The sequence below is a fragment of the Rhodobacter capsulatus genome (genome assembly GCF_052363185.1).
In the GTDB taxonomy this organism is placed as follows: domain Bacteria; phylum Pseudomonadota; class Alphaproteobacteria; order Rhodobacterales; family Rhodobacteraceae; genus Rhodobacter; species Rhodobacter capsulatus_E.
Genome location: NZ_CP198955.1, coordinates 1250001 through 1699536 on the forward strand (window position 1 = coordinate 1250001; position 449536 = coordinate 1699536).

Genomic DNA, 449536 nt, shown 5'->3' on the forward strand with positions numbered 1-449536 from the left:
TATAACGGTCCTAAGGTAGCGAAATTCCTTGTCGGGTAAGTTCCGACCTGCACGAATGGCGTAACGATCTCCCCGCTGTCTCAAACGTGGACTCAGCGAAATTGAACTGTGTGTCAAGATGCACACTACCCGCGGTTAGACGGAAAGACCCCATGAACCTTTACTCCAGCTTTGCACTGGCATCAGGATTGTGATGTGCAGGATAGGTGGTAGCCTTTGAAACCGAGACGCCAGTTTCGGTGGAGGCTCCCTTGAGATACCACCCTTCGCACTCTTGATGTCTAACCGCGGTCCGTCATCCGGATCCGGGACCCTGCATGGTGGGGAGTTTGACTGGGGCGGTCGCCTCCCAAATCGTAACGGAGGCGCGCGAAGGTAGGCTCAGACCGGTCGGAAATCGGTCGTTGAGTGCAATGGCAAAAGCCTGCCTGACTGCAAGACTGACAAGTCGAGCAGAGACGAAAGTCGGTCATAGTGATCCGGTGGTCCCAAGTGGGAGGGCCATCGCTCAACGGATAAAAGGTACTCTGGGGATAACAGGCTGATGATGCCCAGAGTCCATATCGACGGCATCGTTTGGCACCTCGATGTCGGCTCATCTCATCCTGGGGCTGGAGCAGGTCCCAAGGGTATGGCTGTTCGCCATTTAAAGAGGTACGTGAGCTGGGTTTAGAACGTCGTGAGACAGTTCGGTCCCTATCTGCCGTGGGTGTAGGATACTTGAGAGGAGTTGCCCCTAGTACGAGAGGACCGGGGTGAACGTTCCACTGGTGGACCAGTTATCGTGCCAACGGTAGTGCTGGGTAGCTATGAACGGACAGGATAAACGCTGAAGGCATCTAAGCGTGAAGCCCCCCTCAAAACCAGGTATCCCTTGAGGGCCGTGGAAGACCACCACGTCGATAGGCCGGAGATGTAAGTGCAGCAATGCATTCAGTTGACCGGTACTAATTGCCCGATTGGCTTGATTTGATCCAGTAGCAGCAAGGCTCATGATCAAAAGCAAGTATACACTGGTTAGTAAGAAGAACGCTCCGCGCCGGCGCAATGCCGGAGGCCGCATCCGCGGCAGGAGCGCTTCTCAGTTCCTTGACTTGGACGTGGCTTCTTCCTCGGTTTGGTGGTCATAGCGTTGGCTAAACACCCGATCCCATCCCGAACTCGGCCGTTAAGGGCCAACACGCCGATGGTACTGCGTCTCAAGACGTGGGAGAGTAGGTCACCGCCAAACCTAGTAAGAAGCCAGTTCTCTCATGACGATAACAATACTCCCCGATCGCAAACAAAGCCCTCGGGACATAACGCGGGGTGGAGCAGCCCGGTAGCTCGTCAGGCTCATAACCTGAAGGCCGCAGGTTCAAATCCTGCCCCCGCAACCAAAATTCCTAAACATATCAATGAATTAAATGTTGAGCGTTTCGCTTGTGTATAAGCAAACGCACTTACCTCAACAACAACTCAACGTTACACGAGGCCCCCTTCGAGGGTGCGGATAATCGTCGCCAGTGCCGTCACAGCACCAATTCATAGTGCGTGCTGCGGCCGCCGCCTTCGCCCTTCCGCAGCAGCCCGAGATCAAGTAGCGCCGCGATGTCGCGGTTCGCGGTGTCCTGTGAGCACTTGGCGATGATGGCCCACTTGGATGATGTCATCTTGCCCTCGAACCCATCAAGCAGGCGGTTCAGTACCTTGATCTGGCGTTCGTTCAGCGCCAGTGCTGCAGCGCGTTCCCAGAACTGACCCTTGGCGATGACCGCCGCCAGGACGCCATCTGCGCCGTGGATGGCTCGGCCGAGGCAGTCGAGGAACCACAGGATCCACGACGTGACGTCCGTGCCACCCTTCTGGGTGCGCTCAAGCTGGTCGTAGTAGGCGTTCCGCTCGACCCTGATCTGCGCGGACATGCTGTAGAAACGCTGCGAGCTCCCCTCCGACCGGGCAAGCGCCAGGTCAGCGATGGCGCGGGCGATGCGGCCGTTGCCGTCCTCGAAGGGGTGGATCGTCACAAACCACAGATGCGCCAGCGCCGCCTTGATCACAGCGTCGGTGGCCAGGGGCGCGTTGAACCATGCAAGGAAGGCTTCCATTTCCTGCGCGACGCGCGGTGCGGGCGGGGCCGAGTAGTGGACCTTCTCCCGGCCGTAAGGTCCAGACACAACCTGCATCGGGCCGGTACTGTCATCGCGCCAGTCCCCGACGATGATCTTCGTCATGCCGCTGCGGCCGGTTGGGAACAAAGCTGCATGCCAACCGAAAAGGCGCTCGGCTGTAAGCGCGGCCTGATAGTTCCGCGTCGCGTCCAGCATCACCTCGACGATGCCTTCCACATTGCGATCGGTCGGGGGCAGGGCGCCAATGTCGATGCCAAGCCGTCGGGCGAGGATGACCGCACCTGTGTGGCGTCCAGCTGCTCGCCTTCGATCTCGCTCGTCTTGACGACATCCTGGGTCAGCGTCTGAAGAACCGCCTCTTCGCGGAGCTTGAAGCCCAGCGCTTCCATCCGGCCGATCAGTCGCCCCTGGTTGTGACGCACGGCAGCCAGGGGCGCGGCGATGCTGCCATCCTGCCAGGTCAGCCTTGGCCAGTCCTCTTGCTCCCAGATGTACACCATATTCTCCGCGCTAGGTGCGGCGATTGTGGGCTGCATTCTCCGCAAGCGCAAGGAAAAACACCGCACGATATGCGGAGAATAATGGGCCTATTCTCCGCACGACATCGACAGGTCTCGGATTTGACGCCACGCTGCACATCTCAAAATGCCTTGATGTCAGAATACAGGTTCAAACTGTCATCAACGGTTGTTGCTGCTAGCGGGCTGAAATCAAAGCACGCACGACATGAACGCGTGGTTTCGTCGCTTGTGGGCCAATGAAGCTGTAGAACTCCCAACCACGGCCCGTGCACTCGCCAGTTGCAGTTCAAGCCGGTCGCAGCACAAGCTGACAGGGCGCGACGACGAGGCCCAGTTCATTGATTCGACTGCAACAACGCCCTTTGCTTGGTTTCCTCCTTGACCCCTTTGGGAGGTCCGTCCGCGCAATGGAACTGGACAGGGATCACATCAGGATCACGCAACGCGGTCAGATCGCCAGCCTTCCATTGCAGGCGCTGACGAGTGCGCCTGCCCTCCGGAAGGGGATGCTTGGGACTGCGCTCACGATCAACTCGAAGGAGCGCGCCGATGTCACGCTGAAGGCGGCCAGCCACGTCGCTGCCACGGGCTTCGCGGACGAGGTCAAAGAGGCCTGGACACGCTTCAATCTCGCAGCCCTTGAGAAAGAAGCGGCGAGACTGGACCGGATCCTTGCCGGGGTATTGGCGCTGGCAGCGCCGCCCGGATATCCTTCGGCGTGTCAGATCGCGCCGCTCCTGGATGACGCCCGGGCCCTGGATGGATCGCTTCTGTCGAAGCTGAATGCCGAGGCCATCGGTCCCGAGGTCGCGGCGCGCATCGCACCTGTCCGGAAATTCGTCGCCGACCCGCGATCAGCACGGGCGAATGCCATCGTCGCCTTCGTCACGGCTGAACTGGACCGCTGGAAGGATTTTTTCGACACCATCGAGAGCAAGCCGCTCACGCCGGAACAGCGCCTTTCGGTCGTCGTCGACGAGGATGCGACGCTGATCCTCGCCGGTGCAGGATCGGGGAAGACCAGCGTCATCACCGCCAAGGCGGCCTATCTGGTCAAGGCGGGCATTCGTCAGCCGGAGGAAATCCTGCTTCTGGCCTTCGCGAAGAATGCGGCCGAGGAAATGTCGGAACGGGTCGAAGCCCGATCCGGCGTGCCCATCGTCGCGCGGACCTTCCACGCGATTGCCTATGAAATCATCGGGATTGTCGAAGGGTCAAAGCCCGCCCTTGCCGACCATGCCACCGACGACACGGCCTTCAGCAATCTGATCAAGCAGATCCTGAAGGACCTGGTCTACCGCCTGTCAGAGGTGTCCAAGGCGATCATCCAGTTCTTCGCGCACTTCCTGGTCGAGCCGAAGACCGAATGGGATTTCAAGACCAAGCACGACTTCTACACTCACATGGAAGCCCAGGACCTGCGGACGCTGCAGGGCGAAAAGGTCAAGAGTTACGAAGAACTCCAGATCGCCAACTGGCTTTACGAGAACGGCGTCGCCTACGAATACGAGCCCCTCTACGAGCACAAGGTTTCCGAGGTCGGCAGGCGGGATTACCAGCCCGATTTCCGGCTGACCGAAAGCGGCATTTATATCGAGCATTTCGGAGTGCGGCGTGAGAAGACACGGGATGGCAGCGAGCGCCTGGTCACGGCACCCTTCGTGGACCGCGACGAATACCTGGCAGGAATGGACTGGAAGCGGAAGGTCCATGCCCAGCATCAGACCACCTTGATCGAGACCTACAGCTATGAACGGCAGGAGGGGCGACTGCTGACCGGCCTTGCCGAGAAGCTGGCGCCGCATGTCACCCTGAACCCCCGGCCGGTCGACACCATCTATGACCGGATCGTCGAGTTGAAGCAGGTTGATGACTTCTCCAAGCTCCTCGGAACCTTCCTGCGCAAGTTCAAGAGCGGCGGCTACAGCCTGCAGGATTGCGAGACCAAGTCAGATCGGATGAAGCTGGGCAAACGCGCGCGGGCGTTCCTCGAGGTCTTCGCGCCGGTCTTCGAGGAATACCAGAAGCGTCTGGAGGGCCGGATCGACTTCGAGGACATGATCCTGCGCGCTGCGCGCTATGCAGAGGACGGACGCTATGTCAGCCCGTTCCGCCATATCCTCGTCGACGAGTTCCAGGACATCTCTCAAAGCCGGGCGCGGTTGGTGAAGGCGCTGAAGGCCCAGCATCCGGATGTGCGCGTCTTTGCCGTGGGTGACGACTGGCAATCGATCTTCCGCTTCGCCGGATCCGACATCCACCTTATGCGCCATTTCGGGCGGGAGTTCGGGGGGCGCTTCGATGGCGAGACTGGCGTGCACAGAACCGTCGATCTCGGCCGCACCTTCCGGTCGGTCGACCAGATCGCCTTTGCTGCCCGAACCTTCGTTCTGCGGAACCCCGCCCAGATCGACAAGAAGATCGTCCCGGCTGGAACCGCCACCGAACCGGCGATCAAGGTTGTCACGGTGTCCAAAGGCGAAGATGAGGGGAAACTGAACGAGGTGCTTGCCGCCCTGTCTGCCGCCGCGGCGCTCGGGGCAAAGCCCGCGACGGTATTGCTCCTTGGCCGCTATCGTTTCAACGAACCGGACATGCCGGGTCTGCGGCGCCGCTTCCCGCGGCTTAAGATTGAATTCAAGACCATCCATGCGTCGAAGGGGCTGGAGGCCGACCACGTCGTCCTGCTGAATGCCGACAGCGGGCGTATGGGGTTCCCGTCAGAGATCGTCGACGACCCACTTTTGTCTCTGGTCTCGCCGGAAGAGGAAGCGTTCCAGAACGCCGAAGAGCGGCGCGTCATGTATGTGGCTATGACTCGGGCGCGTCATACCCTGACGATCCTTGCCTCGAATGCCCGACCGTCGTCCTTCGTGACCGAGCTTCGCAAAGACCCCGCCTACGGGATATCGACAGCCCCCGGAGCTGAACCCGAGGCTCATGTTTGCGGTGAGTGCGAAGGACGATTGCTGGGTGTGACCGGGCAGGATGGCCGCATCTGGTATCGGTGCGAGCACGTCCAGCACTGTGGAAACCTTCTTCCCGCCTGCCCATCCTGCGGCACGACCCTGCCACGCCTCGCAGAGGGAACGAGCGAGGTTCGATGTGGTTGCGGCGCCACTTATCCGACCTGCCCAGACTGCGAAGATGGATGGCTGGTCGAACGCAGCGGCAGTTTTGGCAAGTTCCTTGGCTGCGTCCGGTATCCGACCTGTACCGGCAAGGCGAAAGTCACAAACGGCGATCAGCCTGCAAGACCCATTCCTCGGCGCCGAAGGAAGGCTTGACCTCACAGCCTAAAAGTCGGTTTCCAAGTAGACCCCGGCACAATCGTAGGCGACGAGGGCTGCTGTCGCCCCGTTGTTCATAAACAGCCGGGGTGACAGGAACTGTGTGTTGGCTGGCAGGTCAGAGGCAATCTCCTGCTCGAAAACAGCGCCTGATACCTCGTCGACCACCCGCACCCACACGGAACTACCATTTGGCGGTGCCGCGATGAACAGGGTCAGCACCCCGCCGCTCGCGATGCCGAAACTCGTCCCCATGTCGGTCAAGGTCGGCGCGCCGGTCCCGTCGTTTGCCACCAGCTGCCAGCGGGTGTGGGTGCCGCGCTGGAAGCCGATGCCGATGCAGTTGATGGCTGCGGCCAGCGTCAGGGTGGTGGCCAGCGCGACCGTCGATCCGTAAAGGCCGAAGAACCCCATCCCCGTGGCTTGCAGGGTGTTCAGAGAAATCCGCGTCACGAACGTCCAGCCGCCCAAGCCCGCCGCGTTGCCGCGCCAGCAGGCCCAGCCTGCGGAGCGCTGATCGGCAACCGAGTCCACGACGGCCGCCGATGTGAGGCGCCAACGGCGCATCGAGGCGGCCAAGTTTGTTGCGGCGAGGGTCGGGTGCGAAACGGTCCCGACCGAGGTGATCGGCATGCCTTCGGTGGTGATGGTCGTCGTGACGGAGGGCGACCAGGTCGCGATGCGGTTCACCCCGAAGTGGGGCTGCAGCGGAAAGTCCCGGCCGGAGGGGCGCATGACGTCGATCCACGGCGCCCCGGCGCGGTTGCGGGCGTAGACCGATGCCTTGCCGGAGGGCGGCGGGGTAGGTGCGGCGCTAAGGCCGGGCAGGACCGTGGGCTGCGGCAGTTCCACCTGGCCGTTCGTTCGGTCGATGCGGATCGCGTCATAGAAAGCCGACCCGTCCGGGCTGACCTTGAAGCTGAAGTCGTCATTGCCGAGGAGGCCGATCAAGGCCCGCGCCGAGAAACCGGTCTTGAAGGCGAAGGCGGCGTCGTTCCCCACGGCTGCTTTGTTCACCGTCGCCTCAATCCCGGCCCCGGCGTTGTTCAGCAGCACTGCCGGTGTGTTGACCGAAAGCCGGTTGTAGCTGTCGGCTGTCGCCCCGCCGAGGCCGAGCAGTTGCGCGGTCAGGTTGGCCTGCGGCATGCCGATCTGCGTGACGGCATTGGCGAAGGTGACAGTCGGTGTGTTGATGACGGTCGTGCCGCCGGCCCCTGCGGTAGCCGAACCGATGTTGACGACCGTCGTTGATCCGGACACGCCGCCGGTGCCGATGTTCAGGGTCTTGATGACGCCGGTCGTCGTGGCGCCGGTGCCCATGCCGTAGGTCGCGGTCGTCGTGGCCGTGCCGATACTTGCGGAAGCGGCCGAAACGGTAACCGTGCCCGAGGCGGTCAAGGTCCCTGAGAATGTCTTGTTGCCGGTGAAGGTCTGCGTTCCCGCCAGGATTGCCAGTTCCGAGGAGGTGTTCGGCAGCGTGAAGCTGCGCGTCGTCCCGGCGCTGATGCCCGCCAGCGAGAAGGTCGCCTTCTTCGTCGGATCGGCATCGTTCACCAGGCTGAAGATCGCGTCTGACACGTCGCGGGGTTCTCCGACCACATCCCATGCGCTGCCGGTCCAGACGAGGAACAGGCCCTCGGCCGCGACCCACACCAGCCAGCCGATGCGCGGCACGAGGCGGATCCATGCGCCGTCGATCCAGAAGGCGATGTTAAGGTCCCAACCCGCCCATAGGCCGGTTGCGCCGGAGGCCACCAGATGGCGGTTGCCGTCGGCCGGGCTGGCCGGGGGCGTGGTGCGGGTTCGGTCGTGAACCGACAACTGCACCATGGCGTCGAGCAGGCGCAGGGCCTCGTTGTGGGTGACATGCTTTTGCGCCTGCGCCGCCATGAGATAGGGCAGGCCCAGATGGGTTGTGGTGTCGGACATGGGGGTTCCCGTGGGTTGGGATCAGAATTGCAGCGTGACCACGGCGGGCGTGCCGCGGCCGAGGCGGTTCGAGAGCTGGTAGATGCGGATCGCCAGCGTCTGGCCGGGCCCGAGCGGCGCGCCCCAGTCGGCGGCCTGTTGGGCGGCGCTGTAGAGGACGGAGGTCGTGCTGCTGGTCAGCGTGCGCTTGAGGATCGCACCATCAAGAATCTGGACGTCGTAGCCTTCCAGGTCCTCGGCGACTGGCACCTCGACCTGTTCCCATGCATCCGCGACCAGTGCGCGGGACCGGCGCGTCCAGCGAATGGTCAGATCGCCCGGGCTGCGGGCCGTCCGCCACGGCTGTTCGACATGGACCGGCGCGAAGGGGACAAGGCCCCGCCCGGTCGGGGTGAAGCCCAGCGCGGCGTAGCTGTCGTCGCTGACGGCGCGGGCCGAAGGGCCGACCCGCCAGTTCCACGGCAGTCCGAGGTCCGCCTCGGCGATGGGTAGGGAGGCAAGCGTCGCGTCCAGCACCACGACCCGCGCCCCGGCCGGGGCCGGGTTCCCCATCGCGTGCTCCGTCCCGCGCTGACCGCGCAGGAGCTGGGTCAGCCGGTACCGGCCGGGGGCGATCAGTTCTGCTTGGCCAGCCTGCACGATCTCCCATCGGCCAGCGGCGCTCTCGACCGCCAGCGCATTCGCCCCGCCGAAAAGGGCAACGTCGGTCACACTCGCCAGTGTTCCCGACAGCAGATCGACGACTAGCGCGTTGCCGAGATCGAAGCGCGAGGTCGGCCCTGGAAAGAAGTCGAAGGCCAGCGTGCCGATCCGCGCCCGACTGCCGAAGGTCGTCAGGAGGTTGAACCCGTCCGTCGAGGCGCTGCGGAAGACGGCGATCTGGCCCGGCCAGGGGCTCGCATGGGCGGCGATCAGGGGGCGATGCGCGGGCTGGTCCTCGCTGATTTGCGGCAGGTCCAGCATCACCACTTCGGGCGTGCCGAAGACGACGGGGCTGGCCAGCGAGGCTGGGCGCGGATCGCCGGGCGGCAGGTCGTAGGCCGCACGGTCCTGACGCACCGCCTCGATGCCCCGTGCCTCGGCATCGGCGACCGAGACGAGGCGGAACTCGATCTCGCGGCCGTCATGTGCCAGCCGGATCACGTCGGCGGGATCGAGAGCGAGCCGCGAGGGCGGCAGGCGGAAGGTGGCGCTTTCCCGGCCGATCCACGCTTCCATCAGTGCGCGGCGGCAGCGGCGCTCGGCCTCCTCGGACGGGATCGCCATGGGGAAACTCTCCGAGGCGATGCGGGTCGCATCGACGGTGATGCGGCGGGCCTCGACGAGGGCGGCGTCGTAATCTTCGTCGGCTCGGGCGACCTGCCACTTCAGGGCCTGCGGCAGTTCGGTCTCCTGGCCCCGGGTCAGCTCGAAGGCCTCGCCTTCTCGGCTGGACACCAGATCATCCACCGTGAGGGTGAGGCTGGACGCCCGCCCGCGCATGACGAAGCGGATCACGCCTTCGGTCTCGATGGCATCGAAGCCGAAATGCCGGGCCAGCGTGGAAATCGATGCGCGCGGGCTTTCGAGGGCGACGATCACATAACCTTCGACCGCGCCCCAGAGACCTGAGACGTCGATCAGGCCTTCCGCCAGCCCAGCGCGCAGGCAGAGATGGCGCACGAGAGCGGCGAGCGACACCGCACCAAGCCGTCCGGTCAGCCAGTGGCCGAGTCGCCAGTTGGGGCCGTCCGTCCACACGCCGGTCAGTTCGGGAAAGAACGGATAGGGCCGCGCGTCCCAGGTCCAGGCGGCGCATTCGGGAACGTGGACCATCCGGCCGCCGTAAACAGACGACGTTGGGTTGTTCGCGCCCTGTCCCCACCAGAGGTAACTGGCCTCCAGATAGGCGCGCTGGATCGCGTCGTCACGCCAGCCGCGCGAGAAGTAGGGCGTGAAGCTCTCCGAGGATTTGGGGTCGAAGAAGACGTTGGGCTGGTTCGTGCCCCGGTCGATGGCGGGACAGCCGAGTTCCGTGAACCAGACGGGCTTCGACTGCGGCACCCACGTAGTGGGCGTGCCACTCTCCACCCCGCCCGGCCGGTTGAAATGCGGGTTCGACCACCAGGCCCGCAGATCCTTGAAACGGAAGACCCAGGGCTTGCCCGCGACACCGTCGGTGATGAGCGTCCGGATCTGGGCCGACCGGTCGGCAGGGCTGGCATAGAACCAGTCAAAACCTTCGCCGCCCGCGATGTTGGCCTGCAGGTAGCCCCGGTCGTGGATCGCCGCCCAGCCGTCGAGGGCATCGGCATGGTCGAAGCCGTCGCGCCAGTCCGACAGCGGCATGTAGTTGTCGATGCCGATGAAATCGATGTTCGCGTCCGACCAGAGCGGGTCGAGGTGGAAGAACACATCGCCACTGCCGTCACCGGGCTGATGGCCGAAATACTCCGACCAGTCGGAAGCATAGCCGACCTTGGTGCCCGACCCGAGGATCGCCTTCACGTCCGCCGCCAGCGCCTTGAAGGCGATGACGGCGGGATAGGCGCTGGCGCTGGAGCGGATCGTCGTCAGGCCGCGCATCTCGGTCCCGATCAGGAAGGCGTCGACCTGCGCGAACTGTCGGACTTGCGCCGCGCTCTCAGCCGTGGACCGCACGATCAGACCGAGCGAGGCTGTGGCAGCGGCAGCTGCGGCCCCGAGCGCGAGGCCAGTGCGTCTCGCGAAAGCGGCCAGCCGCGTGTTCGCCAGTTCCATCTCGCGCGACAAGCGGCCGAAGCCACGCGCCCCGGCTTCGCCGACTCCTTCCAGCACGGCGCGCACGCGCCGTCCGCCCTCCGCCACGAGGCGGACGGAGACCTTCTTCTCAGCCATTCCGGCGTCCTTCCATCTGCTCGTTCAGTTTGCGCACCATCACCGCCTCGACCTCGGGCAGCAGTTCGGCGGCGATCAGCGCGTTGACGCCCAGCGCCTTCGCCAGTGAAAGCGCGGCACCCATATCCCATCCGATGACGGCCCCCGGCGCGATGCGCAGCTGGCCGCCGAGGCGCTGGGTCAGGTCCCAGACCTGCCAGCCCTCGACCGTCAGCGGCCGGTTCAGTCTTGCGGGGCAGTCGGGGCAGGGGCCCGAGCAAGCCGCGCAGTAGCCGTCGCCCCCGCCGAAGGACCAGTCGGCGAGGGCGCGGAGGCGTTTTTTTCCTGATCCAGCATCAGACCACGGGCGACGTATTGCGCCTGGAAAGCCTCGAAGACCGGCCAGATTTCGAGAAGGGCGTCGATCCCGGCCGGGCTGACGGGCACGAGGTTGCCGTCATGGTCGCCGACGCCTTCCCAATCCAGCAGCGCGCGGCGGGCGACAGCCTTTGCCATGGCCAGCGCCATGTCCTCCTGGCTTGATGCCTCCGACAAATTGTCGATCAAGGGATCGGCGCGCGCCGAGACCATCAGCGCGGTGGTGAGCGGGGCCACGAGGACGCGCAGTCCGGGCAGGAGGTCCAGCCATTCGGGCCGGTTTGACAGGTTCAGACGGATCATGGTCAGTATCCCGTGACGGTGTTGACGAGGACGGCGGTGCACATGCGGGCGGGGCTGGTGGCTTTCGCGGCCTGCCAGTCGAAGGTGGCCTGGATGCCCTGCGGCCCGGGGATCTCTATCCGGGGGCGCGGCAGGTAGACGGCATGCGCGGTGAAGGTGAAGCTGGCATTGGCCCCGAGGCTCCAGGCAAAGGCCAACTCGCAAGGCGTGCCGTCGATGGCCTGCGTGATCAGAGCGGTGTCGGCGAAACGGACCTCGACGCGGCCGGTTAAGGCGGCCATGCCGGGGTCTGCCCCTTCGATGCGGCCGTCCGAGCGGATGGTCTCGATGCGGTCGAGGCCGTTGGAATAGGTCACCTCGGCCGAGATGACGTTGCCGAGTGGTGTACCATTGCGCGTGATGGCCCCGTTGAAATGGCCAAACCGCTGCAGCGCCAGCGAGGTGGGCGTGCCCGCGGCCGTGGCGGCGGCGACGTTCTCGCCCTGAGCCACCAGCCGGGCGGTGGCGGTCAGCAGCCCCGACCGTGCCATCTGCCACGACAACTGGTCGCAGACGCAGCCAGTGTACATCGCATAGCGCGGCACTTCGGGCATCGCGGTCTCGATGGCCATGCTCGGCAGCGTCCAGTTTCCGGACTGGAAGGTGTGGGTCTTGGGCGTGGTGCCGGTGGTCGTGGGCTGACCGAAGGCCGCCTTCAGCCAGAGGCCGAAGTTCTCGACGTCGATCGGCACCACCACATCGCCATCGGCCGTGACCGCGTCCTTGATCGGGGCCAACGGGTCGCGCCCCTGACCCAGCAGCTCCGAGGCGATCAGCGGCTGTTCCGAGCCGAGCGTGGTGCTGGCGAAGGGCACCGTCCGATAGCCCGATGCGGGCGGGGTGCCGTAGACGGTTTCGAACGCAAGCGCCATCTGCGCCCGCGCGCCGTGAGCGCGTGCCATGGGGGTCTCCTATGTGGGGGTGTCAGGCCAGGGGGCCGGTCGTGGTGTAGTGCAGGACGACGGTGACCACCGCCGCCTTCAGCGCCGCGGCCCCCTCGACGGGCAGATCGACCGAGGCCGGGGCTTCGGGTTCGACCCAGTTGCAGAGGCCGCCGAGCGTCCGGTCGGCTTCCAGCGCTGCGCCGATGGCGGCGATCAGATCGTCGAAGGCACTGGCCCGGCCGGAGCCCGCCTGGACGACGACCTCCAACTCGGCACGGTGCTGGTAGTGGTAGAGCAGGGGCGACAGCGTCACTTCGGGTTCCCCCGGCTGGCCATCGCGCAGGATGATCAGCCCCGCAGCGGGGATCCGCTCCGGCAGCACCTCGTCACGCAGGGTGAGGGCGGCAAGCGGCAGTAACCGCGCATGTAGCGCGGCCAAGACGAGTTCGCGGGTGGTGGGCATGGATGTACCAGTGTTGCGGGTGGCCCGAAGCGCGGTCCGGGCCATTCAACCGCTGTGTTCTTGAATGGGTAATGCGTTTGCCTTACCTTGTGATTGCGAGGTGAAGGAGAATCACATGCTGGCTGAACTCAAGGTCGAGTCCACGCTGACCGACAAGTACCAGACCACGATGCCTGGCGTCGTGCGCAAGGCGCTCGGCCTGAATAAGCGTGATCGCATCTCCTACACCATCCTGCCTGAAGGCGACGTCCTGCTCCGCCGCGCCTCGGATACTGCGGAAGACCCTGCCATCGGCGCATTTCTGGCGTTTCTGGCGCAGGACATTCGCCAGAATCCCGGCCATGTCCGTGGACTGGACGCGCCGCTGCGCGCCAAGCTGGCCGAGCTCGTTGACGGTGTCGACGTGGACCTTGATGCGGCGCTGTCGCCCGAAGATGAATGACGGACGCCGCCAACGTGCCGTTGGTGGTGAACGGCTGGACACTGTTCGCGCACCCGTTGCTTCTTGATCAGGTGGCGGAACTTGCCGAAAAGGTCTCGGCCCTGAAGGCTGCAAACCCGGCTGGCTATCGCAGCAAGAACGCAACCAAGCGCCTGGCTGCGATCAACAAGCTGATCTTCGAAGAAATCCCGGCCGACCCCGCAGACCCGAAGTTCCGGCAGGGCAATACGCTTGGCGACGAGCACCGGCACTGGTTCCGGGCGAAGTTCTTTCAGCAGTACCGGCTGTTTTTCCGCTTTCATGCCGAAAGCCGCATCATCATCTTCGCATGGGTGAACGACGATACCACGCTGCGCGCCTATGACAGCCGCACGGATGCCTATCGGGTGTTCAAGGGCATGCTCGAGGACGGCAACCCGCCCGACGATTGGAAAGCACTGCTTGCCAGCGTTCAGTCGGCCTACGGTCAGCTTGCCGCATTGATGGCGGAGCCGTGACACCGGCGCGGTTTGCACAACCCGCGCTCCGTCATTGACGGCCGTCGAGCTTTTCGAGCGTTGTCCGGTCCCGCACGCCCGCTTCCGATTGGCCCACCGATGCCCGATAGGCGTGCATGGTCCCCTGTGAAGAATGGCCCCTGCGTCAGGGTTTCGGCATCAAGACCCGGCACGCGCCGTGGCAAAAGCCCGACGGATAGCATCCTCGCCACGTCCCTCGGCCAGATCCCCGCGCCGGGCCTCGTCCAGACCCGCCGTCAGGCGAGCACGCAGATCGGTCATCTCGGCCTCTTCTCGTTCGAGGAGACGAAGTCCAGCGCGCAAGGCCTCGGACGGGTTCTGATACCGGCCAGCCGAGACCAGACGGTCGACGAGGTTGAACTCCGCTTCTGTCAGGACGACGTTCCGGGTGGCCATGGGAATCTCCGTGTGGATCATGGGCAGTATTTGCCGATCCGGCTGGTGTGTCGACGGTCCCTTTCAGAACCTGCCCTCCACCCACCCCGCCACGATCCGCCCCGGCGCGCCGTCGATGGCCCGCTCGGCATCCCGCGCCAAATCCAGCCGCTTGCGCAGCTTGACCTGCGGCATGAGCAGGAAGATCGGGACTGTGGTCAGCCCGCGGCCGGTTTTGGCCCGTGACGCCACTGCGCGCCCTTTGCTGTTCAACCGCCCATCGGCCACCAGCAGGCTTGGCCCCCGGCGCCGATAGATGAAGCGCAGCCGCAGCCCTGTGCGCCGTTCCCATTCGCCGGGGGTGATCCGGCCGCCGCGAGTGGATTTGCCCGCGGCCGGGGTAGGGATCGCCAGCCAGAACCCGTCGCGTGACCGGATCAGCGGCCCCGTGTCATGCGCGCCGAGGATCACCGGAGCGTTCGACCAGACCAGCGCCGCGGCGTTCAGGCTCTCGCCGCCCTTGGGATAGGTGGCCAGCCGGATCGAATTGCCGAGGCGGGTGCCGAGGCCCGCGCCGGTGATCTGGCCGCGCCAGGCGGATTTCAGGCCCGCGCCCGCCTCGCGCATGGCGGTGGTGACGGCCTTTTCGCCTGCGGCGATTTCGGCCTGCATCAGGGCGGCGAGGTCGGGGCTGATCTCGAGCTTCAGCTTCATGCTGGCCTCAGGTCGAGCGTCCAGATCAGCCGTTCGCGGTCGCGCAGCGGCTCCCCCTGGATGACATGGCTGTCGGCACCGATGACGATCACATCGCCCGGGCGCGGGGCGGGGAGGTCCGCCACGCGTACATCCACCACCGTTGTGTCGCTGACGAACCTCCCAGCGCCGAAGTCGGTGATTCGGTCGGGCGCGCGGCGGATGATGCGGATCGGGCGTTCCTCGGACGTGGTGGCCGAGATCCAGAGGGCAGGGGCCGCCATGGACGCATGGGTGAAGATGCGGTCCATGGCGGCGGCGAAGACGGACATGGGGAACCCGTCAGTTCGACGTGTGCAGCCGGATCGCCAGCCGGGGCCGCTTGTTCACCGGCAGGATCGAGGCCTCGGTCATGACGTCGATCCAGCGGCCCTTCTCGTCGAGATGCTGGCGGGCATAGAGCGGCAGGCCGATGGTGTTGGCGGTTTCCAGCAGGTTCGCCGGGCCGCCATAGGTGGTGAAGGTGTCCATCGTGCCCAAGGGGAAGGCGATGCCCTCGTTCGCGGGGACCAGCCGTTCGGTGGCCTTGGTCGAGAGGGTGACGGTGCCGGAATACTCCTCGAACAGGATGCCACCGAAGGGGAAGTTGCGGCGAACATCTTCACGCAGGGGCTGGGCGCCGGTCGAGGCATAGAACTTGTAGGCCTCTTCGGTCTTCGGATGCGCGATCAGCTTGTCGAAGAACTCGCGGCTGACGAAGGCATGGACCGAGGTCATGGCCTCGCCCAGCAGGTTGTCCTCGATTGCGCGCAGCACCTCGCGGACCTTGCCCTGCACGTTCGTGCCTGCGGTGCCGAGGACGAAGTCCACCGAGAACTGCGCCAAGCCGAATTCGGTGAAGTAGTTGTAGAGGGTGGTCCCGGCGCCATCCTTCACGATGCCGCGGAGCGCGTTCATCTCCATGTACTCGCGGGTCTGGGCATGCTTGCGCCTCATGAGCAGCAGCTTGCGGTTCATCACCTCGACGAGGGGATCGGCCGCATCGAACGCTCCGAGTGCGGGCTGTCCCTGGATGTCGGCAGGCAGGACCACGTCGTCATGCGGGATCCAGGGCAGGGCGAAGGACCGCATTGAGCGGCCCTCGCGGGTGCCGACCGTGGCGGGGCCGCCGAGGGGGACGGAGGGCAGGAGGCTCAGGACGCCTTCATATTGCTCGATGATGACGGACCGCTGGCTGACCCCTTCGAAGCGGAAGAGACCGATCTGCGCGAGGCGAGTGTAGAGGTTGGGCAGGATGTTGATGGCCTGCGTCATCTCGGCCAGCGAGTAACCGCCAGCGTCGAAGGGATTGCGGACGAGGGTCATGGGAATGCTCCGGGGAATGAGGGGGATCAGACGCCGTCGCGGGCGATGATGCCGACGGCGGCCAGCTGGGTGATTTTGGCGGCGATCTTTGCCGCATCGTTGACCGTCGCCTCGTAGGCGAGGGCGGCGCGCGAGACGATGGCGGGACCACGGGTGACCACGATGCCCACGGCGTCTGCGAGCGTGGCGTTGACCGGGTAGAGCAGCACGGCGACCGCGGTTTGCGAACCGTCGGCCCCGGTCGCGGGCGAGAGCGTGTACTTGCCACTGGCCGTGATGCGCCCCAGGACCGACCCTGCCGGATAGGACAGGCCAAGCTGCAGGGTGATCACCTCGCGGGTGTAGTTCGGGTTGACCTCGTATTTGAGGACATCGCCCATGCTGGGCGGTTCCGTCAGGACGGGCATGGTTCAGTCTCCAGGTTGTTGGGGGATGGGGCGCGCCCAGCGCGGCCGGAATTGTCAGCGCGAGGCGGCGGCCGACTTCTTCGCGGCCGCGACGATGGGGCTTTCCTTGGTGCCAGCCGCTGGGGCAGTGGCGATGATGCCTGCGGCATCGCTGCGCGCGGCAAGATCGGCCAGCACCTTCGCGCGCAGCGCTTCGGGTTTCACACCCTTGGCGACCGCATCGGCGGCATCGATCTGGATGCCAAGGCGGGCGGCCTGCGCGCAGACCTGCGCGACCTCCGCCGCCTCGGCGCGGATGGCCTCGGGCGACAGGGTCGTCGCCGCGGGTTGCGGCGGTGCGACTGCCGCGGGCGGGGTCGGTTCCGCGGCAGGGCTTGCGGCAGGCGCGACCGGAGGCTGCGCATGGTCTTCGGGGGCAGTGGTCATCATCGGGTCCTTTCCTCTGGGGGTGATTGTGCCGCGGGGTGCGGCGGCGAACGCGCGAAAGGCGGTAGCGGGATCGGCCACCTCATCGGCAAGACCGGCGAAGACCGCCGCCTCGCCGCGGAACACGGCGGCTTCGGTGCCCAGCGCGCGTTGGGTATCGAGGCGGCGGCCACGACCTTCGGCGACGGTCTCGGCGAAGAGTTGGCGCAGGTCTTCAAGCTCGCCCGCGATCCGGGTGCGGACGGCCTCGGGCAGGGGCTGGTAAGGGTTCGCATCGACCTTGCGGGCGCCTGCATGGATCAGCGTGACGGCGATGCCCTTCTGGTCCAGTGCCCCGCTCATGTCGCTGTGCATGGCGACGACACCGATGCTGCCGACGGCACCTGTGCGGGGCAGGATGATCCGGTCGGCCTGTGATGCCAGCGCATAGGCGGCCGAGAGGGCGTGGTCGGCGACGAAGGCTCGGACCGGCTTCTGCGCCTTGGCCGCGCGGATGCGGTCTGCCAAATCGAACGCGCCCGCAACCTCCCCACCGAAGCTGTCGATGTCGAGGGCAATGCCACGGATCGCGGGATCGGCAAGCGCCGCCTGCAGTTGGGCGGCGATGCCCTCATAGGAGGTGAGCCCCGAAGATTGCCCGATCCACGCCCCGCGATGCACCAACGTGCCCGCGATCTCGATCACCGCGATCCCGTCCACGACGGCGAAGGGCTGGCTACCGTTGCGCGCCTGGCGGTTGGTCAGGTCATCACCGAACAACGACGCCCGGGCGGGCAGGCTGGCGGTATTCAGCGCTTCCGGCCGCGCCCTCGCGCCGCTCGTTCTCCATCTCCCGGTGAAACTCCGCGATGAATTCTGCCACCAGGTCGGGATGCATCAGGTGGTGTTTGAGGCCCCCCAGCACCCGCGCCTCAACGTCGGTGCGCTTGATCGTCTTGCGGTTCAGGCAGGTCCCGGAGTTCCGTGCCGCAGCGCAGCCCAGGCGGCTATCGCTGATCATGATATAGCCCGACCCGCAGCAGCCGCAGGTCAGAAGCCCCGACAGCAGATAGCGCGGCCGATGACCCCGTTCGATCTTCGGCGCACCCGGGTCTTCCGCGCGTTCGGTCAGGATATCCTCCCGGATCGCGCCCTGCCGATGTTTGACCCGAGACCAGAGGTCCTCCTCTATGATGCGCAAGGTCGGAATGTCTTCCGTGATCCAAGCCTCGGGCGGGTTCGGCCGTGCTTGACGTTTGCCGCTGTCCGGGTCCTTCACGAACCTTTGCCGGTTCCAGACCAGTTTGCCCACATACAGCTCGTTGTTGAGAATGCCCGTGCCGCGCTTCCAGTTCCCGGAGATCGTCGAAAAAGACCAAGTGCCCTTGCCCTTGCCGCCTGATCGCGGGGCGGGGATGCCATCCCGGTTCAGGCCGATCGCGATCGCCCGTGCGCTGCGCCCCCGGTCATATTCCGTGAAAATCCGCCGAATGATCGCGGCCTCCGCCTCGTCGATCACCCGGTCTCCTGTGGTGTAGGTCCCGTCAGGCAGCGGCTGGCGGTCAAGCCGATACCCGTAGCTGATACCTCCAGCCGACTTACCGGCCTTGACCCGCCCCTCGAGGCCGCGGTGCGTCTTCTCAGCCAAATTGCGCAAGAACAGCGCCGACATCGTGCCGCCCAACCCGATGTGCATCTCGCTGATCGCGCCTTCCGCCTTGGTGAATATCTCCACTCCGAGATAGCGCATCCGCTTGTGCAGCCCGGCGATGTGTTCTTGATCGCGCGACAGCCGGTCGAGCGCCTCGGCGACCAGCACATCAAAGCCGCCTGCCATCGCCGCCTGCTGCATGCGTTGAAAATCGGGGCGCAGGTGAGACGCCCCGCTCATTGCTTCGTCCGTAAGCGCCCGCTCATCGCCCTTTGCCTTGCGGCTTGACTATTCTCGGAAGTTCCAGGGCATGAGCGCGGCGATATCGCTTTGCATGTGCTGGTCGAGGATCTTGCGGAGCGTGGCGGCGATATAGGCCTCGGGGTTTATGCCATTGAGGCGGCAGGTGCCGATCAGTGAGGCGATGCGGGCCCCAGGTTTTCGCCCCGTCGTCGGAGCCCGCGAAGAGCGCGTTTTTCCTCGTCAGCGGAATCGGACGGATCGCGTTTTCGACGCCGTTGGTGTCCATTTCGAGCCGACCGTCCGCAAGGAACCGGGTCAGCCCCGCCCAACGTTTGAGCCCGTATCGGATGTGCCGCGCGAGTTCGTTCGTCGAGGAGAGCTGCTGCAGGCAGCCCTCGAGCCAGGGCCGCAGGGCCTCGACGATCGGCCTGGAGAACCTCTGCCGGATTTTCACGCGCGTGGCCGGGTCACGGCCGCGGATTTCCTTTCGATGGCGTAAAGCTGCGCAATGCGCTCGACCATCTCGTCGCAGATTTCCGACGGCGTATCCTTGGCGAACTTGACGAAGCGGCGCCGCCAATGCGTCCAGCAATAGGCGATGTCCCATGGCTTTGCGGTCTTTTTCGGATCGGCCAGCTGGTCATAGCCGCCGTGGCCATCGACCAGCAGCGTGCCGCCGGAGAACCCCTTGAGGATCTCTTGCGCGACCTTGCCTGCGCGACTGCGCGCGTGATGAAAGACCACGATCGGGGGATCGCCGCCACCCCAGCCACGCTGATCGCGCAGCACCACCCAGAGCCAGTCGGTGCGCACCTCCCCGGTGCCCGGCGCCAGCACCGGCACGGTGGTCTCATCCATCTGCAACCGGTCGCTGCGGCGCAACTCTGTCATCATCGCGTCGATCACCGGCGCCAGAAGCTGTGCCGCCCGCCCGGACCATTCCGCCAGCATCGTGCGGTCAAGATCGAGCCCCTGGCGGCGATAGATGTCGGCCTGACGGTAAAACGGCAGGTAATCGCCGAATTTGGCGACCATGCAATGCGCCACCAGCGCCTCGGTCGGCAGGCCGCGCGGCACCAGCCATTCCGGCGCCGGAGCCTGGGCATGCTGCGCGCCCGCGCAGGTCCGGCAGACATATTTCGGGCGCACCGTCACCAGCACGCGGAATTGCGCCGGGATCACATCGAGCCGCTCCGTCCGGCTTTCGCCAACCCTTTGCATCGCGCCGCAGCCGCAGGGGCAAAGGATGCTCTCCGGTTCGATGACCTGCTCGATCCGGGGCAGATGCGCGGGAAGATTGCCCTTGTTACGCTGCGGCGGAGCAGCTGGCGCCTTCCGGGGGCCGATCACCTTCTCGGCCGCTTCGCTGGCCGCCGCCAGCATCCCGGCCGCAGCCTCGACATCTTCGAATGGCAGGTGATGCTGGTCCGGATCGCCCTTCTCGGACTTCGCGCCGAAAGCATCGCGGCGCATCTGCGAGAGCAGGCGTTCCAGCCGCGCGCGCCTCCTCGACTGCGGCAAGACGTGTTTCCGCCTCGATCCGCGCGGTCTCGGCGGCAGCCCGCGCGGCTTCGGCCTCGGCCAGACGCCGTTCAAGATCTGCCACCCGGGCCGTGCTGGTGCTGCGTGATGCCATGGCCCGAGACTACCCACAACACCCCGCAAGGACGCCATAAAACACGGCCCGAGTCACCCTGTCGCGGCTCACCCTGCCAGCCGCGGCCTCTGCCTGCGCTCGGCCCGGACAGCCCGCCAATCGACGCCCTCGAACAGAGCGGCGAATTGCGCCGGGGACAGCCTAATGACCCCATCCGCCGGCTTCGGCCAGGCAAAGGCACCGCCCTCGAGCTTCTTGTAGATCAGGATCAGACCGGTCTGGTCCCAGACCAGGCACTTCAGCTGATCGCCGCGCTTCGAGCGGAACAGATACACCGCGCCATTGTAGGGATCGTGGCCGAGCACGTTCTGCACGACCAGCGCGAGCCCCGCGTGACCTTTGCGGAAGTCCACCGGCCGCGTCGCCAGATAGGCGCGAGTGATCCCGCCCGGCAGGATCACGACGATGTCTCCCGCAATGCCGCAACCACCCGCCCAAGATGCGCCGCGTCGAAGCCGGTCGGCACGAGGATCCGCACCCCGACGATCTCCAGCTGAAGGCTGGTCCCGGGTTGATCGCCCGGCACGGCGCCCCCGCTCACCATGATCGGCACGAGCCCGAGGGCATCATCCTCCGGCATCGGCAAAAGCCCCTCGCGCGCGGCCCGACGCCAGGCATGCAATTGCGGCGCCGAAACCCCATGACGCCGGGCCACGTCGGCCACCGTCACCCCGTCCCGAAACGTCTCGAGCACCATTGCCGCCTTCACATGCTCGGGCCAGCGACGGCGACCGGTCGGCCCCGTCACGATGTCGATACGACCAGCGTATCCAGGATCATCACTGTGAGAACTTACGTAAGTTTGTATGTCGCTATCCATCGACGCCTCCGTTGTTACGGGCGTCATCTCGGATGACATCGCCCCTCAAACAACGAGGGCGATGGCCGGGCGCTTACCTTCGTCCGCGAAAACCTCAACAACCGTCCAGCCCCGCTCTTCGCACAGCCGCCGGCAAAGCCGAACCTGATCGGGGATCGAGGCCGCCGACTGCAGGTCGGAAGAATACCGCGCGTAAATCGCCGCGCGCAGGGGGGCAGTCCGAGTCGTCATGCTCACCTCCTTCAACTCGCGTCAGTATCGCACGCGCGCGCCTCGCGAGCAGCTTGTCTCGCCAAAAGCCGCGCCAGCGCGAGCAGCGCCGGGGCAGGGGGCGTCTGCTTCACGACGGCATGTCGCGTGGCGCCCCCCGCCGGAGGACCGGCATCGCCGCTCTTCGCCAAACTTATCCGTGCCCGCGACATTGCGAGGTGCTCCCCGCACCGGGCCAACGCCCGATGCGTCAATGATGGTTGATCTCGGTCCCGCCAATGCAGCGGGCTTGAAAGCAACATCGCTGTCGGACATGGCAAAACCGGAGGCAGATGATGGCGTCATTCCCGCGCGCTTCGACAAAGTGTTGTTGGAGATCGTGAAACTGACGCGGGAACGCACCGTCTTTGTCAAATGTCTCGGCCCAGACGACGAGTGGCGATCAGAACTGAAAATCTGCCCGTCGCGCGGAACCGCCCTTGACCGACCTACGAACTGCGTTGAGCCGTTTTGAGATCGCGGAAATGGGTAAAGCCCTGAAGAAAAGAGAGAAAAGCCAAAGAAGCGGAAAACCCGCAGCCCGTCGGCAAAACGAAAAAACGAAAAAGACACGCAAGCAGGATCTGAAGACAGAAGAGAAGGGGAAGAAGAAAGAAAAGGGGAGAGGGGAGAAGAAAGAAGGGGCATCGTGGCGCACCTCGAAAGAGAAGCAAAAGCGGAAGAGACACATCGGGTGGTGCGGTCAGGATGCCCTCCGAAAGCGTCATGAACTTGCGGATGTAATCGGCCCTGCCAAAGGGGGGGGCGCCATCGGGGTGCGCATCGGCCAGCGCCAATTCGTCGACGATCTGCCGCCCGTCCTTCAGCGTCACCACAACGCGCCCGCCAAAGGCCTTTTCCTTCGGGTCACGGGCATGATAGCGGCGCGTCCAGTCCGGATCTTCGACGGTCGAGATCTTGTGCCAGAGCGCCACCGTCCCGGGCCGGTGCGCGCGTTCGGGGGCATAGCTGCGGACATGGTGCCAGCCGCCATCCTCCAGCGCGACGGCAAAGATATACATGATCGAATGGTCAAGCGTTTCGCGGCTGGCATCGGGGTCCATCTTTTGCGGGTCATTGGCGCCGGTGCCGATCACGTGATGGGTGTGATGCGAGGTGTGAATGACGATGCTGTCGACCTGCGCCAGATCACCGATTTGAGGGCCAAGGCGGCGAGCCAGGTCGATCAGGGCCTGACTTTGATATTCCGCCGAATACTCCTTGGTGTAGCGCGGCAACGCCTTCGACCGCCATTCCGTGACCTTGCCGTCTTCGGCCTCGATCCGCGCGCGCGGCACCCGCAAGGTTTCGGTGCCGAAAGTTCCGGTCAGCTGGCGGTCGCGGTGCCCGTGACGATAGCCTTTCGCGGCACCTTCGGATCGGCCATAGCGCATGCGGCCGAGAAAATCGGCCAACTCCTCTTCGAACATCGTCTCGATCATGGCCCGGACGCTCGCGCGCAGGCGATCCTCGATCGGGTCGTAGCCCGCAGCGTCAGACAGTAGCGAAAGCGCGGGGTTCCCGGTAATCTCGGTCATGGCGTTCGGGCCTTCCTTCGGACCGCTGGCAGTCAGGCCCTCACTCTCCCTGGCGGTTGGCGCCGCCGGCTGGGTGGTTGCAGTTCACCCGGAGATTACGCCGCCTTCAAATTTCCACCAATTCCGAGACACAACCCCAAGGACCGGGGATGTCGGATTTGTTCGACACCCCGGTGCGCAGGCGCTTGAGCGTGGTTTCCTTGTTGCCGAAGGCCTCAAGGAACTGAAAGGGGAATTCGGCTCGGTCAAAGGGCTGTTCGGCCAGTTCGGAAACGGCCTGTTCGATTTCGACGGCGTTCATCGGTCGGTCCAGGGGTTGATGAGTGTGGGGCCGCAGCCCTCGAAATCCTTGGTGCTGCGGGTGGCCACCATGGCGCCAACGGCGGTGGCGATGGCGGCGATCTGGCAATCGGCCTCGGCGATCGGGCGGCCTGCCGCGCGGCGGGTGGAGGCGATGCGCGCATAGGCGCGGGCGGCGGGGCTGTCGAATGGCAGCACCCGGCCCGCGAAATCCTCGGCGATCATCGCATCGAGCGCGGCCTGTAGCCGGTCACGACGCTGACCTTCCGGCAAGATGGCGATGCCCGTGCGCAATTCCGCCTCGGTCACCGAGGTCAGGAACAGATCCGCCGCATCGCGGGCCGCGAACCATGCGAGCACCTCGGGCGAAGGTTCCGCCCGCATCAGTTCAGAGATGACATTGGTGTCGAGGAGGATCATCGGTCAGCCGAAATCCGGCAGGTCGCGCATCGGGCCACGCGATGGCGGTTGCAGATCGACGCCGCCCAGTGCCGCGAAACGGGCGTGGATGGCCTGCCCAAGGTTACGTGGCGCCTCGGGCGCAGAAACGCTCAGGCGCAGGATGTCACGCACCTCTTCCTCCATCGAACGGCCATGTTCGGCCGCGCGCACCCGCAGGCGGCGCTTCACGTCGTCATCGAGATTGCGGATCGTAATGCTGGCCATCGAACCCTCCGGTTACGCTGCAAAGGTAAGAGATGATTGCACTGCAATCAAGGCGGGTTGAGCGGACGGCCAAAGAAAGGGTTCGAGCCGGGAAATCTTGATGCGATAATCGTCTTCCCGAGACACGCCCCGTTTCAAGAATGGCATTTGAGTCGATGGCTTCGCTCGTGGCGCTATTGAGGTGTCTCCTTACGAAACCGGACTCGCATCCGGGAAATTACACCAGCTTGACGGACACGACCCTCAGGCGCGATCTCGTCTCGACCCTGATCCAGCCAAGCGAGCGGATCGTCCTGCCGCAGCTGCCCGAGCGAAAGCCGATACAGCCCCACTGAACGGTTTCGGACCGTGGTTGGGGCGAGCAAACGCTTTGGAACTTGCGAAACTCTTTGACCGTTGGGACCGTTCGTGACTAGCGTAGGGTGTTCGATGTGCCATTTGGGGGAATCGATGCCTGACCTTGACGTGCAAGACGACGGACAGTCCTTCCCACCTTCTTTGAGCCTTACAAGCGTGACAGTTGGACAAACCGTCACAATATTCTACCGATTGTCGAACTGGACTGCTGATTTTGCGCCCGCTTCGCTAACTGGCATATATCGCTCAACGAACAGCACTATATCGACGTCTGATTTCGGGCTGGGATTCAACTCAAGCGGCTCTCTCTCTGGGGTAGCGGGTCGCTCAGAATCATTCACTTTCAGTACTGCAGGTTGGGCGCCTGGTACTTATTACATCGGGGCAATTGCAGATTTCTCAGGTGCCATCTCGGAATCCAATGAGAGCAACAACGCATCTAGCGGCATTCGTCTGACTGTTTCGAGCCCAACAACCCGCCCGTGGTGACGGCGCTTGCCGGATCGAGTTATGCGGCGGGCACCGTTCTGACCGGCACAGACCTTTTCTCTGCGAGTGACCCTCAGGGCTCCTCAGACATCGACTATATCCGGGTCTTCGATGCCAGCCTGACCGGCGGCGCGGTCTGGCGCTACAATGGATCGGTGGTCACCCCAGGAAGCGCTGGGTTCCAGTTCGAGTACGCCAATCGTGGGCTGCTGACCTACACGGTGGGAACTGGTAGCAACACCTTCGTCATCGAGGCATTCGACAATGCTGGGGCCGACAGCAATGATGCGACGCTGACCATTGCAGGTGTCGCCACCAACAGCCCGCCCGTGGTGACGGCGCTTGCCGGATCGAGTTATGCGGCAGGCACCGTTCTGACCGGCACGGACCTTTTCTCGGCCAGCGATCCGCAGGGCACTGCGGACATCGACTACATCCGGGTCTTTGATGCCAGCCTGACCGGCGGCGCGGTCTGGCGCTACAATGGATCGGTGGTCACCCCAGGAAGCGCTGGGTTCCAGTTCGAGTACGCCAATCGTGGGCTGCTGACCTACACGGTGGGAACTGGTAGCAACACCTTCGTCATCGAGGCATTCGACAATGCTGGGGCCGACAGCAATGATGCGACGCTGACGATCGCAGGTGTCGCCACCAACAGCCCTCCCGTGGTGACGGCGCTTGCCGGATCGAGCTATGCGGCGGGCACCGTTCTGACCGGCACGGACCTTTTCTCTGCGAGTGACCCTCAGGGCTCCTCAGACATCGACTATATCCGGGTCTTCGATGCCAGCCTGACCGGCGGCGCGGTCTGGCGCTACAATGGATCGGTGGTCACCCCAGGAAGCGCTGGGTTCCAGTTCGAGTACGCCAATCGTGGGCTGCTGACCTACACGGTGGGAACTGGTAGCAACACCTTCGTCATCGAGGCATTCGACAATGCTGGGGCCGACAGCAATGATGCGACGCTGACCATTGCAGGTGTCGCCACCAACAGCCCGCCCGTGGTGACGGCGCTTGCCGGATCGAGTTATGCGGCAGGCACCGTTCTGACCGGCACGGACCTTTTCTCGGCCAGCGATCCGCAGGGCACTGCGGACATCGACTACATCCGGGTCTTTGATGCCAGCCTGACCGGCGGCGCGGTCTGGCGCTACAATGGATCGGTGGTCACCCCAGGAAGCGCTGGGTTCCAGTTCGAGTACGCCAATCGTGGGCTGCTGACCTACACGGTGGGAACTGGTAGCAACACCTTCGTCATCGAGGCATTCGACAATGCTGGGGCCGACAGCAATGATGCGACGCTGACGATCGCCGGAAGTGGGGGAGGCATTGATTATTCATCGGAGATAACGGTTGCGTCTCTCGGTGCAATTAACGCCGGACTCACAAGCCCCAGTAGTTCATTCATGCAATCTGTCCTTGGGACACCAAATGTGGCAGCTGGGACCCCGAGCTCCGCAGTTCAAGCTCTCTTGGTCACGAGAGACGTCGACCCGAGCGCAGACACGGTCAGTGTCACCGGTATCCGCCAAGCTGTTGAAAGTCTAGCAATGGTGATACGAAATGCGTTCGAGGAAATACCAGGCCTTGCTGGTCACTTGAACACCGCAGGTATGCTCAACGTGCGCTTCATAGCTGGAACTACAGTATTTTCGAACCATTCTTGGGGCGCTGCGGTAGACCTGTATTTTGGTCCGACAAACGATGACTATGGTGACAACATGATTCAGCAAGGTCTTGCTTTGCTGATACCCTATTTCAATCAGGCAGGATGGTACTCAGGTGCGGGTTATGCAGCTGTCGGCAGCACCGAGGACTCGATGCATTTTGAGGTCTCGGTCGAGTTGTTGCAGCGATGGTTTGGCTCTTCCCCAATAGAACTAATTGTAGGAAACGGACTGGCAAATACTATAACCGGGACGGGCGCTCGCGATGAAATAAACGGGTATGGTGGAAATGACATACTTGATGGAGCTGGGGGCAGCGACATCCTGATTGGTGCAGGCGGGAATGATTTTCTCCGTGGAGGTCAAGGGAGTGACGTGCTGCAGGGCGGCACCGGTACTGACTATGCTGACTATCGCTTGTCTACTGGAATAGCCCTTGCGCTGGACGGCTCGTTGGCAGCGACTGGCGAGGCCGCCGGAGACACCTTTTCAGGCATCGAGATCATCCTTGGGTCACAAACGGCTGGTGACAGGATCATCGGAAACACCGCTTCGAACATCTTCTACGGTATGGGCGGACGCGACACCCTCAGCGGCGGTGGCGGCAGTGACCGGTTGCGTGGCGGTACGGGTGTGGACAGCCTCACAGGCGGCGCTGGTACGGATAGTTTCCAGTACAACGCGCGCAATGAAGGCGGCGATATCATCACCGACTTCATTGCCGCGGATGACCGGTTCATGTTCTTGCGCGCCCAGTTCAACAATCTGGCGGTTGGTTTCTTGGATGCACAGCACTTCCGCTCCGGTACGACAAACACTGCAGCCGATGGAAATGACTATTTCATATTCCGAACGGGCGACAAAACTCTCTGGTTTGATCAAGATGGCAACGGCGCTGCTGCACCGATCATGATTGCGGATCTGCAGGCTGCAGCGACTATGACGGCTGGTGACATCTACATCTTCTGAGCATCGTTCCGAAAGGGCTAGGCTGGCCATTTTTGGCACGATTTGCACATGGGCAGTCCAAGAGAAGTTTTACAAGTTTCGGTGCAACCAGCGCTGACGTGATCTCTGGGAGTGATTGATTGGCGCGAAAGCTCGTGCGGCAGCTTGCAACCTTCCCGAGCTTTCGCAGATCGGATGAAACGTTGATCTTCAATTGTAGCCAGTTAGCCGTATGCGGCGGCCACGGCCCATTGATATTTTTCTTGCGGGTGTCGGAGGAGCGAGCGGACGGGTGCGCGTTGCGGCTTTGTATCGCCCTCAAATGATCTCACTGGGGAATCCCTGATGAGTTCATTTCACGAGATCTGAGGGGGCCTCATTTTCCGCCCCCCGGGCATAGGCCCATGGCATCAGAGCGTCGTAAGCGGTGTTGCGCGGTCACCTGATTTTCAGCTTGACGGCTGGAAGTTCCACGGAAGCAGGTCGTCGATGCGGCTTTGGGGATGACCGGCCGCGATGGCTTCGAGAGTGGATGTCAAATAGACGAAGGGCTCGATGCCGTTGAGCTTGCAGGTTTCGATGAGCGATGCGATGCGCCCCCAAGTCTTGCCGCCCTCATCATGCCCGGCGAACAGTGCGTTCTTGCGGTTCAGGGTGATCGGGCGAACGAGATTCTCGACATTGTTGGAGTCGATCTCGACGCGGCCGTCGGTCAGGAAGGTCTGCAGCCCGTCCCAGTGGTTATGGATATAGGCCAGCTTCTCGCCAAGGCGGGATTTGGCGGAGAAACCCGATGGATCGGGCAGTCGGGTGATGGTATCGTCGTGCATGTGGCATATCCCTTTCTCAGCTGAGAATTGACGGCGTCTAGACACCGCCATGATATGCCGCCCCTCCGGGCATCACCAACTTTCGCGCGTTTCTCAGTTTTAATTGAACCGCAGTCCTCTCTTGGCTTCCGGACCGAACCATCGCGACAAACCGCGACACATGGTCCAACTTGTTGCCGGGCGGGCGCCTTCGTAGCCTGACGCCGGCGGCCCCTCACGGGAGGACAAAGCCAGCTCGCTGATGATGGAGCAGACCGTGTCGCTACAAAACCGCGTTGATCCGTTCGGGACATTTCATGCCGTGACCGCCAAGGGTAGCCTGATGGGCAATCGCGGCATCCTGCACGACGAGGCGAAGACGGTGACCCGCACCCATGCCCATCAGAACTGGGTCACCTGCGCGCTGTCCTTCAAGGGGCGGCGGCGCGACATCATGGCGCCCGGGCGCTACACGGAACTGTTCTTCCTCGACGAAGCGACGGCGCTGGCCGCCGGCCACCGACCCTGCGCAGAGTGCCGACGTGCGCGTTACACCGAGTTCACCGCGCTTTGGCAGCAGGTGCATGGCGGCCTTGAAGCCGGCCGTTCGCTGCCGCAAACGATCGACCGGGCGCTGCATGTCGCCCGCATCGCGCGTGGTCGCAAGGTGACCTTCACCGCCGACATCGCCGATCTGCTCGATGGGGTGATGGTCGCAGCGGGTGAGACCGCAGTGCTGATCTGGCGGGGAGGACAGTTCGACTGGAGTTTCGATGGGTATCGCGCGCGCCCTGTTCCCCTCGCGGGTCTGGTCGAAGTTCTGACGCCGAAACCGCTTGTGGAGGTGATCCGGGCGGGCTTCGTGCCGCAGGTCCATGTCGGGGTTGGAACTTGAGACCTTCGACGTCGGCGCGGCCCAGGGCGAAAGATCTTGCGATGCGACTGGCGCAGTCCAACTCTGTTCGACCGCATTCAGGCTCATCAGAAATTCCGAAAGGCGCGGAAACGAAGTTGGTTTGGCTGCCGGGTCAGACTGACAGAGACCGGATGCGGCGGCCACCGCCGCGCGGCGGCAATTCTGCCGGGCCTGTCCTTGACGCCTGTGTCGGAGCGTGTACAAGTTTTCCTGAGTAGGATCCTTTCTTCTTAGCAGGCCGCTGAAATAGTCGGCAGACGAGAATGACTTCCCGTTTTCGTACGAGTTCTGGGCTTGAGCGCCCCGCCGGTCCACCGCTCTTCGTCCTCAGGCGGCGAGCAGCCGGGGCAGTCGTGCCAGGTTGTTGGCTGCCATCGTCAGGATGAAACGCGACCGCACCCGGTCAAGGCCGCGATACATCGTTTGCGCCATTCCACCGACCGTCTTGGCCCAACCAAAGGCCTCTTCGATCCGCTTTCGATGTCTCAGCGACATGGCGTGGCCGTCGTGGCGGGTGGTGCGGCGGTCGATGGCGGAATGTCGGGCCTTTGTGCGACATGGGGCGTGACGCAAGCCTTGCGCAGGTCGCGGACGAAGTCAGCTGCGTCATAGCCTTTGTCCGCCCCCAGCGTCAGGCGCCGGGTCGAGCCGGGGGAATGGCGGTGGATCATGTCGAGCGCGGCCTGCCGTTCGGCATGGCCATCGGCGCGGGTCAGCTCGCCCTGCACGATCAGACCGGAACGGTTCTCCATCAGCGCATGGCCGATGAAGCACAGCATCGCGCCGGTCCCGGGGGGATTTCTTGTAAAGCCGCGCCTCGGGGTCGGTGGTCGAGGCATGCGTCGCATTCGAGCGTTTCTCGCCGCGAAAGTCGACCTCGGCATTGCGGTTCTGGCGGGGGCTGCGGGGCATCGGATCGGTCTTTGCTTCGGTCGCGGGCGTCTCGGGGGGCGGGGCTTGACGGCGGCGCACCTGGATCCTCGTCATCGGGATCGTCGCCGGGGCCATCCGCCTCGGGCGGCGGCGCCTTCGGCTGGAAGCTTTTCATCGACGCCCACGCCTTCACCAGCGTGCCATCGACCGAGAAATGCTCGTCCGAGAGCAGTGGCGCCACCTCGCGATGGGCGAGGATCGCGGCCATGATCTTGCGCGACATCTCGGTGCTCATCAGCCGGTCGCGGTTCTTCGTGAACACCGTCGGCCTTCGGCCCGGGGCTCCGCCCGTTCAGGGCTGAAATCTGTCCACTGGACAGATTTCCGGGCGCCCTTCACCCCAGACCTGATCGTCGATCCCCAGCCCGACGAACCAGCGAAACAGCAGGTTGTAATCCATCTGCTCCATCAGTTGCCGTTCCGAGCGGATGGAAAACAGAATTTGCAGCAGGCTCGCCCGGATCAGCCGTTCCGGCGCGATCGAGGGGCGGCCGAAGCGGATGTAAAGCCCCTCGAAATCACCATCGAGGCTGGTGAGGGCTTCGTTCACCACCTGCCGGATCTTGCGCAGCGGATGCCTGGCCGGGATGCGATCCTCGAGGTCGACATAGCTGAAAAGCGACCCGCTCGTCTCGTCCGTGCCCCGCATCGTGATCCCCTTCGCCATGGGAAGGGGTGAATCATGTTTCGTATCCGCGGTCGAGGCCGACTATTTCAGCACCCTGTTAGGGGCTTACACTTGACCCGAGAGAGGGGGCGACTTGTCCCCGAGCTGAGACATTCCTTTCGTTTCCCTTTGTTCATCGGGGCGAGCATGACTTATGACGAGCGTTTTTTCGCGTCACGCGGGATCGATCGGGCCGATGGTCGCCCGCTGCATGGCTGGCGGGTCTGCGAGGATCCACAGAGGGGATCGGTCATGTCATAAAAGCCATCGCGACGTCTGCGAAGACTTGCGGAAAATCTTGACAATAATACTCTGATACCTATTTCTGAATCAGCCCTGTTCTGACGGGGCCATGCCCAGCATCGCGCCAGGTCGTCATTCTCGAGAGGAAGGACAGATCATGCGTGATGCGCTGGTCTTGGAACAGACGGATGTTTCCGAACCCTCTCCCGTGGCGAGATTTTTCGCCACGCTCGGCCCCGATCCGCTGGCCTGCGCCTTTCCTCGCAAGGGCGGCGCCCATCCCGGCGGGGCGATGCACCCGGTTCCGCCCGCGCAGGTGGAGGCCGAATGGCAGGGCCTTCTGGCCCGCCCGCGCAGCCGCCGTGCGGTGGCCTATGTGCATATCCCGTTTTGCGAAAACCACTGTCTTTTCTGCGGCTTCTACCAGAACCCCTGGCGGGCCGAGGCGGGCGGGGCCTATGTCGATGCGCTGATCGCGCAGATGGTGGCCTTTGCCCGCAGCCCGGCCCAAGAGGGCCCGCCGCTGCAGGCGGTCTATCTGGGCGGCGGCATGCCCACCGCGCTTTCCGCCCTCTGCCCCCGTGGCGCAGGCGATCAAGGCGGGGATGGAGCGCGGCCTGCTCGATCTGACCCGCGCCGAGACCGCCTTTGCCGCGCTGGTGCCGCGGCCAACCCTTTGCCTCGCCGAACATTTCGCCCCGCTTCTGGCGCAATGGCGCGCGGCGGGGCTTTGGGTGCCCCATCACCGCTTTCATCGCCTGACCCTTGCCGGGCGGTTCTGGCAGGTGCCGATGACCACCCGGCTTCTGGGCTGGATGGCCGAACACCCCGATCTTTCCCATAGTTGACGGAGACGCAGATGACACCGACGATTGCCGAGGCCCTTGCCGCCACCCCTCATGGGGCGCTCGAAGACATCGCGAAAGCCGCGGGCACGACCCCGCTTGCGGTGCTTTATGCCCTGCCCGCGGGCGAGGTCAGCGCCTTTCCGGGCCGTCTGATGGTCGAGGTTCTGGACGAGATGGCCGACTGGGGCGAGATCACGCTGGTCGTCAACACCGGCCCGGTGATCCTTGAAGCCAAGGCGCCGCTGCAGGGCGGTTCGGTGGCGCAGGGGATGTACAACTTCAAGGGCAAGCCGATCGGCGGGCATCTGAAAATCGACGCCTGTGCCCGGGTCGCCTTTGTGCGGCGCAAGCTTTTCGGCACCGAAACCCGCTCGGTGCAGTTTTACGACACGGCGGGCGGCTGCATGTTCAAGGTCTATCTGGGCCGCGACGCAAAGCGGCAGATGCTGCCCGGCCAGATCGCCGCCTTTGATGCGCTGGAGGCGCGGCTGCGCGAGACCGCCGCATGAGCGCGTCGCTGGCCGGGCGGCATCTGTTCCTGTTCGGCGCGGGGTATTGCGCCCGCGCCGTGGCCGCGCAGGCGCTGGCGCGGGGGGCGCAGGTTTCGGCCACCGCGCGCACGGCCGAGGCGGGGGCTGCCCTGTCGGCGCGCGGGATCCGCCCGTGGGTTCTGGCGGACGGCCATCTGCTGGAGCGCATGGCGCTTGCGGGGGTGAGCGATCTGCTGGTTTCGACCCCGCCCGGGTCGGGCGGTTGCCCCGCCTTTGCCGCTGTGTCCGAGGCATTGGCCGCAGGCACCGCGCTGGGGGCGCTGCGCTGGATCGGGTATTATTCCTCGACCGCCGTCTATGGCGATTGCGGCGGCGACTGGATCGACGAAAGCCGCCCGCTGGCGCCGATGAGCCTTGACGCGCAGGGGCGGGCGCTGGCGGAACGGCACTGGCGCGGACTGGCCCGCCGACGGGGGATTGCGCTCGACATCCTGCGCATCGCGGGGATTTACGGACCCGAGGGGCGCAATTTGCTGGCGGCCTTGCGCAGCGGTCGGGCGCAGGCGATCATCAAGCCGGGTCACGTCTTCAACCGCATCCACCGCGAGGATGTCGCCGCCGCCACCCTTGCGGCGATGGCGCATCCTCGGCCCGAGCGGGTGCTCAATCTGGCCGATGGCGCCCCCTGTGCTGCGGCCGAACTGATGGCGGGCGTGGCGGCGATGATCGGCTGTCCCGCGCCGCCCGAACTGCCCTTCGAGGCCGCCGCCCTGCCGCCCGCAATGGCCGGTTTCTGGGCCGAGAACCGGCGGTTGCGTAACGGGGCGTTGCGTGCTCTGCCCGGTTTCGAGCTGCGCTTTGCGGATTGGCGCGCCGGATATGCCGATATCCTGCAACGTGCTCTGGATCCGCGCTGAACAACCGGCGGGCCTTCATGTCGGCCGCGATGCCCCGCAACGACGCGAGCCCTCCCGGATCTGCTGTCATCAAGCCGCCATCTTGCAGGTCTAAGCCGATCTCATGGCCTCGCTTTCGCTTCAGACCCTGACCCGCCGCTTTGGCAATACCTTTGCCCTTGACGCCGTCAGCGCCGAGATCCCTTCGGGCAGCTTTCTGGCGCTGCTCGGACCATCGGGCTGCGGCAAGACCACGCTTTTGCGCCTGATCGCGGGGCTTGACCGGCCCGATTCCGGCGCGCTGCAGATCGGCGGCGAAACCGTTGCCGCGCCGGGCCGTTTCGTCGGGCCCGAGGATCGTGGTCTTGGCATGGTGTTTCAGTCCTATGCGCTGTGGCCGCACATGACCGTCGCGGGAAATGTCGCGTTCGGGCTGAACCGGCTTGGCGCGGCAGACCGGGCCGCGCGCGTGCGCGAGGCGTTGTGCAAGGTCGGGCTCGAGGCGCTGGCGGGGCGGCGGCCGCATGAGCTTTCGGGCGGGCAGCGGCAAAGGGTGGCGCTGGCGCGCAGTCTGGCGGCGCGGCCGCGGGTTCTGTTGCTGGACGAGCCCCTCGCCAATCTGGATGCGCATCTGCGGCAAAGCATGCTGACCGAGTTCCGGCGCATTCATGCCGAAACCGGGGCGACGATGGTTTTCGTCACGCATGACCAGAACGAGGCGATGGCGGTGGCCGATCTTGTCGGCGTGATGGATCGCGGCAGGCTGGAACAGATCGGCCCGCCGCAGGAGATCTTCGAACGTCCCGCCAGCCCGATGGTGGCGCGGTTCGTGGGGCGCGGCCATACCCTGCCGGTGACCGTGCTGGAACATGCCCCGGGGCGCTGCCATGTCGCGATCGGGGCGGTGCGGCTTTGGGTGGCGGGGGTGGCGCCGCCGGGGCCGGGCTGGCTGTGTCTGCATCCTTGCGATCTGGTTCCGGCCGAAGCGGAGGGGATGGCGGCGACCGTTATCGAGACGCGCTTCGAGGACGGCTATCCGCTCGCCCATGTCGGTTTCGACGATCTGCCCGAAAGCGACCCGATCGCGCTGCGCCTTGCGCCCTGTCCGCCGCGCGGGGGGCGACTGCGCCTTGGGCTGTGCGGCGGTTGGGTGCTGCCGCGACAGGGCGAGACGATTGCCGGTTCCCTGCCTGTCTCCGCGCCGATGCCGGCGCGCGTCTCATGCCACGCCTGACGGCGCTGGGCGGCTTCGATGCCAAGGGCCCGGCCTGTTTCCTGCTGGAGATCGGCGCCGCCCGGATCTTGCTGGATCTCGGATGCGGGCCGGATCATGCCGCGCGGCCCGCGATTCCGCCCGAGGGCCTCGGGCCGCTGGATGCGGTGCTGATCTCGCACGGGCATGGTGACCATGTGGGGGCACTGGACTGGCTGGACCGGCTCGGCGCGCCTGCGGTCTTTGCGACGGAGCCGGTGCGCAGCCTGGCGCAAGACCCGCAGCTGCGGGCCGCCAAGCCCCTGGAAACGCTGGATCGGATCGGGGGGGAACCGCTTGACATCGGCGCGGCCGGTCACGCGCCGGGGGCCGTCTGGATGCGGATCGGTGGCCCGGGCGGGCTGCTTTACAGTGGCGATCTGTGCGTCGAGGGCGGCGTCTTCGCCGCAGCGCGCTTGCCCCGTGCCGCCGCCGCAATTTTCGATTGTTCCTATGGCGCGGCGCCGATGCGGCTGGCGGATCAGCGTCGGGTGCTGCTGGGGGCGATCGGGGCCGGGCCTTGCCTGTTGCCGGCCCCGCCGGCCGGGCGCGGGCTGGAGCTGGCGCTGACCTGTCTGGCCGCCGGACATGCGGTGGCGCTTTGCCCGGGGACGCGGCAGGTGGCACAGCGCATGTGCGAGGGTCCCGACTGGCTGGCGCCGGGCGCGGCACAGGCGCTGGCGCAGCTTTTGCAACGGACCGCAGAGGCCACGCCGGACATCCCGTTTCAGGGCGTGATCGTGGCGGGGGGGCCGAATTGCGGCTCGGGGCTTTCTGCCACTCTGGCGCCACGGGCTTTGCGGGACGGCGTGCCGATCGTGCTGACCGGGCATCTGGCGCAGGGCGCCCCGGCCGCGGCCTGGGTGGCGGCGGGGCAGGCGCAGCATCTGCGCTGGAACGTTCATCCCGATCTGCACAGCCTGCGCGAGATGCTGGCACAGGTGTGCCCGCAGACCGTCCTGCCCGCCTTTGCCCCCGCGCCGCTGCGCCGCGCCCTGGCCGAAGCGCTTCCCGCCCCCTGGGCCACAAGCGGAACGCTGACATGGTGATCCCGCCGGGGGCGTTCCTGTTGCTGCGCCATGGCGAGACCGAAGCCAACGCGCAAGAGATCATCTGCGGCAAGACCGACCTGCCGCTGACACCGCGGGGCCGGGATCAGGCGGCGCGGACGGCGGATTTTCTGGCCTTGCTGCCGCTGACCCGGATCGTCTCGTCGCCCTTGCTGCGGGCGCGCCAGACCGCGCAGGCCGTGGCAGAGCGCACCGGACTGACCCCGGAGCTTCTGCCGGGGCTTGCCGAACGCGATTGGGGGGCATGGGAGGGACGACCGCGCGCAATCTTGCGCCGCGACATCGCCCCGCCGGGCGGGGAATCGCCCGAAGCGTTCCGCGCCCGCATCCGCGCCGCCTTTGCCCGGCTTGATCTGTCGCAGCCGGTGCTGATCGTGGCCCATTCCGGCACCGCCCGCGAAATCCATGCGCGGCTCAGCCCCGCCCCGCATCGGCGGCTGTTCAATGCCGAGGTCGTGCTCTGGAAACCCGAGGCCGCGGGCTGGTGCTGTCACGAATGTTTCAGACCCGAAGGTTAACAGCATCTTATCCCTTCCGACGACAGGAGTTGAGATGTCTTCCCTTCGCACTGCCGCCCTGGTTCTGTTCGTGCTGGCAAGTCCGGCGCTGGCGCAACCCTCGGGTGATATCACCGTTTACACCTCGCAGCCGCAAGAGCAGATGGCGCAGGTGGTGGCGGCCTTCAACAAGGACTACCCCGAGGTCAAGGTCGAGATCTTCCGCACCGGCACGACCGAACTGATGACCAAGCTGCAGGCCGAATTCGCCGCGGGCGCGACCCCGGCTGATGTGCTGCTGATCGCCGATGCCGTGGCGATGACCGGGCTGAAACAGGATGGCCGCCTGCTGCCCTATGCCGAGGCCCCGGTGGCCGGGATTCCCGCCGCGGTGATCGACCCCGACATGACCTTTTTCGGCACCAAGCTGATCACCACCGGCATCGTCTACAACACCGATCTGGTGAAGACCGCGCCGAAGGGCTGGGACGATCTGCGCGCCCCCGAGATCGCCGCGCAGACGATCATGCCGAGCCCGCTCTATTCGGGGGCCGCGGTGATCCATGTCGGCACGATGACGCAGCAGCCCGAGATCGGCTGGGGCTATTATGAAGAGCTGGCCCGCAACGGCGCGATGGCCGGCCAAGGCAACGGCACGGTGATCGAGGCCGTGGCCCGGGGCGAAAAAGCCTATGGGATCATCATCGAATACATGGCGATGAATGCCCGGGCAAAGGGCTCTCCGGTCGATTTCATCTGGCCCGAAACCGGTGTCAGCGCGATCACGCAGCCCGTCGCCATCGTCAAGGGCACGGACAACGAAGCCGCGGCCAAGGCTTTCGTCGATTGGCAGCTGTCGAAAGCGGCACAGGAACAATCGGTGGCGCAGGGCTATTTCCCGATCCTTGCGGGCATGGCCGCCCCTGCGGGCTATCCTGACCCGGCCAGCCTGAAGATCCTGCCGCTGGATGCCGCCAAGCTGATGGCCGAGGATCAGGCGAACAAGGAACATTTCGCCGATCTCTTCGGTGGCTGAGATCCTTGCCCGACACCTGCGCCGGGGCGGCATTCCTCTGATTGCCGCCCTGATTGCAGTTTATCTTGCCGCGACAGCGCTTTACCCGCTGGCGCGGCTGTTCCTTCTGGCGCTTGGCCCGTCGGAAACCGGGGTGCCGCTGGGGCTCCTGCGCGAGACCTTCACCAGCGGCGGCTTTCGGCGGGCGCTGGCGAACACGCTTTGGTCTTCGGGCCTGTCGGTGGTGATTTCTGTCCTGCTTGGCGTTGCGCTGGCGCTGGCGACCGGGGCGTTGCGGCTGCCCGGGCGGATGCTGGCAAGTTTTCTGGCGCTTTCGCCGGTGCTGATCCCGTCACAGATCATGGCGCTGGGCTGGATCGAGCTTTTGGGGCCGGGCTCGGCCCTGCTGGCGCCACTGGGCCTTGCCCCCGCGCCGGGGCAGCCCAATCCGCTCTATTCCGGCCTTGGCGTGGCGTGGCTGCTGGGGATCGAGCACATGCCGCTGGTCTTCATCGCGGTGCGGGCGGGCTTGCAGGCGATCCCCGAGGATCTGATCGAGGCGGCCCGCATCGCCGGGGCCGGTCCGGGGCGGATCTTGGCGCGGGTGATCTTGCCGCTGACCCTGCCCGCGGTCGCGGCGGGGGCGATGCTTTCGCTTGCGGGGGCCCTGGGCAATTTCGGCGTGCCCGCCTTGCTGGGGATTCCGGGTCGGTTTCCGGTGCTGACCACGCTGATCTATCAGCGGCTGAACGGCTTCGGCCCGGCGATGATCGGCAAGGTGGCGGCGATTGCCGCGGTGCTGGTGGCGCTGACGCTGGCGGCCTTGATGCTGCGCCAGATCCTGCAGCGGCGCTGGTCGGTGCCTTTGCCCGCGGGGCAGGGTTTTGCCGGATTTGTCCCGGGGCGGTTCGGCATGGTCCTTGCGGTGCCGGTCTGGGCCGCCCTGATCGGCCTTGCGGTCGCGCCGCTTCTGGCGCTGCTGGCCACCGCCCTTGTGCCCGCGCTGGGCATGCGGCTTGGCCCCGAGACCGTGACGCTGGCAAACTTCACCTCGGTTCTGGAAAATCCGGCGGTGCGGCGGGCCTTTGTCAATTCGGTGGCGCTGTCGGCTCTGGCGGCGGCCGCAAGCGCGGTCGTGGCGATCCTGCTGGGGTGGATCGGCGGCGTGGGGGGCAGCCGGATCGGCCGCGGCCTTGCCGCGCTGGCGGATGCCGGTTTCGTCGTGCCGGGCACGGTCTTGGCGTTGGCGATGATCCTTGTCTATCTGCCGCCGTTGCCGGGGCTGAACCTGTCGCTTTATGGCAGCTTCGCGCTGCTGGTGCTGGCCTATCTGGGGCGGTTCCTGCCGCTGGTGCTGCGCCCGGTCGAGGCCGAGATCGCCCGGGCCGATCCCTCGCTGGACGAGGCCGCGCGGATTGGCGGGGCGGGCGTGGTGCGGCGGATCGGCCGGATTGCGGCGCCCGCCCTTGCCCCGACGGCCTGGGCCGGGGGACTTCTGATCTTCATGACGGCGCTGAACGAGCTGACGGTTTCGGTGCTGCTGTGGTCGGCGGGGCACGAGACCATCGGCGTGCAGATATTTTCGATGCAATACGAGGGGAACTCGACCGCGGCGGCCGCGATCTCGGTGCTGTCGCTTCTGCTTGTCGGCGGGTTGGTGGCGATCCTTGACCGGCTGGGGCGGCATTTGCCGCAAGGAACGCTGCCCTGGCGCGCCGCCTGAGCCTGCGGATCAATGCTGGTGGAGATATCGCCGAAAGCTGGTGGTGGCGGATCAGGCCCCGCTTGCGGCGTTTCGTGCGATGGCGACTGAGGGCCAAGCGCGATTGAAGCGCAGGTCCGAAGGCTTCCGATCGGGTTTGATGTCCGGATATGCTCCAATGCTCGGCCGGATCGTCGCAACAGGTTTCCGCCTGCGCTGACCTCAGCGTCGAATGGGGCCGTCACCACCGGCCGCATTCGTGCCGCCCCGCGCGGGGCTTGACCAAAGTCAATTGCTGACAAAAAGAATCGGCTATAACTTTGTGCAACCCCGGATGCCAGCTTGCGGCCAGCTTTCCGCTTTCAGGAAGGCAATCATGACCAAATTGACCTGGCTCTTGGCAAGTTCCGCCGCGCTGACGCTTGGCGCTGCGGGTGTTCCCGCCGCCTTCGCCCAATCGGCCGCGCCCGGCGCGGTGTTCGAACTGGACCCGATCCTTGTGTCGCAAGCCGACGGGGCCCCGACGGCGGCGGGGGTGAAGGCCCGGCTGCAGGCCCTTGCGATGGCGGCCGATGTGATCGCGGCCGCCGATTACGACCAATCCCCCGCGCCGACGCTGGCGCAGGCCTTGTCGCTGTCTCCGGGCGTGGTGGTGCAGCAGTTCATGGGCGGCAACGATCAGCCGCGGGTGCAGATCCGCGGCTCTGGGCTGCAGCAAAACCCGACCGAGCGCGGCCTTCTGGTGCTGCAAGACGGGATGCCGATCAACCGGGCGGATGGCAGTTTCATCGTCGGTCTGGCCGCCCCCGGTCAGGCCGAGGCGATCGAGGTGTTTCGCGGTGCTGCCGCCAACCGGCTGGGCGCGGCCTATCTGGGCGGGGCGATCAATTTCCTCACGCCCACGGCCGCGACCGCGCCGGGCACGCGGCTGAGTTTCGGCGCGGGCAGTTTCGGCAAGCGCACGATCGCGGGCAGCCATGCGGTGGCTGGGGACAAGGTCTCGGCGCTGCTGCGGTTCGAGCTGACCGAGGCCGATGGCGAACGGCAGGCGAACCATGCGCAGCGCCGCGCGGTTGTGGGGGGCACCATCGGCATCGACTGGGGCGAGGGGCTGGCAAGCCAGGTGTTCTTTTCCCATGCCGATCTGAACTTCGACGTGGCCGGGCCCTGTCCTGGGCCGATCTGCAGGCCGATCCGACACGGATCAACGAAAACCCGCTGACCGGCGCGGCGAATGGCAATGGCACCGGGATCGGGCCGAATGTGGTGCGCGACCTGCCGCAGCGGGACACCACCCAGACGCGGATCGGCACCCGCACCAGCCTCGAGCGCGGGGCGCATCGCTTCGACGCCGGGCTGTCGCTGGCCAAGACCGAGGACGCCTTCACCTTTCCGATCGCCCATGGCGTGCGGGTGACAAAGGGCTGGGATGCCAACCTGATGGGCCGTTACGCCTATTCCCCCGAGGGCGCCGATCTGCCGCTGATCGAGGCGACGCTGAACCATGCCTTCGGGCAGGCGGACCGCGACTACTATTACAATGCCGCCGGGGCGCGGGGGGCGCAATTCGGGGAAAACCGGCTGAAAGCCAGCACCACCACCGCGCATCTGGGGGCGAACCTGCCGCTGGGCGGGGCCTTCCTGATCGCGCCCTCGCTTTCCTATACCCATGCGACGCGCGAAAACACCGAGCTTTGGGCGGCGCGGGCGGGCACGGCGGCCGATACCGGTCATGACCGAACCTATAGCGGCAGGAGCCCGGCTTTGGCGCTGCGCTGGACCCCGGCACAGGATCAGACCGCCTGGATCAGCCTTGCGAGAAGCTTCGACGCGCCGACCTCGGACGATCTTTTGTCGCCGGTGGGCGGCACGGTGAACAGCAACCCCACCGGGCTGCGGGCCACCGATGTTGCGGCGCAACGCGCACGGACGCTGGAAATCGGCTGGCGGGGCAGCCGCGGCGCGTTTGGCTGGGATGCGGTCGCCTATCATTCGCAGATCGAGAACGAGCTTTTGCAGCTCAACACCTCCTCGGGCGTGCCCTATGTCAGCAATGCCGACCGGACGGTGCATGACGGGCTGGAACTGGGGCTGACGGCGCGGTTCCGCCCCGATCTGCGCGGGCGGCTGGCCTGGACCTGGCAGGATTTCCATTTCGACGATGACGCGACGCGGGGCGACAACAGCTTGGCCGGAGCACCGCGCAATCTGATCAAGGCGCGGCTTGACTGGCAGGCGAGCGAGCGGCTGGCGCTGACCGGATCGGTCACCTGGCGCGACGAGATCTGGGTGGACAATGCCAATACCGCCAAGGCCGATGCGGTGACGCTGCTGGATCTGGGCGCAAGCTATGCGCTGAACGATCGGGTCACGCTGGTGGCCGACCTCACCAACCTCACCGACGAACATTACGCCGCCGCCATTGTCGCCGCCGATACCGCGCTGGCGAACGGCGCCTCCTATCTGCCGGGCGAGGGGCGGGCGGCCTATGTTGGCGTCAAGATGGCGTTCTGATCTTCCTCGAACCGCCCCGGTCGTGCAGGCCGGGGCAGAAAGCACGCCGATGCGCAAACCGACCTGTCTCGCCCTGCACGGGCTGTTTCTTCTGGCGCTTCTGGCTCTGGCCGGGGCCTTGGCGACCCTGCGCGGGGCGCTGTTTCCGTTCGACATCCGGGCGACGGCGCTGATGACCGTCTCGGGGCTGGCGGGTCTGGCGCAGGTCTGGGCGCCGGTCTGGCCGGTGCTTGTGGCGCTTGCGGCGGCGTTGCCCCGGATCGGACAGCGGCTGGCGGCATGGCCGGTGGCGCTTGGCGTGATGGTGCTGGCGCATCTGGCCCTTGGGCCGGGGCGGGGCCTTGCGCCTTTGGCCTTGCTTGGCGTGCCTGCGGTGGCGGGCCTTTACCTTGTGCCGGTGGGGCTTGCGCTGACGCTCGGCTCGGCCCTGCGCGAGGGGCTGAACGGGGCCCTGCGCCGGGCTTGACCGAAGTCAAAGCCCGACAAATAAACTCATCTATACCCGCCTGAACAGGAGGCCCCGATGACCCGTTTCGATCCCACCCGCCGCGCCGTGATGCTGGGCACTTTGGCCGCGCTTGCCAGCCCCGCCGTGCTGCGCGCCGCACCGCTGCTGCCCGATCTGACGATCTGGGGGCCGCCCGCCGGTCCCGCGATCATCGCCGCCCATGCGGTGGCCAAGGGTGCCCTGTCCGGTGTGGCGGGGCAGGTGACCTTCACCCCCTGGCGCGACCCCGACGAATTGCGCGCGGGGCTGACCTCGGGGCGGATGCAGGTGGTGATCGTGCCAAGCAATGCCGCGGCGAACCTTTACAACCGCGGTCTTGGGCTGCGCATGGTCAATGCGATGACGCTGGGGCTGAACTATCTGGTTGCCCGCGATCCGGGCCTTGACAGCGCGGCGAAACTGGCAGGGCGGCGGGTGGCGCTGCCGTTTCGCAACGACACGCCCGACATTCTGCTGCGCCGGGTTCTGGCCGAGGCGGGGGTGGAGGAAGGCGACCTGACCGTGGTGCCCGCCGCAACCCCGATCGAGGCGGTGCAGCTATTGCTCTCTGGCCGGGCCGAGGCCGCGATGCTGCCCGAACCCGCCACGACCCTGGCCGAGATGCGGGCGCTGCAAGCCGGGCAACAGCTGTTCCGCGTCCTTGATCTGCAGGCCGAATGGGGCAAGATCACCGGGCTTGGCCCGGCATTGCCGCAAGCGGGGCTTGCGGCAATGCCCGATTTCGACACCGCTCATCCCGGCGCCATCGAGGCGATCCATGCCGCGCTGGCCGCGACCCTGCCCGAGGTTCTGGCCGCGCCCGATCTGGCCGCCGCCTCGGCCAGCCCCGCGCTTGGCCTGCCCGCGCCGATCCTGGCGAAGTCGATCCCGCGTTCGGCGCTGACCGTCACCCCCGCGCGCCAGCTTCGCCCGGCGTTCGAGGCGATGTTCACCGCCGTGGCCGAGGTGGACCCGAAAGCCATCGGCGGCCATCTGCCCGATGACGGGTTTTACCGGCTGTGAGGTGGCTTGCGCACCGGCTCGGCCGGATCGGGCGGTTTTTGTGGGGTGGCTGGGCCGGTCTGGCCGGGCTTTGCCTTTTGGCGGCGCTCTGGCAGGCCGGGCACGAGGCCTGGGGCGAGATCGTTCTGCCCGCGCCGCTCGCCACCGTTCAGGCCGCCGCGGCGATCCTGCAAAGCCCTGAAAACTGGGCGATCTTCGCGCAGACCATGGGCCGGGCGCTGGCCGGTTTCGCGCTTTCAGCGCTGATCGGCGGCGCGGCGGGGCTGATTGCGGGCTATTCCCCGGCGGTGCTGCGGCTGGCGCGGCCGCTTTTGACGGTGATTCTTGGCGTGCCGCCGATTGCCTGGCTTGTCGTCGCGCTGATCTGGTTTGGCGCCTCGGACGGGATGGTGATCTTTACCATTCTGGTCGGTGTGGTGCCGCTGGTCTTTGCCGGCACCGCCGAGGGGGTCGCCGCCCGCGACCGGGGCCTTGACGCGATGGCGCAGGCCTTCGGCGCGGGGCCGGTGCGGCGGCTCGTGACGGTCGGGCTGCGGCAGATGCTGGCGCATCTTTTCCCGGCGCTGATGCTGGGGCTCGCCTCGGCGATCAAGGTGGCGGTGATGATCGAGGTTCTGGCCTCGGTCGGCGGCATTGGGGATGAGCTGGCCAAGGCCCGGCAATATCTGGATGTGACGCAGGCTTTGGCCTGGATCGGGCTGTCGGTCGCGGGGCTGATCGCGGTCGAATACGGTCTGGTGCATCCGGTCCGGGCGGAACTGGAACGCTGGCGCGAGGCGGCCCGGCCCTGGGGGGTGAAACGATGAGCGATCCGGTTCTGCGGCTTTCGGCCGTTGCGCATGTGTTTTTGGGCCGCGAGGTGGTCTCGAAGCTTGACCTTGCCATTGCCCGCTCCGAGGTGGTGGCGCTGGTCGGCCCCTCGGGTTGCGGCAAGTCCACGCTGGTGCATCTGGCGGCGGGGCTATTGGTGCCGCGGTCGGGGCGGATCACCCGCGCCTATGCGCGCCACGGCATGGTGTTTCAGGAGCCGCGCCTGATGCCCTGGGCCGATGCGCTGGAAAACATCGCCTTTGCGGCGCGGCTGGCGGGGCAGGGCAGGGCGCAGGCGCGCCAAGCGGCCCGGGCCGCCGCCGAGCGGGTGCATTTCGCCGCCGAGGATCTGGGCAAATTCCCGGTCGAACTCTCGGGCGGCATGCGCCAGCGCATCGCCATTGCCCGCGCGCTGGTGGCAAAGCCGGATTTCCTCTATTTCGACGAGCCCTTCACCGCGCTCGATGTGGCGCTGAAACGGCGGATGCAGGATCTGGTGATCGCCGCCAGCGCCGCGGCCAGCCTGGGGGCGCTGTTCGTGACGCATGATCTGGCCGAGGCCGCCCGGATCGCCCATCGCATCGCGGTGATGCATCCGACCGGGCAGGGCATCGCGGGGCTGCGCGCGGTGCCCGGCACCCCGGGCCACCGGACCGAGACCGAGATCTTCGATCTGACCCGGCATTGGCAGGCCGAGGATCCGCTGTTCCGCCATATCCACGACGTTGACGAAAGGCGCATCGCATGACCCCGCCGATCCCGAACCTGTCGGGCACCGGTTTCGTGCCGGTCGAGGTGATCAAGGCGCAGATGCGCCCGCCGCGGCATCGGGTGATCTCGGACGAGGGGTTTCGGCTGTTCTTTCCGCTGGCCGCGCTTCATGCCGCGCTATGGCCGTTCCTGTGGGTCGCGCTGCAGGACTATGCGCTGCTTGGTGCCACCGAGATCGCCCCCACGGTCTGGCACATGCACGAGATGCTGTTTGGCGCTTTCGGCGCGGCGCTGATCGGCTTTCTGACCACGGCCTGGCCGGAATGGACCGATACCGCGCCGCTGCGGGGCCGCGCGCTTTGGGGGCTCGCGGGGCTATGGGGCGGGGCGCGGATCATCGGCCTTTTGGGGCTGGATGCGCTGACGCCTTTCGCCGCGCTGTGCGATCTGGGCTGGATCGCGGCGCTTGTCGTTTACGGGCTGCGGCTGTCCTGGCGCCAGCGGAGCGACACGCTTTTGGCCTTTCTGGCGTGGCTTTCGGCTTTTGCGGCGTTCGAGGCCGTGACGCGGGCGCAGATGACGCTCGGCGACAGTTTCGCCGCCACCGAGGCGGTGAAGACTGCCGGGCTGGTGTTTCTGGGCCTGCTGGGGCTGGCGCTGTCGCGCATCACCGTGCCGGTGAGCAATCTGGTGCTGGACCCGAGCGGCGCCACCTCGCCCTATCGGCCCCATCCCGGGCGGCTCAATCTGGCCTCGGGGCTGGTGGCGCTGGTGATCGCCGCGCGGATCGCCGGGGCGAGCGAGGCGGTGACGGGCTGGCTCTTGATCGCGGCGGGGGCGGCTTTTCTGGACCGGCTGGCCGAGGGGTTCATCGGCCGCGCCGCCCTGCGCGCCGAGATCGTCGCGCTGATGCTGCCTTCGGCGCTGGCCGGGGCGGGGCTGATCTGGCTTGGGGCGGTGGGTCTGGGGGCGGATCTGAGCACGGCGGGCGGCTGGCATCTGGCGCTGATGGGCGGGCTTGGCCTTGCCGTGCTGGCGGTGATGTCGATTTCCGGACTGTTTCACACCGGCCACAGCCTGCCCTTGCCAGGCGCGGTGCGGGGGACGCTGACGCTGCTGCTCGCCTCGGTGGTGCTGCGCCTTGCGCCCGAGACTGACCTGCTCGATCCCTTCCACGCGCATCTTGCCGCCTCGGTGATCTGGGCGGCGGGTTTTGCGGTCTGGCTTTGGCGCTATCTGCCGCTGCTGGCCAACCCCGAAACGCTCGGCGATCACGACGGCTGCTGAGACCCGTGCATGTCGGGCCGGAGAATCCGCCCCGCGCCCGTTCCCCCGCAACATCGCAAACCCAGCCGCCATGGCGCGGTGCCCGAGGAGGGGCGGTGCGGGGCAGCCATCTGCACGGCAGCCTCGGCGCGCGGGACCTCTATATCGGTGTCAGCCGGATCACCCGGTCGCTGATCGCCGCCAGAAGAGCGTGGTCATGGCTGACGATCACCATCGCCATGCCGCTTTCGCGGCCGATCTCGACCATCAGCCGGATCGTCAGCGCCTGCGTCACCGGATCCAGCCGCGAAGTGGGCTCGTCGGCGAACAGGAACACGGGATCGAGCAGCAGCGCCCGCATCAGCGCGATGCGCTGCAACTCGCCGCCTGAAACGGCACCGGGCCTGCGGGCGAGCAACTCAGGCGACAGCTTCAGCCGATCCAGCAGCGGCGCCACCCGGCCCCGGTCGATCCGATGCCGCGCCAGCAGGTCGTCCAGCCCCTCGGCCAGCGTGATCCGCGCCGGAAAGGCGGCGGGCGGGTCCTGCCAGAGCTTCTGAAAGGCAAGTTTCGGCAGCGCCGGGTCCCGCCAAAGCCTGCCCTGATGCGGCAAAAGCCCCAACAGCGCATTGCCAAGGCTCGACTTGCCGCAGCCCGAGGGCCCCGCCACCGCCAGAATCTGCCCGGGCGAAAGGGTGAAATCGAGCGGCGCAAACAGGCTCCGGCCGTCGCGCGCCACCGTGAACCCCTCGGCCCGCAGCAGCGGCGCGGCTTCGGGCACGGGATCGGGGCGCGGCCAATGCGCCGGATCGGCGGCGATCAGCGCTTGCGTATAGGGATGCGCGGGCGCGGCCAGCACGCGTTCGGCCGGGCCGCGTTCGACCACCGTGCCGCCCTGCATCACCAGGATCTCGCCGCCCAGGCCCGCCGCAAGAGTCAGATCATGGGTGATCGTCAAAAGCCCGCCGCCGCCTTCAAGCCCGCGCCGCAACAGCGCCAGAACGTCATCGCGTCGGTCGCTGTCGAGCCCCTTGGTCGGCTCGTCGGCCACGGTGATCCGTGCCCCGCCCGCCCGCGCCGCCGCAAAGGCCAGCCGCTGCGCCATGCCGCCCGAAAGCTGCCAGGGGTATTTCCCCCCCGCCCCCTCAAGGCCCAGCTCGGCCAGATCGGCCTTGGCCCGCCGCCCCGGCCGGGGATCGGCGGCGACAAGGTCATGCACCTCGGCCAGCTGATAATGGCCGGTCATCAGGGGATCGAGCGCCAGCCAGGGCTCTTGCGGCAGAACCGCGATCTGCCGCCCCCAGAGCGCCCGACTGCCCTGCGGCCGGGCCGGGTCAAGCTCCGTCTCGCCCACCCGCAGCTGTCCGCCGGCCACCAGCCCGCGCGGCAGCGTGCCGAGCAGCGCCTGCGCCAGCAGGCTCTTGCCCGAGCCGCTTTCGCCCAGCACCGTCACCGCCCGCCCCGCGGGCAGCGTCAGCGACACCGGGTCCAGCAGCCGCTCGGCCCCGGCCATGACTTTGATGTCTTTTGCCTGCAACAGGGTCATTCGCGGCCTCCGGCAATCAGGTTGAGGGACAAAAGCAGCGCGAAACAGGCCGCGACGGGCTGCAACAGCGCAAAGGGCGCCTCGCGCCAGCTGGGCAGCAGCTCGACCATCATCAGGCCAAGTTCCGGCGTCGGCGCGCGCATGCCGACGCTGACAAAGCCCAGCGCGGCGATGGCGGCAACGGCATTGGCCACGCCAAAGGCCGCGGTGGTGCGCAGCATCGGGCCGATCTCGGGCCAGAGGATGCGGCGAAACACCCAGACCGGGCCGAAGCCCTGCAGCGTCGCCGCCTCGACCGCGGGGCTGGCAAGCGTGCTGCGCGCGACGGACCGGGTCAGGCGGAAGAACTCGATCCATTGCACCGCGGCCAGCCCCGCCCAGAAGGCCAGCGGCGTCGAGGGCAGGATCACCCCCATCATCAGCACCATCAGCAAAGCGGGCAAGGCCAGCACGCTGTCGGCCAGAAGCGACAGGCCGCGGTCGATCCAGCCGCCGCGCCAGCTGGCCAGCGCGCCAAGCGCGATGCCGATTGCTGCAGCCGTGGCGGTGGCGGTGAAGGCGATCGTCAGCGACAGCCGCAGCGCCTGCGACAGCCGCGCGAACATCGAGCGCCCCAGATGATCATAGCCGAACCAGGCCAGCGCATCGGGCCCGGCCAGGGCCCGCAAGAGCGTCTGTTTGAACGGCCCCAAAGGCGCGATCAGCGGCCCGATCAACGCAAGGGCCACCAAGGTGCCCAGGATGCCGAAACCAAGATGTCTTGCCCTCATGCGCGGACCTCCCGCGGGTCGATGCGGCGCAGGGCCAGATCAATCAGCGTGTTGAGAAGAACGAAGGACAGCCCCATCACCAGCGCCGTTCCCTGCACCATCGGCACGTCGCGGTGAAACACCGCATGGATCAGCGCATGACCGATGCCGGGCCAGCCGAAGATGGTTTCCACCACCACCACCCCCTCGGCCAGCAGCACGAATTGCAGGCCCAGATAGGTCAGCAGCGGCGCGGCGATGTTGCGCAGCCCGTGACGGGTCAGCACCTGCCCCTCGCTCAGCCCCTTGGTGCGGGCAAAGGCATGGGCGGGGCTTGCGGCAAAGGCCGCCATCGCATCGCGGGCAATCCGCGCCGAGGCGGCAGCAAGGCCAAGCGCCAGCGTCGTCGCGGGCAGGACCAGATGGCTGACCTGCCCGTGCCCCGCGGCGGGCAGAAGCCGCAGCTGCACCGCAAGGACCACGATCAGCACCAGCCCCAGCAGGAATTGCGGCACCGCCCGCAGCGCCGCGGCGGCCACCAGCAGCGCGCGATCAAACCGCCCCCCGGCGCGCAGCCCGGCGTAAATGCCCAGTGGCGGCCCGATCAGCAGCGACAGCCCCAGCGCCACCGCCGCCAGCTGCAGGCTGGCGCCCAGCTGATGCGCGATCTCCTGCCAGACCGGCAGGCCCGAAACCATCGACCGGCCCAGATCGAGCCGCGCCAGATCGGCCATCCACTGGGCGAACAGCACCAGCGGTCCGGCGCCCAGGTTCAGCTCGGCCCGCACCGCCTCGGCCAGATCGGCCGAGGCGAGGTCATAGCCATAGCGCGCGGCGGCGATGCGGAAGGCCATGTCCCCGGGCATCGCCTGCATCATCAGAAACGACATCACGCCGACGACAAAAGCGACGCCCGCCGCCTGCAACAGGCGGAAGGCAAGGGTCCGAAGCGCGAAGGTCACTGCACGATCTCCGCCGATTTCAGCCCGAAGGTCCGTTCATAGGGGTCGATCACGATCCCCTTGACGGAAGTCGAGACCGCCGCCGTCTGCTGATACCAGGCGATCGGCAGCACCGGCAGATCGGCCTGCAAGGTTGCGGAAAGGGCGGCTTTTTCGGCAGCCGTGCCGCCCTCGGCTGCGATCTTGCGCACGGAGGCGGTGAAATCGGGATTGTCCCAACCCATCGCCCCCCAATCGCCCGTGGGCGCGTAATCCTGCATCAGCGTGCCGATCGGATCGGGGACCAGCGCAAAATTGCGGGCAAAGAGCGCCATCTGCAGCGTTCCGGCCGCATGTTTTGCCGGGATTTCCGAGGAGTTGGTCGAATTGATCGTCACCGCGATGCCGACCTCGCGCAGCATCTGCTCCAGCACCGCCGCCGTCAGCGGCAGTTCCGGCCGGTCGGGATAGGTCAGCAGCTCGACCGCAAAGGGCTGGCCGTCGTGCTGCAAGATGCCATCGGGACCGGGCAGCCACCCCGCCGCGGCAAAGGCGGCCTTGGCGGCCTCGGGGTCATAGGCCAGCGGCGCCAGCGCCGGATCGTGCCAGGCGCCCATCGCGGGGGGAAACATCTGCGTCGCCGCCGCCGGATAGCGCAACACCGCCTGCGCCAGCCCCGCCCGGTCAATCGCCAGCGACAGCGCCCGGCGCTCCTCGACCGTGTCGAAGAAGGGCGAGGCGAGGTTCAGCTTCAACAGCAGCACCCGCGGCAGCGAGACGGAATGGACGGTGACGGTCTTGACCTCGGCCAGCCGGGTGACCGAGGCGGGATCAAGGTTCACCACCAGCCCCGCATCCCCCGATTCCGCCATCAAGGCCCGGGTCTCGGCCCGGCTGACGCCCGCGTAATGGATCGCGTCAAGCTTCGCTCGTCCGCCCCAGTAGCCGTCAAAGCGCACCGCTTCCAGCCGCAGCGGCGGTTCCAGCACCGTCACCCGGAAGGCGCCGGTGCCGATCAGCGCCGTCACCGTGCCGTCGGCGGCATAGGCCGCAGGCGCCAGAATCCCGGTGCGATATTCGGCCAAAAACGCGGGCAAGGCGGCAAAGGGGGCCGAAAGCGTGATCACCACCTCCTCGCCCTCGGCGGCGATGGCGGCCACGGGCGCTTTGGCCAGGATGCCTTCCTTTTTCCATGACCAGTTCAGCGCCAGAGCGGCGGCCTCGGGCGTCAGCGGGCTGCCGTCATGGAACCGCACGCCGGGGCGGATGTGAAACCGCCAGGCCAGCCCGTCCTCCGACACCGACCAGCGATCCGAGAGACCGGGCAGAAGCGCCCCGGTGGCATCGCTGTTCACCAGCGTTTCCATCACATCCATCTTCAGGAAGATATCGCCCGAGAGCAGCGGATCGGCCGCCTTGATCTCGAAAGGCGCGGCGATGGCAAGTGTCGCGGGATCGGCCAGAACCGGCAGCGCGGGCAAGGCCGCGATCAACGCGGCAAGCGAAAGGCGGGAAAGCATGGGCAGTCTCCAGTTTGAAATGTTATTACGTATTATTTCCATCCTCCGCGCGCGGCAAGGGCAGCCTGGCCCGGCACGCGGCGGCGAAGGGGAACGGACCGAAGGACCGGGCGCGGATCAGCGCGGAGGTGCCTGCGGCACAAGCCGCCCCCCGGCCAGATGCAGGTCGCGCTGCACCAGACGGGCGCGAAAGGCGGGATCGTGGCTGACCAGCAGGATCGCCTGCGGCAGCGCCTGCAGGATGGCCAAAAGCCGCGCCTCGTTGTCGGGATCAAGCGCATTCGTCGGCTCGTCAAGCAGCAGCACCTCGGGGCGCATCACCAGCACGGTGGCCAGCGTCACCAGCCGCTTTTCGCCCCCCGACAGATGATGCGTGACCCGGTTGCGCAGCGCCGTCAGCGCCAGCTGCTCCAGCACCGCATCGACCCGCCGCAACGCCTCGGTCCGTGACAGGCCCAGATTGAGCGGGCCAAAGGCGATATCCTCGGCGACGGTGGGGCAAAACAGCTGATCGTCGGGGTCCTGAAACACCAGCCCGATGCGACGGCGGATCTGCTGGAAATCGGCCTCGCGTTCGCAGGGACGGCCAAAGGCGCGGATGGTGCCGCGGGCAGGCCGGATCAGCCCCAGCGCGATGCGCAAAAGCGTCGATTTGCCGGTGCCATTCGCCCCGACCAGCGCGACGCGTTCGCCCGGGCCCAGCGTCAGGCTGGCACCGTTCAAAACCGGCGCCTGACCGGGATAGCCGAAATGGATGTCGTCAAGCTCAAGCAGCGCGGACAAGGGCGACCTCCATGGCGATCAGAAGCCCCAGCGCAAGGGCAAACAGCACCCCGAACAGCCGGTCCCCGGCGCCGAAGGCAAGATCGTCCAGCAGCGGGATCTGACCGGTGAAGCCCCGGCATTTCATCGCCTGCAAGATCCGTTCCGACCGTTCAAGCGCCCGCACCAGCATCATGCCGACCAGCTGGCCAAGGCTGACCCATGTGTGCCGGTTGGAGCCCGGGCGAAAGGCCCGCGCCCGCATCGCCTGCCGCGCGCGGTCATATTCGGCGCGCAAGACCTCGATGTAGCGCACGGTGAACAGCAGCAGATGCACCAGCCGCAGGGGCAGGCGCAGCCGTGCGAGCGCATGGCCAAGCCGCACCGGATCAAGCGTGCCCACCAGAACCATGAGCATCAGGATCACCGCATTGGCCGTCAGCGCGATTTCGGCGACCAGGCGCAGCCCCTCGGCCGTGGCCACAAAGCCCCCCGGCAGCGTCAGCGCGGGCGTGCCGGGCGTGGTGAAGGGCAGGATCAGCAGCATGAAGACGATGAACCCGTCCATCATCACCATGCGCCGCAACGTCGGGCCCGGCGGCAGGCCCGAAAGCGCCAGCGCCATCAGCGCCACCAGCAGCGCCAGCGCCAGCGCGGGCAGGCTTGAAAGCCCGGTCACCACCACGGCAAAGGCGGCGGCGGCCAGCACCCGCCCGCGCGGATCAAGCCCGTGGATCGGCGCGAGCCCGCCGGTCGCGCCGCCCGGATGCGGTGGTGCGAGGCTCAACAGATGGGCCATGCTCAGCCTGCCATCAGCCGCCGCCGCGCGGCCAGATAAAAGCCCAGCCCGAACAGCCCGGCGATATAGCCGATTCCGCCAAGAATCGTCTGCAGGTCGTTCTTCTCCTTGTAGGCGGCAATTTCCTGCCGCAACGGGCGGATCTCGTCGCGCATCAGGGCGGCGATCTGCTCGGCGTCGATCGACGCGGCCTGCGGCGCTGCCGCACTGGCACCGGAAGCCGCCGCGGGCGCGGCGGAGGAGACCGCCTTGCCCAGAATCGCCGCGACCTCGGCGGCAGGCAGGGTCACCTCGGCCACATGGCCCGCGCCCAGATCGGCGCGAAACAGGTGATCGACCGGCTCGGCGGGGGTGAAGGTGAAGCCGCCCGCGTCATCCGTCACCGTCTCGCCCAGCACCCGGCCCGCGGGATCGGTGACGCTGACCGTCGTGTTCACCGCCATGTCGCCATTGGAAAAGCCGATCTCGCCCTCGATCCTGGCGCCCGCAGGATAGACCGAGGCGATGACCTTGTGCGCAAGTGCGGGCAGTGGGGCCAGCGTCAGACACAGCGCCAGCGCGGCAAGCAGGGAAGGGGATTTCATCGGGTCGTCTCCATCGCATGGAACAGCTCGGGTTTGACGCGCAGCGCCAGAGAGACGGCGGCGGCGGTCAGCACCGCCTCGACCGCCATCACCGGGATATGGGCAAGGAACACCAGCTTCGCGGCAGGCAGGAATTGATCGCCGCTCAGCGCCAGACAGACCGCGACGCACAGCGTGGTCAGCGCGATCGCCAGCGCGCCGCCGACCCCGCCCCAGACTGCCGCATGGGCGACACCGCGGCGAATAAGCGGGCCAAGCGCCAGCCCCACGATCGCCGCGGGCATCGCGATGTTGAAGGTGTTGACCCCCAGCACCGTCACCCCGCCGAAACCGAAGAAGACCGCCTGCAGCAACAGCCCGACGAACAGCGCCGGAAAGGCCGCCCAGCCCAGCACCAGCCCCGCCATGCCATTGAGGATCAGATGCACCGAAGACGGCCCGATCGGCACATGCACCAGCGAGGCGACGAAGAACGCCGCCGACAGCACCCCGGCGGCCGGGATGCGCTCCATCGTCATCGCGCGCAGGCCAAGGGCGATGCCCCCGGCAGCCGCCACCGCCCCGCCAATCACCACCGGATTGGCCAGGGCTCCGTCGACGATATGCATGTCACTTCACATCCCAGGCGCGGACCCAGATCACGGCATCCTGGCTCAGCTCCTTGCCCGCATGCTCTTTCGCGGGGCCGGTGCCGAGCGCCGCAAAGCCCCACCAGCCCGCTTTCGGCACGCCGAAGGTGAAATGGCCGTTCGCATCCGAAATCGCCACGACCGCGCCGCCCGGCATCGGCCCGGCGCTGGGCGCCTTGGGCGCATTCGTGGCCAGATCGGGTTCGGCCGCCATGTATTCGATCTCGATTTCGGCGCCCGCGACCGGCTTGCCCTCGGCCAGCACCTGCCCGGTAAAGGTCGATCCGGCCAGGATGTTGTAGGGCTTGTTCAGGGGCACGATCTCGGTCGCGAGCCCCTGCGGTTCCATCCAGTCGGTGGGCAGTTCGGCATGGTTCAGATAGACCTTGGTCAACTGCTGGATGAAGATGTCCTCGCTGGGCTCCAGATAGGGCGCGGGCTCGACGACAAGGACGTAATCCCCCGCCTTCGTCACCGGAACGCTGGCGGCATAGGCCGCGGCGGCATTGTCCTTGCCCTGAAAGGTGATCGGTTCAAGCCGGTCGATCAGGTCGATTTTCTTGCCCTTGTTGAGCGCGTAGAACGCCTGCGGCGCGCCCATGTCCATCGCATGGCCATTCTCGAACGGATGCCAGAAGATCAGCCGCAAGGGCACGTCACCGGGGCCCTCGATGATCGGATTTTCGGTGTAGATCAGCTGGAAATGCGCCTCGGCCGCAGTCGGCAGAAGCAGGGCGGCCGTGGCGGCCAGGGCTTTCATCGGGATCATGGGTCGTTCCTCTCCTGGTCCGTCCGAAGACGGCAACGTGAAAGGACGGACGGGATGAGGCACGCGGCAGACCACAGGCCTGCCCCGAGCCAGACGCACACCCCGGCGTCCGGACTGGCGCCCGGATTGCTCCGGCGCGCATCACAGGCAGGTCTCCTGGCTCGCGGGTCTTCGCTTTGCCGGCCTTCCCGGACCGGTTCGGTCCAGTGGCATCTTCGGCATCGCTCTCCGCTCACAGTTGCGGGGGCAGCCACGGATTTGGCGCCTGATGGCTACACCGCACCGTATTCCCTCTTTCCCCCCCTCATGCTTGCGCATGCCATGGGGGACCGATGACCCCCCTGATGGGCCACAGCCGGGCGGGAATGTCAACCACCCCCGTCGCGGCGTTTTCGACCGCGCCGCGCCATCGCATCAAAGCCGCATCATGACGCTTGACGCGGGAAAGTATTTTTATCAAGTATAAGATACCCAGCCAGGCGCGCGGCATTCCCCTTTCCTTGCAAGAGGTCCGCCCATGTCCGCGTCGGATGGCTGCCCGTCCCATCGTTCCGCTTTTGCCAAGGCCCCGGCCGCAGACAGCCTGCCCGGGCAGATCCTGCACATCCTGCGGCTGCAGATCCAGAGCCAGATCCAGCCCGGACGGCAGGGCTGGCAGCGCGGGCTTGGCCTGGCCACGCAGGTCTGGGGCCCGGTCGAGGGGCCGCAGGTCTTTGCCGCCGTGGCGGCGATGCTGGACGAAATGGGCCGCGCCCGCCGCTCCACCTTTCGCTTTTCCAACCCCGATTGCGCAGGCTGCGCCGCCACGATGACGGCGCATGAAGCGCTTTTCCTGCAATGCTTTACCTTCCTCCGCCAGGCCGCGCGCGACAAGGCGGAGCGCTCTGCCTTCCTGTTGTGCGAAGCCAACCCCTGTCCGGGCTTTCTGGCGGCGACCGAGCGGCTGGCGAGGGGTCTTCCCTCCTCTTTGCCGGTGTCGCTCTGACCGCCGTCCCGGACCGGCATCCCCGAGGGCCTTCCCGCCCTCGGGGACCTGCCATCGGCGTGGGGTGGGCGGATCGGCACGACCCGACGCCCCGCGATATCCCTCGTTTGTCGGCAAAATATTCCACACTTGCAGCGACCGTGCCGTGATCCGGAGGCCCGGGAAAAACCGCGCGGACTGACCATGCCGCGGATCGCGAGTGCTGGCTGACGCCTCAGATCGCGGCGGCGACGATGCGGGTGATGAAGGTGTTCAGCACCGCCTTGCTCATCGCCACACTCATCGCCTGCTTGAACTCGGGCGAGAGTTTGGCGCCCAGGATCGGCGCAGTCGTGCGGTTCGCGGCGGGCTGCGCCGTCGGGCGGGTCAGCGCGGCTTTCGGGCAATGGGCGCAGATATGGTCCAGGATCGCCCCCACCTCGCCGCGCTCGACATGGTAATGCACGATCACCGAGGCCGCGCCGCGGTTCACCTCGACCGCCAGAACCCCTTCGAGCGCCCCCACCTTTTCATGAAGCCTCTGCGCCAGATCGGCATCGCGGCGCAGCGCCTCGATCTTGAAGCGGGCGCGGCCGGGAATGTGATGCACGCAGCAGACCATGGGAGACTCCGTTCCTGACCCGTGCAGGATGCAGAGCATAAGTAATTCTGTCAAGAATTATCCCGAAGGATGTCGGCCCGGCTGTGCGGAAAGCCCGCCTGCGCCAGCGCATGCAGCAAAAGCGCAAAGGTCGAGCCGTTGTGCATCAAGGAGGCCGCGACCGGCGACAGCCGCCCCGAGGAGGCCGCAACAAAAAGCCCGGTGTTGATCGCCAAGGCCAGCGTGGTGTTGGTGCGGATGATCGCCATTGCCCGGTCGCAGGTCTCGCGCGCGTCGGCCACGGCGCCGATCCGATCTTCCGACAGGGTGATGTCGGCCGCCGCCCGGGCGATGTCGGCGCCCTGCGCCATCGCGATGCCGACCCCGGCCGAAGCCAGCGCCGGGGCATCGTTGATGCCGTCGCCGACAAAGGCGATGCGCCGCCCCTCGGCCCGCAGCCGCGACAGGATTGCGGCCTTGTCCTCGGGGCGCAATTCGGCATGGACCGCGTCAAAACCCAGCTCGCGCCCCAGCGCCTCGGCCCGCGCACGGCGATCGCCGGTCAGCATGACAAGGTGCTTCACCCCGGCGCGGCGCAGCCTCTGGGCGGTGCCGCGCGCATCCGCCCGCAGACTGTCGCGCAGCCCGAACAGTGCCGCCGGACGCCCGGCCATCGCCATGTAAAGCGTCATCTTTCCGGCCTCGGCCAAGGTCTCGATCTGCGTCGTATGGGGGGCGAAATCGACCCCCTCGCGGGCCATGAAATGCCGCGCGCCCAGCAGCACCTCGGCCCCGCCAAGGCTGGCCCGCAGTCCGCGCCCGACCTCGACCGTCACATCGCCGGAAAGATCCGCCACCAGCCCCCGCGACTGTGCCGCGCAGCGGATCGCCCGCGCGATCGGATGCTGCGCCGCCCCTTCCAGCGCCGCCGCAAGGCCCAGAACCTCGGCCTCGGTCTGCCCGTCAAGCGGCAGCACATCGCACAGATCAAGCCGCCCCTCGGTCAGCGTGCCGGTCTTGTCGAAAACGAACGTATCGGCGGCCGAGAGCTTCTCGATCGAGGGACCGCCCTTGATCAGGATCCCCCGCGCCACCGCCGCCGACATCGTCGCGCGCACCGCGACCGGGGCGGAGAGCTTGATCGGACAGGCATAGTCGACCAGAAACACCGAAGAGAGCCTGCGCAGATCGCGCGTCACGGCCAGCGTCGCCGCCCCCAGACCCAGCGTCATCCAGACCTGCCGGTTCGCCTGCGCGCTGGCCAGTTTCTCGGTCTCGGACCGTTCCGCAAGCGCGCCACGGATCAGCGCCGCAATCCGCGCCGTCGTCGTTTCCGCCCCCACCTGCTCGGCGCGGATGCGCAAGAGCCCGCTTTCCAGCGTCGATCCCGCAATCGCCTGCGCGCCCGGCTCTTTCGTCACGGCCAGACTTTCGCCGGTGATCGAGGCCTCGTTCACCTGCGCCGCGCCCGCGATCACCAGGCCATCGACCGGCACCGCCTCGCCGGTCTGCACCAGCACGATATCGCCCTGCGCCACCTGCTCGAAGGGCAGATCCAGCACCGCCCCCGCGCGCTCGACCCGCGCGGTCGCGGGGTTGGGCATCAACAGCCCCTGCAGCAGCGCGCCGGATTGCCGCATCGTGGTCTCTTCCAGATATTCGCCCGCCTCCATCATCATGTCGGTGGTCAGCGCGGTGCCGAAACTGCCCCGGGCAACGCCCAGAGAGACCGCCAGCGCATCCAGCACCTCGACCGAGACGCCCTTGCTGACAAGCGCATCGAGCCCGCCCAGAACGCGCGGCGCGATCGCCCAAAGCACCAGCGCCCGGCCGATCGGCTGCGGCAGCACCGGCAGCGCCGCCAGAAGCGCAAGACGGCCAAGGATCGGCGCGGCCGAAGTCGCCCCGGGGGCAGGGCCCGGCGCAGGGCGGCGCAGCTGATCCGGGTTCAGGCGGCCGATCCGGTCGAGCAGCCGCGCCCGCGTCGCCGCCGTGCCGTCATGGGTCACGATCACGCTGGCCGCCGCCGGGTTGAGCCGCACCGAACGGACGCCGCGGATCTGCCGCAGGGTCCGGGCAAGGGCGTCGCTGTCCAGATCGGGCCGGGCAAGCCACGGCAGTTTCAGCCGCAGCCGCCCGTGCGCTTCATGGGCGATCCGCAGCAGAGATGTCCCGGCGGGCGGGCCACCGGTCAGGGAAAGATCAAGACGCATCCGGCCACCTGCCCTTCGGCGTTACTTCTGCTGCTGCGCGCGCACCTCGGATTCGGCATCGCGGAAGCGTTCCTTCGCCTCCTCGAGCCCACCCTGCAGGCCGAGCCAAATTTGGGCAAGGCCCCCCATCAGCTTGCGCTGCGCCGCCTCGTTGGTCAGGACGTAAGTCACCAGCCCGCCCACGACCGCCCCGGTCAGAAAGCGCGGGTTCGAAAGCAGCCCGGGCTGACCCGTGTCCTCGGAGGGCGCGGGGGTTTGCGCATTGGTGTCGGTCATTGCACGCCCCCGGTTTCTTCTGGCGCGTCTTCGGCGGCAGTTTCGGGCGCAGGCGCGGGTTTGCGACTGGAATTGGCGAAATAGATCACCCCCGCCGCCAGCGCGACAAGCCCCAGCATCGGCGCATTGCGCGCCAGATGCGTGGCAAGCGTGGCCACCGCGCCCGCCCCCGCGCCGATCGCGGCGCTGTTGGCGGTGGCGCGCATCGCCGCATCGGTCGTGGTCTGGCCGTTGCGGACCCGGATCCCCTCGTTGATCGCGGTCCAGGCGCCGGTGATCGCGGCGCCATTCACCCCGGCCCGCAGGATCTGCGTGCTCGAGGGCATCAGCGGCGCGGCTTTCGGTTGCGAAGACATCTCAGCTCTCCTCTGTGGTGGGGGCGGGTTTCGCCGCGGCGGGCGGGGTGCCCATGCCATTCATGCCGAACCCCTGCGCGGCAAAGCCCGCAAACATCGCCTTGAGCGCGGGCAGATTGGCCAGCGCCAACGCGACGGCCGAGCCCGCCACCGCGCCTTTCCAGAAATCGCGGTCGCGCAGATTGAACAGCACCCCCAGCGTCTCGGCCGAGACATCGCCGCGGGCGAGACGGTCAAACGCCTGCATCAGATCGCGGTTGTCGGGCTGTTGCGGGCCCTGACCCGGCCCGAATCCCGCCCCGAACCCAGGCCCGGCCCCGGATTGCGGGCCGTTTTGCGCCCCGCCCTGAAACCCAGGTCCCGGACCCGCCTGCGGCCCCCAGCCTGGGGCACAGCCCGCGACCCAGGGTGGTTCCGGCCCGAAATAATACCACCCCACCGGCGGCGCGGCGCCCGGTCCCGGCCCGCCTCCGCGGCGGTCGTCATTGTCGTCGTCGTGCTTGCTCATCGTCTCGCTGTCCCGTCTCGCTTGCATCAGTTCAGCGTGAAGTTGACTATCTCGACATGACATGGGTCAAGGATAAATGTTGAGTGTTTTACTAAGGTCGCAAAAATGCCGCAGCCCTTCGTCTGAGAGAGGTTCCGATGCCCGATGACACCCGCCCCGATCCCCGATTTGGCGCCACAGCGCCGCTGCTGCCGCTTGCCCTTGCCGCACCCGGCACGCTGTTTCAGGTGGCGCGGTTGGCAGGCTGCGCCGATTTTCAGCATCGGATGGTGGCCATGGGGCTGGGACCGGGGCGCAGGCTGCAGGTGACGCAGAACGGCGGCGGGCAGATAGTCCTTGCCTTGGGCGAAACCCGCATCGCGCTGGGGCGCGGCATGGCGCAAAAGATCCTTGTGCAGCCCGTCGCCACGCCCGCCTGACCGGCGTCGCCATCTCGACTCCGACATTGTTGAGTAATTCACTTTTCTTTTGTTGGATTCCTGACAATTTTGCCCAACAATGGGTTTCAAAACCGCGCGCAAAGCCTGGCACGAAGCTTGCGAAGCAACTGCGGGGGCATCAGGCCCGTCAGCCAAAAGGGGACATCATGGCGAAGATCGGACTCTTCTTCGGATCGGACACCGGAACCACGCGCAAGATTGCCAAGCAGATCAAGGACATGTTCGACGATGAGGTGATGGCCAAGCCGCTCAACGTCAACCGCGCTGATGTGGCCGATTTCATGGCCTATGACTTTCTGATCCTTGGCTCGCCGACGCTGGGCGACGGGCAGTTGCCGGGGCTGAGCGCCAATGCCGCCTCGGAAAGCTGGGAGGAATTCCTGCCCAGGATCGCCGATCAGGATTTCAGCGGCAAGACGATCGCGCTGTTCGGGCTGGGCGATCAGGTCACCTATCCGCTGGAATTCGTCAATGCCTTGTTCTTCCTGCATGAATTCTTCTCGGATCGGGGGGCGAAGCTGGTCGGGCGCTGGCCTGCCGCTGGGTATGGGTTCGAAGATTCGCTGGCCGTGGTGGAGGGCGAATTCCTGGGCCTTGCCCTGGATCAGGACAATCAGGCGGCGCTGACGCCCGAGCGGCTCAAGGGCTGGCTGTCGCTGATCGCGGCCGATTTCGGCCTTGTCCTGCCTGCATGATCGCTTGCCCCGGAAAGGCGCCCCTCCCATGAAAGACCTACCCCTGTCGCCCGCGACCGATGCCAGCGCCGCCCCGGCCGCGCCCTGGCAAGAGGATGTTCTGGCCGCGCTGCGGTTGATGATCGACAGTTACCGCGCGCCGGAACGCGACGGCTGGTGTCTTGCGCTCGACCGGGCGCAGGCGCGCTGGGGCGAGACGCGGGGGGCGATCGTCTTTGCCGATCTGGCGCAGGTTCTGTCGCGGCTGCGTGTGGCGCGGCATTCGCCCTTCGGCTTTGGGCGGGTGGACGGATCGCACCCCCGTCCGACCCGGCACGAGGCGCTGTTTTTGCAGGTGGTGCGGCTGAGCCATGCCGGGCACGCGGCGCAGGCCGAGGCGGTGGCCACGCTGCTGTGCGAGGGCAACGAGGTCACCGCTTACCTCAATGCGGTGCGCCGTCTGGTGGCCCATCTCGACTGAGCGGCAAGGCGGAATGCGGGGCCGGAATGCAGAAAGGGCAGCGCGCTGCGCTGCCCTTTTGACGTGGTCCCGATCAAAGCTGGCTGGGGTGCTTTGTGGCTTGCCGTGGTGGCTGGCGGAAAGCGGACCTGGCTTGCGAAATCGGATCAGGCGTTTTCTTCTTCGAAGTGCCCGCACCAGTCGGATTCCTTCACCACCGGCCACAGGCCGCGGGCGTCGGGGGCAATCTGGGTGACGGGCGGGTTGAAGCGGCACAGACCGGCATCGGCCAGTTCTTTTTCACCGTTCGCGACATGATCTTCGAAGAAAGCGCATTTGGCGCAAGTGGCAGACATGACATGTCTCCTCTGTTCAAACCGGGCGTCGCCCAACCGCGTCGCCTAGCTTTTGATAGACCCGGCGATCGCAAAAATCAAGTGAAACTTCAATGAAATCAAATACTTGATCGTTTTCATGCGGATTGACTGGGCAAGGGTTTTGCTCGGGTTTCCGTCCCGGTGACGCCGTGCCGCAACCTCCTGATCGAACTGTCGCTTTTCTTCGCCCTCGAATTCCGATAGAAACACTCGACAGTTTTCAGGGGCGGTTTGACCCCCGATCGGCAGGCCCCAACGGCGGTTTCGTCCCCGCAAGGCCCCCTGCGATCCCGAGCGGTGCGCCTCCCCGGCGCGCAAGGAGAATCGCACATGTGCAATGACGAGGGACGGCCGAAACTTGCGCTTGGAAGCGGTGTCGGCAGCGATTTCGGCGGGCAGGGCCCGGACGCGGCGCAAGGCCCCGACATCGCGCCGCCGTTGCACGACGCGCGGGCGCTGACCGAGGGGGGAAGCCTTGTGCAGATCGTGCTGGACGGCGTCACCTATACCCTGCGCATCACCCGCAACGGCAAGCTGATCCTGACGAAGTGATCCGGCCCCCGGGGACTATCGGCCTTCTGCGGGTGTCAGGACCGGCTCAGCCGGTCTTGCGCCGCAACGCACGGACCAGAACCGCCGCGGCCGCAAGGCCGATCGCCCCGACCAGCGGGCTGGCTCCCGAAGCGGGGCTTGCGGCAGGGTGGGGCGCCGGCCCCGATCCGGCCCCCGATCCGGCCCGTGCCAGACAGGCCCGGAACGCGGGCAGGTGATTGAGCGCCGAGGCCGCACGCAGCCGGGCAAAGACCAGCAGCGTGGCCGGATCGCTGACGCTGCGGCTGAGCCGGTCATACATCGCGGCATTGGCGATTTCGGCGGCGACTCCGCCTTCACAGGCCGCGATCAGGCTTTCGGGGGCCGCAATCCGACCGGCGAACCGATCTGGCGGCACCGCAAATCCGTGCTGGCTCAACAGCCCCTCCAGCGCCGCCACATGCCGTCCCTCGGCCCAGACGATGTTGGCAAAGGGCTGCACCGGGCCGAACCGCGCCAGAACCGCCGCATAGATGGCCCGGGCCCGGTATTCATCCTCGATCGCCTCGATCAGCGCCGCCCGCAGTGCCCCGGCCTGTGTCATCGCCTGTCTCCGACTGTTGCCACGCGCTCAGGATACAGATTTGCGCGTAACAGCCGACTTTTTTTGTCGGGTTGCGCAACATGTCGCAGCCGCCCGCGCCGCACAAGTTTTGTTTCGCAAATCACAACCCGGCGCGGTTGAGCGCGGGGAGACACAATCCTAATAAAAACACTCGGAATAATCGGAGGCGGATCGTGGCAGCGACGGGAACGGACGAGGCGGGGGTCAAGCTCTGGCCGGTGGCGGGGCGCTTGATCGGGTTGATGCGTCGCCACCGCGGAGTGCTGGCGCTTTCGGTGGCCTGCGGCACGCTGGCGGCCTTGTTTTCGCTCAGCCCCTATCTGGCGACGGCGGCGGTGCTGATAGCCTTTTTCGCGCCGCAGGTGGATTGGGGCTTCGTGGCCTTGGCGGGGCTGGCGGGGCTTGCCGGGCTGGTGGCGGAAAAGGCGCTTTTTGGCCTTTCCACCTACCTGTCGCATCGCATCGCCTTTGCGACGCAGCGCGAATTGCGTTTCGAGCTGGCGCAAAAGCTGGCCCGGGTGCCGCTTGGCTTCACCGATGAACGCTCCAAGGGCGAGATCCGCAACACGATGGTCGACGAGATCGAGGTGCTCGAAGACGGCATGGCGCATCTGGTGCCCGAGGTCAGCGCGGCGGTGATCGCGCCCTTGCTGACGCTGGGGCTGATGCTGGCGATCGACTGGCGGCTGGCCCTGCTGATGATCGCGCCGATGCTGGTCGGGCTCTGGATGATGGGCCGGATGATGAAGGATGCCGAGGGGCCGACGCGCGATTATCTGGAGATTCAGTCGCGCATGGCCACGGTGGCGGCGGAAATGGCCGATGGCATCGCCACCGTGCGCGCCTTCAACCAGGATGCGCAGGCCAGCCGCCGCGCCGGGGCGGTCTTTGCCGAGATGCGGCAGATGTCCGATGCCTGGCTGGATCGCGCGATCATCCCGGGCACGGCGGCGCAGGTGCTGTTGACCAGCCATCTGATGCTTTTGGGTTCGGTCGGGCTGGTGATGGCGGCGGCGGGATGGGTCGATCTGGCGGTCTTTGCCGCCTTCCTCGCCGTGGCTTACGGTTTTGGCGATCTGTTCGCGGCGATCCAGGGGATCAGCCACCGGCTGTTTCGTCAGCATGAGCTGCTGGAACGGCTCGATGCCCTGCGCAACGTTGCCGAACTGCCCCCCGCGACCGGCACCCCCGCGATCGCCGATGCCTCGATCCGCTTCGAGCACGTCAGCTTTTCCTATGGCGCGCGCGAGGTGATTTCCGACATCAGCTTCGATCTGCCCGCCGGGCGCTGTCTGGCGCTGGTCGGGCCCTCGGGGTCCGGCAAATCCACCGTCGCGCGGCTGATCGGCCGGTTTCAGGACCCCGCCGCGGGCACGATCCGCATCGGCGGGCAGGCGCTGCGCGAGATCGACCCCGAGGCGCTGCACCGCCATCTGGCCTATGTGTTTCAGGATGTCTTCCTGTTCAGCGGCACCGTGGCCGAGAATATCGCGCTGGGCCGGGCCGGGGCGACGCGGGCCGAGATCGAGGCGGCGGCCCGGGCGGCAAGGGCGCATGATTTCATCACCGCCCTGCCGCAGGGCTATGACACGGTTCTGGGCGAACGCGGCTTCGGGCTTTCGGGCGGCGAGCGGCAACGGATCTCGATTGCCCGCGCGATCCTGAAGGATGCGCCGATCCTGATCCTTGACGAGGCGACGGCCTTTGCCGATCCCGAAAACGAGGCGCTGATCCAGGATGCGGTGGCCGATCTGGCCCGCGGGCGCACCGTCGTTGTCATCGCGCACCGGCTGCACACCATCGTTCATGTCGACGAGATCCTGGTGCTCGAAACCGGCCGGATCGTCGAGCGCGGCAGCCATGCGGCGCTGCTGGCGGCGGGCGGTCTCTTTGCCCGGATGTGGCAGGCGCAGGAGGCGACGCGCAGCTTCCGCCATGCCACCACCTCCACCCCGACCCTGCAAGCGGAGGCAGCACAATGAAACTGATCCGGTTCATCTGGTCCTATCTGCCGCCGCTGCGCGGGCAATATCTGGTCTCGATCCTGCTGGCCGGGGTCGAGGGGCTTCTGGCTGCGGTGCCGCCGCTGGCGGTCGGGCTGGGGCTGATGCGGCTGGCCGAGGGGCCGGCGAGCGTGGCCGATATCGCCCCCCATGCGGCGGCCTGCCTGCTGGCGGTGCTGCTGCGCATCCGGGTGATCCAGCGCGCCTGGAAGCTGGGTTATGGCGCGGGCAACCATGCCGCCGAGGCGGTGCGCAACCGCATCGTCACCCATATGCGCCGCGTGCCGCTGGGCGCTTTGTCGGGCCGCTGGGCCCCGGCGCGGCTGGCCACGCTGATCGCCGAAGACGGCCGCTGGCTGAACGAGACCTCGACCTTTTATCTCAACCGCTTCCTCAATGCGCTTTTTGCGACGGCCCTGCTGCTGGCCGCGGCGGTCTGGTTTGCGCCCGCGGCGGGGCTTGCCATCGTTCTGGCGCTGGGCGGGGGCGTCGCGGCGCTGATCGTCGCCGGGCCGATCCTGAGCCGCTTCCTGCGCGCCCGCAACGAGATGATCGGCGAGGCGACCTTGCGGATCGGCGAATATGCCGATGGCATTGCGGTCTTTCGCGCCTTTGGCCGCAGCGGCACGGCGCAGGCGCAACTTCGCGCCGCGGTCGAGGCGCTGCATGACACGACGCTGGCCATGGCGCCGAAGCTGGTGCCGCTGCAACAGGCCGGGGCGGCGATGATCGCGCTGGCCGCGCCGCTGGCCATCCTGCTCGTCGCGGCTTTGGCGCGGACGGGGCAGGCGCCCGATCCGGCTGCGGTGATCCCGGCGCTGTTCCTGACGCTTGCGGCCGCGACCACCTTTTACACCGGCGTGCTCAAGATCGTGCTGCCGCTGGAGTTGGGCGAGCGGGCGCGGGTCAATATCGGCGCCTTTCTGGCGGGTCCCGAACTGCAGGGCAGGCGGCGCGATTTCCGCCCCGATCTCGACATCGACTTTCAGGCGGTGCGGTTCCGCCATGCCCCCGACAAGCCCGATGCCGTGCGCGACATTTCCTTTGCGGCGCGGCAGGGCCGGGTCACCGCCATCGTCGGGCCGAGCGGCGCGGGCAAATCGACGCTGGTCGCGCTGCTCTTGCGGTTTCACGACCTGAGCGGCGGGCAGATCCGGCTGGGCGGGGTCGATCTGCGCGAGGCGGACCCGGCGGCGGTGCAGGCGCTCGTGTCGCTGGTGTCGCAAGACGTGCATCTGTTCCGCGACACGCTGCGGGCCAATCTGCTGCTGGGCGATCCGGGCGCCGATCCGGACCGGCTGGCCCGGGTGATCGCGGCGGCGCAGCTGGGCGATCTGGTGGCGGCGCTGCCTGCGGGGCTGGACACGGTTCTGGGGGACACCGGGCGGACGCTTTCGGGCGGCGAGCGGCAGCGGGTGGCGATTGCGCGAGCACTTCTGAAGGACGCACCGGTGATCGTGCTCGACGAGGCGACCTCGGCGATGGACCCGCTGAGCGAGGCGGCGATCCAGCGCGCGATTGCGGCGCTCGAAACCGACCGCACGGTGATCGTCATCGCGCATCGGCTGCGCACGGTGACCGAGGCCGACGAGATCATCGTGATGGCGGGCGGGCAGATCGTGGCGCGGGGGCGGCATGACGACCTGCTTGCGGCGGGCGGGCTTTATGGCAGGCTTTGGGCGGCGCAGGAGAAAGCCGCCGGATGGCGGCTCAGATGAGCGCCGCGATGCCGGACGACAGCGCGGGGCGCTGGCGCATCCTGGCGGGGGTCTTTGCCTTCATGCTCGCCTCCTCGGTGCCGATGTCGTTTTTCTACTATGTCTTTCCGCCGATGCTGCGCGCCTCGGGCCATTCGGCGGAGCTGGTCAGCGCGCTGGCGCTGGTCTATCTGCCCTATGTCCTGCGCGGGCTCTGGGCCTTTGCGATCGCCCGGGCGCTGGGCGGGCGGGCGCAGGCCTGGCGCCATGCGACGCTGGCCCTATCGGTTCTGGCGGCGGCCGGGGTGCTGGCGTTGCTGCCGCTCGATCCGGCACGCCAGCCCGGCCCGATCATGGCGGTGGCGGCGTTCCTGTTTCTGGTGCTGGCCAGCGGCATGACCACGCTTGACGGCTATGTCCTTGCCACACTTGGCGAACGGGGCCGGGCAGCGGTGCCCGGCTGGGGCGCGGCGGGTATGGCCCTGGGGGGGGCATTCTGGTCGGTATCGCCGCCTGGCTGGGCTGGATCGGCGGCGCCTGGGGGCAGGGGGTCTGGCTTTTGGCGGCGCTGACGCTTGCGCCTGCGCTGGCGGTGGCGATCCTGCCGCGTCAGGCCGGGGCGGTGCAGACTGGGGCGGAGCCTGCCGATACCGCCACGTCGCCGCGCCCCGCGGCCGCCGCTGCGCGGGCTGTGGCGCGCGGTCTGGCAGGATCCGGCTTTGCCGCGGCTCGTCCTCGTGTCGCTTCTGGCGCATGGCGCCATCGGGCTCGTCTCGGGGTATCTGCCGGTCCTGCAGGTCGATGCGGGGTTGCAGATCGGCGAGATCGGCCTGTTCAGCGCGGTGGCGGCCAATGGGCTTGGCCTTGCGGGGGCGGTGATCGGCGGCGCCATCGTCGCGCGGATCGGCGGCTGGAAAAGCCTGTCGCTGGTCACGATCCTGCTGGCGCTGTGCCTTGGCGCCGCGGCGGCGCTGCACGGGCTGATCTGGGGACGCGGCTTTGCCGTCGCGCTGACCGCGGTGACGATGCTGGCGGGCTACATCTATTACGTGCCCTATCGCGCGCTGTGCCTGCAATCGAGCCGCGGCGATCATGCGGTGACGCAGGCGGCCTGGCTGTCCTCTTGCGACATGGTGGTCAGCATCCTGGCGATGTCGGTCGCGGGCACGCTGGCCGCGCGGCTTGGCCTCGTGCCCTTCCTTGTCCTTTGCACCCTTGCGGCCTCTGGCGCCGCCCTTGTGGCGCTGCGCCGGGCCCTGCCGTCCCGCGCCGCGCTGGCCCCGAATTGACAGACCGGAGAGTTCCATGACCTTGCCCACCCGTTCCTTGCCCTTTCCCCCGCTGGCGCGGACCATCGCCATCGCGGCTGCGCTGATCTGCCTGCAGGGCCCCGCCCCGGCCCGGGCTCAAGACATCGTCGCGCTGGATGACATCGTCGTCACCGGCTCCAAACGCGGCGAGAAGCTGCGCGATGTTCCCGGCTCGGTCGCCGTCGTCGATGCGCAGAAACTGGCCGAAGAGGGAGTGACAGACGGCGCCACCGCGCTGCGCGAGATCCCCGGGGCGGTGATGTATTCCTATGGCGATCGCAACAACGCCTTCATCACCCTGCGCGGGGTCGGCCCGCTTCTGATGCCGCTGAGCCCCGATGACAGCTCGGTGCTGACCTTTGTCGATGGCGCGCCCTTGATGCTGGAACAATCGGCCTCGAGCTATCTGGACCTTGAGCAGGTCGAGGTCCTGAAGGGACCGCAGAACACGCTTTTTGGCCGGTCCACCTCGGGCGGGGCGATCAACCTTGTTCCGGCGCTGCCAAGCGATGTCTTCGAAGGGGCGCTGACCGGCGAGATCGGATCGGACGGGCTTTATCGCACCGAAACCATGGTGAACATTCCGATCCTGCCGGGGCGGCTTGCTACCCGCTTCGCGCTGCGGCAATCGGGGGTGAACGGCTATGCGGCGAATGATGCGGGCCCGGATCTGGGCGGCAATCAGGTGCTGGCGGGCCGGGCCTCGGTGCTTTACACGCCCGGCGATGCGACGCGGCTTCTGGTCACGCTGGCGGGGGAAAACGCCGACACCACCCCGGTTTACTACACGACCCAGATCGGCGAGGCCGATCCGCTGCCCGCGCAGCAAAGCTTCGCGCTTGACGAGTCACGCTCGCGTCAGCTGATGGCGAAAATCGACCATGAGTTCGAGCGCTTCACCTTCACCGCGCAGACCTCGTTCAACGATTACACGGGGGTGAACGATTATCAGGGCGATCAGCTGCTGTTTTCCACCGTCTCAGGGCTGCCGATTTCCTATTTTTCCGACACCGCCGACAATTTCATGTTCTGGACCAAGGATCAGAGCCGTCTGACCCAGGAAGTCCGGCTGTCCTCGCTGGACGGCGCCGCGATCGGCTGGGTGGCGGGGGCCGTCGCCTATCGCGACGAGAACCGCAACACCAACACCAGCAACGTCACCGCCTATGGGGCGACGCAGGCGGGCTACAAGAGCTATGAACAGGTCACCGATGGCGTGGCGGTCTTTGGTGACATCAGCCTTCCGCTGAGCGAGCGGCTGACGGCCTCGGCCGGGCTGCGGCTGACCCACGAGGACAAGGCGTTCAGCGCCGATTTCGATTCTCTGGGATATGACCTGCTCTATCCGGGGATGCTGGCCGCCTATTCCGAAAGCGGCCGGCTGAGCGACGATTTCTGGACCGGCAAGGCGGCGCTGTCTTACGAATGGTCGCCCGATCTGACCACCTATGCCTCCATCGCGCGCGGCTACAAATCGGGTGGCTATGGTTTTTACAACACCTTCATGGGCTTTGGCGTGCCGCGCGGCACCTATGCGCCCTCCGAAACGATCAGCTACGAGATCGGCGGCCGGGCGAGCCTGTTCGAGGGCCGGCTGGATCTGTCGGGGGCGGTCTTCTTCAACGACATGAACGACGAACAGATCATGCTTTACGACTACACCACCCTGGCCTCGGCCAATGCCAATCTGGATGCGCGCTCGCACGGGGTCGAACTGGATGCGACCTGGCGGCTGAACGATCATTGGCAGCTGGGCACCGGGCTTGCCTATACCAGGACCGAGATCACCGATGTTCCCGCGGCCGCCTCGGTGGTCAATACGGGGCTCGAGGCCGGGGACCGGCTGCCCAACACGCCCGAATGGGCGGGCAGGCTCGATCTGGGCTATCGCGCCACGGCGGGCGAGATCGGCTGGAAAGGCGCCGATCCCGACACCGAGGTCTATGGCAAGATCGGCTATTCCTACATCGGCGCGCGCTATTTCGATGCCGCCAATCTGGGCAAGCTGGCGCCGGTCAATCTGGTGTCGGCCCGGCTCGGGATGCGCTTGGGCAATGGCGAGATCTACCTTTTCGGCGAAAACCTGCTGGACGAACAGTATCTGACGGTTCGTCAACCCTATGGGGTGGCCGCGGGCACGACGACGCCGGTTTACGGCGTGTCCTATGACCGGGGCCGGGTGATCGGCGTCGGCATGACGGTGACATTCTGAAGGGGGATCCCATGACACAGGGCGCAAGGATCGGGGCGGGGGCGCGGATCGCGCCGCGGCTGGAGGGCGTGCCCGAGACGCTGCTCTGGCCGCTGCGGTCGCGCGCGGGGATGACGGTGCTCGACCGCGGCTTCTTCGACGATCCGATGGCGGTCGATCTGCTCAACCGGATCGACTATGATTTCGACCGCTTCGGCCCGGTCAGTCACTGGCATGCGGTGCGCTCGAAATATTCGGACGGGCTGATCCGGCGCTATCTGGTCAGCCATCCCGAGGCGCAGGTTCTGGCGTTGGGCGAGGGGCTGGAGACGCAGTTCTGGCGGCTCGACAACGGGCGGCTGCGCTGGCTTTGCGTCGATCTGCCCGAAAGCATCGCGCTGCGCCGCCAGCTTCTGCCCGACCATCCGCGGCTGACGGAACTGCCGCTTTCCGCGCTCGATCCGGTGGTCTTCGAGGCAGTCGATCCGGCGCGGGGGCTTTTCGTCACCGCGGCGGGGCTGGTGATGTATTTCACCGCCGCGGAAACGCTGGATCTGTTGCGCCGGATCGGCGATCACCGCGGCCCGACCCCGGCCGAGATCTTTTTCGACACCATCCCGCACTGGTTTTCGCGCCGGACGCTTCGGGGCATGGCGGTGGACAAGGATTACACCGCGCCGCAGATGCCCTTTGCCCTGGCGCGCCGCGAGGTGCCGGGGTTCTTGCGGCAGGTGCCGGGGCTCTCGCTTATCTCGGCGATCGGCTATGGCGAGGCCTTTCCGGACCGGTCACGGCTGATCGCGACGCTGGGGCGGTTGCCCTTGGTGCGCGACATGGCGCCGCTTCTGATCCACGCCCGTTTCGGCTGAGCTCAGCCGCGGTCGGCGCGCGGCGGGCAGCCGAAACGGCGCCGATAGGCATGGGTGAAATTCGCCGGATCGCCATAGCCGCAGCGCCAGGCGATTTCGCCGATCGGCAAGGTGGTGTCGCGCACGAGATCGCGGCCCATCTGCAACCGCCTCTCCAGCACGTAATCGAACAGCCCCACCCCATGCGCCGTCTTGAAGGCGCGGCGCAGCGTGGTTTCGTTGGTGCCCAGTTCATGCGCCAGCGTCAGCGCCGAGGGCACCGCCTCGGGGGCGGCATCAATCCGGGCTTTCGCCTCGGCGGCCAGCCGCGCAGAGCGGCGCGGCAGTGCGGCGGGGCCGGGGGCGCGGTCCGCAAGATGGCGGGTCAGCTCGACCACAAGACCAAGCGCCAGACTTTCGCGATATAGATCGGCCAGCGCGCCCTGAAATGGCACCGCATGCAGCCGTGCCAGGATCTCGCGCAGCGTCAGGGCCCGCGGCAAGGCGCAATGCCGGACCCCCGGTTCCAGCAGCGCCCGCAGTTCTTTCAGCCCGTCTTGCAGATCCTCCGGCCCCAGATCGAAAAACCCGGGCGTGATCAGCAGGCCCGACATGCGGTAGCGTTGCCCCATCGGTTCGCAAAAGCCGATCGGCGTATCCTGACCCAGCGCCGAAATCTGCGCGATGCCCTGGCCCGGATGAACATGCTGCTGCCCCGCGACCTCCCAGCTCGATGCCCCCTCGAACAAGGCCGAGACCCGGATGCAGCGCGGCGAGACCGACACCATGTCCAGTGTGGCCGCCAGTTCCAGATCGCAATCAAGGCATTGCAGCCCGCTACGAAGGGTCTTGCACAGGTAGCGCCCCGCCGCGACCGTTCCGTCGCGCGGCGCCGGCTTCGGGGTGTCGCGAAACGTGCAGGCGATCTCGTCCCGGAGCATGTCGCGCAGGGCGATCGCCGCCTTGGGGCCGTCGTCGACGACGATATCGCGATAGGGCGATCTATCGGGCACGGGGTTTTTCATCTTGGTCTCCGGAACCGGGATTGAAGAATTGGAGATAGAAATAGTCAACAAAGGACGGATTGTCTTTCCGCAGCGTTCCATGCGTCCAGATGTCGCCTGCGGCATGCCTGCTTTGCCTGGTCGACGCCGATGATCGAGACCTCCGTCATGGCGGATTCCTCCTGATCCTCTTTGGATCAATCTGGCCAAGTGCCGTCAGGAGGGGCTGGCCAACCCATCACCAATTCTGTGTGCTTGCCTCTGGCCCGGAGGGCTGAGCTGCTGCCCGGGCGGGCTCTCTTGCGCCGGGCCGGGCAATGGCCTAGGTTTGGCGCCTGCGCACTACCCATGCCGCCGCGGTCGCTTTGGCCGCTGCGGTGCCACAGGCAAGCGTCGTTTCGGTGTTTTCCGCCTGTGGAGAAAAGGGAAATGGGCTTTCTGCCTGCGATGACCTGCCAGACGCACGGGATTTCCCGCACCGCCCCGGTGCGGTGGCGTTCGTTCGAGGCGATGTGCGGGGTGTTCTGGGAAGCCGAGGGTCGGGTCGGGGCGACGGGCTATTACAGCTCGCCCGATCCGCGGGTGATGCTGTTCTTCAACGATGTCTCCGACCAGATCCGGCTGTCCGAGCAGGGCGCGGCCGATCAGGGCCATGCCCGCCCGCTGCTGCGCGCGCTTTATGTGCCCGCGGGCATGCCGATCTGGACCCGCTTCGTGGCGGGGCATCGGTTTTCGCATCTGGATCTGCATCTGCACCGCAGCTGGCTTCTGGCGCGGCTGGGCGCGGGTCTTGGGGCGGGCGATGCGATGCGGGTGGCCAGTCAACCGGCCGAGCTGCAGGAGGTTTCGGCGCTGGCCGCGATCGGCGCGGCGTTGCGCCAGGAGATCATCGCCCCCGAGCGCCACCCGATCTTTGCCGAAAGCCTGGCCGTGGCGCTGGTCACGGGGCTTTTGGACATGCCGGGGGCGCCGCCGCCCGAGACGCGCCATTCCGGCGGTCTGACGCCCGAGCAGATGCGCCGGTTGCAGCGGCTCCTGGAGGAGGACGGCAGCGGTCGGCTGAGCACCGCGGCGCTGGCCGAGGCGGTGGGTCTTTCGCCCGGCTGGTTTTCGCAGGCCTTCAAGAAGACCACTGGCAAGACGCCGCTGCAATGGCAGCAGGAACGCCGCATCGCGGGGGTGAAACAGGCGCTTCTGGCCTCGGACATGGTGATTGCCGATGTCGCGATGCAGTTCGGCTTTGCCGATCAGGCGCATCTGACGCGGGCCTTTCGCCGTCACGAGGGCACGACGCCCTCGGCCTGGCTGCGCGCCCAGCGCAAAGGGTGACCCCGGCCGCCAGCTCTGGCCGCCGGGGTTGCCGCTTACCAGCTCTTGCGCAGGCTCAGCGCGATTTCGCGGCCGGGATTGTAATAATCCGCCGTGCCCGAGCCGACGACATGCTGTTCGTCCAGCAGGTTGCTGACATGCAGTTCAAGCGTTGCGGTTTCCGACAGATCATAGCCGACCGAGGCATCGACCAGCGTCGCGGCGCTGGCCTTGCGGCTGTTGACCGCGTCGAAATAATAGCTGCCGACATGGCGCAGCCCCAGCCCCAGCGTCACATCCCCCCGCGCCTGCGTGCCCGCCAGCGTGTAATTCGCCCAGATCGAAGCGACATGATTGGGCGTCGAGGCGAATTGCTTGCCCGCGATCGAGGCGCCCGAGCGCAGCGTGCCCGTCACCACCTCCGAGTCGATGTAGGAATAAGACCCGATCAGCGTCAGCGCCGACGTCAGCTCGGTCTTGGCCTCCAGATCAAGGCCGCGCACCCGCGATTCCCCGACCTTTTCGCGCTCGATCGCGCCGCCGGGCTGCACCACCGCAATCGTCACATCCTTTTTCGTCAGGTCATAGACCGCCGCCGAAATCAGGGTGTTCGACCCCTCGGGGGCGAATTTCACACCGATTTCATATTGTTCACCGCGTTCGGGATCGACGCCCACTGTGGGCGGCGCGATCGACTCGACGAAGCTGCCATAGATCGACAGGCTGGGGGTGAACTTCCAGGTCAGCGCCGCCCGGCCCGAGCTTTCGGAAAAATCGCCGCTGGAGGAGACCGGCGTCGCGCCCATCAGGTTGGTGCTGGTGACATCAAGCCAGTCATGGCGCAGCCCGACAGTGGCAATCAGCCGGTCGTTGAAGGCCAGGTTCTGCGTCGCAAAGACCGAGCGGGTCAGGTTTTCCACCCGCGTGCGGGCATAGACCGAAGGGCTGGCCGGGCCGCCCGAATAAACCGGATTGGCCAGGTCGATCGACCCGGCAAGCCCGTAGATCGAGGTGTCGGTGCTGGTGCCGTCGCGGAATTCGATCCCGCCCAGCGTGCTGCTGCCGATGCTGCCGAAGGTCGTGTCATATTGCAGCACGGCATTGCCGATCGTCTCGGTCGCGCTGCGGTCGGTGCCGAAATAATAGCGCGAGAGCGTCGTGCCCGTGCGCCCGGCATAGTCATACAGATAGACATAGCCGAAATTGTCGGTCAGGTCGCTGTAGCGCAGATTGCCGCGCAGCGTCAGGCCATTGCCGAAATCATGGGTCAAAAGCCCGGTGACCGAGGTCCGTTCGACATCGTGATAGTTGAACCCGGGCTCGCCATAAAAGGCGCTGCGGTCGTATTCCCGATCCAGCGGATAGCCGCCGCTGTTGGGCGTGCCGTCGCGGTCCAGATGATCGACGATCAGGCTCAGCGAGGTGGCGGTGCTGGGCGACCAGGTCAGACCGGCCATCAGGAAGGTCTCGTCATCGTTGGAATGGTCGTATTCCAGCGCGCCGTCCTTGACCTTGCCGGTCAGCCGAAAGGCCAGCGTATCGGCTGCGTTCAGCACATTGCCGAAATCAAAGGCGGCCTCGGCGCTGCCAAAGGACCCGTAGCTGAGCCGCGTTTCGGCGATGCGTTCGAACTTCGGCTGTTTGGTGACGAAATTGACCGAGCCGCCCGGATCGGCAACGCCAAACAGCGTCGAATTGGCGCCGCGCAGCACCTCGACCCGCTCATAGGCATAGGGATCCTCGCGCACGCCGCGCATCGAACCCAGCGTCAGCCCGTCGCGATAGGTCGTGGCGCTGAAGCCGCGGATCTGGAAATAGTCGTTGCGGTCGTCGGTGCCGTAATAATCGGTGTGCAGACCGGCGGAATATTGCAGCACCTCCTCCAGCGTGTCGGCGTCCCGTGCCTCGATTTCCTTTTGCGTGATCACCGAGACCGAGGCGGGCGTATCCTGCAGGCTGGTGGCGACCTTGCCGCCCACCCAAAGCTCGCGGGCGACGACCGTGGCCGCATCGTCATCGGCCTTGCCCGCGGCATTGACGGTGATCGGCGACAGGCGGAACGGGGTTTCGGCATCGGTTTCGGCGCCGTCCTGGGCCGTGGCGGGCTGGGCGGCCAGCAGCGCCAGCACCGCGCAGCCCGATTTCAGCAGCCGGTGGCGCGGCCGGACGGTTTGGGAAGTCAAGGTCACGTCGATATCTCCAAAAGGGGGGCGGGCTGGCTCTCCGGGGGCGGGGCCCGGCCGGATGGCTGTGCAGGGCCGCGCCGCCGGACCCCAAGGGCGGCGGCCGAAGCCTTGCGATGCGGGCGCTCTAGCAGCCGGGCGCGGATTGGTCTTGAAGAAACCGATGGTTTTTGTCAGAAACTTTGGCGAAGCCGCGCCGCGCCCGGTTCCGACGGCTGCGCAGCCTTGACCGGCCCGGCGGCCGCGGGCAAGGCGGTGCCAATCGAAGGACACTGCCCCCATGCGACACCCTCTGTTCCTGTTGCGCCTTGGCGCCCTTGCTTTTGTGGTGGCGCTGCCGCGCGCGACGCTGGCCGAAACCTATCCGCTGGAAATCCACCATGCCTTCGGCACCACCGTCCTGACCGAAAAGCCGGTCCGCATCGCCACGGTGGCCTGGAGCAATCACGAGGTGCCGCTGGCGCTGGGGGTGGTGCCGGTGGGCTTTGCGCGGGCGAATTTCGGCGATGACGACGTGGATGGCATCCTGCCCTGGGTCGAGGCGCGTCTGACGGAACTGGGCGCCCCGCCGCCGGTGCTGTTTGACGAGGGCGACGGGATCGACTTCGAGGCGGTGGCGGCGACCGAGCCCGATGTGATCCTGGCTGCCTATTCCGGCCTTTCCGCGCAGGATTATGCCACGCTCAGCCGCATCGCCCCGGTGGTGGCCTATCCGCAAGCGCCCTGGACGACGGATTGGCGCCAGATGATCGCGCTGAACAGCGCGGGCATGGGCATGGCCGCCGAGGGGCAGGCGCTGATTGCGCGGCTCGACGCCCAGATTGCGAAGACCCGCGCGGAACATCCTGAATTCGCGGGAAAAACCGCGATGTTCGTGACCCATCTGGCGGCGCAGGATCTGAGCCGGATCGGCTTTTACACCGAGCGCGATGCCCGGGTGCAGTTCTTCCGCGACCTGGGCTTTGACGCGCCGCAGATGGTGCGGGACGCCGCTGCGGGGGGGGCCTTTTCGGCCGAGGTCAGCGCCGAGCTGATCGACAGCCTGGCCGATGTCGACGTGCTGGTGACCTATGGCGGCGCGGATTTGCGTGACAGCCTCTCGAGCGACCTTCTGACCGCGCAGCTGCCCGCGGTGCGGCGCGGCGCGCTGGTGATGCTCGACAATGACCCGATGGGCACTGCGGCCAATCCCACGCCGATGTCGCTGCCCTGGGTGCTGGACGCCTATGCCGACCGGCTCTCGGCGGCGGTGACGGCGGGTCGATGAGCGGGCAGACGATGCACGGGCAGACGGGCGGGGCGTTGGGGGGCAGGGCGCTGCGCGGGCTGGTGGCTCTGGCGGCGCTGACGGTCGCCATCGGGCTGTCGCTGGGCCTTGGCGTGCGGTCGGTCGGGCTGGCCGATCTTTGGATCGGGTTGACCGGCACGCCGCAAACCATCGCCGAGGCCGCAGTGGCGGCGCGGTTGCCGCGCACGGTTCTGGCGGCGCTGGCGGGGGCTTCGCTCGCCATGGCCGGGGCGGCGATGCAGGGGCTGACGCGCAATCCGCTGGCCGATCCGGGCCTTTTGGGCACCAATGCCGGGGCGGCTTTGGCGGTGGTGATCGCGCTGGCCTGGCTTGGCCCCGAGGGCGCCGCCGCAACGATCTGGATTGCCATTGCCGGGGCGGGGATCGCGGCCGCGGCGGTCTATGCGATTGCCAGTCTGGGGCGGGGCGGCGCGACGCCGCTCAAGCTGGCGCTGGCGGGCGCGGCGCTCGGCGCGGCGCTTGGCGCGCTGACGACGGCGGTGATCTTGCCGCGCGGCGATATCGGCGGTCTGGCGCAATCCTGGATGATCGGCGGCGTCGGCGGCGCCCGCTTTGCGCAGATCGCGCCGGTCTTGCCGTTTCTGGCCGCGGGGGCGGTGGCGACGCTTGTTTCGGCGCGCAAGCTGAACCTTCTGGCCCTGGGCGAGGAGACCGCGACCGGGCTGGGCGAGACGGTCTGGCGGGCGCGGGCGCTGGCGGCGGGCGGGGCGATCCTGCTGTCGGGCGCGACCACCGCGCTCTGCGGTCCGATCGGCTTCGTGGGTCTTGTGGTGCCGCATGCCTGCCGGTTGCTGCTCGGCGTCGATTACCGCTGGATCATGCCCTTTTCCGCCCTTGGCGGCGCGCTGCTGCTGCTTTTGGCCGATGTCGCGGGCCGGGTGATCGCCCGCCCCGCCGAGGTGGATGCGGGGATCGTCACCGCCTTTCTTGGCGCGCCGGTCTTCATCTGGATCGTGCGGCGCCTAGGCGGGCGGGCGTCATGACCGGCACGCTTGCCACCATCGCCCGCCTGCGCCGGGATCGGCTGCGCCGCCGCGCCCTTGTGCTGGCGCTTTTGGTGGCGCTGATCCTTGCGGGCCTGACTGCCATGCTGATGCTGGGCCATCGGATGCTTGCGCCCGGCGTCGTGCTGGAGGTGCTGTGGGGCGCCGAGATCCCGGGCGTCAGCTTCACCCTGCGCGAGCTGCGCTTGCCGCGGGCGCTTCTGGCCGTGGCCGCGGGGGCGGCCTTCGGTCTGGGGGGCATCGCCTTTCAGACGCTTTTGCGCAATCCGCTGGCCAGCCCCGACATCATCGGCATCAGCGCGGGGGCCAGTGCCGCGGCGGTGCTGGCGATCGTCGGCCTCGGTCTGGGCGGGCCTGTGGTGTCGGTTCTGGCGGTGGCGGCGGGGCTGGGCGTGGCCGGGCTGATCACGGCTTTGTCCTGGCGCGACGGGCTTTGCGGCACGCGGCTCATTCTGGTGGGGATCGGGCTTTCGGCGCTCTTGCAAAGCCTGACCGCCTATGTGCTGAGCCGCGCGCCAAGCTGGTCGCTGCAAGAGGCCTTGCGCTGGATGTCGGGCAGCCTGAACGGCGCGCAGATGGCGCAGGTTGCGCCACTTGCCCTGGTGCTGGCGCTTGGCGGCGGCTGGCTGATCGCGCGTGCCGCCGATCTGGAGGCGCTCCGGCTGGGCGACGAGGCGGCGGCGGGGCTGGGCCTGCGGCTCGGTCGGCTGCGGGTGGGCGTGATCCTGGCGGCGGTGGCGCTGGTCGCGGTGGCCACGGCGACGGTGGGGCCGGTGGCCTTTGTCGCCTTTCTCTCGGGGCCGATCGCAGCGCGGCTGACCGGGCGCGACGGATCGCTTTTGCTGCCCGCGGCCTGCGTTGGCGCGGTTCTGGTGCTGGCAGCCGATCTGGCCGGGCAGTGGCTCTTGCCCGCGCGCTATCCGGTTGGCGTCGTCACCGGGGTTCTGGGCGCCCCCTATCTTCTGGCGCTGATCTGGCGCGACAATGCGAAAGGAGCGGGTCTGTGACACCCCCAACCCTGTCGGCGCGCGGTCTTGTGGCGGGCTATGGTGCGGCGCCGGTGCTGCATGGCATCGACCTTGACATCGCGCCGGGCAAGATCACCGTCATCGTCGGCGCCAATGCCTGCGGCAAGTCCACGCTGCTGCGCGCGCTGGCGCGGCTCTTGCCGCTGCGGGCGGGGCGGGTGACCTTTTGACGGCACCGATCTGCACCGGATCGCGCCGCGCAGGCTGGCGCGCCGGCTTGGATTTTTGCCGCAAACGCCGCTCGCCCCCCGAGGGCATCACCGTGCTGGATCTGGTCAGCCGCGGGCGCCATCCGCATCAGGGGTTGTTTGCGCGCTGGAGCCCCGCCGATGCCGCAGCCGTCGCCCGGGCGCTGGATGTCACCGACACCGCGGCGCTGGCCGGGCGCGATCTGGCGGCGCTGTCGGGCGGGCAGCGCCAGCGCGTCTGGATCGCCATGGCGCTGGCGCAGGAGACCGAGCTGCTGCTTTTGGACGAGCCGACGACCTTTCTCGACATCAACCATCAGATCGAAGTGCTGGATCTTCTGGCCGATCTCAACCGCCGCCGCGGCACCTCGGTGGTGATGGTGCTGCATGATCTCAATCTGGCGGCGCGCTATGCCGATGTGCTGGTGGCGATGCGGGCCGGGCGGCTGCACGATCAGGGCCCGCCCGGGGCGGTGCTGAGCGCGGCCAATATCCGCGCGCTTTTCGGACTGGACAGCACGATCCTGCCCGATCCGGTCAGCGGGCGGCCGATGATGATCCCGCACGGGCGGCAGACGGGACAAAGGGGGCTTGCGCATGGCTGACGAAGCGCATCGGATCACCACGCTGTTGCCGGTCGATGCCGAAACCGCGTTGCCGCGGTTCGAGGCCCGCGCCCGCGCCATCGGCTTTGCCTCTGCGCGCACCGGGGGGCGGCTGCGGGTGACGCTTTCGGGCGGCACGGCCACGGTTGGCCCCACCCCGGGGGGCACCGCGCTCGAGGTCACGGCCGAGGATGGCCCGCATCTGCAGATGCTGCGCGACTATCTGACCGAGGAATTGCAGGCGGCGGGGCTGCGCCCGCTTTGGCAGGGACCGCCGGGCGACGGCTGGCCTGCCAGCCATGCGCGCACGCGGGTGGTGGCGGTGCAGCGCCTCTCGCCCGCGTATCGACGCGTCCTTCTGGCCGGGGCCGATCTGGCGCGCTTTGACGCGGGCGGGCTGCATTTCCGCCTGCTTCTGGGGCCCCCGGGCGCGGATTGGCCCCGCACCGACGGCAATGGCGTGACGCAATGGCCGGGGGGCGCGGCGGCCTGGCACAAGCCCGTCTACACGATCCGCCATCTTGATCTGACCCCGCCCGAGCCGCAGCTGGCCTTTGATGTCTTCTTGCATGCGGGCGGGCGCGTCACCGACTGGACGGTGGCTCTGCGCCCCGGCACCGAAGTGGTGCTGGCCGGGCCGGGCGGCGACCGGGGGCCGCGTCCGGCGGCCTGGCACGGCCTTGTCGGCGACGAGACCGCGCTGCCGGTGATCGCCCGGCATCTGGCGCTTTTGCCCGCCGACGCGCGCGGCGCGGCGCGGATCGTGGTTCCCGACCGGGCCGACATCCAGCCGCTGACCGCCCCGCCGGGGATGGCGCTGCGCTGGCTCTTGCGGGCCGAGGGCGCTACACCGCTTGCGGCGCTGGCAGAACTTTCCATTCCCGACACCGGCCGCGCGGTCTTTTTCGCCGCCGAACAGGCCGAGGCGCAGGCGGCGCGTCAGGCGCTTCTGGCGCGCGGGCTGGCCAAGTCCGAATTCACCGCGGCGGGCTACTGGAACGCTGCCACCGCCGCCGGAGAGACCCGACGTGCTTGAGGCGCTTGTTGACCATTACCGCCCGCATCTGCGGCTTTTGGGGCTTGATCTGGCCGCCGCGATCCTCTCGGGGCTGCTGGAGCTGGCCTTTCCGCTGGCGATTGCGGCCTTCATCGACCATCTTTTGCCGCTGGGCCAATGGGGGCTGACGCTTTGGGCGGCGGCGGGGCTGGGGATCGTCTATTGTCTCAATGCCGGGCTGATGGCGGTGGTGATCTATCTGGGCCACAAGCTTGGCATCGCCATCGAGACCGGGCTGCGGATGCGCGCCTTCGAGCATCTGACCCGGCTCAGCTTCGGCTGGTTCGACCGCAACGAGACCGGCAAGCTTGTGGCCCGGGTGACGCGCGATCTGGAGGAGGTGGGCGAGGTCGCCCATCACGGCCCCGAAGATCTGCTGATCGCGCTGATGACCTTTGCCGGGGCTTTCGCGCTGATGGTCTGGCTGCATCTGCCGCTTGCCGTGCTGACGGTGGTGATCGTGCCGCTGATGGTGGCGCTGCTGACGATCTATGGCGGGCGGATGACCCGGGCCTGGCAGGCGATCTATGGCCAGCTGGGTCAGTTCAACGTGCGTCTGGCCGAGACGCTGGGCGGCATCCGCGTCGTGCAGGCCTTTACCAACGAGCCGCATGAACGGCGGCTTTTTGCCCGCGCGAACGAGGATTATCGCCGCGCCAAGCTGGAGGCCTATCGGCTGATGGCGGCGGCCGCGACGCTGCAATACATGGGGCTGCGGCTGGTGCAGGTGGTGGTGATGGTGGCGGGCGCGGGTTTCGTCTTTGCCGGATCGCTCTCGACCGGGGATTTCGTCGCCTTCCTGCTTCTGGTCACGGTGTTCTTCCGGCCGCTGGAAAAGATCGCCGCGGTGATCGAGACCTATCCGCGCGGCATTGCCGGGTTTCAGCGGTATCAGGCGCTTCTGGCCGAGGTGCCCGAGATTGCCGATGCGCCCGGGGCGGTGGCGGCGCCTGCGCTCGCCGGGCGGATCGCGTTCGAGCGGGTCAGCTTCGGCTATGATCCGGCCCGGCCGGTGCTGCGCGAGGTCTCGCTGACGGTCGAGCCCGGGCAGACGGTGGCGCTGGTGGGGGCCTCGGGGGCGGGCAAGACCACGCTTTTGTCGCTGGTGGGCCGGTTCTACCTGCCGCAATCGGGTCAGATCCGCATCGATGGCCAGCCGATCGAGCACTTCACCCTTGCCTCGTTGCGGGCGCAGATCGGGGTGGTGTCGCAAGATGTGTTCCTGTTTGGCGGCACCCTGCGCGAGAACATCGCCTATGCCCGCCCCGAGGCCGACGAGGCGGCGATCCTCGCCGCGGTGCGGGCGGCGCAGCTGGAAGACCTTCTGGCCGATCTGCCCGAGGGGCTGGAAACGGTCGTGGGCGAACGCGGCGTGCTGCTGTCGGGGGGGCAGAAACAGCGGGTGGCGATTGCGCGGGTGTTCCTGCGCAATCCGCCGATCCTGCTTCTGGACGAGGCGACCTCGGCGCTCGACCGGGCGACCGAGCGGCGGGTGCAGACGGCGCTGGCCAGCCTCGCGCGCGGCCGCACGGTGCTGGTGATCGCGCATCGGCTGGAAACGATCCGCCATGCCGACCGGATCGTGGTGATGGAAGACGGCCGGATCGTCGAAAGCGGTAGCCACGAGGCGCTTTTGGCGGGCGGTTCCGCCTATCGCGCGCTCTGGGACGGGCTGGGGGTTGTTCGGGGACCGGTTCGGGCGCTGGGGCGGGTCAGCACATAGCGGACGCCGCTGGCCATCGCCGCCAGCACCGCCCCGGCCTGCCACAGTGGCGGGCGGCCCGAGGTTCGTGAACGACGAAACCGCCAAACAGCGACGGTACGGCGCTCTTGTTCGAGAGGGATGCGCTGGTTGAAGAGATCCTTGGGCGGTTCGGGCATTGGCCACCAGGTGACCCGACCGGGCGGAATGAGTCATCGCCTCGATGACGCCGGACGGGGCCTCTTTCTCACCGGATCCGACATACTGATCCCGCGCGTCGGCCCCGTAGTGCAGTTAATTGATACGAAATCACTGCCCATCCTGGCTGTCCCATGTTCGGAGCAGGGTCAGCCCAGGCATGACAAGACAGGCCGCGCCGATCCAGCGCAGCGCCATAAAGGCCCAAGGTGCCGTTGCGAAAACGAATGCGATGCCGAAGAGGCAGGCCTGGCCCCAGAGCGCCGTGCCGCAAATGATGCCGAGCACAGCAAGAAATGCACACCAGCCGTCCGGCCTGGTAAGCGGCGATGGCGCCTTATGAGGATCTGGAAAGCACCGTCACCGGTAATCCAAGCTGGGACGTGCGCAGCAATGCCAGCGTGCTGGATCTGAGCAAGGATTTCGGCAATGGCGTGAAGATCGTCAACAGCTTGCGCGTGCCCGCTTGACTGGACCCCGCGCGAGGATCTGTCGATGTTCGCCTAATCTTGTCGAACGAGCGGAGGCCTCAAAATTACGCTCGTCTGTGAGAATCAGACTGCGCATTTAAGAAGGGGCAATTGACGACGGCTGCGCGCCCCCGCAACCAACTTTATTTTACAAGAAATATCAAAACCTTGAAGCTCCGCTCCCGCGGAGCTTTTGTCGTTTTTGTCCCCCGAACCCAGCCGCGCCACCCGGTGAACCGGCGCACCCGTGGCGAGCAGCAAAAGGCTTGCCAGCGCCCCGTGAAGGTCCACAACAAGCCCGTCCCCGGCCGGATCCGGTGTCAGCACGATCCTCTCGATCAACCCCCGCAGGGCCTCTTTGGCCAGTTCCATTTGCGAAGCATCGCAAAGCCCAAGGGTCGCCCGATGATGCCACGCCACCAGATCCTGAGCGTGCGGTTCCCGGACGCCGAGACCCCGCGCCCGATCGAAACCCGCCTCAGCGCCCATCTGAAAACCCTGCGTCGCACGCGCCTTGAGGCAGAGGCCAGCTTGATGACTCCGGCGCCCGAGGGCGACGACGCGCCACCGCCGATCCCTGCCACGGGCGCCTTCGTCAAGCTCACGGACGCCGATCACGCCAAAATCACACGCCGTGCCAAGCGTCTGCATGCCCTTCGCGAAGCGGCCTGCGGCCTGGCGCATTTGCGCAAGGAGGATCGCGACCGCCTCGCGATCCTGCGCGACGGGGTCGATCTGGTGCGGCTGCCGACCGAGCACCGCGCCGACGAGATCGCCTCGGCCTTGCACGCCGATTATCCCTGGCTCGCCCCCGCGACAGAGGTGGTTTGGCAGGCGCTGCGCCGTTCGGTCCGCGAAGGCTGAGGTATCCGCCTGCGCGGAGCTGGTTGAGCAGAGCCATCATATCGCCGTAAGGCACGGATTTGTCAGCGGAAACGAAGATGCGGGTGTCGAGTTTACCGCCCGTGACCGAAGCCAGTTTGCCGGGCAGATCGGCGGGCGTCACCGGATCGCGGCCGAGCAGCAGCCGCTTGTCGGGCGTCAGGCTCAGCACGACAGGATCGGCCGGACGCGGCTGCGGTTCACCGCTCGCCACCGGCAGATCAAGCGGCACATCGACGGTGGAAAGCGGCGCCGCGACCATGAAGATGATCAGCAACACCAGCATCACGTCGATGAAGGGGGTGATGTTGATCGATGCCCCGGGGGCCAGATCGTCGCTGTCGGAAAGCCGGACCGCCATTATTCCGCCACCAGATGCAGGGGGGTGACGGTTGGCGCGATCCGCGCCCGGTCGAGATCGCGGGAAAGGGTGCGTTCCACCAGCGCCGCCGCATCGGCGAGGCAGGCGCGATAGCCGCCCACGGCACGCGTCAGGTGGTTGTAAAGCAGCACCGCGGGAATGGCGGCGATCAGGCCAAGCGCGGTCGCCATCAGCGCCTCGGCGATGCCCGGCGCGACGACGGCAAGGCTCGACGAGCCGCTTTGCGCGATGCCGACAAAGGCGTTCATGATCCCCCAGACGGTGCCGAAAAGGCCCACGAAAGGCGCGGTCGAGCCGATCGAGCCCACCGCCGTCACCCCCGCCTGCATCGCGCGAGCAGCCCCGGCCTCGATCCGGGTCAGTTCCAGCGCCACACGCTCCTTGACCCCCGCCTCGGGCAGCCCTTCCGAGGCGGCGATCTCGGCCAGGGCCGCCGCCTGCATCCGCGCCAGCAGGCCCCGGGGCAGCGCCGCACCCAGCCGTCCATGCGCCGCCAGCGTGTGATAGGCACGGCCCAGGCGGCGTTTGGCCAGTGTCAGCTGCGCCAGTTTCCCCGCCCAGATCGCCCAGGCCAGCACCGAGGCGGCCAGCAGCCCCAGCATCACCGCCTGCACCAGCGCATCGGCATGGGCAAACATCGAAAGCGGCGTCAGCACCTCGGACACCGCCGCCGCCCGCAGGGATTCGGCAAGGTCGGTCAGACCGACCCGGTCCAGAAACAGGATCATTTCCGTATCAGCCATGGGTCATCTCCTCCATCCAGTCGCGCACGCCCGCGCCGACGCTCTCCAGAACCGAACGGCCGATCGCCTCGCCAAGGGACGTGTGCAGCCCGGCATGCGCCTCGGTCCCGGGGAATGCCGCGATGGCGATGCAATCGGTTCCGGTACCCGTGGCGCGGCCGGTGAGCAGATCGAGCCCCGCCGCCATCACCGCCGCCGTGCGGGCTTCGGCCGCAAGGCTCAGCGCCTCGATCTGCGCCGGAACGCTGATCCCTGCGCCGGGCAGCGCCGCAGAAATCCGCAGCGCCAGGTTGATCGTGCCATAGCCCGCGGCCTCCGGGTCGCGCGGCGGCAGGCGCCGCCCCACGGCCTCGGCATTGCCAAGGCCTACTGTCGCCAACGCCGCCACCGTCCAGCCCGCCACGGTGCAGCAGCTTCGGGTGAAGCGGCGGATATCGCGCGAGGTCAGCATGGCGACGGCCCCTTGCAGATCGCGTTCGGCCAGGGCGCGCGCGATCCAGGGGCCGACGGCGAGATCGGGCGTCAGATCGGCGTTGCGGACCTCGCGCCAGACGATCTGACGCGCGCGGACCAGACCGGGCCGATGCGGCGCAAAGGACAGAACCCGCAGCGGCGCGCCCAGATCGGCGACGAGCCAGGGCGGATCAAGGCGGATCGCAAGGCCCGTCATGGCGCGACCCCTTCGAGCGGTTGCACGATCAGCCCGGCCTCGGTTTCCGCCAGATGGCAGCGGATCGCAAAGACCTGTTCGAGCAGATCGGGGGTGAGAACCGTGCGGGGCGGGCCGTCGGCGACGATCCGGCCCTGATGCAGCACCACAAGCCGGGTGCAGAACCGCGCCGCAAGGCCGAGATCGTGGAGCGAGGCGACGGCGGCGCGGCCCTCGGACGCAAGGTCGCGCAGAACCGTCATGCAGGCGATCTGATGCGCCGGGTCGAGCCCCGCGACCGGCTCGTCGGCGAGCAGCAGCGGCGTGTCCTGCGCCAAGGCCCGGGCGATCAGCACCCGCGCCTGCTCGCCGCCCGAAAGTGCGGTGGCCGGGCGGTCGGCAAGGGCCGTCACATCCATCCGGGCCAGGGCATGCGCGACCTGCGGGGCGTCCTCGCGCCCGTTCTGTGCCAGCGCGACCAGCGCCGCGACGCGCAGCCCCCAGGCGATCTCGCGCGCCTGCGGCAGCCAGGCGGCGGCGCGGGCGCGGGGGACGGGCGAGAGCCGGGCGAGCGAGGAGGTTCCCGCAGCCGGGATCAACCCGAGGCCCGCGCGCAGCAGCGTCGATTTCCCCGCGCCATTCGGGCCGATGAGGCCGATGAATTCCCCCGGACCCACCCGCAGGCTGGCGGGGTGCAGCGTGACACGGCCGCCCCGCGTCACGGTCAGATTTTCAAGGCTCATCAGGGTCATGGCTGGCCTCGCATCCGCCAGATCAGGTGCAGGAAGACCGGCGCGCCGACCAGCGCCATCAGAACGCCCAGTTTCAGATCCTGCCCCGGCAAGACCTTGCGCACTGCGATATCGGCGATCAGCACCAGCACCGCGCCGCCCAAGGCCGCCGCGGGCAGAAGCCGCGCCGGGCTCGCGCCCACCAGCGGGCGCAGCAGATGCGGCACGACAAGGCCGACGAAGCCCACCGTGCCCGCCACCGCCGTTGCCGCGCCAACCGAGGCCGCGGTGCCCAGGATCACCGCAAGCCGCAGCCGGGCGAGATCGATGCCCATCGAGGCGGCGGCGTCCTCGCCCAAGGTCAGGGCGTCGAGGCCGCGCCCGGAGCGGGCCAGCAGCCAGCCCCCAAGCGCCATGAAGGGCGCGGCGATGGCGACATGGGTGAAGGAGCAATCGGCGAGCGAGCCCATCATCCAGAACACGATATCCTGCGCAGCGAAAGGGTTGGGCGAGAGGTTGAGCACCAGCGAGGTCAGCGCCGAGGCCAGCGCCGACAAAGCGATCCCGGCAAGGATCAAGGCCAGCGTGCCGCCGCCGCGCCCGGCCAGAAACAGGATCGCGCCCACGCCCAGAAGCGCGCCCAGAAGGGCTGCCAGTGGCAGGGCGAGGGCGAAGCTGGCGGCGAGCCCCGTCTGCAGCGCGATCACCGCGCCAAGGGCTGCCGAGGCGGAAATGCCGATCACGCCCGGCTCGGCCATCGGGTTGCGCAAGAGCCCCTGCAGCGCCGCGCCAGAAAGGCCAAGGCTTGCCCCCACCATCGCGGCCAGGATCGCCCGCGGCAGGCGGATTTCGCGCATCACGAGACCCAAAGGCCCCTCGCCCCCGGTGATCAGCGCCTTGAGCGCCGTCAGCGGCGCGACCTCGGCCACGCCGGTCAAAAGCGAGGCGAGGAAGAGCCCGACCAGCGCCAGACCAAGGCCGACATGCAGCTTTTTTGACGTCATTTCATCGCCCTCAGCCGGTCTGTGGCATCGAGAACCGAGGGCAGGCCGCAAATCCAGTCTCGGTCCTCCATCGCGGCGCGGTTGCCCCTCAGGGCACGGAACGCCGGATGGGTCAGCGGCTCTTCCGAGCGGGAATGACCCTTCCCGAGCCGCCCGGTCACCACCAGATCGGGCGCGGCCAGCACCAGCGCCTCGAGCGGCAGGGTGCTGCCCTGATCGCGCCCCATCCGGGCGGCAAGCGTGTCGAACCCGGCCGTGGTCAGGATCTCTCCGGCAAGGCTTTGGCGTCCCGACATGTAGCCGCGCGCCGACCAGGTGGCGGCCAGCGGGCGGGGGCCGGGCAGGCTCTCGGCGCGGATCTGGGCCAGCCTTGCGGCGAAAGCCCGGGTCATCGCGGCGGCTTCGGCCTCGCGCCCGAGCGACCGCCCCATCCGGGCGATGTCCGTTTGCATGTCGGCAAAGCTGTTGGCGGGCTCGAAGATTTCGACCGGGATGCCAAGGCGGCGCAACATCGCCACGGTCGGCTGCGCGGTGTAGCGCCCGGCCAGCACCAGATCGGGATGCATCAGGTAAACCTCCTCGGCTTGACCGTGGTTGGTCGGCCAGGCCTTGGCCGCCTTTGCCATCACCGAGGCGGCGGGATCCCGCGCCAGATGCGTGATCGACACAAGCTGCCCCGGCGCCGCCAGCATCATCGCCAGTTGATCGGTGCAAAGATTGATCGAAACGACGCGCAAGGGCGCCGCCGCAGCGGGCAGCGCCAGCGCGCAAAGCACGGCAAAGCCTGCCGCCAACACGGCGCGACGCCCCCCCGTTGGCCATTGAACGCGCGAAAGATCTGCTCGAACGGTCATCTCACCCTTTCCCGAAAGGAACGCCGGAAGGCGTGGGGCCTCCGGCGTTGCACAGTCAGAACTTCGCGCGGACCCCGACATAGACCGACCGGCCAGGCTGTCCGTAGTCGCGAACGGTCTGATAGGTTTCGTCGAAAACGTTCTCGACCCGAAGATAGGCCGCAGCGCTCTCGGTCAGATCATAAGAAACCGACAGGTTCGCCACCGTGTAATCGGGTAGCTTCGAGGCGGGCAGCGGCCAGGAATTGGTGTCCCAGACATCGGTCACATGTTCCGCCTCGACCGATGCCGACAGACGGTCGGTGATCTGGCCCGCAAGACCGATCACCAGATCATTGCGCGGCACACGCAGCGCCGGGGTTTCGACACCGGTCCCCGAAACCGCATAGGCGTCGGTGTAGGTATAGGTGCCGTAAAGGTCCCATCCGGTGGTCAGCGGCCTCCGGGCGGTCAGTTCGACCCCGCGGGACTGCGTGGTTCCGGGCACCTGATTGTAAGCCCCGCCCGCCCATTGGATCTTGTCCGTGATCTTGGTATCAAACAGCGTCGCCTGCACCGATCCTCCCGAACCGAAAAGATATTCCGCGCCCAATTCATAGCTGCGGCTGGTTTCGGGTTGCAGGTCGGGATTTTTGAAAGGACCATGCAGCTCATAAAGCGACGGCGCGCGGAACCCGGTTCCCGCCACCGCCCGGATGATCCAGGCGTCGGTGGGCCGCCACGCCATCGCGGCCCGCCCCGTGGTCTTGCCCCCAAAGCTGGAATGCGTGTCATGGCGCAGCGCAAAGGACAGATCGAGCGTTTCGGTCGGGGCATAGAGGGCCTCTCCGAAGACGGAATTGGTGCTGCTCGCGCCGCCAACCGCGTCATTGGTGAAGTCTTCCTCGGTGCGCTCGAGCCCCCAGTTCAGCGAGACAGTGCCGCCGGTATCCCAGTTTCCCTTGTAGCCGATCTGATCGCGCGTCCCGGTGAACAGTTTTGTCCAGCCAAGCGGATAGAGACGTTCGGTTTCCGTGTGGGCATAGGAAAGCTCGTGCCGGACCGCCCCGGTCTCGGCCCTGACGAAGGCCCGCAGGCCGCGCAGCTTGCCGTCTTCGGTCTCGGCCGTGTCGGCTGGCGGGCTGTCGAATTCGGTGAAACTGTCGCGTGCAATGCCGTTGAGCCCGACGGTGACGGTATCGGTCAGCGCATAGCTGCCGTAAAAGCTGAGCGTGGTGGCGCGAAAGCCGTCGGTCTCGGTGCCCGCCGCCGCCGCGGAAATGCCGTCGGTGACGATCCGGCTTGCGGAAAACGCCAATTCCCCCCGGGCCGTCTTCAGGCCGACCGAGGCGGTGCCGCTGGTGGTGCCATGCGCCCCGGTCTCTAGGTCGACTTGCGCCTCGGTGCCTTCCTTGCTGGCGCGAAACGTGGTGATGTCGACCACGCCGCCGATCGCCTCGGACCCGTAAAGGGCAGATTGCGACCCGCGCAGCACCTCGATGCGCGAGATCCCGCCTGCGGTGGTGGCGCCGAAATCGTATTGGCATTGCGTGCCCGCGGGGTCCGCCACGTCGATCCCGTCGATGCGCACGCCGATATAGGGACCGGACAGGCCGCGAATGCGCAGCGCCGTCGAGGCGCCCAGTCCGCCGTTGCGGGTCATGCTGAGACCCGGCAGACGCGCGAGCAGCGTCGCGACCGATTTGTCCCCAGCCTTCTCGATCTCCCCGGCGGTGAGGACATTGACCGTCGCCCCGGTGCGGCTCAGATCGACAGGTTCTGACGAGGCGATGACGGTGATCGTCTCAAGGTGGGTCACCTCGTCCTCTTTGGCCAGCGTTGGGGATGCGGTCGAGGCGAGGGCGGCAGAAAGCAGGGCAAGACGCGAAAGACGCGGCATCGGACAGACCTTTTCCGTTCGGGCCAAACGGCCCGGCATGAGAGATGTCGCGGAAAAGCCAAGGCTTTCCGCAGACGGCGACAGCTCACCTCTGCGGATCAAGCCGCTTCCGCAGCGCCCCACGCGCCCGGAAAGGGTGATGTCCAAGCAGGTCTCCTGGCTCACGGGTCATCGCTCGGTCGGCCTTCCCGGGGGGTCCCAGTGGCATGTCGACGTCGCTCGCCGCTCACAGTTGCGGGGGCAGCCACGGTCTGGGCCGGACGGCCGTTCCGTGTTCCCTTTCAATCCGACCCGCAGGCCGGAACTTGGACGGGGGCAAACGAAAACCAAAGCGAGCCTCTCGTCAAGTGGTCCTTTCATGCGGGCGCTGCTCAGATGACAGCCGCTGAGAGAGGTGTCCCGCCACGGCTGCTGCGTCGAGCGGCCTGAGTGACGCTGAAAACTCCTCAGCCGTTACAACGGGTTCGCTTTCGTTTTTCAGGCATTCAGAAGGGTTGCCGAAGCGCAGCCAGAGTGTGGTGACATGTCGCACCGGACGCAGGCCGGACCAGCCAAAGGGGCCGGTCGCGGTGATCGCCCAAAGCCCGGACGTGGGTAGGCAGACCCGAAACCGACCCGCGCGGTCGGTTTCCGCGATGACCCAGAGGGATCTTTCGTGTCCCCGGATGGGTCTCACCTGATCCCCGACAGGCTCGGCCATCATGCGTTCGAGATGCACCGCCGTTCCGACCACGGGTCGTCCGCGCGCAAGCAGCCGCGCGGAAAAAACCGCCCCCGGCACGAAACCCGCTGCAAGCCGGTCTGGCAGGATTTCCACCGCGGATCCAATCGTCTCGGGCTCAGCTGCAACGGAACCGCGCAGCACAAAGCTTGTCGCGTGATGCTGAACGTATCCGCGGCCCTCGGGGTCGCGCCCTACATCGCTGACTGCTTCGAATCGGTGTAGCCCAGAGCACGAAACATCTACGCGTGCTTGCCAACTCCGCGCCGCATTGCCCGCCCCGTGCAGCAGCCCTGGTTTCAAAGCTGCGCGCAGATCGACGCGACAGCCTGCGTGCAGGTGAATCGCTTCAAGCGGTGTGGCCAGGTCCAGCACCGCACCGCCGCCCAAGGGGTCGCCAAGCGCAAGTGTCAGCAGATCACCCGTCTCGGGGAGGTGCAGCATCAGCCCCGGCGTGGAGGGTCGAGGAAGTGTCAGCAGCGCGCGGGCAGCCGCCATCAGGTTGCCGTGCAGAAACATGGTCGTTCCCTTCCGTGGCGGTCCGGGTCACCCGGCCGCAAAACGCGAAAGGACGAAGGGGTTATGGCACCCGGGGGCCGGACCCCCAAGGGCCAGACGCGCACCCCGGCGTCCGGTTCAATCGGGCAAGGCCCGAGGGGTGGCAGGTCTCCTGGCTTGCGGGTCCGGGCTCGGGTCGGCCTTCCCGGGGAACCCCCAGTGGCATTTTCGACCGTCGCTCGCCGCTCACAGTTGCGGGGGCAGCTGCGGGTTTGCCGTTTGGCGCACCGCATTCCCTTTTCATCCCCGCGCGAACGGGGAACCAATCCCGCCTTGGTTGTGGCAGGGCCGGGCGGGCGCGTCAATCCGCAAGCCTGCGGGGAATTGACAGTCTCGGGCCAAGCGCGCATGGTGCCCGCGCCTTGGTTCCGCGACTGATCCCGCGGACGAAGAGGGAAGCCGGTGTGAGTCCGGCGCTGCCCCCGCAACTGTAAGCGGCGAGCCCGATGCACTGCCACTGACCCACGGGTCGGGAAGGCGCAAGGGGCGCTTGAGCCGCAAGCCAGGAGACCTGCCAGGCCAGAAACCATCCCGGGCGGCGGGCCCGGAGGCAGGGTGCTTCGGCTTGTCCGGGGCCTGTCCCCTTACCGCTTTCCGGCCCAATGCCACAGGAACGGTATGGAGCCGAAAGACACGACCACGAACGAGGCCTTCAAGGGCTTCACCAATACGAATTGCCCGTTTCTGCCCTGTCATCCGGGGGTGAAGCGGGCCTTCAACTGCCTGTTTTGCTACTGCCCGCTGATCGGCTACGACTGCCCCGGGCCCTATCAGACCTATACCGACCGCAACGGGCTGGTGCGCAAGGATTGTTCCGCCTGCACCCTGCCGCATGACGGGCATGAGCAATCGTGGAACTTCATCCAGAAATGGCTGGAATATCCGCAGCCCTGGTCGGGCAAGCCGCAGACCGATCCTCCGACGCCCCGCCCGAAACCCCTGCCGGGAGCCGCCGAGGCTGTCGCGGCTGCACATGGGCAGGCTCGTCATGGCTGACGGAGGCGCCCCGGCCAGATTGCGCCCGCACCGCATCCTGCATTGCACCGCCTGCCGTCATTGCAACGCGCCTTGCGCCCCGGGCCTTGCCTTTCTGACCCGTCTTGACGCCGCGATCGCCATTGCTCCGGTCGGTGCCGAGTTCGAGCTGATCGGCTCGGCCAATCTTGCTTGCGACGCGCGGCTTTGCCCGGTGGTCTGGCGGGCAACCGCCGAGGGCACCCGGCTTTGGGGCGATGTCGCCGCCGAGGTGCCGGTGGCGGTGCTGCTCGGCTCGGGCAGCGGGGCCTATGTCACCGTTGCGGCCGAAATCGTCACCGGGGCCGTGGTCCTGCAATGACGATACCGACAGGGGCAGCCCCGCGCGGGCTGACGATTGCCGCGCCCGCCTCCGGCGCGGGGAAAACCACGCTGACGCTGGGGCTGATCCGGGCGCTGGTGCGGGCGGGGCTGACGGTGCAGCCGTTCAAGAACGGCCCCGACTACATCGACCCGGCGTTTCATGCTGTGGCGGCGGGTCGACAGGCGTTCAACCTCGACAGTTGGGCAATGGGGGAGGCGGCGCTGTCTGCCGTGGTGGGGATGGCCGAGGGCGCCGATCTGACAATTTTCGAGGGCTCGATGTGGCTTTACGACGCCACCGAGAGCCCCGGGCTTTCTGGCCAAGGGGCAACCTCCGAGATTGCCCGTCGCTTTGGCTGGCCGGTGGTGCTGGTGCTCGATGTCGCGGCTCAGGCGCAATCCGCGGGCGCGGTGGCGCGGGGCTTCGCCCAATACCCCGACGCGCCGCCCTTTGCCGGGGTGGTGCTGAACAACCTTGGGGGCGCACGCCACGAAGTGATGATCCGCACCGAGATGGCGCGGCTTGGCATCCCGGTTCTGGGCGCGCTGCCGCGCCGATCCGATCTGGCCCTGCCCGAGCGGCATCTGGGCCTTGTTCAGGCCGCCGAACAGGCGGATCTGCACGCGCGGCTGGACCGGATGGCGGCCTTTGTTGCCGATCATGCCGATCTGAACGGCCTTATCCTTGCGGCGAAATCCGGCCCTCCGCTTGGTCCGGGGCGCTGGCCCGATCCGCCCGCGGGCCGCATTGCGCTGGCCCGGGACGCGGCCTTTTCCTTTGTCTATCCGCATCTGATCGAGGCTTGGCGCAGGGCCGGGGCCGAGATCCTGCCCTTTTCGCCGCTCTCCGACGAGGCCCCGGATGCGACGGCCGATCTGGTCTGGTTGCCGGGGGGTTATCCCGAGCTGCATGCCGGTCAGATCGCTGCGGCCGAGACCTTTCTGACCGGGCTGCGCCGCCATGCGCAGGCCAAACCCGTACATGGCGAATGCGGCGGCTACATGGTTCTGGGCGAGGCGCTGATCGACGCCGACGGCCACTCCCATCAGATGGCGGGGCTTTTGGGCCTCGTGACAAGTTTCGAGCGCCCGCAGATGGTTTTGGGCTATCGCCGCGCCGAGCTTCTGGCGCCGCTGCCCGGCCATCGCATCGGTGCGCAGCTGATGGGCCACGAGTTTCACCTCTCGCGCGTGCTGCGCCAGACCGATCCGCCGCTGGCCCGCCTGACCGATGCCGAGGGCAATCCCGTACCCGAGACCGGCTCTGCCCGCGGCTTGGTGACGGGCAGCTTCTTCCACCTGATTTCTGCCGCCTGAACGGACCCTGCAATGACCTTTTCGCTTCCCGACCATGACCCGGTGCCGCCGCTGCCGGACCTTGATGTGCCGTTGCTGACGCCACCCCCGCCCCGTCGCGGACGGGCGCTGATGATCCAGGGCACCAGTTCCGACGTCGGCAAGAGCCTTCTTGTCGCGGGGCTGTGCCGCGCCTATGCCCGGCGCGGGCTGAAAGTGGCGCCGTTCAAGGCGCAGAACATGTCGAACAATGCCGCCGTCACCGTGGACAGCGATCTGCCCCCCGGACCCGACGGCCCCCGCCGCGGCGAGATCGGCCGGGCGCAGGCCTTGCAGGCGCGGGCCGCCGGGCTGGCGCCTTCGATCCACATGAACCCGGTGCTTCTGAAGCCGCAGGCGCTGGTTGGCTCGCAGGTGGTGCTGCGCGGGCGGGCCTTGGGCAACTGGCCCGCGCGGCATTACCACCACTTGAAACCCTTCCTGCTGCCCGCGGTGATCGACAGCTACCGCCGCGTCGCCGCCGAGGCCGATCTGGTGCTGGTCGAAGGCGCGGGGGCGGCGACCGAGACCTGGATCAAGCAATGCGACATCACCAACATGCGGCTGGCCGAGGAGGCCGATCTGCCGGTGGTGCTGCTCACCGACAACGACCGGGGGGGTGCCTTGGCCGCCGTCGTGGGCAGCTGGATGCTGCATGACGAAGCCGAGCGGGCGCGGGTGAAAGGCATTCTCGTCAACAAGTTCCGCGGCTATTTCTCGCTTTACGAACCCGCCTGCCGGACCATGACCGAACTGACCGGCTGGCCGTTTCTGGGCGTCGCGCGCTGGTTCGAGGGGGCCGCGCAGCTTCCGGCCGAGGATGCGCTCGCGCTGGAACGCCCGGCGACCGGCGCTGGCGCAGGGCTGATCGTCGCCGTTCCGCATCTTGATGGCGTGGCGAATTTCGACGACCTTGACCCCTTGGGCGCCGAGCCGGGCGTCGATCTGCGCTGGGTCCGCCACGGCCAGCCGATCCCGGCCGAGGCCGATGTGGTGCTGCTGCCCGGCTCGAAAACCACCCGTCAGGCGCTGGCCACGCTGCGCACGCAGGGCTGGGACACCGACATCCGCGCGCATCTGCGTCGGGGTGGCCGGGTGGTGGGAATTTGCGCGGGGTTTCAGATGCTTGGCTATGTCGTGCGCGACCCGGACGGGATCGAAGGCCCGCCGGGCGAGACCGAGGGGCTGGGGCTGCTCGATCTGGAAACCGTGATGACGCGCGAAAAGCTGCTGACCGAGGTTGAGACGACCGATACGCTCTCGGGGCAGGTTCTGCGCGGCTACGAGATGCACATGGGCCGCACCACCGGGCCGGGGCTCGATCACCCGTGGTTTCGTCTCGACGGCCGCCCCGAAGGCGCCCTGTCCGCTGATGGCCGGGTGATGGGGACCTATCTGCACGGGCTTTTCGGGTCTGACGGGTTTCGCAGCCATTGGATCGGCGCGATGGGCGGGCGCGCCTCGGGGCTTGATCACGCGGCACAGATCGAGGCGACGCTCGATGCTTTGGCCGATCAGCTCGAGCAAGACCTTGATCTCGATGCGCTTCTGGCGCTCGCCAAATGAGGGCGCGGCGGCTGATGGTGCTTGGCACCGGCTCGGATGTGGGCAAGAGCCTGCTGGTGGCGGGGCTGTGTCGCGCCTTCACCCGGCGCGGCCTCAAGGTGGCGCCGTTCAAGGCGCAGAACATGTCGAACAATGCCGCCGTCACGGCGGATGGTGGCGAGATCGGTCGTGCGCAGGCGCTTCAGGCGCGGGCGGCGGGGCAGCCCCTGTCGGTCCACATGAACCCTGTGCTTTTGAAGCCCGAAACCGACGTCGATGCGCAGGTCGTGGTGCAGGGGCAGGTTCTGGGGCGGTTCTCGGCGGCGGACTATCAGGCGCTGAAACCCGGCCTGCGGCCACGCGTGATCGAAAGCCTGGATCGTCTCTCGGCCACCCATGACCTTGTGCTGATCGAGGGAGCCGGCAGCGGCGCGGAACGCTATCTGCGCCCGCAGGACATTTCCAACATGGGTCTGGCCGAGGCCGCCGATCTGGCCGTGGTGCTTCTGACCGACGAGTCGCGTGGGGGCGTCACGGCGGCGGTGATCGGCCATCATCACCTTTGGACCGCCGCCGACCGCGCCCGGGTGGGCGGCGTGATCGTGACGAAATTCCGCGGTGATCCCGCGATCTTTGCGCCTGCAGCCGAGGATATCCGCGCCGAGACCGGCTGGCCGGTGCTCGGTCTGATGCGCTGGTCCGAGGCGGCACGGCGCCTGCCCGAGGAAGATTCGCTCGGGCTCGCCCGTCGCTCCGGCCCGAAAGGATCGCTGGTGATTGCCGTGCTCGACCTGCCGCGGATCGCGAATTTCGACGATCTCGACCCGCTTGCGGCCGAGCCCGGCGTCGATCTGCGCTGGGTGCGCCCGGGCCAGCCGATCCCGCCCGAGGCCGCGGTGGTGATCCTGCCCGGGTCCAAGGCCACCCGCGCCGCGCTGGCCACCCTGCGGGCCGAGGGCTGGGACATCGACCTGCGCGCAAATCTGCGCCGGGGCGGTCGCGTGGTCGGAATTTGCGCGGGGTTTCAGATGCTTGGTCGGGTCGTCCGAGACCCAGAGGGGATCGAAGGAAGCCCGGGCGAAACCGAGGGGCTGGGGCTTCTGGACCTTGAAACCGTGATCGGCCCGACCAAGCGTCTGACCGAAATCGACGCCCGCGACCATGTCAGCGGCGCCCGCGTCACCGGCTACGAGATGCATATGGGCGAGAGCTTCGGCCACGCGCTTGCCCGCCCGTGGCTGAACCTTGACGGCCGCCCCGAAGGCGCGCTGTCCGGCGATGGCCGGGTGATGGGCAGCTATCTGCACGGCATCTTCGGCGCGGGGGACTTCCGCCGCCACTGGCTTTCGCAACTTGGCATCACCGCCGCATCGCTTGACCACGCCGCCCGGATCGAGACCGCGTTGGACGCCTTTGCCGACGAAATCGAGGCTGATCTCGATCTTGACGCGCTTCTGGCCGTCGCGCGGTGAGGGGTGAGCTTGCGGTGGCTGGGAGGCATCAGGAAAGCTCAGACATGAAAGTTTCTCATAATTTTGCTGACGAATATGAATTTGATGCAGGGTGACTTGTGGCCTATCTGCTCTTCGTCCTGTGGAGAGTGTGATGCTGACCCAAAACTGGCCTCGATCGGCGGCTTACGCCGCGCTTGAAGCCCTTTCTCGCGAAAGGATCCTGATCCTTGACGGAGCCATGGGCACGCAGATTCAACAGCTTGGCCTGAGCGAGGACGATTTTCTGGGTCGCGGCTCGGGCTGCGCCTGTCGCCATGCCACCGATCATCCGCAAAAGGGCAACAACGACCTGCTGGTGCTGACCCAGCCCGAGGCCATCGAGGCGATCCATTTCCGATATGCGATGGCGGGGGCCGACATCGTAGAGACCAACACCTTTTCCGCCACCACCATCGCGCAGGCCGATTACGGGCTGGAAAGCGCGGTCTTCGACCTGAACGCGGCCGGGGCGCGGGTGGCGCGGGCGGCGATGGACCGCGCCGAGGCCACCGACGGGCGGCGCCGCTTCGTTGCGGGGGCTGTGGGGCCGACGAACCGCACCGCCTCGCTCTCGCCCGATGTGAACGACCCGGGCTACCGCGCCGTCACCTTCGACGATCTGCGCACGGCCTATGGCCAGCAGGTGCGCGGGCTGATCGCGGGCGGCGCCGATATCCTGCTGATCGAGACGATCTTTGACACGCTGAACGCCAAGGCGGCGATTTTCGCCTGTTTCGAGGCTTTCGCCGAGCGCGGCGAGCGGCTGCCAGTGATGATTTCCGGCACGATCACCGATGCCTCGGGGCGCACGCTTTCGGGGCAGACGCCGACCGCGTTCTGGCATTCCGTGGCCCATGCCCGGCCCTTCACCGTGGGGCTGAACTGCGCGCTTGGCGCCAGCGCCATGCGCCCGCATCTAGCGGAACTGGCGGGCGTGGCGACCTGCGCGATCTGCGCCTATCCCAATGCCGGGCTGCCAAATGCCTTTGGCCAATACGACGAAACCCCCGAGCAGACCGCCGCGCAGGTGGCCGATTTCGCCCGCGACGGGCTGGTCAATGTCGTCGGCGGCTGCTGCGGCACCACCCCCGATCACATCCGCGCCATCGCGGAAGCCGTGAAACCTTTCCCGCCGAGGGCCCTGTTATGAGCCGTTACCTGCGTCTTTCGGGGCTCGAGCCCTTTACCCTGACGCCCGACATTCCCTTCGTGAACATCGGCGAGCGGACGAATGTCACCGGCTCGGCCCGGTTCCGCAAGATGATCGTCGCCCGCGACTATGCTGCCGCGCTGGATGTGGCACGCGATCAGGTGGAAAACGGTGCGCAGATCCTTGACATCAACATGGACGAGGGGCTGATCGACAGTCAGGCGGCGATGGTCGCCTTTCTCAACCTGCTGGCTGCCGAGCCCGACATTGCCCGGGTGCCGGTGATGATTGACAGCTCGAAATGGGAGGTGATCGAGGCCGGGCTGAAATGCGTCCAGGGCAAGCCCGTCGTCAATTCGATCAGCCTCAAGGAGGGCGAGGAAATCTTTCGCCATCACGCGGCGCTGTGTCTGGCCTATGGCGCGGCGGTGGTGGTGATGGCCTTCGACGAAGAGGGGCAGGCCGACAGTTTCGCCCGCAAGACCCAGATTTGCGCCCGGGCCTATCGCATTCTGGTCGAGGAGATCGGCTTTCCGCCCGAAGACATCATCTTTGACCCGAATGTCTTTGCCGTCGCCACGGGCATCGAGGAGCACGACAACTACGGAGTCGATTTCATCGAGGCGACGCGCTGGATCAGGCAGAACCTGCCGCATGCCCATGTCTCGGGCGGGGTGTCGAACCTGTCCTTCAGCTTTCGCGGCAATGAACCCGTGCGCGCGGCGATGCATGCGGTGTTTCTGTATCACGCGATCCGTGCCGGGATGGACATGGGGATCGTCAATGCCGGGCAACTGGTGGTCTATGACCAGATCGACCCCGAACTGCGCGAGGCCTGCGAGGATGTGGTGCTCAACCGCGTGCCGAAGGCGGGCGGCACCGCGACCGAGCGGATGCTGGAGGTGGCCGAGCGGTTCCGCGGCGGCGCGCGCGAGGAAAAGACCCGCGATCTGGCCTGGCGCGACTGGCCGGTGGAAAAGCGGCTGGAACATGCTTTGGTCAATGGCATTACCGAATTCATCGAGGAAGACACCGAAGCCGCAAGGCAGCTGGCGGAACGCCCGCTGCATGTGATCGAAGGGCCGTTGATGGCGGGGATGAACGTCGTCGGTGATCTGTTCGGTGCGGGCAAGATGTTCCTGCCGCAGGTGGTGAAATCGGCGCGCGTGATGAAACAGGCCGTTGCAGTGCTGCTGCCCTATATGGATGCCGAAAAGGCCGCGCGGGGGGGCACCGGGCGCGAGAGTGCGGGCAAGATCTTGATGGCCACGGTCAAGGGCGATGTGCATGACATCGGCAAGAACATCGTCGGCGTCGTGCTGGCCTGCAACAATTACGAGATCGTCGATCTGGGCGTGATGGTGCCGCCGCAAAAGATCCTTGAGGTGGCGCGGGCCGAAAAGGTCGACGCGATCGGGCTTTCGGGGCTGATCACACCAAGCCTTGACGAGATGGTGCATCTGGCCACCGAGATGGAGCGTGAGGGCTTCGACATTCCGCTGCTGATCGGGGGCGCGACCACCTCGAAGGTGCATACGGCAGTCAAGATCGCCCCGGCCTATCGGCGCGGGCAAGCCGTCTATGTGCTGGATGCCAGCCGTGCCGTGGGCGTGGTGGGGGCGCTATTGAGCGCCACGCAAAAGGCTGGCTATGTGGCGGGCATCCGCGAAGACTATGCCCAGATCGCGATACGCCATGCCCGGGATGAGGCGGCGAAAGTGCGGCTGCCGCTGGCTGCTGCCCGGGCCAATGCGCTGCGGCTCGACTGGTCGGGCTATGCCGTGCCCGCGCCACAGTTTTTCGGCCCCCGGGTGATCGACGACTGGGATCTGGCCGAGGTGGCGCGGTATATCGACTGGACGCCCTTCTTCCATGCCTGGGAATTGAAGGGGGTCTATCCGCGGATTTTCGACGACGCCGAAAAGGGCGCAGCCGCCCGGGCGCTGTTTTCCGATGCGCAGGCGATGCTGGCGCAGATCATTGCCGAGCGCTGGTTCACCCCCCGCGCCGTGGTGGGGTTCTGGCCCGCGAATGCGGTGGGCGACGATATCCGGCTTTACACCGACGAGACCCGGACCGAGGATCTGGCCACTTTCTTCACCCTGCGCCAGCAGACCGGCAAGCGCGAGGGCCGCCCGAATGTGGCTTTGGCCGATTTCGTCGCGCCCGCGGGCACGGTGCCCGATTATCTGGGCGGCTTCGTGGTCACCGCCGGCCCCGAGGAAGCCGAAATCGCCGCGCGGTTCGAAGCCGCCCATGACCATTATTCCGCGATCATGGTCAAGGCGCTGGCCGACCGCTTTGCCGAGGCCATGGCCGAAGCCCTGCATCAGCGGGTGCGGCGCGACTATTGGGGCTATGCGCCCGAGGAAAGCTTCGCCCCCGATCAGCTGGTGGGCGAGCCCTATCGCGGCATCCGCCCGGCGCCGGGCTATCCGGCCCAGCCCGACCACACGGAAAAGCTGACGCTCTTCCAGCTGCTTGAGGCCGAGGCCGCGACCGGCGTGCATCTGACCGACAGCATGGCGATGTGGCCCGGCTCTTCCGTCTCGGGGCTCTATATCGGCCATCCAGAGGCCTATTATTTCGGTCTTGCCCGGATCGAGCCCGATCAGGCCGCCGATTACGCCGCCCGCAAGGGCATGGCTTTGGCCGAGGTGCAGCGCTGGCTGGCCCCGGTGCTGGGCTCGGCCGCGCCCGCCGCCGCTGCGGTCGCCGCGTGATCCTGTCTGAAAGCGCGGACGGCGCGTCGTTTTTGGCACGCGGCTTGTGCGACAATCTGTCAGTCTGAAAGCCTCAGGGTGCCCGTCCGCAAGGCCGGGAGAATTGGGAAGCCGGTGCAAGACCGGCGCTGCCCCCGCAACGGTCAGCAATGAGGGACGGCAAGGCCACTGGACCCCCGGGGTCCGGGAAGGGGCCGCGCCCGGGTGCGAAAGCACGCATTGCAAGCCCGGAAACCAGCCCTGTGACCGCCGGGCCCCCGGGCCCATCCATCCAACCAGCCCTTGCGGGGAGGCAGGGGCAAGTGAGGTGCTAGATGCCAGACGCATCCGACATCCGTGCGCAGCTTGCCGCACGGCGCAAGGACCATTCCCTGCCGCAACCCTTTTATTGCGATCCGGGGATCTTCCAGACCGATCTGACGCAGATCTTCTACCGCGAGTGGCTCTTCGCCATTCCCGCCTGTCAGCTGGTCAAGCCCGGCGATTACGCGACGCTGCAGGTGGGCGCCTATCCGGTGATCCTGGTGCGCGGCGCCGACGGGATGATCCGCGCCTTTCACAACGTCTGCCGCCATCGCGGCCAGCGGCTTTGCGCCAAGGCGACGGGGAACAGCCCGAAACTTGTCTGCCCCTATCATCAATGGACCTATGATCTGGACGGAAAACTTCTGTGGGCCAAGGATATGCAGGCGGATTTCAACCCCGCCGCGCATGGGCTGAAAAAGGTCCATTGCGTCGATATCGGCGGGATGGTGTTCATTTCCTTGGCCGAAGTGCCGCCCGCGATCGCCGATCTGGCGGGCACGCTGGGCCGCTATCTGGCGCCCGCCGGGCTGAAAGAGGCCCGCGTTGCCCATGTCTCGACCATCGTCGAGAAGGGGAACTGGAAGCTTGTGATCGAGAACAACCGCGAATGCTATCATTGCGGCGGCGCGCATCCCGCGCTCTGCCGGACCTATTCCGACAATCCGCGCATGACCGCGATGGAGGGCCCCGAGGCGGCAAGCCCCGACATTCTGGCGCATTGGGCGCGCTGCGAGGCGGCCGGTCTGCCCTCGCGCTTCGTGCATCATCCGCAGATGCAATGGCGGCTGGCGCGCATTCCGCTGCTGAATGGCGCCGAAAGCTACACGATGAGCACCAAGGCCGCGGTCAAGGGCCAGCGGCTGGGCGAGATGCCCTTCAACGATGCCGGAAGCCTGCTGTTCTTCCACTATCCGAACACCTGGAACCATTTCCTGGCCGATCATGCGATCGTCTTCCGGGTGCTGCCGATCTCGGCCACCGAGACCGAGGTGACGACCACCTGGCTTGTGCCCGGCGATGCCGTCGAGGGGGTAGATTACGACCTGACCGAGTTGACCGAGGTCTGGGTGGCGACGAATGACGAGGACCGGCAGGTGGTCGAGGAAAATCAGGCCGGGATTCTTTCGCCCGCCTATGAGCCCGGCCCCTATTCGACGCTGCAGGAAGAGGGCGTGATCCAGTTCGTCGACTGGTATTGCGGCACGCTCGATGCGCGGCTGGCCCCGCCGCTGGCGGCGGAGTGAGCGATGGACCGGATCAACTGGGCCAGCGCGCCATGGAGCGATGCCGAGCCGCTGGAATGCGCGATGGTGGTGCCCGAAACCGCCGATACCGCCACGATCACCTTCCGCGCGCCTTCGGGCGCGTGGTTCGACTACCTGCCCGGGCAGTTCCTGACGCTGGATCTGCCGGTGCCGGGTCAGCCGGTCAGCCGGACCTATACGATCTCCTCCTCGCCCTCGCGGCCCTTGTCGCTCTCGGTGACGGTGAAGGCGCAGCCCGGGTCGGTGGGCTCGCGCTGGCTGATCGAGCAGCTGAAACCGGGGATGCGGCTACGGGCACATGGGCCGGCGGGGGTGTTCAGCCTGCGCCAGCATCCGGCGCGGAAATATCTCTTCATCTCGGCGGGCTCGGGGATCACGCCGATGATGTCGATGACGACCTGGGCCTGGGACAGCAGCGAGATGCCCGATATCGTCTTTGTCCATGCGGCGCGGCGGCCCTCGGACATCATCTTCCGGCCGCGGCTGGAACAATTCGCGGCGCGTGTGCCGGGGTTGCAGCTGCGCTTCACGGTCGAGGAGGTCGAGCCCTTCAGCGTCTGGCACGGCTTTCGCGGCCGTTTGAACCAGATCATGCTGGGGCTGATGGCGCCCGATTATCTGGACCGCGAGGTGTTCTGCTGCGGCCCCGAGCCCTTCATGCGCGGGGTGAAGGACAGCCTTGCGGCGCTGGGCTTTGATCTGACCCGCTATCATCAGGAAAGCTTCGGCCCGCCCGAGACCGCCCCTGCGCCGGAGGCGGAAGCGGTCCCGGAGGCGGCCGAGATCAGCTTCACCGCCTCGGGGGTCAGCACCGCCTGCGCGCCCGGCGAAACCGTGCTCGCCGCGGCGAAACGGGCGGGGCTGAACATCCCCTCGGGGTGCAACTTCGGCCTGTGCGGCACCTGCAAGGTGCGCAAGACCGCGGGCGAGGTGCAGATGCTGCACAACGGCGGGATCTCCGAAGACGACATCGCCGCGGGCTATATTCTGGCCTGCTGCTCGCGTCCCTCGGGCAAGGTGGCGGTCGAGATCTGACCGCCACCCCCTTCGTCAACCGGCCGTAGGCAGCACGCTTTGCGCGATCGAGGCGTCCAGCGCCTCGAAAGCCGCAAGGCCCAGCGTCGCGTAAAGCTCTGCCCGGGTCTGCATCTCGGGCAGCAGGGCCGTGGTGGCGCCGTCGCGGGCAAGCGCGGTGTAAAGCCGCTCCTGCGCGCGGTTCGCCACCCGCAAGGACGACACCGGCCAGATCACCATCTGATAGCCCAGCTCCTCGAACTCGGCCGCGGTCAGGGCCGGGGTGCGGCCGAATTCGGTCATGTTCGCCAGAAGCTTGACCCCGGGCAGCCGGGCGCGGAAGGCGCGGAACATCTCGACCGAGGTCAGCGCCTCGGGGAAGATCGCATCGGCGCCCGCTTCGACATAAAGCTGCGCCCGCGCCACCGCCCCCTCGATCCCCTCGGCGGCGGCCGCATCGGTGCGCGCGATCACCACCAGATGCCGCCGCGCCCGCACCGCCGCCGCCACCTTCGCCGCCATCTCGGCCGGACTTGCCAGTTTCTTGTCGTTCAGATGACCGCATTTCTTCGGCAAGAGCTGGTCTTCCAGATGCACCGCCGCCGCCCCGGCCTCTTCGAACACCCGCACCATATGCATCACGTTCAGCGCCTCGCCATAGCCGGTGTCGCCATCGACCAGGAGCGGCAGGCCCGAGGCGCGGGCGATCTGGCGGATGAAGAAGGCGACCTCGTCCACCGTCAGGATGCCAAGGTCCGGCAGCCCCATCGAGGCCGACATCGCCGCCCCCGAGAGATAAAGCGCCTCGAACCCCGCGGCCTTGGCTTGCAGCGCGGCCATGCCGTTATGCGCCCCGGGCAGGCGCAGGATGCCGGGCCGGGCAAGGGCCGCGCGAAACCGCGCCCCCGCCGGGGCCTCGGGATGATCGGAACCGATCAGATAGGGCATGGGGTCACTCCGTCCGGTTGGGCGCGCTCAAAAGGCCGCCGCGGGCTTCAAGGGGCAGGAAGGCCCGGGTTTCGGGGCCGGTGTAATGGGCCGAGGGGCGGATGATCTTGCCGTCCAGCCGTTGCTCGATCACATGTGCACCCCAACCCGCGCTGCGCGCAATGACGAAGATCGGCGTGAAGAGCATCGTCGGCACCCCGAGCTGATGATAGGAGACCGCCGAATACCAGTCGAGGTTCGGGAACATCCCCTTCGTTTCGGCCATCACCTGTTCGATCCGCTCGGCGATGTCGAACATCCGCACCGCGCCGTGATGCAGCGCCAGCCGCCGCGCCACCTGCTTGATCACCACATTGCGCGGATCGGCGATCGTATAGACCGGATGGCCAAAGCCGATGATCACCTCTTTCGCGGCCACCCGCTCGCGGATATCGGCCTCGGCCGCGTCGGGGGTAGCGTAGCGCTTCTGGATCTCGAAGGCCTGTTCATTCGCGCCGCCGTGTTTCGGCCCGCGCAGCGCCCCGATGGCGCCCGCGATGCAGGAATAAAGATCCGATCCCGTCCCCGCGATGGTGCGCGCGGTGAAGGTCGAGGCGTTGAACTCGTGCTCGGCATAAAGGTTGAGCGTGGTGTGCAGCGCCCGCACGGCTTCTTCGCCCGCCGGGCGGCCATGCAGCAGATGCAGGAAATGCCCGGCGATGCTGTCGTCTTCGGTCTCGACCTCGATGCGGCGACCGTTCTGCGCGAAGTGATACCAGTACAGCAGCATCGAGCCCTGCACCGCGATCAGCCGGTCGGCAATGTCGCGCGCGCCGGGCGTGTTGTGATCCGTGGCTTCCGGCAGGACGCAGCCGAGCGCCGAGACGCCCGAGCGCAGCACATCCATCGGATGCGCGGCGGCCGGGATCGCCTCGAGCGTCTGGCGCAGGGCCAGCGGCAGCCCGCGCAGCGCCCGCAGCTTGGCGCGATAGGTGGCCAGTTCCGCCAGCGTCGGCAGGGTGCCATGGATCAGAAGATGCGCCACCTCCTCGAAGTCGCAGGCCTCGGCGATGTCGAGAATGTCGAAGCCGCGATAGTGCAGGTCGTTGCCGGTCTGCCCCACGCTGCACAGAGCGGTGTTGCCTGCCACCACGCCGGAGAGGGCAACGGATTTCTTCGGTTTCATGATCGAACCGGACATGGTTTCCTCCTCAGTCCCAATCGAAGATGCCACGCGGACGCGGCGCGCCCAATTCCTCGGGCCGCACGGTGAAGTTCAGCAGACCCAGACTGTCCGACGGAATGTCGGCAAGGTTCTGCGCCGCATCGAGAAAGCGCGTCTGCTCGGCTGCGGTCAGGATGCCCTCCGAAAGCGTCATGAACTTGCGGATGTAATCGGCCCTGCCAAAGGGGCGGGCGCCATCGGGGTGCGCATCGGCCAGCGCCAATTCGTCGACGATCTGCCGCCCGTCCTTGAGCCGCACCACAACGCGCCCGCCAAAGGCCTTTTCCTTCGGGTCACGGGCATGATAGCGGCGCGTCCAGTCCGGATCTTCGACGGTCGAGATCTTGTGCCAGAGCGCCACCGTCTCGGGTCGGTGCGCGCGTTCAGGGGCATAGCTGCGGACATGATGCCAGCCGCCATCTTCCAGCGCGACGGCAAAGATATACATGATCGAATGGTCAAGCGTTTCGCGGCTGGCATCGGGGTCCATCTTTTGCGGATCATTGGCGCCGGTGCCGATGACGTGATGGGTGTGATGCGAGGTGTGAATGACGATGCTCTCGACCTGCGCCAGATCACCGATTTGAGGGCCAAGGCGGCGGGCGAGATCAATCAGGGCCTGGCTTTGATATTCCGCCGAATATTCCTTGGTGTAGGTGTCGAGGATCGCGCGCTTCGCTTCGCCGCGACCGGGCAGGCGCACGGTATAGCGTGCTTCGGGCCCGGACAGCATCCAGGCGATGAAGCCGTCTTCGCCTTCCCAGGCGGGGCTGGGGGCACCCTCGCCGCGCATCGCACGGTCCACCGCCTCGATCGCCATCTTGCCCGCAAAGGCCGGGGCAAAGGCTTTCCAGCTGGAAATCTCGCCCTTGCGGCTTTGGCGGGTGGTGGTGGTCACATGCAGCGCCTGTTGCACCGCCTGATAGATCACCTCTGCGGGCAGGTTCAGCAGCGTTCCGATCCCCGCCGCCGCCGAGGGCCCGAGATGGGCGATATGGTCGATCTTGTGTTCGTGCAGACAGATCCCGCGCACCAGTTCCACCTGAATTTCGTAGCCCGTGGCGATCGCCCGGATCAGCTCGGCGCCCGAGCGCCCGGTGTGCTGCGCCACCGCCAGGATCGGCGGGATATTATCGCCCGGATGGCTGTAATCGGCGGCTAGAAAGGTGTCGTGGAAATCCAGCTCCCGCACCGCCGTGCCATTCGCCCAGGCCGCCCATTCCGGCGAGACCCGGGTGCCATGCGGCATCCCGAAGATCGTCGCACCGCGCCGCATCGGGTGGCAAAGCGCCTGCGCCCGCGCCGAGGCGACGGGGCGGCGCCCGACCGAGGCGGCGGCCACGGCGGCATTGTCGATGAGGCGGTTGATGATCATCTCGGTCACTTCGGGCAGCACCGGCACCGGGTCGGCGGCGACTTCGGCGATTTTCCAGGCCAGCTGTTCGGAACGCGGCAGGATCTCGGCCGAGCGATAGCTGCGCAGATCGTGGGTCTTCATCGGGTCTTTCCTTGTCTTGTCGTCAGATTGCGGAAGAAAGCGGGCGGGGGCGGCCGTCGGCATCGACGGCGACCATCACGAATTGCCCGCCCAATGCGGGGCGGGGGGCGCCCGGGCCGATCGGCTGTGCGATGCCCTGCACCCCCACGGTCAGCGAGCTGCGCCCCTCGCGCAGGATTTCGGCGCGCAGCTCCAGCATCTCGCCGACGCGGATCGGGGTGGCAAAGTCGACGCGTTCCGAGCGCGCCATCACCACCGGCCCCGCAGCGCGGCGGCAGGCGGCGACAAAGGCCGCCCGCGCCATCAGCGCCAGCGCATGGCCGCCAAACAGCGTGCCGTAATGGTTTGCCTGATCGGGAAAGATCATCTCGACCAGAACGGTGGGCGGGGCAGGGGGGAGAGGCATGGGAAACCTTTGCAAGATTGGCAAAGGCAGCTTTCCTTGCTTTCGGCTTTCCGTTAAAGTATTGATAATGTGTTATATTGTGAAGACTGGCGCGGCGAATTGCGAAGGTTGCGAAGATGGCAAAGACATTCATGGGGGTGCGGCTGAAACGCCTGCGCGAGGATCGCGGCATCACGCAGGCGACCCTTGCCCGCGCGCTGGAAATCTCGCCGAGCTATCTCAATCAGATCGAGAACAACCAGCGGCCGCTGACGGTGCCGGTGCTGCTCAAGCTCAACGCGGCTTTCGGGCTGGATGTGCAGCTGTTTTCGGATGCCGACGAGGCGCGGCTGATTGCCGAGTTGCGCGGGGCGCTGGCCGATCAGGGGGCGGGGGCGAGCCTGGCCGAGGTGCGGGAGATCGCGGCGAACATGCCCGCCGTCGCGCGCACGATCGTGGCCATGCAGGCGCGGCTGCGCGATCTGTCGGATCGCGCCGATGCACTGGCGGGGCAAATCAGCACGCCCACCACCTCAACCCCCGCCGCCTTCGAGGCGGTGCGGGACTGGTTTTACGAACGGCGCAACCATGTTCCCGATCTGGACACCGCGGCCGAGGTGGTGGGGGCGGATCTGCCCGCCGGGCGAATGGCGCAGCCGCTGGCCGAGCGTCTGGCCACGCGGCACGGCATCCGCATTCTGCATGCCGAGGGCGGTATCCTGCGCCGGTTCGAGCCGGGGGCGGGGCTCTTGCATCTGGGCGCGCATCTGACGCCCGGCCAGCAGGCCTTCCAGATCGCGACGCAGCTGGCGCTTCTGGAACAGGGCGGTCTGATGGCGCGGCTTTGCGCGACGACGCAGCTGGACCCCGAGGCCCAGGCGCTCTTGCGGGTGGGGCTGGCGAACTATTATGCCGGGGCGCTGATCATGCCCTATCGCGCCTTTCTGGCCGCGGCCGAAGCGCTGTCTTATGACATCGAGCTGCTGGCGCACCGCTTCGGCGTCGGTTTCGAGACCATCTGCCACCGGCTGTCGACCCTGCAACGCCCCGAGGCGCGCGGCGTGCCGTTCTTTTTCATCCGGGTGGACCGGGCGGGGAACATCTCGAAGCGGCAATCGGCCACTGATTTCCACTTTTCCCGCATCGGCGGGTCGTGCCCGCTTTGGAACATCTACGAGGCGTTTTCCCGCCCGGACGAAATCTTGCGGCAGGTGGCGCAGATGCCCGATGGGCGCAGCTATCTGTGGATCGCGCGACAGCTGCGGCAGGGCGGCGGCGGCTTCGGCGCGGCGGAAAAGCGCTTCGCCGTCGCGCTGGGCTGCGATCTGGCCCATGCCGACCGGCTGGTCTATGCGCGCGGGCTGAACCTGCGCGCGCCCGATCTTGCAACGAAGATCGGCCCGGGCTGCAAGCTCTGCGAGCGCGCCGATTGCCCGCAGCGCGCCTTTCCAACGCTGGGCAAGCCCTTGCGACTGCGCCCCGAGGAAACCCGCTTCGCCCCCTATTCCGGCTCGGAGTGAGGGGCGAAGCGGTCAGGTCGCGCAAAGCTCGGTGTCGATGCAGCCCGCGGCGCGGAAGGGTTGCAGCTCTGCCATCGGCAGGCCCAGCTCGGCCAGATCGGCGCCGATCCGGTCCAGATCCGCGGGGCCCAGCAGGCGCGGATGCACCGTCGTGCGCAGCGCATGGGCGACGCCGCTTTCCTGCAGAAGCCGCAGGCTTTCATGCGCCCGCAGCCCCGATCCGGGCACGCCGGTGATGCGCGGATAATCGGCAAAGGGCGCCTTCACGTCAAAGCCCACCCAATCCAGAAGCGGCAGCACGCGGGCCAGCCGCTCGGGGTAAGGCCCGGCGCTGTGCAGCCCGGTGCGAAAGCCCATCGAACGGATCTCGGCCAGGGCTGCGGGCAGGGCGGCCTGCAGGGTCGGCTCGCCGCCCGAGATCACCACCCCGTCCAGAAGCCCGCGGCGGCTTTGCAAAAAGTCCCGCACCTCGGCCCAGGGCAGGGTTCCCGCCCGGGCCGGGATCAGGTCGGGGTTGTGGCAATAGCGGCAGGACCAGGGGCAGCCCTGGGTGAAAAGCACCGCCACCAGCTCCCCCGGCCAGTCGCAGGCCGAGTGCCGCACAAGGCCCGAGACCGCCAGCTCAGTCAAGATGCGCCCGCGCTTCGGAAAAATAGACCCGCTCGGCGGCCTCGCCCTTCTTGCCGGTGTTGAAGGAGGCCATCGGCCGGTGATAGCCCATCACCCGCGTCCAGATCTCGCAGCGGGTGCGTTCGGCATCGTCCAGCACCATCGCGGTGTCCAGCTCGGTCTGGGTCAGCGGCTTGTTCATCGGTTTCTCCTTCGGGGTCAGCAGGCGCAGGCGCGTTTTTTGGAGATCAGTTCGGCATCGCATTTCGGGCAGAATTCGTGTTCGCCCGCGATGTAGCCGTGTTTCGGGCAGATCGAGAAGGTGGGGGTAACGGTGATATAGGGCAGGCGGAAGTTGGTCAGCGCCCGGCGCACCAGCTTGCGGCAGGCCTCGGCCGAGGAAATCCGGCTGCCCATGTAAAGATGCAGCACCGTGCCGCCGGTGTATTTCGCCTGCAGCGCTTCCTGATGCGCCAGCGCTTCGAACGGGTCATCGGTGAAGCCCACCGGCAGCTGCGAGGAATTGGTGTAATAGGGCTGATCGGCCGTGCCCGCCTGCAGGATGTCGGGGAAGCGCTTGCGGTCTTCGCGGGCAAAGCGATAGGTCGTGCCCTCGGCCGGGGTGGCTTCAAGGTTGTAAAGATGGCCGGTTTCTTCCTGAAACGCCACCATCTGCGCCCGCAGCCGATCAAGCACCCGCAGCGCCAGCGCCTTGCCCGCTTCGGTCGTGATATCCTCGGCATCCTTGGTGAAATTGCGCACCATCTCGTTCAGCCCGTTCACGCCCAGCGTCGAGAAGTGATTGCGCAGCGTGCCAAGGTAGCGCTTGGTATAGGGGAAAAGCCCGGCGTCGATATGGCGCTGGATCACCTTGCGCTTGATTTCAAGGCTGGTGCGCGCGAGCCGCGCCAGATGGTCAAGCGCCACCATCAGCTCGCCCTCGTCGCCGCGGTGCAGATGGCCCAGCCGCGCACAGTTCAGCGTGACGACGCCCAGCGAGCCGGTCTGTTCCGCCGAGCCGAAAAGCCCGTTGCCGCGCTTGAGCAGCTCGGTCAGGTCGAGCTGCAACCGGCAGCACATCGAGCGCACCATATGCGGCTGCAGCTCCGAATTCACGAAATTCTGGAAATAGGGCAGGCCGTATTTCGCCGTCATTTCAAACAGCGCATCGGCATTCGCGCTTTCCAAGGGGAAATCCGGGGTGATGTTGTAGGTCGGGATCGGGAAGGTGAAGACCCGCCCCTTGGCATCGCCCGCCGTCATCACCTCGATATAGGCGCGGTTGATCAGGTCCATCTCGGCCTGCAGATCGCCATAGGTGAAACCCGTCTCGCGGCCCTGCACCACGGGCACCTGATCGCGCAGATCCTCGGGGCAGGTCCAGTCAAAGGTCAGGTTGGTGAAGGGCGTCTGCGTGCCCCAGCGCGAGGGGACGTTGAGATTGTAGATGAATTCCTGCATCGCCTGACGCACCTGCGCATAGCTCAGCCCGTCCAGCCGCACATAGGGCGCCAGATAGGTGTCAAAGGACGAAAACGCCTGCGCCCCCGCCCATTCGTTTTGCAACGTGCCCAGAAAGTTGACGATCTGGCCAAGCGCGCTGGACAGATGCGCGGGCGGGGCGGATTCGATCGCGCCGGGCACGCCATTGAGCCCCTCGTGCAAGAGCGTGCGCAGCGACCAGCCCGCGCAATAGCCCGCGAACATGTCCAGATCGTGGATATGGATATCGCCCTCGCGATGCGCCGCGCCGACTTCGGGCGGATAGACATGGCTGAGCCAGTAATTCGCCGTCACCTTGCCCGAAATGTTCAGGATCATCCCGCCCAGCGAATAGCCCTGATTGGCATTGGCATTCACCCGCCAGTCGGAGCGTTCCAGATATTCGCTGACCGAGCGTTCGACGTCGATCAGCACCCGGTTGTCCGCGCGCAGGCGGGCGTGCTGGTCGCGATAGACTGCATAGGCGCGGGCGGTGGCGACATGGGCGGTATCGGCCAGGACCGCCTCGACCGTGTTCTGGATGGTCTCGACATCCGGGGTGGCCAGCAGGGACAACAGCGCCAGTCGATCCAGGACCGCCTGCGTCAGGCGCAGCGCCTCTGCGGTGCCGAATTCGCCGCTGGCCTCCCCGGCACGCGTCAGTGCGAGCGCGATGCGGCGCGCCTCGAACGGCACCGTTCGGCCATCTCGGGTGCGCACGGTTTCGAAACCGGCAGGGACGGTCAGAGTCTTCACGGCGATCGGCATCGCAGTCCTCGCGCTTGGGCCTTTGCAGGGATGGGAACGCCGGACGGCCCCGCGGTTGCGGGTCCGAAAGCGCCCCGCCAGGCCCTCCGCCAGCGGTGGTCAAACAGAGTCCGGGCAGGTCTCCTGGCTTTGCGGGTCACAGCTTGGCTGGCCTTCCCGGGCCAAGGCCCAGTGGCATCATCAGCCGCGCTCGCCGCTTACAGTTGCGGGGGCAGCGCCGGATTTGCACCGGCTTCCCTCTTGGCTCGCGGCACAACCGCAAGACCCGGGACAACAGCATATAGGCATCAAAGGGTAACGCATGTCAACATATGGTTTCCCTATCCCTCTGGGCTCCGTCCCTTGGCTCGGCGTCACGCGATGCCCGATCACCTCGGTTTGCGCCTCGGAGCAAGCCGTTGCCCGGCGCAAATCGGCCGCGACAGGCACAAGCTGCGTCTGGTCCGCACACCGGGGGCGCGTCATCAGGTCGCGGCTCCGGCATCTCGTTCCTGGTCGCGGCCGCGGCTTCGGCGCGGCGACGCAACATGTCGCGCAGCGAATAGACACAGCCGCAATAGGATTGGCGGTAGAACCCTTCGCGCCGGGCAATCTCGGTCGTGCGGGTCGCCCCGCCTTCCTTGCGCCAATTGAAGGGCCACCATTCAACCCGGCAAACGGGCCCGCAAACGTCTTGCACCGCGCGCAGCCCGGAGGCGTTGACCTGCGACACGTCCTTGCACCGCGAGATCCCGAGCGTTGAGGCGATGACGTCGAACCGGTTTGCTGCGGCATAATGGGCGGTCTGCCCAAGGCGCAGATCAAAGCACAGACTGCATCGGGCGCCGCGTTCCGGTTCCCATTTCAACGCCTTGGCGCGTGCCATCCAGACGGCGGGATCGTGGTCCGCATCGACGAAGGAGATACCGTTTTGGCGGGCGAACCGTTCGATTTCCGCCTTGCGCCGGAGGTATTCGTGCTCTGGATGAATGTTGGGATTGTAAAAGAAGATGGCAAAGTCGATCCGCGACGCCAAGAGCCGCGCGATCACGTCGCCGGAGCAGGGTGCGCAACACGCATGCAGCAGCAATCTTTGCGTTTGCCCCGGCAAAACGAGACGCGAGGGCGGTGCCGTCATGTGGTCCCCCAAATCGCGCGGGTTGCTTCGGCAAGAAGCCGCAATTTGCGGCTCTGGTGATCGGCATCACGAAAACCGGGACTGTCGTGACCTGGCGTCGGCAGGACCGCCAGTCCCAGCTGGTCGAGGTCCGTATGCCGTGTGGCGGCCTCGATACATTTCTCAAGCTTCGAAACGGGTTCGAACCGGGGCGATTGTGCCGTCACCAGACCGAGCAGGACGCGCCGCGCGCCTTGCGGAAGGTGCCGCAGCGGCGTGTAGCATTCGGGCGTTTCTCCGCTGGCAGGAACCAGGAAAAGATCGACCGGGGCAATCTGGAAGATGTGTTCCCAGAAACCCTCCTGTTGCGGCTCAAGGGCCACATCGGGGATGCACAGCGCGACTGTCATTCCGGCGGGACGGGCCGCGAGGATCGCGCCAATCAGCCGTGCCTGATGCTCCGCGTCGCGCTGTGCCGCGCCGCTGTCCGGCCGCAGATGCGGCATGGCCCTGTCCGTCAGTTGCAGATATCGGCAGCCCAAGTCCGAAAGGGCCGTCATCGCCTGGGTGCAGCTTGCGACGATGTCCTGCTCGAGCAGGTCACGGTCCTGATAGGGCGAATAGGCGAGGTGCGCGTGCCCCAGCGCCCGCGCGAGCCGCATCGGCCCCGGCAGGATTGCCTTTGGCCATTCGTCGTGGCGAAAGATGAGGCTGCGCAAGAACTGGAAATGACGAAGAAAGGCGTGGTCGGCCGGACAGTTCAGCGCCGCATCGACCCGCAATCCGCCCAAGCGTGCATCGCGGGCCACCCCCGTCAGCCCGGCAAGGAAGTCGCCGCCAAATGATGACCTGCGCAGGTTTCCATCTGTCAGAACACGCACCCCTGCAGCGCGCTGCATCGCCACGAGATCGCGCACGGCCATGTCTTCGACGCGTTCCAGTTCTTCGTCAAAAATGCCCCGATCCCGCAGGTCTTGCACCATCGACGGGCGCAGAAGGCCCCCCATGTGATCGGCGCGCGGCCGCGCGCTGGCCGATGCGGGGGGCGCCAGAGGGGCGATGCTCATCTTCAGCGTCATCGGGACATACCCTTTCATCACGGTCCCAAGACGGACCGCGCAAAATCCTTGTCCCGCGCGGGCTCGCGCGGGGCCATGATGTCACCTTCACGACCAAACGTGTCCGAAACGCCTCCCGCGATCGGAACAGGTGCAGGTTCAGGCAGGTTTCCTGGCTTGCGGATGGGGCGATCCTTCGGCCTTCCCGGCGGCGCGCCAGTGGCATGTCGAAGTCTCTTCCGCCTACAGTTGCGGGGGCAGCTCCGGCATCGGCGCGGGCCTGACCGGATTCCCTTTTCCCGGTCATGGCCGGCACCTGAACGGCGCAAAGAAACAGCCGTTGAAGGGGCGCTGTCAACGGGGCCGGATGCGAAAAGCATTCATGCAGATCATGAGCCGCGTTCAGATCGCGGCGCGGCGGACCTCGCGGACCGGAGCGGTCCAGGGGCAGGATCGGCGCTTTTGTGCGTGCGGGGCCTGTGACAGTTTTTCCGCTGCGGCGACATTGCCCTTTACACCCGGGGGGCTTGATTTACTGTGTCCGCGATGGTGGCGTGATCGGGGATTTCCGGTTTCGCCTGAAAAGGGAATGCGGTGCGCCTTTCGGGGCAATGCCGCGGCTGCCCCCGCAACTGTGAGCGACGAGCAACGCCGGAAATGCCACTGGGCCCGCGCCCGGGAAGGTCCGGGGGCGCGATGACCCGCAAGCCAGGAGACCTGCCATCGCAAGACGTTTCGGGCGGGGTGCACCGGGGGGGGACGTGAAGCCTGAGGCCCGCCGCCTTTTTCGTGTCGCCATCTCCCCGCCCCGTTCAGGCTTGATCGAGGAGGGCAGGGCCCATGGGCGCGACGGCAGATTTTTCGGGCGGCAGGCAGCGGCTCTTGCGGGCGGTTCTGATCGGCAGGGCAGCCGGGGCGGAGGGACCGCGGCGGGGCGCGACGATCCGGCACGATCTGGCGGCCTTGCCGGGCGATTTTGCGCTGAGCGGGGCGACGGTCGCGGCGAGCGATGGCTGGCTGCACTGGGTCGAAGGGCCCGGTCCGCAGCTTTGCGCTGCGATGGCGCAGATCGCGCCCGACACCCTGCGGGAAGATGTGCGGCTGCTCTCGGTCGGTTGGACCGACAAGCGCCGGTTTGCCCGCTGGCCGCTGCTCCGTGCGGTGGAGCATCAGCACGCGGCCCGCCTGCGCACGGCGGCGGCCTGGAGCCCGGAGGCGGATCTCATCCGCCTTGCGATGCTGGTGTTCGACGATCTGGCGCAAGACCATGCCTTGGGGTCCTTTGCGCAATCCGATCTGTTGCACCGGGTGCCCGATTTCGTCGAAAAGCTTCTGGAGTGCGACGCGGAGCCGACCTTGCCCGTGACAGCCCGCGACGATCTGCAGGCGCGGGCCGGGTTTGTCGAGGCCTGCCTGCAGCGGCTTGGTCAGATGCAGGAGGCCGCGGTGATCGGCCTTGCCGAGGTCGCTCTGGCGCAGACCCGTCTCAACAGCCTGCTGCAGCGGGCGGGGCGACCGTCGCAGCCGCTTGATCCGCGCGGGCGCGTCTGCCTCGTGCTGCCGCCGGGCGAGACCGAGATGATCGGCACGATCGTGACGGCGGATCTGTTGCGCCTTGCGGGGCTGTCGGTGCGGGTGATCCTTGACGCCGAGACCGGCGACATCCTGGAAAGCCTGCGGCACGAGGCCGACGCGCCGGTGATCGTGTCGGGCCCGAGGATCCGGGCCGAAACGTCCGGCGGGCGGGCCACGCGGCTTGTCGCGGCGTTGCAGCGGGCGTTTCCCGATCGGCTGATCTTGCAAGGCGGTCTCTCCTCCGGGCCGCTGGGCGACTGGGCGGAAAGGCTGGCGCTGTTTCGCCATCGGGCCGGGCTGGTGCCGCTGCGGGGCATCGACTGGGCGGCGATGGGCAGCCTCTCGACCCTGGTCGAGTTGGGGCCGCAGCGCGGCGCATCCTGCATCTTCAGTTGACCGGACCGGGTGCGGGGCCGCAAATGTTCAGACGCGACAGCATCACGTTCAAGCAGTTGCGCGCGCTTCGGGCGGTGGCGCAGGGTGGATCGCTGACGGCGGCGGGGCAGGCGCTCGGCCTGACCACGCCCGCGATCCACACCCAGATCAGGGGGCTTGAAGACGTTTTCGAGACCCGCATGCTGCAACGCGCCAGCGATGGCAGCGGATCGGAACTGACCGAGGCCGGGCAGGCCATGGTCGAGGCCGCGCACCGGATCGAGGCGGTGCTCGGTCGGGTCGAAGCCGATCTGGAGGCGTTGTCGCGCGGCAAATCGGGGCAGGTCACGCTTGGCGTCGTGTCCACCGGCAAGTATTTCGCGCCACGGCTGGTCAAGATGCTCGGCGATACCCATTCCGAAATCGAGATCGCCCTGCGTGTCGGCAACCGGGCGGAGATCATGGACGGGCTGGAGCGTGGGGCGTTCGATCTGGCGATCACCGGTCGGCCGCCGCGACGGCCTGCGGTGGTGGCCGAGCCGCTGGGCCCGCATCCGCATCTTCTGGTGGCTGCACCCGATCACCGGCTTGCGGGGGGCCAGATTACCATGGAGGCGCTGCGCAGCGAGCGGTTTCTGACCCGGGAACCGGGCTCGGGCACCCGGATCTTGATGGAGCGTTGGCTTGATCGCGTGCTCGACGGCCATGCCTGCGCCCGGCTCGAGATGGACAGCAACGAGACGATCAAGCAGGCGGTGATTGCGGGGCTCGGGATCGCCTTTCTCAGTCAGCATACGGTGACGGATGAGTTGACGCTGGGCAGGCTGGTGGCGCTGGACGCCCCCGGCCTGCCGATCGTGCGGCAGTGGTTCATGGTCCGTCCCGAGGGAGAAGCGCCCCGCCCGGTTGCACTGCGCGTCTGGCAGACGATTGCCGCGCTCGAGGGGCGGTTTCTGCCCACGATTCCGCCCTCCGATGCGTTTTGACCGCCGGAAGGATCAGTGCCCCCCAACCGGTTCCGCAAGCCTCCCTTGTGCAATGCGCAGCGCGATCAGATCTTCGGGCGCATAGACCGCATAGCTGAACCGGCGTCCGAACCGGAAAGACGGCACCCTGTCGAAGGCGGTGATCCGCCCCTCGGCCACGAGCGCGCGAAAGGCCTCCACCTCAAGCCCCAGAAACCGCGCCGCATCCCGGTGGCCAAGCGGGCGGAAAAACGCCCGCGCCAGGCTGCGTTCGATCCTGCTCACCTGGCCAAGGCAGGTGGCATCCTGCACAAGCGCGATACGCCCCACGCCCTCGGGCGACGGCGCCGCCTGGGCATGAGGACCGATCCAGTCGTGAAATCCCTCGATCAGGGCGTGCAGGCGCAAGGGAAAATGCGCCGCCATCGCGGCGGGCGGGCAGAGCCGGATCAAGGTCTCGCGCCGCGGATCTTGCCCCAGTGCGGCATGGCACAGAAGCGGCTGTCGTCCGGCAAGAACGGTCTTGCGGCAAATCCCGGGGTCTTTCGGTTTCCTGTCGGCGCAGGGCGCGATCAGGCTCTCGGGGGCGTGTCTCTTCGTTTCCGTCTTCATCATGACGACCTCTTGCGCCGCCCGAAACGGCGGCATGGAAAAACGCCGGACGGTTGCCCGTCGGCGGTCTGGTGTCGTCACCTTGCGGTTGCGCCGCCTCCGGGAGCGCACCCCGCGCCCGGAACAGGTGATCTTCCTCGGCAGGTCTCCTGACTGGGGCGTATCGCAAACCAGCCTTCCCGGGCCGTTTGGCCCAGTGGCATTTGGTCTGCACGCCCGTCACAGTTGCGGGGGCAGTCGCGGTTTCGGCCATCGGGCCTGCCGCAGTTCCCTATTCTCCGGCGCATGCGCCGGCACCGAGGATGTGCCAAGCTCCTCCGGCGCGGCGTCGCCGTCAAGCGCACTGCATGCAAGACCCGTGCCGCCCCCGGGGTCGTGGGGCGGCACGGCGACATCTGCCCTCCCTTTGGTTTACTCTGCCGCGAACTGGTTCATCGTATTGGCATGCCCGCCCGCCTTCAGCGCGCGTTCACCTGCGACCATCTCCTTGAAGCTGTCGCCCAGATCCGAGCCGACCTCGTGCTGGTGTTTCACCGCCGAAACGCCGCGACGGATTTCTTCGCGCTGGACGGTGGCGACATAGGCCAGCATCTTGTCTTCGCCGAAATAGCCGCGGGACAGTTCATCCATCGACTTCGCGGTCAGATGGAAGGTGGGCAGGGTGATCAGGTTGTGGAACACCCCGGCGCGGGCGGCGATATCGGTCTGGAAGGCCTTCAGCCAGGCATCGGCCTCGCGGCCCAGGGGCGTGTCGTCATAGTCGGGCTTCATCAGTTCGGGGCCGTTCGGATAGGCGTCTTCGCTGATCGTGCCCTCGGCCAGCCATTGCGCCCGGACCTGCTTGCGCAGGTTCAGCGTCCAGTTGAAGCTGGGCGAGTTGTTGTAGGTCAGCTTGGCCTTCGGCACGACCTTGCGGATCTCGGCCACCATCGCGGCGATTTCATCGACATTCGGCGTGTCGGTTTCGATCCACAGAAGATCGGCGCCGCCCAGCGTCAGCGAGGCGATGCAGTCTTCCACCACGCGCGCGCGGCCGGTGCCGGGCTGGAACGGGAAGAGCCCGTTCGCCAGCCGCTGCGGCTTGACGAAAGCGCCGTTCTGATAAAGCGCCAATTCCCCTTCGCGGATCGGATTTTCGGCCGTGATCGGCTCGGTCGCCAGCCATTTGATATACTCGGCCGCCAGATCGCCCGGGCGCTGCGACACCGGCACCTTCTGCGTCAGACCGGCGCCCAGGCTGTCGGTGCGGGCGACGATCACCCCATCCTCCACCCCCAGCTCCTCGAAGGCCAGCCGACAGGCGCGCAGCTTTTCGATGAAATCCTCGCGCGGAACCGTCACCTTGCCGTCCTGATGGCCGCATTGCTTGGCATCCGAGACCTGGTTTTCGATCTGCAGACAGCAGGCGCCGGCCTTGATCAGCTCTTTCGCCAGCAGATAGGTCGCATGTTCGTTGCCAAAGCCCGCGTCGATATCGGCGATGATCGGCACGACATGTGTTTCGAACCCGTCGATCGCCGCAATCGCTGCCTGCCGCTCGGTCTCGGTCTGCGCGGCTTTCAGCGCCTTGAAGAGATCGTTCATCGCCACCTCGTCGGCCTGCCGCAAGGAGGTGTAGATCTCGGCGATCAGATCGGCGACGGCGGTCTTTTCATGCATCGACTGATCGGGCAGATGGCCCCAGCGGTTGCGCAGACCGGCGACCATCCAGCCCGACAGATAGACATAGGTGCCGCGTGCGGTGCCGCGCAACCGCTTGACCGCCTTGATCATCTGTTGCGCGTGAAAGCCCGACCAGCAGCCAAGACTTTGCGTGAATTTCGACGCATCGGCATCATAGGCGGCCATGTCGGCCTGCATCACCCCGGCCATGTCGCGCGCGATGTCGAGATGGGTGTCCCAGGTGTTTTGCAGCCGCAACTGAACAATGTCATCGACCGCAACGCCACCCGGCGTGACCCCGGAGGGGTAGCGGCACAGGATAGAGGACCGGATTTCCGAAAAAGTCTGTCTTTTCTTCATGGTGTTTCCTTTCGACGGGCTCAGCCCGGGGTTTGGAGGAAGGGGGAAAAGGTTGCGCCGAGGGTCTCAGGCAAGCTTCGGGGATCGGTCCGCCAAAGGGCGAATAGGTGCGTATCGGGTCCATCAGTCGAGCGCGTTCAAAACCGCATAGGCGGCGGTGGTAAGGAAATCGGGCAGGGTTTCGGCGGTCACGGCCTCCAGCAGCAGCCGTGCGGCGGTGGCGTAATGGCCGCGGTGGAAGGCATTGGCGCCGATCCGGTCCAGCACCGTGGCGATTTCCTGCTGCATCAGCTCGCCCAGCCAGTCGGAACTCACCCCCCGGCTGCCGCCCGCCGCAAGCGCCACCGACACGCCATGATGGCGCCATTGCCAGAGCTGCGCGCGGCAGATCTCGGCCGTGGCCGCATCCTCCATCAGGTTGCGGATCGGCACCGCGCCGCGCCCCGAGAGCCAGGCCGCCAGATAGTCGAGGGCCACCGAGATGTTGGTGCGCACACCTGCTTCGGTCACCCGGCCCTCATGCGGGCGCAACAGCATCGCCGGTTCGATCCGCCAGGCCTGCCGCGGAATGCGGATCTGGTTCGGCCCCGGCATCTCGGCGTCAAAGACCGCCATCGCGACCGGCACCAGATCGGGATGGGCGACCAAGGTGCCGTCATGGCCCATCCCCACCTCGCGCAGCTTGTCGGCGCGGACCTGGGCAAAGGCGCGTTCGTTCGCCTCGGCGTCGCCGCGCACCGGGATCGCCGCGGCCATGCCCCCCATGGCGTGAATGCCGCGCCGGTGGCAGACCTTGACCAGCCGCGCCGCATAGCTGGCAAGGAAGGCGCGGTCCATCGTCACTTCGGCGCGGTCGGGCAGGGTGAACGCCTTGTGGTTGCGCAAGGTCTTGATGTAGCTGAAGATATAATCCCAGCGCCCGCAGTTCAGCCCGGCGATATGGTCGCGCAGCTCCCAGATGATCTCGTCCATCTCGAAGGCGGCGGGCAGGGTTTCGATCAGCACCGTCGCCTTGATCGTGCCCCGCGCCAACCCGACGCGGTCCTGGGCGAAGACGAAGACCTCGTTCCACAGCCGCGCCTCGTGGTGGCTTTCCAGCTTCGGCAGGTAGTAGAACGGGCCGCGCCCGGTGGCCGCCAGCGCCCGGCCGCAATGCCACAGCGTCAGGCCGAAATCGAAAAGCGCCGCCGAGATCGGCTGCCCGGCCAGCAGCACATTCGCCTCGGCCATGTGCAGCCCGCGCTGCCGCACGATCAGCACCGCCGGATCGGCGCCGACGCGATAGCTTTTGCCGGTTTTCGGATCGTCGAATTCCAGCGTGCCGTCGCGGTAATCGAGCATGTTGCGATGGCCGGCAAGGATATTGGCGAAGCTTGGCGCCGTCGCATCCTCGAAATCGGCCATGAACACCCGCGCCCCGGAATTGAGCGCGTTGATCATCATCTTGCGCTCGACCGGGCCGGTGATTTCCACCCGGCGGTCGCGCAGGGCCCCGGGCACCGGGGCGGCCTCCCAGATACCCTGACGGATCTCTTTCGTCTCGGGCAGGTAATCGGGCAGGGCGCCCGCGTCGATCCGCGCCTGACGCCGGGCCCGCGCCAGCATCAGCGCATGGATCCGGGTGCCGAAACGGCTTTGCAGCTCGGCCAGAAAGGCCAGCGCCTCGGGGGTCAGCACAAGATCCTGACCGGGAAGGCTGCGCAAGACCAGCGGCGGGGCGGTGGGGGATGGGCAATCCAGCGACATGGGGATCCTTTCGGGGCGGGCCTGACGGCCATCGGGTGACTCGGGTGAAGTCAGGCTAGTAATGTTATGCCGCATGTGCATTATGTGTTTGAAAGCATTGGGTTGTTCTGTCACTTCTGTCATGTGACAGGCCCGAAATCTGTAAGGATTGTCACATGGCGCCACGGGCGGAAAAGCTGGTCATCGGGCAAAGGCTGAAGGTGCTGCGGCAGTCGCTGGGGCTGACGCAAGCGCAGATGGCAGCGGAACTTGGGGTGTCAGCGAGCTACATCACCCTGATCGAGGCCGATCAGCGCCCCGCCTCGGTCAAGCTGCTGATGCGGCTGGCCGAGGTCTATGACCTGAACATCGCAGAGCTGTCGCCCGCCGCGGATGCGCAGCTGGCCGCCGATTTCACCGCCGCGCTGAAGACGCCCGCGGCCCGGGCCGAAGCCGTGCCCCGCGCCGAGATCGAGGCGGTGTTGCAGGCCTCGCCGAAGATCGCGGCGGCTTTCGTGCGGCTGCAGGCGGCGCATCGCGCGGCTGTGCTGGCGCCGATGGCCGAGGAGAACCCCTTGACCGACCGTGACAAGGTCGAAGCCCTGGGCGAAACCTCGCGTCCGGTCGAGGCGGTGCGGGCCTGGTTTTATGCCCGGCGCAACCATGTTGACGCGCTCGACCGCGCGGCCGAGGATCTGGCGGACGAACTCTCCCTGCACCGGCACGAGCCGCATCTGGCCTTGACCGGGCGGCTCGCGGCGCATGGGGTGACGGTGCGGATCGGGCAGGCCGAGGCGATGCGCGGCCAGCTGCGCCGCTATGACCCCGAGCGGCGGGAATTGCTGCTTTCGGAACTTCTCGGCCAGGCCAGCCGCCGCTTTCAGATCGGGGTGCTGCTGGCCAGTCTGGAACAGGAGCCGATCCTGACGCGGCTGATCGCCGAGGCGGGGCTCGATGATCCGGCGGCGGCGGCGCTGATGCGGGTGAGCCTCGCGAATTACTTCGCCGCGGCGCTGATGATGCCTTACGGTCGGTTTCTGGCCAGCTGCGAGGCGAACCGCTACGATGTCGAGCTTCTGTCACACCGGTTCGGCACCAGCTTCGAGCAGACCGCGCATCGGATGTCGACACTGCAGCGCGAGGGCGCGCGGGGGATTCCGTTCTTTTTCGTGCGGGTGGACCGGGCGGGGAATCTCTCGAAACGCTTCAGCGCCGGGCGGTTTCCGTTTTCGCGCTTTGGCGGCACCTGTCCGCTGTGGAACATCCACGCCGCTTTTGAAATGCCGGATCAGGTGCAGACACAGGTGATCCGCATGCCCGAGGGGGCGAGCTATTTCTCGGTGGCGCGCACAGTGACGCGCGCGGGGGGCACGCAAGGCGCCCCGGCGCAACGCCTCGCAATCGGGCTGGGATGCGATGTCGCCTATGCCCCAAGGCTCGTTTATGCCGAGGGCATTGACCTTGCCCGCACCCGTCCCGTGGAAGTCGGGCTGAACTGCTATTTGTGCGAGCGCGCCGATTGCACCGCCCGCGCCCACGCGCCGGTAAACCGCCCACTGCGCGTGAATGAACGCGAACGGTCCTTGGCGCTGTTTCGTTTTGGGGAAGGTTGAACCCCGCAGCCTGCGGCTCATTCTCCCTGGAAGAAAGGAGCCCCCCGGTGGCTGGTGACGATGCGGGCAAGCGATCAGCGAGGATCAGGACCACCGGCCCCGCATCGGCAGTCCTGATGCTCTTGCCGATGGAATTGCGCCGGTCCCGCCCTTGACGCGCGGCTCACTCTGACGCGGGGATCGGGTCAGCGTGGTGATCGTGTGCGCATTGGCCGTGATCGCCCAGCACCTCGATCACCCGGCAAGTGGCCACCGTGCCCTGCGCACAGGCGCCGATCATCCGCGTCAGCTCGTCTTCCAGCGCCCGCAGCCGCGCGATGCGCGAGCGCACGGCGGCAAGCTGCGCCCGGGCAATCGCATCGGCCCCGGCGCAGGAGGCATCGGGGTGGTCGGAGAGCGAGAGCAGATCGCGGATCGCCTCGAGCGGAAAGCCAAGGTCGCGGGCATGGCGGACAAAGGCCAGCCGCCGCTTCGCCGCCGCCCCGTAAAGCCGCTGGTTGGCGGCGCTGCGCTCGGGCGCGGGCATCAGGCCGATCTCTTCGTAATAGCGGATCGTCGGCACCTTCACCCCGGTCGCCTCGGCCAATTTCCCGATCGTCAGCATCACATTCCCCTTGCCCCTCCAGTGACTGGAGAGATTACGCAAGAGACGAGGGCCCGGCAAGCGTTCGGGCGGCAAGGCGGCAAGAGGCAGAAATGACAGCGGTTTTGAAAACGGACTCGGTCGAATGGACGGTCGGCGGCATGGATTGCGCCGCCTGTGCGGGCAAGGTGCGGGGCGCGGTGGAGCGGCTGCCGGGTGTCGAGGCGGTGGAGATTGCGCTGATCTCGGAGCGGATGACGGCGCGGCTGAGCCCCGGCGGTGCCAGCGCCGAGGAAGTGGAGCGGGCGGTGACGCGGCTGGGCTACACGATGACCCGTGCCGCCACGTCCGCCCCGCCAAAGCTGATCCTGCCCGGCGAAACCGGCTGCGGCTGCGGCGGTTGTGGCTGTGGCGCGGGGCCCGATGTGGAGCCAGATGCAGCCCCGCAAGCCGAGCCTGCGCCCAAGCCCGAAACCGCCGCGGCTCCGGCGTGGGTGCGGGGCGCAAAGGGGCGGCGGGTCGTGGCCTCCGGCGCGGCGCTGGCGCTCGGCTGGGGCGTCTCGTTTCTGCTGCCCGATCTGGCGCGGGCGGGCTTTTCGCTTGCCTGTCTGGTCGGGCTGATCCCGGTGGCGCGCAAGGCGCTTGCGCTCTTGCGCACGGGCCAGCCCTTCACCATCGAGATGCTGATGACCATCGCGGCCTGTGGCGCCCTTGTCATCGGGGCGGCGGCCGAGGCGGCGATGGTGGTGTTTCTCTTTGCCGTGGGCGAGGTGCTGGAAGGGGTCGCGGCCAATCGCGCCCGCGACGGCATCCGGGCGCTGACCCGGCAGATGCCCGCGACGGCGCTTCTGGAACACGGCGATCATGCGCATGAGGTGGCGGCCGCCAGCCTGCGGCCCGGGCAGATCATCCGGCTGCGGCCGGGCGACCGGCTGGCGGTCGATGCCGAGATCGTCGAGGGCATCTCGCGCCTGGATGAAAGTGCGGTGACCGGCGAAAGCCTGCCGGTGACGCGCGGTCCGGGGGCGCAGGTGCCTGCAGGTGCGATCAATGCCGAGGCGCTGCTGCGCCTGCGCGTGACCCATGCCGCCGCCGACAGCACGCTCGCGCGGATTGCACGGATGGTGGCCGAGGCGGAAGCCGCCCGCGCCCCGGTCGAGCGCTTCATCGAGCGCTTCAGCCGCTGGTACATGCCGCTGATCGTCACCCTTGCGGCGCTGGTCGCGGTTGGCCCGCCGCTGCTGGCGGGGGGCGTCTGGGGCGAGTGGGTGTATCGCGCGCTGGCGCTTCTGCTGATCGGTTGCCCCTGCGCGCTGGTGATCTCGGTTCCGGCGGCGATGGCGGCGGCGCTTTCGACCGGGGCGCGGCAGGGGCTTTTGATCAAGGGCGGCGCGGTGATCGAGGCGATGGCGCGACTGCAGACCGTGGCGCTGGACAAGACCGGGACGGTGACTTTGGGCCGCCCCGAGGTGAGTGATCTTCTGCCCGCCGCGGGGCAGAGCGAAACCGAGCTGTTGCGCCTTGCCGCGGCGGTCGAGACCGGCTCTTCGCATCCGCTGGCCCGTGCGATCCTGGCCTCGGCCAAGGAGCGGGGGCTGGCGCTGCCCCCGGTGACGGCGGCGCGGGTGATCCCCGGCGTGGGCGCCGAGGCGATCTGCGAGGGCAGCCCCCTGCGCCTTGCCGCGCCCACCGAAGCCAGCCCCGATGTCACTGCCCTCCATACCGCAGGAAAGACCGTGGTGGAATTGACCCGCGACGGCCAGGCTCTTGGTCTGATTTCCCTTTCCGACACGCCCCGACCCGATGCCGCGCAGGCCCTGACGGAGCTTGACCGGCTGGGCCTGCGGCGGCTGATGCTGACGGGCGATGCCGCAGCCCCGGCGCAGGCGGTGGCGGGGCCGCTTGGGCTGGCAGTCGGGGCGGGGCTTTTGCCCGAGGACAAGCTGGCCCGCATCCGCAGCCTTTCGGCGGCGGGGGGCGTGATGATGGTGGGCGATGGCATCAACGACGCCCCGGCGCTTGGCGCGGCCGATGTCGGCGTGGCGATCGGCGCGGGGACAGATGTGGCGATCGAGACCGCCGATGCGGTGCTGATGCGCGACCGGCTGACCGATCTGGCCGCGCTGATCCGGCTCTCGCGGCAAGCGATGCGCATTGTCCGGCAGAACGTGGCGATCGCGCTGGGGCTGAAGGGGCTTTTCCTCGTCACCTCGGTTCTGGGGCTGACCGGGCTCTGGCTCGCCGTGCTGGCCGATACCGGGGCGACGGTTCTTGTCACCGCCAATGCGCTGCGGCTGTTGCGCTTCGATCCGGGCCGCAGGGGCGGGAACTAACGATTGTCAGGCCACAATCGTATGACTTACAGTTTCATAAATCATACGATTCGGCCCGGAATACCTGTTGAGCCGCCGGGGTGGGTCGGCTAATGATATAATATAACACTCACACGGGGACTTCATGAAGCCGACTTCCTTGCTGCTGGCGCTGGCCGCCGGCCTGTTCCTTGCACCCATCGCTCAGGCCGAGACGCTCGATTTTTCCTGGCCGCAGAATGTCGGGCCGCTCAACCCGCATCTCTATTCGCCCAACCAGATGTTTGCGCAGGCGATGGTCTATGAGGGGCTGGTGAAGTTCATGCCCGATGGCACCGTGGCCCCGGCGCTGGCCACCGGCTGGACCGTGTCGGAGGATGGCCGGACCTTCACTTTCACCCTGCGCGAGGGGGTGAAATTCTCCGATGGCGAGCTTTTCGACGCGGCGGCGGTGGAAAAGAACTTCGCCGCAGTGATGGGCAATGGCGCGCGGCACAAATGGCTTGGGCTGATGGGGGCGCTGGCCTCGGCCAAGGCGACCGGGCCGATGACGGTCGAGATCACCACGAAAGAGCCCTATTATCCGCTGTTGCAGGAACTCTCGCTGATCCGCCCGGTGCGGTTTCTGGCCCCCGGCGCCTTCCCCGACAGCGGCCAGAGTGCCGATGGCATCAAGGCGCCGATCGGCACCGGCCCCTGGGTGCTGAGCGAAAGCGTGCTGGGTCAATATGATGTCTTCACCCGCAACGAGGCCTATTGGGGGCCGAAACCGGCCTTCGACAGGGTCATGGTCAAGGTGATCGCCGACCCGAACACCCGGGCGATTGCGCTTGAGACCGGGGAGATCGATCTGATCTATGGCGTCGAGGGGCAGATCACCCCCGACACCTTCCAGCGGCTCAAGGATGCGGGCTACGAGGCCGGCACCTCGGCGCCGCTGGAGACGATGGCGCTTGCGCTCAACACCGGCAAGGGGCCGACCGCCGATCTGGCGGTGCGCAAGGCGATCAATCACGCGCTGAACAAGGATGCGATGGTGGCGGGCATCTTCTATGGCACGCAAAGCCGCGCCGACACCTTGTTTGCGCCCTCGGTGCCCTATGCCGATATCGGGCTGGCGCCCTATCGCTACGATCCGGCGCAGGCGGCGGCGCTGCTCGATGCGGCGGGCTGGACCCTGCCCGAGGGCGGCACCCTGCGGATGAAGGACGGCCAGCCCTTGCAGGTCGATCTGGTCTACGAGGCCTCGGATGCGGTGATGAAATCGGTGTCCGAGGTTGCGCAGGCCGATCTGGCGGCGGTGGGCATCGGCGTGACGCTGGTGGGGGCCGAGGAAACCGAGTTCTACGGTCGCCAGCAAAGCGGCAATTTCGCGATGATCTTCAACAGCACCTGGGGCAACCCCTATGACCCGCATGCTTTTGTCAGTTCGATGCGCGTGCCCTCGCATGCCGATTATCAGGCGCAACTGGGGCTGAAGGAAAAGCCCGAGATCGACGCCGCCATCGGCGCGGTGCTGGTCTCGACCGACGAAGCGGAGCGGGCAAAGACCTATGATTACATCCTGCGCACCCTGCACGAGGAAGCCGTCTATGTGCCATTGACCTATGCCACGGCGATCGGGGTGGCGGGGCGGGATGTCACCGGGCTCAGCTTCGGGGCGACCTCGAACGAGATCCCCTTCGACACGCTCAAACCGGCGCCGTGACGGCAATGGGAAAATATGTTCTGAAGCGGCTTTTGTGGCTGGGGCCGCTGCTTCTGGCGGTGTCCTTCGTGATCTTTGCGGTGATCCGGCTTGCGCCGGGCGACCCCGCCTTTGCCTATCTGCGGCTGGAAAACATCCCGCCCACGCCCGAGGCGCTGGTGCAGGCCCGCGCCGATCTGGGCCTCGATCAGCCGCTGCTGGTGCAATACGGGCACTGGCTGGCGGCGGCGGTGCAGGGCGATTTCGGCACCTCTTTCGCCACAAAACGCCCTGTGCTGCAGGATATCGCCGCCTTCCTGCCCGCGACGCTGCAACTGGCGGGGGTGGCGCTTGCCTTCACGCTGCTGGTCTCGGTGCCGCTCGGGCTGTGGTCGGCGCGCTACAAGGATCGCTGGCCCGATCATCTGGTGCGCGGCATGGCCTTTCTGGGCGTCTCGACACCGAACTTCTGGTTGGGCTTCCTGTTGATCCTGACCTTCGCGGTCTGGCTGCACTGGCTGCCGCCCTTTGGCACCGGAACAGCGGCGCATATGATCTTGCCCGTCGTCACGGTCTCGTTCATGTCGCTCTCGATCAACGCGCGGCTGTTGCGCGCGAGCTTGCTCGAAAGCGCCAATGCCCGCCATGTCGCCTGGGCGCGGATGCGTGGCCTGTCCGAGCGTCAAGTGGAACGGCGCCACATCCTGCGCAATGCGATCCTGCCCATCGTCACCGCCACGGGGATGCATCTGGGCGAGTTGATCGGCGGGGCGCTGGTGGTGGAATCGATCTTTGCCTGGCCCGGGGTCGGCCGCTATGCGGTCAGCGCCATCGGCAACAAGGATTTCCCGGTCATTCAATGCTTTACCCTGCTGATGGTGGTGGTCTTCGTGCTCTGCAACCTGATCGTTGACGTGCTCTCGGCCGCGCTCAACCCGCAACTGCGTCTGGGCGAGGGGGCCGAGGCATGAGTTTCGATCTCTCTTCCCCCGGTCCCGCGCGCCTGCCACGGTTGCGGCTGGCGCAGCTGCCGCTGGCGCTTGCCTTCGGGCTGGTGGCGCTTTTCCTGGCCGCCGCCCTTTTTGCGCCCTGGATCGCGCCGCTCGACCCGAACGCCATTTCGCTGGCCGACCGGCTGCAAGGCCCTTCGGCCGCGCATTGGCTGGGCACCGATCATTTGGGCCGGGATCTGCTGTCGCGGCTGATCCATGGCACGCGGATGTCGCTTGGCTCGGTGCTGATGTGCCTCCTTGGCATCTTGTGCATCGCTTTGCCGGTGGGCGGCGCGGCGGGCTATCTGGGCGGGCGGGTCGATCAGGCGCTGATGCGGATCTGCGACGGCATGATGACCTTTCCGACCGTGGTGCTGGCGCTCTTCCTGATCGGGGCCCTGGGTACCGGCCTGACGAATGTCATCGTGGCGATCGCGATTTCGCATTTCCCGTTTTACGCCCGGATGGTGCGCTCGGTGGTGCTGACACTGCGCCGCGCCGATTTCGTTCTGGCGGCAAGGCTGTGCGGCGCCGGACGGGTGCGGGTGTTTCTCGACCATTTCCTGCCCGCCATCGCGGCGCAGATCCTCGTGCTCGCCAGTCTCGATGTCGGGCACATGATGCTGCATGTCTCGGGCCTCTCTTTCCTTGGTCTGGGGGTCGAGACCCCCACCGCCGAATGGGGGGTGATGATCGCCGATGCCCGGCAATTCGTCTTTTCGCAGCCGATGCTGATCGTGCTGCCGGGGCTGTGCCTGCTGCTGGCGGTGATGGCCGCGAACATCCTTGGCGATGCGCTGCGCGACCGGCTCGACCCCCACCACCAGATCGGACATGACCATTGATGCAAAAGGCGAAAACCCTGACGATCGAGCGGCTGAACGTGGTCTGGCCGCACCGCGATCACAGCCACCGGCTGGTGCGCGACCTCAGCCTGAGCCTGCGGGCGGGCGAGGTGCTGGCGCTGGTGGGCGCCTCGGGCTCGGGCAAGTCGATGACCTGTGCGGGGGCGCTTGATGTGCTGCCGCCCGGCGTGATCCGCAGCAGCGGGCGGGTGCTGATCGACGGGCAGGCGGTGCCGGGGGCGGGCTTGCGCGGCCGGATCGTCGCCACCGTGCTGCAAAATCCGCGCTCGGCCTTCAACCCGGTGCGCTCCATGGCCGATCACGCGCGCGAGGTGCTGCGGGTGGCCCGGATCGATCCGGCCATGGACAGCGCCGCGATGCTGGACGCTTTCGCCGAGGTGGGGCTGGACGATCCCGCCCATGTCGCAGGGCTTTACCCGTTCGAGATGAGCGGCGGCATGTTGCAACGGGTGATGATCGCGCTGGCGCTTTTGTCCGGTGCGCCGTTTCTCTTCGCCGATGAGCCGACGACCGATCTGGATCTTCTGGTGCAGGCGCGGATCCTTGATCTGCTGGCCGATCTCACGGCGCGGCGCGGCCTTGGAATGCTGATCGTGACGCATGACATGGGCGTGGTGGCGCGGCTGGCGCAGCGCGTCGCGGTGATGGAGGCGGGGGCGATTGTCGAGATGGCCCCGGTGGCGCAGATCTTTGCCGCCCCCGCCCATCCCGCCACGCGCGAACTCGTGGCGGCGCATCTGAAACTCTACGAGGGGGAACCGGCATGAGCGCGCTTTTGACCGCCGAGGGCCTGTGCAAAAGCTACACCCGCCCGGCGCTGATCCGCACGCTCCCCCCGTGCGAGGTGCTGAGCGACGTCAACCTGTCCGTCGCGCCGGGCGAAAGCCTTGCCCTGCTGGGCCGCTCGGGGGCGGGCAAAAGCACGCTGGTGCGGCTCTTGCTCGGGCTTGAACAGCCCAGTCGGGGCCGGGTGCTGTTTCGCGGCGCGGACCTGAACAGCCTTGACCCCGCGCAGAGGCGCGCGTTTCGCGCCAAGGTGCAGATGGTGTTTCAGGATTCGGTGGGCGCGGTCAACCCGCGCCACCGCATTGGCCGGATCGTGGCGGAACCCTTGCGCCATCTGACGCCGCTCGATGCCGGGGCGCGGGCGGCCAAGGTCGCGGACTTGCTGCGCGCCGTCGGTCTGTGCCCCGAGGATGCGGAGAAATACCCGGCGCAGGTTTCGGGCGGGCAGTTGCAGCGCGTCTGCATCGCCCGGGCATTGGCCACCGACCCGGCGCTTCTGGTGCTGGATGAGGCGGTGTCGAACCTCGATATCCTTTTGCAAGGCCAGATCATCGACCTGATCCGGTCGCTGCGGCAGGCGCGCGGCATGGCGCTGTTGTTCATCACCCACGATTTGCGTCTGGTGCGGCTCTTGTGCGACCGCGTGGCGGTGATGGAGGCGGGGCGGATCGTCGAAACCGGTGTCGTCGAACGCCGCCTGCACCTGCAAAGCCCGGAGGGCCGCGCCCTGCAAGAGGCGATCCTGCCCGCCGCGCCCCGCAAACCCGAGGCCCGGGCGATGCCGCCGATCGGCAGCCCCGGCATCGGCGCCGCAGGGATGCTTCCGGCAGACTGACGGCACGGGCGGCAAGCCCCGCCCGCGCCTCCCTCACCGTGCCAGGGCGAGGAGCGCGTCAAGATCGAGATCGGCCTCGATCTCGTCGGCAAAGGCGTCCAGCGCGGCATCAAGGCGGGCGGCATGGTCAAGCGCGGCGGCGGTGAGGCCAAGCTGCGAAAGCCAGTGGCGGCGGAAATCCCCCGCGCCGAAGAGGCCGTGCAGATAGCTGCCCATCACCCGGCCATCGCCGGACAGCGCGCCTTCGGGGCGGCCGTCAAGACGCAGCCACGGGCGGGCAAGCGCGTGGCCGAAGCTCTCGCCCATATGCATCTCGTAGCCGGTGACGCGGGCGCCGCTGACATGGTCGCGGGCGTCGATTTCGGTCAGACGCTTGGTCGGGCCGATCACGGTTTCAAGGTCCAGAAGCCCCAGCCCCTCGGTTTCGCCCGGGCTTCCTTCGATCCCCTCTGGGTCTCGGACGACCCGACCAAGCATCTGAAACCCCGCGCAAATTCCGACCACGCGACCGCCCCGGCGCAGATTTGCGCGCAGGTCGATCTCCCAGCCTTCGGCGCGAAGGGCCAAAAGCGCGGCGCGGGTGGCCTTGGACCCGGGCAGGATCACCACCGCGGCCTCGGGCGGGATCGGCTGGCCCGGGCGCACCCAACGCAGATCGACGCCGGGCTCGGCGGCAAGCGGGTCGAGATCGTCGAAATTCGCGATCCGCGGCAGATCGAGGACGGCAATCACCAGCGCCCCCGCCGTGCCGGGACGACGGGCGAGCCCGAGCGAATCTTCCTCGGGCAGGCGCCGCGCCGCCTCGGACCAGCGCATCAGACCGAGCACCGGCCAGCCGGTCTCGGCACGGATGTCGGCGGCGGCGGGCGCGAAGATCGCGGGATCACCGCGGAATTTCGTCACGATCACACCGCCCAACCGGGCGCGGTCCGAAGCACTCCAGAGGTGGTGATGCCCGATCACCGCCGCCGTCACCCCGCCACGCGACTCGTCGCCCAGCAGCACCACCGGCAGATCGGCCGCCTCGGCGAGCCCCATGTTCGAGATGTCTTGCGGGCGCAGATAGCGTTCGGCGCCGCTGCCCGCCCCCTCGATCAGCACAAGGTCATGGGTGGCCGAGAGACGATCAAGGCTTTCGATCACCCGCGGCCGCAGGCTTGGTTTCAGCGCCTGATACTGTGCCGCCGAGAACCGCCCCAGAACCTGCCCCTGCACCACGACCTGCGCATCGATGTCGGTTTCGGGCTTCAAAAGCACCGGGTTCATGTGGACGGACAGGGGAACGCCCGCCGCCCGCGCCTGCAGCGCCTGCGCGCGGCCGATCTCGCCGCCCTCCGCCGTCACGGCGGCATTGTTCGACATGTTCTGCGCCTTGAAGGGCGCCACCTTGAGCCCCCGCCGGGTGAAGGCACGGCACAGCCCCGCGACCAGAAGGCTCTTGCCGACATCGGAACTGGTGCCCTGGATCATCAGCGCCCGGCCGCGACGGGGCAGTTTGGCGGCGGGGCCTGCGTCAGCCATGACGGGCCTGCGGGGCGCGTGCAGGGAGCGCCCGAACCGGGCCGCCCGCCCTGCGCGGGGTTGCAAGGAAGATCATCTCTTTCGGCTCCATACCGTTCCTGTGGCAGTGGGCCGGAAAGCGGTAAGGGGACAGGCCCCGGACAAGCCGAAGCACCCTGCCTCCGGGCCCGCCGCCCGGGATGGTTTCTGGCCTGGCAGGTCTCCTGGCTTGCGGCTCAAGCGCCCCTTGCGCCTTCCCGACCCGTGGGTCAGTGGCCATGCTCGGGGCTTGCCGCTTACAGTTGCGGGGGCAGCGCCGGACTTGCACCGGCTTCCCTCTTCGTCCGCGGGATCAGCCGCGGAACCAAGGCGCGGGCAAGATGCGCGCTGGGCCCGGGACTGTCAATTCCCCGCAGGCTTGCAGATGGACGCGCCCGCGCGGGGATGAAACGCAAATGCGGTGCGCCACCCGGTCCCATGGCAGGGCCCAGCCCGGCGCAGAGGTCCCGCCCGGAGGGGTCCGGGCGGGACAGGTGCTTGTCAGACAAAGAGAATGTCGCTGCCCGACAGGCTGAAATTGGCCGCGGTGAAGCTGCCCGTCAGCAGGATCGTCAGATCCGCCCCGGCGGTGCCGTCCAGACCGATCGCCAGCGTCGTCACCCCGCCCGAGGCGGACACCGCAACCTGCCCGGCGCCCAGCGTCGTGCCCGCGCCATTGGCGATGCTGCTCAGCGTCGCCCCGTAGAGCCGCATCCGGTCGCCGCTGGCGCCATCGGCAATCGTGTCCACCCCGCAACCGTAAAGGTTGGTGAACTGGAACAGATCCGCCCCCGCGCCGCCCAGCAGCGTGTCGTTGCCGTCGCCGCCGTTCAGGATGTCATTGCCGGCGCCGGTGCTGATCCGGTCGTTGCCGCCAAAGCCGTAAAGCCGGTCGTTGCGGGCCGAGCCGGTGAAGTCGTAGCTCTCGAAGTTGTTGAACGTGGCATCATAGCTGCCATCGGTCGCATAGATGTGATAGGCGCCGTTCGAGACGTAATCCATCCGCAGCCCCGAGGTCGCCAGCGCGGCGTTCAGCGTCAGGCTGTCGGTGCCCGCGCCGCCATCCGCCCATTCCGACCGGCCACGGCCCAGATTGACCGTGTCGTTGCCCTCGTTCGTCGCCACCGCATCATCGCCGGTCCCGGCCGAGAGGTTGACGATATCGGCATTCTGCCCGGTCGTCAGCGAGACCGCCTCGATCCCGGTCAGCACCGTGCTTGCCCCGCTGACCGTGGCTGCGCCCGCCGCGCTCAGCGTCATCCGGATCGCCACCGTCGATCCCGCGTAATTGGCCTGCCAGGTGTCGATGCCCGCGCCGCCGTTGATCCGGTCGGCCCCGGCTGCGCCATTGAGCCAGTCATTGCCCGCGCCGCCGCTGAGCGTGTCGGCCGCCCCGGCGCCAATCAGCGTGTCGGCCCCGGACCCGCCGGTCACGTTGAAGCGCTCGACGTTGATGTAGTCGAGGAAATGCGCGTCGCCCTGTTCGCCGTAGCGGTTCCAGCCGTTCGAGGTGTAGCGGCTCTGGATCGCCTCGGTGCTGGCGGAATAGTCGAGGATCAGCAGATCGACCCCGGCGCCGCCGTCGAACCCGTCCTGGCCCAGCCCGAGCGAGACGGTGTCATTGCCCGCATTGCCCGCAAACCAGTCGTTGCCGCTTTGGCCCGAGGTGTCGATCAGATCGGCCCCGGCCCCGCCCGAGAGGCTGACCTGCTCGATGTTGCGCACGTCGCAGCCCGAGCCGGTCGCCTGCGAGGCGGTCTGGCTTGCGGTCGCGTTGAAGCGCAGCGCCGCCGAGATCGCCGAGAGATCGGCCCGCCACAGGTCGGTGCCCGCGCCGCCGTCGATCACCGCCCGCCCGGCGCCGCTGTCCAGCGTGTCATTGCCGCCCCCGCCGCGCAGGCTGTCGTTCATCGTGCCGCCGACAAGGCTGTCGTGGCCCGCGCCGCCGGTCAGGTCGTAATGCTCGATATTGATGAAATCGACCTGATCGCCGCTGGTCGAGCTGAAGCGATACCAGCCGTTCGAGACGTAGCTGTGGCTGATCCCCTGCGTCGCCCCGGCGATGCCCGACCAGTCGAGCACCAGCGTATCCTCGCCGTCGCCGCCATTGACCGCATCGACGCCGCGCCAGACCGCGGCGCTGTCATTGCCCGCGCCAAGGAAAAGATTGTCGTCATAGACCCCGTCCAAAGTGGTGATGAGGTCGCGCACCGCGGTCCCGGTATAGGTCAGCCGTTCGAGCCCGCTGATCGCCGCGCCGTAAGTCGTGGTCTGGGTCTGGAAGTTGATGGTGACATTGGTCTCGCGCTCGGAGAGGTTCGCCTCCCACAGATCGACGCCCGCGCCGCCGGTGATCACATCGACGCCACCGCCGCCCGACAGCGTGTCATCGCCGCCATTGCCGACCAGCCGGTCGTCCAGCGCCGCGCCCAGCAGGTAGTCGCCGCCCGCGCCGCCGGTCAGGTAGAAGCGCTCGAAGTTGATGTAGTCGAGCCGGTCGCCGCTGGCCGCGCTGAAGCAATACCAGCCGTTCGAAACATAGCTGCGGCTGATCCCTTGGGTGGCATCGGTGATGCCCGACCAGTTCATCACCAGCAGATCCTCGCCCGTCTCGCCATTGGCGCTGTCGACGCCGCGCCCCGAGGTGACGGAATCGTCGCCCGCCCCCATGGCGAAGCTGTCGTTGTAGCGCCCGGCCAGCGCCACGACGGCATCGTCAAAGGCCGAGCCGGTGTAGCTCAGCCGCTCGATGCCGCTGATCACCGCGCCGGTGTTGGTGGTCTGGCTGACCAGGCTGACCGAGGTGTTCGCCTCGATGTCGGTCAAGCTGACCTGCCACAGGTCCACCCCGGCGCCGCCCGCGACGGTATCGGCCCCGGTGCCGCCGATCAGTGAATCGTTGCCGCCGTTGCCGGTCAGCTGGTCGGCCAGCCCCGCGCCCTGCAGCCAGTCGGCTCCTGCGCCGCCGGTCAGGAAGTAGCGCTCGAAATTGATGTAGTTCACCTGATCGCCGCTGAGCGCGGAATAGCGATACCAGCCGTTCGACACATAGGAATTGCGGATCGCGAAGCTTGGATCGGTGATTGCGGACCAGTCGAAGGTCAGGATGTCGGTGCCCGCCCCGCCATTGACCCAGTCGATGCCGCGCCCGCCGTTGATCTGGTCACTTCCATCGCCCGTGGTGATGTTGTCATTGCCCACAAAGGCCGAGGTGTCGATCACGTCATCGCCGATGCCGGTGGTGATCGTGAGCGCCTCGATCTGGGTGAAGCGCGCCCCGGTGGCCGCGACCAGCTGGGTGGTCGCGGGATCGGCGGAGAGCGTGATCAGCACATTGTCGGTGACATCGCCGTAACTTGCGCTCCAGCGGTCAAAGCCCGCGCCGCCGCTGATCGTGTCGGCGCCAAGCCCGCTGGTCAGGCTGTCGGCCCCGGCGCCGCCGTAAAGCTGGTCGGCCTCATTGGCCCCGCGCAGATCGTCGTCGCCCGAGCCGCCGCGCAGGATGAAGCGCTCGAAACTGTAGAAGTCGATGCTGGACGACAGATAGTCGGTGTAGCGATAATAGCCGTTGCCCGCGTATTCGTAGATGATGTCGCTTGCAAGCGCGGCGTAATTCACCACCAGCGTGTCCGTGCCCCCCTCGGCATTGACGCTGTAGATCCCGGTTGGGGTGACGGTCACGGTGTTGTTGCCGCCGCTGACGGGAAGTCCTGTGATGGCCATGGTCTCCTCCTCCCTCGTCCGCCTTGCAGCATGACGTCAGCCGGAATTGGCCTTGTCCATTGGCACACGGACGACAGCCCGATGCTACACCCGTTCCCGCGCGGCCCTGCTGCGACAAGATTTCCGTTCCGGTCCGTGACACCTGTCTTTTTGGGCAGGCTTTCCGGTGCCGCGCCTGACAAGACGGCCGCCGGGGGGCCGCCTCAGCCGACGCGGCGGCCGCGGACCCAGACCCCGCGCAGCGCGGCGGTGCGGTCGACCCGATGCGCCCGGATCAGATCGGCGCGCAGCCCCGGCACGATCCGGCCGCGATCGGTCAGCCCCACCGCCTGCGCCGGGGCCGCCGTCACGGTGGAGAGCCCGCGCGCCACATCGCCCCAGATGTCGCCCAGAAGCAGCGCCGCCGACAAAAGCGCCCCCGGCACATAATCCGACGACAGGATGTCAAGCAGATCCGCCTCGGCCAGCGCCTGCGCCGCGACATTGCCCGAATGCGAGCCGCCGCGGATCAGGTTCGGCGCCCCCATCATCACAGCGATGCCATGGGCGCGACAGGCCTGCGCCGCCTCGAAAGTGGTCGGGAATTCGGCAAAGCGCACCCCGTGGCTGTGCGAGGTCACGACATGCTCGGCCGTGGTGTCGTCATGGCTGGCCAGCGCCGCCCCCAGACGGCGCGCGGCGGCCACCGCCCCCGCCTCATGCGCCGCGCCGTGCCGGGCCTTCAGCGCCTTTTCCTGCGCGACATGGGCCAGGAATTCCGCCTCGCTCAGCCCGTGTTTCTTGCGCACATAGTCGCGCAGCTTCGAGAGGTCGCGAAACTGCCGCGCCCCGGGGGTGTGATCCATCAGGCTGACGATGCCCACCCGATCCTCGGGGCCGAATTTCGCCAGCTCATCGAGCAGCGTTTCCGAACAGATCTCGGCGCGCAGATGCAGGTAATGCGAGATCCGGAACCCGTCGCGCGCCCGCATCTGCAGGATTTCATCGGCCAAAGCCCGGGCATATTCGCGATAGTCCGACCGCGCCCCCGAAGCCCCGATCGAGCCCACCCGCAGCGCGTCGAAGACCGTGGTGATGCCCACCGAACACAGTTCCGCATCATGGGCGATGATCGCATCGGCATGCGGCCAGGCGACCTTCGGGCGCGGCTCGATATGGCGCTCCAGATTGTCGGTGTGCAGCTCGATCAGCCCCGGCGCCAGCAGATCGCCCTCGCAATCCAGCGCGCCTTTGGGCACCGCGCGGCCCGCGCCGATCTCGGCAATCAGCCCGTCGCGCAGCAGCAGATGCCCGGGCTGCACCCCCTCGGGCAGAACCAGCATGGCATTGGCCAAAATCGTCTCGGTCATCCAAATCTCCGAAGTTTCGGTTTTCAGGCAGGGGTTTGGCAGGCGAGTGTCACATTGCGGTGACGCGGGGATGCGAAAGCGGGGCCATGATGATCAAACGCTATGCGCTTTACTTCGCCCCCGCCGATGCGGGTCTCTGGCAGGCCGGGTCGGACTGGCTCGGCCGGGATGCCGCGACGGGCCGTCCGACCGGCCAGCCCGCGATTGCCGGGCTCGCGGCCGCCACCGCAGCCCCGCGCAGATACGGCTTTCACGCCACGCTCAAGGCGCCGTTCCGGCTGGCCGAAGGGGCGACGCCCCGCGATCTGCACGCCTCCCTTGCCGCGCTGGCAGGCGAGCTTGCCCCGGTGCCGCTGCCCGGCCTTGCGGTGACGCGGCTGGGCCGCTTCCTTGCGCTTTGCCCGACGCCAGAGGCCCCGGGTCTCGCCGAACTCGCCGCGCGGGTGGTGCGCCATTTCGAGCCCTTCCGCGCCCCCCTGAACGCGGCCGAGATCGCCCGGCGCCAGCCCGACCGGCTCAGCCCGCGGCAAGCCGAGCTTTTGCACGCCTTCGGCTATCCCTTTGTTTTCGAAGAGTTCCGCTTTCACATGTCGCTGACCGGCGATCTGGCGCCGGAAGATCTGGCCCGGCTTGAACCGCTGGCGCAGGCCTTCTTTGCGCCGCATCTGCAAGGCCCGGTGGCGCTTGATCGGCTGTGCCTGTTCGGCGAGGACGAGGGGGGCAGGTTTCATCTTCTGGCGGCGCAGCTGCTGGGCGGCTGAAGCGCCGCGATCAGGGCGGCGATGCCCGCTTCGGGCGGGCCGTCATTGCGAATGCGCTGGGCGCCAAGGCCCGGCGGCAGCGGCATCCCGGCTCTTTGCAGACGCGCGGCGATTTCGTCCGCGCCCTCGCGCCCGCGCCCGGCCAGCCGCGCCTGCAGGACCTCGGGGGACACCGTGATCTCGATCACCTGCAGCTCGGGATAGGCGGCCAGACAGTCCGGCAGCGCCGCGCGCGAGCCGTTGAAGATCACGTCGCGCCCCTGCCTCAGCGGCGCCAGTTCGGCCGTCCGGATGCCATAGCCAAGCCCATGCGCCAGCCACGAGAGCGCGAAGCCGCCGCGCCCGCGCAGGGCCGCGAATTCCGCCGCCGAGAGGCTTTCGAACGCCTCGCTTTCGGCGGGCGGCCGGGTGATCGTGCGCCGGGCCCGGTGGATTTCGGGCCGGGCCGCGATCAGCCCGGCGATCAGCGTATCCTTGCCCGCGCCCGAGGGGCCGACGATGGCAAACAGACGCCCGCTCATGCGGCCCGCGCCGGGGTGAAGGCGGTGACATCGACCAGCCGGTCGGCCACCTGCGCGCGGGCGGCTTCATCGTGGAAGATGCCCAGAAGGGCTGCACCGCGCGCCTTGGCCTCGCCGATCAGATCGAGCACCACGGCCCGGTTGACCGGATCGAGCGAGGCGGTGGGCTCGTCAAGCAGCAGCACCGGGAACGGATGGGCGAAGCCGCGGGCGATGTTCACCCGCTGCTGCTCGCCGCCCGAAAAGGTGGTGGGCGAGAGCGACCAGAGCCGTTCGGGGATGTTGAGCCGGCTCAGCAGCGCGGCGGCCCGGGCCAAGGCCGCGTCCTCGGTCTCGCCCGTGGCCAGCACCGGCTCGGCGACGACGCGCAGGGCGGGCACGCGCGGCAGCACGCGCAGGAACTGGCTGACATAGCCCATCCGGTCGCGGCGCAGCGCGATGATCTGGCGCGGTGTCGCCGTGGTCAGATCCAGCCCCGCCACCTGCAGCCGCCCCGTCTCGGCGCGGTAATTGCCCCAGATCATCCGCATCAGCGTCGATTTCCCAGCGCCCGAGGCGCCGGTCAGCGCCACGCATTCCCCGGACGCCACGCGCAGCGATGCCCCCGCCAGCACCGGCAGCACCGCCGCGCCCTGATTGTGCAAGGTGAAGCTTTTGCACAGATTTTCGATTTCGATCATCGGCTTACACCTGCAGGACAGAGGAAACGAGGAGTTGCGTATAGGCCGTTTGCGGATCATCCAGCACCTGATCGGTCAGCCCCGCCTCGATCACCCGGCCGTCCTTCATCACCATCAGCCGGTCGGCCAGCAGCCGCGCCACCGCCAGATCATGGGTGACGATGATCACCGCCAGACCCATCTCGCGCACCAGTTCCCGCAACAGATCCAGAAGCCGCGCCTGCACCGAGACATCGAGCCCCCCGGTCGGCTCGTCCATCAAGACCAGCCGCGGCCCGGTCACCAGATTGCGCGCGATCTGCAGCCGCTGCTGCATGCCGCCCGAAAAGGCCCGCGGCCGGTCGTCGATCCGGGCGGGGTCGATCTCGACCCGGCCCAGCCAGTCGGTCGCGGTGGCCCGGATCGCCCCGTAATGCCGCGCGCCAACGGCCATCAGCCGCTCGCCGACATTCGCCCCCGCCGTCACCCCCATGCGCAGCCCGTCGCGCGGGTTTTGATGCACGAAGGCCCATTCGGTCCGCGCCAGATGCCGCCGTTCGGGCTCGGCCATCGCCCGCAGATCGCGGCCGCGATAAAGGATCTGCCCGGTATCCGCCGCCAGATGCCCGGCCAGACACCCCAAAAGCGTCGATTTCCCCGAGCCGCTCTCGCCGACGATCCCCAGCACCTCGCCGGGGAAAAGATCAAAGCCCACCTCGGCACAGCCGATCCGCGCCCCCCAGGCCTTGCTCAGACCTTCGACCAGCAACAGCGGCCCCGCTTCCGGCTCCGGCTTTTTCTTGGTCCAAATACGCCCTTGCGCGGTCTCCATCACGCGACCCCCTCCGACAATCGCCCCAGATGCCCGGCCGCCCGCCGCCCGGCGCAAAAATCGGTGTCCGAGCAGCAAAACATCCGCCCGCCCGCATCATCGGTGATCACCTCATCGAGATAGCTGGTCCCGGCCCCGCACAGATCGCAGGCGGCCTCGGCCTTCGTCGCCTCGAACGGGTGATCCTCGAAATCAAGGCTGACCACCCGCGTATAGGGCGGCAGCGCATGGATGCGGCATTCCCGCCCGGCGCCGAACAGCTGGATCGCCGGGCAATCGCCCAGCTTCGGATTGTCGAATTTCGGGATCGGGCTCGGGTCCATCACATGGCGCCCCTCGACCAGCACCGGATAGGCGTAAGAGGTCGCAATCGCCCCGTGCCGCGCGATATCCTCGTAAAGCTTCACATGCATCAGCCCGTAATCGGCCAAGGCATGCATCCGCCGCGTTTCGGCCTCGCGCGGTTCCAGAAAGCGCAGCGGCTCGGGGATCGGCACCTGAAAGACCAGGATCTGGTCCTCGGTCAGCGGTGCTTCCGGGATGCGGTGGCGGGTCTGGATCAGCGTGGCGCCCTCCGTGTGCGTGGTGGTGGCCACCCCCGCCGTGCGTTCGAAAAACCGGCGGATCGAGACCGCGTTCGTCGTGTCATCGGCGCCCTGGTCGATCACCTTCAGCACGTCTTCGGGGATCAGACAGGCCGCCGTCACCTGCACGCCGCCGGTGCCCCAGCCGTAAGGCATCGGCATTTCGCGCGAGGCAAAGGGCACCTGATAGCCCGGAATGGCCAAAGCCTTCAAAAGGGCGCGACGGATCATCCGCTTGGTTGCGGCGTCAAGATAGGCGAAGCTGTAGCCCTCAGACATGATGGCCCCCGGAACAAGGAACGGACGGATGTTGCACTGGATCTTTTTCGCGGTGGCGGGCGCGTTCCTCGTCGGATCGTTCCTGCGCACCAAGGCGGGTGGTGGCGATGCCCCCAAGGACGACAGAACTGCGCCGGGCAAAGACGAAGACTGAGGTCATTGCCCCGCCCCCCCGGCCTCGCGGCGCAGTCGCCGGATCAGCTCCAGTTCGGACTGGAAATCGACGTAATGGGGCAGCTTGATATGTTCCAGAAACCCCGTCGCCTGAATGTTGTCGCAGTGGCTCAGCACGAATTCGGCATCCTGCGCCGGGGCGCCGGTGGCGTCTTCGCCCAGCTCCTCCCAGCGCAGGGCGCGGTCAACAAGGCTCATGGAAATCGCCTTGCGCTCGGATTGGCCAAAGACCAGCCCGTAGCCGCGGGTGAATTGCGTCGGCTCGGTCCTTGAGCCGGTGAACTGGTTCACCGTTTCGCATTCGGTCAGCTCGACCTCGCCGATCTCGATGGTGAAGCCGAGTTCCGGGATCTCCATCTCCACCGCGCAAAGGCCGATGCGCAATTCGCCGACAAAGGCATGGGTGCGCCCGTAGCCGCGCTGGGTGGAATAGGCGAGACCAAGCGTGAAACCCTCGTCCGCCCGCGCCAGGGCCTGCAGCCGCAAGGCCCGCGCGGCGGGCAGCTCAAGCGGCTCGCGCGTCAGATCGGGGGGCGTTTCGGGGCCCGTGGTCACCGGCTCCATCAGCCCGTCGCGGTCGAGAAGCCCCAGCACATGCGGGCAGGCCTCGTCCGGGGCGGGGGCACGGGCGGCTTCGGGCACCGCCCCCTCGGCCATCAGCGCGAAATCCAGCAGCCGATGCGTGTAGTCGAAGGTCGGCCCCAGCAGCTGACCGCCCGGCACATCCTTGAAGGTGGCGGAAATCCGGCGGCTGATCTGCATCGCCGCGGTGTCGACGGGCAGGCTGGCGCCAAAGCGCGGCAGCGTCGTGCGATAGGCGCGCAGCAGGAACACCGCCTCGATCAGATCGCCGCGGGCCTGCTTGATCGCGAGCGCGGCCAGATCGCGGTCGTAAAGCGAGCCCTCGGCCATCACCCGGTTCACCGCGAGCGTCATCTGTTCGGCGATCTGCGCCACCGAAAGCTCCGGCACGGCGGGATTGCCGCGGCGCTCCTCGGCCAGCCAGGCATGGGCCGCGTCAATCGCCCGCTCGCCGCCTTTGGTTGCCACATACATCAGAGCGCCTCCACAAGGGTCGAGCGGGGCAGGGCGGTCATCTCTGTCCCCGCGCAGAAATAGCAATCGAAGCCAAGCGGATAGCGGGTGCGATTGACGACGAAGGGGGCGAGGGCGGGCAGGGCCGCGTCCTGATGCGTCGCGATCCCCGGGCCGCGCAGACGGGCATTGGGCGGTGTCAAAGCCGTCATCTCGACGATCAGCGTCACCGACCGGTCGGGATAATCCGGCGTGCCAAGGCGAAAGCGACCCAGCGGCAGATCCGCCCAAGCGCCAAGGGCAAAGACGGCCTCTTCGGGCGGGCAGATCGGCGCGGCGAGGTGAAAGGCGATCCAGTCGCGCAACTCGGGCCTGTCAAGCGCCGGGGCAAGGAAAAGCGGCGTCGTGTCATCGGCCAGCGTCAGCAAAAGCGCCCCGGCCGCGGGGGACAGCGGCGCGGGCGGCCGGGCCCCGTCGATCGGCTGCACCCGCCCCGGCCGCGCCATCGCCTGCAGCGCGGCACGAAACACATGGGCGGTCTCGATGGCGGGATCGGCGAACCCTCCGGCAAGTGCTTGCGTGTGCATTCAATCCTCTCCCCGGACCAGCGTGAAGAATTCGACCCGGGTCGCGGCGGCCTTTTCGGCACGGTCGCGGCGGCGGGCGGTTTCCTCGGCGCGCAGGGGGGCCAGAACCGCCGCCGCGATCCGCGCGGCTTCGGCGCCCTGCAACAGCGCATCCGCCACGGCCGCGCGGGTGGCGTGATCCTTGTCACGGCCCTGCACGAAAGCCTGCCCCACCCGGCCATCGGCCAGTTGCAGCGCACAGCGCGTCACCGTCATTTCGCCCAGATTGAAGGGCGCCCCCCCGGCCCCCATCCGCCCGCGCAGCATCACCGCGCCCAGTTCGGGCGCGCGAAGCCATTGAAACGGCGGCAGATCGGGCAGCAATTGCGCCAGCCGCGGTCCCGGCGCCCGGGCCAGAAGCCCCAGATGCGCGGCGCGGGGCGGGGTGGGTTCGGTCAGACCAGACATCTTGCGGATTCGTCCAGATTAATATACAACTAGACAAATATTGCGGCGCCGCCGCCGATTTGGCCAGTGAAGTTTCCATGACAAGACGTGACCCGGTCTGGGCGGCGATTGCCGCGATCCTGCGCGCCGAGATCGGCTCGGGCGCCTGTCCGCCCGGCGCGAAGCTGCCGACCGAGGCGGCGCTTGCGGCCCGCTTCGGGGTCAATCGGCACACCGTCCGCCATGCTTTGGCGGCGCTGGCCGAGGAGGGGCTGGTGGTCGCGCGCCGCGGTGCGGGGGTGTTTGTGGCGGCCAGCCCGCGCACCGATTACGCGCTGGGCCGCCGGGTGCGGTTTCAGGAAAACGTCACGGCGTCCGGGCGCAGGCCCTCGCGTCGGGTGCTGCGGCTAGAAACCCGCCCGGCCGAGGCGGCGGAGCGTGCCGCGCTGGGCGTTGACCGGGTGCATCTCTATGAGGGGCTGTCGCTCGCCGATGGCACCGTGCTGGCGCAGTTCCGATCCGTCTTTCCGGCCGAGCGCTTTCCCGCTCTGCCCGAGGCGCTGGCCCGGCTTGGCTCGGTCACCGCGGCGCTGGCCGAGATGGGCGTGGCCGATTACACCCGCGCTTCGACGCGGATCACCGCGAAGATCGCGCGGGGGCCGCGGGCGGGCCTTTTGCAGTTGCCCGAAGGCGCGCCGCTTCTGCGCACCGAGGCGCTGAATGTCGATGCCGCGGGGGTGCCCGTCGAATACGGGCTGACCTGGTTTGCGGGCGATCGCGTCGCGCTGACGGTCACGCCCGAGGGGGCGGCTCAGACCGGGGCGGTCTCGTAACGCTCAAGGAAGTCTTCCGCCGGAAGGCTGCGGAAATCTGCCAGCCTTGCGCGCAGCGTCGCATGGTCCCAGTCCCACCAGGCCAGCGCCAGAAGTCGTTCGGCCACGGTGTCGGGAAAGCGCATCCGCAAGGGCACGGCGGGGCAGCCCGCCACGATCAGGAAGGGGGGCACGTCCTTTGTCACCACCGCGCCCGAGGCGACGATGGCGCCGATGCCCACCGTCACCTCGGGCTTGATGATGGCGCCATGCCCGATCCAGCAATCGGCGCCAAGGTGGACCCGGCGCGCGGCGCGGTGCAGGAAGAAGGCGGCATCATCGCCGACATCATCCCAGTAGTAATGCGACCGATAGAGGAAATGATGCTGCGCCGCATTGCGGAACGGGTGATCGGTCGGGCCGATCCGGGTCATCGCGGCGATATTGGCGAATTTCCCCACCGTCGTGTTCGCGATATCGGCGAAGCGGTCGCAATAGGCGTAATCGCCCATCTCGACATTGATCAGCCGCGATCCGCGGCCGATCTCCACCCAGCCGCCGAAGCTTGCGTTGGTGATGTCGCAATCGGGCCCGATCAGCGGTGTGACGGGATGCAGTTTCGCCATGGTCTACCCCTTGATGAAGCGCGTGCGCAGCCAGCCCGACAGGCTGTCCATCGCCATCACCATCAGCGTGATGAGGACGATGTAATAACTCACCTCTTCCCAGTCCTTCTGGGTCTGGATCGCCTGGGTCAGCAACAGCCCGATGCCGCCGCCCACCAGCGCGCCGATGACCGTGGCCGAGCGGGTGTTGCTTTCCAGATAGTAAAGCACCTGGCTCAGGATCACCGGCGCCACCTGCGGCACCACCCCGAAGCGGGCCTGTGCCAGGGGGGAAGCGCCCGTCGCGGCGATCCCTTCGCGTTGATTTTCGTAAATGTTTTCCAAGGCCTCCGAGAAGGTCTTGCCAAAGGTTCCGGTGTCGGTCAGCAAAATGGCCAGCGCGCCCGTCAGCGGCCCCGGCCCGAAGGCGCGGCTCAGGATCACCGTCCAGATCAGCCCGTCGATGCCGCGAAACAGATCGAAGATCCGCCGCAGCCCCAGCCGGATCGCGCGGGCGGGGGCGAAATTCGAGGCCGCCAGAAAGGCCAGCGGAAAGGCGATCAGCGCCGCGCCGAAGGTGCCAAGGAAGGCCATCAGCACCGTCTCGCCCAGCGCCCAGGCGACATCGCCGTGCCGCCACATCCGGTTTTGCCAGATGTCGGTGGCCATCGCCGCCAGATTGGAGCGCTCGGGCTCCAGCCGCGGCTGCCACAGCGCCAAGGCGGCCAGTTCGGCCGCGCTTTTGCCGTGGAACGGGCTTTGCAGATCGAAGAAGAACAGCTCCCAGCCGGGTTCGTAGCGCAGGGTTTCCGTGCGCGCGGGCGTCATCGAAAACCGCCACCACGGGCTGCGCAGATCGACCCGCGTCGCCGAGGCCGAAAGCCAGTCCGGGCTTGCCGCGCCTTCGGGCAGGGTGACGGAAATCCGCCGCCCGTCGCGGCTGACCGTGATCGCCCCGAAGCCCGCGCGCTCGATCCGCGCGCCGGTGCCGGTATAGGTGATGCGCGAGCCATCGGGCAGGGCGATGTGCGGTTCGGCGCCGTCCTGCACCCAGCCGGGGAACTGCCCGGGGGCATAGCGGCCCTTGGCCTCGCCCTCGATCGCGACCTCGAGGCCCGGCTTGCGGCGATCCAGCGTCACATGGGTCTTGAAGCTCCAGAAATCGCCCAGCAGCACGGCGGCGTTTTCCGGCCGCATCCGCGCGGCGATCCCGGGCAGATCGAAGCTGAAGAAGATCACTGTCAGATAGGCCACAAGCAGCAGCGGGGCCGCCAGACGCAGCGCCCGGCGCCGGGTCAGGCGGCGCCCGACCTCGGTCTGTGCGATCAAAAGCGCGGGCGCCGTCATGCCGGGCTCCCCCCCTTGACCAGTTTCGCCCGGGCACGGTCCGACAGCGTGTCGACCAGCACGATGGTCAGGAACAGCAGCGCGAAGATCGCCACCACCTGATCGTAGCGGCCCTGTCCCCATTGCAGCGTCGTGCGCAGGTCATAGCCGATGCCGCCCGCGCCGACGAAGCCCAGGATCGCCGAGGCGCGGATGTTGATTTCAAAGCGCAAAAGCGCATAAGAGGACCAGTTCGGCGCCACCTGCGGCAGGACGGCACACCAGATCCGCGCCAGCCACCCCGCGCCGACCGAGGCCAGCCCCTCGACCGGTTTCAGATCGGCGTTTTCGGCAACCTCGGAGAAAAGCTTGCCCAGCGCCCCCGCGGTATGGATCGTGATGGCGATCATCGCGGGCACCGGGCCGCCGCCCAGCAGAAAGATCAAGACCAGCGCGATGACGATTTCGGGCATCGCCCGCATCACATCCATCAGGCGGCGGAGCGGCGCGATCAGCAGGGGAACGGGGGCCAGCGCGCGGGCCGAAAGCACCGCCAGACCCGCGGCCAGAAGCCCGCCAAGCAAGGTCGAGACCGCGGCGATGTTCAGCGTCTCGATCAGCGAGGGCAGATACTGCCCCAGATAGCGCGGCAGGTTGCGCCAGTCGCGCGCCGCCTCGGCCAGGATTTCGGCCGGGAAATCAAGAATATGCGCGATGCCATCCGTAAAGCCGCCGGCATTGCGCGCCTCGGCCGTGTGCCATCCCGCGGCCATCAGCGCGACGAAAAGCGCCATCAGGACGCCGCCGTAAAGCCGGCGCCTGCGCACCAGCGCCAGATATTCGGCCGTGGAAGAGATCGCGGCGCCAGACATTGGGGGGCCCTTCGTGCAGGGAAAGGGACGGGGGCCGAAGCCCCCGCCCGAGGGTGCTGAAAGCTGTGGGTGCTGAAATCAGTTCCCCTGCGTCGCGCGCCGGGTTTCCACGATGATGTCGTAGAAATCGGCGGTGATCGGGGTGAAGCCCGCGGTGTCGCCCGCCGCGACGCCATAGGCGCAGTCCTTGTCGCGGGCGTGCAGGCCCTTGACCAGATCAACCATCTTCGCCTTGACCTCTTCGGGCAGGGCATGGCGCAGCACCACCGGGCCTTCCGGGATCGGCGCGGATTTCCAGATCTCGACCAGATCGTTCATGTTCACCAGACCCGCATCGACCGCCTTGCGCAGCGCGCCCGAATTGTAGCCGTCTTCCCAGTTGCCCTGACCATCGGCCCAGGTCACGCCCGCGTCGACATCGCCATTCACCACGGCAACGATGGTCTGTTCATGGCCGCCGGTGAATTTCACCGTCTTGAAATAGCCCGAGGCGCCATCGGCCAGGTCTTCGCGGGTGATCTCGGGATGGGTTTTCGGGATATCGACCGAGGGGATCAGATAGCCCGAGGTGGAGTTCGGATCGCCAAAGCCGAAGACCTTGCCCTTGGCGTCTTCCAGCTTGGTGATGCCGCTGTCTTTGCGCGCGATGCCGATCGAATGATAGGTGAAGGAGCCGTCCAGATTGGTCTTCACCAGCGCCACATCGACCGCTTTCGGGTCGGTCAGATAGACCTTGGCATAGGCCGAGGCGCCCAGCCAGGCCATGTCGATGGTGCCGCCCAGAAGCCCCTGCACGACGCCGTCATAATCGGCGGGGGCGAACAGCTTCACCGGCACGCCCAGCGTGTCTTCGGCATATTTGCGCAGGCATTCGTTGGAATTCAGCCGGTCTTGCGCGTTTTCACCGCCCAGAAGGCCGATGTTGAACTGGGTGATGCCCTCGGCATGGGCGGCAGAGGCAAGAAGGGTCGTGGCAGCCAGAACGGCGGGAAGGATCTTCATGGTCGTCTCCGGTTGGACCCGGCCACCCCGGCCGGGAATGGGGTCAGGCGCCCAGCATCGCGCTGGCGTAGCTGGCATCGGCGCGGGCATCGGCGGGAAGCGCGGTCGAGGTCGCGGCCTCGTTGAAACTGGCATCGGCGCCATAGATCTCGCGCGCGATGCCGGTCGACAGCTGGTCGGGGCGGCCGTCAAAGACGACGCGGCCGTCGCGCATGCCGATCACCCGGTCGCAATAGCGCCGCGCGGTATCCAGCGTGTGCAGATTGGCGATCACCATCCGCCCGTCCTCGGTCTGGATGCGCTTGAGCGTGTCCATGACGATCTGCGCATTCATCGGGTCAAGGCTGGCGATCGGCTCATCGGCCAGGATGATCGCGGGATCCTGCATCAGCGCCCGGGCGATGGCGACGCGCTGCTGCTGGCCGCCCGACAGCGCCTCGGCGCGCTTCGATGCCTGATCGGCGATGCCGAGCCGGTCAAGGATGCCGATCGCCCGGGCAATCTCGTCCTCGGACCAGAAATCGAAGATCGCGGCCAGCGTCGCGCGGCGGCCCAAAAGGCCATGCAGCACATTCGACGCCACATCCCGGCGCGGCACCAGATTGAACTGCTGGAACACCATCGCGCAGCGGCTTTGCCAGAGCCGCTTTTCCCGGCCCGTCAGCGCGGCGACATTGCGCCCCTGAAACAGGATTTCGCCGGAAGTGACATCGGTCAGCCGGTTGATCATCCGCAACAGCGTCGATTTCCCCGCCCCCGAGCGGCCGATGATGCCGACAAAGGCGGGCCGGTCGAAGCGCAGGGAAACGGCGTCCACGGCCTTTCGGCCGCCGAAGTCCCGCGTCAGCCTTGCAAGCTCCAGCATGTGACCCTCCCGCTTTCGGTCCGGGCAAGTCTTCGACGCTGCGGGCAACAGCAGCATGGCAGTTCCTTAAAGCTTCGGTAACGCTGGCGCGCAGGGCAGGGCGCGGCCCGCGCCTTCCGGTGCCGGGCAGTCTTTGGCCAGACCGGGCGGGGCAATTGACCTCAATCAAACGAACCACTTGGCATCTGTGTTCAACTCGGACCGGCAGGCAAAGGAGGCGCGCGATGCAAAGGATCATGTTGGCGACGGATTTTTCCGAACGGTCGGACCGGGCCTTGCGCCGGGCGGTGCTGCTTGCCAAAGCCGAGGGGGCGGTGCTGGATCTTGTGCATGTGGTGGATGATGACCAGCCGCGGCGGATCGTCGAGCATGAGGCCGAAGATGCCCGGATCTTGCTGGGCGAGCTGGCGCAGTCGCTGCGCACGGCCGAGGGGCTTGCCTGTGCGGCCGAGGTCGTGCTGGGCGATCCTTTCGCCGGAATCGCCGGGGCCGTTGCCGACAAGAAACCGGATCTGTTGGTGATCGGGCCGCACCGGCGGCAGATCTTGCGGGATGCCTTTGTGGGGACCACCGCGGAGCGGACGATCCGGTCGGTCGATTGCCCTGTCCTGATGGTGAACGGCCCTCCGGTCGGGGCGTGGCGGCATATCCTGCTGACCACCGATCTTTCCGAAAACTCCAGAAGCGCGTTGCAGCGCTTTGCGGCGCTTGGGCTTGGCAGGCTGGCCCGCCGGTCCGTCCTTTATGTGTTCGATGCCGTCGCGCTGCGTCTGGTCATGGCGGATTCCATGCCGAAAGACGACCGGGAAGACTATCTGGCGGATCAGAAGACCCATGCCCATCGGGATCTGGCGCAGTTTCTGGCGGATCTGTCCGGGCTGAAGGCCGAACTGCTGGTCCGCCACGAGGGGACGACGGTCGTCCATGAAATTCAAAAGGCGGCCGAGGCCCTGAACGCGGATCTGATCGTGGTGTCGACACAGGGCAGGGGCGCGGTCGAGCGGTTCTTTCTGGGCAGCGTCACCGAAAAGATCCTGCAATCGGCGCGCGTCGATGTGCTGGCCCTGCCACCCGCGCCCGGTCGCGCGGCTGCGCCCTGAGCCCTGGCTTGCGCGGGGCAGGGGGGCCATGTCGGGCGGAGGCAGGAAAAGGCCCCCGTCCTTGCGGACAGGGGCCAGGTTCGTCGATCAGGCTCTTGTTTGATGCCCGAGGTTTTGGTTTCGCCTGGGCCTTCTCGACGTCTGGGGCAAGCGCACCTGCCCCGGATCTCTGTGCAGCGCCCTCAATGCAGCGCGCGGGCGCCCGAACTCATCAGCGTGACGGTGGTGGTGGCGCCGCGCATGCGGATGTCGGTCACATCGAACCCATGCGCATGCAGATCGCCGCCCAGCACCTCGATCGAATCGCCGCGGAAGCTGGCGTCGATCAGCCGCTTGAGCGCCGCGCCCGCCAGCACGGCCTCGTATCCGCCGGGGATGCGGCGCAGGGCCACGGGGGCGAAGCTTTCGGTGGCGATGATCAGCTGCATGGTCCGTCCGGTCATTCTGAAGGGAATTTTCTTTTTGTCTTCGCCCCTTGCGGGGCGAAGTTCAGATCTTGGGCTCAGCTGCAGCCGCTTGTCGCGCCGCAGGTGTTGCACTTCATGCAGGTGCCGTTGCGCACAAGCGTGTAGTTGCCGCATTCGCCGCAGGCCTCGCCCTCGTAGCCCTGCATCTTCGCCTTGGCGCGGGCGTCCATCGCCACCACACCGGACGAAATCGAGGTCGAGACCGAGACATTCGCCCCCACCGCCAGCGCGGTTTCGGGAACCAGCGTGTTCAGCGCCGCCATCGGATCGACCTGCGTCCCCGCACCGCCGCGCAGCACCACGAATTCCTGCGGCAGCCGCTTGCGCAGATAGCCGGTCGAGGAAATCTGCCGCAGCACTTCCAGCGATTTCGAGGCCGCCGTCTCGCTCACCGGCTCGATGTTGCGCTTGCCCTCGTTCTGGCCACCGCCGAGATCGTCGAACATCGTGCCCTGCGGCTTGATGTGGGCCAGATCGGTGCGGTCAAGATAGCTCACCGCCAGTTCGCGGAAGACGTAATCCAGGATCGAGGTCGCGTTCTTGATGCTGTCATTGCCCTGCACCATGCCCGCGGGCTCGAATTTGGTGAAGGTGAAGGCGTCGACGAATTCTTCCAGCGGCACGCCATATTGCAGCCCGACCGAGACCGCGATGGCGAAATTGTTCATCATCGCCCGGAAGCCCGCGCCTTCCTTGTGCATGTCGATGAAGATTTCGCCCAAGGAGCCATCGGCATATTCGCCGGTGCGCAGATAGACCTTGTGGCCCCCCACGACGGCCTTTTGCGTGTAGCCCTTGCGCCGGTCGGGCAGTTTTTCGCGATGCGAGCGGACCAGTTCCTTGACCACGATCTTTTCGACGATCTTTTCGGCCAGAACCGCCGCCTTTTCCTGCTGCGAACCGGAGGCCAGGATTTCCTCGGCTTCCTCGTCATCCTCGACCAGCGCGGAGGCGAGCGGTTGCGACAGTTTCGAGCCGTCGCGGTAAAGCGCATTGGCCTTGATGCCGAGGCTCCACGACAGTTCGTAAGCCGCCTTCACATCCTCGATCGTGGCGCTGTTGGCCATGTTGATCGTCTTCGAGATCGCCCCCGAGATGAAGCTCTGCGCCGCCGCCATCATGCGGATGTGGCTCTCGACCGACAGATAGCGCTTGCCCTTCTTGCCGCAGGTATTGGCGCAGTCGAAGACGACGTAATGTTCGGGGCGCAGGAAGGGCGCTCCTTCCAGCGTCATCGTGCCGCAAACATGGTCGTTCGCCGCGTCGATCTGCGCCTTGCTGAAGCCAAGGTGGCGCAAAAGGTCAAAGGTCGGATCGGCCAGCTTCTCGGCCGGGATGCCCAGCGTCTTGGTGCAGAATTCCTCGCCCAGCGTCCATTGGTTGAAGACGAAGCGGATGTCGAAGGCCGAGGGCAGGGCGGCCTCGATCTTTTCGATCTCGCGCGGGCCGAAGCCATGGCCGATCAGCGCGGTATGGTTGATGCCGGGGCAATTGCCCAGCGACCCATGGCCCACCGCATAGGCGATGATTTCCGCGATCTGCGCCGAACCGTAGCCGAGCGTTTCCAAGGCCGCGGGCACCGAGCGGTTGATGATCTTGAAATAGCCGCCGCCCGCCAGTTTCTTGAACTTCACCAGCGCGAAATCGGGCTCGATGCCGGTCGTGTCGCAATCCATCACCAGACCGATGGTGCCGGTCGGCGCGATCACAGACACCTGCGCATTGCGGAAGCCGTGGTCCTCGCCCAGACGCAGCGCCTCGTCCCAGGCCATGCGGGCCAGGCGCAGCAGCCGGTCATCGGGGCAATTGGCCAGATCGAGCGGCACCGGCGGCACTTCCAGCCCCTCATAGCCCTTCGACTTGCCATGCGCCGCGGTGCGGTGGTTGCGGATCACCCGCAGCATGTGCTCGCGGTTCCTCGCATAGCCCGGGAAGGCGCCCAGCTCCGCCGCCATCTCGGCCGAGGTGGCATAGGCGATCCCGGTCATGATCGCGCTCAGCGCGCCGCAAAGTGCGCGGCCCTCGTCGCTGTCATAGCCAAGGCCCATGTTCATCAAGAGCCCGCCGATATTGGCATAGCCGAGGCCGAGGGTGCGGAAATCATAGCTGCGCTGCGCGATTTCCTTCGACGGGAATTGCGCCATCAGAACCGAGATTTCCAGCGTCATCGTCCAGAGCCGGGTGGCATGGACATAGGCCTCGGCGTCGAATTCGCCGCCCCGATAGAAGGTCAGCAGGTTGAGCGAGGCAAGGTTGCAGGCGGTGTCATCCAGGAACATGTATTCCGAGCACGGGTTCGAACCGCGGATCGGCCCATCCTCGGGGCAGGTGTGCCAGGCGTTCACCGTGTCATGGAACTGGATGCCCGGATCGGCGCAGGCCCAGGCGGCATGGCCGACCTGATCCCACAGATCGCGCGCCTTCACGGTCTTGGCCACCTTGCCATCGGTGCGGCGCAGCAATTCCCAATCGGCATCGTCCTTCACCGCCTTCAGGAAGGCATCGGTGACGCGCACGGAATTGTTCGAATTCTGCCCCGAGACCGAGATATAGGCATCGGAATCCCAATCGGTGTCATAGGTCGGGAATTCGATGCTGGAAAACCCCTGCCGCGCATATTGCAGCACGCGGTTGATATAGGTTTCCGGGATCATCGCCTTCTTGGCCGAGCGGATCGCGGCCTTCAGCCCCGCATTCGCGGCCGGATCGGTGCGGCCCTCTTCCGAGCCATCAAAGCTGCGGATCGCCTCGAAGATCTTGTTCAGCTCGCGCTCGTGCATCTTGGAACCAGCCACCAGCGAGGCGACCTTCTGTTCCTCGATGACCTTCCAGTTGATGAATTCCTCGATATCGGGGTGATCCATGTCGCAGATCACCATCTTGGCGGCGCGGCGCGTGGTGCCGCCCGATTTGATCGCCCCCGCCGCGCGGTCGCCGATCTTCAAAAAGCCCATCAGACCCGAGGACTTGCCGCCGCCCGACAGCCGCTCGCCCTCGGCGCGCAGGCTGGAAAAGTTGGTGCCGGTGCCCGAGCCGTATTTGAACAGGCGTGCTTCCCGGACCCACAGGTCCATGATCCCGCCTTCGCCCACCAGATCGTCGCGGACGGACTGGATGAAGCAGGCATGCGGCTGCGGATGTTCATAGGCCGAGGCGGATTTGGTCAATTCGCCGGTGGCGTAATCGACATAGTAATGCCCCTGCGACGGGCCGTCGATGCCATAGGCCCAGTGCAGGCCGGTGTTGAACCATTGCGGGCTGTTCGGCGCGGCCATCTGCGCGGCCAGCATGTGGCGCATTTCGTCGAAATAGGCGCGGGCATCGTCTTCGGTGGTGAAATAGCCGCCCTTCCAGCCCCAGTAGGCCCAGGCGCCCGCCATCCGGTCGAACACCTGCTTGGCCGAGGTTTCGCCGACAAAGCGCTGATCTTCGGGCAGTTTTTCAAGCGCGGCCGTGTCGGGCACGGACCGCCACAGGAATTCGGGCACGCCCTTTTCCTTGACGCGTTTCAGCGCGGCCGGAACGCCCGCCTTGCGGAAGTATTTCTGCGCAATCACATCCGAGGCCACCTGGCTGAACCCTTCGGGCACCTCCACGGCGTCGTTGCGGAAGACCACCTTCCCGTCGGGATTGCGGATTTCCGAGGTCGTGGTGGTGAATGCGATCGCGCCATAGGCGCCGCTTTCCACCGTGGTGAACTTGCGCTCGATCTTCATCTGCCCTTGCGTCCTTTTCCAACAACACCTGCCCGGGCGGAGGCAAGGACGCACCACGTCCGGATCCGCGATCCGGCATCGGGTCAAACCCTTTTGGGTGAACCGTTCTGGTTGGCTGTCCCGCGCCCGCTGTCGCCACTACATCTGGTGGCTTATCTGCCGACAGCCCACAACCTGCCGTGTGGGCGCGGCATCGTCAACGTAATTTTCACCAAATCCGGGCGCGTTTTCCGGTTGACGGGGGCACAGGCAAACTGCGCGCAGATTCTTCCACATTCCCGGGCCGGGGCGCCGCGGCCTGCAGAGGGGCGAATTTCCGTTGCTTTGGGCTGGATTACCCGTCGAAGCTGCAACGGTTCCGCGACTTCTCCACAGCCCCCCATATCTTGTGGAGAATTTTTGCCGAAATTCGGTCCGGCGACGGCCTCGGGGCGGGCTGTGGACAAAACGCGGGGGATTCGGGCAAAGAGACGGAATTCCTTAAGGAATTCTTAATGAATCTTAATGGATAGATTCGCTACAGCTGGTGTTGTCAGGGCAGCGGGGCGCGGCCGCGCGGCCTTGCCGAACCCCCATATCTGGTGTGCCCGCAAGGACGGCACCGCAACGCCCCCGCATCCGCGCCGCCGCCGGTCCCCCCACGATCAGGCCGGCAGGAAGTCCCGGGCGCCCGATGCGGCGGCAGGATCGGCGGGGCGGGACGGATCTTCCTGCCAAAGCCGGAAGCGCCACAAATGGCGCCGTAAACAGCTCAAGGGGGAGTGATCATGTGCTGGATTTTGGTGGTGGCGAGGGGGGGACTCGAACCCCCGACCCCGTGATTATGAGTCACGTGCTCTAACCAGCTGAGCTACCTAGCCACTGGCGGCGTCACTAAGGGATGGCGGCGGGGGCGTCAAGGGCGAAAACGGCAAAAAACGCTTCAGCCCGTCAGCCGTTCCGCCGCCGCGATCACATCGGCGGCCAGAGCCGCCAAAGCCGCGGGGGCAAGGCTGGGCGCGGCAACCTCTAGCACCGGGCGGTCCTGACGGGCGCGGTGCTTTTCATAGCGCGGATCGTAATGGCGCTGCATCAGATCCGCCGCCAGCGCCTCGAAGGCCCGCGCCTCGGCCAGACCGTGCCAGAGGTGGATCACTTCGGCCGCGTGATAGGGGCGCAGCTGGTCGATCAGCCGCGTCAGCCGCAAGGGATCGGCGACGATATCGGCATAGGCCCGCGCCAGATAGGCCGCGCGCTCGGGCAGGGGGGCCACCAGCCGCAGCCGCGGCGCCGTGCGCAGCGCGGTCCAGAGGCCTTTTGGCAGCTGGATCTCGCCCACCTTCGCGCTTTCCCCCTCCAGCAGCACCGGCCGCGCCGGGTCAAGCCGCGCCAGCGCCACCGCCAGCTGGCCCTCGAAGCCGGTCTGCGCCGGTTGCCCGCTCGGCAGGGCGCCAAAGATCGAGCCGCGGTGATTGGCCAGCCCCTCCAGGTCGATCACCTGCGCGCCCTGCGCGGCCGCCGCCTGCAGCACGGCGGTCTTCGCCGAGCCGGTGTTGCCATCCAGCACCACGACCGGCGCGCGGATCGGCTGCGCCAGCGTCTCCAGAACCAGCCGCCGCCAGCTCTTGTAGCCGCCCTCAAGCAGATCGGTGCGCCAGCCCACCGCGCGCAGGATCGTCGCAAACGACCCCGAGCGCTGCCCGCCGCGCCAGCAATAGACCAGGGGCCGCCAGCCCCCGGTCTTGTCCGCCAAAGGGCCCTCCAGATGCGCCGCGACATTCTTCGCCACCAGCGCCGCGCCGATCTTGCGCGCGTCAAAGGGCGAGACCTGCTTGTAGATCGTGCCGACCCGGGCGCGTTCCTCATTGTCGAGGGCGGGCAGGTTGATCGCCCCGGGCAGATGGTCGAGCGCATATTCCGCGGGCGAGCGGACGTCGATGATCGTGTCGAAATCGAGCGCCGCCGCCTCGGCGACCGAGGTCAGGCGCATCAGTAGACCGTGACCGGCGTGCCCAGCTCGACCGTGTTGTAAAGCGCGATCACATGGTCGTTCACCATGCGCAGGCAGCCGTTCGACACCGCATGGCCGATCGACGAAGGCTCGATCGTGCCGTGAATGCGGATGCCGGTGTCATGGCCGTTCTGGTAAAGATACATGGCGCGCGCGCCCAGCGGATTGCCCGGGCCCCCGGCCATGCCGTTTTCGGCATAGCGCGCGTAATGGCCGGGGCTGCGCTTGACCATCTCGGGGGTGGGTTTCCAGCTCGGCCATTCGACCTTGCGCGCCACCGTGGCCTGGCCGCGGAACTGCAGCTCCGACCGGCCGACGGCCACGCCATAGCGCATCGCCTTGCCCGGCGCGATGATGTGGTAGAGGAAGAACTTGTCCGAGACGACGATGATCGAGCCCACCGCCAGCTCGGGTTTCACCGCCACTTCGGTCGGATAGAACTGCGGCCCGATCGGCCAGGATTTCGCCGGGGCGGGCGCGGGGGCGGGCGCGGCCACCGCCGCGGCGGCCGGGGCCTCGGCAAGAAGCGGCCTTGCAGCCACGCCCAGCGCGGCCAGACTCGTCAGAAAAGTGCGGCGATACATGCAGATCTCCCGGTTCGGTTGCGGACAGGCTAGCAAAGCGCCTGCCGCCACTCAACGTCAAAAGGGAGAGCGCTCACTCCGACTTGCCAAGCGCCGCGGCCTCCATCTGCGCCTCGTGCTCGCGCCGCAGCGCCTTGCGCAGCTCGGCCGCCTTCCAGCGCAGCATCTCGGTCTCGTCTTTCGGCTCCAGCATCGGCACGGCGACGGTCTTGCCGGTCTCATCCACCGCCACCATGGTGAAATAGCAGCTGTTGGTGTGCCGCCGCGTGCCCTCGCGGATGTTTTCGGCCTCGACCCGGATGCCGATCTCCATCGAGGACCGCCCGGTGTGGTTCACGCTGGCACGAAACCGCACCAGCTCGCCCACATGGATGGGTTCCTTGAAGATCACCTGGTCAACGGAAATCGTCACCGCATAGCGCCCCGAATAGCGCGAGGCGAGCGAGAAGGCGACGCGATCAAGCCAGTTCAACAGCGCACCGCCATGCACCTTGCCGGAAAAATTCGCCAGATCCGGCGTCATCAACACGGTCATTTCCAGCGTCTTGCGCTCTTCGGCGGTCAAAGGGTTCATCATCTGGGCCTCGTGCAAATCGACATCGTGGCAGAGGCGTAGTTCAGCCAAGAAGAAACTGCCACCGCTTCTTGCCACATTTGCGCGATCAAGGATCTGGCCGCAACCCCGGCGCCCTTTCACCTTGGTGCAAATATCCCGGGGGGAGGCCCGCAGGGACGGGGGGCAGCGCCCCCCTAGCCGGTCAGATGCCGCAGCCCCTGCGTCACATCGGTGCGCACGGCCAGTCGCAGCCCCGGTTCGTCGCCCGCCCGTAGCGCCGCCAGAATCAGCCGGTGATGCCGCGGCGGCTCGGTGCGGGGGAACTTGCCGTGCAGCTGCCGCATGGTGGGGCCAAGCTGCAGCCAGACCGTTTCCAGCACGGCCAGCATCGCGGGCGCCTGGGCGCGCAGGTATAACGTGCGGTGGAATTCCAGATTGGTGCGGATGTAGGCCACCGCATCGCGCCGCGCCACCGCCTCGGCATTGGCGGTGTTGATCGCCGAGAGCCGGTCGATCAGCGCCAGATGGGCGCGGGGCAGGGCGCGCGAGGCCAGTTCCGGCTCGATCAGCGCGCGCAGCGCCGCCAGCTCCTCGATCCGCTCGTTGGTCAGTTCCGGCGTCGAAACCCGCCCCGAAGAGGACAGCGTCAGCGCCCCTTCGGCGACAAGGCGGCGCAAGGCCTCGCGCACCGGGGTCATCGACAGACCATATTGCTTGCCAAGGCCGCGCAGCGTCATCGCCTGGCCGGGCAAAAGCTCGCCGGTCAGGATCTGCTGGCGCAGGCTGCGGTAAAGCCGGTCATGGGCGGCGGTTTCGGTGGGGCGGGTTGCGGGTTGGGCCATGCCCCTTTGTGATCACGAATCCCGCCGCGGTCAATCCGTCAGACGGATCGCCTGCAGCGCCGCGCCATGGGTTTTCAGCCAGGCCCGATGCCGGGCATAGTCGGGGCAGAGCCGCGCCACCACGGCCCAGAAGGCCGGGGAATGGTTCATCTCGGCCAGATGCGCGACCTCGTGGGCGGCGACGTAATCGAGCACCTCGGGCGGGGCCATGATCAGCCGCCAGCTATAGGACAGCGAGCCATCGGGCGCGCAGGACCCCCAGCGCGAACGGGTGTCGCGCAGGGTGATGCGCTTGAACGGGCGGCCAAGCGCCTTGGCATGGGTCTCGGTCGCGGCTTGCAGCCGGAGGCGCGCACAGTGGCGCAGGAAAGTTTCAAGCCGCGCGCCCAGCCGATCCGCCCCCGCGGGGACGAGCAGTCGGTCGCCCTCGCGTCGCGGCGCGCGCAGGCTTGCCGCCTCGATCCGCAGCGCCGCGCCTTCGAAGGGCAGCAGATCGCCAAAGCCGGGGCGGTTTTGCGCGGGCAGCTGGGCAAGCGTGCCGCGCAGCCAATCCGTCTGCGCCGCGGCAAAGGCCACGGCTTCGGTCAGCCGCGCGCGGGCGGGCAGGGTCAGCGTCACCGCGCCGTCGATCCGGCTGACGCGCAGCGAAAACCGCCGCGCCCGGGCGGAGCGGCGCAGCAGCACGGCGACACCGGGCAGATCGGGCAGGATCAGGGGGCTTTCCGTCATCGGGGGCTTTGGTTCGGCTGGAAGCGGCAGGGGGACGCGAAAAGGCTTTGACACCCCGCGGCGGTTGTGGCAGTTGGCTGCGACTCTGTGCGAAAGAGCTTGCCAGGAGACTTCCATGCCGAAAGAGGAATGGGGCGTCAAGCGCCTCTGCCCGCATTGCGCGAGCCGGTTCTATGATCTGGCCAAAGACCCGATGACCTGCCCGGTCTGCTCGAACAGCTTCTCGCTGGAGAGCCTGACGGCCGCGGGCCGCAGCCGTGTGATGGTCTCCGACAAGGTGGCCCCGCGCGAGGCCGATCTTGATGTCGACGATCTGGCCGATGATGATCTGGACGAAGACGGCGGTGACGTCGATCTGGACGATGATCTGCTTGAAGACGACGAGGACGACAACGTCTCGCTCGATGACATCGCCGATGTCGCGGGCGGCGAGGACGAGGCCTGAGCTTCGGATCAGGCTGCACGATCCCTGCAAGGAAACCGGGCGCGAGGGCAACTTCGCGCCTTTTCCTTTGTTTTCAGGCGATTTTTGCGGGGACGAAAATTTTTGCATCGCGGCGTGTTTTTTCCTCTTGCGCCCGCCTTTTGGCCCCCGTATAGACCGCTTCACGCAAGACGGAAACGTCAAGCGGACCCGGTGGGGTCATAGCTCAGATGGGAGAGCGCTTGAATGGCATTCAAGAGGTCCGGGGTTCGATTCCCCGTGGCTCCACCAACAAAAACAAAGGTTTGAACGACAGTCGCCCCGCCTTGTGCGGGGCGTCGTCGTTTTCGGGGGCACGCATGACTCCCTGCGGCGGTCTCGAAGGCCTGCAACAGCGCGGGGTCTTCCTCTTCGCCTCCGGTTGTCGGTCCTTCGTCACGCGTTCTGCCCGGTGCGACGAGTGCTTTCGCACCAGGTCAGCGGAACATCATTCCGAAATGGCATGATCCGGGGCGCATCCGGCATTGGCCTTTGCGCGCAAAAACCGTCATGGAGGGGCAGGCGAGCCCCGGCGCGACGGCGGCGACGCCTGTGCTTTCAGACCGGATCAAGGGACATATGATGCATCGCCGCCCCCGTTTCAGCCTGCCGTTCACGGCGCAAGGTGCCCTGGCCGCCGCCGGGCTGCTGTCGCTGCTGCTGCTGGCCAGCCTTGTCGCGGGGCGGGTCGGCGCGGATCGGCTGCCCGGGGCGGGGGGGCTGCTGGTCCTGTCGGTGCTTTGCGCCATCGTGCTGGCGCTGCTGCGGCTGCCCCGGGTCTCGCGCATTGCGCAGGTGTTTCTGGCGGGCGCGGTGCTGGCCACGCTGGCCGTCGCGCTCTTCCTGCCCAAGGCGCTGCCCGCGATGCAGGCGGCGGCCTTGCAGGGCACGGCCTTTTCCGCCTTTCTGACCGCGCTTGGTCTGATCCGCGCCCCGGTGCGCCGCTCAACCCTGATCGCGCGCGCGGCCGAGGGGCTGTTTGCCCATTCCGCCCGCGCCCGGGTCTTTGCCGTGTCGCTGGGCGCGCAGGGGATTTCGGTGCTGTTCAACATCGGCACCATCGGGATGATTTCCGATATCGCGCGCAACCATGATGCGGCGCGCAAGGCGTCGGGCAAGCGCGGTATCGACACTGCCGCAATGACGCTGGCGGCGCTGCGCGGCACGCTGTTGATGACGGTCTGGTCGCCGATCGGGCTGGGCTTTGCCATCGTCACCAGCGCCATTCCCGCGCTGGACCCGGTGCGTTTCTTCGGCCTTGCGCTGGGCATTGTCGCGCTGCTGTCCATTGCCGCCGCGCTGCTGGAGGCCGCGGCCACCCCCGTGCCGTCCGGGCCCCGCCCGCAAGACCCCGCGCCCGAGGGGGCGGGCCGGGCGCTGGCATTGGTTCTGGCCGCGATTGCCGGGCTGATCGCGCTGACGATTGCCGCGCATCGGCTGCTTGATGTCAGCTTCCTGATCGCCGCCTGTCTGGTGCTGCCGCTGCTGGCCGCGCTTTGGCCGGTCCTGGAACCGGGGCTGCGCGGGCCGCGGGGCGAGGGGCGGCTGGCCCGGCTTGCGGCCGCCTCCGAGGGGATGGCGACGGAAAGCACGATCTTTCTGGCCGCCGCGGTGATCGGCGCGGCTGTCGCGGCGGCGGCGCAGGCGGCGGGGATCGACGCGCTGATCGCGGGCGGAAGGCTTCCGGCGCTGGCGGTGATCCTCGGCTGTCTTGTCGTCATCCCGGCCGTCGGCGCGGCGATGATCCCGCATACGATCGTGATGATCATGGCGGCAAGCCTGTTCGGCGCCGGGCCGGTCGGTGCCGAGCACCCCTATGCCCTTGGTCTTGCCCTGCTTTTCGCCTGGGCGCTGGCGATTGCCGCCTCGCCGATCTCGGCGATGTCGATCATCACCGGGCGCGAATTGGGCGTCACGCCGCAGCGGGTCACCTTTGCGCTGAACCTGCGCTTCACGCTGGGACTGATGGCTGCCGCGGCGCTGGTGGTCGTCCTTGTCCATGCGCTTGAATAGGCGCCGCGCGGGGCTCTGACGCCCGCCCGTGGTCCTGCCGATCGGCGCCGGACCCCGGCCTCCGGGCCGCCAGCCGCCGGATCTCGGCCGGATCGGGGGGCGGCTTCGGCCTGGGCCGCCATCCGCGCCCAGACCGCGGCGTCGAAAAGCCCGATGCTCGCTTGCGCAAAGTCCCAGGCGCGGGCGGCCGGATCGGCGGCCAGCAGCAGCGCCGCCCGCAGCGCCTGCCAATCCTGCAGACGGCGCGCCACCTCGGGCGTGTCGGGGGGCCAGGGCGCGGACGAAATCGGCAAAGGCCGTGGCCGCCGCGCCGCCGTTGCGCCGCAACAGCCGCCCCGCCAGCGCCCCGGCATGAATGCCGTTCGCGCCTTCGTAAATCGCGGTGATCCGGGCATCGCGCCAAGTCTGTTCGACCCGATATTCGGTCAGATAGCCATAGCCGCCCAGCACCTGAATGCCCAGATCGGCGGCGCGCATCCCGGCCTCGGTCGCGGCGATCTTGCAAAGCGGCGTCAGGAAGTCGACCAGATCGGGGCGGCGGGCGGTCTCGATCTCGACCAGCGTCAGGGCGCACATTGCCCGGCTGGCCAGCGTCAGATGCCGGGCCTCGTCCAGCATGCGGCGCACATCGGGGTGATCGGCCAGATGCGCGGGGCGGCCCTCGGCCGTGCGGCCCTGCACCCGTTCGGCCGCATGGGCGCTGGCGATGGCGCTGGCGCGAGCGGCATGGGCGACGCCCTGCAAGGCCACGTCGATTCTGGCGTGATTCATCAGCGCGAACATCGCCGAGAGCCCCGCGCCCTCGGTGCCGATCAGCTCCGCTTCGCAGCCGTCAAAGACCAGATGGCAGGTGGGCGAGCCATGCAGGCCCATCTTGTGTTCGATCCGCGCAACGGTGATGCCATTCGCGCCAAACCCGCCGCCCGAACGGGCCAGGAAAAGCGAGAGGCCCTTGACCCCCTCGTCCCTCGTGCCGCTGCGCGCAAGGATCAGATGCAGAAGGGTTTCGGACAGATCCTGCCCGCCGCCCGAGATGAAGATCTTTTCGCCCTCGATGCGCCAGCGATCGCCGTTGCGGGTCGCGCGGGTGCGGATCGCCCCAAGATCGGAGCCCGCGCCGGGTTCGGTCAGGCACATCGTCGCCAGCGCCGCGCCGGAAAGAAGATCGGGCAGATGCCGGGCCTGCTGATCGGGGCTGCCGCTTTCCATCAGCACCCGCACCGCCCCGGGCACAAGCGCCGTGAGCATCGACAGCGCATGACAAGCGCCGGAAAAGATTTCCGAAATCGCACCCGCCAGCGGCGCGGGGGCGCCCTGACCGCCGACCCTTTCGGGCAGGGCCAGCGTCTGCCAGCCCTGATCGACCCAGGCGCGATAGGCGGCGGGGAAGCCCGCGGGCAGATGCACCTGCCCGTTGATCAGCCGACAGCCCTGCGCATCGCCCACAGGGTCAAGCGGGGCGATCTCGGCCTCGGCGAAGCTGGCGAAATGGTCGATCAGGCTGCGGGCCAGGTCATCGTCCCAGCCGGGCAGGGTGTCGGCCCGCGCCACCTGCAGCGCGAAAAGAATGTCCTCGGTCGGCGCGCGAAAGGGGATCATCGGCAGCCCTCCAGCAGGCGGATGGCGTTTTCCTTCAGGATCAGGGGGCGGACCTCGTCGCGGAAGGGGGCTTTGGCGAAAGCGTCAAGCCATTTTTCCGGCGCGATCATCGGCCAGTCGGAACCGAAAAGCATCTTCTCCTTCAGAAGCGTATTCGCGTAACGCACGAGGATTTCAGGGAAATATTTCGGCGACCAGCCCGAAAGGTCAATGTAGACATTGGGCTTGTGGGTGGCCACAGACAGCGCCTCCTCCTGCCAGGGGAAGGAGGGATGGGCGAGGATGATCGGCATGTCGGGGAAATCGACCGCGACGTCATCCACGAACATCGGGTTTGAATATTTCAGCCGCATGCCGTTGCCGCCGCGCATGCCCGAGCCGACGCCGGTCTGCCCGGTGTGGAACAGCGCGGGCTTGCCGGTTTCCGCAATCGCCTCGTAAAGCGGCCAGGCCAGACGGTCGTTCGGATAAAAGCCCTGCATCGTCGGGTGGAACTTGAAGCCCTGAATGCCGTGATCTTCGACCAGACGCCGCGCCTCGCGCGCGCCCATCTTGCCTTTGTGCGGGTCGATCGAGGCGAAGGGGATCAGGATATCGGCATGCTCCGCTGCCGCCTCGGCCACCTCCTCGTTGCGGTAGCGCCGATAGCCGGTCTCGCGTTCGGCATCGACGGGAAAGATCACCGCCGCGATGTTCTGCGCCCGGTAATGCGCCGCGGTCTGCGCGATTGTCGGCGGGTGGGTCCAGGGCGCGCCGAAATAGCGCGCCATCGAGGATTGCAGATCGTCATAGCCATCATCGGCATGGCAGCCGCAGGGCTCTTCGGCATGGGTGTGAAAATCCACCGCCCGGACTTTGGAAAAATCGACCATTTTCGCCTCACACCCGGATCAGGCCGGGGTCTTCGTTGTCGTAAAGCCGTTCCAGCAGATCGGCGCGGCGGGTGATGATCTTGCGCACATTGAGCGAGCCCTTGTCGGTCAGCTCGCCATCCTTCAGCGAGGGCGGCTCGGCCAGGATCAACGCGCGGGAAATCCGTTTGGCCGAGCCGGTCGCATGCCGGGCCATCTCGCGCAGCACCGTCTCGATCTCGAATTGCAACAGCGGGTCGATCACCGCGCCTTCCGAGGTGTTTTCCCCATGCACATGATCGGGCTTGGGGAAGATGAAAAGCCCCACCTCGCCGCGGTCATGGCCGCAGATCACCACATCCTGCACCAGATCGCGCAGGGCTTCGAGCGCCTCCATCCGCAGCCGCCCCGCCTGAACCCAGGTGCCGGTGGTCAGCTTGAAATCCTCGGACACGCGGCCGTCAAAGATCAGCCCGCGGTCGGGGTGGGCGGGATCGACGAAGCGCACCGCGTCGCCGGTGATGAAGAAGCCCTCGTCATCGAAGGCGGCGGCGGATTTCGCCGGGTCTTCGAAATAGCCGGGCATCACATTGGGCCCGCGCACGCGGATCTCGCAGCGCAGATCGGGGTCGGGGATCAGCTTCACCTCCACCCCCGGCAGCGGCACGCCGATCAGGCCCGAGCGGGTCACGGGTTCATGCAGCATCACGCAGGCCGGGGCGGTCTCGGTCAGCCCCCAGCTCGAGACCATCAGCGGCAGCCGCCCGCCGATCTCCAGCGCGAATTCCTCAAGCCGGGTCCAGACCTCCTGCCGCAGCGAGGCGCCAGCGTAAAAGATCAGGTCGAGATCGTGGAAAAAGGCCGCACGCAGCGCGTGGTCTTCCTCCATCGCATGCACGAGCATCGAATAGCCGACCGGCACGTTGAAGGACATCGTGCCCGCCCGCGCGCGGATATTCTCGACCGAGGTCGCAAAGCCCGCCGAGGTCGGCTTGCCGGTGTCGATCACCAAAGTGCCGCCATGCGCCAGCATCATGTTCAGATTGTGCGAGCCGCCAAAGACATGGTTCCACGGCAGCCAATCGACGATGCGCGGCGGGCGGGCTTTCAGGAACGGCAACACCGAGGCGATCTGGGCCTGATTGGCGCACATCATCCGCTGCGTCGTCAGCACGCCTTTCGGATCGGAGGACGAGCCCGAGGTAAACAGGATCTTCGCCACGGTATCGGGTCCGACGCGGGCATGGGCAACGTCAAGCGCGCGGTCGGGCACGGCGGCCAGAAGATCGGCAAAGGGCGTGACCGCGCGGGGCGCGCCCTCGACGCGGCTTGCGACCACCTCGATCCCGGCCAGGTCCGGCAGCGCCAGAGCGGCGGCGTAAGTCCCCGCGTTTTCAGTGAAAACCAGCGCCGGACGGACTTTGTTCAGCACATAGACAAGGCGCGGATGGGCCTCTGGGATCAGCGCATATTGCTCGGCCACCGGCACCACCGGCACGCCGACATATTGCGCGCCAAGCGAGAGCAGCGCGTGATCGATCGAATTGCCCGAGAGGATAACGATGGGCGTGCGGGCCCCAAGCCCCCGCGCCAGCAGCGCGGCGGCAATGGCGCGGACCTGAGAGAGCACCTCGGCATAGCTCAGATCGCGCCAATCGGGGCCGCTGCGTTCGGACAGGAAGAGGCGGTCGGGGGCGGTGGCGGCCCAGCGATGCAGCCACTCGCCGGTGTTCGACACGATCGGATCGAGCGGGTAATCGGAGCGGAAAATCATCGCCCCGTCATCGCGGTAATCAAGATGCGCCTTGTGCGGCAGGTAATCGGTGCAGGCGGGGCAATCGGTGGTGGCGATGTTCATCTCGTCTCCTATCCGGTTCGGTCGGGCGCTTGTGCGGCCTCGATGCGGTTGAGAAGGTCCCGAAGTTGGGTGCGTTCGTCGGGGGTGAGCGGCGCAAGCACACGATTGTCGTGGTCCAGCACGCGCCGCTGCGCGTCATTCCAGAGTTTGCGCCCGGCCAGCGTCGGGCGCAGCGCATAAGACCGCCGGTCGCCCTCGACCTTGTTGCGGCTGATCAGATCGGCGGCCTCGAGTTCATCGACGATCAGCACCACGCCCGAACGTTCGATGGACAGCGCCAGCCCAAGGGCCGATTGCGTGATGTCGGGGTTCTCGACGATGATGGCGAGCGCCGAGAAGGTGGCGGGCCGCAGGCCAAGCGCGGCGATCATCGGGCGCATGTCGGCGTCGATCACCAGATAGGCGCGCTTCATGTTGTAGCCGATGAACTGGCGCAGGCTGTCGTCCTTGGGCAGGGGGGCGGTGTCCGTGGCGGGTTTGAGACGTTTCATGGGTTCCTCATGACATCAGGCGCACCAGACCGTAGCTGAGGACCGGAAAGGCGACCAGAAGCGTGATCCGCCCCAGTTCCGAGACCACGAAGGGCAGGGCGCCCAAAAACACCTGTCGGGTCGGGATGTCGCGCGCCATCGCCGAGATGACGAAAAGGTTCATGCCCACGGGCGGCGTGATCATCCCCATCTCGACCACCACAAGGGTGAGGATGCCGAACCACATCGCCTGCGCCTGCGGATCAAGGCCGAAATCAAGCCCCATCACGGTGGGAAAGAACACCGGCACCGTCAGCAAGATCATCGACAGGCTGTCCATCACGCAGCCCATGATCAGGTAAAAGGCGATCATCGCGACCATCACCGTCATCGGCGCAAGGCCCGAGCCGCCCACCCAATCGGCCAAGGCGACGGGCATGCGCGAGAGCGTCAGCGCGACGTTGAAGAGATCGGCGCCAAAGACGATGGCGAAGATCATCGCCGAAGACACGGCCGTGTCGATCAGGCAGGCGAGCAGGATTTTCGGCGTCAGGCTGCGGGTCAAAAGCCCCGCCGCGGCCACGGCGACGACGCCGACCGAGGCGCCTTCGGCCGGGGTGAAGAAGCCGCCGTAGATGCCGCCCAGCACCGTGGCGAAGATGGCGACGATGTGCCAGATGCCCAAAAGCGCGCGGAACCTTGTGCGCCACGACGCGGCCGGGGTGGCCGGGCCCTCCTCGGGGAAAAGCCGCACCCAGACCGTCACCGCCAGCGCAAAGCCCAGCACGGCCAGCGTTCCGGGGATCGTCGCGGCCAGGAACAGCTTGACGATATTCTGCTCGGTCAGCATCGCATAGATGATCAAGACGACCGAGGGCGGAATAAGGATGCCCAAAGTGCCGCCCGCCGCCAGCGCGCCCGAGGACAGCGCCCCGGAATAGCCCGCCCGTTTCATCTCGGGCAGGGCCACGCGCGCCATCGTCGAGGCGGTGGCGAGCGAGCTTCCGCAGATCGAGCCGAACATGGCGCAACCGCCGATGGCCGCCAGCGCCATGCCGCCGCGCCAATGCCCGATCCAGGCGTTCGAGGCCGCGAATAGCCGCCCCGAAATGCCGGTCATCGTGGCGATATTGCCCATCAAGACGAAAAGCGGCACGATCGCCAGTTCATAAGAGCGGAACTTGTCGGGCCAGGCGGTCGCAAGATAGCTCGTCAGCGCCTGCGGCGAGGCGAGCAGCGCATAGCCGATTGCGCCGATGCCCCCCATCGAGAGCGCCACCGGCACGCGCGCAAAAATCGCCAAAAGCATCAGCGCGCACAAAAGGATCGCAAGGGTCACCGGGTCCATCAGCCGTGCTCCTTTGGCTCATGACCGCCCAGCAGCGCCCGGGCGGCGTCAAAGGCGACCAGCGCCGAAAGTCCGGTGCCGAAGATCGCGGGCACATGCAGCCACCAGACCGGCACGCCCAGAAGCATCGTGCGGTCGCCGTAGCCTTTCGCCTCGATCAGCCCGAGGCACAGCCAGCCCGCGACCGAGGCCCAGAACAGCCCGAAGACCACGGTCCAGAGCCCCTCCAGCTGCAGCCGGTTGCGCATCGGCAGCCCGTTGGTGAAAAGATCGACGACGACATGGCCGCGCTTGCGCTGGCACAGCGGCAGGAACAGGCTCGCCGCGGTGGTGGCGACGATCTCGGTCGCCTCGAAATCGCCGCGGATGCCGCCAAACCCAAGGCTGCGGCCGATCACCGAGGCCGTGACGGTCAGCGAGACGGCGAAGATCGCCGCCCCGCCAAGCCCGGCGGACAGGGTGCAAAGCCGGTCCAGCAGCCCCGCCCGCGGCAGGGCGGGGGCGGGGTGGAGTGCGGGCTGCGCGCCCGTGCGCGCCGGGCGGATCGGCGGGCCCTCGGGCAGGGGCGGGGTGCGGATCTGCTCCATCTCAGCCGTCCAGAAGCGCATTGGCCCGCGCCATGATCGCGGCCCCGTCCAGACCTGCGGCGTCCAGTTTCGCGGCCCAGGCGGTGTGGATCGGCGCCGCGGCCTCGCGCCAGCGGGCGATCTCGGCGGGGTCGATCTCGTGGATCGGGCTGCCAGCGGCGATCACCGCCTGACGGCCAACCTCTTCCGAGGCATCGAAATTCTGTCCCATCCGGTCCGAGAGCACGGCGCCCGTCGTGGCGTCGAAGATCGCGCGCAGCTCCTCGGGCATCCGGTCGTGGCTCGCCTCGTTCATCACCAGCGCGAAGGTGTTGGTGTAAAGCCCCCGCGCCCCCTCGGCCGCGGCGGAATGCGCGTGGGTGAGTTCGTGCAGCTTCAGCGCCGGCACCGCCTCATAGGGCAGGCAGCAGCCGTCGATGACCCCATTCGAAAGGCCGACGACCATTTCGGTCACCGGGAAGAAGACGGGCTCCGCCCCCAGCGCGGCCAGAAACTCTCCCGTCGTCTTGTTGGGCGAGCGCAGCCGCAGCCCCTTCATGTCGGCGGCCGAGGTGACGGCGGTTTTCGTCATGTGGAACTTGCCCGCCGCATGGGTGTGAAAGGCAAGCGGCCGCACCCCCTGATAGTCGTTCTGGCCGAATTCCGCCATCAAGGTCCGCATCGCCACCGTGGTCTTTGCCGCCGTCGTCGCCATGAAGGGCAGCGACAGGGTTTCGGCGACCAGATAGCGGTCGGGCGTGTAGACGGTCAGCGTCCAGGCGATGTCGCAGGTGCCGCCCTTGACCTGATCGACCAACTGTTGCGGCTTGCCGCCCAGCTGCATCGCGGGGAAGATCTGCACCGCGATCCGGCCATCGGACGCGTCAGAAAGCTCCTGCGCCCAGGGTTCGAACACCCGGGTCTGGGTCGAGGTCATCGCGGGCATGAAATGGTGCAGCCGCAGCGTGACTTCCGCCGCCCGGGCGCGGCGGACAAGGGCGGGCGTGGCCAAAGCCGCACCCAGCACCGCGAGAGCCCCGCGGCGGGTCAGGTTCGTCATCATGTCTTCCTCCCTTTGTGGGTCCGGCCCCTCCCGGCCGGACGGACCGCCGCCCCTCTTGCGGGGGCTAGCGGAACTTCGGTTGCCGCCGTTCCAGAAAGGCGGAAAGCCCCTCCTCGGCGTCGCGGCTGGTCTGTGAAACGGCGGCGCACAGGCTTTCGGTGAACAGCCCGTCGGCGCGGCCCATGTCCTCGATCCGGGCAAGCGCCTGAATCATCATGAAATTCGACAGCTGCGCATTGGCGGCGATGCGCCCGGCCAGATCGCGCGCCTGTGCCAGGGCCTGCCCCTCGGGTGCCAGATAATGGGTCAGCCCCAGCGCCAGCCCCTCCTCGGCGGAATAGGCTCGCCCGGTCAGCATCATCTCGCACATCCGGTCGGCGCCCAGAATGCGCCCGACCCGGACCGAGGCGCCGCCGCCGACGAAAATCCCCCGCCGCCCCTCGGGCAGTTGAAAGATCGTCGAGGGTTCGGCCACGCGGACATGGGTGGCCGCGGCGAGTTCAAGCCCGCCGCCGATCACCGCGCCGAACATCGCCGACACCACCGGCAGGCCCGAAAACTGCACCAGATCCATCACCCGATGCCAGTTGCGCGAATGGCGCAGCGTGCCCTCGGCGTCGCGGGCGACATGTTCGGACAGGTCGAGCCCGGCGCAGAAATGCCCCCCGGTCCCGGTCAGGATCACCACCCGGATGCCCTTGGGGGGGGCTGCGAAAAACGCCTCGATCTCGGCCAGAAGCCCGTCGCACATGGCGTTGCGCTTGGCGGGGCGGTTCATCGTGAGCGTGGCAACGGGGCCCTCAAGCGTGATGTCCAGAAGCGGGCGGGTAACCGGCTTGTTCATGGTTTTTCCTTTGCAATCAGCGCGGTGCAAGGCGAACTGCAGCATCGAGCCGGATCACCTCGCCATTCAGATAGGGGTTGAGCGCGATCTGCCCGACGAGCAGCGCGAAATCCTCGGGCGCGCCCAGACGCGCGGGAAAGGGGATCTGCGCGGTGATCGCGGCGCGGGCGTCTTCGGGCAGGGCCTCGGTCATCGGCGTTTCGAAAAGCCCCGGCGCAATCGTCATCACCCGGATGCCAAACCGCGCCAGTTCCCGCGCCGCCGGCAGCGTCAGCGCGGCCACGCCCCCCTTGGACGCGGCATAGGCGGCCTGCCCGATCTGCCCGTCCTGATACGCGACCGAGGCGGTGTTGACGATCAGCCCCCGCGCGCCATCGGCCATCGGGGCAAGCCCCGCCATCGCCTGCGCGGCGTGGCTCAGCACGATATAGCTGCCCAGAAGATTCACCCGCAGCGTGCGCTCAAAGGCGGCGATCGGCAGCGCGCCGTCGCGCGGCAGGATGCGCCCGGCAGTGCCGATGCCCGCGCAATTCACCACCAGCCGCGGCGCGGTGGCAAAGACCGCCTGCACCTTGGCAAAGGCGGCGCCGACCGCGGCCGTGTCCGAGACATCGCAGCCAAGGCCAAGCCCGCCGATGTCCTTGGCCACGCTCTCGGCGGCGGCCAGATCGCAATCCAGCACGGCGACGCGGCAGCCCTGCGCGGCCAGATGCCGGGCGGTGGCGCGGCCAAGCCCGCTGCCGCCGCCGGTCACCAGAGCCGTTCCGAAGCTTTCCCGCATTGCGCGCCTCCATAATTGTTATAACGAATAACAATCCATGAAAGAACGATTCCGTCAAGGGTATTCGCGCGGGCCAGATCCTCTTTCGGTTGTGGGGGCGGCCGCAAAAAAACCCGCCGCGTCGGAACGGGCGGGCCCTTTCGGTCAGGAAGGGGGGCTCAGGCCTTGGTCAGCAGCGACACGGCGCGGCGCAGGCACAGCTCGTAGCCCTCGGTGCCAAAGCCCGCCATCACGCCATCGGCGCGCAGCGAAACGTAGCTGTGATGGCGAAAGGTCTCGCGCCGGTGCACGTTCGAGATGTGGCATTCGAAGACCAGCCCGTCATAGGCGTTCAGCGCGTCAAGGATCGCGATCGAGGTATGGGTGAAGGCGCCCGGGTTGAGGATGATCGCGCAGGCCTCCAGCCGGGCGCGGTGGATCGCGTCGATCAGCACGCCTTCGTGGTTTGATTGCAGGCATTCCACCGTGAACCCAAGGCTTTCGGCCAGCGCCCGGCAGCGGGTTTCGACATCGGCCAGCGTCTCGGCGCCGTAGATGTCGGGTTGGCGCTGCCCCAGAAGGTTCAGGTTCGGGCCGTTCAGGATGAAGATGTTGCGCGACACGGGCGGTCTCCTGCGATGTTTGCCCCAGCCTAGCCCGCGCCGCGGCGGCGGGAAACCGAAATCCCGCGGGCCGGGGAAGGGGGCGGATCGCATCGCTTCGGGAGAGACGAAAACCGCTGGTCAAGCGGCGGGTTTCATGCTCCCCTGACTTCTCGGGCGGTTTCGGGAGGTGTCGATGCGGCTGCGCTTGTCTCTCGTTCTGGCGGCGGCTTGCGGGCTGGCCGCATTGCTGCCCGCGGGACCGCCCGCCGCGGCCGCCGAGATCGTGATCGAGGATTTCACCATGCACCCCGAGACCCGCTGGCGTTTCTTCACCGATGGGGTGATGGGGGGCGTCTCGACCGGGCAGCTGGTGATGGTGACCGGCGACGGGCCGCCCCATGCCCGGCTGACCGGGCAGGTCAGCACCGCCAACAACGGCGGCTTCATCCAGATGCGCCACGATCTGGCCGCGCCGCCGCCCGCGGGCGCGACCGGGCTGCGGCTGATCGTGCGCGGCAATGACCAGCGCTATTTCGCCCATCTGCGCAACGCCGCGACGGGGATGCCCTGGCAATATTATCAGGCGCCCTTCGAGGTGACCGGAACCTGGACCGAGCTGCGTCTGCCCTTTGCCGCCTTTCGCGCCTCGGGCCGCTGGATGCCCGCTTCGCCCGATCCGCGCAGCCTTACCTCGGTCGGCATCGTCGCCTATGGCCGCGACCATTCCGCCGAGATCGAGGTCCGCGAAGTCGGCTTTTATTGACCGGCCCGCCTGCGCTTTGCCGCTCAGACACCGATCCGGGCGCGCAGCGCGGCCAGGAACGCCTGCGCCTCGGCGGCGCGGGCATCGGCAAAGGGATTGCCCTGGATCGCGTGGAATTCGAACAGGATGCAGCTGTTCGCCGTTGCCGCCACATCGCCGATCACCCCCGACAGATTGCCGAACCGGGCGCGGTGGCTGTGCAGGTTCGGGCCGGTGTGATGGCCGATCGCATATCTGTTGCCATGCACGTCCTGCGTCCCGGCGACGGTGGTGATCGTCACCCCGTCCTCGGTCGCGTAACCCGCCGCGGCGGATTGCGAGGTGGTGAAGGCCGCGACCACCGCCGTTTCGCTGCTTCTGGACAGCGTCACCGTCAGCCCGCCGGCGGTGGTCAGCCGGTGATAATAGAGCGTCGCGGTGCTGCGCACGATCCGCAAGGTGCCGTTCGAGGGGGCGCTGGCCGCACCGCCGAACAGAAACGGATAAAGCGTCCCGTTCGCCGTCATGACCGGCTTCCAGGCCACGATCAGCGTTCCCTGCCAAGGGGTTGCGGGCAGAAAGCTGCCCTGGACCGTATTGTCGAGCACGATCCCCCGTGCCGCGCCGACGGTCTGAAAGACCGGCGTGCCGGTGTCGATGGTCAGATCGTTCAGCGCGCCATAGCCCGCCTGATCCAGAAACCGCTTTTGCGCGGCATCGTAAAACCCGCCCGCATCCGAAAAGCGGTAGCCCTGAACATAGCCTTCCAGACTCATGGCGCGACAACTCCGGTGAAGGTCTGCGGCGAGGCCCAGACGTGATGGGTGAAGGCGGGATCGAAAGCCGAGACCCAGCCGCTGCCCGCCGCCCGCACCAGCGACCCGGGCAGGTTCTCGGCGCCGCTGACCAGCGTGCCGGTGGTGGTCTGCGCCGCGATCCGGCAGATCTGTTGCGCCAGCGGGCCCAGCGGTGCGGCGGCCAGCGTCAGCGTGGCGGTGGCGCCGCCATAGGCCACATCGGCAATCGGGACGGGGGTGCCGTTGTCGAGCCATTCGAACCCGTCGCGCGCATGGGCGGCGCCAAGGGCCGTGCCCACCCCCAGACTGGCATCGCGGGTGATCGGCCGGTTGAAGCTGACCACCGCGGTCGTCCCGCTCAGCGTCACCGCGGTGATCTCCAGCGCCGGGCTCGTGGCGCCGATGAAATGGCCCACCCGCTCGCCGCGCAGCACATAGCCCGCCTCGGTCGGATGCACCCGGTCGGCATTGGCGGGCATGTCGTAGATCCCGCCCAGATCGACCCAGCCCGGCACCGCGCGGGCCATCTGCCGCAAGGCCTCCTTGATCTCGCGATCCGCGCCGTCCTCCTTTTGCTGCAGCGGATAGGTGGCATAGATCGGCGCGGTGTAACCGGGCTCGCGCATCCAGTGGCGGGCCGCCAGCTGCAGCATCCCCGCCACCGCGGTCGCCCGGGCCAGATAGGTCGCATAGCCCGTCGCCGCGGTGGCATCCGCCTCGCCCTGCGCCCAGTAGAAATGCACCCGCGGCCTGTAGCCCTCGGCCCGGGCCAGGGCGCAAAGCTGCTCGCCGATGGCATGCAGCGCCGCCCGCGGCCCGCCCCCCCACAGCACATCCAGCCGCCGCGCCCCGATCGCGGCGCTGCCGATATAGCTGCGGGCATATTTGCCCGCCGCCCCCAGCGCGATCCCCGCCACCGGCGATTGCCCGCCCGCGGGTTCGGCGATCGGCACGACCCCGGCCAGATCGGCCCAGGCCGGGGTATGTTCGACATTCGTCGCCGCAAAGGGAAAGACCGCCGTCGAGACCCCCGCCGCAGGCATGTAGCCCGGCCCCGAGGCCAGTGCCGTGGCCGCCCCGCGCCAGACGTTCAGCGACTGCCCGAAGAGCACCATCACCAGCGCCTCGGGCGCGTCCGGAGGCGCTGCGCCGCCGCCCCCGCTGCCCAAGGGCGGCGGCGGAGCCAGACCCAGACCGCCCAAGCCCAGCCCCAGCATCATTGCCACCCCGTCAGACCGGAGGCGGTGGTCCCCGTTGCCCAGATCCGCCGCGCCCAGACCGAATGCTGCCCGACCGGCAGCGGCCCCGTGGTGCAGATCGCCCCGGTGCGGGCATGGGTGTATTTCACGACGCCCGCCGTCGTGCCGATGGTCAGCGCCCGGATCGGCACGGCCAGATCGGCGCTGTCAGAGGGGGTGACGGCAAAGCCCGACAGGGCCGGGCCGGTCAGGCCGGGCGCCTGAGAGCTGAAATGATCGGTCATCGCGGTGTCCTTTCACGAAATCGGCCGACGCGGCGGCGCGGCCCGAACGGTTGTGCGGGGCCGAAGGGTCTCGGCCCGGCTGCCTCGCATCTTGCGGCTTGCGCCCCCGGGCCTTCGCCGCCCCGGCCGCAACCCCCGCCCGCACCCCCGGCCCGGCAGACCCGGAGGCGCATGCACCGGGCACTCTAGGCGGCTTGGCTTGGCAAAGGGTTGCCCCGGCGTGCGCTGCCCCGGCCTTGCGCCGAAACCGCGAAAACCGCCCCGGATCAGCCTCTTGCGTGGCGGAGTTAGGCATTCCTTCAGGGCTTTGCGTCAGGATGTGCCGCGATGCTGTCGAAAAGGGTCCCGATGAATCGCCTGCTGATGCTTGTCGCCCTGTGTGTGCTCTGGCTGGGCGCGCTTGCCGCCGCGGGGCCTGCCCGCGCCGCGGGCGGGACGCTGCCCTATGCGGGGGCCTGCACGCTGGGCGATGTCGGCGGCAGGCTGCTTTACGAAGGCACCTGCGCGATCAGCCGCAGCCCGGTCCCCGATACGGCGGCGGCGGGCTGCACCGGCGAACGGATCAGCCTGCGCATCCCCGGCCACGGCGGCGGCGAGGTGCTGCGCGGCGCGGATCCCGGCTGCGCCTCCACCTTCCTCGGCAGCCCGGTCGCCTTCATCGCCACCGACAATCAGGGCCGGATCGTCGTCTCGACCACGGCGGGCAAGGTGCTGCGCGTCGATCCGGGGCCCGATCCCGCCTTGCCGGTGCTGGATGATGTTCTGGCCGGGATGGAGCATTGCCAGCCCTCGCGCGCGGCCGATGCCTTTTTCCAAAGCCTTGCCGCCAGCTTCCGCCTCTCTCCCGACGCGCCCGAGGGGCCGGTTCCCGGCACCGGTCCGCCGGTGATCTGGCCCTCCGGCGGGATGCTGGCGCCCGAACAGGTCTCGGCCCGCAAGGTCGGCGCCGAATTGCATGTCGATATCCGCCTGCGCGGCAGCTATCTGGGCCTGCCGCTGTCCGGGCTGCATTATGAATACCCGATCGAAGGCGGCTGGTTCCTGGAACAGCGCCTGGTTTTCGCCGTCCCCCGGGCCGAGGTTCTGGCGCGTCTGGGCGCCGCCGCCGCGGCCGCGCTCCCCCCGCAAGAGCCCGGAACCCTCGTCTGCCTCTTCTCCCGCTGAAGGCCGCTTCGGGCTTGACCCCGCCGCGCGGGCGTGGCTATTTCCCCCCGGGCGCGGAAACCGTGGCGCCCGCTGCAAGATCCAAACGTCGGGACGGGCCGATCCGAAATCGGGAAGCCAAGCGCTTCAGGAGCCCGGATGTTCACCCTTCGACCGCCGCTGCGGCGCCTTGTCTATGCCGTCACTTTCGAAATCGGCGCCATCGCCTTTTCGACGCTGCTGCTGACCTGGCTCAGCGCCGCCCCCGCCAGCGACTCGCTTCTGGTCTCGATCCTCGTCACCTTCGTTGCGCTGCTGTGGAACCTCGTCTTCAACCGCGGCTTCGAGGCGCTTGAAGACCGGCTGGGCCTGCGCCGCACCTTGGGGCTGCGCGCGCTGCATGCGCTGGGCTTCGAGGGCGGTCTTTTCCTTGTCACCGTGCCGCTTTACATGGCCGTCTACGGCGTCGGCCCGGCCGAGGCGGTCGCGATGGAGGCCGCCCTGCTGGTGTTTTTCCTGCTCTACACCTTCATCTTCACCTGGGGCTTCGATCGGCTCTTTGCCCGCGCTGCGGACCCTTGTTTCCAAGGCTTGCGTTGACGCCTGCCTGCCTTCGCCTCTAAATGGCGCAGGAACTGAACAAGGACACAAGATATGGCCCTCACGGCGAAGCCTTTGAGTGCATTGGGGCTGACGGCCCGCCCGGGCGGCGATGTCGCGGTGACGGGGCTTTCGGTGGACAGCCGCCTCGTCAAGCCCGGGCATCTGTTCGCGGCGCTGCCGGGCAGCAAGGTGCATGGCGCCACCTTCGTGACCGCGGCGCTCGATCGCGGCGCGGCGGCGGTGCTGACCGACCGCGCGGGCGAAGAGATCCTGCGCCCGGCTCTGGCGGGGCAGGCGGTCGGGCTTGTCGTGGTCGAGGATGCCCGGCTGGCGCTGGCCTGTGCGGCGGCGCTGTTCTTCGGCGCGCAGCCCGCCACGATGGTCGCGGTGACCGGCACCAACGGCAAGACCTCGGTCGCGACCTTCACCCGGATGATCTGGCAGGCGCTCGGCCTTGACGCCGCCAACATCGGCACGACGGGCGTCGAGGGCGCCTTTGCCGCACCCTCCAGCCACACCACGCCCGAGCCGATCACGCTGCACCGGCTTCTGGCCGACATGACGGCGGCGGGCGTCACCCATGCGGCGATGGAGGCAAGCTCGCACGGGCTGGCGCAGCGGCGTCTGGACGGCGTCGTGCTGCAAGCGGCCGCCTTCACCAATTTCACCCAGGACCACCTCGATTATCACGCAAGTTTTGACGACTATTTCGACGCCAAGGCCGGTCTTTTCACCCGCGTCCTGCCCGAGGACGGCACCGCGGTGATCAACACCGACGATGCGAAGGGGCCGGGGCTTGCGGCGCTCGCCAAGGCGCGCGGGCAAAAGGTGATCCGCGTCGGCCACGGCAATGTCTGCGAGATCCAGCTGCAGGGGCGGCGCTTCGACGCCGCCGGGCAGGATGTCCGCTTCCTGTGGCAGGGCGGTCCGCAGATGGTGCGCCTGCCGCTCATTGGCGGCTTTCAGGCGATGAACGTGCTGACCGCGGCGGGGCTGGTCATCGCCTGCGGCGCCGAGCCGAAAGCGGTCTTTGACGCGCTGGCGCAGCTTTCGACCGTGCGCGGCCGGATGCAGCTGGCGGCCACCCGCACGAATGGCGCCACCGTCTTCGTCGATTACGCCCACACCCCCGATGCGGTCGAAACCGCGCTCCGGGCGCTGCGCCCGCATGTGCTGGGCCGTCTTGTCGCCATCGTCGGCGCGGGCGGCGACCGCGACCGCACGAAACGGCCCCTGATGGGCGCCGCCGCCGCGGCCCATGCCGATGCGGTCATCGTCACCGACGACAACCCCCGCACCGAGGATCCGGCCTCGATCCGCGCCGCGGTCATGGCGGGGGCGGGACCCGAGGCCACCGAGGTCGGCGACCGCGCCGAGGCGATCTTGCGCGGCGTCGATGCGCTCGGCCCGGGCGATGCGCTGTTGATCATGGGCAAGGGGCACGAACGCGGCCAGGTCATCGGCACCGATGTCTTCCCCTTTGACGATGCCGAACAGGCCTCGATTGCCGTGGCCGCTCTGGATGGGAAGATCTGACATGGCCGTTTTGTGGACCTCGATCGACGCCGCCGTTGCCACCGGCGGCCGGGCGACGCGCCCCTTCATGGCGACGGGGTTGTCGATCGACACCCGCTCGATCCGCCCGGGCGAAATGTTCGTGGCGCTGAAAGACGCGCGCGACGGCCATGATTTCGTGGCCGACGCGCTGAAAAAGGGCGCCGCCTGCGCGCTGGTCAGCCGCATCCCTGACGGCTGTTCCGAGGAAGATCCGCTGCTTCTGGTCCCCGATGTGCTGGCGGCGCTCGAAGATCTGGGCCGCGCGGGCCGGGCGCGCACCCGCGCGCAGGTGATCGCGGTGACGGGTTCGGTCGGCAAGACCTCGACCAAGGAGATGCTGCGCGCCGTTCTCTCGGCGCAAGGCCGCGTCCATGCCGCCGAAGCGTCCTTCAACAACCACTGGGGCGTGCCGATCACGCTGGCGCGGATGCCCGCCGAGGCCGATTTCGCGGTGATCGAGATCGGCATGAACCACCCGGGGGAGATTTCGCCTCTGGTCAAGATGGCGCGACCCCATGCCGCGATGATCACCACGGTCGCCGCGGCGCATCTGGAGGCCTTCGAAAACCTCGATCAGATCGCCCATGAAAAGGCCGCGATCTTCGACGGTCTGGAGCCCGGCGGCACCGCCGTCGTGCCCACGGGCCTTGCGACGACGCCGATCCTTCTGGCTGCGGCAAAGGCGCGCGCCGGGCAGGTGGTGACCTTCGGTCCCGCGCCCGGATCGGACTACCGTCTGGTCAGCGCCAAGATCGCGGGCGATGCCACGATCGTGCAGGCCGAACAGGCCGGACGGCCCATGCTGTTCAAGGTGATGACGCCCGGAAAGCACTTTGCGAACAATGCCTTGGGGGTTCTTGCCCTGGCGCGGGCGGTGGGCGCCGATCCGGCCGTGGCGGCACTTGACATCGGGCTTTGGACCCCCCCCGCCGGGCGCGGCACGCGCGAGCGAATCTGGCTTGACCTGATTGACGAAGCGCAAAGCTTCGACCTGTTTGATGATGCCTTCAACGCCAATCCCGCCTCGATGGAAGCGGGGCTCGAGGTGCTCGCCGGACAGGCCCCGCGCGACGGGGTGGGGCGGGTCAAACGGGGGCGCCGGGTGGCCATTCTGGGCGACATGCTGGAGCTGGGCCCCGAGGAGGCGCGGCTTCATGCCGCGATTGCCGATTTGCCCGCAATGGTATCGATAGACATCGTGCATCTGGCCGGACCGCGGATGCGGGCGCTTCACGAAGCGCTGCCGCGGGAAAAGCGGGGCGAATGGGTCGAAACCGCCAGGGATCTGGCCACCCGCGCGCCGCATCTGGTCGATGCCGGGGATGTGGTGCTGGTAAAAGGATCGAAAGGCTCGAAAGTTTCGCTGGTGGTTGACGCGCTCAGAAAACTTGGTCAGCCCGGTGCGGCAGAGGCCTTCAAGGGAAAAGAGTAATGCTTTACTGGCTTGCGAACCTTTCGGACGGGGGCGATTTCTTCAACCTCTTCCGCTACATCACCTTCCGCGCCGGTGGGGCCTTCTTCACCGCGCTGATCTTCGGCTTCCTGTTCGGGCGGCCCCTGATCAACATGCTTCGCCGCAAGCAGGGCAAGGGCCAGCCGATCCGCGACGACGGCCCCGCCACCCATTTCGCCAAGGCGGGCACGCCGACGATGGGGGGCTTGCTGATCCTCTCGGCGCTGCTGGTGTCCACGCTGCTTTGGGCGCGGCTGGACAATGGCTATGTCTGGATCGTGCTGGGCGTGACCTATGGCTATGCCGCGATCGGCTTTGCCGATGATTACGCCAAGGTGACGAAACAGAACGTCAAGGGCGTCTCGGGGCGCACGCGCATGGCGCTCGGCTTGGCGCTGGCCGCGCTGGCCGCGGTTCTTGCCGCGCTGATGCATCCGCCGGAACTGACCAACATGCTGGCGCTGCCGGTCTTCAAGGATGTGCTGATCAACCTTGGCATCTTCTTCGTGCCTTTCGCGATGTTCGTCATCGTCGGCGCCGCCAATGCGGTGAACCTGACCGACGGGCTCGATGGTCTGGCGATCATGCCGGTGATGATCGCCGCGGCCACGCTTGGCGCCATCGCCTATGTGGTGGGCCGCGCCGACTTCACGCAATATCTGGGCGTCAATTTCGTGCCCGGCACCGGGGAGCTTTTCGTCTTCACCGCCGCGCTGATCGGCGGGGGGCTGGGCTTTCTTTGGTATAACGCGCCGCCCGCGGCGGTGTTCATGGGCGACACCGGCAGCCTTGCGCTCGGCGGCGCGCTGGGCGCCATCGCCGTCTGCACCAAGCACGAACTTGTTCTGGGCATCGTCGGCGGGCTGTTCGTCGTCGAGGCGCTCTCGGTCATCATTCAGGTGGCTTACTTCAAGGCCACCGGCAAACGGGTGTTTCTGATGGCACCCATCCACCACCACTTCGAGAAGAAGGGCTGGGCCGAACCGCAGATCGTGATCCGTTTCTGGATCGTCTCCCTGATCCTTGCGCTCATCGGCCTTGCCACGCTGAAGATCCGCTGACCCTTGAAAAGGAAGGAAGACCCGCATGATCAAGAACTTCACGGACCCGCTGAAAGTCACGGCGCTGCTGCTGCCGTTCCTCGTGTTCTTTGCCGATCTGACCGGCATGAGCAATCTGACGCTGGGCTGGGGCCCGGTCTTCGCGCTGACCGTCGGCACGCTGGCGCTGTGCAAGGTGCTTGACGTGATCGTCGGCGCCGACACGCGCCCGATGACCGCCGAACGCGCCCGCACCTCGGTCTGGGTGTTCCTGGCGATGCTCAACATCGTCGCGCTGATCTTCGCGATGACCCAGCCGGGCCTGGCGCCGGTGGCCTTCGCGGGCGCGGTGGTGCTGTGCTTCGTCGCGATCGCGGGCTATGCGCTGAAGAAGCGCTGAGCCCCTGACATCGGCGGGGGCGTCGCCGCCCCGATGATCCCGGGGCCTTGCCCGCCCCACGGGCTGTCGCGCAACCAGAACGCGCGCCAGCGTCAGAACAGATGTGCGGCGGCCCGGGAATGCGGGTAGACCGGGCCGCCCGCCGCCTTTTTTTCGAACCGCCGCCGGGCCCGCGACTGCCGACGCGGGTTGCGGCGCCTGCGGCGCCGCCCCGAAGGGGGGCTGCGCGCCCCCCTCTTGGTCCGCTGGCGCGGCCCAATTCACCCCTGCGGGATATTTGAGCCAAGGTGAAACGGGAAGAAGGGCTTTTCCTTTCACCTTGGCTCAAATATCCCACGGGGGTGCGGGGGTGTGAAACCCCCCGCGGCTTACGGAGGTCGCGGATGATACCGGTTCAGGGATATGAGGGCGCGCGCGTCGCGGTGCTGGGGCTCGGGCGGTCCGGCCTTGCAACGGCGGCGGCGCTGCGGGCGGGGGGCGCCGAGCCCGTGCTGTGGGACGACAGCCCCGAGGCCCGCGTCAGGGCCGAGGCCGCGGGCTACGCCTGCACCGATCTGACCCGGGCGGGCGCCTTTGACGGCATCGCGGCGCTGATCACCTCGCCCGGCATTCCGCATCTTTACCCGCGCCCCAATCCGGTCATCGCCGCGGCGATGGCGGCAGGCGTGCCGGTCGACAATGACATCGGGCTGTTCTTCCGCTCCTGGGCGACATCGGACTGGGACGAGTTCGACGTCACGCCGCGCAGCATCTGCATCACCGGTTCGAACGGCAAATCGACCACCACGGCGCTGATCCACCATATCTTGCGCCACGCGGGCCGCCCGACCCAGATGGCGGGCAACATCGGCCGCGGTGTCCTTGACCTTGACCCGCCACAGGACGGCGAGGTGGTGGTGCTGGAACTCTCCTCCTACCAGACCGATCTGGCCCGCGCGCTGACCCCCGACATCGCGGTTTTCACCAATCTTTCGCCCGATCACATGGACCGCCATTCCGGCATGGGGGGGTATTTCGCCGCCAAGCGTCGGCTGTTTGCCGAAGGCGCGCCCGACCGCGCGGTGATCGGCGTTGACGAGCCCGAGGGGGTCTATCTGGCCAATCAGATGGCGATGGGGCGCGAGGATGACCGGGTGATCCGGGTGTCCGCGGCGCAGAAACTGGGCGATTTCGGCTGGTCGGTCTTTGCGCGCAAGGGCTTTCTGGCCGAATGGCGCAAGGGGCGGCAGGTGGCCTCGATCGACCTGCGTGGCGTCAAGGCGCTGCCCGGCGCGCATAACCATCAGAACGCCTGCGCCGCCTATGCCGCCTGCCGCAGCCTGGGGCTGGCGCCGAAGCTGATCGAGGAGGCGTTCCACAGTTTCGGCGGGCTGCCGCATCGCAGCCAGACCATCGCGGAAAAGCGCGGCGTGCGCTATGTGAACGACAGCAAGGCCACCAATGTCGACAGCGCGGCCAAGGCGCTTCAGGCCTTCCAGAACATCCGCTGGATCGTCGGCGGCATGGGCAAGGAAGGCGGCGTTGCGGCGCTGAAACCGCTTCTGGGAACGGTGAAGAAGACCTATTTCATCGGCCATTCGGGGCGGGATTTCGCGCTGGAACTGGCGCCGCTGGATCATGAGATCTGCGAGACGATGGAACGCGCCGTGGCCCGCGCGGCGGAGGAGGCCGAGCCCGGCGATACCGTGCTTCTGGCCCCCGCCGCGGCCTCGTTCGACCAGTATCCGAATTTCGAAAAGCGCGGCGAGCATTTCACCGCGCTGGCACAGGCGCTGCCCGATTGAGAGGCGCTTGCGGGGCGGCGCCCGCCTCGCCATACTCGCCCCGATCCGGCAACAGGTGAGAGCGCAGCGATGATGGTGTTTCCCCGCGAAAACCTTGTGTTCTTCGCGGTTCCCAAGACCGGCACCACCGCGATCGAGGCGGCTCTGGATGCCCGCGCCGCCATTGTCCTGCGCGATCCGCCGCCTCTGAAGCATATGACCGTGGCCAGCTATCAAAACAGCCTGCGCCCGCTGCTCAAGGCCGATTACGAGATGATGGCGGTGATCCGCCATCCGCTCGACTGGCACGGCTCGCATTACCGCTATCGCACCCGCCCGGCGCTGAAGGGCACGGCGCGCTCGACCGCAGAGATCAGTTTCGCCGATTTCATCGCCCGGATGCTGACGCCCGGCAACCCCGAGGCCGAGGGCTCGCAATCGCGGTTCCTGAGCCTGAAGGACGGCCGCTGCCCGGTGCAGCACCTTTTCCGCTACGAGGCGCAGGAGCGCATCCTGGTCTTTCTGGCCGATCGTTTCGGCGGGCCGGTGGAATTGCCCGTCGTGAATGTCTCGCCCCGCCGCGTGCTCGATCTGCCCAAGGATCTGCAGGCGGCGCATGAAACCCGTTTCGCGCGCTGCTACGACATGTGGGAAGCGGCGCAGCACTGAGGAGGATCGCATGACCGAATGGACGGGCCGCTGCCCCTGCGGGCAGGTGCGCTACCACCTGACCGCGGCGCCGATGATCACCCATGCCTGCCATTGCAGCTGGTGCCAGCGCGAGACCGGCACCGCCTTTGCGCTGAATGCGATGATCGAGACCGACCGGCTGCAGGTGACGGGCGCGGTCGATTACGTCATGACCCCTTCGGCCTCGGGCAAGGGGCAGGAGATTGCGCGCTGTCCCGCCTGCCGCGTCGCCGTCTTCAGCCATTATGCCGGGGCAGGGCGGGCGCTGGCCTTTGTCCGCGTCGGCACGCTCGATACCCCCGCCGCCTGTCCGCCCGATGTGCATATCTTCACGTCGACGAAGCAGCCCTGGGTCGTTTTCCCGGAAGGCGCGAAGGTCTTTCCCGAATACTACAAAAGCGCCGAGGTCTGGTCGCCCGAGGCGCTGGAGCGCCGCCGCGCGGCCTTGGCGAAGCCGGGCTGAGCCCGTCCCCCACGCGGTGCTTTTCAACCGGCCCCCTTTGCGCTAGGGCTTCGCACGACGAATCCGACGGAGACAGCGATGACCGAGCGCAAGACTGGCCTGACCTATGCCGATGCAGGCGTGGATATCGACGCGGGCAATGCGCTCGTCGAACGGATCAAACCGGCGGCGAAACGCACCAGCCGCCCCGGCACTGTCTCGGGGCTGGGTGGGTTTGGCGCGCTGTTTGACCTCAAGGCCGCGGGCTACAATGATCCGATCCTTGTGGCCGCGACCGATGGCGTCGGCACCAAGCTGCGCATCGCCATCGACACCGGCGTGGTGGATACGATCGGCATCGACCTGGTCGCGATGTGCGTGAACGATCTGGTCTGTCAGGGCGCCGAGCCCTTGTTCTTCCTGGATTATTTCGCCACCGGCAAGCTTGAGGTCGCGCAGGCCGCGACGATCATCGAGGGCATCGCCGAGGGCTGCGCGCAATCGGGCTGCGCGCTGATCGGCGGCGAAACCGCCGAGATGCCGGGCATGTATGCGAAAGAGGATTTCGATCTGGCGGGCTTCGCCGTCGGCGCGATGGAACGCGGCGCGGATCTGCCCGCGGGCGTGGTCGCGGGCGATGTGCTTCTGGGCCTTGGCTCGAACGGCGTGCATTCGAACGGCTACAGCTTCGTGCGCAAGGTGGTGGAGCTGTCGGGCCTTGGCTGGGACGCGGCCTCGCCCTTCAGTGACGGCACCTTGGGGCAGGCGCTGCTGGCGCCGACCCGGCTTTACGTCAAACAGGCGCTTTCGGCGATCCGCGCGGGGGGCGTGCATGCGCTCGCCCATATCACCGGCGGCGGGCTGACGGAAAACCTGCCGCGTGTCCTGCCCGAGGGGCTTGGGGCGACGATCGACCTGTCGGCGTGGCCGCTGCCGCCGGTCTTCCGCTGGCTGGCCGAGACCGCGAACATGGCGGAACCCGAGCTGCTCAAGACCTTCAACTGCGGCATCGGCATGATCTGCGTCGTCTCGGCCGACCGGGCCGCGGCGCTGCAAGCGCTTCTGGAAGCCGCGGGCGAGAGCGTCACCGTGATCGGCACCGTGACCGAGGGGCAGGGCGTCGCCTATACGGGCAAGCTCCTGTGACCACCCGCGTCGCGATCCTGATTTCGGGCGGCGGCTCGAACATGCTGCGTCTGGTCGAGGACATGCAGGGCCTGGGCCATGCGACGCCGGTTCTGGTGGCCTCGAACGACCCGGGCGCGGCGGGGATTGCGCGGGCAGCGCGGCTGGGGGTGGCGACGGCGGTGATCGACCATCGCCCCTTCGGCAAGGATCGCGCGGCCTTCGAGGCGGAACTGCTGAAACCGATCCTGGCGGCCAGGCCCGATGTCCTGTGTCTGGCGGGCTTCATGCGGGTGCTGACGCCCGATTTCGTGACGCGCTTTGCCGGGCGGATGCTGAACATCCACCCCTCGCTTTTGCCGAAATATCCGGGGCTGCACACGCATCAGCGCGCGCTGGACGCGGGCGATGCCGAGGCCGGTTGCACCGTGCATGAGGTGACGCCGGTTCTGGATGACGGCCCGATCCTGGGTCAGGCGCGGGTGCCGGTCGAGCCGGGCGATACGGCGGAAACGCTCGCCGCCCGGGTTCTGGTGCAGGAGCACCGGCTTTACCCAGCCGTGCTGCGCCGCTTCGTGACCGGCAATCGCAGCCGTCTGGATCTCTAAGTATCCATGCCTTGTTCGGGCGGAGCAGGAAAGGCACTGCCTTTCCCCGCCCGCCGCGCAACCGCCGCCGCACGACCGTTGCCCCAAGCATGACAGAGGCCAGCGCCCGTCCCGGCGGGCGAGAAGCGCCCGCCATGGGCGGGGCGGGCGCTGGCCGGGACGCTTTGGCGCCCCGGCGGTCACGGGGTTGATGTGCCACGTGACCTCGGCGATGGCCTCGGTCAAGACGGCGTCGTCTGCCACCCGCGCCCCGTTTCACAACCTTTTGTGCATTCCTGCAATGACCCGCTTTCCTTTGTGCGGACAAATGCCTAAACGGGAATAAGAGGCGGGATGACCCCGCGATCCCCGGGAAAGGCACGATGCAGACGATCACCACCACCGACGCTCTGGAGCAATTCTGCACCCGCGCCAAGGCCGCGCCCTATGTGACGGTCGATACCGAATTCCTGCGCGAACGCACCTATTGGTCGAAGCTCTGCCTGGTGCAGATGGCGCTGCCCGGCAAGGACGGCGAGGCGGTTCTGGTCGATCCGCTGGTCGAGGGGCTGTCGCTGGAACCGCTTTACGACCTCTTCCGCCACACCGGCACCGTCAAGGTGTTCCACGCCGCGCGGCAGGATCTGGAGATTTTCTTCACCGAGGCCGGGGTCTTTCCGCTGCCGCTGTTTGATAGCCAGGTGGCGGCGATGGTCTGCGGCTTTGGCGAGCAGGTCGGCTACGAGACGCTGGTGAAGAAGATCGCCAAGCAGTCGCTCGACAAGACCTCGCGCTTCACCGACTGGTCGCGCCGCCCGCTGACCGATGCGCAAAAGGCCTATGCCTTGGCCGATGTCACGCATCTGCGGGTGATCTATGAGTTCCTCTCGAAAGAGCTGAAGAAATCGGGCCGCGAACAATGGGTGGAGGAGGAGGAGGCGATCCTTCTGAACCCCGAAACCTACATCACCCGCCCCGAGGAAGCCTGGGAACGGGTGAAGACGCGGACGAATTCCGGCCGCTTCATGGCGGTCGTGCGCGAACTGGCGCGGTTCCGCGAAGCTTACGCGCAGGGCAAGAACATCCCGCGTTCGCGCGTGTTCAAGGATGATGCGCTGCTGGAGCTGGCCTCGACGAAGCCGGTGTCGCTTGACGAGCTGGGCAAGTCGCGGCTTTTGCTGCGCGAGGCGCGGCGCGGCGACATTGCAGAGGGCATCATCGCGGCGGTGAAGGCGGGGCTTGAGACCAAGCCCGAGGATTTCCCGCGCGTGCCCGATGAGGATGCGCAGCTGCAGGTGAACACCGCGTTGGCCGATCTGTTGCGGGTGCTTCTGAAGGCGAAATCCGAAGAGGCCGGGGTGGCGGCGAAGCTGATCGCTACCGCCTCGGATCTCGACCGGATCGCCGCGGGCAAGCGCGATGTGGCGGCGCTGAACGGCTGGCGGCTCGATGTCTTCGGCAATGACGCGCTGCGGCTGGCCAAGGGCGAGATCGCGCTCACTGCCGCGGGCGGCTCGGTGCGGGTTGTGCCGGTCTAAGACGGCCACGGTCTCTCGGGCGGAGAAGGAAAGGCATCGCCTTTCCCCGCCCGTTTCGCAACATCTGTCACAAGATGGCTTGCCCAAGCACGACTGAGGTCGGCGCCTGCCCCGGCGGGCGAGAAGCGCCAGCCATGGGCGGGGCGGGCGCTGGCCGGGACGCTTTGGCGCCCCGGCGGTCACGGGGCAGATGTGTCGCGTGACCTCGGCGATGGCCTCGGTCAGATCGGGCGACGGGCTCAGAACGGCACGTCATCCAGCCCGACGGCGGGCTTCAGGAACCCGGCCTTGACATGTTTCGACCCGGCCTTGTCGAATTCGATCAAGGCGGTATCGCCTTCCAGATCAATCACCTCGCCATAGCCGAACTTGACGTGGAACACCCGGTCGCCCACGCCAAAGGCGACACTGTCCACCGTCGTCACCGTGCGCGCCTTGGGCCGTGGCGGCGTGCTGGCGCGGCTTTCCATCCGCTTCCAACCCGGGGAATTGTAGACATCGGCCTTGGTCGCGCGGCTCTCCAGACTGCCAAAGCCCGCCTGTGTCGCCGCGCCGAAGCCGCCGCCGTAAAGCCCGGGCGGTGTCAGCACCTCGACATGGCGGCCGGGCAATTCGTCGATGAAGCGCGAGGGCAGCTGCGATTGCCATTGCCCGTAAACCCGACGGTTGCCCGCAAAGGAAATCGTGCAGAGCGCCTCGGCCCGGGTGATGCCCACGTAAGCCAGCCGCCGTTCTTCCTCCAGCGCGCGCTGCCCGCTTTCATCCAGCGCGCGTTGGCTCGGGAACAGCCCATCTTCCCAGCCGGGCAGGAAGACGGCCGGAAATTCCAGCCCCTTCGCCGCGTGAAGGGTCATGATCGAGACCTTGTCCTCGGACTGGTCCTTGTCATTGTCCATGATGAGGGCAACGTGTTCCAGAAACCCTTGCAGGTTCTCGAACCCTTCGAGCGCCTTGACCAGTTCTTTCAGGTTTTCCAGCCGCCCCGGTGCCTCGGGCGTCTTGTCGGCGAGCCACATGTCCGTGTAGCCGCTCTCCTCCAGAATGGTTTCGGCCAGCCGCACATGATCGGCATTGTCCAGAACCGCGGCATGCCAGCGCCCGATACCGTCAAGAAAATTCCGCAAAGCCCCGGCCGCCTTGCCGCCAATCGCGCCCTGTTGCAGCGCGGCCTTCGCGCCCATGACGAGACCCGCCTCGGCCTGACGGGCACAGGTCTGGATCATCGCCTGCGCCTTGTCGCCCAGACCCCGCTTGGGCAGGTTCACCACGCGTTCAAAGGCCAGATCGTCGTCGGGGGACACGGCCAGCCGGAAATAGGCCATCGCATCGCGGATTTCCTGCCGTTCATAGAACCGCGGCCCGCCGATGACGCGATAGGGCAGGCCGATGGTCAGGAACCGATCTTCAAACGCCCGCATCTGATGGCTGGCGCGGACCAGAATCGCCTGTCCGTTCAACGGGATGGGGTCCAGACCGCGGGTGCCGCGCGAGAGGCTCTCGATCTCTTCGCCGATCCAGCGCGCTTCCTCGTCGCCGTCCCAATGGCCGATCAGCCGGACCTTTTCGCCGCCCTTTTCGGCGGTCCAAAGCTCCTTGCCCAGCCGGTCGCGGTTCGCCGTGATCAGCCCCGAGGCCGCCGCCAGAATATGCTCGGTCGAGCGGTAGTTCTGTTCCAGCCGCACCACCACCGCGCCCGGAAAATCCTTTTCGAACCGCAGGATATTGCCCACCTCGGCACCGCGCCAGCCGTAGATCGACTGATCGTCATCGCCGACGCAACAGATGTTGCGATGCGCCTGCGCCAAGAGCCGCAGCCACAGATATTGCGCGGTGTTGGTGTCCTGATATTCGTCCACCAGAATGTATTTGAACCAGCGCTGATACTGCTGCAGCACATCGGGGTGACGCTGAAAAATCGTCACCATATGCAGCAGCAGATCGCCGAAATCGACGGCGTTCAGCGTGCGCAGGCGGTCCTGATAGGCGGCGTAAAGCTCGGAACCGCGGTTGTTGAAATGCGCGGTCTCCTCGCCGCGGACATGCTCGGGCGTCCAGGCCCGGTTCTTCCAGCTGTCGATCAGCCCGGCCAATTGCCGCGCGGGCCAGCGTTTTTCGTCCATGTTCGCGGCGATGATCAGCTGTTTCAAAAGCCGGATCTGGTCGTCGGTGTCCAGAATCGTGAAGTTCGAGCGCAGCCCCACCAGTTCCGCATGCCGCCGCAGCTGCTTGACGCAGACCGAGTGGAAGGTGCCGAGCCACGGCATCCCCTCCAACGTCTGGCCCATCAGACGGCCGATGCGGTCCTTCATTTCCCGCGCGGCCTTGTTGGTGAAGGTGACGGCCAGCACCTCGTTCGGGCGGGCGCGGCCGGAATGGATCAGATGCGCGATGCGCGCGGTCAGCGCCTTGGTCTTGCCGGTGCCCGCGCCCGCAAGCATCAGAACCGGGCCATCGAGCGCCTCGACCGCCTGCCGCTGCGCGTCGTTCAACCCGTCAAGCCAGGGCGTGCCGACAGGGCCCCGCGCCGCCATCATGGCGCGTTGCGACAGGCTCAGCCCGCCGAAATCGTCATCATCAAGGATACTGCTCATGGGGCGCCACTATAGCTTGCGTTGCGGCAAAGCCAAGGCCTGTTCGATTTTTGTTCCTGCAAATACGACCCCCCCGGACGATCCCGCGCGGCAAACCCGATGCCGATGCGGAATCCCCCGGGGGGCGCGGGTCACGCGGGCGGAAGGGGCGCCTTCCGCCGCGCGTCACCCGGCATGCACAAGCGATGCGAACAATCTCGGATCAAGGCTCGCGCTGGCGAAAGTGGGGCCTTCCGTCAGCACGGCCACCGCATCGTGGCTGTGCAGGCTTTCCTGATGGCTGGCGATGACGCGGAAATCCGCCACCCGGGGCTCGGCCATCAGCCCCGCCGCGAAAGAGCGCACCGCATCTTCGACAAAGATCGGATTGGCGGCGTTCAGTTCCGCAAAGGCCTGTTCGTCCTCGCGCTTCACCATCACCTGCGTCTCGGTCGGCACATTCGCCCGGGCAATCTCGATCAGATCTTCGAACCAGAGCGTCTTGCCGGGCTCGATCACCACCGAAATCCGCGCCACCGAGCGTTGTGAATGCGGCGTCGCCAGCCGCCCGCGGCGGATGCGGGCATCCTCGCTCAGCTCCAGCGAGCAGGGGCAGGTCGAGGAATAGACGTAATCGAGATGCACGATCTTGGTGCGCACCCCCGCCTGTTCGACCAGCTCCAGCGCGATGTCGTAATATTGCCAGCCGCGCAGGCCCGAGCGCAGGCTATCGACCTGCAGCGGCAGCGAAAACCGCATCATCAGCCGGGCGTCGAAGCTTTCCAGATGGTCGATATAGTCATCGAGCGCCGCCGCCATCACCTCGAAGGAAAATTCGCTTTCCGAATGGGCATAGAAGCTGCGCAGGATGCGCGACATGTTGATGCCCTTCTTTTCCGCCTCAAGGCTGACGGTGCCGGTGACCGAGGTTTCCAGCATCACATCGCCGCCATCGCGCAGCTTGTAGCGGATCGGCAGGCGGAAATTCGAGATGCCGACATGCTCGATCCGGGTCTTGGCGCCGCGGATCAGCGAGGCCGGACCGTTCTGCAGATCGGGCATCGCGGCCTTGTAGGCGTCATCGGGGCGGAAGTCGGCGTCATAGCTGCGCGCGAGTTCCGGATAGGCGCCGGGCGCCGGGGTGAAAAGACGGGCGATGGCCGGATCCAGCCCCGCCACCTCGGCGGGATGGGCCTGCGCCACGAAAGCCCGCAGAACCTCAAGGGCGGCCTTGGCTTCGCCCGCGTCGGGCGTGTCGATGCGTCCGTGGATGTTCATGGCGTCTCCCTTTCGCCTGTCGCGCAAAATTCGATATGGGAGTGAGACGCGGAAAGTCCAACCGAAGTTGCACAAGAAACGACGAAAGAGCCCGGGAAATCGTCAGGAACGAAAATTCCCGCCGCGCGACCCGGGCGCCGCCGGTCTCACCCCGCCTCGCCGCATTCGCCAAGCGCGACTTCCAGCGCCGAGCGGATATCCTCGACCAGATCGGCCGTATCCTCGATGCCAAAGGAAATCCGCACCAGACCGGGGGTGATGCCGATCAGGGCGCGATCCTCGTCACTCAGGTTCTTGTGCGTCGTCGTCGCCGGATGCGTCGCGATCGACTTGGCATCCCCCAGGTTGTTCGAAATGCTGACCACATCCAGCGCATCCAGGAAACGGAAGGCGATGTCCTTGCCGCCCTCGAAATCAATCCCCAGCATCGTGCCGCCCGCGCCCATCTGCGCCATGGCGAGCGCATGTTGCGGATGGCTGGGCAGCCCCGGATAGATCACCCGGTTCAGATGCGGATGACCCTCGATCGCCTCGGCGACGGCCTTGGCCGAGGCCGCCTGCGCCCGCACCCGCAGATCGAGCGTCTGCAGACCATTGAGCAGCAACCACGCATGGAACGGACTCATCGCGCCGCCGGTGTGCTTGACATAGGTTTCGAGCGGGCCGCGGATGAAGTCGCGCGTGCCGCAGACAACCCCGCCCAGCACCCGGCCGCCGCCGTCGATGTGTTTCGTCGCCGAATAGACGATGACATCGGCGCCCAGATCGACCGCGCGCGAAAAGATCGGGCTGGCAAAGGCGTTATCGACCACGACAAGGGCGCCGACCGCATGGGCGATCTCCGCCACGCCCTTGATGTCGATCACCTCAAGCCCCGGATTGGACACGCTTTCAAAGAAACAGATCTTGGTGTTCGCCTTGACCGAAGCGCGCCAGTTGCCCAGATCCGCGCCGTCGATCAGCGTCACCTCGACCCCGAAACCGGCCAGCACCTTCAGCACATGCAGGCAGGAGCCGAACATCTGCCGCGCCGCCACGACATGATCGCCCGCCTTCAAGATGCAGGTCAGCGCGCCGTTGATCGCCGCCATGCCCGAGGCACAGGCAAAGGCATCCTCGGTGCCCTCGATCGCGGCCATCCGGTCTTCGAACATCCGCGTCGTCGGGTTGCCGTAGCGGGCATAGATGAATTCATCCTCACCGGCCTCGATGAAGCGCGCCTCGGCCGCGCCCGCCGAGGGGTAGATGAACCCTTGGGTCAGGAACAGCGCCTCGGCCATCTCGCCGAACTGGCTGCGCCGGATGCCCTCGTGGACCAGTTTCGTGCGTGTGCGCCACTCGCTCATCTCTGCCTCCCGGGGCTGTGCGGAAACTCCCCGGATAAGGCGCTGTTTGGCATGGGTCAAGGCCGGGGGCGTGCCAAGCGGCTAAGAGAATCACATGCGCCCCAAAATGACGGGCGCAACAGACCCGAGGAGGTGCCCAATGAAAGTCGTATCCATCGTAGGCCCATCGCAGGCCGGCAAGACCACGCTTGCCGGGGCGCTGGCCACGCTCGAAGGGGCCAAACCGCGCAAACACACGCTTTTCGGCGAGACCGCGGTGACGCGTTTCGCTTTCATGGGGGAAGACTGGGCGCTTCTGGATGCGCCCGGGGGCGCCGATCACCTGCCGCAGCTTGGCCCGATGCTGGCCGCCTCGGATGCCGTCGTTTTGTGCGTGCCCGCCGAGACCGAGGCCGCGGTGCTCTGTGCGCCCTATCTGCGGCTGGTCGAGGCCGCTGCCCTGCCGACCTTCATCTTCATCAACAAGATCGACATCGCGCAGGACCGCACCAGTGAAATCGTGGCGGCGCTGCAAGCCTTTTGCCCGCATGGAATCGTGCTGCGGCAGATCCCGATCCGCAAGGATGGCCATGTGATCGGCGCGGTCGATCTGATTTCCGAACGCGCCTGGGAATATCACGATCACGCCCGGTCCTCGCTGATGGAACTGCCCGCCGAAATCCGCGAGCGCGAAACCGAGGCGCGGGCGGAACTGCTCGAACATCTGGCCGATTTCGACGAGACGCTTTTGACCGAACTGATCGAGGATCAGGCCCCGATGACCGAAGAGGTCTATGAGGTCTCGACCAAGGTGCTGCAGCACCACGATCTTCTGCCCGCGCTGCTGGGCTCGGCCAGCCATGGCAACGGCATGATGCGGCTGATGAAAAGCCTGCGTCACGAAGTGCCGGGCGTGGCCGAGACGCGCGACCGCGTGGGCGCGCTGGCGGTCGGCGCCTTGGCCGATACGGTCAAGCATCTGGGCAAGACGGTGCTGATCCGCGCGCTGGCCGAGGGGGTCGCGCCCGGGGCGAAGCTCTGCGGGGCGGCCGTGGGCTCGATCGTCGATGTCGATGGCAAGACCCAGCTGGGCGCGCTGCAGCCGGGCGAAATCGGGCTGACGGTGAAGACCGATCACCTGAGCCTGAGCGGCCCGCTTTACACCGCCGAGGGGCTTTTGCCCAATCCCGACTGGATGGCGGCGCATCCGGCGAACCACCGGCTGATCCTTGAACCCGAAAGCGAGCGCGACGAGACCCGGCTGGCCGCGGCGCTGCCGAAATTGCTGGAAATCGACCCGGGGCTGAGCCTTGGCACCGATCCGGCGACGGGCAAGACGGTTCTGGGCACGCAGGGCCCGCTGCATCTGCGCCGGGTGCTGGAAAAACTCGACGCCGATTTCGGCCTGAAACTGGCCACCGCGCCGCTTGTCGCGGCTTTGTGCGAAACCATCACCGGCACGGCGCAAAAGCAATACCGGCACCGCAAGCAATCGGGCGGGGCGGGGCAATTTGCCGATGTGGTGATCGAGGTCAGCCCGCTCGCCCGTGGCGAGGGCTTCCGCTTCAGCGAAACGGTGAAGGGCGGCGCGGTGCCGCGCAACTACATCCCCTCGGTCGAGGCGGGCGCGCGCGAGGCGCTGGCGGCGGGGCCCAAGGGTCATCCGGTCGTCGACCTTGCGGTGAACCTGTCCGACGGCAAGCATCATGCGGTGGACAGTTCCGACCATGCTTTCCGCACCGCGGGCAAGATGGCGCTGCGCGAGGCGATGGCGGAGATTGGCACCGTCGTTCTGCAGCCGGTCTCGAAAGTGGTGATTTCGGTCCCTTCGACCTATGCGGGCGGGCTCTCGCCGCTGGTGTCCGGGCTCAAGGGGCAGGTGCTGGGCTTTGAAGCCGATCCGGCCGCCAAGGGCTGGGATCTCTTCGAGGCGCTGATGCCCGCCTCGTCCTTGCCCGAGCTGTTCCAGTCGCTGGGCGGCGCGACGCGCGGCACGGCCAGCTTCACCGCGACGCTCGATCACTACGAAGAGCAATATTGAGCGGCGGATGCACCGAAAAAGGGCGGTCCTGCGGGGCCGCCCTTTGCCATGCCGGGCTTAACGGCTGATCGCGCGCTGGTTGTCGGCGCCCACGACGACGACTTTTGCCACTTCGTTCAGCCGGACATTGGGGATGAAGGCCGCCGCCGTCACCTCGCGCGATTGCGGGGTGCTGACGCGCCCTGCGGCCGGGCTGCCCGGATCGGGCCAGGCGACGACGAAGCGATAGGTCATCACGCCCTCGACCGGCTTGCCGTCGTTTTCCGCCAGAAGCTCGGCCCCCCACCAGCCCTGCGTCGGCGTCAGGCCGGTGGCGGCCACGATCGCGCCGCCCTGGGTCGGGCGCACCTCCAGCGCGGTGACCTGCGCGATCAATTCGCGCGGATCTTCGGTGACATCCGGATAGCCGTCCTTCGGCTCCAGCGTCATCACCTCTTCATGCTTGAACCAGTTCCACGGGTTCAGCTTCGACTTGCCGATGCCGCAGCCCGAAAGCGCCACGGCCAGCGCAAGCGAAAGGGCCACGGGGGCGGGGCGAAGACGCAGGAACATCGGGCACCTCAGACGGGCTTGGGTCGGTCCTGCCTTGGGTAGCCGATCCGGCCCGGTTTGAAAAGCGGCGTTTGGCCCGGCGCTTGCGTGCCCCGCCGCTGGGCTCTTGCCGCGCCGCCGCGCGAAGGCTAGGCAAGGGAAAACGCAGGAGTTTCCGATGGCCAGCCCCGCTTTCGAAGAGATCGCCGAAACCTTCGACTTCCTTGACGATTGGGAAGATCGCTACCGCCATGTGATCGAACTGGGCAAGGCGCTGCCCGCGCTGGATGATGCGCTGAAAGTGCCCGCCACCAAGGTCGAGGGCTGCGCGTCACAGGTCTGGCTGATGCCGCGCATCACGGGCACCGGACCCGCGGCGATCTTCGATTTCGAAGGCGCGTCCGATGCGATGATCGTGCAGGGGCTGATTGCGCTGTTGCATGCGCTTTACGCGGGGCTGACCGTCGCCGAAGTGGGCGCGGTCGAGGCGAAGGCGGAACTCGGGCGGCTGGGTCTGAACGAACATCTGTCGAGCCAGCGCTCGAACGGTCTGGCCGCGATGGTCGAGCGCATCCGCAAACTGGCCGCCGAGGCGGCCGCCGCCTGACCCTGCACCTTTGCACAGATCCTGCGCGGGCCTTCCCCCTTTGCGCAAGGACGTGGCTTTGCTACGTTTTCGCGAAAGGAGCGTGACATGGACAAGAGCGGACATCGTCCGGTCGTGGGGATCATCGGCAATCGCGGGCTGATCAACGACCGCTATCCGATCCACGAGGGCGGGCAGATGAATTCCTGTGCCGTGGCCAATGTCGCGGGCTGTCTGCCGCTGCTCATTCCGGCCGATCCGACGATGGTCTCGGTCGCGGAGCTGATGCAGGTCTGCGACGGCTTTCTGCTGACCGGCGGGCGGCCGAACATCCATCCCTCGGAATATGGCCACGCGGAAACCGAGAAACACGGCGCCTTCGACCGCGCCCGCGATGCGATCACGCTGCCGCTGGTGCGGGCCTGCGTCGCGGCGGGGCAGCCCTTTTTCGGCATCTGCCGCGGCTTTCAGGAGGTGAACGTGGCGATGGGCGGCACGCTGCACCCCGAAATCCGCGAATTGCCCGGCCGGATGAACCACCGCATGCCGCCCGAGGGCACGCTGGAAGAGGCCTTCGCGCTGCGCCACAAGGTCGTGCTGACCCCGGGCGGGCGTTTTGCGACGCTCTTCGGTGCCGAGGAGGTGGTGACCAACACCTTGCACGGGCAGGGGATTTGTCAGCCCGGGGCCCGCATCGTGATCGAGGGCCGGGCCGAGGATGGCACGCCCGAGGCGATCTATGTGGCCGATGCAACGGGCTTCACCTTGGCGGTGCAATGGCATCCCGAATGGAACGCGCAGAACGATCCGGTGTCGCGGCCATTGTTTCGGGCCTTTGGCGAGGCCGTGCGCAGCTTTGCCGCCGCGCGCCGGTGACGGGCGGCGAAAGGGCGTATTTGGGCCAAGAAAAAGCCGAGGCTATTTCAGGTATTTCGAGGCTTCCTTGCGGGCGAAGGGCTTGAGGCTGGCGCCGTTCTCGGCCAGCCAGTCCGCGACCGCCGCGGCGTCGTGTTTCGACAGCTCGCGCAGCCACCAGGCGATGGCTTTCTGGATGAACCAGTCGCGGTCTGGCGCCAGACGGACACACCAGCCAAGGACGCGGGCGCGGGCCGCGCGTTCTTCCTCCGAGGGGTGGTTCGATTTCGTGAAGGGCAGGGTGATCACCAGCGCGGCGCGGCGGGCCCACATGGTGTCGCTGTCCAGCCAGGTCTCGATCTCGTCGAGCCGTTCCGGGGCGCCGATCAGCCGCCGCCCGCCCGCATTGCAGGCGTGATCGGCCACGGCCCAGGCGTCGAAGCCCGGCACCCAGGCGGCGATGGTGCGCCAGACCGCGTCATCGGGGCGGATGCGCGCCTGCGTCAGCAGTTTCGCCGCCGCGATCTTGGCTTCGTGGATGTCGCTGTGCCAAAGACCATCGGCCAGCGCGATGCGCTCCTCAAGCGTCGTCTGCGCCCGCCAGAGCCGCGCCATATCCTCGATCAAGGGCACCGGAACGCCCAGATAGCGCCGGTCCACCTTGTGATAAGCCGCTGCCCCCGCAGCTTTTTCCGCGTCGCCACAGGCTTCCAGCGCGGCAATCGCCTCGGCCAGCGTGGGGGGCGGGCCAAAGTCCTCGGCCCCGGGGTCTTCCTCGTATTGCGTATAAGCCGCATCCGAGGCGGCATAGGCGGCGGCCTCGGCGGCCAGCGCCGCTTCTTCTTCGGTGAGCGGCCGGTCCTCGGCCACGATCACCTTGCCGCGGCGCTTCCTTGCCATCACTCCACCGTCACGGATTTCGCCAGATTGCGCGGCTGATCGACATCCGTCCCCTTGGCGATGGCGGTGTGATAGGCCAGAAGCTGCGCGGGCAGGGCGTAAAGGATCGGCGCGAAGGGCTCGGCCACTTCGGGCAGGCGCAGGCTGGCCCAGGTGCCCTCGGCCGCGGTCGCAATGCCCTTGCTGTCGGTGATCAAAAGCACCTTGCCATGCCGGGCCATCACCTCTTGCATGTTCGACACGGTCTTGTCGAAGAGCCGGTCATGCGGGGCGAGAACGATCACCGGCACCATCCGGTCAATCAGTGCGATCGGCCCGTGCTTGAGCTCGCCCGAGGCATAGCCCTCGGCGTGGATGTAGCTGATTTCCTTGAGCTTCAGCGCCCCTTCCAGCGCCAGCGGATACATCGGCCCGCGCCCGAGGAAGAGGATGTCCTGCGCCTCGGCCAGACGTTCGGCCAGTGTCGCGATCTCCTCCGAAGTCGCCAGCGCGGCATTCATCAGCCCCGGCAGCGACCGCAAAGTGTCCAGATGCCCCTGCAGCTGATCGGGGGCGATCCGGCCACGGTCGATCCCGGCTTTCAGCGCCATCACCGCCAGCACCAGCAGCTGACAGGTGAAAGCCTTGGTCGAGGCCACGCCCACTTCGACGCCCGCAAGGATCGGCAAGGCCAGATCGGCCTCGCGCGCGATCGAGGAGGAGGGCACGTTCACCACGGCGACGGTTTTTTGAACCTTTTCCGCGCAGTAGCGCAGCGCGGCAAGGGTGTCGGCGGTCTCGCCCGATTGGCTGACGAAGATCGCGAAGCTGTTTTCGGGCAGCGGCGGCTCGCGGTAGCGGAATTCAGAGGCCACGTCGATTTCGCAGGGCAGGCCCGCCAGTTGCTCGAACCAGTATTTCGCCACCGAACAGGCGTAAAAGGCCGTGCCGCAGGCAACGAGCGTCAGCCGGTCAAGCGCGGAAAAATCCAGCTCCGCCGGAAGGTTGACCCCCTCGGCCGTCAGATAATGGCGCAAAGCATCGCCCAGCACCACCGGCTGTTCGGCGATTTCCTTGGCCATGAAATGCTTGTAGCCGGCCTTTTCGACGCGGGTCGCCGAAAGGTCGATCCGGGTTTCTTCGCGGTTCGCCCGCCGCCCCTCAGCGTCGAAAATCTCGACCCCGGCGCGGGTGACAAAGGCATGATCGCCCTCGGCCAGATAGGTGATGCGGTCGCTGAAGGGCGAAAGCGCGATGGCATCCGAGCCCACGAACATCTCGCCCGTGCCGTGCCCGATGGCGAGCGGTGAGCCCTTGCGCGCGGCGATCATCAGATCATCCTCGCCTTCGAACAGCCACAACAGCGCAAAGGCGCCTTCGAGTTTTTGCAGCGTCGCCACCGCCGCCTCGCGCGGGGGCAGGCCGCGATCCATGAAGAGCCGCGTCATCAGCGCGACGGTCTCGGTATCGGTCTGGGTCTCGGGCGCGATCCCGGCTTCGGCCAGTTCGGCGCGCAGCTCGCGGAAATTCTCGATGATGCCGTTATGCACCACCGCCACCGGCCCCGAGCGATGCGGATGCGCATTGACCGTGGTGGCCGCCCCATGCGTCGCCCAGCGGGTATGCCCGATGCCCGCCTTTCCCGCGAGCGGTTCATGCACCAGCAGGTCGGACAGGTTAACCAGCTTGCCCACGGCGCGGCGCCGATCCAGAACGCCCCCGTTCACCGTGGCGATACCCGCCGAGTCATAGCCGCGATATTCCAGCCGCTTCAGGCTTTCGACCAGCAGCGGCGCGACCTCATGATTGCCCAGAACGCCAATGATTCCGCACATTTACGCGCCTTTCTTCTGCGCGGCCTTCTTCGCGCGCAAGATTTCGAAGAGCTTCACCGCCAGCCCCGGTTTCGTCACCTGCTTCGCGCGCCCCAGCGCGATGGCGCCCGGCGGCACATCCTCGGTGATCGTCGAGCCCGAGCCCGTCAGCGCACCATCGCCCACCGTGACCGGCGCCACCAGCATCGTATCCGAGCCGATGAAAGCATTGGCGCCGATGGTGGTGCGGTGCTTGAAGACGCCGTCATAATTGCAGGTGATCGTGCCCGCGCCGATATTGGTGAATTCGCCCACATCGGCATCGCCCAGATAGGTCAGATGCCCGGCCTTGACGCCTTCGCCCAGAATCGCGTTCTTCACTTCGACGAAATTGCCGATATGCACATCCTCGGCCAGTTCCGCCCCGCCGCGCAGCCGCGCAAAGGGGCCCACCGTGGCCCCGCGCGAGATGTGGCAGTCTTCCAGATGGCAAAAGGCCTCGATGGTGGCGCCGCTTTCGATGGTGACGCCCGGCCCGAAGACGATGTTCGGCCCCAGCACGACATCGCGGCCAATGCAGGTGTTCAGCGCGAAATAGACCGTGGACGGGTCCACCATCGTCACGCCGTTGTCCAGCGCCTCGGCGCGGGCGCGGGCCTGAAAGGCGGCCTCGGCGGCGGCGAGTTCGGCGCGGGTGTTGATGCCCAGCGTCTCGGCCTCGTCGCAGCGCACCACCTCGGCCACGCAGCCTTTCGCGCGGGCGGCGGCGACGATATCGGTCAGATAATATTCGCCTGCCGCATTGTCGTTCTTCAGCCCCCGCACCAAGATCGCCAAAAGCGAGGCATCGCAGCAGATTACCCCGGAATTGCAAAGGGTTATCGCGCGTTCCTTATCCGTCGCATCCTTGTATTCGACGATCCTTTCCAGCCGGTCGCCCACAGCGATCAGCCGCCCGTAGCGGCCCGGATCGGCGGCCTCGAACCCCAGAACGACGACATCGGCGGTGCTGTCGACCAGCCGTTCCAGCGTTTCGGGCGCAATGAAGGGGGTGTCGCCGTAAAGCACCACCACCTTGCCCTCGAAGGTGGGGATCTGCAGCAGCGCCTGCGCCACGGCATGGCCGGTGCCCAGCTGCTCGGCCTGCAGCGCGATCTCGGCCTCGGGTTCGATCTTGCGCGCGGCCTTTTCGACCAGATCGGCGCCGTGACCGACGACGACGACCACCCGTTCGGGGTCCAGCCGTTGCCCCGCCGCCAAAGCATGGGCCAGAAGCGGCGCGCCGCCCAGCCGGTGCAGCACTTTCGGCAGGTCTGAATTCATCCGGGTGCCTTGCCCTGCGGCAAGAACGATAAGGGCAATGGCCATGAGAACGCCTTTTCTTCTGCTCTCGCCTGTTTTACCGATACCATATCTCGCTGCAAGAGGGCGAGGATCACGCAATCTTTCGGGGGCGTAACAGTGACGACGAGCGCGGGCACGGTGGTTTTCGATCTGGACGGCACGCTCGCCGATACCTCGGCCGATCTGATCGCGGCGGCGAATGCCTGTTTTGTCGCCCGGGGGCTGGGCGCATTGCTGGACCCGGTCGCCGATGCGGCGACGGCCTTTCAGGGTGGGCGGGCGATGCTGGCATTGGGTCATGCGCGGCTGGGCACGCCCGATCCCGCCCCGCTGGTGGCCGAGGATTACTTTCGCCTGCTTCTGCATTACGGCGAAAATATCTGTGTGCAAACAAGGCTTTATTCCGGCGCCGCGGGGGCGGTGGCAACGCTGCGGGCGGCCGGGTATCGCACCGCGATCTGCACCAACAAGCCCGAGGCGCTGGCGGTGCAGCTGCTCGATGCCTTGGGGATCGCCTCGCTGTTCGATGCGCTGGTGGGCGCCGACACGCTGCCCACGCGCAAGCCCGATCCCGCGCCCTATCACGCCGCGGTGGCGCGGGCGGGCGGCACTGTCGCGCGGTCGCTTCTGGTGGGCGACACCGTGACCGACCGCGAAACGGCGCGGGCGGCGGGGGTGCCCTGCCTGCTTGTCGCTTTCGGGCCCGAGGGCCGGGCGATCGAGCGCCTTTCCCCCGAGGCGCTGCTGGAGAGCTTCGCCGATCTGTCGCCCTGCGTGGCGAAATTCCTGCCGCGCCATGGCTGAGCCGCTGCCAAACCCCCGCCGTGCGACTGTCTTCATCCTGATCGTCGTCTTTTTCGACATGGCGGGGCTCGGGCTGATCCTGCCGGTCCTGCCGACGCTGATCGAAGATGTGGGCGGGCTGCAACTGCAGGATGCGGCGCAGGTGGGGGGCTGGCTTTATGCGGTCTATTCGCTGGCGCTGTTCCTGACGGCGCCGCTTCTGGGGGCGCTTTCCGACCGTTTCGGACGGCGCCCGCTGCTGCTTGTCTCGCTGGCCGGGCTTTGCGTCGATTATGTGCTGTGCGCGCTGGCGCCCTCGCTTCTGTGGCTTTTCCTTGCGCGGATCGTGGCGGGGATCTGCGGCGCGACGCAGGGCATCGCCAATGCCTATATCGCCGATTTCACCGCGCCCGAGGACCGCGCCCGCGCCTTTGGCTGGCTTGGCGCGGCTTTGGGGCTGGGCTTCGTGCTCGGCCCGGCGCTTGGCGGGCTTCTGGGTGCCTTTGGGCCGCGGGTGCCGTTCTGGGCCGCCGCGGCGCTCGCGGCGCTCAATTTACTCTGGGGGCTCAGGGCCTTGCCGGAAACGCTGGCGCCCGAACACCGCCGCGCCGTGGTCTGGCGCGAGGCGAACCCCTTCGGCATCCTGACCGTCTTTCGCCGCCACAAGGGGGTGCTGCCGCTTGTCGCGATCTACGGGCTCTATTTCTTTGGCTCGGCGGTCTATCCGGCGGTCTGGTCCTATTGGGGGATCGCGAAATTCGGCTGGTCCGAACTGACCATCGGCGTCTCGCTGGCGGCTTTCGGCATCGTCTGGGCGCTGTTTCAGGGGCTTTTCACCGGCCCCGTGGTGGCGCGCATCGGCGAGCGGCGGGCGGCGCTTTTGGGCCTTGCCATCGCCGGTCTGGCCGCCGCCGGTTACGGCCTTGTGCCCGGGATCGTCGGTGTCGTCGTGCTGTTGATCTTCCACGGCCCCGAGGGTTTCGCGCAACCGGCGCTGACCGCGATGATGTCGGCGCGGGTGCCCGAAACCGAACAGGGCGCGCTGCAGGGCGGGCTGGGCGCGGTCACCAATCTGATGATGCTGGCGGGGACCCTGTTCTTCGCCCAGGTCTTCGGCTATTTCCTGTCCGACGCGGCCCCGGTGCAAAGCCCCGACGCCGCCTATTTCACCGCGGCCCTGGTGCTGGCGGTGCCCTTCGCGATGCTGATGCGCAGGAAAGAGACATGACGGACACGGTCTTCACCGGCAATTTCACCCAGCAGGAACCGATAGACGAGGCGGCGATTACGGCCGCGGTGGCGGTGCTGCGATCGGGGCGGCTGCACCGATACAACGTGGCCGCGGGCGAGATCGGCGAGACCGCGGCGCTGGAAGTCGAATTCGCCGCTTTCACCGGGGCGAAATATTGCCTCGCCGTCGCCTCGGGCGGCTATGCGATGGGCTGCGCCTTGCGCGCCGCGGGGGTTGGCCCGGGGGATCGGGTGTTGACGAATGCCTTCACGCTCGCGCCGGTGCCCGGGGCGATTGCCGCGCTCGGCGCCGAGCCGGTCTTCGTGGAGGTCACCGAGGATCTGGTGATCGACCTGCAAGACCTTGAAGCGAAAGCGAAAACCGCGGGCGCGCGGGTGCTGCTTCTGTCCCACATGCGCGGCCATATCTGCGACATGGACCGGCTGATGGAGATTGCCACCGCCGCCGGGCTGCTGGTGATCGAGGATTGCGCCCATACGATGGGGGCAAGCTGGCGCGGCCTGCCCTCGGGGCGGCATGGGGCGGTGGGCTGCTATTCGACGCAGACCTACAAGCACATGAATTCGGGCGAGGGCGGGCTGATCATTTCCGACGATCCGGTCTTGATGGCGAAAATGATCCTGCTCTCGGGCTCTTACATGCTTTACCCCCGGCACGCGGCGGCCCCCCCGCCCGAGGTTTTCGAGGGCCTGAAATACGACATGCCCAATGTCTCGGGGCGGATGGACAATCTGCGCGCGGCGATCTTGCGGCCGCAGATCCCGGTGCTGCCCGACCGGATCGGGCGCTGGAACGCGCTTTACCGGGCGCTGGAGGCGGGGCTTTCTGCCACGCCGGGGCTGCGGCTGATCGCCCGACCCCAGGCCGAAGCCTTTGTCGGCTCGTCCTTCCAGTTCCTTTTGCCCGGTTGGGCGGGGGATCGCATCCAGTCACTCGTCAAGACTTGCGCCGCGCGGGGGGTGGAGCTGAAATGGTTCGGGGCCGCCGAGCCCGTCGCCTTCACCTCGCGCCATCAAAGCTGGCGCTTTGCCCCCGCGCAGGCGCTGCCGCGCACCGATGCGGTGCTGGCCGGGCTGCTCGATCTGCGGTTGCCGCTGACCTTCTGCGAGGCCGATGCGGCGCTGATTGCCCGTATCCTTGATGACGAAATCCGCCGCGCTCAGGCGTGATCGCCCAGAAGCCGCTCCTGCCAGGCGGCATTGTTGATCGGCGCCTCGGCCAGCGCGAATTCGAAACTGGCAAAAGCGCAGGGCAGGCGCAGCGTGATATCGGCCAGCACCAGCCGCTCGGTGCCGAAATCGTGGCTCTCGACCTCTTCGCTCAGCAGCACCACCGCAATGTCGGGGCGATTGAGCCGCAGCCGCATCAGCGGTTCGGCCATTTCCGAAATCCCGCCCAGCGTGTCGAGATCGACCAGCAGCGCCGCGCCCTGCGGTGCCGACCAGACCGGCGCCGTCGGATGCAGCGCGCCGATGCGGCGGAAGGGCAGGCCGTGATCGGCCAGCCAGTCGAGACAGGCAAGCCCGGGGCCGCTGCGATGCGACAGCACATAGACGACCGAGATCGCCTCCTCGTCGAGGCTGTGAAAGCGGGTCGGCCCCGCCGCGGCGGCGGCGGCGACCGGGGCGGCGGTCTTCAGCGGTTCGGGGCGGATCGCAGCGGGCTGCGCGGCGGCCGCCCCATGTGCCAGCGGTGCGGCGCGGCCGATCCGGGCGACGGTGATCCCGGGCGTTTGCGGGCCCGTCGGCACGGGCTGCTCTGCGGCGGCGATCACCGCGGCGGGCCAGCCCGGCGCCTGATCCGTCGCCCGCTCCGCCCCGGGGGCCAGCGCCGCGCGCATCCGCGCCAGGATCCGGCCCAGCCACGGCCCGAAAGCGGGCGCCTGCGGCACGGGCTGCGATGGGATATGCGTCCAGACCATTTTGGCCTCCCTGTCCTTAACCTGAGTGAAAGGTTAATTGTCGTTAGGGAAGCCGGGCAATGTGTCGGAGGGATGACGCCGGGCGCGAAAGGATAGGCTGCAGAGCGGATCGGTGCGGCACCGGAGCAAAGGGTCAGGGCTGCGGCGCCGGAACGGCGGCCAGGCCCGCGCGGGTCTGGGCCCAGATCGGCGCCAGCGCCGCCAGCGCGGCCTCGGCCGCGCCCCCGGGTGAGGTTCCGGGCTCGGCCTCCCGCAGCGAAAGGTCCAGGTCCTTCAGCACCCGATGCAGCCGTTCCGCCCCGAGCAGCGCGGCAGAGCCGGCGAATTTATGCGCCAGCGCCGCGGTTTCGGCCGGGGTTTCCCGTGCCGCCGCGGGGGTCAGCGCGGCGATCATCGTGTCGCCCTCGTCCAGAAAGCGCTGCAGCATCTGCGTCATCATTTCCGGGCCGAGCGATTGCGCCAGCTCTTCGCGGATGTCCGCCGCCAGCAGCGGCACCGTCTCGGGGTCGGTTGGCGGTCCGGCCTCGGAAAGGGCGATGCGCTGGTGCAGCCGGGGGCACAGCTCCTCGGCCAGAACCTGATCCAGCAGCTTGCGGGTGATCGGCTTCGAGATCACCCGGCAGACCCCGGCCGCCTCCAGCCGGCTGCGCGCTTCGGGCAGGACATTCGCGGTCACCGCGATGATCGGCGTGTCGCAGTTCGGGCCGCTGCCCGCGCGGATCGCCTCGGTCGCGTCGACGCCATTCATCCGCGGCATGTTCAGGTCGATCAAGATCACGTCATAAGGCCGCATCGCCGCGGTTTCGACCGCCTCGACCCCGTCGCGGGCCTCGTCGAAACTGTGCCCGGCGCGCCGCAGCATCTCGCACAGGACGACGCGGTTGATGTCGTTGTCCTCCACCACCAGCGCGTCGATCGCCACCGGCAGCCGCGTCGGCGCCCCACCCTCGGCGCTGCAGGGCAGCGGGACGGTCGCGGCCCGGACGGGGGCGCGGGCGAGGGCGGCGGGCGCGGTCGCCTTGGCCTCGGGCAGGCTCAGCACCACCGGGGCGGGCAGGGTGATCCAGAAGGCCGAGCCCTGACCCGGGTCGCTTTCCACCCCGATCTGGCCGCGCATCGCCCGCATCAGCCGCCGCGCGATCGACAGGCCCAGCCCCGATCCCGTCGCCTCGCGCGAGAGTTCGGGGTCAAGCGTGACGAAATCGTCGAAGATCCGCTCGGTCTCGGCCGCGGGGATGCCGATGCCGGTGTCGATCACCCGGTATTCGAGCTGGCCCTGATCGCGGTGGTATTCCGCTTCAAGGGTGATCGTGCCGTCGCGGGTGAATTTGATCGCATTGCCGACAAGGTTGAGCAAAACCTGCCGGATCCGCATCGCATCGCCTTCGACCGCCTCGGGCAGCCGCCCCGCGCTGCGGGCGATCAGCCGGTTGCCGCGCGCCGCCGCCGCCCCCGCCTGCATCTGCACGATCTCCTCGATCACCGACATCGGCGCAAAGGGCTCGCGCGTCAGCGACAGCTTGCCCGCGTCAAGCCGTTCGACATCGAGCGTGTTGTTGACATGGGACAAAAGGATTTCGCCCGCCTTCTGCATCGAGGCGACAAGGGCGGTCTGCTCCGCATCCAGCGGGGTTTCGCGCAACAGTTCCAGCGTGCCCAGCACCCCGTTCAGCGGGGTGCGCATCTCGTGGCTCATCACCGCGACGAATTCGGCCTGCGCCTGTTCGCCCGCCATCGCGGCATCGCGCGCGTCGATCAACTCCTTTTCCGCGGCGACGCGGTCGGTGATGTCGCGCATGTAGCCGACGAAGATTTCCTTGCGGCCGATCCGGGTCGCGGTCACCGAAATTTCGGCCGGAAAGACCGAGCCATCCTTGCGCCGCGCCTGCAGCCCGATCAGCCCATGCCCGGCGATCCGCGGCACGCCGCCGCCGCGGTAGCGCTTGAATCCCGCCACCTTGGCCGTCTTCATGTGATCGGGCACGATCAGGTCGTTCAGATGCTGCCCGATCGCCTCCTCGCGGCTGTAGCCGAAGACCTTTTCCGCCGCGCCGTTGAATTCCAGCACCTTGCCCTCGTGATCGACCACGATCACCGCATCGAAAGAGGTGCCGATCACCGCTTCAAGCCGGGCCTTCGCCGCGGTCAGCGACCCGGTCTGGCGCATGCCGAAACGCCACAGCGACCAGGTGATCACCAGCCCCGCGGTCACCGCCGCCAGCAGCGCGGTGGTCAGCGAGGCGAGCAGCATCAGCGAGGAAAACACCCGTTCGCGCTGCTCCTTGGCATGTTTGGCGAATTCGCGCACGCCTTCGAGCGAGACCGTCCGCACATCGTCTTCAAGCGTCGCGGCACTGTCGCGCAGCGCCGGCAGCGCCGGTCCCAGCGCCTCGGGCCCGCCATCGACCAGGGTCGCGGTCCGTTGCAGGAAGGCGTCGATATGGCCGATTTCGGCCGCGGCCACCTCGGGCGTCATGATCGCGGCAAAGCCGCGCCCCTCCATGATCGTGTGCACGCGGCTGTAGAAAATGTCGAAACTGCGCGAAAATTCCGCCAGGCTGGCGGGGTTCTCCGCGGTGGCGCGCAGCAGCGCCCCGTCCATGTGGAAATACTCGACCTCGAGCTGGGCGAGCGTCCATTGCAGGCTGTCCGAATTGGCGATGGCGAGATTGTCGATTTCCGACTGCACCATCGCGCCATAACGGTAAAGTGCCGCCACCGCGCCCAGAAACACCACGACCAGTCCCGCGAACAGGAACGGGCGCAGGCGTTGGCGGGGGTCTTGCAACAAGGCTGAACTGTCGGACATGAAACCGTTGCGCAATGGGGGGCAGGGCCCGGGTTACGGCAGGACCTCGACCCGGTCGACCTGCCAGACGGACCGGGAATAGATGACTTCGTTTCTGAATTCCGCATCGGAATCATAGGGGTATACCAGCCAGATCGGCCCCTTGTCGCGCACCGCCATCGGCTTGCCGTCGCGCAGGTCGGCAAGGAGCGCCCCGCCCGCCTGCACCTCCGCCACCGGGATCTGCACGGAATATTCGTTGATCGCGGTGATCTTCAGCGTGCCGTCGGACACCCCCAGACGGTCAAGCAGCGTCTGCAATTCGACGCCCGAAAAGGTCTCCACCCCCCCGGTCCAGATCGTCGAAGTGCGGAAACTGTGGCGCGGCAGCGCCGCCAGCATGGCGGCGTCGAACCGGGCCGCGCCGGGGGCGTTGGTGACGCCGATCCGGCCCGTGACCGTCAGCACCACCTTTTCCGTCGGGGGCGCAAGCGTCGTCACCGTGGCGCCCGTGGCCGGGACAGGCTCTGCCCATGCCCCCTGCGGGCGCAGGGCGGGGCCTGCGACGGCAAGCAGGGACAGGCTCAGGATCAGGGCGGCCGGAGCCGCCCGGGTGGTGCTACGCATGTCGTTCCCCCGTTGGATCATGCAGATCGCGGGATTGTCGCATGGTCATCCGGTCAAACCATGCGGAATTAAGTATGTTATCCTATCCGAAAGGATAGCGAGGCCCTTCGAAACGGTGGGTGTGGCGGCGCTTTGGGACAGCGCATCCGAAACTTCCCGTTGCGGTCTTGAAATAGCCCGGTTTCTTTAACATTACCTTTCCGCATCCCCGGCATAACACTCTCGGGTCGAGATTTTCGGAGGTGAAGGTGAAACTGCTGATTGCCGACGATCATGACCTGGTGCGCGACGCGATTGCGGCGCTGTTGCGGGCGGGCGGCTGCGAGGAGGTCGCCGTGGCGGGCACCCTGCCCGAGGCGCTGGCGGAAGTGCAGGCGGCCGGGCAGGCGGCGGGGCGCTTCGATCTGGTGCTGCTCGATTACGACATGCCGGGCATGGACGGGCTTGAAGGCCTGTTGCAGATGAAACGGGCCTTTCCGGCGCAGGCGGTGGCGCTGATCTCGGGCGTTGCCCGTCCCTCGGCCGCGCGCGAGGCGCTGGATGCCGGGGCGATCGGCTTCGTGCCGAAGGCGATGCCCGCGCGCTCGATCATCGGGGCGGTGACGCTGATGGCCTCGGGCTCGGTCTTTGCGCCCTTCGACTTTCTCAAACAAGAGGACCCGCCGGTGCTGGGCGGACTTTCGGCGCGCGAAACCGAGGTGCTGCGCGGCATCTGCGCGGGGCGCACGAACAAGGAAATCGCCCGCGACATGGACCTGCAGGAGGTCACGGTGAAGCTGCATGTGCGCACGCTGACGCGCAAGATCGGGGCGCGCAACCGCACCCATGCGGCGATGATCGCGCGCGAGAACGGCTGGTTCTGAGCCGCCCCGGAGGGATGGCAAAGGCGGTGCCGAAGCACCGCCTTTCGCCGCCGGATCGAGTGGGTCGGCGGCGTGCCGTTCCGCCAGCCGGGTCCGGCGCGGAACGGCGTGTCGGGTCAGCCGCGGGCGGGGAAGGGCACCACCTTGGCGGGTCGGTCGCGCTCGGCGCGCGCGGAAAAGGGCGAGATCCGGCGCGGCCGCAGCAGCGTGGGCGGGGCGGGGGGCGGAAACACCACCGGCTCCATCCGCTCGATCGCCCGGGCAAGGGCGGCCGACACCTCCGAAAGCCCCTCGTTGCGGCAATAATCGTTCATCTCGATCAGCACGGCATAGATCCAGGCGTGCTGACTGGCGGTGGCGATCGGGCTCATGGCGCTGCTCTCCGTCTTTGTCCTTGACGATTTCTTTACCAAGCCGCGCCGCCGATCGCGCCTGCGCGGAAGGCCAGCGCCCGCGCGCGAAAGTGCGCAAACACTCCTTTCGGATAGGCCTGCCCGGCCGATGTGACGTTGCGGCATGTCGGCTTGACGGAATCGCCCGGCACGGGAATAAATGAACAAGCGTTCAATAACCGGGGAGGGGAAGATGTTCGCAGGCTCGATGCGGTTCGATCTGGGGGAAGACATCGGCGCGCTGCGCGACATGGTGCAGGCCTGGGCGCGCGACCGGCTGGCGCCGATGGCGGCGTCGGTGGACCGCGACAACCTGTTCCCGAATGAGCTCTGGGCCGAGATGGGGGCGCTGGGTCTTCTGGGCGTCACCGTGCCCGAGGACTACGGCGGGTCCGGCATGGGCTATCTGGCCCATGTGGTCGCGACCGAGGAGATCGCGCGCGTGTCGGCCTCGATCTCGCTCTCTTACGGGGCGCATTCGAACCTGTGCGTCAACCAGCTGAAGCTGAACGGCACGGCGGAGCAAAAACGCAAATACCTGCCCGATCTGGTTTCCGGCGCGAAGATCGGCGCGCTGGCGATGAGTGAATCGGGCGCGGGCTCGGATGTCGTCGGCATGAAGCTGCGGGCGGAAAAGCGCGGCGATGCTTACGTGCTCAACGGTCACAAATACTGGATCACCAATGGCTGCGACGCCGATACGCTGGTGGTTTACGCCAAGACCGATCCGGCGGCGGGCTCGAAGGGGATCACCGCCTTCATCGTTGAGCGGGGGATGAAGGGCTTTTCGACCTCGGCGCATTTCGACAAGCTTGGCATGCGCGGCTCGAACACGGCGCAGCTTTTCTTCGACGATTGCGAGGTGCCCGCAGAAAACGTGCTCGGCGCCGAGGGCAAGGGCGTGCGGGTGCTGATGTCGGGGCTCGATTACGAACGCGTGGTGCTCTCGGGGATCGGGACGGGGATCCTGATGGCCTGTCTGGACGAGGTCGTGCCCTACCTGCAGACGCGCGAGCAATTCGGCCAGCCGATCGGGAATTTCCAGCTGATGCAGGCGAAGATCGCCGACATGTATGTGGCCGCAAACACCGCCCGCGCCTATACCTACGAGGTGGCCAAGGCCTGCGACCGCGGCGAGGTCACGCGCCAGGATGCCGCGGCGACCGTGCTTTACGCCAGTGAACAGGCGATGGTGCAGGCGCATCAGGCGGTCCAAGCCTTGGGCGGGGCCGGGTTCCTGAATGACTCGGTCGTAAGCCGCCTTTTCCGTGACGCCAAGCTGATGGAGATCGGCGCGGGCACCAGCGAAATCCGCCGGATGCTGATCGGCCGTGAATTGCTGGGGGCGAAATGAAGCTGACCTCTGCCGTTCTGCCCAGTTCCGAAAGCTTCCGCGCCAATCGGGCCGCGCATCTGGCGCTTCTGGACAATGTGCGCGAGGCCGCCGCCCATGCCGCCGCGGGGGGCGGGCCGGAGGCCACGAAACGCCACACCGCCCGCGGCAAGATGGCCCCGCGCGAGCGGGTGGCGGGGCTTCTCGACCCGGGCAGCCCGTTTCTGGAGATCGGCGCCACCGCCGCGCATGGCATGTATCACGGTGCGGCGCCTTGCGCGGGGGTGATTGCCGGCATCGGCCGGGTGAGCGGGCAGGAGGTCATGGTGGTGGCGAACGACGCCACCGTGAAGGGCGGCACCTATTACCCGATGACGGTGAAGAAACACCTGCGCGCGCAGGAAATCGCCGAGGATTGCGCGCTGCCCTGCGTCTATCTGGTGGACAGTGGCGGCGCCAACCTGCCCAATCAGGACGAGGTTTTCCCCGACCGCGACCATTTCGGCCGCATCTTCTACAATCAGGCGCGGATGTCGGCCAAGGGCATTCCCCAGATCGCCGTCGTGATGGGGTCTTGCACCGCGGGCGGCGCCTATGTCCCCGCGATGTCGGATGTGACGATCATCGTGAAGGATCAGGGCACGATCTTTCTGGCCGGTCCGCCCTTGGTGAAAGCCGCGACGGGCGAGGTCGTCAGCGCCGAGGATCTGGGCGGCGGCGATGTTCACACGCGCCTCTCGGGCGTTGCCGATTATCTGGCCGAGGATGATGCCCACGCGCTGGCGCTTGCCCGCCGGGCCGTGGGCCATCTGAACCGCGCCAAACCCGCGACGGTGCAGTGGCAGGCGCCCGAAGACCCGGCCTACGACCCCGAGGAGATCCTGGGCGTCGTCCCCGCCGATCTGCGCACGCCCTATGACATCCGCGAGGTGATCGCCCGCACCGTCGATGGCTCGCGTTTCGACGAATTCAAACCGCGCTTCGGTGAAACCATCGTCACCGGTTTCGCCCATGTGATGGGCTGCCCGGTCGGCATCATCGCCAACAACGGGGTGATCTTCTCGGAGGCCGCGCAAAAGGCCGCGCATTTCATCGAGCTTTGTTCGATGCGCAACATCCCCTTGGTTTTCCTGCAAAATGTCACCGGCTTCATGGTCGGGCGCAAATATGAAAACGAGGGCATCGCCCGGCATGGCGCCAAGATGGTGACCGCTGTCGCCACGACAAACGTGCCGAAAATCACGATGCTGGTGGGCGGCTCGTTCGGGGCGGGCAATTACGGCATGGCGGGGCGGGCCTATTCGCCCCGCTTCCTCTGGACCTGGCCGAATTCGCGCATCTCGGTGATGGGCGGCGAACAGGCGGCGGGCGTTCTGGCCACGGTCAAGCGCGAGGGGATCGAGCGCAAGGGCGGTCATTGGTCGCCCGAGGAAGAAGCCGAATTCAAACGCCCGACGCTGGAGATGTTCGAGCGGCAAAGCCAGCCGCTTTATGCCTCGGCGCGGCTTTGGGATGACGGCATCGTCGATCCGCGCAAGACCCGCGAGGTGCTGGCGCTCAGCCTCTCCGCCAGCCTTTGCGCGCCGATCGAGCCCACGCGCTTCGGGATCTTCCGCATGTAACTTTCAATGCCTCCGGCGGGGGATATTTGCAGCAAGATAAAGGGGATGGCTTTTATCTTGCCACAAATATCCCGGGGGGCCCGGGGGGCAGCGCCCCCCCCTCGCCGTTGATGAAGGAGACCGCCATGTTCGCCAAGATCCTGATCGCCAACCGGGGCGAGATCGCCTGCCGGGTGATCGACACCGCCCGTCGTCTGGGCGTCGCCACGGTCGCGGTCTATTCCGACGCCGATGCGGGCGCGCGGCACGTCGCGATGGCCGACGAGGCCGTGCATATCGGCGGCCCGCGCCCGGCCGACAGCTACCTGCGCGGCGATGCGATCATCGCGGCCGCGCTGGCCACGGGGGCGCAGGCGATCCACCCGGGCTACGGCTTCCTCTCGGAAAACCCCGATTTCGTCGATGCCGTTCAGGCGGCGGGGCTCGTTTTCATCGGCCCTTCGGGCGATGCGATCCGGTCGATGGGGTTGAAGGATGCGGCCAAGGCGCTGATGGCAGAGGCGGGCGTGCCCGTCGTGCCGGGCTATCACGGCGACAACCAGGACCCGGAGCATCTGGCGGGCGCGGCCGAGGCTTTGGGCTTTCCGGTTCTGATCAAGGCCGTTGCGGGCGGCGGCGGCAAGGGCATGCGGCGGGTGGACCGCGCCGCGGATTTCGCCGCCGCGCTTGCCAGTGCGCAGGGCGAGGCGCAGACCGCTTTCGGCAACCCCGCCGTGCTGATTGAAAAATACGTTGAAAAGCCCCGTCATATCGAGGTGCAGGTCTTTGGCGACGGCACCCGCGCCGTGCATCTTTATGAGCGCGATTGTTCGCTGCAACGCCGCCATCAGAAGGTGATCGAGGAGGCCCCGGCCCCGGGCATGACCGCCGAAATGCGTGCCGCGATGGGGCAGGCCGCTGTCCGCGCCGCCGAGGCGATCGGGTATAGCGGCGCGGGCACGGTCGAATTCATTGTCGATGCCTCGGACGGGCTGCGCCCGGATCGGTTCTGGTTCATGGAGATGAACACCCGCCTGCAGGTCGAACACCCGGTGACCGAGGCGATCACCGGCGTCGATCTGGTCGAATGGCAATTGCGCGTCGCCTCGGGCGAGCCCTTGCCCGCCCGGCAGGAGGATCTGCAGATCACCGGCCATGCGTTTGAGGCCCGCCTTTACGCCGAGGACGTGCCCGCAGGGTTCCTGCCCGCGACCGGAACCTTGAAACATCTGCGCTTTCCGCCGGGGCTGCGCGTCGAAACCGGGGTCCGGCCCGGGGATGTGATCAGCCCCTGGTATGATCCGATGATCGCCAAGGTGATCTGCCATGGCCCGACCCGCGCCGCCGCGCTGACGGCGCTCGCCCGGGCGCTTGAGGCCACGCAGGTGGCGGGCACGGTGACGAACCTTGGCTTTCTGGCCCGGCTGGCCCGCCATCCGGGCTTTGTCGCGGGCGATGTCGACACCGGGCTGATCGCCCGCGATCTTCAGACCCTGACCGACCCGCAGCCGGTCCCGCCCGCCGCCCGGGCGCTCGCCGTGATCGCCGCCGCGGGGCTGCACGAGGTCCCCGGCACCGGCTTCACCCTTTGGGCGCCCTTGCGCCGCCCCGTGCCCTTCGAGCCGCCCGCCCATCTGCAGGTCACCGGCCCGAACCGGATCACTGTCGAGATCGACGGGGGGCAGCACGATTGCGCGCTGCACCCCGATGGCTGGTGGGTCGATGGTGCCAAGACCGGGGCGCAGATCCATGTCAGCGCGGAAGAGATCACCGTCTTCCTGCAGGGCGCGCATCGCTTTGCCCGCCCCGATCCGCTGGCCCGCGAAAGCCGCGCTTCCGCCTCTGGCCTCACGCTTGCGCCGATGCCGGGTCTGGTGAAGGCTGTCTTCGTTGCGCCCGGTGCGCAGGTGGCCGCGGGCGACCGGCTGGCCGTTCTGGAAGCGATGAAGATGGAACATACGCTTTGCGCCGCGCGGGCGGGGCTTGTGGCCGAGGTTCTGACGGGCGCGGGCGATCAGGTGGAGGCCGGGGCGGCGCTGATCCGTCTGGCCGAGGAGGAGGCGGCATGACGATTCTGCATCACATCCCGGGCTCGCGCTCGCATCGGGTGCTGTGGCTGCTCGAAGAACTGGGCGAAGAGGCCGAGATCCGCGTCTGGTCGCTGACCGATGGCAGCCTGCGCAGCCCCGAATTCCGCGCGCTCTCCCCGGCCGGGCGCATCCCGGCGCTGGAGATCGACGGCCGGGTGATTTTCGAATCCGGCGCCATCACGCAATATCTGACCGAAACCCGCGGCCGGTTGGCGCCGATGCCCGGCGACCCCGAACGGGGCGCCTTCCTCGAATGGATGCATTTCGCCGAAACGCAGGGCAACATCCTGCAATCGCTCAACATTCACCACATCTTCCTGCGCCCGGACACGGCGCGGTCGCTGCCCTTGATGCGGCTCGATACGAAGCGGCTGGAAATCACCTTGCATGCGCTGGAAGCCCGGCTGAGCGGACGGGACTGGATCCTCGGGGCCTTCTCGGCCGCGGACTGCATGTTCGGCTTCAACATGGATGCGATGTTCCGCTTCGTCGCGCGCGAAAAATTCCCCGCCATCGCCGCCTGGATCGCCCGGGCGCAGGCGCGGCCCGCCCACATCCGTGCCGTCGAACGCGGCGGGGCCACGATCTATGCCCGCGACTTTTACGAGCTGCCCGATGGCTGAGCGCGTCGAAATCGTTGAAATGGCGCCCCGCGACGGGCTGCAGAACGAGCCCCGCTTCATCGCCACCGCCGACAAGATCGCGCTGGTCGATGCGCTGTCTGATGCGGGGTTCCCCCGGATCGAGGTGGCCTCGTTCGTCAGCCCGAAATGGGTGCCGCAGATGGCCGATGGCGCCGCCGTGCTGGCGGGCATCACCCGGCACCCGGGCACGCGCTATGCGGCGCTGACGCCCAATCTGCGCGGGTTTGAGGCGGCGCTGGCGGCCGGGGTGGACGAGGTGGCGATTTTCGCCTCGGCCTCCGAGGGGTTTTCGCGCGCCAATCTGAATTGCACGATTGCCGAGAGCCTTGATCGCTTTGCCCCGCTGGTCGAGGCGGCGCAGGCGGCGCTTTTGCCGGTGCGGGGCTATGTCTCGATGGTCACCGATTGCCCGTTCGAGGGGGCGATCGCGCCCGAGAGCGTCGCGCAGGTGGTGGCCGCGCTGCGCGATCTGGGCTGCTACGAGGTGAGCCTTGGCGACACGATCGGGCAGGGGCGGCCCGAGACCGTCACAGCGATGCTGAAAGCGGTCTTGAACGAGATGCCGCCCGAGCGGCTGGCCGGGCATTTCCACGACACCGCGGGCCGGGCGCTGGAGAATGTGGAAGCGAGCCTTGCGCTGGGCCTGCGGGTTTTCGATGCCGCGGCGGGGGGCTTGGGCGGCTGTCCCTATGCGCCCGGCGCGGCGGGGAATGTGGCGACGGAAAAGCTTGCGGCGCGTCTGATGGCGCTGGGCTATGACACCGGGCTTGACCCCGTGGCGCTGGCCCGGGCGGCGGCGCTTGCGCGGGCGATGAAGGGGGAGCGCGATGTTTGAGACGATCCGGATCGAGACCGATGCCCGCGGCGTTGCGTGGCTGTGGCTTTCCCGCGCGGCCAAACACAATGCGCTCGATGCGCAGATGATTGCAGACCTCACCCGCGCCATCGGGGACTTGGGCGCCGATCCCGCGGTGCGGGTCGTCGTTCTGGCGGCCGAAGGGGCAAGCTTCTGCGCGGGTGGCGATCTGCGCTGGATGCAGGCCAATATCACCGCCACGCCCGAAGACCGCGCGGCCAGTGCCCGGACCTTGGCCGCGATGCTGGCCGCGCTGAACGACTGCCCGAAGCCGATCATCGGGCGCATTCACGGCAATGCCTTTGGCGGCGGCATCGGCATGATCTCGGTCTGCGATGTCGCAATCGCCGTGCCCGAGGCGCGGTTTGGCCTGACCGAAACGAAGCTTGGCCTGACGCCCGCCACCATTTCGCCCTATGTCATCGCCCGGATGAGCCCGGCGAAAGCCCGCGCCGTCTTCATGTCCTCGCGGCTCTTTTCGGCCACCGAAGCGGTGGGGCTGAATCTGCTGTCCCGGGTGGTTCCCGCGGCCGATCTGGACGCCGCGATCGAGGCCGAGGTCGCCCCCTATCTGGCCTGCGCGCCCGGCGCCGTGGCCGAGGCGAAGGCGCTGGTGCGGGCGCTGACGCCGGGGCTCGACTCGGAGGCGCAGGAGCGCACGATTGCCGCGCTTGTGGCGCGTTGGGAAAGCGCCGAGGCGCAGGAGGGTCTGGCGGCGTTCTTTGACCGGCGGGCGCCTCACTGGCTTGTGAACTGACAGATTCGCAATATTATTTCGCGCATTGGCCGATTCGGCCCGGTCCTTGCCCCCGCCTTGGGGCGAGACATGATGCCGCATTGCGGCAACGCCTTGTCGCAGCGGCGAAACGTCTCAAATCCGGTGTGCATCGGTATACAAAATGCGCTTGCAGCCCAGAATCCGGGCCTCGCGATGTTGACCGGAGGGGGGGAGAGGGCTATTCCTCCCCTTGCCGCCCCCGCGCACGGGAAGGTGCAACCGAGGGCAAAAGGGGTCAAAAGATGCAAGACGCGCTCACGCATGGAATGTTGCGGGAATATCTTCCCATACTCGTCCTTCTGGCCATGGCGATCGGGCTTGGACTGATCCTGATTGCCGCGGCCGCGATCATTGCTTACCGCAATCCCGACCCGGAAAAGGTCTCCGCCTATGAATGCGGCTTCAACGCCTTTGACGACGCGCGGATGAAGTTCGACGTGCGCTTCTATCTGGTGTCGATCCTGTTCATCATCTTCGACCTTGAAGTGGCGTTCCTGTTCCCCTGGGCGGTGGCCTTTGGCGACATGTCGATGACCGCCTTCTGGTCGATGATGGTGTTTCTGGGCGTGCTGACCGTCGGCTTTGCCTATGAATGGAAGAAGGGGGCGCTGGAATGGGCGTGATGACCGGGGCGAATACCGCCGCCGCCGACATGGACCTTGCCGCGGCCGCGCTGAATCGCGATCTGCAGGACAAGGGCTTCCTGCTGACCACCGCCGAAGACATCATCAACTGGGCGCGCAACGGCTCGCTGCACTGGATGACCTTCGGTCTGGCCTGCTGCGCGGTCGAGATGATGCACACCGCGATGCCGCGCTATGACGTGGAACGCTACGGCTTCGCGCCGCGCGCCTCGCCGCGCCAGTCGGACGTGATGATCGTTGCGGGCACGCTGACGAACAAGATGGCCCCGGCGCTGCGCAAGGTCTACGACCAGATGCCCGAGCCGCGCTATGTGATCTCGATGGGCAGCTGCGCCAATGGCGGCGGCTATTATCACTACAGCTATTCGGTCGTGCGCGGCTGCGACCGCATCGTGCCGGTCGATATTTATGTGCCCGGCTGTCCGCCCTCGGCAGAGGCGCTGATGTATGGTATCTTGCAACTGCAGCGCAAGATCCGCCGCACCGGGACCCTGGTGCGCTGAGGAGGATGAGCATGAGCGAAAAGCTGCAAGACCTCGCGGCGCATGTCGCGCAACAGCGTCCGGGCGACGTGATTTCGGCCGAAGTGGTGCAGGGCGAGCTGACGGTGATCGTCAAGCCCGAGGGGATCGTGGATTTCGTGCGCTTCCTGCGCGACGATGCCGCCTGCCGCTTCACCACGCTGGTCGATCTGACCGCCGTTGACTGGCCGGACCGGCCGGCGCGGTTCGAAATGGTCTGGCACTTCCTCTCGATGTGGAAAAACCAGCGCATCCGCGTCAAGGCGGCCGTGGCCGAGGATCAGATGTGCCCCTCGATCACCGAGGTCTATCCGGCGGCGAACTGGTTCGAGCGCGAAGTCTTCGACATGTTCGGCATCCTGTTCTCGGGCCATCCGGACCTGCGCCGGCTGCTGACCGACTACGGCTTCCGCGGCCATCCTTTGCGCAAGGACTTCCCGACGACCGGCTATCTCGAGCTGCGCTATGACGAGGTGCAAAAGCGCGTCGTCTATGAACCGGTGAAGCTGGCGCAGGAATACCGGCAATTCGATTTCCTCAGCCCGTGGGAGGGCGCGCAAAGCGTGCTTCCGGGCGACGAGAAGCGCAGCTGATCCGGCAACGGAACGGCTGAGGCAAGAAGCACAAGGGGAAGAGGCATGGACGGCGACATCCGGCACAACAGCTACGACGACGGCTCGGAAGACGTGCTGACCGGCGAGCAGAGCATCCGCAACTTCAACATCAACTTCGGCCCGCAACACCCTGCGGCGCACGGGGTTTTGCGGATGGTGCTGGAGCTGGACGGGGAAATCGTCGAACGCGCCGATCCCCATATCGGGCTGTTGCATCGCGGCACCGAAAAGCTGATGGAAAGCCGGACCTATCTGCAGAACACGCCCTATTTCGACCGGCTCGACTATGTGGCGCCGATGAACCAGGAACATGCCTGGTGTCTGGCGATCGAGAAGCTGACCGGGACCACCGTGCCGCGCCGGGCCTCGCTGATCCGGGTGCTGTTTTCGGAAATCGGCCGCATCCTGAACCACCTCTTGAACGTCACCACGCAGGCGATGGACGTCGGCGCGCTGACACCGCCGCTCTGGGGCTTCGAGGAACGCGAAAAGCTGATGATCTTCTACGAACGGGCCTGTGGCGCGCGTCTGCACGCGAACTACTTCCGCCCGGGCGGGGTGCATCAGGATCTGCCGCCCGATCTGATCGACGATATCGAGACCTGGGCCAAGGCTTTCCCGCAGGTGCTCGATGACATCGAGGGCTTGCTGACCGAAAACCGGATCTTCAAGCAGCGCAACGCCGATATCTGCATCATCACCGAAGCCGAGATCGAAAAATGGGGCTATTCGGGCGTCATGGTCCGCGGCTCGGGCCTGGCCTGGGATTTGCGTCGTGCGCAACCCTATGAATGCTATGACGAATTCGACTTCAAGATTGCGGTGGGCAAGAACGGCGACTGCTACGACCGCTACCTTGTCCGCATGGCCGAGATGCGCGAGTCGACGAACATCATCCTGCAGGCCTGCGCCAAGCTGCGTGCGCCCGAGGGGCAGGGCGACATTCTTGCGCGCGGCAAGCTGACGCCGCCGAAACGGGCCGAGATGAAGACCTCGATGGAGGCGCTCATCCACCACTTCAAGCTTTACACCGAGGGCTTCAAGGTCCCCGCAGGCGAGGTTTACGCCGCGGTCGAGGCGCCCAAGGGCGAATTCGGCGTCTATCTGGTCGCCGATGGCACCAACAAACCCTATCGCGCCAAGATCCGCGCGCCGGGCTATGCGCATCTGCAAAGCATTGATGCCGTCGCCAAGGGACACCAACTGGCGGATGTCTCCGCCATCATCGGCACGATGGATGTCGTGTTCGGGGAGATCGACCGCTGATGCTGCGCCGTTTGCACGCCACCCAACCCGAGAGCTTCGCCTTTACGCCCGCGAACCGCGCCTGGGCGGAAGCGCAGATCACCAAATACCCCGAGGGCCGTCAGGCCTCGGCGGTGATCCCGCTGCTGTTCCGCGCGCAGGAACAGGAAGGCTGGCTGACCAAGCCCGCGATCGAATATGTCGCCGACCTGCTCGACATGCCCTATATCCGCGTGCTGGAAGTGGCGTCGTTCTACTTCATGTTCCAGCTGCAGCCCACGGGCTCGGTCGCGCATATCCAGGTTTGCGGCACCACCAGCTGCATGATCATGGGCTCGGAAAACCTGATTTCGGTCTGCAAGCGCAAGATCGCGCGTCACCCGCATGAACTGTCGGCCGATGGCAAGTTCAGCTGGGAAGAGGTCGAATGTCTCGGCGCCTGCGCCAATGCGCCGATGGCGCAGATCGGCAAGGATTACTTCGAAGACCTGACCGAGGCGGGGCTGGAGCGGCTGCTCGACGATCTGGCGGCGGGCAAGACCCCGGTGCCGGGGTCGGAAAAGGGGCGCTTCTCCTCGGAGCCGCAGGCGGGTCTGACCAGCTGCATGGCGACGCCGGGCCCGCGCGAGGCGCACAATGGCACCGTCGCGCGGGCGGTTGCGGTGGGCGATGGTATCAAGCGCATCGACGGGACCGAGGTGCGGCTTTCCGCCCCATGGCAGGTCTCGGGGCAGATGGCGGCGATCGGTCTGATGACGGCGCGGCCGCGTTCGGCGGTGCAGCAGCAGGCGGCGGCCGAGGCGGCGAAGGCGGCGGCGGCGGCGGGCTCGGCCGGGGGGACGTCAACCCCGGCTGCGGCGGCGGCCGGTGCTGCGCCGAAAGCGGCGGAAACCGCTGAAACCGCTGGCCAGAAACCGCTTGCGCTGGCGGCGGCGCGCGAGGGCAAGGCCGATGATCTGCAAAAGATCGAGGGCATCGGACCGGTGCTCGAGGGGCATTTGCACGGGCTTGGCATCTTCCATTTCGACCAGATCGCGGCCTGGGGCGCGGCGGAAATCGCCTGGATGGACGCCAATCTGAAGGGCTTTGCGGGCCGCGTCAGCCGCGACCGCTGGGTGGCGCAGGCGCAGATCATCGTCGCGGAAGGGCTTGACCGTTTCCTCGAACGGGCGAAGACAAACAATTACTGAAGACGGAATACTGATCTGAAGACTTGAACGACAACCTACAGAGGCCGGGACGGCGTGACGTCCGCCACCCGGCATGGAAAGAGGGAAAGGAAAGGCAAAATGTCGACGAACGACACAGACTGCCAGACGAAAGCCCGCAAGCTGGGTGGTTGGCTCGGTGCCGCGATTTTCTTCGCACTTTGGCTTCTTGGTTCGGTGGGGATCTGGATGGCGGCGATTGCCGGCGTCATCTCTGCGCTGATCCTGGCGCGGCTGATCTGCTGGGCGACCTGCGGTCTGCCCGAGCCCGCCGCGCCGATGTCGGCCGAGGAAGCCGCGGCGCTGCGCCGCGCGGTTCCGGCGGAAGCGGCGCCCGCGGCCGTGGTCAAGGTCGCCGAGGCGCCCAAACCCGCGCCGAAAGCGGCCGAGCCGGTGAAAGCCGCGCCCGTCGCCGCGGCCCCGGTGGCGCCTGCTCCGGCTGCGGCCCCGGCTCCGGTGAAGGCCCCCGAGCCCGTTGCTGCGGCCCCCGTTGCTGCGGCTGCGGCCCCGGTTGCGGCGCCGAAACCGGCGGCGAAGCCCGCCCCGGCGCCCGCGCCGAAAGGCAAGTCGAAGCCCCGTCGGGGCTGATCGAAGACCCCGCCCGGCGCTTGGGGAGAGGCGCCGAGGTGGCAAAAGATGATCCCGAGCCCTGCGGGGCTCGGGATGTCCCGGGCCTCGCGTCCGGTGAGCGCCGGGCTGCGGCCTGGCCAGGGAGACCGTGTGTATCGGACAGCCGATGCCGCGCGGGCCGGGGCACCGGCCCCCGCCGAAACCGAGGGAATGGACATGCTCAACGATCACGATCGCATCTTCACCAACATCTACGGGATGCACGACCGCTCGCTGAAGGGCGCGATGGCGCGTGGTCACTGGGATGGCACGGCGGCGATCCTGGGCAACGGCCGCGACTGGATCATCGAGCAGATCAAGGCATCGGGGCTGCGCGGGCGCGGCGGCGCGGGCTTTCCGACCGGGCTCAAATGGTCCTTCATGCCGAAGCAATCCGACGGGCGGCCCTCGTTTCTGGTGATCAACGCCGATGAATCCGAGCCCGGCACCTGCAAGGACCGCGAAATCATGCGCCACGACCCGCATACGCTGGTCGAAGGCGCGCTGATCGCCGGTTTCGCCATGGGGGCGCGGGCGGCCTATATCTATATCCGCGGCGAATATGTCCGCGAAAAGGAGGCCCTGCAGGCCGCCATCGACGCATGCTACGAGGCCGGGCTGATCGGCAAGAACGCCTGCCGCTCGGATTACGACTTCGATGTCTATCTGCACCACGGTGCGGGCGCCTATATCTGCGGCGAGGAAACCGCGCTGCTGGAAAGCCTTGAGGGCAAGAAGGGGATGCCGCGGATGAAACCGCCGTTCCCGGCGGGCTCGGGGCTTTATGGCTGCCCGACGACGGTGAACAACGTCGAATCCATCGCCGTCGTGCCGACGATCCTGCGCCGTGGCGGTGCGTGGTTCGCGGGCATCGGTCGGCCGAACAACACCGGCGTCAAGCTCTTCGCGATGTCGGGCCATGTGAACACGCCCTGCGTCGTCGAAGAAGCCATGTCGATCAGCATGAAGGAGCTGATCGAGAAGCACGGCGGCGGCGTCCGCGGCGGCTGGAAGAACCTGAAGGCGGTGATCCCCGGCGGCGCCTCCTGCCCGGTCATTCCGGCGCATATGTGCGAAGACGCGATCATGGATTATGACGGCATGCGCGAAAAGCAGTCGTCCTTCGGCACCGCCTGCCTGATCGTGATGGATCAGCAGACCGACATCATCAAGGCGATCGCGCGGCTGTCGAAATTCTTCAAGCACGAAAGCTGCGGCCAGTGCACGCCCTGCCGCGAGGGGACCTCGTGGATGTGGCGGGTGATGGAACGTCTGGTCACCGGCGAGGCCGAGATCGAGGAAATCGACATGCTGTTTTCGGTGACGAAACAGGTCGAGGGCCACACGATCTGCGCCCTTGGCGATGCCGCCGCCTGGCCGATCCAGGGGCTGATCCGGCATTACCGCGAGGAGATCGAGGACCGGATCAAGGCGCGCAAGACCGGCCGCATGGGCGCGATGGCGGCGGAGTGATCTGAGATGGCCACCGGGTCGGGCAGCTTTCACAGGATCACGACGGGGGGGACGGCGACGGTTGCGGCGCTGGCCTGCGCCTGTCTGCCTGCGCTGGCCGAGGCGCCCGATTACAGCCTGCGCGCTTCGGGCTATATCCCCGATCTGTCGCGGCACCTGCGCATGTCCGAGGGGGTGCGCGGCGCGCGGGTGGATTATTTCGGTCAGGTGATGACCGGCGGGCAGCATTGCGAAAAGAACGCCAAGGGTCTGGAAGAGTGCATTTTCTGGGACGGCTTCCTGTCGGCCTTCGAAGTCGAATACGAGGGCGTCACCGAAACGTCTGAGCTGGAGCTGAAAAAGGGCGTGCTCCTGGCCATCGACGTGGTTTGCCCCTCGTCGAAGGCGCTCTCGCGCGATCCCGCCGAGGTGCGCCGACTTGCCCCCGGGGTCTATCGGCTGGATGCGGCCTGTCCGCGGGTGAACGAGAGGAAGGGTTACTGATGCGCATGCTGTTGCTTCCCTTCGTGATCGCGGGCTGTGCCGCGGCCGCGCCGATGCCCGATGGCGGCGCCCGCGCGCCGCGCATGGCCGAGGTGGCGGGCTATCAGGGCGCCTTCCTGCCCACGGGCGAGCTTTCCGTGCGCCGCAGCGCCACGCCCTTCCGCCTGGACGAAGGCGCCGAGGCGAAACGCGCCGCCAACAGCTTGTGCGGCGGCAAGGTCGTCTCGGGCGACAGGGACAATTTCCGCGACGGCGCGTGGATCTTTCCGGGGGGCTGCGCATGACCGCGACAGAGAAGGGCACGACCCCGGCGAAAAAGGCCAAGCCGAATTTCCGCTTTCAGGGCACCGATGTGGCCGCCGACATTCGGCAGAAATACAAGACCGGCGGCGATCTGGTCGATCTTTACGCCACGACCGAGGGGCGGGAGGTGCACAAGTGGCACCATTACCTGCCGATCTATGAACGCTACTTCGAGAAGTTCCGCGGCAAGCCGGTGCGGATGCTGGAAATCGGCACCTGGCGCGGCGGCTCGCTGGGGCTGTGGCGGCGCTATTTCGGCCCCGAGGCGGTGATCTTCGGCATCGACATCAACCCCGACTGCGCCCAATACGACGGCGAGGCCGGGCAGGTGCGGATCGGCTCGCAGGCCGACCCGGAGTTTCTGGCCCGCGTGATCGCGGAAATGGGCGGCGTCGACATCATTCTGGATGACGGCAGCCATGTGATGAAACATGTCCGCGCCAGCCTGCGCACGCTGTTTCCGCTGCTGTCCGAGGGCGGCCTCTACATGATCGAAGACATGCAATGCGCCTATTGGAAGAACTTCGGCGGCGGTCTGGATGCGCCCGACAACATCTTCAATTTCCTGCGCAAACTGACCGACGACATGCACCGCTGGTATCACGGCGGCAAGCAGAAGGTCGCCCCCTTCGGGCATCTGGTCTCGGGCATCCATGTGCATGATGCGATCATCGTCTTGGAAAAGGACCCGGTGCATCCGCCGGTCAATTCGATCATCGGCGGCAAGCCCGGCGCCGCCCTGCGCGAGGGCGACGCCGATGGCTGATCCCCGCAGTCCGCATCCCTACCGCCACACCGGCGGCATCTCCGGGGCGCAAGCGCCTCGCCTGAAGTTCGACATGGAGAGCCAAGCGTGAGCACCCTGCGCAAGATCATCATCGACGGTATCGAGGTCGAGGTCGATCCCAGCCTGACCCTGATCCAGGCCTGCGAACAGGCGGGCATCGAAGTGCCGCGGTTCTGCTATCACGAGCGGCTGTCCATCGCGGGCAACTGCCGGATGTGTCTGGTCGAAGTGGTCGGCGGACCGCCGAAGCCCACGGCAAGCTGCGCCATGCAGATCAAGGACTTGCGCCCCGGGCCGAATGGCGAGCCCTCGGTGATCAAGACCAATTCGCCGATGGTCCGCAAGGCCCGCGCAGGCGTGATGGAATTCCTGCTGATCAACCATCCGCTCGATTGCCCGATCTGCGATCAGGGCGGCGAGTGCGACCTGCAGGATCAGGCGATGGCCTATGGCGGCTCGGTCTCGCGCTTCCGCGAAGTCAAGCGCACCTCGGACAATCTGGAGCTTGGCCCGCTGGTCAAGACCGAGATGACGCGCTGCATTTCCTGCACCCGCTGCGTGCGCTTCACCACCGAAGTCGCGGGCATCACCCAGATGGGTCAGACCGGGCGGGGTGCCGACAGCGAAATCACCAGCTATCTGAACGGCACGCTCGACAGCAACCTGCAGGGCAATATCATCGACCTGTGCCCGGTCGGCGCGCTGACCTCGAAGCCCTATGCCTTCACCGCCCGTCCGTGGGAACTGGTGAAGACCGAGAGCATCGACGTGATGGATGCGCTGGGCTCGAACATCCGCATCGATGCCAAGGGCCGCGAAGTCAAACGCATCGTGCCGCGCAACCATGATGGCGTGAACGAGGAATGGCTGTCCGACAAGGGCCGTTTCATCTGGGACGGGTTGCGCCGCCAACGCCTTGACACGCCTTACATTCGTGAAAACGGCAAGCTGCGCAAGGCAAGCTGGCCCGAGGCGCTGGCCGCCGCCGCCGCCGCGATGAAGGGCAAGAAGGTTCTGGGTCTCGTCGGCGATCTTTGCTCGACCGAAGCCGCCTTCAGCCTGAAGACCCTGATCGAGGGGCAGGGCGGCTCGGTCGAATGCCGCACCGATGGCGCGCGTCTGCCGATTGGCAACCGCTCGGCCTATGTCGGCAACGTCGCCATCCAAGACATTGACGACGCGAAGGAAATCATCCTGATCGGCACCGATCCGCGCACCGAGGCGCCGGTTCTGAACGCCCGCATCCGCAAGGCCTGGGCCAAGGGCGCGGTCGTCAAGCTGGTCGGCCCGGCGGTCGATCTGACCTATGATTACGAGCATGTCGGCACCGACCGCGCGGCCTTGGCCGGGCTCAAGGCCGGCAAGGATGCAATCGTGATCGTCGGTCAGGGCGCGATCTCGGAAGCAGATGGCGATGCGGTCATTGCCAATGCGATGTCGCTGTCGGGCCGGATGCTGATGCTGCACACCGCGGCCTCGCGCGTCGGCGCGATGGATGTGGGGGCCGTCACGAATGGCGGTCTTCTGGTTGCGCTCGAGGGCGTGCAGGTGATCTACAACATGGGCGCCGACGAGGTGGAGATTGCTCCGGCCTCGGAAGGCGGGCCGTTTGTCATCTATCAGGGCTCGCATGGCGACCGCGGCGCGGCGCGTGCCGACATCATCCTGCCGGGCGCGGCCTATACCGAAGAACACGGGCTTTTCGTCAACACCGAGGGGCGCCCGCAGCTGGCCTTCCGCGCCACTTTCGCGCCGGGCGAGGCCAAGGAAAACTGGGCGATCCTGCGGGCGCTTTCGGCGGAACTCGGCGCCACCCAGCCCTGGGATACCTTGGGCGGGCTGCGTCAGGCGATGCTCGCCAAGCATCCCCATCTGGGCGACATCGACCATCTGGCCGACAACGGCTGGACCGCGCCCGAGCGGCGCGACATGGGCAAGGCGACCTTCCGCCTTGCGCTGGGGGATTACTACTTCACCAACCCGATTGCGCGGGCCTCGGTCGTGATGGCCGAATGCTCGGCGCAGGCCAAGGGGCGCAAATCCCCGGCCGTGGCGGCGGAGTAAGCGCATGACCCTTTCCCCGATCCTTTCCGTGGCGCTTCTGACCGGCCTTGCGGCCGGGCTGAGCGGCTGCGCGGAAGCCGGGGGCGGGGCCGTCTCGGGCGCGGCGATCACCTATGAGGGGGTCGAGACGCATCTGCTCGATGACGATCTGGTGGGATTTCAGGTGGCGCTCTCGGGCACCACCAGCAGGGCGGCGGTGACGGCTTATGCCGCCTGCGCCGCCGCACAATATGCGCAGATCCGCGGCTTCGGCTTTGCCCGGCATGTGCGCACCAACGTGACACGCTCGGGCGGCAGCCTGCAGGCGGATGCGGTTTACCTCATCTCGCCGGCGCTGCCGCGGGGCTTGCGCACGATCGATGCGGAAGTGACCGTCGCCGATTGCCACGAGCGCGGCATTCCGACGGTTTGAAACGAATGATGCAGGACGGATCCGAGGGACAACATGGCTGACTTCTGGGCAACATCACTTGGACAGACACTCATCCTGCTGGCGCAGGGTCTGGGCATCATCGCTTTCGTGATGATCGGCCTTTTGCTTCTGGTCTGGGGCGACCGCAAGATCTGGGCGGCGGTGCAGCTGCGGCGCGGCCCGAACGTGGTGGGCGCCTTTGGTCTGCTGCAATCGGTCGCCGATGCCGCGAAATATGTCTTCAAGGAAATCGTCGTCCCCGCGGGCGTCGACAAGCCGGTCTATTTCCTCGCCCCCATGCTCAGCCTTGTGCTGGCGCTTCTGGCCTGGGTGGTCGTGCCCTTCAACGAAGGCTGGGTGATGGCGGATATCAACGTCGCCGTCCTTTTCGTCTTCGCGGCCTCCTCGCTCGAGGTTTACGGCGTGATCATGGGCGGCTGGGCCTCGAACTCGAAATACCCGTTCCTCGGCTCGCTGCGCTCGGCCGCGCAGATGATTTCCTACGAAGTCTCGATGGGTCTGATCATCGTCGGGGTGATCATCTCGACCGGCTCGATGAACCTTTCCGCCATCGTCGAGGCGCAGCGCGGTTCGTTCGGGCTTCTGAACTGGTATTGGCTGCCGCATCTGCCGATGGTGGCGCTGTTCTTCATCTCGGCGCTGGCCGAGACCAACCGCCCGCCGTTTGACCTGCCGGAAGCGGAATCCGAACTGGTTGCGGGCTTCATGGTCGAATATTCCTCGACGCCCTATCTGCTCTTCATGGCGGGCGAATATATCGCCGTCTGGCTGATGTGCGCACTGACCACGGTGCTGTTCTTCGGCGGCTGGCTCTCGCCCATTCCGGGCGTTCCCGATGGCGTGCTCTGGATGGTGGCCAAGATGGCCGCGGTCTTCTTCGTCTTCGCGATGGTGAAGGCCATCGTGCCGCGCTACCGCTATGACCAGCTGATGCGGATCGGCTGGAAGGTGTTCCTGCCGCTCTCGCTCGGCTGGGTCGTGGTCGTTGCTTTCCTTGCGAAATTCGAAGTTCTGGGCGGCTTCTGGGCGCGCTGGGGGATGGGGGCATGAACGTGAAGGATCCGAACCGACCGACACTTTCCCTGACGCTCGATGGCCGCGAGGTGAAGCTCGTGCCGGTGATCGTCGAGGGCTACCGGCTGGAGGTGGAGGGCAAGAACGTCACCTCGTTCCTGTCGAAGACGCCGCCGATCATGCGCGCGGTGGGGGCCCTTGAAGGGCGCGGAGATTTTGGCGTGGGCGATCTTGAGACCGCCTCCGACACCCGGAAATGGACCGTTTCCGGCCCAGTCAAGCAAGACACCGGCAAGACCGATCCAGCGGAGAAGAACTGATGGCTTTCGATTATGTTCGCGCAGCGAAATACTTCGTCCTGTGGGACTTCATCAAAGGCTTCGCGCTGGGGATGAAATATTTCGTGGCGCCCAAGCCCACGCTGAACTACCCGCATGAAAAGGGGCCGCTCTCGCCGCGTTTCCGCGGTGAACATGCTTTGCGCCGCTACCCTTCGGGCGAGGAACGCTGCATCGCCTGCAAGCTGTGTGAAGCGATTTGCCCGGCGCAGGCGATCACCATCGACGCCGAACCGCGCGAAGATGGCTCGCGCCGCACGACGCGCTACGACATCGACATGACGAAATGCATCTACTGCGGCTATTGCCAGGAGGCCTGCCCGGTCGATGCCATCGTCGAGGGGCCGAATTTCGAATACGCCACCGAGACGCGCGAAGAGCTGTTCTACACCAAGGAAAAACTGCTGGAGAACGGCGCCCGCTGGGAAGCCGAGATTGCCCGTAACATCGAGATGGATGCACCCTACAGATGACCACGGAATTTCAGAAGCTTTTCATGGCGATGATGGAGCAGGGCACGGAAATGGCCCGGATGTTCAATCCGGCTCTGGAGAGCTTCAACCCCAAGGCCTTCGAGAAGATGTTCCCGACGATGCCGGCCGATGTGCTGGAGATGTTCTTCGGCAAGACCTTCAACCGCGACGGGCTGGATGCGCGCACCCGGCTTCTGGTGACGCTGGCGGGTCAGGTGACCTTGGGCGCGCAGGCCGAGGCGCCGATCCGGTTGACCATCCGCCACGCGCTTGAGGCGGGCGCAACCGAGCGGGAGATCGCCGAGGTGATCTTTCAGATGAGCATGTTCGGCGGCGTGCCCGCCATGACCAAGGCGCTGGAACTGGCGCGCGAGGTCTTCGACGAGAAATCGGGGGAAAACACATGACGGTGTTCGTATTCGCCTTTTACCTTTTCGCCGTCGTGGCGGTGGTTGCGGGCCTCATGGTGGTTTTGTCCAAAAACCCGGTTCATGCGGTCTTGTGGCTGATCCTGACCTTCCTGTCGGCGGCGGGGCTCTTCGTGCTGATGGGGGCGGAATTCGTCGCCATGCTGCTGATCATCGTCTATGTCGGCGCGGTGGCGGTTCTGTTCCTTTTCGTCGTGATGATGCTCGACATCGACTTTGCGGCGCTGCGGGGGCAGCTGGTGCGCTATGCGCCGGTGGGCGGGCTGATCGCGCTGGTGATGCTGGCGCAGCTCGCCACCGGGCTGATGGTCTGGAACACGGCCGATGCGGCCAATGGCCTGCGCGGGGCGCCCGCGCCCGAGGGGGTCGAAAACACTGCCGCCCTCGGCATGATCCTTTATGACAGATACCTCTACCTCTTCCAGGGCGCGGGTCTGGTGCTGCTCGTCGCGATGATCGGGGCCATTCTGCTGACGCTGCGGCACCGCACCGACATCAAGCGGCAGAACGTGCTGGCGCAGATGCACCGCGATCCGGCCAAGGCGCTGGAGATGGTCGACGTCAAACCGGGGCAGGGGCTGTGATGAGAAAGAACAAGAAAACGGGGTCGGGCCCGGAGGGGAAGCGATGACGATCGGTTTGGAACATTATCTTGCGGTGGCGGCGATCCTGTTCGTCACCGGCATCTTCGGCATCTTCGTCAACCGCAAGAACGTCATCGTCATCCTGATGTCGATCGAACTGATGCTGCTGGCCGTCAACATCAACATGGTCGCGTTTTCGACGCATCTGGGGGATCTGGTCGGACAGGTCTTCACCATGTTCGTGCTGACCGTCGCCGCCGCCGAGGCCGCGATCGGGCTGGCGATCCTGGTGGTCTTCTTCCGCAACCGCGGCACCATCGCCGTCGAAGACGTCAACGTGATGAAGGGGTAAGGCCATGACCACGATCATCCTGCTTGCGCCGCTTCTTGGCGCGCTGATCGGCGGCTTCGGCTGGCGGCTGATCACGGAAAAGGGGGCGCTTGTCGTCACCACCGGCCTGCTGTTCCTGTCCTGCATCCTGTCCTGGGTCGTCTTCCTGACGCTTCCGGCCGAGACGCAGCACATCCAGCTTCTGGACTGGATCCGCTCGGGGACGCTCGATACCTCCTGGGGGATCCGGCTGGACCGGCTGACCGCGATCATGCTGATCGTCGTCACCACGGTTTCGGCGCTGGTGCACCTCTATTCCTGGGGCTACATGGCCCATGACGACAACTGGACCCACCACGAAAGCTACAAGGCGCGGTTCTTCGCCTATCTGTCGTTCTTCACCTTTGCGATGCTGATGCTGGTGACCTCTGACAACCTGGTGCAGATGTTCTTCGGCTGGGAAGGGGTGGGGGTCGCCTCCTATCTGCTGATCGGGTTTTACTACAAGAAACCCTCGGCCAATGCCGCGGCGATCAAGGCCTTTGTCGTCAACCGCGTCGGCGACTTCGGCTTTGCGCTTGGCATCATGGGGCTGTTCTTCCTGACCGACAGCATCGACATGGATGTGATCTTTGCCGCCGCGCCGGAACTGGCCAAGACGCAACTCCACTTCCTGTCCTGGGACTTCAACGCCGCGAACCTGCTGGCCGTTCTGCTGTTCATCGGCGCGATGGGGAAATCGGCGCAGCTCTTCCTGCACACCTGGCTGCCCGATGCGATGGAGGGCCCGACGCCGGTGTCCGCGCTCATTCACGCCGCGACGATGGTGACCGCGGGCGTCTTCCTTGTCTGCCGGATGTCGCCGCTCTTTGAATATGCGCCGGAAGCCAAGATGATGGTCGTCTATGTCGGCGCCGCGACCGCGTTCTTTGCCGCGACCGTGGGTCTGGTGCAAAACGACATCAAGCGCGTGATCGCCTATTCGACCTGTTCGCAGCTGGGCTACATGTTCGTGGCCGCGGGCTCGGGCGTCTATTCGGTCGCCATGTTCCACCTGCTGACGCATGCCTTCTTCAAGGCGATGCTGTTCCTGGGCGCGGGCTCGGTGATCCATGCGATGCACCACGAACAGGACATGCGCAACTACGGCGGCCTGCGCAAAAAGATCCCCTTCACCTTCGCGATCATGATGATCGGCACGCTCGCCATCACCGGCGTCGGCATCCCGTTCTTCTCGATCGGCGGCGTGCCGGTGGGCTTTGCGGGCTATCTCTCGAAAGACGCGATCATCGAAAGCGCCTTCGCTTCGGGGAACGGTTTCGCCTTCTATGTGCTGGTGGCGGCGGCGGGGATGACCTCGTTCTATTCCTGGCGGCTGATCTTCCTCACCTTCTACGGCGAGGCGCGGGGCGATCATCACAAGCATGACCATGCCCATGAAAGCCCGCCTGTGATGCTGGCGCCGCTTGCGCTTCTGGCCGTGGGCTCGGTGCTGGCCGGGATGGTCTGGTATCACAGCTTCTTCGGCGACAAGGTGGCGAGCTTCTTCAACCTGCCCGCTGCCGCCCATGGGGCGGAGCATGGCACCGACCATGCCACGGCCGAAGCGAACCACGAAGCCGCGATGGCCGGTCACACCCCCGAGGGGCATGCGACCGAAGCCCCTGCCGCCGAAATCCATGCGACGGAAGCCCATGCGACGGAAGCCCATGCGGCCGCGGCCACCCCGGCCAAGGCCCCGCAAGGCGCGATCTTCATGGCCGAAACGAACCATGTGATCCACGATGCCCATGGCGTGCCGAACTGGGTGAAACTCTCGCCCTTCGGCGCGATGGTCACCGGCTTCTTCTTCGCCTGGCTCTACTACATCGGCGACAAGCCGCTGCCGGGCCGGACGGCGCGGGCGCTGCCGGGGCTTTACCGCTTCCTGCTCAACAAGTGGTATTTCGACGAGCTGTTTGACCTGCTCTTCGTGAACCCGGCCAAATCGCTTGGTCGCAAACTGTGGAAGGGCGGCGATGGCGCCGTCATCGACGGGGCGATCAACGGGCTCGCGCTTGGCTGGATCCCGTTCTTCACCCGCGTCGCGGGGCGGATCCAGTCGGGTTATCTCTTCCACTATGCGTTTGCGATGGTGCTGGGCATCGTTGCTCTGATGTTCTGGGTCGTGCGGACCGGGGGAATGAACTGATGCAAAACCTCCTCTCCATCATCACCTTCCTGCCGCTGGCCGCGGCGGCGGTGCTTGCCGTGGTCAGCCGCGGGTCAGGCCCGGCGGCCGATCGCAATGCGAAATGGGTGGCGCTGACCGCGACCGTCGTGACCTTCCTCGTCTCGCTGCTGCTTCTGGCGGGCTTCGATCCCGCGAACCCGGGGATGCAGTTCGTCGAGGACCGTGAGTGGATCATGGGCCTGCATTACAAGCTGGGCGTAGACGGGATCTCGATCCTCTTCGTGATGCTGACCACCTTCCTGATGCCGCTCACCATCGCCTCTGCCTGGCATGTGGAAACGCGGGTCAAGGAATACATGATCGCCTTCCTTGTCCTTGAAGCGCTGATGATCGGCGTCTTCGTGGCGCTGGATCTGGTGCTCTTCTACCTCTTCTTCGAGGCGGGGCTGATCCCGATGTTCCTGATCATCGGGATCTGGGGCGGCAAGGAGCGCATCTACGCGGCCTTCAAGTTCTTCCTTTATACCTTCCTCGGCTCGGTGCTGATGCTGGTCGCGATGGTGGCGATGTATATGATGGCGGGCACCACCGACATCGTCGCACTCATGGCCTTCGACTTCCCGCATGCGGATCTGCCGTTCCTCGGCTGGTGGAGCCTGACGGGCGGGGTGCAGACGCTGCTCTTCCTGGCCTTCTTCGCCTCTTTCGCGGTGAAGATGCCGATGTGGCCGGTGCACACCTGGTTGCCCGATGCCCACGTGCAGGCGCCCACCGCGGGCTCGGTCGTGCTGGCGGCGGTGCTGCTGAAAATGGGCGGCTACGGCTTCCTGCGTTTCTCGCTGCCGATGTTCCCGGTGGGGTCGGAAACGATGACCACCTTCGTCTTCATCCTCTCCGCGGTCGCCATCGTCTACACCTCGCTTGTGGCGCTCGCACAGGAGGACATGAAGAAGCTGATCGCCTATTCGTCGGTTGCCCACATGGGCTATGTGACGATGGGGATCTTTGCGGCGAACCAGCAGGGTGTTGACGGCGCGATCTTCCAGATGCTCAGCCACGGCTTCATCTCGGGGGCCTTGTTCCTGTGCGTCGGCGTGATCTATGACCGCATGCACACAAGGGAAATCGCCGCCTATGGCGGTCTGGTGAACCGGATGCCGGCTTACGCGCTGATCTTCATGTTCTTCACCATGGCGAACGTGGGCCTGCCGGGCACCTCTGGCTTCGTCGGTGAATTCCTGACGCTGCTTGGCATCTTCCAGGTCAATACCTGGGTGGCGCTGTTTGCCACCTCCGGCGTGATCCTCTCGGCGGCCTATGCGCTCTGGCTTTATCGCCGCGTGGTGTTCGGGGAACTCGTCAAGGAAAGCCTGAAGACGATCTCCGACATGACGACCCGCGAAAAGGCGATCTTCGCGCCGCTTGTCGCGATGACGCTGCTCTTGGGCATCTATCCCAGCCTTGTGACCGATCTGATCGGGCCTTCGGTGGCCCATCTTGTCCAGACCTACCACGCCGACCTCGGCACTCTCGCGCAAGCGACTGCGGGCAACTGAGGAGAAAGACCCATGACAAAAGCGGAATTCTCTCTCGTCCTGCCCGAAGTGTTGCTGGCCATCTATGCGATGGGGGTGCTGCTCTTCGGCGTCTGGACCGGCAAGGACAGGGTGGCGAAACCCATCCTCTGGGCCTCGGCCGTCACCATGCTGGTGCTGGCGCTGATCATCGGGCTCGGCAGCGGCACGGAAACGGCCTTTGGCGGGCTTTTCATCGCCGATGGCTTCGCGCGCTTCTCCAAGGTGGTGATCCTTGTGTCCGCCGCCGCCGTTCTGGCGATGAGCTCGGATTACATGGGCCGCCGCGGGTTGCTGCGGTTCGAATATCCGATCCTGATCGTGCTGGCCGTCGTCGGCATGATGATGATGGTCTCGGCGGGCGATCTGATGTCGCTTTACGTCGGGCTCGAGCTGCAATCGCTGGCGCTTTACGTCGTGGCCGCGCTGCGGCGCGACTCGGCGGTGTCGTCGGAAGCCGGTCTGAAATACTTCGTGCTCGGCTCGCTCTCCTCGGGGCTGCTGCTGTACGGCGCCTCGCTGGTTTACGGCTTCGCGGGCACCACCACCTTCGCGGGCATCATCACCGTGGTCGAACAGGGTCACCTGCCGATCGGTCTTCTCTTCGGTCTGGTCTTCCTGCTGGCGGGGCTTGCCTTCAAGGTCTCGGCCGTGCCCTTCCACATGTGGACCCCGGACGTTTACGAGGGCTCGCCCACCCCGGTCACCGCCTTCTTTGCCACCGCGCCGAAACTGGCCGCGATGGCGCTGATCGCGCGGGTCGTGCATGACGCCTTCGGTCAGGTGCCGGGCGAATGGGGGCAGATCCTGGCCGCGCTGGCGCTCGCCTCGATGTATCTGGGCGCCATCGCCGGGATCGGGCAACGCGACATCAAGCGGCTGATGGCCTATTCCTCGATCTCGCATATGGGCTTTGGCCTTCTGGGTCTGGCGGCGGGCACGGCGGCGGGCGTGGAATCCATGCTGCTTTACATGACGATCTATATCGTGATGAACGTCGGCACCTTCGCCTTCATCCTGTCGATGGAACGCGACGGCAAACCCGTCACCGACATCGCCGCGCTGAACATGCTGTCGAAGACCGATCCGGTGAAGGCCTTTGCGCTGCTGGTGCTGCTCTTCTCGCTGGCCGGTGTGCCGCCGATGCTGGGCTTCTTTGCCAAATTCGCCGTGATCAAGGCGGCGATCGGGGCCGGGTTCGTCTGGGTGCCGGTGGCGGCGGTGGTGGCCTCGGTCATCGGCGCCTTCTACTACCTGCGCATCGTCTATTTCATGTATTTCGGCACCAAGACCGAGCCGCTCGACGGCCGGATGCCCGCGCTGCAATTCGCCTTCCTCGTCCTTGCGGCGGTGGCGATGCTGGGCGGTGCGGTGAACATGGCGGGCGTCGAGGGCGCGGCACAGGCGGCGGCGGCCTCTCTTGTCAACTGATCCCGACTGGCCCGAGGGCGTGGCCCGCCACGTCCTTGGGCAAACCGATACGACCATGGCCGAAGCGGCCCGACTGGCCCCGCATCTTGCGGGGCCTGCTTGGGTTTTTGCGCATCGCCAGACCGCGGGCCGGGGCAGGCGCGGCCGCGACTGGCTGATGCCTGCGGGCAATTTCGCCGCGACGCTGGTGTTTCGCCCGGCCGTGACGCCGCCCACCGCGGCGCTTTACTCCTTTGTCGCGGCGCTGGCGCTGGAAGCCGCGCTGACCGAGGTCACCGGGCCCGGCCCCGTCACCGCGATCAAATGGCCCAATGACGTGCTGCTGAACGGCGGCAAGATCGCCGGGATCTTGCTGGAAAGCGTCGGCAGCGGCGGACAGATCAGCCATCTGGCCGTGGGCATCGGCGTCAATCTGGCCGAGGCCCCGCCCGCCGCCGCGCTGGAGCCGGGCGCCGTCGCCCCGGTGTCGCTCATGGGCGAAACCGGGCTGAAGATCCCGCCGCTCGACTTCCTGCCGCCGCTCGCGCGGGCTTTCGCGCATTATGCCGCAACCTTTGAACGCTACGGCTTTGCCCCCATTCGCGCGGCATGGCTTGCCCGCGCGGCCAGGATCGGGCAAAGGATCACCGCCCGCACCGGCACGGAAACCTTGACGGGCACCTTCGAGACGATCGACGACACGGGTGCGCTGATCCTTGGGACCGGCTCGGGGCGGCGGGCGATCTCGGCGGCGGATATCTTCTTTTAGGGGCGCCCCATGCTTTTGTGCATCGACTGCGGCAATACCAACACCGTGTTTTCGGTCTGGGACGGGGCGGAGTTCGCCGCCACCTGGCGCATCGCCACCGATCACCGCCGCACCGCCGACGAATATTTCGTCTGGCTGAACACGCTGATGCAGCTCAAGGGCCTGCAGGGCCGGATTTCCGAGGCGATCATCTCCTCGACCGCGCCGCGGGTGGTGTTCAACCTGCGCGTGCTCTGCAACCGCTATTTCGACTGCCGCCCCTATGTCGTCGGCAAACCGGGCTGCGAGCTGCCGGTGGCGCCGCGCGTCGATCTGGGCACCACGGTCGGGCCGGACAGGCTGGTGAACACGGTGGCGGGCTATGACCGCCATGGCGGCGATCTGATCGTGGTCGATTTCGGCACCGCCACCACCTTTGACGTCGTGGCCCCCGATGGCGCCTATATCGGCGGTGTGATCGCGCCGGGCGTCAACCTGTCGCTTGAGGCGCTGCATATGGCGGCGGCCGCGCTGCCCCATGTCGATGTCACGAAACCGCAAGGGGTGATCGGCACGAATACGGTGGCCTGCATCCAATCCGGGGTGTATTGGGGCTATATCGGCCTTGTCGAAGGCATCGTGCGGCAGATCCGGATGGAACGCGACCGTCCGATGAAGGTGATTGCCACCGGGGGTCTTGCCTCTCTCTTCGATCTGGGCTTCGATCTGTTCGACAAGGTCGAGGACGACCTGACCATGCATGGTCTGCGTCTGATCTTCGATTACAACAAGGGACTTGGGGCGTGAGCGAGCGACTGATCTACCTTCCTCTGGGCGGTGCCGGCGAAGTCGGGATGAATGCCTATGTCTATGGCTACGGACCCGAGGGGAAGGAACGGCTGATCGTCGTCGATCTGGGCGTGACCTTCCCGGACATGGACGGCTCGCCCGGGGTCGATCTGATCATGGCCGACACGGCCTGGCTGGAAGCCAATGTCAACCGCATCGATGCGATCTTCCTGACCCACGGCCATGAAGATCACATCGGCGCCATGCCGCATCTGTGGCCCAAACTGCGCGCGCCGGTCTTTGCCCGCCGCTTCACCGCCGCGCTGGTCGCGATGAAGATGGAAGAGGCCGGGCTCACCTCGGACATGATCCGCGTGGTCGAGCCGCGCCCGAAGGCGGTCGATGTCGGCCCGTTCCGGGTGCAATTCGTCCCCGTCAGCCATTCGATCCCGGAAAGCTCGGCGCTGATCATCGACACGCCCGCGGGGCGCGTGGTGCATACGGGCGATTTCAAGCTTGACGGCAATCCGGTGGTGGGCGAGCCCTTTGACCCGCTCGAATGGCATGAAATCGCGAACGAGGGCGCGGGCATCAAGGTGCTGTGCTGCGATTCGACGAACGTCTTCACCCACAACCCGGGCCGGTCTGAATCGACGCTGGTGGCGCCGCTTCGTGATTTCATCGCGTCGCAAAAGGGGATGGTGGTCGCCACGACCTTCGCCTCGAACGTCGCGCGTCTGAAGACGCTCGCCGAGGCCGGCCGGGCCGCCGGGCGCTCGGTCTGTCTTCTGGGCCGGGCCATGCGCAAGATGGTGCAGGTCGCCGAAGAGGCCAATGTTCTCAAGGGCTTTCCGGGCACGATCCAGCCCGAGGATGCGGTGGATGTGCCGCGCCAGAACCTGATGCTGATCGTCACCGGCTCGCAGGGCGAACGGCGCGCGGCCACGGCGCAGCTCAGCCGCGGCAAATATCTGGGGCTCTCGATGAAGGAAGGGGACACGTTCCTGTTTTCCTCCAAGGTGATCCCGGGCAATGAACGCGGCGTGATCAAGATCATGAATGCTTTCAGCGAAATGGGCGTCGATGTGGTCGATGACCGGGGCGGGCTTTATCACGTCTCGGGGCATGCGAACCGCCCCGATCTGGATGCGGTGCATGATCTGTTGCGGCCGCAGATCCTCATTCCGATGCATGGCGAACATCGCCACCTGCGCGAACATGCCAAGATCGCGCTGTCGAAGGGCATCGCGACCGAGGTGGCGACGAATGGCACGATGCTGGACCTGACCGGCCCCGCGCCGAAAGTGGTCGAATATATCGAGACCGGGCGGCTCTATCTGGATGGCACGGTGCTGATCGGCGCGCTCGATGGCGTCGTGCGCGAACGCATCCGCATGGCGCTGAACGGCCATGTGCTGATCACCGTGATCCTGGACGAGGACGACGCCCCCCTTGGCGATGCCTGGGTGGAGCTGATGGGCCTGCCCGAGCGCGGCAAATCGGGCGGCGATCTGATGAAGATCATCGAGGATGAGCTCTCGGCCTTCCTGGAAAGCGCGCCGGACAAGGTGGTGCGCGACGATGACAAGCTGGATGAAGCGCTGCGCCGCATCGCCCGGCAGGTCTCGATGGAGGAGATCGGCAAGAAACCCGAGGTGACGGTGGTGGTCTCGCGGCTGATGGCCGACTGAGCCGCTTTCGATCGCGGGCAGGGGGCCTCGGCGCTGCCGGGGCCTTTCGTTTTCGCGCCTTCGCTGTTGCAGCAATGCCCGTATGCGCCGGTATGCCGCAAAGCTGCGTGAATTCCCCCCCTTCCGTTCTTGCGCCGTCCCCGTGCAGGATTATCTCGACGCCAGAGCATGACAAGACAACAGCCAAAGGCTTTCCCATGACGCCCATCGACGACCATCCCTTGCGCTATGCGCTGGTGAACGAGCTGCACGCCCGTCCCTTCCCCTCGGTCGGGGCGCCCGCGCATGTCGTCTATCTTGCGATCAAGGAACCCTTCGACGCGGCCAACCGCGACCGCGCCAGGGATCACGCGCATCTGTGCGACCTGCTGACCCGGTATGGCGCGGCGCTTCCGCCCGGCGATGTCACCCATTATTCTGGCGAGATCGGGCGGCATACGCTGAAATGGGACAGCCACACCGAATTCACCACCTTTCTGGCCTATGCGCCGGGGGTGTCGGCGCGGCCCTTCGATCCGGCCGAGGCCGAGGTCTTTCCGACCGACTGGATTCAGGGCGCCCCGGGGCGGCGTCTGGCGGCGGTCTCGATCCGGGTCGAGGACCTGCCCGAGGATGCCGAGGCGATCCTGCCCCTGATCGACAGCTGGTTCGTGCCCGAAAGCCTCGTCTGCACCTGGGTGCTGGAGGAAACCGCGGTGATCGCCACCGATTTCCGCATCGACCCGGCCGGGCAGATGCGCTTTGCGGTCTTTGCCAAGCCCGGCACCGGGCAGGGGCGCATTGGCCGGATCGTGCAGCGGATCTGCGAGATGGAGACCTATCGCGCGATGTCGATGCTGGGTCTGGGCCGGGCGCGGGAACTGACGCAGGCGCTGAACCGGCTCGACCCGGAACTGACCAATCTCGTGGCGCTGATGAACGACGACGCCCATCCGGCCGAGGATACGCTGCATCGGCTGCTCGAAGTCTCGACCGAGCTTGAAAGCCTTGCGGTGACGAACACCTTCCGGTTTTCCGCCACGGCGGCCTATGAGGCGATCGTGAACGAGCGGGTGGAGGTGCTTCGGGAAACCCGCTTCCACGGGCGGCAGAAGTTTTCCGAATTCATGAACCGCCGCTATGATCCGGCGATGCGGACGGTGAAATCGGCCGAGGTGCGGCTGAATGCGATGGTCGAACGCGCGGCGCGGGCGGGCGAATTGCTGCGCACCCGGGTCGATGTGGCGCGGCAGGCGCAGAACCAGAAGCTTCTGGAAAGCATGGACCGGCGCTCGGATCTGCAGTTGCGGTTGCAACGCACGGTCGAGGGGCTCTCGGTGGTGGCGATCAGCTATTACGCGGTCAGCCTTGCGGCCTATGCGGTCTATCCGATCGCCAAGGAAATCGGCATCAGCAAGGAAATGGCGGTGGCCGGGCTGACGCCCTTGGTCGTCGCGGTGGTCTGGCTGGCGCTGCGCCGGATCAGGAACGGCGTCGGGCATTGAAAAAGGGGGCCCGCAAGGCCCCCTGATCCTGTTCCGGAGCGCCTGTTCAGACGCCGCGGGCCAGCGCGGCCACGCCGGTGCGGGCCACATCGACCAGCCCCAAGGGCCGCATCAGCTCGGCAAAGGCGTCGATCTTTTCCGAGGTGCCGGTGATCTCGAAGATGAAGCTTTCGAGCGTGCTGTCCACCACCGAGGCGCGGAAGATATCGGCCAAACGCAAAGATTCCACCCGCTTCTCGCCCGTCGCCGTGACCTTGAACAGCGCCAGTTCGCGTTCCACCGCCTTCGCCTCGGTGGTCAGGTCGTGAACCTCGTGCACCGGCACGATCCGGCCCAGCTGCGCGCGGATCTGCTCGATCACCGCTTCGGTGCCGCGGGTCACGATGGTGATGCGGCTCCGGTGCCCCTTGTGGTCGATTTCCGCCACGGTGAGGCTGTCGATGTTGTAACCGCGCCCGGAAAAAAGCCCGATCACCCGGGCCAGAACCCCGGGTTCGTTCTCGACGATCACCGCAAGCGTGTGGCTGCGTTCGACATCCGAATGAAAGTCGCGCAGGTCATAGGCGGAGTGGCTCGTGGAGCCTTTCTTGATGTTCAGAGCGGCCATTGCCCTCTCCCTTCCGAATGTCTTTCATCTTGCCGGAAATATCCCGGGGGGGGTCCGGGGGGCAGCGCCCCCCGGCGCTCTCTCACACCAGCGCCGCGCCGCCCGCAAAGGCCGCCGCATCGGCCGACAGCAACATTTCATTATGCGGCTTGCCGGACGGGATCATCGGGAAGCAGTTCTCATGCTTCTCGACCAGACAATCGAAGAGCACCGGCCCGTCGTGATTGATCATTTCCATGATCGCATCGTCCAGTTCCTTCGGATCGCGGCACAGGATGCCCTTCCAGCCGAAGCTTTCCGCCAGTTTCACGAAATCGGGCAGGCTTTCCGACCAGCTTTGCGAATAGCGCCCCCCATGCAGCAGGTCCTGCCATTGCCGCACCATGCCCAGCCGCTCGTTGTTCAGGATGAACTGCTTCACCGGCGCGCGGAACTGCGTTGCCGTGCCCATTTCCTGCATGTTCATCAGCCACGACGCTTCGCCCGCGATGTTGATCACCAGCGCGTCGGGATGCGCGATCTGCACCCCGATCGAGGCCGGGAAACCATAGCCCATCGTGCCCAAACCGCCCGAGGTCATCCAGCGATTGGGCGCCTCGAAGCCCAGATATTGCGCCGCCCACATCTGATGCTGGCCGACTTCGGTGGTGATGTAGCGATTGCGCCCCTTGGTCAGGGCTTCGAGCCGCTCCAGCGCATATTGCGGTTTGATGATGCTGTCCGAGCCGGTGTAGGCAAGGCAGCGCACCTTGCGCCACTCCTCGATCTTGCCCCACCATTTGGCCAGACCGTCCTTGTTCACCTTGCGCCCGCGCGCCTTCCAGACCTTGAGCAGGTCTTCCAGCACATGGCCGATATCGCCCACGATCGGCAGATCGACCGTCACGATCTTGTTGATGGAGGATGCGTCGATATCCACATGCGCCTTGGTCGACTGCGGGCTGAAATCGGCGACGCGCCCGGTGATGCGGTCATCGAACCGCGCGCCAAGGTTGATCATCAGATCACAACCATGCATCGCCAGATTGGCCTCGTAAAGCCCGTGCATGCCCAGCATGCCCAGCCAAGACTTTCCGCTTGCCGGATAGGCGCCCAGCCCCATCAGCGTCGAGGTGATCGGGAAGCCCGTCGCATCGACCAGCTCGCGCAGCAGTTGCGACGCCCCGGGGCCCGAGTTGATCACCCCGCCGCCGGTGTAGAAGATCGGCCGTTCCGCCTTTTCCATCAGCTCGACCAGCTTGGTGATCGCCTCTATATCGCCCTTGACCTTGGGCTGATAGTGATCGACGCGGGCAAGCTTCGGCCCCGTGTATTGGCCGGTGGCGAATTGCACGTCCTTCGGCAGGTCGATCAGCACCGGCCCGGGCCGCCCCGAGGTGGCGACATGGAAGGCCTGATGGATCGTTTCCGAGAGTTTCGCCGGGTCCTTCACCAGCCAGTTGTGCTTGGTGCAGGGCCGGGTGATGCCGATCGTGTCGGCCTCCTGAAAGCCGTCGGTGCCGATCATGAAGGTGGGCACCTGACCCGAGAACACCACCAGCGGAATGGAGTCCATCAGCGCATCGGTGAGGCCGGTCACCGCATTCGTCGCCCCGGGGCCCGAGGTCACCAGCACCACGCCCGGCTTGCCGGTCGAGCGGGCATAGCCTTCGGCCATGTGCACCGCGGCCTGTTCATGGCGCACCAGAATGTGGCGGATGTCGTTTTGCTGAAAGATCGCGTCATAGATCGGAAGGACGGCACCGCCCGGGTATCCGAAGATCGTGTCGACCCCCTGATCCTTCAGCGCCTGCACCACCATTTCCGCGCCGGTCATCTGCCGCGACATCTTTTCCGTCCTTTCCGGGGGTCTCGAACCCCGCCCGTTTCTCAACAAAAGGCCCCCGCTGGTCTGGCGAGGGCGCATGGGAACCATCATGGTCGACCGTCACCGGCCCATGCGTCCATCCTTCCCTACGACAAGAAGCGAGAGCATCGCTGATCCTTTCCTGCTGTCGCGGCGGACATTAGGGGGGGATCGGAACAGCGTCAACGGCAAATCCGTGAATATAATGTCGCGGTCCGGCCAAAAAGCGTTCCGAAAGTTGCGCAAACCGGCAAGTCGCGCGACATTTCCGAAAATTTGCCCCCGGTTCGGGCCGCGCAAGGGCGTATTTGGGCCAAGAAGAAACCCCGTGCCGAGTCGGGGCGGGGCGGTTTCGCGCGCCGGTTGCAAAGGCCGAAGGCGGCGCGTTTTCGCTTTTCTTCATTTGGTCAAATCTCTATCCTTTCCCCCATTCGGACCATCGCCTCGCCGAACTTCCGTGGGATTGGTAAGATAATCGGACCGGAATGGGCCGTTTTTCTTGATTTCCGCCCCGCAACCCGGCAAGGAAGGCCGCAGCCCCCCGCGGGGCCAAGGGAAATAAGGGAAGGGGAGGAGACGATGGGCGCTTTGCTTGCCCTCGCACGGGTCATCGACCGCATCAACGAATTCATCGGCAAGTCGGTGTCCTGGCTCATTCTGGTGGCGGTTCTGGTCTCGGCGACCAATGCGGCCATCCGCAAGATCTTCGACGTCTCGTCGAACGCCTGGCTCGAGGCGCAATGGTATCTGTTCGGCGCCGCCTTCCTGCTGGCCGCGGCCTATACGCTGAAACAGAACGAACATATCCGCATCGACATCGTCTATGGCGCCTTCTCGCGCCGGGTGCAGCACTGGATCGACCTGTTCGGCCATGTCTTCTTCCTGATGCCCTTCATCGTGCTGATGATCTGGCTGATGTATCCGTGGCTGATGATGTCGATCCGCTCGGGCGAGGTGTCGACCAATTCGGGCGGGCTGATCATCTGGCCGGCGAAATCGCTGCTGATGATCGGCTTTGGTCTTCTGTTCCTGCAGGGGCTTTCCGAAATCATCAAGAAGATCGGGGTGATGATGGGGCTGATCCCCGATCCGCACACCTTTGCCGGCCACCATGGCACGGCCGAAGCCTTCGTTGAAAAGGACGGCATGTGATGCTGATGGAACTCATCGCGCAGAACATGGCGCCGATCATGTTCGTTTCGCTGATCGTCTTTCTGCTGCTGGGCTATCCGGTGGCCTTCGCGCTGGCGGCGAACGGGCTTGTCTTTTTCATCATCGGGGTCGAGCTGGCGCCGCTTTCGGGGGGCTCGATCAACCTGGACTGGCCGCTTCTGAATGCGATGCCGGAACGGTTCTGGGGGGTCTTGTCGAACGAGACATTGCTGGCGATTCCCTTCTTCACCTTCATGGGGATCTTGCTCGAGAAATCCGGCATGGCCGAGGATCTGCTCGACACGATCGGCCAGCTCTTCGGCCCCGTGCGCGGCGGGCTTGCCTATGCGGTGATCCTGGTCGGCGCGCTGCTGGCCGCCACCACCGGCGTCGTTGCCGCCTCGGTGATCGCGATGGGGCTGATCTCGCTGCCGATCATGCTGCGCTATGGCTATGACCGGCGCATCGCTTCGGGTGTCATCGCCGCTTCGGGGACGCTGGCGCAGATCATTCCGCCCTCGCTTGTGCTGATCGTTCTGGCCGACCAGTTGGGCCGGTCGGTCGGCGACATGTACAAGGGCGCGCTGATCCCCGGCATGGTGCTGACCGGGCTTTACATGGCCTATGTGCTGGTGATGTCGATCATCCGCCCGAATTCCATGCCCGCGCTGCCCAAGGAGGCGCGCACGCTGGGGCAGGGGGTGACCTCGTTCCTTGTCGCCATGGGCATCGGCATTGCCGTCTTCGTGGCGTCGAAATACTGGCTGGCGGGCACGGGCGCGGCGAAGAATGCGGGCATCCTTGCGGCCTCGATCGCGGTGGTCTTCGTCTATGCGATGGCGCTGATCGACAAGGCGACGGGGCTGAACCGGATGAGCCATCTGGCGCAGCAGGTCATCATCGTGCTGATCCCGCCGCTCGCGCTGATCTTCCTGGTGCTGGGCACGATCTTCCTTGGCATCGCCACGCCGACCGAGGGCGGCGCGATGGGGGCCGTGGGGGCGCTGATCCTGTCGGCGGTGAAGAAGCGGCTGAGCGTCACGGTCGTGCGCGAGGCGCTGGCGGCCACGACGCGGCTTTCGGCCTTTGTCATGTTCATCCTTTTGGGCGCGCGGGTCTTCTCGCTCACCTTCTACGGGGTGAACGGCCATATCTGGGTCGAGCATCTGCTGGTGTCGCTGCCGGGCGGCGAGACCGGGTTCCTGATCTTCGTCTCGCTTCTGGTGTTCTTCCTGGCCTTCTTCCTCGATTTCTTCGAGCTGGCCTTCATCATCGTGCCGCTTCTTGTGGCACCGGCCGAGGCGCTGGGGATCGACCTGATCTGGTTCGGGGTGATCCTGGGGGTGAACATGCAGACCTCGTTCATGCACCCGCCTTTCGGCTTTGCGCTGTTCTTCCTGCGCTCGGTGGCGCCGAAGGTGCCCTTCCTCGACAAGGTGACGGGCAAGCTGACCGATCCGGTGAAGACCTCGCAGATCTATTGGGGGGCGGTGCCCTTTGTCTGCATCCAGATCGTGATGATCGCGGTGGTGATCGCCTTCCCGCAGCTGGTGATGCATTACAAGGGCAAGCCGGTCGATGTGTCCAATGTCACCATCTCGATCCCGGGCGGGATCGGCGGTGGTCTGGGTGGCGGCCTGGGCGGTGGTCTGGGCGTTCCGGGCGGCATGGGCCTGCCGCCGATCGGGGGGCTGCCTGCCCCCGGGGCCGCGCTGCCCGCGCCGGGAGGGCTGGGCGGTCCGCCGCCGGGTCTGGGCGCGCCTGCGGGCCAGCCGGTTACGCCGCCTGCCGGGGGCGCAAGCCTTGGCATTCCCGCGCCGCTGGGTCTGGGCGGGGCGCCGATCACCGGCAACTGAGCCGGATGACAGAACAAGACGGCGGTCCCCCGGGGCCGCCGTTTTCCTTTGCGCCGACCCCGCCGCGGCGCGGAAAATGCCGTAACGTCAATTCTGCGCTGCGGCTTTTTGCCCATGCGACCGCTTGACACGAAGCCCCGGCAAAGTCGCAATGCGCGCGAGGAGTGACAAGACCCGCGCGCGGCCCGCAAGGGGACCGCCGCCGGGTCCGTATCGAGGGAGGAACCGATGCAGAATTCGATGATGCACCTGCCGCTGGTGATCGGCTCGCTGGCCGATCATGTGGAGCGGTTTCACGGCGCGACCGAGGTGGTCTCGGTCGAGACCACGGGCGAGGTGAGCCATACCAGCTGGGGCGCGGTGATCGGCAATGCCCGCCGTCTGGCCTCGGCGCTGGAGATGCACGGGGTGATGCCGGGCGACCGCTGCGGCACCATCGCCTGGAACACGCGGCGGCATCTGGAGATTTATTTCGGCGTCTCGGGCGGCGGCATGGTCTGCCACACGCTGAACCCGCGCCTTGCGGCCGAGCAGCTGGTCTATATCGTCAACGACGCCCGCGACCGGGTGCTGTTCATCGACCGCGGCTTTGTGCCCACCATTGCCGGTCTGATCGACCAGATGCCGACGGTGAAGATGGTGGTGATGATGGGCGCGCGCGACGAGGCATTGGCCGCGCAACTGGACGGGCTGCAGTTCTATGACGAGCTGATCGCGACGGGCGATGCCGGGCACAAATGGCCGCAGATCGCGGAAACCGAGCCTTCGTCGCTGTGCTACACCTCCGGCACGACCGGGCACCCGAAGGGCGTGCTTTACACCCACCGCTCGACGCTGCTGCACACTTTGGCGGGCAATTCGCCCGACGGGCTGGCGCTCTCGGCGCGTGACACGGTGATGCCCGCGGTGCCGATGTTCCATGTCAACGCCTGGGGCATTCCCTATATCGCCGCCGCGGTGGGGGCGAAGCTGGTGCTGCCGGGTCCGAAGCTCGATGGCGAAAGCCTGGCGCGGCTGATCGCGGCCGAGAAGGTGAGCCTTGCGCTGGGCGTGCCGACGGTCTGGCTGGGGCTCTTGCAGGGGCTGGAGGCGACCGGGGCCGATGTGTCTTGCCTGAAGCGCGCGATGGTGGGGGGCACGGCGCTGCCGCCCTCGATGATTGCGGAATTCCGCGACAAGCATGGCGTCGATCTGGTGCATCTGTGGGGGATGACGGAAACGAGCCCCTTGGGCACGGTGAACCAGCTCTTGCAAAAGCACCTCGATCTGCCGCCCGAGGCGCAGGCCGAACGCCGTCTGGCGCAGGGGCGTCCGCCCTATGGCGTGCAGCTGCGTCTGGTCGACAGTGCGGGCCATGTGCTGCCGCATGACGGCGTGACGCAGGGCGAATTGCAGATCCGCGGCCACTGGATCGTCGACACCTATTACAACAAGGACCGCTCGGCGCTGACCTTCGACGGCTGGTTCGACACCGGCGACATCGCGACGATCGACGCCGACGGCTACATGGTGATCCGGGATCGGTCGAAGGACATCATCAAATCGGGCGGCGAGTGGATTTCCACGGTCGAGCTGGAAAACATCGCCATCGCGCATCCCGCGGTGGCCAATGCCGCGGCGATTGCGGCGCGCCATCCGAAATGGGACGAACGCCCGGTGGTGATCGTGCAGCGCCATCTGCGGATGGAAGTGACGGAAGACGAGATCCTCGCCTGCTACAAGGGCAAGGTGCCGAACTGGCAGATCCCGGACCGGGTGCTCTTCATCGACAACCTGCCCTTGGGCGCCACCGGCAAGGTGGTCAAGGCGCGGCTGCGCGAGCTTTACGGCGAGGTGCTGATGCCCGAGACGGCGGAAGCCGAGCCGGTCTGAGCGATCGGGGCGGGTCTGCGCACCCGCCCCCCTTGCCCGGGACGCGCGGGGATTGTATGACCCGGCCAACCCCGCGAAAGGACAGTGCCATGCGCGCCGAAATGCTCAATATCGTGGAAGCGGTCCGCAAGACGCTGCGCCTGCTTGGCCAGCGCATGGACCTTGAAACCGCGCCGCACCGGCTGGAAGAATTCAACGCCATGATCGAGCATGGCGATCTGTGGTCCGACCCGGCCCGCGCGCAAAAGCTGATGCGCGAGCGGCAGATGCTGATGGACAAGCTGGAAACCTATCGCCGCATCGACCGCGATCTGACCGACAATATCGAGCTGATCGAGCTGGGCGAGATGGAGGACGATCCGGAAATCGTTGCCGAGGCCGAAAAATCGCTCCGCGCGCTGAAGGAACTGGCCGCGGCCAAGGAGTTGGAAGCGCTTCTGGATGGCGAGGCCGATGGCAACGACACCTTCCTTGAGATCAACGCGGGCGCGGGCGGCACGGAAAGCTGCGACTGGGCCTCGATGCTGGCGCGGATGTATACCCGCTGGGCGGAAAAGAAGGGCTACACGGTCGAGTTGCAATCGGAAACCGCGGGCGACGAGGCGGGGATCCGTTCGGTCGCCTACAAGATCTCCGGGCAGAACGCCTATGGCTGGCTGAAATCGGAATCGGGCGTGCATCGCCTCGTGCGGATCTCGCCCTATGACTCTGCGGCGCGGCGGCATACCTCCTTCAGCTCGGTCTGGGTCTATCCGGTCGTTGACGACAATATCGAGATCGACATTCCGGCGTCGGACATCCGCATCGACACCTATCGCTCCTCGGGCGCGGGCGGGCAGCACGTCAACACCACCGACTCGGCGGTGCGGATCACACACTTGCCGACGAATATCGTGGTGACAAGCTCGATGAAATCGCAGCACCAGAACCGCGAAGCGGCGATGAACGCGCTCAGGGCGCGGCTTTACCAGATGGAGCTCGACAAGCGCAACGCCGCGATCAACGCCCAGCACGAGGCCAAGGGCGAGGCGGGCTGGGGCAACCAGATCCGGTCTTACGTGCTGCAGCCCTATCAGATGGTGAAAGACCTGCGCACCGGGCATGAAACCTCGGACACGCAGGGGGTTCTGGACGGCGATCTGGATGCGTTCATGGCGGCGACGCTGGCGATGGATGTGGCGGGCAAGTCGCGCGCCGACGCGAATTCGGACGATTGAGCCGGTGGCGGCACGGGTCTACATCACCGGCGCCGCCGGGTCCGGCACCTCTACCCTTGGCCGCGCGCTGGCGGCCGAACTCGATCTGCCCTTTCTGGACACCGACGATTTCTACTGGGCGCCGACGGCGCAGCCCTTCACGCAAAAGCGCCCGGTGGCCGAGCGGCTGGCGCTGATTTCGGCGGCGCAACTGGGGCAGGGGCGTGATGGCGGCTGGGTGCTGGCGGGGTCTTGCGACGGCTGGGGCGATCCGGCGATTGCCGGGGCCGGGCTGATCGTCTTTCTGACCGCCCCGGCGCCGGTGCGGCTGGCCCGCATCCGCCGCCGCGAGGCCGAGAAATTCGGCGCCCGCATCCGCCCGGGCGGCGACATGGATCATGCCCATGCGCAATTCCTGAAATGGGCGGCCAGCTATGACGATCCCTATTTCTCGGGCCGGTCGCTGACGCGGCACCGCAGCTGGCTGTCGGGCCGCCCCGAGCCGGTGCTGGAACTGTCGGGCTCGATGCCGCTGGACGATCTGCTGGCCAAGACCCTGGCCCGTCTCGAAGCGCTCTGATCCTGCCCTTTCACCTTGGTTCAAATATCCCGGGGTCCGGGGCGGAGCCCCGGCCTTGTTCATCAAGGGATCGCAACGCCAAAGGAAAAGGGCGGCTTGCGCCGCCCTTTCGTCCCGTTCCCGGGAAAGACTTACTTGCCCGTATAGGGCATGTCCGGCGTGGGGGCCATCAGCTTGGGCGCATTCGCGCCTTGCAGCGGGTCATCCTGCCGCTGCACCGAGCCCTCGAAATGCGCGCCCGATTCAATCGCGATCGTCTTGTGGATGATGTCGCCTTCGACCCGCGCGGTCGAGGTCAGGCGCACTTTCAGCCCGCGCACCCGGCCGACGACGCGGCCATGCACGACGACGTCATCGGCGACGATCTCGCCCTTGATCGTGGCGCTTTCGCCCACGGTCAGCAGATGCGCGCGGATATCGCCTTCGACGATGCCTTCCACCTGAACGTCGCCCGTGGTCTTGATGTTGCCGGTCACCGTCAGATCGGCCGAGAGCACCGAGGCGGCCGCCTTGGCCCGCGGCGCGGTCGGCACGAAATCCCCCAGGCTGCGGGGCGGGGCGGTCGTCGCCTCGGGCTTCTTGTCGGGTTCGGAGGCCGCTTTCGGGCCGGGTTCGTGGATCTTGCTTTTAGAAAACATCCTGAGCCGCCTTGATGAAGGTCATCGGGTTGATGGGGGCGCCACCGACCCGGATTTCATAGTGCAGATGCGGTCCCGTGGACCGTCCGGTATTGCCTGTATCACCAATTAGATCCCCGCGCGACACCTTTTGCCCGACCTTCACGCGGATTTTGGACAGATGGCCATAGACGGTCGAGACGCCGAACTTGTGGCGCAGCTTGATCACCTGGCCATAGCCGTTTTCCCAGCCCGCATCGGTCACCACGCCATCGGCGGGGGCGTGCACATCCATCCCCACCGGCCCGGCAAGGTCGATGCCCGCATGCAGCCGCCCCCAGCGCCAGCCAAAGGGCGAGGTGAAGCGGTAGCCGCCCCGCAGCGGAATGGCGAAGGGCAGCTGATCGACGGCGATGCGATACATGTTCATCTCGTCAAGCTGCTGCAGGATGCCCTTGGCGCGGGCGATGTCGGCGCCGTCGTCGATGACGCCCTTGGTCGAGATCGCCGCCGACAGAAGCGGCCCGCCGGTGCCGGAATAGCCGCGGCGGATTTCGCGCAGGATCGCATCCGGGTCCATGCCCGATTTGCGGAACATCCGGTCGAGCGGCTCCATCGAGATCGTCACCGCGCCTTCCAGCGTGTCGAAGATTTCGGCGTTGCGTTCCTCGATCAGGCGGCGTTCCTGCAGCGCCTGATCGGCCTCGGCGCGGGCGCTGTCGGCCGCGCGGGCGGCACGGTCGCGCTGATGCGCGGTCTGATCGAGCGCCGCGGCCAGAAGATCGACGGTGCCGTCCATCTCGCCCACGCGCTGGCGCAGCGCCGCCGCGCCGCCCGCGCCGCGGCTTTGGTCCAGCTCCGCCCGGGCGGTGTCGCGTTCGGCCATGGTGCGCTTCAGCGTGGTCTGAATCACGTTGATGCCGGTTTCCAGCTCGCGGCGGCGTTCTTCGGATTGCAGCAGCTGCGACTGCATCCGCGACACCTGATCCAGCGCCAGTTGAAAGCGTTTTTGCGCCGCCAGCGCCTCGGCCGCACGGGCATCGCGTTCTTGCGAGAGACTGTCCAGACGCGCTTCGAACTGCGCCCGGGCAATCGCCGATTGCTCGCGCGCGCCGCCCGAGGAAATCTGGTCGATGAACAGAAGCGAGGTGGCGATCACCGACCACAGGAACAGCACCGACACCGCCGCAAGCGTCATCGCCTGGGTCAGCGGCTTCATCCGCACGAAGCGCGTGGCATCTTCGGATTTCAGAAACAGCCGTTGTTCGGGCAGCCATCGGTCGAGCACCGCATTGGTGCGGTCGAGTATCCGTCTGGGCAAGGCGGTTTTCCTGTCTTGCGGGCAGGGCCCGGTCTTTACGCCCCGGGGCGGGCCGGGTCCTTGCCGGACTTAGCAAGCGTCCTGCCCGCGGCGCAACCGATTTCCCCCCGGCCCGCCGCAGGCCCGGCGCCGGGGGGCGGTTTTGGGCGAAAACCTGCCGAAACTCGCCCATCGGGTCAGTTGTGGCGGGTTGGCTCTGGCTCAGCCCAGTGCCTGCACCGCGGCCAGCACCGCCTCGGCATGGCCCTTGACCGAGACCTTGGGCCAGACCTGCGCCACGGTGCCCGTCGCGTCGATCAGGAAGGTGGCGCGCTGGATCCCCATCGAGGTGCGGCCATACATGTTCTTTTCGACCCAGGTGCCATAGGCGTCGCAGACCGTGCCCGCCTCGTCCGAGACCAGCGCGATGCCAAGCGCATGTTTGGCGCAGAATTTCGCATGCGATTTCGCGCTGTCCTTGGAAATGCCCACCACGATCGCGCCCGCAGCGTCGAAATCGGGGCCGAGCCGGGTGAAATCCAGCGCCTCGGTGGTGCAGCCGGGGGTGTCGTCCTTGGGGTAGAAATACAGCACCACCTTGCGCGGTGCGAGGGCAGACAGCGTCAGTTCCGCCGTCTCGTCGCCCGTGCGGGTGACGGGAAGGGTGAAATCGGGCGCCTTTTCGCCGATAGCGATCATTTGCGTTCCTCCTTGTCGGATGCGTAAACTAGAGTAGGGCAGAAGAACGCGCGGTCAAAGGGGCGCGGGAGCAGAAGCAGGATGAACGATCTGAACGGGGGCGAAGGCCTCGGCGACGGAACCCGCGGGCGGGTGGCGGCTTCGATGCCGCTGCCGGCTTTGCCGCGCCGTCGGATCGGGATCTGGCTGGTGCTGGCGCTGCCGGTCTTCGTGCTGGCGCTGGTCACGGCGGGCCTGGCGCTGACGCATCTGCCGGTGCCGGTGCCGCAGATGGCGCTGAGCCGGATCGAGGCGCGGGCGAATGCGGCGCTGGCGGGGCGGATGGTGCTGCGGCTGGGCGCGGCCTCGGTGCGGATCGAGGCGGGCTTCGCCCCCGAGATCCGGCTGGGCATGGTGCAGATCGCCCAGCCTTCGGGCCTGCCGCTGGCGGTGCTGCCCGAATTGCGCACCCGGCTGCGCCCCGAGGCACTGCTGCAGGGGCGGCTTTTGCCGCAAAGGCTGCAGATCGGCGGCGCCTCGGTCGCGCTTTACCGCGGTGCCGACGGGCGCATTGATCTGGATCTGGGCAATGCCGGGGCGGGGGCGATCAAGCTGGATCTGACCGATCCGCTGAAGGTCACCGACAGTATCGAGGCGCTGTTTGCCACCCCCGCGCTGCAGGGCGTGACCGAGGTCTCGGCCGAGGATCTGCATATCCGCATCGTCGACGAACGGGCCGAGCGGATCTGGGAGGTCTCCGAGGGCCGCTTCCGCCTGAGCCAGAACGCCGAGGCGATCGCGCTGACGCTGGCCTTCGACGTGGGCGAACATGACACGCTGCCCGCGCAGGTGGCGCTGACCGCCTCGACCGCGAAGCACAGCCGGGCGGCCGAATTCGGCGCCGCCGTCACCGGCATGCCCGCGGCCGATCTGGCGATCCAGTCGCCCGCGCTGGCGGTCTTGCGCACGCTGGCGGCGCCGATTTCGGGCACGCTGCGCTCGGGCATCACCGAGACGGGCGATCTGCGCCGTCTGGATGCCAGCCTGCATATCGGGGCGGGGGCCTTGCAGCCCTCGGAGGGGGTGAAACCCGTGCCTTTCGAGGCCGCCGATCTGAAGCTGGCCTATCAGCCGCGCAGCGGCGTGGTCGAGATCACCCGGCTGGATCTGCAAAGCCGGGCCTTGCGGCTGGCGGCGACGGGGCAGGTGCGGCTGCGCGATTTCGACAAGGGCCTGCCGCGCGAGGCGCTGGCGCAGGTCGAATTGTCCGACATCGCCTCGGACCCCGAGGGGCTTTTTGAAAAACCGGCGCGGTTTTCGCAAGGCGCGCTGGATCTGCGGCTCCGGCTCGATCCGTTCCGCGTCGATCTGGGTCAGGTGCAGCTGGTCGAGGGCAGCCGCCGGATTTCCGCAACCGGGCAGGTTCTGGCCGCGCCCGAGGGCTGGCGGGTGGCCTTTGACGCCGCGGTGGGGGCGATTTCCAGCGCCGATCTTCTGGCGCTTTGGCCGAAAGCGCTGGTGCCACCGACCCGCGAATGGCTGGCCGAGAATGTGGCCACCGGCGAATTGCGCAATGTGCGCAGTGCCTTGCGGCTGGTTCCGCAGAGGCCGCCGCGGCTGGAGCTGGGCTATGAATTCCGCGGCGCCGAGGTGAAGGTGCTGCGCACGCTGCCCCCCGTGCGCGAGGGCCGCGGCTTTGCCGGGATCACCGAGAACAAGCATACGCTGATGGTCGAGGAGGGGACGCTTCAAGCCCCATCGGGCGGGCAGATCGAAGTGGCGGATTCGGTGATGACCGTTCCCGACATCCGCGAAAAACCCGCCCGCGCCGAGGTGAAGCTGGTCACCCGCGCCCCCATTCCGGCGGCGCTGGCGCTTCTGGACGAGGAGCCGTTCCATTTCCTGTCGAAAGCCGGGCAGGGCACCGACATCGCGACCGGCTGGGCCGAGGCGCGCACCCGGCTGCGCTTTCAGATGAAGAAGCGCATCCTGACCGAGGATGTCGATTTCGACGTGGTGGCGCGGCTGACCGATGTCGTGTCGGACAAGGTCGTGCCGGGCCACACGATCACCGCGCCGCGGCTGACGCTGAGCGCCGACCCGTCGGGCATGGTGATTTCCGGGGCGGGGCGCTTCGACATCGTGCCGTTTCAGGGCCGCTGGGCGCAGCGTTTCGGGCCCGAAACCCGCGGCATCTCGCGCGTGGATGGCTTTGTCGAGATCACGCCCGCGGGGCTTGATCATCTGAAGATCGCCCTGCCCAAGGGCGCGCTGACGGGCGAGGGCTGGGGTTCTCTGGCCATCGACCTGCACAAGGGCCAGCCGCCCGCCTATCGTTTTGCCTCCGATCTCAAGGGGTTGCGGCTTTCGGTGCCGGAAATCGGCTGGTCGAAGGCGGCGCCGACCCCGGGCCGGATCGAGCTTGCGGGCCATCTGGGCCCGGTGGCCAGTGTCGACAGCCTGAAGGCCAGCGCCCCGGGGCTGAGCGCCGAGGGACGGTTGCAGCTCTCCGACAAGGGTTTCGAAAAGGCGATCTTCAGCCAGCTTGCGATCGGTAAATGGTTTGCGGGCGCGGTGGATCTTTTGGGCCGCGGCAAGGGCCGCGTGCCCGATGTGACGGTGCATTCGGGCTGGCTGGATCTGCGCGCGGCGGGTTTCGGTGGCGCGGCGGCCGGCGGTGGCGGTGGCGGCGGGGCGGGCAACCGGATCGAGGCGCGGCTTGACCGGCTGACGGTTTCGGGCGGGATCGCGCTCGCGCCGATGGCGGGGCAGTTCACCACCCGGGGCGGTTTTTCGGGTGATTTCCGCGGCAGGGTGAATGGCGGCCCCGAGGTGACGGGGGCGGTCCTCTCGGCCCCGAACGGGCGCACGGCGGTGCGGATCACCGGGCCCGATGCGGGCGCGGCGCTGGCGGCGGCGGGCGTCTTTTCCAAGGCCCGCGGCGGCACGCTTGATCTGACGCTGATGCCGGTCGAGACGAAAAGCTACGACGGGCGGCTGGCGATTTCGAACCTGCGGGTGAAGGATGCGCCGGTGCTGGCCTCGATGCTCTCGGCCGCGTCGGTGATCGGGCTGCTGGAGCAGCTCAACGGCGAGGGGCTCTTGTTCACCGAAGTCGCGGGGCGGTTCCATCTGTCGCCGCAGGGGGTGTCGGTCACGTCGGGTCAGGCCGTTGGCGCCTCGATGGGCGTCACGATGAGCGGCAATTACTATCCCGACAGCAAGGCTATCGACATGCAGGGCGTGGTGACGCCGTTCTATCTGGTCAATGCGATCGGGCAGATCTTCGCGCGCAAGGGCGAGGGGCTTTTCGGTTTCAACTATCGCATGCGCGGCACCTCGGATGCGCCGCGCATCACCATCAACCCGCTTTCCATCTTTACCCCCGGCATGTTCCGCGAGATCTTCCGCCGCGCGCCGCCGCAACTGGTCACAGAATGAACCTTTCCGATTTCGACTTCGACCTGCCCGAGGGGCGGATCGCCACCCGTCCCGCCCGTCCGCGCACGGCGGCGAAGCTGCTGGTGGCCACGCCCGACACGATCCGCGATCTGACCGTGGCCGATCTGCCGGACCTGCTGGGCCCGGGCGACCGGCTGGTGCTGAACACGACCAAGGTCATCCCGGCGCGGCTCTCGGGCAGGCGCACGCGCCAAAGCGCGCAAGGGCAGGTGGTGGCCCGGGTCGAGGTGACGCTGCTGGAACCCGCGCCGGGGGGCGACTGGATGGCGCTGGCCAAACCCTTGCGCAAGCTGAAGGAAGGCGAGGAGATCGTCTTTTCCCCGGCGCTGTCGGCCCGCGTCGAAGCGATTGCCGAGGGTCAGCTGCGCCTGCGCTTCAACCTGACCGGCCCGGATTTCGACGCGGCGCTGGCAGAGGCCGGGGCGATGCCGCTACCCCCCTATATCGCGGCCTTGCGCGCGCCTGACGAGCAGGACAAGACCGATTACCAGACCGTCTTCGCGCAAAAGCCCGGCGCCGTCGCCGCGCCCACGGCCAGCCTGCACTTCACCCCGGAACTTCTTGAAAAGCTGCGCGAAAAGGGCGTTCAATTTACGGAAGTCACGCTGCATGTCGGCGCCGGAACCTTCCTGCCCGTCAAGGTCGAGGATGTGACGACGCACAGGATGCATGCCGAATGGGGCGAGGTGACCCCACAGGCCGCGGCCGAGATCAACGCGACGAAGCTTGCTGGCGGGCGGGTGATTCCCGTGGGCACGACGGCGCTGCGGCTGATCGAATCTGCCGCCACCGGGCCGGGGGTGATCGCCCCCTTTGCCGCGACGACCGACATCTTCATCTATCCGGGCTACCGCTTCCGCATCGCCGATGCGCTGATGACGAATTTCCATCTGCCGAAATCGACGCTTCTGATGCTGGTTGCGGCGCTGATGGGGCAAGACCGGATCCGGGCGATTTACGATCACGCGCTCACGAAGAATTATCGCTTCTTCTCTTATGGTGATGCCTCGCTTCTGCTACCCGGGTGACGTCCCCCAACCGCGAGTAATCCCATGCTGTCCGTCCTGCGCACCACCTGGCCTTTGCTTCTGGGCGTGATGCTGCTCATGGTCGGCAACGGCATGCAGGGCACGCTTCTGGGCATCCGCGGCGCTTTGGAGGGCATCGGCACCTACAAGATGTCGGTGGTGATGTCGGCCTATTTCGCGGGCTTTCTTCTGGGCTCGCATTTCACCCCTCAGATGATCGCGCGGGTGGGCCATGTGCGGGTCTTTGCGGCGCTCGGCTCGATGATTTCCGCGGTGCTGATCCTTTATCCCGCCGTGCCCGACTGGATCGCCTGGTCGGCGATGCGGGTGCTGATCGGCTTTTCCTTTTCGGGCGTCTATATCACCGCCGAAAGCTGGCTGAATGCCTCGGTGTCGAACCGGATGCGGGGGCAGGCGCTTTCGGCCTATATGATCGTGCAGATGATCGGCATCATCTCGGGGCAGGCCTTGATGAACGTGGGTGATCCGGGGGGGTATCTGCTTTTCGTCATCCCCTCGGTTCTGGTGTCGCTGGCCTTCACGCCGATCCTTTTGTCGGTCGCGCCCGCCCCCGAATTCGCCGAGGTGCGGCGGCTGAATTTCCGCCGCCTCTTTGCCGTCTCGCCGCTCGGCGTCGTCGCCATGTTCCTGATGGGCGGGGTGTTTTCGGCGCTCTTCGGGATGGTCTCGGTCTGGGGCACGGCGGCGGGGCTTTCGGTGCGGGAAATCTCGATCTTCGTCGGCGCGATCTATCTGGGCGGGCTTGTCGCGCAATATCCGATCGGCTGGATCTCGGACCGGATGGACCGGCGCAAGCTGATCTTGCAGGTGGCGGTGATCGGCGCGGGCGCGATGCTGGCGGCGGCGCTGCTTTCCCCCGGCTTCTGGGCGCTTGTGGCGCTGGCCGCGGTGATCGGCGGCGTGGCGAACCCGCTTTACGGCCTGCTCATCGCCTATACGAACGACTATCTCGACAATACCGACATGGCCGCCGCCTCGGGCGGGCTGTTGTTCGTCAATGGCGTGGGCGCGATCACCGGCCCCCCCGTCACCGGCTGGCTGATGGAGCGGACGGGCTCGGGCGGTTTCTTCCTGTATGTCGCGATCCTGATGGCGGGGATCGCGCTTTATGCCGGCTGGCGCATCCTGCGCGCCCCGGGGCGGCAGGGCGCGCATCCGGCGGCCTTCGCCGTCGTCTCGCCCGCGGCCACGGCGCTGGCGGTCGAGGCGGTGCTCGACTCGGGCGGGGAGGGGGGCGCGGCAAAACCTTCGCCCGTCGCCTGAGTTTCGGGCAAGGCGCCCCCTGTTTGGGCAAAATGGGGCAGGGCTGTGGACCAATCCCGGGGCGGCGCGGGCTTTGCTTGCAATTCCCGGGCCAGTTGGCACGCTAACGGGGCTGTTCCTGACCCAAAGGGGGACCACATGGATATGATCACCGAAGTGATCGCCTTCTGGCATGACGAGGTGGGGCCGGATCGTTGGTATAACGCGACCCCGGACCTCGATGCCATGATCCGCAGCCGCTATCTTGATCTGTGGGAGCAAGCCCGTCAGGGCGAATGTGACGACTGGGCGCAATCGGCGGTGGGCGCGCTGGCTTTGTGCATCCTGTTCGATCAGATGCCGCGCAACATGTTCCGCGGCGAGCGTCTGGCCTTTGCCACCGATGCCCAGGCCCGCAAGGTGGCCGATGCCGCGATCGAGCGCGGCTTCGACATGGAAATCGTCGATCCTTTGCGGCAGTTCTTCTATGTGCCGTTCATGCATTCCGAGAGCCTCGCCGATCAGGAGCGCGGCGTGCGTCTGGCGGCCGAACGGATGCCGGATGAACATCTGCTGCATGCCAAAGCCCACCGTGCGGTGATCGCGCGCTTCGGCCGCTTCCCGTGGCGCAATGAACTGGTGGGCCGCTATTCCTCGGACGAGGAGGCCGTCTTCCTGTGGCAGGGCGGCTACGAGCGCATGCTGGCCCACGTCGCCCGCTGATCGTGCCGACAGATCCCCAAACGCGCCCTTTTCGGGGCGCGTTTTCCATTTCGGGGTGCGGCTTCTTGAAGCGGCCGCAAAAATAGTTTAATGCCAAACCATCTTGAGATGGAGGGACGGATGGCCGCGAAAAGCTTCGACATGATCGTGATCGGCGCGGGGCCGGGGGGCTATGTCGCGGCGATCCGCGGCGCGCAGCTGGGGCTGTCGGTGGCCGTGGTCGAGCGCGAGCATCTGGGCGGCATCTGTCTGAACTGGGGCTGCATCCCGACAAAGGCGCTGTTGCGCAGTGCCGAGGTGTTTCACCTGATGCACCGCGCCAAGGAATTTGGCCTGAAGGCCGAGGGGCTGGGCTACGATCTTGACGCCGTGGTGGCGCGAAGCCGCGCGGTGGCCAAGCAGCTGTCGGGCGGGATCGGGCATCTTTTGAAGAAGAACAAGGTCACCGTGCTGATGGGCGAGGCCACGCTGCCCCGCGCCGGTGTGGTGGCGGTGAAAAGCGGCGCGGGCGTCGAGGAGATCACCGGCAAGGCCATCGTTCTGGCCACCGGCGCGCGGGCGCGGGTGCTGCCGGGGCTTGAAGCCGATGGCGATCTGGTCTGGACCTACAAGCACGCGCTGACACCGAAACGGATGCCGAAGAAGCTGCTGGTGATTGGCTCTGGCGCGATCGGGATCGAATTTGCCTCGTTCTTCAACACCTTGGGCGCCGATACGACGGTGGTCGAGGTGATGGACCGCGTTCTGCCCGTCGAAGACGCCGAGATCTCGGCCTTTGCGAAGAAGCAATTCGTCAAGCAGGGGATGAAGATCCTTGAAAAGACGACGGTCACGCAGCTTGACCGCAGCCCGGGCAAGGTCGTCGCGCATCTGCAAGACGCCAAGGGCACCACCACCGCGGAGTTCGACACGGTGATTTCGGCCGTGGGCATCGTCGGCAATGTCGAGGGGCTGGGGCTGGAAGCCTTGGGCGTGAAGATCGACCGCACCCATGTGGTGGTCGATGAATTCTGCCGCACCGGCGTTCCGGGGCTTTATGCCATCGGCGACATCGCCGGGGCGCCGTGGCTTGCGCACAAGGCCAGCCACGAGGGCGTGATGGTGGCCGAACTGATCGCGGGCAAGCACGCCCATCCGATCAAGCCGGGCACGATTGCCGGATGCACCTATTGCACGCCGCAGGTGGCCTCGGTCGGGCTGACCGAGGAAAAGGCGAAAGCGGCGGGCTATACGGTCAAGGTCGGCCGCTTCCCCTTCATCGGCAACGGCAAGGCGATTGCGCTTGGCGAGCCCGAGGGGATGGTGAAAACCGTCTTCGACGCGAAGACCGGCGAGCTTCTGGGCGCGCATATGGTTGGCGCCGAGGTGACCGAGATGATCCAGGGCTATGTGATCGGCCGCACGCTGGAAACGACCGAGGAAGAGCTGATGCACACCGTCTTCCCGCATCCGACGCTGAGCGAGATGATGCATGAATCGGTGCTCGACGCTTACGGGCGCGCGCTGCATATGTGACGGGGCGGGGGCTTTGCCCCCGATCCGGCCCGTTCTTCCGGCCTGCCGCTTGCAGGCTGCGCGGGGCTCTGCCACAAGGGCGCATGGCCAAGGCATCCGCAAATTTCACCTGCACCGACTGCGGTGCCGTCCATCGCAAATGGTCGGGGCGCTGCGACGCCTGCGGCGCGTGGAATTCGATCGTCGAGGAAGCGCCCCTGTCCGCAGGCCCCGCGGGCAAAAGCCTTGGCGGCGCCAAGGGGCGGCGCATCGACCTGACCACCCTTGCCCATGAAGAGGCGCCACCGCCGCGGACCCTGTGCGGGATGGCGGAATTCGACCGGGTGCTGGGGGGCGGGCTTGTCCCCGCCTCGGCGATCCTGGTGGGGGGCGATCCGGGCATCGGGAAATCGACGCTGCTCTTGCAGGCCGTTGCAGCTTTCGCCCGCAAGGGGTTGAAATGCCTTTACATCTCGGGCGAAGAAGCCTCGGCGCAGGTGCGGATGCGGGCCTTGCGGCTGGGGCTCGCCGATGCGCCCGTGAGCCTTGGCGCGGAAACCAACCTGCGCGACATCCTGACGACGCTTGAGGCCGAGCGGCCCGATCTCGTCGTGATCGACTCGATCCAGACGATGTGGGCCGACATGGTGGAAGCCGCCCCGGGCTCGGTCTCTCAGGTCCGGGCCGCCGCGCATGAGCTGGTGACCTTTGCCAAATCGCGCGGCGTTTCGGTGATCCTTGTGGGCCATGTCACCAAGGAAGGCCAGATCGCCGGCCCCCGCGTCGTCGAACACATGGTCGACACCGTGCTTTATTTCGAGGGCGAGCGGGGGCACCAGTTCCGCATCCTGCGCGCGGTGAAGAACCGCTTCGGCCCGGCCAGCGAAATCGGCGTTTTCGAAATGACCGGCGGCGGTCTGGCCGAGGTCGCCAACCCCTCGGCCCTGTTTCTGTCCGAACGCGGCCAGCCCGCCCCCGGCTCGGCCGTTTTCGCGGGGATCGAAGGCACGCGGCCGGTCTTGACGGAAATTCAGGCGCTCGTCGCCCCCTCGTCGCTGGCCAGCCCCCGCCGCACGGTGGTGGGCCTCGATTCGGGGCGGGTGTCCACGATCCTTGCCGTCCTTGAAAGCCGCTGCGGCATTCCCTTTGCCGGGCTGGACGTGTTCCTCAATGTCGCGGGCGGGCTGAAGGTGCTGGAACCGGCCGCCGATCTGGCGCTGGCCGCGGCGCTGCTTTCGGCGCGCGAGGATGTGGCGCTTCCGGCCGATCTGGTGATTTTCGGGGAAATCTCGCTCTCGGCGGCGCTGCGCCCGGTGGGACAGGCGGAAAACAGGTTGAAAGAGGCCGAGAAACTTGGTTTCTCACAGGCGATCCTGCCGGTGGGCACCAAGCTTGAGGGCGGGGCGGGGATGGCGCTGCGCAAGCTGCCCGACCTCGTGACATTCGTTGGGGACATGTTCGGCGCGGGCTAGCGTCACAGGGGGTTTGGGGCCATGGAAGGGTTCACCATCGTCGACGCCATCGTGGCGATCACCATCATCCTGTCGGCGATCCTCGCCTACAGCCGCGGTTTTGTCCGCGAGGGGCTCGCCATCATGGGCTGGATCGGCGCGGCGGTGCTGGCCTATACCTTTGCCGATGCCGCCAAACCCTTGATCGCACAACTGCCGGTCCTGAACAAATTCCTCGCCGACAGCTGCGAACTGGCGACGATCGGCGGTTTCGCCGCGGTCTTTGCGCTCTCGCTGGTGCTGTTCTCGATCCTGACGCCGCTTTTTGCGACGCTGGTGCAGCGCTCGGTTCTGGGCGGTCTGGATCAGGGTCTGGGGTTCCTGTTCGGGGTCGCGCGGGGCGTGATCCTCGTCGCGGTGGCCTTCGTCGTCTATGACAAGCTTGTCACCGCGCAGGCGATGCCGGTCGTCGACAATTCGCGCTCGGCCAAGGTGTTTTCGAAGCTGAGCGGGCAGATGGATGACACCATGCCCGATGATGCGCCCGGCTGGATCGTCGCGCGCTACGAGGATCTGGTGGCGAAATGCGGCCCGCTGCCCGGCACCGAGCCGCAGGCCGCGCCCGCGCCTGCCTCGAACTGAGGCGCGCACGCGAAATCGTGACGCCTTTCTAAGGAATTCCGAGCGGGAGGGCTTAACACCCCTCCCGTTTCGCGTTAAAGCCGCGCCAAGCCCAAGATCCCTGGAGCCTTCCCATGACCGTTGCCGAAAAGACCTTCCTGTCGCATCCCTTTGACGACGACAAGCTGAAGGAGGAATGCGGCGTTTTCGGCGTGATCGGCGTCGTCGATGCGGCGAATTTCGTGGCGCTTGGCCTGCATGCGCTGCAGCACCGCGGTCAGGAAGCGGGCGGCATCGTCGCCCATGATCCGGCCAAGGGCTTCAACTCGGCGCATCGCTTCGGCTATGTGCGCGACAATTTCACCAAGGCCTCGCTGATGGAAACCCTGCCGGGGCCTTTGGCCATCGGCCATGTGCGCTATTCGACGGCGGGCTCGAAAGCGGCGGTGATCCGCGACATCCAGCCCTTCTTCGGCGAGTTTTCGATGGGCGGCTGTGCGATCGCCCATAACGGCAACCTGACGAATGCCGATGCGCTGCGCCGCGAGCTGATCGACCGCGGTGCGATCTTTCAATCCGGCTCGGACAGCGAATGCATCATCCATCTGATGGCGCGCTCGATCCAGACCAACCATGCCGAGCGCATCGCCGATGCGCTGCGCCGCGTCGAAGGGGGCGTTTTCGGTGATCGCGATGACGCGCACGAAGCTGATCGGCGTGCGTGACCCCTTGGGTGTGCGCCCGCTGGTGCTGGGGCGGCTGGGCGATCATGGCTATGTGCTCTCGTCCGAGACCTGCGCGCTCGACATCATCGGGGCGGAACTGGTGCGCGAGATCGAGCCCGGAGAGATGGTGATCATCCACGAAGGCCAGATCGAAAGCACGCGCCCCTTCCATGCGGCGCAACCGCGGTTTTGCATCTTCGAACATGTCTATTTCTCGCGGCCCGACAGCATCATTGGCGGCCGCTCGGTCTATGAAACGCGCCGCCAGATCGGGGTGGAGCTGGCGCGCGAGGCCCCGGTCGAGGCCGATCTGGTCTGCCCGGTGCCCGACAGCGGCACCCCCGCGGCGATCGGCTACAGCCAGGAATCGGGCATTCCCTTTGCGCTGGGCATCACCCGCAACCAATACATGGGCCGCACCTTCATCGAGCCGACCGAGCACATCCGCAACATGGGGGTGCGGCTGAAGCTGAACGTCAACCGCTGCCTGATCAAGGGCAAGCGGGTGGTGCTGGTGGACGATTCGGTGGTGCGGGGCACCACAAGTCGCAAGATCAAGGAGATGATCCTGGAGGCTGGCGCGGCCGAGGTGCATTTCCGCATCGCCAGCCCGCCGACCGCCTGGCCCTGCTTTTACGGCGTCGACACGCCCGACCGCAACAAGCTTCTGGCGGCGCGGATGTCGGTCGAGGAGATGCGCGACTGGATCGGGGTGAACAGCCTTGAATTCATCTCGCTCGACGGTCTTTACCGCGCCGCGGGGGGCCGAGGGCGGCCGCGACAATGCCTGCCCGCAATATTGCGACGCCTGTTTCTCGGGCGATTATCCGGTGAAGCCCTCCGATCAGATCGGCAAGGGCTTCAAGATGAAGGGCTGAGAAGGTCTTTCGCCTCGGGCAAGCCCGAGGCGACCCGCGGGGGGCTCCGCCCCCCGCACCCCCCAGGCGTATTTTGCCAAGGAAAAACAAGGCCGTTTTGTCTTTGGGCCGGACGGAACGCTTCTCTGCATCCCCTTTTGCCTTGCTGCAAATATCCCGGGGGTCCGGGGGCGGAGCCCCCGGCGGGTCGCCTCGGCGAGAGCCGAGGCGAAACTCTTCCCTCAACCGAAATCCGCGGGCTGGCGATGGCCGGTCAACTGTGCCGCCACGGCGCGGCCTAGCGGGTCAGCCGCGCGCTCAGCCGCTCGGCCACCATGGGGGGTGACGAATTTCGACACGTCCCCACCCAGCCGGGCGATTTCCTTCACCAGTTTCGAGGCGATCGCCTGCCGCCGCGCATCGGCCATCAGGAACACGGTTTCCACGCTGGCATCCAGTGCGCGGTTCATCCCAACCATCTGGAATTCATATTCGAAATCGGCGACGGCCCGCAGCCCGCGCACGATCACCCCCGCGCCGACATCGCGGGCGCAGTCGATCAGCAGGTTCTCGAACGGATGCACGACGATCTCGCCGCCGCGCCGCGCGGTGATCGGCGCGCATTCGGCCTGCAGCATCTCCACCCGCTCTTCGAGCGAGAACAGCGGCCCCTTGTCGCGGTTGATCGCCACCCCGATCACCAGCCGGTCCACCAGCGCCAAAGCGCGCTCGATGATGTCGATATGCCCAAGCGTCACCGGGTCGAAGGTGCCGGGGTAAAGGCCGATCCGCATCCAGTCCTCCTCAGACCGCACTCACCGAAAGGTGAGCGCACGCAACAGCATCGGCGCGGAATTTGCAAGCCGAAGCACCCGCGCCGCAGCGTCACAGCGCGCGCGTCGGCGAACCCACGCCCGCCCCCGCCGCGGCCAGTGCCTCAAGCCGCGCCACCTCGCGCCGCATGCCGCGCCCCAGCGCCTCGGCCAGCCGGTCAAGCCGTTCGGAGCGGCGGTCATCGGCATGCCGAATGAGCCAGAAGGCGCGGGACAGCGCGATATCCGCAGGCAGCACCCGCACCACCCCCGGCGTGAAGGGCAGCGCGAAATCATGCACGATCCCCAGCCCCGCCCCCGCCCGCAGCATCTGCATCTGCACCGAGACCGAATTCGAGGCCAGTTCCACCTTGTCGGCCCCGGTCTGCGCCAGATAATCCAGCTCCTTGTCGAAGATCATGTCGGAAATATAGCCGACGATGCGGTGCCCCCTTCAGCTGCGACCGCTCGGCAATCGGCGGATGGCGGCGCAGATAGGCTTCGTGCCCGGCCAGATGCAATTGATAGTCCACCAGTTTTTTGCACCGTCAGCCGCCCGGCCGAGGGCGGCGAGACGGCAATCGCCATATCCGCCTCGCGCTTCGAGAGGTTGAAGACCCGGGGCAGCGCGACGATCTGGATTTCCAGCCCGGGATGGGCATCGCAGATCTCGGCGCAAACCTGCGGCAGCAGGTAATTGGCGCAGCCATCCGGCGCGCCGATGCGCAGCTGCCCGGTGATCTGGCCTGCCGCGCCCGACAATTCCTCGGCCGCGCCCGCAAGGGCGGCTTCGGCCGCTTCGGCATGGGGCAAAAGCCGCGCCCCCTCGGCCGTCAGCGCATAGCCCTGCGGCGATTTCGCAAAAAGCTTCGCGCCCATGGCGTCTTCCAGCCGGGCAATCCGCCGCCCCACCGTCGCCGCGTCGCATTTCAGCCCCCGCCCGGCACCGGACAGGCTTTCCGCCCGCGCCACCGCCAGAAACACCCGCAGATCGTCCCAATCCATCCGCCACCTTTGCAAAACTGCAAAACGCTTTTGCCTGACTTCCTCTTTTGGCGGCATTTTCGCAAGGGTAATCTGCGCCAAACCTGTCAGGGAGGATGGAATGAAAGAGATCGGACACTGGATCGACGGCAAGATGGTTGCGGGTACCTCGGGCCGGTTCGCCGAGGTGATGAACCCGGCCACGGGCGAAGTGCGGGCGAAAGTGGCGCTGGCCACCAAGGCCGAACTGGACGCCGCCGTCGCCGCCGCCGAACGCGCGCAACCGGGCTGGGCCGCGACGAACCCGCAGCGCCGCGCCCGGGTGATGATGAAATTCGCCGACCTGATCAACACCCATATGGAGGAACTGGCGGAACTCGTCTCGGTCGAACATGGCAAGGTGCTGGCCGATGGCCGCGGCGATGTGCAACGCGGCCTTGAGGTGATCGAGGTCTGCATGGGCGCCCCGGCGCTGCTGAAGGGGGAATACACCGATGGCGCGGGCCCGGGGATCGACATTTACTCGATGCGCCAGCCGCTGGGCGTCGTCGCGGGGATCACGCCCTTCAACTTCCCGGCGATGATTCCGCTGTGGAAAATGGGCCCGGCGCTCTCGGCGGGCAATGCGATGATCCTGAAACCCTCGGAACGCTGCCCCTCGACCGCGCTGCGGCTGGCGGAACTCGCCAAGGAAGCGGGCCTGCCCGATGGCGTGCTGCAGGTGGTGAACGGCGACAAGGAAGCGGTCGATGCGATCCTGGACAATGACACCGTGCAGGCGGTGGGCTTTGTCGGCTCGACGCCGATCGCGCAATATATCTATGGCCGCGCCTGTGCGAATGGCAAACGCGCGCAGTGCTTTGGCGGCGCGAAAAACCACATGCTGATCATGCCCGATGCCGATATGGACAAGGCCGCCGATGCGCTGGTGGGCGCGGGCTATGGCGCGGCGGGGGAACGCTGCATGGCGATCTCGGTTGCGGTGCCGGTGGGCAAGGGCACGGCCGAGGCGCTGATCGAACGGCTTGTGCCGAAGATCGAAAAGCTGAAGGTCGGCCCCTATACGGGCGGCGCCGATGTCGATTTCGGGCCGGTGATCACCGCACAGGCGCGCGACCGGATCGAGGGGCTGATCGCCTCGGGCGTGGAACAGGGCGCGAAGCTCGTCATCGACGGGCGCGGGCTGAAAATTCAGGGCTATGAGAACGGCTATTACGTCGGCCCCTCGCTTTTCGATCACGTCACCCCCGAGATGGAGATCTACAAGCAGGAAATCTTTGGCCCGGTGCTGAGCGTCGTGCGCGCCGACAGCTACGAGGACGCGCTGAAGCTGGTGATCGACAATGACTACGGCAACGGCACGGCGATCTTCACCGCCGACGGCGACACAGCGCGCGATTTCGCGAGCCGCGTCAATGTCGGCATGGTCGGCATCAACTTCCCGATCCCGGTCCCGCTGTCCTACTACACCTTCGGCGGCTGGAAGAAATCGGCCTTCGGCGATCTGAACCAATACGGGCCCGATGCCTTCCGCTTCTACACCAAGACGAAAACGGTCACCGCGCGCTGGTTCTCGGGGATCAAGGATGGCGTCGCGCTGAACTTCAAGGCGCTCGACTGACCCGAACACGGGGGGCCGCGCCTGCGGCGCGGCTTGCCCTTCGGGCCAGAGGCGTATTTGCGCCAAGAAAAAGCAGGGCGTTTCACCTTGGATCAAATATCCCGGGGTGAATTGGCCGAAAGGCCAAGAGGGGCAGCGCCCCTCTGCCTCCCTTGCAAAACTCGTGCAAGGATTCGAAATTAAACAGACGTTCAATTCACGCACTTTGGGAGGAGCGCATGGATTTCGCGCTGAGCGAGGAGCAGCAGGCGATCTTCGACATGGCCTTCGCCTTCGGGCAGGAGGAAATCGCGCCGCATGCGCGCGACTGGGAGGCGGCGGGCACGATCCCGCGCGATCTGTGGCCCAAGGTGGCGGCGCTGGGGCTGGGCGGCATCTATGTCTCGGAAGACTACGGCGGCTCGGGGCTGAGCCGGCTCGATGCGACGCTCGTCTTCGAGGCGCTGGCGATGGCCTGCCCGGCGGTGGGCTCGTTCCTGTCGATCCACAACATGTGCGGCGGCATGATCGACAAATTTGGCAGCCCCGAGACGAAAGCCCGCTTCCTGCCGAAGCTGTGCAGCATGGAGACGATCTTTTCCTATTGCCTGACCGAACCCGGCTCGGGCTCGGACGCCGCCGCCTTGCGCAGCCGCGCCGAGGCGGTGCCGGGCGGCTACAAGCTCAATGGCACCAAGGCCTTCATCTCGGGCGGGGGCTATTCCGACGCCTATGTCACCATGGTCCGCACCGGGGGGGAGGGGCCGAAGGGCATCTCGACCCTGGTGGTCGAGGCGGGCACGGCGGGGCTGTCTTTCGGCGGGCTGGAAGACAAGATGGGCTGGCGGGCGCAGCCGACGGCGCAGGTGAACTTCGACGATTGCGTCGTCCCGGCCGAGAACCTTGTCGGGGTCGAGGGCAAGGGGTTCAGCTATGCGATGGCGGGGCTGGATGGCGGGCGGCTGAACATCGCGGCCTCGGCCCTTGGCGGCGCGCAGGCGGCGCTGGATGCGACGCTGCGCTACATGGGCGAGCGCAAGGCCTTTGGCCAGTCGCTCGATCAGTTTCAGGCGCTGCAATTCCGGCTGGCCGAGCAGGAGGTCAAGCTGCAATCGGCGCGGATCTTCCTGCGGCAGGCGGCGTGGAAGCTTGATCATGCCGCGCCGGACGCGACGAAATTCTGTGCGATGGCAAAGCTTTACGTCACCGATGCGGCCTTTGACGTCGCCAACCAATGCCTGCAACTGCATGGCGGCTACGGCTATCTGGCCGATTACGGGATCGAGAAGCTGGTGCGCGATCTGCGCGTCCATCAGATCCTGGAAGGCACGAATGAAATCATGCGGTTGATCATCGGCCGCAGCCTGATTGCGGAGCGCGACCGATGAGCGACTGGATCCTGGCCCGCAAGGAGGGCCGCGCGGGCCGCATCACCTTCAACCGCCCCGCCGCGCTGAATGCGCTCGATCACGACATGGCCGGGGCGATCGAACAGGCGCTGGATGACTGGCGCAATGATCCGGCGGTTCAGCTTGTCATCATCGACGCCGAAGGGCCGCGCGCCTTTTGTGCGGGCGGTGACATTGCCACGATCTATCATCTTGGCAAGGAAGGCGATTTCGAGATCGGGCCGCGGTTCTGGCGGGCCGAATACCGGCTGAATGCGCTGATCAAGGAATATGAAAAGCCGATCCTTGCCTTCATGCAGGGTTTCGTCATGGGCGGCGGCGTCGGCGTGGGTGGTCACGCAAGCCACCGCATCGTCGGCGACACCACGCAAATCGCCATGCCCGAAACCGGGATCGGGCTGATCCCGGACGTGGGCGGCACGCTGATATTGGCCCTCGCCCCCGGGCGGGTGGGCGAATATCTGGGGCTGACCGGCGGGCGGATCGGGGCGGCGGATGCGATCTATGCCGGTTTTGCAGATCTTTACATCCCCGAGGCGGACTGGCCCGGCCTGATCGCGCAGATCACCGAAACCGGCGATCCGACCTGCCTGCCCAAACACCTTGCCCCCGCGCAAAAGGGCCGTCTGGCCGATCTCCGCCCCGAGATCGAAGCGGCTTTCGGCGGGGGAAGCCTGCGCGAAATCGTCGGAACCCTTGACCGGATGCAAGGCGATTTCGCGCAGGAGACTGCCGCCACCCTGCGCCGGGTCTCGGCGCTCTCGGCCGAGGCGACGCTGCGGCTGATCCGCATGACCCGGGCAACGCCGACGATCCGCGAGGCGCTTTCAAACGAGTTCCGCTTCACGCTGCGCGCGGTCGAGAAGGCGGAATTTCTGGAAGGCGTGCGGGCGCAGATCATCGACAAGGACCGCAAGCCGAACTGGCGCTACAGCCTTGACACCCTGCCCGAGGCGGTGCTGGCAGAGCTGCTCGCCCCCCTGCCTGCGGGCTGGGACATACCTTTCGACGCCTGAAGATCGCGTCACAAATCCTTGGGAGAAAACATGAAAATCGGGTTTATCGGACTTGGGAACATGGGCGCGCCGATGGCGGCCAATCTGGCGAAGGCGGGCCATGCGGTGACGGGCTTCGACCTTGCCGCGCCCTGCCCGGAGGGCGTCGCCCCGGCCAAAAGCATCGCCGAGGCGGTGCAGGGCGCCGAAGTGGTGATCACCATGCTGCCCAATGGCGCGATCCTGCGCGCGGTGGCCGACGAAGCGCTGGCGGCGATGGCCCCCGGCGCGGTGCTTTGTGATTGCTCGACCGTCGATGTCGAAAGCGCGCGCGCCGTGGCGGCCGAGGCGGCGACGGCGGGGATGGGGGCGCTGGATGCCCCCGTTTCGGGCGGGGTCGGCGGGGCAAGCGCGGGCACGCTGACCTTCATGGTCGGCGGCTCCGACGCGGCCTTTGCCACGGTGAAGCCGCTCTTTGACGTGATGGGGCAAAAGGCCGTGCATTGCGGGGCCTCTGGCGCGGGGCAGGCGGCGAAGATCTGCAACAACATGATCCTGGGCGTCACCATGATCGCCACCTGCGAGGCCTTTGCGCTGGCCGACAAGCTCGGGCTCGACCGGGGCAAGATGTTCGATGTGGTCTCGACCTCGTCGGGCTACAGCTGGGTGATGAACGCCTATTGCCCGGCCACCGGGATCGGGCCGAAAAGCCCGGCGGACAACGGCTACAAGCCCGGTTTCGCGGCGGAACTGATGCTGAAGGATCTGCGGCTTTCCCAGCAGGCGGCGACGGGTGCGGATGCCGACACGCCGATGGGGGAACTGGCGGCCGCGCTTTACGCCCGCTTCGTCGAGGAGGAAGACGGCAAGGGAATGGACTTTTCCGCCATGCTGCCGCGGTTCGAAAAACGCTCCCGCGGCTGAGCGCCTCAGCCGGTTGCGCTTGCACCGGGCGGGGGGGTGATTAGATAGGACCTATGGATTGGATCGACACTGCCCCCGCCACCGCCTGCCTTGATGCCCCCGCCCGCGCGGCCTTGGCGCCTCTGGTGCCGAGCGATGTGCCGCGCGGCACCGTGCTTTTTCGTCCCGGCGATGCGGTGCAGGGCTTCGTTCTGATGCTGGAGGGCCGGATCGAAGTGTTCCTGACCGGGGCGAATGGCCGCGAGCTGATGCTTTACGCGGTCGAACCGGGGCAGACCTGCGTGCAGACGACGCTGGGCCTTCTGGGCGAGGCCGCCTATAGCGGCGAGGCGATTGCCACCGCGCCCTGCCGCCTTGTCCTTGTGCCCCGGGCCATCTTCCTGAAACTGATGGAAACGTCCCCCGCCTTCCGCAGCCTTGTCTTTGCCGCCATGGCGGTGCGGATGGAGGAGGTGATCCGGCTGATGGAGCGGGTCTCGTTCCAGTCGGTCGAAAGCCGTTTGGCGGGCTGGTTGGTGGCGCGGGCGGAAGGCGGGCGGGTTCAGGCCACCCATGCGGAAATCGCCGCGCAGATCGGCTCCGCGCGCGAGGTGGTGTCGCGCCGCCTTGACGCCTTTGCCCGGCGCGGCTGGGTGCGCACCGAACGCGGCGCGGTCGAGCTGCGCGACGCGCCCGCCCTGGCCCGGCTGGCCGCGACCGAGACTTTGTGACCAGATCACCGACAGGCCCGCGGCCCCATGCTAGCCTGTGTCATCGGCCGGAAACCCGGCCTTCTGGCATCAAGGGAGCAAGAGATGTTCAAGACCAATGTCGGCGGCATGGACAAGAAACTGCGCATCGCGGTGGGCGTGCTGCTGCTGCTCGCCGGGTTCCTGACCGGTGGTGAAGCGGGCTACAACTGGATTTTCCTGATCGGCATCGTGCCGCTGGCGACCGGGCTGATGAACACCTGCCCGCTTTACAGCGTGCTGGGCATCAACACCTGCAAGAACTGAGCGCAGCCGTCAGGCCGCAACGCCCGCCGGTTCGTTCCGGCGGGTTTTCTTTTGCCCGCGCGCGGCCTAGACTGCGCGCATGCGTGCCGTGATCCTGCTTGCCCTGATCCTTGCCCCGCCGCTGCGCGCCGAGGAGCCGCCGCTGCCGCCCGGCGCCAGCGCCTGCAAGGTGATGCAGACCACCGGCGACCGGTTTTGCAAGTTCGGCCCGCGCTGGCGGCTGCAAAATGCCCGCCCGCCCGCGCTTCAGCCCGGCGAGGATTTCCCGGTGCTGAGCCAGTCGATGCTGATGGATCTTGACCGCTACGACCTGCCCCCCGTCGATGGCCGTTGGCGCTATTACCTGCGCGACCGGGTGATCTACAAGGTCTCCTCCGAGACCGGCAAGGTGATCGAAGTGGTCGGCCGCGCCCGGTCGGACTGAGCTAGGCGGGCTTGCGCGCGACGATGTAGCGGCTGTGGTGGCCCTTGCCGAAGGTCCGTTCCGCCTCGATCGTGAAGCCCGCGGCGGTGATCAGGGCGCGCAGCTCGGGCGCCTTCAGCGCGCGGGCGGGCGGCATCCAGCCGCGCAGCCGCAAAAGCGGCAGAACCGCCTTCATCGTCCAGGGCAGATCGGCCAGACACCAGGTCTTCGACAGAAAGAGCCCGCCGGGGGTCAACTGCCCGAAGAGCGCGCGCAAGGCGGCCTCGGCATCGGGCACCAGATGCAGGATGTGAAAGGCGCAGATCACGTCGAAGGGCGCCTTGGCGTGGCGGGTCTCGGCGGAGGCGAGCCGGAACTGCACCCGGTCGGAGCCGGGCTTGGCACAGGCGATCCGGTGCATCTCGGGCGAAAGATCGGTGGCAAGCCACAGCGCGACCTGCGGCCCGAGCCGCAGCGCCGTCGTGCCGGTGCCCGCGCCGATCTCGAGCACCCGATCTTGCGGGCGCAGCCGCGCCGCAACCTCGGCCAGCATCTCCTCATACGCGGCGCCATCGCGCACCGGGCGCGCGGCATAGCGCTCGGCCACCCGGTTCCAGAACTCGATCCCGTCGGTCATGTCGCCTCCCTGCCCGTCCCTGGTGCCAAGATGATGCGCACCGACCACAGCGGCAAGGGCCCTGATGGTCGCGCCAGACGCCCCCCTTGCCAAGAGCACGCTTGCGGGCAAAATATGAACACAAAATATAGACCCTAATTGACCATCCCACGAGCAGGACTTTCCCATGAGCTTTTCCGATCCCGCCCGCACGAGTGTGTTTTCGCCGGATTTCCACAGCCTTCGCACCGCCGCTGCGCGCCTCGATGCCGTGGCCCAGACCGATCTGGTGGCAACGTTTGCGGGCCACACGCTGAGCCTTAGCGGCACGGCGGCCCCCGATACCGGCAATGGCAGCTACGCCTTCTATGTGAGTGTCTCGGGCGGCGGCACCACGATGGAGGATACCGACGGCACCGACATCGCCCTGCCCGCCGACCTGAGCGGGATGACGCGGATCGACCTCAGCGCGGTGACCGGCGCGGGGGTCGACTTCATCTTCGACATCGACGGCGGCTCGATCGCGGCGATCGGCACCGCCGCGAACGACAGCCTGATGTCCTGGGGCGGCGCCGCCACCCTGAGCGGTGGCGCGGGCGATGACCTGCTTGCGGGCGACAAGATGGCCGATGTGCTCATCGGCGGCGCGGGCAGCGACACGCTGCGGGGCAATGCCGGGGCGGACACCCTCGCCGGGCGGGGCGGAGACGATCTGATCCTGGGCGGCTTCGGCCGCGATACGCTGCTGCTCACCGGAGCACGGTCGGATTACCAGATCCGCGTCGTCGCGGGCGAGTACGTGATCACCGACCTGCGCGCGGGCCACGCGGACGGTCAGGACACGATCAGCGCCGTCGAAGTGCTGCAGTTCAGCGACCAGACCGTCGCCCTGCCCCGCCCCGAAAGCGCCCTGCAGGCGGAGGTGACAGATCGGACGCTGAGCCTTGGCGGGACGCCCTTCGTTGCGGAAAACCCGATCCTGATGCGCGCGACCGCGCAGGGCGAGATCCGCATCTTCGAAAACGACCGCGGCTATACCGGCTTGCCGATCGACGGGGATCTGTCGCAGGTGAACCGCCTTGATGCGAGTGCGCTTGAGACCGGTCTGAACCTGCGCTGGTATCTGCCCGGAACAAGCTCGATCATCGCCACCGAACAGGCGGATTACATCAACGTGGACCGGGGCATCGGCGCAAGGCGCGTGCAGGGGCTGGGCGGCAATGACAACATCATCGCCGGTCGCGGCAATGACACGCTTCTGGGCGGGACCGGGGACGACTTCCTGCGCGGCGGGCGCGGCGATGACCGATTGAGCGGGCAGAACGGCAACGACAGCCTCTTTGGCGACGAAGGCACCGATACCGTGGTCCTTGCAGGGAACCGGACCGATTACCTCGTCACGCAGGACGGATCGACTTGGCGCGTCGAAGACCTGTCGCCGGGCGGACGCGGCGGGGTCGACGTGCTGACGGATGTCGAATTTCTTGAATTCCGCGACGGGGTGATGGCGCTGACGGAAGCGACCAACGCGCTCACGGCGACGCAGGAGGGCTCTGTCCTTGTCATCAGCGGCGCCGCGGCGCGCACGGAGGGGCTGATCAGCCTTTATTGCGACCCCGGGGTCTGCGGGCTGTCGGACAACGACATCGCGGGCACGACGACCTCGCTCGGCTATCTTGACGGCGTCAGCAGCATTGATTGCCACGACCTGCAGGGCGCCGGGATCAGCATGGTCTTTTCCGATTTCGGGCGCAGCCTTGCGCTGGTGGGCAGCGCGCAGGCGGACCATTTCCTGTTCGACTCGGATTTCGCCGTCACCATCTCCGGCGGTGACGGGGATGATGGCATCATGGCCGGGCGCGGCGACGACCTGCTGACCGGCGGCGCGGGCGATGACGTGATCAACGGCTCCGCGGGCACCGACACGGTGATCTTTTCGGGCACGATCGCCGAATACTTAGTGATCTCGTACAGCCACGGCGACTACTTCCAAATCTCCCATGCCCTCGGCAGCGACGGCATCGACACGCTCTACGGGATCGAATTCGTCCGCTTCGCGGATGCCACCGTGGCGGTGGCCGATCTGATCTGACCTCGGAGGGCCTGGCCGCGGGTCACTCCGCGGCCACCTTTCTCCCCAGCATCGGCGCCAGATAGCGCCCGGTGTGGCTGGCCGGATTGGCCGCCACCTGTTCCGGCGTGCCCTCGGCCACGATCCGGCCGCCACCATCGCCGCCCTCGGGGCCGATGTCGATGATCCAGTCGGCGGTCTTGATCACGTCAAGGTTATGCTCGATCACCACCACCGTATTGCCCTGATCGACGAGCGAATGCAGCACTTCCAGAAGCTTGCGCACATCTTCGAAATGCAGCCCCGTCGTCGGCTCATCGAGGATGTAAAGCGTCCGCCCGGTGGCGCGGCGGGCCAGTTCCTTCGACAGTTTCACCCGCTGCGCCTCGCCGCCCGAGAGCGTCGTTGCCTGCTGGCCGACCTTGATATAGCCCAAGCCCACCTCGACCAGCGCATCCATCTTTTCGCGGATCGAGGGCACGGCCTTGAAGAAGTCCTGCGCATCTTCCACCGTCATTTCAAGGACATCGGCAATGCTCTTGTCCTTGAACCGGATCTCCAAGGTCTCGCGGTTGTAGCGGTGGCCCTTGCAGGTCTCGCAGGTGACGTAGACGTCGGGCAGGAAGTGCATCTCGATCTTGATGACGCCATCGCCCTGACAGGCCTCGCAGCGCCCGCCCTTGACGTTGAAGCTGAAGCGCCCCGGCTTGTAGCCGCGCGCCTGCGCCTCGGGCAGGCCCGCGAACCAGTCGCGAATGGGGGTAAAGGCGCCGGTGTAGGTCGCGGGGTTCGAGCGCGGCGTGCGCCCGATCGGGCGCTGGTCGATGTCGATCACCTTGTCGAGATGCTCGAAGCCCTTGATGCTGTCGCAAGGCGCGGGCGTTTCCCGCGCACCGTTCAATCGCATCGCCGCGGTTTTATAGAGCGTCTCGATGGTCAGGGTGGATTTGCCACCGCCCGAAACCCCCGTCACGCAGACGAATTTGCCAAGCGGGAACGCGGCCGTCACATCCTTCAGGTTGTTGCCGCAGGCCTTTGAAATCACAAGTTTCTTGCCGTTCCCTTCGCGCCGTTGCGCGGGCACCTCGATGCGCCGCGTGCCCGCCAGATATTGCCCGGTCAGGCTTGCCGGATCGGCGGCAATCTCGGCGGGCGTGCCCTGCGCGACGATCTGCCCGCCATGCACCCCCGCGCCGGGGCCGATGTCGAAGACATAATCGGCATGGCGGATCGCATCTTCGTCATGCTCCACCACCAGCACCGTATTGCCCTGATCGCGCAGGTTTTTCAGCGTCTGCAGCAGCCGGTCATTGTCGCGCTGATGTAGCCCGATCGAGGGTTCATCCAGCACATAAAGCACCCCGGTCAGGCCGGAGCCGATCTGGCTCGCCAACCGGATGCGCTGGCTTTCGCCGCCCGAAAGCGTCCCCGCCGCGCGGCTCAGCGTCAGGTAATCCAGCCCCACATTGATCAGGAAGCCCAGCCTTTCGCGGATTTCCTTCAGGATCGGGCGGGCGATCTCGTTCTTTTGCTTGCTCAGATGCTCGGGGACTTCCTCGATCCGGGCATGGGCGTCCCGGATCGACATTTCAACGACTTGCCCGATGTGCAGCCCGCCGATCTTCACCGCCAGCGCCTCGGGTTTCAGCCGATAGCCGCCGCAGGCGCCGCAGGGGCGGTTGTTCTGATAGCGCTCGAATTCCTCGCGCACCCAGGCGCTGTCGGTCTCGCGATAGCGCCGCTCCATGTTCGGGATCACGCCTTCGAAGCTGCGCGTCACCTCATAGACCCGGCCGCCCTCGTCGAAGCGGAACTTGATCTCGTCCTTGCCGGACCCATAGAGGAACAGCCGCTGCACCTCTTCCGGCAGCGCTTTCCACGGCTTCCTTTTGTCAAAGCCGTAATGCTTCGCCAGCGCGTCGATGGTCTGGATGAAATAGGGGCTTTTCGATTTCGCCCAAGGGGCGAGCGCCCCGGCGGCGAGCGTCAAGGAGGTATCGGGCACCACCAGCCTATCGTCGAAGAACAGCTCCACCCCCAGCCCGTCGCAAACCGGACAGGCACCGAACGGCGCGTTGAAGGAAAAAAGCCGCGGCTCGATCTCCGCAATGGTGAAGCCACTGACCGGACAGGCGAATTTTTCCGAAAAGGTAATCCGCCCGGCTTCCTTGCCCGCCTCGGTTTCGTCCGAGGACAGGGCATCCTCCCAAAGCGCGATGCCATCGGCGAGATCGAGCGCGGTGCGGAAACTGTCCGCCAAGCGCGTCTCCAGCCCCGGCCGCACCACGATCCGGTCCACCACCACGTCGATATTGTGGCGGAATTTCTTGTCGAGCGTGGGCGGTTCCTCAAGGTCGTAAAACGCCCCGTTCACCTTCACCCGCTGGAAGCCCGCCTTGCGCCATTCGGCGAATTCCTTGCGATATTCGCCCTTGCGGTCGCGGATGACCGGGGCGAGCAGATAGCCCCGCGCGCCTTCCTCCATCGCCATGACGCGGTCCACCATGTCCTGCACCTGCATCGCCTCGATCGGCAGGCCGGTCGCCGGGCTGTAGGGCGTGCCCGCGCGGGCGAAGAGCAGCCGCAGATAGTCGTAAATCTCGGTCACCGTGCCAACGGTCGAACGCGGGTTCTTCGACGTCGTCTTCTGCTCGATCGAAATCGCGGGGCTCAGCCCCGAGATGTGATCGACGTCAGGCTTGCCCATCTGGTCCAGAAACTGCCGCGCATAGGCGGACAGGCTTTCGACATAGCGGCGCTGCCCCTCGGCATAGATCGTGTCAAAGGCGAGCGAGGACTTGCCAGAGCCGGAAAGCCCGGTGATCACCGTCAGCGCATCGCGGGGAATGTCGAGATCGACGCCCTTGAGGTTATGCTCGCGCGCCCCGCGCACTTCGATGAACTTTTGCTCGGCCATGCCCGCCCCCAGATGTCAGGCCCCATAGATAGGGGGTTCGGCGCGAGTCTCCAACGAGAATTTGCGAACGGAACGAGAACTTTTCCCGGCCGCAGCCGAAGCGCCTCCCGTCGCAATCCCTGTATTCAAATCTTCGCATGTATGTTATGAAAAGGCTTGAAACTGGCCGGGCTTTGACCGCATGACGGGGCAAAGCGCCGGTCGGGGCGCTGTCAGAAGGAGTTTTTCGATGTTCAACTTCCTGCGCTCTGCCGCTTCGGGCGGGGCCCGTGTGCAAAAGATCGACCGGCGCGAGGCGGTGGCGAAAGCGGCTGCGGGCGAGATCGTGCTGATCGACGTGCGCGACGGGATGGAGTTGCGCGCCCCGGGCACGGCCAAGGGCGCGCTGCATGTGCCGCTGGCGGCGGTGAAGATGAAATGCGACCCGTCGAGCCCGGAATGCCTGAAGGAGCTGTCGGTGGACAAGCCGGTGGTGCTGTTTTGCGCCATGGGCGGGCGCAGCGCGGGCGCGGCGCAGATGCTGGTCGAAATGGGCTACAAGGACGTCTACAACCTTGGCGGCTTCAACGACTGGGTCGCGGGCGGCGGCGCAGTCGTGCGGGTCTGACGGGCAGGGGGCGCCGCCACCGCCCGACCGGGCGGCGACCGTTGCCCCGGGGTGCCGATCAGCGGATGGCGGCGATCGGGCCCTCGGCCCGGCCGTGGATGAACTGCGTCACATAAGGATCTGAGGTTTCGTCCATTTCCGCGATCGTGCCATGCCAGCGAATGAGCCCGTCATGCAGCATCGCCACCCGGTCGGCGATGGCCCGGACCGAGGACATGTCATGGGTGATGGTGATCGCCGTCGCCCCCATCTCGCGCACGACCGAGTTGATCAGATCGTTGATCACGCCCGACATGATCGGATCAAGGCCGGTGGTCGGCTCGTCGAAGAAGATCACCGTCGGATCGGTGGCAATGGCGCGGGCCAGCCCCACCCGCTTTTGCATGCCGCCCGAGAGTTCCGCCGGGAACAGGTCGGCGACCTCGGGCCCAAGGCCGACGCGGGCGAGTTTCTCCACCGCCACGGCGCGGGCCTCGGCCTTGGGGCGCTTGTGCGGGCCACGCAGCAGCCGGAAGGCGACGTTTTGCCAGACCGTCAGGCTGTCAAACAGCGCGGCGCCCTGAAACAGCATGCCGAAACGCGACAGGAAGTCTTCGCGCGTCTGCGCGACCGGGGCGCCATTGACCCGGATCGTGCCGGACTCGGGCGTCACAAGGCCCAGGATGCATTTCAGAAGCACCGATTTCCCGGTGCCCGAACCGCCGATGACGACAAGGCTTTCGCCCCGTTCGATGCGCAAGGACACGCCACGCAGCACCCGTTTCGACCCGAAGGATTTCGTGAGGCTTTCGATCTCGATCATTTTGAGAAGAACACCTCGGTCAGCAGGTAGTTGGAGGCGAGGATCAGCACCGAAGCCGCGACGACCGCGGATTTGGTGGCCCGGCCCACGCCCTGCGCGCCGCGGCCCGAATTCATCCCGTAATAGCAGCCCATCAGCGCGACCAGAAAGCCGAAGGCCGCGCCCTTGACCAGCCCCGAGCCGACATCCCAGAGTTTGAGATATTCCCAAGTGTTGCGGATATAGGTGGCCGAGTTGAAGCCCAGCCGCTCGGTCCCGATCAGCCAGCCGCCCATCACGCCGATCACATCGCCCACGGCGACCAGAAGCGGCACCGACAGCGTCGCCGCCAGAACCCGCGGCACGGCCAGATATTTCAGCGGGTTGGTCGAAAGCGTCACCAAAGCGTCGATCTGCTCGGTCACCTTCATCGTGCCGATTTCGGCGGCAATGGAACTGGCCACCCGCGCCGCGACCATCAGCCCGCCCAGCACCGGGCCAAGCTCGCGCACCATCCCGATCGCGACGATCGAGGGCACGACGCTTTCGGCCGAAAACCGCGCGCCCCCGGCATAGATCTGCAGCGCCAGCGCTGCCCCGGTGAAAAGCGCGGTCATGCCGACGACCGGCAGCGACAGCCAGCCGATCTGCAGCATCGCCTGCAGGAATTCGCGGCTGTAAAAGGGCGGGCGCAGCATGTGGCTCAGCACTGCGCCGGTGAACAGGCTGACCCGGCCCACACCCGCAAGCGCCGCCAGAACGGTGTGGCCCAGCCCGGCCAGCGCGGTCAGGATCACACCGGCCCCCCGACATAGGCGCGCTGATAGCGCTGGCCCAGCGACGTCAGGATTTCATAGCCGATCGTGCCCGCGACCTCGGCCAAAGCATCGACACCCTGATGCGGCCCAAGGATCTCAAGGCTTTGCGGCACCTCGGGCAGATCGGTCACATCGACGGTGATCAGATCCATCGAAACGCGGCCGACGAGCGGGCAGGGGGTGTCGCCCGCCCAGAGCGTCGCCTTGCCCGAAAACCGGCGCGAGAGCCCGTCGGCATAGCCCGCGGCGACGGTGGCGATGCGGCTTTCCCGCGCCGCGGTCCAGCTGTTCGCATAGCCCACGGTCTCGCCCGGCGCGACCGTGCGGATCTGCACCACCGGCAGCGAGAGCCGCACCACCGGGCGGGCGGTCTCGAACGGCAGCCCGCCATAAAGGCCGATCCCGGGCCGGGTGACGTCGAAATGATAGTCTGGCCCCAGCAGAATGCCGCCCGTCGCCGAAAGCGCGCGTTTCAGCCCCAGCCCGTCGGTCATGGCGCGGAAATTCTTCAGCTGCAGCGCGTTCATCGGATGGTCGGGCTCGTCCGAACAGGCCAGATGGCTCATGACGAGCTTCGGCCCGGCGGCAATCAGCTCGGCCGAAACGCCCGCCCAATCGGCGGGCTCAAGGCCAAGCCGGTTCATCCCGGTATCGAGCTGCACGCCAAAAGCCGCGCCGGGCAGGGCGTCGAAATGGCGCTGCACCTGGTCGAGCGAATTCAGCATCGGTGTCAGGCCCAGATCGCGGATCAGCCCGGTATCGTCTGCCATATGGCCGGAAAAGACAAAGATTTCCGGGCCTTCGCCCAGGGCCTGGCGGACGGCCGCGCCTTCCTCGGCGGCGGCGACAAAGAACTTGCGCGCCCCCGCCCGGGCCAGAACCTGCGCCACCCGCGCGGCGCCCAGGCCGTAGCTGTCGGCCTTGACCACCGCCCCGGTCTCGGTGGCGGCGGAAGTCATTGCGTCAAGCGCCCGCCAATTGGCAAGCACGGCGTCAAGATCAATGCGGAGCGATGCTGTGGTCATGCGGTTTTCTTGAGCCTGAGGGGCCGAAGGTCAAGCGCAAACATCCGTGAGCGGGCGCGCCCGCGGCAGATGTGGCAGGGGGGCTCTGCCCCCCGTCCGCAAGCGGACTCCCCCCGGGATATTTGTCGCAAGATAAAACCGAAGGATTCCCTTTATCTTGCCACAAATATCCCGCGGGGGTCCGGGGGCGCGAAGCCCCCGGCCTTGCCTCAGAACCCGTCCGAGCCCTCGCCCTGCCAGGGCCGGGCCAAGTCCGAGAACCGGGTGAAGCGGCTTTCGAACGCAACTTCGACGGTGCCGATCGGCCCGTGGCGCTGCTTGCCGAGGATCACCTCGGCCTTGCCATGGACGCGCTCGGCCTTTTGCATCCATTCGGCGAATTTCGGATCGTCTTCCGGCGGCTTCAGGCGTTCATGGTAATATTCGTCGCGGTAAACGAACATCACCACGTCGGCGTCCTGTTCGATCGAGCCCGATTCGCGCAGGTCGCTCAGCTGGGGCCGCTTGTCCTCGCGGCTTTCCACCGTCCGGCTCAGCTGCGACAGCGCCATCACCGGGATGTTCAGCTCTTTCGCGATCGCCTTCAGCCCCATCGAGATCTCGCCGATCTCCTGCACCCGGTTGTCGGTCCGCCCCGAGCCGCGCAGCAGCTGCAGATAGTCGACGATCACCACGTCGAGCCCATGCGTGCGCTTGAGCCGCCGACAGCGCGCCGCCACCTGCGAGATCGGCAGGGCGGGGGTGTCGTCGATGTAAAGCGGGCAGGTCTCGAGCGCCTTCGCGGCCTCGACGAAGCGGCGGAATTCGGCCTCGGTCATGTCGCCGCGGCGGATCTGTTCCGAGGGCACTTCGGAGGCTTCCGACAGCACGCGCGCGGCGAGCTGTTCGGCGCTCATTTCAAGCGAGAAGAAACCGACCACGCCGCCCTCGACCGCGCCTTCGGTGCCGTCATGGCGCATCCCGCGCTTGTAGGCCTTGGCGATGTTGAAGGCGATGTTCGTCGCGAGCGAGGTCTTCCCCATCGAGGGGCGCCCGGCAAGGATCAGCAAATCGGAAGGGTGCAGCCCGCCGAGTTTCCGGTCCAGATCGCGCAGCCCGGTGGAGACGCCCGCGAGCCCGCCTTCGCGCTGATAGGCCGCGTTGGCCGATTGCACCGCCTCGGTCACCGCCTTGAGAAAGCTCACAAATCCCTTGTCGGCCGTGCCCGATTCCGCCAGCTTGTAAAGCGCGCCCTCGGTCTTGACGATCAGGTCTTCGGGCTCCAGCCCCACTTCGACCTTTTGCGCCGAAGCAGAGAGATCCTTACCGAGCCGGATCAATTCACGCCGCAGCGCCAGATCATGGATCATCTGCGCATAGTCGCGCGCCGCATAAGACGAGATCGCCGCCCCGGCGAGACGCGCGAGATAAGTGGCGCCGCCGAGCGCCTTCAGCCCCTCGTCATCCTCCAGATAGGCCTTGAGCGTCACCGGCGAGGCGAGCGCGTTCTTTTGAATCCGCGCCGCCGCCACTTCGAAGATGGTGCGGTGCACGGGTTCAAAGAAATGCTCCGCCCGCACCACCGGGGCGATGCGGTCCATGACGTCGTTGTTGCTCAGGATCAGACCCAGAAGCTGTTGTTCCGCCTCGATATTATGCGGCAGGGCCTCTTCTTCGGGCATCTCGGGTTTGATCGGTGCAAGCGTGTTCATTTCTGCCTCGTGACCTTCCTCCCCCCGGGCCCTTCTAGCGAGGGCGCGGGGAAAACGGAAATCTTCCGCAAGGTCGGATAACCCTGTGGACAAAAGCGCAACCGCGCCGCAGTTTAGCGCATTTCTGGGGGAATTTCCACCGATGGCCGCAAGATGTTGTGTGCGCCAGCCCGGGCGCGCGAGTCGCCGCAAGCTGTCCCCATTTCATCCACAGGCGTATCCCCGGTTTTGCCCCCGGAAATCTCAGCCCTTCTTGTGGGCCTCCTGCCAGGCACGCGGGGCGCTCAGGAAGGCCTCGACCTCGTCAAGCGTCGCGGCGTCAAAGGCGCCCTGCGCGCGGGCCTCGGCCAGCACGTCCCACCAGGTGCAGAGGTGGTGCAATTGCACCCCATGCGCGGCGAGATTGGGCACGGTTTCCGGGAAGATGCCGTAATAGAAGATCACCGCCGTATGGGCGCAGGTCGCGCCGGTCTCGCGGATCGCATCGACGAAGCTCAGCTTCGAGCCGCCATCGGTGGTCAGATCCTCGACCAGCAGGACGCGCTGGCCCTCGGTCATCGCGCCTTCGATGCGGGCATTGCGGCCGTAGCCTTTCGGCTTTTTGCGCACATAGGTCATCGGCAGGGCGAGGCGCTCGGCCACCATCGCGGCAAAGGGGATGCCCGCGGTCTCGCCGCCCGCGATATTGTCAAAGGCCTCGAAGCCCGCGTCGCGCAACACGGTGACGGCGAGAAAATCCATCAGGGTCGAGCGGATGCGCGGATAGCTGATCAGCTTGCGGCAGTCGATATAGGTCGGCGAGGGCAGGCCCGAGGCGAGCGTGAAGGGCGTTTCGGCGTTGAAATGCACCGCCTTGATTTCCAGAAGCATCCGCGCGGTCAGGCGGGCGATTTCTTCCCTGGCGGGATAGGAGGAGGGGATCATGTGGGTGTCCTCATGCTGTTTCTTCTTGGCTCAAATACGCTTCTTTTCGACCGTGGCGCCCGGCGGACGGGTGGGAAAGGGCGTATTTTGGCCAAGAAAAAGGATCAGTCGATTGCGTGCCAGAAGACCGGGAAGCCCGGATCAAAAACGGTGACGGGACCGGCGCCGGTCTCGATCTTGGCGGGCCAGGTCGCGGCGGTGGCGGTCTTTTCCAGCGTCAGCGTCGCGGTGTTGACCGGCAGGCGGTAGAAGCGCGGCCCGTTTTCCGCGGCGAAGGCGGAGAGGTTCGCGAGTTTCCCCTCTTCCTCGAAGACATGGGCGAGCAGTTGCATGGTGTTCGTCGCGGTGAAGCAGCCCGCGCAGCCGCAGGCACATTCCTTCAGCGGATCGACATGCGGCGCGGAATCGGTGCCGAGGAAGAACCGCGCCTCTCCGCTGGTCGCGGCCTCGCGCAGGGCCAGGCGGTGGTGTTCGCGTTTCGCCACCGGCAGGCAGTAGTAATGCGGCTTGATCCCGCCCACCAGAATGTGGTTGCGGTTGAGGATCAGGTGATGCGTGGTGATCGTCGCGCCCAGATCGTCGCCCTGCGAGCGGGCATAGTCCACCCCGTCTTTCGTGGTGATGTGCTCCATCACCACGCGCAGACCGGGCGTTGCGCGGCGGATCGGGTCAAGGACGGTCTCGATGAAGACCGCCTCGCGGTCGAAGATGTCGACGGCGGGATCGACCACCTCGCCATGCACGCAAAGCGGCAGGCCGATCTCGGCCATTTTTTCCAGCACGCCCCGCACCTTGTCGAAATCGCGCACGCCGGAATGCGAATTCGTCGTGGCGCCTGCCGGGTAAAGCTTCACCGCCTTCACCAGACCCGATCCCGCCGCCGCCGCGACATCGGCGGGATCGGTGGTTTCGGTCAGGTAAAGCGTCATCAGCGGCTCGAAGACCGCGCCTTCGGGCAGGGCGGCCAGGATGCGGTCGCGGTAGGCCGCGGCCTCGGCCCCGGTCACCACCGGAGGCACCAGATTCGGCATCACGATGGCGCGGGCGAAATGGCGCGTGGTTTCGGGCAGGACACCCGAAAGCATCGCGCCGTCGCGCAGATGCAGGTGCCAATCGTCGGGGCGGGGAAGGGTGATGCGGGTCATGCGCCCCGGTTACACCCAAGGGCGCGGCATTTCCAGTGCCAGCTTTGTCCCGCCTGCAGGCGGCTTCGCGCCCCGCCGCGCAGGCGGCTTCGCGCTGATGTGCCCGCCGCGCAGGCGGCTTCGCGCTGATGTGACCTTGGGGCACTGGACGGCGGCTGCCCCATGCGTCACCTTGCCCGGGCCTCGGGGGAGGATGGAGGGAGACATGACGACACGGTTCATCGCCTTGGCGGGCCTTGCCGCCGCCACCGCGCTTGCGGGCTGCAACGATCCGGGCTTTCGCGGCGTGCCCGATGTGCGCATCGCCAGTGCGGCAGAGGTGGCGCAATGCCGCCTGACCAGCACGATCACCAACGAGCCCGGGCTTTACGGCCCCGTGGTCGGGCGCGAGGCGGAACGCTATGCCCGCAACAAGATCCTCGAGATGGCGAAGGGCGACGGCGCCAACACCGTCGTCTTCGATCCGGTGATGCCGGGCGAGCCGGTCTATCTGCTGACGGCCCGGGCCTATCGCTGCTGATCCGCTCACGGTTTCTTTACGCTGCATTGCAGAAAATGCAGGGCGGGGTTTCGGCAAACGTCCTTGTCGGGCCCCCTTGCGCTGCCTATATCGCCGGTCAGGGAGGGAACATTCTGCACCCTGACAGGAGGTTTCCATGACTTATGTCGAATTGCATGATGCGCCCGGCAAGGCCCCGTTCAAGGGGTTGGCGGCGCGTCTGTCGCGTCTGCCCGTGGCCTTGGGCGAGGGGCTGGTGGACGTGCTTGAAACCGGCGCGCGGCTGCGCGAGGTGACCCGGCTGCGGGCGATGTCGGATGCCGAACTGGCGCTGCATCACATCACCCGCGACGAAATCGTGCCGCACGTCTTTCGCGACCGCTACTGCTACTGAAGGCCTGCCTGCGGCGGCCAATCCTCTTGCGTGCCGACAAGGCGCGGTCGATACTGGCCGCGTTGGTCGGACAGGAGGAGCGGGGATGACGCAGGAAACCCTGACGGAAGTGCGCGGTGATCTGGTGCTGGCGGCGCTTTGTGTGGGCCAGTTTCGTGCGCCCTGCCAGATCGAGGCGGAGCGGCTTCTGGTGCGCGCCGACGAGGCGCTGATGCAGGCCTTGCGGGCGCTGGGGTTGGAAACCGCCGCGGTGTTCGAGGTGTTCACCCCCGCGCCGATGTTCGCCCCCGAAGAGGTGATCCTGGATCAGGTGGCGCGCGGTGTCCTGCGCCGTCAGGTCACCACGCATGTCTTCCGCCCCCATGACGAGGAAACCGCCGAGGAAGACGGCGATACCGCCGTGGTGGCGGTCTGATCGCAGCGGCGGCCTGATCGCGGGGGGCGGTTTCAGACCGGTCTCAGACGGGCGCGCGGCTTTCCCGGGGCAATGGCTGGCCGGATTGCGCCAGCTGGTCTTCCAGCACGATCAAGCGGTTGCGAAACCGCGGCCAGCCCAGCCGCCGCTCCACGTTGCGGCACAGCATCGCCTCGAGCCGGGGGCGGCCCGAACTGTTCAGATAGCCTGCCAGCCGGCGCAGATAGCGCATCGCATTGCGCCGCCCGCGCCAGAGCCGCCAGAACACCGCGGGCGTGAACGTGCCTGCGCAGGCCTGCGACAGCATCGGTTCCAGCGCGTCGATCTCGGCCAGGGCGGTTTCGGGCGTGCTGCCCAGATTGCGGCAGGGCAGAAGCGTCACATGCGGGCGCGCCATCAGCGCGGCATGCATCGCGTCCTCGCCGATCAGCGGATCATAGATCACATGCGCCGCCGCCGCCCCGTCCAGCATGTCGGGGGCAAAGCCGTAGCGATCGGTGAAATTCTGCCGCCGCCGCCGCCGGAAACGGTCGTCCCAGGCGGTCAGCCGGGCATCCAGCGTCGCCTGCGGCGCCAGCGTGATCACCGTGGCCCCCGGCGCCGCGACCGAATAGGCCGCCGCCGCATAGCCGCAACTGCCCGCGCCGTAAAACACCACGCGGTCGAAATCCTCGAAGAACGCCTCGTCCACGAGGCGGTCGAAATAGGCGTAAACGGCAGGATCGCGAAACCAGCTTTCGTCATGGCCGATCAGCGTCAGGCTGGAATGGCCGCCCGCCTCGGCCAGGGTGAAGCCCAGCGGCAGCTGATCTTCGGACCGGGCGCGGATCGCGGCGCGGATCTCGAAACTGACCAGAAGCACCGGGCCGCGGTCGGCAAACAGCACCGAATGCGCCGTGCCCAGCGGTTCCCAATAGCCCTCGAGATCGCCGAGTTCTTCGATATGGTGCAGCCAGTCGCTGTCGTTCAGATCGCGCATCGTGCTGGTATCCAACTTTCCCCCGTCCATCGCCATTCTCCTGCCGCATGCTGCCGGAGAATGCCTGAACAAGGTTAATCTAGCATTGCCCCGGGCTGGCGGAAATGCGCCGGGGGTGGGAAAATAGCTTGGATTGTAGGGAAAGGGGCGCCAATCGGGCCAAAGACGGGAAAGTGTTTCCGCAACCGTTACGCGCCCGGCGCCCGGGCCGCGGCGGCCAGCCCCAGCGCCTGCATCCGCGCCGCAAGCGGCGGCGGCAGCGGCCGCGAGGGCGGCGTGAGCATCAGCCGCCCGAAAAGCGCGCGGAAGGGCTCGTCCGCCATCAGCTCGGCAAAGCGGCGCTGCCGCCAGGCCACGCCCGCGCGGTGCAGCCGGTCGATCTCGCCATCCCCGCGCAGCCGCGCCACCCCCGCGGCGGTGGCGCTGGCGTAACGGGAAATCGAGCGATCCTCAATGTCGCAGAAATTGCGCTCGACCCAATAGCTCAGATCGAAGGTGGAGGCGTCCCGATTGGCCCGGCCGCGGTCGCATTTGAGAACGTAGCTCTGCATCGCCCCCAGCGCGTAATGATTGAGCTGCACCAGCTGCCAGGGGTCCTGGCCCAAGGGCGTGAAAAGCCGCCCGGTGCGGTAGCTGTCGGGCAGGCGCCGCCCGCTGCCATCGACCCAGACCGTCTGCGCGATCCGGTCGGGATCGGGGGCGCGGGGGCGGTGCACGCCCAGCTTGCGATAGGCGCCATCGTTGCGAAAGAGCGTCTTGATCAGGCTTGCCCGCCAGGGCCAGAGCATCCCCGCGGGCGCGGCGCGGGTGAATTGCGCCGTCACCGGGGCGTCGGTGAAATCGACCACGCCCGCATTGCCGAAGAGCCGCCAGGTCAGGGCGATGGCACTGGCCCCGGGCAGGGCGGCGATCAGCGCGGCCAGCGTGCCGTCGCCCGCATGGATATTGACGAATTCGTCAATGTCGAGGACCAGAACCCAATCGGCGGCCCGCAGCCGCGGGTGTTTCTCCGCCAGCTTCAGCGCCGCCCATTGCGGCCCCTCGCGCCAGGGGCCGGGGTTGCGGACATGGGTCACTTCGCCCAAAACCTGCAGCCGGTCCAGAAGCGCATCGGTGCCGTCGCTGCAATCGTTGGAAAAGACAAGGAAATCGGTGAAGCCCACGGCGCGGTGATGGGCCAGCCAGTCGAGCAGGAAGGCCGCCTCGTTCTTCACCGTCAGAATGGCCAAGGCGCGCATCAGTGGTTCGCCTCGCCCTCGTGGGCGACGGTGAAGAAGAAGCCGGGCGGCAGGGTGTCAAGCGGCAGATCCTCCGGGATCACGCCCGGACCGGCGTTGAAGACGGCCGAGCCGAAGACATGCAGCAGCCGCGAAAGCTTTTCGAAGCGGTCCGAACACAGTTCGGCGTAGAAATTCGCGTAAGCCTCGGTCGCGCGCAACTCCGCGATCTTTGCCCGATGCGCAGCGACGGAATGCTCATGCGCGGCGCGGATCTCGGGATCGGCCATCAGCCGGTCGAATTCGGCTCGCGCGCGCGGGATCATCCGCTGGATCGAGCGGTCCTCGACCGCATTGTGATTCATCCGGAACCAGTAGTTCAGCCCCTGATCGCGATCGACATGGTTCACCCGACCGCGGTCGCGCTTGACCAGAAAGCTCTCGGCCGAGCGCACGGCGTAGTGATTGAGCTGCACCCAGTCATAGCCGTAAGTGCTTGAGGTCGAACGCCAGCCGTTGCGATACATCTCGCGCGGCATCGGCTTGCCGGACCCATTGAGCCAGTGCACCTGATCCCAGAGATCGGGCAAAAGCCCCTTTGGTCGGTGCACCCCCAGCTTCTTGTAGATGTCGATGTTGCGAAACAGCGTCTTGAACCCCCAGGCCTGATGCGGCTTGCGCACGATTTCCGGGGCGCAGGTGGTGAATTGCTCAAGCAAGAAGCGGTCTTCGTATTCATGCACGTCGCAATTGCCGAAAAGCCGCCAGGTCAGGGCGATCATGTTCGCCGTGCCCATCGCCTCATACAAAGCGCGCAAAGTGCCGTCGCCGATCTTCACGTCGATGAATTCATCGACATCCATGCAGATCGCCCAGCCGCAATTCTGAATGAGCGGCTCGCTCTCGGCGCTTTCGAGCGCCGCATGCTGGGGCGGCATGTCCATGGTGCGAAACGGATTGTCGCGGTGCTGGCAGATCCCCTTCCTTTGCAAAAGATCCAGCATCGTGTCGGTGCCGTCGGTGCAGTCATTGGTATAGATCAGGAAATCATCGACGCCGATGGCGCGGTGATAGGCGATCCATTCGAGGATGAAGGGGCCCTCGTTCTTCATCGTGGTGACGATGCAGGTGCGGCCCGCTTCCGTTGCCCGCACCGGTGCGGGGCGGGGTTTCGAGACCGGCGGGCGGATCGGTTTTGCGCCCCAGATCTCGGTCGAAACCCGCAGCAACTCCGCGTCTTCGATGAGCGAGGTCTTCGGCGCCAGTTCCGAGGCCGCCCGCCCGGGCACCCGCAGCCCCATCGCGCGCCAGAACGGGATCAGGCTGGCCGGATCGGGCTTGGTATAGGCGATGCGCAACAGCCGCCAAGTCGCATCCAGCCCGACCTTGCCCGGCGCCACCCCCCAACGGGCAATGCCGCGCGTCGCGTCGAACTGCCGGCAGAGGTGATCGGAAAACCGCGCCTCGGCCCCCGCGCGCACCCGCCAGGGATAGATCCGCCGCCCCACCAGCGTCACCATGCCCGTGGGGGCCTCGAGACAGGTCTCAAAGGCCGAAGGCGTGCCCGCGGGGCGCGGCTGCAGGATGTCGGTCACGTCAAGCTGCAGCACGACCCGCGCGCGGGCCAGAAAGCGCCATTTCGCCAGTTCCAGCACGATCCCCTGACCCAGAGGCGCCCGCCAGGGATCGTTCGGCGGAACCTCCATCCGGTCCTTGCCGGGCGCGTCGGGGGCGTGAAACGGATGGTTTTCCGGCCCGTGATCGGGTTTTCCGAGGGGCGTGTCGGACGACAGCACGACGACCGTCATCGTCAGATCCCGCGCCGCAAGCAGCTGCGCAATCGCCGCGGCAAGGGCCGGGCCGTGCAGCGCCTCGCTGTCGGGCGGCGAGCGGTCAAGGATCAGCGCGGCTTCGGCCCCATGCTGGTCGTGATGCCAGACCAGCCAATCGGCGATGCTTTGCGCGCTTTCCTCAAGCCGTTGCGCGAAAAGACAGAATTTGTTCGCGAAGAGATCGGTTTCGGCCGCGGTCGGGGGGATCTCGACCGCCACGACCGGGCCTTGCGGCGCCGCGACGGGGGCAGGGGCCTCGCCTTCGGGCGGCGGACGCACTGCCTCGGGGCACAGGCCCAGCACCAGCGCCCCCTCGGGTGCGGCGCGGCCATGCACCATCACGCCGCCCGCCACCTCGCGCCGGTCGATCACCTCGAACCCGCCCGCGGGCGGATCGGCGGCGATCTGCCCGGCAAAGGCGGGATTGGCGAAGAACAGCCGCAAGGTGCGACCGGGGCGGCCGTTGCGCAGCTCGGGCCAGACCACGGCGTCCAGCAATTGCAGCCCCGCGGGCCCGCCCCCGAAGCTTTTCCCCTGCATCTGCCGCGCGACGACCGTCGATCCGTTCATGCTGCCCCCGTTTTCCCAAGTCCTAGCAGGGCCCCGGGCCGCTTTCAAACGGCGGCTTGGGGGCGCGGGCATTGTTTCGAGAGGCGTGACAGGGATGGCAGATCGTTGCCAAATTCAGCCTGCCCGGAAATGGCCCGAAATTCGCTGCGAAATCGTCCAAAGCCCGTGATGACTGGGGCCAAGGGGCACTATCCTTGCCAAGACACCGATTGCGGATAGAATGCCCGGTCAGAAAAGAAGAGGTAGGGCAGATGGACACGTCAGTTCCCGCGGTGGGGTTGCGCCGCAATCCCGGGCAGAAATACAGCCTGTTTCTGGACGAGCTGCACAGCCGGATGGTCTTTGACTGGTATATGGAAATCGGCTGCCGCGCCGGGCGCAGCTTCGCGCCGGTGACCGGCAAGACGATCGCCGTCGATCCCTTTTTCAAGGCCGAGGCGAACATCATCGGTGCCAAGCCGCAACTGCTGATCTTCCAGCAGACGAGCGACGATTTCTTCGCCTCGGGGATGCTTGAGCGGATGGGGATCAAGCTGTCGTTTTCGTTCCTCGACGGGATGCATCTGTTTGAATATCTTCTGCGCGATTTCATGAATACCGAAGCGGTGTCGGACCCTGATGGCGTGATCGCGCTGCATGATTGCCTGCCCTTCAACGAACGCATGCTGACGCGCGATCTGCAGAACCTGCCCAAGGGGCCCTGGACGGGCGACGTGTGGAAGCTGATCCCGATCTTGCGCAAATACCGCCCCGATCTGGAACTGACGGTGCTGAACTGCCGCCCGACGGGGCTGGTCTTCGTGTCGAACCTTGACCCGAAAAACACCGTTCTGCGCGACAATTACGAGGCGATCCTGGCCGAATGGACCACGGTCGATCTGGTCCCCTATGGCGCAGGCCGCTTTTACGACTGTTTCGAAAGCGTGGATGCCGAGGCCTTTGCCGCCGCCGATTACCCGATCTTCGCGAAGATCCGGCAGGCGCCCGCGACGATCCGCAAGCCCACCAAGGTCACGAAATAACCCCGGAGGTGCCCATGTCGGCACGCGAAGACGATCCCGCCCGCGCTCCGCAGCCGCAGGGCGGCTGGTCCACGAAAATCGTCACCGTGCCGGATGCGCTGGTCGTGCCCGCGACCGTGCCCGACATGGTGCAGGCGATGGGCATCTATGACGCGGCGGGCCAATATGTGCGCGAGGGGGTGCTCTGGCGCGGCCGCCGCCTGATGGTCGAGCCCGAAATTCGCCCCGAGCCCTTGGCCGATCTGCCCGGGCGCTGGATCTGGGGCGGCATCCTGCTCAACCATTTCGGCCATTTTCTGGTCGAAAGCACGCCGCGGCTCTGGGCGCTCGATGCGGTCGAGGGGCCGGTCGATGGGCTGATCTTCACCGTCAAGCGCGAGACGATCGAGGATCAGGGCGAACTGAAGCTGCAACCGTTCCAGCGGCTCTTCTTCGATCTTCTGGGCATCGACGTGCCGATCCGCATCCTGTCCCAGCCGACCCGGGTCGAGCGGCTGGAAGTGCCGGGGCAGGGCTTTGGTCTGGGGCCGATCGCCGCCGGAACCGAGGCGTTCCGGGCCTTTTTCGCGACCCGCTTCGCCCGCGAGATCGCGCCGCAAGGCGCGGAAAAGCTTTATGTTTCCCGCTCGGCACTCGGGGCCACGCGCGGCGGCGTGCTGGGCGAGGACCGGATCGAGGCGGTGCTGGCCGACGCGGGCTATGAAATCTTCCACCCGCAAAAGCACAGCCTTGAATCGCAGATCGCCCATTACAAGGCGGCGCGGCAGGTGGTGGCGCTCGATGGTTCGGCGCTGCATATGGTGGCGATGGTGGGGCGGCGCGATCAGCAGGTGGCGATGATCCGGCGCCGCGTCTCCGACGTGTCCGACAGCATCGTGACGCATCTGACCGCCTTCACCGGGCAGGCGCCCTTGGTGATCGACGTGATCGAACAGGATTGGGTGCGCTCGGACCGCAAGCGGGCGGACCGGCATTCGGTGGGCCAGCTTGATCTGCCCGCTTTGGGCCGGGCGCTGGTCGCGGGCGGTTTCCTGCCCGAGGGGGCCGAAATTCCCGCGATGACCGAGGCCGACATTCAGGCCGGGGTGCATGTGTTCGAAGATGCGCTGAGCGGCAAGCTGAGCTTCGAGCCGCTGGCGCGCGGCGCGCGGCGCGACCTGCCCGAGGCCGGGCCGGTGGTGCGGCGGCGCAAGGACAAGCCCGGGGCGAAACCGGACAAGGAAGGCAAGCTCAAGGGCGAGGAACGCCGGGCGGCGCGGATGGCGCGGCGGGCGGAAAAGACCGAACGGCGCGAAAGACGCGCGGCGGCCCGGCCCGAGGGCTGACCGCCGCGGCGGCTTATTTGGCCCCGCGTGCGGCGCGGCGGGCTTCGCGCGCGGCCTTGCGCTCCTGCCGTTCGGCACGCCGCGCGGCGCGGTCCTCGGCGGTTTCTTCGGCGGGCGCTTCTTCGGCCGGGATTTCGGCGGCGGCTTCGCCCAGATGCGCGCGCGTAAAGACCGCCATCACCTGCGCCACCGCCGCTTCGCGCACAGACCGCAGGTTCGGCTCGAACCAGCCCGCCCCGGCCTTGGCCGAGGTCACAAGTTCATAGGACGGGAAATAATCCACCGCCGCGTCGTCGGCCTGCAGCTCGCCCGCCACCGCGCGCAGCACGGATTTCGACAGCACCGTCGCGGGCAGCACATGCGCGTCCGAGGCGGTGGCCGTCAGCGGCACCGGCGAGACGGTGAGCAGCACCCGCAGCGCCGGGTTGAGCGCCTTGAGCCGCGCCAGCGCCGCTTCCAGATCGGCCTTGACCTCGGAGACGCGGAAATTCGCAAACGCGTGGATCTCGGGGTTGAAACTGCCCGCGATCGTGCCCGGCGCCGTCGCATAGACCTGACCCGAGGGCTTGTGAAGCCAGGCCTCGGTCAGGCCCAGCGTGAAGATGAAGACATCGGCCCGGGTGAAAACGTCGCGCACCTTTTCAAGGTGTTGCGCGCGGGCGGCCCGGACCGCCGCGGCGCTATCAAACCCGCCCGGTTCGATATTCGGGCGCAGCGCATCGTAAAACCGGCCGTCCTTTTCCCAGATCGCGTCGAAATCCGGGGCCTTGCCCCAGGCCTCTTCGAGCAGCTGGCGCAGCTGGCGGGTGGTGTAGAGGTTGCCATAACGGGCCGAATACATGTCATAGCCATGGCTTGGCCCGTCTTCGGCGGCGATATGGGCCGGGCGCGGCTCGGCATCGAGCACGTTGAAGCCGTTCCTGCGCAGGGCCCGGCCGACATGCTGGGCAAAGCACGAGCCTGCGGTGACGATCCGGTCGGTCTTCGTCAGCCCCCAGCGCGGCCGGTAAAGATCGGGCGGCGGATAGGCGGCCTCGGCCAGGCCGGTGCGCCAGAAGGCGCGGGCGTCGATGCCTTGATAGGGCGAACGGGTCATGCGGACACTCCTTCTTGCGGGCAGGTTTCGGCCAGGGCGGGCCGGAGCGCCGCCCAGAGCGCCCGCCCGAAATCGGCATTCATATGCGAGGCGTCGGTGCCGCCGCCTTCGCCCGAAATCAGCCGCGAGGCCTCCTTGTTATAGGTGCCGCGGGTGGTGATGCCATCGGCCACGGTTTCGGGCGGCTGGGCGATGAACCGCGCCTGCGGGGCCAGCGCCGCGCCCACCGCGGTTTCGAACATCTGCCCCAGCGCCGGGCCGTCGCCCGCGCTGATCGCGGCGTCCCAGCCGTAATCCGAGGTGCCCTCGGGCGCCTGCCGGGCCCATTCGGCCCAATGCGGCTCGGCCAGCGCCAGCACCGGCTTGCCCGTCGTCGCGGCGATCGTCCGGGCCTGTTCGACCAGCTGGGTCGTGGCGTAACGCTCGGTCAGGAACGCCTTGGCAAAAGCCGGATGCACCAGCGTCTTGCCCGCGGTGCCGGCAAGCCCGACCCAGGCGTGGCTTTTGTAAAACCGCAAGATGCGCTTGGACGACACATTCAGCCCCACCAGCAGGAAGGCGTCGAAGCGGGTCAGCTCGATCCGGTCATAGCCGCCCGAAAGCTGGCGGAAATGGCTTGAAATCTTTTGCCGCGTCGGCACCAGCGCCGTGCCCTGCAGCGCCACATGGCGCATCCCGTCGGAAGGCGCGCCGAAAAACGTGGGTTCCACCGCCGCCCAGCCCGGCGCGGCCTCGGCCATCAGCCGGTCCCAGCCCAGTTTCAGCGCCGCGATATGGGAATTGCCGATCACGCACAGCCGCAGCGTCATTTCGAGAAGGCCTCCAGCAATTCGTCTTCGCACATCACCTTTGCCGTCTTGCCCTTGGCCTCTGCCCTTGCCTTGCGTTTTGCCCGCCGCTCCGGGTCCTTGTGCCGCGGCCTGCGGCCTTCGGCCACCGGGGCCAGCGGCGCTGTGGCGCCCCCGAGCAGATCCAGCAGCTCGGCCCCGCCGCAGAGCCGGGCCACCAGCGCGGCAAGGCGGTCGTGATCGGCCGCTTCGGCGGGCAGGGCGCAAAGCCGCCCGACCAGCGCATCCAGAACCGGATCGTGCTGCACCCGGGCGTCGCCCTGCGCCCAATCGGCCGCGCGGGCCGCAAGCAGCGCCTGTGCCGTCCGGGCCTCGGCCCGGGCGCCGGGCGGGGCGGGCAGCACGATCAGCCGCAATGCCAGCCCCGGGTTCAGCGCCTGCAGCCCGTCCCGAAGCCGGGCGAAACCGGCGTCAAGATCGCGCGCGGTCGTGCGCGCCTCGGGCCAGTCGGGGGCCGCGATTCCCGCGGGGGGGCGCGGAAACACCCGGCCGCTGGCCGGATCGGTCAGCAGCGCCGGGGTGGCAAGCGGCAGCACCAGCGTTTCGGTGTCCGCAATCAGCCGCGCCAGCGCCGCCAGATGCGCCTGCCGATAGGCGGTGGCGCTCGCCAGATCGGGCAGGCCCGCCGGATCGACCCCGGGGCGGGCGGCATCGACCAGCGTGCCATCGGGCTGCGGCCAGAACACCGGATCGGCCGCGCCGGGGGCGATCCCGCGCGCCTCCTCGATCAGCTGCGCGATCAGCCGCACATCGCCCAGCCGCCCGGCCCGCGCCGAGGCCAGCCCATAGTGAAACCGCGTCAGCAGCGCCGCCGAGGCCTGTTTCGGCCCCGGTTCGGCCTCGGCCACCGTGGCCCCGCCGCGGCGCAGAAGCGGCGCCAGCGCAAAGGCCGGATCGCCGCCCAGCACCGTCAGCCGGATCGCCGCGGGCGGCTGGGGCGGGGTGGCCTCGGTTTCGGGACTTGTCTCTGCGTCGCTCATTCTGTCCTGCTTCCTTCCGGCGCAGATTAGGCGCCGTGCCCGCAGGATGAAAGCCAATCATGGACATTTGAGGGCGGGCCGGACAGAGATTGCGGCCCCGGTCGGGCGGGGCGACGGGGCGCCGCCAAAATGTCGCACCGGCCCCGAAGGGCGTATTGACCTATGTCAAAGTCCTTTCGGCCCGCAAACCGCTAGAAACGGCCCATCAGGTTCCCGATCTCCCTGAAACGGCGCAAGCTGGCGGAACCTGAAACAGAACCGTGACGTTCTCCCTCGTCTGGTTCCAAATAACGCGCTGCGGGCCTCCCTCCCGCAGCGCTTTATTTTTTGCCCTGCTTTTTCTTGGCGCAAATACGCCCTTGCCCAGCGCAGCCCCGCGCGCGGCGCAAAAGAGCAAAAGAAAAGGCCCCCCGAACGGAGGGCCCCTGCGCAGATCGGCGGCGCTGGTTCCGGGCGCGCTTATTTCGGCGCGATCATCATCACCATCTGGCGGCCTTCCAGCTTCGGCATCGATTCGACCTTGCCGGCATCGCCGACATCGCCCACGACCCGGTTCAGAAGCTCCATGCCCAGCTGCTGGTGCGCCATCTCGCGGCCGCGGAAGCGCAAAGTGACCTTCACCTTGTCGCCTTCCTCCAGGAACTTCATCACCGAGCGCATCTTGACCTCGTAGTCATGCGTGTCGGTGCCCGGGCGGAACTTGATTTCCTTGATCTCGATGACCTTCTGCTTCTTGCGGGCTTCGGCCTCTTTCTTTTGCTGTTCGTATTTGAACTTGCCGAAGTCCATGATCTTGCACACCGGGGGAACGGCGGTGGGCGAGATTTCCACGAGATCGAGCCCGGCCTCTTCGGCCATCTGCATCGCACGGGCGGGGGTGACCACCCCGACGTTTTCCCCATCCGCCCCGATCAGGCGGATTTCAGGCGCGCGGATGCGTTCGTTGATCCGGGGGCCGGTCTCGCGTTGCGGCGGGGCATTGTGCGGTCTGCGGGCTATGGCTCTGATCCTTTTGTGGTGAGCGGAATGGCGCGCAAAATAGGGGCTGGGGTCTTGTCTTTCAACAGGATTCCGCAGGGCCTTTGGCGGGAATCGGCTGATGCATCGAAAAAGGCGGCAATGCGACACGTTTCCTTATTCCCAACCGCGGGCGATAGTTGAAAATGTTGATCGTTCCCATGAGAATCCCAACATGAAAAGGGGGGAAGAATGACCGAAGTGAAATGGAAAGACCTGCCGCAGAATGCCAAGGCGACGCTGGGCATCATCGGCGGGGGCGTCCTGCTGGCGCTGATCCTCGGCTTGATGTCGCCGGGTCGCACCGTGGTCACCGTGCCTGTTGACGAACTGCCGCCGGGCGTCCCGGCGACCCCGGCCGCCGCGGCCGCTCCGGCCGAAGCTGCTCCGGCCGCCGAAGCTGCTGCCCCGGCTGAAGAAGCCGCTCCGGCTGCTGAAGCCGCTCCGGCTGCTGAAGCTGCTCCGGCTGCTGAAGCTGCTCCGGCTGCTGAAGCCGCTCCGGCTGCGGAAGCTGCTCCGGCTGCGGAAGCTGCCCCGGCTGCTGAAGCTGCTCCGGCCGCTGAAGCTCCGGCTGCGGAAGCTGCCCCGGCTGCGGAAGCCGCTCCGGCCGCTGAAGCCCCGGCCGCTGAAGCTGCTCCGGCTGCGGAAGCTGCTCCGGCTGCGGAAGCCGCTCCGGCTGCTGAAGCTGCCCCGGCTGCTGAAGCCCCGGCTGCTGAAGCTGCTCCGGCTGCTGAAGCTGCCCCGGCTGCTGAAGCCCCGGCTGCTGAAGCTGCTCCGGCTGCTGAAGCTGCTCCGGCCGCGGAAGCTGCTCCGGCCGCGGAAGCCGCTCCGGCCGCTGAAGCTGCTCCGGCCGCTGAAGCCGCTCCGGCTGCTGAAGCCCCGGCCGCGGAAGCTGCTCCGGCCGCGGAAGCTGCTCCGGCCGCTGAAGCTGCTCCGGCCGCTGAAGTTGCCCCGGCTGAAGAAGCCGCTCCGGCCGCTGAAGCTGCTCCGGCGGAAGCCGCTGCCGCTCCTGCCGAAGCTGCTCCGGCCGAAGCCCCGGCCGCGGAAGCTGCTCCGGTTGACCCGGTTGCCGCCGCTCTGGCCGCTGCCGAAGCCGCCACGGCTGCTGCTGCCGCCGCGACCGCTGCCGCCGCCGCTGCCGAAGCTGCCGCCGCTGCCGCTGCCGCGAAATAAGCGCCGCGCGCCTGACCTCGGAAACGCCGTCCCTCTCGGGGCGGCGTTTTCTTTTGCCCGCCATCCACAGCGGCCAAAGAAAAAGGCCGCCCCGAAGGGCGGCCCGTTTCCAATCTGCAGGAAGGCTCAGATGCCTTCGCCGACGAAGGCCTTTTCCACCACGAATTCGCGCGGCTCGGAATTGGCGCCCTCGCGCAGGCCGTAGCTTTCCAGAACCTTCATCACATCGACGTTGAAGGCGAGCGAGCCGCAGACCATCGCCCGGTCGGTTTCCGGGTTCATCGGCGTGATCCCCAGATCCTCGAACACCTTGCCCGAGGCGAGGTTGTCGGTGATCCGGCCCATGTGGTGGAACTCTTCCCGCGTGGTGGTCGGGTAGTATTTCAGCTTGCCCTCGACCATCTCGCCGATCAGCGGGTCATCTTGCAGCGCCTCGACCAGCTGGCGGCCGTATTCGAGTTCCGCCACCGTGCGGCAGGTGTGCATCATGATGACTTCGTCGAATTTCTCGTAAGCCTCGGGCTCGCGCATCAGCGAGGCGAAGGGCGCAATCCCGGTGCCGGTGGCCAGGAACCACAGCCGCTTGCCCGGAAGCAGCGCGTCGATGACGAGCGTGCCGACGGGTTTCGGGCGCAGGATGATCTGTTCGCCCACCTGGATGTGCTGCAGCCGCGAGGTCAGCGGGCCATCCGGAACCTTGATCGAGTAGAATTCGAGTTCCTCGTCCCAGGCGGGCGAGGCGATCGAATAGGCGCGCATGATCGGCTTGCCGTTGTCATCGAGCAGCCCGATCATCACGAACTCGCCCGAACGGAAGCGCAGCGTTTGCGGGCGGGTGACGCGGAACGAAAACAGCGTGTCGGTCCAGTGCCGGACAGAGGTCACCGTCTGCGCATCGGGCAGGACTTTCGCGGGGGCAATCGGCGTGGTCTCGTTCACGGTCGTCTCGTCTTTGAGGCCCGAAGGGGCGATGAAGAAGCGCCGCACCGGCGCAGGCGCGGCGCGGCAGGAAACATGCGCCGCAATTACCACAAAAGGCCGCGGCGTGCCATGACTATGGGCACATGCCCGCTGCGACCTTTCGCGTCAAGCGATCACGCTGTCGCAACCGAACCGAAAAGCCGGGCGCGATAGTCATGCGCCTGCCAATCGGCGCGGGCGCGCCATTGCGCCTCGCCCTGACGCGCGGCCAGATCGTCGGGGATTTCCACCTCGTCAAAGCCCGAGCGCCGGGCCATGCCGTATTGATCGGCGATGAGCGGCCCGGTGGCGCGCAAGCGGCCGGTGTAGCCCGCATCGCGGATCAGCCGGCCAAGGGTGAAGCCGCGCCCGTCCGAGAAGCTGGGGAAGAGCACCTTCACCAGCTCCGCCCCCGCGATCATATCGGCCAGCGCCTCGGGGGCGGTGGTGGGGGGGATCTCGACGGCCTGCCCTTGGAAATCCTCGGGCGCAAAGCCCGTATCGCGCACGATCACACTCATGCCACCTTGTCCTTGTCGCTGCTGTCGGCGTCCTCGGCCGGTTTGACCCGGACCATCTTGCCGCCGATGAAATGGATGCCGCATTCGGTTTTTTGCGAGCCGCGCCAACGGCCTGCGCGCGGGTCTTCGCCCGGTTTCACCGGCGAGGTGCAGGGCGCGCAGCCGATGGACGGATAGCCCCGCGCCACCAGCGGATGCCGGGGCAGGCGGTTTTGCACCATGTATTCTTCCAGATCCTCGCGGCCCCAATGCGCCAGCGGATTGATCTTCATCCGGGTGGGGGTTTCGACCTCGAAGAAGTCGATCTCGGCCCGGGTCGTGCCCTGATAGCGCTTGCGCCCGGTGATCCAGGCGTCAAAGCCCGAGAGCGCGGCTTCCAGCGGCACGGTCTTGCGCAGATTGCAGCAGGCGTCGGTGTTGAACTGATAAAGCGTGCCATCGGGGTCGTCGATGGCAAGCGCCGCTTTCGTCGCGCGGATGGTGCGGATCTCCGACAGGCCCAGTTTCGAGGCGACCTCCTGCTGATAGGCGAGCGTTTCCGGAAACAGCATCATCGTATCGACGAAGAGCACCGGCGTCGCCGGGGCGATCAGCGAGACCATGTGCAGAAGCACCACCGATTCCGCACCAAAAGAACTGACCATCGCCACGCGCCCGGTGTCGGGATCGGCGAGCGCCTTTTCCATCACCGAAATCGCGGCATGATGCCGGTAGCGCTCATTCAGCCCCGCAACGCGCGCGCCGATCTCAGGCAGCATCCTGGGCCTCGTCATAAAGTGCGGCGCGGAAGGGCTCGCGCCCCAGCCGGTGCAGCGCGGCAAGGAAGCTTTCGCCCGCCGAGAGCCGCAGCGCCAGATAGGCGCGCACCAGCCGCTCGATCGCGGGCACGACGGCATCATAGGCAAAGCCCGGCCCCATCTTTTCGCCGATCGCGGCCTCGGGGCCCTCGGCGCCGCCCAGGGTGATCTGGTAATTCTCCGCCCCGGCGCGATCAAGGCCCAGAATGCCGATGGCGCCCAGATGGTGATGACCGCAGGCATTGATGCAGCCCGAGATTTTCAGCGGCAGCGGGCCGATGGTTTCGACGAGACCCAGCGTCTCGAAATGCTGCGCGATCTCTTGCGCCAGCGGGATCGAGCGGGCGGTGGCCAGCGCGCAGTAATCCATCCCCGGGCAGGCGATCATGTCGGAGATCAGCCCGACATTCGCCGCCGCCAGCCCGACCTTGCGCAGCGCGGCATGAAGTGCTGCCAGATCGGCGCGGGCGACATGGGGCAGAACGATGTTCTGCATGTGGGAAATCCGCAGCTCGCCATAGCCGTAAAGGTCGGCAAGGTCGGCGACGGCCCGCATCTGGTCGGCCGAGACATCGCCCGGTTCCTCGCCCGGGGTCTTGACCGAGATCGTCACCACCGCATGATCGGGGCGCTTGTGATCGGTGACCGAGTGCTTCGCCCAAGCCGCGAAAGCCGGATCGACGGAAAGCGTCGCGACATAGGGGGCCGGGTCCTTCGCCAGCAGATCGGGCAAAGCGAAATGCGGGGTGATCTCGGCCAGAAGCGCCTGATCGGCGCCGGTGAATTGCGGCTTGATCCGCTCGAATTCCTGCTCGACCAGATCGCGGAAGGGCTCGATCCCGGTTTCAAAGACGGTGATCTTGATGCGCGCCTTGTATTTGTTGTCGCGCCGCCCGATCAGGTTGTAGGCGGCCAGGATCGCCTCCAGATAGGGCAGCAGATCGGCTTTCGGCAGGAAGTCGCGCAGTTCGGGCGCGAGCATCGGCGTGCGGCCAAGACCGCCGCCCACCAGCACCCGGAACCCGGTCTCGGCCCCGCGGCGGATCAGCTGCAACCCGACATCATGGGCGCGGATCGCGGCGCGATCCTCCGGGCTGCCGGTGATCGCGATCTTGAACTTGCGCGGCAGGAACTGGAATTCGGCGTGATCCGAGGACCATTGCCGGATCAGCTCCGCATAGGGGCGGGGGTCTTCGATTTCATCCGCGGCAGCCCCGGCAAAGGCGTCGGTCGTCACGTTGCGGATGCAATTGCCCGAGGTCTGGATCGCGTGCAGCCCGTCATCGGCGAGCCGCTCCAGAATGTCGGGGGTATCCACCAGCTTGATCCAGTTGAACTGGATGTTCTGGCGGGTGGTGAAATGGCCGTAACCGCGATCAAAGCGGTCCGCCACATCGGCCAGCGCCCGCATCTGATCGGACGAAAGCGTGCCATAGGGGATGGCGACGCGCAGCATGTAGGCGTGAAGCTGCAGATAAAGCCCGTTCATCAGCCGCAGCGGGCGGAATTCGTCCTCGGTCAGGCTGCCATCCAGCCGCCGCGCCACCTGATCGCGAAACTGCGCCACGCGGTTGCGCACGAAGGCTTCGTCGAAATCGGAATATTCATACATGTGCGGCGTCCTTGGCGGCGGCTTCTTTCGTCGGCCGGATCGAGGGGCCCTTGGCGCGGAACTGCTCGCGCAGCGCGACCGGCACCGGGCCCTGCGGTCCTTGCGTCACATCGACCAGATAGACCCCCACCGCAACCGTCGTGTGACCCATCGCGGAAAGCAGGCGCAACTGCGCCTCGGCCTCGTCGGTCAGCACCTCGGCCTGGGCGATGTCGCGCACCCAATCCCCGGCGGCCGAGAAATAGACAACATGACCGGCGCGCAGATCATTGGCGCTGACGACTTTGGGAACGAAGGAACGACTCATATCACGGCCTCGATGGCAGGGGCGGCAGCCGCGCGGGGCGCGAGGCCGAACAGGATGACGGCGGGGCCGGTCAGCCGCGCGGCGGCGGCGGGCAGATCGGCCAGGGTGGTGGCAAGCACGCGCGCATCGGCGCGGGAAACATTTTCTACGAGCGTGACCGGTGTCGTGGCAAGGGCGCCGTGCATCATCAGCCGTCCTTGCAGGAACCGTGCGGCCTTCTTGCCCATGTAGATCGCCGCAACCGCACCCGGACGGGCCAGGCCCGCCCAATCCGCCTCGGCGAAACCGGCGACATCATGGCCGGTGATCAGGCGCAGCTCCCGGTTGCGGCCGCGCTCGGTCAGGCTTTGCCCAAGGCTCGCCGCCGCGGCCGAGGCGGCGGTGATCCCGGGCAGGACGGTGAAGCCGATCCCGGCCGCGTCGAGCGCGTCCAGTTCCTCGCCCAGACGGCCGAAGACGCCCGGATCGCCCGATTTCAACCGCAGCACATTGCGCCCGGTGCGGGCAAACCCCAGCATCAGCGCGATGATCTCCTCTTGCGGCATCTGGGCGCCAAAGCCGGTCTTGCCGGTCTCGATCACCAGCGCCTGGCCTCCGGCCAGCGCCAGCACCTCGGCCGACACCAGCCGGTCATGCAAGATGACATCGGCCGTGGCCAGCGCCCGCGCCACCGCCAGCGTCAGATGGTCCACGGCCCCGGGGCCGGAGCCAGCAAGCGTCACATGTCCGAAGCTTTGGGTCATGGGGATCTCCTTTCGCGCAATATAGGAAATTTTTCCCGGCAAGCGCCATGCCCCCTTGCGAATAAGGAACTTCGTTTTCTATCCTGGCTCCGGCAGAGGATATTTCCTGCAAAACGGGGGAAAAGGCGAATGGCGGTCCGGTTGGACGAGATGGATCGGAAGATCCTGTTTCAGATGCAGGAAGACGCGAGCCAGTCGCTCGACGAGATTGCGCGCAAGGTGGGCTCGTCGAAGACCCCGGTCTGGAACCGCATCCGCAAGATGAAGGATCTGGGCGTGATCGGGCGCCAGACCGTGCTGCTCGATGCCGAGGCGCTGGGGCTGGAGGCCTGTTTCTTCGTGCTGATCCGCACCTCGGAGCACGAGGCGGAGTGGCAGCGGCGGTTTCTGGCGACGCTGCGCGCGCGCCCCGAGGTGCTGGAAGCGCATCGGCTGGCGGGCGATATCGACTATATCCTGAAGGTGCGGGTGAAGAACGCGCGCGCCTATGACCTTTTTTATCAGGCGCTGATCTCCGAGGTGAAGATCTACAACGTCACAGCGCTTCTGAGCATGGAAGAGATCAAGTCGACGACGATTCTGCCGGTGTGAGGGGATCAGGCCGGGCAGGGGGGCGCTGCCCCCCTCTGGCCTCTCGGCCATTCACCCCCCGGGATATTTGGACCAAGGTGAAAGGCACCCCGATGCTGCTTTCACCTTGGTGCAAATATCCCGGGGGGAGTCCGCTTGCGGACGGGGGGCAGCGCCCCCCTTTCTTTCTCAGGCCGCGTCGAGCGCGCTCAGGATCGCGCCGAAATCGGCGGCCTTGAGCGAAGCGCCGCCCACCAGCGCGCCATCGACATTCGAGGTGGCAAAGATCTCGGTCGCGTTCGAGGGTTTGACCGAGCCGCCGTAGAGGAGCCGCATCCCCTCGCCCTCGGCGCCGAAGCGCGCGACGAGTTCTGCGCGCATGAAATCATGCACTTCCGCGATCTGCGCCAGCGTCGGCGTGCGGCCGGTGCCGATCGCCCAGACCGGTTCGTAAGCGATGACGGTATTCGCCGCGGTGGCGCCGTCGGGCACCGAGCCCGCGAGTTGCGCGCCGACCAGCGCCAGCGTCTCGCCCGCATCGCGCTGCGCTTCGGTCTCGCCGACGCAGATCACCGCGACCAGCCCCGCCGCGCGGGCAGCGGCGGCCTTGGCGCAAACCATCTCCGAGCTTTCGCCATGATCGGCGCGGCGTTCGGAATGGCCGAGGATCACATGGGAGGCGCCGCAATCGGCCAGCATTTCGGCCGCGATATCGCCGGTATGCGCGCCCGCGGCCTTCATGTGGCAATCCTGCCCGCCGACCGCGATCTTGCCCGCCGCCGTCGCCACCATCGCCGCGACCAGCGTCGCGGGCGGGCAGAGCAGCACTTCGGATTTCGGATCGGGATGCGCCGCGATCAGCGCCGTCACCTCGGCCAAGCTTGCCTTGGTGCCGTTCATCTTCCAGTTGCCCGCGGCCAATTTTCTGCGCATTCCTGCCTCCTTGCCAAAGTCGGGGGCAGATTAGGCAGGCGCGCGGGCCGTGCAAGCAAGAAATGGGCCTCAGCCCGCGGGCGCGTCGCGGAACTTCACCGATTCGCCGCAGCCGCAGCTTTCGACCACATTCGGGTTGCGGAACTTGAAGCCCGATTTCGAGCATCGTTTCTTCGTAGTCGATCTCGGTTCCCAGCAGGAACATTTGCGCGAGCGGCGCGATCAGCACGCGGGCCGGGCCTTCCTCGACGACGATATCCATCGGATCGGCCTCGGCGGCGATTTCCATTGTATATTCCATGCCCGCACAGCCGCCCTTCTTGACGCCGATGCGGAACCCGGCCGCGCCTTCGCGCGCCATCAGCTCGGCGATCTGCGCGACAGCGGCGGGGGTCAGGGTGACGGGGGGCTTGCCGGGGAGTGCGAACATGGGGGGGCTCCTTTCGCCCATAGATAGGCGTGCGGGGGGCGGTCCGGCAAGCGGGCCGCCCCGGCAGATCAGGCGAGGAACGGATAATCGGTGTAGCCCTCGGCGCCACCGCCATACATCAGCGCCAGCCGCAGCGGGTTCCATTCGGCGTTCCGTTCCAGCCGCGCCACCAGATCGGGGTTGGCGATGAAGGGTTTTCCGAAAGCCACCGCCGCCGCCGTGCCCGTTGCCACCGCGGCCATGGCACTGTCACGCTCGTAGCCGTTGTTGGCGATATAGGGGGCGCGGATGGCGTCGCGCAGGGCTTCGAGTTCGCCCGCGGGCCAGTCGCGCGGACCGCCGGTCTGGCCTTCGACCATGTGGACATAGGCCAGCGGCCGGTCGTTCAGCGCGGCGATGGCGGCGCCAAACAGCGCGGGCGTGTCGCTGTCGAGCCCGACATTGTTGGCGTTCGAGAAGGGCGAAAGCCGCACGCCCACCCGCCCCGGGCCCCAGACCGCGACGCAGGCATCGACCGCGCCTTCCAGGAAGCGGATGCGGTTGGCGATAGAGCCGCCCCAGCCGTCGCTGCGTTTGTTCGACGTGTCGCGCAGGAACTGGTCGATCAGATAGCCGTTCGCCGCATGCACCTCGACCCCGTCGAAGCCCGCCTGCTTGGCCAGCTGCGCGGCATGGCCGTAATCGAGGAAGCTGCGTTCGATGTCTTCCTCGGTCATCGCGCGCGGCAGGCCCGTCTCGACGAAGCCCTTGCCGTCGAAGGTCTTCGAAGCGGCCGAGATCGCCGAGGGCGCGACCGGCGTCATCCCGTCGATGATCGTCTCATGCGAGACGCGGCCGACATGCCAGAGCTGGATCACGATCTTGCCGCCCTCGGCATGGACGGCCTCGGTGACCCGGGCCCAGGCCGCCGCCTGCGCCTCGGTATGGATGCCCGGCGTCCAGGCATAGCCCTGTGCGATGGGCGAGATCTGCGCGCCCTCGGTGACGATCAGCCCGGCCGTCGCGCGCTGGCGGTAATAGTCCACCGTCAGATCGGTGGGCATCCGGTCGGGGGCGCGGTTGCGGGTGAGCGGCGCCATCACGACGCGGTTGGCAATGGAAATGGCCCCAAGCTGGCCGGGGGAAAACAGGGTGTCGGTCATCTGACCCTCCGTCTGAGAACTGCCGCAGCCTAAGCGATCGGCAAGGTCAGGCAAGGGCCGGACTGCACAGACGCTCTGTCCGCCCTGCACAATTACATGAAGCCGAGTTCCAGCCGCGCCTCGTCCGACATCATGTCCATGCCCCAGGCCGGGTCGAATGTCATCTCGATCTCGCAGCGCTGCACGCCCTCGACCGCCTCGACCGCGTCTTGCAGCCATTGCGGCATCTCGCCCGCCACCGGACAGCCCGGCGCGGTCAGTGTCATGGTGATGGCAACGACGCCATCTGCGCCGATCTTGATCGTGTAGATCAGGCCCAGATCGAAGATGTTGACCGGAATTTCCGGGTCGAAGACGGTGCGGCAGGCGTCCACCACCGAGGCGTAAAGCGGATGCTCGATATCGGACGGGGCAATCAGCGGGGCCCCTTCGGGGAGCGCGTGTTCGGTGCTGGTCATGACTCTCTCGGGCTATTTCCTAGAGTTTATATAGGGTATCGGGGGGCGAGGTAAAGGCCGTCGGTGCGGGGCGGAAAGCCGCGTGCCAAGCAGGGTTTCGCCGCGGCGGGGCCTCGGCGACACGGGCGGGGGCTCCGCCCCCGCACCCCCGGCGTATTTGCGCCAAGAAAAAACAAGCGCCCTTTTTCGATGGCAGGCCACGTCCGTTCCCAAGCAAGTGCCCTGCTTCTCCTTGGCAAAATACGCACTTCTTTTTCCGGGGGGTGCGGGGGGCAAAGCCCCCCGCGGGTCGCCTCGGGCTTGCCCGAGGCGAAAGCCTCTTGCTGGTCGCCAACCCTGCCTGCGCGCGTCGCTTTCCCTTTCGGCCCGGCACTGCTACATGCGGCCGAAAGGAGCGCCCGATGACCCAGTTCAGCTTCACCCTCTCCGCCACCGACGGCGCCGCCCGCACCGGCGTCATCCACACCCCGCGCGGCGAGATCCGCACCCCCGCCTTCATGCCCGTCGGCACCGCCGCCACGGTCAAGGCGATGCTGCCCGAAAGCGTGCGCGCCACCGGCGCCGACATCCTTCTGGGCAACACCTACCATCTGATGCTGCGCCCCACGGCCGAGCGCATCGCGCGGCTGGGCGGTCTGCACAAGTTCATGAACTGGGAGCGCCCGATCCTGACCGACTCGGGCGGGTTTCAGGTGATGAGCCTCGCCTCCTTGCGCAAGCTGACCGAGGAGGGCGTGACCTTTTCCAGCCATATCGACGGCTCGAAGCATCATCTGTCGCCCGAACGCTCGATGGAGATCCAGAAGCTTCTGGGCTCCGACATCGTCATGGCCTTTGACGAATGCCCGGCGCTGCCCGCTGACGAGGCTGCGGTGGCCAAGTCGATGCGGCTGTCGATGAGGTGGGCGCAGCGGTCGCGCGATGCCTTTGGCGACCGGCCCGGCCATGCGCTTTTCGGCATCATGCAAGGCGGTGTCACCCGCGATCTGCGCGAGGAATCAGCCCGGAAACTCACGGAGATCGGCTTTGACGGCTATGCGGTGGGCGGGCTCGCCGTGGGCGAGGGGCAGGAGGCGATGTTCTCCGTCCTCGATTACGCGCCCGGCTTCCTGCCCGCCGACAAGCCGCGCTATCTGATGGGGGTGGGCAAGCCCGATGACATCGTCGGCGCGGTCGAACGCGGCATCGACATGATGGATTGCGTGCTGCCCTCGCGCTCGGGCCGCACCGGCCAGGCCTGGACCCGGCGCGGCCAGATCAACATCAAGAACGCCCGGCATCAGGATGACCCGCGCCCGCTCGACGAAGCCTGCAGCTGCCCGGCCTGCCGCAATTATTCCCGCGCCTATCTGCACCATGTCTTCAAGGCGCAGGAGATGATTTCGGGCATGCTGCTGACCTGGCACAACCTGCATTACTATCAGGATCTGATGGCCGGGCTGCGCGATGCGATCGCCGCGGGGCGGCTCTCGGATTTCGTGGCGGCCTTCCATGCCGAACGTGCCAAGGGCGATATCGACCCGCTGTGAGGGGCCGCCCGGCCTCTGCCCCTCAAAGCCGGGCCAGCTCCGCCGCCAGATCGCCATAGCCGGTGAAGCGGCGCTCATAGGCCAGCCCCAGCCGGGCCGCGCAAGCGGCGGCCTTGGCGTCCAGCGCCGCATCCTCGGTCTGCGCCAGATAGACTAGCTTTTCGTAATTGCCGAACATCATCGGCACCAGCTCCGGATGCCGGTCAAAGCCCATCGGCCGCCAGACGAAGGCGTCGAACTGCCGGACCAGAAAATCGGTCAGGTAAAAGGCGGTGATTTCGCTCTCGGCATGGGCGGCAAAGGTGTCGTTGCCCTCGAAAAAAGCGTAGCAATGCGGCCCGGGCACCAGCGCGACGCCGAGCCGCGCGCAGGCCTCGGCCAGCTGCCCGCCGGTGCCACAATCGGCATAGACGACATGGATGCTGTCATACTCCGCGCGATGCTTTTGCACTGCCGCGACCACCGCGGCGGTGATCTTCTCGGGCCACAGATGCAGATTCGCGGGCAGGCAGGTCAGATCCAGATGCGCCCAGCCATTCGCGGCCTTCAGCGCCAAAATTTCGTGCGCCAGCGCCCCGCAGGCAATCAGCAGAACCCGGCCGCGCCCCTCGGGGGGCAGGCCCGCCTCCGTCAACCCGTCGTCGGAAATCATTCCACCCGCGCCAGCATCCGCATCAGGCAGGCCCCGATCAGCGCCGCCAGACCCAGACCCGCCAGCGACAGCCCGGACTGAACCGCAAGGAAGATCGTCAGACCCGCCGCGGCGATCACCGCAAGGATCATGATCAGGAAATGAGGAAGGGGCATCGGCTGCATCGGTCATTCTCCATATCCTCAATATGGGGGCCTTGTCGCGAAAGAAAAGGCCCCGAACCGGGTCGGGGCCTGTCGTCCGCTGTCGGAAAGGGTCAGGCGCGCATCTGCCCGGCCTCAGGCGCCCATCTGGTTATGTTTGCGCGCCACCATCGCCTTGGCCATTTCCACCGTCACGGCAGCGTCGCGGCAATAGGCATCGGCGCCGATCGCCTTGCCGAATTCCTCGTTGAGCGGCGCGCCCCCCACCAGAACGATGTAATCGTCGCGGATGCCCTTTTCCTTCATCGTGTCGATCACGACCTTCATATAGGGCATGGTGGTGGTCAGCAGCGCCGACATGCCCAGAATGTCGGCCTCTTCCCGGGCCAGCGCGTCCAGATAATTCTCGACCGGGTTGTTGATGCCGATATCGACGACCTCGAAGCCCGCGCCTTCCATCATCATCGCCACAAGGTTCTTGCCGATGTCGTGGATGTCGCCCTTGACGGTGCCGATCACCATCTTGCCCATGCGCGGCGCGCCGGTTTCCGCCAGAAGCGGCTTCAGGATCACCATGCCGCCCTTCATCGCATTGGCGGCCAGCAGCACTTCCGGCACGAAGAGGATGCCGTCGCGGAAGTCGTTGCCGACGACCGTCATACCCGCCACCAGCGCCTTGGTCAGGATGTCATAGGGCGTCCAGCCGCGCGCGATCAGGATGTTGACCGCTTCTTCGATCTCTTCCTTGAGACCGTCGTAAAGGTCGTCATGCATCTGAGCCACAAGCTCTTCGTCGTCGAGTTCCGAAAGGATGATGTCGTCTTCATCGGCCATGGCTGTCTCCTGCGCGTGCTTGCTTTTGTGATGCGGAAAAAAGGCTTCGATTACTTGCCGTTTTGCGACATGCGCCGGTCCGTCCCCGACGCAGGCCCCTGCGCGGCACAGATCGTACCGGGCGAATCTCTTGCGAAATGTTCTCATTTCGTTCTAATTTTCGCCCATGATGCACGCTCTGCCCCTGCCGCTCGACCTGCCGCCTGCCGATCCGCGCCACCGCCTGCGCGCGCGGGGGGCGGCTGCGAATCCGGTTGGCCGGTTCGAACCCTATGCCAGGATCGTCGAATCCGACGGCTGGGATCTGGTCGAGGACGAGACGCTTTTGCGCACCGAGGTCAGCGTGGAGCGGCCGAAATCGGTGATCACCCGGAACCAAAGCCCCGATGTGCCCTTTGATCGCGCGCTCAACCCCTATCGCGGCTGCGAACATGGCTGTATCTATTGCTTCGCGCGGCCGACGCACGGCTTTCTTGGCCTCTCGGCGGGGCTTGATTTCGAGACCCGGCTGATCGCCAAGCCCGAGGCGCCCGAGTTGCTGGCGCGGGAACTCTCGAAACGCGGCTATGTGGTGGCGCCGATCGCGCTGGGCACCGCCACCGACCCCTATCAGCCGATCGAGACGGAGTGGGGCCTGACCCGGGGCCTCTTGCAGGTGCTGAGCGATTTCAACCATCCCGTGCTGCTGACCACCCGCGGCGCCGGGGTGCTGCGCGATCTTGACCTGCTCGCCTCGCTGGCGAAACGCAATCTCGTGCATCTGGCGGTGTCGCTGACGACGCTCGACGAAGATCTGGCGCGCAAGCTTGAACCGCGCGCGCCCGGCCCGCAGACCCGGCTGCGGATCATCCGCGAGGCCGCGCGGGCAGGCATTCCGGTGCGGGTGATGGCCGCGCCGATCATTCCGGGCCTGACCGATGCGGGCCTTGAAGCGATCCTGACCGAGGCGCGTCGGGCGGGCGCCCGCGCCGCCGAGATGATCCCGCTGCGCCTGCCGCACGAGGTCGCGCCCCTCTTCGCCGATTGGCTGGCGCGGCATTACCCGCTCAGGGCGGAAAAGGTGCTGAATGCCATCGCGGCCTTTCGCGGCGGCAAGCTGAACGATCCGCGTTTCACCACGCGGATGGAGGGCGAGGGGACCGAGGCCGAGCTTCTGGCCCGCCGCTTCGAGATTTCCTGCCGCCGTCTCAGCCTTGCGGCCGCGCTGCCGGTGCTGGATTGCACGCGCTTTGCCGTGCCCCCCCGCGCGGGCGAGCAGCTCGAACTGTTCTGACACCTGCGCCTCCTGCGGGCCAAGGATGCGTATTTGCACCAAGAAAAAACCCATCGGCTTTTTCTTGGCAAAAATACGCTCTTTTCAACGGTTTGGATCAGCCGCGACGGCGGCCTTTGCGCTCGCGCGCCGGGCCGCCCTCGTCATCGCCGGTGCCATCCGAGGCCGAGGAGAAGGCGCCCAGTTTCGCGGCGATTTCCTCAAGGCTCGGGCGGGGCCCACGCGGGCGGGTGGACAGGGCCTCGTGCATCGCTTGCAGATGCACCGGCATCGTGCCGCAGCAGCCGCCGATGATCGTGGCGCCCGCGTCCCGCGCCAGACAGGCATAGTCGCCCATCAGCTCCGGCGTGCCGTCGTAATGGATATGGCCGTCATGGTATTTCGGGATGCCCGCATTGCCCTTGGCGATCAGCGGGCGTTCGGTGCCCGTCGCGACGAAGCCCATCAGCGTGCGCATCAGATCCGCCGCGCCGACGCCGCAATTGGCGCCGAAAGCCAGCGGCGGATTGGGCAGTTTTTCCACCAGCGCCGCCATCTGCGCCGAGGTGACGCCCATCATCGTGCGCCCGGCGGTGTCAAAGCTCATCGTGCCGCACCAGTCCATGCCCGCAAGGCGGGCAGCTTCGGCGGCGGCCTTGTATTCCTCGGGCGCCGAGATCGTCTCGACCCAAAGCACATCGGCGCCGCCTTCCTTCAGACCCTCGGCCTGTTCATGGAAGATCTCGACCGCCAGCTCATGCGTCAGCGTGCCCATCGGCGCGAAGATCTCGCCCGTCGGCCCCATCGAGCCGCAGACGGCGACCGGACGGCCCGCCTTGTCGGCGACCTCGCGGCCGATCTCGGCGGCGAGGCGGTTCAGTTCGCGCACGCGGCCCTGGGCATTGTGCAGCTTCAGCCGCGCCGCATTGCCGCCAAAGGTGTTCGTCAGGAACAGGTCCGAGCCCGCCGCGACCGCGAAGCCATAAAGTTTCGCGATCCGGTCCGGGTGGTCGGCGTTCCACAGTTCTGGCGGCTCGCCCGAGGACAGCCCCATGTTGAAGAGGTTGGTCCCCGTGGCCCCGTCGGCCAGAAGCCAGTCGCGGGATTTCAGCAGACGGGAAAGCGTGTTGGTCATCGGGCCTCTCCTGAACCAAGGTCGGCCTCTCCCTGCCACGGGGCGACGAAAAGTGCAAATTCGTTTCGCTCAAGATGATGTTGAGGCGAAGACGGGGTCGGGGGGCAAGATCGCCTCGGGGCGGGCGGGGCCGGTCCCGGGCAGGGGCGCGGGCCGGTGGATCGCGCGGGCGATGTCGACCGCGGCCAACATCAGCGCCGCGGGCGTGGGGGCGGCGATGTAGCGGGCCGAAAGCTGCGGCGCGAAGCCCATCTTGAACTGGCGCAGCCCGGCCGCGCCCTTGCCCTTTTCGGCGTGCCGCCACAGCGCCGCCGCCGGACCCGTGCTGTCTTCGGCGCGCGGCGGCAGGGCGGCAAGGGAGAGCCGCGCCACCCCGGTCTTGCCCGCCTCGGCGATGGCGGCGGCGATCAGCGCCTGCATCGTGCCATCGGGCGCATTGGCGGCCGGGCGCATCAGATCAAGCACCCATTCCCGCGCCCCGGCGTGGAAACTGGCAAAGCCGACCAGACGCCCCGTGGCGTCGCGGGCCAGCACGACCTGCTGTGCGCTGACGTAATCCTCGGCGAACCGGCCCATGGAAAAGCCGCGTTCCCCGCCATGCGCCGCCGCCCAGTCCTGCGACAGCGCCGCCATTTCCGCCAGCGGCAAGAGCCCCCGGGCAAGGCTGACGCGCAGCCCGGATTTCTCCGCCTTGCGCAGCTTGCGCCGCAGTCCGGCGCGGGCAGGGCAGGCCAGATCGAAGCGGCGGGGATCGAGCCAGACCTCGGTCGCGACCGGGGCCACGACCCAGCCCGCGGCGCGAGCCCGGGCCGCAAGGCGGGGGGAAATCTTGTAAAGGCAGGGGGTTCGCCCCTCTGCCCGGGCCGAGTGGCACAGAGGGTCGAGCAGGGCCGGACCCTCGGCCCCGCCAAAGGGGTCGAGCAGCGCCACCAGCGTGCGCGGCGCGCGCCCGATCATCCAGCCGCCCGCGCCGCAAGCGCCGGGCAAAAGCGCATGTTCGCCCTGCCGCAGCAGCCCCAGTTCGGCCTGCGGATCGGCGAGCGCGCCGCGCAGCAGCGCGGGCGGGGCCTGATCGGGGGCAAGCACCGCGCTTTGGGGCAGCCGATGCGCCGGGCGCAGCGCCACCAGCGCCATCGCCGCCAAGGCGGGCAGGCCATAATAGACGATCCGCCAGGCCAGGATCGCCGCGATCAGCTCGGGTTGCGCGGTGGCGGGCAGCAGCGACACCAGGGTGATTTCGAACGGGCCGACCCCGCCCGGCGTGTTCGAGACCAGACCCGCCCCCTGCGCCAGCAGGAAGGCCGGGTAAAGCGCCAGAAGCGACAGCGGCTCGGTCGCGGGCAGCAGCAGCCAGAGCGCGACAGCGGCAAAGGCAGTGTCGAGCGCCGCCAGCAGCAGGATGCGCGCCATCACCGCGAGCGGCGGCAGGCGCAGGGTGAACCGGCCCAGCCGCAGCCCCTCGGGCAGAACGAGCGTCACCAGCGCCAGCCCGCCGCCGAGCACAAGGCCCAGCACCGCCAGCCCCTGCACGGCCAGCACCGGCAGATGTGGCAATTGAATCGGCGCGATCAGCAGCACCGCCGCGGTCAGCACCGCCCAGCCCGCCAGAAAGGTGGCGGCGACGCTGGCGGTGATCTTGCTGGCCTGCACAAGCGAGGTGTCGGGCAGCATCCGCCAGCGCACCAGCGCCCCCGAGACAAGGCCGAATCCGATCGTTTGCGACAAAGCGATCGCCGTCCAGCCGCCGCGGCGGGCGTGATGGGCCGCGGTGCCGGTGGCCAGCGCCCGGTGGATCAGCGCATCATATTGCGCGAGCGCCGCGAAACTGGCTACGGTCGCGCCGATCGCGCCAGCCCAGGACAGCGCATCCACCCGCGCCAGCGCCGCAAGAATCGCTGCGGTGTCAAGGGTTGCCAGCTTGTCGCGCAGCGCCCAGAGAAAGGCCGCGACCAGCGCGATGCCCAGCATCTGCCGCCGCGCGGCAGCGCCGATCCGCAACCCCTCGGGCAGGGCAAGGCCGCCTGCCGCGCGTGTCGCCGCAATGGCCGATCCGGTCTGTCTGGACATGTTGCCCCCCTGAAAAAGCGCAAGCCGCAGGATGCGCGCCAAGGGTTAGCAAGCGGTGAAAGGTCGCAGGGTTTTTCGCAGATCTGGTTGCCGTTTCTTAACGATCCCGGGTCTGAAAGATCCCCGGGCCTGAGGACTGCGGGCCGGCGCGGGGTCCGGTGCAACGGAAAACACCGCGCCTTCGCGGGGAAGGGCGGTGCAAGATCTTCCGGCCCGGAGGCGCCGCGCGGGCGCCGCCGGTGGGCTTTGCGGCTCAGCCGGCGGTGGCGAGCTGCTTCATCGCCTCGGCCATCGCCTTTTGCATCTCGGCGCGGATCGTCGCCTCGTCGGCCTTGCCCGCCAGATCGGCGACAAGCTTGCGCACGACGTCATCCTTGCCGGGTTCTTCGAAATCGGCCGCCAGAACCTCGGCCACATAGGCCTCGGTGTCGGCCTTGCCCAGAAGCCCGGCCGCCCATTGCGCCAGAATCTTCACCGAGCGGGCCTCGGCCTTGAAGCGCAGATCGGCATCATGCGCGAATTTCGCTTCGTAGGCGTGTTCGCGATCGTCGAAAGTGGTCATGATTTCCCCCCTTTAGTCAGGCTTTCCGCTGCAGATATGGGTTCAACCGCGCCCCGCTGCAAGGTTTAATCCGCCCCGCCCGGACCGATTGCGCAACCATCCCGTCCAACCTGCCCACCCGCGCAGCCCGGTCGCGCAAGATGCCCGTGCTGGCGCGCAACCGGCTTTGCCTTGCGGGAAGGGCGCTCTTGCGCTAATGGGCGCGAAGGCAGTGACCGTGTGCCCCGCACGGCCACCCGTTCGATATTGGAGAGCCCATGGCACCGCGTCGCAAGAAAATCTACGAAGGCAAGGCGAAGATCCTTTACGAAGGCCCGGAGCCGGGAACGCTGGTGCAGTATTTCAAGGACGACGCGACCGCCTTCAACGCGCAGAAGAAAGCGACGATCGAGGGCAAGGGCGTGCTCAACAACCGGCTGTCGGAATTCTTCATGACCGGGCTGACGAATGTGGGGATTCCGAACCACTTCATCCGCCGTCTGAACATGCGCGAGCAGCTGATCCGGCAAGTCGAGATCGTGCCGCTGGAAGTCATCGTGCGCAATTTCGCCGCCGGGTCGATCTCGAAGCGGCTGGGCATCGAGGAAGGCACGGCGCTGCCGCGGCCGATCGTCGAATACAGCTACAAGAACGACGCGCTGGGCGACCCGCTGGTGCCCGAGGAATATATCATCGCCTTTGGCTGGGCGAACCAGCAGGATCTGGACGATATCGTGAGCCTCGCGCTGCGGGTGAACGACTTCCTGTCGGGCGTGTTCTATGGCGTCGGCATCAAGCTGGTCGATTTCAAGATCGAGATCGGCCGGATCTGGGATGGCGATTACATGCGGCTGATCGTGGCCGATGAAATCAGCCCCGACAGCTGCCGTCTGTGGGATGTGAAGACGGGCCAGAAGCTCGACAAGGACGTGTTCCGCCGCGATCTGGGCAGCTTGACCGACGCCTATACCGAGGTTGCGCGGCGTCTGGGCGTGATGCCCGCCAATGCGACGCCGATGAAGCCCACGCTGATCAACTGAGCGCGGGCGCAGGAGTTGAGGGGCGGTCCCGCGGGGCCGCCCCTTTTGTTTCAAAGCACGAAATCGGCTGCGGTCAACTGCACGAGGCCGTTCAGCCGGATCACCGCTTCGGCGGTGGGATCATTGTCGGTATCGAGATAGATCATCGTGAAATCATTCGCCGTGCCCGCTTGATCGAAGGTCTGATACCGGATGCTGCCGCCCGGCGCGATGCCGTCAGACTGCGTGCCGGTGAAGCTGAAGGTCTGGTTGCCGGACAGGATGCTGGAGGCGTCCATCGCCTGCAGGTCGATCCGGTCATGGCCCTGTTCGAAATCGAGGATACGATCCGCGCTTGCCTGCATCGTCGTGGTGTCGGTGATCGCGGTGAAGATGAAGCGGTCGTTGTCCGCGCCGCCCAAAAGCAGGTCGCGCCCGGCCCCGCCGATCAACTGGTCGTTGCCCGCCCCGCCGGCCAGGCTGTCGTTGCCTGCCGCGCCCGAGAGGCTGTCGTGCCCCGCGTCGCCGGTCACCTGGTCGTCGCCGGCCTCGCCGGTCAAGGTGTCGTTGCCCGCCCCGCCCGACAGGTTGTCGTTGCCCGCGCCGCCAAAGACAAAGTCCTGGCCATCATCCCCGGTGATCCGGTCATTTCCCGTCCCGCCCGAAAGCCGGTCATTGCCGCCCGCGCCATGGATCGTGTCATTGCCCGCATAGCCATCGACGCGGTCGATGCCGTTCGACAGTTGCATCGTGTCATTGCCCGACAGGATCGAGGCGATCAGGGCCCGGTCGTCGGTCGTGCCGGGCGTCGCCATCACCCGCGCAAGGCTCGTGGCGTCGATCGCAAGATCGCCGATCGCATAGGTCAGCCGGTCGCGGGTCTCGACCGGGGAGCCCTGATCGGAGCAGTCGATCTCGGCGATGCAGGAAATGGTGCCGGTGATGTCCTCGGACTCGGTCAGGCCAAGCCCGTTGCCGACCAGCAGCATGGAATACCAGTCCCCGGTCAGGTTGACGGGCCGCCCGTCGGGCTGCTGGATCCAGGTTCCGCCATCGGCCCAGTCGACGGTGAGGGCACTGTTGACCGTGCCGGGCAGGTGGTCCGCCCAGCCCTGCAGCCCTACGCTGGCGAAATAGTTGCCGACCCTCGTGGCGTCGGCGGAAACAAGCGAGACGTCGTATTCGGTGGTGTTTTCGTAGATTTCGTTGAAATTGACCCGTGCAAGGTCGAAAGCCGTGCGGGCGACGATGTAAGCCATGATACACACTCTTGGGTTGAGAAAAAAAGGTCGCGACAGCAGAAAGAGACGACGCCTGGGGCAGAAATGTGGCGCAATCCCGGCGCGCATGAGGCGAATGGGGCGGAACCTGCGCAATGGGTCGGCAGGCGGAACCATCCACGCTTGCTCCGTTGCGGGGCTTGGGCTATCAGGGCCGCAACGGCGGGTGCGGCCACCTGTCAAGACGCCAGCCCCAAGCGAGGAGATCCCGGATGAAAGCCCGTGTGCATGTGATGCTGAAGGATGGGGTGCTGGACCCGCAGGGCGAGGCGGTGCGCCATGCGCTGGGCCATCTGGGCTTCACCGGCGTCGAAGCGGTGCGGCAGGGCAAGGTGATCGAGCTGGATCTGACCGCGACCGACAAGGCGGCGGCCGAGGCCGAGGTCAAGGCGATGTGCGAGAGAAGCTGCTCGCCAATACCGTGATCGAGAAATACACCGTCGAGATCTGCTGAGGCGGCCGGGGGCGCTGCCCCCGGACCCCCCGGGATATTTGTGGCAAGATAAAGCAGGAGCCCTTTCGCGATGAAAGCCGCCGTCATCACCTTTCCGGGGTCGAACTGCGACCGTGACCTTGCCGATGCTTTCGCGAAAGCGGGCGCCGAGGTGGTGCGGGTCTGGCACAAGGACACCGAAATTCCGGCGGGCACCGATGTGATCGGCGTGCCGGGCGGCTTTTCCTTTGGCGATTACCTGCGCTGCGGCGCCATCGCCTCGCGCTCGCCCATCGGGCAGGCGGTGGTCGATTTCGCGGGCCGCGGCGGCCATGTGATCGGGATCTGCAACGGCTTTCAAGTGCTGACCGAAATGGGTCTGCTGCCGGGGGCGCTGATGCGCAATGCCGGGCTGAAGTTCCGCTGCCGGGCGCAGCGGCTGCGCGTGGCGACGACGGACAGCCCCTTTACCCGCGGCTATGCGGCAGGCGCCGAGGTGACCTATCCGATCGCCCATCACGACGGCAATTACGTCCTGGATGCCGAGGGGCTGGCCCGGCTTGAAGGCGAAGACCGCGTCGCCTTCCGCTACATCGACAATCCGAACGGCTCCACCGCCGATATTGCCGGGGTGCTGAGCGAAAACCGCCGCGTGCTGGGGCTGATGCCGCATCCCGAGCGGGTGGTGGAAGAGGCGCAGGGCGGCACCGACGGGGCGGCGCTTTTCCGCGCGCTGACGGGGATGCTCGCGGCGGTGTGACCGCCGCGCCTTGTTGGGGGCGGCGGCTTCGCCTAAAGTCGGGCCATGACCGCCCTTGCCCCGCGCCCCGATCTGCTTGCCGCCGCCGAGGCCCGCCGCCGTCTGCGCCGCATGGCCTATCGCGCGCTGGCCGCGCTGATGCTGCTGGCCACGGTGCTGGGCGTGTGGCTGACCAACACCTGGCTGACCGAGCGTTTCACCGAAACCACCCGCATGCGCACCGAATTGCGGCTGGCGCTTTATTCCGGCAACATCCTGTCGGAGTTGCAGCGCACCTCGGTCGTGCCGCTTTTGCTCGCCCGTGACCCCGAACTGACCAAGGCGCTGGGGTCGGGGAATTTTTCCACCACCTCGGGTCTTTTGATCGCCGCGCGCGAGGAAGTCGGCGTGGCCTCGATCCGGCTGCTGGACCTGCAGGGAAGGGTGATGGGGGCGACCGACCGCAACGTGCTGGGATCGGTCTTCAACGACGCGCCCTTTTTCGTCGATGCGCAGCGCACCCGCGAGACGGTGTTCTCGGCGGTCGAGGGGGTGACGGGGGCGAGCGAATTCGTCTATTCCCGCGCCGTTCTGGCCGATGGCAAGCTGGTCGGCGTGATCGTCGTCGGCGCCGATCTGGCGCGCTATGAACGCGCTTGGGCGGGGATTTCCGATGCCGTCGCGGTGATGGACAGCGCGGGCAAGATCGTGCTGGCGACCGAACCGCGCTGGCGGGGCTTGACGATGGAAGAGGCTTTGGCGGCGCGCTCGGCCCCCTCGGCGATTGAACGCGCGCTGCAGGCGACGGCCGATTGGGCGAATGATGCCCCCGATGCCTGGGTGCTGGGGCAGGCGGTGATGCGCACCGAAGCCCGGGTGCCGTTTCGCGGCTGGCGGATGGTGGCCTTTACCCCCTATTCGTCGGTCCGTGACCGGGTGAATGCGGTGATTGCGTTGGAAATCATGGGCTTCGCCATCCTTCTGGCGTTGGGCTTTTACCTGATTTCGCGCCGCGCCAAAGTGCAATCGGCGGTTTACCGGCGCGAGTCGGCCGAGTTGCGGGCGCTGAACGCGCGGCTTTCGCGCGAGATTGCCGAACGCGAGCGGGTGCAAAAGGATCTGTCGCTCGCCGAACAGACGCTGGAACAAAGCTCGAAACTCGCCGTTCTGGGCGAGATGTCGGCGGCGGTCAGCCATGAGCTGAACCAGCCCTTGGCCGCGATGAAGACCTATCTGGCGGGGGCGAAGCTTCTGTTGCAGCGCGAACGCGTGCCCGAGGCGCTGTCGTCCTTTCAGCGCATCGACGATCTGATCGAGCGGATGGGGGCGATCACCCGGCAGCTGAAATCCTATGCGCGGAAGGGCGGCGATGCGATCGAGCCGGTCGATCTGCGCGCGGCGCTGTCTTCGGCGCTCGCGATGATGGAGCCGCAGTTGAAGGCGCGCACGGTGAAGATCGTGCGCAACCTGCCGCGCGGGCCGGTGATGGTGCAGGCCGACCGCATCCGTCTGGAACAGGTGATCATCAATCTCTTTCGCAATGCGCTGGATGCGACCAAGGGCTTGCGCGCGCCGCGCATCGAGATCACGCTGGTGACCGAAGACGAGATGGCGGTGCTGACGCTTTCGGACAACGGGCCGGGGCTCACCGATCTGGAAAAGCTCTTCGAGCCGTTCTGGACGACGAAGAAACCGGGCGAGGGGACGGGGCTGGGCCTGGCGATTTCCTCCTCGATCGTGGCCGATTTCGGCGGCCGGCTGACGGCCCGCAATGGCGAGGGCGGCGGCGCGGTCTTCGAAGTGCGGCTGCCGCGACTGACGGCAGCAAGACAGACGCCCGCAACAGGGCGCAGAGGGACGGAGTAGAGCATGGCACGGATGATGAAAGTGGCGATCGTCGATGACGAGGAAGACATCCGTCAGTCGATCGGGCAATGGCTGGCGCTCTCGGGCTTTGACACCGAGACCTTTTGTTCGGCCGAGGAGGCGCTGAAAGTGATCGGCCCGGATTGGCCCGGCGTGGTGATTTCCGACATCCGCATGCCGGGGATGGACGGGATGACGTTTCTGAAGCGGCTGATGGGGCTCGACAGCGGCTTGCCCGTCATCATGATCACCGGCCATGGCGATGTGCCGATGGCGGTCGAGGCGATGCGGCTGGGCGCCATGGATTTCATGGAAAAACCCTTCAACCCGGACCGGATGACGGAGCTTGCGAAACGCGCGACGCAGGCGCGGCGGATGACGCTCGATGCGCGCGCATTGCGCCGCGATCTGGCCGAGGGCTCGGCGGTGGTGGGCAAGCTGATCGGGGTTTCGCCCTCGATGGAGCGGCTGCGCGAGGATGTTCTGGATATCGCGCAATCGGACGGCCATGTGCTGATCGACGGCGAGACCGGCACCGGCAAGACGCTGGTCGCCCATGCTTTGCATGCCGCGGGCACGCGGGCGGGGAAGAAATTCGTCACCATCAGCTGCGCCGCCTATACCGAGGAAGCCTTGGCCGAGAAGCTTTTCGGTCCGGTGGCCGAGGGGCTGCCGCTGGTCGAGGAAGCCCGCGGCGGCACGCTGGTTCTGGAAGATATCGAGGCGCTTTCGACCGGGCTTCAGGCGCGGCTTTTGACGGTGTTGAACGAACAGGGCACGCCCGCCGAAACGCGCGTCGTGGCGATCTGCAACGCCCATGGCGAGGGGCGCACGCTGGAAGATGTGCTGCGCCCCGATCTTTTCTTCCGGCTCGCCGCGCACAAGCTGACGCTGCCGCCCTTGCGCGCGCGGGGCGAAGATGTGCTGACGCTCTTCACCCGGATGACCGAAGCTTTCGCCGATGATTACGGCTGCGAGCCGCCCGAGGTCAGTGCGCAGGAAGCGGCACAGCTGTTGCAGGCGCCCTGGCCCGGCAATGTGCGGCAACTGATCAATGTGGCCGAACGCGCGGTGCTGCAGGCGCGGCGCGGCTCGGGCTCGATTGCGTCTTTGCTGATGGCGGAAAACGACGAGGCGGGCACGGCGATGACGACCGAGGGCAAGCCGCTGAAGGAATATGTGGAGAGCTTCGAGAAGATGCTGATCGACAACACGATGCGGCGCCACAAGGGCTCGATTTCCGCGGTGATGGAGGAATTGTGCCTGCCGCGCCGCACCCTGAACGAGAAGATGGCGAAATACGGGCTCAGCCGCGGCGATTATACCTGAGCGGGGAAGGGGGCGCTGCCCCCTCTTTTGGCTGCGCCAAAATTCACCCCCGGGATATTTTCGCCAAGGTGAAACCAGTCCGGGTGGGCTTTCACCTTGGGGCAAATATCCTCGGGGGGTGCGGGGGGCAGACAGCCCCCCGTCCTTTGCCGGCCCTTCGCAGTTCCGGGCGCGCGGGCTGCGTCGGCGGGGGGTGAAAACATCGTTAACCGTTTCTTGACGAAAAACCGATTGTGTTTGTGTCCCTTGCGTTGATATTGTCGCAGTGTCGGCGGGACTCCGGTCCTGTCCACGGAATTCGCTGATTTCCGGGCCTGAGCCTTTCGCGAGCGCGGGGCGGCCTTGGATCATCCGATTGGTCGCAAGACCGCACTCTTGCCCCCGGGGCGTTACCGTCAGGGGGGTCTGCAAATCGGCGCTGGGCGCGAAGCCCGGCGTCTGGGAAGAACCGCGATGGGTCGCATGGAAACGGAACGGGTGTTGACGGGCGGGCCGCTTTCGGCCGCCGCCGCCCTTGTTCGCGCCTGTGACCACGCCTCAACGACAAACCATGCCCCGCCCGCCTTCTCCGCAAGGCCAAGGTGCGACGCGGCGTGCGGAAACAGGATTCATGGCAAAGAAGATGCTTATCGATGCCACCCACGCGGAAGAAACCCGCGTCGTGGTGGTGGACGGCAACAAGGTCGACGAGTTCGACTTTGAGACCATCAACAAACGGCAGCTGGCCGGGAATATCTATCTGGCGAAGGTGACGCGGGTCGAGCCCTCGCTGCAGGCGGCTTTCGTCGATTACGGCGGCAATCGCCACGGCTTCCTGGCCTTCGCCGAGATCCATCCCGATTACTACCAGATCCCGGTCGCCGACCGTCAGGCCCTTCTGGAAGAGGAACGCCTGGCCGCCGAGGCCGAAGAGGCCGAGGAAAACCGCTCGCGCTCGCGCCGGTCGCGCTCGCGGTCGGGGTCGTCGCGCTCGGGCGGGCAGCAGGCCCGGGCCGAGAAGGCCGCGGGCAGTGATGCGGTCGTGCGCTCGGAAGACATTCCGGGCATGGCGGTGATCGACGAGGCGGCGCCGGGCGAAGAGGCCGAGACGCTGGCGGGCGCGGGGGTCGAGGCGGAGGTTTTCGACACCGCCGAGGCCGCGGTCGAGCCGGTGCAGGAGGCCCCGGCCGATCTGGCCGAGGCGGCTGCGGAAGAAATCGCGGAAGCGGTCGCAGAGGATGCCGCGGCCGAGGCCGACGAAGATCACGATCACGACCATGACCACCATGTCCATCCCGTCGATGACGAGATCGAATCGGTGGCCGAAGAGGATGTGCAGGAAGAAATCCACGCCCCGCGCCGTCCGCGGGCGCGTCGCTACAAGATCCAGGAAGTGATCAAGGTGCGCCAGATCATGCTGGTGCAGGTGGTCAAGGAAGAACGCGGCAACAAGGGCGCGGCGCTGACCACCTATCTCTCGCTCGCGGGTCGTTACTGCGTTCTGATGCCGAACACGGCGCGCGGCGGTGGCATCTCGCGCAAGATCACCAATGCGGCCGACCGCAAGAAACTGAAGGAAATCGCGGGCGAAATGGAGGTGCCGCAGGGCGCCGGTCTGATCATCCGCACCGCGGGCAGCCAGCGCACCCGCACCGAGATCCGCCGCGATTATGAATATCTCATGCGGCTGTGGGAACAGATCCGCGAGCTGACGCTGAAATCCATCGCCCCCGCGCCCATCTACGAGGAAGGCGATCTGATCAAGCGCTCGATCCGCGATCTCTATTCCAAGGACATCGACGAAGTTCTGGTCGAGGGGGAGCGCGGCTATCGCGTCGCCAAGGACTTCATGAAGATGATCATGCCGTCCCACGCGAAGAACGTGAAGCATTACAACGAGCAGCTTCCGCTGTTCGCGCGCTTCCAGGTCGAGAGCTATCTGGCCTCGATGTTCAACCCGGTGGTGCAGCTGAAATCGGGCGGCTATATCGTCATCGGCGTGACCGAGGCGCTGGTGGCCATCGACGTGAACTCGGGCCGGGCGACCAAGGAAGGCTCGATCGAGGAGACGGCGCTCAAGACCAACCTGGAGGCCGCCGAGGAGATCAGCCGTCAGCTGCGGCTGCGCGATCTGGCCGGTCTGATCGTCATCGACTTCATCGACATGGAAGAGCGGAAGAACAACGCCGCGGTCGAGAAGCGTCTGAAAGAAAAGCTGAAAACCGACCGGGCGCGGATTCAGGTCGGCCGGATCTCGGGCTTTGGCCTGATGGAGATGTCGCGTCAGCGGCTGCGGCCGGGGATGCTGGAAAGCACCACCCAGCCCTGCCCGCATTGCCATGGCACCGGGCTGATCCGCTCCGATGACAGTCTGGCGCTGCAGGTTCTGCGCGCGATCGAGGAAGAGGGCACGCGGAAGCGCTCGCGCGAGGTGCTGGTGAAGTGCCCCGTTGCCGTTGCCAACTACCTGATGAACGCCAAGCGCGAGCATATCGCCAGTATCGAGGCGCGTTATGGCATGGCGGTGCGGATCGAGGCCGATCCGAGCCTGGTCAGCCCCGATTACAGCATCGAGAAGTTCAAGACCGCGACCCGCATCGTGCCCGAGGTGCATAGCGCCGCGGTGCATGCCAGCGCCGAGCTGATGGCCGAGATCGACGAGGAAGAGATCGTCGAGGAGGACGAGGACGAGATCGAAGAGGCCGAGGTGGCGACGGTGGCCGCAAGCGGTGAACCGGGCGAAGGCCAGCCGAAGAAGAAGAAACGCCGTCGGCGTCGGCGCAAGAAATCGGGTGCTCCGGAGACCGGGGCCGAGGCCTCGGCCGAGGGCGACGAGGCCGATGACGGCGATGACGAGGGCGAGGAGGACGGCGACGACGAGGATGCCGCCGAAGACGCCGCTCGCGCCGCCGCCGCTGCGGAAATGGCGCAGGTGAGCTTGCCCGCGCTCGAAACCGAGGCGGCGACGCCCGCGCCGGTCGCGGCTGGCGCCGAGGCCGAGACGGAAGCCGAACCCGAGGCGGCGCCGAAGGCGAGCCGGTCGCGCTCCTCGCGGTCGCGGTCGAGCAAGGCGAAGAAAGAGGCCGAGGCCGCGGAGAGCGCCGGGACCGAGGCGGCCGAGCCCGCCGCGGCGCCGGTGAAGAAGCCCCGCAGCCGGACCACCTCGAAGGCGAAGAAGGAAGCCGAAGCGGCGGCAGCTGCCGCGGCGGCGGCCGAAGCGGAAGCCGCGGGGGCCGAAGCGGCGCCTGTGGTCGAAGCGGCCGCGGTCGAAGCGCCTGCCGAGCCGGTGGCGGTCGCGCCCGAAGCTGCGCCCGAGCCGGTCGCGGAGGCCGCCCCCGAAGCGGCGCCCGAGGCTGCGGCGCAGGCCGAGCCCGCCGCTGCGCCCGAGGAAGATTCGAAGCCGAAGAAACGCGGCTGGTGGTCGCTGGGCTGAGCGGATCAGGAGAATGAAGAACGCCGGGCCTCGCGCCCGGCGTTTTGCTTTGCCTCAGCTCTCGGGCCGGTCCGGGCCGCGGGCGACGTGGTAGATCAGCACGCCCGCGACCTCTGTGGCCGAGACCAGCCGATGGCCGGATTGCGCACAGAAATGCGGCACGTCGATCCAGCTGGCGCGGTCGCTTGCCTGCATCTCGACCACGGCGCCTTCGGGCAGGCCGCGCAGGGCTTTGGCCAGCCGCAGCACCGGCAAGGGGCACAGCAGGCCGCGCAGATCGAGCGAAAGGGCAGGGGGCGTCGTCATGGCTTGGGGGTAACGCCGGGGCGCGGCCCTGTCCACGGCAATGTGAGCCCTGCCCGGGTGACGGCGGGCCGCAGGCCTGCTAGGAAGGGCCCATGACGCCGACCGATCTGATCTTTGACGCGGGCTTCCTGACCGCTGCGGCCACCGCCTTTGTCGCGGGGCTGCTGTCGTTTCTTTCCCCCTGCGTGCTGCCGATCGTGCCGCCCTATCTGGCCTATATGGGGGGGGTGACGGTCAGCGACATGGGCGCGGGCCGCCCGGCCGCGCGCGGCCCGGTGCTGCTGGCGGCGCTCTTCTTCGTGCTGGGCCTCTCGACCGTCTTTCTCATGATGGGGCTCGGCGCTTCGGCGCTGGGGCAGGCCTTGGGCGCGTGGAAGGACACGCTGGCCAAGATATCCGGCCTTGTCGTGATGATTTTCGGCGCGCATTTCATCGGCGTCTATCGAATCGGTTTTCTCGACCGCGAGATGCGCTTTGACACCGGCGATCAGGGCGGCTCGGCGCTGGGGGCCTATCTGCTGGGCCTCGCCTTCGCCTTTGGCTGGACGCCCTGCCTTGGCCCGGTGCTGGGGGCCATCGCCTCGATGGCGATGGCCGAGGGCGCGATCGGCCGCGGCATGGGCCTTTTGGCCGCCTATGCGGCGGGGCTTGGCCTGCCTTTCCTGATCGTGGCCGCGTTTTTCCCGAGCCTTGGCGGCGCGCTGGCCTTCATGCGCCGCAACATGGGCCGGATCGAGAAGATCTCGGGCCTGCTGCTCTGGACGGTGGGGCTGATGATGCTGACCGGGCAGCTGTCCGATCTGTCGTTCTGGCTGCTCGACACCTTCCCGGCGCTGGCGGAGCTGGGCTGATCCCGGCGGGTTCCCGCAGGCCTTTCGTGGTATACAGGAACTTGCTTTGACCCGCTGGCATGCCCGCGGTATAGCGGCGTCAATGGGCCACATGGCCTTTGGGGGTGCCTCTTGATCCGCTTCGTCCTGTCTTCGCTCGGGGGTCTCTTCTCCTGGATCGTCACCGCGCTGGTCTTTGTCGCGCTGACGATCGGCGGCATCTTCTACATGTATTCGCGCAACCTGCCCAGCCACGAACAGCTGGCGCAATACACGCCGAAAACGATCAGCCGGATCTATTCGGGCGAGGGGCGATTGATCGACGAATTCGCGCAGGAACGCCGGATCTTCGTTCCGATTCAGGACATTCCCGACATCGTCAAGGAGGCCTTCGTCTCGGCCGAGGATCAGAATTTCTACATCCACAAGGGCTATGACGCCCAAGGCATGCTGGCCGCGCTTTACGCCGCGGTGAAATCGGGCGGGCGCGACATGCGCGGGGCCTCGACGATCACGCAGCAGGTGATGAAGAACTTCCTGCTTGATGGCTCGCGCTCGGCTGAACGCAAGATCAAGGAGCTGATCCTGGCCTCGCGCGTCGAACAGGCTCTGTCCAAGGATCGCATCCTCGAACTTTATCTGAACGAGATCTTCCTGGGGCAGAATTCCTATGGCGTCGCCGCGGCGGCCCAGACCTATTTCAACAAGCCCCTGACGGAACTCACGATCTCCGAGGCGGCCTATCTGGCGGCGCTGCCGAAGAAACCGGCCGAACTGCATCCGGTGCGCAACTACGAAGAGGCGCGGCTGCGGCGCAACTATGTGCTGCGGCGGCTTTACGAAGACGGTCACATCACGAAAGCGCAGCTGGAGGCCGAACAGGCGACCGAGCTGCGCACGGTGCAGCGCGGCGATTACGAGACCTTCCGCCAGGCCCTGCCGCCGCGCGACTATTTCACCGACGAGATCCGCCGCCAGCTGTCGAAAAGCTTCGGCCAGGATGAATTCTTCGGCGGCGGTCTGACGATCCGGGCGACGGTCGATCCGAAGCTGCAGCGGCAGGCGGCAAAGGCGCTGCAGCAGGCGCTGGAGAAATACGACCGCGGGCAGGGTGTGTGGCGCGGCACCGGGGTGACGCTGGCCGCCGATCAACTGGGCGAGGAAAGCAGCTGGCGCGCGGCGCTGGCGGCGGTGCCGACCGACAAGGCCCCGCGCGATGTCGAGGGCTGGCATGTGGCGGTGGTGCTGGAGCTGACCGACAAGGAGGCCCGCATCGGCATCGAGGGGGTGGACGAAGACGCGGACGGGCACTGGATTCCGGCCGCCGACGTGACCTGGGCGCGCAAGCGGCTGGCCGATGGCAAGCTGGGGGTGCGGGCGAAACGGGCCTCGGATCTGGTCGATGTCGGCGATGTCGTGCTGGTGCGCGCGGTGACGAAGGACGACGACGGCAGTTTCCTGCGCTGGTCGCTACGGCAGGTGCCGATTGTCGGCGGCGCCTTTGTTGCGATGGACGTGCATACGGGGCGCGTTCTGGCGATGCAGGGCGGCTTTTCCTATCAGGCCTCGGTCTTCAACCGCGCGACGCAGGCGATGCGGCAACCGGGGTCGAACTTCAAACCCTTCGTCTATGCCGCGGCGCTCGACAGCGGTTTCAGCCCCGAAACGATCGTCGTCGATGCGCCGATCGAGGTGGACACGCCGCAGGGGCTGTGGCGGCCGAAGAACGCCTCGAACAAATATTACGGGCCGACGCCTTTGCGCACCGGGCTTGAACAGTCGCGCAACCTGATGACGGTGCGGATCGCGCAGGAAGTCGGCATGGATGTGGTGGCGGGCTATGCCGAGCGCTTCGGGGTCTATGATCCGATGGGGCAGTTCCTGGCCAATTCGCTCGGCTCGCAGGAAACCACGATGTACAAGCTGATTTCGGCCTATGCGATGTTCGCCAATGGCGGGCAAAGGGTCGAGCCGACGCTGGTCGACCGGGTGCAGGACCGCTGGGGGCGCACGATCTATCGCCATGACGCGGCGACGACCTGCCCCGATTGCGAGACACCGGATCTGCCCGCGGGGCAGGGGCCGCGGGTGCGCTCGGACCGCGAACAGGTGATCAATGCGATCACCGCCTATCAGATGATCTCGCTGATGGAAGGCGCGGTGAGGCGCGGCACCGGGACCGGGGTCAACCTGCCGGTGCCGGTGGCGGGCAAGACCGGGACGACGAATGACGCCAAGGATGTGTGGTTCACCGGCTTCACCTCGAATATCGTGGCCTCGTGCTACATGGGCTATGACCAGCCGCGCACGCTGGGGCCCGGCGCCTATGGTGGCACGCTCTGCGTGCCGGTCTTCAACGAGTTCATGCAGGAAGCGGTGAAGGATTACGGCGGCTCGAGCTTCAAGGTGCCGCCGGGGGGCTATTGGCAGAAATACAACCGCTTCACCGGCGAGAAACTGCCTGATACGGCCACGGGCGATTATGTGCAGGCGGAATATCTGCGCGAGGGCCAGGAGATGCGCTCGCTGGGTCAGATCGTCGATGGCGGCTTCGCGATGGGCGAGAACCTGCCCCTGTTCGCGCAGGGCGAGACCGATACCGAGACGACGGCGGTCACGACCTCGACCGGGGCGCAAAGGGTGATCCCGAAGAAGGCGACCTTCGGCTCGCTCTCGGCCGGCGGTCTTTACTGAGGGGATTTCGCCGCGCAGGCGCGGCGACCCGGGCGGGGGCTCCGCCCCCGCACCCCCGGCGTATTTGCGCCAAGAAAAAGCCCGGGGCACGTTCCGGGGCTTCTGCTTTCACCTTGGTGCAAATATCCCGGGGGGCCGAGGCAAGGCCTCGGCGGGGCGGAGCCCCGACTTTCCCCGATCCGCCAAGCCGAAAAAGGGGCCCCGCAGGGCCCCAGGTTTCGCAAGGATGCGAAGGGGAGGTCAGTGACCGTAGACCGCGCGATGCGCGAGGTCCGCGGCATCTTGCGGTGAAATCCCCAGATCGCGGCTCAGCCGCGGGCTCAGCCGGGCGATCTCGTCGCGGGTGCGGCGATAACGGGCGTGACGTTCGGCAGAGGCGATCAGGCGGGAGAGGAGGCGTTTCATCGTTCAGGTCCAGGTGGTCAGTTTTCTTGACCGGAAGATGCGCTTTCCGTGGCCTTCCGGCAACCGACGTTCCGGCAATGCCGCGATGCGGCGCCTGCAAGGGTTGTTTCCGGGGCATCGCCGCCATGCAAAAGGGGCAGCCCTGCGGCTGCCCCCTGAAATGGTCCGGATCTTGCGATCAGATCAGCTTGCCCATCGCCACGGCGGTATCGGACATGCGGTTCGAGAAGCCCCATTCGTTGTCATACCAGGTCAGGATGCGCACCATCGTGCCCTCCATCACCTTGGTCTGGTCCATGTGGAAGACCGAGGAATGCGGGTCGTGGTTGAAGTCCGAGGACACGTTCGGCGCATCGGTGAAGCCCAGAACGCCCTTGAGCGGGCCGGTCGCGGCGGCACGGATCGCCTCGTTCACCTCGGCAACGGTGGTGGCGCGCTTGGCTTCGAACACGAGATCGACCACCGAGACATTCGGCGTCGGCACGCGGATGGCGACGCCGTCGAGCTTGCCCTTCAGTTCCGGCAGAACCAGACCCACGGCCTTGGCGGCGCCGGTCGAGGTCGGGATCATGCTCAGCGCGGCGGCGCGGGCGCGATAGAGATCCTTGTGCATCGTGTCGAGCGTCGGCTGGTCGCCCGTATAGCTGTGGATCGTCGTCATGAAGCCCTTTTCGATGCCGATCGCATCATTGAGGACCTTGGCCACCGGCGAGAGGCAGTTGGTGGTGCAAGACGCGTTCGAAACGATGATGTCGTCTTTCGTCAGCGTGTCATGGTTGACGCCGAAGACGATGGTCTTGTCGGCATTGTCGCCGGGCGCCGAGATCAGCACGCGCTTCGAGCCGTTCTGCAGGTGGGCGGCGCATTTTTCCTTGGAGGTGAAGATGCCGGTGCATTCCATCGCCACATCGACATCGCCCCAGGGCAGTTCCGCCGGGTTGCGGATCGCGGTCACCTTGATCGGGCCGCGGCCGACGTCGATCCAGTCTTCGCCGGTCGTCACCGTGGCCGGGAAGCGGCCGTGAACGCTGTCGAAACGCAGCAGGTGGGCGTTGGTTTCCACCGGGCCGAGATCGTTGATCGCCACCACTTCGATATCGGTCCGTCCCGATTCGATGATCGCGCGCAGCACGTTGCGCCCGATGCGTCCGAATCCGTTGATCGCCACCTTCACCGCCATCTCAGCCTCCTTTGGCTCGGTCCTCAAGTCGCCGCTACCTTGGTCAAGACGCCGGAAAGGTCAACAGAAGAAAGCAATTTCGGCACAATTTCGGCCCCGCGCCGGGGCTGGGCGGGGCTGTTCGCGCTCGCGCAAGCGCTAACGCCAGAAGGCGATCCAGTCGATCAGCAGAAAGGTCTTGCGGGCCAGAAACAGAAATCCCGCGCCCTGTGCGAAAACCGCGTCGATCAGCACGGCCAGAACCAGAAGCAGCCCCAGCCGGATCGCGATGGTGTTGGTCATCAGCCGCCCTCAAGGTCCGGGCCGGTCAGGCCAGCCCGCCCGTCACGTTAGCCGAGCCGCGCGCCGGGGGAAAGCCGGGGGCCGCGCGGCGGTTATTCCGAATCCTCGGCCACAAGGAAGATCTCGCCCTTCGCTTCAAGCTCGCGGATCGCGTTGACGATTTCGTTCATCGCCTCCTCGACATCCTTTTCCTTGACCTTGCCAAGGTTTGCCATCTCGTCGCGCAGGTTCTGCGCCATCCGTTGCGACATGTTGGCGAGGATGAAGGTGGCCGATTTCTCGGCATCGCCCTTGGCGCCCGCCAGCGCCAGAATAAGCTTGGCCTGATCGACGGCGCGCAGGATCTTCGGAATGTCGCGCGGCTCGATGCGGGCATGGATGTTGGTGAAGGTGAAGATCGCCTTGCGCACCTGTTCGGCGAATTCCTTGTCGTCTTCTTCAAGCCCCTTGAGCACGGAATCGCGGGTGACGGCGGGCGAGAAGTTGAGGATCGCGCCGACGCGTTCGACCGGGCCGGTCTCGAAGGCCTTGACCGGGGCGGCATCGAGCTGATCGGCAAGTGCCGCGCCGATGCGCTGCACGGTTTCCGGCGCGACATTGCCGGTCAGCGACACCGCATAGGTCAGCCGCCGCGCCCGGTCCGCCGGCATCTTGCCCAGCAGCTCCGCCGATTTCGACACCGAGAGTTTCGACAGCATCACCGCCCCCACTTCGATGCTTTCTTCCATCAGCACCGGCAGCAGCAGATCGGCCGAAAGGCCCGTTACCCGCTCCCACGGATCGGCGCGCGAGGTGCCCGAGGCCATGCGGCGAATGCGCGTCGCGGCCGAGGCCGAGAGCTGACCGTCCAGAAGTTTCAACGCCCCATCCAGCCCGCCGGGGAAGGCCAGCCCCACCGCTTCCAGTTCGGCGCAGAATTCCTCGACCACCTGATGCAGCGTGTCGCGGTCGATCAGCCGCATCTGCGCGATCGATTCGGCCAGCTGTGTCTGCTGATCGTCCGAAAGCTCCATCAAGGGCAGCTTCTGCCCCTCCGACGACAGCAGCCGCACGATGATCGCCGCCTTTTGCCTGCGCGACAGCGACGGGCGCGTCTGCCCGGGCATGGCCAGGTGACCAAGCTGCGATCTGGGGGTGATGGCGTTCACGAGAATCTCCGATCCGTCTGTCCGGAGAGCTTCGCAGCAAGCGGTTAAACCGCCGTTATCAGCGCCCGGGCAGGGGCAAGAAACCTGCCCGGGCATGTGTTCCGCGCCGTCGCTTACGCGCCGAAAACGCGCCTTTTACGGTTTGCGCTTTGTCGCTTACGCGCCGAAAACGCGGGCGAAAATCGTGTCGACGTGCTTGGTGTGATAGCCCAGATCGAATTTCTCCTCGATCTCGGCGGGCGACAGCGCGGCGGTCACTTCGGGGTCGGCCAGAAGCTCGGTCTTGAAATCGGCGCCCTGTTCCCAGACCTTCATCGCATTGCGTTGCACCAGACGGTAGCTGTCCTCGCGCGAGACACCGGCCTGCGTCAGCGCCAGAAGCACCCGCTGGCTCATCACCAGGCCTTTGAACTTGTTCATGTTCTTCAGCATGTTCTCGGGATAGATCACCAGATTTTCGATCACCCCCGCCAGCCGGTTCAGCGCGAAATCCAGCGTGATCGTCGCATCCGGGCCGATGCCGCGCTCAACCGAGCTGTGCGAGATATCGCGTTCATGCCACAGCGCCACATTCTCCATCGCCGGGACGACGCACATCCGCACAAGGCGGGCCAGACCGGTCAGGTTTTCCGTCAGAACCGGATTGCGCTTGTGCGGCATCGCCGAGGAGCCCTTTTGCCCCGTGGAGAAAAACTCTTCCGCTTCAAGCACTTCGGTGCGCTGCATGTGGCGGATTTCAATGGCGCAATTCTCGATCGAGGAGGCGATGACGCCAAGCGTCGCAAAGAACATCGCATGGCGGTCGCGCGGAATGACCTGGGTCGAGATCGGTTCCGGAATCAGACCCAGCTGCGCGCAGACATGTTCCTCGACCCGCGGGTCGATATTGGCAAAGGTGCCGACGGCGCCCGAAATCGCGCCGGTGGCGATTTCCGCACGCGCATTCACCAGACGGGCGCGGTTGCGATCCATCTCGGCGTAGAAGCGCGCGAAGGTCAGGCCCATCGTGGTGGGTTCGGCATGGATGCCGTGGCTCCGCCCGATGCGCACCGTGTCCTTGTGCTCATAGGCGCGCTTTTTCAGCGCCGCCAGAACGCGGTCCATGTCTTTCAGAAGAATATCGCAGGCCCGCACCAGCTGGATGTTCAGCGTGGTATCCAGAACGTCGGACGAGGTCATGCCCTGATGCACGAACCGCGCATCATCCGAGCCGATATGCTCGGCCAGATGGGTCAGGAAGGCGATCACGTCATGCTTCGTCACCGCCTCGATCTCGTCGATGCGGGCGACGTCGAATTCGACGTCCTTGGCACGCCAGACCGCCTCGGCATTGGCTTTCGGGATCACGCCAAGGGCGGCCTGCGCGTCGCAGGCATGGGCCTCGATCTCGTACCAGATCTTGAATTTCGTGGCGGGTTCCCAGATGTCGACCATCTCTTTGCGGGCATAGCGCGGGATCATGGGCAGGCCTCCTGCTTGTGACGGGGTTGCCGGGTGCATAGACTGAGACCCCGAACGGGGCAAGGCAAAGGGCGGGTCAGGATGCCGCAATTGAACGATTTCCGCGGTGTCTGGACGCTTTCGCGCCATATCCTGCAGGCCGATGGCCCCGAGGGGCGGTTTGCGGGCCAAGCGGTCTTCACGCCAGAGGGCGCCGGGCTGCGCTATCACGAGGCGGGGCAGCTGTTCCTGACGGGCGAGGTGCCGATGCAGGCCGAACGCGACTATCTGTGGCACGCCGAGGGGGCGCAGATCGTCGTGCGCTTCGAAGACGGGCGCGACTTTCACCGCTTCGACCCCGAGGCGGCCGCGGCCGCGCATTGGTGCGACCCGGATGACTACCGTGTCCGCTACGATTTCGCAGCCTGGCCCGCTTGGTCTTCGGAATGGCGGGTCACGGGGCCGCGCAAGGATTACGTAATGATCTCGCATTACACTCGGGCCTGAGGGGTCACCCTCCTTTGCCGCCCGGCGAAGTCACCCCCGGAGGGGCCGGCCCGAAACGCCCCGGGGTCATGCGTCTTCTCCGGTTTCGGCCACCGAAATCTCCGGGGGTGAGGTCGTCGGGCGGGGATTTTGCGCCAAGCGCGGCACCCGCCCGCCCCGCGTCGCGAAATCCCGCGCAGCACAGCTTGTAACCGTCTTGAAAACCTGCAAATCAGGGACAGAATAGGCAGGGGCGGAATGCGAGGGAGGCGCCATGACGAAGCGTGAGGCCGCGGGGCCGGGCCCGGGTCGGCTGCGTCATCTGGGGCCGTTGATCATCGGCTTTTCGCTCCTTGGTCTGGGGCTCTTTGCGCTTCATCATCTGCTCAAACCCGTCGATTTCGCCGATGTGATCGCGCAGATGCGCGCGACGCCGCTGGAAACGCTTGCCATCGCGCTTGGCGCCACCGCGCTCGGCTATGGGGCGCTGATCGGCTATGATTTCTGGGCGCTGCAATATCTGGAAAAGAAACTGCCGCTGCGGGTCGTCGCGCTTGGTGGCTTTCTGGGCTATGCCTTTGGCAATACGATCGGAATTTCGGTGCTCTCGGGCGGGGCGGTGCGCTACCGGATCTATTCCGCCTTCGGGCTGAACGCTTTCGAGGTGGCGGCGCTGGCCTCTTACATCGCGCTGGCCATGGGCACGGGGCTGTCGCTGGTGGGGGTCTTTGCGCTCGCCGCGCATCCGTCGGCGCTCAGCGGGCTTTTGCCGCTTTCGGAAACCACGATCCGGGTGCTGGCGCTGACCGGGGGCCTTGGCACTTTGGGGCTGCTTTACGCGCTGGGGATTTCCGGCCGGGTGCTGCGCATCGCGCGTTTCGACATCGCCATGCCGCGCCCGCGCATCCTGACCGGGCAGATGATCATCGCGCTCTTCGACAGTTGCATGGCGGCGCTGACGCTTTATGTCCTCTTGCCCGCGGGCGCCCCCGATTTCGTCACCTTCCTGGCGATCTATGCCACCGCCACGATGATCGGCGTGATCACCCATGTCCCGGGCGGCGTCGGCGTTTTCGAGACCGTCGTCATCGCCGCCATGCCCAAGGGCACCCCGGTCGGAGAGGTCGCCGCGGCGCTGTTGATGTTCCGCATGATCTATTACCTGCTGCCCTTCGCGCTGGCTTTCGTGATCGTGTCGCTGAACGAGGCCCGTCTTGCAGGTGGTTGGGCGCGCAGGCTTTTTGGCGATATCTCGGAACCGATGCGCCCCGCCTTCAAGGCGATTGGCGGCATGGCACCCTGGCTTTCCGGCGCCTGGGCCTTCGGCTTTGGCGCCTATCTGATGGCGGTGTCGATCCTGCCCACGGTGCGGCCCCTGCATGACCCCGACGACCTTGTCGGGCTGATCCTGCTTGAGGGCGGCGCGCTCGTTTCGGCTGTCACCGGCGTCGTGCTGGTGATCCTGTCGCATGGGCTGATCCGCCGCGTTTCGGGCGCCTTCTGGCTGACGCTTCTGACGCTGGGCGGCGGCATCGTCGCGGTCTTGCTGCGCAGCTTCGACATTGAAAGCGCGGCGCTTCTGGCGCTTGGCGCGCTCGCGCTCTGGCCGTTCCGCGGCGAGTTCTACCGACAGGCCAAGATCACCGAGGGCGTGCTGGGCCCGGCCTGGATTGCGCTGGTCACCATCGTCATCGCTTCGGTGGCGCTGTTCTTTGCCTTCATCCATGCCGCGACGCCCTATTCGCACATGTTCTGGTTCGATTTCGCGCAGGATGCGAATGCGCCGCGGTCGCTGCGCGCAGGCGTCACCGGCTCGGCCGTGCTGGTGATCTTCACCATTTTCCTTGCGCTCAAACCCTCGTCGAAGCAACGTCCGCAGACCATGGCGCAGGCGCTGCGGCTGGCGTCGGAAATCGTCGCGGGCCAATCCGATCCGCAGGCCTGTCTGGCGCTGTCGGGCGACAAGGAATTCCGCTTTGCCGACAGCGGCACCGCCTTTCTGATGTTCGCGCGGCGGCGCAAGTCCTGGGTCTGCATGGGCGATCCGGTCGGCGATCAGCGCTATTTCGACGATCTCGGCTGGGGCTTCGTCGAGGCGGCGCAACAGGCCAATTGCCGCCCGGTCTTTTACGAGCTGTCCGAGCGTCACGTCCCCTTCATGATCGAGATGGGCCTTGCCGCGCACAAGATGGGCGAAGAGGCGGTGGTGAACCTGACCAAGGCCTCGCTTTCGGGCACGCGGCTTGCCGGGCTGCGCACCGCTTACGAACAGGCCCGGCGCGAGGGGCTGCGCTTTGCCGTGCTGGCCCCGCCGCATGCGCCCGAGCTGATCGCGGCTTTGAAGCCGATCTCGGAAAGTTTCCTCAAGCATCGGATCGGACATGAAAAACGCTTCTCGGTCGGGCGGTTCGATGCGGCCTATCTGAACCGCTTCCCCCTGGCCGTGATGTGGCGCGGGGCAGAGCCCGTGGCTTTCGCCGCGATGCTGGCGCCGGGCGCGGGGAACCGCGTCGCCATCGACGTGATGCGCTACCGCCCCGAAGATGCGCCCGCGCTGATCGGCTTCATGTTCTTCGCGCTGATCGACCATTACAAGACCGCGGGGGCCAGCGAGCTGAGCCTTGGGCTGGCGCCGCTCTCGGGTCTGGGCACGCGGCGCACGGCGCGGCTTTGGGACCGGTTCGGGCCGCTGATGTTCCGCCACGGCGGCGCATTCCGCAGCTTCGATGATCTGCGGGCGTTCAAGGCGCAATTCGGTCCGGAATGGCGGCCGCGCTACATCGCCCTGCCGGTCGGCGTTTCGCCGATGGCGGCGATGGCCGATGTCTCGGGCTTGATCGCGGCCGGGCGCAGCGGGATCTTGCGGCGCAAGCCGGGCTGATCAGCCGTCATAGCCCTGCATCAGGCGCAGCCGCAGCGCGGCATTGTCCGAGGCGATCATGCCCGGGATCAAAAGCGCGTCGATCGCCCACCACAGCGCCACGAAGGCCAGCGGCAGATAGCCCACCAGAAGCACCGTCAGCGCCGAGCCGAGGCCGAACAACACCAGCATCAGAAGGCCGGAGATCCAGCGCCCCAGATAGAAGCGGTGCACGCCGAAGAAACCCAGGAAAAACCACAGCAGATAGGCAACAAGGGCCGAGCGGCTGTCATTGGCCACGCGGGATTCGATGTAAAGCGCACGGGTGTCGTTCATGTGAACCTCCTTCACATGGATCTCATATGGGGAGGGCTGATCCGCAATCAAGGCCGGGGCGGCTCAGCGGGCGTAAACGGCGGTCCAGAAGGTGGTCTTGCCATCGGCGGCGGTGGCGGTGCCGATGCCGAAATCGCGCAGATGCGGGATCGTGATATTGGCCCGGTGCTTGGGAGAGGCGCTCCACTGTGCCAGCGTGCCGGTCAGTTCGAACCGCCCGGCGGCGATGTTTTCGGCAATGGTTTGCGGCCGGTAGCCCATCTGCCTTGCGCGCGCCATCGGCCCGGTGGTGGCGCTGCCCGCATGGGTCATCGTGCCCCGGTTCGCCATGTCGCAGGCATGGGCGGCGGCGGCACGGTCAAGCGCCGCATTCGCGCGCAAGGGCGGCAGGCCCGCTTGCGCCCGCGCCGCATTGGTCGCGGCAAGCCCGGTCGCCGCCATCGCCGCGCTGGTCGCCGGGCAGCTGGCCCGCCCGGCGGCGGCCACGGCGATATCGCCATGCCCATCCGTCCAGACCACCTTGCCCGGCAGCCGCGGCCCCGGTGCCGACACCGTCTCGGGCGGCGGGGCGGTGGGGGCGGCGCCGCAGGCGGCCAGACACAGCAGGGCAACAAGGGCGGCGGGGCGGGTGAACATCGGGAACTCCGGTCTGGCACGGTCCGAGGGTAAACCAGCCCCACGGCGGAACAAAACGGGATTTAGCAGCAAGATGAGACGAATGCGATACAACTTTCGCGGTGCTGCCGGTTGCGCGCGGGAAACCGCCGCCGCCCCGGGTCAGAGCCGCTCGACCACGCCGAACCAGCCCTTGCCGCGCCAGGTTTCAAAGCCCTCGGTGCGGTGAAAGCCCATCAGCCCGGCGCCGCGGGCACACCAGCCATTGGCTTGCTCGCCGGGCAGGTCTATCTGCGTGATGCGCTCCGCCCCCGGGCCGCGGGCGGCCAGAACCCGGCCCCGCGCATCGACCAGATAGCCGCGCATCTCGCCGTCGTCGGCGCAAAAGCGCAGGCTTTTCAGCACCGCCTCGGCCTGCGGCGCCCAGTCGAACTGCGTCACCAGAAGCCCGATCACCTGACCGTTCCGCGCGCCGCCCGTCCGCACCGGCGTCGCCCAGGCCATCGTCGCCCGTCCGCCCAGATGCGCCGAGGTCTCGACATCGCCCGCCACGAAACCATCGCCGTCCCGCACCGCCATCGCGGCGGAAAACCAAGGCGCCCCAGAGACTTGCGCGCCGGTCACCGGAAAGCGGCCGGGCCGTCCGTTGGCCAGAACGCGGCCATCGAGCCCGACGAGCCAGATGTCCGCATAGACCGTATAGGCGTCAAGGATCACGCCAAGCCGCTGCCCCGCGCGGCGCAGCCGGTCGCGGTCCTGATCTTGCGCAGCGGCGACCAGATCGGCATCGGTCGCCCACCAGCGCACATCGCAAGAGCGTTCATAAAGATTGCGGTCGATCAGATCGACGGCGGTAAAGGCGCAATCCACCAGCCGCGTGCCGGTCGCCGCGATCGACAGCTGCGACACCATCTGTTCGAGCCCCGAGAGCCGCGCCTTCAGCGTCTCGCCCAGCTGGTTCGCGATCTCGCCGATCTGCCCCGAGACCTTGCGCACCTCCTCGGCCACCAGCGCGAAGCCTGCGCCCTGCTGGCCGACCCGCGCCGCCTCGATCCGGGCGTTCAGGCCCAGCACGTTCATCTGCTTGGTGATCTGCGCGATCCGGTCCACCGTGACGCCGGTGATTTCGGACGCATCCCGTGTTTCCGATGCGATCGAGGCAAGGGTTGGGGCGTTGGTCATGCGTTCCTCGAAGATGTTGTGGTCCGCTGCAGTTAGGCGTCGCATCCTTAATCCCGGGTGAATCCTTGCGATCCTCTGAACAGGCTTTACCAAAATGCCGCAGAACGCAAAAAGGCGGCCCTGCGGCCGCCTTTCGCATCACCTTGCCCGCAAAACGGGCGGTTTGAAAATCAGGCCTTGGCCAGATTGCGCAAAACGTAATGCAGCACGCCGCCGTTCTTCAGATATTCGATCTCGACCTCGGTATCGATCCGGCTCTTGATCATGATCTTGGTCAGCGTGCCATCCTTGCGCAGGATCGTGCAGGGCACCAGCGACAGCGGCTTGATCTCGCCTTCAAGGCCCTCGATCGTCACCACCTCGTCGCCGGTCAGGCCCAGCGACTTGCGGGTCTGCCCGTCGGTGAATTCAAACGGAATGACCCCCATGCCGATCAGGTTCGAGCGGTGGATGCGCTCGAAGCTTTCCGCGATCACCGCCTTGACGCCCAGAAGGTTCGTGCCCTTGGCCGCCCAGTCGCGCGAGGAGCCCGCGCCGTATTCGATGCCGCCAAAGATCACCAGCGGGATATTCGCCGCCTGATAGGCCATCGAGGCGTCGTAGATCGAGGTTTGCACCCCGTCCGGCCCCTTGGTGTAGCCGCCTTCGACACCGTCGAGCATCTCGTTCTTGATGCGGATATTGGCGAAGGTGCCGCGCATCATCACTTCATGGTTGCCCCGGCGCGAGCCGTAGCTGTTGAAGTCCTTCGCCTCCACGCCGCGCTCGGTCAGGTATTTGCCCGCGGGGGTCGAGGGTTTGAACGAGCCCGCCGGGCTGATGTGGTCGGTGGTGATCATGTCGCCCAGCACCGCCAGCACATGCGCGCCGGTGACGTTCGAGATCACCCCCGGTTCCTTGGCCATGCCGCGGAAATAGGGCGGATTCTGGATATAGGTCGAGGCGGCGGGCCAGTCATAGGTCTCGCCCTCGGTGGTTTTCACGCCCTGCCAGTTCGCATCGCCCTTGAAGACATCGGCGTATTTCGCAAGGAAGGCCTCGCGCGTGACGCATTTCTCGACCAGTTCGGCGATTTCCGCGTCCGAAGGCCAGATGTCCTTCAGGAACACCGGCTTGCCATCCGGGGTGGTGGCGATGGCTTCGGTGGTCAGGTCGATGTTCATGTCGCCCGCGATGGCATAGGCGACGACAAGCGGCGGCGAGGCGAGGAAGTTCGCCCGCACATCGGGGCTGATCCGGCCTTCGAAGTTGCGGTTGCCCGAGAGCACGGCCGCCGCCACAAGGTCATGCTCGTTGATCGCCTTGGAGATTTCCGGCGTGCCGAGCGGGCCCGAGTTGCCGATGCAGGTGGTGCAGCCAAAGCCGACGATGTTGAAGCCGAGCGCGTCCAGATCGTCCTGCAGGTTCGCGGCTTTCAGATATTCCTCAACCACTTGCGACCCGGGGGCGAGCGAGGTCTTGACCCAGGGCTTCGCCTTCAGCCCCAGCGCGCGCGCCTTGCGGGCGACAAGCCCTGCGCCGATCAGCACATAGGGGTTCGAGGTGTTGGTGCAGGACGTGATCGAGGCGATCACCACCGAGCCGTCGCCGACGGTGTAGTCCTTGCCATCGACCGAAACCGTTTTCACGGCCGTATCGGCCGCGCCCTTGGCGGTGCGATAGTCGGCCACGACCTTGGCGAAGGTCGTTTTCGCATCGGTCAGCGGCAGATAATCCTGCGGCCGTTTCGGCCCCGAGATCGCCGGAACGATGGTCGACATGTCCAGTTCCAGCGTCGAGGAATAGACCGGCGCGTAATCCGCCCCGCGCCAGAAGCCGTTTTCCTTGGCGTAAGCCTCGACCAGAGCGATGCGGTCCTCGGTGCGGCCGGTCTGGCGCAGATAGCGCAGGGTTTCATCGTCGATCGGGAAGAAGCCGCAGGTGGCGCCGTATTCCGGGGCCATGTTGGCGATGGTGGAGCGCTGCGCCAGCGGCAGCTTGTCCAGACCCTCGCCGTAGAATTCGACGAATTTGCCCACAACGCCGTGTTTGCGCAGCATCTGCACGACCTTCAGAACAAGGTCGGTGCCGGTGCAGCCCTCGCGCAGCGCGCCGGTCAGCTTGAAGCCGACGACCTCGGGGATCAGCATCGACACGGGCTGGCCCAGCATCGCCGCCTCGGCCTCGATCCCGCCGACGCCCCAGCCCAGAACCGCCATGCCGTTGACCATCGTGGTGTGGCTGTCGGTGCCCACAAGCGTATCGGGGTAGGCGACCAGATCGCCGTTCTGATCTTTGTCGGTCCAGACGGTCTGGGCCAGATATTCCACGTTCACCTGATGGCAGATGCCGGTTCCGGGCGGCACGACGCGGAAGTTTTCAAACGCGCCCTGACCCCATTTCAGGAACTGGTAACGCTCCATGTTGCGCTCGTATTCCAGTTCCACGTTGCGCTGGAAGGCGCGCGGCGTGCCGAATTCGTCGATCATCACCGAATGGTCGATGACCAGATCGACCGGGACGAGCGGGTTGATCTTTTTCGCGTCGCCGCCAAGCGCCTTGATGCCGTCGCGCATCGCGGCAAGGTCAACGACCGCCGGAACGCCGGTGAAATCCTGCATCAGCACGCGGGCCGGGCGATAGGCGATTTCGCGCGGGTTCTTGCCGCCCAGTTTCGCCCAGTCGCCAAAGGCCTTGATATCCTCGACCGAGACCGAGAAGCCGCCGTCCTCGAAGCGCAGCAGGTTTTCCAGCACCACCTTGAGCGCGGCGGGCAGGCGCGAGAAATCGCCGAGCCCCGCGGCCTCGGCCGCCGGGATCGAGTAATAGGCGTAGCTCTGTGCGCCGACCTGAAGCTGGCGACGGGTCTTGGCGGTATCCTTGCCGGTGACGACGGTCATCTGGGTGGGCCTCCCATGGCTGAAAGAATGCGTTATCGCGTGTTTGCCCGATGCGACGGAGTCGTTCAAGGGGGGCTCTGCATTTTTGTATACCATTGCACACCGATTTTGTCGCAGCCGCCGCGACGCTGCGTCGCAATGCAACTGCCGGGCATCATCGCAAAACCTTGATTGGCCCTGCGCGCGGCGCCGGTTTAGGAGGAGGGCTGCAGTTACAGCGAGGCATCATGGCACGCGCGAGCTTCAACGCCGCGATCCAGGGGGTGATCCTGTCGGGCCTTCTTGCCGTTGCTCCCGTGGTCGCATGGGCGCAGGCGGGCCCGGTCGGATCTTCGGGGGCGGGCAGCCCGGGGGGCGGAGGTTTCTTCGCCGCCGGTTCTTCCACGACCCCGGCAGCGGCCGGGGGCGATGTTCGCGTCCTGCCGAGCCAGAGCCCCGCACCCGCGCCCGGATCGCTGCCCGGGGCGTCGCTGGTCGAAAGCCTGAACCGCGCGCTGGATCGCGCCCTTGCCCCTGCGGTGGGGGATGCGAAGACCAATGCGCTGATCGCGCCCGCGGCGGCGCCTGCGCCCTCGCCGGTGGTGGTCGAGCTGTTCACCTCGCAGGGCTGTTCGGCCTGTCCGCCCGCCGATGCGGCGCTGGCCAAGGTGGCGGCGCGGCCCGATGTTCTGGCGCTGTCGCTGCATGTCGATTACTGGGATTATCTGGGCTGGGAAGATCCCTTTGCCCAGCCCGCCTTCACCGCGCGGCAAAAGGCCTATGCCCGGGCCGCCGGTCTGCGCACGCTTTACACGCCGCAGGTGATCGTGGCCGGAACGGAATCGCTGACCTCGCCCGCCGAGCCGGATCTGGACGCGGTGATCACCAAGGCCGCGGCGCAGGCGCCGCTGGTGGCGATGACGGTCAGCCGCGGCGCCCAGCCCGGCCAATATGCGATCGACCTTTCGGCGCCCAAGCCGTTGCGGCAGGGCACGGTGGTGCAGATCGTGCGCTATGTGCCGCAGGCCCGGGTGGAGATCCTGCGCGGCGAAAATGCCGGTCAGGTGCTGGATTTCGCCAATGTGGTGACGGCCTGGCATGCGGTGGCCGAATGGGACGGCAAGGCCCCGGTGCGGCTGAACGCGCAGATCGAGGGCGAGGAACCGGCGGCGGTGATCGTGCAGACCGCGCTGCCGGGCAAGACCGTGCCGCTGCCGGGGGCGATTCTGGCGGCGGGCTGGCTGCGCTGAGCGGCCCCGGCTACAGGTTCTTCCAGCGCCGGTGAATCCAGAACCATTGTTCGGGATGGGCACGCACCCGGGCTTCCAGCCGGTCGTTGAAGTCCTGACACATCGCCTCGGGCGTGCCGGGCGGGATCGGGTCTTCGACCTCGATCACGAAGCTGAAGCCGTCGGGCTGGCGGGTGGCAAAGATCGGGATCAGCGGCACGTCGTAGCGCAGCGCCACCTCGGCCGCGGAAAGCGCCGTGCGGGCCTTGCGGCCGAAAAAGGTCAGATCGGCGCCCGCGCTCAGATATTGGTCGATCGCAAGGCCGATCATCCCGCCATCTTGCAGGAAGCGCATCATCCGCGCCATGCCGCGGCGGTTGCGCGGGAAAAGCGGTTTGGCGATGCGCTCGATCGCGGCGACATAGCGGGTGTTGAAGGCGCGGTTGTCCATCGGCCGGTAAAGCGCGCCCATCCGGTAGCCGCGCCCGACCAGCCCGCCGCGGAAGACATCGTAATTGCCGAAATGACCCGAGACGAGCACGACCCCCTTGCCCTCGGCGTGGCAGCGTTCCAGCAGCGCCGCGCCGGGGCCGGAGAGCGGCAGATCGCGGCAGCGCGCGACGAAGTCCGGGCCGGAAAAGATCTCGGCCAGCGTCCGGCCGACATTGTCGGGCACGGCACGGACCAGACGGTCCACCTCGGCCGCGGGCAGATCGGGCAGGGCGATGGCCAGATTGGCGCGGATGCGCTTGCGCCAGCCCGCCAAGGGCGCCACCACCTCGGCAAAGAACCGCCCCGAGAGCGCGACGCGGGCGTGATAGGGCAAAAGCCCCAGCAGCCGGACCGTTGCGCCAAAGGCCCGCGCCGAAAGCAGATCGCGCAGCCGTTGCGGGGGAAAGCCGTCGTCTTCGGACATCTTCGTCACTCGTTGCTTGCGCAGGCGCGGGCCTCTGCCCGCTCGCGCGACCAGACATAGATACCCGCGGCCACGATCACAAGGGCGCCAATAACCGTATAAAGATCAGGCAGTTGCGCGAAGAACGCCCAGCCCCAGAGCCCCGAGAAGATCAGATCGGCATAGCCGAAAGGCGCGATCGACCCGGCCTCGGCCTTGCGAAAGGCGACGATCAGCGCGGCCTGACCCACCGCGCCCAGCGCGCCGACGGCCAGGAAAAGCGGCAGGTCAATGGGCGCCACCTCCTGCCAGAAGAAGGGCAGAGCCAGCGAGGACAGCCCGGTGCCGACCATCGCCGACCACAGGACCGAGGTGGCGGTGGAATCAAACCGCACCACCCGCGTCAGCAGCGCGCCGCCCGCATAGGTGAAGCACGCAAGCAGCGCGAGGATCGCCGCCGGATGCATGACGCCGGTGCCCGGGCGCAGCACGATCAGCGCCCCGGCAAAGGCCGCGACGATGCCGATGATCCGCCCCGCGCCCAGTTTCTCGCCCAAAAACAGCGCGGCGCCGAGCGTGATCAGCACCGGCGAGAGCGCGCCCAGCGCCGCCGCATCGGCGAGGCCGATATAGCGGATCGCCAGAAAGAACAGCGCCACCGTGCCCATCTGGAAGCAGCCGCGCAGGAATTGCAGCCCCGGCTGGTGCGAGCGCACAAGCGTCACCAGCCTGCCGCGAAAGAGCAGCGTCACCAGCGCCAGATTGACCGCGAACCGGGCCCAGACCACCATCGCGGGCGGGTAATCCTGCGCCAGCTTCTTTGCCGCCACATCCATCAGCCCAAACAGCATCAGCGCGATCAGGAAAAGACCGATGCCCTGCGCTGTGGCCTTGGCCTTCGCCTCGGCGGCCAGCCGAACGGAGGAGGGGGCCGTCTCCGGCCCCCCCGCATCTCGTGCCGCTTTGTCGCGCAGATCGCTCACAGCAGGCTCTTGACCTTGGCGGCGATGGCTTCGGGGGTAATGCCGAATTCCGCGTAAAGCCGCTCCGCCGGGGCCGAGGCGCCAAAGCCCGTCATGCCGACGAAGCCCGCCTTGCGCTCCATCCCGCGCTCGCCCAGCAGCCAGCGGTCCCAAGGCTGCCGGATCGCGGCCTCGACCGCCACGCGCACGCTGCCCGCGGGCAGGATGCGCTTGCGATAGGCTTCGTCCTGCGCCGCGAAAAGCTCCATGCAGGGCATCGACACGACCCGGGTGCCGATCGCCTCGGCCTGCAGCAACTCGCGGGCCTTCAGCGCGATTTCCACCTCGGAGCCCGTCGCCATCAGGATTGCCTGCCGCTTGCCCTCGGCCTCGGCGATGACATAGGCGCCCTTGGCGGTCAGGTTCGCGGGGCTGTGCTTGGTGCGCAGGGTGGGCAGGTTCTGCCGCGACAGCGCCAGCACCGAGGGCGTGCGCTCCGACGACAGCGCCAGTTCCCAGGCCTCGGCGGTCTCGATGATGTCGGCCGGGCGGAAGGTCCAAGTGTTCGGCGTCGCCCGGCAGATCGCCAGATGCTCGACCGGCTGGTGCGTCGGGCCGTCCTCGCCCAGACCAATCGAGTCATGCGTCATCACATAGACCGTGGGAACCCCCATCAGCGACGACAGCCGCATCGCGCCGCGGGCATAGTCGGTGAAGCAGAAGAAGGTCCCGCCATAGGGCCGCACGCCGCCATGCAGCCACATGCCGTTCATCGCCGCCGCCATCGCATGTTCGCGGATGCCGTAGCGCATGTAGCGGCCCTTGTGATTGTCGGGCATGAAATCCTCGATATCCGAGGTTTTCGTCAGGTTCGACCCGGTCAGGTCGGCCGAGCCGCCGATGGTTTCGGGCACCACCGGGTTGATCGCGGCCAGAACCATTTCGCTGGCCTTGCGGGTGGCCACTTTCGGCGCGGCTTCCGACTGCGCCTTCTTGAAGGCGCGCACGGCCGCGGCCAGTTTCGGTGCGACGCCGCGGGCCATCTGCCGTTCGAATTCGGCGCGCTTGCCCGCGGGGATCGCCGCCAGACGGGCTTCCCATTCGGCGCGTTCCGCGGCGCCCTTGGCCCCGATCGCTTCCCATTCCGCCTTGATCTCGGCCGGGATCACGAAGGGACCATGTTCCCAGCCGTAAGCCTCGCGGGTCAGCTTGATTTCGGCATCGCCCAAGGGCGCGCCATGCACCGCATAGCTGTCGGCCTTGTTCGGGCTGCCGAAACCGATCAGCGTCTTGCAATCGACAAGCACCGGGCGTTTCGATTTCTGCGCCGCGGTCAGGGCGCGGTCGATATCCTCGGGGTCATGGCCGTCGCAGGACAGCACGCGCCAGCCCGAAGCGGCAAAGCGGGCCTTCTGGTCGGTCACGTCCGACACCGTCACCCGGCCGTCGATGGTGATGTTGTTGTTGTCCCAAAGCACGATCAGGTTATCAAGCTCCTGCTTGCCCGCCAGACCGATGGCTTCCTGGCTGATGCCCTCCATCAGGCAGCCGTCGCCCGCGATCACCCAGATCTTGTGGTTGACAAGCTTGCGCCCGAACCGCGCCGCCATGGATTTCTCGGCAATCGCCATGCCCACCGCGGTCGAGATCCCTTGCCCAAGCGGGCCGGTGGTGGTCTCGACCCCTTCCAGATGGCCGTATTCCGGGTGCCCCGCCATCCGCGCGCCCCACTGGCGGAAGTTCTTCACCTCGTCGAGCGTCGATTGTTCGTAGCCGGTCAGGTGCAGCAGCGCATAAAGCAGCATCGAGCCATGGCCGGCCGAGAGCACGAAGCGGTCACGATCCGCCCAGTTCGGGGCTTTCGCGTCGAATTTCAGGTGGTTGCGGAACAGCACGGTGGCGACATCGGCCATGCCCATCGGCATCCCGGGGTGCCCGGAATTCGCGGCCTGCACGGCGTCGATCGCCAGCACGCGGATCGCGGTGGCAAGCTTCCAGTGATCGGGGTTCTTGGCCCGCAGAGCGGCGATATCCATGAGGTGCATCCTTTGTTGCGCCGAAATCTTCGGTCACGGTGATAACAGGGATCGGGGCAGATTCAAGCTTGTGCCCCAAGTGCTTGATGCAAAAAGGTGGGAGGCGCGCGCGCCAGCCGCTAGAATGGGGCGGGGCCCCGTGCGGATGCGATTCGCTGCGGGGTTGCGCCATATCCCGGCGCGGTCGCGTTGACGCCGCCCGCCGGATGGACGAAACGACCGACAAGACCGGAATGACCGACAAGAACGAAGACGAAGGGCAGTGAGCGAGGGATGGCATGACCGAACTGGCCGAATATGAGCGCCGCATCGCTTTTGCGCTCGAACGCATCGGGCGCGGCGTCGAGACGCTGACCGAGCTGCGGGCGGCGGCGCTGTCCGTGGCAGAGGCGGTGCCCGAGCCCGCGCCGCAGCCTGCGGCCGAGCCCGCCGCCGAAATCGCCGCCGAAACCGGCCCCTCGGCCGAGGTGCTGGCGCTGCAGGCGGAACTGGAGGCCGAACGGGCGGCCAGTGCGCAGCTGACCGAGCGGGTGCTGGCGATCCGCGAGAAGCAGGAAACGACGCTGGCGGCGCTGGAAAAGCGGCTGTCGCAGGCCACCCGGGCGCTGGAAGCGGTGCAGGTCGAGGCGAACCGGCTCAAGCGGGCGAATGGCGAGCTGATCGAGGTGAACCGGCAGCTGATCGACGGGGCGGGGCGGATCGACCCGGCTCTGGTCAATCTCTCGATGCAGGCGGAACTCGAGGCGCTGCGGGCGGCCCGCGCCTGGGAGGCGTCGGAGCTGTCCGACATCGTCACCGGGCTGGCGCCCTTGGTGGCGGCCCATGCGAAGGGACAACCGGCGGGGGGATCGGAGAATGGCTGAATTGCGCATCACCATCGGCGGGCGAGAGTTCGACGTCGCCTGTCAGGAGGGCGAGGAGCGCTACCTGACCGCGGCGGCGGCGATGCTGGACACCGAGGCGCAATCGCTGTCGCAGCAGCTGGGCCGCATTCCCGAGGCGCGGATGCTGTTGATGGCGGGGCTGATGCTGGCCGACAAGGCGGCCGGGGCCGAAGACAACGTGCGGCAGCTGCGCGCCCGGGTCGAGGAGCTGGAAACGCAGCTGGCGGCGGCGCGGGCCAATCCGGTCAAGGTCGAGGTGCCGGTGCTGCCTGCGGGCGTGACCGAGACCCTGGCCGAAATCGCCGCCCGCGCCGAGGCGATGGCCGACCGGGTCGAAGAAGCGGCCGCAAGCTGAGTCGCGGCCTTACGAAAAAGGGGGCGTGACGGTGATCCCGTCGCGCCCCCGTTCGTGCGTCACATCGTTTGTTCCTTTGGGCCCCGTTCTGTCAGACGGGGCGGGTCAGGCGAAGCGCCACAGCAACACGCCCGACCACAGCACCGCCAGAATCGCCGTGGTCAGCAGATGCGAGCGCGGCGCGATCTGCCCCATCTTCGCAAGGCGGCGCGACGGGGTCTGGTGCGACGGGGTCTGGCGCGGCAGGGGCAGATGGGCGAAGGCAGGGGCGAAGCTCATGACACACTGTCCTTTGGCGAGGGAAGCTTTCCATAAAATCTACCGCGGAAGTCGTGTATATCAAGGGAATAAACACGCTTTATTGTGTCGTGATTTGGCGGAAATCTTCTCTCCGGGGCCTGCGCGACACCGCGGGCAGATCCGAAGATCGCCCCGTAACAGCTTCAGAAGAAATGACGATCAGCTTTCCAGCAGCTTTGCCGCCGGGCTGCCCGCGCGCAGCATGTCGTCCAGCGTCAGCGATTCGATCAGCACCAGATAGGACCAGAACACCTCGGCGAAGACCTTGCGGATCCGGCATTCGGCCTCGTCCGCGCAATCGTCGCAGGGCTGATAGGCGGTGCGCGACAGGCAGGGCAGCGGCGCGATCGGACCGTCGATGCGGCGCAGCAGGTCCGACAGCGAAATCTCGCGCGGGGGCTTGAGCAGCGTATAGCCGCCCGACCGGCCGCGGATCGAGGCCACCACCCCCGCCTTGCGCAGATCCAGCAGGATATGCTCCAAAAACCGCTTCGGCGTGCCCGAGCGGGTGGCGATCTCCTCGATCGTCAGCGCCTGCGGCGTCTCGCGCCGGGCCTCGTCAGCCAGTTCCAGAAGCGCCTTGAGCGCATATTTCATCTTCTGCGTGATCATGTGCCAGCCTTACGGGCGCGGCCCCCGTTAATCAACGTCGATCTTGCCGGGATTTCGGGCATTTCCGGCCCTGCGGCGAAAAATCCGCTTAATATCTATAAAAGCAGTAGACAATATGGGAATTCCGGCGATGCTGGGGGGAACCAGGAACCGGAGGGGCGCATGGCGGAGCTGGATCTGATCGACCGCAAGATCGTGGCGGAACTGATGCGCGATGCGACGCTGCCGGTGGCGCAGATCGCCGACCGGGTCGGGCTGTCGCAGACGCCGTGCTGGAAGCGCATCCAGAAGCTGGAGGCGACGGGGGTGATCGAGCGGCGCGTGGCGCTGGCCAATCCGCACGCGCTGGGGGTGGGGCTCTGTGTCTTCATCGCGATCGAGGCCCCCGACCACGGCCCGGACTGGCGCGCCACCTTTGCCGCGGCGGTGGAAAATCTGCCTGAAATCATGGAGGTGTGGCGGATGGCGGGCGAGATGGATTACCTTCTGCGCGTCGCCGTGGCCGATATGGGGGCCTATGACCGGCTTTATCGGCGCCTGACCGATGCGGTGCCGATCCGCACCCTCAGCGCGCATTTCGCGATGGAGCGGCTGCGCTTTTCCACCGCCTATCCGATCGACACCGCGCATTGGTGAGGGGGGGCGACGTTTCGTCGCTTGCGGCCGTTGCCAAAGCCGCCGCGCCGTCTTAGCTGGGGCGGGCAGGCGGCACGAGAGGGGCGCGCGATGACACTTTCCGCTTTTGCGCTGGCGACGGCGGCGCTGCTGATCGCACCGGGGCCGACCAACACGCTGATGGCGGTCGCCGGGGCAAGCCATGGCCTTGGCCGGGTGGTGCGGCTGCTGCCGGCCGAACTGGCGGGCTATCTGGCCACGGTGCTGCCGCTGGCGTTTCTGGGCGCCGCGCTGCTGGATCATGCGCCGCGGGTGGCGACGGTGCTGCAGCTTGTGGCGGCGCTTTGGGTGATGGCGCTGGCCTTGCGGCTGTGGCGGGCGGCGGCGGCCGGGGGGGCGGGCTTTCACATCGGCCGCAAGCGGATCTTCCTGACCACGCTGCTCAATCCCAAGGCGCTGATCTTCGGTCTGGTGCTGTTGCCTGCGCCAGACCCGTCGGACTTCGCGGCGCGGCTGGCGGTTTTCGTCGGGCTGGTTGGTCTTGCGGCGCTGCTCTGGGGCGGTTTCGGGGCGCTTGGCCACAATTCGGGGCAGGCGGGCGGGCCGGGGCAGGCGGGCGGGGCGCGGCTTGACCGGCTGCGTCGGCTCGCCTCGGCCTGGCTGGCGCTGGTCTCGGTCTCGCTGGTCTGGGGGGTGCTGCGCGGCTGACCCGGGCGCGTTAATCGCATGGCAAGGCTTGGGCTTTAGGGCTGGGGGCAAGTCCGAACAGGAGTCCCCATGCGTTTGCCGTCCTTCGCCATGCTCGTCCTTGCCCTTCTGGCTGGCGCTGCGCCCCTCGTTCCCGGGGCGGGGCGGGCGCAGGAGGCCCCCCCCGCGCGGGAGGGGGTGAGGGCAAGCGACATCGTCTTTGCGCAGGTGGCGCCGCTGGCCGGACCGGCGGCGGCTTTGGGCACGGGCATGAACCTTGGCATCCGCGCCGCCTTCGAGGAGGCGAATCGCGCCGGGGGGGTGCAGGGGCGGCAGCTGCGGCTGGACTCTTTCGACGATGGCTACGAGCCCGAAACCTCGGCCGAACGCACCCGGGCGCTGATTGCGGGCGATGCCCATCTGGCGCTGATCGGCCCGGTCGGCACGCCGACCTCGCAGGCGACGCAACCGCTGGCGGCGGCGGCGGGCTGGCCTTTCATCGGCGCCTTCACCGGCGCGGCCTTTCTGCGCGATCCGAAATTACGCAATGTTTTCAACCTGCGCCCTTCCTATGGGGCCGAGGCCGAGGCCTGGGTGCGCCATCTGGTCGAGGATCGGGGCAAGCGCAAGATCGGCATTCTCTATCAAGACGACAGTTTCGGCCGGGCCGGTCTGGCGGCGCTGGAGGCGGCGCTTTCGAAACGCGGCATGCAGTTGACGGCGCGCGGCGCCTATGTCCGCAACACCCTGGCGGTGAAGACCGCGCTTTTGGGCCTGCGCCGCGCCGGGGCCGAGGCGGTGGTGATGGTGGGCACCTACAAGCCGGTGGCGGAATTCGTCCGCGTCGCGCATCGGATCGGCTACAGGCCTGATCTGGTGAACATTTCCTTTGTCGGCACCGATGCGCTGGTGGCCGAACTCGGGCCCGAGGGCGCGGGGGTGGTGATCTCGCAGGTGGTGCCCTATCCGCAAGAGGACAGCCTGCCGGTGGTGGCCCGCTATCAGGCGGCTCTGGCGGCGCTTGATCCTCAGGCAAAGCCCGGATTCGTCTCGCTTGAGGGCTATCTGGTCGGGCGGCTGGCGATCGCGGCGCTGCAGGCTGCGGGCCCCGCCCCGACGCGCGCAAGCTATCTGGCCGCCTTGCAGGGCCTCGGCACCGTCGATCTTGACGGGCTGAGCCTCGTGTTCGGGCCGCAGGACAATCAGGGGCTGGATCAGGTCTTTCTGACCGTGATCTCGCCCGAGGGCACGATCGCCGAACTGCCGGGCGCGGCCAGCCCGACCCCGGCGCCGCCCGGGGCGGACGGCTGAGACCGGTCCGGGACAGGAGATGGCGATGACCCGCATCCGCAATCTGTTCGCCAGCGTCGGGGCGAAGATCCTCGGGATCGTGCTGACCCTGGTCGCGATGACCGCGCTGGCGGTCGGCATCGGTCTTGACGCCTTCCGCGCCACCGATGGCGTCGTCCGCGATCTGACCGAGGACGAGGTCCCGGCGCTGCGCCGCACCACCGCGCTGGGCGCCGCCACGGGCGAACTCGGTCAGGCGATGGTGGGCATCCTGTCGGCCGGGTCCGCGGCCGAGCTTGAAACCGTGCGCCAGCAGCTGCAGGGGACGCTTGACCGGCTCAAGGCCGAGCTGCGCAGCCAGGACACCGCGGCACCCGCGGCGCTGGGCGGGGCGGTGACGACGATCGGCACCGAGGCCGGGGCGCTGGTCGATGCCCGTCTGGCGGGCTTTGCGGCGCTGCAGGCGACCGATACCGCGGTCGGCGGCATCTTCGAGGCCAATGCGCGGATCTCCGAAAAGCTGATCGAGATCGGCGATGACGCCTATTTCAACATGGTGATGGGCGGCGAGGGCGCGGCGGGCACGGTGAAAGCCACGCTCGAAACGCTGGTCGATCGCGATTTCGCCCGGCTCAGCGATGCGCTGGCGCTGCGGGTCGAGGTGAACATGCTGCGCGGCGCGGCGCTGGCGATGGTGCCGGGGCTCGACATTGCCGGTCAGACGATCGTGCGCGACAGCGTGGCGGCCTGCGAGGCGCGGATGCAGGACAAGCTTTTCGCGCTGGGCGACAGCGGTCCGCTGGCGGCGCTGCGCCCCGATCTGACGCGTCTTGCGGTGCTGGCCCGGGATCTGGCGAAACCCGGGGCGGCCCCCGGCGAGGGGCTGCGCCGCGAGATCCAGAGCCTGGCGACCCGGGTCGATCTGGGGCTGGCGGTGGCGGTCGATGATCTGGCCTTCGCGCTGACGCTGAACGCGATCGAGGCGGGCAGGGCAAATGCTGCAACGATCGACACGCTGCTGACCCGCGACGTGGCACCGATGATCGAGGCGGCACGGATCGAGGCCCGCGCCCGCGATCTGGTCGCCTCGGCGCTGCGTCTGGCGCTCAGCCGCAGCGAGGAAAGCTTCACCCGCGAAAGCGCCGCGCTCGAAACCGCGCGGGCGGCGGTGGCGGGGCAGATGGCGCAGGTGCCGCCCGATCTGGCGCCGCTGCTGCGCGATCTGCTGGCGCGCACCGATCCGGCAACCGGGCTGGCACAGGCGCATCTGGCCTCGATCCGGGCGCGGGCGGCGGCCGAGGCGGCCTTTGGCGCGGCCAATGCGGCGCTGGCGACGATCGACGCCGAGGCGGCAGGCGCCGCCGAAACCGTGCTCTTGCGGATCGAGGAGACCAGCGCGGCGGTGCATGCGCGCACCAACGACGCGATCGGGACGATCCTGATCGTGGCGGCGCTCAGCGCGGGGCTCGGGGTTGCGGCCTCGGCGCTGGCCTGGCTTGGCATCGTGCGGCCGTTGCGGCGCGCGACCCTGGCGACGGCGCGGCTGGCGGGTGGCGACACTGCGGCGGTCGACGGGCTGCGGCCGGGCGCGGGCGAGATCGGCGCTCTGGTCGGGGCGCTCGTGGTGTTTCGCGATGCGCTGCGCGACAAGGCCCGGCGCGATCTGGAAGACCGGCAGCGCGCCGAGGATCTGGCGGCGGCCGAACGTGCGGCCCATGCGGCGGCGGTGGCTGCGGCCGAGGCCGAGCGCGACCGCGAGCGGCAGGCGCAGCAGCAGGCCGAGGCGGAGCGGGCCGAGCGGCGGCGTCTGCGCGAGGCGGCCGAGGCCGAGCGGGCGGCATTGCTGCACGAGCAGCAGCAGGTGGTTTCGGAGCTGGCCGCCGCGCTGCGGGCGATGTCGGCGGGCGATCTGACAGCGCGTATCGACACCGCCTTTCCTGAAGCTTACGAGGGCTTGCGGCAGGATTTCAACCAGGCGATCGCGCGGATGTCGGACCTGCTGGCCGAAATCGTCCGCGCCGGTGGCAATGTGCAATCCGAGGCGCATCAGCTGGAAACCGCCGCGACCGAACTGGGGCGGCGCACCGAGACCCAGGCCGCCTCGCTTGAAGAGACCGCGGCGGCGATGAACCAGATGGCGGCTTCGGTGGCGCAATCGGTGCAGGGCGCGCGCGAGGCGGCACGGGCGGTGGGCGAGACCCGCGCGACCACGGCCAGCGGGCGCGCGGTGGTGCGGCGCACGCTGCAGGCGATGACCGATATCGCGCAAAGCTCGGAGCGGATTTCGCGCATCACCTCGGTGATCGACGACATCGCCTTCCAGACCAATCTTCTGGCGCTGAATGCCGGGGTGGAGGCCGCGCGGGCGGGCGAGAGCGGGCGCGGTTTCGCCGTTGTCGCCTCGGAAGTTCGGGCTTTGGCGCAGCGCTCCTCCGAGGCCGCGCGCGAGATCGCCGAGCTGATCGCGACCTCGGTGCGGCAGGTGGACGAGGGGGTGGAACTGGCCACCGGCTCCGATGCGGCGCTGGGCCGGATCGAGGATCTGGTGGGGCGGCTCGACCAGCTTCTGGCGGCGATCGAGACCGGCGCGGGCGAGCAATCGGCGGGGATTTCCGAAATCACCGCGGCGGTGAACCAGCTTGATCAGCTCACCCAGCACAATGCCGCGATGTTCGAGGAGAATTCCGCGGCGACGCAGGGTCTTTTGGACGAGGCGCAGGGGCTGCGGGCGCTGACCGCGGTGTTCCGCACCGGCGCGGAGACGGCGGCGCCGATCGCCCGGGCGGGCTGAGCCGCTCCCGGGGCCGTTTCGGCTCAACCTGTCATTGCGACGCAAATTCAAGACCTTGGGCGGCGAAAATAGCGCCGCTCATAGCGGCCATGCAGGGCGTTTCGGCGGTTGCCGCTGTCGTCGCAGGCTGTTAGGTGCGGGCCGCACCGAAGCAGGGGGACCGTGATGGGGACCGAAATCGACCCGGTGGTGAAGCGCCACCGCGACCTTGAACGTTACGCCAATGCCGCGTTGAAGGCGGGGCGGATCATGATGGAAAGCGGCGCCTCGGTCAGCGTCGTGCATCGCGGCATCGCGATGATCGCGCGCGGCTTCGGGGTGGAAACGATCGGGCTGCGCTCGGGCTATACCTCGATTGCGATGACGGTCCATGCCGAGGATCAGACCATCACCCGGATGCTGCAGGTCGGGCGGCTGGGCGTCAATCACCGGCTGGATCTGGCGGTGCGCGAACTTTGCGCGCGCGCCGAAAAGGGCGGCATGAGCGTCGATGCGGTCGAGGCCGAACTGGCGCGGCTGGTGCGCGAGACGCCGCGCCATGCGCCCTGGGTCACCGCGCTGGCGGTGGGGCTGGCCTGTGCCGCCTTCGGCCGGTTGCTGGGCATCGACTGGGCGGCCTTCGGGCCGGTCTGGCTCGCGGGCGCGATCGGGCAATTCATCCGCCATCACCTGCTGCATCGCGGCGTGAACATCTTCATCGTCGCGGGGGCGATTTCCTTCCTGTCGGCGACGCTGGGCGGGCTTGGATCGCTCGCGCTGCACAGCGGCACGGTGCAGCTGGCGATGATGGCCTCGATCCTGCTTCTGGTGCCGGGCGTGCCTTCGACCAATGCGCAGACCGACATCATGGACGGCTATCCGACGATGGGCAGCGCCCGCGCCGTCTGGGTGCTGATGATCATGCTGTTTGCCGCCACCGGCATCTGGTTTGCCGAAGAACTTCTGGGAATGAGGGGCTGATCATGTGGGAATTTCTGCCGCATTTTCTGCATCAGGCGCTGTTTGGCGCCGTCGCAGCCGCCGGTTTCGGGGTGCTGTTCAACTTCGGCCTGCGGGCGCTGCCCTGGTGTGCGGGGGCGGGGGCGCTGGCGCTGATGGTCCGCACCGGCGGGCAGGAACTGGCCTGGAGCCTCGAGGGCGCCTCTTTCGCGGCGGCCATCATCACCTCCTGCGCGGTTTCGGCGCTGCGCCGCCAGCTTGGCCCGGCCTGCAATGCGGTGGCGCTGGCGGGCTGCATCCCGATGGTGCCCGGCGCCTTTTTCGGTCAGGCGCTCTTGGGCTTCTTCGCCCTGACCGCCCCGCATCCGGCCGATGCGATCGACACGTTCGTGAATGCGGCCGAACATATCATCCGGGTGATCTTCACCCTTGCGGCGATCGGCGCCGGTCTGGCGATCCCGGCGCAACTGCTGAAAAATCAGGATTTCTGAGCCCCGGCATGTCCCGCCGCGTCGTTGCGGCGGGCCAATCTCCGTCAGCGGGGCGCGCGCCCCGCGACCGGATCATTCGGTCCCGTAACAGCTCAGTCTTGCGGGTGCGCCCTCTTCGATCCGGGGCAGGAATGGCGCGTCGTCGAAATTGCGCGATTCCTCCAGCCTGTTCTTGCCCCGCACCGAGGCCCCGAACTTGCCTTCAAGCACGTCTTTCGGCGCGTTGAACAGAAAGCTATCCATGTAGATTTCGGAACCGATCCCGGCCTCCATCTGCAGGCCGATGATCTCAAGCCCGTGATAGGTTCCGCGCAGCGGCACATCCAGATGTTGCGTGGAACCCGTCTTGCGCGCCCGCACCGGCTGCAGCGGCGGCGGGTTGTCCGTGGGCCAAAGGATCGCCGCCCCCGCGGCCGGGGTGGTGCGCAGCCCGTCGGGATCCTCAAACTCCGCCGGAAAGGCCTCCCACAGGCTGCGGGCAAAAGCGTCATAGGCGGGGGAGAAGTCGCAAGCCTCGATCCCGCGCAGGAAATCATCCAGCACCGGCAGCGGCGCGGGCGGGGCCGGGTCGGGCGGGCCGGGGTCGAAGCGGAACAGCGCCCCCGCCGCCGTGGCCGTGACCAGCTGGCCGCGCTTGTCCATCGCCAGGAAATCCGCGGGCTGGTCCTGAAACTGCGGCGCGCAGCCCGCGGTTTCGGGGCGCAGCGCCACGCCAAGGCCGATGCCGGGATAAAGCACCTCGTAGCGGGTATAGGCGCAATGCGTGCCCGCCTGCAGCTGCGCAACATGGCTGCGGGTGATCGCGCAATCGCCTGCGAACAGCGTTTCCCCCGTGGGCGCGGTCACGCTGCAGGCGCCCTGATGCCGTTGCAGCCCATCGGCGGCGCCCGCCACAACCGGCAGCGCCGCGCCCAGCCACAGGGCGGCCGCAAAGGAACACCGAAGCCACATCGCAAAATCCCCGCACGAAGACTTCGCGCGACTTTCGCGGCGGAAGATGAAGGCAAGGCTAAGATCCGGGCAGATTTCCGCAGGCATTTTACCTTTCGGCCGGTTGTGCGCCCGGCCGATCCGGTTGGGCCCGGCTCAGCCCGGCAGGCGGATATGGCCCACCGCCTTTTGCGCCGCCTCCTCCAGCGCCTCGGGGTAGCCCGCATCGGCATAGCGGATCACGCCCAGCGCGGTATCGTTCGAGAGCGCCAGCCGCAGCCGGGTCTCGGCCGCCGCACTGCCTTCGGCCACGATCGTCACCCCGGCGGAGGTCATGTAGCCCGCATAGCCGCCGCCGCCCGAATGCACCGTGACCAGATCCGCGCCCGAGGCACAGAGCGTCATCGCATCCAGCAGCGGCCAATCGGCGATCGCATCCGATCCGTCGCGCATGTTTTCGGTCATGATATTGGGATGCGCCATGCCGCCCGCATCCAGATGATCGCGCGAAAAGGCAATCGGCCCGGCCAGCTCGCCCGAGGCCACCATCCGGTTCACCGCGACGGCCAGATCGGTGCGCTCGCCATGGCCCAGCCAGGCGATGCGGGCGGGCAGCCCCTCGAAGGGGATGTTCTCGCGCGCCAGCCGGATCCAGTTCGTGACGATCCGGTTCTCGGGGAACATCTTCAGCACCAGATCGTCGATGCGGGCGATGTCCTCGGGGTCACCCGACAGCGCCATCCAGCGGAACGGGCCGATGGCGCGGCAGAAAAGCGGGCGCAGATAGGCCTCGGTGAAGATCGGGATGTCGAAGGCGTTTTCCACGCCGCCCTGTTTCGCCTGGGTGCGGATCAGGTTGCCGTTGTCGAAAACCTCGGCGCCGCGGCTTTGAAAGGTGAGCATGGCGCGGACATGCTGCGCAATCGAGGCCCGGCCCGCCGCGATCAGCTCCTCGGGGTTCTGTTCGCGCAGACGGCGCACGCGGGGCAGGTCGTAACCGGCTGGAACATACCCATAAACCAGATCATGCGCCGAGGTCTGGTCGGTGACGATATCTGGCGTGATGCCGCGCGCGGCGATCTCGGGATAGATCTCGGCCGCGTTGCCGATGAGGCCGACCGAGGTCGCCCGCCCCTCGGCCCGCGCGGCGTCGATCATCGCCAAAGCGCTGTCCAGATCGGGGGCGATGGCGTCGAGAAAGCCGATCTGCTGCCGCATTCTGGCGCGGGCTTCATCGACATCGACGCACAGGATCGCCGCCCCGGCCATCCGCCCCGCCAAGGGCTGCGCGCCGCCCATGCCGCCCAGACCCGCGGTCAGGATGAACCGGCCCTTCAGGCTGCCATTGAAGCGGCGTTCCGCGATCCGCATGAAGATTTCATAGGTGCCCTGAATGACGCCCTGCGAGCCGATATATTGCCACGCGCCCGCGGTCAGGCCCCCCCAGCAAATGAGTCCCTTGCGTTCAAGGTCGTAAAACACCTCGGCCTTCGCCCATTGCCCGACGAGGTTGCAATTCGCCATGATCACCATCGGCGCGCCCGCATGGGTTTTCAGGATGCCCACCGGCTTGCCCGATTGGATGATCAGGGTCTCGTCTTCGTCGATTTCGGTCAGGCTTTTGACGATGGCGGCATGGGCGGGCCAGTTCCGCGCCGCCTTGCCCAAGGCCGCGTAAACGATCAGCTTTTCGGGGGCCTCGCCAACGGCAAGCACGTTTTCCAAGAGCCGCAACAGCCCCTCGGCGCGCCAGTTCTTCGCGCGCAGGACCGGCCCCGAAGGGATCGGGAAATCGGGGTGACGGGGGTTCGCTTCAGGCATCTTTCCCCTCCAGCGCGTATTTCGCCAGTTCAATCCCCATCGCCTTTTCGCAAGGCGGATAGACGGCCGGGTCCAGCACCCCCGCCCCCAAGGGGATCAGGCGCTTCGGCACATGCAGGATGTGAACCCGCATCCCTTCCTGCAGTTGACCGACCGAAAGCGGCTCGGCCTCGGGGGAAAGCGTGGTGATCACATCGGGGAAGGACGCGATGCGATGGCCGCCCGCATCGTCAATCGCCATATATTCGTTCATCACATGCAGCGTGATGGCCTTGTCGCCCGTGCCCAGCGTGACGGTGCCGATATCGAAAGCCTCTTTCGTATAGGTGACCGCCTTGCGGGTGATCACCCCTTCGGCGATCAGCACGCCGCCGGTCTTTTCCTGAATGGCGTCCAAAATCGCCCCCGGACCCTTCGGCTCGGCGGCCAGGATCGCATGGCCCAGATCAAGCGCCATCGAAATCCCCCCCAGCGCCGCATGCCGCGCCACATAAGACGCGCGCAGCGGATTGCGGGCCGAGGCGATGAACCCCCCCGACATGTCGGAGGCTGTGCGCAAGATGGGCGAGACCTTGGCCGTCGCGCCGCGCGTCACCAGCTCGATATACCGCCCCTCGTCGCGGTTGCCGCCCACCGCGGTCTGGATCATCGGCTCGGGGCTGCCCGCCATCCCGATCGAGCCCATGTCTCCGGTCGGATGGGCGCGGATGTCGCCCACCGCGTCGATCACCTTGCAGCCCAGAACGGCGGCCGGAAGCCAGCCGTTCAGGGTCGAGGATTTGCCGTTCTGCCCCACCATCAGACCCGCGACGGGGGTTCCCAAAGCCTCGTTCAGAAGCTGCACCGCCTTGACGTAATCAATGCCGCGCATCTCCCAGTTCGTGGTCGAGGCCGGGGCGCCGATCGCCGCCGCCGTCGCCACCCAGTCCTCGGGGGAAAGCTCATCAATCGACACCAGTTCCGGCTTGCCCAGGCCCATGGCGGCGCGACCCAGCATCCGGCCATGGTCGGCCCAGCCGCCGCCGCCCGCCGCATAGACCGATCCGCCGCGCACGGCGGGTTCGATATCGGCTTCGGTCAGGATGCGTTTCATGCGTTATCTCCTTGATTTGCCGCGTCAAAGGCCAGGACGGCCTCGGCCATCACTTCCGCCCCAAGCGCAATGTCGTCGGTTTCCGCCCATTCCTCGGGGCAATGCGAGCGTCCGTCCTTGCAGGGGACAAAGATCATCGCGGCCGGCGCGATGCGGGCGATGAAAGCCGCGTCATGCCCCGCGCCCGAGGCCATGCGGATGTGGCTGGCACCGCAGGTCTTTGCCGCCGCTTCCAGCCGCGCGATCAGCCCCGCATCCATCGGCGTCGGGGCATTGTCCGACAGCACCCGGCTTTCGGCGGTGATGCCCGGGGGCAGGGTGGTCAGCGCGGCCTGCAGCCAGTGCAGGAAATCCTCCATCTGCGCGCGGTCGACCGCGCGGGCGTCGATCAGCAGCCTTGCCGCCCCGGGCACCACATTCGCCGCGCCGGGGCTGATCGAGAATTCCCCCACCGTCGCGGTGAAATGCGCGCCCTTTGCGGCCTCGGCACGCGCCTTCGCCTCGATCATCGTCACCAGCTGCGCCGCGGCGACCAGGGCATCGGCGCGCAAGGTCATCGGCGCCGTGCCCGCATGGTCGGGCCGCCCGGTCAGCGTCACTTCGATCCGGGTGATGCCCGCAATCGCGGTGACCAGACCCAGATCCTTGCGGCTGGTTTCCAGAACCGGGCCCTGCTCGATATGAAGTTCGAAAAACGCCTTGATGTCCGTGCGTTGCGCGCTGATCTTCGGATCGCCGCCCACGTCGCGCAGCGCCTGTTCCAGCGTCCGGCCCTGATGCGTCAGCGCCAGCCATTCCGGCGGGCGCAGCCCCGCCATCGCCCGCGAGCCGATGCAGGAGACGCCAAAGACCGAAACCTCCTCGGCCAGAAAATCCGCGATGCACAGATCATGGCGCAGGGCCAACCCGCGCTCGGCCAGCATCCGCGCCACTTCCAGCGCCACGATCACCCCCGCCACGCCATCGAACCGCCCGCCGTTCGGCACGGTGTCGGAATGACTGCCCAAAAGGATCGTGCCGCAAGCGCCGGTGCCCCGACGCGTGCCCAGCAGATTGCCGCCCGCATCGGTCGTCACACTCAGCCCGGCCTCGGCGAAGCGGGCGGCCAGCCACGCCCGGCCCTGATCGAACCGGGGCGAGAACGCCCGCCGTGTCCAGGGCTGGCCCGGATCGGTGATCGCGGCGAGCGCCGCCAGATCGGCGCCGATGCGCCGGGCATTCACGCGCAGGTTTCTCATCCATGCACCGCCTGACGCAGGCCCAGCGGGCGGGCGGGACGGACGAAGCGCCCGGTGCCCGGAGGGGCGACGGTTTTGCCGTCAAAGACCTGTTGCCCGCGCAGCCATGTTCCGGCCACCGTCCAGGGAAGCTCGATCCCGTCATAGGGCGACCAGCCCGCGACGGAATAGCGGCTGGCCTTGGCGTCATAGCGCTTCGCCACGGGTTCCAGAACGGTCAGATCGGCGTCGCGCCCGGGCGCAATGCCCCCCTTGGCCGGATCGAGCCGGAAATGCCGCGCCGGGTTTTCCGCCAGAAGCCGCGCCGCCCAAGTGAGCGACACGCCGCGCTCCAGCGCGCCCTTGACGAAGAGCGGCACCATCACCTCCAGCCCCGGCACGCCCGAGGCGTTCTTCAGCATTTCCGGATGGGTCTTGCGATCTTCGGACCAGCTGACGTGATCGGTCGAGACCATCGAGACATTGCCCGCCGCCACATGCCGCCAGAGCGTTTCCACCTCGGCCCGGGGCCGGATCGGCGGGTTGATCTTCGCCTTGCCGCCCAGCCGCGCGACATCGTTTTCCTCGTCCAAGGTCAGGTAGTGAATACAGGCCTCGATCGTCGCGTGATGGCCCTCGTCGCGGTAGCGCTTGGCGATCTCGTAGCCGCGGCCAAGCGAGCAATGCACGACATGCGCGGGGCAGCCGGTCGCCGCGCTGGTTTCATAGATCTGCAGCAGCGCCAGAATCTCCGTCATCGGCGGACGCGACAGCCCATGCGCGCGCCAGTCGGTGATGCGTGATGCCTCCACCGCCGCCATCGCCTCGCGCACGAAGGCGTCGTCCTCGTTATGCACGCCGGCCGCCAGCCCGGTCTTGGCCACTTCGGCGAAACAGGCCATCAGCAGCGCCGGGGGGATGCGCGGAAAGCGTTTCGGATCGGTGCCGAAGGTCGAGAATTTGAAGCCGCAGACCCCGGCCGCGGCCTGTTCGGCGATCCGCGCCGGGCCCTCGGCCGGGTCGATCGTGCCGTAAAGCGCCACATCGACCCGCGCCCGCGCCGCGGCCTCGGCGGCCTTGATCCGCACGGCCTCGGCCGAACAGACCAGATTGCCCTCGTCATAGGGCATGTCGACGATGGTGGTGACGCCCCCCGCGGCGGCGGCGGCGGTCGCGGCGGCAAAGCCCTCGGCCCCCCTTTGCGACAGCGCATGCACCTGCGCATCGACCGCGCCGGGCAGGATCAGCGCCGCGCCCAGATCGTGACTTTCGCGCGCCGCGGGGGGCGCGCCTTCGCCGATCAGCGCCACACGGCCGTCGCGCACGGCGACGAAGCCGCCTTCCACCTCACGCTCGCACAGGATCACCCGCCCCGACAGGACCAGATCGAAATCGGACATGCTCTCTCCTCACTGCGGCCGGATCTGCCCGGCGCGGCGCGCAGACCAGCTCTCAAGCCTTTGGAATGCTTCATAGATCAGGATGGCCAGCAGACCGGTGATCAGCCCGCCCTGCACGACGAAGGCGGGATTGGCCGACAGCAGCCCGGCAATGATCACCTCGCCCAGCGTCTTTGCCGCGACGGTTGACCCAATGGTGGCGGTGGCGAGCGAAATTACGGCCGTCAGCCGCACCCCCGCCAGAATGACCGGCAGCGCCAGCGGCAGTTCCACCTGCCACAGCCTTTGCCGCCGGGTCAGCCCCATGCCGCGCGCGGCCTCCAGCACCGCGGGCGGCAGGGTCGAAAGCGCGGTCAGGGTGTTTTCAAAGACCGGCAGCAGACCATAAAGAAACAGCGCCACCAGCGTCGGCCCGGCGCCAAAGCCCATCGCTGGCACGGCGAGCGCCAGCACCGCGACGGGCGGAAAGGTCTGGCCCACCGAGGCGATGGTGCGGGCGAGCGGCAGGAATTCGCGCCCCGCCGGACGGGTGACCAGAACGCCCCCCGCGACGGCCACAAGGGTCGAGCCGGTGACGGCGAGGCCCACCAGCGCCAGATGCGACAGCGTCAGGCTCAACAGGCTCGTCTGCAGGTAAATCGGCGGCGCGTTGTTGCGGGTCAGCGGGCGGAAGACCTCGGCAAAGCTTTCCGGGGTCAGCAGAAGCGCCGCCAGAAGCGCCGCCGCCAGCATCAGAAAAACCCGTGCGATCATGGCCTTGACCCTTCGGCCCGGGCCTGAAGCGCCGCCAGCGTGACGATGCCGCCCCCCGCCACCGGCAGCGCCGCGCGGCCTTCCCACAGGCACAAAGCCAGCGCCTCGCGCAGGCTGGTTTCGGGGGCAATGGCTGTGCCCGGGGCCTCGCCCGGCTCGCGCAGCGCGGCGACCGTGGCAAGCGACAACAGCCGGAACGGGCGTTCGGCCGCGCCCACCAGCGCCTCGACAAAGGGGGTGGCGGGGGCGGTCAGAATTTCGCTGGGCGGGGCGAATTGCAACAGCCGCCCCTTGTCCATCACCGCGATCCGGTCGCCAAGGCTGATCGCCTCCTCCATGTCATGGGTGACGATGACAAGGGTGGTGCCCAGCTGGCGCTGGATCGCGCGCAGATCGGCCTGCGCCTTGGCGCGGATCACCGGATCGAGCGCGCCGAAGGGCTCGTCCATCAACAGCAGTTCGGGCCGGGCGGCCAAGGCGCGGGCCACACCCACCCGCTGTTGCTGCCCGCCCGACAAAGCATGGGGCAGCCGGTCGCGATAGATGGCGGGGTCAAGGTCGAAAAGCTGCATCAGCTCGTCGATGCGGGCGGAAATCTCGGCCTCGCGCCAGCCCAAAAGCCGCGGCACGATGGCGATGTTTTCGCCCACGGTGCGGTGCGGGAAAAGCCCATGCCCTTGAATCGCATAGCCGATCCGGCGGCGCAGCAGATGCGGCGCGATCTTCGCCGCCTCCGTCTCGCCGATCCAGACCCGCCCTTCGGTGGGCTCGACCAGCCGGTTGATCATCCGCAACAGCGTCGTCTTGCCAGAGCCCGAGGTGCCGACCAGCGCCGCGATCTGACCGGTTTCCACTGTCAGGCTGACATCCTCGACCACGGCCCGGCCGGAATAGCGCTTGCTCAGATGGTCAAGGCGGATCATGGCGCGCTCCGGTCTTTGGGTCGCGACAGCGTCTCGATCACCAGATCAAGGCCGATGCCCGCGACAAGGGCAAGGAAGATGGTGGGCAAGGCGCCCAGAAGGATCAGGTCCATCGCGGTCTGATTGAGGCCCTGAAAGACGAAGCTGCCAAAGCCGCCGCCGCCGATCAGCCCGGCGATCACCGCCATGCCGATGTTTTGCACCAGCACGATGCGCACCGCGGCCAGCACGACGGGCAGGGCCAGGGGCAGCTCGACCTGCCGCAGCACCTGGGCAGGCGTCATGCCAAGCCCCAGCGCCGCATCGCGTACCGCGGGCGAGACCGACGAGAGCCCGACCCAGGTGTTCGACACCACCGGAAGCAGCGCATAAAGGAAGAGCGCCATCAGCGCCGGAAAGGGGCCGATCCCCGCCACGCCCAGTTCGGCCGCGCCCGGAACATGCAGGGCAATCCAGCCGAAGATCGGGATCATGATCCCGAAAAGCGCAAGTGAGGGAATGGTTTGCAAAAGGTTGAGCAGGGTCAGCACGGGCTTGCGCAAGGGCCGCGCCATGAAGATCGCGATGCCGAGCGGCAGGCCGATGGCAAAGGCGAGCCCCAGCGAGCCGAAGGCCAGAACCAGATGTTGCCAAAGCGCGCGCGCGAACATTTCGGCGCGGGCGGCATATTCGATCATCACCGAAAGCCGATCGAGCCAGCCCGAGGCCAGAAGCCCCGAAAGCGCTGCGACGGTTCCCGCCAGAAGGGCCGCGCGGGCCTTCAGCCCGGGGCGCAGCCGGGCCAGCGCATCGGTGGCCATCAGCGCGAAGGCCAGCCCCAAAAGCCAGAACCCCGCCGCGGGCGAGACCCGGGCCATGCTTTTTCCCGCGGGCATCAGGCCGCGCGCGGCAAGGCCAAGGGCAAAGAGGCTCAGCCCCAGCCCCAGCGCCGCCAGCCCAAGCCGCAGCCCCAGCCCGCGGCGCGCGTCAAGGCCAAGGCCCAGGATCGCCGCCATCGCCAGCGCAATGGCCCAGCCCATCGGCCCGGGCAGCGCCGCCATCAGATCCAGCCCCTGTCCCGCCACGATGCGGTTGGGCTTGAGCTGCACCAGCGGCAGCCAAAGCCCGACCGCCCCGGTCAGCGCGACCAGAAGGCCGGGGGGCGACAGGGCCGAGAGGGCGGGCAGGGCGAAACGCATCTGTCACCTCGGGCAGGACGGGGGCGGGGAGGGGATTTTTCGGCGGTGCGCGCGAAAACCCCGCAGGGGCGCGCACCGCCGTTTGAAAGGGGGGCGTGAGGGCGCCCCCCCTTCGGGTGTCACTTGAGGAAACCCCGGGAGGTCAAATAGTCCTTCGCTACCGCTTCGGCCGGTTCGCCGCCCACCTGAATGCGACCATTGAGGTCCTGCAGCGTCGTCAGATCGAGCGAGGCGAAGATCGGCGCCAGCACCTCGGCGATCTGCGGATTGGCTTTCAGCACCTCTTCGCGCACCAGGGCCGCGGGCTGATAGACCGGCTGCACCGACTTGTCATCCGCCATCACGGTAAGGCCAACCGAGGCGATGGCGCCATCGGTGCCGTAAACCATCGCGGTATTCACGCCCGAGGTCTGCGCCGCGGCGGCGGCGATGGTGGCGGCAGTATCGCCCCCCGACAGCTGCACGATCTGATCGGGCGCAAGCGTGAAGCCATAGGTGGTCTGGAAGGCGGGCAGGGCGGCGGGCGCGGTGACGAATTCGGTCGAGGCGGCCAGCTTGATCGTGCCGCCGCCCGCGATGAACTTGCCCAGATCCGACATGGTTTTCAGATTGTTCGGTTCCGCCACATCGGCGCGCACGGCGATGGCCCAGGTGTTGTTCGCGGGCGCCGCGGGCAGCCATACGATCTTGTTCGCCGCCAGATCAAGCTCGGCCGCGCGGGCCGCGCCCTTGGCTGCATCCTTCCAGACCGGGCTGTCGGCCTCGTTGAAGAAAAACGCCGCATTGCCGGTATAATCGGGATAGATGTCGATCTGCCCGGCGATGATCGCATCGCGCAGGATCGGCGTTCCGCCCAGCTGCAGCTTGTTTTCCACCGGCAGACCGGCGTTTTCCAGCGCCAGATAGATCATGTTGCCCAAAAGCCCGCCCTCGGTGTCGATCTTCGAGGAGACGGTGATCGGATCGGCGAGCGCCGCGCCCGCCAGCAGGCTCAGCGCCGCGGCGGCGGCAAGGGATTTCGTCGGGGTCATCTCATCTCTCCTGTCGGATGGGGGAAGGCTGGTTGGTCCAGCTTGTTGTAGAGGGTCGTTTGCGTCAACGTCGGCATCGGCGCCAGCACCGGGGTCTTGGCGTCAAGGCTGGCGCGCAGCGCGGTCAGCCGCGCGCTCAGCGGAATATCGCCCGCAAAGGGCGGCACATGGGCGCGCACCTGCGCCGTCAAGGTAGCGGCAGGCCCCACCGGATCAAGCCCGCGCAGCGCGATCGCCTGCACCGAAAGCAGGGCCGAAATCGTCAAAAGCCAGCCGAGCGCCTCGGCCTGATCGGCGATCCGCTCGGCCGTCAGCGGCAGAAGCAGGGCCTCGTCCTCAAGGCCTGCCGCCAGCGTCAGCGCATGGGGCGCCACCGGGGCGGCGGCGGCGGCGATGCGGGCGGATTGCTCCATCGCCAGCTTCATCAGCGGCCCGTAGCCCGTCGCCACCATCCCCTCGGGCACCAGATTGACCGGCAGGCCCGGCAGCTGGCCATTCGTCAGCATCAGGCATTTGTTGAACAGGTTGCGCCCCAGCATGGCCAGCGCCGCCTGCAGCGCGCCCAGCCGCAGCGACAGCTGCGCGTGATGGCTGGCCCCCGAGGTCACGACGCGGCCATCGGCCAGCACGGTCGGGTTGTCATCGACCTGCCCGCTGGCCAGATGCAGGGTGTCCAGCGCCTCCTCGGCGGCGATCACGCCGGGCGCCAGCACCTGCACCATGAACCGCGCCGAGAGCGCATCCTGCACCGAGCCGCGGGCGGGCCAGTCGGTCTGCGCCGCGGTTGCCGCGCTCAGATGGCGAGCGATGGCGGCTTCGAGCGGCATCAGGCTGGTTTCGGCCGCCTGCCAGACCGTACGATCCAGCCCCCAGGCCAGCGCCATCACCGGCGCCTGCGCCAGCGCCTGCGCGACCCGCGCCCGGGCAGCCAGGACCGCGGCCAGCGCCGCCGCCAGGCTGAAACTGTTCGAGGCGACCGCGGCCAGCCCCTCGCGCGGGCGCATCGCATGCACCGCCAGCCCGGCATCGGCGAAAGCCTCGGCCGCGGGCCGTTCCCGACCCTTGTGCAGCACCGTGCCAAGGCCCGTCATCGCCGTGGCGAGCTGCCCCAGCTGCCCCAGATCGCCGCAGCCGACGCTGCCGTGCCGGCGCATCCGCGGCAGGATGTCATGATCCAGCATGCCCGCCAGACACTCGGCGAAGGCCTCGGACACGCCGACGCGGCCGGTGGCCAAGGTGTTGAGCCGCAAGACCAGCGCCAGCCGCGCGATGCCGGGCGCGACGGGCGCACCGACCGCCACCTCATGCGCCAGCCCAAGGCTGTGATTGAACGCGGCCATGGCGGCGCCCTGATGGCACTGATGCTTCATCGCGCCGACGCCGGTGGTCATGCCATAGATCGGCTGCCCCGCCGCCGCCGCGGCTTCCAGCGCGGCGCGGCCCCGGCGCAGCGCCGCCCGGGACCCGTCGGGCAGCATCGCCCGCACCGGCCCGGCCAGCGCCGCCGCCAGACTTGCCAGCGGCAGGGGCGCACCGTCAAAACGGATCAGGGCAGGGGCATCGGTCATCGGCGGCGAGTCTCCGGTCACGCCGCGGAACGATAGGCAATTGCATCGGCTCCGGACATATGTTTTTTTCTGCACAGCCGATGCCGGGGCGGTGACGAAAAAATGCGCAGTTCAAGTCTGATCCTTGCCGAGGCGGCCTTGCGGCTGGGCTCGATCCGGCTCGCCGCCCGCGAAACCCGGGCGCCGCCCTCGACGGTGAGCCTTGCGCTGGCGCGGCTGGAACAGGAGCTGGCGGTGGCGCTGGCGCGGCGCAACACCGACGGGCTGGCGCTGACGCTGGAGGGGCGGCGGGCGCTGCCGGGTCTGGCCGGGCTGGCGGCGGGCCTGCGGGCGCTGCAGGGCTGTCCTGGCGCGGCGGTGCCCGAGCGGCCGCTGACGCTGGAGACGCTGTTTCGCGTGGTCGAGGCGCTGCGGCAGGGCTCGATCCGCACTGCGGCGCGCCAGATCGGCATCGGTCAGCCGCAGCTGTCACGCCAGCTGGCGCTTGTGGAAAGCGTTCTGGGTCAAAGGCTTGCCGAACGCGGCGATGCCGGGCTTGTGGCCACGGCGGCGGGGCAGGCCTTCGAGGCGCAGGTTGCGGCGCTGGAGACCGGCTGGCAGGCGCTGCGCGATCCGGGGCAGGCGGTGGCGCCCGCGCCGCAGCGACGGCCGATCAGCATCGGCACCGTCATTCCCGCCACCCCCGAGGGCGAGCTGGCGCGGATGCTGGGCGGTCTGATCCGCCGCCTGACCTTGCGGCATGGGCTGAGCTTCACCCTGGTCTCGACTTTGGCCGAGGATCTGCTGAGCGGGCTCGACAGCGGGCGGTTCGACTGCATCTTTCTGGATGCGCGGCTGCGCGACCGCTATTACAGCCAGATCGAGCTGCGCCGCTCGCCCGTTGCGCTGTGCGGTCTGCCTGCGGGGCTGGTGCGCGCGGGCGCGATGATCGAGCCGGTGGTGCTGCGCAAGCTGCTGGCGACGCATCCGCTGGTGCTGCAATCGCGCCGCAGCGGGCTGCGCCAGCGCGCCGAGGCGTTTCTGGATGCCCATCTGGGCCCGGACTGGCGCGGGGCGGCGCGGGTGCTTGATATCGACGCGCTGCCGATCATCGTCAATGTGCTGGCGCAGGGCGGCTATGTCAGCGTGCTGCCCGAACATGTCGCGCGCACCACCTTTGCCGGGCGGCATGTGCTGTTGCCCGATGCCCATGACCAGCGGCTGATGCTGACCTGGCGCCATTCGGGCCGCTCGCGCCGGATCGCCGAGATGATCGCGGCGGAACTGGCCGAGGGGCAGCGGGACTGAGCCCTTTGCCTCGACCGAGGCCATCGCCGAGGTCGTGCCCCCGGTATCCCCATGACCGCCGGGGGCCCAAAGGCCCCCGGCCAGCGCCGGCCCCGCCCTCGGCGGGCGCTTCTCGCCCAAAGGGCGCAGGCGCTGGCCTCTGTTGCGCTTGGGGAAGCGGTCCCTGCAAGGCCGTGGTCGCTGCGGGCGGGGAAACGCGGGTCGCGTTTCCTGCTCCGCCCGACTGAGTCGTTCGGGGCTCGGTCAGCCCCCCACCGCCTCCAGCCAGCCCGCCGCCACCTGACGGCGATGCGCGGTCAGCGCGTTGCGCATCAGCATCGCCACCGTCACCGGCCCGACGCCGCCCGGAACCGGGGTGATCCAGCCCGCCACCTCGCGCACCGCCTCGGTGTCGACATCGCCCAAAATCCGCACCTTGCCCGCCGCATCGGTGACCTGATTGATCCCGATGTCGATCACCGCCGCGCCGGGCTTGATCATCTCCGGCCCGATCAGATGCGCCTTGCCCACCGCCACGATCACCACATCGGCCCGGCGCGAATGCATCGCGACCGAGCGCGTCATGTGGTGGCACACCGTCACCGTCGCCCCCTCGGCCATCAGCATGAACGCGACGGGCTTGCCGACGATTTCCGAATGGCCGATCATCACCACCTCAAGCCCCGGCAGCGCCAGCCCGGTGGCCCGCACCATCTCCACCGCCGCCGCCGCGGTGCAGGGCGCAAGCGCGATGTCGTTGTAAACGATATTGCCGATCGAGGCCGGGTTCATCCCCTCGACATCCTTCAGCGGGTGGATCGCCGATTGCAGCGAGCGCACATGGATATGCCCGGGCACCGGGCGTTGCAGGATGATCCCCAGCACCGAAGGATCATCGTTCAGCGCGGCGATCTTGCGCTTGCAATCCTCCTGCGTCGCCTGTGCGGACCAGATCACCTGTTCGAAGGGCAGCCCGGCCCTTGCGGCGGCGCGGGCCTGATTGCGGACATAGACCTCGATCTCGGGCGAGGGCCCGATCGAGATCGACACCAGCCGCCCGACCGGATGGGTCCGCGCCGCGGTCTCAAGCTCGGCGCGGATCTGGGCCAGAAGCCGCTCCTGCACGGCCTTGCCGTCGATGATCCGGTGATCGCGTCTGTCGGCCATGGCGTTTCCTTTCGGGCTGAGCGGCTTGGCGGCAGCATGGCACGCCGCGGCCGCCGCCCGCGCCTCGGGGCCGACGCATCGTTTGAAAAAAGCGTCAGACCCCCGGGCCTTCGACACGCAGGCTCGACCGGCCGCCGCCTTCCTTGCGCACGGCGATGCGGGTGGCGATGCGGGCCTGCATCGCCTCGACATGGCTGATCACGCCGACCTGCCGCCCCTGCGATTGCAGCGTCTCCAGCGCGTCGATGGCCAGATCGAGACTGCCCGCATCGAGCGCGCCGAACCCCTCGTCGATGAACAGCGTGCCCGCGAACGTGCCCTTGCCGCCCATCTGCGAGAGTGCGAGCGCGAGCGCCAGCGAGACCAGAAACCGCTCCCCCCCCGACAGGCTGCGGGTGGCGCGGGCGGCATCGCCCATGTCGCGGTCCTCGACCTGCAGCGCCAGTTCGGCGCCGCGGCGCAGCCGGTAGCGCGGGTTCAGATCGGCCAGATGGCGGTTGGCGTGATCGACCAGCACATCGAGCGTGATCGCCTGCGCGATGCGCGCAAACCGGTCGCCCGAGCGCGCCCCGATCGCCGCATTCACCGCCGCCCAGACCTCCCATTCCGCCCGCGCCGCTTCGGTTTCCCGCGCCAGATCGGCCAGCTTCGCCCGTGTCGCCGCATCGCGGGCCAGTTCCGCGCTCAGCTCGCCCAGACGGCGGGCCTGCGCCTCTGTCTCTGTTTCAAGCGCCTGCAGCGCGGCGGCCAGCGTCTCGGGCGGCTCGGCGGGCAGACCCACGGCGTCGAGCGCGGCCAGATCCGCCTGCCGCGCCGCCAGCGCCGCCGTTGCGGCGGTCACCGCATCGTCAAGCTGGCGCAGCCGCGCGCGCAGGGCCTCGATCTCGGCGCGCGGCGCGGCCATCAGATCGGCCAGCGCCGCGGGCGCAAGGCCGCTTGCGTCCAGCGCCGCGGCAAGGGTCTGGCGCGCGGCCTCCAGCGCCGCCTCAGTGGTGGAGAGCGCGCGGGCGCTGTCGTGCTGCCGGGCGGTGGCGGCGGCGGCCGTGGCTCTGGCCTCAGCCAAGGCCGCCGTGGCCGCCTCGCTTTCGGCTTTGGCCGCCAGACGGGCGGCGTTGAAGCGGCTGCGATGCTCTGGCGTCGGCGCGCCCCCCAGCAGCGGCGCGCGTTCGGCCTGCAGCCGGGTCAGGGTTTCGGCCCGCTCTGCCGCGTCCTTTTGCGCCTGATCGGCCTGCAGGGCGGCGGTTTCGGCCTCGGCCGCGGCCCGGGCGAGGCGGGGGGCAAGTTCCGCCAGCGCCGTTTCGGCCGCGGTCCGCGCCGCCTGCGCCGCCCCGACCTCGGCCACAAGCAAGGCCAGCCGCCGCGCCAGATCGGGGTCGGCCGGATCGCTTTCGCCCGCCGCCGCCAGCGCCGGGGCCAGCGCTGCGCCAAGCCGGGTCAGCTGCGCCGCGGCCTCCTGCCCCCGGGCTTCGGCAAGCGCCAGCTCCTGTGCGGTTGCCGCCTGCGCCGCTGCCAGATCGGCCCGCGCCGCCTGCCGCGCGGCCAGCGCCCGGCGCAGCGCCTCGCGCGTTTTGTCCTGTTCCGACAGGGTGTTGCGCAGCGTTCCGATGCGCTCTTGCGCCTGCGTCTCGGCCGTTTGCAGCGCCGCCAATGCGGTCTGCGCCCGGGCCAGCCCCGCCGCTTCGGGCGCCCGCGGCAGCGCCGGGCAGAGCGGATGCGCCCCGGCCCGCGCCGCGACCTCGGCCCAAAGCGCTGCGGCTGCCCCGGCTGCGGTTTCGGCCTGATCGCGCAGCGCCGCGGCCTGCGCCGCCCGCGCCGCCGCCCCGGCCAAAGCCCCTGCGCGGCGGTCAGCTGCGCCCGTGCCGCCGCGGCCGCCGCCCGGGCCGCCGCCTGATCGCGGCGCAGCACCTCGGCCAGATGCACAAGCCCGGCTTCCGCAGGGGCGGGGTGATCCTTGGCGCCACAAACGGGGCAGGGCGCGCCCGGTTGCAGCGCGGCGCGCAGGCTGCGCGCGGCCTCCGACAGCGCCAGATCGGCGGCGTCCAGCGGGGCCGTCAGCGCCGCCACCTGCGCCTCGGCCCGGGTCAGGGCCTCGGTCGCGCGGGCCGCTTCGGCCGCGGCTTCGGCGCCCTGCGCCCGGGCGGCGGCGGTCTCGGCTGCGGCGCGGGCGCCTGCCGCGGCCGCCTGCGCCAGATCGCGACAGGCGCGGTCGAGCGTCGCCAGATCGCCCTGCAGCGCCGCCAGCACCCCCGCACGCCCGGGCGGATGGGCTGCTTCCAGCGGCGCAAGCTCGGCCCGGATCGCCGCGATCTGTTGCGCCAGCGCCGCTTCGGCGGCTTGATCGGCGGCCTCGGCTGCGGCCAGACGGCCGGCCTCGGCACCCTGTTCGGCACCGCGCGCCTGTGCCGTGGCCTGCGCCCGCAGCGCCGCGGCCTGCGCCGCGCGGGCGGCTTCATGCTCGCTCAGATCGCGGCGCAACTGCCCCCAGCTTTCCGCCAGCGGCAGCACCGGACGAAGCCGGTCCAGATCCGCGGCGGCCTGCTGCCGGGCGGTTTCGGCACCGCCGCGCGCGGTTTGCAGATCGGCGAGCCCCTTGGCCGCCGCCGCCTGCGCCGCCCGGGCCGCGCCCGCCTTGGTTGCGGCCGCCCCGGCCTCGGTCCCGGCGGTCAGGATCTGCGCATCAAGCCGCGCCGCCTGATCCCAGATCGGGGCAAAGTCCTTGAACGCCTGTTCGCGCGCCTCCAGCGCCGCCTGCGCCCGGGCGGCGGTTTGCGCCGCCACCCCGGCGCGTTCGGTGGCGGCAAGGCTGGCGGCCTGCGCCGCCGCCAGCGCCTCATGCGCCGCCTGCAGCGCCTTTTCCGCCCCGATCTGCGCTTGCCAGGGCAGCCGCAGCGGCGCGGCCAGATCAAACTGCGTCAGCCGCGCCCGTTCGGCCCCCGCCGCCGTTTGCGCCCCCCGCGCCAGATCCGCCGCCGCCCCCGCTGCCGCAAGCTGCGCCTGCGCCTGTTGATGGCGCTGATGCTGCGCCAAAGCCTCGGTCAGCGCCCGGCGCCTTTGCGCCGCCGCGGTATTCGCGGCCTGCAGCTGCCCCGCCTCGGCCTCCAGCGCCGCGCGGGCCGCGTCGGACAAAAGCGCATGATCCGCCGCCCGCGCGACACAGGCGGCATGGGCGGCCCGCGCCGCCTCGGTCCGCTCATAGACCCGGATCGAGACGGCGCGGTAAAGCCCGGTTCCGGTGACCTTTTCCAAAAGCTCGGCGCGCTCGCCGGTATCGGCGCGCAAGAAGGCGTCGAAATCGCCCTGCGCCAGCAGCACGGTGCGGCGGAATTCCGCATAGCTCAGCCCGGTCAGCGCGGTGACCTGTTCGGTGACGGCCTGGGTCTGCGCCGCCAGCACCTGCCCGTCCGAGGCCCGCGCCAGACTGCGGGCAACGTTTTGCAACCGGCCCTCGGCGCGGTCGCGGGCCCGCCGCGCCACCCAGCGCGCGATATATTCGGTGCCGTCGCGGGCGGCAAAGCGCACCTCGGCCCAGCCCGTCGCGGCGCCGCGGCGCAAGATCGCGCGGCTGTCGGCGGCGCTGATCTCCTCGCCCGCGGCATCGGGCACCCGGTCGCCGCGCGCCCCCGCCGCCAGCCGCGGCGCATCGCCGTAAAGCGCCAGGCACATCGCATCGAGGATCGAGGATTTGCCCGCCCCGGTTTCCCCGGTGATCGCGAAAAAGACCGGCCCCGGCAAGCGGCGGGGCGGTGAAGTCGATCGCGAAAGGCGCCGCGAGGCTGGCGATGTTCTGGCCGGAAATCGACAGGATGCGCATGGGGTTACACCTCGGACAGCGCGTCGCGAAAGGCGCTCAGGTGGCGGGGCTCGGGCTCGGTGCCGTGATGGTCGCGAAAGGCCGCGGCGAAAAGCGCCTCGGGCGTGGTCCGGCTCAGCCCCTGCGGCGGCGGCGCGGCGGCGGTTCCGGTCTCGGGCCGGGTGATCGACAGCCCGGCGAGCCGCACCGGCAGGGCCTCCAGCGCCACATCAAGCGCGGCGGTGATTTCGGTCACCGGCCGGTCGGCAAGCAGCGCGAGATAAAGGAAGGGCCCCTCGGCGCGCGGGGTCTTTTCCAGCGCCAGTTGCGCCAGCGCGGCGGTGATCTCGGGCAGGGGGGCGGTGCCCTGTGCGGGCAGGCGCAGCACCGGCACCGGGCGCGGCAGGGGGAATGTGGCGGGGCGGCGTGCCATGCGCCAGATCCAGCAGCGTCACGCCATGGTCATAACCGATTTCGGTGGCCGAGAGCGGAAAGGGCGATCCGGAATAGCGCAGCCGCCCGCCGTCGAGCGATTGCGGCTTGTGCAGATGGCCGAGCGCCACATAGGCCAGCGCGGGCGGAAAGACATCGGGCGGCACGGCGTGATCGCCGCCGATCAGGATGCGCCGCTCGGCGCCCGCGCTTTCCAGCCCGCCCGCGCAGGTCAGATGCGCCATCGCCAGAAGCGGCAGACCCTTCGCCCGCACCGCGGCCCGCGCCACCGTCTCGGCCAGCAGCGCCCGCACCGCCGCTTCGGCGCCGTCTTCCTCGGCGCCCAGCCGCAGCCCCGGCAGATCCGCCTGCCGCAGGAAGGGCAGGGCCAGCAGATGCGCCCGCACCGCCCCCGCCCCATCGCGCAGCGCGATCAGATGGCGGTCAAGATCAATGCCGCCCTCCGGCCCGCGCGTCAGCGTGCCCAGCACATGCACCCCCAATTCGCGCAGCATCGCCTCGGGCGCCTCCAGCCGCTGCGCCGGGTCGTGGTTGCCCGCGCTCAGCACGATCTGCAGCCGCGGATTGGCACGCAGATAGCCCGCCAGCGCCGTGTAAAGCAGCCGTTGCGCCTCGCCCGAGGGGTTGAGCCCGTCAAAGACATCCCCCGCCACCAGAAGCGCATCCACCCGTTCCGCCACAAGGATCTCGCCAAGGCGGGTCAGAAAGGCGCGGTGCTCGGCCTCGCGCGTCCAGCCGTTCAGGGTCTGTCCGATATGCCAGTCGGCGGTGTGCAAAAGGCGCATGGGGGGCTCGTTTTCGGGGCGAGTCTGGGGGGAGCAGCCGCATGGGGCGCGGCCGCGGTGCCACCCTAGACCGGGGCGGTGCCAAGGGCCACCCGAAATCCCGCCCCGCCCCCCGTGCGGGCGCGACTCGGCGGCAAAAGGCGCTCAGTGATGGGGTAACTTGATACCTATTTCGCAAGTCTTTGAAAAGGCGCAAGATTAAGGCGTCTGTTGCGCTTGCTTTGTTCTGGAAAGTCGCGGATAAGCCCGCATCCAGTTTCCCAACCCTTCAAAGGGCGATCGACAATGAAAACCTATACCGCGAAACCTGCGGAGATCGAGAAGAAGTGGATCCTGATCGACGCCGAGGGCGTCGTTCTGGGCCGCCTCGCGACGATCGTTGCCATGCGTCTGCGTGGCAAGCACAAGCCGACCTTCACGCCGCACATGGACATGGGCGACAACGTGATCATCATCAACGCCGACAAGGTGCAGATGACGGGCACGAAGCGCGAGGACAAGCGTTACTACTGGCACACGAACCACCCGGGCGGGATCAAGTTCCGCACCGCGCGCCAGGTTCTGGAAGGCGCGCATCCCGAGCGCGTGGTGATCAAGGCGGTCGAACGCATGATCTCGCGCAACCGTCTGGGCCGCGCGCAGATGTCGAACCTGCGCGTCTATGCCGGGGCTGCCCATCCGCATGAAGCCCAACAGCCCGAAGTTCTGGACGTGAAAGTCCTGAACAAGAAGAACACCCGGAGCGCCTGAACATGTCCGATATCAAATCCCTCGACGATCTGAAGTCGGCCGTTTCGGGCACCCCGGCGGCGGCCGTGGCCGCGGCGGTGGAGCGCACCCCGGTGCGCGACGCGCAGGGCCGCGCCTATGCGACGGGCAAGCGCAAGAACGCGGTGGCGCGGGTCTGGGTGAAGCCCGGCACCGGCAAGATCACGGTGAACGGCAAGGAAATGCCGGTCTATTTCGCGCGTCCGGTGCTGCAGCTGATCGTGAACCAGCCCTTTGGCGTCGCGGGCGTCGAAGGCCAGTATGACGTGATGGCGACGGTCGTCGGCGGCGGTCTTTCGGGTCAGGCCGGGGCGGTGAAGCACGGCATCTCGAAGGCGCTGCAGCTGCATGAGCCGTCCTTGCGCGCCGCGCTGAAGGCGGCGGGCTTCCTGACCCGCGACAGCCGCGTCGTCGAACGGAAGAAATACGGCAAGGCCAAGGCCCGCCGCAGCTTCCAGTTCTCGAAGCGCTGATCCGACGCGATCTTTCGATCCGAACGGCCCCCTTTCGGGGGCCGTTTGCTTGCGGCTTTCACCTTGGTTCAAATATCCCGCGGGGGTCCGGGGGCGCGAAGCCCCCGGCCTTGCCGCTCAGGTGAACAGGAAATCGGCCGCGTTTACCGTCCCCGCCGCCACGCCGACCAGAAGGATCGTCGTGCCGCTGTCGAGCGTGATGCGCGTGTCGGCCCCGCCGTTCACCGCCGCCACCGCCACATCCGCCATCGAGCCGCCCGAAAGCACGATCCGGTCGCCGCCGGTGCCGAAATCCTCGATCCGGTCGTTGCCCTCATTCGCCCCCCGGTCGAAGACGAAACGATCCGCCCCGGCCCCGCCCGCCATCGTGTCGTCGCCGCCGCCCATGGCAAGCGTGTCGTTGCTCGCGCCCAGCCGCAGCCGGTCGGCGCCGCCCGACCGGTCGGTGAAGACGAAGCTCTCGATCCCCGAGAAGGCAATGTCATTCGACCCCATGCCGTTGAAGGTGCCACTGTAGCCGCCGCCCGCATCGGCGGTGAGATTTGTCAGCCAGACCCCGTTCGAGGCCACGTCATAGGTCACGACCAGCCGGTCGGTGCCGCTGCCGCCCGCCACGCTGTCGCTGCCCCCCATCGTCAGCGTCACCAGATCATTGCCCGCCCCGGTGCGGATCGTGTCGTTCACCCCCGCCGTCGCATGGCCGGTGATCCGGTCCGCGCCATTTCCGGTGCTCAGCGACAGGCCTTCGAAATTGCTGACCCGCCCCGAGGCGAGATAGGTCGAGACCCGGTTCAGGTCGATCACGATCGCCGGGCCCGCCGCCGAGAGATCGGCCTGCCAGATATCCGCGCCGGTGCCGCCGTCGACCCGGTCGTTGCCCGAGCCGGAATCCAGCCAGTCGTTGCCGCCGCCGCCCAGAAGCGTGTCGTTGCCGCGCCCGGTGTGCAGGATGTCGGCCACGCCATCGACACGGTCGTTGAAATAGAACCGCTCGATGCCGGTAAAGGCGATGTCCCGCGACCCCTCGCCGTTGAAGGTGCCGGAATAGCCGCCGCCGGGCAGGGCGGTCAGATCGGTCAGCCAGACCCCGTTCGTGCTGCCGGTCCAGGTGATCTCCAGCAGGTCGTTGCCGGTGCCGCCATCGGCGAAATCGCTGCCGCCGTCGCGAAAGCTCAACGTGTCATTGCCCGCGCCGCCGCGCAGCGTGTCGTTCATCTGCGCGCCCGTGCGCACCGTCAGATGGTCGTTGCCGCGCCCCGTCGTGACGTCCATCCCCTCGATATTGACCACGCTTGCCCCCGCCGCGGGGGTCGAGGCGCCGTTCAGGTCGATCACCACATCGCTGGTCAGCGCCGACAGATCGCCCTGCCAGAAGTCGCGCCCGCCCGCGCCGCCGTCGATCCGGTCCAGCCCCGCGCCCGAGCGCAGCGTGTCATTGCCCGCCCCGCCGTTCAGCGTGTCGTTGCCCGCCCCGGTCTGCAGGATGTCATCGCCCCCGGCGCGGTCGGTGAAGCTGAAACGCTCGATGCCGGAAAAGACGATGTCATTGCTGCCCGCGCCGTTGAAGGTGCCGCTGTAGCCCCCGCCCGATGTGGCCACGAGGTCGATCAGCCAGACCGAGCCCTCGCCCGGGCCGCAGGTGACGTTCAGCAGATCCTGCCCCGCGCCGCCCTCGGCGGTGTCGGAACCGCCCATGTACATCGTCAGCGTGTCATTGCCCGCGCCGCTGATGAAACGGTCGCTGCCAACGGCGGTCGCGTGGTTGGTCAGCCGGTCGTTGTTGCCGCCGGTGGTGATGTCGAGGCTTTCCAGATTGCGCAGGATCCCGCCGTTGCTGAGCAGCGACTCCCGGTTGAGATTGACCACCACTGGCCCGCCATACCAGCCGATGCTGATCTGGCCGTGGTCGATGCCCTCCCCGCCATCGATCGTGTCGGTGCCGCCCCAGCCGCGCAGGTCGTCATTGCCCGCGCCGCCCGCAAGGCTGTCGTTGCCGTCGCCGGTGATGATGATGTCATTGCCGCCCGAGAGGTCGATGAAGCTGAGATGACCAAAGCCCGTGAACAGGCAGTCGTTCGAGCCCATGCCGTCGAATGTGCCCGAATATCCCGCGGCGGGCGATGGCGCGCCGGTGCCGGGCTGGCTCAGGTCGCGCAGCCAGACATCGTTGGTGGGGGCGTTGTAGATGAACACAAGGCGATCATTCACGCTGCCGGAAACCGTGCCGACGCTGCGGTTGGTGATGGTGACGGTGGTCATGGCGTTCCTCCGATCCGGCCCCGGACCGCCCTGGCCGAGGCCATTGCCGATGCCCCAGTCTACCCCCGGATCGCCGCCGCGCCGGTGCGGCAGATCAACACGGGCGGATCAACCGGGGGAGGGCGGGCGCGCCCGGCGATTGCGGAGGAGGCCGAAGGGCGCCCCGCGACCGCAGCGCGGTCCGGGGGGCGGTTCGGGTGGCGCGTGCCGGGGTCACATCGCGGCGCGGCCTGCGATCAGGGCGGCTTCGAAGCGGCGGGTGAAATCCTCGGCATCGCCCAAAGTGCGTTCCCAGGCGCCTGCCGCCAGATGCGCCTTGAGCGCGGCGCGCCGGGCCGGATCGGTGCCGATCGCCACCGCCAGCTCCTCGTAGCCCGCCAGATCCTCGGCGATGCAGTCGGGCAGGCCGATCGCGGTGAGCAGGCTTGCCCCCATCCGCGCGGCAAAGGCGCGCCCGCGGGTGGTGATCAGCGGCAGCCCCATGCGCAGCGCATCCGAGGCGATCGTGCCCGCGTTATAAGGCGTGGTATCAAGGAACAGATCGGCCAGCGCCAGCCGGGCGCGATAGCGCGCCGGATCGGTGCGGGCGGCAAAGATCAGCCGCTCGGGCGCCAGCCCCGCCGCCGCCCAGCGCGCCGTCAGCGCCGCGCGCGATTCCGGATTGTCGTCGATGATCCAGAGCACCGAACCGGGAACCCGCGCGACGATGCGGCACCAGCGGCCCCAGACCGCCTCGGTCAGCTTGTAGTGATGCGAGACGCAGGTGAAGACCATGGCCCCCTCGGGCAGGCCCTCCTCGGCGCGGGTGACGCTGGGCAGTTCGGGCACGACGCCGTCATTGGCCTGATAGCAGCCCGCAATCCGCAGCGGACGGGGGCTGTAATCGGCCTCGGTCTCGGGTGGCACGGTGACCGCATCGCACAAAAGGTAATCGAGTTCGGGCAGCGGCACCGGGCCGATATAGCCCAGATAGGTGACCTGCATCGGCGCCGGTTTCGCCCGCAAGATCGCCGGACGCGCGCCCTTGGTCAGCCCGTTCAGGTCGATCAGGATGTCGATTTCATCGGCGCGGATGCGCGCGGCGGCGGCCTCGTCGGTCATCTCCTGGATCGGCACATGATGATCGAGCGCCGCCAGCACCCGGGCGCGCACGTCGCTGCCATCGTCGCGGGTGGCATCATAGCCCCAGATCTCGAAGCGACTGCGGTCATGGCGTTCCAGCAGTTCGGCGATCAGATAGCTCATCGCATGGCGGCAGAAATCCGACGACAGATAGCCGATCCGCAGCCGGTCGTGGGCATAGCCGCCCGCGGGGGCCAGACGCTGCGGCGCCGGGGGCACCTTGCGGTTGATCCAGCGCGCGCAGATCCCGGCCTGACGGGCCGGATCGTCGATCAGCGCCAGCGCCGCCAGCGGCCCTGCATCCTGCGCGGCCTCGTCCTCGCCCAGCCCCGGCACCCCGGTCGCGGCGGGCGGCCAGGCGGTGGTGCGCTGGCGGTTGTGCACCAGATGCTGCACCACATCGGGCTGATGCGGGTCGATCAGCAGCGCCGCCCGCGCCTCCTCGATCGCCTCGCCCAGCCGGCCGCGGTCTTCCAGCAGCCGCGCCATCTGGATATGGATCTGCCGCCGCGCCTCGGCCGGGGGCAGCAGCTCGCGCCAGGCGGCCAGGGCCGCGTCGGCCGCGCCCGCCGCCTCCAGCGCCAGCCCGCGCCCAAGCCCCGCCTGCCACAGACCGGGGCGCAGTTTCTGGGCCGATTCCAGCGCCGCCGCCGCCTCGACAGGCTTGCCCGAGCGTTGCAGCGCGACGCCAAGATTGTACCAGGCCGGGGCCGAGTCGCCGCCGCGGCCATGCTGCCAGAGCCAGGCACGATAGAGCGCCGCCGCCTCGCGCGGGGCCATCGCCTCGCCGATCGTCACCAGACCGTCCAGGCCAAGCGCGGCAACCGCGCGCGCCAGATGCGGCGCAATCTCGCCCTCGGCGCTGAACCCGCCGGGGGCGCGCAGGGCCGCGGTGATCGTCTGGGCATCGCCGGGCAGGGGCAGAAACGGAACGACGGATGGCAAGGGCAAACTCCTTCTGGATGCCGACCTTCGCAGAGGTCTCGGCGCAAAGCCTCGCAGCACAAGGTAAATCCGCCGTAAACGCGGCCCCGATTTCGGCATCCCGGGCAGGGTTGAATTGAATACGAGCTAATTTTCTGCCGCCGGAGCGGTTCGGCCGGGGCGGATTTAACCGCTCCGTAATCGCTTGGGCGCAGGTTCCGATCCATGCATGGCCGAGAACCGGCCGCTGCCTGACGGGGAGGGGCCCCGGCAGAGCAGATTGTTGACCCTTCAACCCGGGAACGTACCATGACAGCAATTTCCCTTATGACGACGGACCAGATCGCGGGTCTTGACACATCGGCGATCGCGGCGCTGACGACGGCGGATGTCGCCTCGATGACGTCCACGCAACTTGGCGCGCTGACCTCCGACCAGATTCCGGTGCTGGGCACGGCCAACCTGCGCGTGCTGACCTCGACGCAGCTGGCGGGGCTTACGGCGACCCAGATCCCGACATTGCTCGACACCCAGGTTTCGGTGCTGACCACCGCGGGCATCAAGGGGCTGAGTACTGCGGCCATCGGCGCGCTGACCTCCGATCAGGCGGCCGTGCTGACCTCGACGCAGCTGGCGGCGTTGACCACCACGCAGCTTCCCAACGTCACCACCACCGCCCTTGCGGGGCTGACGGCCACGAGCCTGCGCGGCTTCTCCTCGGCGCAGATCACTGCGCTGAGCAGCGCCGCCGCCGCCGCACTGACGGCCGAGCAGATCGCCGGCCTCACCACCTCGGCGGTCAAGGGTCTGGAAGCGAACGAGATCGCCGCCTTCACTTCGGCGCAGCTTGCGGGCTTCACCACCGCGCAGATCGCGGCGCTGAGCTCGGCGCAGCTTGACGATCTGACCTCCACCCAGGCGCCGCTTCTGAGCACCGCGCAGGTGGCCGCGCTGAACGCCACCTCGATCGCCGGGCTCACGTCGAACTTCATCGGTGCGCTGGACGGCGCCCGGATCGCGGCGCTGTCGTCGAAACAGGTCGCGGCGCTGACCGCGACGCAGATCGACGACATCACCACCACCGCGATCACCAGCCTGACCACCGCGGCGGTCAAGGGTCTGGGCTCGGCTCAGGTGAGCGCGCTCAGCGACGCGCAGGTGGGCAAGCTGACCACCGCGCAGATCGCAAATCTGAGTGCCACCGCCGTCAAGGGCCTGTCCTCGGCGGATCTGAGCACCAACATGACTTCGACCCAGGTCGCGGCGATGACCACGGCGCAACTGGCCGGGCTGTCTTCGGCGCAGCTCGCGGGCGTCAGCACCGCCACCGTGGCCGGGCTGACCTCGGCGCAGATCGGCGCGCTCAGCGCCACCGGCATCGTCGGGGTGACCAACGCGACCGTCGCCGCCCTGACCTCGGCGCAGGTCAAGGGTCTGAATGCCAAGCAGCTGGCCGTCATGACCTCGGGTCAGATCGCGGCGATCGCGACCGCGGCCATCGACGATCTGAGCACGGCGGCGATCAAGGGCCTCGGTTCGGTGCAGGTCGATGGGCTGACCGCGACCCAGCTGGGCCAGCTGACCACGGCGCAGATCGCCCAGCTTTCGACCGCGGCGGTCAAGGGGCTTTCGGCGGCGGATATGACGGCGCTGACCTCCACGCAGGTCGGCGGGCTGACCTCGGCGCAGATCGCGGCGATGACGACCGCGCAAGTGGCCGGGATTGAAAGCGCGGATATTGCCAGCCTGAGCACCGCGGCGGTGAAGGGCCTGACCTCGGCGCAGATCGCGGCGCTGTCCGATGCGCAGGCGGGGGCGCTGAGCTCGCTGCAGATCGGCCTGCTGTCCACGGCGGCGGTCAAGGGGCTGAGCACGGCCGACATGGCGGCGCTGACCACCGCCGAAGTGCAGGCGCTGACCTCGGCGCAGATCGGCGCGCTCAGCTCGGCGCAGATCCGGGCGCTGACCACGGCGCAAGTCGCCGCGCTGGGCACAGCGCAGATCAAGGGCCTGACGGCGAGCAACATCCTCGGCTTTGAAACCGCCGACATCGTGGCGCTGACCACCACCCAGGCCGCGGCGCTGAGCTCGGCCCAGGTCGGTGCCCTGAGCACCTCGCTGGTTGCGGCGATGGAAACGGCCGATCTTGCCAAACTCGCGGCTGCCAGCTTCAAGGGCTTCTCCTCGGGGCAGATCACCGCGCTGACCACGGCGCAGGCGGCAGCGATCGGCACCGATCAGATCGCCCAGATCACCACGGCGGCGATCAAGGGGCTTGAAGCCACCGATATCGCCGCGCTGGCCAACGCCACGCTGGCGAAGATGACGACGGCGCAGATCGGCGCGCTCGGCTCGGCGCAGCTGGCCGGTCTGACCACGGCGCAGATCAACGGCGTGCTGACGACGGCGCAGGTCAAGGCTCTGGGCGCCGCCGCTCTGGCGGGCCTTGGTACCGATGACATCGTGGCGCTGACGACCGATCAGGCCGCTGCGCTGACCTCGGCCCAGGTCAAGGCGCTCAGCACGGCGCAGATCGCGGCGATCGAGACCGCGGATTTCGCCCAGCTTGCGACGGCTTCGGTGAAGGCGCTGACCACCGCCCAGATTGCGGCACTGACCACGACGCAGGTCGATGCCCTGACGACGGCGCAGGCGAAGGCGCTGACCGCGGCGCAGCTGGCGGCGCTGACGACCGCCCAGATCGGTGCGCTTGAAAGCCAGGATTTCGGTGCTCTGACGACGGCGGCGGTCAAGGCGCTGACCACGGTGCAACTGGCGGCGCTGACCTCGGAACAGGGGGCGGGCTTCACCACGGCGCAGGTGGCGAGCCTGACGAGTGCGCAGATCGGCGCGATGTCGGTTGCGGCGCTGAACGAACTGACGGCGGGTGCTGTTGCGGCGCTGGGCACCAAGCAGGTCGCGGGTCTGACCACGGCGCAGCTTGCCGGCCTCGACGCCGGGATGCTCGGCGCGATGGAAACGGCGGATCTCGCGGCGCTGACCTCGACCCAGACGGCGGCGTTCAGTTCCGAACAGCTTGCCTATTTCGACGATGCGCAGCGCTCGGCCTTGCTGCTCTGATCCGGCTTGATATCGACCGCTTCCGCTTCGGCGGAAGCGGATCTCCCGATCCGGGGCTTCCGTCTGGAAGCCCCGTTTTCGTTTCCGGCCCGGGCGGACCGCGGGGCTGTGTCCGGGGCAGGGATCAAGGCGGGGCAGGATGGGGACCCGCAATGCCGAAAGGCCCGGATCCGACGATCCGGGCCTTTCGCGGTCCTTCGAGTGTCCCTGTCGGCGCCGTGGGCCCGGGCCGGTCAGGCGGCGAGGCGGGTTCCCACGCCCCACAGCGCGAAGCGGCCGTCGCGCTCGACGGTCACCGCGGCGAAGCCGGCGCGGGTCAGGTGCTCTTTCAGCGAGCGCGCGGTGAAGCCGGTGCGGTGCCCCATGAAGATGTTGCCTTCAGCCAGCGCGGGGCGGTAGCCGTAAAGGATGTCGAGCGGCGAGATCGGGCCAAGGCTCGACATGTAGGCGGGTTCTTCCAGCTGGCCCTCGGCCACAAGCGTTGCGACCTGCTGCAGATCGGGCATGGTCACCAGCACGAAGCCGCCCGGTTTCAGCACCCGGATGAATTCGGCCAGCGCCACCGGAACCTCGTGTGGCGCCAGATGTTCAAGGTTGTGCGACGACCAGACCGCATCGACGCTGGCATCGGCGACGACCGACATGTCGGTCAGGCTGGCGACGATGTCGGGGGCCACATCGGGGTCGATGTCAAGCCGCACTTCGCGCCAGTCGGACAGCGGAAAATAGGCCTCGGGCAGTTTTGCCGGATGGGCGAGACCGCAGCCGACATGCAGCACGGTCCTGGTCTTCGTTTCGGGCATCGCCACCGCCTCGGCGGTGTCGATCGGGGTTGCATCGGTCATGGGATTCTCCTTCATGGGCGATCTGGAACAGGGCAAGGGGTCGTCGCGATCACGGATCGCGCAGGGCTTCGGCCAATCCGCGCAGGATCGGGTCGAAGAAGGTCGCAAGCACCGAGCGGGTGCCGGTATGAATTTCGGCCGAAAGCGTCATGCCGGGCAGCAAGGTCGCGGCCGCGGGCAGGTTGCTCAGCTGCGCCGCCGGGTCGAGCGCGACATGGGCCGGATGCTGCGCCTCGGCGGCGCCCTGGGCCCGGAAACTGGCATGGCCGACTTCGGTGAGCGTGCCGGTCAGCTGGCCATGTTCGCGCCAGGGAAAGGCGTCGATCTTGATCGAGACCGGATCGCCCGCGACGGCGCGTCCGGCATCGGTCGAGCGCAGCCCGATTTCGGCCAGAAGCGGCACATCGGTCGGCACCAGCACCACCACGGGATTGCCCGCCGGGATCAGGCTGCCGACGCCGCCCTCGGCCACGCGCAGCACCACCCCCGGACGGGGGGCGACAAGATCGGCCATTTCCCGCAGCGCGCGGGCCTTGGCGATCTGCTCCTCGACCACCTGCAGCCGCGGCCGGGCCTCGGCGAGCTGTTCGGTGGCGGTGCGCTTCAGGCTGGTCAGGAACATCCGGTGTTCGGCAATGGCACGCGCGCGGCGGTCGCGCAGTTCCGCAAGGCGGCTTTCATGGGCGCGCTGGTCGGCCTCGGCGCGCAGCCGCATCAGCCGCGCATCGAGCACGGCAAGCTGCGAGCCGCTTTGCCGTTCGGCCAGCGTGTTGCGCATCGTTTCGACCTCGCGCAGGATCGACAGCTGCTCGCGCAGCCCGGCGCCATCGCGGGTTTCGGCTTCGATCAGCGCCTCGGCCGAGGCGATCTCGGCCTCGAGCGCCTCGGCTTTGGTGCGGCTTTCCAGCCGCCGCTCGGTCAGCACATCGGCCTCGGTCGCCAGCGCCGGGCCACCCGCCGTCAGCACGCCGCCGTCGAGCTCGGCCACCAGCCGCGCGATCCGCGCCGAAAGCGCATCGCGCTCGGCCTCGAGCGCGGCAAGGTCCGCCTCGGGCTGGGTCGGATCGAGCCGCGCCAGCAGTTGCCCCGCCACCACCACATCGCCCGGGCGCACCAAAAGCGCATCCAGCCGGGTGCTGGCGGCCGGGCGCAGCAGCAAGGGCGGCTCGGCCGCGGCCAGCTGGCCGGGCGCGGTCACCACCACATCGACGCGCAAGATCGCCGCAAGCCCGACGAGACCGCAGAGCAGCGCCGCCGCCAGGAAGGGCCAGAGCCGCAACAGCAGCGGCGCCGGTTCGGCCTTCACCCGGTCGAGCTCTTCCTGAAAGGCGATCGCCTCGCGGTCGATGGAGCCAAGCTGGATCATTCCGTCTGCCCCGCCTGTTGCAGCCAAAGGTGGCGATAGGTCGTCGAGCGCGCCAGCAGCACCGCATGGGGCGCGAAATCCTCGATCCGGCCGCGGTCCAGCACCAGGATCGCATCGGAACGGGCCAGCGAACTCATCCGGTGCGAGACCACGATCACCGTGCGGCCCTGCGCGATGGCGGCCAGATTGCGGTTCACCACCGCCTCGGATTCCGGGTCAAGCGCGCTGGTCGCCTCGTCCAGGATCAGGATCGGCGGATCGGCCAGCAGCGCCCGCGCGAGCGCAATGCGTTGCCGCTGCCCGCCCGAAAGGTTCGCCCCGCCTTCCTCCACCGGGGTGTCCAGCCCCTGCGGCAGCCGGTCGATGAATTCCGCAGCCCCCGCCAGCGTCGCGGCGCGCAGCACCGCCTCGTGGCTGGCATCGGGACGGGCCAACGCGATGTTTTCGCGCAAGGTGCCGCGGAACAACACGTTTTCCTGCAGCACGATGCCGACCGAGCGGCGCAGATGGTCAAGGTCGATGTGGCGCGCATCGTTGCCGTCGTAAAGGATGCGGCCCGATTGCGCCGAACCGATCCCCTGCAGCAGCCGCGTCAGCGTCGTCTTGCCCGAGCCCGAGCGCCCGACGATGCCGATCACCTGCCCGGCGGCGATGTCGAGCGTCAGATGATCGAGCGCAGGCGTCGCGGCGCCGGGATAGGTGAAGCACAGATCCTCGATCCGGATCGCGCCGCGCAGCGCCGGGCGGATCGGCCGCACCTCGGGGCCGCGCTCGGGCGGGTGGTCCATCACGCCGCGCAGCGTGCGCACGGCCAGCGCCGCTTCCTGCCATTCGTTGATCAGCCCGACGATCTGCACCAAGGGGCCGGTGACCCGCCCGGACAGCATCATGAAAGCAACGAGCGTGCCGACGCTGATCTGCCCCGACAGCACCTGTTCGGCGCCAAGGCCCAGAACCGCGACCTGCATCAGCCGCTCCATCAGCGAGGTCAGCGCGCTGACGGTGGCGGAAAGTTCGCCCACCTGCCACTGGCTGCGGATGGTGCGCGCGAGCGCCGTTTCCCAAAGCCCGCGCCGCGTGCCTTCGAGCACCAGCGCCTTCACCGTGCGCATGTTGTGCAGCGTCTCGACCAGATGCGCCTGCCGCCCCGCCTCGGCGTCGTAAAGCGCCGAAAGACGGCGCTGCAACGCGGGCAGAAAGACCGCCAGAAGCCCCGCGATGGTCAGCGCAAAGCCCAGAACGACCAGCGTCATCAGCCCCGAAAGCAGCGCCAGAAGGGTGAGCAGAACCGGCAAAAGCGCCGCATCGAGCATCGTCTGAAACAGCCGCCCGACCAGAAAATGGCGTATCTTTTCGGTCAGTTGCATGTTGCGGGCCAGAACGCCTGCCGCCGTCGTCTCGAACACGGACAAGGGCAGCGAGAGCAGATGCGCATGCACCGCCGCGCCGATCCCCGCATCCAGCCGCCCGCCGCAGATCTGCATCAGGCGCTGGCGCACATAGCTGAAGGCCGCGTCGAAGAGCACCAAAAACACATAGACCGAAAGCACCGCGGCCAGCGTGTTCCAGGCATGCGAGGAAATCACGCTGTCGATCATCACCTGCATCAGGAAGGGCAGGGCGAAGGCGATCAGGTTGCCCGCCACCACCGCCACCGCCACGCCGCCAAACAGCGCGCGTTGCTCCAGCAGCGCCGGCACGAACCAGCCAAGGCCAAAGGGCCGCCGCGCCGATGTCTCGGTCTTGCGCAGCCGTGCAAGGATCAGCGTTCCGGACCAGCGCGCCTCGAATTCGGCGCGGGGCAGGAACAGGATCCCCTCGCCCTCGCGGGCGGGGTCGAGGATGGCGGCATGCGGCCCGTCGGGCAGATCGACGGTATGGGCGAGGATGAACCAGCGGCCGTCCTTGCCCTCGCACAGCGCCGGATAGGCCGAGCCGAGCCCCTTGGCCGTGCGCCAGCTGGCGCCGCTGATCTTGCGGCTGCGGAACCCGGCGCGCTGAAAGGTCGCCTCGATCTTCGGGGCGATGCTGCCGTCGTCAAGGGCGGGAAGTTCGGTCACCGGCAGGGTGACACCGTGATGCAGGCACACCAGAAACAAGGCCCGCAGCGCCGTCATCTGCGGCGAACCGAGGGCGATGTCTTCCTGTTGGCGGGGCGAAAGGGCATGAGTCATGCGGGCAAGCTACGCGAGCTTGATTAACAGCTTCTTTCTGCGCGCCATTTTTCAAGCCTTTTCCGCGCTGCGAATGGCCGCGCAAATCGCTGAAAAGACGGGCCGGGCGGGGTCGCGGCGTCTTCGCGCTGTTGCCTGCCGCGGCAATCGCGCTATGAGACGCGGGATAGGCAGCGCGCAAACGGGAAGTTCGGGATGACTGAGGACACGAGCAGGCTGGTTCTGACCTGGGCGACGATCGCGGCGATGGCGGCGGCGGCGGCGCTGCATTGGGGCGCCCCGGGGCTTGGCGCGGGCTGGGCCGAGGCGCTGGCGCTGCTGTCGGTCTTTTTCACCGGCGGCCTTCCGGCGGCGCATCGGGCGATCGGCGCGCTGATCACGGAACGCCAGCTCGACATCGACCTTTTGATGGTGGTCGCGGCGCTGGCCGCCGCCGCCGTCGGGGCCGCGCTGGAGGGGGCGGTGCTGCTGACGCTCTTCAGCCTGTCGACCACGCTGGAACACCGCGCCATGGGCCGCACGCGGCGCGCCATCGAGGCGCTGATGGAGCTGCGCCCCGACCGCGCGCTGATACGGCGGGGCGAAGACACGGTCGAGGTGGCGGTGGAGACGCTGGTGCCGGGCGACGTGGTGATCTTGCGCCCCGGCGCGCGGGTGCCGGTGGATGGCGTCATCGTCCTGGGCGAGGGGGCGATCGACGAAAGCACGATCACCGGCGAATCCGTCCCGGTCCACAAGACCCCGGGGGCGCAGGTCTTTGAAGCGACGGTGAACCTGCATGGCGTGCTGGAGATCGAGGTGCGGCGCGAGCTGGGCGCCTCGACCGTGGCGCGGATGATTGCGCTCGTGACCGAGGCGCAGGCGGCGCGGGCGCCCTCGGAGCGTTTTTCGGAATGGTTCGGGCAGCGCTACACGATCGCCGTTCTGGCCGGGGCGGTGCTGGCCTTTGCGGTCTTTTCGGTGCTGGGTCTGGGCTGGCAGGCGGCGCTTTACAAGGCGGCGACGCTGCTTGTGGCGGCAAGCCCCTGTGCCATCGTGATTTCGGTTCCCGCCGCGATCCTGTCGGCGCTGTCGGTCGCGGCGCGCGGCGGCGTGCTGTTCAAGGGCGGCGCGGCGCTGGAGACGCTGGCCCGGGTCGAAACCTTCGCCTTTGACAAGACCGGCACGCTGACCACCGGGCGGCAGGAGATCGTCGACATCCGTTGCGAGGGTGCCGAGGCGGAGTTTCTGGCCCGTCTGGCCGGGATCGAGGCGCATTCCGAACATCCGATCGCCGAGGCGATCCGGCGGCTGGCCGACGCCCGCGGCATCCTGCCCTTGCCGGTGCGCGAGGCCAAGGCAGTGCCGGGCGAGGGCATGGTGGCCGTCGATGATCTGGGGGTGATCTGGGCGGGCAATGCGCGGCTTGCGCAGCGGATGGGGGCGCGGGCGGAGACCGGTCTGGTCCTGCCCGCCGATCTGGAAACCGCACCGCGCACGCTGGTGCTTTTGGGGCGCGGCGCGAAGATCCTGGGCGGGGTGACCTGCGAGGACCGTCCGCGCGACAGCACGCCGGGCGGGCTGGCGGCGCTGCGCGCGGCCGGGGTCGGGCAGATCGCGATGCTGACCGGCGACCGGCGCGCGGTGGCCGAGCGGATCGGGGCGGAACTGGGCATCGGCGCGGCGGAAATTCATGCCGATCTGCGCCCCGAGGACAAGGTGCGCATCGTCGCCGATCTGACGGCGCGGGGGCGGGTGGCCTTTGTCGGCGACGGGGTGAATGACGCGGCGGCGCTGGCGCGGGCGGATGTGGGCATCGCGATGGGGGCGGCGGGCTCCGAGGTGGCGCTGCAGGCGGCCGATGTGGCGCTTCTGGCCGACGACATCGGGCGGCTGGCCGAGGCGCATCGGCTGGCGCGGCGCACGACGCGGATCATCCGGCAAAACCTGATCTTCGCCATGGGCGCGATGCTGGTTCTGGTGGCGGGCGGTCTGTTCTGGCATCTGCCGCTGCCCGTCGCGGTGATCGGCCACGAGGGCGGCACGGTGCTGGTGGTGCTCAACGGCTTGCGGCTGCTGGCCGATCCGATCCGCAAGCGCCGCGGCTGAGCGGGCAGCGACCCTAAGCCGCGCTCGAATCGGGGCCGGTCTTGACCCGTGTCATGGACGCCCCGTGGCGCCGGGGACAATCCTGATCCATTCGGAACGGCCCAATCGGAACGGGAGGAGACCATGTCCGGTTATTTTGCGTTCGACAGTCTTGTCTTGACTCAGCGGATGGACCCTGGCAGCGGCAGCGTCACGGCGCGGGAACTGGCGGCGTCGGTGGTGGAGATGACGCCCCAGGACGGCCAGACGGGGTTCACCGTCACCGAGACCGGCTGGCTTGACGTCATCGAGTTCCTGGGGGCGGGGCTGACCTTCACGCCCGCGGACGGCAGGGCGGTGTCGCTGACGGCGGATTTTTCGATGTTCTTCAGCTTTCAGGCGCTGAGCCATCCGGGCGGGGTGACCTATCTGTTCAGCTTCCAGCATGTGCTGACCGATGACGCGGGCAGCACGGCCGGGCTGGACCTGATCTATATCCCCGTCTCGGGGGCGCCGCTGCCGTCCTTTGCCGATGGTGACGCCTTCTTCGAGTTCCTGCATACCCATGGGCTGGGCAGCCCGACCGCGGCCTATCCGGCCGCGACCGAGGTCGGCTTCGACAGTTTCGACATCGGCTATGCCTCGGCCACGGGTGACACGATCACCGGCACCGACGACGCGGACACACTTTACGGTCTGGCGGGCGACGATCTGATCCAGGGGCTTTGGGGCGACGACATTCTGGACGGCGGCGCGGGCCATGACACGCTTCAGGGCGACGACGGCGCCGACACGCTTCTGGGCGGGGCGGGCAATGACGTGCTGCGCGGCGGTCTGGGCCATTACGACGACGTGCTGCAGGGCGGCGACGGCATCGACACCGTCGATTACACCGATCTGACGATGGGCTATTGGCGCGGCGGTCTGATCGTCGATCTGGCCGCGGGCACGGCCACCGACAACTGGTTTTACGTCGCCAATGACACGCTCGTCGATATCGAGAACGCCAATGGCACTGGCGGCAGCGATACGCTGATCGGCAGCGCCGGGGCGAATGTGCTGGACGGGCGCGAGGGGGCGGACAGTCTCTCGGGCGGCGACGGCGACGACACGCTTCTGGGCGGGATCAACGATCCCGCGCATCCGGGCGACAATGATACGCTCGATGGGGGCGCGGGCGATGACAGCCTGTCGGGTGGGGCCGGGGCCGATCTGCTGCGCGGCGGCGAGGATGATGACCGGATCGCGGGCGGCACCGGCAATGACGGTCTGGATGGCGGCGACGGGCTGGACTGGCTGTCGGGCGAACATGGCAATGATTTCCTGTCCGGCTGGGCGGGCAACGACACGCTTTTGGGCGGGGCGGGCACGGACACGCTGCAAGGCGGCACCGGCAACGACTGGCTGGACGGCGGGGTCGGGGCCGACAGTCTGGAAGGGGGCGAGGGCAACGACACCTATGTCGTCGATGCCACCGACACGCTGCGCGAGACCAATCTGCACGGGCTTGACATGGGCGGACGCGACACGGTGCGGGCGGGGGTCGATTTCAGCCTTGCCGCGATCGCCTTCGTCGAGGATCTGGTGCTGACCGGCGCGGCGGCGATCGACGGGACCGGCAACAGCCTGGCCAATACGATCACCGGCAACGCCGGGGCGAACGGGCTTTTCGGCGGCGCGGGCAACGACCTGCTGACGGGCGGCGGCGGCGCCGACACGCTTTCGGGCGGCACCGGGGCGGACCGGATGCTGGGGGGCGCGGGCAATGATGTCTACCGCGTCGATCTTGCCACCGACCGGGTGTTCGAGACCACCACCCAGACCGGCAGCACCGATGCGGGCGGGATCGACCGGGTCGAAGCCGCGGTCAGCTTCAGCCTTGCCGCCTCGGTCGGGCTGAGTTTCGTCGAAAACCTGACGCTGACCGGGACTGCCGTCAGCGGCACCGGCAATGCGCTGGGCAACACGATCATCGGCACTGCGGCGGCGAACCGGCTGGATGGCGGTCTGGGCGCCGATCGGCTGACCGGCGGCGCGGGGGCGGATTGGTTCATCTTCTCGACCGCACCCGCCGGTGCGAACATCGACCGGATCACCGATTTCAACGCCGAGGAAGACACGATCCGGCTTGATGACGCGGTCTTCGCCGGGCTGGCGACCGGGCGGCTGACGGCGGCGGCCTTTGCGACCAACCTGTCGGGGCAGGCGCAGGACGCCTTGGACCGGATCATCTACGAAAGCGACACGGGGCGGCTGTGGTTCGATGCCGATGGCACCGGCGCGGGGGCGCGGGTGCAGGTGGCGGTGCTCTCGGCCGGGCTTGATCTGACCAACGCCGATTTCGTGATCTTCTGATCCCGAGATCCCGGGACAATTTGGACGGGACAGTTTGAACGGGGCGGCAGGACGCCGCCCCGTTTTCGTCCGGTCCGGCCCCCTCCGACGGCCCGGGGTGATTCGTTTCGCTGCGGGCCCTTGCGCCTGCAATCCCGGCGCGGCGGGCCTTTTTCCCCTCTGTCCCGCCCCCGCCGCCCCCCTGCCGCAGCCGCGACGCACCCCCGCCGCGGCCGCGCCACCTTGGCGCCGCAGCCCTTAACAGCGCCGCCCGAACCACCGCTCCTGTTAACAGATCCTTCATCAACTCCCGCGAATGCGGCCCCGTCCGGGCGGGCCCGGCCTTGCCGCATCGCGGCTGCGGGGCGTATTTCTGGCCTTGAAGCGGATCCTCCGGTGGCCATGAAGGCCCGCTCTTCGCCGCACGCCCGAAGGCGTCCCCGTTCCCCGTCTTGCCGACCGGTCCGCCGGTCCGCGCTGTACCGCGTGTTTCACGCGCTTGATCAGGAGTGCCCGGATGCCCCTTCCCACCTATACCGAGGACCAGGCGGTCCAGCAGCTCATCCGCGGCTATTTCGGCGGCTATACCTATGGCTGGGCGCTGGATGCCTCGCGCACGCTGACCTATTCCTTCGCCGCCGCCGTGACCTCGACCGAGCGCGCGGTGATCGAGACCGCGCTGGACAGCTGGGCCGCGGTCAGCGGCATCACCTTCGTGCAGGTCGCCAGCGGCGGCCAGATCGGGTTTCAGAACAGCGCCTCGGGCGCCTATTGTTCGATGCGCGGCACCGGGGTGAACATGACCTCGGCCACGGTCAATGTGTCCTCCTCGTGGTTCAACAGCTACGGCGGCACCGTCGGCAGCTACAGCTATCAGACCTATGTGCATGAAATCGGCCATGCTTTGGGCCTTGGCCATACCGGCAACTACAACGGCTCCGCCAGCTATGCGAGCGATGCGCTTTATGCCAACGACAGCTGGCAGACCTCGATCATGTCCTATTTCTCGCAGACCGAGAATCCGACCACGGGGGCGAGCTATGCCTATCTGCTGACGCCGATGGCCTTTGACATCGCGGCGATGCGGGCGCTTTACGGCACCCCCGCGGCGGTGCATGGCGGCGACACCACCTATGGCCGCGGCTCGACCGCGGGCGACGGGCTGGATTATCTGGGCACCGCCAACCACCGCGCCAATGTCGCCTTCACCCTGATGGACACCGGCGGCATCGACACGCTCGACTTTTCCGCCCGCACAGAGGCGGCGCGGATCGACCTGACGCCGGGGGCGATTTCCGACCTGTTCGGGCAGCGCGGCAATATGGTGATCTATGCCGGGACGGTGATCGAACATGTCCGCACCGGCGCCGGGGCGGACCGGATCACCGGCAATCTTGCGGCCAACCGCATCGCCGCCGGGGCGGGCAATGACACGGTCGCGGGGGGCGCGGGCAACGACACGCTTCTGGGCGAGGCGGGCGACGACCGGCTGACCGGCGAGGGCGGCGATGATCTGCTGACCGGCGGCGAGGGCGTGGACATCTTCGTTTTCGCCGCCGGCTTCGGCACCGACACGATCAGCGATTTCGTCGCCAGTATCGACGTCATCGACCTGTCGGCGCAAACCGCGATCGAGAGCTGGAGCGCGCTTGTCGCGCTGATGTCGAACACCGCCGAGGGGGTGCGGATCGCCACGCTGGAAGGCACGATCCTGCTGGCCGGGCTGACGCTTGCGGCGCTTCAGGCGGATCATTTCCTGCTTTCGACCGGCAGCGGCGATGACGGCAGCGGCAGCGGTGGCGGCGATGGGGACGGCGGCGGCGGCACCGGGCAGATTCTGGCGGGCACGATCGGGCGCGACACGCTGCAGGGCGGCGCTGGCGCCGATACGATCGACGGCGGCGCGGGCAATGACAGCATCGACGCCGGGGCGGGCAATGACAGTGTCGGCGGCGGCGCGGGCAACGATCTGATCACGCTGGGCGAGGGTGACGACATCTTCGCCGATGCCGCCGACACCGGCTCCGATCAGGTCTGGGGCGGGGCGGGCGATGACCGGCTGACCAGCCGCGGCGGCAGCGACCGGCTTTACGGCGAGGCGGGCAATGATGTCCTGATCGCGGGCGCCGCGGGCTGTCTGCTTTCGGGCGGGCTGGGCGATGACACGCTGACCGGCGGCGGCGGCGCCGACAGCGTCAGCGACACCGGCGGGGCGGATGTGGTCAGCCTTGGCGCGGGCAATGACAGCTACACCGCCAGCGGCGACGATGCGACGATGGGCGACACGGTCCTTGGCGGCGACGGCAACGACCGCATCACCGGCAGCGCGGGCAATGACAGCTTCAGCGGCGGGGCGGGGCGCGACACGATCGTGGCGGGCGACGGCGCCGACCGGGTCGAGGGCGGGGCCGAGTCCGACCGCATCGACCTTGGCGCGGGCGACGACATCTATGTCGACGGCACCGATGCGGGCGCCGATACCGTGCTGGGGGGGCTCGGCAACGAGGTGCTGACCAGCCTTGGCGGGCGCGACAGTTTCGATGGCGGCGCGGGCAACGACGCCCTGACCGCCTCGGCGGCGGGCAGCCTGTTGCAGGGCGGTCTGGGCGATGACACGCTGACCGGCGGCGCCGGGGCTGACAGCACCGCCGACACCGGTGGCAATGATCTGGTCGATCTGGGCGCGGGCAATGACAGCTACAGCGGCAGCGGCGACAGCGCCTCCCATGCCGACACCGTGCTGGGCGGCGAGGGCAATGACGTCCTTGCCACCGGCGCGGGCAGCGACATCCTGGACGGCGGCACGGGCAATGACCGGCTGACCGGCAATGGCGGCAACGACACGATCCTGGGCGGGGCCGGGCGCGACACGATCAGCGCGGGCGACGGCAATGACAGCGTCGAGGGCGGGGCAGAGGCCGACCGCATCGACCTTGGCGCGGGCGACGACATCTATGTCGACAGCGCCGATACGGGCGCCGACACGGTTCTGGGCGGGCTCGGCAACGAGGTGCTGACCAGCCTGGGCGGCGCCGACAGCCTCGATGGCGGGGCGGGCAATGACTGGCTGACCGCCTCGGATGCGGGCTGCCGCCTTGCGGGCGGGCTGGGCAACGACACGCTGACCGGCGGCGCCGGGGCCGATATCGTCGGCGACACCGGCGGCAACGATCTGGTCGATCTGGGCGCGGGCAACGACAGCTTCACCGCCAGCGGCGACAGCAGCGCGCAGGCCGACACGATCTTCGGCGGCGCGGGCAATGACCGCATCACCGTCGGGGCGGGCAATGATCTGCTGCAGGGCGGGGCGGGCGATGACAGTCTGAACGGCGGCTCGGGCCATGACCGGCTGACCGCGGGCGAGGGCAGCGACACCCTGACTGGCGGCGCGGGCAATGACGTGTTCATCTTCGCCCCCGGCGACGGCACGAACCGGATCACCGATTTCCGCATCGGTCTGGACGATATCGACCTGCGCGGGGTCGCCGGGCTGGACAGTTTCGCCGATCTGGCGGGCCAGATGACGCAATCGGGCCGCGCCGTGGTGATCGGGATCGAGGGGCTGGTGATCACGCTCGACAATGTCACGCTGGCCTCGCTCTCCGCGGGGGATTTCCTGATCTGAGCCGGGCGGCAGGCGCCCCCCAAGCTGCCTCTTGCCAGAGCCGCCGAAACCCTGTAGCGGGCCTGTCTTTCTTCGAGAGGCCCGCGATGACCGACCTTCCCCTTGCGATCGACTTCGGAACCTCGAATTCCGCCGCCGCTCTGGTGCAGGATGGCCAGCTGCGCCGCCTGACGCTGGACGGGCAGGCCGACACCCTGCCCACGGCGGTCTTCTTTCCCGCCGAACGCGGGCCGATGCAGATCGGCGCCGCGGCGGTCGCGGCCCTTGTCGCGGGCGAGGAGGGGCGCTTCATGCGGGCGCTCAAAAGCGTGCTCGGCACGCCCTTGTTCCACGAATCCCGCCCGATCGGCGGGCGCCGCCGCACCCTGGCCGAGGTGGTCACCGCCTTTCTGGCGGAAACGAAAACCCGCGCCGAGGCGCAGACGGGCCTGACCTTCCGGCGGGTGCTGTCGGGCCGTCCGGTGCATTTCCACGCCGATCCCGACCGCGATGCCCGGGCGCTGGCCGATCTGACCGGCTGCCTGTCGGCGGCGGGCTTCACCGAGATCGGCTTTTGCCCCGAGCCCGAGGCCGCCGCCCGCGCCTGCGCCGATCTGACCGGCACGCGGCTGGGGCTGATCGTCGATATCGGCGGCGGCACCTCGGATTTCTCGCTGTTTCGGGTCACCGGGGCCCGGGTCGAGATCCTGGCCAGCCATGGCATCCGGCTGGGCGGCACCGATTTCGACCGGCTGCTGGCGCTGGATCATGTGATGCCGCTGCTGGGGCAGGGCGGGCAGCTGCGTCGGGAATTCGGCCCGGGCCTGCTGCCGATGCCGAACGAGATCTTCGTCGATCTGGCGACCTGGGCGAAGATCCCCTTCCTTTACACCCGCGAAACCCGCAATGCCGTGACGCAGCTGGCGAAATTCGCCGTCGAGCCGCGGGCGATCGGCCGTCTGGCGCGGGTGATCGAGGAGGAGCTGGGCCATGACATCGCCTTTGCGGTCGAGCGCGGCAAGATCGAGGCGAATGCGGGCAAGCCCGGCGCGATGATCCGGCTGGGCAAGATCGAGCGCGGCCTTTACGCCGAGATCGACGCCGCCTCGATGGCGGCGGCGCTGGTCCGCGCCCGGGCCGAGCTTGATGCCGCGCTGGCGGAAACCTGCCGTCTGGCGGGCATCGCCCCCGCCGCGGTCGAGACCGCGATCCTTGTGGGCGGCTCCAGCCTGATGGGGCTGGTCGGGCAGGCGGTCACGGCGGCCTTTCCGCAGGCAGGGCAGGCCCGCGGCGAGGCCTTTACCGCCGTCGTCGACGGGCTGGCGCTGACCGCCGCCGGGGCGTGAACTTTTGACCGCTTGACCCTTGGCGCGGCCGGTCGCACAATCGTCACAGTCCCAACGGGTGCTTCGCCATGGATCACGACCGGGCCCTTCTTGTCACAGCCTGTCGCCGCCTTGCCGCGACCCGGACGGGACTTTACCCCCGCTTTCCCCTTTGCCGAGGAGCCGCCCGATGCCCGAGGTCATGGTCCTGCCCGAATTGACTGCGCAGCCGATCCCCGGCACAGATCCGGGTCTTGCCGCGGCGCTTTCCGCGGCCCATCTGCCGGTCGAGGATCTGGCCGATCCCGGGCGAAGTTTCTTTGCCTTTTCCGATGCTTCCGGGGCGATCTGCGGCTATGGCGGCTATGAGTTGCCCGGCGATCACGCGCTGATCCGCTCGCTGGTCGTGCCCGAGACCGGGCGCGGGCAGGGCGTCGGCTCGGCGATGCTGGCGGCGCTTCTTGACAAGGTCGCGGCCGCGGGCGCCCGGGAGGCCTGGCTCTTCACCAAACATGCGGCGCCGTTCTTTGGCCATCGCGGCTTTCGCGCCCGGGCCCGCTACGAGGTGCCGCCGCCGGTTCTGGCCACGAAACAGGCCAGTTCGGTCTGCCCGATCACCGCGGTGGTGATGAGCCGCCCCCTGACCGCCTGACCCGATCTGGGGGCGTGCGATTGGGGGGAAGCGTGCGATTCGTCGCCCGCTCAGCTCAGCAGCGCCGCCAGCACCAGCCAGCCGCCGATCTCGGCCAGTTGCTGCGCCGTGCCCAGAACGTCGCCGGTCTGCCCGCCGATCTTCGTCCGGGCCAGCTGCATCAGCCCCACCACCAGCGCGCCCTGCACCAGAGCCAGCGGCCCGACCGGCAGGCCCAGCCCGACGGCCGCGCCCAGCCCGATCGCCCCGCCGGCCAGCACCCTTTTCCACGCCGCGCCAGCAGCATAGCGGCCCATGCCCTCGGACCGGGCCGCGGGCAGCGCCGCCATCACCACGCCACAGGCGGCGCGCGAGAGCATCGCCAGCCCGATCAGCCCCGCCATCGCCAGCGCGGGCGAAGCCTCGGCCAGCGCCGCCACGCCCTGCCAGCGCAGACCGAGCGACAGCACCAGCGCCGCAACGCCATAAGAGCCGATGCGGCTGTCGCGCATGATCTCAAGCCGCCGCGCCCGCTCGCGCCCGCCCCAGAAGCCATCGGCGACATCGGCCAGACCGTCCTCGTGCAGCGCGCCGGTGATGACGACCTGCACCGTCACCGCCAGACCCGCCGCCAAAGCGGGCGGCAGGCCGAGCGCCAGCGTGGCGAAAAGCGCAAGGGCAGAGATCGCCCCCACCACCAGCCCGGCCAAGGGATAGGCCCAGACCGATTGCGCCAGCGTCGGTGCCGGATCGGCCAGCCGCGGCATCGGCAGGCGGGTGAGCAGCAACACCGCCAGATGCGCCTCCGAAAGCCGCGCCTTGATCCAGCCCCGCTCCATCAGGCGGTGATGCCCGCTTCGGCATAGGTCACCATGCCGTTGTGGCATTCCAGCGCCGCTCGCACGACACCCAGCGCCAGCGCCGCGCCGGTGCCTTCGCCCAGCCGCATTTCCATCTGCAACAGCGCGCGCTTGCCCATGGTGCTCAGCACCTTCTGATGCCCGGGCTCGGCCGAGGTATGGCCGACGACGCAGTGATCCAGAAGCCGCGGATCGACCTTGAAGAGCGTCGAGACCGCGGCGGTCGAGATGAACCCGTCAAGGATCACCGGGATCCGCGCCGCCCGTGCGCCCAGAACCGCGCCGCACATCGCGGCGATCTCGCGCCCGCCAAGGGCCGCCAGCGTCTCCATCCCGCCAAGCCCGCCATGCAGGGCCAGACCCTTGTCGATCGCCGCAATCTTGCGCGCGATCCCGGCCGCATCGGAGCCGGTGCCGGGGCCGACGAAATCCTTGGCCGTGCCGCCGTAAATCGCCGCCGCCAAGGCCGCCGCGATGGTCGAATTGCCGATCCCCATCTCGCCGATGATCAGCGCATCGGCCGTCACATCAACCGCCGCCGCGCCCACGTTCAGCGCCGCGACCGTCTCCGCCTCGGTCATCGCCGGGCCTTGGGTGAAGTCCTGCGTCGGGGTGTCGAGGTCCAGCGCGATCACCTGCAGATCGGCGCCCGCGGCGCGGCAGAGCTGGTTGATCGCCGCCCCGCCCATCTCGAAATTCTTCACCATCAGATGCGTCACTTCCTGCGGGAAGACGTTCACCCCCTGCGCGCAGACGCCGTGATTGCCCGCAAAGCACAAAGCCTGCGCCTTGGTGATGGTCGGGCGATCCGTGCCCCGCCAGGCCGCCCAATGCAGCGCCATCTCCTCCAGACGGCCAAGCGACCCCGGCGGCTTCGTCAGGCTGTTTTGCCGCGCAAGCGCCGCCGCACGGGCGGCCTCATCGGCGACGGGCAGCCGGTCGGCCAGCGTGGAAATCTCGGCAAGGGATTGGAACTGCAGCATTTGTTATTTCACCTTCATTGGCAGGCCCGCGACGGTGAAGACGACTTCGTCCGCCGCCGCAGCGACCCATTGGTTGAGATGGCCCGCATGGTCGCGGAACGCACGGGCGAGACGGTTGTCAGGCACGATGCCCAGACCCACCTCGTTGGTGACAAAGACGACCGGTGCCGTCAGTTCGGGCAGAACCGCAAGAAGCCGCTTTGCCGCAGCCTCCCAGTCGTGATCGCCCAGCATCAGATTGGTCAGCCAGAGCGTCAGGCAATCCACCAGCCGCGGCGCATCGTCGGTCTCGCGCAGCGCCGTCACAAGATCGAGAGGTTCCGCCCGCGTCACCCATTCCGGGCCGCGCCGGGCCTGATGCGCCGCGATCCGTTCGGCCATTTCCGCGTCCCAGATTTCCGAGGTGGCGATGTAATGCGCAGGCTGCCCCAGCGCCAGCGTGCGGGTCTCGGCATAGGTGCTTTTGCCCGAACGGGCGCCGCCGGTGACGAGAAGGGTGAAAGCCATGCCGCGTTGCCTCTTGTTCCTTGCGGCGGAAAAAAGCAGAAACGGCGGCGGACCGAAAGGAGAAATGCGACGATGTTGGCGGATGTCACGACCGAGCTTTGGCTGATCCGCCATGCGCCCGCGCGCCACGAAGGGCGGCTGGCCGGGCGGCGCGATGTGCCCTGCGATCTGCCGGGCGCGGAGGTGCTGGAGGCGGTCCGCGCGGCGGTGGGGATGGCAAGCGTCGTCTGCTCGCCCGCGGCGCGCTGTCAGCAGACGGCGGCGGCGCTTTGGCCCGGGGTCGAGCCGAAGCTTGACCCGCGGCTGTGGGAGCAGGATTTCGGCGCCTGGGAAGACCGCCCGTTCGAAGAGCTTCCCGACATCGGGCTGATGCCTTTGGCCGAGCTGGCCACGCATCGGCCCCCGGGCGGCGAAAGCTACGCCGAGCAATGCGCCCGCGTCGCGCCGGTGCTGCGCGAGCTGGCGGGGCAGGGCGGGCGGGTGGCCGTGGTCGCCCATGCCGGGGTCGTGCGCGCGGCGCTGTCGCTGGCGCTGGGGGCGGTGCCCGCGGGGCTGGCCTTTCAGGTGGCGCCTTTGTCGGTGACGCGGCTTGTTGCGGTGCCGGGCGGGCTTTGGTCGATCGCGGGCGTGAACCGGGTCTTCGGATGAGACCCGCGCTGCACATCCCCGGCCATTTCGGCGAATGGCTGCAGGGGCGGCTGGGCGCCGATGGCCCGGTGGTTCTGGTGACCCTGCCTGCGCCGGCGCTGGGGCTTGACCTGCGCTATCGTCCCGGCCCGGGGCTCTCGGTGCGGGGCGCGGGGCTGACGCCCGCGCGGGCGCGGCGGTTCCTCGACCGGCTTGGTCTTGGCTTGCGCGGGCGCATCGTGCTGCGCCCGGTTGTGGCGCCGGGGCTGGGCACCGGGGTTTCGACCGCCTCGCTGGTGGCTTTGGCGCGGCTGGCCGGGTGGGACGGGGCGCCCGAGATCTTGGCGCGGGCCTGTGTGGCGGCCGAGGGGGCCTCTGATCCCTTGATGTTTGCCGCGCCCGAGCGGCTCTTGTGGGCCTCGCGCCAGGGGCGGGCGCTGGCGGCGCTGCCCGCGCTGCCGCGCTATGAAATCCTGGGCGGATTTCAGGGCGATCCGGCCCGGACCGAGGCCGCCGACAGCGCCTTTCCCGATGTGGCCGACCTTGTGGCGCGCTGGCAGGGGGGGCAGACGCTCGCCGATTTTGCCGCAATCGCCACGGAAAGTGCCGCGCGCTGCAGCGCGCTGCGCGGCCCCTTGGGCGAGGTTGCACCGCAGCTGGCCGCCGATCTGGGCGCGCTTGGCTGGTTGCGGGCGCATACCGGGGCGGCGCGCGGGCTGATCTTTGCGCCGGGTGCGGTGCCCGCGGGGGCAAGCGCGGCTTTGCGGGCGGCGGGCTGGCGCGGTCTTGTGCGGATCAGGGGGGGCGGGCGATGAATTTTGCCGCGATGATGGCGGTGGCGCTGGTGATTGATCTGGCGCTGGGCTGGCCCGACGCGCTTTACAAGCGCATCGGCCATCCGGTGACCTGGATCGGCGCGCTGATCGCGCGGCTGGAAAAGGGCTGGAATTTCAAGGGCCCCACGCGCCGCCTGCGCGGGGTGCTGGTGGCTCTTGCGGTGATCGGCACCACGGTCATCATTGCGCTTTGCCTGCAGCTTTGGCTGCCCGCGGGTTGGCCGGGCGTGCTGATCGGCGGCCTGCTGGCCTGGCCCTTCGTCGCGCTGCGCTCGATGCATGATCACGTTGCCGCCGTGGCGAAGCCGCTCAGCGCGGGCGATCTGCCCGGCGCGCGGCAGGCCGTCTCGATGATCGTCGGGCGCGATCCGAGCCAGCTTGATCAACCCGGCGTCGCCCGTGCCGCGCTGGAAAGCCTGGCCGAGAACAGCTCGGATGGCATCGTTGCGCCCTTGTTCTGGGGCTGCGTCGCGGGCCTGCCCGGCATCGCGGGCTACAAGGCGATAAACACGCTCGATTCGATGATCGGCCACCGCACCGACCGCTATGAGGCGTTCGGCTGGGCCTCGGCGCGCATTGACGATCTGGTGAACCTGATCCCGGCGCGGCTGACCGGGGTTTTCTTCGCGCTCGCCTCTTCGGCACGGCGCCGCGCGCTGGCGGTGATGGCGCGCGATGCCCGGTCGCACCGTTCGCCCAATGCGGGCTGGCCCGAAGCCGCGCTGGCAGGCGCGCTGAATATCCGCCTGTCGGGCCCGCGCATCTATGCCGACCGCGTGGCCGATGAACCGTGGCTGAACGGCACCGCCCCCGATCCGACGCCCGAAGACCTCGCCCGCGGGCTTGCGCTTTACCGCCGCGCGATGGCAGGGATGGGGCTGATTATCGGCCTTGTTGCCCTTGTGTGGAGTGTTTCATGATGCGCGATCATGGTGGGAATAGTGATGCTGCCCGGGCGCATTACGGTGGCGACGACTGGATCGACCTCTCCACCGGCATCAACCGCCAGCCCTGGCCCGTGCCCGATCTGCCCGCGCGCGTCTGGACCGATCTGCCCACCGCGACGGCCAAGGCGGCGCTGCTGGACGCCGCATCCGCGGCCTTTGGCACCACGGCGCCCGGGGTGGCGCTGGCCGGGGCGCAGCAGGCGATCCAGCTCATTCCGCGGCTTTGGGCGCCGGGGCGGGCGCGGGTGCTGGGCCCGACCTATAACGAACATGCGGCGGCGCTGCGCGCGGCGGGCTGGCAGGTCGAGGAGGTGGCGACCCTTGCCGCGCTGGCGGGCGCCGATCTGGCGGTGGTGGTGAACCCCAACAACCCCGATGGCCAGCGCCATCCGGCCCCGGCCCTGCGCGCGCTGTCGCTGCAGGTCGGGCGGCTGGTGGTCGATGAAAGCTTCGCCGATGCCTCGCCCGAGGCCTCGGTGACCGCGAAAGCCAGCCGCCGGATGCTGGTGCTGCGCTCGTTCGGCAAGTTCTACGGGCTGGCCGGGCTGCGGCTGGGCTTTGTCTTTGCCGATGCGGCGACGGTGGCGGCGCTGTCGGAGATGGCCGGGCCCTGGCCGGTCTCGGGCCCGGCGCTGGAGATTGGTCGTCGCGCGCTGGCCGACCGCAACTGGGCGATGGCGACGGCGCTGCGGCTGGGGGCGGAAACGATGCGGATGGATGCGCTTGCGGCGCGGGCGGGCTGGCGGCTGGTCGGCGGCACGGCGCTGTTTCGCACCTATGCCACGCCCGATGCGGCGGCGGCGCAGGATCGGCTGGCCCGGGCGCAGATCTGGTCGCGGGTCTTTCCCTATGCGGCGGCCTGGCTGCGCCTTGGCCTGCCCGGCAACGAGACGGAATGGATGCGACTGGAAAAGGCCCTGACGAATGAACTTTGAACAGACCCACCGCGACGCGCTGACCGAGGTTTTGCGCTGGCGCCGCGACGTGCGCCATTTCCGCCCCGATCCGATTGCCGAAGACGTGATTGCGCGGCTGCGCGCCGTGATGGACATGGCGCCCTCGGTCGGCAATGCGCGGCCCTGGCGGGTGATCCGGGTGGACAGCCCTGCGATCCGGGCCGAGGTGCTGGCGAATTTCAACGCCGCGCGCGACGCCGCCGGGCAGGGCTATGCGGGCGATCAGGCCGAGGCCTATGCGAAGCTGAAACTGCAAGGCATCGACCAGGCGCCGTTGCAACTTGCGGTCTTCACCCATCGCGATCCGGCGGCGGGGCATGGGCTCGGCCGCGCCTCGATGCCGGTGACGCTGCAGCAATCGACGGCGATGGCGATCCATACGCTCTGGCTCGCCGCGCGGGCGGAAAACCTGGGGCTGGGCATGGTTTCGGTGCTGGATCCGCGGGCGGTCGAGCGGCTGCTGGACGTGCCGCCCGACTGGGAGTTCGTCGCCTGGCTCTGCATCGGGGTGCCCGAATTCACCGATGACACGCCGCTTCTGCACCGGGCGGGCTGGCAGGGAAACCTGCCCACCGAATGGGAGCTGCGCTAACGCGCGAGCCGCAAAAGCCCGGTCACGTCGAGATGCATCTCGAGGTGATCGGCCAAGGCGTTGAGCGCCGCTTCGACGCCCGCCGTATGGCTCTGCCCCGAGGCTTTCACGCCAAGGCCCCGCAGGAAGGCGGCGCGGAAATCATCGGCCCCGAAAAGCCCGTGCAGATAGCTGCCGGTGATCCGTCCGCTGGCCGAGATCGCCCCTTCGGGCTGGCCGTCGATCAGGGCAAAGGGCCGGGCGCGGTCGGGGCCCCGGGTGCGGCCGATGTGGATCTCGTAGCCCTCGACCGCCAGCCCGCTGCCCGCATGTGTCGCCCGCACACGCGTCAGCCTTTTGTCGGGCGTCATCACCGTTTCAACGTCCAAGAGGCCCAGACCCGGGGTGGTGCCCGCGGGCCCCTCGATCCCCTCGGGATCGGCGACGGTCCGGCCGAGCATCTGATAACCGCCGCAGATGCCCAGCACATGGCCGCCGCGCCGGACATGGGCGCGCAGGTCCACGTCCCAGCCCTGATCGCGCAGAAAGGCCAGATCGCCGCGGGTGGATTTGGAGCCGGGGATGATGACAAGCCGCGCCTCGGCCGGGATCGGCTGGCCCGGCTGCACCATCACCATCCGCACCCCGGGCTCGGCGGCAAGCGGGTCGAGATCGTCGAAATTCGCGATGCGGGAAAGGGTCAGACAGGCAATCACCGTTCCCGAAGTCGCGGGACCCGAGGCGATGTCGAGCGCATCTTCGGCAGGCAGCCTGTGGGCCAGAGGAAACCACGGCAGCGTGCCGAAACCGCGCCAGCCGGTGCGGGCCTCGATAAGCCGGTAGCCGTCATCAAACAACGTCACATCGCCGCGGAACTTGTTGATCAGAAAGCCTGAAATCATCTCGGCGTCAACGGGGTCCAAAACCGCCTGCGTGCCGACGATTTGCGCGATGACGCCGCCGCGGTCGATGTCGCCCACCAGCACCACCGGCACATCGGCGGCGCGGGCAAAGCCCATATTGGCAATGTCGCCCGCGCGCAGATTGACCTCGGCCGGGCTGCCCGCGCCCTCGACGATCACCAGATCATGCGCGGCTTTCAGGCGCTGGAAACTCTCCAGCACCGCGCCCATCAGCTGCGGCTTCAGCGCCGCATAGTCCCGCGCCCGGGTGGTGGTCAGCCGCTTGCCTTGCACCACCACCTGCGCGCCCACATCGCTTTCGGGCTTCAACAGGATCGGGTTCATGTCGGTGATCGGCTCCAACCCGCAAGCCAGCGCCTGCAGCGCCTGCGCGCGGCCGATCTCGCCGCCATCGGCGGTGACGGCGGCATTGTTCGACATGTTCTGCGGCTTGAAGGGCGCCACCGTCAGCCCCCGCCGCCGCGCCGCCCGGCACAGCCCCGCCACCAGCATCGACTTGCCGACATTCGAGCCCGCGCCCTGGATCATCAAGGCTTTCATCAGATTCTTGAGCCCATTGGTACTCTTCCCTAAGGTATGCCCCAGAGACTTACGGCAAATGAGTTGGTGTCACCAGATGCAAAAGCGATATCAGGTTTTCATATCCTCAACCTTCATTGACTTGCAGAACGCGAGGCAGGAGGTCTCTCAAGCGCTACTGCGCGCAAGCTGCTTTCCCGCTGGAATGGAGCTTTTTCCCGCGACAGATTCTGAACAGTTTGATTTCATCAAGTCGGTGATCGATCAATCTGACTATTACATCCTTATTTCGGCTGGGCGGTATGGTTCGCTTCATCCAGAAACAGGACTGAGCTTCACCGAGATGGAGTATGACTATGCTCTTGCCACCGACAAGCCGATCATTCGCTTATTGCACAAAGACCCATTCAATTTGTTGAAGGGGGAGTTTATAGAGAAAACGGATACGGGCCGACAAAAACTTGAGGCCTTTCGTGCCAAGTTGGCGAGCGGGAGCTTGGTAAGATATTGGAGTGATCCAAGGGATCTGATGGCCGAAACCGTTTTCGCTCTGCAAGATATCCAATTAAGGAAACCGGCAACGGGTTGGGTGCGTAGTGATCGAATTATGAGTGACGAAGCCGAGTTGGAGCTAGCACAACTCCGCCAAAAAGTCGCAGAGCTTGAGTTGCAGAATGCGCGGCTTCCCGAGCGATGGATCGATGTACTTGATGTCTTCAAGGATATTGATGGAGAGACGTCAGTTCAATTTTCAGGGCAGTGCCCTGCGGGCTTAAGTTGCTATCCAGCGGAAATGTTGGATAACAATAGGAAATTGATAAAAATCCCCCATAGTGCATTGTGTTGGGCGCTAGCAACTGCGATGACGGTTAATTTCGTTCAGGGCGAGATTGCTGAAGAATCACTTCAAATTCTCAGTGCAAGGGAGGATGGTTTTTGGGAGAAAAAAGATTTTCATCCACTTATCGATCAAGCCGGTTTACGTAGAGCATTTGCTTTCCTCAGAGAACGACATGTTGCAAAGCCAGAAGTTGTCGCAGGTTTTACGGAGACAAGAGGGGATGGTTTTATCCAGCGTGGGCCGATCTTCTCCAAACGTACGACATGGTCTCTAACCGATGCCGCTGCTGTATCTTCTAGCAGTTGGTATCTCAGGATGACGGAGAGGCGTTAAAATTCGACCCCCGGCTGGCCCTTGATCCCCGCCCGGAACGGGTGCTTGATCTGTCCCATCTCGGTCACCAGATCGGCCGCCTCGATCAGCGCTTCGGCGGCGTTGCGGCCGGTCAGCACGACATGGGTCATCTCGGGTTTCTCGTCGCGCAGGAAGGCCAGAACCTCCTCGACATCGAGATAACCATAGCGCAGTGCGATGTTGATCTCGTCCAGAAGCACCATCCGGATCTCGGGATCGCGGATCAGCTCCTTCGCCTTGTCCCAGCCCGCGATGGCCGCCGCGATGTCGCGTTCGCGGTCCTGGGTTTCCAAGGTGAAGCCCTCGCCCATCGCGTGGAACTGGCACAGCGCGCCGAAATGCGTGGTCAAGAGCCGCCGCTCGCCCGTGTCCCAGGCGCCCTTGATGAACTGCACCACCGCGCAGGGCATCTCATGGGCGATGCAGCGCAGAATCATCCCGAACCCGGCCGAAGATTTGCCCTTGCCCGAGCCGGTATGAACGATGATCAGCCCCTTTTCCCCCGATTTGCCCGCCATGATCTTGTCACGCGCGGCTTTCTTCTTCGCCATCTTCACGGCATGGCGGGCCAGTTCCTCCGGTCCGGTGTCGGGGCTGTCGTTTTCGGGCGTCATCGGGGCGGTCCTCGCGCTTGACAATAGATCGCGTCTTGGCCACTCAGGGCGGGCGCTGGTTTCTGTCCTATGACAGGCGAAGAGGGAATGTGAAGGGAATTGCGACGGCTTTGCCGCGAAACCCGACCGCAGCCGCCCCCGCGACCGTGACCGGAGAGGGCGCCCGAGGCCACTGGCAACAGCCGGGAAGGCGGGGCGACCGTGAGGGGCATCCCCCTCGCATCCGCAAGCCGGGAGACCTGCCAGCGCATGGATTTCGGGCGGACGGGGTGTTCCGCGACCGGGGGCAGGGCGCGTGGCGCCCGCACTCTGGCCGTTCCCCCAAACCCATGAGGAGGGGCGATGGCCACCACGCTGCATGTCTGCACCACCTGTCGCGGCACCGTTGCCGATCCTCTGGGCTGCGCTGATTGCACGCTGGGCAGCGGGGGCTGTGCCGCCTGTCCGCTGGCCGGGGGCGAGGCCTCGCGCCCGGGCGAACGTCTGGCCGCCGCGCTGGCCGACCTGCCCGTGCCCGAGGGCGTGACGATCGTGCCGGTCGAATGCCTCTCGGCCTGCACCCAGGGCTGCGCCATCGCGCTGTCGGGCCCCGGCAAATGGTCCTATGTCTATGGCCGTCTTGATCCGCGCGATGCCGAAACGATCCTCTCTGGTGCGGCGCAGTTCGAGGCCGCCGACAAGGGCCTGATCCCTTGGCGTGACCGCCCGGAAATCTTTCGCAAGCAATGCCTTGCCCGTATTCCCCCGCAGAATGTCCCGCCTCAGGAGTGAGCCATGTCCGATCTGACCAAAATCCCCGTCACCGTGATCACCGGCTTCCTTGGGGCGGGGAAAACCACGCTCATCCGCCATCTGATGGCCAATCCCGAGGGCCGCAAGCTCGCCGTTCTGGTCAATGAATTCGGCACCGTCGGCGTCGATGGCGAGATCCTGCGCCAATGCGCCGATGAAAACTGCCCCGATGAAAACATCGTCGAGCTGGCCAATGGCTGCATCTGCTGCACCGTCGCCGATGAATTCGTCCCCACGATCGAGGCGCTTCTGGCCCGGCCCGTCCGCCCCGATCACATCCTGATCGAGACCTCGGGGCTGGCTTTGCCGAAGCCGCTGCTGAAGGCCTTCGACTGGCCCGCGATCCGCTCGAAGATCACCGTCGATGGGGTGATCGCCGTCGCCGATGCCGAGGCCGTCGCCGCGGGCCGCTTTGCCCCCGATGTGGCGGCGGTCGATGCGCAGCGTCTGGCTGATGAGAGCATCGACCATGAAACGCCCCTTTCCGAAGTCTTCGAGGATCAGATCGCCTGCGCCGATATCGTGCTTTTGTCCAAGGCCGATCTGGCCGGGGCCGAGGGTCTGGCGGCCGCCCGCGCGCTGATCGAGGCGGAACTGCCGCGCAAGCTTCCGATCCTGCCGCTGACCGAAGGGGTGATCGACCCGAAGGTGATCCTGGGCCTTGGCGCCGCCGCCGAGGATGATCTGGCCGCGCGCCCCAGCCATCACGACGATCACGGCGATCACGAGCATGACGATTTCGACACGGTGGTGATCGAGCTGCCCGAAATCACCGATCCGGCGGCGCTTGTGGCGGCGATCGAGCGGCTGGCGCGCGAACAAAACATCCTGCGCGTCAAGGGCCATGTCGCCGTGACCGGCAAGCCGATGCGTCTGCTGGTGCAGGCCGTTGGGGAACGGGTGCGGCATCAATATGACCGGCCTTGGGGCGCCGAGACCCGCCGCTCGGCGCTCGTCGTGATCGCCGAGCATGACGATGTGGACGAGGCCGCAATCCGCGCCGTGCTGATGGACGGGGTCGCCGCCTGATGCATGTCGTCTTCCGCGAAAGCCACGGGCTCGAGGAAACCGCGGTGCCGACCGATCTGGGTCAGCGCCCGGCGGATCTTGTGGTGCTGTCGCTGTCTGACAGCGATCTGGGGGCTTTCGCGGCGGGCTGGAAACGTTCGGCGGGGGGGCTGCCGAGCCTGCGGCTGGCCAATCTTGTGGCGCTGAAACATCCGATTTCGGTCGATACTTACGTTGAAAACACGCTTGCGGGGGCGAAGGGCATCCTGATCCGGCTGATCGGCGGCGAGGCCTATTGGCCCTATGGGCTGGCGTCCGTGCAGGATCTGTGCCGCCGCAAGGGGATTGCGCTGGCGGTGCTGCCGGCCGATGGCCGCGCGGACGAGCGGCTGGATGCGCTCTCGACCCTGCCGGTTTCGACCCTGCGGCGGCTGAAAGAACTCTGCGATGCGGGCGGCGCCGTCGCGGCACAGGCGGCGCTGGCGCAGCTGGCCTTGGCCCCGGGGCTTTATGCGCCCCCGGTGCCGGGGGACAAGCGCCTGCCCGACTGGGGGTTTTATGACCCGGCCGCGGGGGTGATCCCCGCGCCCGAGGGGGACAGCCCCTTGGCGCTGGTCAGCTTTTACCGTTCTTACCTGACCGCCGCCGATACCGCGCCGATTGATGCGCTGATCCATGGCCTGAGGGCCCGGGGCTTTGCCGCCTGCGGCGTCTTCGCGGCCTCGCTCAAATCCGAGGGGCTGGGCGATGCGCTGCAGGCGCGGCTTGACGGCCGCCGCCCCGCGCTGGTCGTCAACGCCACCGCCTTTTCGGCGCAAGGCGCGGATGGCACGACGCCCTTTGACCGCTATGATGTGCCGGTGTTTCAGGTCGCCCTTTCCACCGCCCGCAAACGCGACTGGGCGCAGGCCGACCGTGGCCTGTCGCCTGCCGATCTGGCCATGCATGTCGTCCTGCCCGAGGTCGATGGCCGTCTGTTTGCCGGGGTCGTCTCCTTCAAGGCGCCCGAGCCGCGCGACCCCGACCTTGAATATTCCCGCTTCGCCCATCGCGCCGATCCCGCGCGGGTCGATGCCGCGCTGGACCGCATCACCCTGTGGCACCGGCTGGCCAAAACCCCCGCGGCCGCGCGCAAGCTGGCCGTCGTGCTTTCGACCTATCCCGGCCGGTCCTGGCAGATGGCCCATGCGGTGGGCCTTGATGCGCTCGCCTCGACCGAGGCCTTGCTGGCGCAACTGGCCGCCGAGGGCTATGCGATTGCCCCCGGTGCCGCGCTTGAGACACTGGCGACCGGGCGTCTGACCTGGCCGCTCTCCGACTATCTGGCCGCCCTCGCCACCCTGCCCGAAAAGCTGCGCGCCGATCTGACCGCGGCTTGGGGCGCGCCCGAATCCGATCCCGCCTGCACCGACGGCGCCTTCCACTTCGCCGCCCTCCGCCGCGGCACGGCGCTGATCGCGCTGCAGCCCGAACGCGGGCAGATCGAGACCCGCGACGGCGAGTATCACGACCTGTCCCGCGTGCCGCGGCATGGCTATGTCGCCTTTTATCTGTGGCTGCGCGCGCAGGGCATCGACGCGCTGGTGCATATGGGCGCGCATGGCACGCTCGAATGGCTGCCGGGCAAGGCGGTGGCGCTGTCGGACAGCTGCTGGCCCGAGGCGCTCTGCCCGCTGCCCGTCATTTATCCCTTCATCGTCAATGACCCGGGCGAGGCCGCGCAGGCGAAACGCCGCCTGTCCGCCGTGACGCTTGGCCATCTGCCCCCGCCGCTGTCGCAGGCCGCCGTGCCCGAGGGGATGGCGCGGCTGGAACGGTTGCTCGACGAATATTCCACCGCCGACGGGCTCGACCCCGCCCGGCGTGATCGGCTGATTGCCGATATTCGCGACGAGGCCCGGGCGAGCGGCGTCGAAGACGATCTGGGCATTCCCGCCACCGCCTCGGCCGCGGAAGCCATCACCCGCATCGACCGTTTTGTCTGCGATATCAAGGAGAGCCTCTTTGGCGACGGGCTGCATGTGCTGGGGCAGGGCGCCTGCGGGGCCGAAGAACAGGCGGGGCTTTCGGCCGCTTTGGCGGGCAAGCGCGTGGCCCCCGGCCCCTCGGGCAGCCCGGCGCGCGGGCGCGCGGATGTGCTGCCGACCGGGCGCAACCTGTTCTCGGTCGATCCCCGGGCGGTGCCCAGCCGTGCCGCTTACGCGCAGGGCGTGAAACTGGCCGAGGAGCTGCTGCGCAAACATCTGCAGGATCATGGCGACTGGCCGAAGGGGCTGGTGGTCGATCTTTGGGGCTCGGCCACGATGCGCACCGCGGGCGAGGAATTCGCCATGGCGCTGCATCTGGCGGGGCTGAAACCGGTCTGGGACGAGGGCGCCGCCCGCGTCTCGGGCGTCGAGGTGATCCCGCTCGCGCTTCTTGGCCGTCCGCGCATTGACGTGACTTTGCGCGTCTCGGGCCTTTTCCGCGACATCTTCCCGGGCCTTGCGCAGCTTTTCGAGACCGGCGCCGAAGCGCTCGCCAGCCGCGAGGAAGCCGCTGAAGACAACCCCTACCTTGCTGCCGCCCCCCGCGTTTTTGGCCCCCGCCCCGGGCAATACGGGCTGAACATGGGCCCGGCGCTGGACGCCTTTACCCCCGAAGCGCGGGCAAGGGCGGGCGAGGCCTGGCTGAACGCCTCCTCCTACACGATTGACAAGAAAGGCGAAATCCGGTCCGACCGGGCTGGGCTGGAAGCCCGCCTTTTGGGCGCCGACAGTTTCGTGCATGCACAGGATCTGCCAGAAAGCGATATCCTGCTGGCCTCGGATTATGCCGCGCATGAGGCCGGTTTCGCCGCCGCCCTTGCCCGGCTTGGCGCCGAGGCCCCGGCGCTTTACCATCTGGACGCCACCGACCCGACCCGGCCCCGCGCCCGCTCGCTGCCCGAGGAGATCGCCCGCGTCGTGCGCGCGCGGGCCGCGAACCCGGCCTGGGCCGATGGCATGATGCGGCACGGCTTCCGCGGTGGCGCGGAAATCGCCGCGACGCTGGACCACATGGCGGCCTTTGCCCATCTGGCGCAAGTCGTGCCCGCGCATCTTTTTGACCTCTATCACGAGGCAACGCTGGGCCGGGACGAGGTTCGCGATTTTCTGGAACGCGAAAACCCCGCGGCGCTGGCGGCGATGCGCGATCTTTTCCAACGCCTGGCCGAGGCGGGTCTGTGGCAGACGCGGCGCAATTCGATTGCGGCAAGCCTCGAGGACCGGCTATGAGCGCCCAACCCGAAGGATGACCCCCGATGCCCCATGACTATGAAAAGGACGGCGCCAAGATCTATGTGCAATCCTTTGCCACGATCCGCGCCGAGGCCGATCTGGCCCGCTTCACCCCCGAGGAAGAGGTGGTGGTGGTCCGCATGATCCATGCCGCCGGGATGGTGGGGCTGGAACATCACGTCCGTTTCGCGCCCGGCATGGCGATTGCGGCGCGGGCGGCGCTGGAGGCGGGGGCGCCGATCCTCTGCGATGCGCGGATGGTCTCTGAAGGCATCACCCGGGCGCGGCTTCCCGCGCAGAATGAGGTGATCTGCACCCTGAACGACCCCCGCGTGCCCGCGCTGGCGCAGGAGATGGGCAACACCCGCTCGGCCGCGGCGCTGGAGCTGTGGCGGCCGAAGCTTGCGGGCGCGGTGGTGGCGATCGGCAATGCGCCGACGGCTTTGTTCCATCTTTTGAACATGTTGGAAGACCCGAGCTGCCCGCGTCCGGCGGCGATCATCGGCTGCCCGGTGGGCTTCATCGGCGCGGCGGAATCGAAAGCCGCGCTGGCCGTGGCGAACCCGGTGCCCTGGGTCATTGTCGAGGGGCGGCTGGGCGGTTCGGCGATCACCGTCGCGGCGGTGAACGCGCTTGCCAGCCGGAAGGAATAAAGATGGGACGCATCCTTTGCGCGGGGCTGGGGCCGGGCGACCCGGATCTGATCTCGGTGAGATCCGACCGCGCCATTCGCGCCGCCACCGACATCGCGCATTTCCGCAAGGCCGGGCGGGCCGGTCAGGCGCGGCGGATCGTCGAGGGGATGCTGCGCCCCGATGTCGTCGAACATGCGATGGAATATCCGGTCACGACCGAATTGCCGTTCGACAGTCCCGACTATATCGAAGCCCTGGCACGGTTTTATGACGACTGGGCGTCGCGGCTTTCGGAACTTTCGAAAACCCGCGATGTGGTGGTGCTCTGCGAAGGCGATCCCTTCCTTTATGGCTCGTTCATGCATCTTTACACCCGCCTGCAGGGCCGCGCCGAGGTCGAGGTGATCCCGGGCATTCCCGGCATGGTCGGCTGCTGGTGGGCGACGGGCACGCCGATCACCTGGGGCGATGATGTGCTGACCGTGATGGCGGGCACTTTGCCCGAGGCGGATCTGGTCGCGCATATGGAACGATCCGATGCGATCGTGGTGATGAAAACCGGGCGCAACCTGCCGAAAATCAAGCGTGCGCTTGCGGTTGCGGGGCGGCTTGAGGCCGCCTGGCTGGTGGAACGCGGCACGATGCCGACGCAGCGCATCGCGCGTCTGGTCGATGTGGCGGCGGAAGATTGCCCCTATTTCGCCATCGTGCTGGTGCACGGGCAGGGGCGGCGGCCGGAACTGGGGGACGAGGCATGAGCGGTTGGGTTGTCGTTGCCGGGCTTGGACCGGGCCGTGAGGATCTGGTGACGCCCGAAGTGGTGGCCGCCGTGGCCGAGGCCACCGATATCGTCGGCTACATCCCTTACGTCGCCCGCATCGCCCCGCGCGAGGGGCTTACGCTGCATCCGACCGACAACCGGGTGGAGCTTGACCGCGCCACCCATGCCCTTGAAATGGCAGCGGAAGGTCGGCGCGTGGTGGTGGTGTCTTCGGGCGATCCGGGGGTGTTCGCCATGGCCTCGGCGCTGTTCGAGGCTTTGGAAGCCCATCCCGAATATACGCAGACCGAAATCCGCATCCTGCCCGGCATCACCGCGATGCTGGCGGCGGCGGCGGCGGCCGGGGCGCCTTTGGGGCACGACTTCTGCGCCATCAATCTTTCGGACAATCTCAAACCTTTCGAAATTCTCGAAAAGCGACTGCGGCATGCGGCGCGCGGCGATTTCGCGATGGCTTTTTACAATCCGCGTTCGAAATCGCGCCCGCATCAATTCGCCCGCGTGCTGGAGATCCTGCGCGAGGAATGCGAGCCCGAGCGGCTGATCCTGTTCGCCCGCGCCGTGACGACTCCCGAGCAGGCGATCAATGTGGTCGAACTGCGCGACGCGACGCCCGAAATGGCCGACATGCGCACCTTGGTTCTGGTCGGCAATGCCAGCACCCGCCGCATCGGACCCTGGGTCTACACGCCGCGCGGCGTCGCGCCGTGATGGGCGAGCCAGCCCATCACCCCCGCGAGCGTCGCGCGGATCTCGCGCGCGGGGACGCTGGGCCGGTTGATCAGAATGACGGGCAGGTTCAGGTTGCGGGCGGCCACCAATTTCGCCTCGGCCCCCGCGCCGCCGGCGTTCTTGGCGACGACATGGGTGATGGCTTCGCTGCGCAGCAATTCCGTATCCCCTTGAACAGTAAAGGGGCCGCGTGCGATGACGGCGCTTGCATCGGGCAGGGGCAGCGGGGCCTCGGGCGGGTCCACCAGCCGCAGCAAATAGTGATGCTGCGGTGCGGCGGAAAACTCGGTCAGGTGCTGTTTGCCGATGGCGAGGAACACCCGCGCCGGGGCTTGCGGCAGCGCGGCGACGGCTGCCGCAAGATCGGGGACATGGGTCCAGCGGTCACCCGGCTGCGCCGTCCATGCCGCGCGCTCGAAAGCGCAAAGCGCCACGCCGGTTTGCGCGCAGGCCGCGACGGCATGGGTGCTCATCTGCGCGGCGAAAGGATGGGTGGCGTCGATCACATGGGTCACGCCCTCGCGCGTCAGGTAATCGACCAGCCCCGCCACGCCGCCAAAACCGCCGATGCGGGTGGGCAGGGGCTGCGCCACGGGGGAACCGGTGCGGCCCGCATAGGAAAAGACCGCCTCAAAGCCCTGATCTGCAAGGGTTTTTGCCAGAAGGCTGGCTTCGGTGGTGCCGCCAAGCACAAGGAGGCGCGTCATGTCTGATCCGTGGTTGAGCATCGTGGGTCTGGGCGAAGATGGCCTTGATGGGCTGCCTTTGGCAAGCCGTCAGGCGCTGGAAAAGGCCGAGGTGATCTTTGGCGGGCCGCGGCATCTGGACCTTGTGGCGGCGGGCGGGCGCGGCCGGGCCTGGCCCGTTCCCTTTGATATCGCGCCGGTTTTGGCGTTCCAGGGGCGGGCGACGGTGGTTCTGGCCTCGGGCGATCCGTTCTGGTTCGGGGCGGGCTCGATGCTGGCAGAGCGGCTTTCGCCCGGGGACTGGCAGGCCTTTCCGGTGCCCGGGGTGGTGTCGCATCTTTGCGCGCGGCTGGGCTGGCGGGTTGAGGAGGTGACGGCGCTGGGTCTGCATGCGGCGCCCTTCGGCCGGTTGCTGCCGGTGCTGGGCCGCGGGCAACGCGCCATCGTGACGCTGCGTGACGGCGCGGCGGTGGGGGATCTGGCGGGCTGGCTGGGGACAAACGGCTTTGGCGCGGTGCGGATGGTGGTGGCGGAACGGCTCGGCGGTCCGGCCGAAAGGCTGCGCAGCATTGCCGCGCAAGATTATGATTTGACGGATGTTTCCGCGCCGGTCGCGGTGGCGCTCGACGGTGCGGATCTGGCCCCCGGCGCGGGGCTTTCGCAGGTGCCCGGGCGGCCCGAAAGCGCCTTTGCCCATGACGGGCAGATCACCAAAGCGCCGATGCGGGCGCTGACCTTGGCCGCGCTTGCGCCGCGACGCGGCGAATTGTTGTGGGATATCGGCGGAGGCTCGGGCTCGGTCTCGGTCGAATGGTGTCTGGCGGGCGGGCGCGCGATCACGATCGAGCCGCGCCCCGACCGGATTGCGAATATCCAAAAGAATATAGACACTTACGGGCTTTCCCCGCGGATGCGGGCGGTGCACGGTTCTGCCCCCGAGGCGCTGGCCGACCTGCCCCCACCGCAGGCCGTCTTCATCGGCGGTGGCGGGTCGCAGGCGCTTTATGACCGGCTGTGGGAACTTTTGGCCCCCGGAACGCGGATCGTCGCGAATGCGGTGACGCTGGAGTCCGAAACGCTGCTTGCCGACCTGCATGCCCACCACGGCGGCCAGCTTTGGCGCATCGACCTTGCCGAGGCCCAGCCGCTCGGCCGGATGCGCGGCTGGTCGCCCAGCCGTCCGCAGCTGCAATGGAGCGGGCAAAGATGAGGGTGGCGGGCGTCGGTTTTCGACCGGGAACCGGGTCGAAACCGCTGCGCCAGGCGGTCGCGTCGCTGGGCAGGCTGGATGCTCTTGCCACGGCGCGCGAAAAAGCCGAAGAGCTTGCCGCCGCTCTGCCCGACTATCGGGTGATCGGCGTCTCGGTCGCGGGGGTGGAAACGCCCTCGCAATCGGAGCGGGTCCGGGCGCTGAAAGGCACCGGCTCGGTGGCAGAGGCCGCGGCGCTGGTCGCGGCGGGCAAGGGGGCGCGGCTGGTGCTGCCCCGACAGGTGATCGGCGGGGTGGTCCTTGCCGTGGCGGAGGGAGACGACGAATGACGGTGCATTTCATCGGCGCGGGGCCGGGGGCGGCGGATCTGATCACGATCCGGGGCCGCGATCTGATCGCGTCTTGCCCGGTCTGTCTTTACGCCGGATCGCTGGTGCCCGAGGCGCTGCTGGCGCATTGCCCGCCCGGCGCGAAGATCGTCAACACCGCGCCGATGAGCCTGGATGCGATCATCGACACGATTGCCGAGGCCCATGCCGCGGGGCACGATGTCGCCCGGCTGCATTCGGGGGATCTGTCGATCTGGTCGGCGATGGGCGAGCAGCTGCGCCGCCTGCGCGCGCTGAACATTCCCTATGATGTGACGCCCGGCGTGCCCTCTTTTGCCGCCGCCGCGGCGACTTTGGGGGCGGAGCTGACGTTGCCCGGGGTGGCGCAGTCGGTCATTCTGACCCGCACTTCGGGGCGGGCCTCGGCCATGCCCGCGGGCGAGACGCTGGAGAATTTTGCCCGCACCGGGGCGGTTCTGGCCATTCACCTCTCGGTGCATGTGCTTGACGACGTTGTGCAAAAGCTGGTGCCGCATTACGGCGCCGATTGCCCCGTGGCTATCGTCTGGCGCGCCAGCTGGCCCGATCAGCGGGTGGTGCGCGCGACGCTGGCCACGCTGCAGACGAGCGTCGGCGCCGAGATGGAGCGCACGGCGCTGATCCTTGTGGGCCGGTCGCTTGCCGCCGAGGATTTCGACGAAAGCCGCCTTTACGCGGGCGATTACGACCGCCGCTATCGCCCCTTGGGCACCCATCCGCGCTTTCCGGAGGGCAGCGAATGAGCGGTTTTGTCTCCTTCGTTTCCTCGGGTCCGGGCGATCCGGAGCTTTTGACGCTGAAGGCCGCCGACCGGCTGGCCAGGGCCGATGTGGTGCTGTTCGACGATCTGTCCGCCGGGCCGATCCTGGGCCATGCGCGCGAGGGGGCGGAGCTGATCGCGGTGGGCAAGCGGGCCGGGCGGCCCTCGCCGAAGCAGGATCATGTGAGCCGGTTGCTGGTCGATCACGCGCTGACCGGGCAACGGGTGGTGCGTCTGAAATCGGGCGATTCCGGGCTGTTCGGGCGGCTTGAAGAAGAACTTGAGGCGCTGACCGGCGCGGGCATCGGCTATGAGATCATCCCCGGCGTGCCCTCGGCCTGTGCTGCGGCTGCCGCGGCCGGGCTGCCACTGACGCGCCGTCTGACCGCGCGGCGGGTGCAATTCGTCACCGGCGCCGATGTGACGGGCGATCTGCCCGAGGGGCTGAACTGGGCCGCCTTGGCCGATCCGGGCGCGACGACCGTGGTCTTCATGGGCAAGCGCACCTTTCCGAAGCTCGCCGCCGATCTGATCGCGCATGGGCTTGCCCCCGACACGCCTGCGCTTCTGGCCGAGGCGGTGGGCCACCCCGATCAAAGTTGCACCCGTTCGACCGTCGCCGATCTTGCGGCAAGCCTCGCCGCGGAACGCTCGGACAGGCCCGCGCTGATCCTTTACGGCCCGCTTTACGCGCCGGAGGCCTGAGATGATCCACCTGACGCTGATCGGCATCGGCACCGGCAATCCGCGCCATATCACCGGGCAGGCCGTCGATGCGATGAATGCCGCCGATCTGATCCTGATCCCTTTGAAGGGTGCGGACAAATCCGATCTGGCCGGGCTGCGGCGCGACATCTGCGCGGCGCATCTGACGAACCCGGCGACCAAGGTTGTCGACTTCGCGCTGCCGGTGCGGGACGCCGCGAACCCGTCTTACCGCAAGGGCGTGGACGACTGGCACGATGCCATCGCCGAGGCCTGGATGGCGGAAATCACCGCGCATGTTCCGGGGCTTGCGGGGCGGGTGGCGCTGCTGGTCTGGGGCGATCCCTCGCTTTATGACAGCACCCTGCGCATTGCGGAACGGCTGAAATCCCGGCTGCCGATCACGACGAAAGTCATCCCCGGCATCACCGCCATTCAGGCGCTGTGTGCCGCCCATGCGATCCCCCTGAACGAGATCGGCGCGCCGGTGATGATCACCACCGGGCGGCAACTGCGCGACCATGGCTGGCCCGCGGGCACCGATACTGTCGTCGCCATGCTCGATGGCGAGTGTTCGTTCCAAAGCCTGCCGCCCGAAGGCCTGACGATCTTCTGGGGCGCCTGCGTCGCCATGCCCGAGGAAGTCTTGATTGCCGGGCCGGTGGCCGAGGTCACGGCGCAAATCCTGCAGGCCCGCGCCGATCTGCGCGCCCGGCACGGCTGGGTGATGGACATTTACCTGCTGCGTCGCAATGCGCCCGCGGCGTGACGCTTGCCGGCCTTGACCTCGCCCCGTCGCGGGGCTACTCCAACGGGCGATGGTTCCCAACTGGACGGGATTAATAGGGAACACGGTGAGGATTACCCATCAGGGGCCTAATCCGTGGCTGCCCCCGCAACTGTGAGCGGCGAGACGACGGTCGAAGACCACTGGCCCCCCCGATCCACCGGGGACAACGGCCGGGAAGGTGACCCGAGTTGATCGAGCCGCAAGTCAGGAGACCTGCCATCGCTCTGGCGTCGCAAGCCTTCCCGGGGCGGGGTGTCCCCGGTCAATCCGAAAGCGGCGCGTTCGATGTGGAGTTGTTCGCATGCATATCATGGAGGGCTATCTGCCCGTCACCCATGCCATTGGCTGGTCCCTTGCCGCCGCCCCCTTTGTCGTCGCGGGCGCGGTGAAAATCCGCAACATCGTCGCCGAGCGCCCCGAGGCCCGGATGACCCTTGCCGCTTCCGGCGCCTTTGCCTTCGTGCTCTCGGCGCTGAAAATTCCGTCCGTCACCGGCTCGTGCTCGCATCCGACCGGCACCGGGCTGGGCGCGGTCGTCTTCGGCCCCTCGGTCATGGCGGTGCTTGGGGTGATCGTGCTGTTGTTTCAGGCGCTTCTGCTCGCCCATGGCGGGTTGACGACGCTGGGCGCCAATGCCTTTTCGATGGCGATCGTCGGGCCCTGGGTGGCCTGGGCCGTCTACAAGCTGGCGGGCAAGGCCGGGGCCTCGATGGCCGTCGCGGTGTTTCTGGCCGCCTGTCTTGGCGATCTGGCGACCTATGTGACCACCTCGCTGCAGCTGGCGCTGGCCTATCCGGACCCGGCCTCGGGCTTCATCGGCGCGGCGGTGAAATTCGGCTCGGTCTTCGCGCTGACGCAGATCCCGCTTGCCATTGCCGAGGGCTTTTTGACCGTGATCGTCGTCGATGCCCTGGCGGGCAAGGTCGATGATGAAGACAAATTGCGCATTCTGGCCGGGGAGGCACGCTGATGGTCTGCAAACGGACGTTGTGGCTGCTGGCGGGAACCGTCGCGCTGGTGGTGGTGCCGCTTCTGATGGGCGGGGAATTCGGCGGTGCCGACGGGCAGGCGGCCGAGCTGATCGAGACCACCGTGCCGGGCTTTGCCCCTTGGGCCGATCCGCTCTGGGAACCGCCAAGCGGCGAGGTCGAAAGCCTCTTCTTCGCGCTGCAGGCGGCGATTGGCGCCTTTGTCGTGGGTCTGGTGATCGGGCGCCGTCAGGGCGCCGCCAAGGCCCGCGCAGAAGACGCCCCTGCCCCCCGGGGGTTCCCCGCCGAATGAGCATCGCCACGATCGATCGGGTCGCTGCGCAAGGCCATTGGCGCAACCGCCCGCTGGCCGAGAAAAGCCTGATCGGTCTTGGTTTTCTGGCCCTTGCCGTGACCGTGCCGCCCTTTCCCGGGGCGGTTCTGGTCACGGGGGCGATCCTTTCCTTCACCTTTCTGGGCGCCCGGGTGCCGCTGCGCTTCTGGGCCTCGGTCGCGGTGCTGCCGCTGGGGTTTCTGGCCACCGGGGCGGCGGTGCTGCTGATCCAGATCGGCCCCGGGGGCATCGGCCTTGCGCCTGACGGCCCCGCCAAGGCCGCCGCTTTGATCCTGCGCGCCAGTGCCGCGACCTGCTGCCTTTTGTTCCTCGCCACCACCACGCCCGCGGCCGATCTTCTGTCCGGCCTGCGGCGGCTGCGCGTGCCCGCCGAGCTGATCGAGATCGCGCTGCTGACCTATCGCTTTGTGTTCATTCTGGCCGAGGAAGCCGCGGCGATGACCACCGCGCAGCGCGCCCGGCTTGGCCATGCCACCCGGCGGCGCTGGTTGCGGTCGACCGCGCAGGTGATCGCGGCGCTTTTGCCGCGCGCGCTCGCCCGGGCCCGGCGTCTCGAAACCGGCCTTGCGGCGCGCAACTGGCAGGGCGAGATGCGGGTGCTGTCGACCCGGCCCGCCGCCTCGCCCCGCGTGCTGGGCCTGATCGTGACCCTGCAAGCGGTGATCCTTGCGGCCGGAGTTCTGCTGTGATCGCCATCCTTGCCGCCGAGGCCCTGAGCTATGAATTTCCGGGCGGCGTGAAGGCGCTTGATGATCTGTCGCTTGCCGTGCCGAAGGGCGAAAGCCTGGCCATCCTTGGCCCGAATGGCGCCGGGAAATCGACGCTGCTTTTGCATCTGAACGGCACGTTGCGCCCGCAATCGGGGCGGGTGCTGCTGGGCGGCACCGCCACCGGCCATTCCCGCAAGGATCTGACCGACTGGCGCCGCCGCGTCGGTCTTGTGCTGCAAGACGCCGACGACCAGCTGTTCGCCGCGACGGTCTTTGAGGATGTCTCTTTCGGGCCCTTGAACCTTGGCCTCTCCGAGCCCGAGGCCCGCGCCCGGGTCGAAGACGCCCTTGCGGCGCTGTCGATTTCCGATCTGCGCGACCGGCCGACCCATATGCTTTCGGGCGGACAGAAGCGGCGGGTGGCGATTGCCGGGGCCGTGGCGATGCGCCCCGAGGTGCTGCTGCTCGATGAACCCACCGCAGGTCTGGACGAGGCCGGATCGGACCAGCTGCTGGCCCTGCTCGGCGGGCTGCGGGCGGCGGGCATGACGCTGGTCTTTTCCACCCATGATGTGGAGCTTGCCGCCGCTTTGGCCGACCGGGTGGCGCTGTTCCGCGCCGGTCGCGTTCTGGCCGAGGGGACGGCCGAGGCGGTGCTGTCGGACCGCGCGACGCTGGCACAGGTGGGCCTGCGCCCGCCCCTGGTGATCGACCTGGCGCTTTCGGCGCGCGATCTGGGCCTTCTCGCACCCGAAGCACCGCTGCCGAAAACCCGCGACGCATTTGCGGCGCAGATGGCGGGCTGGACCCGGCGTTAGCCCGGTTTTCCTTGCCCGCGCCTTGCGTTACCCTGCCGCCATGGATCAGACGCCCGCCCCCCCCCAATGCCCTTGCCCGCCTCGGTCGGCGTCCTTGTCATCGGCGCGGGGCTGGCCGGGCTTTGCGCTGCGATCGAGGCGGCCCGGGGGGGCGCCTCGGTCCTTGTGCTCGATGCCGCGCCGCCCGCGCGACTTGGCGGCAACGCAAGGCACGGGCGCAACATCCGTGTGGCTTCGGACGCTGAGACACCGTTTCAGCGCGACAGCTACCCGGCCGCGGAATTCACCCGCGATCTGCTGCGCGTCGGCGCGGGCGATCCCGCGCTGGCCGAGGCTTTGGCCGAAGGCTCGCGCGATCTGGCCGACTGGCTTCTGGCGCAGGGCGTGCGGCTGGAACCTTGGGCGGACGGAAACCTTCCCTATTCCCGCCGCACCGTCTTTTTGCGTGGCGGCGGGCAGGCGCTGACGAATGCGCTTCTGGCCCGGGCGCGGGGGCTGGGCGTCGATATCCGCGCCGGGATGACGCTGGATCAGCTGCCGCCCGAGGCTTTTTGATCCCGCGCATCAGGGCCCGCTGGTGGTCACGGTCGGCGCCGATCGGATCACCACACAGGCGCTGGTTCTGGCTTCGGGCGGGCTTGGGGCGAACCGCGACTGGCTGGCACAAACGCATGGCCCCCGCGCCGATCATATCGCCAACCGCGGCACCCCCGAACAGCTGGGCGGCCTGCTTTTGCAGGCGCTGGCGCAGGGCGCGCTGGCGGCGGGGCAGCCCGGCGATGGCCATGTCGTCGCCGTCGATCCGCGCGCGCCCGGTCACGATGCGGGCATCGTCAGCCGGGTAGACGGGATGCAGCACGGCATTGTCGTCGGCGCCGATGGCCGCCGCTTTGCCGATGAAGGCGCGGCGAAGGGCCCCGAGCGCCATTCGGTCTGGGCGCGCAAGATGCTGGCCCGTCCCGATCCCCGCGCCTGGATCATCCTTGACGCGGAGGCTGCGCAAAAGCTGCCGCCGATGGCCTATCCGCCGCTGTGCGCCGAAAGCCCCGAGGCTTTGGCGGCGCTCTGTGGCATCGACCCTGCGGGGCTGGCGGAAACGCTAAGTGCCCCGCTGGATCCGCCGCGCACGGGGGTGATGGCGCCGCTGGTCGCCCCCTTTCACGCGCTGCCGATGATCCCCGGCATCGGCTTCACCCGCTACGGGCTGGTGGTGGATGCCTCGGCCCGGGTGCGTCTGGCCTCTGCCGTCACCCCGCGGCTTTTCGCAGCCGGAACAAATATTTGCGGGGCGATCCTGGGGCAGGGCTATCTCTCGGGCGCGGGGCTGACCATTGCCGCCGTCTTCGGCCGCATCGCCGGGCGCGCGGCGGCAAAGCTTGCCCCCAAGGTCCGCTCACAGCCGCAGCCGCTGCCGCCAAACCCGATCCCGCTTGCGCCCGCGCCCGAGCCCTTGGCCGAGGCCAAACGGGCGCTGAACCTGTGCAACAGCTGCGGCTTCTGCACCGGGCTTTGCGCCGTTTTCCCGGCCGCGCAGGGGCGCCCGAACCTTGCTACGGGCGATCTGCGCCATCTGGCGCATCTGTGCCACGATTGCCGGTCCTGCCTGCATGATTGCCAATATGCCGCCCCGCATGCCTTCGCGGTGAACCTGCCCGCGACGCTGTCCGAGCTTCGCCGCGCCGACTACCGCGAGCCTTTGCGCCCGGCGCAGGCGCTGTTTGCGCTTTGCTGCCTGCTGCCGCCGCTTCTGCTGCTGATCCTGCAGCCGCTTGATCGGGTCTTTGCCAGCCATACCGGCCCCGGCGCCTTTTACGCGCTGATCCCGCATCCGGTGATGGCCGGGGCGACGGGGGCGGTGATGGGCCTTGCGGCGCTGGGGCTGGCGCTGCGGCTGGCGCTGTTCTGGCGCGCGGGCCGCGGCCCGGTGCCGGTCGATGGGCCCGCCTTGCGCGCGGGTCTGGCCGAGGCGCTGCGCCTGCGCAACCTTGGGGATTGCGAGGATCGGGCAGGCCCCGCCGGTCGGCTGCGCCGGTTTGCGCATCATCTTCTGGCGGGCGGTTTCGGGCTGACTTTCCTTGCCACCGTCGCCGGGTTCTTTCTGCATGTCGCGGGGCAGCCCGCGCCCTATCCCTGGCTCAGTGCGCCGGTGATCCTGGGCACATCGGGCGGCGTTGCGATGCTGGCGGGGCTTGCGTTGATGTCCTTGCGCCGCGATCCGCTGAAGACGGTCGCGATGGCACGGTCGGACCGCTTCCTTCGCCTGCAACTGGCGGTTCTGGCAGGCACGGGGCTGGTGCTTCTGGTGCTGCGCGACACGCAGGCGATGGGTCTTTTGCTGGCGCTGCATCTGGGCGCGGTCGCGGGGGCGGTGCTTTGCCTGCCCTTCGGCAAGCTCTCGCATGGCGGCTGGCGGCTGATCTCGCTGATCCGCGCCGCGGCCGAGGCGCGGGGGCGGGCGCTTGACAGGGGGCAACTTGACAAGGCCCGGGCCGAGGCCGCATCAGGGCGCGTCCGGACGGGAGGGGAAAGATGAACGAGGGACCGAAGGGTCTTGCGATTGCCGCCCCCGCCTCGGGTTCGGGCAAGACGACGCTGACGCTGGGGCTGTTGCGCGCCTTCACCCGGCGGGGGCTGCGCGTGCAGCCCTTCAAGAATGGCCCCGACTATATCGACCCGGCCTTTCACGCCGCCGCGGCCGGGCGGGCCAGTTTCAATCTGGATGGCTGGGCGATGGACCGGCCGCAGCTGGACGCGCTGGCGGGGCAGGCGGCGGGCGCCGATCTGGTGATTTTCGAAGGCGCGATGGGGCTTTACGATGGCCCGCCCGATCCGGGCCGGTCCGGGCGCGGCGCCAGTTCCGAAATCGCGCGGATGTTTGGCTGGCCCGTCGTTCTGGTGCTGGATGTGAAGGGGCAGGGGCAATCGGCGGCGGCGACCGCGCTTGGCTTTGCCCGCCACCCCGAGGCGCCGCCGCTGGCGGGGGTGATCCTGAACCATGTCGCGAGCCCGCGGCACGAGGCGATGATCCGCGCCGAGATGGACCGGCTGGGCCTGCGCGTTCTGGGGGCCCTGCCGCGCCGGGCGGATCTGAGCCTGCCCGAGCGGCATCTGGGTCTGGTGCAGGCCGAGGAACAGGCGGGGCTGGAGGCGACGCTGGAGGCGCTGGCCGAATTCGTCGCCGCGCATGTGGATCTGCAGGCGCTGCTGGCGGCGGCGGGGTCCGGCCCGGCGCCGGGTTCGGGGGACTGGTCCGCGCCGCCCGCGGGGCGGATCGCGCTGGCCCGCGATGCCGCCTTTTCCTTCGTTTACCCGCATATGCTGGAGGCCTGGCGGCGGGCGGGGGCGACGGTCCTGCCGTTTTCGCCGCTTTCCGACGAGGCCCCGGACATGACGGCCGATCTGTGCTGGCTGCCGGGTGGCTACCCCGAATTGCACGCGGGGCGGATTGCGGCGGCGGGGCGCTTCAAGGAGGGGCTGCGGGCCTTTGCCGAAACCCGCCCGGTGCATGGCGAATGCGGCGGCTACATGGTTCTGGGGGCGTCGCTCGTCGATGCCGAGGGCACGGCGCATGCGATGACCGGGCTTCTGGGGCTGGTCACCAGTTACGAAAAGCGACGCCTGCATCTGGGCTATCGGCGCGCGGATCTGCTGGCACCTTTGCCGGGATATGGCCCGGGATCAAGGCTTTACGGGCACGAGTTCCATTATTCGACGATTCTGGATCAACCCGATGCACCCTTGGCCAAGGTCACCGATGCGGCGGGCCATCCGGTGCCCGAGACCGGATCTGTGCGAGGCCATGTGACGGGCAGCTTCTTCCATCTGATCGCGGGGTAACTGCTCTGTCCATGACCGAGGCCATCGCCGAGGTCACGCGAAACATGTCCCCTTGTCAGGCCGCGGCCTAAAGGCCGCCGGCCAGCGCCCGCCCCGCCCATGGCGGGCGCTTCTCGCCCGCCGGGGCAGGCGCTGGCCTTCCGTATCGCTTGGGGAAACGGTTGTGCCGCAGCGGGCTCTCTGACGGGCGGGGAAAGGCGATGCCTTTCCTTTTCCGCCCGAAACCCGGTCAGTTCTGCGCCAGCTTCGCGTCCGCCGCGGCCCGATACCAGGCGCGGATCGCGGCGCGGTCCTCGGGCGTCATGAAATTCGCCGCCCCGGGCGGCATCGCCGCGGTCAGCCCGGCGAAGATGAAGACGGGCTCGGCCGCCCGCGCCACCGCCTCGGGCGTGTCGAGGATCAGACCCTTGGGCGCGGCCAAAATCCCCTCGTAAGCCGGTTCGCGCGTGTGGCACATGGCGCAATGCGCGGTCACAAGACCTGCCACCTCCTCAAACCCCGGGGCCTGCGCGAACTGCAGCGCGGGGCCCGAAAGCGCGGCCTCTTCCTCGGGGGCGTCCTTCGGGCCGAGGGTCGAAAGCCAGACACAAAGGCCAAACAGCAGCAAAGTCGCCGGGATCGTCCAATAGGGCGCAGGCTTGCGGGCATGGCGGCTGTTGAACCAATGCCGGATCGTCACCCCCATCAGGAAGACGAGCGCGGCAATCACCCAGGCCCAGGCCGTCGCAAAGGCCAAGGGCGCATGGTTCGACAGCATGAAGAACACCACCGGCAGCGTCAGGTAATTGTTGTGCATCGAGCGCAGCTTGGCGATTTTCCCATATTTCGGATCGGGGGCGCGCCCCGCCATCAAGTCGGCCACCACGATCTTCTGGTTCGGAATGATGATCAGAAACACATTCGCCGTCATTATCGTGGCGGTATAGGCGCCCAGATGCAGGAAGGCCGCCCGGTCGGTGAAGATCTGCCCATAGCCCCAGGCCATGGCGGTCAGCGCCACCAGCAAAAGCGCCATGAAAGCCGCCGGATAATTGCCCAAAGGCGACTTGCAGGCGGCATCATAGATCAGCCAGCCCAAGGTCAGCGAGGCCGCCGAAATCGCCATCCCCTGCCAGGGCTCCCAGGCGACCTTGGCGGGGTCGATCAGGAACAGATCCGCCCGGTGCCAGTAAACCAGGATCAGCATCGCCGCGCCCGAAAGCCATGTGGCGTAGCTTTCCCATTTGAACCAGGTCAGATGCTCGGGCATGCGCGCGGGGGCGACCAGATATTTGCGGATGTGGTAAAAACCGCCGCCATGCACCTGCCATTCCTCGCCCGCCGCGCCCTTGGGCAGATCGGGGGCTTGGCGCAGCCCCAGATCGAGCGCGATGAAATAGAAGGACGAGCCGATCCAGGCGATGGCGGTCACGACATGCAGCCAGCGCATCGCAAAGGTGGCCCAGTCCCAGATCAGTGCAGCATCCATGCGCGTCTCCTTTGGGCTCAGGCTAGCGGGGCGGGGGCGCCGCCTCCAGCGCAAAAGCGACGCCGCCGCGTCGCCCCCTTGCACTTGCCTGATTTTGCGCCTTTTCTGGGCGGAAATGGCTGCGGAGGATGGGATGGAACGGCTGGCGATAGAGCCCCTGACGGCCGAGGCCTTTCGGCCTTTCGGCGATCTGATCGACGTGCTGGGGCCGCCCGACCGGCTGATCAATGCGGGGCTGTGCGGGCGCCATCACGATCTGGCGCGGCTGTCTTTCGACGCCGAGGGCCGGGCGGGGATTTCGCTCTTCGAGGCCGAGGCGCGGGCACTGCCCTATTCTCTCGATCTGCTCGAGCGTCATCCGCTGGGATCGCAGGCCTTCCTGCCGCTCGATGGCGTGCCGTTTCTGGTCTGCGTGGCCGAAGATCATGCGGGCAAGCCCATGAACCTGCGCGCTTTTCTGACAAGGCCGGGGCAGGGGGTGAACCTCTTGCGCAACACCTGGCACGGGGTTCTGGCGCCGATCGGCGCGCCCGGACGCTATGCCGTGGTGGACCGGATCGGGCCGGGGACCAATCTTGAGGAATACCCGCTGGCGCCTGCGGTGCTGGTCGAGGCGCCGTGATCGCCGATGTGGCTTAAGGCTTCCTCAAGGGTCTTGCGGTAGCTCTGGGGAAGGTCGGTTCCCTCAGACAGGTGCTTCATGTCGCGTGACTTTCGTTCTGCCCCGCTCTTCACGGTTTCGGCGCAGCTTTCTGCGCCCCTGCACGCGCCGGTTCTGCGCACGCCCTTCGGGACGATTTCGGGAACGGCGGATGATGAGACCTGGGAGATGAACCGGCTGGGCGCGACGGGGCGTTACACGCTGTCGGGCGGGGATGGCAATGATGCGCTGACGCTGAATTTCCGCAGCCTGGGGGCGGCGGTCGCTTTCGATACCGAGATGGACATGATGGACCCCTTTGCCCCGATCCTCGAGGTCGTGTCCTGCGCCGGGGTCGAGTTGGTCCTGTCCGACGACATCGAATTCATGCGTTTCGTCATGGGCAACCATGCGAATGTCCTTGGCTCGAACGACTGGAGCTTTCGGGTGGAAATGATCGGCGCCGCCTCGGCCGACCAGTTCTGGAGCGGCGATGGCGATGATCTGCTGCGCACCGGGGCGGGCGATGACATGGTGATGTCGGCCAATGGCGCCGATACGATCACCGCCGGGACGGGAAATGACACCGTTTATGCCGGGGCGGGCGACGATTCCCTGCGCGGCGGCGAGGGGGCGGATTCGCTTCTGGGTCACACGGGCGCCGACCAGATCTGGTGCGGCTCGGGCGATGACACCGTCGATGCCGGGGCGGATGACGATCTGGTCTACGGGCTTGCCGGGTCCGATTCGATCACCGGTGGCGATGGTGCCGATCAACTGATGGGCGGCGCGGATGCCGACTGGATCGACGGTGGCGCCGGGGCGGATTCGCTGCTTGGCGGCACGGATGCCGACACGATCCTGGGCGGGGCCGGGGCCGACACGATCATCGGCGCGACGGGCGCGGATTCGCTCAGCGGTGGCGACGACGCCGATGAGATCAATGGGGGCGCCGACTTCGATACGCTTCTGGGCGAAGCGGGGAACGACACGCTTTATGGCGGTGCGGGCGATGACATCCTGTCGGGCGGCCTTGACAATGATATCCTGACTGGCGGCATCGGGGCGGATACGTTCGTCTTCAGCAACGCCATGATGGAATTGCAATTCGATCAGATCCTCGATTATGTCGCGGCCGATGGCGATGTGATCGAGATCACCAATCCGATGACCAATCACGGCTTCCTCATGGTGTCGAGCGGTATCATTCCCGGTTTCGGTTCGGATATGATCGCCGACGTCGAAATCCGCGACATGATGACGATGAACATCGTCTGCATCCTGACCGACACCGCCCTTCCGGCGTCGATCCTGGTCAATGTGAACGGCATGACCCTGGACATCATGCCCTGAGACCGGCCGGGGCCGGGCTCAGCCCGCCCCCAACGCGCGGGCCAGGTGATAGGTAACGAAACAGGCCCCCCAGGCCAGCGCGAACATGTAGATGATCGTCACCCACATCCATTTGCCCGATCCGGTTTCGCGCCGGATCACCGCCAGCGTCGAAAGGCATTGCGGCGCGAAGATGAACCACACCAGAAAGGACAGCGCGGTGGCCAGGCTCCATTGGCTGGCCAGAAGCGTGGCCAGCACCGCCTCGCCGCCGCCCTCGGACACCGCATAGACGGTGGCAAGCCCGGCCACGGCGATCTCGCGCGCGGCCATGGCGGGGACGATCGCCACCGCCATCTGCCAGCTGAACCCGATCGGCGCCAGAACCGGTTCGAGGAACTGGCCGATATCGGCGGCAAAGCTGTAAAGGATCGCCGGTTCGGTGGCGCCCGCGGGCGGTTGCGGGAAGCTGGCCAGCAGCCAGATCACCACGGTCATCAGGAAGATCGTCGTGCCCGCCCGTTTCAGGAAGGCCGAGGCGCGGGTCCAAAGCCCGATCGCCACCGAGCGCAGTTGCGGCACCTTGTAATCGGGCAGATCAAGCATGAAGGGCGGCGTGCGTTCGCCGCGCGCGAACAGGAATTTGGCAAGCGCCGAAACGGCGAGGGCAGAGACGATGCCTGCCCCGTAAAGTCCAAACATCACAAGCCCTTGCAGGCTGAAGATGCCCGCCACCTTGCGCGCCGGAATGAAGGCCGAGATGATCAGCGTATAGACCGGGATGCGGGCCGAACAGGTCATCAGCGGCGCGACGAGGATCGTGGTGATGCGGTCGCGCGGATTGTCGATGACGCGCGTCGCCATGATGCCGGGAATGGCGCAGGCGAAAGAGGACAGAAGCGGGATGAAGGCCCGGCCATGCAGCCCCGCGCCGCCCATGATCCGGTCCATCAAAAAGGCCGCCCGCGCCATGTAGCCCAGATCTTCCAGAAGCAGGATGAACAGGAACAGGATCACGATCTGCGGCAGGAAGATCACCACCCCGCCGACGCCGCCGATCACCGCATCGACAAGGAAACTTTGCACCAGCCCCTCGGGGACATGGGCGCGGATCAGATCGGCGCTGGCGGCGAAGGCGGTGTCGATCAGATCCATCACCGGAGCGGCGCCGCTGAACACGGCCTGAAACATCCCGAACAGCAGCCCGAGCAGGAAGACCAGCCCGAAGACCGGATGCAGAAGCAGCCGGTCGATGCGGTGGGTCAGCGTGTCATGTTCGGGCGGCAGGGTCACGGCGCGGGCGATCAGCCGGTCGGCGGCGCGGTGGCTGAGCCGCAGATCGGCCGCGTCGGGCGGCGCCCAAAGGTTCGGTCCGGCCTCGGGCATGCCCTCGGCGAGCGTCGCGTCCAGCGTGGCCAGAAGCGCATCGAGCCCGCCCTTGCGCACCGCGGTCGAGGTGACGACAGGCACGCCCAGTTCCTCTTGCAGCGCGGCGTGGTCGATCCCGATCTTCCGGTGCCGGGCGATGTCGATCATGTTCAGCACGACGATCATCGGCAGGCCGGTCGCGACCAGCTCCATCGCGAGCCGCAGCCCCGAGCGCGGCGCAACGGCATCGACGACGACCAGCATCAGCTGCGGCGCGGGCTCGGCCGGATGGCGGCCCAGAACGACATCGCGGGTCACCGCCTCGTCGGGGCTGCGCGCGCGTAGGCTGTGCGTGCCGGGCAGGTCGGTCAGCTCGATGCGCCGGGCGTCGGGCGTGGTGAACAGGCCGACCTTGCGCTCGACGGTGACGCCGGCATAGTTGCCGACCTTTTGCCGCGCGCCGGTGAGCGCGTTGAACAGCGAGGTCTTGCCGCAATTGGGCGGCCCGACAAGGGCGAGGCGGAACAGCTCGGGCATCGGGGTCAGGACACGAAAATGGCCATCGCCTCGCGGCGGCGCAGCGCGACGGTGCTGCCGTTGACCCGCACGGCGATCGGGTCGCGGCCGAACAGGCCCTCGTGCAGGATCGTGACCCTGGCGCCCTCGACGAAGCCCAGTTCGATCAGCCGCCGTTCCATTTCGGCGGCGGGCAGGCTGGCGGAATGATCCGCGGCGGCGATGTGAAAGACATGTCCCGAATAGCCCTTGTGCATCTGCCCGAGCGGCCGATGTTCGGCCAGCGGACCCGCGGTGGGCTGCGGAAGGTCGGGCGTGTTCAACATCACTGCGGTCCTTGGGCTGAGTCGGGAAGATCCCCGCCTGGCGTCGGGCGATCATTCCCAACCCGCTCCGAAGGGTCAAGTTATAGCCGTCTTGCCTGGCCGGGCTTTTGCGCGACAGGCGGTCGCAAGTCGTTCGGGGGGGCGTGTTTCGCCTCGGGCTTCGCCCGAGGCGACCCGCCGGGGGCTCCGCCCCCGGACCCCCGGGATATTTGAGCCAAGGTGAAAGGGGGGCGGTTCGGCTTTCGCTGCGCGGTGAAGACAGGCCATCCGGGCAAGCCGCTGTTTCTTCTTGGTGCAAATACGCCGGGGGTGCGGGGGCGGAGCCCCCGCGCGGGTCGCGTCGGCCCCGCCGAGGCGAAACATGTCTGCAGATCAAGGCGGCCCCGCCCGGGAGGGAGCGGGGCCGCCTTTTCCGGGGCGGAGCGTGAGGAGAGCTATTGCCCCAGATAATCCGCGATCACCGCGCGCGACCCGCGGGCCCAGATTGCTTTCAATGCCGTGGTGAAGCTGTCGATCACCGCCGGGTTGCGTCCGACCTCGGCATAGATGTCTTCCATCTCAAGCCAGGCGGCCGGGCGTTCTTTCGCGGCTTGCGCGACTTCCGTCAGACGGTCCCAGTTCGGGTCATTCGGCGCGATCGCCGCGCCGCTTTCCGTCGTCCCAAAGCAGTAGCGGCACCAGAGCGCCGAGAGCAGCACGAGCCCCTCGAAGCTGCCGCCCGTCGCGATGCGGTCGCGGATCGAGGGGATGATGAACTTCGGCTGCCGGTTCGAGCCGTCGAGGCAAAGCCTGCGCACCGTATCGGCCACCTCGGGGTTCGAGAACCGCTCGATGATCAGGGCCTTGTAATCGTTCAGATCCTGCCCCGGGACCGGCGGCACGATGGGCAGCACCTCGGCCGTCAGCACCCGGTTCAGAAAGGCGCGGATCTGCGGATCGGCCATCGCCTCGTGCACGAAGGAAATATCGGCCAGCCCGCCCGGATAGGCGATGATCGCATGACCGCCGTTCAGGATGCGGATCTTCATCGTCTCGAACTTGTCGACATGCGGCGTGAAGGTGACGCCGACCTTTTCGAGCGCGGGGCGGCCCGCGGGGAAGGTGTCCTCGATCACCCATTGCCGGAAGGTTTCGCAGGTGACGGGGGCGGCATCGTCAAGGCCGAGATCGGCGGCCATCGCCCGTTCACGATCCCCGGTGGCCGGGGTGATCCGGTCGACCATCGAATTCGGGAAGGCGACCGAGGCATGGAGCCACTCGGCCAGTTCGGGGTCGGACAGCCGGGCCAGCCCCACCACCGCATCGCGGGTGACGGTGCCGTTATGGGGGACGTTGTCGCAGCACATCACGGTGAAGGGGGCGATGCCCGCGGCGCGGCGGGCCTTCAGCGCGGCGATGATCGCGCCGAAGGCAGTGTCGGGCGCCCCCGGGTTCGCGGCATCGGCCTGAATGTCGGGGTGATCGGGGCTGAAGGTGCCCGTGTTCGGGTCGATGTAATAGCCGCCCTCGGTCACGGTCAGGCTGACGATGCGGATTTCCGGCCGCGCCATCGTGGCGATCAGCGCCGCATTGCCGGGCTGAACCTCGACGAAATCCACCATCGCGCCGATCACGCGGGCGGAATGGGCGCCCGGGGCAAGCTCGATCACCGAGGACAGGCAATCCTGCGCCAGAAGCGTCTCGCGCATCGCGGCATCGGGGGCGCGGACACCGGCGCCGATCAGCGCCCAGTCGTGCCCCTCGCCGAGGTTGAATAGGTCATCGAGATAGACCGCCTGATGCGCGCGGTGGAAGTTGCCAAGCCCGATATGGACGATGCCGGGCGTCAGGTTCGACCGGTCATAGCGCGGCGCGGCGACGGGGACGGGCAGGGCGGAAAGGGTCGCGTTCGAGAGGGTCATTTTTCAGCTCATCCAGTTGCCGCCATCGACGTTATACGTCTGGGCGACGATGTAATCGGCCTCGGAGGTGGCAAGGAAAATCGCCATGCCGGTGAGGTCCGCGGCAGTGCCCATGCGCCCGAAGGGGACCGAGGCGCCGACCTCTTTCTTCTTCTGGCCCAAGGGTTTGTGTTCGTATTTCGCAAAGAAGGCGTCGACGCCGTCCCAATGTTCCCCATCGACCACGCCGGGCGCGATGGCGTTGACGTTGATGCCATGCGCGATCAGGTTCAGCCCGGCCGATTGGGTCAGGCTGATCACCGCGGCTTTCGAGGCGCAATAGACCGCGACAAGGCTTTCGCCGCGACGCCCGGCCTGAGAGGCCATGTTGATGATCTTGCCACCGCGGCCTTGGGCGATCATTTCCTTTGCCGCCGCTTGCAGGGTGAAAAGCGTGCCTGCAACGTTGATCGCGAAGACGCGGTCGTAATCTTGCCGGGTGATCTCGTCGATCGGCGCTGCGGTGAAGATCGCGGCGTTGTTGATCAGGATGTCGATGCCGCCGCCTGCCCGCATCATGGCCATCGCGGCGTCGATGCTGGCTTGATTGGTCACATCCAGATGCACCGCCGCGCAGCCGATTTCCGCGGCGGTTTTTTGCGCGCCCTCAAGGTTGATGTCGCCGATGGTGACATGCGCGCCCTCGCGCAGGTAGCTTTCCGCAAAGACCCGCCCGATGCCGCGCGCGGCGCCGGTGATGAGGGCCCGTTTGCCCTGAAGTCTCATGTCAAAGTCCATCCTTCCTTGTCGAAACGGTGCAGCTGGCCCATGTCCGGGCTGAGGAAAACGCGGTCGCCGTGGTGCAACCCGACCTCGCCGCCCGCGCGGACGTTGATCAGCCCGTGCTCTGTCGTCACATGCAGGAAGGTGTCCGAGCCCAGATGTTCCGAGACGCCCACGGTGCCCTGCCACATCCCCTCGGTCGTCGAGATCCGGATATGTTCGGGGCGGATGCCGATGGCGTGGGCGCCGTGTTTCGCCGCCTCGGCCCCTTCGATGAAGTTCATCTTCGGCGAGCCGATGAAGCCCGCGACGAAGCGGTTCCTTGGCGTGCGGTAAAGGTCGAGCGGGCTGCCAACCTGTTCGATCCGGCCCGCCTGCAAGACCACGATCTTGTCGGCCATGGTCATGGCTTCCACCTGATCATGGGTCACATAGATCATCGTCGTCTTCAGCGTGTGGTGCAGTTCCGAGATTTCGAGCCGCATGTTCACCCGCAACGCGGCGTCAAGATTCGACAGCGGTTCGTCGAACAGGAAGGCCTGCGGGTTGCGCACGATGGCGCGGCCGATGGCGACGCGCTGGCGCTGCCCGCCCGAGAGCTGCCCCGGCTTGCGATCCAGATAGGCGGTCAGGTTCAAGACTTTGGCCGCCGCCTGCACCTTGGCCTCGATTTCCGCCGCGGGCAGTTTCGCCATCTTCAGCGGAAAGGCGATGTTCTTTTTCACCGACATATGCGGGTAAAGCGCGTAGCTTTGAAACACCATCGCAAGGCCACGGTCCGCGGGGGCGGTTGCGGTGGCATCGCGGCCGTCGATCTCGACCACCCCGCCCGAGACATCTTCGAGCCCCGCGATCAGCCGCAGAAGCGTCGATTTCCCGCAGCCCGAAGGCCCGACGAAGACGACGAATTCCCCGTTGCGGATCGTCAGGTCGATCGGCGGGATCACCTCGACATCGCCGAAGCGTTTCGTCACGCCCTTGAGGACGATTTCACCCATGATGGCTCCTTACTTTACCGCGCCGAAGGTCAGGCCGCGCACCAGCTGTTTCTGGCTGAACCAGCCAAGGATCAGGATCGGTGCGATGGCCAGCGTCGAGGCGGCAGAGAGTTTTGCGTAGAAAAGACCTTCGGGGCTGGAATAGCCGGCGATGAAGGTGGTGAGGGGGGCGGCCTTCGACGTGGTCAGCTGCAACGTCCAGAAGGCCTCGTTCCAGGCGAGGATGACGTTCAAAAGCAGCGTCGAGGCGATGCCGGGCACGGCCATCGGCGTCAGCACATGGATGAGTTCATCCTTCAGCGTCGCCCCGTCCATCCGCGCGGCCTCAAGGATTTCGCCCGGGATTTCGCGGAAATAGGTGTAAAGCATCCAGATCACGATCGGCAGGTTCATCAGCATCAAGACGACGACCAGACCGATGCGGCTGTCGAGAAGGCCAAGATCGCGGAAGATCAGATAGATCGGCACCAGAACGCCCACGGCGGGCATCATCTTGGTCGACAGCATCCACATCAAAAGGTCCTTCGTCTTCGGCCCCGGCACGAAGGCCATGGCCCAGGCGGCCGGGATCGCCACGACCAGCGCCAGCAGGGTGGAGCCGAGCGAGATCACGACCGAATTCCAGAAATGCAGGAAATAGTTCGAACGCTCCTGCACCACATGGTAGCTTTCGAGCGTATAGGGCGAGGTCAGCACGGAAAGCGGCGCGGCGATGGCGTCGCCCTCGGTCTTGAAGGAGAGGATCACCGTCCAGAGGATCGGGAAGAAGAGCGCGAGGCCAATGGTCCAGGCGAGAACGGTGACAAGGGCCTTGCGGCGGGGGGTGACGGCGCGGGCCATGGCTCAATTCTCCAGGTTCTTGCCGATCATCCGCATCAGGAAGATCGCAACGATATTGGCAAGGATCACCGCAACGATGCCGCCCGCCGCGCCGGAACCCACGTCGAATTGCAACAGCGACTGGACGTAGACGAGATAGGTGAGCGTGGTCGAAGCCGTGCCGGGGCCGCCGTTCGTGGTGACAAGGATTTCCGCGAAGGTGGACAGAAGGAAGATCGTCTGGATCAGGATCACCACGGTGATGGCGCGGGCCAGATGCGGCAGCATGACGTGAAAGAAGCGCGCAAAGGGACCGGCGCCGTCCATCTCGGCCGCTTCCAGCTGCTCGCTGTCCAGCGATTGCAACGCGGTCAAAAGGATCAGCGTGGCAAAGGGCAGCCATTGCCAGGCGACAATCAGGATGATCGAGGCAAGCGGCGATTGTGACAGGAAGTCATAGGGTTGCAGCCCGATGCTTTTCGCCAGATGGGCGAAGACGCCATTCACCGGGTTCATGAACATGTTCTTCCAGACCAGCGCCGAGACGGTGGGCATGACGAAGAAGGGCGCGATGACAAGGACGCGCACGATGCCCTGACCCCAGAAGGGCTGATCCAGCAGCAAAGCCAGCAACAGCCCGCCCAGCGTGGTGATGGCGAGCACCCCCAGCACAAGGGTCAGCGTGTTCCCGAGCGCGTCGAAGAAGGCCGGATCGGTCAGGAAATAGCGGTAATTGTCGAAGCCGGTGAAGCCGCCCATGCCGGGCATGAGCAGGTTGTAGCGCTGCATCGAAAACCACAGCGTCATGGCAAGGGGGATGATCATCCAGCCCAGCAGCAACAGAACGGCGGGCGAGATCATCAGGCGGGCGGCGGTGCGCGAGGCTTGCGTGGACATCGGCGGCTCCGGCAGGGGATGGGGAAGGGCGGGCGGCTCGGGACGCCGCCCGCCAAGGTGCCGGTCGGGCGATTGGCCCGGCCCGACCGGATGGGGACGGCCGGGGCCGCCCCCTCCGTTCCGGGGCGCTGCCGGACGGCCGCACCCCGGGCAGATCTTACTTGATGTAACCGGCCTTGGTCATTTCCCGCGTGGTCAGCGCCTGCGCCGCGGCCAGCGCATCCTCGGCCGAGGCGGTGCCCGCAAGGGCGGCCGAGAATTGCTGCCCGACCGCCGTGCCGATGCCCTGGAATTCCGGGATCGCCACGAATTGCACGCCGACATAGGGAACCGGGTCCACGGTGGGCTGCGTCGGATCGGCCGCGTTGATCGAATTCAGCGTCATCGCCGCGAAGGGCACCTTTTGGTATTCCGGGTTTTCATAAAGCGAAGTGCGGGTGCCCGGGGGCACGTTCGCCCAGCCCTCTTTCGAAGCCACAAGGGCGGTGTAGTCTTTCGAGGTCGCCCATTCGACGAATTTCAGCGCCGCCTCGGCCTTTTGCGTGCCCGCCGGAATGGCGAGGTTCCAGGCCCAGAGCCAGTTGCCGTGCTTGGCGACACCGGCCTTGTTCGGGGCGAGCGCGAAGCCGACATGATCGGCCACGGTGCTGTCCTTGGGGTTCGTCACGAAGGACGCGGCCACCGTCGCGTCAATCCACATGCCGCAATGGCCCTGCTGGAAGAGCGCCAGATTCTCGTTGAAGCCGTTGTTCGAGGCGCCGGGCGGCCCGTAATTGGTCATCAGATCGAGATAGTCGGTCAGCGTTTCCTTCCACGGCCCGCCGTCGAACTGTGGTTTCCAGTCCATGTCGAACCATTTCGCGCCGTAGCTGTTCGCCATCGCGCTCAGGAAGGCCATGTTCTCGCCCCAGCCCGCCTTGCCGCGCAGGCAGATGCCGTAGATCTCGTTTTCCTTGTCGGTCATCGCTTTCGCGGCGGCCTTCACATCGTCCCAGGTGGGCTCGGCGGGCATGGTCAGCCCGGCCTTTTCCATCAGGTCGGTGCGATACATGATCATCGAGCTTTCGCCATAGAAGGGCGCGGCGTAAAGCTTGCCATCGACGGTCAGACCGCCCCGGATCGCGGGCAGAAGGTCATCGACATCATAGGCCGCGTCGAAGTCCAGCGGCAAAAGCCAGCCCTGCTTGCCCCAGATCGGCGCTTCATAGGTGCCGATGGTCATCACGTCATACTGCCCGCCCTTGGTGGCGATGTCGGTCGTCACCTTCTGGCGCAGCACGTTTTCTTCCAGCGTCACCCATTCGACCTTGATATCGGGGTTGGCCGCGTAGAACGCGTCCATCAGGCCCTGCATCCGGACCATGTCGCCGTTGTTCACCGTGGCCACGGTGATGGTGGTTTCCGCAAACGCAGCGGTTGCAAGCGCGCCAAACGCGCAGGCGCCCATCAGCGCCCGGATCGTGATCTTCATGGTTCTCCTCCCAGAGCGTGAGCAAATGCCCAACCAATGAGAAAATGTTCACAGAAGGTCACGCCTCTGTCAACGACGAAATTTTCGGGCGTCAAATGGGGCAGTTGCGACGTTTTCCGTGCAGTTTGCGAAGCACTCAGGCCAGCAGCGCCCGGGCGGTCGATTCGTCGGTGACAAGGCCGTTGACCAGCCGCCCCCGCAGCGCGGCCCGGATCGCGGGGAGTTTTGACGCGCCCGCGGCAATGCCGATCACCGGCTGTTCGCGCTCTGCGGGAATCCGGAACGAGCCGATCAGCCGCGTCGTCTCGGTGTCGATGTAGCGGCCCTCGGCGTCGAAAATGCCGCCGACGATCTCGCCCACGGCGCCCGCCTGCTGCAAATCCTCGTGTTGGGCGCGGGTGATGAAGCCGTCCTTGAACAGCGGGGCCTCGTCGTTCATCTGGCCGATGCCGACGAAGGTGACATCGGCTTTCGCTGCCAGTTCCATCACCGCCTGCACCGGGCGCAAGGCGTTGAAAAGCGCGCGTTCGGCAATCGTGTCGGTGATGACCGGAACCAGCATCGGGTAATGCGGCAGCTGCAGCTTGTCGGCCATGCGCAGGATCACGTCATAGAAGCTGGCCGAGCCGTCGGGCGCGATGTTCGAAATCAGCGAGACGATGCGATGGGGGGCAAGCGGGGTGCGGATCACCTCGGCCGCCATCGCCGAGAGCGAGCGGCCGGTTCCGAAGGCGATGATCAGCGGCTCGGGCTGGGCCAGGTAGCGCTCCAGCAGCTGCGCCGCGGCGGGGGCGGTGCCGCGGGCGGTATCGACGCCTGCGGGCAGGGCGGGCACGACGCGCGCCAGTTGCAGCCCGAAGCGGCGGGTCAGCGCGCCTTCCAGATCGAGACAGGCGGAAATCTTGTGTTCCAGCCGTACATGCACGAGGCCATCGGCCATCGCCCGCGCCACCAGCCGCTGCGCCCGCTGGCGCGAGACGCCCAGTTCGGCCGCCACCTGATCCTGGGTCAGCCCGCCGACATAGTAAAGCCAGCCCGCGCGGGCGGCTTCGTCCTGGGGCGAGATCTCGGGCTCGGTCATGGGTCAGCTCCTCGGGTGCAGCGACCCGGGCAGCAGCGTTTCGAACCGGGCGAAATCATCGAAATCAAGGGCGGGGCGGGCATCCCCGGGCGGGGTCAGATCGCGCCCGCGCAGATGGCTGCCGCCGGTGAAGCGCCAGACCGTCATCCCCGCGGCAAGCCCCGCCCGGATGCCGTTCAGGCTGTCCTCGATCACCAGACAGCGGGCCGGATCGGTGCCCATCTCCCGCGCCGCCAGAAAAAAGAGATCGGGCGCGGGCTTGCCCCGTTCGACCTGGCTTGCGGTGTAAAGACGGCTTCCAACCCTTTGGGAAAGATCGGCAATTTCAAGCGATCTTTCCGCCCGCGGGCGGCTTGAGGAGGTCGCGACGCACCAGGGCAGGGCAAGGCGGTCGAGCAGCGCGGTCACCCCGGGCATCACCTGCATGTCGCGTTCAAAGGCGGCGAGCAGCCGTTCGCGGTAGCGGATCTCGAAATCCGCGGGCAGATCCAGCGCGAAATCGCGCCGCACCTGCTGCAGCACCATCGGATAGGACCGGCCCAGAAAATGCGTCGCCACATAATCAAGGTCGATCGTCACGCCATTTTGCGCGAGTTCGGCAATCAGCATCTGCGCCGAGATGATTTCGCTGTCGATCAGCACGCCGTCGCAGTCGAAGATGATCAGGTCGAACATGGCGCCTCCTTCTGCCGTGCAGCCTATCGGCTTCGCGGCGCGGCGAAAAGGGGCGGAATGATTGCGCTATCGGATAATAAATCAACGTGAGTTATCTATTGACCGGGGCGGCGACTCGGCCCAAAGTTCGCCCGAGCCCCGGAGGAGGGGCCGACAGAAAGACGGGAGGAGAGACCGTGATGATGCGCAAACTGGCCCTGCTGGGGGCCTCTGCCTTTGCTTTTGCCGCCCTTGGCCAGTCCGCCGCCGCCGAGACCGGGGCCTGTCTGGTCACCAAGACCGACACCAACCCCTTTTTCGTCAAGATGAAGGAAGGGGCCAGCGCCAAGGCGGCCGAGATGGGAATTGCGCTCTCGACCTATGCGGGCAAGATCGACGGCGATGTGGAAACGCAGATCGCCGCGGTCGAAAGCTGCATCGCGGGCGGGGCGAAGGGAATTCTGATCACGCCCTCCGACAGCCGCGCGCTGGCGCCGGTGGTGGGCAAGGCGCGCGAGGCGGGGGTGCTGGTGATTGCGCTTGATACGCCGTTTGAACCCGCCGACGCGGCCGATGCGACCTTTGCCACCGACAATTTTCTGGCGGGCGAGCTGATCGGCAAATGGGCGGCGGGCAAGATGGGGGACACCTCGGGGGCGAAGATCGCGCTGCTTGATCTGAACGCCTCGGAAGTGTCGGTCGATTATCTGCGCGATCAGGGGTTCTTGCAGGGCTTCGGCGTCGACATCAAGGACCCGAAGGACATCGGCGATGAAGACGACGCCCGCATCGTCGGCAATGACGTGACGAACGGCAACGAAGAGGGCGGGCGCACCGCGATGGAGAACCTGCTGCAAAAGGACAGCGGCGTGAACCTCGTCTATACGATCAACGAACCCGCCGCGGCGGGCGCCTATGAGGCGCTCAAGGCGGTCGGTCTGGAAAAACAGGCGCTGATCGTCTCGGTCGACGGTGGCTGCCCGGGTGTGCAGAACGTCAAGGACGGCGTGATCGGCGCCACCTCGATGCAATTCCCGCTTCTGATGGCCTCCAAGGGCATCGAGGCGATCGCCGCCTTTGCCAAGGACGGCACCAAACCCGTCAATACCGAGGGGCTCGATTTCTACAACACCGGCGTGACGCTGGTCACCGACAGCCCGATCGAGGGCATCCCCTCGATCACCTCCGAGGAGGCGCTGAAACAGTGCTGGGGCTGAGCCGCCACGGCTGAGACCGGGAAAGAGGCGGGTCACCGCCTCTTTCGCATCTGGGGGAGGGATGAGCATGACCGAAACGGCCCGCAAGGGACAGGAGTTCGAACAGGCGCTGGAGGCGAGCGACCGGCGCGTGGCGGTGTTCGAGACCGCGACGCGCGGCCCGGTCGAGCGGCTGCAGCATCTGTTGCATGGCAATCCGACGATGGTGCCGGTGATCGTTCTGGTCGCGGCGATCGCGGTTTTCGGCATCATTGCGGGGGGGCGGTTCTTTTCGGCGCTGAACCTGTCGCTGATCCTGCAACAGGTCTCGATCATCGGGATTCTGGCGGCGGCGCAATCGCTGATCGTGCTGACGGCGGGGATCGACCTGTCGGTGGCGGCGATCATGGTGCTGATGTCGGTGATCGCGGGCAATCTGGCGGTTTACATGGGTGTGCCCTCGGTGCTGGCGCTGGTGGTCGCCTTTGCGGGCGGCGCGGCGGCGGGGCTGGCGAACGGCTTTCTGATCACCCGGATCAAGCTGCCGCCCTTCATCACCACGCTTGGCACCTGGTCGATCTTTTTCTCGCTCAACCTGTGGCTGTCCGGCGCGCAGTCGATCCGCAGTCAGGACATCGACAAGGCGGCGCCGCTGCTCAAATTCTGGGGCGAGGGCTTCGCCTTTGCCGGCGCGAAGATCACCTATGGCTCGCTTCTGATGATCGCGGTCTTTCTGGCGCTGTGGTACATGCTGAACAAGACCGCCTGGGGCCGCCATGTCTATGCGGTGGGCGACGACAAGGAGGCGGCCGAACTAGCGGGCATCCAGGCCGACCGGGTGCTTCTGTCGGTCTATGGCCTGTCGGGCTTCATCTGCGCGCTGGCCGCCTGGGCCTCGATCGGGCGGGTCGGCTCGATCAGCCCGCAGTCGTTTTACGAGGGCAACCTGCAATCCATCACCGCGGTCGTCGTGGGGGGGATTTCGCTGTTCGGCGGGCGCGGCTCGATCCTTGGGGCGCTTTTTGGCGCCCTGATCGTGGGGGTGTTTCAATCCGGGCTGCGGCTCGCCAATGTCGATGTGCTCTGGCAGGTTTTCGCCATCGGCTGGCTGATCATCGTCGCGGTCGCAATCGACCAATGGATCAGGAAGGTGTCGCAATGAGCCCCGAACCCATTCTGACCGCCCGCGGGCTGGTCAAGCGCTATGGCAAGGTCACTGCTTTGGATCACGCCGATTTCGACCTGATGCCGGGCGAGATCCTTGCCGTCATCGGCGATAACGGCGCCGGAAAATCGACGCTGATCAAGGCATTGTGCGGCGCAGTGCAACCGGATGCCGGAGAGATCCGGCTCGATGGTGCCCCCGTTCGCTTCGCTTCGCCGATGCAGGCGCAAGAGGCCGGGATCGCCACCGTCTACCAGACGCTGGCGCTCTCGCCTGCGCTCTCGATCGTGGACAACATGTTCATGGGCCGCGAGCTGCGCAAACCCGGGATCGCGGGCAGCCTGTTTAGGGCGCTGGATCACGGCCGGATGCGGGCCTTCGCGCGGGAAAAGCTGTCGGAGCTGGGCCTGATGACGATCCAGAACATCGACCAGACGGTCGAGACGCTCTCGGGCGGGCAGCGACAGGGCGTCGCGGTGGCGCGGGCGGCGGCCTTCGGCTCCAAGGTGATCATCCTCGATGAACCCACCGCCGCGCTGGGGGTGAAGGAAAGCCGCCGCGTGCTGGAGCTGATCCTGGACGTCAAGGCCCGCGGAATTCCCATCATCCTGATTTCCCACAACATGCCGCATGTCTTCGAGGTCGCCGACCGCATCCATATCCACCGTCTGGGGCGGCGGTTGTGCGTGATCGACCCGAAAAGCCATTCGATGTCGGATGCGGTGGCGCTGATGACCGGGGCCAAGGCGCCCGAGGGGGCCGAGGCCGCCTGAGCCCTGCGACAAAAAGCATCGGCCTTGCCCGGGGGGAACCCCGGGCTTTCTCTTGCTCTGGCCCGGCTTGCCATCGCAGATTGTGCGTCTGGCCGAAGGTTCGAGACGGCGGATTGGAATATCGGGAGTTGGAATGAAACTGGTTCGGTATGGAGAGAAGGGTCTTGAAAAGCCCGGACTTCTGCACCTCGACGGCACGATCCGCGATCTGTCCCGGGTGGTGCGCGACATCGACGGCAAGGCGCTGAGCGACGAAGGCCTGTCGAAACTGTTCTGGACCGATGCGGGCAAGCTGCCGATCGTGCCCGAGGGCGTGCGGCTGGGCGCCCCCGTCGCGGGGGTGGGCAAACTGATCGCGATCGGGCTGAACTATGCCGATCACGCCGAAGAGGCCGGGCTGACCGTGCCGCCCGAGCCCGTCGTCTTCATGAAGGCGACCTCGGCGATCTGCGGGCCCGATGACGATGTGGAAGCGCCGCGCGGCTCGGAGAAGCTGGATTGGGAGGTGGAGCTGGCCTTCGTGATCGGCACGCGGGCGAAATATGTGACGCTGGAAGAGGCGATGGATCATGTCGCGGGCTACATGATCTGCAACGATGTGTCCGAACGCGGCTTCCAGATCGAACGGTCCGGGCAATGGGTCAAGGGCAAGAGCCATGACACCTTTGCGCCGCTGGGGCCGTGGCTCGTGACCAAGGACGAGATCAAGGACCCGCAGGCGCTCGATCTGTGGCTGAATGTGAATGGCGTGCGGCGGCAGACCGGGACCACGGCGACGATGGTCTATGGCGTGGCCTTCCTTGTCCATTACCTCAGCCAGTTCATGACCTTGGAGCCCGGCGACATCATCACCACCGGCACGCCGCCCGGCGTCGGCATGGGAATGAAACCCCCGAAATTTCTGCATCCGGGCGATGTGATCGAGTTGGGCATCACCGGGCTGGGCAGTCAGCGGCAAGTCGTGGTGCAGGCATGAGCCCCGCCGCCGAGGTTTTCGCGCGTCTCACCGCGGGCGATGCCCGGCGGCGGACCGAGTTCACGGTGAAACAGCGCCGCGCGGTGCTGAAGCGTCTGGCGACCGAGATCCGCGCCCGCGAGGCCGAGATCATGGCGGCTTTGGCCGCCGATCTGGGCAAGCCCGCGGTCGAGGTGCGGATTTCGGAAATCATCCCGATCCTGTCGGAGATCCGCCACACCTCGCGGCATCTGAAATCCTGGGCCGGGGTGCGGCGGGTGCGCCCGACGCTGTCGATGATCGGCACCCGCGCGACGATCCGGCCCGAACCCAAAGGCACGGTGCTGATCATCGCGCCTTGGAACTATCCCCTGTGTCTGGCGCTGGGGCCTTTGGTCAGCGCGATTGCGGCGGGCAATGCGGCGGTGGTGAAACCGTCCGAACTGGCGCCCGCCACCTCGGCGCTGATTGCGAAGATCGTGGCCGCCTGCCTGCCCGAAGATCTGGTCGCTGTCGTCGAAGGCGGGGTCGAGACCGCGACCGAGCTTCTGGCGCTGCCCTTTGATCATATCTTCTTCACCGGCTCGCCCGCCGTGGGCAAGGTGGTGATGGCGGCGGCGGCGAAGACGCTGGCCTCGGTCACGCTGGAGCTGGGCGGCAAGTCGCCCGTCATCCTGGGCCCCGATGCCGATCTGAAAAAGGCGGCGCGGATGGTGGCCTGGGGCAAGTTTCAAAACGCCGGGCAGACCTGCATCGCCCCCGATCATGTCTTTGTGCCCCGCGCGCAGGAAGAGGCCTTCACCAAGGCTTTGCGGGCCGAGATCGCGCGGATGTATGGCGCCCGCCCGCAGGCCTCGCGCAGTTTTGCCCGGCTGATCGGGGCGAAACATTTCGAACGCCTGCGCGCCATGGTGACCGAGGCCGTCGGCCATGGCGCCACCCTGATCGCGGGCGGCGAGGCCGAGGCGGCCAGCCGTTACCTTGCGCCGACGGTGCTGACGAATGTGCCCGAAAACGCGGCGCTCATGCGCGAGGAAATCTTTGGCCCCGTCCTGCCGGTGATCGCCTATGACGATCTTGACGCCGTTCTGGCCGGGATCGAGGCGGGGGAAAAGCCGCTCGCGCTTTATGTCTTTGCCCGCGACCGGAAGCTGATCGCGCGGATCTGCGCCGCCACGACCTCGGGCGCGGTGGGGGTGAATGTGACGCTGGCGCATTTCCTGCATCTCAATCTGCCCTTTGGCGGGATCGGGCAATCGGGGCTGGGCGCGGCGCACGGGCGCTGGGGGTTCGCGGCCTTTTCGCATGAAAAACCGGTGCTTGAGAACCGTTTCGCGGTGCTTGACCCGCTGATGCCGCCCTATGGCACGCTCTCCGCCCGACTGGCGCGGCTGGTGCAGGCGCTGGTGGGCTGATCTTCGGCACTTGCTGCAACTGCGAGGATGACTTTTCTGCGCAGCGGCGCTATCTTCAACCTATGCGATACCGCCGGGTCGGATCGGCCCGGGCGGAGGTCATGCAGGGGGCGCCATGGAAGACGAACCGCAAGACGACAAGCCGACGAAACCGAAACGGGCGCGCGCGCGCGAGCCGCGCGCCGAGGAGGAGGCCAAGCCGACGCCGACCCCGAAGCCCGACCCGACCCCGCCGCCCGGGCCGACACCGGAACCGGCGCCGACGCCCGATCCGGTGACGAAGACCTCGGAAACCGATGTCGCCTTTGCGCTTGGCGGGCTTGCGGGCAACAATGCCCATGGCGCGGGCTTCCTGCAGGCGGCGCTGGAGGGCGGCGTCTATCCGCGGGCGATTTCCTGCACCTCGGGGCAGATCTACTGGGTCTGGCGCTATCTGCAGGCGCTGGCGGGCGGCGAGAGCCTGGAAACCCATCTGGCCGAGCAGATCGAGACCTTGCAGCCCTTCGGGCAGCGCGACGCCGATCTGATGCATCTGGCGCTGTTCGGCAAAAGCGGGGTGTTCCGGCCCTCGCTTTTCGAATGGCCCTTCGACATGATGCAAAACATGTCGCGCAGTCTGGACGCGATCTCGCGCGCGGGGGGAAATGTATTCTGGCTCAAGGAGATGATGAGCCTGACCCCGGCCCGCACTTTGGTGCCGCTTTTCCCCGACAGCTTCTTTGCCGAGATCGCGCGGACCTTCAACGAGACCGGGATCGGCATTCTCTTCAACGCCTATGACCCGCGCGAGGGGCTGGAATATGTCCACGCCAACCCCTCGGCGCTGGCGCAGCTGGGCATCGCCCCCGGCGGGCGGAAAAGCTGGCGCAGCCGCACCATTTATACCGAGATCACCCCGCAGGCGGTGCGCGACGGGCTTTGGCTTTACGAATACGGGTTTGAGGGCAATCCGGAGGGCGGTTTCGGCGCGCTCGATGGGGCCTATTACCGGCCGGTGCTGCTCTCGGAACTCTCTTGCGCGCGCACCATCCATGTGGTGCGGCCGGTCAACCGCAAGTGGCTCGGGGCCCTGCCCGACAGCAAGCTGGCGCTTGAAGACATGAAGACCGAGGTCTCGTTCAACGGCATCTATGCCGCCGAGCGCGACCGGATGCTGATGGTCAACCGCTGGATCGCCACGGGGCTTCTGCGCGATCCGCGCTTTGCCCCGATCGAGATTTTCGAGATCGAGGTCGAAACGCAACGCAGCTTCTTTGACTATGTCTTTGAAAGCATGGAGGTGTTTGAAAACGCCCGGGTCCTTGCGCGCGAGGCCTTCTCGGGCGGGCTTGCCCCGGCGCAGTGACGCCGCCCCCTTGCCCCCGCCGCCATTTCGGCCCAAACCAAGGGCAAAGAGGAGGCGGGGATGACCGAGGCAAAGGGCGGCTGGAAACTTTGGGCGGTGCTGGCGCTTCCGCCGCTCTTCTGGGCGGGCAATTTCATCGTCGCGCGGGCCTCGCGCGGGGAATGGCCGCCGGTGGCGCTGTCCTTTGGCCGCTGGTCGATTGCGCTGGTGGCGCTTTTGCCCTTTGCCTGGCCCTGGCTGCGCCGGGACTGGCCGCTTTACCGCCGTTACTTCCTGCGCATCCTGCTTTTGACGCTGCCCGGCGTCGCAGCCTTCAACTCGCTCGTCTATTGGGGCTTGCAGACCTCGACCGCGACGAACGGGATGCTTCTGAATTCCACCATTCCCTTGCTGATCATGGCTCTGGGGGCGGTTTTCTGGGGCCAAAGGCTCAGCCTTTGGGCGATCCTTGGGCTGATCGTCTCGACCGGGGGCGTGGCGGTCGTCATCTTGCAGGGCTCATGGGAGCGCGCGGCGGCGCTGGATTTCGCGCGCGGCGATCTGATCATCTTTGCCGCGATGGTGGCCTGGGCGCTTTACACGATGGGGCTGAAGACCTTCCCGGCCGAGGTGAACCGCATCGGCCTGCTGGCGGTGCAGATCGCGCTGGCGCTGCCGATTCTCGCGCCGTTTCTGGTCTGGGAAATCGCCTCGGGCCGGGTGCCGGTCTGGACGCCGCCCTCGATCGCGGCGCTGATCTATATCGGCATCGTGCCCTCGGTTCTGGCCTATCTTTTCTATACGAAGGCGGTGGAGATGGCGGGCCCGGCGCGGGCGGGGCAGTTCATCCATCTGCTGCCGGTCTATGGCGCGATCCTGTCCGCCGCGCTGCTGCACGAGCCGCTGCACCTTTACCACGGTGCCGGTTTCGGGCTGATCCTGACCGGGATCGTGCTGGCGGGGCGGGGAAAATAGGGCGATTTCGCTTGCATCGCGGGGGGGGAGCGCCTAGAAGGCCCGGACTTCCGCGATGATATGAACCGGCGACGCCTCTCGTGGTGGGCTGCGGAAGTCCTGGCCCCCTATGAAGCCGCCTTGTGAAACAGGAGCCTACATGCCGCTTTACGAGCATGTCCTCATTGCGCGTCAGGACCTTTCCAACGCGCAGGCCGAAGGCCTGATCGAACACTTCTCGACCGTGATCGGCGACAACGGGGGCAAGGTCCTCGGGTCCGAATACTGGGGCGTGAAGACCATGGCCTACAAGATCAACAAGAACCGCAAGGGCCATTACGGTTTCCTGCGCACCGACGCGCCCTCGGCCGCCGTGCAGGAGATGGAGCGTCTCGCCCGTCTGCACGACGACGTGATGCGCGTGCTGACCATCAAGGTCGACGCCCATGACGAGGGCCCCTCGGTGCAGATGCAGAAGCGTGACGACCGTGGCGACCGCGACGAGCGCGGTGACCGTGGCGACCGTGGCCCCCGCGGCCCGCGCGAAGATCGTGGCCCCCGCGAAGATCGCGGCCCGCGTCCCGAGCGTCGTTGATCCGAGGAGACTGACCCATGGCTACCAAACCCTTCTTCCGTCGTCGCAAGGTCTGCCCGTTCTCGGGCGATAACGCGCCGAAGATCGACTACAAGGACATCCGTCTGCTGCAACGCTACATCAGCGAGCGCGGCAAGATCGTTCCCGCCCGCATCACCGCCGTCTCGGCCAAGAAACAGCGCGAACTGGCGCAGGCGATCAAACGCGCCCGCTTCCTCGCCCTGCTTCCCTATGCCGTGAAGTAAGGAGACCTGAACATGCAAGTCATCCTTCTGGAACGTGTGGCCAAGCTGGGCCAAATGGGCGACGTGGTGAAAGTGCGCGACGGCTACGCCCGCAACTTCCTGCTGCCGCAAGGCAAGGCGCTGCGCGCCAACGACGCCAACATCAAGAGCTTCGAAGCCCGCAAGGCGCAGCTGGAAGCCCGCAACCTCGAGACCAAGAAAGAAGCTGAAGCGGCTGCCGCCAAGCTCGATGGTCAGAAGTTCGTGGTCATCCGCTCGGCCTCGGACGCCGGGGCGCTTTACGGCTCGGTCACGCCGCGCGACGCCGCCGAAGCGGCCACCGCGGGCGGCTTCTCGGTGGACAAGCGTCAGGTGGCGCTGAAAGCCCCGATCAAGGAGCTCGGCCTGCACGAAGTGCATGTGCTGCTGCACCCGGAAGTCCAGGCGACGATCACGCTCAACGTTGCCCGTTCGGCCGAAGAAGCGGCCATCCAGGCGGCCGGCAAGTCGATCCAGCAGCTGGCGGCGGAAGCCGATGCGGCGGCGGAATTCGAGATTGCCGAGCTGTTCGACGAAGTCGGCGCGGCCGCTTCGGACGACGAATAAGACCCTTCCCCCGGGAAGTGTTGCAACCGCGCCCTTCGGGGCGCGGTTTTCTTTTGCGCGGCCGGGACTGCCTCCCGCGCCGGGAAAAATGCACAAAATTTGTCAAAACTGTTTCCCATTCCCGCCGGATTTGACCGTCAAGGTTAACAGGCCCCGATCGGGGGGTGTTTTCGAGTTGATCTGGCAAGCGCTGCCGCCGCCCGCCGCCTTGGCCCGGGCCGCCGCCTGCGCGAGGAGGAGTGTGATGGAATTCAGGATCGCTGCCCTGATCCTATTCGGTTTGACGCTGGGGATTTTGCACGCCGAGCACAATCGCCACAGCCCTTTGGCAGGCCTTTTGCCCGGGTTCGGCCGCGCCAGCCCGGTGCAGATCTCGGACGGGCTGGCGGTGTCCCGGTCGCTGATCGACCCGGTCGCGCTGTCCGTCGGTTCCCCGAGATTCGTGCAGGTGAACTGACGGTGCAGACTGAAAAAGGCCGCCCCGGAGGGCGGCCTTTCCTGTCACTGTCCGGTGACGATCAGAGCTCGTCCAGCGCTTCGATGGCTTTTTGCAGCTCTTCCTTGGAGACCTCTTTCTCGGTCACGGTGGCGCCCGCGACGATGAAATCGATCACTTTTTCTTCGTAAAGCGGCGCGCGGATCTGCTGTTGCATCTGCGCGTTGGTCTTGACGAATTCAAAGAATTCGCGCTCGTGGCCCGGGTATTGACGCGCCGCGGCCAGAACCGCCTGGGTCATCTCGGCATCGGTCACTTCGATCTTCTCGTTGCGGCCCAGTTCGGCGAGCAGCAGGCCCAGACGCACGCGGCGCTCGGCCAGCGTCTTGTGCTCTTCGGTCGGTTCCACCGCGCCATGGTCGTGGCCGTGGTGATCCGGGTGCTCTTCATGCCAGAGCTGGTGCGCGATCTGACCGGCTTCGGCCTCGACCAGCGTCGGCGGCAGATCGAATTTCACCTGCGCGTCCAGAATGTCGAGCAGGGCGCGTTTCAGGATCGCCCGCGAGGCGCCCTTGTATTCCGCTTCCAGACGCGAGGCGACCTGACCCTTCAGCGCCTCCAGATCGGCGGCGCCGAATTTCTTCGCCAGCTCGTCGTCGATCTCGGCCGGTTTCGGGGCCTTCACCGCATGGACGTGGCATTTGAAGGTGGCTTCCTTGCCCGCCAGATGCGCGGCGCCGTATTCGGCCGGGAAGGTCACCTTCACTTCGGCATCTTCGCCCGCTTTCACGCCGACGAGTTGCTCTTCAAAGCCCGGGATGAACGAGCCAGAGCCGAGGACAAGCGGATATTCCTCGCCCTTGCCGCCCTCGAAGGGTTCGTCGCCCAGGAAGCCTTCGAAGTCGATCACGACCTGATCGCCGTCCTTGGCCTTGGTGCCTTTCTTGCGATCTTCAAAGGATTGCGCCGATTTCGCCAGGTTTTCCAGCGCTTCGGTCACCGAGGCGTCATCGGCCTTCACGACCAGACGTTCCAGCGTCACGGTGGCGCGGTCAAAGGCCGGGATCGGCGGCAGGGCTTCGTAAGACACGGTGAAGATCGCGTCGGTGCCCGGCTTCCAGTCCTTGCCGTTTTCCATCTCGACCTTCGGCTGCAGCGCCGGACGGTCGCCCGATTGATCGAGTAGGTCCTTGATCGCGCCATCGACGGATTCGTTCAGCACATCGCCCAGAACCCGGTCGCCGAAGTTCTTGCGCAGCATCGCCATCGGCACCTTGCCCTTGCGGAAGCCCTTGATCTCGACTTCGGGCTGCACCTCGATCAGCTTCTCGGTGACTTTCGCGTCAAGTTCGGCGCCGGTCAGCGTGATCGTGTAGCCGCGCTTGAGGCCTTCGTTGAGGGTCTGGGTGACCTGCATGGGGTTTCCTCTGGTTCGGGCGCGCCGAAAAGACGCGCTCAGGCAAAATTTCAGCCGCCCTTCTAGGGGCTGGCGGCCTTGCTGGCAAGGTGAAAAGCCGCAGCCAATCCGGCGCGGGCATGGCTTTTCGATCCGCACGGCGGCCTTGCTTCTGCCGCATTGACGGGTTTTTATCCTCCTCAGGTTGTAACGAGGCAGGAATTGCGATGTTTAAAGGAATTATGATGGTTCTGGGCGCACTGGCGCTGATTGGCGCGGCTTTTGTGCTGGGCGGGAAGAAATGGGAGCCGCGCAAGGTGGATCTGGCGCATCTGCCCGAAGATCCAACCGTGTTTGATTGCAAGCATATCGCCAGGCTTTACGACAAGGAACTCGAGGCCCTGGCGAAAGCGATGTCCGAGGCGGCCTTCGCGCCGCCCGCGGCGGGGGGGGGACGCAGTTCATCAAGGCGGGCGGATTCGGCACCGGGGTGAGATCTGTGTCGAAGGCTGACGGCACCGGCTTTGGCGGCATCACTGCGCGCAAAAGTCTCCTGGAAAAAGGTCGACCGCTACCTGCAGCGCAAATGCAGCTCACCCGTGTCCGACCCGCGGGGCTG

General features: G+C 67.1%; 404 protein-coding genes, 3 tRNA genes, 2 rRNA genes, 15 pseudogenes and 12 riboswitches (1 of these 436 running past the window's edge). Of the genes and pseudogenes, 218 read left to right on the forward strand and 206 right to left on the reverse strand.

Translation table 11 applies throughout. The annotated features are described in order from the left end of the window. The 3 genes from ACTTAG_RS06295 to ACTTAG_RS06305 form a co-directional block, all read left to right on the forward strand. Positions 1 to 972 (forward strand): 23S ribosomal RNA (locus ACTTAG_RS06295); it begins 1858 nt to the left of the window's first position. Between the two features lie 144 nt (positions 973 to 1116). Beyond that, positions 1117 to 1231: ribosomal RNA gene (gene rrf / locus ACTTAG_RS06300) — 5S ribosomal RNA — on the forward strand. Between the two features lie 71 nt (positions 1232 to 1302). Continuing rightward, positions 1303 to 1379 (forward strand) — tRNA-Met (locus ACTTAG_RS06305). A 132-nt stretch (positions 1380 to 1511) separates the two neighbouring features. Here the strand turns inward: ACTTAG_RS06305 and ACTTAG_RS06310 are convergent. Both ACTTAG_RS06310 and ACTTAG_RS06315 read right to left on the reverse strand, forming a co-directional pair. Then, positions 1512 to 2327 carry a Fic family protein gene (locus tag ACTTAG_RS06310; RefSeq protein WP_444464671.1) on the reverse strand — a complete coding sequence of 272 codons (816 nt, stop codon included), beginning with the start codon at positions 2325 to 2327 and terminating at the stop codon, positions 1512 to 1514. Further along, complete coding sequence (locus tag ACTTAG_RS06315; protein WP_444464672.1) at positions 2306 to 2611, reverse strand: DUF4172 domain-containing protein; 306 nt, start codon at positions 2609 to 2611, stop codon at positions 2306 to 2308. Before ACTTAG_RS06315 ends, ACTTAG_RS06310 begins: the two co-directional genes overlap by 22 nt. A 428-nt stretch (positions 2612 to 3039) precedes the next feature. On the opposite strand from ACTTAG_RS06315, the gene ACTTAG_RS06320 reads away from it, so the two are divergent. After that, positions 3040 to 5919, forward strand: coding sequence for a UvrD-helicase domain-containing protein (locus tag ACTTAG_RS06320; protein ID WP_444464673.1), 2880 nt, complete (start codon positions 3040 to 3042; stop codon positions 5917 to 5919). Positions 5920 to 5928: 9 nt separating this feature from the next. Here ACTTAG_RS06320 and ACTTAG_RS06325 read toward each other — a convergent pair whose 3' ends face one another. From ACTTAG_RS06325 to ACTTAG_RS06350, 6 genes and pseudogenes are all read right to left on the reverse strand, one after another. Beyond that, positions 5929 to 7851, reverse strand: a complete 1923-nt coding sequence (locus ACTTAG_RS06325; RefSeq protein WP_444464674.1) for a DUF2793 domain-containing protein — start codon at positions 7849 to 7851, stop codon at positions 5929 to 5931. 21 nt (positions 7852 to 7872) lie between these two features. Further along, positions 7873 to 10488: pseudogene (locus ACTTAG_RS06330) on the reverse strand (baseplate multidomain protein megatron); the annotation flags it as partial. Between the two features lie 211 nt (positions 10489 to 10699). Continuing rightward, positions 10700 to 10933: a DUF7697 family protein gene (locus ACTTAG_RS06335; protein WP_444465204.1), complete on the reverse strand. Its 234-nt coding sequence runs from the start codon at positions 10931 to 10933 to the stop codon at positions 10700 to 10702. Next, positions 10930 to 11367, reverse strand: a complete 438-nt coding sequence (locus ACTTAG_RS06340) for a hypothetical protein (protein ID WP_444464675.1) — start codon at positions 11365 to 11367, stop codon at positions 10930 to 10932. Before ACTTAG_RS06340 ends, ACTTAG_RS06335 begins: the two co-directional genes overlap by 4 nt. Positions 11368 to 11369: 2 nt before the next feature. Beyond that, complete coding sequence (locus ACTTAG_RS06345; RefSeq protein WP_444464676.1) at positions 11370 to 12308, reverse strand: phage tail tube protein; 939 nt, start codon at positions 12306 to 12308, stop codon at positions 11370 to 11372. Between the two features lie 22 nt (positions 12309 to 12330). Continuing rightward, the gene (locus ACTTAG_RS06350; protein WP_444464677.1) at positions 12331 to 12753 is read right to left on the reverse strand and encodes an acyl-CoA transferase; all 423 of its coding nucleotides are present in this window, start codon (positions 12751 to 12753) and stop codon (positions 12331 to 12333) included. Positions 12754 to 12868: 115 nt separating this feature from the next. Here ACTTAG_RS06350 and ACTTAG_RS06355 point away from each other — a divergent pair, with 115 nt between their 5' ends. Together ACTTAG_RS06355 and ACTTAG_RS06360 are read left to right on the forward strand one after the other, a co-directional pair. Next, entirely contained in the window at positions 12869 to 13195 is a 327-nt protein-coding gene (locus ACTTAG_RS06355; RefSeq protein WP_444464678.1) for a type II toxin-antitoxin system PrlF family antitoxin, read from the forward strand. Next, on the forward strand, positions 13192 to 13692 hold the full coding sequence (locus ACTTAG_RS06360; RefSeq protein ID WP_444464679.1) for a type II toxin-antitoxin system YhaV family toxin: 501 nt from the start codon (positions 13192 to 13194) through the stop codon (positions 13690 to 13692). Before ACTTAG_RS06355 ends, ACTTAG_RS06360 begins: the two co-directional genes overlap by 4 nt. A gap of 159 nt (positions 13693 to 13851) precedes the next feature. Here ACTTAG_RS06360 and ACTTAG_RS06365 read toward each other — a convergent pair whose 3' ends face one another. From ACTTAG_RS06365 to ACTTAG_RS06420, 12 genes and pseudogenes are all read right to left on the reverse strand, one after another. Further along, on the reverse strand, positions 13852 to 14109 hold the full coding sequence (locus ACTTAG_RS06365) for a type II toxin-antitoxin system ParD family antitoxin (protein WP_444464680.1): 258 nt from the start codon (positions 14107 to 14109) through the stop codon (positions 13852 to 13854). Between the two features lie 63 nt (positions 14110 to 14172). Continuing rightward, complete coding sequence (locus ACTTAG_RS06370) at positions 14173 to 14802, reverse strand: DUF6441 family protein (protein WP_444464681.1); 630 nt, start codon at positions 14800 to 14802, stop codon at positions 14173 to 14175. Then, the gene (locus tag ACTTAG_RS06375; protein WP_444464682.1) at positions 14799 to 15113 is read right to left on the reverse strand and encodes a head-tail joining protein; all 315 of its coding nucleotides are present in this window, start codon (positions 15111 to 15113) and stop codon (positions 14799 to 14801) included. The genes ACTTAG_RS06370 and ACTTAG_RS06375 overlap by 4 nt, the downstream gene beginning before the upstream one ends. A gap of 10 nt (positions 15114 to 15123) precedes the next feature. Continuing rightward, positions 15124 to 16146, reverse strand: coding sequence for a major capsid protein (locus ACTTAG_RS06380; RefSeq protein WP_444464683.1), 1023 nt, complete (start codon positions 16144 to 16146; stop codon positions 15124 to 15126). Between the two features lie 26 nt (positions 16147 to 16172). Continuing rightward, positions 16173 to 16553 (reverse strand): head decoration protein, encoded by a 381-nt coding sequence (locus ACTTAG_RS06385; RefSeq protein ID WP_444464684.1) that lies wholly within the window; start codon positions 16551 to 16553, stop codon positions 16173 to 16175. A 54-nt stretch (positions 16554 to 16607) separates the two neighbouring features. After that, complete coding sequence (locus ACTTAG_RS06390) at positions 16608 to 17738, reverse strand: S49 family peptidase (protein ID WP_444464685.1); 1131 nt, start codon at positions 17736 to 17738, stop codon at positions 16608 to 16610. Next, positions 17728 to 18477, reverse strand: a complete 750-nt coding sequence (locus ACTTAG_RS06395) for a recombinase family protein (protein ID WP_444465205.1) — start codon at positions 18475 to 18477, stop codon at positions 17728 to 17730. The genes ACTTAG_RS06390 and ACTTAG_RS06395 overlap by 11 nt, the downstream gene beginning before the upstream one ends. A gap of 90 nt (positions 18478 to 18567) precedes the next feature. Beyond that, positions 18568 to 18855 (reverse strand): annotated as a pseudogene (locus ACTTAG_RS06400) (recombinase family protein); the annotation flags it as partial. A 42-nt stretch (positions 18856 to 18897) separates the two neighbouring features. Then, positions 18898 to 20488: pseudogene (gene tnpC / locus ACTTAG_RS06405) on the reverse strand (IS66 family transposase). 68 nt (positions 20489 to 20556) lie between these two features. Continuing rightward, positions 20557 to 20910, reverse strand: coding sequence for an IS66 family insertion sequence element accessory protein TnpB (gene tnpB / locus ACTTAG_RS06410; RefSeq protein WP_444462574.1), 354 nt, complete (start codon positions 20908 to 20910; stop codon positions 20557 to 20559). Further along, the gene (gene tnpA / locus ACTTAG_RS06415) at positions 20907 to 21368 is read right to left on the reverse strand and encodes an IS66-like element accessory protein TnpA (protein WP_444463195.1); all 462 of its coding nucleotides are present in this window, start codon (positions 21366 to 21368) and stop codon (positions 20907 to 20909) included. Before tnpA ends, tnpB begins: the two co-directional genes overlap by 4 nt. A gap of 6 nt (positions 21369 to 21374) precedes the next feature. Beyond that, entirely contained in the window at positions 21375 to 21560 is a 186-nt protein-coding gene (locus ACTTAG_RS06420; protein ID WP_444464686.1) for a recombinase family protein, read from the reverse strand. A 232-nt stretch (positions 21561 to 21792) separates the two neighbouring features. Between ACTTAG_RS06420 and ACTTAG_RS06425 the strand changes: the two genes are divergently transcribed. Continuing rightward, positions 21793 to 22053: a hypothetical protein gene (locus ACTTAG_RS06425; protein WP_444464687.1), complete on the forward strand. Its 261-nt coding sequence runs from the start codon at positions 21793 to 21795 to the stop codon at positions 22051 to 22053. A gap of 229 nt (positions 22054 to 22282) precedes the next feature. Here the strand turns inward: ACTTAG_RS06425 and ACTTAG_RS06430 are convergent. The 4 genes and pseudogenes from ACTTAG_RS06430 to ACTTAG_RS06445 form a co-directional block, all read right to left on the reverse strand. Next, positions 22283 to 23116 (reverse strand): annotated as a pseudogene (locus ACTTAG_RS06430) (transposase); the annotation flags it as partial. A 142-nt stretch (positions 23117 to 23258) separates the two neighbouring features. Continuing rightward, a pseudogene (locus tag ACTTAG_RS06435) lies at positions 23259 to 23417 on the reverse strand (type IIL restriction-modification enzyme MmeI); the annotation flags it as partial. Beyond that, the gene (locus ACTTAG_RS06440; protein ID WP_444464688.1) at positions 23414 to 23836 is read right to left on the reverse strand and encodes a type II toxin-antitoxin system VapC family toxin; all 423 of its coding nucleotides are present in this window, start codon (positions 23834 to 23836) and stop codon (positions 23414 to 23416) included. The pseudogene ACTTAG_RS06435 and the gene ACTTAG_RS06440, both read right to left, overlap by 4 nt. A gap of 3 nt (positions 23837 to 23839) precedes the next feature. Next, the gene (locus ACTTAG_RS06445) at positions 23840 to 24082 is read right to left on the reverse strand and encodes a FitA-like ribbon-helix-helix domain-containing protein (protein ID WP_444464689.1); all 243 of its coding nucleotides are present in this window, start codon (positions 24080 to 24082) and stop codon (positions 23840 to 23842) included. A gap of 450 nt (positions 24083 to 24532) precedes the next feature. Between ACTTAG_RS06445 and ACTTAG_RS06450 the strand changes: the two genes are divergently transcribed. After that, positions 24533 to 24928 (forward strand): CARDB domain-containing protein, encoded by a 396-nt coding sequence (locus ACTTAG_RS06450; protein ID WP_444464690.1) that lies wholly within the window; start codon positions 24533 to 24535, stop codon positions 24926 to 24928. After that, positions 24922 to 27564, forward strand: a complete 2643-nt coding sequence (locus ACTTAG_RS06455) for a beta strand repeat-containing protein (protein WP_444464691.1) — start codon at positions 24922 to 24924, stop codon at positions 27562 to 27564. Before ACTTAG_RS06450 ends, ACTTAG_RS06455 begins: the two co-directional genes overlap by 7 nt. A 428-nt stretch (positions 27565 to 27992) precedes the next feature. Here the strand turns inward: ACTTAG_RS06455 and ACTTAG_RS06460 are convergent. Beyond that, positions 27993 to 28328, reverse strand: a pseudogene (locus ACTTAG_RS06460) (transposase domain-containing protein); the annotation flags it as partial. 346 nt (positions 28329 to 28674) lie between these two features. On the opposite strand from ACTTAG_RS06460, the gene ACTTAG_RS06465 reads away from it, so the two are divergent. After that, positions 28675 to 29247, forward strand: coding sequence for a hypothetical protein (locus ACTTAG_RS06465; protein WP_444464692.1), 573 nt, complete (start codon positions 28675 to 28677; stop codon positions 29245 to 29247). Positions 29248 to 29595: 348 nt separating this feature from the next. Here ACTTAG_RS06465 and ACTTAG_RS06470 read toward each other — a convergent pair. After that, positions 29596 to 30850 (reverse strand): annotated as a pseudogene (locus ACTTAG_RS06470) (IS5 family transposase). Between the two features lie 866 nt (positions 30851 to 31716). On the opposite strand from ACTTAG_RS06470, the gene ACTTAG_RS06475 reads away from it, so the two are divergent. The 15 genes from ACTTAG_RS06475 (at position 31717) to ACTTAG_RS06545 (ending at position 45714) form a co-directional block, all read left to right on the forward strand. Next, positions 31717 to 31959, forward strand: a complete 243-nt coding sequence (locus ACTTAG_RS06475; RefSeq protein ID WP_444464693.1) for a hypothetical protein — start codon at positions 31717 to 31719, stop codon at positions 31957 to 31959. An 11-nt stretch (positions 31960 to 31970) separates the two neighbouring features. Next, positions 31971 to 32468 carry a heme utilization cystosolic carrier protein HutX gene (gene hutX, locus ACTTAG_RS06480; protein WP_444464694.1) on the forward strand — a complete coding sequence of 166 codons (498 nt, stop codon included), beginning with the start codon at positions 31971 to 31973 and terminating at the stop codon, positions 32466 to 32468. Beyond that, positions 32465 to 33367, forward strand: coding sequence for an NAD-dependent epimerase/dehydratase family protein (locus tag ACTTAG_RS06485; RefSeq protein ID WP_444464695.1), 903 nt, complete (start codon positions 32465 to 32467; stop codon positions 33365 to 33367). The genes hutX and ACTTAG_RS06485 overlap by 4 nt, the downstream gene beginning before the upstream one ends. 103 nt (positions 33368 to 33470) lie before the next feature. Further along, a complete protein-coding gene (locus ACTTAG_RS06490; protein ID WP_444464696.1) occupies positions 33471 to 34580 on the forward strand; it encodes an ABC transporter ATP-binding protein in 1110 nt (369 codons plus the stop codon). After that, positions 34568 to 35647 carry an MBL fold metallo-hydrolase gene (locus ACTTAG_RS06495; protein WP_444464697.1) on the forward strand — a complete coding sequence of 360 codons (1080 nt, stop codon included), beginning with the start codon at positions 34568 to 34570 and terminating at the stop codon, positions 35645 to 35647. The genes ACTTAG_RS06490 and ACTTAG_RS06495 overlap by 13 nt, the downstream gene beginning before the upstream one ends. Beyond that, positions 35641 to 36186 (forward strand): histidine phosphatase family protein, encoded by a 546-nt coding sequence (locus ACTTAG_RS06500; RefSeq protein WP_444464698.1) that lies wholly within the window; start codon positions 35641 to 35643, stop codon positions 36184 to 36186. The genes ACTTAG_RS06495 and ACTTAG_RS06500 overlap by 7 nt, the downstream gene beginning before the upstream one ends. Before the next feature lie 34 nt (positions 36187 to 36220). Continuing rightward, the gene (locus ACTTAG_RS06505; protein ID WP_444464699.1) at positions 36221 to 37201 is read left to right on the forward strand and encodes an ABC transporter substrate-binding protein; all 981 of its coding nucleotides are present in this window, start codon (positions 36221 to 36223) and stop codon (positions 37199 to 37201) included. Then, positions 37194 to 38903, forward strand: coding sequence for an ABC transporter permease (locus ACTTAG_RS06510; protein ID WP_444464700.1), 1710 nt, complete (start codon positions 37194 to 37196; stop codon positions 38901 to 38903). The genes ACTTAG_RS06505 and ACTTAG_RS06510 overlap by 8 nt, the downstream gene beginning before the upstream one ends. Before the next feature lie 355 nt (positions 38904 to 39258). Next, complete coding sequence (locus ACTTAG_RS06515) at positions 39259 to 40104, forward strand: TonB-dependent receptor plug domain-containing protein (protein ID WP_444464701.1); 846 nt, start codon at positions 39259 to 39261, stop codon at positions 40102 to 40104. 41 nt (positions 40105 to 40145) lie between these two features. Continuing rightward, on the forward strand, positions 40146 to 41396 hold the full coding sequence (locus ACTTAG_RS06520) for a TonB-dependent receptor domain-containing protein (RefSeq protein ID WP_444464702.1): 1251 nt from the start codon (positions 40146 to 40148) through the stop codon (positions 41394 to 41396). 49 nt (positions 41397 to 41445) lie between these two features. Next, a complete protein-coding gene (locus tag ACTTAG_RS06525; RefSeq protein WP_444464703.1) occupies positions 41446 to 41862 on the forward strand; it encodes a hypothetical protein in 417 nt (138 codons plus the stop codon). 57 nt (positions 41863 to 41919) lie between these two features. After that, positions 41920 to 42906, forward strand: coding sequence for an ABC transporter substrate-binding protein (locus ACTTAG_RS06530; RefSeq protein WP_444464704.1), 987 nt, complete (start codon positions 41920 to 41922; stop codon positions 42904 to 42906). Further along, a complete protein-coding gene (locus tag ACTTAG_RS06535) occupies positions 42903 to 43712 on the forward strand; it encodes an ABC transporter permease (protein WP_444464705.1) in 810 nt (269 codons plus the stop codon). Before ACTTAG_RS06530 ends, ACTTAG_RS06535 begins: the two co-directional genes overlap by 4 nt. Beyond that, a complete protein-coding gene (locus ACTTAG_RS06540) occupies positions 43709 to 44464 on the forward strand; it encodes an ABC transporter ATP-binding protein (RefSeq protein WP_444464706.1) in 756 nt (251 codons plus the stop codon). The genes ACTTAG_RS06535 and ACTTAG_RS06540 overlap by 4 nt, the downstream gene beginning before the upstream one ends. Beyond that, positions 44461 to 45714 carry an NnrS family protein gene (locus tag ACTTAG_RS06545; protein WP_444464707.1) on the forward strand — a complete coding sequence of 418 codons (1254 nt, stop codon included), beginning with the start codon at positions 44461 to 44463 and terminating at the stop codon, positions 45712 to 45714. Before ACTTAG_RS06540 ends, ACTTAG_RS06545 begins: the two co-directional genes overlap by 4 nt. 139 nt (positions 45715 to 45853) lie before the next feature. On the opposite strand, the gene ACTTAG_RS06550 is transcribed toward ACTTAG_RS06545, so the two are convergent. From ACTTAG_RS06550 to ACTTAG_RS06590, 9 genes are all read right to left on the reverse strand, one after another. Beyond that, positions 45854 to 47239 (reverse strand): ABC transporter ATP-binding protein, encoded by a 1386-nt coding sequence (locus tag ACTTAG_RS06550; protein WP_444464708.1) that lies wholly within the window; start codon positions 47237 to 47239, stop codon positions 45854 to 45856. Next, positions 47236 to 48009, reverse strand: a complete 774-nt coding sequence (locus ACTTAG_RS06555) for an ABC transporter permease (RefSeq protein WP_444464709.1) — start codon at positions 48007 to 48009, stop codon at positions 47236 to 47238. The genes ACTTAG_RS06550 and ACTTAG_RS06555 overlap by 4 nt, the downstream gene beginning before the upstream one ends. Continuing rightward, on the reverse strand, positions 48006 to 48950 hold the full coding sequence (locus ACTTAG_RS06560) for an ABC transporter permease (RefSeq protein ID WP_444464710.1): 945 nt from the start codon (positions 48948 to 48950) through the stop codon (positions 48006 to 48008). The genes ACTTAG_RS06555 and ACTTAG_RS06560 overlap by 4 nt, the downstream gene beginning before the upstream one ends. After that, positions 48947 to 50449, reverse strand: a complete 1503-nt coding sequence (locus ACTTAG_RS06565; RefSeq protein WP_444464711.1) for an ABC transporter substrate-binding protein — start codon at positions 50447 to 50449, stop codon at positions 48947 to 48949. Before ACTTAG_RS06565 ends, ACTTAG_RS06560 begins: the two co-directional genes overlap by 4 nt. A 117-nt stretch (positions 50450 to 50566) precedes the next feature. Beyond that, positions 50567 to 51232, reverse strand: coding sequence for an energy-coupling factor ABC transporter ATP-binding protein (locus ACTTAG_RS06570; RefSeq protein ID WP_444464712.1), 666 nt, complete (start codon positions 51230 to 51232; stop codon positions 50567 to 50569). Next, positions 51216 to 52010, reverse strand: a complete 795-nt coding sequence (gene cbiQ / locus ACTTAG_RS06575; protein ID WP_444464713.1) for a cobalt ECF transporter T component CbiQ — start codon at positions 52008 to 52010, stop codon at positions 51216 to 51218. Before cbiQ (ACTTAG_RS06575) ends, ACTTAG_RS06570 begins: the two co-directional genes overlap by 17 nt. Positions 52011 to 52012: 2 nt before the next feature. Further along, positions 52013 to 52594, reverse strand: a complete 582-nt coding sequence (locus ACTTAG_RS06580) for a cobalt ABC transporter permease (RefSeq protein ID WP_444464714.1) — start codon at positions 52592 to 52594, stop codon at positions 52013 to 52015. Continuing rightward, positions 52591 to 53202, reverse strand: coding sequence for a cobalt transporter CbiM (gene cbiM / locus ACTTAG_RS06585; protein ID WP_444464715.1), 612 nt, complete (start codon positions 53200 to 53202; stop codon positions 52591 to 52593). Before cbiM ends, ACTTAG_RS06580 begins: the two co-directional genes overlap by 4 nt. 1 nt (position 53203) lies before the next feature. Continuing rightward, positions 53204 to 53992, reverse strand: a complete 789-nt coding sequence (locus tag ACTTAG_RS06590) for a DUF4198 domain-containing protein (protein WP_444464716.1) — start codon at positions 53990 to 53992, stop codon at positions 53204 to 53206. A 129-nt stretch (positions 53993 to 54121) separates the two neighbouring features. Next, positions 54122 to 54341, reverse strand: a riboswitch (cobalamin riboswitch). Between the two features lie 168 nt (positions 54342 to 54509). Here ACTTAG_RS06590 and ACTTAG_RS06595 point away from each other — a divergent pair. Further along, positions 54510 to 54977 carry a hypothetical protein gene (locus ACTTAG_RS06595; protein ID WP_444464717.1) on the forward strand — a complete coding sequence of 156 codons (468 nt, stop codon included), beginning with the start codon at positions 54510 to 54512 and terminating at the stop codon, positions 54975 to 54977. A 214-nt stretch (positions 54978 to 55191) separates the two neighbouring features. Here the strand turns inward: ACTTAG_RS06595 and ACTTAG_RS06600 are convergent, their stop codons facing one another. From ACTTAG_RS06600 to ACTTAG_RS06620, 5 genes are read right to left on the reverse strand one after another with little or no spacing between them, the layout of a single operon-like run. After that, complete coding sequence (locus tag ACTTAG_RS06600) at positions 55192 to 55578, reverse strand: HMA2 domain-containing protein (RefSeq protein ID WP_444464718.1); 387 nt, start codon at positions 55576 to 55578, stop codon at positions 55192 to 55194. A 50-nt stretch (positions 55579 to 55628) separates the two neighbouring features. Beyond that, positions 55629 to 57770 carry a heavy metal translocating P-type ATPase gene (locus ACTTAG_RS06605; protein ID WP_444464719.1) on the reverse strand — a complete coding sequence of 714 codons (2142 nt, stop codon included), beginning with the start codon at positions 57768 to 57770 and terminating at the stop codon, positions 55629 to 55631. 21 nt (positions 57771 to 57791) lie between these two features. Beyond that, positions 57792 to 58046 (reverse strand): hypothetical protein, encoded by a 255-nt coding sequence (locus ACTTAG_RS06610; protein ID WP_444464720.1) that lies wholly within the window; start codon positions 58044 to 58046, stop codon positions 57792 to 57794. Further along, positions 58043 to 58402: a hypothetical protein gene (locus tag ACTTAG_RS06615; protein ID WP_444464721.1), complete on the reverse strand. Its 360-nt coding sequence runs from the start codon at positions 58400 to 58402 to the stop codon at positions 58043 to 58045. The genes ACTTAG_RS06610 and ACTTAG_RS06615 overlap by 4 nt, the downstream gene beginning before the upstream one ends. Position 58403: 1 nt before the next feature. Beyond that, positions 58404 to 58910 (reverse strand): hypothetical protein, encoded by a 507-nt coding sequence (locus tag ACTTAG_RS06620; protein ID WP_444464722.1) that lies wholly within the window; start codon positions 58908 to 58910, stop codon positions 58404 to 58406. A gap of 137 nt (positions 58911 to 59047) precedes the next feature. On the opposite strand from ACTTAG_RS06620, the gene ACTTAG_RS06625 reads away from it, so the two are divergent. The 3 genes from ACTTAG_RS06625 (at position 59048) to ACTTAG_RS06635 (ending at position 60505) form a co-directional block, all read left to right on the forward strand. Then, positions 59048 to 59329, forward strand: coding sequence for a FeoA family protein (locus ACTTAG_RS06625; protein WP_444464723.1), 282 nt, complete (start codon positions 59048 to 59050; stop codon positions 59327 to 59329). A 167-nt stretch (positions 59330 to 59496) separates the two neighbouring features. Next, entirely contained in the window at positions 59497 to 60045 is a 549-nt protein-coding gene (locus ACTTAG_RS06630) for a flavodoxin (RefSeq protein ID WP_444464724.1), read from the forward strand. A gap of 28 nt (positions 60046 to 60073) precedes the next feature. Continuing rightward, on the forward strand, positions 60074 to 60505 hold the full coding sequence (locus ACTTAG_RS06635) for a hypothetical protein (protein ID WP_444464725.1): 432 nt from the start codon (positions 60074 to 60076) through the stop codon (positions 60503 to 60505). A gap of 146 nt (positions 60506 to 60651) precedes the next feature. Here ACTTAG_RS06635 and ACTTAG_RS06640 read toward each other — a convergent pair whose 3' ends face one another. Next, a complete protein-coding gene (locus tag ACTTAG_RS06640) occupies positions 60652 to 60840 on the reverse strand; it encodes a hypothetical protein (RefSeq protein WP_013067147.1) in 189 nt (62 codons plus the stop codon). A gap of 447 nt (positions 60841 to 61287) precedes the next feature. Between ACTTAG_RS06640 and ACTTAG_RS06645 the strand changes: the two genes are divergently transcribed. Then, positions 61288 to 61413 (forward strand): hemin uptake protein HemP, encoded by a 126-nt coding sequence (locus ACTTAG_RS06645; RefSeq protein WP_444465206.1) that lies wholly within the window; start codon positions 61288 to 61290, stop codon positions 61411 to 61413. A 46-nt stretch (positions 61414 to 61459) separates the two neighbouring features. On the opposite strand, the gene ACTTAG_RS06650 is transcribed toward ACTTAG_RS06645, so the two are convergent. Continuing rightward, positions 61460 to 61996, reverse strand: a complete 537-nt coding sequence (locus ACTTAG_RS06650; protein ID WP_444464726.1) for a ferritin-like domain-containing protein — start codon at positions 61994 to 61996, stop codon at positions 61460 to 61462. A 194-nt stretch (positions 61997 to 62190) separates the two neighbouring features. Between ACTTAG_RS06650 and ACTTAG_RS06655 the strand changes: the two genes are divergently transcribed. The 6 genes from ACTTAG_RS06655 to ACTTAG_RS06680 are packed head-to-tail and all read left to right on the forward strand — an operon-like array spanning position 62191 to position 70087. Beyond that, positions 62191 to 63999, forward strand: coding sequence for an ABC transporter ATP-binding protein (locus tag ACTTAG_RS06655; RefSeq protein ID WP_444464727.1), 1809 nt, complete (start codon positions 62191 to 62193; stop codon positions 63997 to 63999). Beyond that, on the forward strand, positions 63996 to 65738 hold the full coding sequence (locus tag ACTTAG_RS06660) for an ABC transporter ATP-binding protein (RefSeq protein WP_444464728.1): 1743 nt from the start codon (positions 63996 to 63998) through the stop codon (positions 65736 to 65738). Before ACTTAG_RS06655 ends, ACTTAG_RS06660 begins: the two co-directional genes overlap by 4 nt. Further along, complete coding sequence (locus tag ACTTAG_RS06665; RefSeq protein WP_444464729.1) at positions 65723 to 66289, forward strand: hypothetical protein; 567 nt, start codon at positions 65723 to 65725, stop codon at positions 66287 to 66289. Before ACTTAG_RS06660 ends, ACTTAG_RS06665 begins: the two co-directional genes overlap by 16 nt. 3 nt (positions 66290 to 66292) lie before the next feature. Continuing rightward, positions 66293 to 67006 carry an MFS transporter gene (locus tag ACTTAG_RS06670; RefSeq protein WP_444464730.1) on the forward strand — a complete coding sequence of 238 codons (714 nt, stop codon included), beginning with the start codon at positions 66293 to 66295 and terminating at the stop codon, positions 67004 to 67006. A 16-nt stretch (positions 67007 to 67022) separates the two neighbouring features. Continuing rightward, positions 67023 to 69239 carry a TonB-dependent receptor gene (locus ACTTAG_RS06675; RefSeq protein ID WP_444464731.1) on the forward strand — a complete coding sequence of 739 codons (2217 nt, stop codon included), beginning with the start codon at positions 67023 to 67025 and terminating at the stop codon, positions 69237 to 69239. 11 nt (positions 69240 to 69250) lie between these two features. Further along, the gene (locus tag ACTTAG_RS06680; RefSeq protein ID WP_444464732.1) at positions 69251 to 70087 is read left to right on the forward strand and encodes a class I SAM-dependent methyltransferase; all 837 of its coding nucleotides are present in this window, start codon (positions 69251 to 69253) and stop codon (positions 70085 to 70087) included. A 2-nt stretch (positions 70088 to 70089) separates the two neighbouring features. Here the strand turns inward: ACTTAG_RS06680 and ACTTAG_RS06685 are convergent, their stop codons facing one another. Beyond that, positions 70090 to 71091, reverse strand: coding sequence for a helix-turn-helix transcriptional regulator (locus ACTTAG_RS06685; RefSeq protein WP_444464733.1), 1002 nt, complete (start codon positions 71089 to 71091; stop codon positions 70090 to 70092). A gap of 408 nt (positions 71092 to 71499) precedes the next feature. On the opposite strand from ACTTAG_RS06685, the gene ACTTAG_RS06690 reads away from it, so the two are divergent. Further along, on the forward strand, positions 71500 to 72399 hold the full coding sequence (locus ACTTAG_RS06690) for a helix-turn-helix domain-containing protein (RefSeq protein ID WP_444464734.1): 900 nt from the start codon (positions 71500 to 71502) through the stop codon (positions 72397 to 72399). Between the two features lie 35 nt (positions 72400 to 72434). Here ACTTAG_RS06690 and ACTTAG_RS06695 read toward each other — a convergent pair whose 3' ends face one another. Then, the gene (locus ACTTAG_RS06695; RefSeq protein WP_444464735.1) at positions 72435 to 74567 is read right to left on the reverse strand and encodes a TonB-dependent siderophore receptor; all 2133 of its coding nucleotides are present in this window, start codon (positions 74565 to 74567) and stop codon (positions 72435 to 72437) included. Between the two features lie 274 nt (positions 74568 to 74841). On the opposite strand from ACTTAG_RS06695, the gene ACTTAG_RS06700 reads away from it, so the two are divergent. From ACTTAG_RS06700 to ACTTAG_RS06725, 6 genes and pseudogenes are all read left to right on the forward strand, one after another. After that, the gene (locus ACTTAG_RS06700) at positions 74842 to 75828 is read left to right on the forward strand and encodes an iron-siderophore ABC transporter substrate-binding protein (RefSeq protein ID WP_444464736.1); all 987 of its coding nucleotides are present in this window, start codon (positions 74842 to 74844) and stop codon (positions 75826 to 75828) included. Further along, positions 75825 to 76853: a FecCD family ABC transporter permease gene (locus tag ACTTAG_RS06705; protein ID WP_444464737.1), complete on the forward strand. Its 1029-nt coding sequence runs from the start codon at positions 75825 to 75827 to the stop codon at positions 76851 to 76853. Before ACTTAG_RS06700 ends, ACTTAG_RS06705 begins: the two co-directional genes overlap by 4 nt. Then, positions 76850 to 77881, forward strand: a complete 1032-nt coding sequence (locus ACTTAG_RS06710) for a FecCD family ABC transporter permease (RefSeq protein WP_444464738.1) — start codon at positions 76850 to 76852, stop codon at positions 77879 to 77881. Before ACTTAG_RS06705 ends, ACTTAG_RS06710 begins: the two co-directional genes overlap by 4 nt. Next, a pseudogene (locus ACTTAG_RS06715) lies at positions 77878 to 78695 on the forward strand (ABC transporter ATP-binding protein). Before ACTTAG_RS06710 ends, ACTTAG_RS06715 begins: the two are co-directional and overlap by 4 nt. Further along, on the forward strand, positions 78688 to 79731 hold the full coding sequence (locus tag ACTTAG_RS06720; protein ID WP_444464739.1) for a siderophore-interacting protein: 1044 nt from the start codon (positions 78688 to 78690) through the stop codon (positions 79729 to 79731). Before ACTTAG_RS06715 ends, ACTTAG_RS06720 begins: the two are co-directional and overlap by 8 nt. Then, positions 79724 to 81475, forward strand: a complete 1752-nt coding sequence (locus ACTTAG_RS06725; protein WP_444464740.1) for an ABC transporter ATP-binding protein — start codon at positions 79724 to 79726, stop codon at positions 81473 to 81475. Before ACTTAG_RS06720 ends, ACTTAG_RS06725 begins: the two co-directional genes overlap by 8 nt. 288 nt (positions 81476 to 81763) lie before the next feature. On the opposite strand, the gene ACTTAG_RS06730 is transcribed toward ACTTAG_RS06725, so the two are convergent. Beyond that, positions 81764 to 81940, reverse strand: coding sequence for a LysE family transporter (locus tag ACTTAG_RS06730; RefSeq protein WP_444464741.1), 177 nt, complete (start codon positions 81938 to 81940; stop codon positions 81764 to 81766). Positions 81941 to 81981: 41 nt separating this feature from the next. On the opposite strand from ACTTAG_RS06730, the gene ACTTAG_RS06735 reads away from it, so the two are divergent. Beyond that, positions 81982 to 82122, forward strand: coding sequence for a hypothetical protein (locus ACTTAG_RS06735; protein ID WP_444464742.1), 141 nt, complete (start codon positions 81982 to 81984; stop codon positions 82120 to 82122). 84 nt (positions 82123 to 82206) lie between these two features. Here ACTTAG_RS06735 and ACTTAG_RS06740 read toward each other — a convergent pair whose 3' ends face one another. Continuing rightward, positions 82207 to 82494 carry a hypothetical protein gene (locus tag ACTTAG_RS06740; protein WP_444465293.1) on the reverse strand — a complete coding sequence of 96 codons (288 nt, stop codon included), beginning with the start codon at positions 82492 to 82494 and terminating at the stop codon, positions 82207 to 82209. 36 nt (positions 82495 to 82530) lie between these two features. Between ACTTAG_RS06740 and ACTTAG_RS06745 the strand changes: the two genes are divergently transcribed. Beyond that, a complete protein-coding gene (locus ACTTAG_RS06745) occupies positions 82531 to 82986 on the forward strand; it encodes a hypothetical protein (RefSeq protein WP_444465294.1) in 456 nt (151 codons plus the stop codon). Between the two features lie 55 nt (positions 82987 to 83041). Here ACTTAG_RS06745 and ACTTAG_RS06750 read toward each other — a convergent pair. The 8 genes and pseudogenes from ACTTAG_RS06750 to ACTTAG_RS06785 form a co-directional block, all read right to left on the reverse strand. Continuing rightward, positions 83042 to 83365 (reverse strand): annotated as a pseudogene (locus ACTTAG_RS06750) (biopolymer transporter ExbD); the annotation flags it as partial. Beyond that, positions 83365 to 84129 carry a tonB-system energizer ExbB gene (exbB, locus tag ACTTAG_RS06755; RefSeq protein ID WP_444464743.1) on the reverse strand — a complete coding sequence of 255 codons (765 nt, stop codon included), beginning with the start codon at positions 84127 to 84129 and terminating at the stop codon, positions 83365 to 83367. The gene exbB and the pseudogene ACTTAG_RS06750, both read right to left, overlap by 1 nt. Further along, complete coding sequence (locus ACTTAG_RS06760) at positions 84122 to 84799, reverse strand: adenosylcobinamide amidohydrolase (RefSeq protein ID WP_444464744.1); 678 nt, start codon at positions 84797 to 84799, stop codon at positions 84122 to 84124. Before ACTTAG_RS06760 ends, exbB begins: the two co-directional genes overlap by 8 nt. Continuing rightward, positions 84796 to 85530, reverse strand: a complete 735-nt coding sequence (locus ACTTAG_RS06765; RefSeq protein ID WP_444464745.1) for an ABC transporter ATP-binding protein — start codon at positions 85528 to 85530, stop codon at positions 84796 to 84798. Before ACTTAG_RS06765 ends, ACTTAG_RS06760 begins: the two co-directional genes overlap by 4 nt. Then, positions 85527 to 86513, reverse strand: coding sequence for a FecCD family ABC transporter permease (locus ACTTAG_RS06770; RefSeq protein WP_444464746.1), 987 nt, complete (start codon positions 86511 to 86513; stop codon positions 85527 to 85529). The genes ACTTAG_RS06765 and ACTTAG_RS06770 overlap by 4 nt, the downstream gene beginning before the upstream one ends. Beyond that, positions 86510 to 87367: an ABC transporter substrate-binding protein gene (locus ACTTAG_RS06775; protein ID WP_444464747.1), complete on the reverse strand. Its 858-nt coding sequence runs from the start codon at positions 87365 to 87367 to the stop codon at positions 86510 to 86512. Before ACTTAG_RS06775 ends, ACTTAG_RS06770 begins: the two co-directional genes overlap by 4 nt. A 55-nt stretch (positions 87368 to 87422) precedes the next feature. Beyond that, positions 87423 to 89165 carry a TonB-dependent receptor plug domain-containing protein gene (locus tag ACTTAG_RS06780; RefSeq protein WP_444464748.1) on the reverse strand — a complete coding sequence of 581 codons (1743 nt, stop codon included), beginning with the start codon at positions 89163 to 89165 and terminating at the stop codon, positions 87423 to 87425. Between the two features lie 210 nt (positions 89166 to 89375). After that, a riboswitch (cobalamin riboswitch) is annotated at positions 89376 to 89570 on the reverse strand. Positions 89571 to 89589: 19 nt separating this feature from the next. Next, positions 89590 to 90486: a DUF4198 domain-containing protein gene (locus tag ACTTAG_RS06785; protein ID WP_444464749.1), complete on the reverse strand. Its 897-nt coding sequence runs from the start codon at positions 90484 to 90486 to the stop codon at positions 89590 to 89592. Between the two features lie 124 nt (positions 90487 to 90610). Beyond that, positions 90611 to 90807, reverse strand: a riboswitch (cobalamin riboswitch). 64 nt (positions 90808 to 90871) lie between these two features. Next, positions 90872 to 91058: riboswitch (cobalamin riboswitch) on the forward strand. 85 nt (positions 91059 to 91143) lie between these two features. On the opposite strand from ACTTAG_RS06785, the gene ACTTAG_RS06790 reads away from it, so the two are divergent. From ACTTAG_RS06790 to ACTTAG_RS06830, 9 genes are all read left to right on the forward strand, one after another. Then, positions 91144 to 91521 carry a cysteine-rich small domain-containing protein gene (locus ACTTAG_RS06790; protein WP_444464750.1) on the forward strand — a complete coding sequence of 126 codons (378 nt, stop codon included), beginning with the start codon at positions 91144 to 91146 and terminating at the stop codon, positions 91519 to 91521. After that, complete coding sequence (locus ACTTAG_RS06795) at positions 91514 to 91861, forward strand: hypothetical protein (protein WP_444464751.1); 348 nt, start codon at positions 91514 to 91516, stop codon at positions 91859 to 91861. Before ACTTAG_RS06790 ends, ACTTAG_RS06795 begins: the two co-directional genes overlap by 8 nt. Then, positions 91858 to 93180, forward strand: coding sequence for a cobyrinate a,c-diamide synthase (locus ACTTAG_RS06800; RefSeq protein ID WP_444464752.1), 1323 nt, complete (start codon positions 91858 to 91860; stop codon positions 93178 to 93180). Before ACTTAG_RS06795 ends, ACTTAG_RS06800 begins: the two co-directional genes overlap by 4 nt. A gap of 12 nt (positions 93181 to 93192) precedes the next feature. Further along, the gene (locus ACTTAG_RS06805; RefSeq protein ID WP_444464753.1) at positions 93193 to 94764 is read left to right on the forward strand and encodes a cobyric acid synthase; all 1572 of its coding nucleotides are present in this window, start codon (positions 93193 to 93195) and stop codon (positions 94762 to 94764) included. Beyond that, positions 94761 to 96215 carry a cobyric acid synthase gene (locus tag ACTTAG_RS06810; protein WP_444464754.1) on the forward strand — a complete coding sequence of 485 codons (1455 nt, stop codon included), beginning with the start codon at positions 94761 to 94763 and terminating at the stop codon, positions 96213 to 96215. Before ACTTAG_RS06805 ends, ACTTAG_RS06810 begins: the two co-directional genes overlap by 4 nt. A gap of 133 nt (positions 96216 to 96348) precedes the next feature. Then, complete coding sequence (locus ACTTAG_RS06815) at positions 96349 to 97386, forward strand: homocysteine S-methyltransferase family protein (RefSeq protein ID WP_444464755.1); 1038 nt, start codon at positions 96349 to 96351, stop codon at positions 97384 to 97386. Further along, positions 97383 to 100109 (forward strand): methionine synthase, encoded by a 2727-nt coding sequence (gene metH, locus ACTTAG_RS06820; protein ID WP_444464756.1) that lies wholly within the window; start codon positions 97383 to 97385, stop codon positions 100107 to 100109. The genes ACTTAG_RS06815 and metH overlap by 4 nt, the downstream gene beginning before the upstream one ends. 59 nt (positions 100110 to 100168) lie before the next feature. After that, positions 100169 to 100366: riboswitch (cobalamin riboswitch) on the forward strand. Positions 100367 to 100423: 57 nt separating this feature from the next. Beyond that, entirely contained in the window at positions 100424 to 101659 is a 1236-nt protein-coding gene (locus ACTTAG_RS06825) for an aromatic ring-hydroxylating oxygenase subunit alpha (protein ID WP_444464757.1), read from the forward strand. A 3-nt stretch (positions 101660 to 101662) separates the two neighbouring features. Further along, positions 101663 to 102715, forward strand: a complete 1053-nt coding sequence (locus tag ACTTAG_RS06830; RefSeq protein ID WP_444464758.1) for a 2Fe-2S iron-sulfur cluster-binding protein — start codon at positions 101663 to 101665, stop codon at positions 102713 to 102715. A 15-nt stretch (positions 102716 to 102730) separates the two neighbouring features. Here the strand turns inward: ACTTAG_RS06830 and prpB are convergent, their stop codons facing one another. Genes prpB through ACTTAG_RS06850 form a run of 4 tightly spaced genes read right to left on the reverse strand, consistent with a single transcriptional unit; the run spans position 102731 to position 106750 of the window. Beyond that, complete coding sequence (gene prpB, locus ACTTAG_RS06835) at positions 102731 to 103642, reverse strand: methylisocitrate lyase (protein ID WP_444464759.1); 912 nt, start codon at positions 103640 to 103642, stop codon at positions 102731 to 102733. Positions 103643 to 103646: 4 nt separating this feature from the next. Beyond that, positions 103647 to 104822 (reverse strand): bifunctional 2-methylcitrate synthase/citrate synthase, encoded by a 1176-nt coding sequence (prpC, locus tag ACTTAG_RS06840; RefSeq protein WP_444464760.1) that lies wholly within the window; start codon positions 104820 to 104822, stop codon positions 103647 to 103649. Positions 104823 to 104832: 10 nt separating this feature from the next. Further along, a complete protein-coding gene (locus ACTTAG_RS06845) occupies positions 104833 to 106344 on the reverse strand; it encodes an MmgE/PrpD family protein (protein WP_444464761.1) in 1512 nt (503 codons plus the stop codon). 22 nt (positions 106345 to 106366) lie between these two features. Next, positions 106367 to 106750: an acyl-CoA thioesterase gene (locus ACTTAG_RS06850; RefSeq protein ID WP_444464762.1), complete on the reverse strand. Its 384-nt coding sequence runs from the start codon at positions 106748 to 106750 to the stop codon at positions 106367 to 106369. Between the two features lie 116 nt (positions 106751 to 106866). Between ACTTAG_RS06850 and ACTTAG_RS06855 the strand changes: the two genes are divergently transcribed. Beyond that, positions 106867 to 108249, forward strand: coding sequence for a short-chain fatty acyl-CoA regulator family protein (locus ACTTAG_RS06855; protein WP_444464763.1), 1383 nt, complete (start codon positions 106867 to 106869; stop codon positions 108247 to 108249). A 12-nt stretch (positions 108250 to 108261) separates the two neighbouring features. Here the strand turns inward: ACTTAG_RS06855 and ACTTAG_RS06860 are convergent, their stop codons facing one another. The 5 genes from ACTTAG_RS06860 to ACTTAG_RS06880 all read right to left on the reverse strand — a co-directional run bounded on the left by ACTTAG_RS06860 (position 108262) and on the right by ACTTAG_RS06880 (position 113283). After that, on the reverse strand, positions 108262 to 108879 hold the full coding sequence (locus tag ACTTAG_RS06860) for an anaerobic ribonucleoside-triphosphate reductase activating protein (RefSeq protein WP_444464764.1): 618 nt from the start codon (positions 108877 to 108879) through the stop codon (positions 108262 to 108264). Next, entirely contained in the window at positions 108872 to 109060 is a 189-nt protein-coding gene (nrdD, locus tag ACTTAG_RS06865) for an anaerobic ribonucleoside-triphosphate reductase (protein ID WP_444464765.1), read from the reverse strand. The genes ACTTAG_RS06860 and nrdD overlap by 8 nt, the downstream gene beginning before the upstream one ends. A gap of 17 nt (positions 109061 to 109077) precedes the next feature. Continuing rightward, positions 109078 to 111108, reverse strand: a complete 2031-nt coding sequence (locus ACTTAG_RS06870; RefSeq protein WP_444464766.1) for a ribonucleoside triphosphate reductase — start codon at positions 111106 to 111108, stop codon at positions 109078 to 109080. A gap of 96 nt (positions 111109 to 111204) precedes the next feature. Then, a riboswitch (cobalamin riboswitch) is annotated at positions 111205 to 111392 on the reverse strand. Between the two features lie 20 nt (positions 111393 to 111412). Continuing rightward, positions 111413 to 112225 (reverse strand): epoxyqueuosine reductase QueH, encoded by an 813-nt coding sequence (locus tag ACTTAG_RS06875; protein WP_444464767.1) that lies wholly within the window; start codon positions 112223 to 112225, stop codon positions 111413 to 111415. Then, on the reverse strand, positions 112222 to 113283 hold the full coding sequence (locus tag ACTTAG_RS06880; protein ID WP_444464768.1) for a hypothetical protein: 1062 nt from the start codon (positions 113281 to 113283) through the stop codon (positions 112222 to 112224). Before ACTTAG_RS06880 ends, ACTTAG_RS06875 begins: the two co-directional genes overlap by 4 nt. 124 nt (positions 113284 to 113407) lie before the next feature. Further along, a riboswitch (cobalamin riboswitch) is annotated at positions 113408 to 113598 on the reverse strand. Between the two features lie 194 nt (positions 113599 to 113792). Beyond that, positions 113793 to 114001: riboswitch (cobalamin riboswitch) on the forward strand. 101 nt (positions 114002 to 114102) lie between these two features. On the opposite strand from ACTTAG_RS06880, the gene ACTTAG_RS06885 reads away from it, so the two are divergent. Both ACTTAG_RS06885 and cbbR read left to right on the forward strand, forming a co-directional pair. After that, positions 114103 to 115233, forward strand: a complete 1131-nt coding sequence (locus ACTTAG_RS06885; RefSeq protein WP_444464769.1) for a hypothetical protein — start codon at positions 114103 to 114105, stop codon at positions 115231 to 115233. A gap of 23 nt (positions 115234 to 115256) precedes the next feature. Beyond that, a complete protein-coding gene (gene cbbR, locus ACTTAG_RS06890; protein WP_444464770.1) occupies positions 115257 to 116198 on the forward strand; it encodes a LysR family regulator CbbR in 942 nt (313 codons plus the stop codon). Positions 116199 to 116210: 12 nt separating this feature from the next. Here cbbR and ACTTAG_RS06895 read toward each other — a convergent pair whose 3' ends face one another. The 3 genes from ACTTAG_RS06895 to aceB all read right to left on the reverse strand — a co-directional run bounded on the left by ACTTAG_RS06895 (position 116211) and on the right by aceB (position 120557). Continuing rightward, complete coding sequence (locus ACTTAG_RS06895; protein ID WP_444464771.1) at positions 116211 to 116792, reverse strand: hypothetical protein; 582 nt, start codon at positions 116790 to 116792, stop codon at positions 116211 to 116213. A 119-nt stretch (positions 116793 to 116911) separates the two neighbouring features. Beyond that, positions 116912 to 117105: riboswitch (cobalamin riboswitch) on the reverse strand. Between the two features lie 95 nt (positions 117106 to 117200). Then, the gene (locus ACTTAG_RS06900) at positions 117201 to 118811 is read right to left on the reverse strand and encodes an isocitrate lyase (RefSeq protein WP_444464772.1); all 1611 of its coding nucleotides are present in this window, start codon (positions 118809 to 118811) and stop codon (positions 117201 to 117203) included. A gap of 123 nt (positions 118812 to 118934) precedes the next feature. Then, on the reverse strand, positions 118935 to 120557 hold the full coding sequence (aceB, locus tag ACTTAG_RS06905; protein WP_444464773.1) for a malate synthase A: 1623 nt from the start codon (positions 120555 to 120557) through the stop codon (positions 118935 to 118937). 155 nt (positions 120558 to 120712) lie between these two features. Here aceB and ACTTAG_RS06910 point away from each other — a divergent pair, with 155 nt between their 5' ends. Continuing rightward, entirely contained in the window at positions 120713 to 122149 is a 1437-nt protein-coding gene (locus ACTTAG_RS06910) for a short-chain fatty acyl-CoA regulator family protein (protein ID WP_444464774.1), read from the forward strand. Positions 122150 to 122312: 163 nt separating this feature from the next. On the opposite strand, the gene ACTTAG_RS06915 is transcribed toward ACTTAG_RS06910, so the two are convergent. After that, a complete protein-coding gene (locus tag ACTTAG_RS06915) occupies positions 122313 to 122753 on the reverse strand; it encodes a MerR family transcriptional regulator (RefSeq protein WP_444464775.1) in 441 nt (146 codons plus the stop codon). A 92-nt stretch (positions 122754 to 122845) separates the two neighbouring features. Here ACTTAG_RS06915 and ACTTAG_RS06920 point away from each other — a divergent pair, with 92 nt between their 5' ends. The 6 genes from ACTTAG_RS06920 to nikE all read left to right on the forward strand — a co-directional run bounded on the left by ACTTAG_RS06920 (position 122846) and on the right by nikE (position 130210). Further along, positions 122846 to 125065, forward strand: coding sequence for a heavy metal translocating P-type ATPase (locus tag ACTTAG_RS06920; RefSeq protein WP_444464776.1), 2220 nt, complete (start codon positions 122846 to 122848; stop codon positions 125063 to 125065). 124 nt (positions 125066 to 125189) lie between these two features. After that, complete coding sequence (gene nikA, locus ACTTAG_RS06925) at positions 125190 to 126752, forward strand: nickel ABC transporter substrate-binding protein (protein ID WP_444464777.1); 1563 nt, start codon at positions 125190 to 125192, stop codon at positions 126750 to 126752. Positions 126753 to 126757: 5 nt separating this feature from the next. Next, complete coding sequence (gene nikB / locus ACTTAG_RS06930; protein ID WP_444464778.1) at positions 126758 to 127702, forward strand: nickel ABC transporter permease subunit NikB; 945 nt, start codon at positions 126758 to 126760, stop codon at positions 127700 to 127702. Further along, entirely contained in the window at positions 127699 to 128568 is an 870-nt protein-coding gene (gene nikC, locus ACTTAG_RS06935) for a nickel ABC transporter permease subunit NikC (RefSeq protein WP_444464779.1), read from the forward strand. The genes nikB and nikC overlap by 4 nt, the downstream gene beginning before the upstream one ends. Then, positions 128568 to 129356, forward strand: coding sequence for an ATP-binding cassette domain-containing protein (locus tag ACTTAG_RS06940; protein WP_444464780.1), 789 nt, complete (start codon positions 128568 to 128570; stop codon positions 129354 to 129356). The genes nikC and ACTTAG_RS06940 overlap by 1 nt, the downstream gene beginning before the upstream one ends. Continuing rightward, positions 129353 to 130210 (forward strand): nickel import ATP-binding protein NikE, encoded by an 858-nt coding sequence (gene nikE, locus ACTTAG_RS06945; protein WP_444464781.1) that lies wholly within the window; start codon positions 129353 to 129355, stop codon positions 130208 to 130210. Before ACTTAG_RS06940 ends, nikE begins: the two co-directional genes overlap by 4 nt. Positions 130211 to 130243: 33 nt before the next feature. Here nikE and ACTTAG_RS06950 read toward each other — a convergent pair whose 3' ends face one another. The 3 genes from ACTTAG_RS06950 to ACTTAG_RS06960 all read right to left on the reverse strand — a co-directional run bounded on the left by ACTTAG_RS06950 (position 130244) and on the right by ACTTAG_RS06960 (position 136821). Further along, positions 130244 to 131731, reverse strand: a complete 1488-nt coding sequence (locus ACTTAG_RS06950) for a cobyric acid synthase (RefSeq protein WP_444464782.1) — start codon at positions 131729 to 131731, stop codon at positions 130244 to 130246. Between the two features lie 176 nt (positions 131732 to 131907). Then, positions 131908 to 132094: riboswitch (cobalamin riboswitch) on the reverse strand. A gap of 156 nt (positions 132095 to 132250) precedes the next feature. Beyond that, positions 132251 to 135472: a beta strand repeat-containing protein gene (locus tag ACTTAG_RS06955; RefSeq protein ID WP_444464783.1), complete on the reverse strand. Its 3222-nt coding sequence runs from the start codon at positions 135470 to 135472 to the stop codon at positions 132251 to 132253. 203 nt (positions 135473 to 135675) lie between these two features. Continuing rightward, entirely contained in the window at positions 135676 to 136821 is a 1146-nt protein-coding gene (locus ACTTAG_RS06960; RefSeq protein WP_444464784.1) for an alpha-D-ribose 1-methylphosphonate 5-triphosphate diphosphatase, read from the reverse strand. An 86-nt stretch (positions 136822 to 136907) separates the two neighbouring features. Here ACTTAG_RS06960 and ACTTAG_RS06965 point away from each other — a divergent pair, with 86 nt between their 5' ends. Then, a complete protein-coding gene (locus ACTTAG_RS06965; protein ID WP_444464785.1) occupies positions 136908 to 137582 on the forward strand; it encodes a DUF1045 domain-containing protein in 675 nt (224 codons plus the stop codon). On the opposite strand, the gene phnN is transcribed toward ACTTAG_RS06965, so the two are convergent. The 4 genes from phnN to ACTTAG_RS06985 are packed head-to-tail and all read right to left on the reverse strand — an operon-like array spanning position 137549 to position 140457. Continuing rightward, positions 137549 to 138103 (reverse strand): phosphonate metabolism protein/1,5-bisphosphokinase (PRPP-forming) PhnN, encoded by a 555-nt coding sequence (gene phnN / locus ACTTAG_RS06970; protein WP_444464786.1) that lies wholly within the window; start codon positions 138101 to 138103, stop codon positions 137549 to 137551. The genes ACTTAG_RS06965 and phnN overlap by 34 nt on opposite strands. After that, on the reverse strand, positions 138100 to 138783 hold the full coding sequence (gene phnL / locus ACTTAG_RS06975) for a phosphonate C-P lyase system protein PhnL (RefSeq protein WP_444464787.1): 684 nt from the start codon (positions 138781 to 138783) through the stop codon (positions 138100 to 138102). Before phnL ends, phnN begins: the two co-directional genes overlap by 4 nt. A 4-nt stretch (positions 138784 to 138787) precedes the next feature. After that, complete coding sequence (gene phnK / locus ACTTAG_RS06980) at positions 138788 to 139594, reverse strand: phosphonate C-P lyase system protein PhnK (RefSeq protein WP_444464788.1); 807 nt, start codon at positions 139592 to 139594, stop codon at positions 138788 to 138790. Then, positions 139594 to 140457, reverse strand: a complete 864-nt coding sequence (locus tag ACTTAG_RS06985) for an alpha-D-ribose 1-methylphosphonate 5-phosphate C-P-lyase PhnJ (RefSeq protein WP_444464789.1) — start codon at positions 140455 to 140457, stop codon at positions 139594 to 139596. The genes phnK and ACTTAG_RS06985 overlap by 1 nt, the downstream gene beginning before the upstream one ends. A 28-nt stretch (positions 140458 to 140485) precedes the next feature. On the opposite strand from ACTTAG_RS06985, the gene ACTTAG_RS06990 reads away from it, so the two are divergent. Further along, positions 140486 to 140611, forward strand: a complete 126-nt coding sequence (locus tag ACTTAG_RS06990) for a hypothetical protein (protein ID WP_444464790.1) — start codon at positions 140486 to 140488, stop codon at positions 140609 to 140611. Between the two features lie 2 nt (positions 140612 to 140613). On the opposite strand, the gene ACTTAG_RS06995 is transcribed toward ACTTAG_RS06990, so the two are convergent. The 3 genes from ACTTAG_RS06995 to phnG are packed head-to-tail and all read right to left on the reverse strand — an operon-like array spanning position 140614 to position 142700. Further along, positions 140614 to 141687, reverse strand: coding sequence for a carbon-phosphorus lyase complex subunit PhnI (locus tag ACTTAG_RS06995; protein ID WP_444464791.1), 1074 nt, complete (start codon positions 141685 to 141687; stop codon positions 140614 to 140616). Further along, positions 141687 to 142253, reverse strand: coding sequence for a phosphonate C-P lyase system protein PhnH (gene phnH / locus ACTTAG_RS07000; RefSeq protein WP_444464792.1), 567 nt, complete (start codon positions 142251 to 142253; stop codon positions 141687 to 141689). Before phnH ends, ACTTAG_RS06995 begins: the two co-directional genes overlap by 1 nt. Continuing rightward, positions 142254 to 142700: a phosphonate C-P lyase system protein PhnG gene (gene phnG / locus ACTTAG_RS07005; RefSeq protein WP_444464793.1), complete on the reverse strand. Its 447-nt coding sequence runs from the start codon at positions 142698 to 142700 to the stop codon at positions 142254 to 142256. Between the two features lie 77 nt (positions 142701 to 142777). Between phnG and phnF the strand changes: the two genes are divergently transcribed. After that, a complete protein-coding gene (gene phnF / locus ACTTAG_RS07010; RefSeq protein WP_444464794.1) occupies positions 142778 to 143512 on the forward strand; it encodes a phosphonate metabolism transcriptional regulator PhnF in 735 nt (244 codons plus the stop codon). On the opposite strand, the gene ACTTAG_RS07015 is transcribed toward phnF, so the two are convergent. The 5 genes from ACTTAG_RS07015 to phnC form a co-directional block, all read right to left on the reverse strand. Further along, on the reverse strand, positions 143491 to 144117 hold the full coding sequence (locus ACTTAG_RS07015) for a chloramphenicol acetyltransferase (RefSeq protein WP_444464795.1): 627 nt from the start codon (positions 144115 to 144117) through the stop codon (positions 143491 to 143493). The genes phnF and ACTTAG_RS07015 overlap by 22 nt on opposite strands. A 3-nt stretch (positions 144118 to 144120) precedes the next feature. Continuing rightward, positions 144121 to 145443, reverse strand: a complete 1323-nt coding sequence (phnE, locus tag ACTTAG_RS07020; RefSeq protein ID WP_444464796.1) for a phosphonate ABC transporter, permease protein PhnE — start codon at positions 145441 to 145443, stop codon at positions 144121 to 144123. After that, on the reverse strand, positions 145440 to 146294 hold the full coding sequence (gene phnE / locus ACTTAG_RS07025) for a phosphonate ABC transporter, permease protein PhnE (RefSeq protein WP_444464797.1): 855 nt from the start codon (positions 146292 to 146294) through the stop codon (positions 145440 to 145442). Before phnE (ACTTAG_RS07025) ends, phnE (ACTTAG_RS07020) begins: the two co-directional genes overlap by 4 nt. A 78-nt stretch (positions 146295 to 146372) precedes the next feature. Continuing rightward, positions 146373 to 147296, reverse strand: a complete 924-nt coding sequence (phnD, locus tag ACTTAG_RS07030) for a phosphonate ABC transporter substrate-binding protein (RefSeq protein ID WP_444464798.1) — start codon at positions 147294 to 147296, stop codon at positions 146373 to 146375. A 43-nt stretch (positions 147297 to 147339) separates the two neighbouring features. After that, positions 147340 to 148161: a phosphonate ABC transporter ATP-binding protein gene (gene phnC, locus ACTTAG_RS07035; RefSeq protein WP_444464799.1), complete on the reverse strand. Its 822-nt coding sequence runs from the start codon at positions 148159 to 148161 to the stop codon at positions 147340 to 147342. Between the two features lie 224 nt (positions 148162 to 148385). Between phnC and ACTTAG_RS07040 the strand changes: the two genes are divergently transcribed. Beyond that, on the forward strand, positions 148386 to 149261 hold the full coding sequence (locus ACTTAG_RS07040) for a universal stress protein (protein ID WP_444464800.1): 876 nt from the start codon (positions 148386 to 148388) through the stop codon (positions 149259 to 149261). A 182-nt stretch (positions 149262 to 149443) separates the two neighbouring features. On the opposite strand, the gene ACTTAG_RS07045 is transcribed toward ACTTAG_RS07040, so the two are convergent. The 8 genes from ACTTAG_RS07045 to ACTTAG_RS07080 all read right to left on the reverse strand — a co-directional run bounded on the left by ACTTAG_RS07045 (position 149444) and on the right by ACTTAG_RS07080 (position 158145). After that, entirely contained in the window at positions 149444 to 149704 is a 261-nt protein-coding gene (locus tag ACTTAG_RS07045; protein ID WP_444464801.1) for a hypothetical protein, read from the reverse strand. A gap of 59 nt (positions 149705 to 149763) precedes the next feature. Next, positions 149764 to 153444 (reverse strand): vitamin B12-dependent ribonucleotide reductase, encoded by a 3681-nt coding sequence (locus ACTTAG_RS07050; RefSeq protein ID WP_444464802.1) that lies wholly within the window; start codon positions 153442 to 153444, stop codon positions 149764 to 149766. A gap of 783 nt (positions 153445 to 154227) precedes the next feature. Then, positions 154228 to 154304 (reverse strand) — tRNA-Met (locus tag ACTTAG_RS07055). Between the two features lie 62 nt (positions 154305 to 154366). Next, the gene (gene mnmH, locus ACTTAG_RS07060) at positions 154367 to 155413 is read right to left on the reverse strand and encodes a tRNA 2-selenouridine(34) synthase MnmH (RefSeq protein ID WP_444464803.1); all 1047 of its coding nucleotides are present in this window, start codon (positions 155411 to 155413) and stop codon (positions 154367 to 154369) included. Next, on the reverse strand, positions 155413 to 156018 hold the full coding sequence (locus ACTTAG_RS07065; RefSeq protein ID WP_444464804.1) for a L,D-transpeptidase: 606 nt from the start codon (positions 156016 to 156018) through the stop codon (positions 155413 to 155415). The genes mnmH and ACTTAG_RS07065 overlap by 1 nt, the downstream gene beginning before the upstream one ends. Before the next feature lie 73 nt (positions 156019 to 156091). Beyond that, positions 156092 to 156592, reverse strand: coding sequence for an acyl-CoA thioesterase (locus tag ACTTAG_RS07070; protein ID WP_444465207.1), 501 nt, complete (start codon positions 156590 to 156592; stop codon positions 156092 to 156094). Positions 156593 to 156768: 176 nt separating this feature from the next. Continuing rightward, positions 156769 to 157416: a GntR family transcriptional regulator gene (locus ACTTAG_RS07075; protein ID WP_444464805.1), complete on the reverse strand. Its 648-nt coding sequence runs from the start codon at positions 157414 to 157416 to the stop codon at positions 156769 to 156771. 30 nt (positions 157417 to 157446) lie between these two features. Continuing rightward, positions 157447 to 158145, reverse strand: a complete 699-nt coding sequence (locus tag ACTTAG_RS07080) for a M48 family metallopeptidase (protein WP_444464806.1) — start codon at positions 158143 to 158145, stop codon at positions 157447 to 157449. Positions 158146 to 158260: 115 nt separating this feature from the next. Between ACTTAG_RS07080 and ACTTAG_RS07085 the strand changes: the two genes are divergently transcribed. The 3 genes from ACTTAG_RS07085 to ACTTAG_RS07095 all read left to right on the forward strand — a co-directional run bounded on the left by ACTTAG_RS07085 (position 158261) and on the right by ACTTAG_RS07095 (position 160621). Further along, positions 158261 to 158590, forward strand: a complete 330-nt coding sequence (locus tag ACTTAG_RS07085) for an FYDLN acid domain-containing protein (RefSeq protein WP_444464807.1) — start codon at positions 158261 to 158263, stop codon at positions 158588 to 158590. Between the two features lie 194 nt (positions 158591 to 158784). Beyond that, positions 158785 to 158860, forward strand: a tRNA-Ala gene (locus tag ACTTAG_RS07090). A 330-nt stretch (positions 158861 to 159190) separates the two neighbouring features. Next, positions 159191 to 160621 carry a hypothetical protein gene (locus tag ACTTAG_RS07095; protein ID WP_444464808.1) on the forward strand — a complete coding sequence of 477 codons (1431 nt, stop codon included), beginning with the start codon at positions 159191 to 159193 and terminating at the stop codon, positions 160619 to 160621. A 387-nt stretch (positions 160622 to 161008) separates the two neighbouring features. Here ACTTAG_RS07095 and ACTTAG_RS07100 read toward each other — a convergent pair. From ACTTAG_RS07100 to aroQ, 10 genes and pseudogenes are all read right to left on the reverse strand, one after another. Continuing rightward, a pseudogene (locus ACTTAG_RS07100) lies at positions 161009 to 162220 on the reverse strand (acyl-CoA dehydrogenase family protein); the annotation flags it as partial. Continuing rightward, positions 162217 to 163092 carry an amidohydrolase family protein gene (locus tag ACTTAG_RS07105; RefSeq protein WP_444464809.1) on the reverse strand — a complete coding sequence of 292 codons (876 nt, stop codon included), beginning with the start codon at positions 163090 to 163092 and terminating at the stop codon, positions 162217 to 162219. The pseudogene ACTTAG_RS07100 and the gene ACTTAG_RS07105, both read right to left, overlap by 4 nt. Positions 163093 to 163099: 7 nt before the next feature. Continuing rightward, complete coding sequence (locus tag ACTTAG_RS07110) at positions 163100 to 164929, reverse strand: feruloyl-CoA synthase (protein WP_444464810.1); 1830 nt, start codon at positions 164927 to 164929, stop codon at positions 163100 to 163102. A gap of 8 nt (positions 164930 to 164937) precedes the next feature. Further along, positions 164938 to 165420, reverse strand: coding sequence for a MarR family winged helix-turn-helix transcriptional regulator (locus ACTTAG_RS07115; RefSeq protein ID WP_444464811.1), 483 nt, complete (start codon positions 165418 to 165420; stop codon positions 164938 to 164940). Positions 165421 to 165427: 7 nt separating this feature from the next. Continuing rightward, the gene (locus ACTTAG_RS07120; protein WP_444464812.1) at positions 165428 to 166747 is read right to left on the reverse strand and encodes a TRAP transporter large permease; all 1320 of its coding nucleotides are present in this window, start codon (positions 166745 to 166747) and stop codon (positions 165428 to 165430) included. After that, the gene (locus ACTTAG_RS07125) at positions 166747 to 167334 is read right to left on the reverse strand and encodes a TRAP transporter small permease (RefSeq protein WP_444464813.1); all 588 of its coding nucleotides are present in this window, start codon (positions 167332 to 167334) and stop codon (positions 166747 to 166749) included. The genes ACTTAG_RS07120 and ACTTAG_RS07125 overlap by 1 nt, the downstream gene beginning before the upstream one ends. Before the next feature lies 1 nt (position 167335). Next, a complete protein-coding gene (locus tag ACTTAG_RS07130) occupies positions 167336 to 168373 on the reverse strand; it encodes a TRAP transporter substrate-binding protein (protein WP_444464814.1) in 1038 nt (345 codons plus the stop codon). 67 nt (positions 168374 to 168440) lie between these two features. Next, positions 168441 to 169220, reverse strand: coding sequence for a crotonase/enoyl-CoA hydratase family protein (locus ACTTAG_RS07135; protein WP_444464815.1), 780 nt, complete (start codon positions 169218 to 169220; stop codon positions 168441 to 168443). A gap of 16 nt (positions 169221 to 169236) precedes the next feature. Further along, positions 169237 to 170001, reverse strand: a complete 765-nt coding sequence (locus tag ACTTAG_RS07140; protein ID WP_444464816.1) for an SDR family NAD(P)-dependent oxidoreductase — start codon at positions 169999 to 170001, stop codon at positions 169237 to 169239. A gap of 158 nt (positions 170002 to 170159) precedes the next feature. Further along, positions 170160 to 170603 carry a type II 3-dehydroquinate dehydratase gene (gene aroQ, locus ACTTAG_RS07145; RefSeq protein WP_444464817.1) on the reverse strand — a complete coding sequence of 148 codons (444 nt, stop codon included), beginning with the start codon at positions 170601 to 170603 and terminating at the stop codon, positions 170160 to 170162. Between the two features lie 175 nt (positions 170604 to 170778). Here aroQ and ACTTAG_RS07150 point away from each other — a divergent pair, with 175 nt between their 5' ends. Then, positions 170779 to 171348 carry a CIA30 family protein gene (locus ACTTAG_RS07150; RefSeq protein ID WP_444464818.1) on the forward strand — a complete coding sequence of 190 codons (570 nt, stop codon included), beginning with the start codon at positions 170779 to 170781 and terminating at the stop codon, positions 171346 to 171348. Positions 171349 to 171371: 23 nt separating this feature from the next. Here the strand turns inward: ACTTAG_RS07150 and ACTTAG_RS07155 are convergent, their stop codons facing one another. From ACTTAG_RS07155 to ACTTAG_RS07165, 3 genes are read right to left on the reverse strand one after another with little or no spacing between them, the layout of a single operon-like run. Then, positions 171372 to 172103, reverse strand: coding sequence for a hypothetical protein (locus ACTTAG_RS07155; RefSeq protein ID WP_444464819.1), 732 nt, complete (start codon positions 172101 to 172103; stop codon positions 171372 to 171374). Next, a complete protein-coding gene (locus ACTTAG_RS07160; RefSeq protein ID WP_444464820.1) occupies positions 172100 to 173344 on the reverse strand; it encodes a hypothetical protein in 1245 nt (414 codons plus the stop codon). The genes ACTTAG_RS07155 and ACTTAG_RS07160 overlap by 4 nt, the downstream gene beginning before the upstream one ends. Beyond that, positions 173341 to 173607, reverse strand: coding sequence for a spike base protein, RCAP_Rcc01079 family (locus tag ACTTAG_RS07165; RefSeq protein ID WP_444464821.1), 267 nt, complete (start codon positions 173605 to 173607; stop codon positions 173341 to 173343). Before ACTTAG_RS07165 ends, ACTTAG_RS07160 begins: the two co-directional genes overlap by 4 nt. 348 nt (positions 173608 to 173955) lie before the next feature. Between ACTTAG_RS07165 and ACTTAG_RS07170 the strand changes: the two genes are divergently transcribed. The 12 genes from ACTTAG_RS07170 (at position 173956) to rnd (ending at position 185948) form a co-directional block, all read left to right on the forward strand. Next, positions 173956 to 174771: a hypothetical protein gene (locus tag ACTTAG_RS07170; RefSeq protein WP_444464822.1), complete on the forward strand. Its 816-nt coding sequence runs from the start codon at positions 173956 to 173958 to the stop codon at positions 174769 to 174771. A gap of 138 nt (positions 174772 to 174909) precedes the next feature. Continuing rightward, positions 174910 to 175350, forward strand: a complete 441-nt coding sequence (locus tag ACTTAG_RS07175; RefSeq protein ID WP_444464823.1) for a PACE efflux transporter — start codon at positions 174910 to 174912, stop codon at positions 175348 to 175350. 54 nt (positions 175351 to 175404) lie between these two features. Further along, a complete protein-coding gene (locus ACTTAG_RS07180; protein WP_444464824.1) occupies positions 175405 to 176889 on the forward strand; it encodes a UDP-N-acetylmuramoyl-L-alanyl-D-glutamate--2,6-diaminopimelate ligase in 1485 nt (494 codons plus the stop codon). A gap of 1 nt (position 176890) precedes the next feature. Then, positions 176891 to 178342, forward strand: a complete 1452-nt coding sequence (locus ACTTAG_RS07185; RefSeq protein ID WP_444464825.1) for a UDP-N-acetylmuramoyl-tripeptide--D-alanyl-D-alanine ligase — start codon at positions 176891 to 176893, stop codon at positions 178340 to 178342. Next, on the forward strand, positions 178342 to 179424 hold the full coding sequence (gene mraY, locus ACTTAG_RS07190) for a phospho-N-acetylmuramoyl-pentapeptide-transferase (RefSeq protein ID WP_444464826.1): 1083 nt from the start codon (positions 178342 to 178344) through the stop codon (positions 179422 to 179424). Before ACTTAG_RS07185 ends, mraY begins: the two co-directional genes overlap by 1 nt. Positions 179425 to 179449: 25 nt before the next feature. Further along, positions 179450 to 179803: a hypothetical protein gene (locus ACTTAG_RS07195; protein ID WP_444464827.1), complete on the forward strand. Its 354-nt coding sequence runs from the start codon at positions 179450 to 179452 to the stop codon at positions 179801 to 179803. A 383-nt stretch (positions 179804 to 180186) separates the two neighbouring features. After that, complete coding sequence (gene murD, locus ACTTAG_RS07200; protein ID WP_444464828.1) at positions 180187 to 181587, forward strand: UDP-N-acetylmuramoyl-L-alanine--D-glutamate ligase; 1401 nt, start codon at positions 180187 to 180189, stop codon at positions 181585 to 181587. A gap of 69 nt (positions 181588 to 181656) precedes the next feature. After that, complete coding sequence (locus ACTTAG_RS07205) at positions 181657 to 182235, forward strand: gamma-glutamyl kinase (RefSeq protein ID WP_444464829.1); 579 nt, start codon at positions 181657 to 181659, stop codon at positions 182233 to 182235. 10 nt (positions 182236 to 182245) lie between these two features. Beyond that, positions 182246 to 182719, forward strand: a complete 474-nt coding sequence (locus ACTTAG_RS07210) for a GFA family protein (RefSeq protein ID WP_444464830.1) — start codon at positions 182246 to 182248, stop codon at positions 182717 to 182719. A 78-nt stretch (positions 182720 to 182797) separates the two neighbouring features. Next, positions 182798 to 183844 (forward strand): phosphoribosylformylglycinamidine cyclo-ligase, encoded by a 1047-nt coding sequence (gene purM / locus ACTTAG_RS07215; RefSeq protein ID WP_444464831.1) that lies wholly within the window; start codon positions 182798 to 182800, stop codon positions 183842 to 183844. Then, the gene (gene purN / locus ACTTAG_RS07220; protein ID WP_444464832.1) at positions 183841 to 184431 is read left to right on the forward strand and encodes a phosphoribosylglycinamide formyltransferase; all 591 of its coding nucleotides are present in this window, start codon (positions 183841 to 183843) and stop codon (positions 184429 to 184431) included. The genes purM and purN overlap by 4 nt, the downstream gene beginning before the upstream one ends. A gap of 362 nt (positions 184432 to 184793) precedes the next feature. Beyond that, entirely contained in the window at positions 184794 to 185948 is a 1155-nt protein-coding gene (rnd, locus tag ACTTAG_RS07225) for a ribonuclease D (protein ID WP_444464833.1), read from the forward strand. A gap of 239 nt (positions 185949 to 186187) precedes the next feature. Here the strand turns inward: rnd and ACTTAG_RS07230 are convergent, their stop codons facing one another. From ACTTAG_RS07230 to metZ, 3 genes are all read right to left on the reverse strand, one after another. Continuing rightward, on the reverse strand, positions 186188 to 188539 hold the full coding sequence (locus ACTTAG_RS07230) for an ATP-dependent helicase (RefSeq protein WP_444464834.1): 2352 nt from the start codon (positions 188537 to 188539) through the stop codon (positions 186188 to 186190). 165 nt (positions 188540 to 188704) lie between these two features. Beyond that, a complete protein-coding gene (folE2, locus tag ACTTAG_RS07235) occupies positions 188705 to 189796 on the reverse strand; it encodes a GTP cyclohydrolase FolE2 (RefSeq protein ID WP_444464835.1) in 1092 nt (363 codons plus the stop codon). 146 nt (positions 189797 to 189942) lie between these two features. Then, positions 189943 to 191142 carry an O-succinylhomoserine sulfhydrylase gene (gene metZ / locus ACTTAG_RS07240; RefSeq protein ID WP_444464836.1) on the reverse strand — a complete coding sequence of 400 codons (1200 nt, stop codon included), beginning with the start codon at positions 191140 to 191142 and terminating at the stop codon, positions 189943 to 189945. Between the two features lie 139 nt (positions 191143 to 191281). Here metZ and ACTTAG_RS07245 point away from each other — a divergent pair, with 139 nt between their 5' ends. After that, on the forward strand, positions 191282 to 193162 hold the full coding sequence (locus ACTTAG_RS07245) for an elongation factor G (RefSeq protein WP_444464837.1): 1881 nt from the start codon (positions 191282 to 191284) through the stop codon (positions 193160 to 193162). Between the two features lie 57 nt (positions 193163 to 193219). On the opposite strand, the gene ACTTAG_RS07250 is transcribed toward ACTTAG_RS07245, so the two are convergent. Next, a complete protein-coding gene (locus tag ACTTAG_RS07250) occupies positions 193220 to 193714 on the reverse strand; it encodes a hypothetical protein (RefSeq protein WP_444464838.1) in 495 nt (164 codons plus the stop codon). Between the two features lie 157 nt (positions 193715 to 193871). On the opposite strand from ACTTAG_RS07250, the gene ACTTAG_RS07255 reads away from it, so the two are divergent. Together ACTTAG_RS07255 and ACTTAG_RS07260 are read left to right on the forward strand one after the other, a co-directional pair. Then, the gene (locus tag ACTTAG_RS07255; RefSeq protein WP_444464839.1) at positions 193872 to 194300 is read left to right on the forward strand and encodes a SufE family protein; all 429 of its coding nucleotides are present in this window, start codon (positions 193872 to 193874) and stop codon (positions 194298 to 194300) included. A gap of 87 nt (positions 194301 to 194387) precedes the next feature. Further along, positions 194388 to 195155, forward strand: coding sequence for a gamma-glutamyl-gamma-aminobutyrate hydrolase family protein (locus ACTTAG_RS07260; protein ID WP_444464840.1), 768 nt, complete (start codon positions 194388 to 194390; stop codon positions 195153 to 195155). A gap of 42 nt (positions 195156 to 195197) precedes the next feature. On the opposite strand, the gene ACTTAG_RS07265 is transcribed toward ACTTAG_RS07260, so the two are convergent. The 3 genes from ACTTAG_RS07265 to glmU are packed head-to-tail and all read right to left on the reverse strand — an operon-like array spanning position 195198 to position 199195. Next, positions 195198 to 196037 (reverse strand): DNA alkylation repair protein, encoded by an 840-nt coding sequence (locus ACTTAG_RS07265; protein WP_444464841.1) that lies wholly within the window; start codon positions 196035 to 196037, stop codon positions 195198 to 195200. Further along, positions 196034 to 197848, reverse strand: coding sequence for a glutamine--fructose-6-phosphate transaminase (isomerizing) (glmS, locus tag ACTTAG_RS07270; protein ID WP_444464842.1), 1815 nt, complete (start codon positions 197846 to 197848; stop codon positions 196034 to 196036). The genes ACTTAG_RS07265 and glmS overlap by 4 nt, the downstream gene beginning before the upstream one ends. Further along, positions 197849 to 199195 carry a bifunctional UDP-N-acetylglucosamine diphosphorylase/glucosamine-1-phosphate N-acetyltransferase GlmU gene (gene glmU / locus ACTTAG_RS07275; protein WP_444464843.1) on the reverse strand — a complete coding sequence of 449 codons (1347 nt, stop codon included), beginning with the start codon at positions 199193 to 199195 and terminating at the stop codon, positions 197849 to 197851. Between the two features lie 93 nt (positions 199196 to 199288). On the opposite strand from glmU, the gene ACTTAG_RS07280 reads away from it, so the two are divergent. Genes ACTTAG_RS07280 through ACTTAG_RS07290 form a run of 3 tightly spaced genes read left to right on the forward strand, consistent with a single transcriptional unit; the run spans position 199289 to position 202375 of the window. Further along, positions 199289 to 199975 (forward strand): HAD-IA family hydrolase, encoded by a 687-nt coding sequence (locus ACTTAG_RS07280; protein WP_444464844.1) that lies wholly within the window; start codon positions 199289 to 199291, stop codon positions 199973 to 199975. After that, a complete protein-coding gene (locus ACTTAG_RS07285) occupies positions 199968 to 201182 on the forward strand; it encodes an MFS transporter (RefSeq protein ID WP_444464845.1) in 1215 nt (404 codons plus the stop codon). The genes ACTTAG_RS07280 and ACTTAG_RS07285 overlap by 8 nt, the downstream gene beginning before the upstream one ends. Further along, positions 201179 to 202375, forward strand: a complete 1197-nt coding sequence (locus ACTTAG_RS07290) for a DegT/DnrJ/EryC1/StrS family aminotransferase (protein WP_444464846.1) — start codon at positions 201179 to 201181, stop codon at positions 202373 to 202375. Before ACTTAG_RS07285 ends, ACTTAG_RS07290 begins: the two co-directional genes overlap by 4 nt. Here ACTTAG_RS07290 and ACTTAG_RS07295 read toward each other — a convergent pair. From ACTTAG_RS07295 to ACTTAG_RS07305, 3 genes are all read right to left on the reverse strand, one after another. Continuing rightward, positions 202366 to 203127: a hypothetical protein gene (locus tag ACTTAG_RS07295; RefSeq protein WP_444464847.1), complete on the reverse strand. Its 762-nt coding sequence runs from the start codon at positions 203125 to 203127 to the stop codon at positions 202366 to 202368. The genes ACTTAG_RS07290 and ACTTAG_RS07295 overlap by 10 nt on opposite strands. Before the next feature lie 133 nt (positions 203128 to 203260). Further along, positions 203261 to 205936: an ATP-binding protein gene (locus tag ACTTAG_RS07300; RefSeq protein ID WP_444464848.1), complete on the reverse strand. Its 2676-nt coding sequence runs from the start codon at positions 205934 to 205936 to the stop codon at positions 203261 to 203263. Positions 205937 to 205969: 33 nt separating this feature from the next. Beyond that, on the reverse strand, positions 205970 to 206542 hold the full coding sequence (locus ACTTAG_RS07305; protein WP_444464849.1) for an oxidoreductase: 573 nt from the start codon (positions 206540 to 206542) through the stop codon (positions 205970 to 205972). 242 nt (positions 206543 to 206784) lie between these two features. Here ACTTAG_RS07305 and ACTTAG_RS07310 point away from each other — a divergent pair, with 242 nt between their 5' ends. Next, the gene (locus tag ACTTAG_RS07310) at positions 206785 to 207405 is read left to right on the forward strand and encodes a response regulator transcription factor (RefSeq protein WP_444464850.1); all 621 of its coding nucleotides are present in this window, start codon (positions 206785 to 206787) and stop codon (positions 207403 to 207405) included. 116 nt (positions 207406 to 207521) lie between these two features. Here ACTTAG_RS07310 and ACTTAG_RS07315 read toward each other — a convergent pair whose 3' ends face one another. Further along, positions 207522 to 207776 (reverse strand): hypothetical protein, encoded by a 255-nt coding sequence (locus ACTTAG_RS07315; protein ID WP_444464851.1) that lies wholly within the window; start codon positions 207774 to 207776, stop codon positions 207522 to 207524. Positions 207777 to 207990: 214 nt separating this feature from the next. Here ACTTAG_RS07315 and ACTTAG_RS07320 point away from each other — a divergent pair, with 214 nt between their 5' ends. The 31 genes from ACTTAG_RS07320 (at position 207991) to ACTTAG_RS07470 (ending at position 238520) form a co-directional block, all read left to right on the forward strand. After that, a complete protein-coding gene (locus ACTTAG_RS07320) occupies positions 207991 to 209151 on the forward strand; it encodes an acyl-CoA dehydrogenase family protein (protein ID WP_444464852.1) in 1161 nt (386 codons plus the stop codon). After that, positions 209148 to 210752, forward strand: coding sequence for a carboxyl transferase domain-containing protein (locus ACTTAG_RS07325; RefSeq protein ID WP_444464853.1), 1605 nt, complete (start codon positions 209148 to 209150; stop codon positions 210750 to 210752). The genes ACTTAG_RS07320 and ACTTAG_RS07325 overlap by 4 nt, the downstream gene beginning before the upstream one ends. 125 nt (positions 210753 to 210877) lie before the next feature. Beyond that, complete coding sequence (locus ACTTAG_RS07330) at positions 210878 to 212800, forward strand: ATP-binding protein (RefSeq protein WP_444464854.1); 1923 nt, start codon at positions 210878 to 210880, stop codon at positions 212798 to 212800. Then, positions 212797 to 213444: a glutathione S-transferase family protein gene (locus ACTTAG_RS07335; RefSeq protein WP_444464855.1), complete on the forward strand. Its 648-nt coding sequence runs from the start codon at positions 212797 to 212799 to the stop codon at positions 213442 to 213444. Before ACTTAG_RS07330 ends, ACTTAG_RS07335 begins: the two co-directional genes overlap by 4 nt. Continuing rightward, a complete protein-coding gene (locus ACTTAG_RS07340) occupies positions 213437 to 214300 on the forward strand; it encodes a hydroxymethylglutaryl-CoA lyase (RefSeq protein ID WP_444464856.1) in 864 nt (287 codons plus the stop codon). Before ACTTAG_RS07335 ends, ACTTAG_RS07340 begins: the two co-directional genes overlap by 8 nt. Next, entirely contained in the window at positions 214293 to 215078 is a 786-nt protein-coding gene (locus tag ACTTAG_RS07345; RefSeq protein ID WP_444464857.1) for a crotonase/enoyl-CoA hydratase family protein, read from the forward strand. The genes ACTTAG_RS07340 and ACTTAG_RS07345 overlap by 8 nt, the downstream gene beginning before the upstream one ends. 263 nt (positions 215079 to 215341) lie before the next feature. Continuing rightward, positions 215342 to 215722, forward strand: coding sequence for an NADH-quinone oxidoreductase subunit A (locus tag ACTTAG_RS07350; RefSeq protein ID WP_444464858.1), 381 nt, complete (start codon positions 215342 to 215344; stop codon positions 215720 to 215722). After that, positions 215713 to 216246, forward strand: a complete 534-nt coding sequence (locus tag ACTTAG_RS07355) for a NuoB/complex I 20 kDa subunit family protein (RefSeq protein ID WP_444464859.1) — start codon at positions 215713 to 215715, stop codon at positions 216244 to 216246. Before ACTTAG_RS07350 ends, ACTTAG_RS07355 begins: the two co-directional genes overlap by 10 nt. A gap of 11 nt (positions 216247 to 216257) precedes the next feature. Further along, complete coding sequence (locus ACTTAG_RS07360) at positions 216258 to 216857, forward strand: NADH-quinone oxidoreductase subunit C (protein ID WP_444464860.1); 600 nt, start codon at positions 216258 to 216260, stop codon at positions 216855 to 216857. Between the two features lie 45 nt (positions 216858 to 216902). Next, the gene (locus ACTTAG_RS07365) at positions 216903 to 218144 is read left to right on the forward strand and encodes an NADH-quinone oxidoreductase subunit D (protein WP_444464861.1); all 1242 of its coding nucleotides are present in this window, start codon (positions 216903 to 216905) and stop codon (positions 218142 to 218144) included. Then, entirely contained in the window at positions 218144 to 219313 is a 1170-nt protein-coding gene (locus ACTTAG_RS07370; protein ID WP_444464862.1) for an NADH-quinone oxidoreductase subunit E, read from the forward strand. The genes ACTTAG_RS07365 and ACTTAG_RS07370 overlap by 1 nt, the downstream gene beginning before the upstream one ends. A 99-nt stretch (positions 219314 to 219412) precedes the next feature. Next, positions 219413 to 219919, forward strand: a complete 507-nt coding sequence (locus ACTTAG_RS07375; RefSeq protein WP_444464863.1) for a hypothetical protein — start codon at positions 219413 to 219415, stop codon at positions 219917 to 219919. Positions 219920 to 220117: 198 nt separating this feature from the next. Continuing rightward, complete coding sequence (gene nuoF, locus ACTTAG_RS07380; RefSeq protein ID WP_444465208.1) at positions 220118 to 221413, forward strand: NADH-quinone oxidoreductase subunit NuoF; 1296 nt, start codon at positions 220118 to 220120, stop codon at positions 221411 to 221413. A 6-nt stretch (positions 221414 to 221419) separates the two neighbouring features. Beyond that, complete coding sequence (locus ACTTAG_RS07385; RefSeq protein ID WP_444464864.1) at positions 221420 to 221896, forward strand: hypothetical protein; 477 nt, start codon at positions 221420 to 221422, stop codon at positions 221894 to 221896. Beyond that, positions 221896 to 222180, forward strand: coding sequence for a hypothetical protein (locus ACTTAG_RS07390; RefSeq protein WP_444464865.1), 285 nt, complete (start codon positions 221896 to 221898; stop codon positions 222178 to 222180). The genes ACTTAG_RS07385 and ACTTAG_RS07390 overlap by 1 nt, the downstream gene beginning before the upstream one ends. After that, positions 222177 to 222965, forward strand: coding sequence for a class I SAM-dependent methyltransferase (locus tag ACTTAG_RS07395; protein WP_444464866.1), 789 nt, complete (start codon positions 222177 to 222179; stop codon positions 222963 to 222965). Before ACTTAG_RS07390 ends, ACTTAG_RS07395 begins: the two co-directional genes overlap by 4 nt. Positions 222966 to 223052: 87 nt before the next feature. After that, the gene (nuoG, locus tag ACTTAG_RS07400) at positions 223053 to 225050 is read left to right on the forward strand and encodes an NADH-quinone oxidoreductase subunit NuoG (protein WP_444464867.1); all 1998 of its coding nucleotides are present in this window, start codon (positions 223053 to 223055) and stop codon (positions 225048 to 225050) included. A 4-nt stretch (positions 225051 to 225054) separates the two neighbouring features. Further along, on the forward strand, positions 225055 to 225462 hold the full coding sequence (locus ACTTAG_RS07405) for a hypothetical protein (RefSeq protein ID WP_444464868.1): 408 nt from the start codon (positions 225055 to 225057) through the stop codon (positions 225460 to 225462). A 33-nt stretch (positions 225463 to 225495) separates the two neighbouring features. Continuing rightward, entirely contained in the window at positions 225496 to 226533 is a 1038-nt protein-coding gene (gene nuoH / locus ACTTAG_RS07410; protein WP_444464869.1) for an NADH-quinone oxidoreductase subunit NuoH, read from the forward strand. Next, positions 226530 to 226817 carry a hypothetical protein gene (locus ACTTAG_RS07415; protein WP_444464870.1) on the forward strand — a complete coding sequence of 96 codons (288 nt, stop codon included), beginning with the start codon at positions 226530 to 226532 and terminating at the stop codon, positions 226815 to 226817. The genes nuoH and ACTTAG_RS07415 overlap by 4 nt, the downstream gene beginning before the upstream one ends. Further along, positions 226817 to 227308: an NADH-quinone oxidoreductase subunit NuoI gene (gene nuoI, locus ACTTAG_RS07420; protein ID WP_023916454.1), complete on the forward strand. Its 492-nt coding sequence runs from the start codon at positions 226817 to 226819 to the stop codon at positions 227306 to 227308. The genes ACTTAG_RS07415 and nuoI overlap by 1 nt, the downstream gene beginning before the upstream one ends. Beyond that, a complete protein-coding gene (locus ACTTAG_RS07425) occupies positions 227305 to 227715 on the forward strand; it encodes a carboxymuconolactone decarboxylase family protein (protein WP_444464871.1) in 411 nt (136 codons plus the stop codon). The genes nuoI and ACTTAG_RS07425 overlap by 4 nt, the downstream gene beginning before the upstream one ends. After that, positions 227712 to 228320 carry an NADH-quinone oxidoreductase subunit J gene (locus ACTTAG_RS07430; RefSeq protein ID WP_023913998.1) on the forward strand — a complete coding sequence of 203 codons (609 nt, stop codon included), beginning with the start codon at positions 227712 to 227714 and terminating at the stop codon, positions 228318 to 228320. Before ACTTAG_RS07425 ends, ACTTAG_RS07430 begins: the two co-directional genes overlap by 4 nt. Positions 228321 to 228363: 43 nt before the next feature. Next, the gene (gene nuoK / locus ACTTAG_RS07435; protein WP_013067258.1) at positions 228364 to 228672 is read left to right on the forward strand and encodes an NADH-quinone oxidoreductase subunit NuoK; all 309 of its coding nucleotides are present in this window, start codon (positions 228364 to 228366) and stop codon (positions 228670 to 228672) included. 4 nt (positions 228673 to 228676) lie between these two features. Next, entirely contained in the window at positions 228677 to 230842 is a 2166-nt protein-coding gene (gene nuoL / locus ACTTAG_RS07440) for an NADH-quinone oxidoreductase subunit L (protein ID WP_444464872.1), read from the forward strand. Then, the gene (locus ACTTAG_RS07445) at positions 230842 to 232380 is read left to right on the forward strand and encodes an NADH-quinone oxidoreductase subunit M (protein ID WP_444464873.1); all 1539 of its coding nucleotides are present in this window, start codon (positions 230842 to 230844) and stop codon (positions 232378 to 232380) included. Before nuoL ends, ACTTAG_RS07445 begins: the two co-directional genes overlap by 1 nt. Before the next feature lie 12 nt (positions 232381 to 232392). Beyond that, the gene (gene nuoN / locus ACTTAG_RS07450; protein ID WP_444464874.1) at positions 232393 to 233829 is read left to right on the forward strand and encodes an NADH-quinone oxidoreductase subunit NuoN; all 1437 of its coding nucleotides are present in this window, start codon (positions 232393 to 232395) and stop codon (positions 233827 to 233829) included. Next, entirely contained in the window at positions 233819 to 234577 is a 759-nt protein-coding gene (locus ACTTAG_RS07455) for a biotin--[acetyl-CoA-carboxylase] ligase (RefSeq protein ID WP_444464875.1), read from the forward strand. Before nuoN ends, ACTTAG_RS07455 begins: the two co-directional genes overlap by 11 nt. A 9-nt stretch (positions 234578 to 234586) precedes the next feature. After that, positions 234587 to 235363, forward strand: coding sequence for a type III pantothenate kinase (locus tag ACTTAG_RS07460; RefSeq protein WP_444464876.1), 777 nt, complete (start codon positions 234587 to 234589; stop codon positions 235361 to 235363). Between the two features lie 47 nt (positions 235364 to 235410). Beyond that, positions 235411 to 237036 (forward strand): ribonuclease J, encoded by a 1626-nt coding sequence (locus tag ACTTAG_RS07465; RefSeq protein ID WP_444465209.1) that lies wholly within the window; start codon positions 235411 to 235413, stop codon positions 237034 to 237036. A gap of 197 nt (positions 237037 to 237233) precedes the next feature. Then, on the forward strand, positions 237234 to 238520 hold the full coding sequence (locus tag ACTTAG_RS07470) for a DUF3422 family protein (RefSeq protein WP_444464877.1): 1287 nt from the start codon (positions 237234 to 237236) through the stop codon (positions 238518 to 238520). Between the two features lie 46 nt (positions 238521 to 238566). Here the strand turns inward: ACTTAG_RS07470 and ilvN are convergent, their stop codons facing one another. Continuing rightward, positions 238567 to 239127, reverse strand: coding sequence for an acetolactate synthase small subunit (gene ilvN, locus ACTTAG_RS07475; RefSeq protein ID WP_444464878.1), 561 nt, complete (start codon positions 239125 to 239127; stop codon positions 238567 to 238569). A gap of 82 nt (positions 239128 to 239209) precedes the next feature. Further along, complete coding sequence (locus ACTTAG_RS07480; RefSeq protein ID WP_444464879.1) at positions 239210 to 240955, reverse strand: acetolactate synthase 3 large subunit; 1746 nt, start codon at positions 240953 to 240955, stop codon at positions 239210 to 239212. A gap of 597 nt (positions 240956 to 241552) precedes the next feature. Between ACTTAG_RS07480 and ACTTAG_RS07485 the strand changes: the two genes are divergently transcribed. The 5 genes from ACTTAG_RS07485 to ACTTAG_RS07505 all read left to right on the forward strand — a co-directional run bounded on the left by ACTTAG_RS07485 (position 241553) and on the right by ACTTAG_RS07505 (position 247629). Next, entirely contained in the window at positions 241553 to 242125 is a 573-nt protein-coding gene (locus tag ACTTAG_RS07485; RefSeq protein ID WP_444464880.1) for a TRAP transporter small permease subunit, read from the forward strand. Positions 242126 to 242127: 2 nt separating this feature from the next. Continuing rightward, positions 242128 to 243981 carry a TRAP transporter large permease gene (locus tag ACTTAG_RS07490; protein ID WP_444465210.1) on the forward strand — a complete coding sequence of 618 codons (1854 nt, stop codon included), beginning with the start codon at positions 242128 to 242130 and terminating at the stop codon, positions 243979 to 243981. Positions 243982 to 244209: 228 nt separating this feature from the next. After that, entirely contained in the window at positions 244210 to 245853 is a 1644-nt protein-coding gene (locus ACTTAG_RS07495; RefSeq protein ID WP_444464881.1) for a long-chain fatty acid--CoA ligase, read from the forward strand. An 89-nt stretch (positions 245854 to 245942) separates the two neighbouring features. Then, positions 245943 to 247070 (forward strand): peptide chain release factor 2, encoded by a 1128-nt coding sequence (gene prfB / locus ACTTAG_RS07500; RefSeq protein ID WP_444464882.1) that lies wholly within the window; start codon positions 245943 to 245945, stop codon positions 247068 to 247070. A gap of 4 nt (positions 247071 to 247074) precedes the next feature. Next, on the forward strand, positions 247075 to 247629 hold the full coding sequence (locus tag ACTTAG_RS07505; RefSeq protein WP_444464883.1) for an AAA family ATPase: 555 nt from the start codon (positions 247075 to 247077) through the stop codon (positions 247627 to 247629). Positions 247630 to 247760: 131 nt separating this feature from the next. Here ACTTAG_RS07505 and ACTTAG_RS07510 read toward each other — a convergent pair whose 3' ends face one another. The 3 genes from ACTTAG_RS07510 to ACTTAG_RS07520 all read right to left on the reverse strand — a co-directional run bounded on the left by ACTTAG_RS07510 (position 247761) and on the right by ACTTAG_RS07520 (position 250245). After that, entirely contained in the window at positions 247761 to 248267 is a 507-nt protein-coding gene (locus tag ACTTAG_RS07510; RefSeq protein WP_444464884.1) for a bactofilin family protein, read from the reverse strand. Beyond that, positions 248257 to 249567 carry a DUF5930 domain-containing protein gene (locus ACTTAG_RS07515; protein WP_444464885.1) on the reverse strand — a complete coding sequence of 437 codons (1311 nt, stop codon included), beginning with the start codon at positions 249565 to 249567 and terminating at the stop codon, positions 248257 to 248259. The genes ACTTAG_RS07510 and ACTTAG_RS07515 overlap by 11 nt, the downstream gene beginning before the upstream one ends. A gap of 201 nt (positions 249568 to 249768) precedes the next feature. Further along, positions 249769 to 250245 carry a peroxiredoxin gene (locus ACTTAG_RS07520; protein WP_444464886.1) on the reverse strand — a complete coding sequence of 159 codons (477 nt, stop codon included), beginning with the start codon at positions 250243 to 250245 and terminating at the stop codon, positions 249769 to 249771. An 81-nt stretch (positions 250246 to 250326) separates the two neighbouring features. Here ACTTAG_RS07520 and ACTTAG_RS07525 point away from each other — a divergent pair, with 81 nt between their 5' ends. From ACTTAG_RS07525 to purF, 8 genes and pseudogenes are all read left to right on the forward strand, one after another. Continuing rightward, the gene (locus ACTTAG_RS07525) at positions 250327 to 253665 is read left to right on the forward strand and encodes an AsmA-like C-terminal region-containing protein (RefSeq protein WP_444464887.1); all 3339 of its coding nucleotides are present in this window, start codon (positions 250327 to 250329) and stop codon (positions 253663 to 253665) included. Next, on the forward strand, positions 253662 to 254714 hold the full coding sequence (gene queA, locus ACTTAG_RS07530; protein ID WP_444464888.1) for a tRNA preQ1(34) S-adenosylmethionine ribosyltransferase-isomerase QueA: 1053 nt from the start codon (positions 253662 to 253664) through the stop codon (positions 254712 to 254714). Before ACTTAG_RS07525 ends, queA begins: the two co-directional genes overlap by 4 nt. A 24-nt stretch (positions 254715 to 254738) precedes the next feature. Further along, positions 254739 to 255998 carry an MFS transporter gene (locus tag ACTTAG_RS07535; RefSeq protein ID WP_444464889.1) on the forward strand — a complete coding sequence of 420 codons (1260 nt, stop codon included), beginning with the start codon at positions 254739 to 254741 and terminating at the stop codon, positions 255996 to 255998. A 138-nt stretch (positions 255999 to 256136) separates the two neighbouring features. Continuing rightward, positions 256137 to 256700: a DUF924 family protein gene (locus ACTTAG_RS07540; protein ID WP_444464890.1), complete on the forward strand. Its 564-nt coding sequence runs from the start codon at positions 256137 to 256139 to the stop codon at positions 256698 to 256700. Positions 256701 to 256820: 120 nt separating this feature from the next. Further along, positions 256821 to 258215 carry a dihydrolipoyl dehydrogenase gene (gene lpdA / locus ACTTAG_RS07545; RefSeq protein ID WP_444465211.1) on the forward strand — a complete coding sequence of 465 codons (1395 nt, stop codon included), beginning with the start codon at positions 256821 to 256823 and terminating at the stop codon, positions 258213 to 258215. An 83-nt stretch (positions 258216 to 258298) separates the two neighbouring features. Then, on the forward strand, positions 258299 to 259666 hold the full coding sequence (gene radA / locus ACTTAG_RS07550; RefSeq protein WP_444464891.1) for a DNA repair protein RadA: 1368 nt from the start codon (positions 258299 to 258301) through the stop codon (positions 259664 to 259666). 21 nt (positions 259667 to 259687) lie between these two features. Further along, positions 259688 to 260287: a CvpA family protein gene (locus ACTTAG_RS07555; protein WP_444464892.1), complete on the forward strand. Its 600-nt coding sequence runs from the start codon at positions 259688 to 259690 to the stop codon at positions 260285 to 260287. A 113-nt stretch (positions 260288 to 260400) separates the two neighbouring features. Continuing rightward, a pseudogene (purF, locus tag ACTTAG_RS07560) lies at positions 260401 to 261869 on the forward strand (amidophosphoribosyltransferase). Positions 261870 to 262090: 221 nt separating this feature from the next. Here the strand turns inward: purF and coaD are convergent. After that, positions 262091 to 262642: a pantetheine-phosphate adenylyltransferase gene (gene coaD / locus ACTTAG_RS07565; protein WP_444464893.1), complete on the reverse strand. Its 552-nt coding sequence runs from the start codon at positions 262640 to 262642 to the stop codon at positions 262091 to 262093. A gap of 91 nt (positions 262643 to 262733) precedes the next feature. Next, a pseudogene (locus ACTTAG_RS07570) lies at positions 262734 to 263665 on the reverse strand (LysR family transcriptional regulator). A gap of 100 nt (positions 263666 to 263765) precedes the next feature. On the opposite strand from ACTTAG_RS07570, the gene ACTTAG_RS07575 reads away from it, so the two are divergent. From ACTTAG_RS07575 to ACTTAG_RS07605, 7 genes are all read left to right on the forward strand, one after another. After that, the gene (locus ACTTAG_RS07575) at positions 263766 to 265265 is read left to right on the forward strand and encodes a CoA-acylating methylmalonate-semialdehyde dehydrogenase (RefSeq protein WP_444464894.1); all 1500 of its coding nucleotides are present in this window, start codon (positions 263766 to 263768) and stop codon (positions 265263 to 265265) included. A 218-nt stretch (positions 265266 to 265483) separates the two neighbouring features. Beyond that, positions 265484 to 266632 carry an acyl-CoA dehydrogenase family protein gene (locus ACTTAG_RS07580; RefSeq protein WP_444464895.1) on the forward strand — a complete coding sequence of 383 codons (1149 nt, stop codon included), beginning with the start codon at positions 265484 to 265486 and terminating at the stop codon, positions 266630 to 266632. Then, a complete protein-coding gene (locus tag ACTTAG_RS07585) occupies positions 266629 to 267669 on the forward strand; it encodes a 3-hydroxyisobutyryl-CoA hydrolase (protein WP_444464896.1) in 1041 nt (346 codons plus the stop codon). The genes ACTTAG_RS07580 and ACTTAG_RS07585 overlap by 4 nt, the downstream gene beginning before the upstream one ends. A 30-nt stretch (positions 267670 to 267699) precedes the next feature. Then, positions 267700 to 268572 carry a 3-hydroxyisobutyrate dehydrogenase gene (gene mmsB / locus ACTTAG_RS07590; RefSeq protein WP_444464897.1) on the forward strand — a complete coding sequence of 291 codons (873 nt, stop codon included), beginning with the start codon at positions 267700 to 267702 and terminating at the stop codon, positions 268570 to 268572. Positions 268573 to 268625: 53 nt separating this feature from the next. Beyond that, positions 268626 to 269282: a Crp/Fnr family transcriptional regulator gene (locus tag ACTTAG_RS07595; protein WP_444464898.1), complete on the forward strand. Its 657-nt coding sequence runs from the start codon at positions 268626 to 268628 to the stop codon at positions 269280 to 269282. 84 nt (positions 269283 to 269366) lie between these two features. Continuing rightward, positions 269367 to 269567: a YgaP family membrane protein gene (locus ACTTAG_RS07600; protein WP_444464899.1), complete on the forward strand. Its 201-nt coding sequence runs from the start codon at positions 269367 to 269369 to the stop codon at positions 269565 to 269567. A gap of 79 nt (positions 269568 to 269646) precedes the next feature. Continuing rightward, positions 269647 to 269991 (forward strand): hypothetical protein, encoded by a 345-nt coding sequence (locus ACTTAG_RS07605; RefSeq protein ID WP_444464900.1) that lies wholly within the window; start codon positions 269647 to 269649, stop codon positions 269989 to 269991. Position 269992: 1 nt separating this feature from the next. Here the strand turns inward: ACTTAG_RS07605 and ACTTAG_RS07610 are convergent, their stop codons facing one another. After that, a complete protein-coding gene (locus tag ACTTAG_RS07610; RefSeq protein ID WP_444464901.1) occupies positions 269993 to 270607 on the reverse strand; it encodes a class I SAM-dependent methyltransferase in 615 nt (204 codons plus the stop codon). Between the two features lie 166 nt (positions 270608 to 270773). On the opposite strand from ACTTAG_RS07610, the gene ACTTAG_RS07615 reads away from it, so the two are divergent. After that, positions 270774 to 272678, forward strand: a complete 1905-nt coding sequence (locus ACTTAG_RS07615) for a hypothetical protein (RefSeq protein WP_444464902.1) — start codon at positions 270774 to 270776, stop codon at positions 272676 to 272678. Positions 272679 to 272700: 22 nt separating this feature from the next. Here the strand turns inward: ACTTAG_RS07615 and uvrA are convergent, their stop codons facing one another. Next, positions 272701 to 275574: an excinuclease ABC subunit UvrA gene (gene uvrA / locus ACTTAG_RS07620; RefSeq protein WP_444464903.1), complete on the reverse strand. Its 2874-nt coding sequence runs from the start codon at positions 275572 to 275574 to the stop codon at positions 272701 to 272703. Positions 275575 to 275803: 229 nt separating this feature from the next. Here uvrA and ACTTAG_RS07625 point away from each other — a divergent pair, with 229 nt between their 5' ends. Then, positions 275804 to 276181 (forward strand): rhodanese-like domain-containing protein, encoded by a 378-nt coding sequence (locus ACTTAG_RS07625; protein WP_444464904.1) that lies wholly within the window; start codon positions 275804 to 275806, stop codon positions 276179 to 276181. Positions 276182 to 276239: 58 nt separating this feature from the next. Here the strand turns inward: ACTTAG_RS07625 and ACTTAG_RS07630 are convergent, their stop codons facing one another. From ACTTAG_RS07630 to pyrC, 6 genes are all read right to left on the reverse strand, one after another. After that, positions 276240 to 276983 (reverse strand): ABC transporter ATP-binding protein, encoded by a 744-nt coding sequence (locus ACTTAG_RS07630; RefSeq protein WP_444464905.1) that lies wholly within the window; start codon positions 276981 to 276983, stop codon positions 276240 to 276242. Then, on the reverse strand, positions 276980 to 277756 hold the full coding sequence (locus ACTTAG_RS07635; protein WP_444465212.1) for an MlaE family ABC transporter permease: 777 nt from the start codon (positions 277754 to 277756) through the stop codon (positions 276980 to 276982). The genes ACTTAG_RS07630 and ACTTAG_RS07635 overlap by 4 nt, the downstream gene beginning before the upstream one ends. Beyond that, positions 277756 to 278805 carry an alanine racemase gene (gene alr / locus ACTTAG_RS07640; RefSeq protein ID WP_444464906.1) on the reverse strand — a complete coding sequence of 350 codons (1050 nt, stop codon included), beginning with the start codon at positions 278803 to 278805 and terminating at the stop codon, positions 277756 to 277758. The genes ACTTAG_RS07635 and alr overlap by 1 nt, the downstream gene beginning before the upstream one ends. Before the next feature lie 209 nt (positions 278806 to 279014). Beyond that, positions 279015 to 280496, reverse strand: coding sequence for a replicative DNA helicase (locus ACTTAG_RS07645; RefSeq protein WP_444464907.1), 1482 nt, complete (start codon positions 280494 to 280496; stop codon positions 279015 to 279017). 243 nt (positions 280497 to 280739) lie between these two features. Further along, positions 280740 to 281420 carry an orotate phosphoribosyltransferase gene (locus tag ACTTAG_RS07650; protein WP_013067300.1) on the reverse strand — a complete coding sequence of 227 codons (681 nt, stop codon included), beginning with the start codon at positions 281418 to 281420 and terminating at the stop codon, positions 280740 to 280742. A gap of 104 nt (positions 281421 to 281524) precedes the next feature. Beyond that, positions 281525 to 282565, reverse strand: coding sequence for a dihydroorotase (gene pyrC, locus ACTTAG_RS07655; protein WP_444464908.1), 1041 nt, complete (start codon positions 282563 to 282565; stop codon positions 281525 to 281527). A 205-nt stretch (positions 282566 to 282770) separates the two neighbouring features. On the opposite strand from pyrC, the gene ACTTAG_RS07660 reads away from it, so the two are divergent. From ACTTAG_RS07660 to ACTTAG_RS07670, 3 genes are all read left to right on the forward strand, one after another. Next, positions 282771 to 283085, forward strand: coding sequence for a hypothetical protein (locus tag ACTTAG_RS07660; protein ID WP_444464909.1), 315 nt, complete (start codon positions 282771 to 282773; stop codon positions 283083 to 283085). A gap of 136 nt (positions 283086 to 283221) precedes the next feature. Further along, complete coding sequence (locus ACTTAG_RS07665) at positions 283222 to 283458, forward strand: hypothetical protein (RefSeq protein WP_444464910.1); 237 nt, start codon at positions 283222 to 283224, stop codon at positions 283456 to 283458. An 85-nt stretch (positions 283459 to 283543) separates the two neighbouring features. Further along, positions 283544 to 283873: a hypothetical protein gene (locus tag ACTTAG_RS07670; RefSeq protein WP_444464911.1), complete on the forward strand. Its 330-nt coding sequence runs from the start codon at positions 283544 to 283546 to the stop codon at positions 283871 to 283873. Positions 283874 to 283916: 43 nt separating this feature from the next. Here ACTTAG_RS07670 and ACTTAG_RS07675 read toward each other — a convergent pair whose 3' ends face one another. The 3 genes from ACTTAG_RS07675 to ACTTAG_RS07685 form a co-directional block, all read right to left on the reverse strand. After that, positions 283917 to 284882 (reverse strand): phosphoadenosine phosphosulfate reductase, encoded by a 966-nt coding sequence (locus ACTTAG_RS07675; protein ID WP_444464912.1) that lies wholly within the window; start codon positions 284880 to 284882, stop codon positions 283917 to 283919. A gap of 158 nt (positions 284883 to 285040) precedes the next feature. Further along, on the reverse strand, positions 285041 to 286090 hold the full coding sequence (locus ACTTAG_RS07680; RefSeq protein ID WP_444464913.1) for a glycosyltransferase family 2 protein: 1050 nt from the start codon (positions 286088 to 286090) through the stop codon (positions 285041 to 285043). Further along, positions 286090 to 288471: a glycosyltransferase family 2 protein gene (locus ACTTAG_RS07685; protein WP_444464914.1), complete on the reverse strand. Its 2382-nt coding sequence runs from the start codon at positions 288469 to 288471 to the stop codon at positions 286090 to 286092. The genes ACTTAG_RS07680 and ACTTAG_RS07685 overlap by 1 nt, the downstream gene beginning before the upstream one ends. 251 nt (positions 288472 to 288722) lie before the next feature. Between ACTTAG_RS07685 and ACTTAG_RS07690 the strand changes: the two genes are divergently transcribed. Both ACTTAG_RS07690 and ACTTAG_RS07695 read left to right on the forward strand, forming a co-directional pair. Continuing rightward, complete coding sequence (locus ACTTAG_RS07690; protein ID WP_444464915.1) at positions 288723 to 289493, forward strand: hypothetical protein; 771 nt, start codon at positions 288723 to 288725, stop codon at positions 289491 to 289493. A 14-nt stretch (positions 289494 to 289507) separates the two neighbouring features. Beyond that, entirely contained in the window at positions 289508 to 290818 is a 1311-nt protein-coding gene (locus tag ACTTAG_RS07695; RefSeq protein WP_444464916.1) for a glycosyltransferase family 61 protein, read from the forward strand. A gap of 13 nt (positions 290819 to 290831) precedes the next feature. Here the strand turns inward: ACTTAG_RS07695 and ACTTAG_RS07700 are convergent, their stop codons facing one another. The 4 genes from ACTTAG_RS07700 to infC all read right to left on the reverse strand — a co-directional run bounded on the left by ACTTAG_RS07700 (position 290832) and on the right by infC (position 294870). Next, positions 290832 to 291914: a GSCFA domain-containing protein gene (locus tag ACTTAG_RS07700; RefSeq protein ID WP_444464917.1), complete on the reverse strand. Its 1083-nt coding sequence runs from the start codon at positions 291912 to 291914 to the stop codon at positions 290832 to 290834. Further along, positions 291911 to 292723: a hypothetical protein gene (locus ACTTAG_RS07705; RefSeq protein WP_444464918.1), complete on the reverse strand. Its 813-nt coding sequence runs from the start codon at positions 292721 to 292723 to the stop codon at positions 291911 to 291913. The genes ACTTAG_RS07700 and ACTTAG_RS07705 overlap by 4 nt, the downstream gene beginning before the upstream one ends. After that, positions 292720 to 293742, reverse strand: coding sequence for a hypothetical protein (locus ACTTAG_RS07710; RefSeq protein ID WP_444464919.1), 1023 nt, complete (start codon positions 293740 to 293742; stop codon positions 292720 to 292722). The genes ACTTAG_RS07705 and ACTTAG_RS07710 overlap by 4 nt, the downstream gene beginning before the upstream one ends. A 459-nt stretch (positions 293743 to 294201) precedes the next feature. Continuing rightward, positions 294202 to 294870: a translation initiation factor IF-3 gene (infC, locus tag ACTTAG_RS07715; protein WP_444464920.1), complete on the reverse strand. Its 669-nt coding sequence runs from the start codon at positions 294868 to 294870 to the stop codon at positions 294202 to 294204. Between the two features lie 211 nt (positions 294871 to 295081). Here infC and ACTTAG_RS07720 point away from each other — a divergent pair, with 211 nt between their 5' ends. Next, entirely contained in the window at positions 295082 to 296137 is a 1056-nt protein-coding gene (locus tag ACTTAG_RS07720; protein WP_444464921.1) for a hypothetical protein, read from the forward strand. Here the strand turns inward: ACTTAG_RS07720 and ACTTAG_RS07725 are convergent. The 6 genes from ACTTAG_RS07725 to cobA (ACTTAG_RS07750) all read right to left on the reverse strand — a co-directional run bounded on the left by ACTTAG_RS07725 (position 296059) and on the right by cobA (ACTTAG_RS07750) (position 300872). Next, positions 296059 to 296871: a ferredoxin--NADP reductase gene (locus ACTTAG_RS07725; protein ID WP_444464922.1), complete on the reverse strand. Its 813-nt coding sequence runs from the start codon at positions 296869 to 296871 to the stop codon at positions 296059 to 296061. The two genes, ACTTAG_RS07720 and ACTTAG_RS07725, sit on opposite strands and share 79 nt — an antisense overlap. A 155-nt stretch (positions 296872 to 297026) precedes the next feature. Continuing rightward, the gene (locus ACTTAG_RS07730) at positions 297027 to 297413 is read right to left on the reverse strand and encodes a DUF934 domain-containing protein (RefSeq protein WP_444464923.1); all 387 of its coding nucleotides are present in this window, start codon (positions 297411 to 297413) and stop codon (positions 297027 to 297029) included. After that, a complete protein-coding gene (locus ACTTAG_RS07735; protein WP_444464924.1) occupies positions 297410 to 298171 on the reverse strand; it encodes a phosphoadenylyl-sulfate reductase in 762 nt (253 codons plus the stop codon). The genes ACTTAG_RS07730 and ACTTAG_RS07735 overlap by 4 nt, the downstream gene beginning before the upstream one ends. Continuing rightward, a complete protein-coding gene (locus ACTTAG_RS07740) occupies positions 298161 to 299822 on the reverse strand; it encodes a nitrite/sulfite reductase (protein WP_444464925.1) in 1662 nt (553 codons plus the stop codon). Before ACTTAG_RS07740 ends, ACTTAG_RS07735 begins: the two co-directional genes overlap by 11 nt. After that, positions 299815 to 300129 (reverse strand): DUF2849 domain-containing protein, encoded by a 315-nt coding sequence (locus ACTTAG_RS07745; protein ID WP_444464926.1) that lies wholly within the window; start codon positions 300127 to 300129, stop codon positions 299815 to 299817. The genes ACTTAG_RS07740 and ACTTAG_RS07745 overlap by 8 nt, the downstream gene beginning before the upstream one ends. Next, positions 300126 to 300872 (reverse strand): uroporphyrinogen-III C-methyltransferase, encoded by a 747-nt coding sequence (gene cobA, locus ACTTAG_RS07750; RefSeq protein WP_444464927.1) that lies wholly within the window; start codon positions 300870 to 300872, stop codon positions 300126 to 300128. The genes ACTTAG_RS07745 and cobA (ACTTAG_RS07750) overlap by 4 nt, the downstream gene beginning before the upstream one ends. Positions 300873 to 301001: 129 nt before the next feature. On the opposite strand from cobA (ACTTAG_RS07750), the gene ACTTAG_RS07755 reads away from it, so the two are divergent. Beyond that, complete coding sequence (locus tag ACTTAG_RS07755) at positions 301002 to 301463, forward strand: Lrp/AsnC family transcriptional regulator (RefSeq protein WP_055208687.1); 462 nt, start codon at positions 301002 to 301004, stop codon at positions 301461 to 301463. A gap of 168 nt (positions 301464 to 301631) precedes the next feature. On the opposite strand, the gene tpiA is transcribed toward ACTTAG_RS07755, so the two are convergent. The 4 genes and pseudogenes from tpiA to ACTTAG_RS07775 all read right to left on the reverse strand — a co-directional run bounded on the left by tpiA (position 301632) and on the right by ACTTAG_RS07775 (position 304405). Continuing rightward, positions 301632 to 302375, reverse strand: coding sequence for a triose-phosphate isomerase (gene tpiA / locus ACTTAG_RS07760; RefSeq protein WP_444464928.1), 744 nt, complete (start codon positions 302373 to 302375; stop codon positions 301632 to 301634). A 69-nt stretch (positions 302376 to 302444) separates the two neighbouring features. Then, positions 302445 to 302805 (reverse strand): annotated as a pseudogene (locus ACTTAG_RS07765) (HesB/IscA family protein). A 68-nt stretch (positions 302806 to 302873) separates the two neighbouring features. Then, positions 302874 to 303947: an alkene reductase gene (locus ACTTAG_RS07770; RefSeq protein ID WP_444464929.1), complete on the reverse strand. Its 1074-nt coding sequence runs from the start codon at positions 303945 to 303947 to the stop codon at positions 302874 to 302876. Positions 303948 to 304039: 92 nt separating this feature from the next. Next, entirely contained in the window at positions 304040 to 304405 is a 366-nt protein-coding gene (locus ACTTAG_RS07775) for an SUF system Fe-S cluster assembly protein (protein ID WP_444464930.1), read from the reverse strand. 401 nt (positions 304406 to 304806) lie between these two features. Here ACTTAG_RS07775 and tgt point away from each other — a divergent pair, with 401 nt between their 5' ends. Continuing rightward, complete coding sequence (tgt, locus tag ACTTAG_RS07780; RefSeq protein ID WP_444464931.1) at positions 304807 to 305934, forward strand: tRNA guanosine(34) transglycosylase Tgt; 1128 nt, start codon at positions 304807 to 304809, stop codon at positions 305932 to 305934. Positions 305935 to 305956: 22 nt separating this feature from the next. On the opposite strand, the gene ACTTAG_RS07785 is transcribed toward tgt, so the two are convergent. The 3 genes from ACTTAG_RS07785 to ACTTAG_RS07795 form a co-directional block, all read right to left on the reverse strand. After that, a complete protein-coding gene (locus ACTTAG_RS07785) occupies positions 305957 to 306586 on the reverse strand; it encodes a DUF1638 domain-containing protein (RefSeq protein WP_444464932.1) in 630 nt (209 codons plus the stop codon). Next, on the reverse strand, positions 306583 to 306750 hold the full coding sequence (locus ACTTAG_RS07790; protein ID WP_444464933.1) for a hypothetical protein: 168 nt from the start codon (positions 306748 to 306750) through the stop codon (positions 306583 to 306585). Before ACTTAG_RS07790 ends, ACTTAG_RS07785 begins: the two co-directional genes overlap by 4 nt. Before the next feature lie 114 nt (positions 306751 to 306864). After that, positions 306865 to 307563: a corrinoid protein gene (locus tag ACTTAG_RS07795; protein ID WP_444464934.1), complete on the reverse strand. Its 699-nt coding sequence runs from the start codon at positions 307561 to 307563 to the stop codon at positions 306865 to 306867. Positions 307564 to 307729: 166 nt separating this feature from the next. Between ACTTAG_RS07795 and ACTTAG_RS07800 the strand changes: the two genes are divergently transcribed. Next, positions 307730 to 308836 (forward strand): PA0069 family radical SAM protein, encoded by a 1107-nt coding sequence (locus ACTTAG_RS07800; RefSeq protein WP_444464935.1) that lies wholly within the window; start codon positions 307730 to 307732, stop codon positions 308834 to 308836. A 97-nt stretch (positions 308837 to 308933) separates the two neighbouring features. On the opposite strand, the gene bmt is transcribed toward ACTTAG_RS07800, so the two are convergent. From bmt to ACTTAG_RS07815, 3 genes are all read right to left on the reverse strand, one after another. Beyond that, positions 308934 to 309950, reverse strand: a complete 1017-nt coding sequence (gene bmt / locus ACTTAG_RS07805; protein ID WP_444464936.1) for a betaine--homocysteine S-methyltransferase — start codon at positions 309948 to 309950, stop codon at positions 308934 to 308936. Positions 309951 to 310019: 69 nt separating this feature from the next. Next, the gene (locus tag ACTTAG_RS07810) at positions 310020 to 312017 is read right to left on the reverse strand and encodes a phosphatidylglycerol lysyltransferase domain-containing protein (RefSeq protein WP_444464937.1); all 1998 of its coding nucleotides are present in this window, start codon (positions 312015 to 312017) and stop codon (positions 310020 to 310022) included. 253 nt (positions 312018 to 312270) lie between these two features. Next, on the reverse strand, positions 312271 to 312579 hold the full coding sequence (locus tag ACTTAG_RS07815; RefSeq protein ID WP_444464938.1) for a DUF1476 domain-containing protein: 309 nt from the start codon (positions 312577 to 312579) through the stop codon (positions 312271 to 312273). A 257-nt stretch (positions 312580 to 312836) separates the two neighbouring features. On the opposite strand from ACTTAG_RS07815, the gene purC reads away from it, so the two are divergent. After that, entirely contained in the window at positions 312837 to 313598 is a 762-nt protein-coding gene (gene purC / locus ACTTAG_RS07820) for a phosphoribosylaminoimidazolesuccinocarboxamide synthase (protein ID WP_444464939.1), read from the forward strand. Between the two features lie 50 nt (positions 313599 to 313648). Here the strand turns inward: purC and ACTTAG_RS07825 are convergent, their stop codons facing one another. Continuing rightward, entirely contained in the window at positions 313649 to 314836 is a 1188-nt protein-coding gene (locus tag ACTTAG_RS07825) for a calcium-binding protein (RefSeq protein WP_444464940.1), read from the reverse strand. A 233-nt stretch (positions 314837 to 315069) separates the two neighbouring features. Between ACTTAG_RS07825 and purS the strand changes: the two are divergent. From purS to ACTTAG_RS07850, 5 genes and pseudogenes are all read left to right on the forward strand, one after another. Beyond that, a pseudogene (gene purS, locus ACTTAG_RS07830) lies at positions 315070 to 315311 on the forward strand (phosphoribosylformylglycinamidine synthase subunit PurS). Between the two features lie 70 nt (positions 315312 to 315381). Next, complete coding sequence (gene purQ, locus ACTTAG_RS07835) at positions 315382 to 316050, forward strand: phosphoribosylformylglycinamidine synthase subunit PurQ (RefSeq protein ID WP_444464941.1); 669 nt, start codon at positions 315382 to 315384, stop codon at positions 316048 to 316050. A 111-nt stretch (positions 316051 to 316161) separates the two neighbouring features. Continuing rightward, on the forward strand, positions 316162 to 317895 hold the full coding sequence (locus ACTTAG_RS07840) for a sensor histidine kinase (RefSeq protein ID WP_444465213.1): 1734 nt from the start codon (positions 316162 to 316164) through the stop codon (positions 317893 to 317895). Positions 317896 to 317898: 3 nt separating this feature from the next. Continuing rightward, a complete protein-coding gene (locus tag ACTTAG_RS07845; RefSeq protein ID WP_444464942.1) occupies positions 317899 to 319224 on the forward strand; it encodes a sigma-54-dependent transcriptional regulator in 1326 nt (441 codons plus the stop codon). A gap of 610 nt (positions 319225 to 319834) precedes the next feature. Beyond that, entirely contained in the window at positions 319835 to 322636 is a 2802-nt protein-coding gene (locus tag ACTTAG_RS07850) for an Rne/Rng family ribonuclease (protein ID WP_444464943.1), read from the forward strand. Between the two features lie 54 nt (positions 322637 to 322690). Here ACTTAG_RS07850 and ACTTAG_RS07855 read toward each other — a convergent pair whose 3' ends face one another. Further along, on the reverse strand, positions 322691 to 322942 hold the full coding sequence (locus tag ACTTAG_RS07855) for a sulfurtransferase TusA family protein (RefSeq protein ID WP_444464944.1): 252 nt from the start codon (positions 322940 to 322942) through the stop codon (positions 322691 to 322693). 92 nt (positions 322943 to 323034) lie between these two features. Here ACTTAG_RS07855 and ACTTAG_RS07860 point away from each other — a divergent pair, with 92 nt between their 5' ends. After that, positions 323035 to 323793, forward strand: coding sequence for a cytochrome c biogenesis CcdA family protein (locus ACTTAG_RS07860; protein ID WP_444464945.1), 759 nt, complete (start codon positions 323035 to 323037; stop codon positions 323791 to 323793). 111 nt (positions 323794 to 323904) lie between these two features. Continuing rightward, entirely contained in the window at positions 323905 to 326466 is a 2562-nt protein-coding gene (locus ACTTAG_RS07865; protein WP_444464946.1) for a penicillin-binding protein 1A, read from the forward strand. Between the two features lie 240 nt (positions 326467 to 326706). Here ACTTAG_RS07865 and ACTTAG_RS07870 read toward each other — a convergent pair whose 3' ends face one another. The 5 genes from ACTTAG_RS07870 to purB form a co-directional block, all read right to left on the reverse strand. After that, positions 326707 to 326871: a DUF1127 domain-containing protein gene (locus ACTTAG_RS07870; protein ID WP_444464947.1), complete on the reverse strand. Its 165-nt coding sequence runs from the start codon at positions 326869 to 326871 to the stop codon at positions 326707 to 326709. 178 nt (positions 326872 to 327049) lie between these two features. Further along, positions 327050 to 328051: a type I glyceraldehyde-3-phosphate dehydrogenase gene (gene gap / locus ACTTAG_RS07875; protein ID WP_444464948.1), complete on the reverse strand. Its 1002-nt coding sequence runs from the start codon at positions 328049 to 328051 to the stop codon at positions 327050 to 327052. Positions 328052 to 328189: 138 nt separating this feature from the next. Further along, positions 328190 to 328333, reverse strand: a complete 144-nt coding sequence (locus tag ACTTAG_RS07880) for a glyceraldehyde-3-phosphate dehydrogenase (RefSeq protein ID WP_444464949.1) — start codon at positions 328331 to 328333, stop codon at positions 328190 to 328192. Positions 328334 to 328425: 92 nt separating this feature from the next. Further along, the gene (locus ACTTAG_RS07885) at positions 328426 to 329481 is read right to left on the reverse strand and encodes a flagellar motor switch protein FliG (RefSeq protein ID WP_444464950.1); all 1056 of its coding nucleotides are present in this window, start codon (positions 329479 to 329481) and stop codon (positions 328426 to 328428) included. A 156-nt stretch (positions 329482 to 329637) separates the two neighbouring features. Next, positions 329638 to 330942: an adenylosuccinate lyase gene (gene purB / locus ACTTAG_RS07890; RefSeq protein ID WP_444464951.1), complete on the reverse strand. Its 1305-nt coding sequence runs from the start codon at positions 330940 to 330942 to the stop codon at positions 329638 to 329640. Positions 330943 to 331023: 81 nt separating this feature from the next. On the opposite strand from purB, the gene ACTTAG_RS07895 reads away from it, so the two are divergent. Together ACTTAG_RS07895 and mprF are read left to right on the forward strand one after the other, a co-directional pair. Beyond that, entirely contained in the window at positions 331024 to 331428 is a 405-nt protein-coding gene (locus tag ACTTAG_RS07895; protein WP_444464952.1) for a DUF6314 family protein, read from the forward strand. 253 nt (positions 331429 to 331681) lie between these two features. Beyond that, entirely contained in the window at positions 331682 to 334288 is a 2607-nt protein-coding gene (gene mprF / locus ACTTAG_RS07900) for a bifunctional lysylphosphatidylglycerol flippase/synthetase MprF (RefSeq protein ID WP_444464953.1), read from the forward strand. On the opposite strand, the gene ACTTAG_RS07905 is transcribed toward mprF, so the two are convergent. The 4 genes from ACTTAG_RS07905 to acnA all read right to left on the reverse strand — a co-directional run bounded on the left by ACTTAG_RS07905 (position 334289) and on the right by acnA (position 339279). After that, positions 334289 to 334603: a TM2 domain-containing protein gene (locus ACTTAG_RS07905; protein ID WP_444464954.1), complete on the reverse strand. Its 315-nt coding sequence runs from the start codon at positions 334601 to 334603 to the stop codon at positions 334289 to 334291. 63 nt (positions 334604 to 334666) lie between these two features. Further along, on the reverse strand, positions 334667 to 335239 hold the full coding sequence (locus tag ACTTAG_RS07910) for a CAP domain-containing protein (protein WP_444464955.1): 573 nt from the start codon (positions 335237 to 335239) through the stop codon (positions 334667 to 334669). Between the two features lie 141 nt (positions 335240 to 335380). Beyond that, positions 335381 to 336400, reverse strand: a complete 1020-nt coding sequence (locus tag ACTTAG_RS07915) for a methyl-accepting chemotaxis protein (RefSeq protein WP_444464956.1) — start codon at positions 336398 to 336400, stop codon at positions 335381 to 335383. 170 nt (positions 336401 to 336570) lie between these two features. Next, the gene (gene acnA, locus ACTTAG_RS07920) at positions 336571 to 339279 is read right to left on the reverse strand and encodes an aconitate hydratase AcnA (RefSeq protein ID WP_444464957.1); all 2709 of its coding nucleotides are present in this window, start codon (positions 339277 to 339279) and stop codon (positions 336571 to 336573) included. Positions 339280 to 339506: 227 nt separating this feature from the next. Here acnA and ACTTAG_RS07925 point away from each other — a divergent pair, with 227 nt between their 5' ends. Then, the gene (locus tag ACTTAG_RS07925; protein WP_444464958.1) at positions 339507 to 340508 is read left to right on the forward strand and encodes a DUF1223 domain-containing protein; all 1002 of its coding nucleotides are present in this window, start codon (positions 339507 to 339509) and stop codon (positions 340506 to 340508) included. Positions 340509 to 340518: 10 nt separating this feature from the next. Here the strand turns inward: ACTTAG_RS07925 and ACTTAG_RS07930 are convergent, their stop codons facing one another. Genes ACTTAG_RS07930 through tkt form a run of 3 tightly spaced genes read right to left on the reverse strand, consistent with a single transcriptional unit; the run spans position 340519 to position 344380 of the window. After that, positions 340519 to 341403, reverse strand: coding sequence for a lysophospholipid acyltransferase family protein (locus tag ACTTAG_RS07930; RefSeq protein WP_444464959.1), 885 nt, complete (start codon positions 341401 to 341403; stop codon positions 340519 to 340521). A 5-nt stretch (positions 341404 to 341408) separates the two neighbouring features. Next, a complete protein-coding gene (locus tag ACTTAG_RS07935) occupies positions 341409 to 342365 on the reverse strand; it encodes a DMT family transporter (protein WP_444464960.1) in 957 nt (318 codons plus the stop codon). After that, on the reverse strand, positions 342362 to 344380 hold the full coding sequence (tkt, locus tag ACTTAG_RS07940; protein WP_444464961.1) for a transketolase: 2019 nt from the start codon (positions 344378 to 344380) through the stop codon (positions 342362 to 342364). Before tkt ends, ACTTAG_RS07935 begins: the two co-directional genes overlap by 4 nt. Before the next feature lie 278 nt (positions 344381 to 344658). Between tkt and ACTTAG_RS07945 the strand changes: the two genes are divergently transcribed. Continuing rightward, on the forward strand, positions 344659 to 345243 hold the full coding sequence (locus tag ACTTAG_RS07945) for a hypothetical protein (protein ID WP_444464962.1): 585 nt from the start codon (positions 344659 to 344661) through the stop codon (positions 345241 to 345243). Further along, the gene (locus ACTTAG_RS07950; protein ID WP_444464963.1) at positions 345236 to 345619 is read left to right on the forward strand and encodes a cell division protein ZapA; all 384 of its coding nucleotides are present in this window, start codon (positions 345236 to 345238) and stop codon (positions 345617 to 345619) included. The genes ACTTAG_RS07945 and ACTTAG_RS07950 overlap by 8 nt, the downstream gene beginning before the upstream one ends. Positions 345620 to 345724: 105 nt before the next feature. Here the strand turns inward: ACTTAG_RS07950 and ACTTAG_RS07955 are convergent, their stop codons facing one another. Next, positions 345725 to 345898, reverse strand: a complete 174-nt coding sequence (locus ACTTAG_RS07955) for a hypothetical protein (protein WP_444464964.1) — start codon at positions 345896 to 345898, stop codon at positions 345725 to 345727. Positions 345899 to 346078: 180 nt separating this feature from the next. Continuing rightward, entirely contained in the window at positions 346079 to 346531 is a 453-nt protein-coding gene (locus ACTTAG_RS07960; protein ID WP_444464965.1) for an Rrf2 family transcriptional regulator, read from the reverse strand. A gap of 162 nt (positions 346532 to 346693) precedes the next feature. On the opposite strand from ACTTAG_RS07960, the gene ACTTAG_RS07965 reads away from it, so the two are divergent. From ACTTAG_RS07965 to ACTTAG_RS07990, 6 genes are all read left to right on the forward strand, one after another. Continuing rightward, positions 346694 to 347167 carry an Lrp/AsnC family transcriptional regulator gene (locus ACTTAG_RS07965; protein ID WP_444464966.1) on the forward strand — a complete coding sequence of 158 codons (474 nt, stop codon included), beginning with the start codon at positions 346694 to 346696 and terminating at the stop codon, positions 347165 to 347167. Positions 347168 to 347257: 90 nt separating this feature from the next. Next, positions 347258 to 347854 carry a hypothetical protein gene (locus ACTTAG_RS07970; protein WP_444464967.1) on the forward strand — a complete coding sequence of 199 codons (597 nt, stop codon included), beginning with the start codon at positions 347258 to 347260 and terminating at the stop codon, positions 347852 to 347854. Positions 347855 to 347923: 69 nt separating this feature from the next. Beyond that, positions 347924 to 349144: an ABC transporter substrate-binding protein gene (locus ACTTAG_RS07975; RefSeq protein ID WP_444464968.1), complete on the forward strand. Its 1221-nt coding sequence runs from the start codon at positions 347924 to 347926 to the stop codon at positions 349142 to 349144. Positions 349145 to 349169: 25 nt separating this feature from the next. Further along, positions 349170 to 351914, forward strand: coding sequence for a methyl-accepting chemotaxis protein (locus tag ACTTAG_RS07980; RefSeq protein ID WP_444464969.1), 2745 nt, complete (start codon positions 349170 to 349172; stop codon positions 351912 to 351914). A gap of 165 nt (positions 351915 to 352079) precedes the next feature. Beyond that, on the forward strand, positions 352080 to 352874 hold the full coding sequence (locus ACTTAG_RS07985; RefSeq protein WP_444464970.1) for a threonine/serine exporter family protein: 795 nt from the start codon (positions 352080 to 352082) through the stop codon (positions 352872 to 352874). Between the two features lie 2 nt (positions 352875 to 352876). After that, entirely contained in the window at positions 352877 to 353344 is a 468-nt protein-coding gene (locus ACTTAG_RS07990) for a threonine/serine exporter family protein (RefSeq protein WP_444464971.1), read from the forward strand. A gap of 72 nt (positions 353345 to 353416) precedes the next feature. On the opposite strand, the gene ACTTAG_RS07995 is transcribed toward ACTTAG_RS07990, so the two are convergent. The 10 genes from ACTTAG_RS07995 to ACTTAG_RS08040 form a co-directional block, all read right to left on the reverse strand. Beyond that, positions 353417 to 354295, reverse strand: a complete 879-nt coding sequence (locus ACTTAG_RS07995; RefSeq protein ID WP_444464972.1) for a hypothetical protein — start codon at positions 354293 to 354295, stop codon at positions 353417 to 353419. Positions 354296 to 354430: 135 nt separating this feature from the next. After that, a complete protein-coding gene (locus tag ACTTAG_RS08000; RefSeq protein ID WP_444464973.1) occupies positions 354431 to 356095 on the reverse strand; it encodes a urocanate hydratase in 1665 nt (554 codons plus the stop codon). Then, entirely contained in the window at positions 356088 to 357188 is a 1101-nt protein-coding gene (locus ACTTAG_RS08005; protein ID WP_444464974.1) for a DUF917 domain-containing protein, read from the reverse strand. Before ACTTAG_RS08005 ends, ACTTAG_RS08000 begins: the two co-directional genes overlap by 8 nt. After that, positions 357185 to 358426 (reverse strand): Zn-dependent hydrolase, encoded by a 1242-nt coding sequence (locus ACTTAG_RS08010; protein WP_444464975.1) that lies wholly within the window; start codon positions 358424 to 358426, stop codon positions 357185 to 357187. Before ACTTAG_RS08010 ends, ACTTAG_RS08005 begins: the two co-directional genes overlap by 4 nt. After that, a complete protein-coding gene (locus ACTTAG_RS08015) occupies positions 358423 to 359805 on the reverse strand; it encodes a dihydroorotase (RefSeq protein WP_444464976.1) in 1383 nt (460 codons plus the stop codon). The genes ACTTAG_RS08010 and ACTTAG_RS08015 overlap by 4 nt, the downstream gene beginning before the upstream one ends. 9 nt (positions 359806 to 359814) lie before the next feature. Next, complete coding sequence (locus ACTTAG_RS08020) at positions 359815 to 360558, reverse strand: ABC transporter permease (RefSeq protein WP_444464977.1); 744 nt, start codon at positions 360556 to 360558, stop codon at positions 359815 to 359817. Beyond that, positions 360555 to 361481, reverse strand: a complete 927-nt coding sequence (locus ACTTAG_RS08025; protein ID WP_444464978.1) for an ABC transporter ATP-binding protein — start codon at positions 361479 to 361481, stop codon at positions 360555 to 360557. Before ACTTAG_RS08025 ends, ACTTAG_RS08020 begins: the two co-directional genes overlap by 4 nt. Next, positions 361478 to 362659, reverse strand: coding sequence for an ABC transporter permease (locus ACTTAG_RS08030; protein WP_444464979.1), 1182 nt, complete (start codon positions 362657 to 362659; stop codon positions 361478 to 361480). Before ACTTAG_RS08030 ends, ACTTAG_RS08025 begins: the two co-directional genes overlap by 4 nt. Before the next feature lie 119 nt (positions 362660 to 362778). Then, entirely contained in the window at positions 362779 to 363690 is a 912-nt protein-coding gene (gene osmF, locus ACTTAG_RS08035; RefSeq protein ID WP_444464980.1) for a glycine betaine ABC transporter substrate-binding protein OsmF, read from the reverse strand. Further along, on the reverse strand, positions 363687 to 365258 hold the full coding sequence (locus ACTTAG_RS08040; RefSeq protein ID WP_444464981.1) for an aromatic amino acid lyase: 1572 nt from the start codon (positions 365256 to 365258) through the stop codon (positions 363687 to 363689). Before ACTTAG_RS08040 ends, osmF begins: the two co-directional genes overlap by 4 nt. A 102-nt stretch (positions 365259 to 365360) precedes the next feature. On the opposite strand from ACTTAG_RS08040, the gene ACTTAG_RS08045 reads away from it, so the two are divergent. After that, entirely contained in the window at positions 365361 to 366545 is a 1185-nt protein-coding gene (locus ACTTAG_RS08045) for a LysR family transcriptional regulator (protein ID WP_444464982.1), read from the forward strand. A 243-nt stretch (positions 366546 to 366788) separates the two neighbouring features. Here ACTTAG_RS08045 and ACTTAG_RS08050 read toward each other — a convergent pair whose 3' ends face one another. The 5 genes from ACTTAG_RS08050 to sbcD all read right to left on the reverse strand — a co-directional run bounded on the left by ACTTAG_RS08050 (position 366789) and on the right by sbcD (position 372719). After that, the gene (locus tag ACTTAG_RS08050) at positions 366789 to 367691 is read right to left on the reverse strand and encodes a bifunctional 5,10-methylenetetrahydrofolate dehydrogenase/5,10-methenyltetrahydrofolate cyclohydrolase (RefSeq protein ID WP_444464983.1); all 903 of its coding nucleotides are present in this window, start codon (positions 367689 to 367691) and stop codon (positions 366789 to 366791) included. Between the two features lie 94 nt (positions 367692 to 367785). Further along, a complete protein-coding gene (locus ACTTAG_RS08055; protein ID WP_444465214.1) occupies positions 367786 to 368595 on the reverse strand; it encodes an SbcC/MukB-like Walker B domain-containing protein in 810 nt (269 codons plus the stop codon). Positions 368596 to 369125: 530 nt separating this feature from the next. Next, positions 369126 to 371423 (reverse strand): AAA family ATPase, encoded by a 2298-nt coding sequence (locus ACTTAG_RS08060; protein ID WP_444464984.1) that lies wholly within the window; start codon positions 371421 to 371423, stop codon positions 369126 to 369128. An 83-nt stretch (positions 371424 to 371506) separates the two neighbouring features. Then, positions 371507 to 371827, reverse strand: coding sequence for an exonuclease SbcCD subunit D C-terminal domain-containing protein (locus ACTTAG_RS08065; protein ID WP_444465215.1), 321 nt, complete (start codon positions 371825 to 371827; stop codon positions 371507 to 371509). After that, the gene (gene sbcD, locus ACTTAG_RS08070) at positions 371712 to 372719 is read right to left on the reverse strand and encodes an exonuclease subunit SbcD (RefSeq protein WP_444464985.1); all 1008 of its coding nucleotides are present in this window, start codon (positions 372717 to 372719) and stop codon (positions 371712 to 371714) included. Before sbcD ends, ACTTAG_RS08065 begins: the two co-directional genes overlap by 116 nt. Before the next feature lie 285 nt (positions 372720 to 373004). Between sbcD and rplM the strand changes: the two genes are divergently transcribed. Beyond that, a complete protein-coding gene (rplM, locus tag ACTTAG_RS08075; protein WP_444464666.1) occupies positions 373005 to 373469 on the forward strand; it encodes a 50S ribosomal protein L13 in 465 nt (154 codons plus the stop codon). Positions 373470 to 373471: 2 nt separating this feature from the next. Next, the gene (gene rpsI, locus ACTTAG_RS08080; RefSeq protein ID WP_136906499.1) at positions 373472 to 373960 is read left to right on the forward strand and encodes a 30S ribosomal protein S9; all 489 of its coding nucleotides are present in this window, start codon (positions 373472 to 373474) and stop codon (positions 373958 to 373960) included. A gap of 117 nt (positions 373961 to 374077) precedes the next feature. Here the strand turns inward: rpsI and ACTTAG_RS08085 are convergent, their stop codons facing one another. Further along, complete coding sequence (locus ACTTAG_RS08085) at positions 374078 to 376219, reverse strand: beta strand repeat-containing protein (RefSeq protein ID WP_444464986.1); 2142 nt, start codon at positions 376217 to 376219, stop codon at positions 374078 to 374080. 213 nt (positions 376220 to 376432) lie between these two features. Next, on the reverse strand, positions 376433 to 378286 hold the full coding sequence (locus ACTTAG_RS08090) for an O-linked N-acetylglucosamine transferase, SPINDLY family protein (protein ID WP_444464987.1): 1854 nt from the start codon (positions 378284 to 378286) through the stop codon (positions 376433 to 376435). A 288-nt stretch (positions 378287 to 378574) separates the two neighbouring features. On the opposite strand from ACTTAG_RS08090, the gene ACTTAG_RS08095 reads away from it, so the two are divergent. Beyond that, on the forward strand, positions 378575 to 381346 hold the full coding sequence (locus tag ACTTAG_RS08095; RefSeq protein ID WP_444464988.1) for a beta strand repeat-containing protein: 2772 nt from the start codon (positions 378575 to 378577) through the stop codon (positions 381344 to 381346). 233 nt (positions 381347 to 381579) lie between these two features. On the opposite strand, the gene ACTTAG_RS08100 is transcribed toward ACTTAG_RS08095, so the two are convergent. Genes ACTTAG_RS08100 through ACTTAG_RS08110 form a run of 3 tightly spaced genes read right to left on the reverse strand, consistent with a single transcriptional unit; the run spans position 381580 to position 385731 of the window. Further along, a complete protein-coding gene (locus ACTTAG_RS08100) occupies positions 381580 to 382191 on the reverse strand; it encodes a class I SAM-dependent methyltransferase (protein ID WP_444464989.1) in 612 nt (203 codons plus the stop codon). Between the two features lie 49 nt (positions 382192 to 382240). Next, positions 382241 to 383557, reverse strand: coding sequence for an HlyD family type I secretion periplasmic adaptor subunit (locus ACTTAG_RS08105; protein WP_444464990.1), 1317 nt, complete (start codon positions 383555 to 383557; stop codon positions 382241 to 382243). Next, positions 383554 to 385731: a peptidase domain-containing ABC transporter gene (locus ACTTAG_RS08110; RefSeq protein WP_444464991.1), complete on the reverse strand. Its 2178-nt coding sequence runs from the start codon at positions 385729 to 385731 to the stop codon at positions 383554 to 383556. The genes ACTTAG_RS08105 and ACTTAG_RS08110 overlap by 4 nt, the downstream gene beginning before the upstream one ends. A gap of 195 nt (positions 385732 to 385926) precedes the next feature. Between ACTTAG_RS08110 and ACTTAG_RS08115 the strand changes: the two genes are divergently transcribed. The 5 genes from ACTTAG_RS08115 to arsN2 all read left to right on the forward strand — a co-directional run bounded on the left by ACTTAG_RS08115 (position 385927) and on the right by arsN2 (position 395713). Then, entirely contained in the window at positions 385927 to 387819 is a 1893-nt protein-coding gene (locus ACTTAG_RS08115; protein ID WP_444464992.1) for a cation-translocating P-type ATPase, read from the forward strand. Positions 387820 to 387942: 123 nt separating this feature from the next. Next, positions 387943 to 390153 carry a calcium-binding protein gene (locus ACTTAG_RS08120; RefSeq protein WP_444464993.1) on the forward strand — a complete coding sequence of 737 codons (2211 nt, stop codon included), beginning with the start codon at positions 387943 to 387945 and terminating at the stop codon, positions 390151 to 390153. Positions 390154 to 390649: 496 nt separating this feature from the next. Further along, entirely contained in the window at positions 390650 to 393757 is a 3108-nt protein-coding gene (locus tag ACTTAG_RS08125) for a M10 family metallopeptidase C-terminal domain-containing protein (protein ID WP_444464994.1), read from the forward strand. An 86-nt stretch (positions 393758 to 393843) separates the two neighbouring features. Next, positions 393844 to 395082 (forward strand): Hsp70 family protein, encoded by a 1239-nt coding sequence (locus ACTTAG_RS08130; RefSeq protein WP_444464995.1) that lies wholly within the window; start codon positions 393844 to 393846, stop codon positions 395080 to 395082. Positions 395083 to 395251: 169 nt separating this feature from the next. Then, positions 395252 to 395713, forward strand: a complete 462-nt coding sequence (arsN2, locus tag ACTTAG_RS08135) for an arsenic resistance N-acetyltransferase ArsN2 (protein WP_444464996.1) — start codon at positions 395252 to 395254, stop codon at positions 395711 to 395713. Positions 395714 to 395763: 50 nt separating this feature from the next. Here arsN2 and cobS read toward each other — a convergent pair whose 3' ends face one another. From cobS to cobU, 3 genes are read right to left on the reverse strand one after another with little or no spacing between them, the layout of a single operon-like run. Beyond that, a complete protein-coding gene (gene cobS / locus ACTTAG_RS08140) occupies positions 395764 to 396531 on the reverse strand; it encodes an adenosylcobinamide-GDP ribazoletransferase (protein ID WP_444464997.1) in 768 nt (255 codons plus the stop codon). Next, the gene (gene cobT / locus ACTTAG_RS08145) at positions 396531 to 397535 is read right to left on the reverse strand and encodes a nicotinate-nucleotide--dimethylbenzimidazole phosphoribosyltransferase (protein ID WP_444464998.1); all 1005 of its coding nucleotides are present in this window, start codon (positions 397533 to 397535) and stop codon (positions 396531 to 396533) included. Before cobT ends, cobS begins: the two co-directional genes overlap by 1 nt. A gap of 3 nt (positions 397536 to 397538) precedes the next feature. Beyond that, positions 397539 to 398042 (reverse strand): bifunctional adenosylcobinamide kinase/adenosylcobinamide-phosphate guanylyltransferase, encoded by a 504-nt coding sequence (gene cobU / locus ACTTAG_RS08150; protein WP_444464999.1) that lies wholly within the window; start codon positions 398040 to 398042, stop codon positions 397539 to 397541. Between the two features lie 72 nt (positions 398043 to 398114). On the opposite strand from cobU, the gene ACTTAG_RS08155 reads away from it, so the two are divergent. From ACTTAG_RS08155 to bluB, 5 genes are read left to right on the forward strand one after another with little or no spacing between them, the layout of a single operon-like run. Beyond that, positions 398115 to 398690 carry a histidine phosphatase family protein gene (locus ACTTAG_RS08155; protein WP_444465000.1) on the forward strand — a complete coding sequence of 192 codons (576 nt, stop codon included), beginning with the start codon at positions 398115 to 398117 and terminating at the stop codon, positions 398688 to 398690. Then, positions 398687 to 399484: a propanediol utilization protein gene (locus tag ACTTAG_RS08160; RefSeq protein WP_444465001.1), complete on the forward strand. Its 798-nt coding sequence runs from the start codon at positions 398687 to 398689 to the stop codon at positions 399482 to 399484. Before ACTTAG_RS08155 ends, ACTTAG_RS08160 begins: the two co-directional genes overlap by 4 nt. After that, complete coding sequence (cbiB, locus tag ACTTAG_RS08165) at positions 399481 to 400425, forward strand: adenosylcobinamide-phosphate synthase CbiB (protein WP_444465002.1); 945 nt, start codon at positions 399481 to 399483, stop codon at positions 400423 to 400425. The genes ACTTAG_RS08160 and cbiB overlap by 4 nt, the downstream gene beginning before the upstream one ends. Continuing rightward, entirely contained in the window at positions 400425 to 401387 is a 963-nt protein-coding gene (gene cobD / locus ACTTAG_RS08170) for a threonine-phosphate decarboxylase CobD (RefSeq protein ID WP_444465216.1), read from the forward strand. Before cbiB ends, cobD begins: the two co-directional genes overlap by 1 nt. Continuing rightward, positions 401377 to 402000: a 5,6-dimethylbenzimidazole synthase gene (gene bluB / locus ACTTAG_RS08175; RefSeq protein ID WP_444465003.1), complete on the forward strand. Its 624-nt coding sequence runs from the start codon at positions 401377 to 401379 to the stop codon at positions 401998 to 402000. Before cobD ends, bluB begins: the two co-directional genes overlap by 11 nt. Here bluB and ACTTAG_RS08180 read toward each other — a convergent pair. Further along, complete coding sequence (locus tag ACTTAG_RS08180; protein ID WP_444465004.1) at positions 401997 to 403442, reverse strand: cobyric acid synthase; 1446 nt, start codon at positions 403440 to 403442, stop codon at positions 401997 to 401999. The two genes, bluB and ACTTAG_RS08180, sit on opposite strands and share 4 nt — an antisense overlap. Positions 403443 to 403518: 76 nt before the next feature. On the opposite strand from ACTTAG_RS08180, the gene ACTTAG_RS08185 reads away from it, so the two are divergent. Next, on the forward strand, positions 403519 to 404595 hold the full coding sequence (locus ACTTAG_RS08185) for a DUF4062 domain-containing protein (protein ID WP_444465005.1): 1077 nt from the start codon (positions 403519 to 403521) through the stop codon (positions 404593 to 404595). Here the strand turns inward: ACTTAG_RS08185 and cobO are convergent. Then, positions 404592 to 405230 (reverse strand): cob(I)yrinic acid a,c-diamide adenosyltransferase, encoded by a 639-nt coding sequence (cobO, locus tag ACTTAG_RS08190; protein ID WP_444465006.1) that lies wholly within the window; start codon positions 405228 to 405230, stop codon positions 404592 to 404594. The genes ACTTAG_RS08185 and cobO overlap by 4 nt on opposite strands. A 39-nt stretch (positions 405231 to 405269) precedes the next feature. Beyond that, positions 405270 to 405491, forward strand: a riboswitch (cobalamin riboswitch). Between the two features lie 81 nt (positions 405492 to 405572). Here cobO and ACTTAG_RS08195 point away from each other — a divergent pair. The 6 genes from ACTTAG_RS08195 to cobJ are packed head-to-tail and all read left to right on the forward strand — an operon-like array spanning position 405573 to position 412417. Next, complete coding sequence (locus ACTTAG_RS08195; RefSeq protein ID WP_444465007.1) at positions 405573 to 406001, forward strand: DUF1636 family protein; 429 nt, start codon at positions 405573 to 405575, stop codon at positions 405999 to 406001. 3 nt (positions 406002 to 406004) lie between these two features. Then, positions 406005 to 407051, forward strand: coding sequence for a cobalamin biosynthesis protein CobW (cobW, locus tag ACTTAG_RS08200; RefSeq protein WP_444465008.1), 1047 nt, complete (start codon positions 406005 to 406007; stop codon positions 407049 to 407051). Next, positions 407051 to 410287 carry a cobaltochelatase subunit CobN gene (gene cobN, locus ACTTAG_RS08205; protein ID WP_444465009.1) on the forward strand — a complete coding sequence of 1079 codons (3237 nt, stop codon included), beginning with the start codon at positions 407051 to 407053 and terminating at the stop codon, positions 410285 to 410287. Before cobW ends, cobN begins: the two co-directional genes overlap by 1 nt. Positions 410288 to 410313: 26 nt before the next feature. After that, the gene (locus tag ACTTAG_RS08210) at positions 410314 to 410943 is read left to right on the forward strand and encodes a precorrin-8X methylmutase (protein ID WP_444465010.1); all 630 of its coding nucleotides are present in this window, start codon (positions 410314 to 410316) and stop codon (positions 410941 to 410943) included. 2 nt (positions 410944 to 410945) lie between these two features. Continuing rightward, on the forward strand, positions 410946 to 411683 hold the full coding sequence (gene cobI / locus ACTTAG_RS08215; RefSeq protein ID WP_444465011.1) for a precorrin-2 C(20)-methyltransferase: 738 nt from the start codon (positions 410946 to 410948) through the stop codon (positions 411681 to 411683). Continuing rightward, complete coding sequence (gene cobJ / locus ACTTAG_RS08220) at positions 411680 to 412417, forward strand: precorrin-3B C(17)-methyltransferase (RefSeq protein WP_444465012.1); 738 nt, start codon at positions 411680 to 411682, stop codon at positions 412415 to 412417. Before cobI ends, cobJ begins: the two co-directional genes overlap by 4 nt. Here the strand turns inward: cobJ and ACTTAG_RS08225 are convergent. Then, positions 412390 to 413145 (reverse strand): cobalt-precorrin-6A reductase, encoded by a 756-nt coding sequence (locus tag ACTTAG_RS08225; RefSeq protein WP_444465013.1) that lies wholly within the window; start codon positions 413143 to 413145, stop codon positions 412390 to 412392. The two genes, cobJ and ACTTAG_RS08225, sit on opposite strands and share 28 nt — an antisense overlap. On the opposite strand from ACTTAG_RS08225, the gene cbiE reads away from it, so the two are divergent. The 11 genes and pseudogenes from cbiE to ACTTAG_RS08280 all read left to right on the forward strand — a co-directional run bounded on the left by cbiE (position 413144) and on the right by ACTTAG_RS08280 (position 423645). Continuing rightward, positions 413144 to 414334 (forward strand): precorrin-6y C5,15-methyltransferase (decarboxylating) subunit CbiE, encoded by a 1191-nt coding sequence (gene cbiE / locus ACTTAG_RS08230; RefSeq protein WP_444465014.1) that lies wholly within the window; start codon positions 413144 to 413146, stop codon positions 414332 to 414334. The genes ACTTAG_RS08225 and cbiE overlap by 2 nt on opposite strands. Next, positions 414331 to 414663 carry a cobalamin biosynthesis protein gene (locus ACTTAG_RS08235; RefSeq protein ID WP_444465015.1) on the forward strand — a complete coding sequence of 111 codons (333 nt, stop codon included), beginning with the start codon at positions 414331 to 414333 and terminating at the stop codon, positions 414661 to 414663. Before cbiE ends, ACTTAG_RS08235 begins: the two co-directional genes overlap by 4 nt. Further along, the gene (gene cobM, locus ACTTAG_RS08240) at positions 414660 to 415445 is read left to right on the forward strand and encodes a precorrin-4 C(11)-methyltransferase (protein WP_444465016.1); all 786 of its coding nucleotides are present in this window, start codon (positions 414660 to 414662) and stop codon (positions 415443 to 415445) included. The genes ACTTAG_RS08235 and cobM overlap by 4 nt, the downstream gene beginning before the upstream one ends. Beyond that, on the forward strand, positions 415442 to 416167 hold the full coding sequence (gene cobA / locus ACTTAG_RS08245) for a uroporphyrinogen-III C-methyltransferase (protein WP_444465017.1): 726 nt from the start codon (positions 415442 to 415444) through the stop codon (positions 416165 to 416167). Before cobM ends, cobA (ACTTAG_RS08245) begins: the two co-directional genes overlap by 4 nt. Position 416168: 1 nt before the next feature. After that, positions 416169 to 416936, forward strand: coding sequence for a precorrin-6A synthase (deacetylating) (cobF, locus tag ACTTAG_RS08250; protein ID WP_444465018.1), 768 nt, complete (start codon positions 416169 to 416171; stop codon positions 416934 to 416936). Positions 416937 to 416969: 33 nt separating this feature from the next. Then, a riboswitch (cobalamin riboswitch) is annotated at positions 416970 to 417192 on the forward strand. Positions 417193 to 417258: 66 nt separating this feature from the next. Continuing rightward, complete coding sequence (locus ACTTAG_RS08255; protein ID WP_444465019.1) at positions 417259 to 417927, forward strand: energy-coupling factor ABC transporter permease; 669 nt, start codon at positions 417259 to 417261, stop codon at positions 417925 to 417927. Next, positions 417927 to 418238, forward strand: a complete 312-nt coding sequence (locus ACTTAG_RS08260) for an energy-coupling factor ABC transporter substrate-binding protein (protein ID WP_444465020.1) — start codon at positions 417927 to 417929, stop codon at positions 418236 to 418238. The genes ACTTAG_RS08255 and ACTTAG_RS08260 overlap by 1 nt, the downstream gene beginning before the upstream one ends. After that, entirely contained in the window at positions 418235 to 418969 is a 735-nt protein-coding gene (cbiQ, locus tag ACTTAG_RS08265; protein WP_444465021.1) for a cobalt ECF transporter T component CbiQ, read from the forward strand. The genes ACTTAG_RS08260 and cbiQ (ACTTAG_RS08265) overlap by 4 nt, the downstream gene beginning before the upstream one ends. Next, positions 418966 to 419808, forward strand: a complete 843-nt coding sequence (locus tag ACTTAG_RS08270; RefSeq protein ID WP_444465022.1) for an energy-coupling factor ABC transporter ATP-binding protein — start codon at positions 418966 to 418968, stop codon at positions 419806 to 419808. Before cbiQ (ACTTAG_RS08265) ends, ACTTAG_RS08270 begins: the two co-directional genes overlap by 4 nt. A gap of 40 nt (positions 419809 to 419848) precedes the next feature. After that, positions 419849 to 422341: pseudogene (gene tcuA, locus ACTTAG_RS08275) on the forward strand (FAD-dependent tricarballylate dehydrogenase TcuA). Beyond that, the gene (locus tag ACTTAG_RS08280) at positions 422338 to 423645 is read left to right on the forward strand and encodes a cobyrinate a,c-diamide synthase (RefSeq protein ID WP_444465023.1); all 1308 of its coding nucleotides are present in this window, start codon (positions 422338 to 422340) and stop codon (positions 423643 to 423645) included. Before tcuA ends, ACTTAG_RS08280 begins: the two are co-directional and overlap by 4 nt. A gap of 229 nt (positions 423646 to 423874) precedes the next feature. On the opposite strand, the gene ACTTAG_RS08285 is transcribed toward ACTTAG_RS08280, so the two are convergent. Then, positions 423875 to 425113 (reverse strand): urate hydroxylase PuuD, encoded by a 1239-nt coding sequence (locus tag ACTTAG_RS08285; protein ID WP_444465024.1) that lies wholly within the window; start codon positions 425111 to 425113, stop codon positions 423875 to 423877. A 133-nt stretch (positions 425114 to 425246) separates the two neighbouring features. On the opposite strand from ACTTAG_RS08285, the gene ACTTAG_RS08290 reads away from it, so the two are divergent. Together ACTTAG_RS08290 and ACTTAG_RS08295 are read left to right on the forward strand one after the other, a co-directional pair. Beyond that, positions 425247 to 425735, forward strand: a complete 489-nt coding sequence (locus ACTTAG_RS08290) for an ureidoglycolate lyase (RefSeq protein ID WP_444465217.1) — start codon at positions 425247 to 425249, stop codon at positions 425733 to 425735. Between the two features lie 78 nt (positions 425736 to 425813). Then, complete coding sequence (locus tag ACTTAG_RS08295) at positions 425814 to 427106, forward strand: calcium-binding protein (protein WP_444465025.1); 1293 nt, start codon at positions 425814 to 425816, stop codon at positions 427104 to 427106. Positions 427107 to 427124: 18 nt separating this feature from the next. On the opposite strand, the gene feoB is transcribed toward ACTTAG_RS08295, so the two are convergent. The 10 genes from feoB to ACTTAG_RS08345 form a co-directional block, all read right to left on the reverse strand. Beyond that, positions 427125 to 428990, reverse strand: coding sequence for a ferrous iron transporter B (feoB, locus tag ACTTAG_RS08300; protein WP_444465026.1), 1866 nt, complete (start codon positions 428988 to 428990; stop codon positions 427125 to 427127). A gap of 5 nt (positions 428991 to 428995) precedes the next feature. Then, positions 428996 to 429295, reverse strand: coding sequence for a FeoA family protein (locus tag ACTTAG_RS08305; protein WP_444465027.1), 300 nt, complete (start codon positions 429293 to 429295; stop codon positions 428996 to 428998). A gap of 434 nt (positions 429296 to 429729) precedes the next feature. Further along, entirely contained in the window at positions 429730 to 431196 is a 1467-nt protein-coding gene (locus ACTTAG_RS08310) for a mannitol dehydrogenase family protein (RefSeq protein ID WP_444465028.1), read from the reverse strand. A gap of 3 nt (positions 431197 to 431199) precedes the next feature. Continuing rightward, positions 431200 to 431961 (reverse strand): L-iditol 2-dehydrogenase, encoded by a 762-nt coding sequence (locus ACTTAG_RS08315; RefSeq protein WP_444465029.1) that lies wholly within the window; start codon positions 431959 to 431961, stop codon positions 431200 to 431202. Beyond that, positions 431958 to 432956, reverse strand: coding sequence for an ABC transporter ATP-binding protein (locus ACTTAG_RS08320; RefSeq protein ID WP_444465030.1), 999 nt, complete (start codon positions 432954 to 432956; stop codon positions 431958 to 431960). The genes ACTTAG_RS08315 and ACTTAG_RS08320 overlap by 4 nt, the downstream gene beginning before the upstream one ends. Before the next feature lie 9 nt (positions 432957 to 432965). After that, entirely contained in the window at positions 432966 to 433796 is an 831-nt protein-coding gene (locus tag ACTTAG_RS08325) for a carbohydrate ABC transporter permease (protein ID WP_444465031.1), read from the reverse strand. 3 nt (positions 433797 to 433799) lie between these two features. Then, positions 433800 to 434672, reverse strand: coding sequence for a carbohydrate ABC transporter permease (locus tag ACTTAG_RS08330; protein WP_444465032.1), 873 nt, complete (start codon positions 434670 to 434672; stop codon positions 433800 to 433802). Positions 434673 to 434829: 157 nt separating this feature from the next. Continuing rightward, on the reverse strand, positions 434830 to 436143 hold the full coding sequence (locus tag ACTTAG_RS08335) for an ABC transporter substrate-binding protein (protein ID WP_444465033.1): 1314 nt from the start codon (positions 436141 to 436143) through the stop codon (positions 434830 to 434832). A gap of 136 nt (positions 436144 to 436279) precedes the next feature. Beyond that, positions 436280 to 437224: a sugar-binding transcriptional regulator gene (locus tag ACTTAG_RS08340; protein WP_444465034.1), complete on the reverse strand. Its 945-nt coding sequence runs from the start codon at positions 437222 to 437224 to the stop codon at positions 436280 to 436282. Positions 437225 to 437227: 3 nt separating this feature from the next. Then, positions 437228 to 437899, reverse strand: coding sequence for an HAD family hydrolase (locus tag ACTTAG_RS08345; RefSeq protein ID WP_444465035.1), 672 nt, complete (start codon positions 437897 to 437899; stop codon positions 437228 to 437230). Positions 437900 to 438078: 179 nt separating this feature from the next. Here ACTTAG_RS08345 and ACTTAG_RS08350 point away from each other — a divergent pair, with 179 nt between their 5' ends. The 11 genes from ACTTAG_RS08350 (at position 438079) to ACTTAG_RS08400 (ending at position 447542) form a co-directional block, all read left to right on the forward strand. Further along, complete coding sequence (locus ACTTAG_RS08350; RefSeq protein ID WP_444465036.1) at positions 438079 to 439095, forward strand: sugar ABC transporter substrate-binding protein; 1017 nt, start codon at positions 438079 to 438081, stop codon at positions 439093 to 439095. A gap of 67 nt (positions 439096 to 439162) precedes the next feature. Next, positions 439163 to 440236, forward strand: coding sequence for an ABC transporter permease (locus tag ACTTAG_RS08355; RefSeq protein ID WP_444465037.1), 1074 nt, complete (start codon positions 439163 to 439165; stop codon positions 440234 to 440236). Further along, positions 440233 to 441012: an ATP-binding cassette domain-containing protein gene (locus ACTTAG_RS08360; protein WP_444465038.1), complete on the forward strand. Its 780-nt coding sequence runs from the start codon at positions 440233 to 440235 to the stop codon at positions 441010 to 441012. Before ACTTAG_RS08355 ends, ACTTAG_RS08360 begins: the two co-directional genes overlap by 4 nt. 133 nt (positions 441013 to 441145) lie before the next feature. Beyond that, positions 441146 to 441988, forward strand: a complete 843-nt coding sequence (locus ACTTAG_RS08365; protein WP_444465039.1) for a fumarylacetoacetate hydrolase family protein — start codon at positions 441146 to 441148, stop codon at positions 441986 to 441988. Continuing rightward, positions 441985 to 443382 (forward strand): aldehyde dehydrogenase family protein, encoded by a 1398-nt coding sequence (locus ACTTAG_RS08370; protein WP_444465040.1) that lies wholly within the window; start codon positions 441985 to 441987, stop codon positions 443380 to 443382. Before ACTTAG_RS08365 ends, ACTTAG_RS08370 begins: the two co-directional genes overlap by 4 nt. 115 nt (positions 443383 to 443497) lie before the next feature. Continuing rightward, the gene (locus ACTTAG_RS08375; RefSeq protein ID WP_444465041.1) at positions 443498 to 444727 is read left to right on the forward strand and encodes a hypothetical protein; all 1230 of its coding nucleotides are present in this window, start codon (positions 443498 to 443500) and stop codon (positions 444725 to 444727) included. Positions 444728 to 444787: 60 nt separating this feature from the next. Next, positions 444788 to 445681 carry a DMT family transporter gene (locus tag ACTTAG_RS08380; protein ID WP_444465042.1) on the forward strand — a complete coding sequence of 298 codons (894 nt, stop codon included), beginning with the start codon at positions 444788 to 444790 and terminating at the stop codon, positions 445679 to 445681. A gap of 139 nt (positions 445682 to 445820) precedes the next feature. Continuing rightward, on the forward strand, positions 445821 to 446255 hold the full coding sequence (gene rpsF, locus ACTTAG_RS08385) for a 30S ribosomal protein S6 (RefSeq protein ID WP_444465043.1): 435 nt from the start codon (positions 445821 to 445823) through the stop codon (positions 446253 to 446255). Between the two features lie 17 nt (positions 446256 to 446272). Then, positions 446273 to 446500 carry a 30S ribosomal protein S18 gene (rpsR, locus tag ACTTAG_RS08390; RefSeq protein ID WP_444465044.1) on the forward strand — a complete coding sequence of 76 codons (228 nt, stop codon included), beginning with the start codon at positions 446273 to 446275 and terminating at the stop codon, positions 446498 to 446500. A gap of 12 nt (positions 446501 to 446512) precedes the next feature. Further along, on the forward strand, positions 446513 to 447085 hold the full coding sequence (rplI, locus tag ACTTAG_RS08395; RefSeq protein WP_444465045.1) for a 50S ribosomal protein L9: 573 nt from the start codon (positions 446513 to 446515) through the stop codon (positions 447083 to 447085). Positions 447086 to 447329: 244 nt separating this feature from the next. Next, complete coding sequence (locus tag ACTTAG_RS08400) at positions 447330 to 447542, forward strand: hypothetical protein (RefSeq protein ID WP_444465046.1); 213 nt, start codon at positions 447330 to 447332, stop codon at positions 447540 to 447542. A gap of 61 nt (positions 447543 to 447603) precedes the next feature. Here ACTTAG_RS08400 and tig read toward each other — a convergent pair whose 3' ends face one another. Beyond that, complete coding sequence (tig, locus tag ACTTAG_RS08405) at positions 447604 to 448938, reverse strand: trigger factor (RefSeq protein WP_444465047.1); 1335 nt, start codon at positions 448936 to 448938, stop codon at positions 447604 to 447606. A gap of 206 nt (positions 448939 to 449144) precedes the next feature. Between tig and ACTTAG_RS08410 the strand changes: the two genes are divergently transcribed. After that, positions 449145 to 449411, forward strand: a complete 267-nt coding sequence (locus tag ACTTAG_RS08410) for a hypothetical protein (protein ID WP_444465048.1) — start codon at positions 449145 to 449147, stop codon at positions 449409 to 449411. The last annotated feature ends 125 nt before the right edge of the window (positions 449412 to 449536 follow it).

Bases quoted from the DNA above. Each gene is read 5' to 3' on its own strand.
- ACTTAG_RS06315 (WP_444464672.1), bottom strand. From the start codon at position 2,611: ATGGTGTACATCTGGGAGCAAGAGGACTGGCCAAGGCTGACCTGGCAG.
- ACTTAG_RS06320 (WP_444464673.1), top strand. From the start codon at position 3,040: ATGGAACTGGACAGGGATCACATCAGGATCACGCAACGCGGTCAGATC.
- ACTTAG_RS06325 (WP_444464674.1), bottom strand. From the start codon at position 7,851: ATGTCCGACACCACAACCCATCTGGGCCTGCCCTATCTCATGGCGGCG.
- ACTTAG_RS06340 (WP_444464675.1), bottom strand. From the start codon at position 11,367: ATGATCCGTCTGAACCTGTCAAACCGGCCCGAATGGCTGGACCTCCTG.
- ACTTAG_RS06345 (WP_444464676.1), bottom strand. From the start codon at position 12,308: ATGGCACGCGCTCACGGCGCGCGGGCGCAGATGGCGCTTGCGTTCGAA.
- ACTTAG_RS06350 (WP_444464677.1), bottom strand. From the start codon at position 12,753: ATGCCCACCACCCGCGAACTCGTCTTGGCCGCGCTACATGCGCGGTTA.
- ACTTAG_RS06355 (WP_444464678.1), top strand. From the start codon at position 12,869: ATGCTGGCTGAACTCAAGGTCGAGTCCACGCTGACCGACAAGTACCAG.
- ACTTAG_RS06360 (WP_444464679.1), top strand. From the start codon at position 13,192: ATGACGGACGCCGCCAACGTGCCGTTGGTGGTGAACGGCTGGACACTG.
- ACTTAG_RS06365 (WP_444464680.1), bottom strand. From the start codon at position 14,109: ATGGCCACCCGGAACGTCGTCCTGACAGAAGCGGAGTTCAACCTCGTC.
- ACTTAG_RS06370 (WP_444464681.1), bottom strand. From the start codon at position 14,802: ATGAAGCTGAAGCTCGAGATCAGCCCCGACCTCGCCGCCCTGATGCAG.
- ACTTAG_RS06375 (WP_444464682.1), bottom strand. From the start codon at position 15,113: ATGTCCGTCTTCGCCGCCGCCATGGACCGCATCTTCACCCATGCGTCC.
- ACTTAG_RS06380 (WP_444464683.1), bottom strand. From the start codon at position 16,146: ATGACCCTCGTCCGCAATCCCTTCGACGCTGGCGGTTACTCGCTGGCC.
- ACTTAG_RS06385 (WP_444464684.1), bottom strand. From the start codon at position 16,553: ATGCCCGTCCTGACGGAACCGCCCAGCATGGGCGATGTCCTCAAATAC.
- tnpA (WP_444463195.1), bottom strand. From the start codon at position 21,368: ATGTCATCCGAGATGACGCCCGTAACAACGGAGGCGTCGATGGATAGC.
- ACTTAG_RS06420 (WP_444464686.1), bottom strand. From the start codon at position 21,560: ATGACGACTCGGACTGCCCCCCTGCGCGCGGCGATTTACGCGCGGTAT.
- ACTTAG_RS06425 (WP_444464687.1), top strand. From the start codon at position 21,793: ATGATGGTTGATCTCGGTCCCGCCAATGCAGCGGGCTTGAAAGCAACA.
- ACTTAG_RS06440 (WP_444464688.1), bottom strand. From the start codon at position 23,836: ATGATCCTCCTCGACACCAATGTCATCTCTGAACTGATGCGGGCGGAA.
- ACTTAG_RS06445 (WP_444464689.1), bottom strand. From the start codon at position 24,082: ATGGCCAGCATTACGATCCGCAATCTCGATGACGACGTGAAGCGCCGC.
- ACTTAG_RS06450 (WP_444464690.1), top strand. From the start codon at position 24,533: ATGCCTGACCTTGACGTGCAAGACGACGGACAGTCCTTCCCACCTTCT.
- ACTTAG_RS06475 (WP_444464693.1), top strand. From the start codon at position 31,717: ATGGAGCGCGGCCTGCTCGATCTGACCCGCGCCGAGACCGCCTTTGCC.
- hutX (WP_444464694.1), top strand. From the start codon at position 31,971: ATGACACCGACGATTGCCGAGGCCCTTGCCGCCACCCCTCATGGGGCG.
- ACTTAG_RS06485 (WP_444464695.1), top strand. From the start codon at position 32,465: ATGAGCGCGTCGCTGGCCGGGCGGCATCTGTTCCTGTTCGGCGCGGGG.
- ACTTAG_RS06490 (WP_444464696.1), top strand. From the start codon at position 33,471: ATGGCCTCGCTTTCGCTTCAGACCCTGACCCGCCGCTTTGGCAATACC.
- ACTTAG_RS06495 (WP_444464697.1), top strand. From the start codon at position 34,568: ATGCCACGCCTGACGGCGCTGGGCGGCTTCGATGCCAAGGGCCCGGCC.
- ACTTAG_RS06500 (WP_444464698.1), top strand. From the start codon at position 35,641: ATGGTGATCCCGCCGGGGGCGTTCCTGTTGCTGCGCCATGGCGAGACC.
- ACTTAG_RS06505 (WP_444464699.1), top strand. From the start codon at position 36,221: ATGTCTTCCCTTCGCACTGCCGCCCTGGTTCTGTTCGTGCTGGCAAGT.
- ACTTAG_RS06515 (WP_444464701.1), top strand. From the start codon at position 39,259: ATGACCAAATTGACCTGGCTCTTGGCAAGTTCCGCCGCGCTGACGCTT.
- ACTTAG_RS06525 (WP_444464703.1), top strand. From the start codon at position 41,446: ATGCGCAAACCGACCTGTCTCGCCCTGCACGGGCTGTTTCTTCTGGCG.
- ACTTAG_RS06530 (WP_444464704.1), top strand. From the start codon at position 41,920: ATGACCCGTTTCGATCCCACCCGCCGCGCCGTGATGCTGGGCACTTTG.
- ACTTAG_RS06540 (WP_444464706.1), top strand. From the start codon at position 43,709: ATGAGCGATCCGGTTCTGCGGCTTTCGGCCGTTGCGCATGTGTTTTTG.
- ACTTAG_RS06545 (WP_444464707.1), top strand. From the start codon at position 44,461: ATGACCCCGCCGATCCCGAACCTGTCGGGCACCGGTTTCGTGCCGGTC.
- ACTTAG_RS06550 (WP_444464708.1), bottom strand. From the start codon at position 47,239: ATGACCCTGTTGCAGGCAAAAGACATCAAAGTCATGGCCGGGGCCGAG.
- ACTTAG_RS06555 (WP_444464709.1), bottom strand. From the start codon at position 48,009: ATGAGGGCAAGACATCTTGGTTTCGGCATCCTGGGCACCTTGGTGGCC.
- ACTTAG_RS06565 (WP_444464711.1), bottom strand. From the start codon at position 50,449: ATGCTTTCCCGCCTTTCGCTTGCCGCGTTGATCGCGGCCTTGCCCGCG.
- cbiQ (WP_444464713.1), bottom strand. From the start codon at position 52,010: ATGGCCCATCTGTTGAGCCTCGCACCACCGCATCCGGGCGGCGCGACC.
- ACTTAG_RS06580 (WP_444464714.1), bottom strand. From the start codon at position 52,594: ATGAAATCCCCTTCCCTGCTTGCCGCGCTGGCGCTGTGTCTGACGCTG.
- cbiM (WP_444464715.1), bottom strand. From the start codon at position 53,202: ATGCATATCGTCGACGGAGCCCTGGCCAATCCGGTGGTGATTGGCGGG.
- ACTTAG_RS06590 (WP_444464716.1), bottom strand. From the start codon at position 53,992: ATGATCCCGATGAAAGCCCTGGCCGCCACGGCCGCCCTGCTTCTGCCG.
- ACTTAG_RS06595 (WP_444464717.1), top strand. From the start codon at position 54,510: ATGTCCGCGTCGGATGGCTGCCCGTCCCATCGTTCCGCTTTTGCCAAG.
- ACTTAG_RS06600 (WP_444464718.1), bottom strand. From the start codon at position 55,578: ATGGTCTGCTGCGTGCATCACATTCCCGGCCGCGCCCGCTTCAAGATC.
- ACTTAG_RS06605 (WP_444464719.1), bottom strand. From the start codon at position 57,770: ATGCGTCTTGATCTTTCCCTGACCGGTGGCCCGCCCGCCGGGACATCT.
- ACTTAG_RS06610 (WP_444464720.1), bottom strand. From the start codon at position 58,046: ATGACCGACACCAATGCGCAAACCCCCGCGCCCTCCGAGGACACGGGT.
- ACTTAG_RS06615 (WP_444464721.1), bottom strand. From the start codon at position 58,402: ATGTCTTCGCAACCGAAAGCCGCGCCGCTGATGCCCTCGAGCACGCAG.
- ACTTAG_RS06620 (WP_444464722.1), bottom strand. From the start codon at position 58,910: ATGAGCAAGCACGACGACGACAATGACGACCGCCGCGGAGGCGGGCCG.
- ACTTAG_RS06625 (WP_444464723.1), top strand. From the start codon at position 59,048: ATGCCCGATGACACCCGCCCCGATCCCCGATTTGGCGCCACAGCGCCG.
- ACTTAG_RS06630 (WP_444464724.1), top strand. From the start codon at position 59,497: ATGGCGAAGATCGGACTCTTCTTCGGATCGGACACCGGAACCACGCGC.
- ACTTAG_RS06635 (WP_444464725.1), top strand. From the start codon at position 60,074: ATGAAAGACCTACCCCTGTCGCCCGCGACCGATGCCAGCGCCGCCCCG.
- ACTTAG_RS06640 (WP_013067147.1), bottom strand. From the start codon at position 60,840: ATGTCTGCCACTTGCGCCAAATGCGCTTTCTTCGAAGATCATGTCGCG.
- ACTTAG_RS06650 (WP_444464726.1), bottom strand. From the start codon at position 61,996: ATGACACAGGCCGGGGCACTGCGGGCGGCGCTGATCGAGGCGATCGAG.
- ACTTAG_RS06660 (WP_444464728.1), top strand. From the start codon at position 63,996: ATGAAACTGATCCGGTTCATCTGGTCCTATCTGCCGCCGCTGCGCGGG.
- ACTTAG_RS06665 (WP_444464729.1), top strand. From the start codon at position 65,723: ATGGCGGCTCAGATGAGCGCCGCGATGCCGGACGACAGCGCGGGGCGC.
- ACTTAG_RS06675 (WP_444464731.1), top strand. From the start codon at position 67,023: ATGACCTTGCCCACCCGTTCCTTGCCCTTTCCCCCGCTGGCGCGGACC.
- ACTTAG_RS06680 (WP_444464732.1), top strand. From the start codon at position 69,251: ATGACACAGGGCGCAAGGATCGGGGCGGGGGCGCGGATCGCGCCGCGG.
- ACTTAG_RS06685 (WP_444464733.1), bottom strand. From the start codon at position 71,091: ATGAAAAACCCCGTGCCCGATAGATCGCCCTATCGCGATATCGTCGTC.
- ACTTAG_RS06690 (WP_444464734.1), top strand. From the start codon at position 71,500: ATGGGCTTTCTGCCTGCGATGACCTGCCAGACGCACGGGATTTCCCGC.
- ACTTAG_RS06700 (WP_444464736.1), top strand. From the start codon at position 74,842: ATGCGACACCCTCTGTTCCTGTTGCGCCTTGGCGCCCTTGCTTTTGTG.
- ACTTAG_RS06705 (WP_444464737.1), top strand. From the start codon at position 75,825: ATGAGCGGGCAGACGATGCACGGGCAGACGGGCGGGGCGTTGGGGGGC.
- ACTTAG_RS06710 (WP_444464738.1), top strand. From the start codon at position 76,850: ATGACCGGCACGCTTGCCACCATCGCCCGCCTGCGCCGGGATCGGCTG.
- ACTTAG_RS06720 (WP_444464739.1), top strand. From the start codon at position 78,688: ATGGCTGACGAAGCGCATCGGATCACCACGCTGTTGCCGGTCGATGCC.
- ACTTAG_RS06735 (WP_444464742.1), top strand. From the start codon at position 81,982: ATGGCGCCTTATGAGGATCTGGAAAGCACCGTCACCGGTAATCCAAGC.
- ACTTAG_RS06740 (WP_444465293.1), bottom strand. From the start codon at position 82,494: ATGGAACTGGCCAAAGAGGCCCTGCGGGGGTTGATCGAGAGGATCGTG.
- ACTTAG_RS06745 (WP_444465294.1), top strand. From the start codon at position 82,531: ATGCCACGCCACCAGATCCTGAGCGTGCGGTTCCCGGACGCCGAGACC.
- exbB (WP_444464743.1), bottom strand. From the start codon at position 84,129: ATGGCTGATACGGAAATGATCCTGTTTCTGGACCGGGTCGGTCTGACC.
- ACTTAG_RS06760 (WP_444464744.1), bottom strand. From the start codon at position 84,799: ATGACGGGCCTTGCGATCCGCCTTGATCCGCCCTGGCTCGTCGCCGAT.
- ACTTAG_RS06765 (WP_444464745.1), bottom strand. From the start codon at position 85,530: ATGACCCTGATGAGCCTTGAAAATCTGACCGTGACGCGGGGCGGCCGT.
- ACTTAG_RS06770 (WP_444464746.1), bottom strand. From the start codon at position 86,513: ATGACGTCAAAAAAGCTGCATGTCGGCCTTGGTCTGGCGCTGGTCGGG.
- ACTTAG_RS06775 (WP_444464747.1), bottom strand. From the start codon at position 87,367: ATGACCGTTCGAGCAGATCTTTCGCGCGTTCAATGGCCAACGGGGGGG.
- ACTTAG_RS06785 (WP_444464749.1), bottom strand. From the start codon at position 90,486: ATGTTTCTGCACGGCAACCTGATGGCGGCTGCCCGCGCGCTGCTGACA.
- ACTTAG_RS06790 (WP_444464750.1), top strand. From the start codon at position 91,144: ATGGAGCCGAAAGACACGACCACGAACGAGGCCTTCAAGGGCTTCACC.
- ACTTAG_RS06795 (WP_444464751.1), top strand. From the start codon at position 91,514: ATGGCTGACGGAGGCGCCCCGGCCAGATTGCGCCCGCACCGCATCCTG.
- ACTTAG_RS06800 (WP_444464752.1), top strand. From the start codon at position 91,858: ATGACGATACCGACAGGGGCAGCCCCGCGCGGGCTGACGATTGCCGCG.
- ACTTAG_RS06805 (WP_444464753.1), top strand. From the start codon at position 93,193: ATGACCTTTTCGCTTCCCGACCATGACCCGGTGCCGCCGCTGCCGGAC.
- ACTTAG_RS06810 (WP_444464754.1), top strand. From the start codon at position 94,761: ATGAGGGCGCGGCGGCTGATGGTGCTTGGCACCGGCTCGGATGTGGGC.
- ACTTAG_RS06815 (WP_444464755.1), top strand. From the start codon at position 96,349: ATGCTGACCCAAAACTGGCCTCGATCGGCGGCTTACGCCGCGCTTGAA.
- metH (WP_444464756.1), top strand. From the start codon at position 97,383: ATGAGCCGTTACCTGCGTCTTTCGGGGCTCGAGCCCTTTACCCTGACG.
- ACTTAG_RS06825 (WP_444464757.1), top strand. From the start codon at position 100,424: ATGCCAGACGCATCCGACATCCGTGCGCAGCTTGCCGCACGGCGCAAG.
- ACTTAG_RS06830 (WP_444464758.1), top strand. From the start codon at position 101,663: ATGGACCGGATCAACTGGGCCAGCGCGCCATGGAGCGATGCCGAGCCG.
- prpB (WP_444464759.1), bottom strand. From the start codon at position 103,642: ATGCCCTATCTGATCGGTTCCGATCATCCCGAGGCCCCGGCGGGGGCG.
- prpC (WP_444464760.1), bottom strand. From the start codon at position 104,822: ATGTCCGGTTCGATCATGAAACCGAAGAAATCCGTTGCCCTCTCCGGC.
- ACTTAG_RS06845 (WP_444464761.1), bottom strand. From the start codon at position 106,344: ATGAAGACCCACGATCTGCGCAGCTATCGCTCGGCCGAGATCCTGCCG.
- ACTTAG_RS06850 (WP_444464762.1), bottom strand. From the start codon at position 106,750: ATGCCTCTCCCCCCTGCCCCGCCCACCGTTCTGGTCGAGATGATCTTT.
- ACTTAG_RS06855 (WP_444464763.1), top strand. From the start codon at position 106,867: ATGGCAAAGACATTCATGGGGGTGCGGCTGAAACGCCTGCGCGAGGAT.
- nrdD (WP_444464765.1), bottom strand. From the start codon at position 109,060: ATGAACAAGCCGCTGACCCAGACCGAGCTGGACACCGCGATGGTGCTG.
- ACTTAG_RS06870 (WP_444464766.1), bottom strand. From the start codon at position 111,108: ATGCCGATCGCCGTGAAGACTCTGACCGTCCCTGCCGGTTTCGAAACC.
- ACTTAG_RS06875 (WP_444464767.1), bottom strand. From the start codon at position 112,225: ATGACGGCACCGCCCTCGCGTCTCGTTTTGCCGGGGCAAACGCAAAGA.
- ACTTAG_RS06880 (WP_444464768.1), bottom strand. From the start codon at position 113,283: ATGACGCTGAAGATGAGCATCGCCCCTCTGGCGCCCCCCGCATCGGCC.
- ACTTAG_RS06885 (WP_444464769.1), top strand. From the start codon at position 114,103: ATGGGCGCGACGGCAGATTTTTCGGGCGGCAGGCAGCGGCTCTTGCGG.
- cbbR (WP_444464770.1), top strand. From the start codon at position 115,257: ATGTTCAGACGCGACAGCATCACGTTCAAGCAGTTGCGCGCGCTTCGG.
- ACTTAG_RS06895 (WP_444464771.1), bottom strand. From the start codon at position 116,792: ATGATGAAGACGGAAACGAAGAGACACGCCCCCGAGAGCCTGATCGCG.
- ACTTAG_RS06900 (WP_444464772.1), bottom strand. From the start codon at position 118,811: ATGAAGAAAAGACAGACTTTTTCGGAAATCCGGTCCTCTATCCTGTGC.
- aceB (WP_444464773.1), bottom strand. From the start codon at position 120,557: ATGTCGCTGGATTGCCCATCCCCCACCGCCCCGCCGCTGGTCTTGCGC.
- ACTTAG_RS06910 (WP_444464774.1), top strand. From the start codon at position 120,713: ATGGCGCCACGGGCGGAAAAGCTGGTCATCGGGCAAAGGCTGAAGGTG.
- ACTTAG_RS06915 (WP_444464775.1), bottom strand. From the start codon at position 122,753: ATGCTGACGATCGGGAAATTGGCCGAGGCGACCGGGGTGAAGGTGCCG.
- ACTTAG_RS06920 (WP_444464776.1), top strand. From the start codon at position 122,846: ATGACAGCGGTTTTGAAAACGGACTCGGTCGAATGGACGGTCGGCGGC.
- nikA (WP_444464777.1), top strand. From the start codon at position 125,190: ATGAAGCCGACTTCCTTGCTGCTGGCGCTGGCCGCCGGCCTGTTCCTT.
- nikB (WP_444464778.1), top strand. From the start codon at position 126,758: ATGGGAAAATATGTTCTGAAGCGGCTTTTGTGGCTGGGGCCGCTGCTT.
- nikC (WP_444464779.1), top strand. From the start codon at position 127,699: ATGAGTTTCGATCTCTCTTCCCCCGGTCCCGCGCGCCTGCCACGGTTG.
- ACTTAG_RS06940 (WP_444464780.1), top strand. From the start codon at position 128,568: ATGCAAAAGGCGAAAACCCTGACGATCGAGCGGCTGAACGTGGTCTGG.
- nikE (WP_444464781.1), top strand. From the start codon at position 129,353: ATGAGCGCGCTTTTGACCGCCGAGGGCCTGTGCAAAAGCTACACCCGC.
- ACTTAG_RS06950 (WP_444464782.1), bottom strand. From the start codon at position 131,731: ATGGCTGACGCAGGCCCCGCCGCCAAACTGCCCCGTCGCGGCCGGGCG.
- ACTTAG_RS06955 (WP_444464783.1), bottom strand. From the start codon at position 135,472: ATGGCCATCACAGGACTTCCCGTCAGCGGCGGCAACAACACCGTGACC.
- ACTTAG_RS06960 (WP_444464784.1), bottom strand. From the start codon at position 136,821: ATGACCGAGACGATTTTGGCCAATGCCATGCTGGTTCTGCCCGAGGGG.
- ACTTAG_RS06965 (WP_444464785.1), top strand. From the start codon at position 136,908: ATGATGATCAAACGCTATGCGCTTTACTTCGCCCCCGCCGATGCGGGT.
- phnN (WP_444464786.1), bottom strand. From the start codon at position 138,103: ATGAGCGGGCGTCTGTTTGCCATCGTCGGCCCCTCGGGCGCGGGCAAG.
- phnL (WP_444464787.1), bottom strand. From the start codon at position 138,783: ATGATCGAAATCGAAAATCTGTGCAAAAGCTTCACCTTGCACAATCAG.
- phnK (WP_444464788.1), bottom strand. From the start codon at position 139,594: ATGGAGACCGCGCAAGGGCGTATTTGGACCAAGAAAAAGCCGGAGCCG.
- ACTTAG_RS06985 (WP_444464789.1), bottom strand. From the start codon at position 140,457: ATGTCTGAGGGCTACAGCTTCGCCTATCTTGACGCCGCAACCAAGCGG.
- ACTTAG_RS06990 (WP_444464790.1), top strand. From the start codon at position 140,486: ATGTTGCACTGGATCTTTTTCGCGGTGGCGGGCGCGTTCCTCGTCGGA.
- ACTTAG_RS06995 (WP_444464791.1), bottom strand. From the start codon at position 141,687: ATGTATGTGGCAACCAAAGGCGGCGAGCGGGCGATTGACGCGGCCCAT.
- phnH (WP_444464792.1), bottom strand. From the start codon at position 142,253: ATGCACACGCAAGCACTTGCCGGAGGGTTCGCCGATCCCGCCATCGAG.
- phnG (WP_444464793.1), bottom strand. From the start codon at position 142,700: ATGTCTGGTCTGACCGAACCCACCCCGCCCCGCGCCGCGCATCTGGGG.
- phnF (WP_444464794.1), top strand. From the start codon at position 142,778: ATGACAAGACGTGACCCGGTCTGGGCGGCGATTGCCGCGATCCTGCGC.
- ACTTAG_RS07015 (WP_444464795.1), bottom strand. From the start codon at position 144,117: ATGGCGAAACTGCATCCCGTCACACCGCTGATCGGGCCCGATTGCGAC.
- phnE (WP_444464796.1), bottom strand. From the start codon at position 145,443: ATGACGGCGCCCGCGCTTTTGATCGCACAGACCGAGGTCGGGCGCCGC.
- phnE (WP_444464797.1), bottom strand. From the start codon at position 146,294: ATGTCTGGCGCCGCGATCTCTTCCACGGCCGAATATCTGGCGCTGGTG.
- phnD (WP_444464798.1), bottom strand. From the start codon at position 147,296: ATGAAGATCCTTCCCGCCGTTCTGGCTGCCACGACCCTTCTTGCCTCT.
- phnC (WP_444464799.1), bottom strand. From the start codon at position 148,161: ATGCTGGAGCTTGCAAGGCTGACGCGGGACTTCGGCGGCCGAAAGGCC.
- ACTTAG_RS07040 (WP_444464800.1), top strand. From the start codon at position 148,386: ATGCAAAGGATCATGTTGGCGACGGATTTTTCCGAACGGTCGGACCGG.
- ACTTAG_RS07045 (WP_444464801.1), bottom strand. From the start codon at position 149,704: ATGACCGGACGGACCATGCAGCTGATCATCGCCACCGAAAGCTTCGCC.
- ACTTAG_RS07050 (WP_444464802.1), bottom strand. From the start codon at position 153,444: ATGAAGATCGAGCGCAAGTTCACCACGGTGGAAAGCGGCGCCTATGGC.
- mnmH (WP_444464803.1), bottom strand. From the start codon at position 155,413: ATGCGCCTGACCTCGGTCGCCGAGGCGGCGGCGCTCGATTTCGACACG.
- ACTTAG_RS07065 (WP_444464804.1), bottom strand. From the start codon at position 156,018: ATGTATCGCCGCACTTTTCTGACGAGTCTGGCCGCGCTGGGCGTGGCT.
- ACTTAG_RS07070 (WP_444465207.1), bottom strand. From the start codon at position 156,592: ATGAACCCTTTGACCGCCGAAGAGCGCAAGACGCTGGAAATGACCGTG.
- ACTTAG_RS07075 (WP_444464805.1), bottom strand. From the start codon at position 157,416: ATGGCCCAACCCGCAACCCGCCCCACCGAAACCGCCGCCCATGACCGG.
- ACTTAG_RS07080 (WP_444464806.1), bottom strand. From the start codon at position 158,145: ATGACGGAAAGCCCCCTGATCCTGCCCGATCTGCCCGGTGTCGCCGTG.
- ACTTAG_RS07085 (WP_444464807.1), top strand. From the start codon at position 158,261: ATGCCGAAAGAGGAATGGGGCGTCAAGCGCCTCTGCCCGCATTGCGCG.
- ACTTAG_RS07095 (WP_444464808.1), top strand. From the start codon at position 159,191: ATGCATCGCCGCCCCCGTTTCAGCCTGCCGTTCACGGCGCAAGGTGCC.
- ACTTAG_RS07105 (WP_444464809.1), bottom strand. From the start codon at position 163,092: ATGGTCGATTTTTCCAAAGTCCGGGCGGTGGATTTTCACACCCATGCC.
- ACTTAG_RS07110 (WP_444464810.1), bottom strand. From the start codon at position 164,929: ATGAACATCGCCACCACCGATTGCCCCGCCTGCACCGATTACCTGCCG.
- ACTTAG_RS07115 (WP_444464811.1), bottom strand. From the start codon at position 165,420: ATGAAACGTCTCAAACCCGCCACGGACACCGCCCCCCTGCCCAAGGAC.
- ACTTAG_RS07120 (WP_444464812.1), bottom strand. From the start codon at position 166,747: ATGGACCCGGTGACCCTTGCGATCCTTTTGTGCGCGCTGATGCTTTTG.
- ACTTAG_RS07125 (WP_444464813.1), bottom strand. From the start codon at position 167,334: ATGGAGCAGATCCGCACCCCGCCCCTGCCCGAGGGCCCGCCGATCCGC.
- ACTTAG_RS07130 (WP_444464814.1), bottom strand. From the start codon at position 168,373: ATGACGAACCTGACCCGCCGCGGGGCTCTCGCGGTGCTGGGTGCGGCT.
- ACTTAG_RS07135 (WP_444464815.1), bottom strand. From the start codon at position 169,220: ATGAACAAGCCGGTTACCCGCCCGCTTCTGGACATCACGCTTGAGGGC.
- ACTTAG_RS07140 (WP_444464816.1), bottom strand. From the start codon at position 170,001: ATGCGGGAAAGCTTCGGAACGGCTCTGGTGACCGGCGGCGGCAGCGGG.
- ACTTAG_RS07150 (WP_444464818.1), top strand. From the start codon at position 170,779: ATGCGGCTGCGCTTGTCTCTCGTTCTGGCGGCGGCTTGCGGGCTGGCC.
- ACTTAG_RS07155 (WP_444464819.1), bottom strand. From the start codon at position 172,103: ATGAGTCTGGAAGGCTATGTTCAGGGCTACCGCTTTTCGGATGCGGGC.
- ACTTAG_RS07160 (WP_444464820.1), bottom strand. From the start codon at position 173,344: ATGATGCTGGGGCTGGGCTTGGGCGGTCTGGGTCTGGCTCCGCCGCCG.
- ACTTAG_RS07165 (WP_444464821.1), bottom strand. From the start codon at position 173,607: ATGACCGATCATTTCAGCTCTCAGGCGCCCGGCCTGACCGGCCCGGCC.
- ACTTAG_RS07170 (WP_444464822.1), top strand. From the start codon at position 173,956: ATGAATCGCCTGCTGATGCTTGTCGCCCTGTGTGTGCTCTGGCTGGGC.
- ACTTAG_RS07175 (WP_444464823.1), top strand. From the start codon at position 174,910: ATGTTCACCCTTCGACCGCCGCTGCGGCGCCTTGTCTATGCCGTCACT.
- ACTTAG_RS07180 (WP_444464824.1), top strand. From the start codon at position 175,405: ATGGCCCTCACGGCGAAGCCTTTGAGTGCATTGGGGCTGACGGCCCGC.
- ACTTAG_RS07185 (WP_444464825.1), top strand. From the start codon at position 176,891: ATGGCCGTTTTGTGGACCTCGATCGACGCCGCCGTTGCCACCGGCGGC.
- mraY (WP_444464826.1), top strand. From the start codon at position 178,342: ATGCTTTACTGGCTTGCGAACCTTTCGGACGGGGGCGATTTCTTCAAC.
- ACTTAG_RS07195 (WP_444464827.1), top strand. From the start codon at position 179,450: ATGATCAAGAACTTCACGGACCCGCTGAAAGTCACGGCGCTGCTGCTG.
- murD (WP_444464828.1), top strand. From the start codon at position 180,187: ATGATACCGGTTCAGGGATATGAGGGCGCGCGCGTCGCGGTGCTGGGG.
- ACTTAG_RS07205 (WP_444464829.1), top strand. From the start codon at position 181,657: ATGATGGTGTTTCCCCGCGAAAACCTTGTGTTCTTCGCGGTTCCCAAG.
- ACTTAG_RS07210 (WP_444464830.1), top strand. From the start codon at position 182,246: ATGACCGAATGGACGGGCCGCTGCCCCTGCGGGCAGGTGCGCTACCAC.
- purM (WP_444464831.1), top strand. From the start codon at position 182,798: ATGACCGAGCGCAAGACTGGCCTGACCTATGCCGATGCAGGCGTGGAT.
- rnd (WP_444464833.1), top strand. From the start codon at position 184,794: ATGCAGACGATCACCACCACCGACGCTCTGGAGCAATTCTGCACCCGC.
- ACTTAG_RS07230 (WP_444464834.1), bottom strand. From the start codon at position 188,539: ATGAGCAGTATCCTTGATGATGACGATTTCGGCGGGCTGAGCCTGTCG.
- folE2 (WP_444464835.1), bottom strand. From the start codon at position 189,796: ATGAACATCCACGGACGCATCGACACGCCCGACGCGGGCGAAGCCAAG.
- metZ (WP_444464836.1), bottom strand. From the start codon at position 191,142: ATGAGCGAGTGGCGCACACGCACGAAACTGGTCCACGAGGGCATCCGG.
- ACTTAG_RS07245 (WP_444464837.1), top strand. From the start codon at position 191,282: ATGAAAGTCGTATCCATCGTAGGCCCATCGCAGGCCGGCAAGACCACG.
- ACTTAG_RS07250 (WP_444464838.1), bottom strand. From the start codon at position 193,714: ATGTTCCTGCGTCTTCGCCCCGCCCCCGTGGCCCTTTCGCTTGCGCTG.
- ACTTAG_RS07255 (WP_444464839.1), top strand. From the start codon at position 193,872: ATGGCCAGCCCCGCTTTCGAAGAGATCGCCGAAACCTTCGACTTCCTT.
- ACTTAG_RS07260 (WP_444464840.1), top strand. From the start codon at position 194,388: ATGGACAAGAGCGGACATCGTCCGGTCGTGGGGATCATCGGCAATCGC.
- glmS (WP_444464842.1), bottom strand. From the start codon at position 197,848: ATGTGCGGAATCATTGGCGTTCTGGGCAATCATGAGGTCGCGCCGCTG.
- glmU (WP_444464843.1), bottom strand. From the start codon at position 199,195: ATGGCCATTGCCCTTATCGTTCTTGCCGCAGGGCAAGGCACCCGGATG.
- ACTTAG_RS07285 (WP_444464845.1), top strand. From the start codon at position 199,968: ATGGCTGAGCCGCTGCCAAACCCCCGCCGTGCGACTGTCTTCATCCTG.
- ACTTAG_RS07290 (WP_444464846.1), top strand. From the start codon at position 201,179: ATGACGGACACGGTCTTCACCGGCAATTTCACCCAGCAGGAACCGATA.
- ACTTAG_RS07295 (WP_444464847.1), bottom strand. From the start codon at position 203,127: ATGGTCTGGACGCATATCCCATCGCAGCCCGTGCCGCAGGCGCCCGCT.
- ACTTAG_RS07300 (WP_444464848.1), bottom strand. From the start codon at position 205,936: ATGTCCGACAGTTCAGCCTTGTTGCAAGACCCCCGCCAACGCCTGCGC.
- ACTTAG_RS07305 (WP_444464849.1), bottom strand. From the start codon at position 206,542: ATGCGTAGCACCACCCGGGCGGCTCCGGCCGCCCTGATCCTGAGCCTG.
- ACTTAG_RS07315 (WP_444464851.1), bottom strand. From the start codon at position 207,776: ATGAGCCCGATCGCCACCGCCAGTCAGCACGCCTGGATCTATGCCGTG.
- ACTTAG_RS07320 (WP_444464852.1), top strand. From the start codon at position 207,991: ATGTTCGCAGGCTCGATGCGGTTCGATCTGGGGGAAGACATCGGCGCG.
- ACTTAG_RS07325 (WP_444464853.1), top strand. From the start codon at position 209,148: ATGAAGCTGACCTCTGCCGTTCTGCCCAGTTCCGAAAGCTTCCGCGCC.
- ACTTAG_RS07330 (WP_444464854.1), top strand. From the start codon at position 210,878: ATGTTCGCCAAGATCCTGATCGCCAACCGGGGCGAGATCGCCTGCCGG.
- ACTTAG_RS07335 (WP_444464855.1), top strand. From the start codon at position 212,797: ATGACGATTCTGCATCACATCCCGGGCTCGCGCTCGCATCGGGTGCTG.
- ACTTAG_RS07340 (WP_444464856.1), top strand. From the start codon at position 213,437: ATGGCTGAGCGCGTCGAAATCGTTGAAATGGCGCCCCGCGACGGGCTG.
- ACTTAG_RS07345 (WP_444464857.1), top strand. From the start codon at position 214,293: ATGTTTGAGACGATCCGGATCGAGACCGATGCCCGCGGCGTTGCGTGG.
- ACTTAG_RS07350 (WP_444464858.1), top strand. From the start codon at position 215,342: ATGCAAGACGCGCTCACGCATGGAATGTTGCGGGAATATCTTCCCATA.
- ACTTAG_RS07355 (WP_444464859.1), top strand. From the start codon at position 215,713: ATGGGCGTGATGACCGGGGCGAATACCGCCGCCGCCGACATGGACCTT.
- ACTTAG_RS07360 (WP_444464860.1), top strand. From the start codon at position 216,258: ATGAGCGAAAAGCTGCAAGACCTCGCGGCGCATGTCGCGCAACAGCGT.
- ACTTAG_RS07365 (WP_444464861.1), top strand. From the start codon at position 216,903: ATGGACGGCGACATCCGGCACAACAGCTACGACGACGGCTCGGAAGAC.
- ACTTAG_RS07370 (WP_444464862.1), top strand. From the start codon at position 218,144: ATGCTGCGCCGTTTGCACGCCACCCAACCCGAGAGCTTCGCCTTTACG.
- ACTTAG_RS07375 (WP_444464863.1), top strand. From the start codon at position 219,413: ATGTCGACGAACGACACAGACTGCCAGACGAAAGCCCGCAAGCTGGGT.
- nuoF (WP_444465208.1), top strand. From the start codon at position 220,118: ATGCTCAACGATCACGATCGCATCTTCACCAACATCTACGGGATGCAC.
- ACTTAG_RS07385 (WP_444464864.1), top strand. From the start codon at position 221,420: ATGGCCACCGGGTCGGGCAGCTTTCACAGGATCACGACGGGGGGGACG.
- ACTTAG_RS07390 (WP_444464865.1), top strand. From the start codon at position 221,896: ATGCGCATGCTGTTGCTTCCCTTCGTGATCGCGGGCTGTGCCGCGGCC.
- ACTTAG_RS07395 (WP_444464866.1), top strand. From the start codon at position 222,177: ATGACCGCGACAGAGAAGGGCACGACCCCGGCGAAAAAGGCCAAGCCG.
- ACTTAG_RS07405 (WP_444464868.1), top strand. From the start codon at position 225,055: ATGACCCTTTCCCCGATCCTTTCCGTGGCGCTTCTGACCGGCCTTGCG.
- nuoH (WP_444464869.1), top strand. From the start codon at position 225,496: ATGGCTGACTTCTGGGCAACATCACTTGGACAGACACTCATCCTGCTG.
- ACTTAG_RS07415 (WP_444464870.1), top strand. From the start codon at position 226,530: ATGAACGTGAAGGATCCGAACCGACCGACACTTTCCCTGACGCTCGAT.
- nuoI (WP_023916454.1), top strand. From the start codon at position 226,817: ATGGCTTTCGATTATGTTCGCGCAGCGAAATACTTCGTCCTGTGGGAC.
- ACTTAG_RS07425 (WP_444464871.1), top strand. From the start codon at position 227,305: ATGACCACGGAATTTCAGAAGCTTTTCATGGCGATGATGGAGCAGGGC.
- ACTTAG_RS07430 (WP_023913998.1), top strand. From the start codon at position 227,712: ATGACGGTGTTCGTATTCGCCTTTTACCTTTTCGCCGTCGTGGCGGTG.
- nuoK (WP_013067258.1), top strand. From the start codon at position 228,364: ATGACGATCGGTTTGGAACATTATCTTGCGGTGGCGGCGATCCTGTTC.
- nuoL (WP_444464872.1), top strand. From the start codon at position 228,677: ATGACCACGATCATCCTGCTTGCGCCGCTTCTTGGCGCGCTGATCGGC.
- ACTTAG_RS07445 (WP_444464873.1), top strand. From the start codon at position 230,842: ATGCAAAACCTCCTCTCCATCATCACCTTCCTGCCGCTGGCCGCGGCG.
- nuoN (WP_444464874.1), top strand. From the start codon at position 232,393: ATGACAAAAGCGGAATTCTCTCTCGTCCTGCCCGAAGTGTTGCTGGCC.
- ACTTAG_RS07460 (WP_444464876.1), top strand. From the start codon at position 234,587: ATGCTTTTGTGCATCGACTGCGGCAATACCAACACCGTGTTTTCGGTC.
- ACTTAG_RS07465 (WP_444465209.1), top strand. From the start codon at position 235,411: ATGAATGCCTATGTCTATGGCTACGGACCCGAGGGGAAGGAACGGCTG.
- ACTTAG_RS07470 (WP_444464877.1), top strand. From the start codon at position 237,234: ATGACGCCCATCGACGACCATCCCTTGCGCTATGCGCTGGTGAACGAG.
- ilvN (WP_444464878.1), bottom strand. From the start codon at position 239,127: ATGGCCGCTCTGAACATCAAGAAAGGCTCCACGAGCCACTCCGCCTAT.
- ACTTAG_RS07480 (WP_444464879.1), bottom strand. From the start codon at position 240,955: ATGTCGCGGCAGATGACCGGCGCGGAAATGGTGGTGCAGGCGCTGAAG.
- ACTTAG_RS07485 (WP_444464880.1), top strand. From the start codon at position 241,553: ATGGGCGCTTTGCTTGCCCTCGCACGGGTCATCGACCGCATCAACGAA.
- ACTTAG_RS07495 (WP_444464881.1), top strand. From the start codon at position 244,210: ATGCAGAATTCGATGATGCACCTGCCGCTGGTGATCGGCTCGCTGGCC.
- prfB (WP_444464882.1), top strand. From the start codon at position 245,943: ATGCGCGCCGAAATGCTCAATATCGTGGAAGCGGTCCGCAAGACGCTG.
- ACTTAG_RS07510 (WP_444464884.1), bottom strand. From the start codon at position 248,267: ATGTTTTCTAAAAGCAAGATCCACGAACCCGGCCCGAAAGCGGCCTCC.
- ACTTAG_RS07520 (WP_444464886.1), bottom strand. From the start codon at position 250,245: ATGATCGCTATCGGCGAAAAGGCGCCCGATTTCACCCTTCCCGTCACC.
- ACTTAG_RS07525 (WP_444464887.1), top strand. From the start codon at position 250,327: ATGAACGATCTGAACGGGGGCGAAGGCCTCGGCGACGGAACCCGCGGG.
- queA (WP_444464888.1), top strand. From the start codon at position 253,662: ATGAACCTTTCCGATTTCGACTTCGACCTGCCCGAGGGGCGGATCGCC.
- ACTTAG_RS07535 (WP_444464889.1), top strand. From the start codon at position 254,739: ATGCTGTCCGTCCTGCGCACCACCTGGCCTTTGCTTCTGGGCGTGATG.
- ACTTAG_RS07540 (WP_444464890.1), top strand. From the start codon at position 256,137: ATGGATATGATCACCGAAGTGATCGCCTTCTGGCATGACGAGGTGGGG.
- lpdA (WP_444465211.1), top strand. From the start codon at position 256,821: ATGGCCGCGAAAAGCTTCGACATGATCGTGATCGGCGCGGGGCCGGGG.
- radA (WP_444464891.1), top strand. From the start codon at position 258,299: ATGGCCAAGGCATCCGCAAATTTCACCTGCACCGACTGCGGTGCCGTC.
- ACTTAG_RS07555 (WP_444464892.1), top strand. From the start codon at position 259,688: ATGGAAGGGTTCACCATCGTCGACGCCATCGTGGCGATCACCATCATC.
- coaD (WP_444464893.1), bottom strand. From the start codon at position 262,642: ATGCGGATCGGCCTTTACCCCGGCACCTTCGACCCGGTGACGCTTGGG.
- ACTTAG_RS07575 (WP_444464894.1), top strand. From the start codon at position 263,766: ATGAAAGAGATCGGACACTGGATCGACGGCAAGATGGTTGCGGGTACC.
- ACTTAG_RS07580 (WP_444464895.1), top strand. From the start codon at position 265,484: ATGGATTTCGCGCTGAGCGAGGAGCAGCAGGCGATCTTCGACATGGCC.
- ACTTAG_RS07585 (WP_444464896.1), top strand. From the start codon at position 266,629: ATGAGCGACTGGATCCTGGCCCGCAAGGAGGGCCGCGCGGGCCGCATC.
- mmsB (WP_444464897.1), top strand. From the start codon at position 267,700: ATGAAAATCGGGTTTATCGGACTTGGGAACATGGGCGCGCCGATGGCG.
- ACTTAG_RS07595 (WP_444464898.1), top strand. From the start codon at position 268,626: ATGGATTGGATCGACACTGCCCCCGCCACCGCCTGCCTTGATGCCCCC.
- ACTTAG_RS07600 (WP_444464899.1), top strand. From the start codon at position 269,367: ATGTTCAAGACCAATGTCGGCGGCATGGACAAGAAACTGCGCATCGCG.
- ACTTAG_RS07605 (WP_444464900.1), top strand. From the start codon at position 269,647: ATGCGTGCCGTGATCCTGCTTGCCCTGATCCTTGCCCCGCCGCTGCGC.
- ACTTAG_RS07610 (WP_444464901.1), bottom strand. From the start codon at position 270,607: ATGACCGACGGGATCGAGTTCTGGAACCGGGTGGCCGAGCGCTATGCC.
- ACTTAG_RS07615 (WP_444464902.1), top strand. From the start codon at position 270,774: ATGAGCTTTTCCGATCCCGCCCGCACGAGTGTGTTTTCGCCGGATTTC.
- uvrA (WP_444464903.1), bottom strand. From the start codon at position 275,574: ATGGCCGAGCAAAAGTTCATCGAAGTGCGCGGGGCGCGCGAGCATAAC.
- ACTTAG_RS07625 (WP_444464904.1), top strand. From the start codon at position 275,804: ATGTTCAACTTCCTGCGCTCTGCCGCTTCGGGCGGGGCCCGTGTGCAA.
- ACTTAG_RS07630 (WP_444464905.1), bottom strand. From the start codon at position 276,983: ATGATCGAGATCGAAAGCCTCACGAAATCCTTCGGGTCGAAACGGGTG.
- alr (WP_444464906.1), bottom strand. From the start codon at position 278,805: ATGACCACAGCATCGCTCCGCATTGATCTTGACGCCGTGCTTGCCAAT.
- ACTTAG_RS07645 (WP_444464907.1), bottom strand. From the start codon at position 280,496: ATGAACACGCTTGCACCGATCAAACCCGAGATGCCCGAAGAAGAGGCC.
- ACTTAG_RS07650 (WP_013067300.1), bottom strand. From the start codon at position 281,420: ATGATCCCCTCCTCCTATCCCGCCAGGGAAGAAATCGCCCGCCTGACC.
- pyrC (WP_444464908.1), bottom strand. From the start codon at position 282,565: ATGACCCGCATCACCCTTCCCCGCCCCGACGATTGGCACCTGCATCTG.
- ACTTAG_RS07660 (WP_444464909.1), top strand. From the start codon at position 282,771: ATGACGACACGGTTCATCGCCTTGGCGGGCCTTGCCGCCGCCACCGCG.
- ACTTAG_RS07665 (WP_444464910.1), top strand. From the start codon at position 283,222: ATGACTTATGTCGAATTGCATGATGCGCCCGGCAAGGCCCCGTTCAAG.
- ACTTAG_RS07670 (WP_444464911.1), top strand. From the start codon at position 283,544: ATGACGCAGGAAACCCTGACGGAAGTGCGCGGTGATCTGGTGCTGGCG.
- ACTTAG_RS07675 (WP_444464912.1), bottom strand. From the start codon at position 284,882: ATGGACGGGGGAAAGTTGGATACCAGCACGATGCGCGATCTGAACGAC.
- ACTTAG_RS07680 (WP_444464913.1), bottom strand. From the start codon at position 286,090: ATGCGCGCCTTGGCCATTCTGACGGTGAAGAACGAGGCGGCCTTCCTG.
- ACTTAG_RS07685 (WP_444464914.1), bottom strand. From the start codon at position 288,471: ATGAACGGATCGACGGTCGTCGCGCGGCAGATGCAGGGGAAAAGCTTC.
- ACTTAG_RS07690 (WP_444464915.1), top strand. From the start codon at position 288,723: ATGGACACGTCAGTTCCCGCGGTGGGGTTGCGCCGCAATCCCGGGCAG.
- ACTTAG_RS07695 (WP_444464916.1), top strand. From the start codon at position 289,508: ATGTCGGCACGCGAAGACGATCCCGCCCGCGCTCCGCAGCCGCAGGGC.
- ACTTAG_RS07700 (WP_444464917.1), bottom strand. From the start codon at position 291,914: ATGACCCGTTCGCCCTATCAAGGCATCGACGCCCGCGCCTTCTGGCGC.
- ACTTAG_RS07705 (WP_444464918.1), bottom strand. From the start codon at position 292,723: ATGACGCTGCGGCTGTGCGTGATCGGCAATTCCCATATCGCGGCGCTG.
- ACTTAG_RS07710 (WP_444464919.1), bottom strand. From the start codon at position 293,742: ATGAGCGACGCAGAGACAAGTCCCGAAACCGAGGCCACCCCGCCCCAG.
- ACTTAG_RS07730 (WP_444464923.1), bottom strand. From the start codon at position 297,413: ATGAGTGTGATCGTGCGCGATACGGGCTTTGCGCCCGAGGATTTCCAA.
- ACTTAG_RS07735 (WP_444464924.1), bottom strand. From the start codon at position 298,171: ATGCTGCCTGAGATCGGCGCGCGCGTTGCGGGGCTGAATGAGCGCTAC.
- ACTTAG_RS07740 (WP_444464925.1), bottom strand. From the start codon at position 299,822: ATGTATGAATATTCCGATTTCGACGAAGCCTTCGTGCGCAACCGCGTG.
- ACTTAG_RS07745 (WP_444464926.1), bottom strand. From the start codon at position 300,129: ATGAGTCGTTCCTTCGTTCCCAAAGTCGTCAGCGCCAATGATCTGCGC.
- cobA (WP_444464927.1), bottom strand. From the start codon at position 300,872: ATGACCCAAAGCTTCGGACATGTGACGCTTGCTGGCTCCGGCCCCGGG.
- ACTTAG_RS07755 (WP_055208687.1), top strand. From the start codon at position 301,002: ATGGCGGTCCGGTTGGACGAGATGGATCGGAAGATCCTGTTTCAGATG.
- tpiA (WP_444464928.1), bottom strand. From the start codon at position 302,375: ATGCGCAGAAAATTGGCCGCGGGCAACTGGAAGATGAACGGCACCAAG.
- ACTTAG_RS07770 (WP_444464929.1), bottom strand. From the start codon at position 303,947: ATGACCGACACCCTGTTTTCCCCCGGCCAGCTTGGGGCCATTTCCATT.
- ACTTAG_RS07775 (WP_444464930.1), bottom strand. From the start codon at position 304,405: ATGACCAGCACCGAACACGCGCTCCCCGAAGGGGCCCCGCTGATTGCC.
- tgt (WP_444464931.1), top strand. From the start codon at position 304,807: ATGACCCAGTTCAGCTTCACCCTCTCCGCCACCGACGGCGCCGCCCGC.
- ACTTAG_RS07785 (WP_444464932.1), bottom strand. From the start codon at position 306,586: ATGATTTCCGACGACGGGTTGACGGAGGCGGGCCTGCCCCCCGAGGGG.
- ACTTAG_RS07790 (WP_444464933.1), bottom strand. From the start codon at position 306,750: ATGCAGCCGATGCCCCTTCCTCATTTCCTGATCATGATCCTTGCGGTG.
- ACTTAG_RS07795 (WP_444464934.1), bottom strand. From the start codon at position 307,563: ATGGCCGATGAAGACGACATCATCCTTTCGGAACTCGACGACGAAGAG.
- ACTTAG_RS07800 (WP_444464935.1), top strand. From the start codon at position 307,730: ATGATGCACGCTCTGCCCCTGCCGCTCGACCTGCCGCCTGCCGATCCG.
- bmt (WP_444464936.1), bottom strand. From the start codon at position 309,950: ATGACCAACACGCTTTCCCGTCTGCTGAAATCCCGCGACTGGCTTCTG.
- ACTTAG_RS07810 (WP_444464937.1), bottom strand. From the start codon at position 312,017: ATGTCCAGACAGACCGGATCGGCCATTGCGGCGACACGCGCGGCAGGC.
- ACTTAG_RS07815 (WP_444464938.1), bottom strand. From the start codon at position 312,579: ATGACCACTTTCGACGATCGCGAACACGCCTACGAAGCGAAATTCGCG.
- purC (WP_444464939.1), top strand. From the start codon at position 312,837: ATGGCACCGCGTCGCAAGAAAATCTACGAAGGCAAGGCGAAGATCCTT.
- ACTTAG_RS07825 (WP_444464940.1), bottom strand. From the start codon at position 314,836: ATGGCTTACATCGTCGCCCGCACGGCTTTCGACCTTGCACGGGTCAAT.
- purQ (WP_444464941.1), top strand. From the start codon at position 315,382: ATGAAAGCCGCCGTCATCACCTTTCCGGGGTCGAACTGCGACCGTGAC.
- ACTTAG_RS07840 (WP_444465213.1), top strand. From the start codon at position 316,162: ATGGCCTATCGCGCGCTGGCCGCGCTGATGCTGCTGGCCACGGTGCTG.
- ACTTAG_RS07845 (WP_444464942.1), top strand. From the start codon at position 317,899: ATGGCACGGATGATGAAAGTGGCGATCGTCGATGACGAGGAAGACATC.
- ACTTAG_RS07850 (WP_444464943.1), top strand. From the start codon at position 319,835: ATGGCAAAGAAGATGCTTATCGATGCCACCCACGCGGAAGAAACCCGC.
- ACTTAG_RS07855 (WP_444464944.1), bottom strand. From the start codon at position 322,942: ATGACGACGCCCCCTGCCCTTTCGCTCGATCTGCGCGGCCTGCTGTGC.
- ACTTAG_RS07860 (WP_444464945.1), top strand. From the start codon at position 323,035: ATGACGCCGACCGATCTGATCTTTGACGCGGGCTTCCTGACCGCTGCG.
- ACTTAG_RS07870 (WP_444464947.1), bottom strand. From the start codon at position 326,871: ATGAAACGCCTCCTCTCCCGCCTGATCGCCTCTGCCGAACGTCACGCC.
- gap (WP_444464948.1), bottom strand. From the start codon at position 328,051: ATGGCGGTGAAGGTGGCGATCAACGGATTCGGACGCATCGGGCGCAAC.
- ACTTAG_RS07880 (WP_444464949.1), bottom strand. From the start codon at position 328,333: ATGACCAACACCATCGCGATCCGGCTGGGGCTGCTTCTGGTTCTGGCC.
- purB (WP_444464951.1), bottom strand. From the start codon at position 330,942: ATGATCCCGCGCTATGCCCGCAAAGAGATGGTCGACATCTGGGAACCC.
- ACTTAG_RS07895 (WP_444464952.1), top strand. From the start codon at position 331,024: ATGCCGCAATTGAACGATTTCCGCGGTGTCTGGACGCTTTCGCGCCAT.
- mprF (WP_444464953.1), top strand. From the start codon at position 331,682: ATGACGAAGCGTGAGGCCGCGGGGCCGGGCCCGGGTCGGCTGCGTCAT.
- ACTTAG_RS07905 (WP_444464954.1), bottom strand. From the start codon at position 334,603: ATGAACGACACCCGTGCGCTTTACATCGAATCCCGCGTGGCCAATGAC.
- ACTTAG_RS07910 (WP_444464955.1), bottom strand. From the start codon at position 335,239: ATGTTCACCCGCCCCGCCGCCCTTGTTGCCCTGCTGTGTCTGGCCGCC.
- ACTTAG_RS07915 (WP_444464956.1), bottom strand. From the start codon at position 336,400: ATGACCAACGCCCCAACCCTTGCCTCGATCGCATCGGAAACACGGGAT.
- acnA (WP_444464957.1), bottom strand. From the start codon at position 339,279: ATGACCGTCGTCACCGGCAAGGATACCGCCAAGACCCGTCGCCAGCTT.
- ACTTAG_RS07925 (WP_444464958.1), top strand. From the start codon at position 339,507: ATGGCACGCGCGAGCTTCAACGCCGCGATCCAGGGGGTGATCCTGTCG.
- ACTTAG_RS07930 (WP_444464959.1), bottom strand. From the start codon at position 341,403: ATGTCCGAAGACGACGGCTTTCCCCCGCAACGGCTGCGCGATCTGCTT.
- tkt (WP_444464961.1), bottom strand. From the start codon at position 344,380: ATGGATATCGCCGCTCTGCGGGCCAAGAACCCCGATCACTGGAAGCTT.
- ACTTAG_RS07945 (WP_444464962.1), top strand. From the start codon at position 344,659: ATGACCGAACTGGCCGAATATGAGCGCCGCATCGCTTTTGCGCTCGAA.
- ACTTAG_RS07950 (WP_444464963.1), top strand. From the start codon at position 345,236: ATGGCTGAATTGCGCATCACCATCGGCGGGCGAGAGTTCGACGTCGCC.
- ACTTAG_RS07955 (WP_444464964.1), bottom strand. From the start codon at position 345,898: ATGAGCTTCGCCCCTGCCTTCGCCCATCTGCCCCTGCCGCGCCAGACC.
- ACTTAG_RS07960 (WP_444464965.1), bottom strand. From the start codon at position 346,531: ATGATCACGCAGAAGATGAAATATGCGCTCAAGGCGCTTCTGGAACTG.
- ACTTAG_RS07965 (WP_444464966.1), top strand. From the start codon at position 346,694: ATGGCGGAGCTGGATCTGATCGACCGCAAGATCGTGGCGGAACTGATG.
- ACTTAG_RS07970 (WP_444464967.1), top strand. From the start codon at position 347,258: ATGACACTTTCCGCTTTTGCGCTGGCGACGGCGGCGCTGCTGATCGCA.
- ACTTAG_RS07975 (WP_444464968.1), top strand. From the start codon at position 347,924: ATGCGTTTGCCGTCCTTCGCCATGCTCGTCCTTGCCCTTCTGGCTGGC.
- ACTTAG_RS07980 (WP_444464969.1), top strand. From the start codon at position 349,170: ATGACCCGCATCCGCAATCTGTTCGCCAGCGTCGGGGCGAAGATCCTC.
- ACTTAG_RS07985 (WP_444464970.1), top strand. From the start codon at position 352,080: ATGGGGACCGAAATCGACCCGGTGGTGAAGCGCCACCGCGACCTTGAA.
- ACTTAG_RS07990 (WP_444464971.1), top strand. From the start codon at position 352,877: ATGTGGGAATTTCTGCCGCATTTTCTGCATCAGGCGCTGTTTGGCGCC.
- ACTTAG_RS07995 (WP_444464972.1), bottom strand. From the start codon at position 354,295: ATGTGGCTTCGGTGTTCCTTTGCGGCCGCCCTGTGGCTGGGCGCGGCG.
- ACTTAG_RS08000 (WP_444464973.1), bottom strand. From the start codon at position 356,095: ATGCCTGAAGCGAACCCCCGTCACCCCGATTTCCCGATCCCTTCGGGG.
- ACTTAG_RS08005 (WP_444464974.1), bottom strand. From the start codon at position 357,188: ATGAAACGCATCCTGACCGAAGCCGATATCGAACCCGCCGTGCGCGGC.
- ACTTAG_RS08010 (WP_444464975.1), bottom strand. From the start codon at position 358,426: ATGAGAAACCTGCGCGTGAATGCCCGGCGCATCGGCGCCGATCTGGCG.
- ACTTAG_RS08015 (WP_444464976.1), bottom strand. From the start codon at position 359,805: ATGTCCGATTTCGATCTGGTCCTGTCGGGGCGGGTGATCCTGTGCGAG.
- ACTTAG_RS08020 (WP_444464977.1), bottom strand. From the start codon at position 360,558: ATGATCGCACGGGTTTTTCTGATGCTGGCGGCGGCGCTTCTGGCGGCG.
- ACTTAG_RS08025 (WP_444464978.1), bottom strand. From the start codon at position 361,481: ATGATCCGCCTTGACCATCTGAGCAAGCGCTATTCCGGCCGGGCCGTG.
- ACTTAG_RS08030 (WP_444464979.1), bottom strand. From the start codon at position 362,659: ATGCGTTTCGCCCTGCCCGCCCTCTCGGCCCTGTCGCCCCCCGGCCTT.
- osmF (WP_444464980.1), bottom strand. From the start codon at position 363,690: ATGACCCCGACGAAATCCCTTGCCGCCGCCGCGGCGCTGAGCCTGCTG.
- ACTTAG_RS08040 (WP_444464981.1), bottom strand. From the start codon at position 365,258: ATGACCGATGCCCCTGCCCTGATCCGTTTTGACGGTGCGCCCCTGCCG.
- ACTTAG_RS08045 (WP_444464982.1), top strand. From the start codon at position 365,361: ATGCGCAGTTCAAGTCTGATCCTTGCCGAGGCGGCCTTGCGGCTGGGC.
- ACTTAG_RS08050 (WP_444464983.1), bottom strand. From the start codon at position 367,691: ATGGCCGACAGACGCGATCACCGGATCATCGACGGCAAGGCCGTGCAG.
- ACTTAG_RS08055 (WP_444465214.1), bottom strand. From the start codon at position 368,595: ATGGCCGCGCCGCGCGCCGAGATCGAGGCCCTGCGCGCGCGGCTGCGC.
- sbcD (WP_444464985.1), bottom strand. From the start codon at position 372,719: ATGCGCCTTTTGCACACCGCCGACTGGCATATCGGACAGACCCTGAAC.
- rplM (WP_444464666.1), top strand. From the start codon at position 373,005: ATGAAAACCTATACCGCGAAACCTGCGGAGATCGAGAAGAAGTGGATC.
- rpsI (WP_136906499.1), top strand. From the start codon at position 373,472: ATGTCCGATATCAAATCCCTCGACGATCTGAAGTCGGCCGTTTCGGGC.
- ACTTAG_RS08085 (WP_444464986.1), bottom strand. From the start codon at position 376,219: ATGACCACCGTCACCATCACCAACCGCAGCGTCGGCACGGTTTCCGGC.
- ACTTAG_RS08095 (WP_444464988.1), top strand. From the start codon at position 378,575: ATGACAGCAATTTCCCTTATGACGACGGACCAGATCGCGGGTCTTGAC.
- ACTTAG_RS08100 (WP_444464989.1), bottom strand. From the start codon at position 382,191: ATGACCGATGCAACCCCGATCGACACCGCCGAGGCGGTGGCGATGCCC.
- ACTTAG_RS08105 (WP_444464990.1), bottom strand. From the start codon at position 383,557: ATGATCCAGCTTGGCTCCATCGACCGCGAGGCGATCGCCTTTCAGGAA.
- ACTTAG_RS08110 (WP_444464991.1), bottom strand. From the start codon at position 385,731: ATGACTCATGCCCTTTCGCCCCGCCAACAGGAAGACATCGCCCTCGGT.
- ACTTAG_RS08115 (WP_444464992.1), top strand. From the start codon at position 385,927: ATGACTGAGGACACGAGCAGGCTGGTTCTGACCTGGGCGACGATCGCG.
- ACTTAG_RS08120 (WP_444464993.1), top strand. From the start codon at position 387,943: ATGTCCGGTTATTTTGCGTTCGACAGTCTTGTCTTGACTCAGCGGATG.
- ACTTAG_RS08125 (WP_444464994.1), top strand. From the start codon at position 390,650: ATGCCCCTTCCCACCTATACCGAGGACCAGGCGGTCCAGCAGCTCATC.
- ACTTAG_RS08130 (WP_444464995.1), top strand. From the start codon at position 393,844: ATGACCGACCTTCCCCTTGCGATCGACTTCGGAACCTCGAATTCCGCC.
- arsN2 (WP_444464996.1), top strand. From the start codon at position 395,252: ATGCCCGAGGTCATGGTCCTGCCCGAATTGACTGCGCAGCCGATCCCC.
- cobS (WP_444464997.1), bottom strand. From the start codon at position 396,531: ATGGAGCGGGGCTGGATCAAGGCGCGGCTTTCGGAGGCGCATCTGGCG.
- cobT (WP_444464998.1), bottom strand. From the start codon at position 397,535: ATGCTGCAGTTCCAATCCCTTGCCGAGATTTCCACGCTGGCCGACCGG.
- cobU (WP_444464999.1), bottom strand. From the start codon at position 398,042: ATGGCTTTCACCCTTCTCGTCACCGGCGGCGCCCGTTCGGGCAAAAGC.
- ACTTAG_RS08155 (WP_444465000.1), top strand. From the start codon at position 398,115: ATGTTGGCGGATGTCACGACCGAGCTTTGGCTGATCCGCCATGCGCCC.
- ACTTAG_RS08160 (WP_444465001.1), top strand. From the start codon at position 398,687: ATGAGACCCGCGCTGCACATCCCCGGCCATTTCGGCGAATGGCTGCAG.
- cbiB (WP_444465002.1), top strand. From the start codon at position 399,481: ATGAATTTTGCCGCGATGATGGCGGTGGCGCTGGTGATTGATCTGGCG.
- cobD (WP_444465216.1), top strand. From the start codon at position 400,425: ATGCGCGATCATGGTGGGAATAGTGATGCTGCCCGGGCGCATTACGGT.
- bluB (WP_444465003.1), top strand. From the start codon at position 401,377: ATGAACTTTGAACAGACCCACCGCGACGCGCTGACCGAGGTTTTGCGC.
- ACTTAG_RS08180 (WP_444465004.1), bottom strand. From the start codon at position 403,442: ATGAAAGCCTTGATGATCCAGGGCGCGGGCTCGAATGTCGGCAAGTCG.
- ACTTAG_RS08185 (WP_444465005.1), top strand. From the start codon at position 403,519: ATGCAAAAGCGATATCAGGTTTTCATATCCTCAACCTTCATTGACTTG.
- cobO (WP_444465006.1), bottom strand. From the start codon at position 405,230: ATGACGCCCGAAAACGACAGCCCCGACACCGGACCGGAGGAACTGGCC.
- ACTTAG_RS08195 (WP_444465007.1), top strand. From the start codon at position 405,573: ATGGCCACCACGCTGCATGTCTGCACCACCTGTCGCGGCACCGTTGCC.
- cobW (WP_444465008.1), top strand. From the start codon at position 406,005: ATGTCCGATCTGACCAAAATCCCCGTCACCGTGATCACCGGCTTCCTT.
- cobN (WP_444465009.1), top strand. From the start codon at position 407,051: ATGCATGTCGTCTTCCGCGAAAGCCACGGGCTCGAGGAAACCGCGGTG.
- ACTTAG_RS08210 (WP_444465010.1), top strand. From the start codon at position 410,314: ATGCCCCATGACTATGAAAAGGACGGCGCCAAGATCTATGTGCAATCC.
- cobI (WP_444465011.1), top strand. From the start codon at position 410,946: ATGGGACGCATCCTTTGCGCGGGGCTGGGGCCGGGCGACCCGGATCTG.
- cobJ (WP_444465012.1), top strand. From the start codon at position 411,680: ATGAGCGGTTGGGTTGTCGTTGCCGGGCTTGGACCGGGCCGTGAGGAT.
- cbiE (WP_444465014.1), top strand. From the start codon at position 413,144: ATGTCTGATCCGTGGTTGAGCATCGTGGGTCTGGGCGAAGATGGCCTT.
- ACTTAG_RS08225 (WP_444465013.1), bottom strand. From the start codon at position 413,145: ATGACGCGCCTCCTTGTGCTTGGCGGCACCACCGAAGCCAGCCTTCTG.
- ACTTAG_RS08235 (WP_444465015.1), top strand. From the start codon at position 414,331: ATGAGGGTGGCGGGCGTCGGTTTTCGACCGGGAACCGGGTCGAAACCG.
- cobM (WP_444465016.1), top strand. From the start codon at position 414,660: ATGACGGTGCATTTCATCGGCGCGGGGCCGGGGGCGGCGGATCTGATC.
- cobA (WP_444465017.1), top strand. From the start codon at position 415,442: ATGAGCGGTTTTGTCTCCTTCGTTTCCTCGGGTCCGGGCGATCCGGAG.
- cobF (WP_444465018.1), top strand. From the start codon at position 416,169: ATGATCCACCTGACGCTGATCGGCATCGGCACCGGCAATCCGCGCCAT.
- ACTTAG_RS08255 (WP_444465019.1), top strand. From the start codon at position 417,259: ATGCATATCATGGAGGGCTATCTGCCCGTCACCCATGCCATTGGCTGG.
- ACTTAG_RS08260 (WP_444465020.1), top strand. From the start codon at position 417,927: ATGGTCTGCAAACGGACGTTGTGGCTGCTGGCGGGAACCGTCGCGCTG.
- cbiQ (WP_444465021.1), top strand. From the start codon at position 418,235: ATGAGCATCGCCACGATCGATCGGGTCGCTGCGCAAGGCCATTGGCGC.
- ACTTAG_RS08280 (WP_444465023.1), top strand. From the start codon at position 422,338: ATGAACGAGGGACCGAAGGGTCTTGCGATTGCCGCCCCCGCCTCGGGT.
- ACTTAG_RS08285 (WP_444465024.1), bottom strand. From the start codon at position 425,113: ATGGATGCTGCACTGATCTGGGACTGGGCCACCTTTGCGATGCGCTGG.
- ACTTAG_RS08290 (WP_444465217.1), top strand. From the start codon at position 425,247: ATGGAACGGCTGGCGATAGAGCCCCTGACGGCCGAGGCCTTTCGGCCT.
- ACTTAG_RS08295 (WP_444465025.1), top strand. From the start codon at position 425,814: ATGTCGCGTGACTTTCGTTCTGCCCCGCTCTTCACGGTTTCGGCGCAG.
- feoB (WP_444465026.1), bottom strand. From the start codon at position 428,990: ATGCCCGAGCTGTTCCGCCTCGCCCTTGTCGGGCCGCCCAATTGCGGC.
- ACTTAG_RS08305 (WP_444465027.1), bottom strand. From the start codon at position 429,295: ATGTTGAACACGCCCGACCTTCCGCAGCCCACCGCGGGTCCGCTGGCC.
- ACTTAG_RS08310 (WP_444465028.1), bottom strand. From the start codon at position 431,196: ATGACCCTCTCGAACGCGACCCTTTCCGCCCTGCCCGTCCCCGTCGCC.
- ACTTAG_RS08315 (WP_444465029.1), bottom strand. From the start codon at position 431,961: ATGAGACTTCAGGGCAAACGGGCCCTCATCACCGGCGCCGCGCGCGGC.
- ACTTAG_RS08320 (WP_444465030.1), bottom strand. From the start codon at position 432,956: ATGGGTGAAATCGTCCTCAAGGGCGTGACGAAACGCTTCGGCGATGTC.
- ACTTAG_RS08325 (WP_444465031.1), bottom strand. From the start codon at position 433,796: ATGGCCCGCGCCGTCACCCCCCGCCGCAAGGCCCTTGTCACCGTTCTC.
- ACTTAG_RS08330 (WP_444465032.1), bottom strand. From the start codon at position 434,672: ATGTCCACGCAAGCCTCGCGCACCGCCGCCCGCCTGATGATCTCGCCC.
- ACTTAG_RS08335 (WP_444465033.1), bottom strand. From the start codon at position 436,143: ATGAAGATCACGATCCGGGCGCTGATGGGCGCCTGCGCGTTTGGCGCG.
- ACTTAG_RS08340 (WP_444465034.1), bottom strand. From the start codon at position 437,224: ATGACCGAGCCCGAGATCTCGCCCCAGGACGAAGCCGCCCGCGCGGGC.
- ACTTAG_RS08345 (WP_444465035.1), bottom strand. From the start codon at position 437,899: ATGTTCGACCTGATCATCTTCGACTGCGACGGCGTGCTGATCGACAGC.
- ACTTAG_RS08350 (WP_444465036.1), top strand. From the start codon at position 438,079: ATGATGCGCAAACTGGCCCTGCTGGGGGCCTCTGCCTTTGCTTTTGCC.
- ACTTAG_RS08355 (WP_444465037.1), top strand. From the start codon at position 439,163: ATGACCGAAACGGCCCGCAAGGGACAGGAGTTCGAACAGGCGCTGGAG.
- ACTTAG_RS08360 (WP_444465038.1), top strand. From the start codon at position 440,233: ATGAGCCCCGAACCCATTCTGACCGCCCGCGGGCTGGTCAAGCGCTAT.
- ACTTAG_RS08365 (WP_444465039.1), top strand. From the start codon at position 441,146: ATGAAACTGGTTCGGTATGGAGAGAAGGGTCTTGAAAAGCCCGGACTT.
- ACTTAG_RS08370 (WP_444465040.1), top strand. From the start codon at position 441,985: ATGAGCCCCGCCGCCGAGGTTTTCGCGCGTCTCACCGCGGGCGATGCC.
- ACTTAG_RS08375 (WP_444465041.1), top strand. From the start codon at position 443,498: ATGGAAGACGAACCGCAAGACGACAAGCCGACGAAACCGAAACGGGCG.
- ACTTAG_RS08380 (WP_444465042.1), top strand. From the start codon at position 444,788: ATGACCGAGGCAAAGGGCGGCTGGAAACTTTGGGCGGTGCTGGCGCTT.
- rpsF (WP_444465043.1), top strand. From the start codon at position 445,821: ATGCCGCTTTACGAGCATGTCCTCATTGCGCGTCAGGACCTTTCCAAC.
- rpsR (WP_444465044.1), top strand. From the start codon at position 446,273: ATGGCTACCAAACCCTTCTTCCGTCGTCGCAAGGTCTGCCCGTTCTCG.
- rplI (WP_444465045.1), top strand. From the start codon at position 446,513: ATGCAAGTCATCCTTCTGGAACGTGTGGCCAAGCTGGGCCAAATGGGC.
- ACTTAG_RS08400 (WP_444465046.1), top strand. From the start codon at position 447,330: ATGGAATTCAGGATCGCTGCCCTGATCCTATTCGGTTTGACGCTGGGG.
- tig (WP_444465047.1), bottom strand. From the start codon at position 448,938: ATGCAGGTCACCCAGACCCTCAACGAAGGCCTCAAGCGCGGCTACACG.
- ACTTAG_RS08410 (WP_444465048.1), top strand. From the start codon at position 449,145: ATGTTTAAAGGAATTATGATGGTTCTGGGCGCACTGGCGCTGATTGGC.